The 461,373-nt window shown below is 35.1% G+C and carries 448 protein-coding genes, 3 other RNA genes, 6 pseudogenes, 7 riboswitches and 6 other annotated features (2 of these 470 cut by a window edge); of the genes and pseudogenes, 97 read left to right on the forward strand and 360 right to left on the reverse strand.

Going from position 1 to position 461,373, the window contains the following annotated elements; translation table 11 throughout:
- The 20 genes from asbE to ACUN28_RS19845 form a co-directional block, all read right to left on the reverse strand.
- Positions 1-793: the 5' portion of a petrobactin biosynthesis protein AsbE gene (gene asbE, locus ACUN28_RS19750; RefSeq protein ID WP_016088275.1), read on the reverse strand. It extends 191 nt beyond the left edge of the window; only the first 793 of its 984 coding nucleotides appear in the window; the start codon lies at positions 791-793; the stop codon falls past the left edge of the window.
- 23 nt (positions 794-816) lie between these two features.
- Positions 817-1,092 (reverse strand): petrobactin biosynthesis protein AsbD, encoded by a 276-nt coding sequence (asbD, locus tag ACUN28_RS19755; protein WP_016088276.1) that lies wholly within the window; start codon positions 1,090-1,092, stop codon positions 817-819.
- Positions 1,089-2,327, reverse strand: coding sequence for a 3,4-dihydroxybenzoic acid-AMP ligase AsbC (asbC, locus tag ACUN28_RS19760; protein WP_016088277.1), 1,239 nt, complete (start codon positions 2,325-2,327; stop codon positions 1,089-1,091). Before asbC ends, asbD begins: the two co-directional genes overlap by 4 nt.
- On the reverse strand, positions 2,314-4,152 hold the full coding sequence (locus ACUN28_RS19765; protein ID WP_016136641.1) for an IucA/IucC family protein: 1,839 nt from the start codon (positions 4,150-4,152) through the stop codon (positions 2,314-2,316). The genes asbC and ACUN28_RS19765 overlap by 14 nt, the downstream gene beginning before the upstream one ends.
- A gap of 59 nt (positions 4,153-4,211) precedes the next feature.
- The gene (locus tag ACUN28_RS19770; RefSeq protein ID WP_016088279.1) at positions 4,212-6,020 is read right to left on the reverse strand and encodes an IucA/IucC family protein; all 1,809 of its coding nucleotides are present in this window, start codon (positions 6,018-6,020) and stop codon (positions 4,212-4,214) included.
- 304 nt (positions 6,021-6,324) lie between these two features.
- On the reverse strand, positions 6,325-6,864 hold the full coding sequence (locus ACUN28_RS19775; protein ID WP_016088280.1) for a GNAT family N-acetyltransferase: 540 nt from the start codon (positions 6,862-6,864) through the stop codon (positions 6,325-6,327).
- 95 nt (positions 6,865-6,959) lie between these two features.
- Complete coding sequence (locus ACUN28_RS19780; protein ID WP_016088281.1) at positions 6,960-7,640, reverse strand: MgtC/SapB family protein; 681 nt, start codon at positions 7,638-7,640, stop codon at positions 6,960-6,962.
- 159 nt (positions 7,641-7,799) lie between these two features.
- Positions 7,800-8,456, reverse strand: a complete 657-nt coding sequence (locus tag ACUN28_RS19785; protein WP_016088282.1) for a YkyA family protein — start codon at positions 8,454-8,456, stop codon at positions 7,800-7,802.
- 14 nt (positions 8,457-8,470) lie between these two features.
- Entirely contained in the window at positions 8,471-9,292 is an 822-nt protein-coding gene (locus ACUN28_RS19790; RefSeq protein WP_016088283.1) for a peptidoglycan-N-acetylglucosamine deacetylase, read from the reverse strand.
- A 100-nt stretch (positions 9,293-9,392) separates the two neighbouring features.
- Entirely contained in the window at positions 9,393-10,754 is a 1,362-nt protein-coding gene (locus ACUN28_RS19795) for a sensor histidine kinase (RefSeq protein WP_016088284.1), read from the reverse strand.
- Entirely contained in the window at positions 10,751-11,440 is a 690-nt protein-coding gene (locus ACUN28_RS19800) for a response regulator transcription factor (RefSeq protein ID WP_033659669.1), read from the reverse strand. Before ACUN28_RS19800 ends, ACUN28_RS19795 begins: the two co-directional genes overlap by 4 nt.
- A 13-nt stretch (positions 11,441-11,453) precedes the next feature.
- Entirely contained in the window at positions 11,454-12,701 is a 1,248-nt protein-coding gene (locus tag ACUN28_RS19805) for a hypothetical protein (protein ID WP_016088286.1), read from the reverse strand.
- 416 nt (positions 12,702-13,117) lie between these two features.
- Positions 13,118-14,473: an RNA-guided endonuclease TnpB family protein gene (locus tag ACUN28_RS19810; protein WP_016088287.1), complete on the reverse strand. Its 1,356-nt coding sequence runs from the start codon at positions 14,471-14,473 to the stop codon at positions 13,118-13,120.
- 311 nt (positions 14,474-14,784) lie between these two features.
- Complete coding sequence (locus ACUN28_RS19815) at positions 14,785-15,786, reverse strand: LCP family protein (protein WP_016088288.1); 1,002 nt, start codon at positions 15,784-15,786, stop codon at positions 14,785-14,787.
- Positions 15,787-16,095: 309 nt separating this feature from the next.
- Positions 16,096-18,399 carry a glycoside hydrolase gene (locus ACUN28_RS19820; RefSeq protein ID WP_016088289.1) on the reverse strand — a complete coding sequence of 768 codons (2,304 nt, stop codon included), beginning with the start codon at positions 18,397-18,399 and terminating at the stop codon, positions 16,096-16,098.
- 212 nt (positions 18,400-18,611) lie between these two features.
- Positions 18,612-18,821 (reverse strand): DUF6366 family protein, encoded by a 210-nt coding sequence (locus ACUN28_RS19825; protein WP_016088290.1) that lies wholly within the window; start codon positions 18,819-18,821, stop codon positions 18,612-18,614.
- Positions 18,822-18,937: 116 nt separating this feature from the next.
- Positions 18,938-19,831, reverse strand: coding sequence for a homoserine kinase (gene thrB / locus ACUN28_RS19830; protein WP_016088291.1), 894 nt, complete (start codon positions 19,829-19,831; stop codon positions 18,938-18,940).
- A complete protein-coding gene (gene thrC, locus ACUN28_RS19835) occupies positions 19,828-20,886 on the reverse strand; it encodes a threonine synthase (RefSeq protein ID WP_016088292.1) in 1,059 nt (352 codons plus the stop codon). Before thrC ends, thrB begins: the two co-directional genes overlap by 4 nt.
- Complete coding sequence (locus ACUN28_RS19840; RefSeq protein WP_016088293.1) at positions 20,879-22,174, reverse strand: homoserine dehydrogenase; 1,296 nt, start codon at positions 22,172-22,174, stop codon at positions 20,879-20,881. Before ACUN28_RS19840 ends, thrC begins: the two co-directional genes overlap by 8 nt.
- A 154-nt stretch (positions 22,175-22,328) precedes the next feature.
- Positions 22,329-22,560, reverse strand: a binding site (T-box leader).
- 115 nt (positions 22,561-22,675) lie between these two features.
- Positions 22,676-22,907: a binding site (T-box leader), on the reverse strand.
- A gap of 234 nt (positions 22,908-23,141) precedes the next feature.
- Entirely contained in the window at positions 23,142-23,780 is a 639-nt protein-coding gene (locus ACUN28_RS19845) for a pyridoxamine 5'-phosphate oxidase family protein (RefSeq protein ID WP_016088294.1), read from the reverse strand.
- A gap of 81 nt (positions 23,781-23,861) precedes the next feature.
- On the opposite strand from ACUN28_RS19845, the gene ACUN28_RS19850 reads away from it, so the two are divergent.
- On the forward strand, positions 23,862-24,470 hold the full coding sequence (locus ACUN28_RS19850) for an NUDIX hydrolase (protein ID WP_016088295.1): 609 nt from the start codon (positions 23,862-23,864) through the stop codon (positions 24,468-24,470).
- Between the two features lie 116 nt (positions 24,471-24,586).
- On the opposite strand, the gene ACUN28_RS19855 is transcribed toward ACUN28_RS19850, so the two are convergent.
- The 5 genes from ACUN28_RS19855 to ACUN28_RS19875 all read right to left on the reverse strand — a co-directional run bounded on the left by ACUN28_RS19855 (position 24,587) and on the right by ACUN28_RS19875 (position 29,716).
- Entirely contained in the window at positions 24,587-25,417 is an 831-nt protein-coding gene (locus ACUN28_RS19855) for a peptidoglycan-N-acetylglucosamine deacetylase (RefSeq protein ID WP_016088296.1), read from the reverse strand.
- 117 nt (positions 25,418-25,534) lie between these two features.
- Positions 25,535-26,407, reverse strand: a complete 873-nt coding sequence (locus ACUN28_RS19860; RefSeq protein WP_016088297.1) for an aminoglycoside 6-adenylyltransferase — start codon at positions 26,405-26,407, stop codon at positions 25,535-25,537.
- Between the two features lie 132 nt (positions 26,408-26,539).
- The gene (locus ACUN28_RS19865; RefSeq protein ID WP_016088298.1) at positions 26,540-27,211 is read right to left on the reverse strand and encodes an O-methyltransferase; all 672 of its coding nucleotides are present in this window, start codon (positions 27,209-27,211) and stop codon (positions 26,540-26,542) included.
- Positions 27,212-27,359: 148 nt separating this feature from the next.
- Positions 27,360-28,079: a 3-ketoacyl-ACP reductase gene (locus ACUN28_RS19870; protein WP_000818985.1), complete on the reverse strand. Its 720-nt coding sequence runs from the start codon at positions 28,077-28,079 to the stop codon at positions 27,360-27,362.
- A 167-nt stretch (positions 28,080-28,246) separates the two neighbouring features.
- Positions 28,247-29,716 carry an RNA-guided endonuclease InsQ/TnpB family protein gene (locus tag ACUN28_RS19875; RefSeq protein ID WP_016088299.1) on the reverse strand — a complete coding sequence of 490 codons (1,470 nt, stop codon included), beginning with the start codon at positions 29,714-29,716 and terminating at the stop codon, positions 28,247-28,249.
- A 220-nt stretch (positions 29,717-29,936) separates the two neighbouring features.
- Here ACUN28_RS19875 and ACUN28_RS19880 point away from each other — a divergent pair, with 220 nt between their 5' ends.
- On the forward strand, positions 29,937-30,530 hold the full coding sequence (locus tag ACUN28_RS19880; RefSeq protein WP_080120050.1) for a DUF3139 domain-containing protein: 594 nt from the start codon (positions 29,937-29,939) through the stop codon (positions 30,528-30,530).
- A gap of 23 nt (positions 30,531-30,553) precedes the next feature.
- Here ACUN28_RS19880 and hitS read toward each other — a convergent pair whose 3' ends face one another.
- From hitS to ACUN28_RS19895, 3 genes are all read right to left on the reverse strand, one after another.
- On the reverse strand, positions 30,554-31,627 hold the full coding sequence (gene hitS / locus ACUN28_RS19885) for an envelope stress sensor histidine kinase HitS (RefSeq protein ID WP_016088301.1): 1,074 nt from the start codon (positions 31,625-31,627) through the stop codon (positions 30,554-30,556).
- Positions 31,624-32,301 (reverse strand): envelope stress response regulator transcription factor HitR, encoded by a 678-nt coding sequence (gene hitR / locus ACUN28_RS19890; protein ID WP_016088302.1) that lies wholly within the window; start codon positions 32,299-32,301, stop codon positions 31,624-31,626. Before hitR ends, hitS begins: the two co-directional genes overlap by 4 nt.
- An 88-nt stretch (positions 32,302-32,389) precedes the next feature.
- Entirely contained in the window at positions 32,390-34,150 is a 1,761-nt protein-coding gene (locus ACUN28_RS19895; protein ID WP_016088303.1) for an ABC transporter ATP-binding protein, read from the reverse strand.
- Positions 34,151-34,390: 240 nt separating this feature from the next.
- On the opposite strand from ACUN28_RS19895, the gene ACUN28_RS19900 reads away from it, so the two are divergent.
- A complete protein-coding gene (locus ACUN28_RS19900; protein WP_016088304.1) occupies positions 34,391-35,155 on the forward strand; it encodes an alpha/beta fold hydrolase in 765 nt (254 codons plus the stop codon).
- A 99-nt stretch (positions 35,156-35,254) separates the two neighbouring features.
- Here the strand turns inward: ACUN28_RS19900 and entFM are convergent, their stop codons facing one another.
- Positions 35,255-36,535: an enterotoxin EntFM gene (gene entFM / locus ACUN28_RS19905; RefSeq protein WP_016088305.1), complete on the reverse strand. Its 1,281-nt coding sequence runs from the start codon at positions 36,533-36,535 to the stop codon at positions 35,255-35,257.
- Between the two features lie 712 nt (positions 36,536-37,247).
- Between entFM and ACUN28_RS19910 the strand changes: the two genes are divergently transcribed.
- Entirely contained in the window at positions 37,248-37,418 is a 171-nt protein-coding gene (locus tag ACUN28_RS19910; protein WP_033659667.1) for a hypothetical protein, read from the forward strand.
- A 45-nt stretch (positions 37,419-37,463) separates the two neighbouring features.
- Here ACUN28_RS19910 and ACUN28_RS19915 read toward each other — a convergent pair whose 3' ends face one another.
- Both ACUN28_RS19915 and ACUN28_RS19920 read right to left on the reverse strand, forming a co-directional pair.
- Complete coding sequence (locus ACUN28_RS19915; RefSeq protein WP_016088307.1) at positions 37,464-38,066, reverse strand: nitroreductase family protein; 603 nt, start codon at positions 38,064-38,066, stop codon at positions 37,464-37,466.
- A 245-nt stretch (positions 38,067-38,311) separates the two neighbouring features.
- Positions 38,312-39,265, reverse strand: a complete 954-nt coding sequence (locus ACUN28_RS19920; protein WP_016088308.1) for a D-alanyl-D-alanine carboxypeptidase family protein — start codon at positions 39,263-39,265, stop codon at positions 38,312-38,314.
- 208 nt (positions 39,266-39,473) lie between these two features.
- On the opposite strand from ACUN28_RS19920, the gene ACUN28_RS19925 reads away from it, so the two are divergent.
- Positions 39,474-40,475, forward strand: coding sequence for a S66 family peptidase (locus ACUN28_RS19925; RefSeq protein WP_033659824.1), 1,002 nt, complete (start codon positions 39,474-39,476; stop codon positions 40,473-40,475).
- Between the two features lie 118 nt (positions 40,476-40,593).
- Here ACUN28_RS19925 and ACUN28_RS19930 read toward each other — a convergent pair whose 3' ends face one another.
- The 9 genes from ACUN28_RS19930 to ACUN28_RS19970 all read right to left on the reverse strand — a co-directional run bounded on the left by ACUN28_RS19930 (position 40,594) and on the right by ACUN28_RS19970 (position 52,654).
- Complete coding sequence (locus ACUN28_RS19930; RefSeq protein ID WP_016088310.1) at positions 40,594-41,040, reverse strand: DUF6376 family protein; 447 nt, start codon at positions 41,038-41,040, stop codon at positions 40,594-40,596.
- Between the two features lie 89 nt (positions 41,041-41,129).
- Complete coding sequence (locus ACUN28_RS19935) at positions 41,130-41,351, reverse strand: hypothetical protein (RefSeq protein ID WP_016088311.1); 222 nt, start codon at positions 41,349-41,351, stop codon at positions 41,130-41,132.
- Positions 41,352-41,558: 207 nt separating this feature from the next.
- Positions 41,559-44,120, reverse strand: coding sequence for a glycosyltransferase (locus tag ACUN28_RS19940; RefSeq protein WP_016088312.1), 2,562 nt, complete (start codon positions 44,118-44,120; stop codon positions 41,559-41,561).
- A gap of 448 nt (positions 44,121-44,568) precedes the next feature.
- Positions 44,569-46,293: a thiol reductant ABC exporter subunit CydC gene (gene cydC / locus ACUN28_RS19945; RefSeq protein WP_016088313.1), complete on the reverse strand. Its 1,725-nt coding sequence runs from the start codon at positions 46,291-46,293 to the stop codon at positions 44,569-44,571.
- Positions 46,294-46,295: 2 nt separating this feature from the next.
- Positions 46,296-48,011 carry a thiol reductant ABC exporter subunit CydD gene (gene cydD / locus ACUN28_RS19950; protein WP_016088314.1) on the reverse strand — a complete coding sequence of 572 codons (1,716 nt, stop codon included), beginning with the start codon at positions 48,009-48,011 and terminating at the stop codon, positions 46,296-46,298.
- Positions 48,011-49,027, reverse strand: coding sequence for a cytochrome d ubiquinol oxidase subunit II (gene cydB / locus ACUN28_RS19955; protein ID WP_016088315.1), 1,017 nt, complete (start codon positions 49,025-49,027; stop codon positions 48,011-48,013). The genes cydD and cydB overlap by 1 nt, the downstream gene beginning before the upstream one ends.
- Positions 49,014-50,417, reverse strand: coding sequence for a cytochrome ubiquinol oxidase subunit I (gene cydA, locus ACUN28_RS19960; RefSeq protein WP_016088316.1), 1,404 nt, complete (start codon positions 50,415-50,417; stop codon positions 49,014-49,016). Before cydA ends, cydB begins: the two co-directional genes overlap by 14 nt.
- A gap of 617 nt (positions 50,418-51,034) precedes the next feature.
- Positions 51,035-52,090: an LLM class flavin-dependent oxidoreductase gene (locus ACUN28_RS19965; protein WP_016088317.1), complete on the reverse strand. Its 1,056-nt coding sequence runs from the start codon at positions 52,088-52,090 to the stop codon at positions 51,035-51,037.
- A 120-nt stretch (positions 52,091-52,210) separates the two neighbouring features.
- On the reverse strand, positions 52,211-52,654 hold the full coding sequence (locus ACUN28_RS19970) for a MarR family winged helix-turn-helix transcriptional regulator (RefSeq protein ID WP_001205523.1): 444 nt from the start codon (positions 52,652-52,654) through the stop codon (positions 52,211-52,213).
- A 388-nt stretch (positions 52,655-53,042) separates the two neighbouring features.
- On the opposite strand from ACUN28_RS19970, the gene ACUN28_RS19975 reads away from it, so the two are divergent.
- Entirely contained in the window at positions 53,043-53,786 is a 744-nt protein-coding gene (locus ACUN28_RS19975; protein WP_016088318.1) for a hypothetical protein, read from the forward strand.
- An 88-nt stretch (positions 53,787-53,874) separates the two neighbouring features.
- Here ACUN28_RS19975 and ACUN28_RS19980 read toward each other — a convergent pair whose 3' ends face one another.
- Positions 53,875-54,423, reverse strand: a complete 549-nt coding sequence (locus tag ACUN28_RS19980) for a DUF4865 family protein (RefSeq protein ID WP_016088319.1) — start codon at positions 54,421-54,423, stop codon at positions 53,875-53,877.
- Positions 54,424-54,543: 120 nt separating this feature from the next.
- Here ACUN28_RS19980 and ACUN28_RS19985 point away from each other — a divergent pair, with 120 nt between their 5' ends.
- A complete protein-coding gene (locus tag ACUN28_RS19985) occupies positions 54,544-55,332 on the forward strand; it encodes a LysR family transcriptional regulator (RefSeq protein ID WP_016088320.1) in 789 nt (262 codons plus the stop codon).
- Positions 55,333-55,429: 97 nt separating this feature from the next.
- Here the strand turns inward: ACUN28_RS19985 and ACUN28_RS19990 are convergent, their stop codons facing one another.
- The 11 genes from ACUN28_RS19990 to ACUN28_RS20040 form a co-directional block, all read right to left on the reverse strand.
- Complete coding sequence (locus tag ACUN28_RS19990; protein WP_016088321.1) at positions 55,430-56,383, reverse strand: branched-chain amino acid ABC transporter permease; 954 nt, start codon at positions 56,381-56,383, stop codon at positions 55,430-55,432.
- A gap of 49 nt (positions 56,384-56,432) precedes the next feature.
- On the reverse strand, positions 56,433-57,293 hold the full coding sequence (locus tag ACUN28_RS19995; RefSeq protein ID WP_033659665.1) for a branched-chain amino acid ABC transporter permease: 861 nt from the start codon (positions 57,291-57,293) through the stop codon (positions 56,433-56,435).
- 21 nt (positions 57,294-57,314) lie between these two features.
- Complete coding sequence (locus ACUN28_RS20000) at positions 57,315-58,016, reverse strand: branched-chain amino acid ABC transporter ATP-binding protein (protein ID WP_016088323.1); 702 nt, start codon at positions 58,014-58,016, stop codon at positions 57,315-57,317.
- Entirely contained in the window at positions 57,994-58,767 is a 774-nt protein-coding gene (locus tag ACUN28_RS20005) for an ABC transporter ATP-binding protein (RefSeq protein ID WP_016088324.1), read from the reverse strand. The genes ACUN28_RS20000 and ACUN28_RS20005 overlap by 23 nt, the downstream gene beginning before the upstream one ends.
- 88 nt (positions 58,768-58,855) lie before the next feature.
- On the reverse strand, positions 58,856-60,073 hold the full coding sequence (locus ACUN28_RS20010) for a substrate-binding domain-containing protein (protein WP_016088325.1): 1,218 nt from the start codon (positions 60,071-60,073) through the stop codon (positions 58,856-58,858).
- 181 nt (positions 60,074-60,254) lie between these two features.
- Positions 60,255-61,250 (reverse strand): 3-oxoacyl-ACP synthase, encoded by a 996-nt coding sequence (locus ACUN28_RS20015; protein WP_016134177.1) that lies wholly within the window; start codon positions 61,248-61,250, stop codon positions 60,255-60,257.
- A complete protein-coding gene (locus ACUN28_RS20020) occupies positions 61,250-61,666 on the reverse strand; it encodes a MaoC family dehydratase (protein ID WP_033659664.1) in 417 nt (138 codons plus the stop codon). The genes ACUN28_RS20015 and ACUN28_RS20020 overlap by 1 nt, the downstream gene beginning before the upstream one ends.
- Before the next feature lie 4 nt (positions 61,667-61,670).
- Positions 61,671-63,161, reverse strand: coding sequence for an o-succinylbenzoate--CoA ligase (locus ACUN28_RS20025; protein WP_016088328.1), 1,491 nt, complete (start codon positions 63,159-63,161; stop codon positions 61,671-61,673).
- Positions 63,162-63,175: 14 nt separating this feature from the next.
- Positions 63,176-63,781: a TetR/AcrR family transcriptional regulator gene (locus ACUN28_RS20030; protein ID WP_016088329.1), complete on the reverse strand. Its 606-nt coding sequence runs from the start codon at positions 63,779-63,781 to the stop codon at positions 63,176-63,178.
- A gap of 130 nt (positions 63,782-63,911) precedes the next feature.
- A complete protein-coding gene (locus ACUN28_RS20035; RefSeq protein ID WP_016088330.1) occupies positions 63,912-64,835 on the reverse strand; it encodes a CobW family GTP-binding protein in 924 nt (307 codons plus the stop codon).
- 103 nt (positions 64,836-64,938) lie between these two features.
- A complete protein-coding gene (locus ACUN28_RS20040) occupies positions 64,939-66,375 on the reverse strand; it encodes a flavin monoamine oxidase family protein (RefSeq protein ID WP_033659663.1) in 1,437 nt (478 codons plus the stop codon).
- A gap of 201 nt (positions 66,376-66,576) precedes the next feature.
- Here ACUN28_RS20040 and ACUN28_RS20045 point away from each other — a divergent pair, with 201 nt between their 5' ends.
- Together ACUN28_RS20045 and ACUN28_RS20050 are read left to right on the forward strand one after the other, a co-directional pair.
- A complete protein-coding gene (locus tag ACUN28_RS20045; RefSeq protein WP_016088332.1) occupies positions 66,577-67,521 on the forward strand; it encodes an L-lactate dehydrogenase in 945 nt (314 codons plus the stop codon).
- Positions 67,522-67,630: 109 nt separating this feature from the next.
- Positions 67,631-67,915, forward strand: a complete 285-nt coding sequence (locus ACUN28_RS20050; protein WP_016088333.1) for a YesK family protein — start codon at positions 67,631-67,633, stop codon at positions 67,913-67,915.
- Positions 67,916-68,033: 118 nt separating this feature from the next.
- Here ACUN28_RS20050 and ACUN28_RS20055 read toward each other — a convergent pair whose 3' ends face one another.
- The 3 genes from ACUN28_RS20055 to ACUN28_RS20065 form a co-directional block, all read right to left on the reverse strand.
- On the reverse strand, positions 68,034-69,047 hold the full coding sequence (locus tag ACUN28_RS20055; protein ID WP_016088334.1) for an AI-2E family transporter: 1,014 nt from the start codon (positions 69,045-69,047) through the stop codon (positions 68,034-68,036).
- 177 nt (positions 69,048-69,224) lie between these two features.
- Positions 69,225-70,835, reverse strand: a complete 1,611-nt coding sequence (locus ACUN28_RS20060) for an amidase family protein (RefSeq protein WP_016088335.1) — start codon at positions 70,833-70,835, stop codon at positions 69,225-69,227.
- A 118-nt stretch (positions 70,836-70,953) separates the two neighbouring features.
- Positions 70,954-71,088, reverse strand: a complete 135-nt coding sequence (locus tag ACUN28_RS20065; RefSeq protein ID WP_016088336.1) for a hypothetical protein — start codon at positions 71,086-71,088, stop codon at positions 70,954-70,956.
- A gap of 193 nt (positions 71,089-71,281) precedes the next feature.
- On the opposite strand from ACUN28_RS20065, the pseudogene ACUN28_RS20070 reads away from it, so the two are divergent.
- Positions 71,282-71,698: pseudogene (locus tag ACUN28_RS20070) on the forward strand (GNAT family N-acetyltransferase).
- 157 nt (positions 71,699-71,855) lie between these two features.
- On the opposite strand, the gene ACUN28_RS20075 reads toward ACUN28_RS20070, so the two are convergent.
- The 4 genes from ACUN28_RS20075 to ACUN28_RS20090 all read right to left on the reverse strand — a co-directional run bounded on the left by ACUN28_RS20075 (position 71,856) and on the right by ACUN28_RS20090 (position 74,656).
- Positions 71,856-72,458 carry a nitroreductase family protein gene (locus ACUN28_RS20075; protein WP_016088339.1) on the reverse strand — a complete coding sequence of 201 codons (603 nt, stop codon included), beginning with the start codon at positions 72,456-72,458 and terminating at the stop codon, positions 71,856-71,858.
- A 57-nt stretch (positions 72,459-72,515) separates the two neighbouring features.
- Entirely contained in the window at positions 72,516-73,163 is a 648-nt protein-coding gene (locus tag ACUN28_RS20080; protein WP_016088340.1) for a DsbA family oxidoreductase, read from the reverse strand.
- 70 nt (positions 73,164-73,233) lie between these two features.
- Positions 73,234-73,665, reverse strand: coding sequence for an Rrf2 family transcriptional regulator (locus tag ACUN28_RS20085; protein ID WP_016088341.1), 432 nt, complete (start codon positions 73,663-73,665; stop codon positions 73,234-73,236).
- Between the two features lie 121 nt (positions 73,666-73,786).
- Complete coding sequence (locus ACUN28_RS20090; protein WP_016088342.1) at positions 73,787-74,656, reverse strand: LysR family transcriptional regulator; 870 nt, start codon at positions 74,654-74,656, stop codon at positions 73,787-73,789.
- 97 nt (positions 74,657-74,753) lie between these two features.
- Here ACUN28_RS20090 and ACUN28_RS20095 point away from each other — a divergent pair, with 97 nt between their 5' ends.
- Positions 74,754-75,659: a DMT family transporter gene (locus tag ACUN28_RS20095; RefSeq protein WP_016088343.1), complete on the forward strand. Its 906-nt coding sequence runs from the start codon at positions 74,754-74,756 to the stop codon at positions 75,657-75,659.
- A gap of 42 nt (positions 75,660-75,701) precedes the next feature.
- Here the strand turns inward: ACUN28_RS20095 and ACUN28_RS20100 are convergent, their stop codons facing one another.
- The 5 genes from ACUN28_RS20100 to ACUN28_RS20120 all read right to left on the reverse strand — a co-directional run bounded on the left by ACUN28_RS20100 (position 75,702) and on the right by ACUN28_RS20120 (position 81,271).
- Positions 75,702-76,322, reverse strand: a complete 621-nt coding sequence (locus ACUN28_RS20100; RefSeq protein WP_016134175.1) for a YcnI family copper-binding membrane protein — start codon at positions 76,320-76,322, stop codon at positions 75,702-75,704.
- Positions 76,323-76,495: 173 nt separating this feature from the next.
- Positions 76,496-78,145 carry a copper resistance CopC/CopD family protein gene (locus ACUN28_RS20105; RefSeq protein WP_016134174.1) on the reverse strand — a complete coding sequence of 550 codons (1,650 nt, stop codon included), beginning with the start codon at positions 78,143-78,145 and terminating at the stop codon, positions 76,496-76,498.
- Positions 78,146-78,476: 331 nt separating this feature from the next.
- Positions 78,477-78,896: a VOC family protein gene (locus ACUN28_RS20110; protein ID WP_000750833.1), complete on the reverse strand. Its 420-nt coding sequence runs from the start codon at positions 78,894-78,896 to the stop codon at positions 78,477-78,479.
- An 85-nt stretch (positions 78,897-78,981) separates the two neighbouring features.
- Positions 78,982-80,340: a branched-chain amino acid transport system II carrier protein gene (gene brnQ / locus ACUN28_RS20115; RefSeq protein WP_016088346.1), complete on the reverse strand. Its 1,359-nt coding sequence runs from the start codon at positions 80,338-80,340 to the stop codon at positions 78,982-78,984.
- A 238-nt stretch (positions 80,341-80,578) separates the two neighbouring features.
- Positions 80,579-81,271, reverse strand: a complete 693-nt coding sequence (locus ACUN28_RS20120; protein WP_016088347.1) for an FMN-dependent NADH-azoreductase — start codon at positions 81,269-81,271, stop codon at positions 80,579-80,581.
- Positions 81,272-81,564: 293 nt separating this feature from the next.
- Here ACUN28_RS20120 and ACUN28_RS20125 point away from each other — a divergent pair, with 293 nt between their 5' ends.
- The gene (locus ACUN28_RS20125) at positions 81,565-82,530 is read left to right on the forward strand and encodes an arsenic resistance protein (protein WP_016088348.1); all 966 of its coding nucleotides are present in this window, start codon (positions 81,565-81,567) and stop codon (positions 82,528-82,530) included.
- A 55-nt stretch (positions 82,531-82,585) separates the two neighbouring features.
- On the opposite strand, the gene ACUN28_RS20130 is transcribed toward ACUN28_RS20125, so the two are convergent.
- The 3 genes from ACUN28_RS20130 to topB all read right to left on the reverse strand — a co-directional run bounded on the left by ACUN28_RS20130 (position 82,586) and on the right by topB (position 87,971).
- Positions 82,586-83,809 (reverse strand): MFS transporter, encoded by a 1,224-nt coding sequence (locus tag ACUN28_RS20130; protein WP_016088349.1) that lies wholly within the window; start codon positions 83,807-83,809, stop codon positions 82,586-82,588.
- A gap of 129 nt (positions 83,810-83,938) precedes the next feature.
- A riboswitch (SAM riboswitch) is annotated at positions 83,939-84,044 on the reverse strand.
- A 134-nt stretch (positions 84,045-84,178) separates the two neighbouring features.
- Complete coding sequence (locus tag ACUN28_RS20135; RefSeq protein ID WP_016088350.1) at positions 84,179-85,426, reverse strand: DUF4153 domain-containing protein; 1,248 nt, start codon at positions 85,424-85,426, stop codon at positions 84,179-84,181.
- A gap of 400 nt (positions 85,427-85,826) precedes the next feature.
- On the reverse strand, positions 85,827-87,971 hold the full coding sequence (gene topB / locus ACUN28_RS20140; protein WP_016088351.1) for a DNA topoisomerase III: 2,145 nt from the start codon (positions 87,969-87,971) through the stop codon (positions 85,827-85,829).
- Positions 87,972-88,305: 334 nt separating this feature from the next.
- Here topB and ACUN28_RS20145 point away from each other — a divergent pair, with 334 nt between their 5' ends.
- Positions 88,306-88,851, forward strand: a complete 546-nt coding sequence (locus tag ACUN28_RS20145; RefSeq protein WP_016088352.1) for a hypothetical protein — start codon at positions 88,306-88,308, stop codon at positions 88,849-88,851.
- Positions 88,852-88,902: 51 nt separating this feature from the next.
- Here ACUN28_RS20145 and ACUN28_RS20150 read toward each other — a convergent pair whose 3' ends face one another.
- Together ACUN28_RS20150 and ACUN28_RS20155 are read right to left on the reverse strand one after the other, a co-directional pair.
- Positions 88,903-90,543 (reverse strand): multicopper oxidase family protein, encoded by a 1,641-nt coding sequence (locus ACUN28_RS20150; RefSeq protein WP_016088353.1) that lies wholly within the window; start codon positions 90,541-90,543, stop codon positions 88,903-88,905.
- A gap of 118 nt (positions 90,544-90,661) precedes the next feature.
- Positions 90,662-91,945: an aminopeptidase P family protein gene (locus tag ACUN28_RS20155; RefSeq protein WP_016088354.1), complete on the reverse strand. Its 1,284-nt coding sequence runs from the start codon at positions 91,943-91,945 to the stop codon at positions 90,662-90,664.
- Positions 91,946-92,167: 222 nt separating this feature from the next.
- Here ACUN28_RS20155 and ACUN28_RS20160 point away from each other — a divergent pair, with 222 nt between their 5' ends.
- Together ACUN28_RS20160 and ACUN28_RS20165 are read left to right on the forward strand one after the other, a co-directional pair.
- On the forward strand, positions 92,168-93,151 hold the full coding sequence (locus ACUN28_RS20160; protein ID WP_016088355.1) for a F510_1955 family glycosylhydrolase: 984 nt from the start codon (positions 92,168-92,170) through the stop codon (positions 93,149-93,151).
- A gap of 15 nt (positions 93,152-93,166) precedes the next feature.
- Positions 93,167-93,883 (forward strand): urease accessory protein UreH domain-containing protein, encoded by a 717-nt coding sequence (locus tag ACUN28_RS20165; RefSeq protein WP_223267291.1) that lies wholly within the window; start codon positions 93,167-93,169, stop codon positions 93,881-93,883.
- A 45-nt stretch (positions 93,884-93,928) separates the two neighbouring features.
- Here the strand turns inward: ACUN28_RS20165 and ACUN28_RS20170 are convergent, their stop codons facing one another.
- A complete protein-coding gene (locus ACUN28_RS20170) occupies positions 93,929-94,801 on the reverse strand; it encodes a LysR family transcriptional regulator (RefSeq protein WP_016088357.1) in 873 nt (290 codons plus the stop codon).
- Between the two features lie 143 nt (positions 94,802-94,944).
- On the opposite strand from ACUN28_RS20170, the gene ACUN28_RS20175 reads away from it, so the two are divergent.
- A complete protein-coding gene (locus ACUN28_RS20175; RefSeq protein ID WP_098405496.1) occupies positions 94,945-95,652 on the forward strand; it encodes an alpha/beta fold hydrolase in 708 nt (235 codons plus the stop codon).
- 146 nt (positions 95,653-95,798) lie between these two features.
- Positions 95,799-96,029 carry a DUF896 domain-containing protein gene (locus ACUN28_RS20180; protein WP_000789775.1) on the forward strand — a complete coding sequence of 77 codons (231 nt, stop codon included), beginning with the start codon at positions 95,799-95,801 and terminating at the stop codon, positions 96,027-96,029.
- A 50-nt stretch (positions 96,030-96,079) separates the two neighbouring features.
- On the opposite strand, the gene ACUN28_RS20185 is transcribed toward ACUN28_RS20180, so the two are convergent.
- Positions 96,080-96,559 carry a CcdC family protein gene (locus tag ACUN28_RS20185; protein WP_016088359.1) on the reverse strand — a complete coding sequence of 160 codons (480 nt, stop codon included), beginning with the start codon at positions 96,557-96,559 and terminating at the stop codon, positions 96,080-96,082.
- Positions 96,560-96,574: 15 nt separating this feature from the next.
- Complete coding sequence (locus tag ACUN28_RS20190) at positions 96,575-96,970, reverse strand: DUF2871 domain-containing protein (RefSeq protein WP_016088360.1); 396 nt, start codon at positions 96,968-96,970, stop codon at positions 96,575-96,577.
- 184 nt (positions 96,971-97,154) lie between these two features.
- On the opposite strand from ACUN28_RS20190, the gene ACUN28_RS20195 reads away from it, so the two are divergent.
- Positions 97,155-98,512, forward strand: a protein-coding gene (locus ACUN28_RS20195) for an IS3 family transposase (RefSeq protein ID WP_445423412.1) whose coding sequence is annotated in 2 segments (ribosomal slippage) — positions 97,155-97,611 and positions 97,611-98,512 — 1,359 coding nt in all. Because the reading frame shifts where the segments join, the coding sequence is not laid out codon by codon here.
- A 56-nt stretch (positions 98,513-98,568) separates the two neighbouring features.
- On the opposite strand, the gene ACUN28_RS20200 is transcribed toward ACUN28_RS20195, so the two are convergent.
- The 6 genes from ACUN28_RS20200 to ACUN28_RS20225 form a co-directional block, all read right to left on the reverse strand.
- Complete coding sequence (locus ACUN28_RS20200; RefSeq protein ID WP_016088363.1) at positions 98,569-98,964, reverse strand: cytidine deaminase; 396 nt, start codon at positions 98,962-98,964, stop codon at positions 98,569-98,571.
- A gap of 33 nt (positions 98,965-98,997) precedes the next feature.
- The gene (locus tag ACUN28_RS20205) at positions 98,998-100,299 is read right to left on the reverse strand and encodes a pyrimidine-nucleoside phosphorylase (protein WP_002108542.1); all 1,302 of its coding nucleotides are present in this window, start codon (positions 100,297-100,299) and stop codon (positions 98,998-99,000) included.
- 36 nt (positions 100,300-100,335) lie between these two features.
- On the reverse strand, positions 100,336-101,517 hold the full coding sequence (locus tag ACUN28_RS20210; protein ID WP_000876170.1) for a NupC/NupG family nucleoside CNT transporter: 1,182 nt from the start codon (positions 101,515-101,517) through the stop codon (positions 100,336-100,338).
- Positions 101,518-101,619: 102 nt separating this feature from the next.
- Positions 101,620-102,291 carry a deoxyribose-phosphate aldolase gene (gene deoC / locus ACUN28_RS20215; protein WP_016088364.1) on the reverse strand — a complete coding sequence of 224 codons (672 nt, stop codon included), beginning with the start codon at positions 102,289-102,291 and terminating at the stop codon, positions 101,620-101,622.
- Positions 102,292-102,597: 306 nt separating this feature from the next.
- Positions 102,598-103,545 carry a sugar-binding transcriptional regulator gene (locus ACUN28_RS20220; protein ID WP_016088365.1) on the reverse strand — a complete coding sequence of 316 codons (948 nt, stop codon included), beginning with the start codon at positions 103,543-103,545 and terminating at the stop codon, positions 102,598-102,600.
- 418 nt (positions 103,546-103,963) lie between these two features.
- A complete protein-coding gene (locus tag ACUN28_RS20225) occupies positions 103,964-105,139 on the reverse strand; it encodes a DUF4272 domain-containing protein (protein WP_016088366.1) in 1,176 nt (391 codons plus the stop codon).
- Between the two features lie 1,182 nt (positions 105,140-106,321).
- Here ACUN28_RS20225 and ACUN28_RS20230 point away from each other — a divergent pair.
- Positions 106,322-106,843: a hypothetical protein gene (locus ACUN28_RS20230; protein WP_016088368.1), complete on the forward strand. Its 522-nt coding sequence runs from the start codon at positions 106,322-106,324 to the stop codon at positions 106,841-106,843.
- Positions 106,844-107,056: 213 nt separating this feature from the next.
- Here the strand turns inward: ACUN28_RS20230 and ACUN28_RS20235 are convergent, their stop codons facing one another.
- Positions 107,057-107,794 carry a DUF975 family protein gene (locus ACUN28_RS20235; RefSeq protein ID WP_016088369.1) on the reverse strand — a complete coding sequence of 246 codons (738 nt, stop codon included), beginning with the start codon at positions 107,792-107,794 and terminating at the stop codon, positions 107,057-107,059.
- Positions 107,795-108,493: 699 nt separating this feature from the next.
- Between ACUN28_RS20235 and ACUN28_RS20240 the strand changes: the two genes are divergently transcribed.
- Complete coding sequence (locus ACUN28_RS20240) at positions 108,494-108,922, forward strand: hypothetical protein (protein ID WP_000873462.1); 429 nt, start codon at positions 108,494-108,496, stop codon at positions 108,920-108,922.
- 317 nt (positions 108,923-109,239) lie between these two features.
- On the opposite strand, the gene ACUN28_RS20245 is transcribed toward ACUN28_RS20240, so the two are convergent.
- The 12 genes and pseudogenes from ACUN28_RS20245 to ACUN28_RS20300 form a co-directional block, all read right to left on the reverse strand.
- Positions 109,240-109,518, reverse strand: coding sequence for a hypothetical protein (locus tag ACUN28_RS20245; protein WP_016088370.1), 279 nt, complete (start codon positions 109,516-109,518; stop codon positions 109,240-109,242).
- Positions 109,490-111,127: an SWIM zinc finger family protein gene (locus tag ACUN28_RS20250; RefSeq protein WP_016088371.1), complete on the reverse strand. Its 1,638-nt coding sequence runs from the start codon at positions 111,125-111,127 to the stop codon at positions 109,490-109,492. The genes ACUN28_RS20245 and ACUN28_RS20250 overlap by 29 nt, the downstream gene beginning before the upstream one ends.
- On the reverse strand, positions 111,103-112,209 hold the full coding sequence (locus ACUN28_RS20255) for a VWA domain-containing protein (protein WP_016088372.1): 1,107 nt from the start codon (positions 112,207-112,209) through the stop codon (positions 111,103-111,105). Before ACUN28_RS20255 ends, ACUN28_RS20250 begins: the two co-directional genes overlap by 25 nt.
- A complete protein-coding gene (locus tag ACUN28_RS20260) occupies positions 112,199-114,505 on the reverse strand; it encodes a DUF5682 family protein (RefSeq protein ID WP_016088373.1) in 2,307 nt (768 codons plus the stop codon). Before ACUN28_RS20260 ends, ACUN28_RS20255 begins: the two co-directional genes overlap by 11 nt.
- Complete coding sequence (locus ACUN28_RS20265) at positions 114,466-115,572, reverse strand: ATP-binding protein (RefSeq protein WP_098405407.1); 1,107 nt, start codon at positions 115,570-115,572, stop codon at positions 114,466-114,468. Before ACUN28_RS20265 ends, ACUN28_RS20260 begins: the two co-directional genes overlap by 40 nt.
- Before the next feature lie 15 nt (positions 115,573-115,587).
- A complete protein-coding gene (locus tag ACUN28_RS20270) occupies positions 115,588-119,016 on the reverse strand; it encodes a DUF4132 domain-containing protein (protein ID WP_016088375.1) in 3,429 nt (1,142 codons plus the stop codon).
- A gap of 426 nt (positions 119,017-119,442) precedes the next feature.
- Positions 119,443-119,649, reverse strand: a complete 207-nt coding sequence (locus ACUN28_RS20275) for a bacteriocin immunity protein (RefSeq protein ID WP_016088376.1) — start codon at positions 119,647-119,649, stop codon at positions 119,443-119,445.
- A gap of 22 nt (positions 119,650-119,671) precedes the next feature.
- Positions 119,672-120,022, reverse strand: a pseudogene (locus tag ACUN28_RS20280) (WXG100 family type VII secretion target); the annotation flags it as partial.
- Between the two features lie 215 nt (positions 120,023-120,237).
- Positions 120,238-121,317 carry a non-hemolytic enterotoxin NHE subunit C gene (gene nheC / locus ACUN28_RS20285; RefSeq protein WP_016088377.1) on the reverse strand — a complete coding sequence of 360 codons (1,080 nt, stop codon included), beginning with the start codon at positions 121,315-121,317 and terminating at the stop codon, positions 120,238-120,240.
- Between the two features lie 107 nt (positions 121,318-121,424).
- Positions 121,425-122,633 carry a non-hemolytic enterotoxin NHE subunit B gene (gene nheB / locus ACUN28_RS20290; RefSeq protein WP_016088378.1) on the reverse strand — a complete coding sequence of 403 codons (1,209 nt, stop codon included), beginning with the start codon at positions 122,631-122,633 and terminating at the stop codon, positions 121,425-121,427.
- 31 nt (positions 122,634-122,664) lie between these two features.
- On the reverse strand, positions 122,665-123,825 hold the full coding sequence (nheA, locus tag ACUN28_RS20295; RefSeq protein ID WP_016088379.1) for a non-hemolytic enterotoxin NHE subunit A: 1,161 nt from the start codon (positions 123,823-123,825) through the stop codon (positions 122,665-122,667).
- 593 nt (positions 123,826-124,418) lie between these two features.
- Positions 124,419-126,245 (reverse strand): APC family permease, encoded by a 1,827-nt coding sequence (locus tag ACUN28_RS20300; RefSeq protein WP_016088380.1) that lies wholly within the window; start codon positions 126,243-126,245, stop codon positions 124,419-124,421.
- 144 nt (positions 126,246-126,389) lie between these two features.
- A riboswitch (cyclic di-AMP (ydaO/yuaA leader) is annotated at positions 126,390-126,536 on the reverse strand.
- 140 nt (positions 126,537-126,676) lie between these two features.
- Here ACUN28_RS20300 and ACUN28_RS20305 point away from each other — a divergent pair.
- The gene (locus tag ACUN28_RS20305) at positions 126,677-126,805 is read left to right on the forward strand and encodes a hypothetical protein (RefSeq protein ID WP_000031869.1); all 129 of its coding nucleotides are present in this window, start codon (positions 126,677-126,679) and stop codon (positions 126,803-126,805) included.
- Between the two features lie 55 nt (positions 126,806-126,860).
- Here ACUN28_RS20305 and panE read toward each other — a convergent pair whose 3' ends face one another.
- The gene (gene panE / locus ACUN28_RS20310; RefSeq protein ID WP_016088381.1) at positions 126,861-127,805 is read right to left on the reverse strand and encodes a 2-dehydropantoate 2-reductase; all 945 of its coding nucleotides are present in this window, start codon (positions 127,803-127,805) and stop codon (positions 126,861-126,863) included.
- Positions 127,806-127,980: 175 nt separating this feature from the next.
- On the opposite strand from panE, the gene ACUN28_RS20315 reads away from it, so the two are divergent.
- Entirely contained in the window at positions 127,981-129,456 is a 1,476-nt protein-coding gene (locus ACUN28_RS20315) for a hypothetical protein (protein WP_016088382.1), read from the forward strand.
- 142 nt (positions 129,457-129,598) lie between these two features.
- Here ACUN28_RS20315 and trhO read toward each other — a convergent pair whose 3' ends face one another.
- A complete protein-coding gene (gene trhO / locus ACUN28_RS20320; RefSeq protein ID WP_000246226.1) occupies positions 129,599-130,558 on the reverse strand; it encodes an oxygen-dependent tRNA uridine(34) hydroxylase TrhO in 960 nt (319 codons plus the stop codon).
- Positions 130,559-131,050: 492 nt separating this feature from the next.
- Here trhO and ACUN28_RS20325 point away from each other — a divergent pair, with 492 nt between their 5' ends.
- Entirely contained in the window at positions 131,051-132,346 is a 1,296-nt protein-coding gene (locus ACUN28_RS20325) for an Nramp family divalent metal transporter (protein ID WP_001030665.1), read from the forward strand.
- A 56-nt stretch (positions 132,347-132,402) separates the two neighbouring features.
- On the opposite strand, the gene ACUN28_RS20330 is transcribed toward ACUN28_RS20325, so the two are convergent.
- From ACUN28_RS20330 to ACUN28_RS20340, 3 genes are all read right to left on the reverse strand, one after another.
- Complete coding sequence (locus tag ACUN28_RS20330; protein WP_016088383.1) at positions 132,403-133,263, reverse strand: M23 family metallopeptidase; 861 nt, start codon at positions 133,261-133,263, stop codon at positions 132,403-132,405.
- Positions 133,264-133,345: 82 nt separating this feature from the next.
- The gene (locus tag ACUN28_RS20335) at positions 133,346-134,413 is read right to left on the reverse strand and encodes a sensor histidine kinase (protein WP_016088384.1); all 1,068 of its coding nucleotides are present in this window, start codon (positions 134,411-134,413) and stop codon (positions 133,346-133,348) included.
- Positions 134,403-135,101: a response regulator transcription factor gene (locus ACUN28_RS20340; protein WP_016088385.1), complete on the reverse strand. Its 699-nt coding sequence runs from the start codon at positions 135,099-135,101 to the stop codon at positions 134,403-134,405. The genes ACUN28_RS20335 and ACUN28_RS20340 overlap by 11 nt, the downstream gene beginning before the upstream one ends.
- Positions 135,102-135,243: 142 nt before the next feature.
- Here ACUN28_RS20340 and ACUN28_RS20345 point away from each other — a divergent pair, with 142 nt between their 5' ends.
- Positions 135,244-135,774 carry a GNAT family N-acetyltransferase gene (locus ACUN28_RS20345; protein WP_016088386.1) on the forward strand — a complete coding sequence of 177 codons (531 nt, stop codon included), beginning with the start codon at positions 135,244-135,246 and terminating at the stop codon, positions 135,772-135,774.
- A 453-nt stretch (positions 135,775-136,227) separates the two neighbouring features.
- Positions 136,228-136,719 carry a CDP-diacylglycerol--serine O-phosphatidyltransferase gene (pssA, locus tag ACUN28_RS20350; protein ID WP_016088387.1) on the forward strand — a complete coding sequence of 164 codons (492 nt, stop codon included), beginning with the start codon at positions 136,228-136,230 and terminating at the stop codon, positions 136,717-136,719.
- A 1,378-nt stretch (positions 136,720-138,097) separates the two neighbouring features.
- On the opposite strand, the gene ACUN28_RS20355 is transcribed toward pssA, so the two are convergent.
- The 6 genes from ACUN28_RS20355 to ACUN28_RS20380 all read right to left on the reverse strand — a co-directional run bounded on the left by ACUN28_RS20355 (position 138,098) and on the right by ACUN28_RS20380 (position 143,742).
- On the reverse strand, positions 138,098-138,499 hold the full coding sequence (locus ACUN28_RS20355; RefSeq protein WP_016088388.1) for a hypothetical protein: 402 nt from the start codon (positions 138,497-138,499) through the stop codon (positions 138,098-138,100).
- A 2-nt stretch (positions 138,500-138,501) separates the two neighbouring features.
- Positions 138,502-140,547 (reverse strand): class I SAM-dependent methyltransferase, encoded by a 2,046-nt coding sequence (locus ACUN28_RS20360; RefSeq protein ID WP_048894660.1) that lies wholly within the window; start codon positions 140,545-140,547, stop codon positions 138,502-138,504.
- A gap of 54 nt (positions 140,548-140,601) precedes the next feature.
- A complete protein-coding gene (locus ACUN28_RS20365; RefSeq protein WP_080118018.1) occupies positions 140,602-140,736 on the reverse strand; it encodes a hypothetical protein in 135 nt (44 codons plus the stop codon).
- 149 nt (positions 140,737-140,885) lie between these two features.
- Positions 140,886-141,266, reverse strand: coding sequence for a BA_1872 family lipoprotein (locus ACUN28_RS20370; protein ID WP_016088390.1), 381 nt, complete (start codon positions 141,264-141,266; stop codon positions 140,886-140,888).
- A gap of 59 nt (positions 141,267-141,325) precedes the next feature.
- The gene (locus ACUN28_RS20375) at positions 141,326-141,535 is read right to left on the reverse strand and encodes a hypothetical protein (RefSeq protein ID WP_001036929.1); all 210 of its coding nucleotides are present in this window, start codon (positions 141,533-141,535) and stop codon (positions 141,326-141,328) included.
- Between the two features lie 578 nt (positions 141,536-142,113).
- Positions 142,114-143,742 carry a peptide ABC transporter substrate-binding protein gene (locus ACUN28_RS20380; protein WP_016088391.1) on the reverse strand — a complete coding sequence of 543 codons (1,629 nt, stop codon included), beginning with the start codon at positions 143,740-143,742 and terminating at the stop codon, positions 142,114-142,116.
- Between the two features lie 595 nt (positions 143,743-144,337).
- Here ACUN28_RS20380 and ACUN28_RS20385 point away from each other — a divergent pair.
- Complete coding sequence (locus tag ACUN28_RS20385; protein ID WP_016088392.1) at positions 144,338-145,720, forward strand: alpha/beta hydrolase; 1,383 nt, start codon at positions 144,338-144,340, stop codon at positions 145,718-145,720.
- 206 nt (positions 145,721-145,926) lie between these two features.
- Here ACUN28_RS20385 and ACUN28_RS20390 read toward each other — a convergent pair whose 3' ends face one another.
- From ACUN28_RS20390 to ACUN28_RS20420, 7 genes are all read right to left on the reverse strand, one after another.
- Positions 145,927-147,252, reverse strand: a complete 1,326-nt coding sequence (locus tag ACUN28_RS20390; RefSeq protein ID WP_016088393.1) for a bifunctional S-methyl-5'-thioadenosine deaminase/S-adenosylhomocysteine deaminase — start codon at positions 147,250-147,252, stop codon at positions 145,927-145,929.
- 53 nt (positions 147,253-147,305) lie between these two features.
- A complete protein-coding gene (locus tag ACUN28_RS20395; RefSeq protein WP_016088394.1) occupies positions 147,306-147,665 on the reverse strand; it encodes a YunG family protein in 360 nt (119 codons plus the stop codon).
- A gap of 27 nt (positions 147,666-147,692) precedes the next feature.
- Positions 147,693-148,136: a GNAT family N-acetyltransferase gene (locus ACUN28_RS20400; protein WP_016088395.1), complete on the reverse strand. Its 444-nt coding sequence runs from the start codon at positions 148,134-148,136 to the stop codon at positions 147,693-147,695.
- A 222-nt stretch (positions 148,137-148,358) separates the two neighbouring features.
- Positions 148,359-149,873, reverse strand: a complete 1,515-nt coding sequence (locus ACUN28_RS20405; RefSeq protein ID WP_016088396.1) for an acetyl-CoA hydrolase/transferase family protein — start codon at positions 149,871-149,873, stop codon at positions 148,359-148,361.
- A 127-nt stretch (positions 149,874-150,000) separates the two neighbouring features.
- Entirely contained in the window at positions 150,001-150,645 is a 645-nt protein-coding gene (locus tag ACUN28_RS20410) for a LytTR family DNA-binding domain-containing protein (RefSeq protein ID WP_016088397.1), read from the reverse strand.
- Positions 150,646-150,726: 81 nt separating this feature from the next.
- Positions 150,727-151,332, reverse strand: a complete 606-nt coding sequence (locus ACUN28_RS20415; protein ID WP_016088398.1) for a pentapeptide repeat-containing protein — start codon at positions 151,330-151,332, stop codon at positions 150,727-150,729.
- A 55-nt stretch (positions 151,333-151,387) separates the two neighbouring features.
- Positions 151,388-152,311 carry an alpha/beta hydrolase gene (locus ACUN28_RS20420; RefSeq protein ID WP_001102596.1) on the reverse strand — a complete coding sequence of 308 codons (924 nt, stop codon included), beginning with the start codon at positions 152,309-152,311 and terminating at the stop codon, positions 151,388-151,390.
- Positions 152,312-152,516: 205 nt separating this feature from the next.
- Here ACUN28_RS20420 and ACUN28_RS20425 point away from each other — a divergent pair, with 205 nt between their 5' ends.
- Positions 152,517-153,278: a DODA-type extradiol aromatic ring-opening family dioxygenase gene (locus ACUN28_RS20425; RefSeq protein ID WP_016088399.1), complete on the forward strand. Its 762-nt coding sequence runs from the start codon at positions 152,517-152,519 to the stop codon at positions 153,276-153,278.
- A gap of 53 nt (positions 153,279-153,331) precedes the next feature.
- Here the strand turns inward: ACUN28_RS20425 and ACUN28_RS20430 are convergent, their stop codons facing one another.
- From ACUN28_RS20430 to ACUN28_RS20440, 3 genes are all read right to left on the reverse strand, one after another.
- Positions 153,332-154,546, reverse strand: coding sequence for a multidrug efflux MFS transporter (locus ACUN28_RS20430; protein ID WP_016088400.1), 1,215 nt, complete (start codon positions 154,544-154,546; stop codon positions 153,332-153,334).
- 167 nt (positions 154,547-154,713) lie between these two features.
- Complete coding sequence (locus ACUN28_RS20435) at positions 154,714-155,565, reverse strand: GNAT family N-acetyltransferase (RefSeq protein ID WP_016088401.1); 852 nt, start codon at positions 155,563-155,565, stop codon at positions 154,714-154,716.
- An 18-nt stretch (positions 155,566-155,583) separates the two neighbouring features.
- Positions 155,584-156,300: a DUF554 domain-containing protein gene (locus tag ACUN28_RS20440; RefSeq protein WP_000236059.1), complete on the reverse strand. Its 717-nt coding sequence runs from the start codon at positions 156,298-156,300 to the stop codon at positions 155,584-155,586.
- 216 nt (positions 156,301-156,516) lie between these two features.
- On the opposite strand from ACUN28_RS20440, the gene ACUN28_RS20445 reads away from it, so the two are divergent.
- Together ACUN28_RS20445 and ACUN28_RS20450 are read left to right on the forward strand one after the other, a co-directional pair.
- Complete coding sequence (locus tag ACUN28_RS20445; RefSeq protein WP_016088402.1) at positions 156,517-157,620, forward strand: CapA family protein; 1,104 nt, start codon at positions 156,517-156,519, stop codon at positions 157,618-157,620.
- A gap of 52 nt (positions 157,621-157,672) precedes the next feature.
- Positions 157,673-157,900 (forward strand): hypothetical protein, encoded by a 228-nt coding sequence (locus tag ACUN28_RS20450; protein ID WP_016088403.1) that lies wholly within the window; start codon positions 157,673-157,675, stop codon positions 157,898-157,900.
- A 90-nt stretch (positions 157,901-157,990) separates the two neighbouring features.
- Here the strand turns inward: ACUN28_RS20450 and ilvA are convergent, their stop codons facing one another.
- The 6 genes from ilvA to ilvE are packed head-to-tail and all read right to left on the reverse strand — an operon-like array spanning position 157,991 to position 164,883.
- The gene (ilvA, locus tag ACUN28_RS20455) at positions 157,991-159,253 is read right to left on the reverse strand and encodes a threonine ammonia-lyase IlvA (protein WP_016088404.1); all 1,263 of its coding nucleotides are present in this window, start codon (positions 159,251-159,253) and stop codon (positions 157,991-157,993) included.
- 31 nt (positions 159,254-159,284) lie between these two features.
- Positions 159,285-160,958 (reverse strand): dihydroxy-acid dehydratase, encoded by a 1,674-nt coding sequence (ilvD, locus tag ACUN28_RS20460; protein ID WP_016088405.1) that lies wholly within the window; start codon positions 160,956-160,958, stop codon positions 159,285-159,287.
- Between the two features lie 46 nt (positions 160,959-161,004).
- Positions 161,005-162,012, reverse strand: a complete 1,008-nt coding sequence (ilvC, locus tag ACUN28_RS20465; RefSeq protein ID WP_016088406.1) for a ketol-acid reductoisomerase — start codon at positions 162,010-162,012, stop codon at positions 161,005-161,007.
- A gap of 13 nt (positions 162,013-162,025) precedes the next feature.
- On the reverse strand, positions 162,026-162,256 hold the full coding sequence (locus ACUN28_RS20470; protein ID WP_002108560.1) for an ACT domain-containing protein: 231 nt from the start codon (positions 162,254-162,256) through the stop codon (positions 162,026-162,028).
- Complete coding sequence (gene ilvB / locus ACUN28_RS20475; protein ID WP_016088407.1) at positions 162,253-163,965, reverse strand: acetolactate synthase large subunit; 1,713 nt, start codon at positions 163,963-163,965, stop codon at positions 162,253-162,255. Before ilvB ends, ACUN28_RS20470 begins: the two co-directional genes overlap by 4 nt.
- 18 nt (positions 163,966-163,983) lie before the next feature.
- The gene (gene ilvE / locus ACUN28_RS20480; protein WP_000528139.1) at positions 163,984-164,883 is read right to left on the reverse strand and encodes a branched-chain-amino-acid transaminase; all 900 of its coding nucleotides are present in this window, start codon (positions 164,881-164,883) and stop codon (positions 163,984-163,986) included.
- A 151-nt stretch (positions 164,884-165,034) separates the two neighbouring features.
- Positions 165,035-165,275 (reverse strand) — a binding site (T-box leader).
- A gap of 66 nt (positions 165,276-165,341) precedes the next feature.
- Positions 165,342-165,587 (reverse strand) — a binding site (T-box leader).
- Between the two features lie 193 nt (positions 165,588-165,780).
- Here ilvE and msrA point away from each other — a divergent pair.
- Entirely contained in the window at positions 165,781-166,317 is a 537-nt protein-coding gene (gene msrA / locus ACUN28_RS20485) for a peptide-methionine (S)-S-oxide reductase MsrA (RefSeq protein ID WP_016088408.1), read from the forward strand.
- A gap of 163 nt (positions 166,318-166,480) precedes the next feature.
- On the opposite strand, the gene ACUN28_RS20490 is transcribed toward msrA, so the two are convergent.
- The 5 genes from ACUN28_RS20490 to ACUN28_RS20510 form a co-directional block, all read right to left on the reverse strand.
- Positions 166,481-166,681 carry a hypothetical protein gene (locus tag ACUN28_RS20490; RefSeq protein ID WP_016088409.1) on the reverse strand — a complete coding sequence of 67 codons (201 nt, stop codon included), beginning with the start codon at positions 166,679-166,681 and terminating at the stop codon, positions 166,481-166,483.
- 207 nt (positions 166,682-166,888) lie between these two features.
- Positions 166,889-167,776: an RCC1 domain-containing protein gene (locus ACUN28_RS20495; protein ID WP_016088410.1), complete on the reverse strand. Its 888-nt coding sequence runs from the start codon at positions 167,774-167,776 to the stop codon at positions 166,889-166,891.
- A 164-nt stretch (positions 167,777-167,940) separates the two neighbouring features.
- Positions 167,941-168,582 (reverse strand): FusB/FusC family EF-G-binding protein, encoded by a 642-nt coding sequence (locus ACUN28_RS20500; RefSeq protein ID WP_000387080.1) that lies wholly within the window; start codon positions 168,580-168,582, stop codon positions 167,941-167,943.
- Positions 168,583-168,692: 110 nt separating this feature from the next.
- A complete protein-coding gene (locus ACUN28_RS20505) occupies positions 168,693-169,379 on the reverse strand; it encodes a DUF421 domain-containing protein (RefSeq protein WP_001015533.1) in 687 nt (228 codons plus the stop codon).
- Positions 169,380-169,536: 157 nt separating this feature from the next.
- Positions 169,537-169,800: a CD3324 family protein gene (locus ACUN28_RS20510; protein ID WP_016088411.1), complete on the reverse strand. Its 264-nt coding sequence runs from the start codon at positions 169,798-169,800 to the stop codon at positions 169,537-169,539.
- A gap of 326 nt (positions 169,801-170,126) precedes the next feature.
- On the opposite strand from ACUN28_RS20510, the gene ACUN28_RS20515 reads away from it, so the two are divergent.
- Positions 170,127-170,831, forward strand: coding sequence for a polysaccharide deacetylase family protein (locus ACUN28_RS20515; RefSeq protein WP_016088412.1), 705 nt, complete (start codon positions 170,127-170,129; stop codon positions 170,829-170,831).
- A gap of 191 nt (positions 170,832-171,022) precedes the next feature.
- Here the strand turns inward: ACUN28_RS20515 and ACUN28_RS20520 are convergent, their stop codons facing one another.
- Positions 171,023-172,360: a sodium-dependent transporter gene (locus ACUN28_RS20520; protein WP_016088413.1), complete on the reverse strand. Its 1,338-nt coding sequence runs from the start codon at positions 172,358-172,360 to the stop codon at positions 171,023-171,025.
- Positions 172,361-172,660: 300 nt separating this feature from the next.
- Positions 172,661-172,883, reverse strand: a binding site (T-box leader).
- Between the two features lie 372 nt (positions 172,884-173,255).
- Between ACUN28_RS20520 and ACUN28_RS20525 the strand changes: the two genes are divergently transcribed.
- A complete protein-coding gene (locus ACUN28_RS20525) occupies positions 173,256-174,890 on the forward strand; it encodes a putative polysaccharide biosynthesis protein (protein ID WP_000107874.1) in 1,635 nt (544 codons plus the stop codon).
- 40 nt (positions 174,891-174,930) lie between these two features.
- Here ACUN28_RS20525 and ACUN28_RS20530 read toward each other — a convergent pair whose 3' ends face one another.
- The 4 genes from ACUN28_RS20530 to ACUN28_RS20545 form a co-directional block, all read right to left on the reverse strand.
- Entirely contained in the window at positions 174,931-175,755 is an 825-nt protein-coding gene (locus tag ACUN28_RS20530; protein ID WP_016088414.1) for a DUF4037 domain-containing protein, read from the reverse strand.
- A gap of 94 nt (positions 175,756-175,849) precedes the next feature.
- Entirely contained in the window at positions 175,850-176,362 is a 513-nt protein-coding gene (locus ACUN28_RS20535) for a GNAT family N-acetyltransferase (RefSeq protein WP_033659660.1), read from the reverse strand.
- Positions 176,363-176,440: 78 nt separating this feature from the next.
- Positions 176,441-177,358 (reverse strand): cysteine synthase A, encoded by a 918-nt coding sequence (gene cysK / locus ACUN28_RS20540; RefSeq protein WP_116329291.1) that lies wholly within the window; start codon positions 177,356-177,358, stop codon positions 176,441-176,443.
- 10 nt (positions 177,359-177,368) lie between these two features.
- The gene (locus ACUN28_RS20545) at positions 177,369-178,580 is read right to left on the reverse strand and encodes an MFS transporter (RefSeq protein WP_001149431.1); all 1,212 of its coding nucleotides are present in this window, start codon (positions 178,578-178,580) and stop codon (positions 177,369-177,371) included.
- A gap of 222 nt (positions 178,581-178,802) precedes the next feature.
- Between ACUN28_RS20545 and ACUN28_RS20550 the strand changes: the two genes are divergently transcribed.
- Positions 178,803-180,443, forward strand: coding sequence for a peptide ABC transporter substrate-binding protein (locus ACUN28_RS20550; protein WP_016088416.1), 1,641 nt, complete (start codon positions 178,803-178,805; stop codon positions 180,441-180,443).
- A 41-nt stretch (positions 180,444-180,484) separates the two neighbouring features.
- Here the strand turns inward: ACUN28_RS20550 and hflX are convergent, their stop codons facing one another.
- Positions 180,485-181,744, reverse strand: coding sequence for a GTPase HflX (hflX, locus tag ACUN28_RS20555; protein ID WP_000391873.1), 1,260 nt, complete (start codon positions 181,742-181,744; stop codon positions 180,485-180,487).
- Positions 181,745-182,227: 483 nt separating this feature from the next.
- Positions 182,228-182,776, reverse strand: coding sequence for a cobalamin biosynthesis protein CbiN (locus ACUN28_RS20560; protein ID WP_445423413.1), 549 nt, complete (start codon positions 182,774-182,776; stop codon positions 182,228-182,230).
- Positions 182,777-182,955: 179 nt separating this feature from the next.
- Between ACUN28_RS20560 and ACUN28_RS20565 the strand changes: the two genes are divergently transcribed.
- Positions 182,956-183,939 (forward strand): ketoacyl-ACP synthase III, encoded by a 984-nt coding sequence (locus ACUN28_RS20565; protein WP_016088418.1) that lies wholly within the window; start codon positions 182,956-182,958, stop codon positions 183,937-183,939.
- A 41-nt stretch (positions 183,940-183,980) separates the two neighbouring features.
- Here the strand turns inward: ACUN28_RS20565 and ACUN28_RS20570 are convergent, their stop codons facing one another.
- The 5 genes and pseudogenes from ACUN28_RS20570 to ACUN28_RS20590 form a co-directional block, all read right to left on the reverse strand.
- On the reverse strand, positions 183,981-185,255 hold the full coding sequence (locus ACUN28_RS20570; protein WP_016136613.1) for an MFS transporter: 1,275 nt from the start codon (positions 185,253-185,255) through the stop codon (positions 183,981-183,983).
- Positions 185,256-185,460: 205 nt separating this feature from the next.
- A complete protein-coding gene (locus ACUN28_RS20575) occupies positions 185,461-187,218 on the reverse strand; it encodes an MFS transporter (protein ID WP_016088420.1) in 1,758 nt (585 codons plus the stop codon).
- A gap of 31 nt (positions 187,219-187,249) precedes the next feature.
- Entirely contained in the window at positions 187,250-187,789 is a 540-nt protein-coding gene (locus ACUN28_RS20580) for a PadR family transcriptional regulator (RefSeq protein ID WP_016088421.1), read from the reverse strand.
- Positions 187,790-187,963: 174 nt separating this feature from the next.
- Positions 187,964-188,776, reverse strand: a complete 813-nt coding sequence (locus ACUN28_RS20585; RefSeq protein ID WP_016088422.1) for a polyphosphate kinase 2 family protein — start codon at positions 188,774-188,776, stop codon at positions 187,964-187,966.
- 89 nt (positions 188,777-188,865) lie between these two features.
- Positions 188,866-189,114 (reverse strand): annotated as a pseudogene (locus tag ACUN28_RS20590) (carbon starvation CstA family protein); the annotation flags it as partial.
- Positions 189,115-189,224: 110 nt separating this feature from the next.
- On the opposite strand from ACUN28_RS20590, the gene ACUN28_RS20595 reads away from it, so the two are divergent.
- Positions 189,225-189,689: a hypothetical protein gene (locus tag ACUN28_RS20595; protein WP_016088424.1), complete on the forward strand. Its 465-nt coding sequence runs from the start codon at positions 189,225-189,227 to the stop codon at positions 189,687-189,689.
- Positions 189,690-189,708: 19 nt separating this feature from the next.
- Here ACUN28_RS20595 and ACUN28_RS20600 read toward each other — a convergent pair whose 3' ends face one another.
- A complete protein-coding gene (locus ACUN28_RS20600) occupies positions 189,709-189,987 on the reverse strand; it encodes a hypothetical protein (protein ID WP_016088425.1) in 279 nt (92 codons plus the stop codon).
- A gap of 28 nt (positions 189,988-190,015) precedes the next feature.
- Positions 190,016-191,278 (reverse strand): MFS transporter, encoded by a 1,263-nt coding sequence (locus ACUN28_RS20605; protein ID WP_016088426.1) that lies wholly within the window; start codon positions 191,276-191,278, stop codon positions 190,016-190,018.
- A 137-nt stretch (positions 191,279-191,415) separates the two neighbouring features.
- Between ACUN28_RS20605 and ACUN28_RS20610 the strand changes: the two genes are divergently transcribed.
- Positions 191,416-191,901 carry an 8-oxo-dGTP diphosphatase gene (locus ACUN28_RS20610; RefSeq protein ID WP_016088427.1) on the forward strand — a complete coding sequence of 162 codons (486 nt, stop codon included), beginning with the start codon at positions 191,416-191,418 and terminating at the stop codon, positions 191,899-191,901.
- 28 nt (positions 191,902-191,929) lie between these two features.
- On the opposite strand, the gene ACUN28_RS20615 is transcribed toward ACUN28_RS20610, so the two are convergent.
- Genes ACUN28_RS20615 through ACUN28_RS20625 form a run of 3 tightly spaced genes read right to left on the reverse strand, consistent with a single transcriptional unit; the run spans position 191,930 to position 195,084 of the window.
- Positions 191,930-193,555, reverse strand: a complete 1,626-nt coding sequence (locus ACUN28_RS20615; RefSeq protein ID WP_016088428.1) for a YndJ family protein — start codon at positions 193,553-193,555, stop codon at positions 191,930-191,932.
- 5 nt (positions 193,556-193,560) lie between these two features.
- Positions 193,561-194,172, reverse strand: a complete 612-nt coding sequence (locus ACUN28_RS20620; RefSeq protein WP_016088429.1) for a DUF4166 domain-containing protein — start codon at positions 194,170-194,172, stop codon at positions 193,561-193,563.
- 3 nt (positions 194,173-194,175) lie between these two features.
- Positions 194,176-195,084 (reverse strand): DoxX-like family protein, encoded by a 909-nt coding sequence (locus ACUN28_RS20625; RefSeq protein ID WP_016088430.1) that lies wholly within the window; start codon positions 195,082-195,084, stop codon positions 194,176-194,178.
- Positions 195,085-195,277: 193 nt separating this feature from the next.
- A riboswitch (Lysine riboswitch) is annotated at positions 195,278-195,464 on the forward strand.
- A gap of 202 nt (positions 195,465-195,666) precedes the next feature.
- Between ACUN28_RS20625 and ACUN28_RS20630 the strand changes: the two genes are divergently transcribed.
- Together ACUN28_RS20630 and ACUN28_RS20635 are read left to right on the forward strand one after the other, a co-directional pair.
- Positions 195,667-196,896 (forward strand): aspartate kinase, encoded by a 1,230-nt coding sequence (locus ACUN28_RS20630; protein WP_016088431.1) that lies wholly within the window; start codon positions 195,667-195,669, stop codon positions 196,894-196,896.
- A 408-nt stretch (positions 196,897-197,304) separates the two neighbouring features.
- A complete protein-coding gene (locus ACUN28_RS20635) occupies positions 197,305-197,757 on the forward strand; it encodes a VOC family protein (protein WP_000184018.1) in 453 nt (150 codons plus the stop codon).
- A 233-nt stretch (positions 197,758-197,990) separates the two neighbouring features.
- On the opposite strand, the gene ACUN28_RS20640 is transcribed toward ACUN28_RS20635, so the two are convergent.
- Positions 197,991-198,431 (reverse strand): helix-turn-helix domain-containing protein, encoded by a 441-nt coding sequence (locus ACUN28_RS20640; RefSeq protein ID WP_016088432.1) that lies wholly within the window; start codon positions 198,429-198,431, stop codon positions 197,991-197,993.
- A 144-nt stretch (positions 198,432-198,575) separates the two neighbouring features.
- Positions 198,576-199,559, reverse strand: coding sequence for an aspartate--ammonia ligase (gene asnA, locus ACUN28_RS20645; protein WP_016088433.1), 984 nt, complete (start codon positions 199,557-199,559; stop codon positions 198,576-198,578).
- Positions 199,560-199,629: 70 nt separating this feature from the next.
- Positions 199,630-199,888: a binding site (T-box leader), on the reverse strand.
- A gap of 406 nt (positions 199,889-200,294) precedes the next feature.
- Here asnA and ACUN28_RS20650 point away from each other — a divergent pair.
- Positions 200,295-200,429, forward strand: a complete 135-nt coding sequence (locus tag ACUN28_RS20650; protein ID WP_000047588.1) for a DUF3934 domain-containing protein — start codon at positions 200,295-200,297, stop codon at positions 200,427-200,429.
- A 100-nt stretch (positions 200,430-200,529) separates the two neighbouring features.
- On the opposite strand, the gene ACUN28_RS20655 is transcribed toward ACUN28_RS20650, so the two are convergent.
- From ACUN28_RS20655 to ACUN28_RS20680, 6 genes are all read right to left on the reverse strand, one after another.
- Positions 200,530-203,736 (reverse strand): DEAD/DEAH box helicase, encoded by a 3,207-nt coding sequence (locus ACUN28_RS20655; protein WP_016088434.1) that lies wholly within the window; start codon positions 203,734-203,736, stop codon positions 200,530-200,532.
- Positions 203,737-203,853: 117 nt separating this feature from the next.
- Positions 203,854-204,786 carry a response regulator gene (locus tag ACUN28_RS20660; protein ID WP_016088435.1) on the reverse strand — a complete coding sequence of 311 codons (933 nt, stop codon included), beginning with the start codon at positions 204,784-204,786 and terminating at the stop codon, positions 203,854-203,856.
- 2 nt (positions 204,787-204,788) lie between these two features.
- A complete protein-coding gene (locus ACUN28_RS20665) occupies positions 204,789-206,087 on the reverse strand; it encodes a sensor histidine kinase (RefSeq protein WP_088083582.1) in 1,299 nt (432 codons plus the stop codon).
- 64 nt (positions 206,088-206,151) lie between these two features.
- Entirely contained in the window at positions 206,152-207,864 is a 1,713-nt protein-coding gene (malS, locus tag ACUN28_RS20670; protein ID WP_016088437.1) for an oxaloacetate-decarboxylating malate dehydrogenase, read from the reverse strand.
- 75 nt (positions 207,865-207,939) lie between these two features.
- Positions 207,940-209,379 carry an aspartate ammonia-lyase gene (aspA, locus tag ACUN28_RS20675; RefSeq protein WP_016088438.1) on the reverse strand — a complete coding sequence of 480 codons (1,440 nt, stop codon included), beginning with the start codon at positions 209,377-209,379 and terminating at the stop codon, positions 207,940-207,942.
- A 24-nt stretch (positions 209,380-209,403) separates the two neighbouring features.
- On the reverse strand, positions 209,404-210,675 hold the full coding sequence (locus tag ACUN28_RS20680; protein WP_016088439.1) for a cation:dicarboxylate symporter family transporter: 1,272 nt from the start codon (positions 210,673-210,675) through the stop codon (positions 209,404-209,406).
- A 696-nt stretch (positions 210,676-211,371) separates the two neighbouring features.
- Here ACUN28_RS20680 and ACUN28_RS20685 point away from each other — a divergent pair.
- Entirely contained in the window at positions 211,372-212,727 is a 1,356-nt protein-coding gene (locus ACUN28_RS20685; RefSeq protein ID WP_016136610.1) for an RNA-guided endonuclease TnpB family protein, read from the forward strand.
- A gap of 313 nt (positions 212,728-213,040) precedes the next feature.
- A complete protein-coding gene (gene pyrH / locus ACUN28_RS20690) occupies positions 213,041-213,784 on the forward strand; it encodes a UMP kinase (RefSeq protein ID WP_016088441.1) in 744 nt (247 codons plus the stop codon).
- A gap of 212 nt (positions 213,785-213,996) precedes the next feature.
- On the opposite strand, the gene ACUN28_RS20695 is transcribed toward pyrH, so the two are convergent.
- From ACUN28_RS20695 to ACUN28_RS20730, 8 genes and pseudogenes are all read right to left on the reverse strand, one after another.
- Positions 213,997-214,569 carry an imm11 family protein gene (locus ACUN28_RS20695; RefSeq protein WP_016088442.1) on the reverse strand — a complete coding sequence of 191 codons (573 nt, stop codon included), beginning with the start codon at positions 214,567-214,569 and terminating at the stop codon, positions 213,997-213,999.
- Positions 214,570-214,609: 40 nt separating this feature from the next.
- A pseudogene (locus ACUN28_RS20700) lies at positions 214,610-214,841 on the reverse strand (AHH domain-containing protein); the annotation flags it as partial.
- A gap of 162 nt (positions 214,842-215,003) precedes the next feature.
- A complete protein-coding gene (gene cls / locus ACUN28_RS20705; RefSeq protein WP_016088443.1) occupies positions 215,004-216,215 on the reverse strand; it encodes a cardiolipin synthase in 1,212 nt (403 codons plus the stop codon).
- Positions 216,216-216,326: 111 nt separating this feature from the next.
- Positions 216,327-217,472, reverse strand: coding sequence for an ABC transporter permease (locus tag ACUN28_RS20710; RefSeq protein ID WP_016088444.1), 1,146 nt, complete (start codon positions 217,470-217,472; stop codon positions 216,327-216,329).
- A 1-nt stretch (position 217,473) separates the two neighbouring features.
- Positions 217,474-218,583: an ABC transporter permease gene (locus ACUN28_RS20715; protein WP_016088445.1), complete on the reverse strand. Its 1,110-nt coding sequence runs from the start codon at positions 218,581-218,583 to the stop codon at positions 217,474-217,476.
- Positions 218,584-218,620: 37 nt separating this feature from the next.
- Complete coding sequence (locus tag ACUN28_RS20720; RefSeq protein ID WP_016088446.1) at positions 218,621-219,559, reverse strand: ABC transporter ATP-binding protein; 939 nt, start codon at positions 219,557-219,559, stop codon at positions 218,621-218,623.
- Between the two features lie 136 nt (positions 219,560-219,695).
- Positions 219,696-220,796: a sensor histidine kinase gene (locus ACUN28_RS20725; protein ID WP_016088447.1), complete on the reverse strand. Its 1,101-nt coding sequence runs from the start codon at positions 220,794-220,796 to the stop codon at positions 219,696-219,698.
- Positions 220,797-220,800: 4 nt separating this feature from the next.
- Positions 220,801-221,439: a response regulator transcription factor gene (locus ACUN28_RS20730; protein ID WP_016088448.1), complete on the reverse strand. Its 639-nt coding sequence runs from the start codon at positions 221,437-221,439 to the stop codon at positions 220,801-220,803.
- A gap of 220 nt (positions 221,440-221,659) precedes the next feature.
- Between ACUN28_RS20730 and ACUN28_RS20735 the strand changes: the two genes are divergently transcribed.
- The 4 genes from ACUN28_RS20735 to exsE are packed head-to-tail and all read left to right on the forward strand — an operon-like array spanning position 221,660 to position 224,667.
- Positions 221,660-222,205 carry an RNA polymerase sigma factor gene (locus tag ACUN28_RS20735; RefSeq protein ID WP_255290087.1) on the forward strand — a complete coding sequence of 182 codons (546 nt, stop codon included), beginning with the start codon at positions 221,660-221,662 and terminating at the stop codon, positions 222,203-222,205.
- Positions 222,202-222,645, forward strand: a complete 444-nt coding sequence (locus ACUN28_RS20740) for a hypothetical protein (protein WP_016088450.1) — start codon at positions 222,202-222,204, stop codon at positions 222,643-222,645. The genes ACUN28_RS20735 and ACUN28_RS20740 overlap by 4 nt, the downstream gene beginning before the upstream one ends.
- Positions 222,638-223,708 carry a hypothetical protein gene (locus ACUN28_RS20745; protein WP_016088451.1) on the forward strand — a complete coding sequence of 357 codons (1,071 nt, stop codon included), beginning with the start codon at positions 222,638-222,640 and terminating at the stop codon, positions 223,706-223,708. The genes ACUN28_RS20740 and ACUN28_RS20745 overlap by 8 nt, the downstream gene beginning before the upstream one ends.
- Positions 223,705-224,667, forward strand: coding sequence for an exosporium protein ExsE (exsE, locus tag ACUN28_RS20750; protein ID WP_098486141.1), 963 nt, complete (start codon positions 223,705-223,707; stop codon positions 224,665-224,667). Before ACUN28_RS20745 ends, exsE begins: the two co-directional genes overlap by 4 nt.
- Positions 224,668-224,697: 30 nt before the next feature.
- On the opposite strand, the gene ACUN28_RS20755 is transcribed toward exsE, so the two are convergent.
- Together ACUN28_RS20755 and dsdA are read right to left on the reverse strand one after the other, a co-directional pair.
- The gene (locus tag ACUN28_RS20755) at positions 224,698-225,945 is read right to left on the reverse strand and encodes a DUF445 domain-containing protein (protein ID WP_016088453.1); all 1,248 of its coding nucleotides are present in this window, start codon (positions 225,943-225,945) and stop codon (positions 224,698-224,700) included.
- Positions 225,946-226,108: 163 nt separating this feature from the next.
- On the reverse strand, positions 226,109-227,431 hold the full coding sequence (dsdA, locus tag ACUN28_RS20760) for a D-serine ammonia-lyase (protein WP_016088454.1): 1,323 nt from the start codon (positions 227,429-227,431) through the stop codon (positions 226,109-226,111).
- Between the two features lie 150 nt (positions 227,432-227,581).
- Here dsdA and ACUN28_RS20765 point away from each other — a divergent pair, with 150 nt between their 5' ends.
- Positions 227,582-228,127 (forward strand): helix-turn-helix domain-containing protein, encoded by a 546-nt coding sequence (locus ACUN28_RS20765; protein ID WP_016088455.1) that lies wholly within the window; start codon positions 227,582-227,584, stop codon positions 228,125-228,127.
- 230 nt (positions 228,128-228,357) lie between these two features.
- A complete protein-coding gene (locus ACUN28_RS20770) occupies positions 228,358-229,644 on the forward strand; it encodes an acyl-CoA thioesterase/bile acid-CoA:amino acid N-acyltransferase family protein (protein ID WP_016088456.1) in 1,287 nt (428 codons plus the stop codon).
- 43 nt (positions 229,645-229,687) lie between these two features.
- On the opposite strand, the gene ACUN28_RS20775 is transcribed toward ACUN28_RS20770, so the two are convergent.
- The 6 genes from ACUN28_RS20775 to ACUN28_RS20800 form a co-directional block, all read right to left on the reverse strand.
- The gene (locus ACUN28_RS20775) at positions 229,688-230,368 is read right to left on the reverse strand and encodes a prolipoprotein diacylglyceryl transferase family protein (protein WP_033659659.1); all 681 of its coding nucleotides are present in this window, start codon (positions 230,366-230,368) and stop codon (positions 229,688-229,690) included.
- Positions 230,369-230,385: 17 nt separating this feature from the next.
- Positions 230,386-230,940: a TlpA family protein disulfide reductase gene (locus ACUN28_RS20780; protein ID WP_016088458.1), complete on the reverse strand. Its 555-nt coding sequence runs from the start codon at positions 230,938-230,940 to the stop codon at positions 230,386-230,388.
- A gap of 18 nt (positions 230,941-230,958) precedes the next feature.
- The gene (ccdA, locus tag ACUN28_RS20785; RefSeq protein WP_088083572.1) at positions 230,959-231,672 is read right to left on the reverse strand and encodes a cytochrome c-type biogenesis protein CcdA; all 714 of its coding nucleotides are present in this window, start codon (positions 231,670-231,672) and stop codon (positions 230,959-230,961) included.
- 54 nt (positions 231,673-231,726) lie between these two features.
- Positions 231,727-232,539 carry a M56 family metallopeptidase gene (locus ACUN28_RS20790; protein ID WP_016088461.1) on the reverse strand — a complete coding sequence of 271 codons (813 nt, stop codon included), beginning with the start codon at positions 232,537-232,539 and terminating at the stop codon, positions 231,727-231,729.
- 4 nt (positions 232,540-232,543) lie between these two features.
- On the reverse strand, positions 232,544-232,957 hold the full coding sequence (locus tag ACUN28_RS20795; protein ID WP_445423414.1) for a BlaI/MecI/CopY family transcriptional regulator: 414 nt from the start codon (positions 232,955-232,957) through the stop codon (positions 232,544-232,546).
- A gap of 110 nt (positions 232,958-233,067) precedes the next feature.
- Positions 233,068-233,463, reverse strand: coding sequence for a DUF3942 family protein (locus tag ACUN28_RS20800; RefSeq protein ID WP_016088463.1), 396 nt, complete (start codon positions 233,461-233,463; stop codon positions 233,068-233,070).
- 393 nt (positions 233,464-233,856) lie between these two features.
- On the opposite strand from ACUN28_RS20800, the gene ACUN28_RS20805 reads away from it, so the two are divergent.
- Complete coding sequence (locus ACUN28_RS20805) at positions 233,857-234,555, forward strand: peptidase E (protein WP_016088464.1); 699 nt, start codon at positions 233,857-233,859, stop codon at positions 234,553-234,555.
- Positions 234,556-234,611: 56 nt separating this feature from the next.
- Here the strand turns inward: ACUN28_RS20805 and ACUN28_RS20810 are convergent, their stop codons facing one another.
- Positions 234,612-236,021 (reverse strand): MATE family efflux transporter, encoded by a 1,410-nt coding sequence (locus ACUN28_RS20810; protein ID WP_016088465.1) that lies wholly within the window; start codon positions 236,019-236,021, stop codon positions 234,612-234,614.
- A gap of 100 nt (positions 236,022-236,121) precedes the next feature.
- Positions 236,122-236,886, reverse strand: a complete 765-nt coding sequence (locus tag ACUN28_RS20815) for a DUF2087 domain-containing protein (protein WP_016088466.1) — start codon at positions 236,884-236,886, stop codon at positions 236,122-236,124.
- Positions 236,887-237,110: 224 nt separating this feature from the next.
- Here ACUN28_RS20815 and ACUN28_RS20820 point away from each other — a divergent pair, with 224 nt between their 5' ends.
- Entirely contained in the window at positions 237,111-237,896 is a 786-nt protein-coding gene (locus ACUN28_RS20820; protein ID WP_016088467.1) for an MBL fold metallo-hydrolase, read from the forward strand.
- A 36-nt stretch (positions 237,897-237,932) separates the two neighbouring features.
- Here ACUN28_RS20820 and ACUN28_RS20825 read toward each other — a convergent pair whose 3' ends face one another.
- Positions 237,933-238,124: a hypothetical protein gene (locus tag ACUN28_RS20825; protein ID WP_016088468.1), complete on the reverse strand. Its 192-nt coding sequence runs from the start codon at positions 238,122-238,124 to the stop codon at positions 237,933-237,935.
- Between the two features lie 132 nt (positions 238,125-238,256).
- On the opposite strand from ACUN28_RS20825, the gene ACUN28_RS20830 reads away from it, so the two are divergent.
- A complete protein-coding gene (locus ACUN28_RS20830) occupies positions 238,257-238,679 on the forward strand; it encodes a PH domain-containing protein (protein WP_016088469.1) in 423 nt (140 codons plus the stop codon).
- A 92-nt stretch (positions 238,680-238,771) separates the two neighbouring features.
- On the opposite strand, the gene fumC is transcribed toward ACUN28_RS20830, so the two are convergent.
- From fumC to ACUN28_RS20845, 3 genes are all read right to left on the reverse strand, one after another.
- The gene (gene fumC, locus ACUN28_RS20835; RefSeq protein WP_016088470.1) at positions 238,772-240,160 is read right to left on the reverse strand and encodes a class II fumarate hydratase; all 1,389 of its coding nucleotides are present in this window, start codon (positions 240,158-240,160) and stop codon (positions 238,772-238,774) included.
- A gap of 124 nt (positions 240,161-240,284) precedes the next feature.
- The gene (gene nhaC / locus ACUN28_RS20840) at positions 240,285-241,688 is read right to left on the reverse strand and encodes a Na+/H+ antiporter NhaC (RefSeq protein ID WP_016088471.1); all 1,404 of its coding nucleotides are present in this window, start codon (positions 241,686-241,688) and stop codon (positions 240,285-240,287) included.
- A 331-nt stretch (positions 241,689-242,019) separates the two neighbouring features.
- The gene (locus tag ACUN28_RS20845) at positions 242,020-242,679 is read right to left on the reverse strand and encodes a class I SAM-dependent methyltransferase (protein WP_016088472.1); all 660 of its coding nucleotides are present in this window, start codon (positions 242,677-242,679) and stop codon (positions 242,020-242,022) included.
- A gap of 255 nt (positions 242,680-242,934) precedes the next feature.
- Between ACUN28_RS20845 and ACUN28_RS20850 the strand changes: the two genes are divergently transcribed.
- Together ACUN28_RS20850 and ACUN28_RS20855 are read left to right on the forward strand one after the other, a co-directional pair.
- Positions 242,935-243,900, forward strand: a complete 966-nt coding sequence (locus tag ACUN28_RS20850; RefSeq protein WP_016088473.1) for a DMT family transporter — start codon at positions 242,935-242,937, stop codon at positions 243,898-243,900.
- A gap of 16 nt (positions 243,901-243,916) precedes the next feature.
- On the forward strand, positions 243,917-244,588 hold the full coding sequence (locus ACUN28_RS20855) for a GntR family transcriptional regulator (RefSeq protein ID WP_016088474.1): 672 nt from the start codon (positions 243,917-243,919) through the stop codon (positions 244,586-244,588).
- A gap of 56 nt (positions 244,589-244,644) precedes the next feature.
- On the opposite strand, the gene fbpA is transcribed toward ACUN28_RS20855, so the two are convergent.
- The gene (fbpA, locus tag ACUN28_RS20860) at positions 244,645-244,815 is read right to left on the reverse strand and encodes a Fur-regulated basic protein FbpA (protein WP_016088475.1); all 171 of its coding nucleotides are present in this window, start codon (positions 244,813-244,815) and stop codon (positions 244,645-244,647) included.
- Between the two features lie 193 nt (positions 244,816-245,008).
- Positions 245,009-245,908 carry a cation diffusion facilitator family transporter gene (locus ACUN28_RS20865; RefSeq protein ID WP_098506230.1) on the reverse strand — a complete coding sequence of 300 codons (900 nt, stop codon included), beginning with the start codon at positions 245,906-245,908 and terminating at the stop codon, positions 245,009-245,011.
- A gap of 188 nt (positions 245,909-246,096) precedes the next feature.
- Here ACUN28_RS20865 and ACUN28_RS20870 point away from each other — a divergent pair, with 188 nt between their 5' ends.
- Positions 246,097-247,170, forward strand: coding sequence for a glycosyl hydrolase (locus tag ACUN28_RS20870; RefSeq protein ID WP_016088477.1), 1,074 nt, complete (start codon positions 246,097-246,099; stop codon positions 247,168-247,170).
- Between the two features lie 39 nt (positions 247,171-247,209).
- Here ACUN28_RS20870 and ACUN28_RS20875 read toward each other — a convergent pair whose 3' ends face one another.
- A complete protein-coding gene (locus ACUN28_RS20875) occupies positions 247,210-248,316 on the reverse strand; it encodes a DUF4179 domain-containing protein (protein ID WP_016088478.1) in 1,107 nt (368 codons plus the stop codon).
- The gene (locus tag ACUN28_RS20880) at positions 248,313-248,879 is read right to left on the reverse strand and encodes a sigma-70 family RNA polymerase sigma factor (RefSeq protein ID WP_016088479.1); all 567 of its coding nucleotides are present in this window, start codon (positions 248,877-248,879) and stop codon (positions 248,313-248,315) included. The genes ACUN28_RS20875 and ACUN28_RS20880 overlap by 4 nt, the downstream gene beginning before the upstream one ends.
- A 270-nt stretch (positions 248,880-249,149) precedes the next feature.
- Here ACUN28_RS20880 and asnB point away from each other — a divergent pair, with 270 nt between their 5' ends.
- Complete coding sequence (gene asnB / locus ACUN28_RS20885) at positions 249,150-250,973, forward strand: asparagine synthase (glutamine-hydrolyzing) (RefSeq protein ID WP_033660055.1); 1,824 nt, start codon at positions 249,150-249,152, stop codon at positions 250,971-250,973.
- Positions 250,974-251,015: 42 nt separating this feature from the next.
- On the opposite strand, the gene ACUN28_RS20890 is transcribed toward asnB, so the two are convergent.
- On the reverse strand, positions 251,016-251,843 hold the full coding sequence (locus ACUN28_RS20890) for a protein phosphatase 2C domain-containing protein (protein WP_016088481.1): 828 nt from the start codon (positions 251,841-251,843) through the stop codon (positions 251,016-251,018).
- 124 nt (positions 251,844-251,967) lie between these two features.
- Here ACUN28_RS20890 and ACUN28_RS20895 point away from each other — a divergent pair, with 124 nt between their 5' ends.
- The 3 genes from ACUN28_RS20895 to ACUN28_RS20905 are packed head-to-tail and all read left to right on the forward strand — an operon-like array spanning position 251,968 to position 253,588.
- Positions 251,968-252,378: a MarR family winged helix-turn-helix transcriptional regulator gene (locus ACUN28_RS20895; protein WP_016088482.1), complete on the forward strand. Its 411-nt coding sequence runs from the start codon at positions 251,968-251,970 to the stop codon at positions 252,376-252,378.
- On the forward strand, positions 252,362-252,691 hold the full coding sequence (locus ACUN28_RS20900) for a DUF3147 family protein (RefSeq protein WP_016088483.1): 330 nt from the start codon (positions 252,362-252,364) through the stop codon (positions 252,689-252,691). Before ACUN28_RS20895 ends, ACUN28_RS20900 begins: the two co-directional genes overlap by 17 nt.
- Positions 252,692-252,727: 36 nt before the next feature.
- Positions 252,728-253,588 (forward strand): alpha/beta fold hydrolase, encoded by an 861-nt coding sequence (locus ACUN28_RS20905; RefSeq protein ID WP_016088484.1) that lies wholly within the window; start codon positions 252,728-252,730, stop codon positions 253,586-253,588.
- 18 nt (positions 253,589-253,606) lie between these two features.
- On the opposite strand, the gene ACUN28_RS20910 is transcribed toward ACUN28_RS20905, so the two are convergent.
- The 7 genes from ACUN28_RS20910 to ucpA all read right to left on the reverse strand — a co-directional run bounded on the left by ACUN28_RS20910 (position 253,607) and on the right by ucpA (position 258,859).
- On the reverse strand, positions 253,607-253,978 hold the full coding sequence (locus tag ACUN28_RS20910; protein ID WP_016088485.1) for a hypothetical protein: 372 nt from the start codon (positions 253,976-253,978) through the stop codon (positions 253,607-253,609).
- Positions 253,979-254,122: 144 nt separating this feature from the next.
- Complete coding sequence (locus tag ACUN28_RS20915; RefSeq protein WP_445423415.1) at positions 254,123-254,692, reverse strand: histidine phosphatase family protein; 570 nt, start codon at positions 254,690-254,692, stop codon at positions 254,123-254,125.
- Between the two features lie 158 nt (positions 254,693-254,850).
- On the reverse strand, positions 254,851-255,492 hold the full coding sequence (locus ACUN28_RS20920; protein WP_016088487.1) for a DUF3885 domain-containing protein: 642 nt from the start codon (positions 255,490-255,492) through the stop codon (positions 254,851-254,853).
- 50 nt (positions 255,493-255,542) lie between these two features.
- Positions 255,543-256,634 carry a serine hydrolase gene (locus tag ACUN28_RS20925; protein WP_098506227.1) on the reverse strand — a complete coding sequence of 364 codons (1,092 nt, stop codon included), beginning with the start codon at positions 256,632-256,634 and terminating at the stop codon, positions 255,543-255,545.
- A gap of 252 nt (positions 256,635-256,886) precedes the next feature.
- Positions 256,887-257,522 (reverse strand): cupin domain-containing protein, encoded by a 636-nt coding sequence (locus tag ACUN28_RS20930; RefSeq protein ID WP_116349649.1) that lies wholly within the window; start codon positions 257,520-257,522, stop codon positions 256,887-256,889.
- Between the two features lie 161 nt (positions 257,523-257,683).
- A complete protein-coding gene (locus ACUN28_RS20935) occupies positions 257,684-257,845 on the reverse strand; it encodes a hypothetical protein (protein ID WP_016088490.1) in 162 nt (53 codons plus the stop codon).
- Between the two features lie 219 nt (positions 257,846-258,064).
- On the reverse strand, positions 258,065-258,859 hold the full coding sequence (gene ucpA, locus ACUN28_RS20940) for an SDR family oxidoreductase UcpA (protein WP_098405122.1): 795 nt from the start codon (positions 258,857-258,859) through the stop codon (positions 258,065-258,067).
- 198 nt (positions 258,860-259,057) lie between these two features.
- Between ucpA and ACUN28_RS20945 the strand changes: the two genes are divergently transcribed.
- A complete protein-coding gene (locus tag ACUN28_RS20945) occupies positions 259,058-259,480 on the forward strand; it encodes a YfmQ family protein (RefSeq protein WP_016088492.1) in 423 nt (140 codons plus the stop codon).
- Between the two features lie 51 nt (positions 259,481-259,531).
- On the opposite strand, the pseudogene ACUN28_RS20950 reads toward ACUN28_RS20945, so the two are convergent.
- From ACUN28_RS20950 to ACUN28_RS20970, 5 genes and pseudogenes are all read right to left on the reverse strand, one after another.
- Positions 259,532-260,292, reverse strand: a pseudogene (locus ACUN28_RS20950) (hypothetical protein).
- 20 nt (positions 260,293-260,312) lie between these two features.
- A complete protein-coding gene (locus tag ACUN28_RS20955; protein ID WP_142327845.1) occupies positions 260,313-261,575 on the reverse strand; it encodes an MBL fold metallo-hydrolase in 1,263 nt (420 codons plus the stop codon).
- Positions 261,572-263,242 (reverse strand): ABC transporter permease, encoded by a 1,671-nt coding sequence (locus ACUN28_RS20960; protein WP_098506224.1) that lies wholly within the window; start codon positions 263,240-263,242, stop codon positions 261,572-261,574. The genes ACUN28_RS20955 and ACUN28_RS20960 overlap by 4 nt, the downstream gene beginning before the upstream one ends.
- Positions 263,243-263,254: 12 nt before the next feature.
- On the reverse strand, positions 263,255-264,280 hold the full coding sequence (locus ACUN28_RS20965) for an ABC transporter substrate-binding protein (protein ID WP_016088496.1): 1,026 nt from the start codon (positions 264,278-264,280) through the stop codon (positions 263,255-263,257).
- On the reverse strand, positions 264,258-265,250 hold the full coding sequence (locus ACUN28_RS20970) for an ABC transporter ATP-binding protein (protein WP_098405119.1): 993 nt from the start codon (positions 265,248-265,250) through the stop codon (positions 264,258-264,260). The genes ACUN28_RS20965 and ACUN28_RS20970 overlap by 23 nt, the downstream gene beginning before the upstream one ends.
- A gap of 162 nt (positions 265,251-265,412) precedes the next feature.
- On the opposite strand from ACUN28_RS20970, the gene ACUN28_RS20975 reads away from it, so the two are divergent.
- Positions 265,413-266,306 (forward strand): LysR family transcriptional regulator, encoded by an 894-nt coding sequence (locus tag ACUN28_RS20975; RefSeq protein WP_098405118.1) that lies wholly within the window; start codon positions 265,413-265,415, stop codon positions 266,304-266,306.
- A gap of 40 nt (positions 266,307-266,346) precedes the next feature.
- On the opposite strand, the gene ACUN28_RS20980 is transcribed toward ACUN28_RS20975, so the two are convergent.
- Both ACUN28_RS20980 and ACUN28_RS20985 read right to left on the reverse strand, forming a co-directional pair.
- Entirely contained in the window at positions 266,347-266,871 is a 525-nt protein-coding gene (locus ACUN28_RS20980) for a DUF4398 domain-containing protein (protein WP_016088499.1), read from the reverse strand.
- A gap of 126 nt (positions 266,872-266,997) precedes the next feature.
- On the reverse strand, positions 266,998-268,266 hold the full coding sequence (locus ACUN28_RS20985; RefSeq protein WP_098506223.1) for an MFS transporter: 1,269 nt from the start codon (positions 268,264-268,266) through the stop codon (positions 266,998-267,000).
- A gap of 118 nt (positions 268,267-268,384) precedes the next feature.
- On the opposite strand from ACUN28_RS20985, the gene ACUN28_RS20990 reads away from it, so the two are divergent.
- From ACUN28_RS20990 to ACUN28_RS21010, 5 genes are all read left to right on the forward strand, one after another.
- Complete coding sequence (locus ACUN28_RS20990; RefSeq protein WP_098485758.1) at positions 268,385-269,599, forward strand: helix-turn-helix domain-containing protein; 1,215 nt, start codon at positions 268,385-268,387, stop codon at positions 269,597-269,599.
- Between the two features lie 66 nt (positions 269,600-269,665).
- Positions 269,666-269,845 (forward strand): H-type small acid-soluble spore protein, encoded by a 180-nt coding sequence (locus ACUN28_RS20995; RefSeq protein WP_016088502.1) that lies wholly within the window; start codon positions 269,666-269,668, stop codon positions 269,843-269,845.
- 184 nt (positions 269,846-270,029) lie between these two features.
- Positions 270,030-270,365 (forward strand): antibiotic biosynthesis monooxygenase family protein, encoded by a 336-nt coding sequence (locus ACUN28_RS21000; RefSeq protein WP_016134079.1) that lies wholly within the window; start codon positions 270,030-270,032, stop codon positions 270,363-270,365.
- A gap of 2 nt (positions 270,366-270,367) precedes the next feature.
- Positions 270,368-270,961, forward strand: coding sequence for a dienelactone hydrolase family protein (locus ACUN28_RS21005; protein WP_098506222.1), 594 nt, complete (start codon positions 270,368-270,370; stop codon positions 270,959-270,961).
- 11 nt (positions 270,962-270,972) lie between these two features.
- Complete coding sequence (locus ACUN28_RS21010; protein WP_016088505.1) at positions 270,973-271,332, forward strand: hypothetical protein; 360 nt, start codon at positions 270,973-270,975, stop codon at positions 271,330-271,332.
- 27 nt (positions 271,333-271,359) lie between these two features.
- Here ACUN28_RS21010 and ACUN28_RS21015 read toward each other — a convergent pair whose 3' ends face one another.
- The 19 genes from ACUN28_RS21015 to ACUN28_RS21105 all read right to left on the reverse strand — a co-directional run bounded on the left by ACUN28_RS21015 (position 271,360) and on the right by ACUN28_RS21105 (position 286,051).
- Complete coding sequence (locus ACUN28_RS21015; RefSeq protein ID WP_016088506.1) at positions 271,360-271,758, reverse strand: DUF5367 family protein; 399 nt, start codon at positions 271,756-271,758, stop codon at positions 271,360-271,362.
- A complete protein-coding gene (locus ACUN28_RS21020; protein WP_098506220.1) occupies positions 271,751-272,335 on the reverse strand; it encodes a TetR/AcrR family transcriptional regulator in 585 nt (194 codons plus the stop codon). The genes ACUN28_RS21015 and ACUN28_RS21020 overlap by 8 nt, the downstream gene beginning before the upstream one ends.
- An 86-nt stretch (positions 272,336-272,421) precedes the next feature.
- Positions 272,422-272,592, reverse strand: a complete 171-nt coding sequence (locus ACUN28_RS21025; protein ID WP_016088508.1) for a DUF3951 domain-containing protein — start codon at positions 272,590-272,592, stop codon at positions 272,422-272,424.
- Between the two features lie 62 nt (positions 272,593-272,654).
- A complete protein-coding gene (locus ACUN28_RS21030; RefSeq protein ID WP_033659657.1) occupies positions 272,655-272,966 on the reverse strand; it encodes an AzlD domain-containing protein in 312 nt (103 codons plus the stop codon).
- On the reverse strand, positions 272,957-273,682 hold the full coding sequence (locus ACUN28_RS21035) for an AzlC family ABC transporter permease (protein WP_098506219.1): 726 nt from the start codon (positions 273,680-273,682) through the stop codon (positions 272,957-272,959). The genes ACUN28_RS21030 and ACUN28_RS21035 overlap by 10 nt, the downstream gene beginning before the upstream one ends.
- Positions 273,675-274,511: a TrmB family transcriptional regulator gene (locus ACUN28_RS21040; RefSeq protein ID WP_098506217.1), complete on the reverse strand. Its 837-nt coding sequence runs from the start codon at positions 274,509-274,511 to the stop codon at positions 273,675-273,677. The genes ACUN28_RS21035 and ACUN28_RS21040 overlap by 8 nt, the downstream gene beginning before the upstream one ends.
- Positions 274,512-274,684: 173 nt before the next feature.
- Positions 274,685-275,980, reverse strand: a complete 1,296-nt coding sequence (locus tag ACUN28_RS21045; protein WP_098506216.1) for an NtaA/DmoA family FMN-dependent monooxygenase — start codon at positions 275,978-275,980, stop codon at positions 274,685-274,687.
- A 167-nt stretch (positions 275,981-276,147) separates the two neighbouring features.
- A complete protein-coding gene (locus ACUN28_RS21050; RefSeq protein WP_082181371.1) occupies positions 276,148-276,921 on the reverse strand; it encodes a flagellar basal-body rod protein FlgG in 774 nt (257 codons plus the stop codon).
- A 42-nt stretch (positions 276,922-276,963) separates the two neighbouring features.
- On the reverse strand, positions 276,964-278,271 hold the full coding sequence (flhF, locus tag ACUN28_RS21055; RefSeq protein ID WP_098506214.1) for a flagellar biosynthesis protein FlhF: 1,308 nt from the start codon (positions 278,269-278,271) through the stop codon (positions 276,964-276,966).
- A 14-nt stretch (positions 278,272-278,285) separates the two neighbouring features.
- Positions 278,286-280,352, reverse strand: a complete 2,067-nt coding sequence (gene flhA, locus ACUN28_RS21060) for a flagellar biosynthesis protein FlhA (RefSeq protein ID WP_098506213.1) — start codon at positions 280,350-280,352, stop codon at positions 278,286-278,288.
- A gap of 24 nt (positions 280,353-280,376) precedes the next feature.
- Complete coding sequence (gene flhB / locus ACUN28_RS21065) at positions 280,377-281,423, reverse strand: flagellar type III secretion system protein FlhB (protein WP_001040116.1); 1,047 nt, start codon at positions 281,421-281,423, stop codon at positions 280,377-280,379.
- 10 nt (positions 281,424-281,433) lie between these two features.
- Positions 281,434-282,195, reverse strand: coding sequence for a flagellar biosynthetic protein FliR (locus tag ACUN28_RS21070; RefSeq protein ID WP_071757438.1), 762 nt, complete (start codon positions 282,193-282,195; stop codon positions 281,434-281,436).
- Between the two features lie 15 nt (positions 282,196-282,210).
- Complete coding sequence (locus ACUN28_RS21075) at positions 282,211-282,486, reverse strand: flagellar biosynthetic protein FliQ (RefSeq protein ID WP_001098085.1); 276 nt, start codon at positions 282,484-282,486, stop codon at positions 282,211-282,213.
- Between the two features lie 33 nt (positions 282,487-282,519).
- The gene (locus ACUN28_RS21080) at positions 282,520-283,278 is read right to left on the reverse strand and encodes a flagellar type III secretion system pore protein FliP (protein WP_001220586.1); all 759 of its coding nucleotides are present in this window, start codon (positions 283,276-283,278) and stop codon (positions 282,520-282,522) included.
- Positions 283,275-283,595, reverse strand: a complete 321-nt coding sequence (locus ACUN28_RS21085; protein WP_000121176.1) for a hypothetical protein — start codon at positions 283,593-283,595, stop codon at positions 283,275-283,277. Before ACUN28_RS21085 ends, ACUN28_RS21080 begins: the two co-directional genes overlap by 4 nt.
- Before the next feature lie 12 nt (positions 283,596-283,607).
- The gene (fliN, locus tag ACUN28_RS21090; RefSeq protein ID WP_000680010.1) at positions 283,608-283,967 is read right to left on the reverse strand and encodes a flagellar motor switch protein FliN; all 360 of its coding nucleotides are present in this window, start codon (positions 283,965-283,967) and stop codon (positions 283,608-283,610) included.
- A 10-nt stretch (positions 283,968-283,977) separates the two neighbouring features.
- Positions 283,978-284,964: a flagellar motor switch protein FliM gene (gene fliM / locus ACUN28_RS21095; protein WP_088112728.1), complete on the reverse strand. Its 987-nt coding sequence runs from the start codon at positions 284,962-284,964 to the stop codon at positions 283,978-283,980.
- Between the two features lie 14 nt (positions 284,965-284,978).
- Positions 284,979-285,203 carry a flagellar motor switch protein FliN gene (locus ACUN28_RS21100; RefSeq protein WP_000775712.1) on the reverse strand — a complete coding sequence of 75 codons (225 nt, stop codon included), beginning with the start codon at positions 285,201-285,203 and terminating at the stop codon, positions 284,979-284,981.
- A 62-nt stretch (positions 285,204-285,265) separates the two neighbouring features.
- A complete protein-coding gene (locus ACUN28_RS21105; RefSeq protein WP_098506211.1) occupies positions 285,266-286,051 on the reverse strand; it encodes a lytic transglycosylase domain-containing protein in 786 nt (261 codons plus the stop codon).
- 256 nt (positions 286,052-286,307) lie between these two features.
- On the opposite strand from ACUN28_RS21105, the gene ACUN28_RS21110 reads away from it, so the two are divergent.
- Together ACUN28_RS21110 and ACUN28_RS21115 are read left to right on the forward strand one after the other, a co-directional pair.
- A complete protein-coding gene (locus ACUN28_RS21110) occupies positions 286,308-287,702 on the forward strand; it encodes a flagellin N-terminal helical domain-containing protein (protein WP_098199318.1) in 1,395 nt (464 codons plus the stop codon).
- A gap of 260 nt (positions 287,703-287,962) precedes the next feature.
- Positions 287,963-288,763: a flagellin N-terminal helical domain-containing protein gene (locus tag ACUN28_RS21115; protein WP_098485773.1), complete on the forward strand. Its 801-nt coding sequence runs from the start codon at positions 287,963-287,965 to the stop codon at positions 288,761-288,763.
- Positions 288,764-288,858: 95 nt separating this feature from the next.
- Here the strand turns inward: ACUN28_RS21115 and ACUN28_RS21120 are convergent, their stop codons facing one another.
- The 23 genes from ACUN28_RS21120 to ACUN28_RS21230 all read right to left on the reverse strand — a co-directional run bounded on the left by ACUN28_RS21120 (position 288,859) and on the right by ACUN28_RS21230 (position 309,430).
- Positions 288,859-289,806 (reverse strand): DNA-binding domain-containing protein, encoded by a 948-nt coding sequence (locus ACUN28_RS21120; RefSeq protein WP_445423430.1) that lies wholly within the window; start codon positions 289,804-289,806, stop codon positions 288,859-288,861.
- 650 nt (positions 289,807-290,456) lie between these two features.
- Entirely contained in the window at positions 290,457-291,365 is a 909-nt protein-coding gene (locus ACUN28_RS21125; RefSeq protein ID WP_016088523.1) for a chemotaxis protein, read from the reverse strand.
- A 120-nt stretch (positions 291,366-291,485) separates the two neighbouring features.
- Positions 291,486-291,971, reverse strand: a complete 486-nt coding sequence (locus ACUN28_RS21130; RefSeq protein WP_098506208.1) for a LysR family transcriptional regulator — start codon at positions 291,969-291,971, stop codon at positions 291,486-291,488.
- Between the two features lie 225 nt (positions 291,972-292,196).
- Entirely contained in the window at positions 292,197-292,532 is a 336-nt protein-coding gene (locus ACUN28_RS21135) for a DUF3964 family protein (protein ID WP_000198173.1), read from the reverse strand.
- 155 nt (positions 292,533-292,687) lie between these two features.
- Positions 292,688-293,818 (reverse strand): RNA-guided endonuclease InsQ/TnpB family protein, encoded by a 1,131-nt coding sequence (locus ACUN28_RS21140; RefSeq protein WP_098646068.1) that lies wholly within the window; start codon positions 293,816-293,818, stop codon positions 292,688-292,690.
- A gap of 712 nt (positions 293,819-294,530) precedes the next feature.
- Positions 294,531-295,844, reverse strand: coding sequence for a flagellar hook protein FlgE (gene flgE / locus ACUN28_RS21145; RefSeq protein ID WP_098505922.1), 1,314 nt, complete (start codon positions 295,842-295,844; stop codon positions 294,531-294,533).
- 21 nt (positions 295,845-295,865) lie between these two features.
- Positions 295,866-296,438 carry a flagellar hook assembly protein FlgD gene (locus ACUN28_RS21150; protein WP_001143481.1) on the reverse strand — a complete coding sequence of 191 codons (573 nt, stop codon included), beginning with the start codon at positions 296,436-296,438 and terminating at the stop codon, positions 295,866-295,868.
- Between the two features lie 3 nt (positions 296,439-296,441).
- On the reverse strand, positions 296,442-297,557 hold the full coding sequence (locus ACUN28_RS21155) for a flagellar hook-length control protein FliK (RefSeq protein WP_116349091.1): 1,116 nt from the start codon (positions 297,555-297,557) through the stop codon (positions 296,442-296,444).
- Between the two features lie 10 nt (positions 297,558-297,567).
- The gene (locus ACUN28_RS21160; RefSeq protein ID WP_000360869.1) at positions 297,568-297,978 is read right to left on the reverse strand and encodes a hypothetical protein; all 411 of its coding nucleotides are present in this window, start codon (positions 297,976-297,978) and stop codon (positions 297,568-297,570) included.
- A 116-nt stretch (positions 297,979-298,094) separates the two neighbouring features.
- On the reverse strand, positions 298,095-299,399 hold the full coding sequence (gene fliI, locus ACUN28_RS21165) for a flagellar protein export ATPase FliI (RefSeq protein WP_098505921.1): 1,305 nt from the start codon (positions 299,397-299,399) through the stop codon (positions 298,095-298,097).
- Positions 299,396-300,085 (reverse strand): FliH/SctL family protein, encoded by a 690-nt coding sequence (locus ACUN28_RS21170; RefSeq protein WP_033660054.1) that lies wholly within the window; start codon positions 300,083-300,085, stop codon positions 299,396-299,398. The genes fliI and ACUN28_RS21170 overlap by 4 nt, the downstream gene beginning before the upstream one ends.
- Positions 300,072-301,076, reverse strand: a complete 1,005-nt coding sequence (locus ACUN28_RS21175; RefSeq protein WP_000883361.1) for a flagellar motor switch protein FliG — start codon at positions 301,074-301,076, stop codon at positions 300,072-300,074. The genes ACUN28_RS21170 and ACUN28_RS21175 overlap by 14 nt, the downstream gene beginning before the upstream one ends.
- A gap of 13 nt (positions 301,077-301,089) precedes the next feature.
- Positions 301,090-302,664, reverse strand: coding sequence for a flagellar basal-body MS-ring/collar protein FliF (fliF, locus tag ACUN28_RS21180; RefSeq protein ID WP_098505919.1), 1,575 nt, complete (start codon positions 302,662-302,664; stop codon positions 301,090-301,092).
- Positions 302,665-302,686: 22 nt separating this feature from the next.
- Entirely contained in the window at positions 302,687-302,986 is a 300-nt protein-coding gene (gene fliE, locus ACUN28_RS21185) for a flagellar hook-basal body complex protein FliE (RefSeq protein ID WP_000701682.1), read from the reverse strand.
- A 16-nt stretch (positions 302,987-303,002) separates the two neighbouring features.
- A complete protein-coding gene (flgC, locus tag ACUN28_RS21190; protein ID WP_098485779.1) occupies positions 303,003-303,416 on the reverse strand; it encodes a flagellar basal body rod protein FlgC in 414 nt (137 codons plus the stop codon).
- A gap of 20 nt (positions 303,417-303,436) precedes the next feature.
- Positions 303,437-303,844, reverse strand: a complete 408-nt coding sequence (flgB, locus tag ACUN28_RS21195) for a flagellar basal body rod protein FlgB (protein WP_060630281.1) — start codon at positions 303,842-303,844, stop codon at positions 303,437-303,439.
- A gap of 369 nt (positions 303,845-304,213) precedes the next feature.
- Complete coding sequence (locus ACUN28_RS21200) at positions 304,214-304,486, reverse strand: hypothetical protein (protein ID WP_060630280.1); 273 nt, start codon at positions 304,484-304,486, stop codon at positions 304,214-304,216.
- Entirely contained in the window at positions 304,476-304,844 is a 369-nt protein-coding gene (locus ACUN28_RS21205) for a flagellar export chaperone FliS (protein ID WP_046958978.1), read from the reverse strand. Before ACUN28_RS21205 ends, ACUN28_RS21200 begins: the two co-directional genes overlap by 11 nt.
- 22 nt (positions 304,845-304,866) lie before the next feature.
- Positions 304,867-306,255 (reverse strand): flagellar hook-associated protein 2, encoded by a 1,389-nt coding sequence (locus ACUN28_RS21210; protein WP_098485781.1) that lies wholly within the window; start codon positions 306,253-306,255, stop codon positions 304,867-304,869.
- Between the two features lie 20 nt (positions 306,256-306,275).
- Positions 306,276-307,139: a flagellar hook-associated protein 3 gene (locus ACUN28_RS21215; RefSeq protein WP_001266422.1), complete on the reverse strand. Its 864-nt coding sequence runs from the start codon at positions 307,137-307,139 to the stop codon at positions 306,276-306,278.
- 41 nt (positions 307,140-307,180) lie between these two features.
- Positions 307,181-308,479: a flagellar hook-associated protein FlgK gene (flgK, locus tag ACUN28_RS21220; protein ID WP_098485782.1), complete on the reverse strand. Its 1,299-nt coding sequence runs from the start codon at positions 308,477-308,479 to the stop codon at positions 307,181-307,183.
- Positions 308,480-308,496: 17 nt separating this feature from the next.
- Entirely contained in the window at positions 308,497-308,949 is a 453-nt protein-coding gene (locus ACUN28_RS21225; RefSeq protein WP_076536474.1) for a hypothetical protein, read from the reverse strand.
- 16 nt (positions 308,950-308,965) lie between these two features.
- On the reverse strand, positions 308,966-309,430 hold the full coding sequence (locus ACUN28_RS21230) for a YaaR family protein (RefSeq protein WP_000946323.1): 465 nt from the start codon (positions 309,428-309,430) through the stop codon (positions 308,966-308,968).
- Between the two features lie 143 nt (positions 309,431-309,573).
- Between ACUN28_RS21230 and ACUN28_RS21235 the strand changes: the two genes are divergently transcribed.
- Both ACUN28_RS21235 and cheR read left to right on the forward strand, forming a co-directional pair.
- Positions 309,574-310,071, forward strand: a complete 498-nt coding sequence (locus ACUN28_RS21235; RefSeq protein ID WP_016134064.1) for a hypothetical protein — start codon at positions 309,574-309,576, stop codon at positions 310,069-310,071.
- 39 nt (positions 310,072-310,110) lie between these two features.
- Complete coding sequence (gene cheR, locus ACUN28_RS21240) at positions 310,111-310,893, forward strand: protein-glutamate O-methyltransferase CheR (protein ID WP_116349059.1); 783 nt, start codon at positions 310,111-310,113, stop codon at positions 310,891-310,893.
- Positions 310,894-310,926: 33 nt separating this feature from the next.
- Here cheR and ACUN28_RS21245 read toward each other — a convergent pair whose 3' ends face one another.
- From ACUN28_RS21245 to ACUN28_RS21275, 7 genes are all read right to left on the reverse strand, one after another.
- On the reverse strand, positions 310,927-311,643 hold the full coding sequence (locus ACUN28_RS21245) for a hypothetical protein (RefSeq protein WP_016134062.1): 717 nt from the start codon (positions 311,641-311,643) through the stop codon (positions 310,927-310,929).
- 27 nt (positions 311,644-311,670) lie between these two features.
- Entirely contained in the window at positions 311,671-313,008 is a 1,338-nt protein-coding gene (locus ACUN28_RS21250; protein ID WP_098485783.1) for a transglycosylase, read from the reverse strand.
- Positions 313,009-313,037: 29 nt separating this feature from the next.
- The gene (locus tag ACUN28_RS21255) at positions 313,038-314,681 is read right to left on the reverse strand and encodes a flagellar motor switch protein (protein WP_016088543.1); all 1,644 of its coding nucleotides are present in this window, start codon (positions 314,679-314,681) and stop codon (positions 313,038-313,040) included.
- A 173-nt stretch (positions 314,682-314,854) separates the two neighbouring features.
- Positions 314,855-316,855, reverse strand: coding sequence for a chemotaxis protein CheA (locus ACUN28_RS21260; RefSeq protein WP_098560717.1), 2,001 nt, complete (start codon positions 316,853-316,855; stop codon positions 314,855-314,857).
- A 129-nt stretch (positions 316,856-316,984) separates the two neighbouring features.
- Positions 316,985-317,353, reverse strand: coding sequence for a response regulator (locus ACUN28_RS21265; protein ID WP_000940570.1), 369 nt, complete (start codon positions 317,351-317,353; stop codon positions 316,985-316,987).
- Between the two features lie 150 nt (positions 317,354-317,503).
- Positions 317,504-318,181: an OmpA family protein gene (locus ACUN28_RS21270; RefSeq protein ID WP_060630271.1), complete on the reverse strand. Its 678-nt coding sequence runs from the start codon at positions 318,179-318,181 to the stop codon at positions 317,504-317,506.
- 22 nt (positions 318,182-318,203) lie between these two features.
- Positions 318,204-319,037: a flagellar motor protein MotP gene (locus ACUN28_RS21275; protein WP_016088546.1), complete on the reverse strand. Its 834-nt coding sequence runs from the start codon at positions 319,035-319,037 to the stop codon at positions 318,204-318,206.
- Positions 319,038-319,209: 172 nt separating this feature from the next.
- Between ACUN28_RS21275 and ACUN28_RS21280 the strand changes: the two genes are divergently transcribed.
- Complete coding sequence (locus tag ACUN28_RS21280) at positions 319,210-319,812, forward strand: HD domain-containing protein (protein WP_098505915.1); 603 nt, start codon at positions 319,210-319,212, stop codon at positions 319,810-319,812.
- A 27-nt stretch (positions 319,813-319,839) separates the two neighbouring features.
- On the opposite strand, the gene hfq is transcribed toward ACUN28_RS21280, so the two are convergent.
- Together hfq and ACUN28_RS21290 are read right to left on the reverse strand one after the other, a co-directional pair.
- Positions 319,840-320,028: an RNA chaperone Hfq gene (gene hfq, locus ACUN28_RS21285; RefSeq protein ID WP_000400658.1), complete on the reverse strand. Its 189-nt coding sequence runs from the start codon at positions 320,026-320,028 to the stop codon at positions 319,840-319,842.
- A 55-nt stretch (positions 320,029-320,083) separates the two neighbouring features.
- The gene (locus tag ACUN28_RS21290) at positions 320,084-320,302 is read right to left on the reverse strand and encodes an aspartyl-phosphate phosphatase Spo0E family protein (protein WP_060630268.1); all 219 of its coding nucleotides are present in this window, start codon (positions 320,300-320,302) and stop codon (positions 320,084-320,086) included.
- Positions 320,303-320,539: 237 nt separating this feature from the next.
- Here ACUN28_RS21290 and ACUN28_RS21295 point away from each other — a divergent pair, with 237 nt between their 5' ends.
- From ACUN28_RS21295 to ACUN28_RS21320, 6 genes are all read left to right on the forward strand, one after another.
- Complete coding sequence (locus ACUN28_RS21295; RefSeq protein WP_000120179.1) at positions 320,540-320,659, forward strand: YjcZ family sporulation protein; 120 nt, start codon at positions 320,540-320,542, stop codon at positions 320,657-320,659.
- Between the two features lie 165 nt (positions 320,660-320,824).
- Complete coding sequence (locus tag ACUN28_RS21300; RefSeq protein ID WP_098485787.1) at positions 320,825-321,292, forward strand: VOC family protein; 468 nt, start codon at positions 320,825-320,827, stop codon at positions 321,290-321,292.
- Positions 321,293-321,298: 6 nt separating this feature from the next.
- Positions 321,299-322,513, forward strand: a complete 1,215-nt coding sequence (locus tag ACUN28_RS21305; RefSeq protein WP_098485788.1) for an MFS transporter — start codon at positions 321,299-321,301, stop codon at positions 322,511-322,513.
- A gap of 128 nt (positions 322,514-322,641) precedes the next feature.
- Complete coding sequence (locus ACUN28_RS21310; RefSeq protein ID WP_098485789.1) at positions 322,642-323,091, forward strand: ArsR/SmtB family transcription factor; 450 nt, start codon at positions 322,642-322,644, stop codon at positions 323,089-323,091.
- A 19-nt stretch (positions 323,092-323,110) separates the two neighbouring features.
- On the forward strand, positions 323,111-324,331 hold the full coding sequence (locus ACUN28_RS21315; protein ID WP_098485790.1) for an MFS transporter: 1,221 nt from the start codon (positions 323,111-323,113) through the stop codon (positions 324,329-324,331).
- Between the two features lie 210 nt (positions 324,332-324,541).
- A complete protein-coding gene (locus tag ACUN28_RS21320; protein ID WP_098505914.1) occupies positions 324,542-325,261 on the forward strand; it encodes a sulfite exporter TauE/SafE family protein in 720 nt (239 codons plus the stop codon).
- 208 nt (positions 325,262-325,469) lie between these two features.
- Here the strand turns inward: ACUN28_RS21320 and ACUN28_RS21325 are convergent, their stop codons facing one another.
- The 4 genes from ACUN28_RS21325 to ACUN28_RS21340 form a co-directional block, all read right to left on the reverse strand.
- Positions 325,470-326,054, reverse strand: a complete 585-nt coding sequence (locus ACUN28_RS21325; protein WP_098485792.1) for a type 1 glutamine amidotransferase family protein — start codon at positions 326,052-326,054, stop codon at positions 325,470-325,472.
- Positions 326,055-326,140: 86 nt separating this feature from the next.
- Positions 326,141-326,875: an oxygen-insensitive NADPH nitroreductase gene (gene nfsA, locus ACUN28_RS21330; protein WP_016134048.1), complete on the reverse strand. Its 735-nt coding sequence runs from the start codon at positions 326,873-326,875 to the stop codon at positions 326,141-326,143.
- A 213-nt stretch (positions 326,876-327,088) separates the two neighbouring features.
- The gene (locus ACUN28_RS21335) at positions 327,089-327,406 is read right to left on the reverse strand and encodes a DUF4870 domain-containing protein (RefSeq protein WP_016134047.1); all 318 of its coding nucleotides are present in this window, start codon (positions 327,404-327,406) and stop codon (positions 327,089-327,091) included.
- A gap of 147 nt (positions 327,407-327,553) precedes the next feature.
- The gene (locus tag ACUN28_RS21340; RefSeq protein ID WP_016134046.1) at positions 327,554-328,132 is read right to left on the reverse strand and encodes a YdcF family protein; all 579 of its coding nucleotides are present in this window, start codon (positions 328,130-328,132) and stop codon (positions 327,554-327,556) included.
- A gap of 160 nt (positions 328,133-328,292) precedes the next feature.
- Here ACUN28_RS21340 and ACUN28_RS21345 point away from each other — a divergent pair, with 160 nt between their 5' ends.
- Positions 328,293-328,958, forward strand: a complete 666-nt coding sequence (locus tag ACUN28_RS21345) for a DUF421 domain-containing protein (RefSeq protein WP_016088556.1) — start codon at positions 328,293-328,295, stop codon at positions 328,956-328,958.
- Positions 328,959-328,992: 34 nt separating this feature from the next.
- Here the strand turns inward: ACUN28_RS21345 and ACUN28_RS21350 are convergent, their stop codons facing one another.
- A complete protein-coding gene (locus tag ACUN28_RS21350) occupies positions 328,993-330,348 on the reverse strand; it encodes an MATE family efflux transporter (RefSeq protein WP_098505912.1) in 1,356 nt (451 codons plus the stop codon).
- 138 nt (positions 330,349-330,486) lie between these two features.
- A complete protein-coding gene (locus ACUN28_RS21355; protein ID WP_016134044.1) occupies positions 330,487-331,317 on the reverse strand; it encodes a MerR family transcriptional regulator in 831 nt (276 codons plus the stop codon).
- Positions 331,318-331,584: 267 nt separating this feature from the next.
- Here ACUN28_RS21355 and ACUN28_RS21360 point away from each other — a divergent pair, with 267 nt between their 5' ends.
- Positions 331,585-332,748, forward strand: coding sequence for a cation:proton antiporter (locus ACUN28_RS21360; protein WP_016088559.1), 1,164 nt, complete (start codon positions 331,585-331,587; stop codon positions 332,746-332,748).
- A 62-nt stretch (positions 332,749-332,810) separates the two neighbouring features.
- On the opposite strand, the gene ACUN28_RS21365 is transcribed toward ACUN28_RS21360, so the two are convergent.
- The 8 genes from ACUN28_RS21365 to ACUN28_RS21400 form a co-directional block, all read right to left on the reverse strand.
- A complete protein-coding gene (locus ACUN28_RS21365) occupies positions 332,811-333,056 on the reverse strand; it encodes a DUF3986 family protein (protein ID WP_098505911.1) in 246 nt (81 codons plus the stop codon).
- Between the two features lie 114 nt (positions 333,057-333,170).
- Complete coding sequence (locus tag ACUN28_RS21370; protein WP_142327825.1) at positions 333,171-334,520, reverse strand: aspartate aminotransferase family protein; 1,350 nt, start codon at positions 334,518-334,520, stop codon at positions 333,171-333,173.
- A 190-nt stretch (positions 334,521-334,710) separates the two neighbouring features.
- Positions 334,711-336,261 carry a solute symporter family protein gene (locus ACUN28_RS21375; RefSeq protein ID WP_445423416.1) on the reverse strand — a complete coding sequence of 517 codons (1,551 nt, stop codon included), beginning with the start codon at positions 336,259-336,261 and terminating at the stop codon, positions 334,711-334,713.
- A gap of 2 nt (positions 336,262-336,263) precedes the next feature.
- Positions 336,264-336,605 carry a DUF485 domain-containing protein gene (locus ACUN28_RS21380; RefSeq protein WP_016088563.1) on the reverse strand — a complete coding sequence of 114 codons (342 nt, stop codon included), beginning with the start codon at positions 336,603-336,605 and terminating at the stop codon, positions 336,264-336,266.
- 245 nt (positions 336,606-336,850) lie between these two features.
- Positions 336,851-337,480 carry a sterol desaturase family protein gene (locus ACUN28_RS21385; protein ID WP_088083522.1) on the reverse strand — a complete coding sequence of 210 codons (630 nt, stop codon included), beginning with the start codon at positions 337,478-337,480 and terminating at the stop codon, positions 336,851-336,853.
- Positions 337,481-337,562: 82 nt separating this feature from the next.
- Positions 337,563-337,856: a hypothetical protein gene (locus ACUN28_RS21390; RefSeq protein ID WP_016088565.1), complete on the reverse strand. Its 294-nt coding sequence runs from the start codon at positions 337,854-337,856 to the stop codon at positions 337,563-337,565.
- Between the two features lie 19 nt (positions 337,857-337,875).
- The gene (locus tag ACUN28_RS21395) at positions 337,876-338,508 is read right to left on the reverse strand and encodes a LysE family transporter (protein ID WP_016088566.1); all 633 of its coding nucleotides are present in this window, start codon (positions 338,506-338,508) and stop codon (positions 337,876-337,878) included.
- 138 nt (positions 338,509-338,646) lie between these two features.
- Positions 338,647-339,375, reverse strand: coding sequence for a YqcI/YcgG family protein (locus ACUN28_RS21400; protein WP_016134041.1), 729 nt, complete (start codon positions 339,373-339,375; stop codon positions 338,647-338,649).
- Between the two features lie 262 nt (positions 339,376-339,637).
- Here ACUN28_RS21400 and cspB point away from each other — a divergent pair, with 262 nt between their 5' ends.
- Both cspB and ACUN28_RS21410 read left to right on the forward strand, forming a co-directional pair.
- Positions 339,638-339,835, forward strand: coding sequence for a cold shock-like protein CspB (cspB, locus tag ACUN28_RS21405; protein ID WP_001161731.1), 198 nt, complete (start codon positions 339,638-339,640; stop codon positions 339,833-339,835).
- A gap of 119 nt (positions 339,836-339,954) precedes the next feature.
- The gene (locus ACUN28_RS21410) at positions 339,955-340,203 is read left to right on the forward strand and encodes a DUF2564 family protein (protein ID WP_016088568.1); all 249 of its coding nucleotides are present in this window, start codon (positions 339,955-339,957) and stop codon (positions 340,201-340,203) included.
- A gap of 33 nt (positions 340,204-340,236) precedes the next feature.
- Here the strand turns inward: ACUN28_RS21410 and ACUN28_RS21415 are convergent, their stop codons facing one another.
- The 3 genes from ACUN28_RS21415 to ACUN28_RS21425 form a co-directional block, all read right to left on the reverse strand.
- Positions 340,237-340,413 (reverse strand): zinc-finger domain-containing protein, encoded by a 177-nt coding sequence (locus tag ACUN28_RS21415; protein ID WP_000358801.1) that lies wholly within the window; start codon positions 340,411-340,413, stop codon positions 340,237-340,239.
- A 12-nt stretch (positions 340,414-340,425) separates the two neighbouring features.
- Positions 340,426-341,085 carry a ribonuclease H family protein gene (locus tag ACUN28_RS21420; protein WP_088083521.1) on the reverse strand — a complete coding sequence of 220 codons (660 nt, stop codon included), beginning with the start codon at positions 341,083-341,085 and terminating at the stop codon, positions 340,426-340,428.
- A gap of 148 nt (positions 341,086-341,233) precedes the next feature.
- On the reverse strand, positions 341,234-341,722 hold the full coding sequence (locus ACUN28_RS21425) for a QueT transporter family protein (protein WP_016088570.1): 489 nt from the start codon (positions 341,720-341,722) through the stop codon (positions 341,234-341,236).
- 6 nt (positions 341,723-341,728) lie between these two features.
- Positions 341,729-341,773, reverse strand: a riboswitch (PreQ1 riboswitch).
- Between the two features lie 132 nt (positions 341,774-341,905).
- On the opposite strand from ACUN28_RS21425, the gene ACUN28_RS21430 reads away from it, so the two are divergent.
- The 3 genes from ACUN28_RS21430 to ACUN28_RS21440 all read left to right on the forward strand — a co-directional run bounded on the left by ACUN28_RS21430 (position 341,906) and on the right by ACUN28_RS21440 (position 344,154).
- Positions 341,906-342,778, forward strand: coding sequence for an aldose 1-epimerase family protein (locus ACUN28_RS21430; protein ID WP_098404961.1), 873 nt, complete (start codon positions 341,906-341,908; stop codon positions 342,776-342,778).
- A gap of 70 nt (positions 342,779-342,848) precedes the next feature.
- On the forward strand, positions 342,849-343,235 hold the full coding sequence (locus ACUN28_RS21435) for a reverse transcriptase-like protein (RefSeq protein WP_000573873.1): 387 nt from the start codon (positions 342,849-342,851) through the stop codon (positions 343,233-343,235).
- Between the two features lie 13 nt (positions 343,236-343,248).
- The gene (locus tag ACUN28_RS21440) at positions 343,249-344,154 is read left to right on the forward strand and encodes a DMT family transporter (RefSeq protein WP_016088572.1); all 906 of its coding nucleotides are present in this window, start codon (positions 343,249-343,251) and stop codon (positions 344,152-344,154) included.
- A gap of 2 nt (positions 344,155-344,156) precedes the next feature.
- On the opposite strand, the gene ACUN28_RS21445 is transcribed toward ACUN28_RS21440, so the two are convergent.
- Complete coding sequence (locus ACUN28_RS21445; RefSeq protein ID WP_088083520.1) at positions 344,157-344,417, reverse strand: DUF6123 family protein; 261 nt, start codon at positions 344,415-344,417, stop codon at positions 344,157-344,159.
- Between the two features lie 182 nt (positions 344,418-344,599).
- Here ACUN28_RS21445 and ACUN28_RS21450 point away from each other — a divergent pair, with 182 nt between their 5' ends.
- The gene (locus tag ACUN28_RS21450) at positions 344,600-345,160 is read left to right on the forward strand and encodes a cysteine hydrolase family protein (RefSeq protein WP_098505906.1); all 561 of its coding nucleotides are present in this window, start codon (positions 344,600-344,602) and stop codon (positions 345,158-345,160) included.
- Positions 345,161-345,202: 42 nt separating this feature from the next.
- On the opposite strand, the gene ACUN28_RS21455 is transcribed toward ACUN28_RS21450, so the two are convergent.
- Positions 345,203-346,063: a GNAT family N-acetyltransferase gene (locus ACUN28_RS21455; protein WP_016088574.1), complete on the reverse strand. Its 861-nt coding sequence runs from the start codon at positions 346,061-346,063 to the stop codon at positions 345,203-345,205.
- A 122-nt stretch (positions 346,064-346,185) separates the two neighbouring features.
- On the opposite strand from ACUN28_RS21455, the gene ACUN28_RS21460 reads away from it, so the two are divergent.
- The gene (locus ACUN28_RS21460) at positions 346,186-361,218 is read left to right on the forward strand and encodes a DUF7507 domain-containing protein (RefSeq protein ID WP_445423417.1); all 15,033 of its coding nucleotides are present in this window, start codon (positions 346,186-346,188) and stop codon (positions 361,216-361,218) included.
- 66 nt (positions 361,219-361,284) lie between these two features.
- Here the strand turns inward: ACUN28_RS21460 and ACUN28_RS21465 are convergent, their stop codons facing one another.
- From ACUN28_RS21465 to ACUN28_RS21490, 6 genes and pseudogenes are all read right to left on the reverse strand, one after another.
- The gene (locus ACUN28_RS21465) at positions 361,285-361,425 is read right to left on the reverse strand and encodes an FbpB family small basic protein (protein ID WP_016088576.1); all 141 of its coding nucleotides are present in this window, start codon (positions 361,423-361,425) and stop codon (positions 361,285-361,287) included.
- Between the two features lie 349 nt (positions 361,426-361,774).
- Positions 361,775-362,641 (reverse strand): 5'-3' exonuclease, encoded by an 867-nt coding sequence (locus ACUN28_RS21470; protein ID WP_016088577.1) that lies wholly within the window; start codon positions 362,639-362,641, stop codon positions 361,775-361,777.
- 130 nt (positions 362,642-362,771) lie between these two features.
- On the reverse strand, positions 362,772-363,497 hold the full coding sequence (locus ACUN28_RS21475; RefSeq protein ID WP_016088578.1) for a P-type ATPase: 726 nt from the start codon (positions 363,495-363,497) through the stop codon (positions 362,772-362,774).
- Between the two features lie 343 nt (positions 363,498-363,840).
- Positions 363,841-364,006, reverse strand: a riboswitch (M-box (ykoK) riboswitch).
- Between the two features lie 94 nt (positions 364,007-364,100).
- Complete coding sequence (locus ACUN28_RS21480) at positions 364,101-364,487, reverse strand: DUF350 domain-containing protein (protein ID WP_000606860.1); 387 nt, start codon at positions 364,485-364,487, stop codon at positions 364,101-364,103.
- A pseudogene (locus ACUN28_RS21485) lies at positions 364,484-365,718 on the reverse strand (glutathionylspermidine synthase family protein). Before ACUN28_RS21485 ends, ACUN28_RS21480 begins: the two are co-directional and overlap by 4 nt.
- 3 nt (positions 365,719-365,721) lie before the next feature.
- Positions 365,722-366,033, reverse strand: a complete 312-nt coding sequence (locus ACUN28_RS21490) for a hypothetical protein (protein WP_000169032.1) — start codon at positions 366,031-366,033, stop codon at positions 365,722-365,724.
- A gap of 83 nt (positions 366,034-366,116) precedes the next feature.
- On the opposite strand from ACUN28_RS21490, the gene ACUN28_RS21495 reads away from it, so the two are divergent.
- Complete coding sequence (locus ACUN28_RS21495) at positions 366,117-366,566, forward strand: hypothetical protein (protein ID WP_016088581.1); 450 nt, start codon at positions 366,117-366,119, stop codon at positions 366,564-366,566.
- Positions 366,567-366,620: 54 nt separating this feature from the next.
- On the opposite strand, the gene ssrS (ACUN28_RS21500) is transcribed toward ACUN28_RS21495, so the two are convergent.
- The 5 genes from ssrS (ACUN28_RS21500) to ACUN28_RS21520 form a co-directional block, all read right to left on the reverse strand.
- Positions 366,621-366,804: non-coding RNA, 6S RNA (ssrS, locus tag ACUN28_RS21500), on the reverse strand.
- A gap of 21 nt (positions 366,805-366,825) precedes the next feature.
- Positions 366,826-367,008: non-coding RNA, 6S RNA (gene ssrS, locus ACUN28_RS21505), on the reverse strand.
- A gap of 116 nt (positions 367,009-367,124) precedes the next feature.
- Positions 367,125-367,958 (reverse strand): sulfurtransferase, encoded by an 834-nt coding sequence (locus ACUN28_RS21510; RefSeq protein WP_016088582.1) that lies wholly within the window; start codon positions 367,956-367,958, stop codon positions 367,125-367,127.
- A 2-nt stretch (positions 367,959-367,960) separates the two neighbouring features.
- Entirely contained in the window at positions 367,961-368,233 is a 273-nt protein-coding gene (locus ACUN28_RS21515) for a YpbS family protein (RefSeq protein ID WP_016088583.1), read from the reverse strand.
- Positions 368,234-368,254: 21 nt separating this feature from the next.
- Positions 368,255-368,722 carry a GNAT family N-acetyltransferase gene (locus tag ACUN28_RS21520; RefSeq protein WP_016088584.1) on the reverse strand — a complete coding sequence of 156 codons (468 nt, stop codon included), beginning with the start codon at positions 368,720-368,722 and terminating at the stop codon, positions 368,255-368,257.
- 72 nt (positions 368,723-368,794) lie between these two features.
- Between ACUN28_RS21520 and ACUN28_RS21525 the strand changes: the two genes are divergently transcribed.
- Positions 368,795-369,049, forward strand: a complete 255-nt coding sequence (locus ACUN28_RS21525) for a DUF3931 domain-containing protein (protein WP_000369740.1) — start codon at positions 368,795-368,797, stop codon at positions 369,047-369,049.
- Positions 369,050-369,052: 3 nt separating this feature from the next.
- On the opposite strand, the gene ACUN28_RS21530 is transcribed toward ACUN28_RS21525, so the two are convergent.
- Entirely contained in the window at positions 369,053-372,712 is a 3,660-nt protein-coding gene (locus ACUN28_RS21530; RefSeq protein ID WP_016088585.1) for a dynamin family protein, read from the reverse strand.
- A 549-nt stretch (positions 372,713-373,261) separates the two neighbouring features.
- On the opposite strand from ACUN28_RS21530, the gene ACUN28_RS21535 reads away from it, so the two are divergent.
- Positions 373,262-374,425: a DUF418 domain-containing protein gene (locus ACUN28_RS21535; protein WP_016088587.1), complete on the forward strand. Its 1,164-nt coding sequence runs from the start codon at positions 373,262-373,264 to the stop codon at positions 374,423-374,425.
- A gap of 14 nt (positions 374,426-374,439) precedes the next feature.
- On the opposite strand, the gene pbuX is transcribed toward ACUN28_RS21535, so the two are convergent.
- The 13 genes from pbuX to ACUN28_RS21600 all read right to left on the reverse strand — a co-directional run bounded on the left by pbuX (position 374,440) and on the right by ACUN28_RS21600 (position 385,973).
- The gene (gene pbuX, locus ACUN28_RS21540; RefSeq protein ID WP_016088588.1) at positions 374,440-375,762 is read right to left on the reverse strand and encodes a xanthine permease PbuX; all 1,323 of its coding nucleotides are present in this window, start codon (positions 375,760-375,762) and stop codon (positions 374,440-374,442) included.
- A gap of 3 nt (positions 375,763-375,765) precedes the next feature.
- Entirely contained in the window at positions 375,766-376,359 is a 594-nt protein-coding gene (locus tag ACUN28_RS21545) for a xanthine phosphoribosyltransferase (protein WP_016088589.1), read from the reverse strand.
- Positions 376,360-376,465: 106 nt separating this feature from the next.
- Positions 376,466-376,567: riboswitch (purine riboswitch) on the reverse strand.
- Between the two features lie 116 nt (positions 376,568-376,683).
- Positions 376,684-377,430 carry a type I methionyl aminopeptidase gene (locus tag ACUN28_RS21550; RefSeq protein WP_016088590.1) on the reverse strand — a complete coding sequence of 249 codons (747 nt, stop codon included), beginning with the start codon at positions 377,428-377,430 and terminating at the stop codon, positions 376,684-376,686.
- Positions 377,431-377,584: 154 nt separating this feature from the next.
- Positions 377,585-378,058, reverse strand: coding sequence for a GNAT family N-acetyltransferase (locus ACUN28_RS21555; RefSeq protein ID WP_033660050.1), 474 nt, complete (start codon positions 378,056-378,058; stop codon positions 377,585-377,587).
- Positions 378,059-378,103: 45 nt separating this feature from the next.
- Positions 378,104-379,621 carry a carboxypeptidase gene (ypwA, locus tag ACUN28_RS21560; RefSeq protein ID WP_016088592.1) on the reverse strand — a complete coding sequence of 506 codons (1,518 nt, stop codon included), beginning with the start codon at positions 379,619-379,621 and terminating at the stop codon, positions 378,104-378,106.
- A 101-nt stretch (positions 379,622-379,722) separates the two neighbouring features.
- A complete protein-coding gene (locus ACUN28_RS21565; protein ID WP_016088593.1) occupies positions 379,723-381,660 on the reverse strand; it encodes an ATP-dependent DNA helicase in 1,938 nt (645 codons plus the stop codon).
- A 138-nt stretch (positions 381,661-381,798) separates the two neighbouring features.
- Entirely contained in the window at positions 381,799-381,981 is a 183-nt protein-coding gene (locus ACUN28_RS21570; protein WP_016088594.1) for a DUF3921 domain-containing protein, read from the reverse strand.
- 61 nt (positions 381,982-382,042) lie between these two features.
- Positions 382,043-383,182 carry a THUMP domain-containing class I SAM-dependent RNA methyltransferase gene (locus ACUN28_RS21575; RefSeq protein ID WP_000521222.1) on the reverse strand — a complete coding sequence of 380 codons (1,140 nt, stop codon included), beginning with the start codon at positions 383,180-383,182 and terminating at the stop codon, positions 382,043-382,045.
- A 180-nt stretch (positions 383,183-383,362) separates the two neighbouring features.
- Positions 383,363-383,753: RNase P RNA component class B (rnpB, locus tag ACUN28_RS21580), an RNA gene on the reverse strand.
- A gap of 87 nt (positions 383,754-383,840) precedes the next feature.
- Positions 383,841-384,179: a cell division regulator GpsB gene (gpsB, locus tag ACUN28_RS21585; protein WP_000622425.1), complete on the reverse strand. Its 339-nt coding sequence runs from the start codon at positions 384,177-384,179 to the stop codon at positions 383,841-383,843.
- A gap of 97 nt (positions 384,180-384,276) precedes the next feature.
- Entirely contained in the window at positions 384,277-384,831 is a 555-nt protein-coding gene (locus ACUN28_RS21590) for a DUF1273 domain-containing protein (protein ID WP_016088607.1), read from the reverse strand.
- Positions 384,832-384,887: 56 nt separating this feature from the next.
- The gene (locus tag ACUN28_RS21595) at positions 384,888-385,322 is read right to left on the reverse strand and encodes a CotD family spore coat protein (protein ID WP_016134022.1); all 435 of its coding nucleotides are present in this window, start codon (positions 385,320-385,322) and stop codon (positions 384,888-384,890) included.
- Between the two features lie 156 nt (positions 385,323-385,478).
- Entirely contained in the window at positions 385,479-385,973 is a 495-nt protein-coding gene (locus ACUN28_RS21600) for a YppG family protein (RefSeq protein WP_445423418.1), read from the reverse strand.
- 176 nt (positions 385,974-386,149) lie between these two features.
- Between ACUN28_RS21600 and ACUN28_RS21605 the strand changes: the two genes are divergently transcribed.
- The gene (locus ACUN28_RS21605) at positions 386,150-386,341 is read left to right on the forward strand and encodes a YppF family protein (protein ID WP_016088610.1); all 192 of its coding nucleotides are present in this window, start codon (positions 386,150-386,152) and stop codon (positions 386,339-386,341) included.
- Between the two features lie 26 nt (positions 386,342-386,367).
- On the opposite strand, the gene ACUN28_RS21610 is transcribed toward ACUN28_RS21605, so the two are convergent.
- Positions 386,368-386,712 carry a YppE family protein gene (locus tag ACUN28_RS21610; RefSeq protein ID WP_016088611.1) on the reverse strand — a complete coding sequence of 115 codons (345 nt, stop codon included), beginning with the start codon at positions 386,710-386,712 and terminating at the stop codon, positions 386,368-386,370.
- A 15-nt stretch (positions 386,713-386,727) separates the two neighbouring features.
- Positions 386,728-386,970 (reverse strand): hypothetical protein, encoded by a 243-nt coding sequence (locus ACUN28_RS21615; protein WP_016088612.1) that lies wholly within the window; start codon positions 386,968-386,970, stop codon positions 386,728-386,730.
- A gap of 85 nt (positions 386,971-387,055) precedes the next feature.
- On the opposite strand from ACUN28_RS21615, the gene ACUN28_RS21620 reads away from it, so the two are divergent.
- Positions 387,056-387,232, forward strand: a complete 177-nt coding sequence (locus tag ACUN28_RS21620) for a hypothetical protein (protein WP_001982922.1) — start codon at positions 387,056-387,058, stop codon at positions 387,230-387,232.
- Between the two features lie 309 nt (positions 387,233-387,541).
- On the opposite strand, the gene ACUN28_RS21625 is transcribed toward ACUN28_RS21620, so the two are convergent.
- Positions 387,542-388,567 carry a DUF2515 domain-containing protein gene (locus ACUN28_RS21625; RefSeq protein WP_016088613.1) on the reverse strand — a complete coding sequence of 342 codons (1,026 nt, stop codon included), beginning with the start codon at positions 388,565-388,567 and terminating at the stop codon, positions 387,542-387,544.
- A gap of 103 nt (positions 388,568-388,670) precedes the next feature.
- Between ACUN28_RS21625 and recU the strand changes: the two genes are divergently transcribed.
- Together recU and ACUN28_RS21635 are read left to right on the forward strand one after the other, a co-directional pair.
- Positions 388,671-389,273 (forward strand): Holliday junction resolvase RecU, encoded by a 603-nt coding sequence (recU, locus tag ACUN28_RS21630; RefSeq protein WP_016088614.1) that lies wholly within the window; start codon positions 388,671-388,673, stop codon positions 389,271-389,273.
- Positions 389,274-389,338: 65 nt separating this feature from the next.
- A complete protein-coding gene (locus ACUN28_RS21635; RefSeq protein WP_016088615.1) occupies positions 389,339-392,005 on the forward strand; it encodes a PBP1A family penicillin-binding protein in 2,667 nt (888 codons plus the stop codon).
- Positions 392,006-392,028: 23 nt separating this feature from the next.
- Here the strand turns inward: ACUN28_RS21635 and ACUN28_RS21640 are convergent, their stop codons facing one another.
- The 10 genes from ACUN28_RS21640 to panB form a co-directional block, all read right to left on the reverse strand.
- Positions 392,029-392,547, reverse strand: a complete 519-nt coding sequence (locus ACUN28_RS21640) for a YpoC family protein (RefSeq protein ID WP_016088616.1) — start codon at positions 392,545-392,547, stop codon at positions 392,029-392,031.
- A gap of 3 nt (positions 392,548-392,550) precedes the next feature.
- A complete protein-coding gene (gene nth, locus ACUN28_RS21645) occupies positions 392,551-393,198 on the reverse strand; it encodes an endonuclease III (RefSeq protein WP_016088617.1) in 648 nt (215 codons plus the stop codon).
- A gap of 15 nt (positions 393,199-393,213) precedes the next feature.
- Positions 393,214-393,921 carry a DNA replication protein DnaD gene (dnaD, locus tag ACUN28_RS21650; protein WP_016088618.1) on the reverse strand — a complete coding sequence of 236 codons (708 nt, stop codon included), beginning with the start codon at positions 393,919-393,921 and terminating at the stop codon, positions 393,214-393,216.
- Between the two features lie 125 nt (positions 393,922-394,046).
- A complete protein-coding gene (gene aspB / locus ACUN28_RS21655; RefSeq protein WP_016088619.1) occupies positions 394,047-395,234 on the reverse strand; it encodes an aspartate transaminase AspB in 1,188 nt (395 codons plus the stop codon).
- A gap of 18 nt (positions 395,235-395,252) precedes the next feature.
- Positions 395,253-395,756, reverse strand: a complete 504-nt coding sequence (locus ACUN28_RS21660) for a cell wall elongation regulator TseB-like domain-containing protein (RefSeq protein WP_016088620.1) — start codon at positions 395,754-395,756, stop codon at positions 395,253-395,255.
- A 7-nt stretch (positions 395,757-395,763) separates the two neighbouring features.
- Complete coding sequence (locus ACUN28_RS21665) at positions 395,764-395,934, reverse strand: YpmA family protein (RefSeq protein WP_000358352.1); 171 nt, start codon at positions 395,932-395,934, stop codon at positions 395,764-395,766.
- 250 nt (positions 395,935-396,184) lie between these two features.
- Positions 396,185-398,989 (reverse strand): ATP-dependent DNA helicase DinG, encoded by a 2,805-nt coding sequence (gene dinG, locus ACUN28_RS21670; protein WP_016088621.1) that lies wholly within the window; start codon positions 398,987-398,989, stop codon positions 396,185-396,187.
- A gap of 128 nt (positions 398,990-399,117) precedes the next feature.
- Positions 399,118-399,501 (reverse strand): aspartate 1-decarboxylase, encoded by a 384-nt coding sequence (gene panD / locus ACUN28_RS21675; protein WP_000490176.1) that lies wholly within the window; start codon positions 399,499-399,501, stop codon positions 399,118-399,120.
- A 12-nt stretch (positions 399,502-399,513) separates the two neighbouring features.
- Positions 399,514-400,362 carry a pantoate--beta-alanine ligase gene (gene panC / locus ACUN28_RS21680; protein WP_016088622.1) on the reverse strand — a complete coding sequence of 283 codons (849 nt, stop codon included), beginning with the start codon at positions 400,360-400,362 and terminating at the stop codon, positions 399,514-399,516.
- The gene (gene panB / locus ACUN28_RS21685; RefSeq protein WP_016088623.1) at positions 400,362-401,198 is read right to left on the reverse strand and encodes a 3-methyl-2-oxobutanoate hydroxymethyltransferase; all 837 of its coding nucleotides are present in this window, start codon (positions 401,196-401,198) and stop codon (positions 400,362-400,364) included. Before panB ends, panC begins: the two co-directional genes overlap by 1 nt.
- Positions 401,199-401,609: 411 nt before the next feature.
- Between panB and ACUN28_RS21690 the strand changes: the two genes are divergently transcribed.
- Positions 401,610-401,999 carry a cupredoxin domain-containing protein gene (locus ACUN28_RS21690; protein WP_016088624.1) on the forward strand — a complete coding sequence of 130 codons (390 nt, stop codon included), beginning with the start codon at positions 401,610-401,612 and terminating at the stop codon, positions 401,997-401,999.
- A 121-nt stretch (positions 402,000-402,120) separates the two neighbouring features.
- Here ACUN28_RS21690 and ACUN28_RS21695 read toward each other — a convergent pair whose 3' ends face one another.
- From ACUN28_RS21695 to ACUN28_RS21725, 7 genes are read right to left on the reverse strand one after another with little or no spacing between them, the layout of a single operon-like run.
- Entirely contained in the window at positions 402,121-403,101 is a 981-nt protein-coding gene (locus ACUN28_RS21695) for a biotin--[acetyl-CoA-carboxylase] ligase (RefSeq protein ID WP_016088625.1), read from the reverse strand.
- On the reverse strand, positions 403,086-404,279 hold the full coding sequence (locus tag ACUN28_RS21700; protein WP_016088626.1) for a CCA tRNA nucleotidyltransferase: 1,194 nt from the start codon (positions 404,277-404,279) through the stop codon (positions 403,086-403,088). The genes ACUN28_RS21695 and ACUN28_RS21700 overlap by 16 nt, the downstream gene beginning before the upstream one ends.
- Positions 404,266-405,411, reverse strand: a complete 1,146-nt coding sequence (bshA, locus tag ACUN28_RS21705) for an N-acetyl-alpha-D-glucosaminyl L-malate synthase BshA (RefSeq protein WP_016088627.1) — start codon at positions 405,409-405,411, stop codon at positions 404,266-404,268. Before bshA ends, ACUN28_RS21700 begins: the two co-directional genes overlap by 14 nt.
- On the reverse strand, positions 405,408-406,112 hold the full coding sequence (gene bshB1, locus ACUN28_RS21710; protein ID WP_016088628.1) for a bacillithiol biosynthesis deacetylase BshB1: 705 nt from the start codon (positions 406,110-406,112) through the stop codon (positions 405,408-405,410). The genes bshA and bshB1 overlap by 4 nt, the downstream gene beginning before the upstream one ends.
- 11 nt (positions 406,113-406,123) lie before the next feature.
- A complete protein-coding gene (mgsA, locus tag ACUN28_RS21715; RefSeq protein WP_000684767.1) occupies positions 406,124-406,519 on the reverse strand; it encodes a methylglyoxal synthase in 396 nt (131 codons plus the stop codon).
- Positions 406,520-406,533: 14 nt separating this feature from the next.
- Positions 406,534-407,334, reverse strand: a complete 801-nt coding sequence (gene dapB / locus ACUN28_RS21720) for a dihydrodipicolinate reductase (RefSeq protein ID WP_000658814.1) — start codon at positions 407,332-407,334, stop codon at positions 406,534-406,536.
- Complete coding sequence (locus ACUN28_RS21725) at positions 407,334-407,675, reverse strand: nucleotide pyrophosphohydrolase (RefSeq protein WP_016088629.1); 342 nt, start codon at positions 407,673-407,675, stop codon at positions 407,334-407,336. The genes dapB and ACUN28_RS21725 overlap by 1 nt, the downstream gene beginning before the upstream one ends.
- A gap of 383 nt (positions 407,676-408,058) precedes the next feature.
- Here ACUN28_RS21725 and ACUN28_RS21730 point away from each other — a divergent pair, with 383 nt between their 5' ends.
- Positions 408,059-408,940 (forward strand): YitT family protein, encoded by an 882-nt coding sequence (locus ACUN28_RS21730; RefSeq protein WP_016088630.1) that lies wholly within the window; start codon positions 408,059-408,061, stop codon positions 408,938-408,940.
- 28 nt (positions 408,941-408,968) lie between these two features.
- Here ACUN28_RS21730 and ACUN28_RS21735 read toward each other — a convergent pair whose 3' ends face one another.
- The 29 genes from ACUN28_RS21735 to ACUN28_RS21875 all read right to left on the reverse strand — a co-directional run bounded on the left by ACUN28_RS21735 (position 408,969) and on the right by ACUN28_RS21875 (position 433,665).
- Entirely contained in the window at positions 408,969-409,610 is a 642-nt protein-coding gene (locus tag ACUN28_RS21735; protein ID WP_016088631.1) for a uracil-DNA glycosylase, read from the reverse strand.
- A 99-nt stretch (positions 409,611-409,709) separates the two neighbouring features.
- On the reverse strand, positions 409,710-410,390 hold the full coding sequence (locus ACUN28_RS21740; RefSeq protein WP_033659816.1) for a zinc metallopeptidase: 681 nt from the start codon (positions 410,388-410,390) through the stop codon (positions 409,710-409,712).
- 112 nt (positions 410,391-410,502) lie between these two features.
- On the reverse strand, positions 410,503-411,291 hold the full coding sequence (ypjB, locus tag ACUN28_RS21745) for a sporulation protein YpjB (protein ID WP_016088633.1): 789 nt from the start codon (positions 411,289-411,291) through the stop codon (positions 410,503-410,505).
- Positions 411,292-411,398: 107 nt separating this feature from the next.
- A complete protein-coding gene (gene lit, locus ACUN28_RS21750) occupies positions 411,399-412,085 on the reverse strand; it encodes a lipoprotein intramolecular transacylase Lit (RefSeq protein WP_016088634.1) in 687 nt (228 codons plus the stop codon).
- A gap of 25 nt (positions 412,086-412,110) precedes the next feature.
- Positions 412,111-412,701 carry a DUF1405 domain-containing protein gene (locus tag ACUN28_RS21755; RefSeq protein WP_033659652.1) on the reverse strand — a complete coding sequence of 197 codons (591 nt, stop codon included), beginning with the start codon at positions 412,699-412,701 and terminating at the stop codon, positions 412,111-412,113.
- A gap of 120 nt (positions 412,702-412,821) precedes the next feature.
- On the reverse strand, positions 412,822-413,589 hold the full coding sequence (gene qcrC, locus ACUN28_RS21760; protein ID WP_000554603.1) for a menaquinol-cytochrome c reductase cytochrome b/c subunit: 768 nt from the start codon (positions 413,587-413,589) through the stop codon (positions 412,822-412,824).
- A 43-nt stretch (positions 413,590-413,632) separates the two neighbouring features.
- Positions 413,633-414,307: a menaquinol-cytochrome c reductase cytochrome b subunit gene (gene qcrB / locus ACUN28_RS21765; RefSeq protein ID WP_000932700.1), complete on the reverse strand. Its 675-nt coding sequence runs from the start codon at positions 414,305-414,307 to the stop codon at positions 413,633-413,635.
- Positions 414,308-414,820: a menaquinol-cytochrome c reductase iron-sulfur subunit gene (gene qcrA / locus ACUN28_RS21770; RefSeq protein WP_001290420.1), complete on the reverse strand. Its 513-nt coding sequence runs from the start codon at positions 414,818-414,820 to the stop codon at positions 414,308-414,310.
- Between the two features lie 143 nt (positions 414,821-414,963).
- A complete protein-coding gene (locus tag ACUN28_RS21775) occupies positions 414,964-415,419 on the reverse strand; it encodes a YpiF family protein (protein ID WP_016088636.1) in 456 nt (151 codons plus the stop codon).
- A gap of 153 nt (positions 415,420-415,572) precedes the next feature.
- Positions 415,573-416,109, reverse strand: a complete 537-nt coding sequence (locus ACUN28_RS21780) for a ReoY family proteolytic degradation factor (RefSeq protein ID WP_001095923.1) — start codon at positions 416,107-416,109, stop codon at positions 415,573-415,575.
- Positions 416,110-416,182: 73 nt separating this feature from the next.
- A complete protein-coding gene (locus ACUN28_RS21785; RefSeq protein ID WP_016088637.1) occupies positions 416,183-417,445 on the reverse strand; it encodes a tetratricopeptide repeat protein in 1,263 nt (420 codons plus the stop codon).
- A gap of 446 nt (positions 417,446-417,891) precedes the next feature.
- Positions 417,892-419,004 carry a histidinol-phosphate transaminase gene (gene hisC, locus ACUN28_RS21790; RefSeq protein WP_016088638.1) on the reverse strand — a complete coding sequence of 371 codons (1,113 nt, stop codon included), beginning with the start codon at positions 419,002-419,004 and terminating at the stop codon, positions 417,892-417,894.
- A gap of 104 nt (positions 419,005-419,108) precedes the next feature.
- Positions 419,109-420,194 carry a 3-dehydroquinate synthase gene (gene aroB, locus ACUN28_RS21795; RefSeq protein WP_016088639.1) on the reverse strand — a complete coding sequence of 362 codons (1,086 nt, stop codon included), beginning with the start codon at positions 420,192-420,194 and terminating at the stop codon, positions 419,109-419,111.
- Positions 420,194-421,366: a chorismate synthase gene (gene aroC, locus ACUN28_RS21800; protein WP_016088640.1), complete on the reverse strand. Its 1,173-nt coding sequence runs from the start codon at positions 421,364-421,366 to the stop codon at positions 420,194-420,196. The genes aroB and aroC overlap by 1 nt, the downstream gene beginning before the upstream one ends.
- A gap of 273 nt (positions 421,367-421,639) precedes the next feature.
- On the reverse strand, positions 421,640-422,086 hold the full coding sequence (gene ndk / locus ACUN28_RS21805; protein WP_000415885.1) for a nucleoside-diphosphate kinase: 447 nt from the start codon (positions 422,084-422,086) through the stop codon (positions 421,640-421,642).
- A 124-nt stretch (positions 422,087-422,210) separates the two neighbouring features.
- Complete coding sequence (gene hepT / locus ACUN28_RS21810; protein WP_016088641.1) at positions 422,211-423,173, reverse strand: heptaprenyl diphosphate synthase component II; 963 nt, start codon at positions 423,171-423,173, stop codon at positions 422,211-422,213.
- Between the two features lie 31 nt (positions 423,174-423,204).
- Positions 423,205-423,918 carry a 2-heptaprenyl-1,4-naphthoquinone methyltransferase gene (gene menG / locus ACUN28_RS21815; RefSeq protein ID WP_016088642.1) on the reverse strand — a complete coding sequence of 238 codons (714 nt, stop codon included), beginning with the start codon at positions 423,916-423,918 and terminating at the stop codon, positions 423,205-423,207.
- Positions 423,919-423,947: 29 nt separating this feature from the next.
- Positions 423,948-424,697, reverse strand: a complete 750-nt coding sequence (locus tag ACUN28_RS21820; RefSeq protein ID WP_016088643.1) for a heptaprenyl diphosphate synthase component 1 — start codon at positions 424,695-424,697, stop codon at positions 423,948-423,950.
- Positions 424,698-424,909: 212 nt separating this feature from the next.
- Positions 424,910-425,479 (reverse strand): GTP cyclohydrolase I FolE, encoded by a 570-nt coding sequence (gene folE / locus ACUN28_RS21825; protein WP_001151482.1) that lies wholly within the window; start codon positions 425,477-425,479, stop codon positions 424,910-424,912.
- Between the two features lie 120 nt (positions 425,480-425,599).
- Positions 425,600-425,872: an HU family DNA-binding protein gene (locus ACUN28_RS21830; protein ID WP_001043860.1), complete on the reverse strand. Its 273-nt coding sequence runs from the start codon at positions 425,870-425,872 to the stop codon at positions 425,600-425,602.
- A gap of 299 nt (positions 425,873-426,171) precedes the next feature.
- The gene (spoIVA, locus tag ACUN28_RS21835; RefSeq protein ID WP_016082263.1) at positions 426,172-427,650 is read right to left on the reverse strand and encodes a stage IV sporulation protein A; all 1,479 of its coding nucleotides are present in this window, start codon (positions 427,648-427,650) and stop codon (positions 426,172-426,174) included.
- Between the two features lie 242 nt (positions 427,651-427,892).
- Positions 427,893-428,606, reverse strand: a complete 714-nt coding sequence (locus ACUN28_RS21840) for a hypothetical protein (RefSeq protein ID WP_016088644.1) — start codon at positions 428,604-428,606, stop codon at positions 427,893-427,895.
- 65 nt (positions 428,607-428,671) lie between these two features.
- Complete coding sequence (locus ACUN28_RS21845; protein WP_001288995.1) at positions 428,672-428,875, reverse strand: DUF2768 domain-containing protein; 204 nt, start codon at positions 428,873-428,875, stop codon at positions 428,672-428,674.
- A gap of 266 nt (positions 428,876-429,141) precedes the next feature.
- Positions 429,142-429,393: a stage VI sporulation protein F gene (locus ACUN28_RS21850; protein ID WP_000369753.1), complete on the reverse strand. Its 252-nt coding sequence runs from the start codon at positions 429,391-429,393 to the stop codon at positions 429,142-429,144.
- 116 nt (positions 429,394-429,509) lie between these two features.
- The gene (locus tag ACUN28_RS21855; RefSeq protein WP_016088645.1) at positions 429,510-430,532 is read right to left on the reverse strand and encodes an NAD(P)H-dependent glycerol-3-phosphate dehydrogenase; all 1,023 of its coding nucleotides are present in this window, start codon (positions 430,530-430,532) and stop codon (positions 429,510-429,512) included.
- Between the two features lie 18 nt (positions 430,533-430,550).
- Positions 430,551-431,861: a ribosome biogenesis GTPase Der gene (gene der, locus ACUN28_RS21860; protein ID WP_001125891.1), complete on the reverse strand. Its 1,311-nt coding sequence runs from the start codon at positions 431,859-431,861 to the stop codon at positions 430,551-430,553.
- Positions 431,862-431,985: 124 nt separating this feature from the next.
- Positions 431,986-432,171, reverse strand: coding sequence for a capping complex subunit for YIEGIA (locus ACUN28_RS21865; protein WP_000979054.1), 186 nt, complete (start codon positions 432,169-432,171; stop codon positions 431,986-431,988).
- The gene (locus ACUN28_RS21870) at positions 432,168-433,061 is read right to left on the reverse strand and encodes a YIEGIA family protein (protein ID WP_016088646.1); all 894 of its coding nucleotides are present in this window, start codon (positions 433,059-433,061) and stop codon (positions 432,168-432,170) included. Before ACUN28_RS21870 ends, ACUN28_RS21865 begins: the two co-directional genes overlap by 4 nt.
- Entirely contained in the window at positions 433,054-433,665 is a 612-nt protein-coding gene (locus tag ACUN28_RS21875) for a YphA family membrane protein (protein WP_016088647.1), read from the reverse strand. The genes ACUN28_RS21870 and ACUN28_RS21875 overlap by 8 nt, the downstream gene beginning before the upstream one ends.
- 116 nt (positions 433,666-433,781) lie before the next feature.
- On the opposite strand from ACUN28_RS21875, the gene ACUN28_RS21880 reads away from it, so the two are divergent.
- Positions 433,782-433,916, forward strand: a complete 135-nt coding sequence (locus ACUN28_RS21880; RefSeq protein ID WP_000513900.1) for a YpzI family protein — start codon at positions 433,782-433,784, stop codon at positions 433,914-433,916.
- A gap of 330 nt (positions 433,917-434,246) precedes the next feature.
- Here the strand turns inward: ACUN28_RS21880 and ACUN28_RS21885 are convergent, their stop codons facing one another.
- The 4 genes from ACUN28_RS21885 to ACUN28_RS21900 form a co-directional block, all read right to left on the reverse strand.
- A complete protein-coding gene (locus ACUN28_RS21885; RefSeq protein ID WP_016088648.1) occupies positions 434,247-435,296 on the reverse strand; it encodes a type 2 isopentenyl-diphosphate Delta-isomerase in 1,050 nt (349 codons plus the stop codon).
- Positions 435,297-435,308: 12 nt separating this feature from the next.
- A complete protein-coding gene (gene rpsA / locus ACUN28_RS21890; protein ID WP_016088649.1) occupies positions 435,309-436,457 on the reverse strand; it encodes a 30S ribosomal protein S1 in 1,149 nt (382 codons plus the stop codon).
- Positions 436,458-436,791: 334 nt separating this feature from the next.
- Positions 436,792-437,469, reverse strand: a complete 678-nt coding sequence (cmk, locus tag ACUN28_RS21895) for a (d)CMP kinase (protein ID WP_016088650.1) — start codon at positions 437,467-437,469, stop codon at positions 436,792-436,794.
- 128 nt (positions 437,470-437,597) lie between these two features.
- Positions 437,598-437,771: a YpfB family protein gene (locus tag ACUN28_RS21900; RefSeq protein ID WP_080118036.1), complete on the reverse strand. Its 174-nt coding sequence runs from the start codon at positions 437,769-437,771 to the stop codon at positions 437,598-437,600.
- 180 nt (positions 437,772-437,951) lie between these two features.
- Here ACUN28_RS21900 and ansA point away from each other — a divergent pair, with 180 nt between their 5' ends.
- On the forward strand, positions 437,952-438,926 hold the full coding sequence (gene ansA, locus ACUN28_RS21905) for an asparaginase (protein ID WP_080118037.1): 975 nt from the start codon (positions 437,952-437,954) through the stop codon (positions 438,924-438,926).
- 37 nt (positions 438,927-438,963) lie between these two features.
- Here the strand turns inward: ansA and ACUN28_RS21910 are convergent, their stop codons facing one another.
- The 12 genes from ACUN28_RS21910 to ACUN28_RS21965 all read right to left on the reverse strand — a co-directional run bounded on the left by ACUN28_RS21910 (position 438,964) and on the right by ACUN28_RS21965 (position 448,956).
- On the reverse strand, positions 438,964-439,944 hold the full coding sequence (locus ACUN28_RS21910; protein WP_016088652.1) for a YpdA family putative bacillithiol disulfide reductase: 981 nt from the start codon (positions 439,942-439,944) through the stop codon (positions 438,964-438,966).
- A gap of 109 nt (positions 439,945-440,053) precedes the next feature.
- The gene (locus ACUN28_RS21915; RefSeq protein WP_016088653.1) at positions 440,054-440,584 is read right to left on the reverse strand and encodes a peptidoglycan recognition protein family protein; all 531 of its coding nucleotides are present in this window, start codon (positions 440,582-440,584) and stop codon (positions 440,054-440,056) included.
- Positions 440,585-440,663: 79 nt separating this feature from the next.
- Positions 440,664-440,900 carry a DUF3961 domain-containing protein gene (locus ACUN28_RS21920; RefSeq protein ID WP_001983018.1) on the reverse strand — a complete coding sequence of 79 codons (237 nt, stop codon included), beginning with the start codon at positions 440,898-440,900 and terminating at the stop codon, positions 440,664-440,666.
- A gap of 92 nt (positions 440,901-440,992) precedes the next feature.
- Positions 440,993-441,202, reverse strand: coding sequence for a hypothetical protein (locus tag ACUN28_RS21925; protein WP_016088654.1), 210 nt, complete (start codon positions 441,200-441,202; stop codon positions 440,993-440,995).
- Between the two features lie 79 nt (positions 441,203-441,281).
- A complete protein-coding gene (gudB, locus tag ACUN28_RS21930; RefSeq protein WP_000225171.1) occupies positions 441,282-442,568 on the reverse strand; it encodes an NAD-specific glutamate dehydrogenase in 1,287 nt (428 codons plus the stop codon).
- Positions 442,569-442,920: 352 nt separating this feature from the next.
- A complete protein-coding gene (locus ACUN28_RS21935; protein ID WP_016088655.1) occupies positions 442,921-443,529 on the reverse strand; it encodes a genetic competence negative regulator in 609 nt (202 codons plus the stop codon).
- Between the two features lie 77 nt (positions 443,530-443,606).
- Positions 443,607-444,482 (reverse strand): MerR family transcriptional regulator, encoded by an 876-nt coding sequence (locus ACUN28_RS21940; RefSeq protein ID WP_016088656.1) that lies wholly within the window; start codon positions 444,480-444,482, stop codon positions 443,607-443,609.
- Positions 444,482-445,258: a metallophosphoesterase gene (locus tag ACUN28_RS21945; protein ID WP_016088657.1), complete on the reverse strand. Its 777-nt coding sequence runs from the start codon at positions 445,256-445,258 to the stop codon at positions 444,482-444,484. Before ACUN28_RS21945 ends, ACUN28_RS21940 begins: the two co-directional genes overlap by 1 nt.
- 58 nt (positions 445,259-445,316) lie before the next feature.
- Positions 445,317-445,790, reverse strand: a complete 474-nt coding sequence (locus ACUN28_RS21950) for a LysM peptidoglycan-binding domain-containing protein (RefSeq protein WP_016088658.1) — start codon at positions 445,788-445,790, stop codon at positions 445,317-445,319.
- 22 nt (positions 445,791-445,812) lie between these two features.
- Positions 445,813-446,376, reverse strand: coding sequence for a CPBP family intramembrane glutamic endopeptidase (locus ACUN28_RS21955; protein WP_033660049.1), 564 nt, complete (start codon positions 446,374-446,376; stop codon positions 445,813-445,815).
- Complete coding sequence (locus ACUN28_RS21960; protein ID WP_016088660.1) at positions 446,376-447,905, reverse strand: RecQ family ATP-dependent DNA helicase; 1,530 nt, start codon at positions 447,903-447,905, stop codon at positions 446,376-446,378. Before ACUN28_RS21960 ends, ACUN28_RS21955 begins: the two co-directional genes overlap by 1 nt.
- Positions 447,895-448,956: a helix-turn-helix domain-containing protein gene (locus ACUN28_RS21965; protein ID WP_016088661.1), complete on the reverse strand. Its 1,062-nt coding sequence runs from the start codon at positions 448,954-448,956 to the stop codon at positions 447,895-447,897. Before ACUN28_RS21965 ends, ACUN28_RS21960 begins: the two co-directional genes overlap by 11 nt.
- A gap of 298 nt (positions 448,957-449,254) precedes the next feature.
- Here ACUN28_RS21965 and ACUN28_RS21970 point away from each other — a divergent pair, with 298 nt between their 5' ends.
- The gene (locus ACUN28_RS21970; RefSeq protein WP_002171129.1) at positions 449,255-449,503 is read left to right on the forward strand and encodes a ferredoxin; all 249 of its coding nucleotides are present in this window, start codon (positions 449,255-449,257) and stop codon (positions 449,501-449,503) included.
- A 280-nt stretch (positions 449,504-449,783) separates the two neighbouring features.
- Here the strand turns inward: ACUN28_RS21970 and ACUN28_RS21975 are convergent, their stop codons facing one another.
- Complete coding sequence (locus ACUN28_RS21975; protein ID WP_000810851.1) at positions 449,784-450,362, reverse strand: ECF transporter S component; 579 nt, start codon at positions 450,360-450,362, stop codon at positions 449,784-449,786.
- 162 nt (positions 450,363-450,524) lie between these two features.
- A riboswitch (FMN riboswitch) is annotated at positions 450,525-450,664 on the reverse strand.
- A 246-nt stretch (positions 450,665-450,910) separates the two neighbouring features.
- Between ACUN28_RS21975 and ACUN28_RS21980 the strand changes: the two genes are divergently transcribed.
- The gene (locus ACUN28_RS21980; protein ID WP_016088662.1) at positions 450,911-451,597 is read left to right on the forward strand and encodes a hypothetical protein; all 687 of its coding nucleotides are present in this window, start codon (positions 450,911-450,913) and stop codon (positions 451,595-451,597) included.
- Positions 451,598-451,626: 29 nt separating this feature from the next.
- On the opposite strand, the gene ACUN28_RS21985 is transcribed toward ACUN28_RS21980, so the two are convergent.
- From ACUN28_RS21985 to spmA, 10 genes are all read right to left on the reverse strand, one after another.
- Positions 451,627-452,241: a peptidoglycan DD-metalloendopeptidase family protein gene (locus ACUN28_RS21985; protein ID WP_016088663.1), complete on the reverse strand. Its 615-nt coding sequence runs from the start codon at positions 452,239-452,241 to the stop codon at positions 451,627-451,629.
- Between the two features lie 84 nt (positions 452,242-452,325).
- Positions 452,326-452,907 (reverse strand): cob(I)yrinic acid a,c-diamide adenosyltransferase, encoded by a 582-nt coding sequence (locus tag ACUN28_RS21990; protein ID WP_016088664.1) that lies wholly within the window; start codon positions 452,905-452,907, stop codon positions 452,326-452,328.
- A gap of 127 nt (positions 452,908-453,034) precedes the next feature.
- Positions 453,035-454,810, reverse strand: coding sequence for a sensor histidine kinase ResE (gene resE, locus ACUN28_RS21995; protein ID WP_080118039.1), 1,776 nt, complete (start codon positions 454,808-454,810; stop codon positions 453,035-453,037).
- Positions 454,810-455,526 carry a DNA-binding response regulator ResD gene (gene resD / locus ACUN28_RS22000; protein WP_000426861.1) on the reverse strand — a complete coding sequence of 239 codons (717 nt, stop codon included), beginning with the start codon at positions 455,524-455,526 and terminating at the stop codon, positions 454,810-454,812. Before resD ends, resE begins: the two co-directional genes overlap by 1 nt.
- A 302-nt stretch (positions 455,527-455,828) precedes the next feature.
- Positions 455,829-456,986: a cytochrome c biogenesis protein ResC gene (resC, locus tag ACUN28_RS22005; protein ID WP_016088667.1), complete on the reverse strand. Its 1,158-nt coding sequence runs from the start codon at positions 456,984-456,986 to the stop codon at positions 455,829-455,831.
- A gap of 14 nt (positions 456,987-457,000) precedes the next feature.
- A complete protein-coding gene (resB, locus tag ACUN28_RS22010) occupies positions 457,001-458,623 on the reverse strand; it encodes a cytochrome c biogenesis protein ResB (RefSeq protein ID WP_016088668.1) in 1,623 nt (540 codons plus the stop codon).
- Between the two features lie 124 nt (positions 458,624-458,747).
- A complete protein-coding gene (gene resA, locus ACUN28_RS22015; RefSeq protein ID WP_016088669.1) occupies positions 458,748-459,269 on the reverse strand; it encodes a thiol-disulfide oxidoreductase ResA in 522 nt (173 codons plus the stop codon).
- Positions 459,270-459,363: 94 nt separating this feature from the next.
- Positions 459,364-460,092: a 23S rRNA pseudouridine(2605) synthase RluB gene (rluB, locus tag ACUN28_RS22020; RefSeq protein ID WP_016088670.1), complete on the reverse strand. Its 729-nt coding sequence runs from the start codon at positions 460,090-460,092 to the stop codon at positions 459,364-459,366.
- A gap of 289 nt (positions 460,093-460,381) precedes the next feature.
- Positions 460,382-460,912: a spore maturation protein SpmB gene (gene spmB / locus ACUN28_RS22025; protein WP_016088671.1), complete on the reverse strand. Its 531-nt coding sequence runs from the start codon at positions 460,910-460,912 to the stop codon at positions 460,382-460,384.
- A protein-coding gene (gene spmA / locus ACUN28_RS22030; protein ID WP_000247806.1) for a spore maturation protein SpmA crosses the window boundary here: on the reverse strand, positions 460,909-461,373 show its 3' portion. The gene runs 132 nt beyond the window's last position; 465 of the gene's 597 nt are visible here — the last part of the coding sequence; its start codon lies off the right edge, out of view — the gene reads right to left on this strand; its stop codon occupies positions 460,909-460,911. Before spmA ends, spmB begins: the two co-directional genes overlap by 4 nt.

Here is a 461,373-nt window from a genome sequence, read left to right on the forward strand (position 1 = left end):
CAATATCTTCTACCCGATCACACCAATAATCAAATTCTTGCTCCGAATATTGCAACGTTTCACGGAAGTATGCAAAGGCATGTTCATAACTATATTTACGAATTGCAAGTACTGGTATTTGCTTCACTGCCGCTACAAGACCCGAAAGCGAATAACCTTCTTCTTCATTTGCCATTTTTACAATTATATTTTTCAATTCCATAGTCAGTTCATTGTCGTTTCTTTTGAAAGTTTCCAGGAAATAACTTGCTACCATTTCTAGCGTTGGCTCCTGAATTCCTTCTACATCAATGAAATAACCTCCACCAAATGGGTTATCTTGAACAGAGTGAAGCACTTTTTCTCTTTCCATATTCCCTTCCCAGCGAAAATCAGGATCTAGCATGAACCACTCTTCTTCTTTCTCTGTCTCTGATATCATTAAATAATGCGGAAACGGTTTTTGATGAAATTTATTTTCCCTCTCTGGTAGTAGAGACATATCAACCATTACAATGACATAACGATTTTCCGGTTTATTTTCTACTAATTCTAAAAATATTTCTACATTGCTATTTTTATCTTTTGTATGATCGTACCATTCGTTCACTTTCATACCATACAATTTTTCATACCATAGTAAGTAATTATCATGGTTAATGTTTTCAGAGTGATATGAAATAATTCCGCCTTCTGTTATATCAAAATCTCCATCCCATAGTCCAAAATAAAATGGACGAAAATCAATATCGCTACGCCTTTTTATAATTTCACAAAAACAACTCACTAAACAGTGCACTTTAATTGAAGTCATACTCTCATCCACTTTCCTAAAGGTTAGTTATTCACATTTACTTCCTGTAGCGGCTGTAACTCCTCCATAAAATCAAGCAAAGATCCTACAGTAAGAAATGCCTTTGGATCTACCTCATCCTCTGGAACGCATAGTTTTAAATCTATTTCTATGTAAACTATGAGTTGTAACATCATTACCGAATCTATATATAAATCTTGGTTTAAACGCATCGTTTCTTCTAAATGTGTTACATTTTTCAGTTCCATTTTTTCTGTCATAATTTTCAACACTTCATTTTTTAATGTTTCACGTCTCATGCTGTAACCTCTCCCATCTCTAGTAACTTTCTACTTACTTTTCCAGTTTTATTTTTCGGAATTTCAGTTACACTTTCAATTTCATGTGGAACTTTATAAGAAGGTAAGTGCTGCATACACCATTCTCTTATTTGTACGGGATCAATATGAGAGATCACTTTCGCTTTAACAATTTCGCCCATAACAGGATGTTTCCCTCGATATACAATTGCCTCTTGAACACCTTCTAGTCGAAGCATCGTTTCTTCTACCTCTATAGGAAAGACTTTTAATCCTGAAACGTTAATTACATCATCCATACGCCCCATAAAATGAAGACCACGCTCAGTTTTATACCCTAAATCTTTCGTGAAAATTTCCTTATCGTTCATTTTCACTACGATTTCTTCGGGCATATTTTCATCTGAACCTATGCTTATACTCGTATGAGGTAGTGGATTTCCTAAATCTAAATGGCTTTTCATATCATGACATATACTAATACAACCTGCTTCAGAACAACCGTATTGTTGCATCATATATGTTGTCGTTTCTTTTAGTTTATAAAACAATGCTTCTGGCAAAGGCGCTCCGGACGTCATAATTTTATGGAATTGAAACGTTCCTACAGGAAAACTCCCCATAATATGCAGCATAAGTGGTACTGCATATATGATATGTTTTTCTGTATTGCGAACTACATTCAATGTGAATTTAGGATTTTTATTCGTAATGATGATAGGTTTGCTTCCCCTTGCAATTGCAGATAACGTACCACATATTAGTCCGTATGAATGTGAAACAGGAGCCATAACGATCGGCACTTCATCTACTTCACAGTTTAAAGTTTCATTATAAGCAGTAATTTCTGTATCAACCTCCGTCCATGCTCTACGAATCAGTTTCGGTTCTCCCGTAGTTCCAGAACTATATTGCAATAAAGAAGGCTCTTCTAGTAAAGCGTTCACTACTTCTAATTTCGTAAAATCGCTATATTCTCCATATAAAATTCCTATACAATTTGCACGCTTTGCCATTTCAATGGCCGTTTCTTTTGGCGTATCTTCATGTATAAGTAATACTGATGATTTCTTTTCTTTTAAGAAAAACACAAGCGTAATAATATCGAATGGATCTTTCAGACAAAGAGCAAATCTATTTCCCTTTGCTTCTTGAAATTGTTCCATTTCCTCATAAACTTGTAATCTCAAATCAAAATCACTTTTGCTATACTCTTGTTTATTAACGATTAGCATAATTTCCCCCTGTAGCAACTGATTTTTGTTTGTTAAGTTGTCTTGCTCTATACAATGGATTTGGAACTTCATGAACAAGCGATTCCACATCCACATATAATCGACGCTTCGTTAATTGCTCAGCATAGAATGTAGGAGTGTATAGTTGAATACTTTCAAATCTATCTTTCAAGTGTGGATATTTTCTAAAATGATTTTCGATTTCTTCGACTACCATCATCCAAAAACGTTCTTCTTTCCATTCATATTCATCCGCAAGTACGAAAGCTAATTCTCCTACATTAAATAAGAACAGTGCATCTAGTACCATCTCTTGCAAACATTCGATGCAATCCATTTCAAAGAAATCATTCATTTTTCCATTCGCATATGTTTTATGCATTTTAGTAAAGTCCGGACATTTATTCATTTCTTTTAAGAATGGACGATAAAACTCAAGTCCTTCATGGAAATCTTTTAATGCAATACGGACAGGTAGCCCTTCTTTATGAACTAAAATCATATTTTGTCCGTGTGATTCTAACGCGATTCCATGCTCTACAACAAGATGTATAACTGGAATAATGGCTTTTTGAATAAGTAATTGTAGCCAATTTTCTATCCCATATTTGTTTAGCCATGCATCAATAACTGGTATCCCATCTTTCTCTTTTGCATATAAACCGTTAAAGGGAACAGCATCCTCTTGCTTATCAAAATATTTATGAACGCTTTCACGCCAAATGCATCCTAATGAACCATATGCAGCTTTCTTATTCGTATCATACGTTACACTCGAAAATTCCTTTAACAAAATTACACGTGATCCATCCCTTAAATAAGAATCTTGACTTACGACATCACTTAACCAATTCGATATAGCTGGTGCACTCGCAACTGAATATGGTTTCAGCGTACGGAGTGTTGAAGTGTTAAGTATGTTCAGCGATAACTTTACATACGGTCTCTTTGGATTCGTAACATTTCTTAACGTTCTCATTGACTGTTGCGCGCAATAATCGTCCTCTGATTTTCCTAAATAAATAATATATTTATCCTGTATATGATCAGCGTAATTTGGAATGATGAAATTCTCCCACTGCCAAGGATGAACCGGTATAAACACGTACTGTTTTGGATCACATCCCGCGCTGTGAATTCGTTCCATATACGCTTCTAATTTATGCTCGCCTATCTCACCTTTTAAAATATTGTCATAAATCACTTCATTTTCATAACCTACAGTCGCATACTTCTTATGTGCTGCAATCCATATGAGTTTTATCGGCCTCATAAATTCATATCCATATTGAAAATTGTCACGATATTGAAATCCAATGCGTGCTTTATAGCTAGGGTGATATGGATGACCGTCTATTAAAAGGCTTTCAAAGTCATCGTACGACTTTTGAGTATATTTCACCTTATTATGTCTTTCATATTGTGCAATTGTGTCTTTAAATATCGTTTGTTCTAATTCATGAATAAACGAATCTAATTTCGTTCGTTCTACGTTAACAACCCGAAAAATTTCTTCCAAAAATTGCGAGACTGATTTTATTTCTTGTTGTTCCTCTTGAACTCTTATTACTAATGAATCTATAGCGATACGTCCAAATGTCATTCGTTCTCTTCCATAGCATTCGTACGTGACACTTTTGTTGTCTTCATCAAGTCCTTGTATAAGAAAAAGAATTTGTTCTTCGTTTTCTATACGAACTGGCCTAACGATCCCCTCATAAATTAACGACTCTACTACTTGTCGTAACACTCTTCTTCGCACTGAAATGTAATCTTCTGATTCAAGCGCTTTCAATATTTTCGTATGATACATGTCCACTCTCATAACCCCCTCCACCTTATGAAAAATACCATTATTTGTATTACGTGAAATTTTAACGCTACTTATGAACGAACAGCCACTTCTCTAACGAGTGGATTCTGTACCTGTACGTAAATTGCTTGTTCTAAAGGGTTACTTAACTCGTCGACATCGAAAAATCTCGTTAATAAATTTGCTTTACATGCCAACTTATCCTCTTCTAACAATTCTCTTAAAAAGGTAGAAGGTTCACGATTATAAGGAAGGAATGATTCAAGTACAGATCGTAATTCCGAGAGAAGAATTTCCTCTTTAATTAATCCAACTGTACCAAATCCGTTAATGAGTCCAAACATATGGTTGAAAATTAAGTAGTAACGCAATCTTTCATCTACAATATAGTCGTCATATAAATTCCCAGTACGTTCTCCAATACCAGCTAACTCATTATTAAGCATCTCTTTCATTGAATTACAGAAATAAAACCCTTGATTATCACGGAAATAATATTTTACTGGGTAACCATCCTTTAGCTGAACAACGCTATTTTGCTGATGCGCTTCTAATGCAACACCATAACGTAAGTACATCCATACCATTGGCTTTAAAGAAATATTCATATATCGTCTAAACCAATCTAAACTTACTTCTTCACAGCTTCTACCTTCTAAATCTGCTAGTCGATGAATAATATTCGATAAACGAGTACGTTCCCCAGGTATAGTATCTTGAACTAATCCAGCAATTAAAGTAGCGTCATTTGCATGCTCACCATAAAAAGGGTTCTCTCGTATAATTACTTCAAATCCAGATTCTTTTGCCCCGTAATTTAATGTAATAAATGCTGGATCACAAATAAAATCAAAACCTGGAAACTTATCTAACACTTCACCAATTGCTGTATTTAGCATTTCCTTTCCTTCAAGACCACTCTCTAGTTCCTTCAATTTATTAATACGCATTGAATTTGTTACTTTTACTGGAAATGAAAACTTAAGCATATATTTTGATTGGGGATGATATAACGTCCTAAGTGATGATGTTGCCATATAATACTTACCGACAGGACCGATATATTCAAGTACTCCTTGCTCTATCCAATCCTGTACGTATGATTGGTGTAATAGCCATTCTGCCTGAAGCGGATGAATTGGAAGTAATGAATATTCATCTTCATTACAATACTTCGATATAAATTCTTTACAAACCATCTCATCATTACATAGCTCTTCTTTTAGAATTACTGTTGTAGAATCTAATAATAATGATTTTTCCTTTACTATACTTTTATGTGCCCTAAAATAATGAAGCTGACATTCTCCTTTTAATTCTGGAGAATACATTGCACTTTTCCATTCCAAAATACCTTGTCTACTCTTTGGGGTTGGATGCGTTAAATGTCCAAATAATAAAGATTGCTCTGCCTCTATAAAAGTTGTATGGAAACCGTATAATGCAGATGTATCTTCTATTCTCTCCTTTGTAAATTCTTCAATATTTTGACAACTACAAATAACTCGAAGCATAAGTTCAGCAGGGTTTGTACCATCTCCATAGTTCATAGACATTTCTTTTATTAAAAACGTAATAACAGTAACGTAATCTGCTTTTATAACATTCTTATTTTCTCCCATTTGATAGTAAAATTGTTCTCCAAACAAATGACGATCTGTCGGTGATTTATATATAACCTCTCCGTACAAAGTAATGTTTTGTGCCAATAGCCGACAACATAAATATGTGGGGACTGTATCTCTATTCAACGTATTACTGAAGATACTTTCCATTCTTTCATCCTCTGTAATCCATTCTCCACTCCCTGTTTCTCTTAAATAACAGTTTAAAAAGCTTTGTAATGTTGCATGTTCTGCGATTTGTTTCGCATGCTGCATGTTGGTCCTCCTCTTTATATTAAAGCTATCGAAATTTTATATAATAACCGATAATTGAATGTCGTTATCAATTATGATTCTAATTGATAATGATATTCAATTCAATAGTATATTTCAGAATTTTTTTATCTGATTTAATTTTTCTTTTTTTCTCTCTTTTCTTTAATCTAGTTAAAAATACACTAAAAAAATTCTTGCTTTCAAACTAATTACCTACTATTTTTATAAATCCATCAAAAAATGGAGAAAGGTATACCTTATTTGGTATACCTTTCTCCACTTTTTATTTACATAATATTATTATTTATACTAAGCTATATAACTGTCTGTATAACAAATTCAACTCTCTCCAGCAATAAGCTGTCTCTTCTACCTGTACTCTCTCTAAAAATTTTGTATCAATTTTTTCAGGATTAAATTTTTCATAAAACTTTTTAGAAGGATTATTCGTAACAACCCAAACTAAAAGTGATTGCATATCATTGTTTATACATTCCGATAATAAAGCTTGAAATAACTGTTGTCCTATTTTCATTCCTTGATACGACTGTAAAAGGTAGATCGCATATAATTCCCCATCACAATTATATGCACCGCTTCTTTCAACTCCCCCGTCAATGAATCCGATTATTATACCATCTAACGTCTCTGCTACAAATCTATATTGGGATTTATCTTCTTGTTGAAAAATGTTTTCCCATTGTTTTTCTCGTTGCTCATATGTTATATTTTCTAAAAATTCGTCAGCAAATATCCCTTTATACGTTGTTTTCCAGCTATCAACATGTACCTTTGCTATACCTGGTATATCATCTTTTATCGCCCTTCTAATATGGATTCCCATCATTTCTCCCCCTCGTTACTCATCATTATATCAATTCATTCCCTTAAAAATCCAAATAAAAAAAGAGTGCATTCACCTCACTCTTTTTTTCACAATTATCTACTTTCCACTTCAACTGAAACAACACGATCAATCTCTTTTAGTGAACTATATAACTCCGTCGTATACAAATTTTCCGGAGCTAAAATAACCATCTCCAGTTGCTGAAATGCTCCATTATCAATATCTTTAATTTTTACGCGTTTCACATGCATACCTAAATTTTTAATTTGCTTAAATATACCATCTAACTCATGATGCTCTTTTACTGTAATTTTTATAGATAAATCCTTTTGTCTTAATGAATACGGACCTGCAATTTTCACAAGTTGCGGAAGTACGTTAATCGCTAAAATAATTAAAATCATAGCAACCGTCGCTTGTAAATAAAAGCCCGCCCCAATTGCTATACCTAAAGCTGAAGCTGCCCACACCATAGAAGCTGTCGTTAATCCAGAAATAACGTCATTACTTCTTCGTAAAATAACACCTGCCCCAAGAAAACCAATCCCGCTCACAATTTGAGCAGCTAGACGCATTGGATCCATATTTGTATGCCCTGGAACAGAATATACATGTACTGATTCAATTGAAACCATCGTAATTAAACAACTTGCTACAGAAATAACCATACTTGTTTTCACACCAAGTGGTTTATTCTTTAGCTGCCTATCTATCCCGATGAATAATCCTAAAAAGAGTGCTAAACCTAATTTGAGTAAAAATTCATATGACATATTTCCATTCTCCTTACTTTACAATGTTTCCCTTAGAATAATTCACTATAACTCTTTTATGATATCAATTCCAGTCTTTTCTATTCATTTAACGTAAAAAACCGAAAAAACATTTATGACGATGTTTCTCCGGCTTTTTATTACGGTTAAGATTCTTCTTTATTTCTGACCTTTAATCTTAATCTCTGCATCTTTGTAGAATGCTAATTTACTGTCATTATACTCTTTTGTAAAATTGTTAAATTGCTCTTTTGATTTTTGTGTTTCCACAGTTAATTCATTAACAGCTTTAACTTTTTCACCAATCTCTTTTAATTTCGTTTCTTTTACTTTTAATTTTTCATACAGTTCTTTTTCAGTCGCTAACGCCTTCGTATAATTTTCATTCATCTTTTGGAATGCATCATAACGGTTTTTATACGACTCTTCTACTGCTTTCGCTTGTTTTTGTAACTTCTTATCTTCAAGTTTCTCTATATTTCCCTGAACAGATTTCGTTTCTTTATGAGCTTTTTCTAGCATTTCTTTCTCATTTTTCAATACTTTTTCACGGTCATCTACATTTGCAGTAGCTTGTTCTATTTTCTTCATAACAGCGTCATTATGATCTTTACCTTCTTGTAAAATTTGAGAATATAGTTCTTGACCTTCCTTCTCTAACTTCTCTAACTTCTTCGCTTCATCAACTAATGATTTTTCTTGTGTCGCCGCTGTTTCAAAAGCTGTATATAGACTTTCTTCTGGTTTTTCACCGAAACAACCTGTTAATAGTCCTACTGATAGTGCTCCGACTACTGCTACTTTTCCATACTTCAACGTTCATTCCTCCATTACATACGGTTATCATGCCAGAAATTCACTGGGAAGTGACTCTCTTCATGATAAGCTTCAAACTCATAACCCTTTTCTTTTAACCCTTTTAAAATTGCTGGCACAGCAGCAACTGATTGTGGGTGAATGTCGTGCATTAAAATGACTTCTTGTGGTTTTGTTGCATTTGTTAATACATTTTGAGCAATTTGTGCTGCAGCTGCATCAACTTGCATTTTGTTATATTTCCAATCTAAGGAATCAATTGTCCAATCCCATACTTTAAAACCGCCCTCTACCACTTTATTTCGAAGTCCTTCATTTAATCCAGGCATCGAACCGTATGGTGGACGTGTTAATTTAGGTGATTTTCCAATAATATTTGCGATTAAGCTTTGATCTTCTTTCATCTCATTTACATACTCACCATTTTTATATAGCTTTGCAAAATTATGTGTCATACTATGCATACCTACATAATGACCCTCTGCATTTTCACGTTTCACTAAATCCGGAAATTCTTTTACATTCGCTCCAATTAAAAAGAACGTCGCCTTCGCATCATGCTGTTTTAACATATTTAACAATTCAGCCGTATATTTCCCTGGGCCATCATCAAATGTAAGATAAGCAACTTTTCTTTCTTTTCCATTAAAACGACTTGGTGCCGTTTTATTCATTTCTACTTTCGGTTGTTCACTTGCAAGCTGTACTACGTTTTCTTGCTTTGCAACAGCCTTTGCTGGTGAAGTAATGGATTGAAACATGAAATACCCAATAGCTACTGCTGCAATCGCTATTAAAACGACTACTACTCGTTTAATTTTAAAAGCTTTTTCCATTCTATCGAATTCCTCTCCCTATTAATCTTATATATAAATCACCCAATATAATTATACATCTATTTATTTTATTACACTATATAAACAGACTTTATATGTATTATAATGGGAGTTTTATCAAAATGGTTGTACCTATTCCTTCTTTACTTATAATACCAAGTGTACCTCCATGAAGCTCTACCATTTTTTTAACGATAGCTAAACCAAGACCCGCACCTGTAATGTGGTTATTAATCTGGTAAAATGACTGTTCTATATATGGTAAATGCTCTTTAGCAATTCCAATCCCTTCGTCTTTCACCTTTATCACTGCTTGTCCTTCATTTTTGGTCGCTTCAATATATACTGTACCATTTTTATGTGAATATTTAATTGCATTTTGAACAATATTCAAGAAAATTTGCTTTAGCCTATTTCGATCTCCTATCAATTCAATTCGTTCTATAGTTTTAATAAATTGCATTTGCTTCTCTTCAGCGTTAGGAGTTAATTGCCAAATCGTCTCCTCTAGTATATCGTATAATTGCACCTTTTGTTTATATAAATTAAAATGATTTGATTGTAATCTTGAAAAATCTAGCAATTCTTCTACTAAGTGAATCAATCGGTCTGTCTCACCTGAAATAATTCCCATGCCTTGCTTTATCTCTTCTTCCGTTAAATGATCTACCGTTTTTAACGTCTCACTCCAACCTTTAATGCCTGTTAAAGGCGTTCGTATTTCATGAGAAATAGAAGCAATAAATTCATTTTTCATCTGTTCCGCTTTTTCTATTTTATCAGACATATGATTTAAACTGTGTGCTAACTCCCCTAATTCACCAGGATAATCCTCTTTAATTTTCTCCTTTAATATGCCTTCTGCAATTTGTGAAGAAGCATGAATAATAGATTCGATAGGTTTCACAAACGAATTTGCTAATCGTCTACTGATTAAGAATACAATTCCTGAAATAACAATACCTACAGAAATAGTAAACATAATAATTTCAATAATCTTAGCATTTACATGCGTTAATACAGTCGTATATTTTAAAACACCTATAGTTTGCCCTTGATGGATAAGTGGACTAATCACTTCCAATTGTTTCACATTGTCTTTCGTAGTAGTGACTTGATGATACATTTCTCCTTCTAGTAACGAATACGGAATAACTACTTTATCTTCTATCTTTTGTCCACTTGAAGATTGTATAACCGAACCATGCCGATCAATTAATTGCAATTCCGTTCCTTCTAATTCAAAACTACTAATGATGTCACCACTATATTCTTGCAAACGAATAAAGTATAACGAATTGTATTCAGAGAAAAATCGTGTACTCGTCTTCGCATGAGATTCTATATATTGTACAATGCCATTGTAATAATATCGATAAATAGAAACTGAAAATACTACTTCAAATAATACAAGCATAAGTATAATGACCGTCATAAAATATAAAGTCACTTTTCTTTTCATCTTATACTTTCCTTCCACACATATCCTTTTCCCCACACAGTAAGAATAAATTCAGGTTCTGATGGATTACATTCTATCTTTTGACGTAACCGCCTCATATTTACATCTACTACTTTTGTCTCACCTACATAATTCGTTCCCCAAATCATATTTAAAATCTCATCACGTGAAACCGGCTTTGAAGCCTGATTCATTAAATACTGTAATATCATATACTCTGTAGGGGTTAAATCAACTAATTTTCCACTTTTATATAATCTTTCTTCTATTATATTTAACGAAAACGGGCCAGATGTGATAGTATGTGCTTTTTCATCATGTACTTCTATTCTTCTTAATAACGATTGTATACGTGCAGTTAATTCCACTGGACTAAACGGCTTTGCTATATAATCATCTGCACCAATTCCTAGTCCTTGCACCTTATCTTCATTTTGTACGCGTGCGGTTAACATAATAATACCTATTTTTTTATTTTCTTCCCGAATTGCTTTACAAACTTGAAAACCATCAATGCCCGGTAACATTACGTCAAGCAGTGCTACATCTACAGAATGTTCACGTAAAATCTGTAACGCCTCTTCTCCAGTACTAGCTTCTAACACATAAAATCCAGCACGTTTCAAATTTAAGACGATAAAACTACGAATAGGCATTTCATCTTCTAAAACTAAAATTGTTGGCATCATTTCCACCTCCCTACTCTTGTTGATAATCCGCTAGCGGCTTTACATATTTTTTCACTTTTTCAAATTGCGGTTGTTTCGGTACAGCGTATACGTGAGAAGCTGTTTTAACTGCTGCATCGTATCCTTTTATTTTGAACCATTCTTTTCGCTTAAATATATGAACTTCAAGCCATAGTTCATTTGTACTTGTCTCCAAAAACTTTTGAGAATTTAATTCCTTTTGCTCATCTGGTATCGTAATTTTTCCTATTAACTCTTTAGGAATTTTCACATAATACCCTTTTTCTATATCGATATATCTTTCTTCAATTGGTTTAATTCCAGATTCACTCCACTGTATGTAACGTTCAAAAAGCAAACTATCACCATGTGGTTTATCCTCCCAACCTTTTGGACGTACAGTACGAACAAATTCAATAATGCCGTCTTCATTAACATCTTTACTTTCTACAACATATTCATTGAACAAATCTTCTTTCCCATCTATAGGTAATACCTCATAATGATCCTCATCAAATTTTGCTACATACGTTATACCTGAATGAGCCCCAGTTCCCGCATCAATTACAATCGCCTTTAATGACTTAGAAATACGTCCCATTTGTATTCTTTGAATGCTATTTATAAATGGATCGAATGACACTTCAGATAAAGTCTTAAATTGTTCAATGAACTCAACTGTCAACTTCTCATCTTTTTCGTACGTAACAAGACTTAAATCTTTCAATCCATTTTTATTTAGATCCTCTATGAATAACTTCGTATAATTTCGATTATATATTTCCTTCATATCGTCATTTTCTTCTGAAAAAACATACATAACATGTTCTAACGATTCACGATCTAGAGAGATTCCTATTAACAACTCTCGCTTCCCGTTCCCTGTAAAATCACCGACTTCAACGATATCTACATCTCCACCATCAAATCTATGTGTGGACTTTTCTTTCCAACTATTCAAGTTTTTTTCGTATACAGCTAAATATACGCTGTGATCTTCATTCGGCAATTTATAAAATATGATGGCTTCTTTCTTATTATCTTGTTTAAAATCCATTGACCAAATCATCTGTTTATCTTTATTAGACATTGGAGTAAGCAATCGATAATTAACAGGCAAATCTTTATCAATTTGCTCTTTTAGTTCATTAATCCATTTTTCATTGGCAGGAGCTTCCATTAAATTTGTTGGAGCTTCAGACATTTTACATCCAGTCAACATAAAAATGATTCCCATAATGCCTATCCATTTCTGCATATGATATCTTTCCTTATTACAGATTTTAATTATTTCTTTTTACTTTTTGCTTCTCCAATATTCTCATACATATGAGTATAATTTTTCTAAAATAAAAAATCGTTACAGAAAAGTTACAAATCCATTCCGGTCAACTATCCCCACTGAGATGAAACGTTTCAGTGGGGGCTTGAGTTAGAACGCTAGGTCTTTTCGTCTATCGCTAGACAGTTGACGCTCTAGCATTCATGCCACCTTACGGTAACACCCCAAGTATGTTTTTGGTTGGTACTGGCAACAAACTATTGTTTTCCCATTTGCACCACCCTTTCGAAAAAGAGCAATTCTTCCTTATGGAAGAAGCCACCACTCAGATGAATCCGGCGTGTGCTACAAGCCCCGACAAGTCGAGTACACATGGATGGTTGACGCACCCACTAAGCTATGCGCGAAGCAACAGCCTTACGTTTTTGCACTTCTAATAGAATCGGCGTTTTTACTTTAAGATTTTCATCCAATTGTACCACTCTTGATTTTTGCAATGTATTCAACGCACCATTAATATCAGCGTGGATACATGTTCCTGCTTTACTTTGGTACAGACCACGAGTGATTCGTTTGCCACTAAAGCGATAATGCGCCCTATCTTCCTTAGACCAAACTGGAACCGGATCTTTGTCTAGGAAACTGGCTTTTGAAGTATAGCTTTCTTCTTGTTTCAAAAATCGGATGCCTTCTTTTACACATTTATTCTCAATTGCTGCAAGCAGTTTATGAAATGGGATTTGAACAAATGTTTGATTATTCTTTTTTCCCATATCAGATTTTTGTTTCCAACGAGCGTTATATCCTACGACAACCGTATCTATACCCAATGCTTTCACTTTTTTGAACAACAGACCTACAGTTTGTGAAATGTAACCGTTTATTTGCCTTTCCCGTTTATGCCAAAGTGCAGCCATTTTATTCGTTACAATACGTTTTGAAATTCCATTGTCCACATTTTTCTGTTGTAGATTACGTATCATTTTGTTGAAGTAATGGTTAATGGATTTTAGTTTTTTTCCATCAATTAAGAATGTATCACCTGTATTTGTCACGCAACTTACTAATCTGTCTACACCTAAATCGCAACTCAAAGCGTTACTCGTAGTCGTGGATTGTTTCTTCATTTGAGAAACGTGCATTTCATATGTGTAATGCACCTCAAAGAACCGACCTTTTTGCTTCGGTACAATCTCAATGTAGGAGATTTTTTTATTTCTTACATTTTTAGGCATACGTATTTTAATGGAACCGAATTTTTTTCTGAATGCAACATTCATCGGAATTATCCAATACCCGTTATTATCCACTTTTGGAACTTGATAGATTTCAATAATTCGTTTGTCAGTTGAACGAGAATAATTCGGAAACTTAGGACGTCCTGTGAACTTCTCAGGATTTCCCTTCCACTTTTCCAACGCTTTAAAAAAGCTCTTTACTTCTGCATATAAGGCTCTACGAATTGCTTGAACAGAGTTTGATTGCATGCCCCAGTAATTCATATCGGCTTGCATAGCAGTGTCCACTTCTTTTACAGTAGCCGTTTTATTATTATTCAAATAACTTTGTTTAATCGTGTACAACCCAACATTTCGCAATGCTTTTGAACTATGTGACATGCGTTGCAGTAAGCGGAATTCTTTTGCAGTCAGGCAAGCTCGTCCGATATTTTGTTTCTGCGTGAAACGTTGCATAGTTTCTCTTTTCTTTTGTTTACGTAATACTTTCACTGCTTTCTTTCTAGCCATTGTTTTCACCACCTTTCTTAGAGAGTTCATTAAAATTATTTTTCACTCAAGTAACCAAATGATGATTATTATCCAATTTCGTTGTCTTACAATATATACCCTCCTTATATACGACAGATTATATCGTAAGACAAAAGAAACAAACATTCGCCCTGAAAAATTGTTATGAACGAAACAAAAGAGTTCAACCTACCTTTTGACGGCAATTCATCTCCACCTGAATTGTTGGGTTTCACCCGTAACACAAATCAGATGGAGTCTTCTTTCCAAAAGGGATAAAAAAAGATTGGCAAAGGCCAATCTTTTTTTTATTATTCATTTCGAACTGGTTTTGGTGTTACACCTAAATGCTCATTTAATTTTTTTGAAATATCTTTTACATTTTTTTCGTTTGGAATGTAATAATAAATACCTCCGATACGTTTATCCGTACCTTCTATTTGCATTTTTTCCATTTCTAAATTAGATCCTGCCATATTTTTTGTAATCGCAAGCATATCATCGAAAGTTAAGTTCGTTTTCATATTTTTATCAACCGCATCAAGTAAAGAACCCATTTTGCTAATTGATTGGACAGACATCGCTTTTTTTGCAATTGCTTCTATTACAAGTTGTTGTCTTTGTCCACGCATTGCGTCACTATCAATTTTACGCGTTCTTGCAAGTGCAAGTGCTTGTTCTCCATTTAAATGTTGGAAGCCTTTTTCTAAATGGATCATACCAGCTTGGTCTTTACTATCTTGTTCTGTGAAAGTAACTGGTACATCAATATCAATACCACCAAGTGAATCGACAATTTGTACGAATGATTCAAAGTTAAACTTCACATAATAATCAACAGGAACATTTAAGAACCTTTCCACCGTATCTCGTGTACTTTCAACACCACCAAATACGTGTGCATGTGTAATTTTATCTAATTTCTTTCTAGATGGAATATAAACACGTGAATCACGCGGAATACTTACTAATTTAACTGATTTATCATCTTTATTAATTGTTGCTAATAAAAGTGCATCTGTTCGAACTGCTTCACCATATTGACTTTTTCGCATTTCACTACCGTCTACACCCATAATTAAAATAGAGATGTTATCTTTTAAAGGTTCAACTTCTTTATCACGCTTCGATGACTTATCAATTTGTGCATATGCATCACTTACCACTGCTTTTGCTTTATTATATATTAACGACCCATATCCTACTCCTCCAAAAACAAGTAAGAAAAATGGAATTATAATGAACCATTTTATTGATTTTCTTTTAGAACGTTTTTTACTACTTCTCGTATTTTGTTCTAATTCAGAGCTCATATCCATTCGCCTCTCTTTCACTTTCCCTAGTATAATGTATGTCTAGTAATCTTCATATTGAATTTCCTTTCAATTACCTTACAATTTTGTAAGGTTACTTCATAAATCCAACATATATCCCATTTCACATTATACTCTCGTGCTTATTTTTGGCAAGTCACTATTTTCCAACTTCAAATATTTAACACTTCGCAATATCTGAAATTAAAGATTTATAAATTCATTCATTTCGAATCGTTCGATTTCCACCTAAAAAAATCAGCAAGAATAAAGAGCAAAATTAGTAATGCAATAATAAATTTCATATTATTATTTCTCAAGCGGTGTATACATTGTTTTCTTCCCATCATTATAAATGAAAGCGGATTTTGCTTTTAGTTTCGTCTTATCTATTTCTATCTCTTCATTTGAGAAATTCACAATAATTTTAATATCTTTTCCATATGAAGCAGATTGGACTAATTTATCTTCTGACAAATATGCAAAGTTCGTCATTTCTTCTTTTACTGCCTTTGCATGAACTTCATTCCAAACTTTCAGATGCTGTGTAATTTCTTGTTTATGCTTATTCCATTCTACTTCATCTAAATGGTACAACGGAGGAACGTTATACAACAATTCGTATAACATACGGTTTCCAACCTCATCTTTTACTTTCAAACTTCCCCATTCCCAGTGGTGCGTTGTAATTACAGCATCATTGTATACTAATTTATATAATGGTACTGAATATACAGGATTTAAATATACTTGTTTATACTCTTCTTTTAACGGTACTTGTTTCGCATATTTTTCTGGAACATTTTGATTCGGCGACCAATATCCACCCACATAATACGGACTGGTTTTGTTTTTCCTCATATCTTCATCGTCCCATTTAATAACTGGCGTTTCAATGCCGTGAGCAAATGCAATCGTGCTACTTGCAAAATCATTTCCTCCTTCAGAACCAACTACCATACCTTTTTCTTGCGCAATATAATCCATTCGTTGTAACCTTGCTTTTAAATCTTGTTCTTGTGTCGTTATATGTTTGGCCGAATAGTCATCATAAATTTCACCTGTTGCATCACAATCAATAAACCATGAATTGTATTTAGGTCCATTTTGTAATATATCGTTCATTCGTTCTTTTACACTAGGAAGAGATAAAATTGGATTTAATTTTCGCCCTCTACCTAAAAACCCTTGCACCTTTTCTCCATTTTTCTTCGTCACAGTTGCCTCTTCATATAACGATGGATCAGTAAAAGAAGCTGTATTCCAATTTTTATCAGCTTTTTCGTGAATAGAATGGTAAGAATCATACGGACCAACTAAATATCCCATTTTCTTAGCTTCTGTCACGAAATCAGGCTGCATATACCCTTGCTCCCAGTTCGGCAATCCAATCCATGCATTGTCTATTCCTGCCGCTTTCATTTCCTTTATAATATCCGTTCCATCTGCCTTACCCCATTTACTTACTTCTTCAACCGCATCACCGAGCACTGACTTTAATACATGCTTATTTAAGTTATATAACTCCATCTTTGATAAATGATCTACACCTTTGTTTAATAACTCACTAGCCTTCTGATCAACTTTCGGGAAAATATCTTCTTTATACAACTCCTTCATTGATAATACTTCATTTACATAACGCAAAATAACATTTTTTTGGTACTTATCAATGAAATCTTGTTTACTTACTTGATCAAATACAATCAGTTCTCCAGACTCCGAACTATTCTTTTGAATAAGCTCTTTTATATGACTAAACACAGGACTATTTATTTGCTCTCTTATCTTCGGCCAATTTACATTACTTTCTGATAAGCCATTTTGATTCCAAAAATAAAAATGAGCTGCGCCGTAAAGCTTTTCTATCTCTTTATTTTTTCTAGCCTTTTCTTGTAATGTTTTAAATTCACCTTTTCGAGCGATATTGTCTTTATATAGTTTAGCAATACTTACTACATCATTATTTGTCACATATACTTGAAATCCATATGTTTTATTTTTATTTATACGCGGGAATTCATGTATAAACTCAAATCCTATTTTCGGATCCGAATGAAATTTCAATTCATTATTAAATATATTGTTCGCAATATATACAATCGAATATTTCGAACCATTTAACGCGAAAAATTTCATAGAAAATGATTCAGCAAATGAATATGCATCATCCTTTAAAAACTTCTTCCAATTTTCATCATTACTCGGAATTTGCTTCCCTTCCCATAACGGAAGTGTATAATTTTCAGCTTGTACTTTCGGCCACGTAAAGCTTTCTGCACCAGTCGATTCCACTTCAATATTTAAGTGATCTTTTTTCTTCTCTAGATTCACTTTTACTTTTTGATCTGGATATTCCCAAGATGTACGATCCTTATCTTTTTTTACATTCGACACCTTCATTTTCGGCAAGGGCTGTGACGCCAGTTCCTTTACGCCATCATGTTCTACAGTTAACGTGAAAGTCTCTGGATTTACATCGTAAGTGAACTCTTTATACGTCGCTTTCTTTATTTTAGACTCTTGTACAGCATTGCTACCTTTTACATCACACCCGACTAAAGTCGAAAATGACATCGTTGTAAGAAGACATATTGCTATCATTTTTTTCATCTTCTGCACCTCCACCACTGAATATACAGGGGCTTTGTTACAGGAATGTGGCAAAAAAATAAAGCCAGCATAACGCTAGCTCTATTTTGAGTCTTAAAAATAAGTGTATATGGACTACTATAACCTGCTTAAAATATATGTAGTACAATATCGTGTTTTTTCATCCTCACTACTTATAAAAGCAAATAATTCAAAACTTTTACATGCATTTCTTAACTAAAAAAATAAGTGTATATAATATATCCTAAAACTAGCACTAAAATTACTAGCGCTGTACCTCTCCAATTCATACCACCCGCCATATCAACTGGACTACCTGTTTCAGCTCTGTTGAGTCCATCTTTTAAAGAACCGGTAGGATTATTTTTCAATTCACTTTGCCTTATGCGTTCTCTTTTTTCTTCTGGTGACTCTTTCTTCATACAATCACCTCCAAAATTAATACACGCTTTACTAAATTATACATTATTACTCTTCTTTTATATGCCAACTGAAAAGATATTTACAACGTAAAGAAAGCTAGCGATGCTAGCTTTCTTTATAATCCAATATGTTCTTTCTTATTTACAGTAATCCCTCTATGATCAATTTCTAGCTCACACACTTTCATAGACGTAAATACTCTCGCTAATTGCTTAGCAATTTCTTGACGTTTATCATATGGCGTTAGTATAAAAATAGATGGGCCTGCACCGCTAAGCGCTGTACCGTATGCTCCAAACTCTTTTGCACATTTACGAATAGATGGTAATAACGGTACAAGTTCTAAACGATACGGCTCGTGAAAATGATCTCTTTCCATCATTTCACCTACAACTTTCCACTTCTTTTGACAAAATGCAGCTACTAATACATTACTTATCGCACTAGCCTTAACTGCTTCATGAAACGGAAACATATCTGGTAATACAGATCGGCTTTCATCTGTATTTAGCTCTTCATTTGGGATAAGAGAAATTACCCCTAATTCCTTACTTTCAATTCTTACAACCGAAACATTCTTTCCATCAAGTGCCCCGATTACAGTTCCCCCTAGAATGGAAGCAGCAACATTGTCTGGATGTCCTTCAAAATTTGTAGCAATTTGAACCTTTTGATCAGCTGTTAAGTTCAAATTACCAAGTTGATTCGCAAGCTCTATCCCTGCTACAATTGCTGAAGCACTACTTCCTAGCCCTCTTGTTAGTGGGATATTACTAGTAACTTCTATTATATAAGGTGATAAAGAAGGACTTACTTTACATGCCGTGCTAACGATTAAATTTTTATCGTCTGTCGGAATCGACTCTTCAAAGGAATGGATTACTTGCCATTTATCAGCTTTCTCTTTTACTACTACATTTAAATACAATGACAAAGCTATTCCTACTGAATCAAATCCAGGTCCAACATTCGCTGTACTAGCAGGAACACGAATACTTAATGGTATCACGACATAATCACCCCTTTAATATGCTCTTTAATTTGTTCTATATTATTTGAAACACTTGCAATGTCTAATGTATTAGAAGAGATTGCGATATCAGGATCTTTCAAGCCGTTTCCAGTTAAAACTGCAACAACTGTTTCTCCTTTTTTGATTTTTCCAGATTGAACATGTTTAATTACGCCTGCTAATGAAGCATTTGATCCTGGCTCAGCGAAAACCCCTTCAGTTTTTGCTAATAATCTATACGCATGTAATATTTCTTCATCTGATACCATATCTATTTCACCGTGAGACTGTTCGGCAGCCTCTACCGCATACGACCAACTTGCTGGGTTACCGATGCGAATCGCTGTTGCAATTGTTTCAGGTTCTTCAATGATATGTCCTTTTACGATTGCTGCTGCTCCTTCCGCTTCAAATCCGTGAATTCTTGGCTTCTTATAGCCTTTTTCTTTCTCATATTCACAGAAACCTTTCCAGTATGCTGTAATATTTCCAGCATTCCCAACAGGAATCGCTAAAACATCTGGTGCACTTTGTAACTGGTCACAAATTTCAAACGCTGCTGTTTTTTGCCCTTCAATTCGGTAAGGATTTACTGAATTAACTAATGTAATTGGCTCTTCCGCAGCAATATTTCTTACAGCCTTAAGTGCATCATCAAAATTCCCTTCTATTGAAATGATTTCAGCACCATAGGCGACTGCTTGAGCTAATTTTCCATGTGCAATTTTCCCTTCTGGGATTACGATAATACATTTCATTCCGAGGCGTGCCGCATATGCTGCGGCCGATGCTGATGTATTACCTGTAGATGCACAAATAATTGCCTCCGAACCTTCTTCTTTCGCCTTTGCAACTGCCATTACCATACCACGGTCTTTAAAAGAACCTGTTGGATTCGCTCCTTCGTACTTACCGTATAACTGAATCCCTAATTGTTTTGATATATTTAATAACGGAATAAGAGGTGTGTTTCCTTCCATTAAGCTCACATCAGGTGTGTTTTCATTTACCGGTAAATAAGAAGCATATTGTTTTAATAGTCCTTTATACATATTGTTTTTCCTCCTCAATAATGTAATAACTGTTTATTTCACTCGCGACATCTTCTATCGCTCCTAATACTCGTTCAAATTGATATTTTGAAGTTTGATGTGTCACAACAACGACTTCTGCAAGTTCACGATTTAAAGGTAATTGAATAACTTCTTTTAAACTTACAGAATAATTAACGAAACATTCTGTTATTTTTTGCAACATCCCAGGTTCATCTCGTAATGAAATACGTAAGAAATACTTCGAAACGACTTCTTCATCCCCTTGTAACTCGTATGGCTCTGGTTCTTTTAACACACTTTTATTTTTCTGAACTTGATTCATATTTTTAACGATTGAAATAATATCACTTACTACAGCAGAACCAGTCGGCAATTTCCCAGCTCCAGGTCCGTAAAACATTACTTCTCCTACTGCTTGACCATGAACATATACTGCATTAAATTCATTATTGACATTCGATAATGGATGATGATTTGGTAAAAGAGTCGGTTCTACACTTAAATGAATGGCTGATCCTTGTTTCTCTGCTTTCCCAATTAATTTCATAGTAAACCCTAACTTTTCAGCCATTTGTAAATCTTCTTTTTCGACCTTTCGAATCCCTCTTACTTGCACATCATCTAAAGAAACATTCATTGAAAAACCTAAGTTTGCAAGAATAGCTACCTTTCTCGCTGCATCTAGTCCATCTACATCCGCTGTTGGATCCGATTCTGCAAAACCTAATTTTTGCGCTTCCTGTAAAGCCTCTTCATACGACCAGCCATTTTGACTCATCTTTGTTAACATATAATTTGTTGTACCATTTACAATTCCCATTATTTTTTCAATTTGATCTGAAGCTAATCCGTCTGTTAATCCTCTTAACACCGGAATACCGCCCGCTACACTTGCTTCATAACATAAATCACAATCATTATCGTTCGCCAGTTGAAGAAGCTCTGCACCGTATACAGCCATTAAATCTTTATTTGCTGTTACGACATGTTTCTTATTTCGTAAAGCCTTAACAATATGCTGTTTTGCCTCTTCAATTCCGCCCATTACCTCTACTACAATATCAATATTTGAATCATTTAGAACTTCATCGACATGACTTGTTACTACGATTCCATCAATGCAAACATCACGTTCTTTTTCTAAGTCACGTACAACGACTGTCTTTACCTTCACTTCATACCCTGTATCAAGTGCAATTTTTTTATAATGCTCTTTCAAAATATGGACAACACCACTTCCGACCGTACCTAAACCTAACACTCCAACATTAATAACATTATTCATTTTCTAATCTCCTCCTAAAAGTTTAATTGTTACACCTATAAATCACCTTACTCTGCTTTTGGGTCATGCAGGTGGTGGTTATTTCCGTACGTACGAATCGTTTCATGTTACAGCACCTCCTTTCAAAGTAATAAAAAAACACACTCATCCCTAGGAAAGGGACGAATGTGTTTTCGTGGTTCCACCCTTGTTCCAATCTAGACGTATTCCCTCCTAGATTGCTCAAGTTCAGATAACGGCTGATACCGTCAATAATTACTAGATTACTCGTTCACTATTGAAGTTCAAAGGTGGTAAAATCATTTCTCGTGTTAGGAAGCTCACACCCTTGGCTTCCCTCTCTGTAAACCGTAAAAATGATTTCTTGTCCTTATCGTTACTTTTTCGTTCATGTTTATTTGTTAACTCATTATACTCGCATAAAAAACAAAATCAATACTATTTTTAAATTATTTTAAATTTTCAATCCTTAATTCCATAAAAAAACACACTCATCCCTAGGAAAGGGACGAATGTGTTTTCGTGGTTCCACCCTTGTTCCAATCTAGACTGATTTCCCACTAGATTGCTCAAGTTCAGATAACGGCTGATACCGTCAATAATTACTAGATTGCTCGTTCACTATTGAAGTTCAAAGGTGGTAAAATCATTTCTCGTGTTAGGAAGCTCACACCCTTGGCTTCCCTCTCTGTAAACCGTAAAAATGATTCCGTGTCCTTATCGTTACTTTTTCGTTCATGTCTATTTGTTAACTTATTATAGTTACCAACTTTTTAAAAAGCAAGCCTATTTTTACTAACTATTTTCAAAATCATTTTTTATTATATTTCACAATAACATTTTGCAATTGCCACTCGATTTACCTATTTTGTTATTTTTCTAGTTTACAAATCAACGGTTCATATATAAATATACCATTCTAAAACGCGTAGATATTCATCTCCCAAAACTATATTAACAAAGTTTTTTAATACAATCTTTTCGTATAACTTTCTTCTAAAGAACGTGCAACATCTTCTTCTGAAGCATTCACTTTTGCATGCTCCAGCAACATTTTTGCTGCTGAAGGTAACTCCTTTTTATTTAGCCATGACTCTGAATCCCACATTTTTGAACGAATAAAAGCTTTCGCGCAATGAATATAGCATTCCTCTATTTCAACAACAATTCCAAGTAACGGATTGCGTCCATTTGCCTGCATTTCTTGCAAAATTTCTTCCTCGTTTGTAATGAATGCTCGGCCGTTTATTCGGAGTGTCTCCCCAAGACCAGGGATCAAAAAGAGTAACCCTACGTGCGGATTTGAAATAATATTCAAAATGGAATCTATACGACGGTTGCCTGGTCTTTCTGGAATGATAATTTTATTATTATTTAATACGTATACAAATCCAGGTGCGTCTCCTCTCGGCGAAGCATCACACTCTCCTAATTTATTTGCAGTAGATAATACTAGAAAAGGAGATTTAGACAAAAAATCTACGCAATGGTGGTCTAGTGATGAAATAACTTTCTTTAACGCTCGCTCACTTGGTTGCCCCAATATTTCCCGTAATTCTTCCTCTGTTGAAATAATCGACTTTATTTCCTTACTCTCTATCCCCACGTATAATCACTCCTTTTTCTTTATTTTCCCAAAATTCAATACAAATATTGTATAATAAAATTTGCAGAAAGGGGAATTAAAATGACAGAGTGGTTAACAATATTTGATACTGAAAAAAATATACTTGGGAAGAAATTACGTGATGAAGTACATCGTGACGGTGATTGGCACGAAACATTTCATTGCTGGTTTGTAGAAAAAGATGCTGAAGATATGTTTTTATATTTCCAATTACGCTCTAAAAATAAAAAAGAAGCTCCGAATATATGGGATATTACCTCAGCTGGACATATTATGCATGATGAAGAAGTAGACATGGGCGGTCTTCGTGAAATTGAAGAAGAATTAGGGCTTTCCTTTCAAACTACTGATTTAGCATACAAAGGAATATTTAAAATAGATTATGAAATTTCAAACCTTACTGATCGTGAATTTTGTCATATGTATTTTCATAAAGTAATACAACCACTACCATTTGCACCAGGTGAAGAAGTAGACGATGTGATGAAAATACATGCAACTTCTTTTTTACAACTATTAAAAAGAGAGATTTCATCTTTAACGGCTATTTCTGTTTTAAACAATAAACCGATAATGATAACTTTTGAAGATATTTACCCTTATGACCTTCAATATTACGAATTTGTTGTTGAACAAGGAAAAGAATTGCTAAAAGATAATAGTTTATAAAAAACGGACACCCGGCTTAAATAAGATGGGTGTCCTATTCTTTATCCTGCTATTTGCTTGGCGATGGCTAATAATCAGTGGATGATTGACAAAACCCGACTGATTTACATTTCACTTTATTTTCTCTCTTTCGATGTTTGGAACATACTTGGTAGCGTTACAAAGCGTGCCCCTTTCGTTTTTAACTGCGGAATAATTTTGTCTAGCGCCTCTACAGATCCTTGCAAATGCCCGCCTGGAGTGGAATGCTGCAGTATGACACTACCTGGAAATGAATTCCCTAACACATTATTTGTAATCGTTTCAGCGCTTACTCCTTTCCAATCAACAGTATCAACACTCCACTGTACAATCATAAAATTTTGCTCTGTCGCCCACTTCAATTGATTTTCAAGTATTTCACCGTACGGCGGACGTATAAACTTCGGTGCATAACCAGCTAAACGATTTAATATTTCTTCTGTTTTTATAATTTGATTACGATACTCAGCATCATTTACTTTCGCTAAATTTGGATGGCTGTACGTATGATTACCAATTACATGCCCTTCATTCGCAATACGCTTTACTACATTCGGAAACTTTTCTGCATTTTCACCAAGCAAGAAGAATGTAGCTTTCACATTATGTTGTTTTAACTTATCTAAAATTTTTGGAGTAAATACTAAATCTGGTCCATCATCAAATGTAAGAGCTACTTCTGCTTTATTGTATGGTCCTGAAAATGCATACGCATATTTTTCGACCCATGAAAATGGTGTCCATGACCCTCGATCCTCTTCTTTCATTTGGGCTTCATAATTTTGAGGAACATGTAATGCGTATGGCATCGCATTTACATAGTCTCCATAATAAAATGAATGATATGGCATATAAGCATACGAAACATCTCGTTCTAGTCCCCATTGATATGGAGCAAACATTTCTGGCGAATAAAAATAATACATGATAAAAACCTCCCTAAAATTTCATATGTGATTCATCTGCACTTTGTTAGAGAAATTCTTATTCATAAACAAAAATAAGACTGTCCTTAATTAGGACAGTCTTATTACTCATTAAAACTAATAAATTACTTTACTATCTCTCAGTAATGTTCTCACATGTTTTAAATAACTTGTCACTCTGTCATCATCAACTTGCGGATATTGATATCCATAAGCGTTAGCAAATTCGTTCGCAACTTTCCTAAACATATCTCCCATTACAAAAAATGACTCCCATATGTTTTCATATTCAGCATTCGAATAGGTCCTTTTAAATTGCTCCCACATATCTTTTTCAATATATTGCTCAAAATGCTTTCCAAACTTCCCTGCATTAACTGTAAATTCTGTTTTCATACCAATATGCCATTCTAGCATTACGATAAACATATCTCGCACCGGACCATCAAGCATTCCTTTCGCATAAGAAAGTTCCTCTCTCCATAACCCTTTTGCTATATTCGTACTACACCACCAAAATTCATTACAGCAATCCAAAAACTCTTTTTCAGTAGGCTTTTTTATTAAGTAATCCCTATCGCTTGCTGGTGGAAATTCATCCATACAATCATCTTTATCAAGAAGACGTTTACTTAAACTATCTTGCCCAACGAATGTATCTATCAAATCAACTGGAACTAACGTTAAATCGATTCGGTTCCCATCCATAAACTGCATTAAATACGGAAATTTCCCGTCTTCGTCTGCTGGAAGTAACGACATTTCCTCCGGCATTTGTACAATCATTAATTCTCCAAATCTATGAATCCAATTATGATTAGACGTAAAAGATTGTATATCTCTTACCACATAAATAATATCATAATCTTGAAAACAATCTCTTTTCACATTTGGATTTACACGTGATCCATTCATGATAACTGCTCGGATTCTTTCATCCTCTTTTGCTGTATTTATAATTAAGTCTAGCATTTCTTTTTCAGTTCTCATCTATTCCTAACCTCCAATTTTTATACAAACTTATATTGTTATGTACGTTGGAGGTCCTCGAGCTAACTGCGTTGCACACAATACATGTTATAATTTTTGAAACTTCTTTTTCATCCCTTTTACCTCCTTACATCACTCTTTTACGACTGCCATTACAAATCCATCATACCCTTTACTTCCGACAGTTTGAAGCGCTGTAGCACTTACACGAGGCTCCGCAGCTATTAGCTCATAGAAACGGCGTATCCCTTGTACACGAGGGTCATTACTAGTATTGTCAATAACTTCTCCTTCACGTACTACGTTATCCCCAATAATTACAGTACCAGGGCGTGATAGTTTCAGTGCCCACTCAAAATAAGCAGGGTTATTTTGTTTATCAGCATCTATGAAAATAAAATCAAATGGTTCATACTTCTCATTTTCTATTTGTTTTAAAGAATCTAACGCTAATCCTACTCGTATTTCAATTCTATCATTCAAATTGGCATGCTCAATATTGCTACGTGCAATTTCTGCATGTTTTTCATTTGCTTCCAATGTAACAACTCGGCCCCCAGATAGCAACCCCCTCGCAAGCCATATCGTACTATATCCGCCTAGCGTACCAATTTCTAAAATGTTACGCGCTCCTTGAATTTGTACTAATAGTTTTAAAAACTTACCTTGCGTTGGCGATACATCATGTGCCGGCAAATTAGCTGCAGCATTTGCTTGAAGAGCTTCTTCTAATGTAGAATCTCTCGGTATTAATACATCACTCACATACTGATCAACAGCCGTCCATTTCTCAATCGTACTCATGTAAATACCATCCCCTTCAATTTCTCAATACTTTTTTACCATTCACTTTCGATTATACCGAAAATTTCGTCTCATATACAAAAATAAAGAAAGGACATCTCCTCCATTACAGAATAGATGTCCCTTCTTTTGTTTATACATTTATCCCTTACGGATTAGTAGACCAAAGTCCAGCTGATTTAATAAATGTACGTTTATTTAATTTCAGCTGCGCTACGATAAACTCTGCAATATCTTCTGCTTGCATTACTTTATCTGGATTTCCATCAGTTAATCCTAAATCTACAGCCATATCAGTTGCTACTGTACTTGGTGTTAAAGCTGTTACACGAATATTATGTTTACGAACTTCCATCGCTAACGATTCTGTTAAGCCAAGAACACCAAATTTAGAAGCACTATATGCACTTGTTACAGGTGCACCTTTTTGTCCTGCTGTAGATGAAATGTTAATGATATCACCAGATTGTTGTTCAATCATGCTTGGTAAAGCTGCACGAGTTGCATAGTATACACCCATTAAGTTTACTTGAATGATTTTTTCCCAATCAGCAACGTCTAATTCTAAAAACTTACCAAATTTAGAAATACCAGCGTTATTAATTAAAATATCGATAGAGCCTAAACCGTTTTTTAATGTCTCAATCGCAGTAGTCACTTCTTCATATGAAGAAACATCAGCAGTCGCAATAACAGCTTTTACGCCTTCTGCTTCTACTTCTTTCGCTACAGCTTTTAAGTTTTCTTCTGAACGAGCTAAAAGACCTACGTTTACGCCTTCTTTGGCTAATGCAATTGCTACAGCACGACCAATACCTCTACCTGCGCCTGTAATTAAAGCATTTTTACCTTGTAATAATTCTGCCAAGTATAACACTCCTTAATCGTCTCAGTTGTTTATTATTATATTAAAAGTGTAACTATATTTATGTAAAAAGGCAATGATGCACTTTCATGTGCGTAGGTTACTTGTAGGTAACTATGAACACTCCCCCACTTAGCAAAGCTTGAAGTGGGGGTTTCTAACGTTTTGACCTAACGGACGATTAACGTCAGGGGAGTTAACACATTAGCGAGCTGTTTCACGCCTAACCCCTCTATCCCATTTGTCCATGCATTTGGGATTACTTTTCGTAAAATGTTAGCCGCAGCATTTACATCTGCATGAATTAAAGTTTTATTTGCTGAACGATATATGCCGCGCTTTATTCGTTTTCCTGAAAAAGTTGTATTTTGGTCATTTTCTCCATACGTTGGAATGAAGTCGTTATCCAGAAAACTTGCTTTCGATGTATATGATTCTTCAGTTACAACAACTTGAATGCCTACAGCATTTGCTTTGTATGTAATCATTTGAATCAATAAACTATGTGGGATATGACAAAACGATTGGTTATTTCTTTTTCCCATATTCGTTTCTTGTTTCCAACTTTTGTTTTGACCAATAACGATTTTACAAACTTCTTCTTCTTGAGCTAGTTTTACGATATGGTGACTAACTTTATGGAAGACGTCTTTTATTTTCAAGTAACGTTTTTGATGAAGTTTTTCTATCCTTTTAGAAGTAAAAGGTCCTTCATTAGTTTGTTTCCCATTTCTAAGAATGCTTGTAAAATGACTCTTCATTTTGTTGTAATATTGATTTATGCTTTTGACATGTTTGCCCTTAACAAGGACAGGTTTCATACCTGTGTTTGTTACGATGGTTGCAAGGTTATCAATCCCTAAATCAATACTCATATAACGTGCATTCTCTTCAATCATTTGTTGTTCAGAAGGAACATCAATTACCAATTCCACTACATATTCATTGTATTTTGGAATCACACGAACTTGTTTCAGTTTACCTTCAGTGAAACCTAGTTTCCCAATATTTAATTGCAATTTCGTCTTTGGAAACTTTAAAAATCTACCGTTTTTAATGATGCAATCTTGGTTTGTATACAGAATCTCTTTTTCAGAAGAACGAATATACTTTGGAATCCTAGGCGTTCCAGCATATTTGTTTGGATTCTTTTTATAGTCTTTTAAACTAGCAAAAAAAGATTTCCAATTTTGGAACAAACCTTTCATGATTGACTGGCTACATTGCGTAGGCAAAGTTCGATAATCATTTTGAATCATAGCCTTAAATAGTGCATCTAGAAAGTTGTAATCTACATAAGGTTTTTCAAAATTAGGTTCTGAAAACAAATTACATGTAATCTCTTTCTGTTCTTCTTTAGGCTTTAATTTCTCTTTTTCCAATTTCTTCTGATAGGCAAGAAGTTGTGTGTCATTCATCTTACCAATATTTTTATGAATATTAGCCAGAACTTCTTTTTGCAAAGGCTGCAACTCTTTTTCTTGTGTTAATCCAGTGTACACCTGGCGTATATAAAAGTTTGTGGTGTTGTACATGTTCTTAGCGTTATGACAACATTCTTGAAAATAAGAATACATACGATGCCCTTTTTTAATCCAGATTTGAAGAGTTTTATAGTTTGATGGATTTTCTTTTGCCATTTTATTCACCTCCTTGTTAAGGATATTATAGCAAAAATAGAACGTATGTTTCTGTTTTTCTTGAAAATAAAATATTTCTTTCGATTCACCTCACCACCTTCACTTACGTTTAGAGGTGGGAGTCCTCTCGAAAGGCATGATAGAAACTTTTTTATTTATAAGTCTCATATTTTTATCATTATTCATGTAAAATAAAAATAAATCCAGCATAGGGGAGTGTATGTGTATGAAGAGAAAAAAATGGTTCTTGTCACTAACTGCAGTCGGACTATGTATCATATTTTTTGCGATGTACTTTATATTTGGTAATCCACTAAATTATAAAGTAATAGAAAAAGATACTAGCAATTATCTCCATACTATAAAAAACTATAAGCAAGAAGAAATACAAAGCATAACTGGAAAATATACTCCCATTTATAATATCGGCTATTATGCAGAGGTAGTATATAAAGACGAACCCTATTTTACATACTCTTATACATACGATAATAATAATAAAATAATACAAGACAATGGCATTTTAGGAAGACATACTGAATCATTTGAGCATCTTAATTTAAATTGGTCACTGTTCGACCAATTAATAAAAGGTATTCATACAAACTTACAAGAAAGAGGTTTAAGTGAAAAAAAGGATTATTCTATACGAAGCGTTCAATTCATTGATATAGATGATGATAAAAACGGTGCAGAAGCATACGTTGACTTTAAGAAAGATAAAGAATCTGATTACTCATATCGTATGAATAGCGAAGGAAAAGCTTATCAATATAGCTGCAGCAATGGTAAATGTATGTATAAAGAGAAATAGTGTTAGAAGATATCCTCCTAACACTATTTCTCTTTATATTTAGGAATACACACAATAAATTCCGTCCCATTCCCTTCCTCACTCTCGACTTTTATTTCTCCTTGATGAAGATCGAGTACTTTTTTTACGATGGCCAACCCTAAGCCACTCCCTCCATACGTACGATTTCGTGAAGTGTCCGCTTTATAAAAACGTTCAAAAATATGCTGCTTCTGTTCTTTGGATATACCAATTCCCGAATCGCGAATAAACACTTCCACTACTTTCTCATATTCTTTTAACTGGATTGTAATTGTGCCACCACTTGGAGTAAATTTAATACTATTATGAATTAAATTAATCCAAACTTGACTCATACTTTCTTGATCAGCAGTAATGTGTACTTTCTCTAAATTAAGTTCTAACTCAATTTCTTTTTCAGCCCAGAGCGGTTCACTATTTAACACAATTTGCTTTAACTGTTGATCTAATCGATAAGTCATTCTTTCTGGCGTATACTCTTCCGACTCTAATAGGGTGAGTTTCAGTAAATTTTGACTTAGTTTAGATAATCTCGTTGTTTCCGTTTCAATAATAGTAAGGTAATGCTTTCTTTTTTCCTCGGAAAGATTGTTATCTTGTAATGCTCTAGCAAATCCTTTTATAGAAGTTAATGGTGACTGTATTTCATGAGAAACATTCGATACAAATTCCTGGCGCATTTTCTCCATCGCATTCAGTTCATCTGTCATATCATTTATACTTTTTACGAGCACACCAATTTCTCCATCATATTTCTCTTCATTCCTTATTTTTACGGAGAAGTCCCCTTTTGCAATTTTTTGTATCGGTTCAATAATAGTCCAAATCATTGCCTCTCGCTTTGGTCTCATTAATACCCCGATTAATACCCAAATAAGAACAATAAATATAAAGCCGACCATATCACTAATTAGAAAAGTAACAAAAGGCGATACTTGTATTTCAAGAGCATTCATTACACTTGATGATACATAAAAGGCTATAGACCAAATTATAGTGAGAAAAGAAAAAAGTGCTATTACCGCTCCCATTACTTTCAGCATCTTCAACTTACTCATTCGTTTTCTTTTTCTCATCTACTTACCTCTAAACGATACCCTAATCCTCTTATTGTTTTAATACTAAATTTCGACTTCTCTTCTTGGAACTTCTCTCGTAACCGATTAATATGAACATCTAATGTACGTTCATTCCCTTCAAAATCATATCCCCATACATCTTCAATTAATTGCTCTCTTGAACAAGTTCTCCCTGCTTTAGAACCTAAAGTAAAGAGCAATTCGAATTCTTTTAACGGTAACGTAACCGTTTGTTCTCCAGCTGTAACTTCAAATGTTTTACGATTTAACAGTACATTCCCAATTTGAATCGATTGCGAAACTGTAATTTGGTAACGTTTCAATAACGCCTTAACTCTCACTACTAGTTCTATAGGATCAAATGGTTTTACAAGATAATCATCCGTTCCAAGGTGAAATCCTTTTACTTTTTGAGACGTTTCCCCTTTAGCAGTTAGCATCAAAATCGGGATATCATAGTATTTTCTTAATTCAAAACATACATCAAATCCATCCATATTCGGCATCATGATATCAAGAATAACCATATCGACTTTCACTTCGTCTATTTTTCGAAGTGCATCTAGTCCATCAATCGCCTCTAATGTTTGAAAACCTTCCCGCTCTAAAAAAACAGAAACAAGTTCTCTAATATGCGGGTCGTCGTCTACGATTAAAATTTTAGGTATCAAAGGAACCATTTCCTTTCTACTTAGCATCCTTTATACAGTTTTTACAAATAAATAATCAGCGGAGTACACTCCCCACTGATTATTCATTTTATAATGCTCCCTCTTTAATTTTCAATTGTTGCGTTGCAAATTCACGATACATATCATGCGTCTGTAATAATTCATCATGTGTACCGCTTCCTGTAAGATTCCCTTTTTCAATAAAAATGATTTTATCTGCATCTACAACAGTAGAAAGTCTATGTGCAATAACTAACGTTGTTCTGCCTTTCATTAAGTTATTTAAAGCCTTTTGAACAACAGACTCTGATTTACTATCTAGACTGGAAGTTGCTTCATCTAACATAAGAATTTGTGGATTTCGAAGTAACGCCCGAGCAATCGCAATTCGCTGTCTTTGTCCTCCAGAAAGCTTCACACCACGTTCTCCAACTTCTGTTGCATATCCATTTGGTAAGTCATGAATAAATGCATCAACATATGCCATCGCTGCTACTTTTTCAATTTCTTCATCTGTCACTTCACCCTCTACACCGTAACAAATATTATCACGAATCGTTCCATCAATTAACGGACTATCTTGTGAAACGTAACCAATTTGACGTCGCCATGATTGCAATGAATAACTCGTAATTGAGTCTTTCCCTAATTTAATAGCACCGCTAGTTGGCTCGTAAAAACGTTCTAATAGTGAGAATAACGTCGTTTTCCCGCTACCACTTGGTCCTACGATTGCTGTTACTTTTCCTGATTCAATTGTGAAATCAATATTCTTTAAAACTTGCTCTTCTTCGTTATACTCGAAATGTATATTTTCAAGTACGATTGGCTGCTTAGCATTTGTAACCTTCACACCAGTTTCATGATCTTCTACTTCATATTCTAAAATTGTATTAATTCTTTCCGTTGCACCAATTGCCTTTTGGAATTGTGTAAAGAACATAGATAATTGACTCATTGGCATTATAATTTGAACTAAATATAAAATAAACGCTACTAGTTCCCCTGTTGTTAATGCACCGCTAGAAACACGCATTCCACCATACCCTACGATAATAACAAGCAATGCCATTAAAACAAACGACATAACTGGTGAAATTAACGCTTGCACTTTTCCTTCTTTCAAACCAAATTGTAATAACTTTTCGATACCTTTATTTCCAGTTTCATATTCTCTTTTTTCTGTATTTGAAGATTTCACCAAACGAATTTCTGATAACACTTGTGTTAATACACTAGTAAAAGAAGCCGTTTCATCTTGAAGTGCTTTTGAAATCTTATACATTTTTCGTCCAAGTGGAACTAAAATGAGTACTGATAATGGAATAACCGTTAAAAGTAAAAGTGTCATTTTCCAATCTAAAACAAATAATACAATTAATGAACCGACAATTGAAATACCGCCTGTTAATAAGTTTGACAAATGCTCAGAAATTAATGTTTTCACAACTCCTGTATCATTTGTCATACGGCTAATTGTATCCCCTGTTCTATTTTGATCATAATAAGTTACCGGTAAAATAAGCACCTTTTTCCACAAACGTTCTCTCAATCCAGCTACAATCTTCTGTCCTATATAATTTAATAAATATATAGACAATCCTGCCGCTATAGTTTGCATAATAAAGAAGGCAACTAGCCCAACAATTTGTCCTGTACTAATTGACGAAAGTGAAAAATTATCTACTAGCCCTTTCGTTAACATTGGAATAAATAAACTCGCTCCCGTAGAAAGCAAACTCATTAATAACGCAAAAGCAAGAATCCCTTTTGGAGGATTTGTATCTTGAATAAGGCGTAAAAACTGCCTCCAGCTCCCTTTTTTCTTCATCTCATCTCTAACTTCCATTTATGTTCATCTCCTCGTGTTAAACCAAACTGTTCTTTCTAAAAATAGAATACAATACAAATGTAAACTGAATGTAAACACACTTTTTCTGTTTTTACAAAATATACATGTCAACGCATCTTTACAACAGATATAAACATCTGATATTATTACCTGGTACTTAATATTATTCTATGTGGATTATAGATAACCAATTTACAATACTGTATAAATCTCCCGTTATTGAAAGGAGTATCCTTTTTGCAAACAAATATACATTCCGAAAAGGAAACAATCATTTTTATTCACGGCTTAGTTGGCAATCGTCGTGCCTTCAAAAAAGAGCATAAACGATTTTCCGCCGCTTACAACATTATTACTTATGACTTATTAGGTCACGGCGATGATAAAGGAGAAGCTATCGAATTTTCATTACAGCGCCTCGTAGATCAACTATTGAACTTATATGAAAAAGAAGGTATTCAAAAAGCTCATATTTGCGCTCTAAGTTATGGCTGTTATATTTCTACAATCTTTGCACAAATGCACCCAGAAAAAGTAGTAAGCATTTGTCATATTGGTGGACATTATAATAATCCATCCCTTTTATATAACGTATTTCAAAAATTTTGGGAGAAGCGCGGAGACGAATACTCTAAATGGCTCTCTCAATACGCAAATACCATTTTCCCAAGTGGCATACTGAAGGCTAATCCATTCGCTGTCATTTCTAGAAATATTTATTACCGTTTCGGATTACAATTACATTCATCAATTATTGCGCAATCATTACGACATCGTTTAGAATTCGATTTAAAATCGAAATTAAAATCACTTCCCCACCCTATATTATGGGTAATGGGTGAACATGATCATCTCTATAAATCTTGTCTTTTTGATTTAAAGTCCATTCTTCCTAACGTTTTATATAAAGAAATACCGTTAGCAGGACATGCAGCAAACCTATTTCGTCCCAACTACTTTCATGACCTATACGCCCGATTTTTGAATGGGAAATTACAGTAAAAACTACGACATTCCCAATCTATTCAACTATAAAAAGGCTTCCCAAGTTTCCCTGGAAAGCCTTTTCTCTATACGAAAAGTATATAAAACTACTTTTTCTTAGTATGCTTTTGTGTAACCTAACATGTGCTTGCTCCAGTAAGAGTTGTTTACAGAACTAATACGTACACCAGTTGCATCAGTTTCTGCACTAATGAACTGACCGTTTCCTAAGTAAACACCCATGTGAGAAGGACCTGATTTATAAGTATTTTGGAAGTATACTAAATCACCTGGTTGTGGATTGCTAGTTTTTGTTTTAGAGCTCCAGTATCCAGCAACTGTTTGACGAGCGCCTTTATGACCAGTTTGATTTAATACGTAGTGAATGAATCCACTGCAGTCAAAACCAGCAGGTGTTGTACCAGCAGTTCTGTATGGTGAACCATTTAAAGATCTAGCGAATCCAGCGATTGAAGATGTATCTCCACCTGTTGATGGTTTTTGTACGTCTTTACCTGGTTGTTGAACGTTATTTGTAACGTTATTGTTATTCGTAACGTTGTTTACTCCGCCTTTTACAAACTTAACGAAGTCTGCACTTACGTAACCTGTGCGGCCATTATGGTTAATTTTGTACCAACCATTTTCAGCGCCAGTAACGTTTAATACTTTACCTTGTGTTACGCCACCGATTACAGCGTTGTATGTAGCTGGGCCTGTACGTACTTTTAAAGCACCAGTGTTAACAACATAAGAACCACCAGTTTGAACTGTAGTAGTATTGTTGTTTGTAGTTGGTTGTTGTGTTTGGTTAGATACAGCAGAACCACCTTTTGTTACGAAGTCTTTGCTTACGTATCCAGTTCCACCATTGAAGTTGATTTTAAACCAATCTTGTACTTCACCTACAACTTGTACTGTTTTACCTTTATTTACAGAACCTAATACTGTATGAGATGTACTTGGGCCTGTACGTACGTTAAGTGAAGAAACGTTTACTGTGTAAGTACCTGTTCCTTGTTGAACAGTAGTTCCTGTTTTACCACCAGTCGTTACGAAGTCACCACTTACATAACCAGTTTGGCCGTTTACAGTTACTTTGAACCAACCGTTTTCTTGTCCAATTACTTGTAGTACTTGACCTGATTTCACTTTAGAAATCACGTTATGTCCTGTACCAGCACCTGAACGAACATTTAATACATCAGCGGTTACTGTGTATTTTAAGTCGGATTTTGTTTCTACAGTTTTTGTTTCAGTTACAGTCGTTTGAGTTTGAGTTTGTCCATTAATTTCTTTTAGCGCTTCGTTTGAAACTTGTGCATGAGCAGAATCCATACCTGGAACTGCAACACCTACTACAGAAGCTGCTGCTAAACCTGCAATTACTTTTTTCATAAGTTGTCTTTACTTCCTTTCCCTACTATCCTCTTAAAAAAAAATTATAAACTTAATACTTTACAATATTATCAAAGTAAAATATTCATCAAGTTCCATTTTTTAACAAGAGTTTTATTTTTCACACAGAGTTCATTTTAAACGAATGAAGTGAATTCCGTGTGAACTTCATGTGAACTTTACCATTAAACTTATTGTTTTTGCAATGCTTTTTTCAATTCTTTTATGTATTTCATTGAAAATTCGACATTTCATTCATTATCTTAATATATATTTTCTATCCACTTTTAAAAACTCTATTCATCTAATACAATGCAAAGAATGTATTTCCTAGTAAAGTTCCTGCCATGAAGCATACTCTTATCATGACAAAAAATACTTTTTTTATCAATAGTATAATATTTTTAAAAAACTATTTTTGATACTATCTATCACTTTTAAAAGATTTGACATTTTGTAAGATTTAACTTCAAAAATCGTGTTCTAATTTGACGAAAATACACATTCCACTACCTATTTTTCACTAACTATGGAATTTCTAGGATATTTATATTATCATATATTTAGTGGTATTTTAACCAATACATATTTTATTTACCCTACACTGAAACCTATCGAACTTTTACAGGTCGGTATTCTCCACGTAGCATTAAATTTTGAAATGGAAGTCTTATTGCCTGCAAATATTGGGATTAAAGAAGGAGGTATATGTATGAAAAACATAATAGATGATCCTATAAATAAAAATATAGAACTGTACTATGCTTTTTTTCAATTCGTTTCAATTATTACCTTACAAAAAATATCAACTATTGAAACACGTAAAATCGAATTAAAAAATCAGATGAAAAATTCCTATCAAAAAAATCCTTATTACTTATAAAAGGTGAACAGGTTGTACCCCTGTTCACCTTTTATCATTCCTACATTATTTATAAATTTTCACACGATTTTCTAAAGGTTGGTATTCTTTTTCGCCTGCAGGTACCGCCGGTTTACCAAACGGCATTTGTGCAGTAAGTTTCCAAGTTTCTGGAACTTCCCATTCTTTTCTTACTTCTTCATCAATTAACGGATTGTAATGCTGCAATGTAGCACCAAATCCTTCGATTTCTAAAGCTGTCCAAATTGCAAATTGTAACATTCCTGAGGATTGCTGTGACCACGTTGGGAAATTCTCTTTGTATAATGCAAAGTTTTCTTGTAGTTTTTCCACTACTTGACTGTCTTCAAAGTATAAAACTGTTCCATAGCCACTTTTAAATGCATTCATTTTTTCTTCAGTAGATGCAAAGTTATTTTCAGGTACAATTTTTCGTAACGCTTCTTTCGTAATATCCCATAACTTATCATGCTGTTCTCCTAACAAGACGACAACGCGAGCGCTCTGAGAGTTAAAAGCTGAAGGTGTATGTTTTACAGCATGATAGATCACTTCTTGAATTCTTTCATCAGAAACTACTTGCTCTTTACTAATTGCATAAATAGATCTTCTGTCTTCAATTGCTGAGTAAAAATCTTTTGCCATCATAATTCCCTCCAATTTTCATTTGAGGCTTTTTCATATGTATACATCATGTTCCGCCTCTTAAAACTTATCATTAATAAGCTTCTAACTTTAGACTATCAACAAACAATAATAAACTCAAATAATAACACTCACATTTTTTACCTTTTTATTTCCTAATGCTAAAAATAAAAAGGCAATTTATTGTTACCGATAATAGGTAACAACAAACTGCCTTTCTGATATGATGATCTAACTCAGTATTTCACTTAATTAACTAAGCCAAATGCATAAGACATTAGCTTATTCGTCTCTGTAAAACGCTTCGTTTTACCTTTCGTTCCCATTACAACTGTAATAATACGAGTATCACCTTGTTTTGCTGTACCCGTAAAACAATACCCTGCGCTATCTGTAAATCCTGTTTTTAATCCGTCTATTCCTTCTATATATAAAGCTTTATTATTTTTATTTAACATATCATTTGTACTTATAACATTAATATTATTAAATGCTAACTGACTTTGACGTAAGTGAGTCACTTCTAATATTTCTGGATAATCTTTTATAAGATGATACGCCAAGTTTGCTACATCAGCAGCTGTCATCTTCGTCTCACTTCCATCAGGTTCCTGTAGTCCTGATGCATTTGCGAATTTAGCATAATCCGACATTTTTAACTGCTTCGCTTTTGCATTCATAATTTGAACGAAATCTTTCTCCGTTTTTGCCATATGTTCCGCTAGCGCCACAGCCGAATTATTTGCTGATTCAATCATTAATGCATGGAACAGATCTTTAACAGTCAATGTGTCATTCACTTGAACTGGGATTCTCGCACCTTCTGTTTGTGCCGCTTTCGCACTCATTTTCACTGGATCTTCCCAACGAACTTTCCCATTATGTACATTTTCTAATAAAAGGTACGCTGTCATCATCTTGGACATACTAGCTGGCGCAAAAGCTTCATTTTCATTATGTTGATAAATAATATCTCCATTACTCGCATCGATAATCATAGCTGCTTTTGCATCAATTTCGGGTGGGATGTACTTTGGTGGCACTACTTTTTCAGTTAATCCTGTTTCAGGTAATTCTGCCACTTGTAAAGGTGGTCCCTCTGCACTTGCTGTACTCTTTTGAGTTCCTTGGAATAAGAACCAACATACCCCTAAAATAAAAACTAATAGGATCGTTATCCTTCCCCATTTTAACCGCTTCATTTCAAAACTCCTTTAGCAAACCTTTTATACACTCACACTCAACCATAACAACTTTCCCTTTATATCGTCAAGGTAAAAAGCATATTTATTCATCTATAGCAATTATTATTTCAATGCATTTATGTTACAATGAAAACACTGAAATATAAGAATATTCACCGATAAATCCTCATAAATAAAATTTTTTAAATAGAAGGGATTCATGCAAATGATACTTCCAAAATCATTAAAATACGGAGACACAATTGGGATCTACTCACCTTCTTCACCAGTAACCTACACTTCTCCCAAAAGATTCGAACGTGCAAAATCTTACTTACTTCAAAAAGGATTTCATATATTAGAAGGTTCACTAACAGGTCGATATGATTATTATCGTTCTGGAAGCATACAAGAACGTGCAGAGGAACTAAATGACTTGATAAGAAACCCTGATGTTTCTTGTATCATGTCAACTATTGGCGGTATGAATTCTAATTCCTTATTACCTTATATTGATTATGACACTTTTCAAAATAACCCTAAAATAATGATTGGCTATTCAGACGCCACAGCTTTATTACTAGGGATCTATGCAAAAACAGGAATTCCTACCTTTTACGGTCCGGCGCTCGTTCCCTCCTTTGGAGAATTTGAGCCTTTTGTAGATTATACATACAAATATTTTGCAGAAACATTACTGCATGATCAAGTGCTTCCTTACAACATAGAACAACCTTTATTTTGGTCAGATGAATTTATTAATTGGGAAGAGAAAACAAAAGAAAAAGAACTTAGACAAAATAATTGGATTTCTGTAACAAACGGACAAGCTACTGGACGTGTTATTGGCGGCAACTTAAATACAATACAAGGAATTTTGGGCAGCCCTTATATGCCATGTATTCAAGAAGGCGATATTCTATTTATTGAGGATAGCTCAAAAGATGCAGCTACTATTGAAAGAAGCTTTTCATCACTTAAGGTTAGCGGTGTATTTGATAAAGTTTCAGGTATTATTCTTGGAAAACATGAGCAATTTGATGATTGTGGTACAAATCGCAAACCTTACGAAATATTATTAGAAGTACTGCAAAACCAAAGAATCCCTTTACTAGCTGACTTTGATTGTTGTCATACCCATCCAATGATTACTATGCCTATAGGTGTTCAAGTGAACATGAATGCAACTAATAAAACAATACATATTTTAGAAAAATGGAAGATATAAATTGAAACTTTAATCAGCCCTCACCAATTGGGCTGCCTGGCAAATTGGCGGATAAAAAAAGCTTATATTATAGGAAGAAAACATAAAAAAGCTCCGTTATTACAACCGGAGCTTTTTATTATTGCCCTAAATTTTGAACCTTCTCTTTCAAATCACGAACTTGATCTATCGTCTGCATAAGCTCAGAGTTTTTAAATTGCTCTACATCCACTTTTCCTTCTTCTATCTTCGTCATTGCCGTATCAATTAATGTATTTAACTTTTCGTTATATCCGACGATTTGCTGATGAAGATCCTTTGCTACATCAGGTGGTGTTAATTCATTGAAAGCGGGTATATCTTGTTTAATTTCACTAAGCTTCGTTTCTAACTCTTTTCGAGCCTCACTATCATTAACAGCCTTTTCAGCTAATGCTGGTGCATCATTTGCAAATGCACTTATTTCATTTACATAGTCTGTAGCTTTTTGAGCATAATCTATGGAGTTCCTTCCTTGCTCTACTAGTGAACATCCCATTAAACCAATTGAAACTATACAAGCTAATAAAATTGATTTGATTTTCATTTTAGACTCCCTTCGTCTTTATAATTGTCTACAATTTTCTCTATCATAACTTCTAGCCAAATTGCCTATACCCTTTTTCAAATGACTATCTAGACTCTTACATGTCCTATAATCGTTACAACATCTACTTCTATGTGTACGCTAATAATATCTTCAATTATATCCATATATCCTTGTCCTATAGCTGCTCCATAGTGTAATGTAAGCCCCTTCTTTTCATACACTGACTTTGGCACTGAAAAAATAAATCTCCTCAAGTTTCTTTCATCAGCAGGCTCCATAATTAAAACAATTCCATCCTCTTCAAACATATACACTCGCCCTCCAACTTTACATTCACTATGGCTCAGTATTGCCTTTGTCAGCTAAATTTAAAACCTAAAAATAAGATGCACATCGCTCTATAATTAAAATTAAGAAGCATTAATTCTGTTTTTAAAGTTTAATGCTTCTTCAAAACTTTGATTTAACTGTCCATAATCCGTATTATGCGAATTATTTCAATTCCCCTCAATTCTTCATTTCCGGACAATATAGAGTACATCAGTTTCAGATAAACCAAATTTCCTCGCACTTCTCATTCCTTGTTTTTCAGCTATGTTATACAATTCAACCTTAAATCCTACATTCATTAATCGTTGTATAAATCCCGATTGATTATAAATCCTTACATGTTCTTCATGACCAAAAGCTAATTTTCTCAATTTTGGCGTTAAAATTAATTCATTCTCTATAATAATATCTACATTCATTACGATTGGAGCTTGAATAATTCCCCATCCATTTGTTTTTAAAACTCTATATAACTCTCTCATCGCTTTTTCATCATCTTGAACGTACTGTAATACATGACCACATAAAATCACATCAAATGTATCATTTTCATATGGAATTCTAGTAACATCAATTTCCTGCATTAATGGATCCTTTGGTTCAATATCTCCACACACATATATAATATTTTTATACTGAGCAAACCAACTTCTTAACTTCGCTTCTGGTGCAATATGAAGCATAGTATCATTTCCACTTAATAAATCCGTTTCCATTTCAATATATATACGATATAACCTTTCACGGTCCATCGAATCACATACCGGACAAATCCCCGTATCTTTATTCCACATCTCGAATTTGTATTTTGGAAAAGCGTAATGTTCTGGCCAAGGAGAAAATTTTTCAAATTGTTGATTGCAAAATTGACAATAGCAGACGTCTTTCTCAAATATACGATTAACTAACTTATTTAGTTCCTTCTCTATCTTTTCATTATCAATTTGATTTAATTGACTATTTTTTACCACATCCTTAATTATTAAAACGGCATTTTCCAAACAATGAGTTAAACACTCTTTATAATCTTGCTCACAATTTAAAAACCCACTATTATATGCATCTATTATTAATTCAATCCATTCTTCAATTGTCTTTAATGTAAATTGCATTTGTTTTTGATTTTCCCCACTATGTTGTCTAAAATAACTAAGAGGTTCCTCTATATAAACTACTTTCCCTTTCCTCATCATATCTAGCCATGTTGCAATGTCATTAATAGCAGAGTAACCCTTCCCCTTAAAACACCCAAAATCCCCTCCCAAAAATTTTCGATTAAACAGAACTGTTGTAGGCTCACCAACTACATTTTTTAAGTTTTTTAACATATAATCCCCTAATTCTTTCCCTTCAAAAAGTGTAGTTTCTTTGGCGATTTTCACATTCAATGTTGATGGTGATAATACTTTTCCATTCTCATCAATTAATTCACGATATGACGTCACAAACGAAATGTTTTCTAGACTAAAAAAACAGTACATCATTCTTTTAATCTTTTCAGGATGAAATAAGTCATCATCTAATAAAAAGTTTATATAATCTCCATTTGCAAGTTCTATACACTTATTAAAGTTCTCTGCTTCTAATCGAGGTTTATTTTTAACATATGTAATACATTCATATTCACTTAAATATGGTTGGATCATCGATTGAACTTCACCGTTTGTACTATCGTCAGAAATTATTATTTCGATATTTTCATATGTTTGATTCAAAGCACTTTTGAGAGCTAATTCCAAGTAATGTGGTTTATTATAGGCAGGAATTAGTATACTGACTTTCGGTAAATGAGAGTTGTTATTCCGATACTGTTTTTTCTTTTCTATATTTATTTCCTTTCGCTTAATTTTTCGGTAATAGTCTAATGTATATAATGTTGATGGTGGAACAAATTTTCTTGCATAATCTAGAAAATTAGTTATCGCTTTATATAACTCTTTTTCAGTAGATAAAAAACCATACTTTTCTCCAACTATAATACTATGTGAAAAATCCTCTACTCCATCCATAAGTTTATTAGATTCATTCAACTGTTGACCTGAATGTAATCGGAAGTAACTAAGTGTCTCCGCTATATATACTGCTTTTCCTTTACTTAATAAAGATAACCATGAGGCTATATCTACATTACATAGATACCTTCTCTTATCAAAAATCCCATACGGTTCTTGTAAATCATTTTTACGAAATAAAACTGTTGTCGGTTCTCCAATATAATTTTTTTGATCCACAATTACCCTATTTCCTAATTCTGTTCCCTCTATAATCGTATCCTCTTCAAATAAACGGACAGTTGAATAAATATGTCGTAGTTCTTTCCCTTTATCATCAATTACTTGACGATGAGATGTTACAAGCTTGATTTCATTATCTAAATCATTGAAAAAATACTTCATCATTTTTTCAATTTTATTCATATGAAATATATCATCATCCATTAAAAAATTTATATACTCACCGTTCGCTTCATTAAATAACATTAGCGCATTTTCAAATTGTCCGAGAGTTGACCTGTTTTTTATATAAATAATATTTGAATGATCACATAAGTATTTTTGTAACACATTTTCCGTTTCGTCATTCGTGCTATCATCTCCAACAATAATTTCTATATTAGAATATGTTTGTTGTAATACACTACACAATGCTTTTTCAAAGTAGCCAGGACGATTATAAGTAGGAATTAATACACTTACCAATGGAATTCGCTCTATCGACTCTTCACTTTTTTCAAAACGATTCCCCATCTTTTCCCTCCACCTTTTCGCATATTAGTTATATACGCGACATAATATCACATTACTTAAACCGTATGAAACCTTTATACTTTTATGCAAGCCCATAACAAAATATCCTACTTTTCACTCCTAAATATACATATTCAATAACATAAGCATTTGATTAGCTGCTTTTTATTCATTTGATTTCTATCGTAAAGTAATGTCAGGCAAATAAAACGAAACTTTAATTAGAGGGGGCTTCTCCATCCTTTCTAATTAGCCCCCTCACCAATCGTTTTTTTACGTACAGTTAATCTCCCACCTAACTTCCTCACATCAGCCGGATCTTAAGATAGGAGTCTTACTCCCTGCAAATAGCGGGATAAATCTATACCTTAAAAAGAATATATATTTCTTAACAAAAAAATAGCTGCACCATTAGGCGTAGCTATTTTACAACTATTACTTATTCAAACTATATTCCTTTATCTAACTCATACAGCTTACGATACTTCTCGTTTTCTTTCAGAAGTTGTTCATGACTACCTTGCATCACAATTTGACCACGATCAAGGAATATAACTTCATCTACATGTTCAATTCCTACAAGGTGGTGTGTAATCCAAATAACAGTCTTTTCTTCTGTTGCAGAAAACATTGTTTCTATTAAAGATAGTTCTGTCTTTGGATCTAAGCCGATCGTAGGTTCATCAAGTACAATAATTGGAGCCTCTTGCATTAGCGTTCTAGCAAAAGCAACCCGTTGTCTTTCTCCACCAGAAAACCTTTTTCCCATTTCATACATTTTTGTTTGCAATCCATCTGGAAGAGAAGCTATATGCGAAGCTAATTGTGCTTTCTCTAAAGCTGTCCATATCTCTTCATCCGCAGCCTCTGGTTTACCGATTCGCACATTATTTCCAATTGTCGTATCAAATAAATGCGGCTTTTGATTCAATACAGAAATATATTTTGATAAAAGATTCGTATGAGCCTGTTCACTATTCAATAAAACTTCACCATGTAACGGGCTTAGCGCACCTGCTAACAATTTTAACAAAGTAGATTTTCCTGTTCCACTTCTTCCTAAAATGGCGATTTTCTTTCCTGCCTTTATTTGCAGTGATACTTCTTTCAATACAAATTCATTACTATCTGGGTAACGATACGATACATTATTTAATTCAATGTCTATATGTTTTGATGCAACATAATCTTTATCTCCATGTAATTCCTTTTCATCCTGTAAAACATCATTAGCTTCTACTCTATTTAGACGATGAGCAGATTCTACATATGATGGAATTCGATCGATAGCATCTGAAAGAGGAATAAGCGCGTTTGTGACTGATAACGTCATTAAGACGAAAGCCGCAATAACGGTAGGTGCAATCTGTTCACTTGCCGCCTCATTTCCAGTCCATATGATCATTGAAATAACTACAATCCCCACTACTAATTGAATGATACTGTCCCTAATATGATTCCAGCGCTTCATTCTTTTTTCCGTTTTTAACAACTGAGCATTTTGCTCTACATACTTATCGATGAATTCATCTTTTCTACCACTTGCTTGCCAATCTGATAATCCAAAAACAGCGTCTGTTAATTGTTGATACAAACGGCTTCTTCCTTGTTTTAAAGTAACATGATGTTGCTTCATTAAAAGTAATGATACAAACGGAAGCAGAAAGACGATAATAGCCAACATACATGCTGCAATAAGTGCAAATACTACGTCAAATGCACCGATAACAAGTACGAATATGCTATATACAACTAATGCTAATAGACTAGGAAATATTGTACGTAAATATAGGTTTTGCAAATGCTCTATATCTTCGGATAATATACCTAACATATCGCCCGTTTGAAATCGTGAACGGAAAAATAACGCCTGCGGTTCTACTATTCTGTATAGTTTCGTTCTCATCTTTTCTAATATGCGTAGTACGACATCGTGTCCAACTAAACGCTCCAAATAATGAAATACCGCTTGTCCTATACTAAACGCACGTGTTGCAACGATAGGAACATATACAGCCATTACATTTTCTGGTCTAAGAGCAGATTTAGAGATTAAATAACCTGAAATGAAAAGTAACATCGCACCTGAACTAACTCCAAGAAGACCAAGGAAAATAGTTAAAGTCATTCTACCTTTATTTTGCTGTATATAAGGTTTAATCCAGTTACTCATCTCTATTCCCTCTCTTTCCTGTGAAAATGTAGTGCCGCATTCTTTAAAAGTTCTTCATATGTTCCACTTTCTATCATTTCCCCTTTATTTAAAATAAGAATATGATCCATCTGTTTCATCCAGTGAAGACGATGTGTTGCAAGAAATACTAACTTACCTTCAAACAGACGTAACATCGCTTGTTTTATTTCAAATTCAGTTTCAATATCAAGATGTGCCGTAGGCTCGTCTAATAAAATAATTGGCTTTTTACTTAGAAGTGCGCGTGCCATAGCGACACGTTGTTCTTGTCCACCACTAAGCATACGTCCACCTTCTCCAATTCTTTCGTACATTCCATTCGGAAGCGATGCAACAAGTGAACGAAGACCAACTTCATTAATAACTCTTTCCACTTCTTCATCAGTTGTATTTGTTTCATAGAAACAAATGTTATCTTTTAATGAAAGCGGGAAAATATAAGGTTGCTGCGGAATATAAGCAATATTCTTTTGCCAATCTTCACGAGTAGACCCGTCAATTTCAACACCATTTACAATCAACTTTCCACCAGAAGGAGTTAAAAATCCTGCTAATACGTCGATTAGTGTTGATTTCCCCGCTCCACTCTCACCAATAACACCAATAGCACCGTTACCTTTCCAAGTAAAATCAATTCTCTCTAATATCTCTTTTTCAGATTCATCATTCTTTACTTTTACATCTTGTAATTTCAAGTTACTAGATGAATTCCATATGATATCTACATTAGATTCTTTCTTTCCTATTTCTTTTTGTTGCTGTAAAATCTTTTCTATTTGCTCCATTGCAAGTTGTCCATCTAACGTAGCATGGTAATTTGCTCCAACTTGTTTAATCGGCAAGAAATATTCCGGAGCTAAAATTAAAATCGTAAGGGCTGGCAATAGTACAATTGTCCCGTCTATTAAACGTATCCCTAATCCGACCGCCACAAATGCGATTGATAAACTCGTAAAGAAATCTAATGCAAAAGAAGAAAGAAAAGCAACTCGCAAAGTACGCATCGTTGCTTTTCTATATCTTTTACTTACCTTTTCAATCTTTCCTTCGTGCTGTTTACTTTTACCTAAATACTTTAATGTTTCTAATCCTTTTAACGTATCTACAAAATGATTAGAAAGTACACGATATGTTTCATATTGGCTATCCGCCATTTTCTGTGCTGCTAATCCTAGTAGGATCATAAATATAATTACGATAGGAATCGTTACAACTAAAATGATTCCAGACTCAATATCTAACGTAAAAACATATAGTACAATTAGTCCCGGTATGATACTACTTCTAATCATTTTAGGAATTGTTAATTCAATATATGTTTTAAATTTCTCAATACCTTCTATCGATAAGGTAACCAGATGACCTGTTCCAGCAGTTTGAACATACCGTGGACCTAACGTGAAATACGCCTCTATTAATTGTTTTCTCAGTAGCGATCCTGTTTTTTCAGCAAAACGTTCCACTAATATCTGCGATATTCGAACCAACATGTGACGTACTGCAAACGTGATTCCAAAATAAACAGTTTCATTTAACACAGATTGTACTGTTTCTCCCTGAAATAAGAACGTAATAGCCCGTGCTAAAAACACTGTTTGTGCAATAATACTAAAAGCTTCTAAAATGCTAATGATTGTTAACACTACATATAAAACTCGGCTACCAGGATACGACGGAAGTCCTCTTTTTCTTTTCATTAGTACTCCAAATCTTTATCTGACTTAACAGGTTGTCTAAACACATAGAAACTCCATATTTGACTTCCCAAAACAAATGGCAATATAGCAATTGAAAAATACGTCATCAGTTTTAGTGCATAATCTCCTGATGCTGCATTATAAATTGTTAAATCGTATATTGACCCTAACGAGCTAATTAAGACACGTGGGAACATGCCGGCAAACACACTCGCACTTAGTAAAATGATTGTTAAACTCGTCATAACGAAAGCCCAACCATCTCTTCTTCGTTTATTTAATAATGTTGACGCACATAATGCTACAAAAGCTCCGATCGGAACCATAATCCACTCTGTACCATGACCAGTGAATATATCTGTTTTCCATAACCCTACACCGGCAAAAATAAGAAGTGCTATAATTGCAAGCGGTGCAATTTTCAACGCAGCAATACGTGCACGTTCTCTTAACTTACCAGTTGTACGTATAGTAAGGAATTGCAAGCCGTGAACAATACATAGCAGAAGGAACATAACTCCTCCAAGTAATGCAAATGGATGAAGTAATTGTAAGAATCCACCTACAGCATTTTTCGTCTCATCAATTGGAATACCTACCATAAAATTAGCAATGGCAACTCCCCAAAGGATAGGCGGTAGCAAACTTCCTAAAAACATACCCCAATCCCAAAAACCTTTCCATTTATGATTATCTATTTTCGCACGGAATTTAAAGGAAACACCTCTAATAATTAAAGCAAGAAGCATAAATACAAACGGAATGTAAAACCCGCTAAATAAAGTTGCATACCAGTGCGGGAATGCTGCGAACATAGCTCCACCTGCACAAACAAGCCATACTTCATTCGCGTGCCAAAATGGACCAATTGTATTTAAGTAAATTCTTTTCTCTAAATCGTTTTCCCCTAAAAACCTTGAAACTATACCTACACCGAAATCGAAACCTTCAAGTACAAAGAAGCCTACGAATAGAACTGCAATAATGATAAACCACAACTCATTAAGAGATAACATACTCATCCTCCTTATCAAATGGATCATGGCTTTGAGAATCCTGTTTCGTTTTCTTATTCTCATGTCCTTTAATGACACGAACGAATAAGTAAATAGTAATTCCACCTATAATTAAATATAGTGATGTGAACGAAACTAAAGAGAATAATACTTCTCCGAACGTAACATTTGGAGATACAGCATCTTCCGTTTTCATAACACCGAAAACTACCCAAGGCTGACGTCCCATTTCAGTCATAATCCATCCTACTGTATTACCGATAAACGGTAGTGCAATTGCATACACCATTAATTTTAAATACCAAGTTTTTTCAGCTAAACGATCTTTTCTTGATAAGAACCATCCGTATACTCCTAGAAGAAGCATAAATGTGCCACTCATTACCATCGCTCTAAAACTCCAGAACATAGTGTGTACTGGCGGTATATAATCTCCAGGCCCATATTTTTCTTCATATTGTTTTTGAATTTGATTCATTCCTTCTACTTGACCACTAAATTTATCAAATGATAATAGACTCAGCATATAAGGGATTTGAATTTCAAACGAATTTTCTTGCTTCTCTGCATCAATTTTCGCAAATACTGTAAATGGCGCTGGATCCTCACTCGTATTCCATAACGCTTCAGCTGCTGCCATTTTCATTGGATGTGTTTTAATTAATTGTTGTGCTTGCGCATGACCGAAGAATAATACAAGCGCTGTCGTAAGTGTTCCAACAATGATAGAAATGCGGAACGATTTTTTAAACACTTCAGTTTCTTGAGCTTTCGTTATTTTCCATGCACTCACACCTGCAATAAAGAAGGCACCAGTTGCAATTGCCGCTGTAATTGTATGCGGGAATTGTACCCATAATTGTGGGTTTTGGATAATTGCTAAGAAATCATTCATTTGTGCACGTCCATCTGCTGCCATTTCATATCCTACTGGCGATTGCATAAATGCACTTGCAGTTAAAATCCAAAATGCTGATAACATTGTTCCAATTGAAAGGAGCCAAATACATAAAAGGTGAATTCGCTTCGGTAATTTATCCTCACCGAATACCCATAAACCTAAGAATGTAGACTCAATGAAAAATGCTAATAAACCTTCAATCGCAAGTGATGGACCAAACACATCACCTACGAAACGTGAATAGGTTGACCAGTTCATACCAAACTGGAATTCTTGTAGAATACCAGTTACTACACCTACCGCAAAGTTTACAAGGAATATTTGCGTCCAAAACTTCGTCATCTTCTTATAAATTTCTTGTCCCTTTACCACATATAACGTTTGCATTAACGCAATGATAAAAGCTAAACCAATAGACAGCGGAACAAAAAAGTAATGGAAAATCGTTGTTGATGCGAATTGTATTCGTGCCAATTCGAGCGTTTCCATACTACAATCACTTCCTTCATAATTTTTTATATCGTATTTTCGATTGAGTTGTATGAATAAAACAACTCAAATCTTAGAAATATAGAAAGATAAATTTGTTTATGTACTTTTAGAAAATATAAATTTTCAGTTTTTAAGATAATTACAAAAGAACTTTCTCATAAAATTTACCTTTTCACTATTTCAGTAGTGTTTTATCCGTTAATCGAATTGTATAATATACCTGCATAGTAAATTCAGCTGATTTTTGACGTATTATTGACATCATTTTGTCTGAAATATGTCTTTTGTCATTTTTTTGAATTAGATTTTTCTCATTAATAAAATGTATTTTTTTAATATAAGACTTACTTTCATATCAATAAAATAATCGTTTTCCTCTTCATACACTTGACTTTTACGCAAAAAAATGTCCTCTGAACCAACAAGGAAATTAGTTAGTTTTTTGTCAAGAGAAAAATGTATTTTTAAAATTCAAACACAAAATAATGTTATTCAAAAATAGAAAACACCCGCTCTCTCTCTATACTAAAAATTCATTTTTTTGTCATTTTTTCAAACTAAATTAATATAAAAAAAAATACCGAGAATCGATTAGACTCTCGGTATTTTTTAAATTATTTTGCTGTATGTTTTCTAATAGCCGGTAAAATTTCAGTAGCAATTAATTCGATGTTTTTCTCAATTTTATCAAATGGTACACCACCAAAATCAATTTGTGCCATAAAGCGTTGTTGCCCAAACAATTCATATTGGTAAAGCATTTTTTCAATAATTTGTTGCGGACTACCAACCATTAACGCGTCACGGTAATCTATTGCATTTGTAAATTGGTGTTTCGGATACCCACCACCGCGTAGTGTAAGCATACCAGCATTAATGTGAGGATAGTATTCACTAAGTGCATCTTGTGAATTTTTTGCTGTATAAAATAAACTCGTTGTTGCAACTGGCAAACTTGCTGGATCAAACCCACTTTTCTCAGCAGCCTCACGGTAAGCATCTACTGATCCTTTAAAGTTAATAGCTGGACCACCTAGTGTTGTTATCATCATTGGTACACCTGCACGTCCTGCTTTAATCGCACTAGCTGGTGGGCCACCAACTGCACGCCAAATTGGTAAGTTATTATTTTTAGCTCTTGGAATAACCGATGCATGTGCAAGTGGTGCTCTGAACTGTCCATTCCATGTTACATGTTCCTCATTATTAATTTTTAATAAAAGATCCATCTTCTCTTCAAATAACTCTTCATAATCATTCACGTCATAACCAAGTAAACTATATCCTCCAATACGCGATCCACGGCCAGCCACAATTTCTGCACGTCCATTAGAAATCAAGTCAATTGTAGCAAAGTCCTCATATACTCGTACCGGATCAGATGTACTTACTATCGTTGCTGAACTTGCAATTTTTATATTTTTCGTAGCTTGTGCAATAGCTCCTAAAATAACTGTATGAGCTTGCGTCGTAAAATGCGTTTGATGACTTTCACCGACAGCAAATACATCCAGTCCAGCTTCATCCGCTAACTTAGCTGTTTCAATTAATTCATGAATTCTTTGTTCTGCACTAATTTTCTCTCCATTATGCGGATTTAAAACATGATCCCCAATCGAATATAATCCAAACTCCATTCCTTTACTTGTATCCATACGGTATTTTTCCATCATTACTCTCTCCTTTAATGAAGTGGTATTAGTTTCTCTTCTAAAAACGTCGGTAATTCAAATGTATCTCTCTATTCCTTACAACATCACTTGATTAGTCAATTGATTTCGTAAAAAAAATTACTCTTGTGGTAATTCTTTTTTTTCACTATGCTTATGAACTTTCGTCATCAGCTCGTATAATATTTTTTGCTCTTCTTCATTTAATACATCATCAAAAAACGAAGATTGAAATGCAAGTTGCTCTGGCAATGCTCTCTCTAAAGCTGCTTCCCCTTGCTCTGTAAGACTAATTGTTTTCGTTTTCCAATCCTGTTTTCGTACAATATATCCTTCTTTTTCAAGACGAGTTAACATTCGAGAAATACCGCCTTGTGTAACAGTTACCTTTTCAGCTAACTCCATTTGTGTTAATGGCTGATACGTACGTATTTGCAAAAGAACATCAAATTGAGCTGTCGTTAAATCAAAACGTTTTAAAAACTCATTTGACATCTGATTACTTTGGTTCGTGAATCGTATTAAACGTAACCATATTAATGACCCTATCGTATTATCACGCATGTTTGATCACTTCCTATCGTGAATCTTACTATCAATTTACCACTCAAGTGATAGTAATGCAAGAGATAATTATATTTTTCATACACCTAACTTAAAACAATATGTTATACCCAAATGCATCACTTGTGTAATATCTGGTCTACCTTTCTATGTAAAAAGATTTAAGCTCAAATACCTAATCCTTATTATGCATTTTTTTGCTTTCTGACACAATTTGTTCGGGAATTCACATCATTAAATAGTTACATTTTATTATCTCCAAAATGAAATATACACCTTATTAACGTACTCTTTCCCCCTCATAAGTATGAGTGTTTTTAATTTGCGAACAAAAAACTAAATATAATGATACAATTAAATAAAACAATCATAAAAAGGTGGGGATAACATGCAAATTTCTAAACGATTTATAAAACCATTTCCTGAATATGAGGACATATTTTATGATGATTTGGAACAGCATAAAAAACACTTTTTACCCATTTGCTCTATTAATTTACAATGTGTTGAACCGGAATCAGAAGAATGGTTACATATTGTGTCAGCAAAAGAAATCCATGATGGTTGCGTTGGTGATTTTACCAAACCATTTCACACAAATTTTACGAAAGCAGATACATTAGGGTTCGATGTCATTAATGGAAAATATAAATTTGAAGCGGATTGGAATTATTTCAAAATCGAACAAAATAATTCTGACATAATAGAACAAGCCTACGAGAGTAATGAAAGAAATTATCAAATCCGTAAAGAATATTTTCAACGTAATCAAAAAATTTATCCTTATTCTAGCTTTGGAAAAGAATTTACATCTGTAGAAGTATTAGAAGAAGAGTTTGCCGAAAAACAAACAAATGGCTGGGGATTAAATTATCCCGTGGTAAATGGTATCCTAAATGATGTTCGTTTTATGACAGAAGAAGGTAAAGAATTATTAGAAGACTGCGATAACGAAGACGAAATTTTTGACTTTACGAATCTTCTAAATGTACCAAAAGATGAATATGGACATCCATTTACATATGTTGGATTTGTTACAGGATATTATTTTCAAGCTTATGGTGCCGATCGTATTTACTTATTCTTTAATAAAGAATTAAGAAAAGCAGTAATTTGTTTTGAATATACATAAGATAATTAAGAAAAATCCATTTTGAACATTATTACATGAATCAACATGGATTTTTTATAAATAATTTATTTATATTTCAATTCCGCATCTACTGTGAAATGTGTAAAACCTCATATATTGTAATATCCTCCATCTCTTCAATTTCAGGCTTTACTTCATAAAATTCAAACTGACTATATCCCCACTTATCTGGGTTATACACTATTACATTCCCTTTACAATTTTCTGTATTCTGGGCATTCTTATTCAAAATGTTAAATTGAGTCCCAATCAATGAATTCTTTTGAGGGATACTCCCCGTATATTCGACAACATATCTGCATTTTTTAAAATCATCACTTAGATTAACAACTAATGGAACACCTATATTTATTTGTTGCCACCCAAACGATTGTAAAATATTATCGTAATACCCTTCAAAAATAAATTTATTCATCCCTTCATAACCATTCCAAATATATAAAGGTGCATAACAGTTATAGAAATTCCCATGCTTACCTGCCTCAGTCATTAAATATGCTTTGAAATTCAATTCTTGAAAACCATCCGTTTTATACCCATTATCCTCTACCCTTTTCCTAATAATCTCCATATCATAATCTTTTGGCAAAATGACCTTATATTGCATTCCAATCATGTTTATCACTCACTTTCCATCTTATATACACAATGATAAGGCGATGATTGACTAACGTAAAATAGGTATAAATTATGATTGGTATCATTTATAATGATATCGTATAAGGGGCTGTGATAAATGGAAATAAATGATCTTATTATATTCAAAACTGTAGCTAGCGAAGGTTCTATTAGTAAAGCTGCGAAAGAGTTAGGGTATGTTCAACCAAACGTAACTGAGCGAATCAAAAAATTAGAACAAGAGTTAGAAACACCTTTACTACATAGAGATAACAAAGGCGTTTCCTTACTACCTTCTGGAGACATTTTATTAGACTACACGAATCAAATATTAACTCTAGTAGAAGAAGCGAAAGATCAAATTAAAATGAGTGGTTCTTCTTATATAATCGCGACGTCACAATCTATTTTGACTAATTATTTAAGTAAGCGCATTAAAGAAAATTTCAGGAATTATCAAATATATGTAGAAAATAGTAGTCATTTGCAAAAATTACTGCAGCAACAAAAAGTTGATATGGTCATTACTTATGAGGATTACCCGGACACAGCGTTTAAAAAAGTATTTTCCACTTCAATTTCTATAGGCTTATTAAAAGCGAAAGAAAAGTGTACCATTGACTTTTCAAAGGAACTCTTCTTCGTTAGCAATGACAAAAAGTGCCCTTTTAGAAATAGGACGATACAATTTCTAAAAGAAAATAATCTATCTCAGCATCAACTTCAACAATTAGATTCTTATTCACTCATTGAAGATTTTATAAACGATGGCAACGGAATAGCCTTTTTACCGATTAGAAAGGATAAATTGGAACCAATTGAAGATATTCCAGTTGAGAAATTAGCTGTTCATTTTTTTACAAATCATAACTCTTTAAAACAAATCCCTGATGAACTATTTGATTAATAGAAGAGCTATCAAATTAACTAATTACATACGCCAATAAAAATCCCTCCTTTACGAATCTAAAAGAGGGATTTTCATATTCTATACAATTGATTTTTCACACATTTTGCTCCACTTCTGCACTTTTCTCCTTCTTATTCCGTTTCATACTCTTCAGTCCCTTAACCGTGCCAACTAATCCTTTCGGGAAAACTAGCAATACGATAATGTACAATAAACCGAGAATAATCGTCCATCGTTCAAAAATTGGAAACTCTGTGGCTAGTTCTGATAAATAATATTTCAGTGATTCAATAATTCCTGCTCCAGCAATCGCTCCAATTAACGTTCCAACTCCGCCAATCATCGTCATCAACAATGCATTTAATGTCATTTCAATTGAAAATACTGTCGTATTAACAAAACGCAATGTGATAACAAATAAACCACCGCTAATCGCAGCTACTACTCCTGCAACAATGCTAGCAATAATTTTATAATGAAGCACTTTATATCCTAGTGCTTCAACACGTTGTTCATTTTGTGAAATTGCCTTTAATACTTTTCCAATAGAAGATTTGGTAAAAAGACGTAACAGAATAAAAATGACAATTAAACATATAAGGGTTACATAATAAAAGTTAAAACGATCACGGAATAAGTCTGGTACACCAAATGTAAAACCATCCCCTCCATGAGTAAGCCCGCGCCACTTTTCAGCAAGTACGAAAAATAACTGTGAAATAGCAAGTGTTAACATTGCATAAAAATGACTTTTCAGCCGTAAAGAAAGCAAACCGATTATATAACTAACAATGGCTGAAATGATAATTGCAGCTACTATCCCTATAAAAAAATTCGTTATGGATACTCCTTGCCGATCAAATAAAAGCGCTACGCCATATGCTCCTATTCCAAAGAACATACAGTGACCGAACGATACAATTCCTGTATATCCAAGCAATACATCAAAACTCATTGCAAAAATAGCAAAGATGAAGATTTGAGTGAACAAAATTAACAAGCTCCGTGAATCATTTACGAATGGAAATACACTTAAACAAATGAGCATAAATACTCCGAAGTATACTTTAATTCGATTTGATGTGCTGTTCACCATTTCACCCCTTTTCACCAACAAGACCAGTTGGCTTCACTATTAAGAAAAATAGTAACATTAACATATTGATTGCAAGTGATAAATCCGGTATAAAATACGCTGTAAAAGCACCAGCTAATCCGACAATTAAAGAAGCGATTGCTGAACCTTGTACGCTTCCTAGCCCTCCAATGATTACTACTATGAAAGCTAAAATCGCATACTGCATACCCATCTCGGCGAAAATAACGCCTGAATACGGTGCTAATAAGAAGCCTCCCAACGCTGCCATCCCTGCTCCTAATAAAAAGACGAAAGAAAATATCGCTTTTATGTTAATACCGAGCGCTTGAACCATCTCTTTATCTATTACACCTGCGCGTATCATAAGACCTATCTTTGTTTTTTTGAGCAATAATAGTAAGGCAATGTAAATGATGATCCCAATTAAAATAACGAATAGACGATATTTAATCAATATAACGCCGTCAAATGTAAAACTTCCTTGTAACCATAACGGTAATTTTGCTCCAATTGGATTTGGTCCCCAAAATACTTTAATACATTCACTAAGTACAAGCATTCCCCCAAGCGTAACTAGAAGCTGGCGAACATGATTTCCATATACCGGTCTAATTAGAAATCTTTCTAAAATGAACCCAAGGAACATGCCCATAGCTATTGCTCCAATTAATGCTAATACATAACTACCTGTCATATTAAATAGCCAAACACCTGTAAACGCTCCCCACGCAAATAAACCACCATGTGCGAAGTTTAGAACGCTCATTAGACCGAAAATAAGTGAAAGACCTGATGCTAATAAAAAAATAAGCATCCCTGTTGAAATCCCATTTACAAATAAATTGATTAACACATCCATCCTTCTCACCCCGGATTCATGTTAAGAGATTCCTAAATATTTGTGACACATTTCCTTATCCTCTTTTAATTCATGCATAAAACCGTTATGAACAATTCTTCCGTTATCCATAATATAAAAGTAATCCCCAATTTGACTAGCCATCATAAAATTTTGTTCAACGAGTAAAACTGTTGTTTTCTCCTTCATTTTCAAAATGGCTATCATTAATTTTTCTATCATAATAGGGGACAAGCCTTTACTCGGCTCATCAATAAGTAATAAACCATCACTATTAATAAATGCTCTTGAAATTGCTAGCATTTGCTTTTGCCCTCCGCTTAAGAGTCCGCTTTTTTTGTGCCAAAATTGCTTTAAATCTGGAAATAGTTCCAGCATCCAGTCTATTTTTTCTTCCGCTTCTTCTCCCTTTCCTCTGGCAAGAGCGAATGTTTCTTCTACCGTCAGGTCGTGAAAAATGCCTTGATTTTCTGGTACATACCCTATTCCTTTCCTTGAAATTAAATGTGTAGACAATCCATTCACTTGTGTACTATCATAATAAATTTCACCGTGTGCGATATGGTGAAACCCCATAACCGAACGTAATGTCGTAGTCTTCCCTGCCCCATTTCTTCCAAACAGTACAGTAATCGTTCCTTTCTCAACAGCAAGAGAAACCCCTTGTAAAATATGAAACTGATCTAAATACGTCTCTATATTATTCACTTGTAATAGTGCCACTATATAATCCCCCTAAATAAGCACTTTGTACACGCTCATCTTTCATCATTTCTTCGGGCAAACCTTCAGCCAATAACTCTCCATGGAATAAAACGATAAGGTGGTCTGATAAACCTAGTACCATATCCATCTTGTGTTCAATCAGTACAATTGTACTCTCTGGATGTTTCTTAATATTTTCAATCACTTGTAAAATAGCCGGTACCTCCTCAACTGATATACCTGCCGTCGGCTCATCTAGTAGTAATACATCCGTTTTTAAAGCTAGTAACATCGCAAGCTCTAACTTTCGTTTTTCCCCATGTGCTAAATCTTTTGCTAATACATGTTCTTTCTCATGAAGTAATACTGTTTTTAAAAAACGTCTCGCTTCTCCAACTTGTTGCTTAAATTTTGCCGTACTCGGAAAAAAACTATAGTAATCTTGAACAAATGATTGAACACTTAAACGAACATTTTCAAGTACCGTTAACTCTGGAAATATATTTGTAAGTTGAAAAGAACGACCAATTCCTAATCGAGTTCGATCTGAAATTGATAATTTTGTAATCTCTTGCCCTTTAAAATATACTTCACCCTTTGTTGGAGAAATTTGTCCACTTAGTAAATTAAATAACGTTGTCTTTCCTGCACCATTTGGTCCAATAATGGAAATGAGCTTTCCTTTTTGTACTGTTAAATTCACATCTTTAATAACATGATGCTCGCCAAAAGATACGCTAAGATTTTTCGTTTCCAGCAAATGTGTCACGAAATCCCTCCCTTTAAAGCTTTAAGTATGAAAGAAATACGTATAAAGAGGGTTTGCCCCTCTTTATACAAAAAACTGAAAATTAAGTCTATTTATTTTGAACTGGTGGTTCTGTCTCTTTCATCGTTAATTCTCGCTCTAATACTGGCACCGGATAATCAACACCATCTTGCTTTTTCAATGTGATAGAATACAGTGTCTGCATCGCTTGGTGATCCTTTTCTCTAAACTTCATCTTTCCTTTCGGTGTATCAAATTCCATTCCTTCCATTTTCTTAATTAATGTATCTACATCTGTATCACCTTTTGTCTTCTTTAAAGCTTCTACAATTGAAATTGCCGCAGACATTCCTCCTGCTGTAAATAAATCTGGCACCGCACCATTAAATCGTTTTTTATGTTCTTCCACTAACCAATCATTCACCTTATTTTTCGGAAGTGTATGGTAATAAACAGAAAAACCTTGCATTCCTACTAACGCATCCATCGTTTTTAATGCCGGTATATCTGGTGCACCTGTAGAAATTTTAATGCCTTGCGCTTCCACATTCATATCTTTTAACTGTTTCCAAGGTGAGTTTGCCCCTGCCCAAACGATAAATAAATAATCTGGTTTTGAGCTAATGATATTTTGAATATTTGCAGTGAAGTCAGTCGAATTTGTATCTGCGTATTGCTCGTTTACAATATTTGCCCCTAATTTCTTCGCTCCAGCTTTAAATGCCGCAATTCCCTCACGGCCGTAAGCATTATCTTGTGCTAACGTTGCTATTTTCACATCTTTTTTAGCAATTGCCGCAGCACCAGCGACTGCATCTTGAGATGAATTTCTACCTGTTCTAAAAATATATTTATTCCAGTTCTTCCCGGTAATACTATCAGCTACTGCCGGTTCTACAACCATTATTTTTTCATATTCTTCAGCTAGTGGTAGAACAGCTAATGTATCACTTGAACTAGACGATCCGACTAAAAAATCGACCTTCTCTTCTTCTAATAACTTCGTAGCTTTTTTAACTGCTACATCTGCTTTCGTTTCCGTGTCTTCTACAACAAACTTAATCTTCTTCCCTTCCACTTTCCCTGTTCCACCCGTTGCATAGTCTAAGCCTAATTTAAATCCGTTCATGGTTTGTTTTCCATACGATTCTAATGGACCTGTTAATGATGCAAGAACCCCTACCTTAATCGTCTTTTCATCCTCTGTACTTGTTTTCTTTCCTGAACAAGCTGCCGTTATTAATAACGAACCTAACACACAACCAGTAGCCATCATTCTTAGCCATTTACGTTTTTTCATCGACATTGTGATCCTCCCCATACTTTACTTTCTGATAGAGTCAAACACGCCAAAGTTACCCATCCGTAATTATGACTTTTCCTTTGAATCATACAAACAAATCTGTTAAAAAAATTTAATGAAGTACCTTTACATTCGCCGCCTCTTTCCAAATACCTCCATTTAGCATATACTCATCTAGTTTTTTTCACCACCTAATCACAGTAGCTGCCCACGTATACCCAGTCCCTGCACTAACTACTACTGCAATATCTCCGGCCTGTAATTTTCCTTGTTCATTTGCAAAGTGAAGACCAATGCAAGGATCAAGCGCTGACATATGTCCATAATGATCTAAATATACAACTTGTTCTTCTGCTAGCCCTAGCCCCTGTATCAATTCTATTAACATAGAACGTTTTGTATGCAGTGGTAACAATACTTTAATATCTTTAGGAGTATATCCACTTTTTCTTAACGCCTCCCGAATAACCTTATCAAAATTAGAGATTGAAACCCGGTCTAGACGTTCTTTCATACTAATAGGATCTATTACATCAATATAATGTTGTCGATTCTCAACTGTATCATAGCTCGCAACCTGCTTCGATCCACCAGCGGGGATACGAACATCTTCATGAAATGAACCATCTGTTATAATCGCACTTCCTAATATTTCACCGTTTCTAGCGTCTTTTTTCACTAAAGCTGCACTTCCGCCATCAGCGAAATTAAACATAAAACGTGAGCGTGGATTATCATAATCTACAATTTGAGATTCTTTACACCCACCTACTAATAATATATTTTCAATTGAGTTATCGGAGTAGAGCATATCTTTTGCGACTTTGAGAGCAATAGGAAAGCAAGAACTAACATTCATAATTTCAAAAGCATAAGCATTTTTTAATCCAAGTTCATGCTGAATTTTTGGGGCACTTGACCATACGTGGTAATCTTTATGTGGACTGCCAAAATAAATGACTACATCAATAGATTGAGGATCTACTTGTAATAATATTGGCTTTGCAGCAGCAATAGCTAAATCTGATGCATGCATCGTTTCGTCTGCGACATGTTTTTCATATAATCCAAACTTTTCTATAATAATATTCTCAGGGATACCTGTTTTTTGAGATAGGTCTGCGGCCGTCTCTACGTCTTTTGGGAAGAAAACACCAGTCGCTTCAATCCCAATATTCATTAGACTACTCCTCCTTCTTTTGGCACCAGCATAGTCGCTACACCAGTTAATACTAAATCTCCTTTTTGGTTATGACACTCCGTTAACAATTTCAAAACTCTCTTTTCTATCATAAATTCTTGTACTGTTGCCGTAGCTGTAATCGTATCTCCTATAAAAACTGGTGCTGTAAATTTAATAGTTTGTTCCATATAAACAGAACCCTTTCCTGGTAAATGAACACCTAACAATTGTGATAATAGACTTGAAGTTAGTAAACCATGTGCTATTCTTTGATTAAATCTAGTTTGTTTCGCATACTCATGATCAATATGAATTGGATTAAAATCCCCACTCAAACCTGCAAATAATACAAAATCCGTTTCTGTTATTGTTTTACTACATGATGCCTGTTGACCTGTGCTATACATCGTCATCTCTTCACCAACTTTTCAATTGATTTGCTAACTGTACTTTTTGAATTTTACCAGTTGCATTTTTAGGCAATTCCTCTAGAAACACAATTTCTTTTGGAAGTTTATATTTTGCTAGAAATAAACGACAATGTTCAATGACTTCCTTTTCAGTTAATTCACTGCTACTCTTTTTCACAATAAAGGCAATTGGAATCTCTCCCCACTTTACATGTTGCCTACCAACGACCGCTACCTCATATACCCCCGAAATCTTATTAATGACCTGCTCTACTTCAAGTGGATAAATATTTTCACCACCGGAAATTATCATTTCTTTTTTTCTGCCGACAATATATACAAAACCATCTTCATCAACTTTAGCTAAATCTCCCGTATATAACCAACCATCTTGAATCGTTTCTTCTGTTGCATCTGGCCGATTCCAATACCCTTTCATTACATTTGGTCCTCTTATAAGTAACTCTCCAACCTCACCAATCTCAACTTTATTTTTGTTTTCATCAATAAGTACATAATCACAAAACAGAACCGGTTTCCCAATTGAACCTACTTTACGTCTTGCATCTTCTTCTGAAAGCATAAATACGGTTGGTGATGTTTCAGTCATGCCAAAGCCTTGCCCAAATAAAAATCCTCTATCTATAAACTCTCTCATCAACTCTTCTGGACATGGTGCACCACCGTTATAAAACCAGCGAACTGATTGTAAATTTGTAGTTTCAAACTTTGCGCAATTCATTAATGCTTGATGAATTGTAGGTACTCCCATCACTATAGTCACTTTATGTGTTTCTATCATGGAAAGAGCTGCAGTTGGTTCGAATTTTCTTGGAATAATGATTACGCCACCTGCAAATAAAGTTGGAAATGCGAATAAACCAATCCCACCAATATGAAATAAAGGTAATAATACAATGGAGCGGTCGTGAATAGTTAAGTCAATCGCAAATGTATTATTAAGCGCATTCCAAAACATATTTTCTTGTGTAAGTACAGCTCCTTTCGGTTTTCCTGTTGTACCTGATGTATAACATATAATAAAGGATGCGCTTTCATTTATCTCTTCAAAGTTGTAACTTTTTCTATCTTCTATTTCTTTTAAACTTTCAATCGAAATAACTCTTTGTACGCACGATACCTTATGCTTTGACAGTGCCATATTTTGAAATGTTTCCTCTACAAATAAAACTGTAGTTCCACTATCTTTTAACTGGAATATAAGTTCATTTTCTGTTAACCGTATATTAAGTGGAACAGCAATACATTCTACCTTTGCTACAGCAAACAAAAGTACAATATATTCCAAGCTATTTTGTGATAAAATAGCTATCCTTTCTCCTTTTTGCACATGTAAGTCGTAAATTAAATATGCTGCTACTTTACTTACATACTCATGTAACTGTTTATATGTTATTTCCTCCTCTTCTGTAATAATGGCAATGCGATCTGGATGTAAATAGGACCGTTTTTCAATCCAATAAGCAATGCCTTGCATATTTTCCCACTCCCTTATCTCTTTCTCAATCCTTCAAATATTAATGACATCGCTGCTTCAAATACATCTTCCGGAACATCTTTCTCTTCCCAATAACCCCATCGCATCCCTAGAAATTGCCCAATTGACATAAGACAATACGCAATTGTTTCTTTCTCAAGTTGTTTAAACTCTCCCGCTTCCATACCAGCCGATAAACTTTTTAAAAATCCATTTGCGAGCTTTGCATAGTACCATCTATATAAGTTATCATCAACAACTACTGCCTGTTGTACAATGTTATATAGATTAGGTCGATCTTTCACCCACCGAAAAAAAGCCTGAAAACCTCTTCTTTGTGCCTCTTCATAACTTGATATTCCCTTCATTTCTTCTTTAATAATTAAGCGTAACTCACGGTTCAATCTGCGGATCAATTCATCAAATATATCTTTTTTAGATGGAAAGTAATTATAGAAAGTTCCGTGCGCTACCTTTGCTTCTTGTGTAATATTCACGATAGAAGCCTCGTAATACCCTTTACTACCAAACACCTCTTCTGCAGCACACAATAATTTCTCTCTCGTTTCTAACCCTTTTGTTGTTAGGTTTTTTACATCCATTATTATTTTTTCTGACACCTGAATCACCTCTTAGATTTGATTATAAATATATTTCTGAATTTTTCAATTATTTTTATTAGACAAAATCCGCAAGCGTTTTTCTACATACAAAAAAGGACTAACTTATTTTGAAGTTAGTCCTTTAATCTTAATTAGAATTGAGTTCTACTTTCTCTAACCCTTCAGCCAATTGTTTCTTATCTAGCCCTTCTCCTATTACTACCAAGTTCGTCGGGAAACCGAAATCTTGTTCCAGTAAAGTTGGTACCCCAAATGAATATTGGAATAGATGCGGGTATTTATCTCCATGGAATTTCACAAATCCTTTTACACGATAAATACTATCTGGTAAATTCGAAAGCCATTCGTATAATTTATCTTGATCAATCGATTTCGTAAATTGATATGTCATCGTTTGTATATGTAAATGCTGTTTTACATGTAGTGTCTCATGCTCCCCATCATTCGTAAATTCAGCTTCTTCTATGTCTTCTAAAGATATATTACAATATTTTGTTTCAAACAATTTCGCATGATTATTTATTGCTTTCACTTCTTCAATTACTTTGTTCTTATCCGCATCTGTTAGTAAGTCTGATTTGTTAATTAAAATGTGGCTACCAAACTTCAGTTGCTCATGCAATAATTGCTGAACGTTTGCACTTAATACTCTTCGATTTAACCACCTTACTGCATCTAAAACGACGACAATTGATTTCACTTCTAGGAAAGGTGCTAAAATTGGTGATACACACGCATCTAATACTTCAATTGGATGCGCAACACCTGTCGTTTCTATATAAATGACATCTGGTCTTTCTTGCTGATATAACGAATGCAACTGTATTTCAAGCTCTTCTTTCAACGTACAACAAATACATCCTTTTAGAAGTTCCCTTAAAACATTCTCTTTTCCAATAATATCTGTATCTACCGAGTATTCACCAATTTCATTCATTAATACTGCAACTTTTCTATTTTTCTTTTTCTCCGCTAACAATAAATTTTGTAATAATGTTGATTTTCCACTGCCTAAAAAGCCACCTAATATATGAATTTCTACTTTATTCATTTGATCGACCATCCATTTCTTTATTTCAAACATATTCAAAGCGTAATAATTACGATTTATATTTATTATTTTATTAAAAGAGTAGTGATTTGTAAATATATCTTCATTGTTCGTTTACTTCATAAGCAACTCTAATTCCAGACTCTATTGCTCCTTGCATCCATCCGTGGGTTAATGTTGTATGCTCTCCTGCAAAGTGTACTTTGCCAGCTGGCGGCGTAATATACGGAAATAACTCTAGCTCTTGATCTGGTTCGAAGGCCGTAAATGCTCCGCAAGAATACGGATTTTGACCCCAGCTAAAAGATGTTCCAGTAACAAACTCACTATAGACGATGTCGCCGTATATTTTCGCTAAATTTTTTAATGCGTAACGAATACGCTCTCTTTGCGGAAGACTATCCCATGTTAACGCCTCATCTGCCCACGTATAACTCGCTAAAACGATAGCTTCCCCTGGTGTATGAATGCCATAACTCGGATAATATGTAAACCGTATAGGTAAATCTGTAATAGATTTCCCACCACACTGTCCCGCTTTCTCCCAAAATCTACTTTTAAACTCTATCGCAATTTTAGTTGCATCAATATAATTTAATTCACGAATTGCTCGTCTTTTAAAATAAGAGAATACACAATATGGCTGAACTTCTACAAATCGTAACGCTGAAAATGGAATTGTGATAATAGCAATGTCGCCTGTTACCATAAATGGATTTAACGTTTGTTCATTTGTTACTTGCATCATCACTTTATTATCTTCCTGTATAATTTTTTCTACTTTATACGACATAAAAATATTATCCTTTAGCTGTGGCAAAAATGAATTGGGTAATGCATCCATTCCGCCCGTTATCTCATAATATTTTGTCGTTGAAGTAAAAAAGAGCATTTCACGTAATACTTCAATTAAAGACATTCCCATATATGCTTCCATATCTAGAAGTACCCCAATCATATCTATTGCTCCATCTGAATAATACTCACTTAAAAATGATCCGAGTGAATATGTTTTATACTTTTTTTCAACGATGATCCAGTTTTTATTAGGATCTTTTTTTATAAAATTAAGTATTGGTTCTAATACTACTAACATTAGCTCTTCTGCCGTTTTTCCTTTTTCGTTCTCTAAAATGGGATACCCAAGTATACTTGGATTTTTTTCAAACACGCTCAATCTCGTTTTAATATTATTCGTATATATAATATCGGAAGCGGTTTTATTTATAAAAAGATTTAACGGTAATTTAAATTTACGAATGTAAGCTAAAGTTAACTCGTGTGTTTCAGGAATTCTCATTGGTCCTGCATTAAAATATAAACCAGAGCTAAATGGTTCACGAATCGTATATATCCTTCCGCCTATTCGATTATTCGCTTCTAAAATTGTTATGTTATGCCCTGCTTCTTTCAATAACGATGCTGCAACTAATCCTGAAATTCCTGCACCAGCAATAATAATCTGCTTTGGATTATTCGTTTTAACGAGCCCCACATTAATAATATGGAGCATTCTTTCCATCGTTAATGGCTGCATCATGCCCTTTTCCCCTTCGATAAAGGATTTTATTGCATTATATTCGGTTAACTTACTTCCTATGTTTCGTGCAAGAAATTGCACGGATAGATTTTCAAATACTTGAATATCTTTTATAAAATGTAATAAACTAGATATGAATCTATAGAAGTAAGACGTATTTTCTTACATAATAAAATCAATGAAATTGCGAGGAATTTTGAAATGAAAAAAGGTATTAACCGTGTTGTATTAGTAGGAACAGGAGCAGTTGGATGTAGTTATGCTTACTGCATGATTAACCAAGCTGTAGCTGAAGAATTTGTTTTAGTTGATGTAAACGAGGCAAAAGCTGAAGGAGAAGCAATGGATTTAAGTCATGCTGTTCCTTTTGCACCAGCTCCAACTAGAGTATGGAAAGGCAGCTACGAAGATTGTAAAGATGCTGATCTTGTAGTCATTACAGCTGGATTACCACAGAAACCAGGCGAAACACGTTTAGATTTAGTTGAGAAAAACGCGAAAATCTTTAAACAAATCGTTCGTAGTATTATGGATAGCGGATTTGATGGTATCTTCTTAATCGCAACTAACCCTGTTGATATTTTAACTTACGTAACTTGGAAAGAATCTGGTTTACCAAAAGAACGCGTAATTGGTTCTGGTACAACACTTGATTCTGCTCGTTTCCGCTATATGTTAGGTGAGTACTTCAATATTGGTCCACACAACATTCATGCTTATATTATCGGAGAACATGGTGATACGGAACTTCCTGTTTGGAGTCACGTATCAGTTGGTATTCAAAAACTACAAACGCTTCTTGATAAAGACAACACATACACGCAAGAAGATTTAGACAAAATCTTCATAAACGTTCGTGATGCGGCTTACCATATTATTGAGCGAAAAGGTGCAACTTACTATGGTATTGGTATGTCACTTCTACGTGTTACAAAGGCAATTTTAAACGACGAAAATAGCGTATTAACAGTATCAGCTTACTTAGAAGGTCAATACGGTCAAAAAGATGTTTATATCGGTGTACCTGCTGTTTTAAATCGCGGCGGTGTTCGTGAAATTTTAGAAGTGGAATTAAGTGAAGAAGAAGAATTAAAATTCGATCACTCTGTTCAAGTGTTGAAAGAAACAATGGCTCCAGTTCTTTAATATGTATAGTAAAAAGCAATCCAATTTATTTTGGATTGCTTTTTTATTTTGACTATCCCTCTCCCTATGATATAGGTTAATATTATTCATAATATTAAGGAGTGATTTCATGAATGACTCTTGGACAATTGTAGTCCTCTTATTGGCTATTTCATCCCTAATACTTTTCCTCTTTTTAATCATCAGGACTCTATTTCCAACTCAAAAATATGAAAAAAATCTCGGATTCATTCTACTTATTATATGCTTATTAACAATACCGATTAGTATCTTCCTTATCGGAGGATGGGCAGGTATGGGAATTGGCATAATCGCATTATTTCTTTTTACTGCTGTTATTATAGCTTTAATTGCAAATAGATTTATTAAACTTCCACCTGCTAAGAAAGAATAAAGTGAAGCTTTAATCAGTGGCGTCCCACCCTTACTATTTATTAACCACTGTCAATTAACATTTTTTAGAATAAAAACAACCGATGTATTCGTTCCTTGAAAACATCGGTTGTTTTCCATTATTTTTTAATCGCTTTCTCATTATTTACATCAAGTACATCTAAGAAAAAGATAAAAATCGGTATCCCGATAATAAGCCCCCATATTCCAAGGAAATGTTCTGAAAAGATGAGAATCATAAATGTATAAAAGATTGGTAAATTCGTTTTCGCAGACATAAACTTCGGATTTAAAAAATAACTTTCAAGAGCATGGATGACTGTAATGAACACAAGTATGTATACTACATACATAACTCCGCCTACGTTATAAGCAATGATACAAAGTGGAAATAAAGAAATAATCACACCTGCAACTGGAATCAATCCGAGTAGGAAAATCATAACAGCTAATACGAGTAGCTGCGGAAATCCTAAAACAATTAATACAATGACAGTAAGAATACAATTTACAACTGCAATTAAAAACTGTGCTTCTATTACTTTACCGAACGATCTTGCAAACCTTTCGCCAAAATATGCAATCTCCTCATAAAAAATCTTTAGCTTACTCTCTTTAAATTTAGAAGTAAAGGTAATAATACGCTCTTTTTCTAACAAGAAAAATAAGCTTAATATGAGAGACAATAATATTTGTAAACTTACCTTCCCTATGTTTGCTATCGATTGATAGATAACATCTACACCTTGTTCTATATACTTTGATACTTCCATTCCGTTAATTGTCGAAAGTGCATATTTAATGATTTCATTATCAGGTGGATTTTGAAAAAACAATTTAAATTGATAAATCAATTGTGAAATTTGTATCGTTAACACAGGTAAATATTTATACAATGTCGTGCCAATAAAGGAAACTAATATGATATACAAACAGGCGATAACAATTTTCCGGTTCACTTTCAATTTCTTTGAAATAAAACGTTGAAATCGATCCATTAAAAATGTCAGTATAAACGTAATTAATATTAAATTGATCATACTTTTTAAACCATATAATACTAACGCTACTATTATTAAAACGAGAAACCGTTGAAACCCTCTACTTCGAAAGAAATTTTTCACTTCATTCATTAAGATTTAACCTCCCCCTTCAGTGGATGGAAATTGAATATATTACATTTTATGAACTTCTATAGACAATCTTTCTTACTAATTGAGAAGAATCCTTTTTTTCTTTTATATTGTTAGATTCTATTTATATTAGCCCCCCTACTTACTTCAGTGGAGCTCTTTTTTTCGTTTAACCTTTTACAATTTAGGTGATTTTCTATTTTTAGACTGCTGTTCATACGCATAACCAATATTGAATAGTTCCTTCTCACTGAATTGCTTCCCAACAAACACCGCACCTACTGGCTCTCCATTGTTATCATATCCTGCTGGCACCGCTAATTCTGGATAGCCAGCTACAGCTGATAGCAAAACTTCATCGTTGTTAATCATGACTAAAGCATCCAAACCTTTTTTTACTAAATACCTATCTAGCTCTTTTCTTGCATTTCCTTGACTCGTTTGCACTACTTTTTCAAAATCATCTTTCGTTATAGCAGATTTTTCAGAGCCCTCAATTAATGTTTGTCCATATTTCATTCGTCTTTTACTATCCTTTTTATTAAACGCTATAATCTCTTCTAACGATTTTACTGGTACATTTTTGTGCTGTGAAAGATAATCGTTCACATTATGTTTGAACTCATATTCTAATGTTTGCAGATTATCTACACCCTCATCGTTTAACTGAATATCATCAGTCAATATCGCACCGGCGTCTTGAAGGTCTTTTCTAATCTTTTCTGCTACTTCCTTTCTATTCTCATCTTGTTGATCTATTGAAAAAAGAACCCCTATTTTTTTCCCTTTCAATCCATCTATTGATAAATCCTTCGTATAATCAATTCTTTCTTTATCTTTCATTTTTTCTGTCATAGCATCTTTTTCATCATAACTTACCATTGCGTTAAATAACGTTGCCCCATCCCTTACCGTTCTTGCCATCGGTCCTGCAGTATCAAGTGTTTCAGCTAACGGAATTATGCCTGATCTACTCACCATACCTAGTGATGGGCGTAACCCAACTACTGATTGCTGCGTCGCTGGTGCGACAATTGATCCAGTCGTTTCCGTCCCGATTGCAAGTGGTGAAAAATCTGCCGCAACTACTGTAGCAGATCCTGAACTTGATCCCGATGTATCAAACGTAATCGGACCGTATGGATTCAAATTTTGTCCTTTTTTCCCGCTATATCCGCTAGGCATTGTAAAGGATAAATAATTTGCCCACTCAGACATATTCGCTTTTCCTAAAACAAAAGCACCTTCTTCTTTCAACTTCTTCACAATCGTCGCATCTTCATCTGCAATCCAATCTTTTAACACATAAGTTCCCGCGCTTGTCGGCATCACCTTTTCCGTTTGTACATTATCTTTTACGATGACTGGCATGCCATATAAGTTAGACTTCTTATTGAAAGACCTTTCTTTATCTAACTTTCGCGCTTCCTCCATTGCATTTGGATTAATCTCTGTAACAGCATTTAATGATATTCCATTTTGGTCATGCTCTTGTATTCTAAAAAGATATACACTCGTTAATTCTTCATATGATAATTTCCCATCATCAATCTTTTTTTGAAGCTCATCTACAGTCGCATTTACAACCTCTTTTTCTTTTATCTTTACATTATCTATGTTGATCCCTTTCAGCTGATTATGTATCGGTTTTAACACTCTATCTTTATCATATACGATTCGCTCAGGTTCCTTTGGAAAATAATTTTTATACACATAATATCCACCGGCACATGCTAATAGGACAATACCTCCCGTGATAGAAAGCGTTATCTTTATCCATTTCTTCATGTTGCTTCCTCCATTCTAAAAGTTGCTCAGTTGTAGCTTCTTTCTATATAAAAAAGAGAGTTATATTCTACGTAACTCTCTAGACAAAATGCTAAATGAAAAACTTAATTATTTCAATCTAATCGTTTCTTTTTTGCATTCGCTTCGCTAATAATTCCTTTACTTGATTATAAGTTAATCCTGAATTTTTATTTAAACGCTTTACTTCCTCAACATCAGTACCTACCACTGTATATTTTTTCTCGTCATTCATTTTTCCACAGCCCTTCCTACTGCATTATTTCTTATATTTCTTCCCTAAAATCCTATAAATTAACACAAATGCAAATAAGGAAACTGTACGAAATTCAGTAGCTAAAAGGGAATTCAGTTGTGTAAGAGAAGGAAAACATCAAAAAATGTCGAATTTATATACTTGTTGAATTTAAGGACTTGGAGGATACATTTTGAAAACATATGAGTTTAAACATAACATTCCCACATTGGAAGAGTACAAATATTTGTGTGATTCTGTTGGATGGTCTAATTATATGAATTTTGAAGTGGCGGAAACTTCACTGAAGCATTCTATTCACTGCATCACAGTCAAAGATAATGAACAAATTATCGGCATGGGGAGAATTGTTGGCGATGGATCTATCTATTTCTAGATTCAAGATATAGTAGTTCATCCAGATTATCAGAAACATGGTATTGGGAAAGAAATCATGCATCGTTTAGTTGCATACTTACATGAGAACGCCCCTGATAAGGCGTTTGTCGGTTTATTTGCATCAGAAGGTAAAGAATCGTTCTATGAAAAGTTTGATTTTAAAGATTACTCACCAAACATGACAGGGATGTTTACTGTCATTTCAAAATAATAAACATAATAGATTTTTACTTGTAAGGAAAGACTTCGATTCATATGAAGGAAATTGTTCTTGCAGTAAGAGTTTAACATTACATACGAAAAGACAGTACATATATGCTAATATGTACTGTCTTTTCGTTTATCTAAATTTTTATATATTAAATTTATTAATAAAATTTCACTACATCTTCAGTAGGTAAGAATGTTCTTTCTCCCGGTTGTTCATTTGGCTCACCAAATGGCATTTGTCCTACTAAGCTCCACTCTGCTGGAATATTCCAATTTTCTTTCACTTCAGCATCTACAATTGGATTGTAATGTTGTAATGATGCGCCAATTCCTTCAGCTGATAATAACATCCATACAGTATGTTGTAACATTGCATTTCCTTGATGAGACCAGAATGGGAACTGATCTTTATATAATGGTGCATTTTCTTGCATTTTTTCTACTGTTGCTTGATCTTCAAAGAATAACACAGTCCCAACACCTGTATGGAAACCTTTTAATCTTTCTACAGTCGCTTCAAAGTTTTCTGCTGGTACGCGGGCTCTTAGTGTTTCTTTAACAATATCCCAAAACTTTTCATGCTCTCCGTCCATTAATACGACCATACGGCCACTTTGCATATTGAAAGATGTTGGTGCGTGTAAAGCTGTTTTTAAAACCTCTTCAATTCTTTCTTTCGTAATTGCATTGTTTTTTGTTACTTTACGAATGGAACGACGGTTCACGATTGCTTCTTTTAAGTTTGTTGTAGTTGCTGACATATTAATTCCTCCAAATATTTGTTTTATAATTTATTTTGTTATTTCATAACAAGCGAATTAGCAATATCCATCTGTATTACATTGCATACCTTCAAATGAATTTTTATCTTTTTCAATTTCTTTATCAATGACTCTTTGTAGCGTTTCTTTACTAGCGAGCCCTTGAATGACTTCATCTCCAATCATGACAGTTGGAACAGCCATAATATTCGCTTCATCATATGCGTGTTGAATTGCTTCTTGATGCTTTTCTTTATATTTACGAGTTACTAAAGCTTCTTTAAATTCAGCTTCAGGAAGACCTACTTCTACCGCTAATTTTGTTAACACATCAATATCTTCAATGTTTTGCTCTTCTTGGAAAAATGCTGTGAATACGCGGTGATGATACTCATTTCCTAGTCCACGTTCTTTCGCAAATTGACACCCTTCGAAAGCTAAATGTGTATATGGATGCGGTGAAACACGCGGCAAGCGCATATCGATTCCTAATTTCTTCGCTGTCGGTAGAATGAAAGCATCCCATGAACCTAATTTTTCTGGCTCATTCCATGGATCTATTTTTGAATATGGACTTGGACGTAATTCAAATGGCATCCATTCAATTTCTACACCTTTTTCTTTCGCTACTTCATCTAACGGACCTTTTGCTAAAAAACAAAATGGACATATAAAATCTGAGTATACTTTCATTTTTACAGTCATAACTTTTACACCTTACCTTTTAGTTGTAATCAAATAAGTTACATTAATGATAAAAAAATATAAATATTATTTAAGCATTTATTTTTTCTTGCAGAGTTTCAAACAGCTGGCCCATCGTAATATTTCTCAAAACCTCTTCCATTGCGGATTGTGCTTGAATTAAAATAATTTCTAATACCGATTGAATATTTGCTCCAATTGGACAATCTGGATTTGGTTGCTCGTGAATATGAAATAGTTTGTCTTCTTCTACTACATTTACTGCATGATACACATCTAACAATGTGATTTCATGTAAATCCTTTAATAACCCTGCGCCACCTGGACCTCGGTTTACGTAAACAAAACCAGCTTGTTTCAAGTACGACATAATTTTACGAATCACTACTGGATTTGTATTGACACTTTCAGCCATATAGTCTGAAGTACAAAGTGAAGATGGATTGTTTTTCAAAATAGATAAAATATGAACAGCTATAGAAAAGCGGCTACTAATTTTCATCGTGATTACCACCTCGATGTAATCATTATAGTTACAACGAAAAGATAAGTCAATCCTTTTCATAGATTTTTTATAAGTAAATTAAAAAAGTGTCCCATTATGATATATGAGACACTTTTTTTCATTCTGCAAATAGCGCTTGAAATTCTTCAATAAATAGTTGCACAGCGATTGAAGAATCCTTTAATGAAGGAACAGCTAAAGCAATTTCTCTCCATACTTGCGGTTCCAATTCTCTCGTTTGCACATTCTTTGGTAAATTCGTTAAAGATAATTCAGCTAATATTGCAATACCTAACCCTTCTTGAATCATATTTAAAGCAGTAGTAACTGTCGAAATTATATATTCAGCCCGAAGTGGTACGTTGGCTTGTTTAAACATATCAATAATGGGTGGTTCGTATCCGCCCTTACATAATATGATTGGTTCATTCTCTAAATCATTAATTGTAATAGATCCCTTCTTACAAAGAGGATGATCCTCTCTTAAGATAACAACCATTTTCCCCTTCGTTAATGGGACAATCTCCATATCTTTATTAGGCAAAATAACAATTCCTATATCAACAACCCTCGATACTAACCAATCTTCAACTTCTTTAATCGTCCCTTCACAAAGAACTACTTCTAGGTTCGGATACTTCTCCTTAAAAAGATTTATCATTTTGGGTAAGAAATGTGCAGATGCACTCGGAAAACTACCAATTCGAATCGTCCCAACTTCGTGTCCTTTCTCCATCGCAACTTCTTGTTCAATCTTCTCTACGCCGTTCAAAATCTCTCTAATATGTACAAGAATTCTGTTTCCTACATCCGTAACAAGTAATCCTTTTCGTTTATCACGTATAAGAATAGTAACTCCTAACTCTGACTCAATACTTGAAATGGCATGACTTACAGCTGGCTGCGTCATATTTAACACCCGAGCAGCCTTCGTAAAACTACCTAACTCAACAGTTTTTATTAATACTTGCAGTTGTGTAATGGTCATAACTAATCACTTATACTCCTTATAAAAAAGATTCATTTTATTTATCACAGTCGATATCATATCATAGTGAGATGAATAACACCAAGGAGGTTTTACAGTGACACAGCTTTCTCGAACTAAGACAGCCATAATCCTTACGTTTCTCGTTTTCATGTGGGGAATCAATTGGCCTTTATCTAAGTTTGCCCTGCATTATACACCACCCGTTTTATTTGCAGGCGTTCGAACTTTAATTGGAGGATTCATTTTACTTCTTTTCGCTTTACCGAAATACAAAGAGTTACATTTAAAAGAAACTTGGCATTTATACGTTATTTCTTCTTTACTTAACATCATTATATTTTACGGGTTACAAACTGTTGGCCTTCAATATATGCCTGCTGGGTTATTTTCTGCCATTGTCTTTCTACAACCTGTTTTACTCGGAATTTTCTCATGGATTTGGCTTGAAGAATCTATGTACGGCTTAAAAATTTTCGGCCTTGTTCTTGGGTTTATTGGTGTAGGTGTTATTAGCTCTAGTAGTTTAACTGGACATATTTCTATTATTGGAATCCTTCTCGCATTAGGATGTGCTATTGGCTGGGCGCTTGGCACAGTATTTATTAAGAAGACTGGTCACCGCGTTAATGCCATTTGGATGGTAACACTGCAACTTATTATTGGCGGCCTTTGCTTAATTGGATTTGGATCAGAGTTTGAAAGCTGGTCTAGTATCGCTTGGAGTATACCGTTTGTTAGTGTACTGCTCTTCATTTCATTCTTTGTTATTGCAATGGGGTGGCTTGCTTACTTCACACTTGTTGGAGCTGGTGAGGCAAGTAAAGTTGGGGCCTATACATTCCTTATCCCCCTTATCGCTATTATTGTAAGTTCAATCTTCTTACATGAAGCCATTACAATGAGCTTGTTTATTGGTCTATTATTTATTGTTGTGAGTATTTGTTTTGTAAATATAAAGCCGAAAACACTTGCTGTAAGGCAGCAGGTTGAAGTGAAATAAACATAAGAAAGAGCCTACTGTTTGTAGGCTCTTTCTTATATCTTACTTTTTACGACGTACTACAAATACACACGCACTTACCGACGATACAATCGCCAAAATAGATAAAACAATCGCTATTACTTGCATATTACTAGTACCTTCATTCTTTTCTACATTAGACACTTCACCATGTTCTCCTGTTAATGACGTACCTTTTGCAATTGTAGTAAGTGAATGTGGTTTTTCAGCTTTTTCATCGCCTGTCCATTCAACAATTTCTCCGTCTTTATATTGTTGGTATGCATCCCAAGCTATTTTTTGCTCTTTATCCGGATTTTTAGCGACGAAAGTAAATCGCTGGAACTGATTGGGTAAAATCCCTTCTCCTGTCGCTTCCCATACTACGGTTTTAACTTTTCCGGCATTATCTTTTTGCTCCTCCACTTTCCATCCTGGCACTGGTTCATACTGTTGGAACTCTACTCCAGACGGTATTTTCAGTGTAACTTTTGTCGTTGCTACATTTTTTTCAACTGGTACTTTTATCGTGTAAGTCTCCCAAGAGCCAATGTCAGAAGTTGCTGGCTTCACAGTTACGTGCGCACTAACAGGTAACGAAAAAATTCCCATTGCAATTACTGTTGCTATCATTGTTGTTCCTAATTTTTTTATACGTTTCATTTTCTATTTACTCCTTTTCATCTATAACGTCTCTTTCCCCCGCTTTAACGGGCAGTATGACTACCTCAAAATTCAGCGAAAGCAAAGAAGTTAGGCGGGGGGCTGCCCGTAAAAGCCCAATTGGTGCGGGCTAATAAACAGTGGGGGATACCCCTACTGATTAAAGTTTCACTTTATCTGCCACCTACAATAAATTTATAATCAGTATCGAAGCTATCAAGTGATTTTGTTAATCCATGTACCTGTATATTCCAGTTGCCTGTCATGTTAATATACATACCTTCCGCTTCATATTCTCCCGGTGAAACTGCCGAAACTTTAAATGATCCTTTTCCCATATTCATATCTAACGATTGAGTCGTTAATATAATTTGCTCCATATCAGTAACAGGTTGTCCGTTCTCATCCTTTAAAGTAATATGGAATATATTTTGCCCTACTTTATTAGGACTTACATTTAGCGTAAGTTCATATCCATTATCTAATTGTTTACTCTCTGTAAAAGGTCCAGTAGGAGGCATCGGTGGTGTTTGTACGTTTGTCATAAAAGCTACGATTACGAAAATGATAATTCCAATGATAAACTCTACTTTCACCGTAGCGCCTAATCCTTGCTCCGCTCTCATTTTTCCTTTCACATAATGAATAATTCCCAATATCCCCATGAAAATGAATAAAATTATCTTTGCTAATAAAGCTAATCCATACTTCGTATCAAATAACGAGTGGATTGTTGGAATAAAAAATGTACTGTTAAAAAGACCTGTTATTAAAATCACGATGACAGCACCTGTTGCCCAAGGTGAAAAACGCTTAATCATATCCCAATACATATTCCACTTGTCTTCCTCTTTATGTAAAAGAAGAATAATGGATGATAGACCGCCCATCCATAATGAAGCTGCAAATAAATGTAGAAAATCCATAACGACAGCAATTTCTTTAAACTTTAAACCATATGCATGACTATTAAAGGCTTTCATAACAAGTATCCCGATAAACAATACTATTGGAATGCTCCATACCTTAAACGACGACAACTTCTCACGCTTCATCGCAAAATACGTAACGATTATAAGCAAACTAATAAGAGTCATTTGAGTGAGCCATACGTAACTAAAAACAGAAAGCTGTAATGTTTCTTTTAATAGTAAAGGATCGAATGCTTCTAGCCATGAAACATCAGCATTTATTTTCGCTTGCAATGGTAAATTGAATAACAAGCTAATAAATATCCCAAATAAGGAGATCCATATTATGTTCTTACTCCTTGATCGAACCGAGGTTGCATTTCCTTTATATATAATAAGGTTAAAGAATAGCACTCCTATAAATAGTGAGAAACTTGTATATAGAATTCCACGTTCCATAATCATATCAATTTGCGGGACATAACCCATCTCTTCTACTTGTATATCTTCTGTTCCAGCTTCTACTGCCCCAATGCGGAACGGAATAACTCCTTGAATGGGATGCCCATCAGCAGAAATCACTTTCCACTGAATAGAGTAGAGACCGTTTTTGAGATTATCTTTTAATCCAGCTTCTAATAGTTTTTTATTTCTTTTATCAATATGAGCATCTTTTAAATCTACTCTTGTACCTGAGGTATCTCTTACAAACAATGTATTAAAATGTGAAACTTGTATATCCTCATCGAATTCAATTTTTACAACAGCTGGTGCTTTCTTCAACGTTTCATTTTCAGCAGGATTTGATTTCACAATGTACGCATGAGCAGATGCACTTTTCGGCATCAATATAATAAGCACGCATGCAATTAATAACCATGCCCCTAACCTTCTCATTACTTTCACACTCATTTCACTTCTTTCTTCCTCATTGCTCTATTTTCATTACATCTACTTCTCAAGTCGATTACTTGAAGAAATATTAACCTGATTAAATATAAACTTCTATACAGTATAACTCTTTATTTCTCTCTCACCTCTAAACTTCTAATATAATAGTAACTACCTTCACGGATACAACTTACATTTTTAAAGTCGATTGTTATTATATCATAAAATATATTTATGTAAGTTCTTGAAGAAGAAAAGTTATCGTGAATCATTTGTGAAGAAAGTGTGAAATACATAAATAAAAAAGGTATTACGTTATTACGTAATACCCTTCTTCAATAATAAAGTCTCTTTACTTCTCTTCCGGATAATCACAATATTCAATGATTGTTCCCTCTGTATCCGCTGGGTTAAGATATATTAATCTTCTGCCGTGTTTATTAATTCGAAGTGTATGCTCTAACGTTCGAATACCTTGTTCTTTTAACTCTTCTAAAGCTACATCTAAATCATCGACACGATACGCAACGTGATGAACACCCTTACCTTTTTGTTTTATAAATCGGGCAATTGGTGAAGTGGTGTTATTTGTCGGTGCAAGTAATTCGATTCTATCTCCATCCACTTCAAGAATGGCTACTTCGCTTTCAACACCAGGTGCTTCACTTACGTAACGATCTATTAAAGTGCCTAACAACACCTTTTCATAAAAACGTATCGTACTATCTATATCTCGAACTGCGATGCCGATATGATCAATTGTTTTTTTCATTTTATTTCCCCTACTACTTTATTTTTTCTCATTATTAATAGTAACAAAAAAAGTTATAGAATCAAAAATTCTATAACTTTTTTATTTAACCAATTTTCTTATTTGTATTTGCTGCTGGTTGAACTTGATTTTTTGCTTTTAAAACGCTAATGCCATATCCGATAAAACTACCGATAATCGCTGGGAAGATCCAGCCCAATCCTACTTCCTGCATCGGTAGGATTTTAGTGAATACTTGGCCCACTACTTCAATGTTAACTCCAGCTGCACTTAATCCATCAAATAAGCTGATGATAAATGTTACGATTAAACTCACTTGATAAACTTCAGCTCGTCCTTTGAATAATGAATGGAAGAATGTTAAGAAAATCAATACGATTGCTAGTGGATAAATTGCTGTTAATACTGGAACAGAAACTGCAATTAATTGTGTTAATCCTACGTTTGCAACAATTGCACTAAATACACATAGCGTGATTGCAATTGCTTTGTAAGGAACATTTGGGAATAACTTATGGAAGAATGAAGAACATGCTGATACAAGTCCCACACTAGTTGTTAAACACGCTACTGTAATCATTAATCCTAATAATACTCCGCCATATGATCCAAAATAGTAGTTAGAAACTTTCGCTAATACTTCTCCACCGTTCTCTAAATGTCCAAGCTTCGCAACACTTGAAGCACCCATATAAGAAAGAGCTGTATAGATAATTGCTAAAATAGATGCTGCAATGATTGTCGCTTTTGCACAAACGACCATAATTTGTGTTTTCGTTTTCGCACCTTTTTCTTTAATTGCATTAATGATGATGATTCCGAATACGAATGATGCGAGCGTGTCCATTGTTAAGTATCCTTCTTGGAATCCTTTAAAGAATGCATGTGATGTATAAGCTTCTACCGGTGCTTGCATATCTCCAATCGGATGTATAAAAGCAACGATTACTAAAATACCGATGAAAGTTAACTTAATTGGCGTTAAGATTTTTCCAACAATATCGACAATTTTCGCAGGATTTAGCGAAAAAAAACAAGTGATGCTAAAGAATATAATTGTGAAAAGAATTAAAGGTGTAGAACCTACTCCCTCTGGCATAAACGGCTTAAGACCAATTTCATAAGATACATTTCCTGTTCTCGGTATTGCAAATAACGGACCGATCGCTAAGTATAAAACTGTTGTAAACACAATCCCGAACACTGGGTGAGCACGACTTGCTAATGACTGTAAATCATCTTTACCTGAAAAACCAAATGCTAGTACACCTAGTAATGGTAATCCAACACCAGTTACTAAAAATCCAGCGTTAGCAATCCATACATTTTCTCCTGCCGATTGACCAAGCATTGCCGGGAAAATTAAATTTCCTGCTCCAAAAAATAGTGCAAATAACATTAAACCAATAACTACTATGAACGAAAACGGTACTTTATTCGTCATAATATAACCTCCATTCAAATTTCCTTATCTCATTTTCCAATTTTAACTAATTGAATTTTCTGAATATTTAATTTAAGTATCAACTATTCTTGAACTCATTATAGTTTGCTATATAATATTTTGCAATACTATTTTCAAACTTTTCTTTTATTTTATAAATATACATTTTTTAACATAGAAAATAGACTAAAAAACCAACATGGTCATCCATGTTGGTTTTTCCATTTACTATCATAAATTAAAATTTCGCAGCTACTTTTTTAACGTTTTCTAAACCTTCTTCAACAATTTGTTGTGAGCGATCTGGATATTGATTGTGTCCTTCAATTACAACCGTCTCTGGATTTGTAATCCCCCAGAATCCAAGTACAGTTGTTACGTAATTAACTGCCATTTCCATTGGAGCCATTTGTTCTGAAGAGTAATCTGAACCACGAGCACCTAACACAACTACTTTCTTACCACCAACTAAACCTTCTGGACCATTAGCTGTATATTTAAACGTTTTTCCAGCTTGAGATAAGTATGAAATATATGTGATTAATGGTGCTGGTACTGTAAAGTTCCATAATGGGAACGCAAATACAACTTTATCCGCTTCTAAAAACTGATTTAAATATTGATCTACTGTAGCAACTGCCTTCTCTTCTTCAGCTGTTAACTCCATACCTTGGCTACGTTTGTATCCACCTGAAATAGCAATATTTCCGTAATAAGGAAGATCTAATGCAAATAAATCTAACTCTGTAATTTCTGTATTCGGATTTGCTTCTTTATAAGTACTTACAAATGTTTCATACATTTTTGAACTAACTGCTTGCTCCGCTGGACGATCGTTTGCTTTTACAAATAATACTTTTGACATTTTTTTATTCCCCTCTACTTTTGTATTTTCTTCTTTTTTACCAAATAACGAGCTAAATAATCCCACTTTCTTCACCTAAACTTTCTTATCATATTCATTATTCATCATCATAAAAATTCTTATTCTAATAAAAAGTTCCAATTGATACCTTAAATAAAGCTAATCAAAACTTTTTGTTATTTAATTACCTTATGTAAGTGATTGTAATATAGCCACTTACTTTAGTCAAGTAACTTTTAATATTAATTTAAATCTCGAATTAAAAATATTAACTAAAATACAATTGAACACCAAATACGACTTTATTACTTGTATAATAAACTTAGAGAGGAAAATTCATATTTAGAAAGGATTTATTCATGAGCACTATAGAAAAGATTCAAACTTTTATTATTCTTTTTGCTGTTACATGCGGCATCATACTTGGACAATTTAATGTCATACATATGTATTCAGACAAATTTATTGTTCCCTTCTTATTTTTCATGCTATATGGATTATTCCTCAGCATCCCTTTAAAAGAAATAAAAAATGGATTTCGTAATTTAAAATTTGCTGGAACGAGCCTTACTATTAATTTTGTATGGACACCTCTCCTCGCTTGGGGATTAGGAGCACTATTTCTTTCCGATCATCCAGCACTTTGGGTTGGATTTATTATGTTAATGGTTACTCCATGTACAGATTGGTACTTAATCTTTACTGAAATAGCGAAAGGTAATGTAGCACTTTCTACAGCGATTTTACCGGTAAATTTAATTTTGCAAGTACTACTCCTTCCCATTTATTTATTTTTATTTGCTGGTGTTATGAAGACTGTAGCAGTTTCTGTTTTAGTAGAAAGTATTGTTATCGTAATCGTCTTACCATTTTTACTTGCACACGCTACAAAATTCATTATGAATAAAATGAAAAAAGCTGAAACACTCGAGAATAAACTCATTCCGTTTTTCAGCTCTGCCCAAATTGTATTTTTAAGTTTAGCAATAGTAGCGATGTTTGCATCACAAGGAAAATATTTACTACAAAATATGAAAGTCGTTTTATTATTACTCATTCCTGTTCTATTGTTCTTCATCATTAATTTTGTACTCGGACAATTTATCGGACGCATGATGCGTTTATCTTATAAAGATACAGTAAGTCTAAACTTAACAACTTTAGCAAGAAACTCACCTGTTGCACTCGCTATTGCTGTGACCGCTTTTCCAGACGAACCTCTTATCGCTCTCGCGTTAGTTATTGGACCGTTGATTGAACTGCCAGTACTTGCTTGTGTTTCACAAGTGTTGTTGCTTATTAAGAGAAAACAACAATATACATAATAAAAAACGTCCTGTTATGGGACGTTTTTTGTTTTTGAAAAATTTCATACAACACTTATTTCTTATTTATCATCACAAACGAAATAACTGAAACTAAAAACGTAATAATACCAATTATAATAAATAGAATAGAAGCTGAAATTGACTCTAATGAATACCCTGTTATTGCAATTCCAACTGGAGTTGATACCAATAATAATGAATTTAAAAAACCAAAAAATCTCCCTTGCACTTCATTTGGAATTAATTTTCTATACAGTACTCCAAAATATACATTACTCACTCCAAATGCAATTCCTGATAAAAAATAATAAACTGAAAATAATACCGGATTTAACGTCGTACCCATTGCAGCATTAAAAATCCCCATAATAGCAGTACATATAAAAGCAGTCGTAATCGTTTTATATGTACGAATCTTTTTAGTAATAAATGCTCCTATTAAAATCCCTATCGGTGATGCCGCAAAAACTATACTATACCATCCCGTAGAAAGGTCCATTTCTCTAACAACTATTACTTGTAGTGAAAGCATACACGCCGCTCCAAGTAAATTAATAACCACAGCGCTCATAAGCAATGTTTTCAATGATTGATTACTATTAAATATGGAGAAGCCCTCTTTAAAGTCTTCGTAAAAAGGCTTTTTCTTTTCTATTTTCAACTCACGTGGAAATTTGATGTTCATTAAAATTAAAAAAGATATAAAGAATGTGAGTGAATCTAATACAAATACTCCATGAAAACTAAAAATACTAATTAAAAAACTCGCCATTAAAGGAATGGCAACCGATATGATTTGTATTGATATTTGCCTCAGTGTAATCGCCTGTTGAACATGCTTTTCTTCCACATATGTTACTAATGCTGCATTTGAAGCTGGTGTAAATAAGGCACTCCCCATCGAACGTATAATAAGTAAAAGTAGTAACGGAATGTATAGCATTTTATTGTAAAATGCTATAACTGCAATTAAAATCATAACGATACATCTCATAACATCCGCAATTATCATAAGCTTTCTTCGCGACATTCGATCTGCTAACGTTCCTGTTACAGGTGCAAACAGAATTGCCGTCGTTGCTATTGCAATGTTTACCCCAGAAACAAGTATTGGAGAATTCGTTAATTTCATTACCCATAACGGTAAAACGAGCGTAACCATTGAATTGCCTATCAAAGAAATACAACTTGCTAAGAAAAAATACGAAAAAACTTTATTGCTCCAAATACTATCACTAGTGCTATCCTCTTTTAAACTTCCAACTTGATTATTCACTACGCCCTCCGGTTTCTTCTTCTATATTTTCTTTAATTCTTTCGCTTCTGTATCACCACCTTTCTAATTCTCCATTTATATGACAAAAAACCTTCTTCAAAATAAGAAGAAGGTTTACTTATACCCATTTTCTTATCTATTAGGACTTTTAGACCCTACAGGATTTAGCACCTTTATTTAACATTAGGTTGCTGAGGCTTCGAAGGGCCAGTCCCTCCACCTCTCTTAATAAGAAGTTTCTTATTTAATTATCTAAATTCATTATATTTTACATCAAAATAATTTCAATATGTTTTTCTATACAGTTAAAAGAAGATGACATCTATCATCCTCTTTTAACAATTTTGTCGTTACGTTAATAAAGCCTTTCTAATTAAAAATTAAAGGAAACGTAAATATAACGAAAGCTGCCCAAAGTCCGTAGATTGGCAAATACTTCGTGACGGCATCTTGGATAGCTCTCGGTCCTGATTTGTTTTGTAGAAAACGCATATAGGAAAACATAATCCAAATGAGATTTGCCCAAATCAGTATGTTTACGCCTAAAACAGCAAGTCTATTAGGTGTAATACCGTAAGAAGAAAGTCTGAATACGATAGCTGATAATGCCACAGTGTCAATAATAAGCGCCAAAACAATTAGGGCACAATTTATATAATCTGAAATGTTCTTTTTCTCGTCTGAGTCACTCTCAACGATAGAAAATATAGTAACAGCCAATACACCAAGGAGTATTCCGTTGAAGGCCATTAGGAAATTGCGGTCCAAGAACGGATTTTTCCCAACCCATATAACCGTTATAAGATAGATCAACAATGTGATCAGGACGAGCGGACTAAAAATTTTAGATATGTATGGTGTAATATTTTTAGCAAGTTTAAGATTCATTGATACTAAATATGCAGCCACTACAGCGAGAGCGGCAGCTCCAAATAAAACAACATTACTAAAATAGAATTCTCCTATATCCAAGTCAACAAAGCTAAATAATCGCATAGTGAATACTGCTAGTATCATTCCACTCACTGCCATGCTCGCGTAGAGAAGACAATATTCTAAATTAAATTTAATATAAGCTAATCTTGTACTGCCTTTTGAATATTCATTTCCCGTAAACGCAAGTCCTACTAAGACCCATAACAATATAGGAAGATGTAAATACGCAAGGATACTGCTGTCTTTATAATTTAATGGCAACATATTAAGATACAACCCGGCAATTAAGAACAACGCTGCAAGGAAATAAATAATACTTTTTTTCGGCGTATTATTGTAAATAAAATAAGCAGCAATAAAAGGAATTACACCAAAAGCTAGGTTAATTGGAGCGATTGCTTCCTGCTCGACAAAGTGGAAAATGATTCTGGTACTTAGCCCAGCTAGAATAGCTAGCATGCCCATGAATAAGAAACCTTTTTGAAACAACGATTTTTTTTCTTTATTTGCCGTCTCCTTGAAATGCAACCTTTCATACCAAGCACCTAGAACCTGAGAATCAGGGTTTTGGGCCCATGCTTGTGAGAATGACTTTTTAAAAGATTTCGGATCTTTTCTATACATTCTCTCCAACTCATGAGGGTTATCCATATTTTCAATAATCACATTGTTAATGTCCATATTTATACCTCCTCTAATTTTAAAAATAACGTTGTTACCTTTTCTATAAAAAGCACCACACTTATTTACTCTGTTTTTGATTTTAATATAAATTTTATCGTTTTACAATAAAATTTTATTATTTTAGATAATATTTTTATTGCATATTTTCACATACATCAGTATAAAATACTTTCAGTTGTGCTCTTAATTGCTTATTTTTCCTTTATATAAAAGAAATGATAAAGATACTATAAACATCCTATTTAATACTATCTTTTCAAATATTTTTTATTGTTAGCACACAAAATCCTGTAATTACAAAATAAAAAAGCATGACATAAAGTTGTCATGCTCTCTCTTTTCTATCCATATTTTTTAAATCTAACCTTTTACAAAACCTTGTATTTGCTAAAGCCACTTAATTCTCAAACACAAAATTAATCTTATTATCTTTCCACTCTAACTTCGCATCAAATGTTTTCTCGCCCTTTTTAAAGCCTTTAATTAAATCGGTCTTCTCACCTTTTAAAAGCTTTGTCATATTCTTTTGCGAAATTGTTTTGCTTAATATTTTCTTCGAGATGGTAAAATCACATTGTGTCGTGTTGTAATTAGAACAACCGTAAAACGTTGACTTATCAATCACATCGCCATCACATTTTTTACAGCTACCAACCTTTTTACCTGTTGTAAATTTCGATCCTTTTCGTTCAATCGATTCAACATGTAGTCCAGTGAAATCCCATTTCTCAGACATTTCCACTGCATCTTCAATAATTTTAGCTGATAGCTTTTTCGTTTGTTCCATAAATGTAGCGGGAGAAGCGGTACCTTCACCAATTTCCGCAAGGCGCTGCTCCCATTTCGCTGTCATTTCTGGTGAAGCTAGTATTTTGTCTCCGATTGCGGTAATTAATACTTTTCCTTTATCGGTTGCGTACACTTGGTTCTTCTGCACATCTATATATTTACGGTCTTTCAGCATCGTAATAATACCTGCACGCGTTGCCTCAGTACCTAAACCTTCTGTTTTCTTTAATACTTTCTCTAACTCTTCATTCTCTAAATACTTACCGGCCGTTTTCATTAACGTAATAAGTTGTCCTTCAGTATAACGCTTCGGTGGCTGTGTTTTTCCTTCTTTCACTTTTACCTTTACAACTTTCCCTTGTTCACCTTCAGCTACAATTGGAAGAATTGTTTCATCATCTTTATCATCTTGGAAAATAACTTTACGCCATCCTTCTTGAATTTGCTGTTTTCCTTTCGAAATGAATTCAGCACGTTCGTCTACAAGCGTTGTAATCGTTGTGTAGTCAAAGATTGCTACTTCATAATGTGCCGCAATCAGTCTTCTTACGATCATGTCGTAAATTTTCTTTTCATCACCTGATAGTTTGCTTGGATTTGTAACTTGCTCTGTCGGTATAATTGCATAGTGATCTGTAACTTTCTTTTCATTCACATAGCGCTTGTTGTTCATAATCGATTCAATTGGTGCTGGCAATAAACCTTTATATTCATCAAACTGACTTAATTTCTGTAAAATATCAGGGAACGTCGCTGCTTCTCCTTGTGTAACATAGTTAGAATCCGAACGCGGATAAGAAACTATCCCTTTTTGATATAGTGCTTGTGTTATATCAAGTGTCTTTTTCGGTGAAAATTTAAAAGCTTTATTAGCAGTCGCTTGCAATGCTGATAAATTAAATAAAAACGGCGGCTGAAACTCTTTACGCTCCGTTTTCATTTCCTTTACAACAGCCGGTTTCCCTTGGCAAAACGCCGCAATTTTATTTGCCATATCAGGGTCTTTTAAGCGGGATTCACTATCCTTCTCCCATTTCCCCTCATACTTCTTTCCTTCTATATTAAAGGTTGCGAACACTTCCCAGAACGGCTCTGACTTAAAGTTTTCTATTTCCTTTTCACGCTTTACGATTAACGCGAGTGTCGGTGTTTGTACACGACCAGCTGAAAATACATCATTCATTCCTTTTTTCTTTAACAAAATACTAAACACACGTGATGCATTCATACCAACGACCCAATCCGCACATGACCTTGTATACGCCTCATAGTACGTATTGATTGTATCTGATTCGTCAAGCAAGTTTTTAAATCCTTGATAAATAGCTTGCTTCGTTAAAGACGAAATCCATAAGCGCTTCATCGGCTTTTGTACATTACAAAGATTAATAATGTTTCGTACAATTAATTCCCCTTCACGCCCAGCATCGCCCGCATGAATAATTTCTGTTACCCCCGGATTATGTAACAGCTGTTTCACAATGTTAAACTGTTTATACTTCGACTTTGTTACTTCAAATTGAAATCGTTCAGGAATCATCGGTAACGTATTAAGTGACCATTTTTTCCACTCTGCATGATAATGTTCTGGATTACATAACTGCGTCAAATGACCAATTGCCCATGTACAGTACGCTCCATTTGGAAATAACTCATTCGCTTCTACTTCTAAATATCCATCTTTCCTGCGATATTTAAACTGTGAAACAAGAGCCAAACCTTGATCTGGTTTCTCGGCAATAATTAATTTCATTTTATAACTCCCTATCTGTATTCCAGTGTTACTTTCGTTGTCTATCTGTTTAGAGGCGATGATAAAAGAACAATCTTATTTATCATTCGCGGGTTACCCCGGGTAATGGGATAACTATAATATTATACGCTTATTCTTTATTGCTTCACAATAGAAACTCACTATATAACAATTTCTTTCTCATGCTTACAATCAAAAAAGACGCCCTGAAAAATCAAGCGTCCACTTGCTTACATTCATGAAATTGTGCAGATAATATGCAGATTTAAATACGCATAAGTACTCTCCATATGAACATATGATGAAATGAATAATAGGACAGGGAGGTATCATAATGTTTACTTATACATTAACCGCCTTAACACTTTGTTGTATCTCGATTCTTATTACATCATACATTTCTAAACGTAAGGGTACCCTAATGGAGTATATGGTATTTATTATGTCTTTTAGTATGTGTATCGGTTTAAGCATAGGTTTTTATTTAGGTATACTCTTTAAAGGAGAATTATTATATTCTACTTTGCTTGCTATTTTAATTAGTGGATTTATTGGCTTTTTTATCGGTCTACGTTTTCACCTGTACACTGCTTTAGAAGGAATGTTCTCTGGATTAATGGCAAGTATGATGGGAGCAATGATTACAGAAATGTTAAACGCTCAACAAGCTCATAGTATACTGTTCATTAGTCTTTTACTTACTATAACAATAACTATGTCATGTATAATTCAACTTTTATCAGAAACCTTTTCTACTTTTATTCAGCGGCGTTTTTTGTTATTGCTTTCAATTAGCGTGGTAATCATTGTTTCGGTATTCATAACATTCCCCGATCATACTCCTTCACCTTCACCCGGGCATGATCAACATATACATTGACTCTTGCACCGAAAATGAATAAGCAGCTATCCAAAGGGTAACTGCTTCATATTATTCTGGCTTATTAGGAATGTTTGGGTTGGGAACATAGTCAGATTTATAATCTGTATATTTCACTTCTGTTACCATCCCCGCGGAAGCATGGTGTAAATCATGACAGTGGAACATCCAATCACCCGGATTGTCTGCTGCAAAGGCTACTTCATATTCTTCACCTGGTTTTAGGTTCAAAGTATCTTTCACAATTGGAGAACCTTCTATCGGTTTTCCATCTTTACTCAACACCTGGAAGAAGTGACCATGTAAATGCATTGGATGATCGTCCATTTTAGAACGATTTACTAATTTTACTTTTACTAAATCACCCTTTTTTACTGGAATCGGGTCAATGTCCGGAAATACCTTTCCGTTAATTGTATATACCATTTCATTTCCATTCATTTGCGTATTCAAGTCCATATTATATGTGGCAGTATACTGCTGCTCTAACGTGAAACTACCTAATTTTTTAGCACCATATTTCGTCATATCTAATTTCGGTAATTTTTCTTTTTCGTTTGCTTTATCTTTCATCTCTTTGCTGCCATCATATTCAATAACAGCTTTCATTCCTTTTGCACCTTTATTTGCTGAGTGGTCTTCAACATACCATTTCCCAAGATTGTTAGCAGTAAATTCAACATCATAACGTTCACCTGGTGCAATTGAAATTACTTGATCCTTTATAACTATTGGATCGTTAATTGGTTGACCATCTGTCGCAATTACTTTTATATCATGACCATGAACATGTATATCATGTGATAGATAACCAGCATTAACGAGTCGAAGACGAACTTTATCTCCCTTATTCACTTTTAATGGCTCTACTAAATCCTCACTTTTACCATTGATTGTGAATAAGTCATACATACTCATATCATGACCTTCCATCTTCATATTTCCATGGTCCATTCCTCCCATATTACTAGAGTCTTTTTTATCACTCTTTATGTCCATACCAGAATGATCCATGCCGTTCATATCATCATTCTTTTTCGTATTTTCATTATCCTTAGATTTATTACCTTTTTGCCCTTTTGTCATTTCTTTTAACTGTTTATTAATCTCTTCTTTATCTGTTATCCATTCATCTAACATTAATGTGTAATCTTTATCATACTTTTCATTTGTATCTTCTACAACGAGAGAACCATATAATCCTCTATCTAATTGATTTACAGAATCTTGATGTGAGTGATACCAATACGTTCCTGGTACGTTCGCTTCAAATTCGTAGGTGAAACTTTTCTCTGGTTCAACCGCATCTTGCGTCACGCCTGGAATTCCATCCATGTGATTTGGGACAGGATATCCATGCCAATGAATAGATACTGGTGCAGATAATTCATTTTTCAATGTTACTTTCACCTTTTCGCCTTTTTTTACCCGAATTTCTGGACCTGGAGATGAGCCATTAAATGTCCAGACTGGAACAATAACACCGTTACTTAATTTTTGCTTTTCTTCTTTCGCTATTAAAGTAACTTCTGGTCCTTTTTCAACCTTCAATGGTTTTGTAGCTGTTTCAGTCTGTGGTGTTTTTTTGTCGCTCATATTTTTATGTTCATTTGTTGTATTTGTGGTCGCAGAACATGCAGCAATTAAAGATATGATAGAGACTGTAACTGCTGTTAATACAAATCGCTTCATAGAAAACCCCTCCTTTTTCTTTTTCAAAATCATTATAAAAAATGATTTTCAAGAAAATATGGAGATGTGCAATGAGCTAAATAAAAAGACGCCCAAAATTGAGCGCCTCTACTAATGATTATTTCGTAACAACTTCATCTTCTTTTACATTTACATTATGTTTACTCATAAACGCTTCAATCTCTTCAACTTCTCTAATGATATCTTTTGACAAGTTTTCATGTCCGTCTTTCGTTACAAGAATATCATCTTCAATACGAATGCCGATTGATTCTTCTTCAATATAAAGACCAGGTTCAATTGTAATAACCATGCCTTCTTCTAATACTCTCTCTTTATATGTTCCTACATCATGCGTATCTAAACCAAGGAAATGGCTAACACCATGATAATAGTATTTAGATAGTTCCTCGTCTTCTTGAATTAAACCAATTTCTTTACACTCTTCTGCTAGTACCTTTTTTGTATGCTCATTTAATGCAGCAAATTTTACTCCTGGCTTAATGAGTTTCGTTGTTTCTTTCAATGCTTTTAATACAATATTATACATTTGTTTTTGGCGACTAGAGAATGTTCCATTTGCCGGGAATGTATAACTAATATCAGCGTTATAGTAGTCTTTTTGAGCGCCTAAATCTAGTAATACTAAATCACCATTTTGAATTTGTGCATCATTATCTTCATAATGAAGAACTGTAGCATTTTTCCCACTTGCCAAAATTGTATTGAACGCATGATGCTTAATGCCAGATGATTTCAGTGTGAAATCAAACTGAGCCTCTAATTCATACTCCATCATGTCTGCTTTTGCATGCTTAAGTACGTTGTAAATACCCTCTTTCGTTACAGCAATTGCCTCTTTAATGATTTCAATTTCTTCTTCTGTTTTAAACACTCGTAATTCACAAATATTCGGATATACATTACCAATTAAAACGTGTGGATACTGTTCTCTTACATGTTTAGCAAACGCTAGCGTTTTTGTCTCCATCCCATTCCACTCACGACGCTCTAAATCTAAATATAGATGCTTCACATTTTCTGTAAAAAGTATATTTGACATTGTCTTTTCAAAGCTATCTAAATATACAACTTTCTTTATACCTGAAATTTTCTCTGCTTCCTCGTTAGAAACTGTTTTACCGACCCATTTTTCCATTACTGGATCTGACTTTTCAATGAAAAGTGTTTCTTCAACACTATTTCCAAACTTCTTCAACATGAAAATAACATTCGGTTCATCGATTCCTGTTACATAGTAAAAATTTCGATTTGGCACAAATTTATAATGTGCATCCGCTGACATGTGAGGTGCTTGTCCAGCAAATAAAATAGTAATAGATTCATCTGGTAATGTGTTTACTAATCGTTCTCTATTTTGAGCAAAAAATGTTGATTTCATAATAATCCCCCTAGCGTTCTATGTATGCTTGTAAATCTAATTATCCAATACAATTCATTCTATTATTGTTATAATTTTTCGTCAATTAATAGTACTCATAGAGAAAGGAAAATTTTCATTATTAGGGCCCCTTTCAAGCTTAATTATGCATAACACTCCACAATTTCTTGACATTTATTCCATATACTTAAAATCTCATATATAGGAAAGGAGCCTACAAATTTGAAGCATTATGTGGCAAAAGGATTAGCAATTACTTCTTTATTCATAATTTCAGGATGTTCTAGCAACGCCGAAACAGCACCAGTGAAAAAAGAAACGGTTCAATCTCAACCGAAAAATAAAGAAACTGCAACTGCAGTACCATCCAACTTCTATAAAGAAATTACATCCGGAAAAATCGCGCACATTCACGGAATTGGCTATGCAGGAAATATGCCGGGTATTTCTATCGCAACTCATAGTGGTATAAAAGTTTATCAAAATGGAAAATGGTTTGAAACTAAGACTGAGCTACATGATTATATGGGATTTCAGGCAACGAAGAATGGGTTCTTTGCCAGCGGTCATCCTGCACCAGGAGCAAATTTAAAAAATCCTTTAGGGTTAATGAAAAGCTCTGATGGCGGTAATACCCTTGAAAAGCTAGCATTTTATGGAGAATCTGATTTTCATAACCTTGCTGTCGGATACAATACGGAAGCAATTTATTTATACAATGAGCGTCCAAATTCTAAATTACAACAAGGTTTTTATTTCAGTACAAACAACGGACAAGATTGGAAAAATAGTAAGTTAAAAGGTCTTTCGAGTACGATTCATTCCTTTTCCGTACATCCGGATCAAGCTAGTGTAGTCGCGGTAAGTGCTAAAGACGGTGTTTACTTATCTACAGATTACGGAAATACATTTGAACTATTATCTACATCACTTGAATCGACAGCAGTTACATTAAGTAATGAAGATGTTATTTACGCCCCTATCAATAAACAAATCATAACGAAGAAATCAATTGCTACAAATGAAGAGACAAATATACAAACTCCATCTTTAGATGCTAAAGATGCAATTATGTACATATCACAAAACCCTCAAAATTCAGCTGAAATAGTATTTGCTACACTGAAAGCAAATGTGTTCCTTTCTACAGATGAGGGTAAAACGTGGAAGCAGATTACTAAAGAGGGAGCATTCCAATTTAATTAGAAAGGTGAATATAACGTGTTTTCAACAATTAGTGAATGGAGCTATCAACTCATGTCTCCTTTAATGGATGTCGCGAATGCTACGAAATCAGTACCTCTTTTATTTGCGTTTTTATTAGGCGTAGTAGGTACCCTTGCTCCTTGCCAATTAACAGGAAACATTAGTGCTATTACACTTTATGGCAATCAATCTTTACAAAAGGGACATGCATGGAAACATATATTGTTATTCATTTCAGGAAAAATAATAGCTTTTACAACGCTTGGACTATTAGTATGGGTCTTAGGAAAAGAGATTCAGCAAATATTAACTTTGTATTTCCCGTGGTTAAGGAAAATGATCGGACCTTTATTAATTTTAATGGGGCTAATGTTGGCAGGTATTATAAAGAGCAGAAATTTCTTCTCGATCAAATTTATAAGAAAACAAAATGAAGTTGGCTCATTTTTACTTGGATTCTTCTTTTCCTTAGCTTTCTGTCCGACTATGTTCGTTCTATTTTTCGGAACGTTAATCCCTTTATCTTTCTCATATAATTATGGTTACTTGTTTCCGACATTCTTTTCGATAGGAACCGCTCTCCCTATCGTTATATTACTGTTCATCATCTCCTACCTTGGATTAAATGGGGCACTACTTAAAAAGAGTCGAAAAATAGGAAAAAACATTCAAAGTATAACTGGTGTTCTCCTTATTTTAATCGGAATTTATGATACTGCTCTATATTGGTAATACATACAAAAGGTAAGCTTCAGTGAAATGAGCTTACCTTTTGTATCATTTTTTCTTTTGTTGTAGTTGATTTAGTAAATTTTTAATAAATGCTAGAAACAGCGGATCATTCTCTTTTTTAGGTGACCATTGCATAATTAGTTGCCTTGGAATTTTAATTTCTATCGGTTGCACGATGAAGTCATGAATAATTTGCTTATGTAGTCCTGATACTGGAACAATTGTTATACCGTTAACTTGTAAAGCAAGTGCTAATGCTGAACTAATTGTTTCTGATTCCATCACTTTATTAACTACTATTTCATTTTTCATCAAATATGGTTCAAGCACTTCTTTGCAACCAGAAAGCGGCATAATAAAAGGATAATTTTTCAATTCTTTACTAGTAAGGTTAGGTGGAACAGACTTTGAAGAAACTATAACATACGGATCTTCACCAATGACATCATAATGAAATCCTGGAATTAAGTTTTCTTTTATAGAAATAGAAAAATCTGCACTTCCAGAAGACAACCAATCTAACACTTCTTGATAACTTCCCTCTCGAACTGCAAGTACATACTGACTTTGATCAAAATTACCTAATTCGATACACTCTGCCAAACAATATACAGTAACGGAAGGATATGTAGCTAGTACAATCTTATACAAGCTTTTATTTTTCAATTGTAAAGCTGTTTCTTCAAGATTTTCATACTCCATTAGAAGTCGATCTACACAAACTAAAAATTCTTTTCCATTTTCAGTTAAAACTGTTCCTTGTCTAGATCGATCGAATAAAGTTAACGCATATCTCTTCTCTAATTTGTTAATGATATGCGTTATAGCAGGCTGTGTCATATGTAATTCTTTCGCCGTTAAACTAATACTGTTCAAACGCGCCACATATTTAAAAACTTCAAAATCAAAAACGTTCATGCTGTTCTCCTTATATAAAAGATATTTATATCATCTATAAATAACCTTCATTATATTTATCAAACTACTTCATATACACTAATTATACATCATCAATATTACGAAAAAATAAAGCATATAAACATTAGAGGAGTGTTGATTAAATGAGTACTTACGTTTTAGTACATGGAGCATGGCAAGGTGAATGGGCCTGGGAATTAGTAAAACCTCAACTAGAGGCTTTCGGACATACAGTTGTTACACTAGACTTACCTGGAAGTGGTAAAGATATGACTCCCTCCCAAAATGTAACGTTAGATTCCTATGTTACTGCAGTATCTGATGCTATAAAACAACAAAATGAAAAGGTCATTCTTGTTGGACATAGTATGGGTGGAATTGTAATTACTCAAACTGCTGAACTTATACCAAATAAAATCGATAAATTAGTATATCTTTGTGCATTCTTACCTCAAAACGGAGAAAGCCTTGGCAGTAAGTTAGATGGTGAAGCTGGTCCACAATTCTCAATTAATGAGAATGACATGACTGCAGAACTTATACCAGAGTTGACTGAACAAACATTTTTAAATGCTACAGAAAATGCAGCTATGAAAGAATCTTCTTTCAAACAAATGCGTCCTCAACCACTAGGTCCATTCCAGCAAGAGATAAAAATATCTGCAGAGAACTTCGGAACTATAGATCGTATTTATATCGAAACGACTCTAGATAGAGCGATTCCCATTGATTTTCAGCGCCGAATGAATACAGAAACTCCTTGCACGAAAATAATTACTTTGGAAGCTGATCATTCTCCATTCTTCTCTAAAACATCAGAACTTGTTAGTCACTTACATGGATTAAGCTAAGGTTTATATTTTCCTTGTAGACACCTACTTACTGTAATACGGGTGTCTACTTTTCTTTTACCCTTCTTGACATATTCATATAAAAAAGTTAAAATAACTATAAATTAGTAAGTAACTAATTTAATTTAAAGTAAGAGGTGAACAAAATGAAAAACATTTTATTCCGTATTAACGAATTATCAAAAAAAGAAAAAGCATCTGGATTAACAGTTGATGAAAAACAAGAACAACAAATGTTGCGTCAAAACTATACAAAAACATTTCGTGGAAGTTTAGATTCCATTTTATTAAACACAAAAATTGTTGATCAACATGGTCTTAACGTTACACCAGCCGCATTACAAGATGCTCAAATACGTTTAAAATTAAGCAAATGAAATCAAAGCTAAAAAAACAATCGTATAAAACATAAAAAGAGCCGGAATTCCTATTTAGAAATTCCAGCTCTTTTTATTGTCTTTTCTAATTTAGTAAACGAGCGATACATCGCAATTCTCCACGATACAATCATTGCAAATGCAAGTAAGAAAAACATTCCGCTTAACTCTGCTAAATCAATTGATTGACTTAAATACGATTTTAACGCTACTCGTACAGCCAATAAGCCTACTAAAATAACTATGAATGCTTTTGACGGTTTCATATATATATGTTCGTTTCTTATTTCAAACTTAGTTGTTTTAATAAGAAATATAGAGAAAATAAGTCCTATACTAATCGCCTCTACTATTTCTAACGATGTTAATCGAAACTCCGGTAAGAAGTACATCATTGCACCAGTACTCATAAAAATTGGCGGTAATATAATTTTCTTTTTCGTTACCGGTTTTTTCGCTGCTTTAAAGCGAAGAAACATGATACCAACAGCCATACAAACTGCTACAATACTTGATAAAAGTGCTATCATACTATCCACTCCTATCTATTTAAAAGACTTTTTAAGCAAAATCATAAACCAAACGAGCCCGATACTTATAATAACATGACCTAATCCAGCCATATGGCTTAAACCATTAAAGTCAGTTCCATTTACTTGTAGAAGCCCTCTCCATAGCATTGTAGCGACAGTAAAAATTACTCCTACATTATAAACAACAAACCATGCATGAAAACTCTTTGTTTCATGGACATGAAATACTTTACATAAAGCTAAAGCAATTAAAAAGAAGACGAAGCCGAGCACTAATACGTGTGTATGCACTAATTGCAACATTGTGGATCCTTTAATTCCTTGTGCTTTCGAATACTCTCTTGCAAATACTCCTGATAATAAACCGATAATTAAGTAAATGAATGCTGCATTATATAATTTCTTCATTTTATTCCCCCTGTTGTAAACTTTCCATATTCGCTGAAATCATTTTACGGAAAGTTTATGAACGGAATATGAACAAAATATTACATTCAACTTTTGAAAATAAAAAAGCCATTCCACAATTAATAATTATGAACTGCACTCCAATTGTTAGACACAGTCTAACAATTGGAGGTGCAGTTTTTTTATGACAAAATTTACGAAGGATTCAAGGTTAAAGCTCGTTCAAGGATTTAATCCAAAAACAATTTCTCAAGCAGAATATGCAAAACAGATGCATATTACAAAGGCGCAATTTCAATACTGGTTGCGCTTATACGAACTCCATGGAGAAGAAGGTTTACACGAGGTCTATACAAATTACACCGTAGAGTTTAAACTAAACGTACTAAATTTTATGGCTCAATCGGGTATATCGTTAATGGATACAGCGGCTATATTCATGATTCCTTCTTTTATAACGGTTTATCAATGGAAGAAGCAATTTGAATTAGGTGGCTTAGATGCCCTTGAACCAAAGAAAAAGGGGCGTCCATCCATGAAAAATAAAAACACAAAACAGGATACGAAAAAAATTCCGGCAGAAGGTTCAGTTGAAGCGTTACAAGCTGAATTAGAACGCTTACGTATGGAAAACGCGTATTTAAAAAAGTTGAATGCCTTAGTTCAAAACAAGGAAAAATCACCAAACAAGATAAGGCACAAGTAGTCTATGAATTAAGGCATGAGTTTCAAGTGAAAGAATTAGTAAAGTTAGCGGGTATCCCTCGAAGCACATATTACTTTTATGTAAAACAAATGGATAGAATCGATCCAGATGCGGATTTAAAAGTAGAAATTAAAGCGATTTATGATGAACACGAAGGTCGTTATGGATATCGTCGTATTCGTGATGAATTAGCCAACCGTAATCAAATAGTGAATCATAAAAAGGTGCAACGAATTATGAAAGAGTTAGGTTTAAAATGCCTTGTACGTATGAAAAAATATAAATCTTATAAAGGAACGGTTGGTAAAATTGCACCCCATATTTTAGAGCGTAATTTTACGGCAGATGCGCCAAATGAAAAATGGGTAACCGATATTACGGAATTTAAATTATTCGGTGAGAAACTTTATGTATCCCCTGTATTGGACTTGTATAATGGTGAAATCATTACTTATACAATTGGCTCTAGACCAACATACTCACTTGTTTCAGAAATGTTAGAGACAGCATTAGAATGTTTACCTGAAAGTCACCAACTATTGATGCATTCAGATCAAGGTTGGCATTATCAAATGAAACAGTACCGTCACGCATTACAAGAAAGAGGTATCGTACAAAGTATGTCTCGTAAAGGCAACTGTTACGACAACGCAGTAATGGAGAATTTCTTTGGAATCATGAAGTCTGAATTTCTCTACATAAAAGAGTTTGAAAGTGTAGAGCATTTCGAAATAGAATTAGAAAAATATATAGATTATTATAATACCAAACGGATAAAGGCAAAATTAAAAATGAGTCCGGTACAATACCGGACTCACTTTTATCAAGCTGCCTAATGAACTAACCGTGCCTAACTTTTAGGGGTCACTTCATTACGGAATGGCTTTTCAACTTATTTTAAATCTTCTATTGAGAAAGCACCTGGAAGTAATTGCTCAACAGTCACTTCTTTTTCATCGCCTTTTACATTCGTTAGTAAAACTGGCATTTTCGGTTCACAGAATTCAGCAATCACTTGTCTACAAGCACCACATGGTGAAATCGGTCCGTCTGTTTCGCCTGTAATAACTAAGTAACTAAAATCGCGCTCACCTTCTGATACTGCTTTAAAGATTGCTGTTCTTTCTGCACAGTTACATAAACCGTAAGAAGCATTTTCTATATTACAACCAGTATAGATTTTACCTTCTTTCGTAACTAACGCTGCACCAACAGGAAATTTCGAATACGGAATATATGCTTTTGATAACATCTTATTTGCTTCTTCGATATATTTTTTCTTATTCATATTATTTCCTCCTCAAAGTAAACGTAATTATGATTAGTCAGTAATAACTGTATGAACTAATTTAGGAGCAACTGCTGTTTCGGCGATAGAAATGTTCTCATAAATTTTAGCTTTTACATCTTCTACATTTTCACGGTTCGCATAGATTGTTACGAATGGCTCGCCTTCTTTTACTGCATCGCCAACTTTTTTACGTAACATTAATCCTACTGCTAAATCAATTTCATCTTCTTTTGTCGCACGGCCAGCACCTAGTAACATAGCTGCGATACCGATTTCATCTGCAACAATGTTAGAAATAACACCTGAAGCTTTTGCTGGTACATCAATTACATACTTCGCCTGTGGCATTTTTTCTGGATTGTCTACAATTGAGCTATCTCCGCCTTGATTGCTTAAGAACTCTTTAAACTTCTCAGTTGCTTTTCCGTTTTTCATAACTTCAATTAGCATTTCACGAGCTTCTTCTAATGTATTTGCTTTTTTCGCAAGTACGACCATTTGGCTACCTAATACAAGTACTAATTCCGTTAAATCTTCTGGACCTTCACCTTTTAACGTATCAATCGCTTCTTTCACTTCTAGAGCGTTACCAATCGCAAAACCAAGCGGTTGTGACATATCTGAAATAACAGCCATTGTTTGACGTCCTACATTATTTCCGATACGTACCATTGCATGTGCTAATTCTTTTGCATCTTCTTCTGTTTTCATAAATGCGCCAGCACCTGTTTTTACATCAAGTACGATTGCGTCAGCACCAGCTGCAATTTTTTTACTCATAATTGAACTTGCGATTAAAGGAATTGAGTTTACTGTCCCTGTTACATCGCGTAATGCATAAATCTTTTTATCTGCAGGTGTTAAGTTTCCTGTTTGTCCAATAACAGCTACTTTGTCACGGTTTACAATATCAATAAACTGCTCTTTCGTAATTTCAACGTGGAATCCTTCTACCGCTTCTAATTTATCAATTGTTCCACCCGTATGTCCTAAACCACGACCAGACATTTTTGCTACTGGTACATCTAAAGCAGCCACTAATGGTCCTAATACTAATGTTGTTGTATCACCAACACCACCAGTTGAATGTTTGTCTACTTTAATTCCTTCAATTGCTGATAAGTCGATCGTTTCTCCAGACTCCACCATCGCCATCGTTAAATCTGCACGTTCGCGATCTGTCATATCTTTAAAGAAGATTGCCATTGCAAGTGCACTCACTTGATAATCAGGAATACTTCCGTCTGTATATCCATTAATAAAGAATTTGATTTCTTCAGTCGTTAATTCTTTGCCGTCACGTTTTTTCGCAATAATATCTACCATTCTCATTACAATCACCATTCCTTTTTATATGATATGAATCTATTAAAATAATAAGCCTACGATTGTTGCTGATAAGAAACTTACTAATGTTGCACCGAAAAGTAATTTCAAACCAAATCTTGCGACTACATTCCCTTGCTTTTCATTTAAGCTCTTAACTGCCCCTGCAATAATTCCAATTGAAGAGAAGTTTGCAAATGAAACTAAGAATACAGATATAATCGCTGTCGTTCTATCTGAGAAATTAAAGTTTCCTTGTGCTAAATCTGTCATAGCGACAAATTCATTTGATACTAATTTTGTTGCCATAATATTTCCAGCATTAACTGCTTCATGCCAAGGTACACCCATAATAAATGCAAATGGTGCAAATACATAACCAAGAATTTCTTGGAATGAAATACCGATTACACCTTTAAATACTGCATTAATGAATGCGATAAGAGCAACGAAACCGACTAACATAGCTGCTACTGTAATCGCAACTTTAAATCCATCTATAATGTATTCCCCTAATACTTCAAAGAAAGTCTTTTTCTCTTCTTCTTGTACTTCTAACATATCTTCTTCTTCAGTAACTTCATAAGGGTTAATGATAGAAGCGATAATAAAACCACCGAATAAGTTAAGCACTAAAGCGGTTACAACATATTGCGGTTTTAATAACACCATATATGATCCAACGATAGACATTGAAACGGTAGACATTGCAGATGCACATAATGTATACATTCTTTTCTCTGGCAATAATCCTAGTTGTTTCTTAACTGAAATAAACACTTCAGATTGTCCTAAAATCGCAGAAGCAACAGCGTTATATGATTCTAGTTTCCCCATTCCATTTACTTTACTTAATGCTAGACCGATAGATTTCACAATAATAGGTAATACTTTAATGTGTTGCAAAATACCGATTAATGCTGATATAAATACTATTGGCATTAATACACTTAAAAAGAATGAAAACTCTTTTTGATTTACTAATCCACCAAATACGAAATTCACACCGTCAGCGGCATATTTTAATAGCTCTCCAAAACCATCTGCTATTCCGCTAATTAATATATTCCCTACACTTGTATTTAATAATAAAAACCCCAAAATGAATTGTAATATAACCATCGTTATGATTGGGCGATATTTGACTTTCTTTCTATCATTACTAGCAAGCCAAGCGATACCTAAAATCAATACGAGGCCAAAAATACCGATTAAGTATTTCATAAGCCGTTTCCTCCCATTCGTATCCGCTTACATTCTTTTCAATTGTTAAAGCAATAGATACACTTTACTTTGTGTATCTATTGCTCTTAACTTTATTAATGATTAGTAGTTATCTGTAGCACCTTTTGCATCATTTAATACGATTGCAACACTAGCACTTGCTCCAACGCGAGAAGCTCCAGCAGCTACCATTTTGTCTGCATCTTCACGTGTACGAACGCCACCAGATGCTTTTACACCAACGTTTGGTCCAACTGTTTTGCGCATTAATGCGATATCTTCAGCAGTTGCTCCGCCAGTTGAGAATCCAGTTGAAGTTTTTACGAAATCAGCACCGGCTTTTACTGATAATTCACAAGCGCGTACTTTCTCTTCATCTGTTAATAGGCAAGTTTCAATGATTACTTTTACAAGAGCTTTTCCTTTTGCTGCTTGTACTACTTCATAAATGTCTTTTTCAACAAGTTCGTTGTCGCCATCTTTTAAAGCGCCTACGTTGATTACCATATCAACTTCAGTTGCACCTTTTGCGATAGCATCTTTTGTTTCAAATGCTTTTGTTTCAGTAGTGCTTGCTCCTAATGGGAAACCGATTACAGTACAAACGTCTACATCATGTCCAGCTAATTCTTCAGCAGCTAGCTTTACCCATGTAGGGTTAATACAAACAGAAGCGAATTTATATTCCTTTGCTTCTTCGATTACTTTCATAACATCTTCTTTTGTAGAATTAGCTTTTAAAATTGTATGGTCAATTAACTTTGCAATGTTCATTATCTTCACTCCTCATATCTTTTAACAACTTCATTCTAACTCTTAGTTGAACAAATGTAAATACACTTTTGAAATTTTGTTCATCCTTTTTCAAAAGTAATTTTCTTGTAGTAAATAAAGCGCATTCTAACTAAGAAACACTTCATATATAAAAACAAAACTTTTATATTAACAATGGTAGTATGTATCTCAATATCCATAATTATTTTTAAAAAGGCAATTTGTATTCAAAAAACACTCCATAATTCATACATAACAAAATAAAAGGCTTTCTCAAAATTAATATCTTGAGAAAGCCTTTTATTTCTAACCTTTTTGATAATGTAACAGTTCTTTAGCTGTATGCTGATCGATAATTAATACATTTGCATACCCGCCACGTAACGCACCATCAATTGCTTTTATTTTTCTATTACCACCTGCAACTAAAATAGAGCGTTTCTTTAATTTCAGTTCCTCTAACTCAATTCCAATTGTACGCTGATTAATCTCTTCGCTACTAATATTTCCGTCTCCATCAAAGAAACGTGAACAAATGTCACCGACCGATTGTTTTTTGAGTAAACTCGTTTCATCCATATCGAAATAACCTAATCGGAATAATAGCGCTTCGTCTCGCACTGTTCCTACAGTGAACACTGCAATATTCGCTTGTTTCCCCATTTCAATAATGTGATGAATATGTCGATCCTGCTCTACTAATTCTTTTGTCACTGCATTATCAAATATAACTGGAAGGGGTAGATTTCTTGGCGTCGTTTGAAAAGCATCTGCAAATAAAGCAATGGTCTCATTCGCATATGTATTTACACTAGAATGACTAATACCACCTTTTAACTGGACAACTTCTACACCTTTTACATGTTGCGGTACGATTTTTCTAGCGATTTCATACATCGTCATTCCCCAGCTTACACCAACGATATCACCGTTTTTAACCGTCTTTTCCATATACTCAGCTGCATATTTACTAATATACTCTGTAATCGTTGCATATTCTGGCACTGGTGAAAAAACGACATGCGCCTCTAACAAGTTGTACTTTTCTTTCAGTAAATTTCCAACGTTATCTAAATCAGCAAATGGATCGGCTATGCTAATTTGAACAAATCCTTTTTCTTTCGCGTACTTTAATAATCTAGAGATAGTCGGTCTTGAAATATTTAATTTATTAGCAATTTCTTGCTGACTATAATCTGATTGATAATATAACCTTGCAACTTCAACGCTTAATTGTTGTTTATCTTTATCCATAGTAACTCATTACATATCCTTTCCTGTATTTCCTTTTCGTTACAAGCATTATACAGCTTTATGCAAAAAAATTCGACTACCGAATTTTATCTAACTGAACTTCTACTACACTTATTATATACAAGGTAACTTATTGTGTAGATTTACAAACTCAATATAGATACGCTTGAAACATGTACATCGATTAATATTTAATTCATGCTTTTTCTGCAGTAACGATAACAAATCCGTTCAAAATGTACGAATCAAGTGATTTAACATAGAAAAGTTGTATATGAGGCCTAGGATATTAAAAACTGTTTTTTCTCATACCTATGGAATTTCCATCCGTTTTTCTGTAAGAGATTGAACTGATGAAGCAATAATTTTATTATCTAAAATACAAAAGCTCTACAGAACAAAGAACAAAGAATATAGATTATGTATCCATGGAGATGCAATCCCAATCTTCATTTTTATAATTGATTAACCAAAACAAGCCCCTTCGTCTTTCAATAACAATACTTTCCTGCATACCTGCAGTTGCTTCTTTCTCATTAATTCTATCATGTACACAAGCCCAATGAAGCCGATAAATGAGGTCGGCCTCATCCAAAATCTCTTCTGCACTTCGCAATCTTGTTTGTTGATAAAATTCATTAAAAGAACTACAACCAGAAACAAGTTTAATTGCATAATGACAGTCACAGATTTCTTTTGGAAATTTCAGTGTATTCACGAGACCAATTGACCAAAGTAAAACCCATTGGGCTTCATACTGCCATGCAATCTGTATCGCTTCTTTCGCGTCAGGTTGCTCTGAAGTTAGGAAATTTCTTTCCTGCCTCGTTAATGATTCAACCACATCAAATTTGTTCAGCAGCCCCATGACAAACTCTTTGGAATTTTCCAAATCTCCTTCTTGGGCAACATCACAAGCATATTGTATGACAATCAACAAAGCTACCGCTCTCTTCGTAATCTCTTCTCGATTTCTTAACTGAATACTTGCCAAAGGAGGCAATTGAGGCAATCCTTCGATATATGGAATCCCTTTATCTTGCAGGTAGCTTATCGATTTCTGTTTTCTTTTCTCCCCATCGGTAGAAGTACTATTCTGTCCCATTATTTTGTTCGTACATGCTTGAGGAGTAAATTCTGAAGGACCAGAGGATCCATCCGGAAATACAATTACTTTTCCATCATTCCCGATGAGCGTTCGATCAGGGATAAAACCAATACCGTTTACCTGATTAAGTAATTTAAGAAACAGCTCCACATATTCATCACTATAATCCTTCTTCGTCTCTATAGCGATTATGGTATTAATTACAGAAATCTGTGCCAAAACCTTCCTCTTAAGATGTTCTTCTTGAAATTCAATTTGATCGTACATGTGCATCATTCCAGGAATATTATTGGAAAAATAATCAGGAGATGATTCTTCAGAATCCACCCGAATAATAATTTTATTTTTGCCAAATAGTCTTTTCGATTGAATGGTATATTCATTTTTATTGCGGTCAACCTTGAACCCATTTTTGAAAACTTGAGTAATGAAACCTTCTACATCACTTGTATCATTCCTTGATGCAAATATCGTAAAAAATCTCAATGTTCCCCCTCCTCTAATTCCTATTTTCTTCTTAGCTATTAAATTTAGAAAAACAAAAGAACATAAACTATTTAATATATTAAACAGCCTTTTATTATGACTTGTTCTTCAACTAAAATCTGTTTGTTTGTCTTAGTTGTTATTATAAATAATTATACTATCCAGTTTGGAGTATTGCTAATGCCAATCAACTTAAAGGGGCTATTTGCTTTTCTTAGCTTGATAGCGATGTGGTGCTACCTCTGTTTTAGTAGGTTGGTAATAGTTATTTTTTAGAATATATGTGAAATCAAAAAGCTTTGAACTGGATTTTTATCATGCATTAAACTTTAGAATTCATAAAATTTTTCTGTAGATAATTTACTTTATAACTCTATACTTAAATCTAGTATAAAACTTTTATATTCTACAGCTACTTAAATTGAGTTCCCTTACTATTACCTCTTTAACTGTATTTTTGTTGCACTAATTATAGGATAGTCTGTAGATATATCACACTTCCCTACAGTTAGGTTACTTAGATTTTTTTGCTTCTTTGTTTGCTGCATCTATTAACTTAGAAGCTGTCTCTTACCTTTCACTACCTATACCAACTTCTATTTTTTCACCTTTATCTAAACCGCCTTGTATGATTTCCACCCCATCTTTTACATAAATCATCACTTTACCTACATTATATTATACTGGGAAATCTTTTTGTCCACACTATAACCTACTTATTTTTCCATCAACTCTAATTAAAGTTTAGATAATTCTTTTAACTCTTCTGACTTTTTCTTCATTGACTTGCTGAAAATATGATAACGTGTATAAAGTTTATAGAAAATGTTTTCCCTCCAGATTCCCCCTTATTTACTCTGTAATATTTAGCGTTTAAGCGATGTTTTACTCCCATAAATGCTCCAATAAAGTAGATCTTGCCGGTATTACAAATAAAAAAGGATCTAATATTTATTTCATTTAAAAAATGTTTTAGACTATAGAATAAAGTATTAGACTGTTAAAAAATAGTTGTAGACTGAAAAGTTGTATTTGTGTTTTTAAAATAAATTTACGATATTTTGTCTCTTTCAATTAAAGAATTACTTACACTTCATTTTTTCTTAGTGGACCAACAACACGGATTAATTAAATATCAATAATTAAGATACCAGAACTCTAAAAAAAGGGGTGAGGATTATGATGAATAAAGAAATTCAAAAATTGTTTGATGATCTCAATTTATTTGCCAGACAGATCGCAAAAGTAAGATTATCAAATTTATCATTCGATGTATACGAATTCAAAGATAAATATGTGAAGCAAGTAGACTTAATATTTGCCAGAAAAAATCAATTTGATACTATTCAAGAGGCATTTTCTGCACTATTTAAAAAAGAATTGTTCGATGGAGAGGAATGGGATATTATTGATGAACCAGACCCTTCAGATAAACAATGGCTAACCGCACTAAAAGATTTCTGGATTAACGCATACTATTCAAGAGCATGTAATAGCTTAGAGTTATTAAACAAAAATGATTTTATAAGTAGATTTAAAAGGGATTTAGCTGATGTGAATGTACCAGAACAAGTTATTAAAGAACTCTTAATTAGATTGAATCATATTGAAACAATACAAGTACAAAAGGGATATGTTTATGATTACATATTCGGACAATCTGATAGCCATTATTTTTTGTTTGAATGGGGAATATATGATTAAAATGATTACAACTATTATGATTATGAAGAAGCGCACTTAAAGTTATGGGGGTGTCAGTGAAATAACAGATAACAAAACAATCAAACTTTTTTATAAAATCATTACACCACTTTTCAAGAAAGAACTCCATTTTAATCATTCCTTTTTCAAAATGGAGTCTTTGTGTTTGTCATAAAATCAAGATACATACAATATTTCGAATCAAAATTAAAATCAAACAGTTAACTTTTTTTCCTCCATAACAGTATCTCTATTCACTATTTTCAAGTAGAAATGCGATACTGTTGTAATGTAGTATGGATAGATCCAAAGAAACGGGATACCAAATGTGAAAAATCCGATGATAACCCCTAAAATAAACCATCCGATAAAACTTAACGATAGTAGGAATAAATCTAATTTATGTCCTTTCATCAGTTCTTGACTCTTTTTAATTGCTTCACTCGCCGTATATTCTGGATGATCTAATAAAATATAGTAGGCCATAGAATAAGAGATAAATTTTATAATACCTGGTACAATTAATAATACACTCCATAAAAGTGTGTATACAGTCATTAAAGTAGTCACCTTTATAGATCTAAACACATTACTTTTTCGAAATCCTTCAAATAACTCACCAATTGTAGTAGATTCTTTTTTCGCTAAACGCAATGTAACTTTAAGATACCCATAATTCATAATGCCTTGTGCACCTATTAAACAAATAAATAGAACAACAAAAACAAGTAAATAAGAAAAAGCACCTGCTGCATTTAACTTTTCGTCTCCTGAAATGGAAAAACTAGAATTCATTATTTCACTTAATAAGATACCAAGAAACAACAGTGGAAATCCTATAATTAGCATACAAACCCTAGAAATAATATGATAAAGAAACGATGACAATACCGCCAATCCCCATTTGTCTTTTAATGAAGATACGGCCGCTTTTTTTAAGCCACTAATCATTTTGATCCTACCTTTCAATTTTTTCCTTTTATATGAATTACTTTTACACAAGGAATAATAACGTATTTTAACAAAATTTTTATTATATATAATTCCGTTAATATCTAAATGAATGGTGAAACTGTTCCAAAAGTGTTATTTTTAAGTAAGTATCAAATTCAGTACTTCTAATGTTTTTTTAACACTACTTGACTAATTTTAGTATGTTTATTTTCAATCTATTAATCATGTAATTTATTTAAAACACCGTGATGAATATACTTGCTACATAAAATCCATTACCAAACTGAAATCATTCTATAATAGCTTTAATTAAGTTCGAAATGATCAAAAACACTCGGAATTAGCCATTTCAGTTTTTCTTCATGCATCTTTCTCTTACCATATTTTTCAATAAGTACGTGAACCATACCACAATCTTCTATGTGCAAAATTAGCTTTAAGTCTGCAAAAAGTTTTTTACGATATTCCATATTTTACAATGAGTTAAAATCGTGAATAATTTTATCCAGTTCATCATAATCCGCACTTACGTTAATAATGTGCTAAACTAGCTAACATATATATAATTTTATATAGAAAACCCCAACAAAAATGTATCCATTCTTACATAAACAGTTTTTTAGTTTTTATTCTTGTTCAATATGGTATAGAAAAAGATTAATTATTTACAAGACAAGAAGCTAGGAGATGTTACATATGAAATATTTTGTAATAGAAGATGATGAATTATCAAGCTGTGGTGAAGAGACAATATATGTTTTTGAACATAGCAAAGGAAAAAACAGTTACGACACGATTAAAACCTTGGAAGATTTTGCAGCAACATGCCAATTCATTGAACGAAGAAATACGCATTGGTTTTGGTATAAAGGAAAACACGTTAAAGATATGCCTATTTGGGAATTCGAACAAAAATTTAGAGCTGAACAAGAAGAACTGAAAACAATATCCCAAGAAGAATTCACAGAATTGAGAAACAGATATGCCCCACTTATTAAACCTATCGAGTTCCCTATTAAAGGAATCCGAATTGCTTATGCTTATGAACCAGAATGGAATGATGAATTTTTTGTTATGGAAACGGAAGAAAGTTATTTTTCCGTATATTGGTTTACAACGGCTTAATAATCATTTTAATAACAAATCAACAGGTTTCTTATCCGAAAGGACTTTCGATAAATACTGATTAGGTGTTTAGAAAGTTTCTTCAAAGTCAGGGTGTCTAGGCTTGGGTATTCCGATTACTTGTTCTCCACTGCTAATATGATGAATAAAGCGAAACTGTAATGAGTGGGGGATTCTTTATTCCCCACTCATTATTAGTTGAAGCATTCGAGCTTTTACGGACAGTTCCTATCTTCCTTGCGCTTCTCTAAATCTTGAGGTAGGAATTTTATTGCCCGTTAATACGCGATAAATTAAATTCCTATTCAATCACATCTTTATAAATGTAGCATTTCAGCCTTTACAACTTGAATATATTCCTGCAACTTGCAAAACGCTTCCGTCAATTTCCCTTTTTCTTCTTTATGAAGAAAGCGTGCCGTGTTTCGTTCTTCCTCTATGACAAGTAGTTGCGCGGCTGCATAAGAAAGACCATACTTTTCGCATTTTCGTTTTATATCTTGAAAAAAAGAAGGAGGTACCGTCCCTGCTCCTGAGACAAGCATCTCATCTAGAGCTTGTTCCAATTCATCGATTATGCGCACTAACTCTATCATAAAATGTTTCCCCTTCATTAAGTGTAATATTTATAATTTCTCCTACTTCTGTATATAAAATAACAGGTGTAACTACGAGCTTTGTTCCTTCCTGATAAGGATGAACTAGCATTCTCTTTACATGTAATGAGTCCAAATATATTTTTACAAGTCGAATCGTCCGCTCATTGTCTGGTTGTTTCATCATTTGCATTTGTAATACTTTCCCCTTTTTATCAATAAGAGGTATAATCCATTTTCGCTCTTGCTTCTGAAACTCCCATTCTTCCATCTCAGCAAATTCGATACAAAAGACTCCTTGTTTACTTGCCTCTAACCTGTTCGCTTTTACTTTTTTTAGTAGTTCTTCCCATGAGGTTATAAAGAGCGATTGCCACTCTGTTACATTTGTTTTTCCGTCTACTTCCCCTACTGTCTGTGAGCTAGATGACAATTGGAAATCGGCGTTAAGCTTTGCATATTTCAACCCTAGAGATGAACGAGACAGTTCGTATCCCTTCCCTGCAATCCCCCATGGAACTTGCTTTTCATGGAGGTCTTCAGAAGTTGTGTTGCTCCCTTCATAAAACATGGGACGTGACTGTGTGTATGTGATCCACTTTTCCTGTTCTCGATTATAGAAATAATATGTCACACCAACATAACCGGACTTCGTTTTCCAGCCGAATGCGCCAAAGGCATGCAAAGTTAGCGGTGGAACTTCATAATATTCCGAACGATACGGACTCTCTTGCAGACGGTGATTTTCTAACAACACAATGTATTCATAAATCGCGGACAGCGTTTGCCGATAGGATGCCATTTGAAAAGATGCATGTTTCATTCGGTATAGCCTAATATCAGTCCCTAGCTTACGAAATAAATTTTCTAACTTTGCTAGTTTCAAAGAACGCGCTTTTACAGAAAGTTGTTCTATTTCATAGATTGTTTTTTCTGTAAGACGTGTTAATCCAAAGTGAACAATTTGCTCAATCATCTCTTTGAAAATAGATAGCTTATCCGACTCAATAATAAGAAATTGCACCTGTTTCGTTTCATGTGAAATTCCTCTCTCTTTTTGATACCAATATATTGCTTCCGCCTTATGCCGGCATATTCCCTCTGCTTTACATGTACAAATCGCATCAGCTATCGATTCAGCTGTCAGAAAGCGAACCGTTATATCCTCTTCTGGAAAGGAGGCAATTAAAGCACCCTCCTCTTCCAAAACAAACTTTTGCTGAAATGTTTCGCGGAACATCATTTCAGCCCACATTTTTTCGGAGACAATATTGCTAACGTTCACATTCAAAAGGGCAGAGAAATCAACTTTTATGTTTTCTTTACCTTCGTACATCTTCTTTGCTTCTAATAAAGCCATAATGACATGCTTACAAATCGAGCGCGCTTCACAAGTGCAGGAGTAACTGCGTATATCTCCCGTAAACGTTACAGTAGTTTCATCATCAAGATGCACTTGCGCTGCATCCTCTTCTAAATCTATTTTGATATTTGTTGCAGCAGCCAAATCCTTCATTGCTCTCTTATATGTTCCTTTGTTGGACATGGCGATTAAATATGTTTCATCAATAGCGGAAAGAACATTTAAGAAATGATTGTTGCGATCCATTGCGCCAACCTCCCTGGTGTTAATGCTGCTACATGAGCACCGAGTGCTGTCATTTTTTTTGCTGCCTGTTTATCATAAAAAGGCTGTGCAGTCGGATCAAGAGAAGTAAGCACAATCAGTTTTGCTCCTGATTCTACAATCTTCATCGCTTCTCGGTACATTTCAGCGTAACTGCCACCTTCATATAAATCCGTTACAAGCACGACAATTGTTTTATGAGGCATCTCAATTTTATTCGTTGCGTAGCGCAGCGCCTGAGCAATATATGTTCCTCCACCAAGCTGTACACTCATAAGCGTTTCCACCGGATCATCAATACGATCCGTTAAATCAACAACAGCTGTATCAAAGATGAACAAATCTGTCTTAATCGTCGGTAAGCTTGCGAAAATACCTGCCATAACTGCGCTATGGATAACAGAATCAATCATACTTCCACTCTCGTCTACTGCGAGGATTACACGCCATGTGCTAACATGTTTAGTGGCAGCGTAAAAGTACGGTTTTTCAATATGAATGGCGTTTGTTTCCTTGTCAAAATGCTTTAAGTTCTTTCGAATCGTTTTCTTAAAATCAAAGTTGCGCATCGTGCGCACGCGGCTAGAACGATTTCGATCCGGTCTACCGCTTAATGCATGCTTCACTTCTTGCTCTAAATTACGACGCAACTCCTCAGTGACTTTCGCTACAATGCGTTTAGCTGTGTCTAATACATCCGGTTTTACATAATCTTTAAATTGTAAAATGCATTTTAATAAATTCATATTCGGTTCCATTTTTTCAAGCGTTTGCTTATCCTGTAATAGAGCTGTTAATTCATATTTCTCTAACGCATGATTTTCCATAATTTCAATGGTTTCTTTCGGAAATAACTCCCGCACTTTCGAAATCCAAGTCGGCACTGTTAGCTGAGAGGGATCTAAGGATCCACCGCGCTCTTCTCCGCGTTCTCTCTCGTACAAAAAGTCCAGCATCTCGTCCATTTCTCTGTATACAGGTTCTTCTTCCTGAAATGTAATTTGATCATCCGCATGTTTCCCAAGAACAAGACGCCAGCGATTTAAAGAAATGTTATTCTCCATCTTCTAGCCCCCGTCTTATTAAAATCCCCTTCGCTTTCCGATCTAACTGCATTACATACATCAGCATCTCTTCGGAAATTGGTTCTTCTTTTATCGCTTCTTCTGTAGCGCCATATAACTTGGAAATCTGTCTAGCAATCGTATCCACTTCAAGCGGCGTGAATTGACTGAATAAGAGGCGTAAATGTGGCAACACTTGTAGAAATATCTCTTCATCAAGTTCTTCTAGAACATGAGACATTCCGCTAAGCAACGATTCGTTATATAAAAAGATATCTTTGGCGCCAGCAAACAAACCCTTCAAAAATATCGGAGCTTGCTTTTGCATATCACCGCTTCCATAAAAATACCCTTCTGCCACTTGCATTACCTCATCAATTTCCCGCTTTCCTAAAGAAGTTAACAGCCCAAATACTGCTCCCTCTACTTGGCTTTCTCTTTTTTCCTTTTGCAAATAAAGCTCCAATGCGTCAATAAATTGCTGATCTGTAGGCTTCATTGTATACAAATCGATAAGCTTTTCTGCAATAATTGCTGGTTCGCCCCCATCTAGAACAGAAAATAACGAAAGTGCTTTATTCCTAGCGTAATCCGCCTGCTGATTTGCTTTTTCTATTTGTGATAAATAATAAGCACAATTTGCCATAGAAGCAAAATCTCCATCCTTTTGCACAGCTTCATCTATAAATTGGGTGTACATGGAAAAGTCAGAAAACAAACCACTTAAATAGGCTTCTAGCAATAAAAGGGACACCTCTCCAGCCCGTCCCTTTGCCTTGTGCAGCTTTGCTCTTAGCATTTCCTGCGCCGCTTCTTTCACCGTTCCGCCATACACAGATATATCAATCAGAGCACTTTCTACTTGTGCTGAAAAACGATATTTCCAAGTTTCACGCATAAGATTAATATTCTGTTTTCTAGCTAAGTTAGGACCGCGTAGCTTCTCACAAAATGGAACTCCTAAAAAAGCGAGGCAATGAAAAAATTGACTTAAGCCCAAGTGCCTTTCTTTCTTGTATATGTCAAGAATCGTCTCCTGCGGTACAGTTGAACGGGCCGGTAGACGAAACGACCGAACAGAAGCACGAAAATCATGCACGAGAGGCGGCACATCTGCTTCTTTTGACAATTCCCCACGCTTTGTCCCTTGCAAACTCTTCTGAAGCAATGCTAAAGGCTTATTGGCCGAGAATATCTCACCTTTCACAAATGTACTGCGCACTGCGTCCATTAATTCATACAATCCGGGTTGCATCTTTCCACGAAGCAGTGCAAGTTCACGTATCATTCGTGCAGCCTCAATCTCATCTGCCATTGATATTCCTTCTACCTTTAGCTGTCTAGCAATTCGTATCATAAATTGCTCAGCTACCGATTCATCGCTGTTCTCCCAAATATGTTGGTAAAAAGCAGGTGCAGGCATTCCGCTCTCATAGCCACCCATCTGATCACTTTCCAAAAAGGAATACGGCATAAGATAGTTTTTAGCATACAATTTAGGAAACGGGCTTTTCGGCAATTTTTTCTTTTTCCCTTCCAATTCAAGAAGCCCTTTCACATGAAAGCCTCCAGTAATAACGAGCACCTTGTCATACACTTTACGCGCTTTTTCAATTTCTCTTGCCATATGTATCTCCCTGGCTTCACAACCGTCTTCTGTCAACATCCCCTGCGTATAGTCCGCGCGTGTATAATAACAATAATGAAATAACTGACGGACAAACTCCTCGCTCGTCATATGAAAGCCTTGCAACTCAAAGTATTTCTCCCAAAACTCATGGAAATTTCGGCACCCGGTTTTTTCTGAAAGCATACGGACATATTGGCTATGCCAGAAATATTGCTCATCATGTTTCCCATTCTCTTCCTTATTTTTCGTTAAAAACAAATATTCTTTATAAGGAAGATCAATAAATGAAACAGGAATGTTCTGTGCAGCGCCTTTTCGTAGCGCGACAAGTTCTGGCGAATAATCGAGAAAGGGATAGTACGCACGGTACTTTCCACTTTCTCCTCTTTCAAGCACATTCGTTTTATCATCATAACTGCAATATATACAAATCGGAGCTTTACTATCTGCACTCACAATATGCGGAATAAGTGTGTTACAGTCTATCGGGCCTTCTATAAGAATTGCATCTGGTTTATAGCATTTAACAATCTTTTGTATATGAAAAGAGCACGCGGGACTATGATGGCGAATTGGCACGTATACGACGTTCCGATCTAAATTGTAAGCTCTTTGAAACAATGCATTTACTTCAGCTGATTGCGAGCTTCGAAAAACGACTTCCATACCTCTCCTCCTATTTGACCTCGCGCCTTAACGATGCTTGTAAAATAACTGCGCAACTTTTCTAAATCATCCTTGTTTTCTTTCGCAATCGTCCCTGACAAATATCGAACAAGCGCATCCATTTTCACTTCTCCACTTCCATAATAGTACGCATCCATTGCACTTTGATAATATACAGATACCGCTTCTGCAGTACTCATAACAGAAGATGGCTGATCAATTCGTTTTCCTTCAGCAGTTACCCCTTCCCGAAGTTCATGAAAAACAGTCGCTAACAGCTGAACAACCGTTTTATCCACTTTTGGTTTGATGCCTGATGCCCTTAATAACCGCGTTACTTGTGACTCTATTATTTTTGCTTCAAGTTTTACATCTTGAATTGGATGTACCGTTTCAAAATTAAAACGACGTTTCAATGCACTACTCATCTCATTCACACCCCGATCGCATGTGTTAGCCGTCGCAATAATATTGAAGCCAGGCTTTGCTGTAAGAATTCCTTGTTCTCCAAATTCCGGAATATTGAGCACCTTATCGCTCAGAACACTGATCAATGAATCTTGCACTTCCTGTGGACAACGCGTTAACTCTTCAAATCTAGTTAATATCCCTTTTTCCATCCCAACGAAGAGAGGCCCTGGCACAAGCGCCTCCCTTACAGGTCCTTTCGCAAGAAGAAGTGCATAGTTCCACGAATACTTAATTGTATCTTCCATCGTAGCGGCGGTTCCTTGCACAGTGTTACGGCTATTTCTGCATATTGCGGCAGTAAGTAGCTCACTCAGCATCGTCTTTGCAGTCCCAGGCTCTCCAATTAACATAAGTCCACGATTCCCTGCTAATGTAACAATCGCTCGTTCCACAAGCGCATCATTCCCATAAAACTTACGGCTAATTTCCACTTCTTCTCCTTCCAAAAGAAGCGGTTCTTCTTGTCCGATAATAAATGTACGAACAGCACGCGGTGACAATCGCCAATTAGGTGGTTTTGGAAACGAATCATTCGCTTCTAACGCATTCAATTCTATTTCATACAATTCTTCCATTAATGGTTTAATAGACTGCATATGTCATTTCCTTTCTTATCGCTTACTGCGCCAGTTTTCATCATGGCCAAGATTCGATTCTGTCGTCCGTTTTATATCATATAAAATTTCGCTAAAAAATCGTTTAGGTACTTGATTTGGCACAATGCGTCTTGCATCATCAACTTCGTCATAGGAGTATGAACCACGGCTCACTGTGCCTGCTTTATAAAATTGAATTTCAAATAAGCATACATCGTCCTCTTCTTCATATCCAACAGGTGCGCCTTCAAATGCAAGCTCCGCCCCTAACCCTGTGCGAGCGTCTTCTTTATAGAAAGAATAATACACACCAGCATCTTCAACTGATCCGCGATTCCAACCGTACTTCGTTAACTTACCAAACAGCGACCGACCATTGATTTGAATGCCCCCAAACCTTTCCACAGTTACTTTCTCATCTTCCGCCGCCAGAAATACTTCGCGAACAATCTGCGGGAATGGTTGGATAACCTCATAATCTTCTAGTTGTTCCTTCCATAATTCCCTTTCCTCTTTGGACAATTCTAGCGGATGGATCAGACCGATAACAGTGTCTGGCGTAAGTTCATGCTCTTCTTCGTCAACCGTATTGAATGTACCGTCTTCCATATAACGAAACGTCGCAAGCAACTTTCCTTCCTTATACTCGCCCCAAATAAGTGAGATAGCAAATTGCTGCATAATTGGATTTTCCACAAACAAAGACTTCCATGTATGTTGCGACCAATAACGATTAAGAGAAAGTGCCATTTCAAGACGTTGCGTTTGCATACTAATGATACTTCGAAGCTGTTTCTTTATAGATGATAACTCCACCTTAGCCTCTTCTGCTTTTTCCACATGATCTTTTGCATTTGGTTTCGGAAGCGACTTTATTCGTTTTCCTTCTTCTGTTTTTAACTCGATTTTCAGGTTGGGCGTTAAATAGGCAGTAAACATCCTACTTCCGTAATCAATTGTCTTTTCACCGCGTTTATTAAAATCAAGGTCCGGAACAAGCTGATCCTCTAGTTCTTCTTCTGTTATACCCCGTGTTTTAGCAGCGAGACTCAACGCTTCTTTCGCAGCATTACGCACCTGTTTATGTTTATATTTGAATGCTATAGTATTAATCGTCATAAGTGCAAGATGTGACGAAGACAACGCCAACGCCTGAACAGCTGCTGCAGCGATAGCTCCGCGCATGCCAACAGCCCACTCATCAATCTGCTTTTTGAGCAGCAGCGCCATTTCATCATCACTATGAATGCTATACATCGAAAGAATACCGCGCTTTTTCGCCTCCGCTCCTTGAGAAATCCACAACTGATAGATCGCTTGTATATTTTCTTTCAAATCTTGTTCATTTAAAGCTGCACCTATCACTTCCACCGCTTCCTTTTTCTCAATTACAGCCTCCGATACATACTGCTGAAAATAAGCAAGCGGAAGCGTTGCATCTGCAATTACATCGGAATCACGAAGACGAATTTGCGGTTCAAATCCGAGCCACTGCACGAGTGCGTTTCTTTTTTGTGGTGTTAAAATACGTGTACAAAAAGCTTCGATACTTCCTGATACTCCTTCTAGGTCTTCATCGCCAAGCAGCGGAGCAAACTTCTCCATCAAGGAAGCATTTTTCTTTTCTTGCAAAGCTTCTTGCACAAGTTGTGTATATTTTTCAGATTTAAAGTATAAAAGTGTTTGCATTACATTTTCGCGTACGACTTTCTTTCTACTATTCAATTCCTTCGCTACATCCTCTGCAGCTTCCACATCTTTTGTAAGAAACTCGACTGCGGCAGCACGTACTTTTTTAGAGGAATCTCCAAGACTTTGAATAAGAATAGCACGCGTTTTAACTGTATCATTCTTTGCCAACTCATCCAAAATGAAAATTCGTTCATCTGCAGAATACTCAGTAAATGTCTCTGTCACATATGCCTGTTCTTTTACAAATAAACGAACGAGTGCTTCTTTCGCCTTATTTTCCTCCTCACTGTGCCGAGCAGCTTGTTTAACTGAATAATAAACAAGTTTCTCCTTCGATAAACCGTAGGATAGAAGATCTTCCAACATTTGTTCCAGCGAACCTTCCTTATGAGAACACCGGTGCAGAAGTTCATATAATTTATAATTATAGTCATTTCCAAATTGAAGTTTGAGCGCTGCTTCCCTCTTTACTGCTTCCTCTATATCCCAAAGGAGTGCAATTGCTAAAACAGATATTCCCCGGTAATTATTTTGCTGCTTCGAACTCTCGAGCACTTGCTTCATATCTTCAAATGATAATTCCCCAACTAAATAGTCACGATATGTATCACGTATGTCAGATGATTCCGACTCAAGGGCAATCGCTAAAAATTCTTCACGTACTCTGTTTCGATTGAATTCGTATCCTTTTTCCGCCAAAAGCATCGCCACGAAAAGATAATGAATTTGACTTAAATATTGCAGCGTACGCTGAACAAATTCTGGCTGCTCTTCCACCATCCGAAGCAATAATTGATATTCATATACTTTGTCGGAGTTAACGACACCTAAATGACGTCGTGTAAGACGATATGCGAAAAATCTTTCCTCTGAAACACTGAATTGTTCGCACAATTTTCGAATAGTTTCATAAGCTTGTTTATCAAAATCCCTTGTTCTTACATGATTTCCAAACTGATCAAGAACACGACACACATGATTCGTTGCATAATCCATAAAGTTTTTAACAGAACGTTTCGCTAACAAGTCAATATATCGTCTTGCCACATTTGAATGCTGATAAACACGAAATACTAGCTGCCAGGTCACATCAGGTAAAGATGAGCCAACAGAAACTTCACTAACAGATTCACCTTGAACGTATCTTTTCGCCAATTCTATTTTTTCTTGTGCCCCGTCCAGCTTCAATATAAACTCCGCATGCTCTTGCAGTTCTTCCTCCAATAAAGAACTGTACGTAAGAAATCTCTCATAATCTGCATCTAGCATATGCAGAAGCAAAACCATCTTTGGTCGACCTGTTATAACTTGTAACTGCTCTTCTATGTACTTTGGATTCTCCCTTATTAATTCTCTAAGAAAAACATCCGCTTCATTTACAGAACGGGAAAGATTCGTTAAATACTTACACGCCAATTCTACAAGAATATCAAATGAAAGACCGCTTTTTTCAAAATAAACTTTTATATCTGGAAAACTCATATATGAAAAGCGCACGAGAAGAACGTTCAACAGTTGATCTTCAAGCAAGTAATAAAATAACCGAAAAAACCCTGCGTCTTGCTTATACGCTTTCCTAAAATCACTCATAAACTGCCAAGCAAAATCACTACGCTTATTGTCACGAATCGTCGTTTGTTCTATATGTTTTAAAACTTCTTCATCTCTCGTCTGCAAGTAACGTAACGCTAATTCTTCTTGTTCCCCTGTTATATTAAGATGTTGAAACAACTGATATGTACTGACTGCCATCTTCTCTGCCTCCCTAGTTCTTTTATAAATTCATCGTTATATCATTTATATATGATAATAACCACTCTCTCGTATGTCTGAAATTTCAGATACAGAAATACGGAATATATTTACATTATTAGTATATCATATCAACCTAAATAAGAACGTACGTTTCTTTTGAAAACTTCATATTTATTTAAAACAATCATTGAAAATTTGGTTTAGAGATAAACAAAGTAAGGACTGAATGTTTTTATGATATGTATTAGACTTAGGATTTTGGCAAAAAATTCGAGCACTGGATTCAAACGTAATTTAATGAATAAAAAAGACGCCAATTATAGCGTCTTGAACTGTACCCCGGGGATATGCAAAGCTATCTTAAATAGATTTTCTGGTTATAATACAGGATCATAAAGGAGCTGTTTTATCCCACTTTTGTTTTTATTTGTAATTCCATGTTATTTCTACTACTTCTTCGGGAGTCAATTCTTCATCATTCCAAAAAATCAAATCACTTGGAGCAGGGTGAGGTACACCAGAGTTATTAAATTGATGAACATAGTTACTGTGTTCATCCTCAGGTAAATCAAGATCATAAATTTTTTTTACAAGCTCAAGCAGTTCTGTTTTCGTCAATTTACATATCAAATTTTTCATCCTTTCATTTAATTTATAACCCTTTGTTCCCGAAATAATATGCGGGATCTAAAACATTTTGATGCATTTTAGGAGATACAATCATTAGATTATAGACATCTCCACCTTTATCAATAGACTGTTTATGATGCAATATATATTTATTATAGTTACCATAATGTTCCGTTCTTGGTGAGTAAGGAGCCTTACCTTTTTACATAAGTTTTATATCCATAGGACTAAATTCTCCAGCATAACTTGAATCAGCAAGTGTTTTCCAAAATTCCTCTCTAAAATCATCAAATGATTTAAATTCTTTTCCGACTAATTTGTCTCTAACTTCTTGCAGAATAATACCAATATCACCATCATTATACATTAACTTCTATGATGTATAACATTCTAATGAATTAAGCTAATTCTCCTGTTTCGGGGGTTTGGGTAAAAAATATCCTCCTTGAACATAGGCGTTTTTTTATTCATGCAGAAATATTACCGCAAAGCTACATTGATAAAACACATGACAAACTTATATATAATTACAAGCTCAGCTCTCACAAAAAACGCAATAAAAAATAAACAGTGGAACTAGTCCACTGTTTACTTCGCCACGCCTTCATGTAATTTTTCTGTATAATCTTTTACGTCTTTCCAGCTATCTTTTGCTGTATTTAAATCTTCTTTTATGAAGGTAAATTCTTCAGGACTGATTCCTTTTACGTTTTGTAGTAAATTATTGTATTTTGCCCCTACCGTATACCATTGATTTGATATATTTTGCAGTGCTGTAATTGCTGCATCAATTGTTTCTGTCATGTTTGTTGTTTTATTTTTCACATCAGTCAAAATTGCAACTTCTGCTTGTGCGCCAGAAATTCTATCTTTTAAATTGGCTATTTCTCTTTCTGCATTTGCGATATCTTTTTTCGCAATGGCAATCATCGGTCCGCCAGCAAGACATGTTATTAACGCTACGCAAAGTACACCACCAGCAATGACCATATCATTACTCTTTTTTATTGAATCGTTATATGTATTTATTTGTTGCTCTAGAGCTGGAATGCCAGCATTCGTACTTGCCAATATCGCTGTTAATTGATTTGTATCTTCTTTAAAACTATTTGTGTCTTTCGCCATTCTATCGCGAAAAGCTTTCAAATCCCCTAATAATACATCTACTTCATTTTGATTCTTTACAATATCTGCATACAACTTTTCTAAATCTGCTTTTAATTTTCCGCTATCCTTTTGATCAATCGCTATTAGCATGCTATTATAATACGCTTGAAAAGTATTATTGTAATTAATAATATTTTGATCTGTTTTCATAATTTGAGGCTTCATATAATTTAACCAATACGTTGCATTAGTTTTTGCATCTCTTTGGTGCTGAATCATATTTCCTTTAAACTCACTATTAATGGAACTTATTTTACTTAAATCAGTTTCTTGCTGATTTTGAATTAATTTTGCATATGAATCCATTGCGAATATGCTCGATGTCGTTTGGGCCATAACATCTTGGAATCCAGCTGGCCCTAGAGAATAATTTTTCGCACTTTCTTGCAATGTTTTTACGTTTTGTTCTGCAGCAAAAGGATGTAAAGGAAATGCGTTACTCGTTGCCACTCCAGCAATCATTAACGTTAATAGACATTTTTTATAAAATCGTTTTTGCATACTTTTCACCTATTTTCTTTATAAGGGTATAAAAAGCTCCTGCTCACAACTGAACAGGAGCTTCAAATCATTCATCAATACTTAACGCTCTAACGATTCGTATTCGATTATGCTTTTTTCGTATCTACTACTTTAATATCTTCAGCATAAATCTTTTCTGCATAGTCTTTAATGTTTTTCCAGCTATCTTTCGCAATGTTTAAATCTTCTTTAATGAAAACAAGGTCGTTTGGACTAATTGAATCTACATTTTGAAGTAGAGAATTGTATTTTGATCCCATTGTGTACCATTGATTTGAAATGTTTTGCAACGCTGTAATTGCAGTATCAATTGTATTTGTTAAATACTCAGTTTGTGTTTTAATGTTCGTTAATCCCGCTACTTCTAATTGAGCAGTTGTAACTTGTCCTGTTATTTTTTGAATTTCTGCCTGTGCATTATCTAGTTCTTTCTTCGCTAATACGATACCAGCTGTACCACCGCCTACAGCCGCTGTGCCTCCTGCAATTAATGCGATTCCTAGCGGTGTTCCTGCTCCCGTAGCAATAACTACTGCACCACCGATAATTGCAATTGGCCCTAAAGCTGTCGCAACAGATGAACCGATAATAATTGCATTATATTTGCTAATTGCTTCATTGTACGTTGTAATTTGATTTTGCAATAGCGGAATCCCTGCATCTTGACTAGCTAAAATAGATGTGATTTGATTTGCATCACCCTTGAAGTTTTGCGTATCCGAAGTCATTTTATTTCGGAATTTCTTCAAATCTTCTACTAATTGGTCTACTTGTGCTTTATTTTCATTAATACTACTTGATAATCTAGTTAAACCTTTCGTAAGAGTTGCTTTATCTTTTGCATCTACCGCAGCAACTAAAGTATCATAATAGTTTTGGAATTTCGTATTGTAGTTAATGATATTTTGATTCGTTGAAATAAGCTGTGGTTTCAATACATCTAACCATTGCTTCGCATTTCCTCTAGCTGTATCTTGGTGCTGAATCACTTTCCCTTTTAAAGCTGCATCAACAGACGATACATTACCAAAGTTAACATTCCCTTGTTTAATAATTGTTAAAGCGTACAGATCCATTACTAAGGCGTTTGAACCTGTTCTTTCCATTGCATCTTTTAGGCCTTCTGGTCCTAATGAGTATTCTTCATAGTCATTATAAGCTTTTGCTACAGCATGAACTGGAGCTTGTTTCACTGTACTTTCAGCTGCATACGTATGAGCCGGCATAATGTTCCCTGCTGCAAATACTGCCATAAGTGCTGATAGAGCCATTACTTTATAAGGTTTTTTTGTCATTTTTCTTCTCTCCCTATATCGTTACTTATTTTTAATGTACTTCAACGTTTGTAACGTAATCTTCAAATTGATTCGTTTGTTTATTCATTTCATCACTTACTTTTTTAATTTGATTGAAATGTTTTTGAAGTAAACTACTATCTGTATACGTGCCTTCTTCAACACTCTTTTGAATTTGGATCATATTATTGTTTAGAACTTTCCAATCCGTTAATAACGTTTCTAAAGTTGAGATTTGACGATCAATTAATTCTGTAAAGCTACTTACTTGATCTTCAACGAATGTAATTTGTGTCGCCTCTGCTTCAGTTTGTGATAACTTTTGAATAAGTGGTAGTAGCTCTTTTTGCTTTTGCTGAATGCGAAGAGCTGCTTCTCTCGTTTGACTATCTGCAGCATTTACAATTTCATTACTTAAAGTACCGATAGAAACGAAATCAATTGTTTTCGTCTGCGCAGTTTGATTCGTAATTGTAAATACTTGTTTACCAATATTAATAGAACCTTTAATAATTTCTTGAGGCCTATTCAAAATAGTCGTTAATTCAGCTTGAATTTCCCCTTGAATTCTTTTAATATCTTCTCTTAATTTCACAATATCTCCACTTGATCCTTGCAGTGTTTTTATTGCTTCATCAGCTTTAATTGATAAGTTGCTACTATCTTTGTCTAATACCGTTTTAAATCGATTTAACTCTAATAAATCTTGCTCCATACTCTCTTGGATGCTTTGTACTTGCAATTGTAATTTTCCATATGCACTTGTAAAATCTGCTTTTGCCTTTTCATCTTCATTTATGTTTCCTGCTAGTTCATAGAGCTTACTATAATAACTATTAAATCTAGTACTATATCTCATCATCTCTTGATTTAAGTCGATTAGCTTCGGATTATATTCATCAATCCACTCTCGTACATTTGCCTTTGCAAACTTTTGATGATTCGTCAAACTACTCATCGCATTCACCTTAATATCTGGCTGTTGTAAAATAACTAGTCCATATGCTTGTATAAGTGGTGACTGTGATCCTAACATTCTAATTGAATTGGATAATGTATTTGGAGCAATTACATTTTGTGCATATACTGTTTTCACTTCTGTTTGCCCCCCCTTAGCGTAAGCGCTTACAGGAATAAAACAACTCGTAGATACTGCTGTAACCAATAACCCTGTAATTAAAGTCTTTTTCACTTTAACTCCTCCTATGTATTAGCAACTATTACTATCGCATTTTATTATTCTATTTTCTTGCACGTAATTTGAGATGGTTAAAATAGAGAACGTTCTTACCGTGATTCATGTACGAACCATCTCTCCCAACTTTTATCGCTACAGTACTCACTTATTGTTCTAAAACATTTCATATGTGATTAGTATGAATAACATTGTATAAAATTTCTATTTCATAGCCATTTCCACATTCACACAGTGAATATATTACATAAAAATATTATTCATTTTAAACTAAATAACGTAAGCAAATATGAAATTTCGTTTTGTTTTCATGTAAGTTTTGTACTGTAAGGTCATTTAAACACAGCTATTTATCTATCGTAAAGAAGTATTTTCATTCCCTTTATTTTCAAGCTTTCCTGTCCTTATTTCAAAATATAATCCGCTTCACTTTTTCAATTGAAATATCCATATATCACAACAAAAACTCCTACTTACTTATAGATATAAAAATTATATCAGTATATCTTTTGGATTCATATGCAATTATGCATAGCGTATACACAAAAAGGATAGCTTCACTTTCGTAAAGCTATCCTTAAAAAATCTTCTTACTTTTTCAAATGATATGGAACTGTTGTAATAACAACATTTCTTTTATAGAGTAAATACGCACGAATGAGTAAACTAGACTGATTATGAAGAATGTTATGCCAACCTTTTTTCGGAATGAACTGTGGTATAACGACAGTAACTCGGTAATTTGATTCACTCGCTTTATATTGCACTGTATCAATAAACTTTGTTAGCGGTTGAATAATACTTCTATAGTGAGAATGTAAGGTAACAAGTCTTACTTCAGGTTGCCACTTCTTCCATTTCTCTTCAAATTTCTTTTCCTCTTCTCTGTCAAAAGCAACATATACAGCGATAACTTGATCTGCAGAAAGAGCCTTCGCATAGTTCAATGAATTTTCCACTACATGAGTCATACCTGCTACAGGAACGACAATTACATTTCCCTCAATTGGAACAAGTGGTTCACAAGTTTTTAAACTTAATTGATCGCCCACTGCATCGTAATGCTTCTTAACTCTATGGAACAAGAAGATGATGGCAGGTAAGAAAATAAGGATTGACCAAACTTGTGCAAATTTAGTTAAAAAGAACATGCTCATTACGATAAAACTAATAATTGCACCAATTAAATTAACCGTTAATCTCAAAGCCCATCCTTCAGGTTTTTCACGAAGCCATTTTAATACCATACCCGTTTGAGAAAGTGTAAATGGAATAAATACACCTACTGCATATAACGGGATTAAATGTTCTGTTTGCCCTTGGAAAGCTACAATTAAAATAATCGAAGCTATCCCAAGTATAATAATACCGTTTGAGTAACCTAGGCGGTCTCCTCTAATCGTAAACATTCTCGGTATAAATTTGTCTTTTGCAAGGTTAACTGCTAATAGTGGAAATGCAGAATAACCTGTATTAGCAGCAAGAATTAATATTAAAGCAGTTGTACCTTGTATGAAATAGTACATGAAATTACGTCCAAAAGTTTGTTCAGCAATTTGTGAAACAACTGTTACTTCCTTACTTGGATTAATTCCGTAATAATAAGCTAAAAAGACAATTCCTGAAAATAAAACGGCAAGTAATGCACCCATTGCAAGCAATGTTTTCGCTGCATTGTTAGGTGCAGGATCCTTAAAGTTTGGAATTGCGTTAGAGATTGCCTCAACACCTGTTAAAGCCGAACTACCCGATGCAAATGCTCGTAGCAGTAAGAACAAACTAATTCCCGCAACCGGCGTTCCAATCGGCGTGTGTAAAGTCGGTGAAACGTGACCAGTTAAAATATTGTATATCCCTACCCCAATTAATATAAATAGTGCTAGAACGAATAAATAAACCGGATATGCTAAAACGGAAGCTGATTCCGTTACCCCTCTTAAATTTAAAATAGTAATAAATATAACAAATATAATCGCAATGATTACATTATGTGCATGTAAACTAGGAAAAGCTGATGTGAGCGCATCTGTACCTGCAGACACACTTACTGCAACAGTTAAAATATAATCGACTAATAAAGATCCTCCAGCTATTAACCCTGGATTCATCCCTAAATTTTCTTTTGATACAACATACGCACCCCCGCCATGCGGATAAGCAAAAATAATTTGACGATAAGATAAAATAAGGGCTGTCAATAATACTAATACCCCGATAGCGATCGGAATTGAATACCAATAAGCAATCGCTCCAAGACCTGCTAAAGCAATTAAAATTTGCTCTGGTCCATATGCAACCGATGACAATGCGTCAGAAGATAAAATGGCTAACGCCTTCGTTTTATTAAGCTTCTGCTCTCCTAACTCAGTTGATTTTAACGGTCTTCCAATTAAAAATCTTTTAATAGATGAAACCAATACTGTCCACTCTCCAATAATTTTGTACGAACGATGCTGCTTGTTACAGCCAGCAAACTATTTCTTCAGAAAACAAAAAATGTCTACAAGCCATAGCGAAATAGACTTGTAGACATTATTTTTTTTGTCGCACAAGCTCCACCTTCCTTCTCAATATAACGCTTACGAGGTTAGCTGTCGGATTCGGGCCTATGAGTAGCCCTACCTTTTTCAAGGATTCACCCCATCGGATTAAGAACTAATCCGTAAGAACGGGTCCCCCGTACCATGCGGTTTCAGCGATTTAGAAAATTGAAACTGTGGATTATAATACTCCTTTATTTTCAAAATGTAAACAAAAATTTTGAAAAAGAAAAAATTTAAAATGATTGCGCATAATCCGCCGGTAAATATACATAATGAATACTAAAAAATCGATAAAGGAGACCCATATGTCTAAAGAAAAGAAGCCTATTTTTTCCGATTCCTATTTAGATGCGTTAGCAAATGAAATTAATCAATTATACGGTAAACGTGAACAGGAAATAAATTTGACAGATAGAACGAAAAGAAATAAATAATTTGTCATAAAAAAAGAAAGCAATACACTTATATATTGCTTTCTTTTTTATTTTTTCATACATCCAATTCTATTTCTGATCTGTTAAAGGTCATTTCTTCATACACTTTCAAATTTTGATATACTGCTCCTAATAATGGTGCTTCTATAGAAAATTGTTCTGCTACATCTAGTAAGTATCCTTGTAAGTGCTTCCCTTCAATGGACGAACCTTTTTCCATATCACGCTGCATTGATGACTTCATATCATACGAAATTTTATCAATTGTTTTCATATGTTCCTGGGCAATACCATCCTTAACTGGAGCTTTCATAGACCTCATGATTTGCACACATTCTTCAAATAAGTTTCGGATAAATTCGTGTCCACCTTCACTTTCACGAATCGGTCCTATTGGTGCACGCATTAATGTCGTCACACCCGACATTACAGTAATAAATAAATATTTATGCCACATATCTTGCGTAATATTTTCACTTAAAACAAAACTAGATTTCGTACCTGCAAATGCTTTAGAAATATGCTTTATTCTCTCTGAACCTTGAAGCTTGATTTCTCCAAACAGAAGTCTGTTGGCAGCACTCGTTTGTACAATTTCTCCTTGATCGTTTAACGTCGTCTCGATAAAGCATAAACCACCAATTACTTTTTCCACGCCAAATTCCTTTTGTAATTGTGATAAATGAGCGATACCATTTAACAATGGAATGATGACAGTTTTTTCGCTAACATAGGGCTTCAAATCTTGAATTGCCTCGTTTAAGTGATACGCTTTTGTTGAAAATAAAATGACATCAAATGGAGCAGTTCGATCTTCTTTCGTTATTAATTTCGGTTGGAAGGAAAAATCCCCGTTAACACTTCGGATTACAAGTCCTCTTTCCTCCAATTGTTTTTTCCGTTTACTACGAACAAGGAACGTAACATCTTCTCCCTTTTCTACTAATCGACCTCCAAAAAAACCTCCGACGCCACCAGCCCCTAATACTAAAATACGCATACAACATCCCCCTTTTCAAAATACAGTTTTATAACTTTTAGTATACATAACATTATACATGTCCCCTACTAAATAAGCTGAATTTTCATTCTTAATCGATTATAAAACAGTGGTTATTTTCAAATGAATTTGGGCATGTTGTTTTTATAGCATATATGGAAAGGAAACAATGTAAATGGAGGCAATACAAACAATCGAGGAAAAAGATGTAGCAACAGCTATATTTCAATTTATATTCCCGTTTTCTTTTAAAACTGGATATGAACAAAATATGTTCCCTTTCTTACAGAAAAATGATTTTCGCCCTTTTCGACTCGATCATCTTGAAAATGAAAATACATACTACGGAAAATTTCAAGTTTCACATCAAAATATGGAAGCATACTATCTTTCATTTACAAATAAAATTCTATTTCCTCACTCAGAGCATCAAAAAGGATTACAACGCTATTCTAAAGACCTTAACTTAACTGGACACTTAACAACAAATCTTATTTCCGTCCCCTTCAAGATACACTCTATTGACGTAACACTCTGTCCTTATGAACTTGGCTTCTTAACAATTCGGACAGAAGTAGAAACCGATCCAAACATGACATTATCAGAAGCAATCGAATTCGCCGCCCGCTTCCGTGTACTTGAAACTAAAAATGATACAAACGAGACTATTTGTATTGAATGTAATGGAAAACAATATTCACAAGTAGAGAAGCTTATATTCGGCGATTTATTTCATGGCTTAACAGACTTCTTTGAGAAAAAGAGATTGCGGAGCTCTTACTTTCAAACATTCCCATTCTTTGAAGATCAACGAATGTATGTACAAACTTTATTATCCATAAACAAAGAGTCTGACCTTCATGTAGTTGATGTATACCGAGCTTCCAGTCTTTCCGGATTAACAGACGATGGCAAGCCCTATATTAGCGCAAATAATGTTCCTTATATTCAAGATTATTTAACAAAACATTCTTATCAAAGATGGGCTCCTAATCGCTACTTTATTATGGAAGAACATATTTTCACATGTATAACAAACGAAGGTGAACACGAATTCGCTAAACTTGCTAGTCAAATGTACGGGGAGTTTTATTACGCTTTGTTATTAAATCTATTTCATAAAGTTGTTTTATTAAAAATGGCAAACGCTTATGCCGAGTTAAATATTGAACAAGATACAAATGAAATAGAGAAATTAATTTATTCAATTAATTCATTTACAGCGAATTACTTCTCTTTAGAGTTAGTATCCCAATCACAGAGTGAAGATATTTTCTTCCGCTTAAGAAAGTTATTTAACATTGAGGTACTATATTTGAATGCAAAACAAAATCTTGATAGTTTGTTTAAATATCAAGAAAATGTCGCTTCTAAAAAAGATAGCCTTTTACTATTAATTTTAACGCTCTACTCTGTAGTAGGCCAAATGTTAGGGTTTACTATGATTGACCTCTTAAGAAACACCGATTCAAACAAAATATCATCGCCACTTGAATTTTTCGCACTTTTAATAGCAATAAGCGGCATAGTCATTTCACTTATTTTAGGTGCACAAAGTTTATACCAATGGAGTCTACAACATAAACGAAGAAAAGCATGGGTAAAACAAACTGTGCTTTCTGCTGTGAAAGAGAAAGATGATAAACATTAAAAAGATTATTCTCATTTACTGAAATTTTTATCGGCGATTTTTCGAATATATCGACTTACCGACAAAAAACAGAACCAGATAATATCAAAAGGGTACTCCAAAATGACGTTTGGAGTACCCTTTTTTATTACACAAGTTCAGCTTACTTCCCTGCTTCGATTTGTTCTAATGCAGCAGCTACTTGTTCTTCAGTTAATTCATGTTGTACTACGTAGCGGTTACGTGGGCTTACACGACATTCATGAGAACATGCACGTAAATATTTCGCTTCGTTTTCTTCAGAACATAAAATTTTCTTGTTACATTCTGGATTTGAACAGTTTACATAGCGCTCACAAGGTTCACCTGTAAAGTGGTCTTTACCAACAATAACATGTTCTTTTTGGTTTACTGGTACAGCGATACGCTCATCAAACACGTAACATTGTCCATCCCAAAGCTCGCCTTGTACTTCTGGATCTTTTCCGTACGTTACAATTCCGCCGTGAAGCTGACTTACATCTTCATACCCTTCACGAACTAACCAACCAGAGAATTTCTCACAACGAATTCCACCTGTGCAGTACGTTAAAATCTTTTTACCTTCAAGTGTTTCTTTGTTTTCTCTAATCCAATCTGGTAATTCACGGAATGATTCGATATCTGGTTTAATTGCACCTTTGAAGTGTCCTAAATCAAACTCATAATCATTTCGTGCATCAATAATAACTGTATCTTCTTGTTTCATTGCTTCATAAAAATCTTTTGGCTCTAAATACTTTCCAGTTATTTCGTGTGGGTTAATGTCATCTTCTAGACGAAGTGTAACTAACTCTGGACGAGGACGCACGTGCATTTTCTTGAATGCGTGCCCTTCTTCTTCATCTATTTTAAATACGATACCGTCAAAGCGTGGATCGTTGTTCATTGCTTCCATGTATTTCTCTGTTTGTTCTACAGTTCCAGAACAAGTTCCGTTAATTCCTTCTTTAGCTACAAGGATTCTTCCTTTTAATTCAAGTGAATTACAAAATGCTAAATGCTCTGCAGCGAATTCTTCAGGGTTTTCAATTGTTGTGTACATGTAATATAGTAATACTCTGTATGGTTTTGTAGTTGCCAATGTATTTCTACCACCTATCTAATTTTTAAAATCATGTATAAGTTAACGTTCATATCAAAACATATATAATAAGAAAATGTATCCAAAGTTTTATGCATCCCATTTTCTTCTCTTTATACTATTTTCTATAAGTTAACAAAAATAAAAAACAAGATTACACATCAAAACACTATGGTTATGTTGTAATCCCAATATATTATATATCATACAAATCCATTTCCATCAATTAATATACTGTATTATAGGCTTTATGTTCACATAAATTTCAAAAATAGCCCTTTAATTCATTATGTTTCCCCACGTCATCACACCATAAACTCCCAATTTTTCATAACACCACACCATTTATTGTGTAAAGGCATATAATTTGCACTAAGGAAACATTTATGTTCAAATAAAATTATCAACTAATACATTTAAATGTATTGAAATAATGAGCAAGAATAAATACAATAATTTCATCAAGTTAACATTTTAAAGGGGAAAACTACTATGAATAAAGATATATCAAAAGATGAACAAGTCCCTTCTCAAAGTACAACTGTTCAATCAGCGCATTTAGCATTAAGTGGACAAACGAAAGGCTTAAAAAGACTATTACCATTCTTAGGCCCTGCTTTTATCGCTTCAGTCGCTTATATTGATCCTGGCAATTTCGCGACAAATATTGCAGCTGGATCACAATATGGATATTTATTACTCTGGGTAATTCTTGCTTCTAATTTAATGGCGGTATTAATCCAAACTTTATCCGCTAAATTAGGAATTGCTACAGGTAAAAACCTTCCTGAAATTGCTCGAGAAAACTTCCCAAAACCTGTTTCCATCGGTTTATGGATTCAAGGGGAGCTCGTTATTATGGCGACTGATTTAGCTGAATTTATTGGAGCGGCACTCGGATTGTACTTATTGTTCGGGATTCCAATGTTACCAGCCGCTTTAATTACAGCTGCTGGATCATTTATTATTCTTGAATTTCAACGCAGAGGCTTCCGTCCATTAGAAGCTATTATAACAGGAATGATTTTTATCGTTGTTATCGCTTTTGGTGTACAAGTCTTCTACGCAAAACCAGAATTAAGCCCTTTACTTTCAGGACTATTTATCCCAAAATTCCAAGGCGTGGATAGTATCTTATTAGCAGCTGGTATTTTAGGCGCAACAGTTATGCCACATGCAATATATCTACATTCCGCCTTAACGCAGCGCCGCGTAGTCGGAACAAATGATGAACAAAAGAAAAAGATTTTCCGCTTCGAGTTTATTGATATCATTATCGCAATGGTTATCGCTGGAGCAATTAATGCAAGTATGTTAATTGTTGCTGCTGCACTATTCTTTAAAAACGGCTTACATGTTGAAGACCTTGATGTTGCTTTTAACCAATTTAGTAACTTAGTCGGTCCTGCATCCGCTGCTTTATTTGGAATCGGACTTTTATCAGCAGGTTTATCTAGCTCTTCAGTCGGGACAATGTCTGGTGACATTATCATGCAAGGATTCATTCGAATGCATATTCCGTTATATTTACGCCGATTTATTACAATGATTCCACCATTAGTTATTATCGCTTTAGGTGTAAACCCAACTTACGCTCTCGTTATGAGCCAAGTTGTCTTATCATTCGGTATTGCTTTTGCGTTAGTACCACTTATTATGTTTACAAGCAGTAAAAAAATTATGGGTGCACTCGTTAACCACCGTATAACAACTTTTATCGCTTGGATAATCGCTGCACTCGTTATCATTTTAAATATTTTCTTACTGTATCAAACATTTGTAGGGTAATGAAAAAAGGTATTCCAATAAAAATGGAATACCTTTTTTGGCGAAGTAATTCTCTTCTAATTACCACCTATGTATGTACCTCTTTCTGGCATTATCGCACCTTTTTCAGTTCGAAAGTAAAGTGGTAATCCTTCCGAAAGAAATATACTCACCTTGGATGGATCCTGCCTTTGATGATGAATATGTAAATGGGGCTCACTTGAACTCCCTGAGTTACCGACTTGAGCAAGAACCTCTCCTTCATTTACATGTTGCCCTTCCCTCACATTAATTGATCCTTTCTTTAAATGGGCAAGCATCAAAAATGTCCCTGTTTCATCTAGTCGTAAATAAATATGATTCCCCGCCATTGACTGAAAATCATCCGATCCCGGAACTACATCTTTTTCATCCTTATTGATAGATACAACTGTTCCAGAAGCTGGTGCCATTACCTTCGCTCCATATACTCCATAGTCACCTAACTTACTACTTTTCACTTCAGCAGGCGGGATAAGAATATCATATGCCCATCGTTCATTCGGTTTTATAACGTGATAGTTCGTTTCTACCCGATCACCACCCCATCCTACTAATGCTCGTTCATTTAAGGGAAAACGAACGACTATTTTAGGACTCATAGTCTGTACATATGCTGGGTAAGCAAGTCCGCCTATGTTAGCAAACCACCCTAAAGGCCAAGCTCCAATTATAGAGAAAAGAACTATGAAGAGTAGTGCTCTATCTATTCGCTTTCTGAAAATAACTTTCCATACAAATAGTAATACTGACCCTATCGAAATAAAGATTGATACTACGCTAAAGGCTTGTATACTCCACCAAACAATGACTGATATAACACCATTAACTAAATAAACTACACTCCAACTTATAATTAAAAATGCAACTAAAATTACTAATACATATTTCTTCCACATGTTGTATCCCCACTCTCATATCTTTGTTCTACATGATACGAAGTGAACATTACGACATAAAAAAGAAATACTTACGACTTTCTTACATTTCTTTATACTGCGGTAAAACGATAGTGAAAACTGTTTCTTTATCATTACTACGCACAGTAATATCTCCTCTATGAAGCTCTGCTATACTTCTCGCAATTGCAAGTCCCATTCCTTTTCCACCCGTATGAGAGTTACGTGATTTTTCACCACGATAAAACTTCTCAAAAACGTAAGGAAGGTTCTCATTCGGAATGCATTGTCCAAAATTTTTAATTTCTATTTTAACGTTCATGTCTCTTTTAAAAACTTGAATTAAAATCTCCTTTCCGTCTTTCCCGTACATAATACTATTACTAATTACATTTTCGAATAGCCTTACCATAAGCGCTACATCCATTTCCACATGTAAATCCTTATCACCTTTAATACAAAAGCTCATATCGGCATCATCTAGTTGTGGTACAAAATCAATCATGATTTGTCCAATGAACGCTTTCATATTTACTACACTTTTATGTAATTCGATCTCTCTATAATTTATTTGACAATATTCTAATAAATCATCTACTTGATTTTTTAATTCATAACTTTTTCGCTTTAATATACTTACATACTGTTCACATTCTTCTCCATTTGAATGAAGCTTATCTCCTAACAGATCCGTGTAACCGATTAGAGATGTTACAGGAGTTCGTAAATCATGAGAAATATTACTAATCATTTCATTTTTCATTTCCTGCGATTTTTTTTCATTCTCGATAGACTCTTTTAAACTTTTGGCCATCCAATTAACATTCGTGGCTAATTCACCAATCTCATCGTTTTTTGAAATAGGTATATGTATTTCAAAATTACCATTACTTATTTCCTTCACGTTCTTGTTAATTTCAGACAATCTTTTCATCATTGTTTTTGTCATGAATGCAAAGTATGTTGTAATAAAAATTAAAAAAACTATAAAATATAAAAATGAATATTTTTCTTCTAATGCAGTAACATGACTATACATATTTCCAATTAACATTTGAAACGCTATTATACTTAAAGTTGCTAACAAGATGCTACATATGAATGCGATAAAAAACTTAGCTCTAATGCCTTGTAATGATTTAATCTTCAATTTTATATCCGACTCCCCAAACATTTTGAATAAACTTCGGTTCTTTTGGATTCTCTTCAATTTTATTTCTTAATCTTGCGATATGAACCATTACTGTATTATTACTTTCATAGGCTCTTTCTTTCCAAACGCTCTCATATATTTCTTCAATAGTAAACACACGATTCTTTGCACCTGCCATTAAGTACAAAATATCATATTCAGTTTTCGTAAGGTTGATTATTTCTCCATATAACATCACTGTTCTCGACACTTCATCTATTTCTAAACCTCTAATGTTTATTTTCTTTTCTATTACTTGGACAGCATTTTGATTGAAATATGTATACCTTCTTAATTGAGCTTTCACTCTTGCTATAAATTCAATTGTACTGAACGGTTTCACAATATAATCATCTGCTCCAGTACTAAATCCAATTACCTTATCTACATCTGATGATTTTGCGCTTAAAAACATAATTGGTAAACTATGTTTCTCTCTAATCCTTCTACACAATTCTATACCATCCATTTGTGGCATCATAATATCCAAAATAGCAAGTTTAATACTGTTATTATTTATTATTTCTAAAGCCTCTTTCCCGTTATGAGCACTAAAAACTTTAAAACCTTCTTGCATTAAATTCGCGTTAACAAATCGAACAATATCTTGATCATCATCTACAATTAAAATTGAATTTTTCTCCATATACAAACCTCTTTTTGAAATATATTCCACAATCAATTTTATCACAAATCAAAACCATACTTCCCTCTTGAATAATCTTTATTTTCAGATTACATTATATAATAACAACACATTCTAGTTTCAGAAGAAATGGAGTGAAAGTATGTTTCCTATATTGAAAACCGATCGACTCATTTTAAGAGAACTTACCGAAGAAGATGCACCGAGTATACTACAATGCTTTTCTAATACTGATGTACTGCGCTATTATGGCCAAAAACCATTACAAGATGTTGATCAAGTGAAACAAATCCTTACTAACTTTAAGTTGAGTTACAATACAAGAAGCGGTATAAAGTGGGGAATCGAATTAAAAGATAAGAAAGAACTCATTGGTACCATCGGTTTTCACGATTGGTCTTCTGAGCATAAACGAGCCAATTTAAGTTATGCCTTTTTCCCTGAACACTGGGGAAATGGATATGCTACTGAGGCAGTTTCTGAAGTTATATCTTACGGCTTCCATACACTTCATTTAAAGCGTATCGGAGCAATTGTCTTCCTTGAAAATGAGGCGTCAAATAAAGTGCTATTAAAATTAGGGTTTGAAAAAGAAGGAGTTCTAAAAAATTATATGTATCAAGATGATATTCCCTATGACACGAATTATTATTCTTTATTAAAATCAGTTTAATAGAATTTATGTGTAAAAAAACCTTACTTTTAAAAGTAAGGTTTTTTTCAGGCTGTGGAGAAAGTCTTTTCATGTGTCAACACTGATAAAAAAGAGGACAAAGAGAGATTTTTTATGATGGGTGCTTTAAAAACATCGTGATGAGCGTGTATCCGTTTCTGTAGAAGAGTTCGTTCCACAAGACCATTTCCTTCGTGCGATCAAAGCGACAATTAGTTTTCATTTTATTAAGGAAAAACTCCACGAAACTTCAACTATCAGGTGCTAATGTTCAACAATGTGTACCGATAATGATCAAACATTTTTATAAACCAACATAACGGACAGTAAATCGGCTTTTCTCTTGTCGAAATTTACTTAGCATACAGTGGTCATATATTTTTAAGAATAGCGGAAGAATATATAGAAAATGCTACATAGATGTGAAGTTTAATCTACTTAGGGGGGACAACCTTGTTCAATCAAATGGTAAAAGCTGTACCGAATTTATTTACGATCGGAAATTTATTGTGCGGTGTTTTTTCAATTACCATGAATATGAATGACTATTTGGAAGTAGCCTCCATTTTCATTTTCTTTTCAGCTGTTTTTGATTTTCTTGATGGAAGGATTGCGAGAAAATTAAAAGTGAACAGTGAGTTTGGTGTAGAATTGGATTCCTTAGCTGATATTGTTAGTTTCGGAGTTGCTCCTGCACTTTTATTTCATTCGATAGCAACACCATCTATTTTAACTTCTTTGGCATTTGTCCTTTTCCCAACGATGGGTGCTTTAAGATTAGCTAAATTTAGTGTTAAACCAACCATTGGATATTTTAAGGGATTACCTATTCCAGCTGCTGGATTACCATTAGCTGGTATGGGGTTGTTTTCATATAGCAATGCATGGATTACATTAATCCTCGCTCTCTTAATGGTAAGTCCAATTAAGTTTAAAAAATTTTAAGTGTGGGCCCGCCCATCACCATCAAAACTTTACGGAATATCGTTTATTTGAGTAAGACTATAGAAATAGTAAAGGGTAGGTTCTGTTGCAAAGTTTGAAAAAAGCATAAACTAGTTGGTAAATAAGGATAAAGGTTTAAGAATTAGCTAGTAATTGTTGAATTTCATTGTACGTTGAAAATGTGGAGCGAGGGGCTAGCCTCTCCTAATGTCATAAAAAATAAAGAGTGATAGGAATTCATCAAACCTGAAAATTACCTAAAATAAAAAAAGAATTGCCCTTGGTCAAAAACAGACTGTAGGGATTTTCATCTTTTTGTATTAATTACCCATCCAGGTCTTCCCCCCTTGTTTTTAAGTGTAAATGCAATAGCTGGGGTGAAAACAGGGAATAGTCTCTTCTAAAATGAAAGTAAACTTTTCAATATTAGTTTACTTTCATTTTATTGACTTTATCACAACTTACCCATTCCCCTCAAAAATGACTAAAAAAGTATACATTCAAAACACTATAAATAAAGAATCTAAAAACTACATGAACAAAAACAAACATCTCATTGATATACAACTGATTCGAAGTAATTCATATTACTCTAAGGACTATCCAAAGTAATAATGACCCATAGTAAAAATAGATATAGACGCTTAGATGAAATGGGTGATCAATATGTATATGCCAATGGAACAAGAGATTAGAGGATATTTAGTTACAGGTTCCTGTCTTGTAATTATAGTTTCTTTAATACTTCTCATTTATTGGCTCATTAAGTACAAAAAAAAATATCATCTGATTTATTGCACACTTCTTAACACTTGCTTTAAGTTTATTCCTTTTGATAAACCTTCTAATTGGACCTAACTTTTCTAATTACCCTATGGCATCAGAGGAAAATTCACCTCAATTGGCCTTATCAGGAATCACTTGGATAGTAAGTATTATTCTCCTCTCAAAAGGAATTTTGAAGTTTATTAAACGAAACGTTCGTAATTAAAAACAGCACCTAAACTTATCTAATTTAAATAAGGTTGGGTGCTGTTTTAGTTACCATAATTCCACTTATCAGTAGCAAGGAAAAAGCAGATCCCTACTCTCATAAAGAATCTACCTCTTTCTATCAATCCATGCAATTTTTTATACATTTCTATTATAGTGTGGGTTCTCGTTTGTTACTGGATTAACTGAAAAACTCTATAAAATCCTGCATACTTTTAGCGTAGGTTTTTCGAAAATACTGGTGATGGCACACCGTAATATTGCACGCCAGCAATACCAAAAATGGACTTTTCCTTCGGTAGGAAGAATCCCACTGACGTTAGTCAGCTTGCCTCTTTAGGAGTGGGAATGTCAATATATATTCCACCATAATACAACTTCAAAACTATTTTTCTTTTTTCCATGATATTCGAAATTCCCCACCATGTTCTTCCGTTTTAATTTTAACCTTATATGTATCATCCTTAGGTACTTTAATATTTTTTTCGCCTTCGCCACTATTAAACTCTAGTATTGTATTATCATTTGAATCCACAACATAAGCAATTATAGTTCCTTTTTTAGTTTTATCATCAAAAGAAAATATCCAATTCTCACCTTTTTTAACTTTCCTATCTTGAGTTGCTGATCCGGTAAATTTTCTATAATCCCCAGATATACTACCAGATACACTATCTGAAGAACCATGAACTTTACCCCCAACAATAGTTCCCTCTCTTGTAAAACAACCACTAAGAATTACTAAACACAAAGCAAATAAAATTGTATTTTTAAAAATTTTCAACATCATTACCTCTTTTCTAAAACCATAAAGAACGTACTATCCGGTAGCGCAACCGCATTCCCAGACTCATCTTTAAACTCGATTTTCTCGCTAAGATGTTGTGTATATCCATCCTGTAAATAGTTCATAGCTTGAATGATGTTTACTTTATCCCCAAAGATACCCTTTACGAAATCCTTATAGTCGTTTGGCGCAAAGATTCCAAACTGCTCTTGCACCTCGTGAACGAAAGAATCCTCGCCCCATGTATACGTATATAAGAACTCCATCGCATCGTTAACAGGCATTTTGACTATATTATCTGCAAGTACCTCATACTGGATTATACGCCCCTTAAATTCACGGACATACTGCTCTAAGAACTTCATTCCGCCTGCATCTTTAAAATGAATCACACGCATTAACGTTTTATCTTCGGTCATGATGCCATCACGAATGATAATACGACCTCCTGGCTTTAACACTTCGTAAGCACTCTGTAGCCCCTTTTTAATTACTTCATGATTGAATTTCTTCCCTTCATACTCGATATAAGAGAACAGTTCATGAAGGATAGAAGAATATACAATCGTATCAACCGATTCTTTATCAAACGAGCTACCTAAGTTGATTGCATCCCCTTTAATGACGTCCCAAGAACGACCTTCGTCCTGTTTCTTCTTTTTCAACGTATCAATCACGTTTTCGGAAATATCGATACCGTAGATTCGTTTATTTTCGGTCTCTTCTTCAATCATGTCTAGCATAACACCACCACCAGCTCCAACATCTACAACCGTATCTCCCTTTATATAATCAAGAATAATTCGTTTATCATCAGCCGAACTATTCATATGTTCCAAATACACTTCTTCGTTATGGAATCTATCATATGCGTCCTTTCGTAACCCGAAGAAATCAAAGAGCAGTACATTTGCTCGAGCATGCATCATATCTATCTTTTCTGCCTCTACACAGAAGGTGATTAACGCCTCACCTACAGCAGAAAATTGAAACGACACATACGCCGTCTTCATATCTTTATCGACTTTCATCTCAAAAGAAACATGCGTTGTATTCGGCTTCTCGTTCTCACGGTACTCCCGTAGATACTTCTCAATAACCCGCTTACGATACACGTTGTCCTTCTTCTCACCTTTGAAATCATAGTGCAACTGCTGCATCAATTTCTCGAAATGGATATGTTGAACCTTTCTAGTTCCTATCTCGTTCTTTAACATAACAAAAACTGTCCAAATATCCTCGAAGCTAAGAGCATGCATAGACGGTTCTACATACCACAAATCCTTATCAGATAAGAACGTTTGAACGTCACTCTTCTCGCTCCCCATAATTATATCTTTTTCAAATACTGACTCCTTATGTTTTGGCGTGAGTCTATGTATACGAGAAGTAAACGGCTCCACATACCCATCAAATAGCCCATCAATTGTAATCTTCACATCGTTCTTTACTTCACTCCACAAAGATTTTGATACGCCCTCAATAATACATTGGTTAAGAAAGTATAAAATCTCCTTTAACCTAACGTCTCCGTATTCTTCTTTATATGTGTTAATTAAATCAATATGAGAGTCCAAACGAGCCTCCCCGCGGATATACTGCCCGATTAATCCATGTGTTCTAATTAAATCTCGAACAAACAAATACTCAGTATCGTTTAAGTTTGTCTCTATACGTTCGATAAACTGAATATCACTAAAGATATCAGCAGAACCCTCGTTATGTACCAATAGATTGATCCCGTTTTTCTTCCATTGCTCCCGCTGTTTTAAAGAGCCTACCTTTGCAAGCTCACTATACGTTAGTACCTTTTCAATAATGCGATACGCTTCTTCATCTAAAGACAATCCATCTAACACTTGCAGCGTACGGTGTACATAGTACAACACCGCGTCTGTTTTTAATGCACCAAGTACCTGTACATTCTCATAGTTTTGATGTATCTCCTCTGCCTCGATTAGATACTTTAACCACGTAGGGTGAGCATCAGAAAACCCTTCGATGTATGTATTTAGAACTTCAATGTTTTTCAACTTATTTACCCCCATATAATCAATATTTGTAGTAAGGGCTGGGGCACCTTCTCCCAAAAGATCATCACCCTATGTCCTCCTAAATGCTACTGCTTGCTTTTTACCATCTACATCTCTTTCAAATACAAATGCATCAAACCCAGTCTTTTTATCATGTAAAAGAGAGTTATCTATTTCCTTACTAACATACCAAGTTTGTAACATATTCTTTTGTTTATCTCTTATTTTAACTTCATCAGGAATTTCGGCGGAATAAACATCAGGACTCAGCGGATCACTTCATAAATTAATGAACATATGTTGTGACAGAATCAACGGAAAAGGCAAGCGGTTGCATTCCACTTGCCTTTTTTTCATAGCTTAGTATGTATTTGAATTTCTTTTGCTTTCTCTTTTTCACCCTTCACGCGTACGATTAAATCATATGATCCGGATTTGGACGCTTCAAAAGAAAGCAGACCTTCTTTTTGAGAAGTGACTTCTTCTTCATAAATAACCTTATCATCTTTTGTAACTTGCAATAAAATCGTACCTTCTTCAACGGCTGCTTCATAAGGGATTTCCACATTTCCTTTTTCAGCTTTAAGCGTTTGTACATCGTAATACCCTTGCAGAGAACCAATTTTCAAAGTCGTTTCGCCATTTTTTTGAACCTTTGTGACTTGTGTTGCTGTGTTGCATGCGCTTAACAATACAACAAGAGTAAGAATCATAAATAAACGTAGTAATTTCATAGAAATTCTCCTTTTTTATGTATATGAATTAAAATTCTAAATTTAAATTTTGTACCATCTTATTTCCCACCTCTTAAAATAGCTGTTTTTATAATAAAATAAGTAATAGAAAATAATAAACAAGTACCCATTGTACCAAAAACTGCAACTGAGATGTTACCTGCTAATGTTTCATTTGGATCTAATGCATTAGGTAAAACTGTACCAAAAATTGCAATACAGGCTAATACAACCATAAAATATTTAAATCTTTTTACTTTCTTATTCATACTAATTATCCCCTTTATTCCTTAACATTAACTTCTAAACCAAATCCCCCCAAAACCTACACCAGGACCTAATGGTACATGAAATTTGACTCTGCTTTTTCTAGCTTCAAAAGATCCCCCGAGATTCCCAAATTAATTTCCCCCAAGTATTATACATAACAATTCATTCATATAGAAAAAGCCCCGTTCCAATCAAACACTTAAGCCCCTCTTTTTTTATAATACTCAAATAATTCTACACAAACATTTCTATCAATTCATCTTAATACCTCAATTACCTTTTAAGTATACCAATGACAAAATATATAATCTAATATTTTTTATATAATTCAAAAACAAACATAGTTACAGCAAGAGAATGCTTGTATGCTGATCTGTACTGCATTCCCTTATTCCATATATGCTATATTTCTATTCTTTTTTACTTAAATAAATTGCTCAATCTTATTTGTTGCAACTTCTTATGAATGCGTAACTACAATTTTTCATTTCTCTTCTTCATATGCTGGGAACACCACAAAAAGATGTCCCTGCCCTATGAAAAAAACCTTACTTTTAAAAAGTAAGGTTTTTTGTATTTATTCATTAGCGACATAAGCATTCTTATAAGTATAAATACCACCAAATTGATGCTTTTCAATTCCTTTTACATAATCCTTTTGTACGTAAGCTGAGCCCATTTGATAAAGTGGTGCGACCGCAGCATCCTCTAACAGAATACGCTCGGCCTCTTGCAATGCTTCCCACCTTTTCTTCTGATTTAGTACTAGATCACTTTTCGCTCTCTTTATTAATTCATCGTAGTGAAGGTTAGAGTAATTCATTTTGTTATTCGGATTACCCGTCGTAAATAGTTCTAAATAACTAATTGGGTCTTTAAAGTCCGGTCCCCAATTTGCCATAGATATATCGTAATCTCCGGTTTGTTCTAACTGTAATTTTTGCTTAAATGGCTGTTGTTTTATTTGTATCGTTAATCCTTGCAAATGCTTTTCTAAGTCACCTTTTATATATTCTGCCATACGTTTTGCATTATCTTGTTCAAACGTTAAAAACTCAAGGTTTACTTGCTCTACTCCAAGCTCTTTTTTCGCTTCTTCCCAAATCTTTTTCGCATTTTGCAAATCATATGAAGAAAGATCTCCGTTTTCTTTTCTAAAATCTTTACCCGTCTCTTCGTTTACATGACCAGCTGGTACAAGCCCACTTGCAGGTTTTGCCCCATTATTAATAAAGTGAGCAACGAAATCCTCTTTATTTAACGCGAATGAAATAGATTGACGCACCTTTTTATTTGCTAATGCATTATTTTTTTCATTAAAACGTAGCATAGCAATTCCAGGATCGCTCGACATATGTAACTCCTTATTCCCTTTATACTTGTCTACAAATTGAGAATTAATAGGCACCCGGTCCAAATCACCAGCTTCGTATAAATTAACAACCGTCATTGTATCCTTTACAATTTGAAAGTTTATTTCGTCTAATTTCACTTTCTTTTGATCCCAATATGTAGCATTCTTCTTTAATTGAAACTCTTGTTCATGCTTCCATTTCTCTAATACAAATGGACCATTATATATGAGATTACTATGTTCCAATGCATAATTCTTTCCTTGTTCCTTCAAAAATGATTCATGCTGTGGTAAGTAAATAGGTAATGCTAACAGCTGTAAAAAGTAAGGAATTGGCTGCTCTAGTTCCACTTCTAATTTATAATCATTTATAACTTTAACCCCAAGTGCATCAAGAGGCATTGTTCCCTTATTTATCTCTTTCGCGTTTTTCACGTAAAAGAGCATGGACGCATATTGAGACGTTGTTTCAGCGTTAATTGCACGTTTCCATGCAAACATAAAATCATTTGCTGTCACACTGTCTCCATTTGACCATTTTGCATCTTTACGCAAATCAAATGTATACTTTTTACCATCTTCACTTCTTTGAAACGATTTTGCTACCGCTGGAATAGGCTGATCTTGATCATCTAATACATACAACCCTTCAAATATGTTTTGCATAACATGCGCTGATGTGCCATCCATCGTTTTCGCAGTATCAAGAGAAGGAATTTCTTCTGATACTGTTACATTTAATACTTGTTTTTTTGCCTCTGTGTCACTTTTATTCGCTTTATTATTACAAGCTGTTAATAATAAAGTTGTAACAAGTGCCATTACCATTAAATGGCTCTTTTTTCGCTTCATGAATTGTTCTCCTTAAGTATAAAATATTATAAAGCGTTATATATTATAGCAGAAATATGAACAGAAAGATGCGACATTCTTTTGAATATTTATTCGTTCAAAAAAAAGCTACCCTTTTAAAAAGGATAGCTAAAGATTGCATGTATAATCTGCGCTGTTCGCTCAAGTGTTTATAAAAAATCTCTTATTGCATACCTCCCTTTTTGTTTTAACTTTTCTTCTGTTTCATGTAAATTCCCCCATAACTAACTGAATAGGCGTATAGGGTACAGTTTGGTTGGGATATCTTCGTATCTCCATTCAGCAATGCCACTTTGTTTTTTCGAATCCAGGTCAAGTAGAAAGTGATATTTTACAAATCTTATACACTTAAGGATTTTGTAAGGATCAAGTAAGAAAAACGAGAACTTTGTTTCGTATAGTCAAAATATAAAGTGAAGAAAGAAAGAGAGAGAGGTTAGGAGTTGCCAGAGCGATTACGACAAAACCAGGACTGTTGGTTTTAGATGACATATCAATGATTTAGATGGTTGTTACAACAGAACCTTAATTTATCCTACCTGTTTTTTTACCATTACATATTGGAGGTTAAAACATGAATAAAAAAAATAAAATACAAAAATCCGTACTTTCCTTTACCCTACTCTTTTCTTTAGGCATTTCATCTTTTCCGCTTACAACAGCTATTCACGCAGATACACGTGAGAAACCATCTGTAGAAAAGAAACAAGTCTCTTTAACGGAGCGTACATCATTATTCCTTGAATATCTCCAGCAAGGTAAGTACCCAGAGGCACTTCAGTTGACGTCTGCTGCTTTTCAATCCAAGTTTACAGCAAACACATTACAAAACTGGTGGACACAAAGTGACTGGAGCGGGATAAAAAGCATGGGAACCCCCGTGATAAAAGAACGAAACTTGGTCCATCAGACGGTGGAAATTTCAGGAACTATCGAAGGAACTACCATACCGTTACTCCTTAAATTCACACCTGGCGGGAAAGTAGATGAGGTTGGGGTAAGGACGCCTCCGGAATCTTATATTATCCCGCATCCTAGATATGATCAACCTGCTTCCTATCAAGAACGTGAAATCGTCATTGGAAATTCTACCTATCCGTTACCAGCCACATTAACAGTTCCGAAACATAAGCCTGGTGAAAAGGTACCCGTAGTTGTTCTTGTTCATGGTGCTGGCATCCATGATCGCGATAGTACATATCTGGGAACAAAAATCTTACGAGACCTTGCGGTGGGCCTTTCGTCCAACGGAATTGCAGTGTTGCGCTATGAAAAACGCACCTTAGAACACGCATTAAAGATGAGTGCAGAACCTGTTACGTTAGACCGTGATACTACAGATGATGCCATATATGCAGCAAAATCAGCGGCGCAGCAGGAAGGCATTGATCCAAATAATATTTTCATTCTTGGACATAGTCTAGGAGCTGGCACAATGCCGCGTATACTGAGCAAATCACCTTCCTCACTTGTTAGAGGAAGTATCTTACTCGCACCACCTGCACGCCCATTGACTGACATTGCCATTGATCAGAATCAATACCTAGGGGCGCCAAAGGAAGTAATCGATGAACTAAAAAGACAGGCCGCTTTTATCCAAGATCCTACTTTCAATCCTGACCATCCTCCAGCTGGCTACAATTTTGGGTCGCCTCATTTTATGTATGATGTTTCAAGGTGGCGTCCAGTTGAAGAGGCAAGATCACGAAAAGAGCCTTTACTGATTCTGCAAGGAGCACGGGATTATCAAGTAACAGTAAAAAATGAATATACAAAATGGCAGGAAGGGCTTTCAAACCGCAGGAATGTTCAGTTCAATGAATACCCAAAATTGAATCATTTCTTCACGGAGGGTGATGGGGAATTAAGTCTTCCTAGTGAATATGAAATCCCTGCTAATGTTCCTGAGTACGTCATCCGGGACATTATTAAATGGGTCAACGAGACAAAAAAATAAGAAACATCAAAATCCTTCATATAATCATTATTACGTGAAGGATTTTTTGAAACTAGTGATTTTATCTAAATCATTCTCTTCTGTTTTATTAATCAACACTGATAAAAAATCTATCCTTTCCCTCTTTTTATCAATGTCGACACATAAAAAAGGTTCAGACACAAAAACAGGCTGTGGAGAAGACTTTCTCCACAGCCTAAAAATACCTATCTTTGCAAACCTCGTTTATAACGACTTGCTTCAAATATAATACGCTCTTCATCTAACGTTTTACATTCGCCATTCCAAACGACACGTTTTCCGTTAATAATTACATCACTTATATCTTTTCCACTAGCAGCATATACAAGGTGTGATAACACTTCATCTGCTGGTTGTAAATGCGGCTTATTAGACGGATCAATCGTAATAAAATCAGCACACTTTCCAACCTCAAGTGATCCTGTTTGTTTCATGCCGATTACTTCAGCAGCTCCTTTAGTCGCAAGTGTAAGAGCTGTTTCAACTGGTAACGCTGTTGCATCTTGATGAATACCTTTTTGTAATAATGTTGCTATACGCATTTCTTCAAACATATCTAAATTGTTGTTAGATGCAACACTATCTGTTGCAATTCCAACTTTCATTCCTGCTTCTAGCATCGCTTTTACATTCGCTATACCCGATCCTAGTTTTAAATTACTATTCGGGTTATGTGCTACTCGAACATCATGTTCTGCTAAAAATGCACGCTCATTTTCATTTAATACTACACCGTGTGCAATAACTGTTGGGCGTTTAAATAAACCGCAACTTGCTGCATATTCTACTGGACGTTTTCCGTACTGTGTTTCAATATCACGTACTTCACGCTCTGTTTCCGAAAGATGAATATGAACCATCGTTTGATTTTCTACTGCAATACGAGCACACTCTTCTAACAGTTCTGTAGAACATGTATATGGACTATGCGGCGCAACCATCGTAGTTAACATACCACTTTCGTTATAGTAACGCTTCACATATTTTTCAGCTTCTTCAATCGCTTTCTTCTCATCGTCCTTCGTTCCGAAGCTAAATAAAGTTCTTGAAACAGCAGCTCGCATTCCACTCTTTGATACCGTTTCCATAATTGCATCTTGATCTACTCCAATTGGATTAAACATATCAGAGAATGATGTTGTACCACTTTTCACCATTTCAAGTAATCCTAATTCCGTACTAGCGACCGCAAGTTCTGGAGTAAACTGACTTTCAAGTGGCCAAATTCTCGTCTCCAGCCATGGTTGTAATAACATATCATCGCCAATACCTCTTAAGAGACTCATTACAACGTGTGTATGTGTATTTACAAGCCCTGGTAAAACCCACTTTCCTTTCATGTCAATTACTTCATCTACTTCAAAATCATTAGCGAACTCTCCGCTCTTTACATCTATAATTTGATCATTTTCTACAATGATATATCCATTTTCTATCACTTCGTTTTGTTCATTCATCGTTACGATTGTAGCGTTTACATAAGTTGTTTTCAAAAGTATTTCCCCTTTCAACTCTATGAAGTTCCCTTTAATAAGTTACCACCATTATAGTAACTTATTAAAGATTAAGAGTCAAAAGATAATTTAAATTCTTTCATTATCTTTTCCTTCAAAATGCTATATTGTTTTTCATTTGTATCTGCAAATGCTTCTTCTCGATTTGATTCCACATCCATATAATTCAGGTTTTCATTGAATTGAGCCTCTGTAAAATCAAACCTCTGCCCATCTATACAGTTATAAAAGTGCCACACTTCCCCGATTTTTGTCTTTTTGATTTTCCCTCCGTATATGTCTTGAACGACTAGAGCTGTAACACCACATTGTCCCTTTGCTGGATTTTCAATCGTCCACTTTGAACTTGTTTCAATCGACCACGATTTGATTAGTGCTTCATATATTCTTTTTCGCTTTATATTATCCATTCTCAGCTTCCCCTACTATTAATAGTTTTACACATCATATTGCAAAAGAGGTAATAAACGATCCTTTAAAACCGTTGATGGTGTCTCTCCTATTAACTTTGCTCCCATCTTCAGGTAATATCCTTTTGCATTCGGATCACTATCAATCGTAAAGCTTTTTAAACCTAATTCATTTGCTTTTTCTATTACATACTCCCAAAGTATTTTCCCGTAGCCTTTCCCTTTGTAACGAGGATGAATGTATAGAAAATCGAGAGCTTTATCATTTCGTAAAAATGAGAAAAATCCAATCTTCGTATTATCGTTTTCTAAAACATATACAAAATTATTTTTTATGTACTCTTCTGTAATTGTTAAATCTTCCTTACAAGCAAGTATGAATTCTTCACTATAGTTCCACGTTGCTTTTGAGTGTAGTGCAAGTTCACTTAATTCATTTGCTTCTCTTAATACCGCTTTTCTTATCTTCATGATTCTTTCTCCTCACTTTCATATGTAAACTATTAAACTGATTCGAAAAGTAATTTAAAAAACCTCTTATTTCCATAAATAAGAGATTACTTTTATAATTCTTCATATAGGTAACAATTTTTCAAAAGAAAAGAACGCCATCCCTGAAAGTTGGCGTTCCCTTTTTCGAAAGTCTAATCTTCAAACTCAATCATTCGTTTTACTATTTCTTACGATACACACCTATACAGTTTCCACTACCGCTTCAAGCATCGTTCCATTTTTAGCATAATTCGTATGCCAAGAAAAAGCTTTTTCTAAAATATGAGGGGTTTGTCCACCTCTTGTTTTTGCTTCTTCGAAATAAGCTCGTAACTGGTCACGATACATTGGATGTGCGCAGTTCTCAATAATCAGTTCCACTCTTTCTCTTGGTGCCAGTCCTCTTAAATCAGCGTACCCTTGTTCAGTGACGATAACATCTACATCGTGTTCCGTATGGTCTACATGAGAGACGAAAGGAACGATACTTGAAATGTTACCACCTTTCGCAATCGATTTCGTAACAAAGATAGCTAGACGTGCATTTCTCGCAAAATCACCAGAACCACCAATACCATTCATCATTTTTGTACCTAAAACGTGAGTAGAATTCACATTTCCGTATATATCTAATTCTAAAGCAGTATTAATTGAGATTAATCCAAGGCGACGAATGATTTCAGGATGATTAGAAATCTCTTGCGGGCGCATCATTAATTTGTCACGATATTTTTCAAAGTTAGAAAATACTTGTTGCATTTTCTCTTCAGAAAGTGTGATCGAGCAGCAGGAAGCAAAATTGACTTTCCCAGCATCCATAAGATCAAAGACTGCATCCTGTAAAACCTCAGAATACACTTCTAAATCTTCAAACTCCGAATCTAACATTCCATGTAGAACTGCATTGGCCACTGAACCAATTCCCGACTGTAACGGCGCTAAGCGATTGGTTAATCGCCCTACTTCGACTTCTTTTCGAAGGAACTCTATTAAATGCTGTGCCATAATAACAGTTTCTTCATCCGGAGGAACAATCGTCGATGGCGAATCTAGTTGGTTCGTAAACACAATTCCCTTCACTTTTTCAGCATCAATTGGGATACCGATTGAGCCAATTCGATCGTCCGTTTTTACGAGCGGAATTGGAAGTCGTTCCCCTTGTTTACCTGGTTCATATAAATCATGTAGCCCCTCTAGTTGCGCGGATTGAGCCATATTCATTTCAATAATGATGGACTTAGCATTTAAAGAAAACGCCAAAGAATTTCCAATTGAAGTGGTTGGAATAATCATTCCATCTTCAGTAATCGCAACCGCTTCCAAAATAGCGACATCTATATCCATAACGTCAGCACGGAGTAACTCTGCTGTATGAGACAAGTGCTGATCCACAAATAAAAAGTCTCCATTATTAATTCCTTTTCGCATAGTCGCATCAGCTTGGAAAGGTAACCTTTTCCCTAAAATTCCTGCTTCCGCAAATAATTTATCTACATCAGAACCTAAAGAGGCACCAGTATAAACATTCACTTTAAAAGATTTATCATTCTTAACTCGGTTTACAAGCGCAAATGGGACTGCTTTCACATCACCTGCACGTGTAAACCCACTTAAGCCTAAGGTCATTCCACTTTCAATCCATGAAGCTGCTTCTTCAGGTGTAACTACGCGATCTTTCAGACGTTGATCCCTAATTCTATCTAAATTATTCTCCATATGTAATCCCTCTCCCTGTGAATATTCATAATTATTTTACACTTTAACAGTATCTAAATAGGGATTTCAGTATACAATGCCGAAAATTCAGATAAAACAGCGAATCTAGGTTCTAAAGCAGAATAATCTAGAACCCTAGAAGTTTGCGAAAATAACTAGCGTATGATTGACTAACTGGTACCCTCTCTCCGTTATCCATCGAAAGTACAAAAGTAGAGTGCGTATCAGGATATATCGCTTTAATATGATTTACATTTACAATAAAGGCACGGTGGCATCTAATAAATGAATCTTTCGGAAGCAAGTATTCGAATTCTTGTAGCGAGTACTTATGTGTTCCTGTTAACTCTTCTGCATTCACATACGTTTTTTTATCTTTCGCCTCTAAATACATGACCTTTGAAAAAGGAACCGGAACCCATCCGTCTGTTGTTTTTAAAGTAACGACTGACTTACCATCCGTTAAAGCGGGATAAATTGCCGTCACGCAACCTTCAATCTTTCCATTATTTGAAAATGGTACGGCCATTCCATGATAAGGAATACCGAAAACATCCCGGTTAATAAACTCAGAGGCCTTTTGCTTCGTTACCATTGCTTTATGAGCAATCGTCCCTTCCTTAATAGGATCCCCAGCGCTAATCTTTAAATCAATTCGTTTACTTGGCCGATAATAAATATATTCTTTCGTATTCGAAACGGCGATTGATATTTCATCTGAAAACAATTCACCAACAACATCTAGTAGTATACCTAATGTTTTATCTTCCATATTATTAACACCTCATTTACTATTATACTACTATTATGATCTGTAAAACCGTTCAACAATTTGAACGGTTTTACAAACAATTTAATTCACCTTCGCCCCATAGCATCTTGCTACTGCAACTGCCTGTGCTATATCTAATTTCACGTTTTTTAAATCAAAACTTGTAAAATCAATTCGATCAACTACAGCTCCTCTTAAATCTGCGCCGCTAAGTTTCACCTTACCTAATTGGGCACCTGTTAAATCCGCTTCACGTAAATCTGCTTTTTCTAAATTACATTCATATAGGTCAGCTTCAATTAAACGTATACCCTTTAACAATTGTTTACTTAAGTTCGCAAACCTTAAATTCGTATATGACCAATCTCCCGATATTATAGTTATTCCGTCTAGATTCGCTTCTTCAAAATCAGAGCCAGTCATTTTACATTCTTCAAACTTCGATACAAATAAATTCGCACCAACAAACTTACAATTTGCAAATGTAGTTCCTTGATGGATAGAAGCGTTAAAAAGAGCACCCGTAAAATCACATTCTATGAAATTACAATTTTCAGTAGAAACTTCCGATGCATCTATCCCTCTAAAACGACATTTTAGGAACGTACAATTTTTCAATTCCTCTTCTTTAATCAAATCATGTTGAAAATCTATTTCTGTATACTCTTTATTTACAAATTCACTCATAACCATTCCTCCATTTCCTCAAAGAAACCTCACTTGAAAAAAGTGAGGTTTCTTCTCATACAATATGCCCATCTAACCAAGAAATCAAATCTTGAAATACTTCATCTCTATTTACTTCATGGAACATTTCATGTCTTCCATTTTCATATAAACGTAGTGTCACGTCTTTCACACCACATTTTTTATAGTTTTCGTATACTTCTTTTACACCTTTTCCCATATCTCCAACAGGATCACGGTCTCCAGAGAATATATGTATCGGAAGGGTTTTTGGCGTTTTCTTGTATTCTTCTAGTTTATTTACTTCTAATACACCAGAAAATAGTTCTCGATAAAAACTCGTCGTACAAATGAATCCACATAACGGATCCGCAATATATTTATCAACCTGATTATTATCTGAAGATAACCAATCAAATTTTGTACGATTTGGTTTAAAGTGTGAATTGAAGTTTCCGAAAGATAAAAAGTTTAGCATCGGACTTTTCGTTTTTTCCCCGCGTAATTTCATTTCAATTGTCGCTACTTTATGACCGATACTTCCTAAAAGCCCTGGATTTCCACCAGTTCCTGAAATAAGGAATCCATCATATAATTCACCTTTAAGTTGTACAGCACGTCTTGATAAAAAAGAACCCATACTATGTCCAAGTAAAAATAACGGGCATGTCTGCTCTTTTCTTATCGTTTCTGATACAAAGATAACATCAGAAACAGCCTCACTCCAACCTATATTTGGTTCAAAATGACCGTAATCCTCTTCTCTTTTCACTGTTTTCCCATGACCCTTATGATCATGCGCATAAACACCATACCCAGCTTCTAATAAAGCAACAATAAAATCTGTATAAACACCTGCATGTTCTGTCATACCATGTGCAATTTGAATAATCCCTTTTGGTTCACCTTCTGGTAACCACTTACGTAAATAAATTTCCGATCCATCCAATGCCGTAACGAAACTTTCCTGTACGTTCATTTCGTCAGCCCCCAACTCTATTATGTATATCAAAAAATGAATATCCATTCATTATTCTTATTATGTATTATATGCAATTGCTTTCATTATGACAAATACCGCACTTTTCCAATTAGCTCAATAACTATTATGTTGACGAATTCGAAATAAAATTATATAGTTACTTACATAAAGTAATTACTATATTTTTTGGGAGGTTTCTATTATGATGCCATCATTATTTTTAGCACACGGATCACCGATGCTTGCTATTCAAGATACAGACTATACAAGGTTTTTAAAAACACTTGGAGAAACATATAAACCGAAAGCGATTGTTATTTTCACTGCTCATTGGGAAAGTGAAGCATTAACGATTTCTTCATCAGATAACGAATATGAAACAATTTATGATTTTGGAGGTTTTCCTCCTGAATTATACGAAATCAAATATCGTGCGAAAGGTTCTTCTAACATTGCATCTATGTTAGAAACAAAATTTAAAAACAAAGGTATTCCAGTCCATCATAATATGACGAGAGGTTTAGATCATGGCTCATGGACTCTTCTGCACCGCATGTATCCAGAAGCAAATATTCCTGTCGTCCAAATTTCAGTCAATCCATTCCTTCCTGCAAAAGAGCAATTTAAGATTGGAGAAGCACTTAAAGGGCTTGGACAAGAAGATATTTTAATAATCGGTAGCGGTGTTACTGTTCATAACTTACGAGCTTTGAAATGGAATCAAACGACACCCGAACAATGGGCAATTGAATTTGATGATTGGATTATTAAACATATGCAGACTACTAATAAAGATGCTTTATTTAATTGGGAGAACAATGCGCCTCATGCACAATTAGCAGTACCAAGAGCAGAGCATTTCGTACCTTTATTTATCGCTATGGGAAGCGGTGAAAATAACGGTGAAGTCATTCACCGCAGTTACGAGATGGGTACATTAAGCTATCTTTGTCTTCAATTTTAAAGAAAAGGATGAAGCAATCGTTGCTTCATCCTTTTTCTTTTTTATTCACTTAGTTAACTAACTTCCAAATGTCGTTTCTCTGATACCTCTTCGTTCTTATTATGAAAATAAACCCAAATGCACGCAATAAATAATAATGATGAAGTAGAGAAGAAAACATATTGGAAGCCCGCATGTGCTGCAATTTGTCCACCAAGTACTGGTCCAATCATATTTCCTAAAAACTGAAAAGATTGATTATATCCAAATATTCGTCCTGTCACAGGGGTTGGTGTATGTTGTTTTAGTAGAGTTTGTACAGAAGGTAATAATCCTGCTTGTGCGATACCTAATAAAAACCGAAGAATTAATAGTTGCCAAGCTGAGGTTACAAATGCTTGCGGGATAAAAATAATTCCTGCAGCAAACAACGCTACAACTAACGTTTTTTGAGGACCGATTTGATCTGATAATCTTCCTAGTCTTGGTGCTGCCAAAATAACTGCTAACCCTGTCGCTGACATAACTGCGCCTGCAATCATTTCAATATGAGCTGTTCCTTGTCCTTCTAAATTCTTTACATACAATGTAATAATAGGTTGAATTGACATGTTCGCAAGTTGAATAATAAATGTTGTTACAAATAAACTAATAATTAAATGCTTGGCTGGAACCATCGTCCATACTTTTTTCGGTTGTACTTTTTTTGCTTGAGCGGAGTGATTCTCTTCATGTAGGAAGAAAAAAACGATGAGAAAGGAAAGGAATAAAAAAGCTCCTGTAACAAGAAAAACATGGCGCATCCCAATTAATTCTGATAAATATCCTCCAAGTAAAGGGCCAAGTAAAGAACCGCTCACGCCCCCAGTTGAAATTGTGGAAATTGCCCAACCTGAATGCTCTTTCGGAGTTTCTGCTGCAATAAATGTCATCGCGGTTGAAAGGAAACCAGATACTGCTCCCATCAAAAATCTTAGTGCGACTAGTTGATACACGTCCGTTACAAACCCCATAAGCGTCATAATAATCGCCATACCAAGGCTAGCACGAATAAGCATCAATTTCCGTCCATGTATATCACCAAGCTTTCCCCATATTGGTGATACGATCGCACCCATTAAAAATGTTACACCAAATGCAAGTCCCGACCACTGTGCAATACTAGAAGTGCCAGTCACACCTAATTCCTCAATATAAAAAGATAAAAAAGGAATTACTAAACTCATACCGGCTGCAGTGGTAAAACAACCTAGCCAACAAATCATCAAATTTCGTTTCCAGCTGGCCATTTTCACACCTTCTTTCTTTAGATACCCATTCTACACCCTTTTATATAAAAAGTTTAGTAATTTGCTTTATTTGTAAGATTTACTACAAAACCCGCTATTTTCTAGTAAAAATCACTACAATCCCACATTTTTTTCATAAAAAAACCAACTCCCCTATCTGGAGTTGGTTACTTATTCTCTATCGGTATTAAACGAGCATTGCAATTTCTTTCATAAAACTCAATCGGACCTGCTTGTCCAATAATTGCGTATTCATACCCATCTTGCTTCATACTATGTAAACAACGATGTAACAATTGCCTCCCTACACCTTTCACACGATTTTGTTTCGCTGTGCCCATTGGACCAAACAATCCTTTCTTTCCTCTCACTACATCATAACAAGCAAAACCTACTATCACTTCTTCTTGCTCTGCTATATAAATAGGTGAATTTTCTTTATATGTACGAAATCCATACTCTATCGAATGTAACCAACGTTCCCCAAATTCCTTATTAACAAAACTTGCTAATTTTTCAAAATCAGAAGGGGTAGCCTTTCTAACAGTACAAGTTAAATCATTATAAGTAGGAGCAAAACATTTTAGATCGACCGCTAAATCTCTTGGCTCAGCTAGAATACGTAATATATCTTTTTGTATTTGTAGATTTTCAATAAACGTATCCGCGCGAAAGAGTGCATATATAACATGTCCTTCATTCATTAATACTTGCTGGAAATGTTTCATACGTTTCTGCGCTATTTGTAAAATTTCTAACACCTTATAAGATAACTTATATTGTCCTATTTTTTTATACCCTTGATCCGTTAAATCATCTTGTTTTCGTATTGAAAGTTTTTCTAAAAAATCCGTACTCACGTTACGAAACAAATACATATACAACTCGCTACAAACGCCAGTACCTTCTTTACACACACCGATAAACAGATGAGCTGGTTGAATGATATTACTTTCTGCCTCTTCTGCTGCAATCTGTAATATGTTATGAACACGTTTTGTAAATTTATATTCCTCCATATGTATCTCCATCCCCTACTACTTTACTAGTAAACCGTAACCATAAATAAGTGAAACGATTATTCCAACTACCACTATACCTGGCAGTAAATTTGCCACCTTAATTTTAATAACACCAAGTAAGTTCAATCCAATAGCGGCTATCATAATGCCACCTGTAGCTGTCATTTCGACTATAAATTGATTCATTAATTCTTTCGGGACCAAACTATTAATTTGTGTTGCAAAAACCGCAATACCTCCTTCGTATAAAATAACTGGAATCGCCGAAAATACTACACCAATCCCTAAAGTTGTCGTTAATATAATAGAAATAAACCCATCGATAATCGCCTTTGTAAATAAAATATCATGATTTCCGCGAATACCACTGTCGAGTGCACCAAGTATCCCCATCGCACCAATTGCAAAAATAAGTGTAGCTGTTACAAAACCTTCTGAAATGCTCCCTTTCCCTTTCGATCCAACTTTATTTTCTAGCCAATCTCCTAACAGTTTTAACTTTCCCTCTAGTTGTAGCCACTCACCAATTACGGTACCAATCACTAAACTTAAAATGACAACAAGAAAATTTTCACTTTTCAATGCCATTTGAAGTCCAAGTACAGTAACTGCTAAACCGATTGCATGCATAATTGTTCCCTTCATACTCTCTGGAATCCTACTAAATAATTTACCTAGTAAAGTACCAAATATAATACAAACCCCATTTACAACTGCTCCTAATATAACCATTTCTTATTCTTCACCCTTCGAATTCTTTATTTCTATATTTTGGTTTATTCATTGATTTACAGGTTACCTATATGTTAACTTAATATTGAGAATATTAACAAATGTTTTCCACTACATAAGCCGCAATTTTTTGTAGCTATACATAAAATGAAACTTTAATTAGCGCGAGTTTTACTGCCCACTAATTGCGGGATAAACTCAAAAGGGAAGGTATTTATGAAAACTTTACTAAAACGATTTCTGTTAATAGCCTTTTGCATTACACCAATTGTTGTATTAATTAACTACTCTTTTACTTCAAAGGCGAAAGACAAACCCGATTTGCAAAATAAATCTAGTAAAACCGCTTCAAAAATTGAAAAGAAAATAGAAGACCCGGAAATTACCCTCACCTTCTCTGGTGATACAATGTTCGATTGGCAATTACGTCCGGTCATTGAAAAAAACGGAGCTGATTATCCATTCCAACATGTAAAAGAAGAAATAACAAAAGCTGATATTTCTTTCGTTAATTTAGAGTCGGCATTTACAACGAGAGAAAAGAAAACTCCTGGACAACTGTTTTGGATTAAAAGTGATCCATCCACGCTTCAAGCCATTAAAAATACTGGATATGACATCGTAAATATCGGGAATAACCATACACTTGATTACGGGCAAGAGGGATTATTAGACACAATCTCTCATGTGGAAAAATTAAAGTTCCCTTACATTGGAGCCGGAAAAAATGAAAAAGATGCATATACCGCACGAGAAATGACCGTAAAAGGGAAAAAGTTCAAATTTCTTTCCTTCGTTCGATTTATGCCTGATACGAATTGGGTAGCTGGTGACAATAAACCTGGTGTTGCGAACGGATATGATTTAAATCTTGTAACAAAAACAATTAAAGAGCAAAAACGAGATGCAGACTATTTAATCGTCTATATGCATTGGGGCGTTGAAAAATCAAATCGTCCGGTAGAATACCAAAAACAATATGTACCTAAAATGGTTGAAGCAGGAGCTGACGCGATTGTCGGGAGTCACCCGCATTGGTTACAAGGATTTGAGTATTATAATAAAGTTCCTATCGCTTATTCATTAGGTAACTTTTTATTCCCAAGTTATGTGAATGGGAAAAGCGCCGAAACTGGCGTATTAACTTTAACTTTTAAAGGAAAGGATGTCCAAATGTCATTCAACCCTTACATCATTCGCAACAACCAAGTTTCCCCTGTAAATGAGGAAGAAAAGAAAAAAGCTCTACAATATTTACAAACAATTTCAAATGATGTAGAAATTGATGATACAGGGAACATAAAAAACAAACGGAACTAGACAACGCAAGATCTATTTCTCTGTAACATACTTTACAGAATAGGTGATGAACATGCTGAAAGACTTATTAGAAAATGTAAGTTTGTTAGAGAATATTTATAAAATATCTATAGCCGTTCTACTTTTATGTTCATTTTTTTCTGTTAGACTTCTAAAAAAAATAAAACGTGAACGAAAGCTTACTACCTTTGAATTTACTATGTATGTAATCATTCGTATTGCGATACTCTTTTGGTTAACTAGCTTTATCCTTCTTGAATATGGAAAATATTTAGTTTAACTATAAAAAGATAGATACAAGTAGCTTTTCTGCTGCTTGTATCTATCTTTTTTATTTCAATTACAACTGTATGCTAACTCTTTCCTTCTATTAAATAAGTAAATCAAACAAAACAGGATTTTTATTAAGCTCCATAAATTGAATATTATTTTCTTTAAAACGAGTAATTAATTGCTCATAATCCTCTTTATGTTTTAATTCTACGCCGACTAACGCTGGACCATTTTCTTTATTATGTTTCTTAATGTATTCAAAGCGAGTAATATCATCTTCTGGCCCTAATCCTTTATCAAGAAATTCTCTTAGCGCTCCCGAACGCTGCGGGAATTCAATGATGAAATAATGCTTTAACCCTTCGTAAATAAGAGAACGTTCTTTCATTTCTTGCATTCTATCAATATCATTATTTCCACCACTTAGCGTACATACAACTGTTTTCCCTTTTATTTCATCTCTGTAAAGGTCAAGCGCTGCAATAGATAGTGCACCAGCTGGTTCAGCTACAATTGCATTTTTCTTATACAATTCTAAAATCGTCGTACAGACCTTCCCTTCTGGCACTAAAACAATATCATCAATGACATCTCTACAAGTTTCAAACGTTAACTTCCCTACCTTTTTAACAGCTGCCCCATCCACAAAACTATCAATCTTTTCTAATGCAACATTTTCATTTTGAAGAAAAGCTTCTTTCATAGATGCAGCTCCCATTGGCTCTACGCCAATGACCTTTGTAGCAGGGCTAACACCTTTTACATATGTACCAACACCAGATGCTAACCCACCACCGCCGATTGCTGTAAAGATATAATCAACTGATTTTTCCATATCATGCATAATTTCAACAGCCACTGTCCCTTGGCCGGCAATTACATACGGATCATCAAACGGATGAACGAACGTCATTCTACTTTCCTCACAATAGCGCTGTGCTTCTTGGAACGAGCTATCAAATGTATCACCAACTAATACAATTTCCGCAAAATCGCCACCAAAAAATTGTACTTGCGATACTTTTTGTTTAGGTGTCGTTGTTGGCATGAATATTTTTGACGGAATCTTCAATAAATTACACGTATAAGCGACTCCTTGTGCATGATTACCAGCGCTTGCACAAACAACACCATTTTGTAATTGTTCTTTCTGTAAACTTTGAATCAAATTGTAAGCACCACGAATTTTGAAAGAGCGAATCAATTGTAAGTCTTCTCGTTTCACATAAACGTCACAACTATATTTCTCAGATAGCACTGTATCACGTTGTAACGGTGTTTTAATAACGATATCTTTCATGCAATTATGGGCCATTAAGATATCTTCAATTTTCACTCTCTCCTTTACCTTCTGCACCATTTCATATCATCCTTATCTCTTTTAAATTGGCTCAATCAAAATTCGGGATTTTTAGAACTGCACCTGTATTCGCCGATGTTACCATCTGTGCATAACGCCCAAGCCAGCCCGTTTTCACTTTCGGTTCTGGTCGTTTCCATTCTTTTTTACGTTTATCTAATTCTTCATCACTAACTCTTACTTCTAACAATCTTTCCTCAACATCGATACAAACAATATCCCCTTGTTCAAGAAGTGCAATCGTTCCGCCCGCAGCTGCTTCTGGCGAAATATGCCCTACTGAAATACCACGTGAAGCACCAGAAAAACGTCCATCCGTTAATAGTGCAACATCTGCACCTAATCCCATACCTGCAATCGCTGACGTTGGTGCTAACATTTCCGGCATACCAGGGCCGCCTCTTGGTCCTTCATAACGAATGACAACTACATCTCCTTTTTTCACTTTCCCAAGCATGATTCCCGCAAGCGCCTCATCTTGTGAATTAAAAATAACGCATGGCCCTTCAAATCGTTTTACTTCGGTTGCCCCGCTTTTAATAACTGCTCCATCTTTCGCAAGGTTTCCTTTTAATATACGTAATCCACCTTCTTCACTATGAGGGTTTTCGAGAGAATGAATAACTTCCTTGTCTTTAATCTCTGCATGAGCAATGTTTTCTCTTAACGTCTGCCCAGTAGCAGTAATTCGGTCTAAATGAAGTACCCCTTCTTTTCGGCTCATCTCTTTCAAAATGGCACTAATCCCGCCTGCTCGATCAATATCTTCCATATGCCAATTGGAAGCAGGGCTTACTTTACATAAATGTGGTACACGTCTTGAAACGGCATCAATACGGCTCATATCGTAATCTAGTCCGGCCTCATGTGCGAGTGCCAATGTATGCAACACTGTATTTGTCGAACCACCCATCGCCATATCAAGCGCGAACGCATCATCAATTGCTTCTTCTGTTACAATGTCTCGTGGTTTAATATCTCTTTCAACTAAAATTTTCAATTTCTCTGCTGCTTGTTTAATTAATTCTTCGCGTCTTGGATCGATGGCTAAAATACTCCCGTTACCAGGAAGAGCTAGCCCTAACACTTCACATAAACAGTTCATAGAGTTCGCTGTAAACATACCGGAACAAGAACCACAAGATGGACAACCATGATCTTCAATATCCTTTAATTCTTCTTCTGAAATTTTACCAGATTGATAAGCTCCTACTCCTTCGAAAACAGAACTTAAATCGACAACTTCTCCTTTAGATGTTTTTCCAGCTGCCATCGGGCCACCTGAAACGAATACAGTTGGAATATTAATACGAAGTGCAGCCATCATCATACCAGGTGTAATTTTGTCACAGTTTGGAATACAAATCATACCGTCAAACCAATGTGCATTTACAACTGTTTCTACTGAATCTGCAATGATTTCACGACTCGGAAGCGAATAACGCATACCAATATGTCCCATCGCAATACCGTCATCTACTCCAATTGTATTGAATTCAAACGGAACCATACCTGCTGCACGAACTGCTTCTTTAACAAGTTTCCCAAACTCATTTAAGTGCTTATGACCTGGAATAATTTCAATAAAAGAATTACAGATAGCTATAAACGGTTTATCAAAATCTTCATCTTTTAAACCAGTTGCTTTTAATAAACTACGATGCGGCGCTTTATCAAAACCTTTTTTAATCATGTCACTTCTCATCTTGTCAAATCCCCTCTTACGTATTTTTCACTTATAATCTCTTACTCTATTTCTTCACCAATTCTTTCGGTGCATGAATCCAGCTCATCATTTCACGAAGCTCTGCTCCTACTTTTTCTAACTGATGATTTTGCTCTGCTTTTTTCATGGCATTATATGTTGGACGCCCAGCTTGATTTTCTAAAATCCATTTCTTCGCGAATTCACCTTGCTGAATTTCTGTAAGTACTCGTTTCATCTCTTTCTTCGTTTCATCTGTAACAATTCTCGATCCTGTTACATAATCTCCAAACTCAGCCGTATCGGAAATAGAATGGCGCATATTCGTTAAACCACCTTCGTACATTAAATCAACAATTAACTTTAATTCATGCAAACATTCAAAATATGCAATTTCAGGACGATATCCGCCTTCTGTTAATGTTTCAAAACCAGCTTTCACAAGTGCAGTTACCCCGCCGCAAAGCACCGCTTGCTCACCAAACAAATCTGTTTCTGTCTCTTCTTGGAAAGTCGTTTCAATTACACCTGCGCGTGTACAGCCTACACCTTTTGCATACGCTAGTGCTACACTTAATGCCGTTCCCGTTGCATCTTGATGTACTGCTACTAATGCCGGAACACCATTTCCTTCTTGGAATACACGACGAACGAGATGACCTGGACTTTTTGGTGCGACCATTGCTACATCTACGTAACTTGGCGGATTAATTTGTCCGAAGTGAATATTAAATCCATGTGAGAAAAGTAACATTTGTCCTTCACGGAGGTTCTCTTCTACTTCTGCTTTATACACATGTGCTTGCTGTTCATCTGGCAATAACATTTGTACAACTTGCGCGGTTCGAACTGCTTCTGAAACAGACATTACTTCAAACCCATCCGCTTTTGCTACTTCAAAAGACTTACCATGTCGAACACCAACTACTACTTCCACACCAGAATCACGTAAATTTTGTGCCTGTGCATGACCTTGAGATCCATAACCAATTACTGCAACTGTTTTCCCTTGTAATAACTCTACATTTGCATCTTTCTCATAATACGTTTTCATATCCATTCACTCCTTATAGTTTATTTACTTGCAGTACATCAATTAATTTTTTTAACTGACCAACAAGTAATCTCGCTTCATTTTCAGTACAAACTGCTGTGAGTTTCATTTCAGAAACGCCATTAGTATCTCTTTCGTTTAAATGTAAAGAAGAGATATAATAACCACGCCGAGCAAAGATCCCACTTATACGTAATAAGACACTTGGCTCGTTATGAATAACGAGTGAAAAAGTATGACTCATTCTTCCCACCTCTTCATAATCATTTCGTTATTCCCTTTGTTTGGCGGAACCATCGGAAATACGTTTTCACCTTCTTCTACACAAAAATCAACTACAACAGGACCTTTATGAGCAAATGCTTCTAACATCACTTGTTTCGCCTCTGTTGAATTTGTTGCTCTTAACCCCTTCACTCCATAAGCTTCTGCCACTTTCACAAAATCTGGCGATCCAATTTTTGATTCTGATAACCGATTTTCATAAAACATTTCCTGCCATTGCCTTACCATCCCTAAAAATTTGTTATTTATAATAAATACTTTTACAGGGATATTATTTTCAGCAACTGTTTGTAATTCTTGAATGTTCATTTGAAAAGAAGCATCACCTGCAATACAAATGACGAGTTCTTCTTCTTTCGCAAGCTGAGCACCAACTGCCGCCGGGAAGCCAAATCCCATCGTCCCTAATCCACCTGACGTTAGAAAAGTCCTTGGGTTTTTCGCTTTATAAAAATGCGCAGCCCACATTTGATGCTGTCCTACTTCTGTCGTAACAATCGCTTCACCATTCGTTAATTCACTTACTAGGCTAATAACATGCTGTGGTTTTAACTCACATTCTGTTTGATTGTAGGAAAGAGGATATTCCTCCTTCCATTCCTCTATTTTCGTAAGCCATTCATTTGTTTGTGTATCAGTCGGCATATGTAACAACATATGTAACGCTTTTTTCACATCTCCAACAACCGGATACTCCACAGTTACATTTTTATGAAACTCAGACGGATCTATATCAATATGTACCTTTTTCGAATGCGGAGAAAAGAGTTCTAATTTTCCTGTTACACGATCATCGAAGCGAACACCTAACGCGAGTAGTAAATCACATTCTGTTACTGCCATATTTGCAGCATACGTTCCATGCATGCCGAGCATTCCTAGAAATAACGAGTCTCCCGGTGGATATGCACCAAGTCCCATTAAAGTGGAAACGACAGGAATACGATTCTCCTTCGCAAACTGAATGAGTTCTTCAGAGCCGCCTGCATGAATGACACCTCCTCCGATATAAAGAAGTGGACGTCTTGCTTTTGAAATGGCTTTAGCTACCTCTCTAAGCTTCATACTGTCTGGCATAGGCTCTAGTTTGTATCCTGGAATCTCAATTACTTCATTATAAAAACTTGTTACATTTTCATTTTGAACATCTTTTGGAATATCAATTAATACTGGTCCTGGTCGCCCGCTTTCGGCGATGTAAAAAGCTTCTTGTACAATGCGTGATAAATGATTCACATCACGAACTTGATAATTATGCTTCGTAACAGGTACTGTAATCCCGACAACATCTGCTTCTTGAAATCCGTCTTTTCCGATGAGAGGTTTTGCAACTTGCCCTGTAATAACAACTAAAGGAATCGAATCCATATAAGCATCTGCTAAACCCGTAACTAAATTTGTCGCCCCTGGTCCAGAGGTAGCAAAGACTACCCCGACCTTTCCAGAAGCTCTTGCATATCCTTCTGCCGCATGAATAGCAGCTTGTTCATGACGAGTTAATACGTGCTTCAAACCACTTCCGTATAACGCATCGTATACCGGCAAAATCGCTCCGCCCGGATAACCGAAAACAGTCGTTACACCTAATTTTTTCAAACATTGAATAACGTGTCCGGCACCTGTCACTTCTTCACAATGCAATTTCTCACATGTTGTATGCTGCTCCATTTTACTTAACTCCTCTCCCTACAGTAAGCTCTCCGCCAGTCCTGGAACACGTACTCCTCTTTCTCTCGTTAACTTTTTAAATTCCTCTGTCAATTGTTTCGTTACACTTCCTGGTTTCCCATCTCCAATTTCTCTTGAATCAACTTTTACAACTGGAATTAATTCTGCTGCCGTTCCCGTTAAAAATACTTCATCTGCTACATATACGTCATGGCGAGTAAATGGCCTTTCCTCACACGGAATATTAAGTCGCTCACATAGCTCGATAACACTATTTCTCGTAATACCTTCTAGCGCTCCTAAATAAGAAGGGGGTGTTAACACTTTTCCATCTTTCACAACGAAAACATTATCACCAGATCCTTCGCAAACATATCCTTGCTGATTTAACATAAGGGCCTCTAGCACTCCCGCTTGTGCCGCTTCAATTTTTACCAGTACGTTATTTAAGTAGTTCATTGACTTAATGCGTGGGTCTAATGCATCTGGCGTATTACGTCTTGATGCAACAGATACAACGCTTAGTCCATTATCATAAAATTCCTGTGGGAATAACTTTAATTGTTCTGCAATGATAATAACGCTCGGTTTCACACAACTTCTAGGGTCGAGCCCTAAGTCACCTTTTCCTCGTGAAACAATTAAACGAATGTAGGCATCCGCATACTCATTTTTTTGCAACGTTTGTAAAACCGCTTCTTCCATTTCTTCAACCGTCAATGGGATTGTAAGTAAAATAGATTTTGCCGATTCATATAATCGTTTTACATGTTCTTTTAAACAAAATACATTTCCACCGTAACTACGAATCCCTTCAAATACACCGTCTCCGTATAAAAAACCGTGATCATATACTGAAACAACTGCCTTTTCCTTTTCTACAAATTCCCCATTCATATAAATGTACTGGTTTCCCATCTCACATCGCTCCTCTTTTTTCTCTCTATTTTTGCAATCTATTTCTATATCGATTGCTGAGATGAGTATTTTTAACAGAATATTCAGTATATAAACCTTAAAAATATACTCGTCTCAGCAATCGATTACATACATACTTGTAGCAATCCATTGCTGAGACGAGGGAATCGTGGTACCACTCAGCTTCCTTATACTTCTCACGAAATATAAGCTCTGCAAGTCCAATTAGACTTTTTGTTTTTCTATCGGAAACAACTCCGCTACTTTTTACTAATTTTCAAAAGTAGTACTCCGAGGTGATCTTCAATGATGAAATTGTTACCACCCTCACAGCTTCTGGGCAGCTCTCTGAAACAATTTTTATCATTTACTCTCCTCTTCTACGCATTATCGTATTCTATTTTTAAAATAAAAACTCTCGCCTCAGCAATCAACTACTACAATTTAGTAGCTTTGATTGCTGAGGCGAGAGTTTCGCGTTACCACTCAGCTTCCTTATACTTCTCACGAAATATAAGCTTTGTAGGTCCAATTAGACCCCCGTCCTTTTACCGGAGACGATGCCGCCGCCCTCTACTCAGTTTCCCTTTCGCAAGCGATGCTCCGAGGTGATCTTCAATGATTCGATTGTTACTACTCTCGCAGCCTTGGAGTAGCTCTCTGAAACGATCATAATCATCTACTTTCCTCTTCTTTGCATATACAACATATAAAGTTAGAAAATTCTCAATTAACTTTTATTTGTTAAACGTATTATAGGACGTTGTTCTTTTCATTGTCAACATGTTTTCAGAAAATATTTTTAATAATACATATATTTTCGAATCTTTTTTATTGCGCAATAAAAATTTTTGTATAATACTATATAAAACATATATATTTAGGAGGATTACAACAATGTCCGAAAAAACATACGAACTCGCAACCTTCGCAGGCGGTTGCTTTTGGTGCATGGTAAAGCCATTTGATGAACTTCCTGGTATTCATAAAGTACTTTCTGGCTATGCAGGTGGTCATGTAGAAAACCCAACATATGAACAAGTAAAAGCTGGTACATCTGGTCATTTAGAAGTTGTACAAATTACATTCGACCCTTCTATTTTTCCATATGAAAAATTACTAGATTTATATTGGCCACAAATCGATCCAACTGATGATGGCGGACAATTCTTTGACCGCGGTCCCTCTTATCGCACTGCTATTTTTTATCACAATAAAACGCAAAAAGAGCTTGCTGAAAAATCAAAACAAGCTCTTGCAGAAAGCGGTATGTTTAAAGAGCCAATCGTAACTGAAATTCGCCCGGCTGCACCTTTTTATGAGGCTGAAGAATACCATCAACATTTTTATAAAAAGAACCCAGAGAAATATGCTACTGAGCAAAAAGAATCTGGCCGTGAAGATTTTATAAAAGAAAATTGGCAAAAGAAATAATAAAAACGCATCGTGCTTTTTTAGTACGATGCGTTTTTATTTTTGATAAAAGTACCATACAATGATAAAAACAACAGCTGTTAATGTCCAAAGTACTATCTCGTTTTTTACTCTGTTCTTTTTCTTACTCATTTCATCCCCTCCTAGTAGCAATTAAACATAGTCAAGACTTCCTTTGTTTAATTGTCCACTTGATGAATGTGAATAAATCCGTAAAAATTCTTATAGCAAGACCACCAATGATTCCGATTGCAATTGAAATTACTAACGTCTGTCCAAAACTAAAAGTAGTTGTGTATGTTATGTAGAGAACAACGCATACAAGTAAAACATCCGGTAAAGAAAGCAAAAACTTTTTAAGCATTTCTTCAGCTCTCCTATGCTTTATTTATCTCTTCTACTGTAGCTTTGAAATAAAGCTTGTTCAAAAATTCCATTTAGACCCTCTTTTTAAAAGGGATCCTTATCTACATATCCTATTCCATAATTACTCCTAAAATAGAATAATATTACTAGTGATTTATTGTAAAACAACCATTTTCATTCCATATCAACAAATCATTATTAAAAACTAATTACCGGGCAATCGGATATTGTGCCAACTGCTTACATTGCATTGACCGTATGTATTATCACCTACTGCCACAACGGTGCCATCTGATTTCAGACCGACTGTATGCGCACAACCAGCCGCTATCGCTACAATATCACTCCAATCGCTTACATTACATTGACCATACTCATTCGAACCCATTGCCACTACAGTACCATCTGATTTCAGACCGACTGTATGCTTACTCCCTGCCGCTATTTCCACAATATCACGCCAGCTGCTTGCATCACATTGGCCATGTTTATTATTACCAACAGCCATCACCGTTCCATCCGATTTTAGACCTACAGTATGAAGATAACCTGCCGCCAATGCCACCATACCACTCCAGTCACTTACATTGCATTGTCCATATCGATTATTCCCCACTGTGGTCACTGTGCCGTCCAATTTAAGACCGACTGTATGCCAGTCACCTGCTGCCGTGACCGCCACAATATCACGCCAGCTGCTTACATTGCATTCTCCTTCTTTATTTCGGCCCACCGCTATTACCGTACCATCCGGTTTAAGGCCAAGGGTACGACGCCACCCTGTCGCAACCGATACAATATTATGCCATTCGTTTACATCACATTGATCATGCTTATTCCACCCCACCGCTTCCACAGTATTATCACTTTTCAGAGCGATTGTATGGGCATTACCCGTGTTCGTCGCCATATGAACATTGCCCGCTGCGACTGCTTCAATATCACACCAACGGCTTACATTGCATTCTCCTTCTTTATTTCGCCCTACTGCCACAACTGTGCCATCCGATTTAAGAGCAACTGTATGACCACGACCTGCCGCTATCGTACCTTTAGGCCACCGTTTCACTTTTAATATCTCTTCGTAATTCATGTTTTACCTCCTTGCATATAAGTAACTGTATCCAAATAGATATTTTTATCTAATTTCATTATAAATGACCCGATTTTTTTTATAAATTTACAACTATAAAAGAAGCCTATTATTACTTCTTCAAAAAATAAAAACCTCCAGTTTCAATACTAGAGGTTTTTTCTTTATTTCTTCAATCGTTCAATAAAATCGTTCAATTTATCAAGTGATTTCATATTCTGATTACAAGCTACACCATCTTTGCAAATATAGTTTCCCTTTTTAACGAAAGTTCCTTGTACATCACCTTTAATTTCAACTAAAAACATCCCTACTTCTTCATGTCCATGACATAATGAACAAATGCTTTTTTTATTTAAACTTTGGAACGTTCCTTGCAGACCAACAAACTTATTTTTATCATTTTTTGCTATAATAAATTTCCTGCTTGATCCCTTATCAATCCAACTTAAATAAGATAATTCTTTCATATCCAGTTCTTCCATATCAGGCAGTTTTAACTTTTTCGCTTTAGGAAATAATTTTTTTAATGTTTGTGCTGTAACTTCCTGAAATGGAATGACATACGGATTTATTTTCATTAAAAACGATTCTGCATCTTCTCTATTTTGAACTGTTAATACCGTATCCATTAACTCTTTTTGTTCATCCGTTAAATTCTCAAATACATGTATTATCTTTTCAATCGCTAGTGATTTTAACGCTTGAATTACACCTCTATCATTTGCCGTTGCATGCCCGTTTGCTAAAATATAGGCTTGTGACTTTATAAAATTATATTGATCACTTCTAATAAAAGCTTCCATCTTTATCACTCCATACAAATTGTTGATCTAGTTTTATTGTATACAATGATTCAGCTTTTTGATATGTAAAAGATAAATTAGAAACGAATATTACATACATCGATTATTCTCTACCGCTTCATTTCCTGACAAAAGAAGCCATCATCTGTCTTCCATTCTGCATATAATACGTCTTCAAATTTAGTAATCCCTTTTTGTTTTATTTGTTTATAAAGCCATCCTTCATCAAATCCTGCTTCCCTCAAATTATCTTTCACTACTTTTCCATCACTAATTAATGAAATTGGTAAGTATACAGGCTTATGTTTCAAACTTAAATCATTTATAGTCGGTGATTCATACTTGCTCTTTTTCAGAACGCTTATGTTCCCATTAGGTTCCAAAATCATATACTCCACTTCTCGGATTGAAAATATATCTTTTTGTTGTCTTAGCATTTGTTGTAATTGGTTAATGTCCAAATGATTTACACTTAATTGTTCACGATCAATCTTTCCATTACGAATAATAATAGAAGGATACCCTTCAAAAAACCTTCTTGTTCCTCTTATTTTTTGTGTGATAACTTCTATTGTATAAATTAAAATTACCCAAACAAATACTGAATATAAAATAGACCACACTTTAATTTTAGGATCATATATTGAATTTCCAACAAGCTCACCAAGAACAATAGCAGAAATAAAATCAAATGGCGTCAGCTGAGATATTTGTGTTTTTCCTAATATTTTCGTAGCAATTAATAGAACAAAAAAACCAATTAAAAGCTCTATCGTTATTTGTCCAATATGATTCATAGATGGTCACCTTTCTGCTTTTCACTCAAATATTCTATTTAGTAAAAAAACGGCACATTTTTTCTATTATCTTCCCCATCCATACGCAATATATCCAATATTCACAAAACAAAAAGAGTCTAGTTCAAAATAATATTTGAACTAGACTCTTTTATCTTCATTTAGAATACACTATCTTTTTAATCGTTTCTCCGGATAGAAAATACTCCTCTGCAAGTTGATGAACGGAAATCCCACTTTTAAACGCTTCTTTAATCGCTTTATTTCTTTCATCTAGTTGTTTTCTTCCTCCAGATCGTGTACCCCATTTATAATGTTTCGTTTCTTGTTTTGGAATGTAAATTGTTTCACCTTGTATATACTTTTGAATTTCAATAATTAAACTTTCTGGTAAAACCGTCGCAGCTTTAACGTATTTCATTTCTGCTCGCCCCTTATTTTTTATGGTTCATTTCAATAAGGTGCAAAGCCAAATATAAAAAATGATACAAGTTCATTTAGGCGATTGTATATTACTTATCTACCTCACGCAAAGTATCGCCATTTCCATACTTGGCTTTGCATGAGACGCTGCAGTGTCTGGCAATTGAATTATAATCGCCATATAAACACCTCCTAATATACCTTTTGCATTTTATTATATGATAAATTCCTTCCCCTTGCATCCACATCCTTTTTAAAGCATGAAATTACTTAGTTTGATATAATACTTTTTAGTCCAATCCAAAAGTATAGTGAGGTTGCTTTATGAAAAAGAAAATAATCATTACAATCGTTACATTATTCATTATTACTGTAGCATTATTCGGAACATACAAATTGATGAACGCAAGAAGTTTTCAATTGTTTGGAGATTTAACAAACCGAGTAGAAACAGATGAAAAAGTGATAGCTTTAACTTTTGATGATGGCCCTACTAGCAATGTAAAACAAATATTACCGCTACTAGATAAATACAATGCAAAAGCTACTTTCTTTTTAATCGGAAATGAATTAGAGAAAAATCTATCGTTAGGAGAAGCTATCGCACACTCTGGACACCAACTTGGAAATCATACATATTCTCATAACAGAATGGTTTTTAAAACACCTTCTTTTATTAAAGAAGAAATTGAAAAAACGAATTCATTAATCCGCCAAACAGGATATACAGGCGAAATTGATTTTAGACCACCTAACGGGAAAAAGCTAATTGGTCTGCCCTATTATTTAAATAAAAACAATATCGAAACAATCACATGGGATCTTGAACCTGATACTTTTTATAAATCTGCTGCTGATAAAATTGAATATGTTAATAAAAATGTAAAACCAGGTTCTATCATTTTACTGCACTCTATGTATGATGAGTCTAATGAAAATTTACAGACCATTGAAGGTATTTTAGATTCTTTATCTAAGAAGGGATATCAGTTCGTAACAGTAAACGAACTACAAAAAAGAGCAAAATAAAGTAAAACTTTAATCAGTGTGGGCTTTGTCCAGCCCCCACTGATTATTAGTTGAACCAATCGGGCTTTTACGGGCAGTTGATCCCCCACCTAACTTCTTCGCTTTCGCTAAGTTTTGAGGCGGGGGTCTTACTTCCCGTTAATGCGGGATAAAAAGGTAGCGTATCATAAAATGATACGCTACCTTTCTTTTTAAATAATGCCAAGTACATTTAAGAATACGATAATTATCGCAATTGGTGCGATAAAGCGAAGTAAGAATAACCATAATACGAACAGTTTATAGCCTTTATTTTTACTTACACCAAGTTCTTTCATTAATATATCTTTCTTCATTTTTAAAGGAACAAAGATAGAAACTAATAAAACACCAAGTGGCATTAGTACGTTACTCACTGCATAGTCCGCTAAATCAAAGATTGTCTTTCCGAAAATTTTCAAATCACCTAATATACCAAATGATAATGCTGATGGTACTCCCACAACGAAGATTAATAACCCTACGATTAAAGCCATTTTTTCACGTTTCCCTTTACCTTTTGCAGTTAAAGATGCAACGCTAATTTCTAACATCGAAATTGCCGATGTAATAGTCGCAAAGAAGAATAGTAATAAGAAAACGATGAAGAATAATTTCCCGAATGCCATTTTACTGAAAATAGCTGGCAGTACGATAAATAATAGCCCCGGTCCTTGAGATGGTTCCATCCCAAATGCGAACACTACTGGGAAAATTGCAAGCCCTGCAAGCAATGTAATTACCAGAGTTAAAGCTACGATAGAAAATGCTGAACGCGGTAAACTTTCCTCTTTCGGTAAGTATGAGCTATACGTTACCATAACGGCTACACCGACAGATAATGAGAAGAACGATTGCCCCATTGCATATAAAATGATTTCTGATGTTACGTTTGAGAAATCAGGTTGTAAGAAGAAACGAACGCCTTCTCCAGCACCATCTAACGTAAGTGCACGAACGATTAATACAAAGAATAAAACGAATAATGCTGGCATGAAATATTTATTTACTTTTTCAACACCATTTTGTACACCTTTACTTACGATAAAAATAGTAATAAGGATGAATAATAGCTGCGAGCCAACTGCTAAATACGGATTGGAAATGATTTCACCAAACGTAGCTTCGTATGAGCCATTTCCTTCCCATAGTCTACCTGTAATTGCATTCCATAAGTATAATAAAATCCATCCCCCTACAACACTGTAGAAAGAAAGTAATATGAAACAAGTTACAATCCCTAATTTCCCTAACCATGGCCATAATGTTTTTGGTGCGATTTCTCTATATGCATCAACAGCCTCTTTTTGTGTACTTCTTCCGATAACGAATTCAGCTAATAATAGCGGTAAACCAATTAATAATGTGAAACCGATGAAAATAAGGAAGAACGCCCCGCCTCCTCCGATGCCGGCCATATATGGGAATTTCCAAATCGCCCCAAGACCAATTGCTGAACCTGCTGCAGCTAATACGAAACCTAATTTCGATGTCCATTGCTGTGAATTCATTTGTTAATCTCCTCTCTGTCCCTTTTTCTTTGTTTCAGTTCAGTATTTATATTGTTCTATCAATACTCTTTTCTAATACGCTCACGTCCTCCCTAGTAATAAAAAACGCCCCTACGTAAATACGTAGGGACGACAAAAATATCGCGGTACCACCCTAGTTATGAAGATACACCAAAGTTAGGACCTAAATAAAAAACGTCCCTACGCAAATACGTAGGGACGATAAATTATCGCGGTACCACCCTAGTTATGAAGCCACAACAAAGTAAGACCTAAATAAAAAACGTCCCTACGTAAATACGTAGGGACGATAAATATCGCGGTACCACCCTAGTTGTGAAACAATCTTCACCACTTTATTTGATAACGGTATAAACTACCGTCTTTCATTTCCTCATAATGTGAGATTTATGAAAGATGCTCCAGGACGAACTTCATGAATAATCTATATACTGATTCACACCAACCATCAGCTCTCTGAAATAGGGAGATATTCACTACTATACCCTTTCATTGCCCAAATATTATTTTCCGAATTGATTACTATCATTTTTATCACACATTAAAAATAGTGTCAACTTATATTTTGAATTTTTATGTATTACATTCTATTTAAAAATGTAAAATATGACTTTTAAATGAATAGTATTAGAACATTTATGGTTTATACTGTATTAACTTCTCGAACAGGTTTATAGTAGTATACGATAAAGTGAAACTTTAATCAGTGGGGGTTTTGTTCATCCCCACTGATTATTAACCTTCACCAATCGGGCTTTTACGGGCAGCCCGATCCCCACCTAACTTCTTTGCTTCCGCTGAATTTTGAGATGGGGGTCTTACTGCCCGTTAATGCGGGACAAATGCAAGACAGCACGAGTAGGAGGAAAGAATTTTGTCTACTTCAAAAGTTTTAAAAGGAACTGCTTTATTAAGCGGCGCGACAATGATTTCACGTATATTAGGTTTTATATACTTCTTCCCTTTTCAACTATTAGTGGGAACACAAGGGGTCGCTTTATATGGATATGCATACTCTTGGTACGGTATTTTATTAAGCTTTTCAACTGCCGGTATCCCTATTGCCGTTTCCAAATTCGTTGCAAAGCATAATGCGCTTGGTGATTATAGTACAAGCAAAAAATTATACAACTCTAGCGTAAAATTAATGTTGTTTATGGGCTTTTTAGGATTTTTAATTTTATTTATTGGAGCACCATACATATCACAATTTATTATTCGCTCGAAAACGCCAGATCCACAATTTATCGCTGACGTAACACTTACGATGCGAGCATTAAGTTTTGCACTTATTATCGTACCAGCTATGAGTGTTACACGTGGTTATTTCCAAGGATTTCAACATATGAAACCAAGTGCTGTTTCTCAAGTCGTAGAACAAATTGCGCGCGTTGTTTTCATTTTAGTTGGTAGCTTCATCGTCTCAAAACTATTAGGAGGTTCCGTAGCCTCTTCTGTTGCAGTTGCTACGTTTGGAGCTGTTATCGGAGCGCTTGCCAGCGTTTCGATTTTAATGATGTACTGGAAAAAATATAACCGATTAAAGCCTCCCGAAGGAGAATTAAAGTCAAGAGCATCGAATATCCCATTAAAAAATATTTATATAGAACTACTTCGATATGCAATCCCAATTGTATTTGTCGGTATTGCAATTCCGCTTTACACGTTAGTAGATCAATACACTGTAGCTGATGTCCTTAGAGCAATGGGAGAGCCTTTAGAAACAGCGAATGCAGTTTTCGCTTATATAACGAACTATGCCCAAAAGTTAATTATGATTCCAGCTTCACTTGCAACTGGATTCTCATTAACGATCATTCCAGCAATAACGAAATCTTATACAAGCGGGAAACTAGAGGAATTACAAGAACAAATTTCAAAGATATTTCAAGTCTTATTATTCTTCACTATCCCAGCTGCATTCGGTCTTGCTAGCATCGCTTACGATGCATTCCGCATGGTTTATGTAGACCCTAAAATTGCACTTGATGGATCACAGTATTTAATTTCATTTGCACCTTCTGCTATATTAAGTGCTATTTTCACAGTTTCAGCAGCTATATTACAAGGAATCGATTATCAAAGAAAAACGATGATTGCATTCTCAGTCGGTATTCTCGTTAAAGTTTTAGTAAATACACCACTCTTACATTTGTTTGGCGGACACGGTGCTGTACTTGGAACCATTCTTGGATACCTCGTTTCCAATGTTATTATGTTGTACTGCATCGTTAAGTTTGCGAAATTCAAAATGGGTGAGACTGCAAAAACAGTACTTCTTATTACGATTTACTCCGCTGCAATGTCTGCTGTTGTAATTGCTTTAAAAACGATTTTAAAATGGTTAATTCCTGGACAATCTTATATCGAATCACTTCTCATTGTATTTATATGTGGCGCTGCAGGAGGACTTGTTTACCTTTTATTCGTCCTTACGAGCGGACTTGCTTCACATATTCTCGGTGATAGGATTCAACGATTACCATTACTAGGAAAATTAGTGAAATAAAAACGAAGAGATGTAACCCCTTGTTACATCTCTTCGTTTTTCACTTCGCATATTGAATACGTTTTTGTTGTTCAGCAATATTTAATTCTGGAACATGGTGTTCTACTAAATGTAATAGTTCTTCGATTAACACTTCTAACTCCTGTACACTATACTCCGGTTTCCCTATTAGCGTATTCGCCATTCTCTCGTATAGATTTTCTGGCTTAATACTCATTTGTTCCACATTATTCGGCATCCATTTAAATGCTGGGTGATGTACATACATTTTATTCAGACCAAATAAGATCCCAAATATATTCCTTTGTACTTCACACATAACATCATATAGCATAAGCCAATCTTTTCGTTTTAAAAGAGCCTCTCGATTATGCCAGCGATTGCTTAACCAAAGATTTTCTGAAATCATCCGTTTCACTAAATCTTCTGGATACGCTACCACTCTATCTTTTAATTCATTCACTTTCTCTTCTCCATACAAACTAACACCATCATGAACGGATGATACGATACATTGTTTTTCATAACTTATATCATATTGATCCACCACATCCGAAATCACTTTCTCTACTGTTTCTGTTAAAAAGTTACTAATCTCTAATTTAATTCCCTCTTTCGTCAAATATGTTTCCGACCATTCTTCTTCCTCGTAAGGATGATAGGACAAAATTGTTCCACCAATATGGTTAATAGGCCCTTTACGATCCTCATCCTCTAATGGTGCTGACCATAAAATATGTAATTCTATATCTGAATGTTCATCTTCTAACTTTCTAGCTACTGAACCTGCTAAAATAATAGCCTCCACTTTCGGATTTTGCCTATAAATCTCCGACATTTCTATCGCTTTCTCTTTTAATCCCACTTCATTTCCCCCTAAAATTGCAGTACACCCTTATTTTTTCCATTTATCTATTTCGATATTACGCATTATATTTCCTTTTCAAAGTTTCACTAAATCATATTTCTACCCAATAACGCTGAATAATTTCACCAGTATGAGAAGAAACTACTTCATTTTCTAACACGCCGCCAACTTTTTGAATCGTTTTAGCCGAAGCGATATTAACTTTATCACAAGTTATTAACACTTTCTGCAACCCTAACTTTTGCGCTTCATCTAATGCGAGTTTTAATTGTTTTGTCGCGTAACCTTGGCGACGTTTATTCGGATGGACACTATATCCAATATGACCACTTTCCCACAATAATTCTTCGTTTAATCGATGTCTAATATTCACAAAACCTATAAGTTCCCCTTTTTCAAAACTTAAAAATTGGCTAGATGGTACTCGATTAGCTTGTAAGTTTTCTCCCACTTCTTGTATACTCACTTTTTCAAACCATTCATCGAGAGAATCAAAATTTTGTAAAGAACTACTACCATGTGGTTGTTCCTCAGCATTTAAAAATGCCTCCCGGTACTCCAAAATTTGTTCACTATATTCATGTGTTGGTTTTAATAGTTTCATTGTCATTCTCCCCTCTCTCCAACCTAAAACAAACACCTTAATCGTGACAATTTCACGATTAAGGTGTTTCTATCATTTTCATTCAAATAATCCCATACTTAAATAACGCTCACCTGTATCAGGTGCAATACATAAAACTTTTTTACCAGCGCCTAATCGTTTTGCAATCATAATCGCTGCATAAACAGAAGCTCCAGAAGATGGCCCTACTAATAAACCTTCTTGCCTAGCTAAGTTTCTCATTGTCGTTAAAGCCTCTTCGTCTGCAATTTGAATCATTTCGTTATACACTTCTGTATTTAAGTTTTTCGGGATAAACCCTGGACTTGTTCCTACTAGTTTATGAGGACCTGGAACACCACCTGATAAAACGGGAGATCCTTTCGGTTCTACTACTGCAATATATAAGTTTGGTAGTTTCTCTTTTAACGTTTCACCAGTCCCAGTAATCGTTCCGCCTGTTCCCGCCGTTGCTACGAATGCATCAAGCTCTCCATCCATTTGTTCATAAATTTCAAGTGCAGTTGTATAACGATGAATATTCGGGTTTGCTGGGTTTTCGAATTGTTGCGGAATAAAACTATTTGGAATTTGCTTTTGCAGTTCTAATGCCTTCGCAATCGCTCCTGGCATTCTTTGTTCTGCTGGTGTTAAAACTACTTCTGCTCCGTATGCTTTCAATAAATTTATACGCTCTTTTGACATATTATCTGGCATAATTAAAATCGCTTTATACCCTTTAGCAGCTGCATTCATCGCTAAGCCTATTCCTGTATTTCCACTTGTCGGTTCAATAATTGTATCTCCTGGTTTGATGAGACCATTCTCTTCTGCAACGTGCAGTAAATTATAGGCAGCACGATCTTTCACGCTGCGTGACGGATTAAACATTTCCAGTTTTACATACACATCTGCTGCGTCTTCTGGAATAAATTTAGATAATCGGACGACAGGTGTATCCCCTATTAATTCTGTTACGTTTTCACATAATTTCATAGCGCATCCCCTATTCTATCGTTTTCTTATCACTTGGTAATAACCAAGAAGTAAGTCCAATTAATGGTAGACAACTACATAGTAACATAATGAATTGTAGACTATATATATCAGCCAATTTCCCAAGGACTACAGATCCTAAAGCTCCGAGTCCAAACGCAAGCCCTACAATTAATCCCGATACCATTCCTACTTTTCCAGGAACAAGCTCTTGCGCATAAACAACAATTACACTAAAACTACTTGAACTAATAAAACCGATACATAAAAATAACGGTACAACCCACACGAGCGACACGTGAGGTAGCAAAAGTGCAAGTGGCGCCGAACCTAGCATTGAAAATACAATAATTGTTTTCTTTCCAAATCGATCTGCCAGTGGACCACCAAAGAAAGTTCCTAATACACCAGCAATCATAAATGCGAATACGAAATACTGGGCATTTTTTATAGATAAACCGTAATGCTCAATTAAGTAAAATTGATAGAAATTCCCGATACCAGCACCGTACCAAGATCGTACAAAAGTAAGAAAAACAAGAAGTAATATAACAAATTTAATATGTGTACTGACAATCGCATTTTCTGCCTCAAGCGCAGCCCTCTTTTTTCTTCTCACAGCGCCAGTTGCTAATTCATTCCTATACCAATTTGATACGAAAATTAATAACACAATTCCTACCGCTGCAAATGCGGTAAAACCTAAAGAACCAATTTGGCCGAGCGGAACGAAAATTAACGCTGTAAAAATAGGAGCTAAGGAGTTCCCTGTATTTCCTCCTACTTGATAAATCGCTTGCGCTAAACCTCGCTTTGCACCGGACGCCATATAAGCAACACGAGCACCTTCTGGATGAAAGACTGCGGAACCTAATCCGATAAATAAAACAGAAATAATAACAATAATAAAGTTCGGTGCAAATGCAAGTCCAATCATCCCAAGCATACTCGAAAACATACCGAGCGGTAATAAAAATGGTGATGGCTTCTTATCTGAATACATACCAAAAACCGGCTGCATAATCGATGACGTCATATTTAATGCAAACGCAATCCACCCTACTTGCATATAGGATAAATTCATCGTTTTTTCCAAAATAGGAAACAATGCCGGCACGACTGCTTGCATCGAGTCATTTAAAAAGTGACCGAAACTAATCGCAAATAGTATTCGGTATATTGTCGGTGTTTCTACTGTGTTTTTTTGCGAAACTGCCTGCATATGTGTATTTCTCCTTCCTGTACAAAATATATATTTATTACAGCAGGTGTAATAAATTCTGACTTTTGAAACATTTCTATTCTATACTGGTTTCATTTCTTTTTCCAGAAATATCACTTTTTACATAATATATTTTCTCTATATGTTTTATCGGATTTATTTATAGAAATTTTCTATATTTTCTTTTATACTAAGGCAGAGATGAAGGAAAGGATGACAACTATGAAGAAAAAAACAAAAGGAATCGTTGCACTCTCAATCACATTATCTATGTTTTTAACAGCATGTGGCCAAAAACAAGAGTCAGCAACTACCGGAGAAAAGAAAAAAGAATCTTCAAAACAAGTATTAAACATTGTAGAAGCTGGGGAAATTTCTACACTTGATTCATCTATCGCAACCGATGGGTTTTCTTACGCTGCTTTAAACAACGTAATGGAAGGATTATATATGCCTGGGCCTGACAATAAACCTGTTCCTGCAGCAGCTGAATCATACAAACTGAGCGAAGACGGAAAAACATATACATTTACATTACACGATTCAAAATGGTCAAATGGCGATCCAGTAACTGCTCATGATTTTGAATATGCATGGAAACGTGCCGTAAATCCAGAGACTGCTTCTGAATACGCACATATTATGTTCGATATTAAAAACGCAGAAAAAATAAATAAAAAAGAATTGCCAATTGACTCATTTGGTGTAAAAGCAATTGACGATAAAACATTAGAAGTACAGTTAGAACACCCTGTTCCATACTTTTTAGGTTTAATGGGATTTGCAACATTTTATCCTCAAAACAAAAAGGTTGTAGAAGCACAAGGGAAAAATTACGGACTTGAAGCTGCAAATGTAGTTTATAACGGACCTTTCCAATTAAGTGAATGGAAACATGATACAAGTTATAAAATGACAAAAAACCCGAACTACTGGGATAATAAAAATGTGAAATTAAATGAAATTAATGTAAATATCGTAAAAGATACTTCAACAGCTGTTAATTTATTTGAAAGTAAACAAGTAGACCGAATTACGATTAATTCAGAGTTTGTTGATAAATATCAAAAAGATCCGAGCTTAAAGAAAATGGAACGTCCTTCCGTGACATTTTTCCGATTTAGCCAAAAGAATCCTTTATTAGCAAACAAAAACGCTCGAAAAGCTATTTCGCTTGCTTTTGATAAACAGGGAATCGCAACAACGATTTTAAATAATGGTTCTATCCCTGCGAATGCATTCGTTCCGAAAGGATTCGTAAAAGGACCTGATAATAAAGATTTTCGCAGTACAAGTAATGTAAAAGTAGAAACAAATGTGAAAGAAGCTAAGGCACTATGGGAAACTGCGAAAAAAGAAACAAACTTACAAAACACTTCTCTTTCAATCATAACAACTGATGAATCTAACGATAAAAAAATTAGTGAGTTTTTAAAAGGTGAACTAGAGAAAAACTTACCTGGACTAAAAATCACATTACAACCCCTTCCAGTAAAGGCATTTTTAGATCGTGAAGGAAATGGCGATTTTGAAATTTCACTTTCCACTTGGGGACCGGATTATCCTGATCCTACAACATTTTTAAATATGTTCGTCACAGACGGACCGTTTAATAAGATGAGTTACTCAAACAAACAATACGACGAATTAATTGAGAAAACGAGCTCTACTTTAGTAACTGACTTACCAGCACGTTGGAAAGCGTTCCAAGATGCAGAGAAAATCTTACTTGAAGATGATGCAGCTATCGCTCCAATCTTCCAATCAGGACTTGTATATTTAGAACGTCCAACAGTAAAAGATGTTGTTGTTCGTCCATTTGCAGGAATTTATTCTTATAAATGGGCCTCTATTACAGAATAAGAAAAAGGCGATCCTAAAGCATATTAGGATCGCCTTTTTTATTAAATTGCAAAACGCTTATACTTCTCGTAATCGCTCGTCTTACATTCTACTTCTAGTTTCGTACCTTCGTTTTCATAACTCGTAGATAGAACGTGCGCATGATTATTAAAATAAGAAACTACCTGTCCTTGATCATACGGAATTAACATTTCACACTTCGTATACTCTTTATAGATGTGTGAGCGAATCATTTCTACAAGTTCTTCAATTCCAACATGTTTCTTCGCTGATAAATAAACGCGGTCTTCTTGCACTTTCGGAATTTCAACATCTACCATATCTGATTTATTATAAGCATAGATTGTTGGAATATTTTCTACTCCAATTTTCTTTAACGTTTCATTTGTAATATCAATTAACTGTTCATAATTTGGATTTGCGTAATCTACAACATGAATAAGTAAGTCTGCTTCCGCTACCTCTTCCAATGTTGAACGGAATGCTTTTACAAGATGATGCGGTAATTTACTTACAAACCCAACAGTATCTGTTAATAAGAATGATTTGTTATCTGGCAAATCAATATTTCGTACAGATGTTTCTAACGTCGCGAATAACATATCTTTTTCAAATACTTGTTTTTCTTCTGTACCATTATAAATTTCAAGCATCGCATTCATCGTCGTTGACTTTCCTGCGTTCGTATAACCTACTAATGCTACAACTGGTACTTCATTTTTCTTACGTTGCTTTCGCTGTGTTTGACGCTGCGCAACAAGTGCCTCTAAATCCTTATTTAAAACTGAAATCTGCTCTTCAATTTTACGACGGTCTAATTCTAATTTCTTCTCACCGACACCTTTATTTTTCGTACCAACGCCGCCACTCTGTCTTCCTAATGATTCACGAAGACCGATTAAACGAGGCATCATATACTGAAGATGCGCTACCTCTACTTGCAACTGCGCTTCTTTCGTTTTCGCACGTTGCGCAAAAATATCTAAAATTAATATGGTACGATCAATAACTTTACAATCTAAATCCGCCTCTAAATTTCGAATTTGTGAAGGAGATAATTCGTCATTAAAGATTACCATATTCGCATCTACTTCATTTACATAGGCTGCTACTTCTTCAATTTTTCCTTTTCCAATATAATGGGATGGATTAACTCGTTGTAAATTTTGCGTCACTTGCCCAATTACCTCTACATCACAAGCTTCTGCAAGATTTGTTAACTCTTCCATCGAATAAGCAAAATCATCTTCCTTACCTAAATTTACTCCAACTAAAACTGCTCTTTGTAATAATTCTTCCATATATTTATTCCTCCATTTCGATTACGTAAAATAAAAAACACAGGTCGCTGCCTGTGTTTTCGTAAACGGATAAGGGTTCACCAAAGAAACAGGAGAAAGTTATATTTTCCTCCTACTTCATAGTCAAAAAGTCCCAAAATCATATACGTATCCACAATAAGTGTTCACCTATACGATCCCATTCTATTTATAAAGGCAAAACAAAAAGAGGGCGTATTCGTCCCTCCCTCTTTTTCACATATAAGCTTAATAAAGGGTTCCTTTAAAATAGGCAGACCAATCCCGTTCACTCTGTACACAGACAGAGCCTTTGAGCGCTATTCAATTATTGGCACAAAGTATTGAGACGTAATCTGATTAAGATCAAAGGAAGCCCCTCCGTTCATTTTAAGTTACATAAAGTGTAGCATAAGTAATTCGCTTTCACAAGATTTAACAACCTATCTCATGCTAAAGAAATTCTTTATATTTTTACTTTAAGCGTCATTTTTTGCGCGTTTTTCTTACAATAAAAATAACAACTGCAATAATCAATAACACACCTATAGAAATAACAGCAACTTGCCACCAACTTAAACCGTTCACCATCTCACCTTTTAAATCCACTTTCTTCGTTGGAGCTGACTCTTTTGCAATATGACTTAAGACTTTTCTCTTCAGCCCTGCCTCATCTAATCTCTGTGTTCCACTACAAATAGATGTCTCTAATTTTTCCTCCCCTCTATAAGAAGAAAAGACTAAATATTCTCCTCCCTCTGCAAAACGAAATGTACAGCTACCAAAACTTGTATATATAATAATTTGCGAAGAGCTTGTCCCTTTCCAAATTTTCTTCACTTCAAATAATGTTTTCATTTCCCCATCTTTCTCTTGAACTTCTAACACCTTACCTTCAAACACTACATTAGTTTTTTGTAACCTCTCTTCTGGTGATGCTTTCATACACTCACAAGCGTAAGACTTCTCTGCTAAAACAATAAGAATAAAGCTGCAAATAATGACAACAGGAAATATATACAAAATTCTTTTCAAAGAGCCCAACTCTCTTCATTATCAATTTTTAAAACTTCTCGTATACTATTTTTACACCACTCACCAAATTCCTTCATAGTAAATTAAGCTTCTAGTTTCAATACAATAAAAGTCTTTATTGACATTTTTATAACCTGATATTAGTATCAAGTTATAAAAATAAGTTAGGAGATGTTCATATGCATTCTAAATCTCGTATTACTGCAATCGGTACTTATGTTCCAGATCAAATATTGTCTAATAACGATTTAGAAAAAATGATCAATACGAATGATGAATGGATTGTACAAAGAACAGGAATGAAGGAAAGAAGAATCGCTAGCGAAGAAGAATACTCCTCACACTTAGCCATTAAAGCAATTGAAAATTTATGTACAACATTTAAAAAGAACTTAGAAGATATCGACTGTATCATCGTCGCTACAACAACCGCTGACTATGTATTTCCTAGTGTCGCGTGTCAAATACAACAATATTTCAACATACCTCATACAATAGCATTTGATTTAAATGCGACTTGCGCTGGTTTCACATATGGACTACATGTAGCTAATAGCTTAATCACTTCTGGACCACATAAAAAAATACTTGTCGTAGCGTCAGAGACATTATCAAAAGTTACTGATTACACCGATAGAACGACTTGTATTCTGTTCGGTGATGGCGCTGGAGCTATTTTATTAGAAAAAGATGAAAACAAACCAAGCTTTATCGCTTCTCACATGGGAACAAACGGTGACGGCGGCATTCACCTATACAGAACAAACTTATCTACTACTATGAATGACACACCACTGCAAACAAATGAAAAAATCGTGCAAAACGGAAGAGAAGTATATAAATGGGCAACACGCACGGTACCAGCAGGTATAAAAGAACTATTACATACCGCACATATGCAAATAGATGATATAGACTGGTTCGTACCTCACAGTGTTAACTTACGAATGATTGAATCTATTTGTGAGAAAACCGAAATTCCAATTTCAAAAACTTTGATGAGTGTAAAATACATGGGGAATACATCTTCAGCTTCTATTCCACTTGCTCTAGATTTAGCTAGAAAAGAAGGAAAATTAAATAACGGAGACACACTTTTACTGTACGGATTTGGTGGTGGCCTCACACATTTAGGTCTTATTGTGGAGTGGGATTTAAGTTAAAAGTATGAAAAGAGGTTCTAGTCAGTAACTAGAACCTCTCTTTAATTTCTTTCTCCTTTTCGAGACCATATCACAACAGGAATGAGCATGAAAGCTAACACTCCTCCCACTAACGACAATGCCGCATAGCTCGAATTCGCCACTACCATTCCTGACATCGCTCCACCTGAAGCTCCAGCTAGCGCAATAAACACATCGATCTTTCCTTGTGTTTTTGCACGTGTGGAAGGTATAGTTGCATCAACAATTTGAGCAGTACCACTGATTAAACCGAGGTTCCATCCTAATCCAAGTAAAGACAAAGCAACAATTAATAGTATTAAAGAATCACTCGGCGCTATTGCAGCTATTACACCTGCTGCTAGTAAAATTACTCCACCAGCTATACTCATCGTAGTTCTGCCAATTTTATCAATTAACATTCCCGTAACGAGAGATGGAAGATACATTGCACCTACATGAAAACCAATTACAAGTCCTACTGCACTTAAACCATGACCGTGATGTCCCATATGAACTGGCGTCATCGTCATAATTGCAACCATCACGATTTGCGTAAGTATCATTACGATAGCTCCAACAGTAATTCCTCGCTTGTTTTCTGCCGCTTCTTCTGTTACTGTTTGCCCTTTATATGTATGCTCTTGTTTATATATTTCTATCATATTAGCAACAATTAATGGATCTGGACGAAGCATAACAAAAAGGACAAGACCCGCCAATATAAATGCCGCTGCTGATAATATGAACGGACCAGCAAGTTCAGGAATTCCAATTGAATGAGCAAACCTCCCCATTACCCCTACTAAATTCGGACCTGCAACTGCACCAAAAGTCGTCATTACCATCGTAATACTAATAGCAGTTGCTCTTTGCTTTTTATTCGCTAAATCCGTTCCAGCATAACGAGCTTGTAAATTCGTAGCTGTGCCCGCACCATATATAAGTAAAGAAACTAGTAAAAGAATAATACTATTTGTTAAAGCTGCCCCCACAACTCCAATAGCACCTAGCCCACCTACTATAAAACCTGTTGCAAGCCCTATACGGCGACCATGTTTTTGCGATAATTTCCCAACAAAGAAAGCCGCTACCGCAGATCCCATTGTAAACATAGCAGCTGGCAATCCTGCATATGCATCTGTCCCAAGCATTTGCTGTGCAAGAAGTGCACCTACTGTAATTCCAGCAGCTAATCCCGCACCGCCGAACATTTGTGAGATGCTGACGATTAGTAATGTTCGTTTGTATAATTTTTGTTGGTCTTCTGCTGTGTATGTTTGATTACTTGTTGAAGCATCTGCTGTATCTATCATTTTCTCACCCTCTCTATAAAACTAATATCTCTTGTTAATGTACTATAGAACAACAATATCCCCAAATTTAAAATGCTGAAATTCATTTATACATGTAAAGAACCCCACGGTTTACATTTGGCCTATTACCTAGGGGTTCCCAACATAACTATACTAATTTTTTCACAGCTAGCATTCCATCATTTGAATATAACTCACCTTTAGCTTATTTCCCATACACTCCCCCTACAACTCTTTCCCCTCTCTTTTTACTCAAAGCCTTTCCTTCCCAAAATAATAAACTTACTAAAGCAAAAACTAAAATAATTGGCACACTCGCTTTATATAAATCTGTAAAACTCATTGCCATCTGATTTTGAGCATAGTGATTCACATCATTTGAAAATGCAAGTACCTCTTTCTTTATATTTTCCTCTTGTTTTTCAACTTCTTTTGTCACTTGATTCATAACTTCTTCTCTTTTTACATCTCTATATTCTACTGGAACTCCGCTTAATACTTCATCCACCTTTTGGTGAATTAACTCTTCTTTTTCCCCTTTATTTAACCCTAAAAATGTTTCATTTTGTTTCACTTCTGCATTTGTGTCTATACTTTGTTTCTCTATCTTTTCTTTTGTTGCTTGTAATATTTCAGCTTGCTGAGTACGATCCACATGAATATTGCGTACTTTTTCTTCTGCATAACGATATACATTCTCTTTATTTACAGCTAAATTGTACGTTAAATTAGATACAAATATTGCGACCGCTAATACAATTCCAACTTGTCGTAACATCGAGACAACACTTTGAGAAGCGGTTAATAATTCCCCTTCAAACGAAGATGCACTTAAAACAGTAATTGGACCTACTACTAAACCATATCCAACACCTAGTATCATACATGGAATAATTATTTCTATATTTGTTGAATTAACATCAATCATTTGCAACCAATAATAAGATAGACCCATAACAAGAAATCCTGACAAAATAATAGTTACTTTTCCAAGCTTTTGAATTAAAGTTGCTGCAACTGGTGAAACAAAAAATATCATTGCTGAAATAGGTGTCACTAAAAAAGCTGCTTCAATTTCCGTTCGACCCTGTATTTTCGTCAAGAATGTTGGAAGCAATACAGTAACTCCAATTAAAAATAAATTACTCAATATTACAACGATAGATGCCCCGACAAACATTCGATCTTGAAATAACTTTAAATTCACCATTGGATTATGAATCTTTCGTTCTACTAGAACAAATAGAACAAGAGAAATAGCGCTAAGTGCATAACAAAACAAAGCAATATTACTTTGCCATCCCCATGTATTTCCTTTTACTAATATGAGAGTCAAAGAAAAAATTGCTGTGCTACTTAATACTAGTCCTCCCCAATCTATTTTTGAGATAATACGTTCTTCATTTTTTATTTGTAGCATAATGCAGCATAAAATGATTCCAAGAATACAAATTGGAACATTAACAAAGAACACCCATCTCCAACCGAAATTTTGTGTAATAATTCCACCTATTACTGGTCCCATCGCCGCTGACAATCCTTGTGTTACTCCTAAAATTGCAAGTGCAACATGCCTCTTAGCTAATGGCATTGCAGATACACCAATCACCATACTTGTTGGAAATAAAATGGCTGCCCCAATGCTTTGGATAAAACGAGAAAAAATGAGAAAGTCGCCTGTATTAGCAAAAGCGCAAAGTACCGATCCACCACCAAAAACCACCAGGCCAAGAATATACATCTTTGCTTTTCCAAAAATATCAGCTATCCGTCCTAGTGGAATGGCGAGTACTGCAATTGTCATTGTATAAACATTTAATACCCAAGACATCTTCTCTAATGAAGTATTTACACTCCTTTGTATAGCCGGTAAAGCTATATTCATAATTGTCGTATCAATCATACAAAGAAAGATACCTAGACACATTAAAAAGACAATCTTAATACCCTTTGATTGCTCCATTTCCTTCTACCCCTTTATTGTGAACGTGTTTTCATTCTTGCATTTTATTGTGTTCTTTTGCTTCTAATTGCTCTAGTTTTCTTTTCAATGTCTCTACTTGAGCACTATACGATGCGATACCTACATCAAGTGAAATTTCCTCGACAAAAGTCATACCTTCTCTCCACTTTTCATATTTCAAACGAAGATCCGCAATATATGCTTCTTTCCTTTCAATTTCGTCCTCAATCCATTTTTTTATCGCCTTATCATCACTATAATTACCAAAATACATCCTCATTAAAAAATCTGAACGTAAAACATCTTTCTCTACATCTGTTTGCATGTATTGATAAAACTCCTCACGCCCTTCATCTGTAATAAAATACATTTTTTTATTCGGTTTCCCTTCTTGCATAATAACTTCTTTCTTTATTTTCCCCTCTTTTTCCAACTGTCGTAACGTTGGATAAATCATTCCAAAACTCCCATCAAAAAAATGAGTAAATACGTCTTCGAACACAATTTTAATATCATAACCAGATAATTCTTTTTCCATTAGTAAACCTAAAACAACATCTCTTCCCTTCAAAATAAGACCCCCACACATTATATAATCAATAATCATATTAACATTGTTAATATGATTATTGATTATATACCTTATTCTGTTAATTGTAAAATGTTTCTAAAAAAAAAAACCTGTAATTTTGTTGTTCAAAATTACAGGGTATCTCTACTTTATATTTCATATACAAACCTTATACTATTTTACAACTACACCTTGATTAGCTTCAAAGCCTTCTGTCTTACCTTCTTTCATCTCATAATAATACGAAGGTAATTCTATATTATGTTCTAAGAGATAATCCTCAATTAATGAAATAATCACTTTCAACGTTTTCAATCGAGCGTATAATTTATCATTACTCGCAATAATTTCCCATTTCGCATTTGGCTTATTTGTTTTTTCAAACATGTCTTCCATTGCTTCAACATACTCGTCCCATTTTTCACGGTTACGCCAATCTTCCTCTGTAATTTTCCATCGTTTCAAAGGATTGTTCTCTCTATCTTTAAACCTCTTTAATTGCTCATCTTTACTAATATGATAGAAGAACTTCCCGATTATATAATGATCATCTGTTAGTAGTTTTTCAAAGTCATTAATCTCATCATACGCTCTCGTCCACTCTTCCTCTGTAGCAAAGCCTTCAACACGCTCAACTAACACACGGCCGTACCATGAGCGATCAAAAATAGTAATTTGCCCGTACTGAGGTAGTTTCCGCCAGAAACGTTGCAAGTAATGGTACCGTTTTTCATGAGGCGCTGGTGCTCCAATTGGATCTACTTGGAACCCACGCGGATCGAGGTATTCCGTCACTCGCTTAATCGCTCCGCCTTTTCCAGCCGCATCCCAACCTTCCATAACGAGCATAACTGCAATTTTTTCTTCTTTTACAATTTGCTGCAGCGCTAATAAACGTCTTTGGTATTTTTCAAGTTTCTTATTATACTTAGATTTCGATTCTATTCTTTTCATTAAATCTACTTTAGCAAGATGTCCATTTTCCATAAAACAATTCCCCCTTGTTGTATGACGATATTATCTTAACATACTTTTGGTAATTTTTTCATATTGTAAAAAACTGTGTAGAAAAATCTCTATGCAGCTTTCATAAAGAATATAGCAATTAAAATAACAGTAATAACCGCATCCACAATATAAGTTATATATAGCGAAATATTAAAACCAATTTTTGCATTTAAAATGTAAACTACTGTCATGGGCGTCATAAATATCGCGGGAATTAAGGAAACTACATCCACTTTTCCTTTTATGAATAAATACACCGCTCCAATCCATCACGCAATTGCTACAGTCAATTATTTAGCCCAAGAGAAATCCCTCCATCTTATTCACTAAGAGAGACTATATTTTTTACAATTGAATTATGGTATACCCTCTCATAAAAAGAAGATAATAATAAATAAATCCGTTACAGAATGGGAGTTCTCTAAAGATGAAACGAAAAATATTTTCTCTCTTTGTACTTATCTGTGTAGCACTACCGATGCATGCTAGTGCTTATACATTTCCATCACTACCAATTTCTTCACAGTCTAAACAATGGTATATTGAAATTGATAAATCTCATAACTCAAACAAGCAAGCAATCCAGCCAAAACAAGGTGTATTTGATACGTACAGTTTACTCGTAAAAAACATCGGTCATGATGTATCAAACGTATCTGTAGAAATACTTGATAACAATCCTACCTCTCAAGCTACTGTTAAACCTACGACACCTAATAGAAACGTTTCTAAAAGTCATACAGGCTCTGACTACATGGTATTCCCATTAGACTTTAACAGCCATAATTTCAAAGTCGTCATTACTTGGGAAGAAAAGAATTTCTCGTATAATGGCCATCCGGTAAATGAGAGTGAAAAAATGAAACAAACATTTGTGTTTAATGAAGAGTAAGCCCTAATTTGATCAGGGCTTACTCTTGCTTTTTAAAACCAGCTTGTATCGCTTCTGTCACTTCTTTTGTGATTTCCATTTTTGTTGCTACCGTACTAATTTTCTTGTCCCAAATATGTACGGTAGGCTTTTCGTTACAAAGATTCTTTATCAATACTAGTTGATTATATGTTAGCTTATTTCCTCTATGGGTAGCGATATAGACTGTGAAATTTTTTGCTTCAAATACCTTTTCTCCTAAAATATATTTAGATCCCAACTCATCTACTAGTAAATCATGTAGGTTTTCTATATTCATATACCATATCCCCTTTTTTCTTACATAATCAATCGAACCGACGAATACTTGGTACAGACAATGCTATTCCAATTGTTACAAGTACTAAAATAGCTAGTGTTATAATCGTTATCTCGCCACCTATGACAGTAGCTAACCAGCCTACAACCACATAACCTAGTGGCAATAAAGCAAATGAACCTAACATATCAAGGCTTGCCACTCTTCCAAATGCTTCTTCTGGTACAAGCTCTTGTAAACTTGTTTCCCAAATGAGTCCAAATATCATCATACCGAACCCTTCAATTGCCATTAATCCAATTAAAGCAGGTGCCCAAGCAATAAATGGCATTATTAAAAGCGCACAACCACTTATTAAAACACCACCATAGGCAAGTAATCCCCGTTTATGCCACCGTTCCCTCCCACCAAATATTAGCGCGGCAATTACAGCTCCAACACCAGAAGATGCCATTCCTAATCCATACACGTATGCTTCAAAATGATGATGAACATTAAATAACCATGGAATTAATACGACGATAATTCCCGCATAACAAATATTTATGAAAGAAAAGACTAAAATTGTAACCCATAGCCACGGATGACTTTTTAAAACGAAAACACCTTCCATAAACTCTTGTTTGTAATTGACCTTACTCTTTTCAATGGGTCTTACTTTTTTAAACTTTATTTCTCTTAAAAATAATAAACAAAAAAATGATAACAAATACGTTACTGCATCTAGTCCAAATCCTATTCCGGCAGATGCAACTGAAACGATCAATCCTCCAAGAGCCGGTCCAATTAATCGAATACCTTGATTACTCATTTGTGTTAATGCATTAGCTGCGTTTCGAATTTCTGGCACAAATACTTTTGCTCTTACAGCTGAATACGCTGGCTGAAATATGCCTTCCATAAGCCCATATAATGCCACTAGTACGTATAGAAATGGAATTGTTAAAACATCCATAAATATAAGTGTTGCAAGTAATAGCATTAATATACAGCGGATTATGTCTGTAAATAACATTAATTTTACTCGGTCAATTCGATCTACAACTAAACCCGCAAACGGTAAAGCAAGAATATTAGGTAGCATGTACATTGCCATTGTCATCCCCATTACAACTGTTGAACCAGTCAATGAATACACAACGACTGGCAAAATAACCATCGTTATAGAACTCCCTAAAGTCGAAAGTAATTGCCCAATCCACAAAAACTTAAAATGTCGTGACGCTTTAACTGGCAACAATAATTTACCAACATACCCCAAAGCTTTTTCTCTTTGTACTTCCCCTTGCATTTCTCTCTCCTCTTTTCAAATGATTATAGACTTTATAATATTTAACTAAAAATTTCTAATATTCTTTTTCAATTATATAAGAAACCATTATGTTATGGTAAATTTATCAAAATAAATATAAAGGAGAATACAATATTATGCCTCTAAATTCACATAACATCGAGCACCGCATCTATACAATGTGTATGATCCAGCGAAATAATGAAGTTTTACTTATAAAACGCCCCGATCATCGAGATTTTCCTGGCTACATAGCTCCTGGCGGAAAAGTAGATTTCCCAGAAAGCATATTACAAGCTGCTATACGAGAAGCTAAAGAGGAGACTGGACTGCACGTTTCTAATTTGACTTTCAAGGGATTAGACGAATATGTAAATCCGAAGGGAAATGTTCGATATATGGTATTCAACTATTGGACAGATTCATTTGAAGGCGAACTTCTTATGGACCCTCCAGAGGGCGAATTATTATGGGTACCAATCGATACAGCATTAAATCTTCCTATGCAAGATTGGTTTAAAGAAAGATTCCCATTATTTTTTGAAAAAGGTACGTTTGAAATTCAACGTGTTTGGGACCGAGACTTGGATAAACAAGTTGCTATGACAATTACGCATACGTAAAAAAGCTTGGAATCTCTCCAAGCTTTTCTTACTTCCCTTCTATTTTCTTAATCTCATAATCAATTTCTAAAAACTTAACTCCAAATATCCACATTCTATGATTAGCTTCTAATATGTGATTCGTGCCCTCTTTAATAACAAAAGTCTCTGCTAACGGTAAACGTATTGTAAAGAAACGCGTATGTAAATATATCCCCTCATCTCCCTTACCATTTCTTCTCAGCTTACTAGTAATGATTAAATCATTACTCTTATTACATAATTTCAAAACCCCTGTCATATTCGAATATGGTAAAGGTAATCCGATATTCATGTATGTCTCATTCTCATGTGTATGTTTTGAGTAAAGAGCTAAAAAAATAGATTCTCCTGCTTCATTTTTTCTTAGCCAAGCCCTTACATCCTCTCTTCCATCCTTCTCATCTATTATCCCAACGATAGAGCCATGCATCGTTTCCCACTTGCCGCCCATTCCTAAATGTATTTGTTCGATACGTTTACTCATTTTCTCATAGCAAAATGCAAGCGGGCGGAACCAACGATTCCATTTAATATGCGATTTTAACTCATACTCTTTTGTATTTTCATAAAATCGAATAATACTTAAAGGAATCTTCTTCGTGTCAAATACCTCACTATGAAAATCATTCATTTTATCAACTAAACCTTTGTATTCCTTGCTATCTATTAAATGTCTGTTATATAAAAACGCTTCCCCAACTGTCGCATTTCCTCTTAACCTGCTCATTGGTTTCCCGTAATATTTATAATTCGGAGCATTCTTTTCAATCATCCAACCGACAAATGCTGGTAACGCTACTCCAATTCCATTGACAACACCGTGAATCCAAACCATTTGAGCAATTGTAATCGTCATTACATGTGTCAAATTCCCATACGAATATATAAGTGAAAACATAATTGTTACCATGAGTGTACTAGACGATATGATTAGGAGAATCTTTGCACTAATAGCATTAAATTTCGTGCGCCAAACATAAATACCATAACTATAAATCGCACATAAATATAGGAACACTGCAAAAAATTCAAATACCCTTGAGTATGTAATTCCTATTGCAACTGTCATAGGTGAAATGACGATGATAAACATAATAGCATCATACACTTTACTTCTCTTTTCTCTTTTTCTCCCAATTAAACCAGCTGATAACGGCAATAAAAATGCCGAATAATGAAAATGTGCAGCGGTAAGCAAAACAATATCAGAACTAAAGTCCATAATGGAAAGCTTTGCTACTGAAGCAAAAAACCAAAAACCACCTAAAAACAAATACATAAACGCACTATCGATAGCCGTCTCTTCTAACGGTTTCCATCCTCTTTCTAGCAATCTACTTGCACCAAATAACGCAACAATTCCTGTATATACAAACCAAAGTAGTGCAAAGAAATAGTGATTTGTTACGAAAGCTAGCATTGCACTAATTGCTGCGATTGGAAATAAAAGCGATACAAATTTATAAAAGAATACATACGATCCATTTCTTGTTTTCTTATCAATAATGCAAAATGACATCGGTATAAATAACAAAATAGATAATAAAATAATTGCTTCAACTGGGTTTACATTTGACCACTCACATATTAGAAAAATAATATAACAAGCAAGCCCAACTATTATATTTTTCATTCTATTTATTTCCTTTCCACAAATGTTCCCTTATATGAAAATAATGAACCGATTAACGGATTACGTACTTGTACATGAATTCGAAAACATTGTAGTGTTTCATCATAACTTTCTACAATTTTTGCCTCTCCGTATAAAAATCTAGGTAACGGTATTTTTCTTCCAAACATAAAAAACCATTGTTTCTTTGAAGAAATATGCATTGCCCCTACCTCATCAATATGAAAATTCAATGTAGAAACAAGTATGTGCGGTTCACCAAAACAATCCACAATTTCATTATTCTCTTCATCCAACTGCATAACGGCATTAAAATATCTTTTCTTATTGTGAAAATAAAAAGTACGATTCCACCGCACAAGTTCATGTCCATGTTCATCTCGCTCAGCAGTATTATGTATTGTAAATGGCACTTCCTTCCCCCGCTCAGAGAAAAACATACGGAATTTCGATGCAATTTTTAATATTAATTTTACGAAAAAAGAGCCTCCGTAAATTTCATCCATCTTTCCTTCCCCTGTGAAACTATTATCTTCTGTAATCGCATACCGCTTCTGTAATTCTGGATGAAGTTTTTTATAAGTATCTCCTAGTAATCTCTCATAAATATTAGCCATACATTATCCCTTTCTCGTCCTCTTGCAATTTTTTGCACTTGGTAAATTAAAACTATTTATATAACCAACAATCGATAACCCTATCAGTAGGATATTTAATGTAATTGGATTAAACGGCTCTGTAAAGCTTACGATATTCGTAAATCCTGCCGCTATCATTAAGGCTATTAACATAAAAATATGTACGATAAATACTTTTTGTTTTGGAAATGGCAACAGCCATATGACACCAAAAATAATTTCTAGCAATCCAATTATTTTAAGTACAAAAATACTATGTTCAGTTGAACCAATCATCACAGATAGCATCTTTACTTCTTCTGAATGAGTAAAAACTAGTTTCGGCACTATCCCTTGATACATCCATACAAAAGCAAATAAAAAACATACGAGCCAATATGTCATTGTTTTTCTAATTAGTAATCTAGGATGAAGTCCCTTTTCTAACCATAATTTTAAAGCATCAAAACTCCAAGCTGTCGCCCAACCTAATAACGGACGAAACATATAGGAATCTATTACACTCCCTATACGACCAAACCTCGTATCATAATCATATTGCGTCTCAAAATGAATGTGTTCTTCGGTCGGTGTATACTTCCAATAACCACGCCCTATTTGAATAAGAGATAATTTACTATCTGTCCAAAATTTTAAAGAAGAAATTCTTTCACCCGTTTCTTTTCTTATCTCACCTATTGATTCCCCTTCTCCAGCTATTTCAAGTCCAAATCCGATCTTTGTTTTATATAAAAACTTCTGTGGTTCTCCTTCTTTTTTCTCTAAATAAGAAATTTCAGTAAAGCGGGCATCCCACTCTGTATGTATATCTGGTTCCTGCGTATATTCCCATAATTTCTCCATTGTTGTGTTCATTTCTGCCGAAACATAAATAGGCTTTTCCCTCTTCATTCTTCCACCTCCAATGCACTATAAATTTAATGTACATGCAATGAATTTATTTTGCTACATTTTTCACAAACTTCCCCATAAAAAAAGAAAGAATTTTTAAAATATATATAAAACACTTGATTCCCCGAAAAATTTAAATTATTATAAAACAAATGTTACCAACAACTTCATAAATCAAACACTCTCGCCTAAAACGTGAGATAGAGGTTGCGATACTTATGAGTAGTCTAATGGAGACACAGAGATGTCTATGAACTTAGATGAAAGGAAGTATTGCCGAAATTGATAAATTTCTCTGCATTTATCAATTGGGGCTGTTTTCGAATAGAAACAGAACTGTCATATGTACAGACGTGTACGTATGAAGAGCTATCTACAAAAAAGAGATATCATTTTTTATGATATTCCTTTTTTGGCGGTTTTTTTATTAGCTCCGTTTTCTGTTTCCCTTTTCCTGTAACAGCACCATCCTCACTTATTTGAGATGGTGTTTTTTGTTTGTCTTTCTGGTAACTACAGGAGTATTGGGATTTATATATTTCCTAATCTATTCTTAAAAATAGACGAAAGAAGGAATTTGTAATGGAAACAATTGTTCAAAAATTTGGTGGCACTTCTGTCGGAAGCGTCGAACGCATTCAACATGTAGCAAATTTAATTATTGAAGAATATGAACGAGGTCATAGCATTGTCTCTGTCGTTTCAGCAATGGGAAAAAGCACGGATGAACTTGTCGCACTCGCTAACGCTATTACAGAAAATCCAAGTAAACGTGAAATGGATATGCTTCTATCTACAGGAGAACAAGTAACTATTTCATTATTAACGATGGCACTGCAAGCAAAAGGCTATCATGCAATTTCATTAACAGGATGGCAAGCTGGTATTACGACAGAATCTGTACATAGTAATGCACGGATTACTGACATTCATACAGATCGTATTCAATCTTATCTTGCCGAAGGCACGATTGTTATTATAGCTGGGTTCCAAGGAGTCAGTGAAGAACATGAAATTACAACACTTGGACGCGGTGGCTCTGATACAACTGCTGTTGCATTAACCGCTGCACTGAAAGCAAAAAAATGTGATATTTACACGGATGTGACAGGCGTATACACGACGGACCCACGAGTTGTAAAAGACGCTTATAAATTAGATGAAATTTCTTATGACGAAATGTTAGAACTTGCAAACCTCGGTGCTGGTGTATTACACCCGCGTGCGGTTGAGTTTGCTAAAAATCATAATGTCGTTTTAGAAGTTCGCTCAAGTATGGAACAAGAAAACGGAACAATTGTAAAAGGAGAATGTAACATGGAACAACAATCAATCGTTAAAGGTATTGCATTTGAAGATAATATTACACGCGTCACAATGAAAGGATTGGAACAAGGTGCACTTTCAACAGTTTTCTCTACATTAGCAGCGGCACATATTAATGTAGATATCATCATTCAAAGTATTACAAATGAAGGAACTGTTCACCTCTCCTTCTCAATCCACTCTAATGATTTAAGAGAAACTTTAGAGGTATTGGAACAAAATCAAGAAACACTACACTATGAATCTGTAGAATATGAAAATCATTTAGCAAAAGTATCAATTGTAGGATCAGGTATGGTATCTAACCCAGGTGTCGCTGCGAATATGTTCACTACTTTAAAAGAAGAAAATATTCATATTAAAATGGTAAGTACATCAGAAATTAAAGTGTCTGTCGTTATTGACCGCCTTCATTTAGTAACAGGTGTGGAGGCACTGCATCAATCATTTATGGCGAAAGTTGAGCCTTTGGTTCAGATGAGTTAATTTTACATTTGGATTACAGCTTACAAACCCATATTAATCTATTTCCTTCCTATATAAATAGAAAGCTGTTTGCTTTGTATAGAGTGACAAGAAAGTTATTTACAACAATCGAGCCATTTGCGTACAGGATAGGAATATTTTGTGGGAAACTCGAAGTTATTTTATCGAATAGCAACTACATTATCAAATTCTTGAAATGATAGCATTCACGAAATAAAGTTCGCGCATATTTCAATAGTAGAGGATTTAGGAAGTGTTGTTCGTTAACAAGGTGTTATATACTATACCCGAAAACACTTTGTCACATTTTCCTACACTGTGACAAGGTGTTTTTTGTTTAGAAGAGATTTTAGTATAATTATAAGGATAATTAGATAATAAATTTATACATATAAGGAGATAAAGACTATGACAAACAACAGATTACTACGAATGGACAATGTCAGCATCGTTGTAGAATCCCTTGATAACGCAATCTCTTTCTTCGAGGAGATTGGCTTGAATCTCGAAGGGCGAGCTACTGTTGAAGGTGAATGGGCTGGTCGCGTAACAGGACTCGGTTCCCAGTGCGTAGAGATTGCTATGATGGTTACGCCAGATGGTCACAGCCGAATTGAACTTTCGCGATTTCTCACCCCACCTACTATAGCAGATCACCGGGCAGCTCCTGTAAACGCCCTCGGTTATCTGCGCGTCATGTTCACCGTTGAAGACATTGATGAAATGGTATCCAGACTTACTAAGCATGGTGCAGAGCTCGTTGGCGAAGTAGTTCAGTATGAGAACTCGTATCGACTCTGCTACATTCGTGGAACCGAAGGAATTTTAATCGGTTTAGCGGAAGAACTCGGTAACAAATAAGTAGGTGATGTTTTATAAAAAACCTTTACTGAAGTGAAAATATTTGAAGAAAATTCTTATTCAATAAAAAGAGCACTATTGTTGAATAAAACTTAGATTTTTAACCCCGTCCTAGCTTTAGAACGGGGTTATGCTTGTTTGAAATTTTTAACATACTATCAACATCCCAAAATCATTATAAAACAATTCAATTACTTGTTATACCCTTTCCTAGGAAATATAACGGACTCTTCTCACTTCTTATCATATATATCTTTTCTATTAAAAAACGATCGGAACTCATTCAAAATAACTTTCTTCATGTCAGTGTAAAAAACCATCATGAATAGTGAAATTCCTAATAAGATCTCTTGCATTCCTTCATAATCAATGAAAGCACTCACAATTAGCAAACCACATCCAATATAAAAACCAAATTCATTCTCTTTCTCAAAATCCTCATCTTCTTCATCAATATGTATTTTTTCTTTTAAATCTTGATTACCTTTTATTAATTCATCAAGTGTAACATTATACATTTCGCTCAATAAAATCAAATTTTCAATATCCGGAAAGCTTTTATCATTTTCCCACTTATACACTGCTTGCCTCGTCACACCAATCTTTTTAGCAACATCCTCTTGCGAAAACCCCTTTAGTTCTCGTAATTTTTTCAGCTGTTCTCCTATGCTCATAACGTCCCCTCCTTTAACAAATTATTACATAAAAAGAGATATAAATGAAAGAAACCATTAGTAAAACTCTCTGTAAACCACTCGTTTACACAACAAAAAAGGGAGGATAGCTCTATCCCTGAGCTACTCTCCCTCATAATTCTATTAAAACAGATGAATGTTTTCTTTCTTGCAAGCTTCACGTAAATCGTCAGGCCATACAGAAGATTGAACTTCACCAATATGTGCTTTACGTAGGAAGTACATGCACATTCTTGATTGTCCGATACCACCGCCAATTGTTAATGGTAGTACGTCTTCTAATATCCCTTTATGGAAATCATACTCACGTTTGAAATCTTCACCCGTTTTCGTTAACTGTTCATCAAGTGATTTACTATCAACACGAATTCCCATTGATGATAATTCGAATGAAGATTGTAGTACTGGGTGCCAGAATAAAATATCACCGTTTAATTTCCAATCATCGTAATCAGCTGCGCGTCCGTCATGCTTTTCACCTGAACGAAGTGCATCACCAATCCCTATAATAAAGACTGCACCGTGTTCTTTTGCAATTGCATGTTCACGATCTTTCGGTGTCAATTCTGGATATTTATCTTCTAGTTCTTGGGAAGTGATGAAAACAACTTCTTCTGGTAAATACTTTCCAAGGAACGGATATTTTTCAAACAAGTGATCTTCTAAATCTTTGAATATTCCATAAATTGTTTGTACTGTTTCTTGCAAGTAGTCTACAGTGCGCCATTCTTTTTGAACAATTTTTTCCCAATCCCATTGGTCAACGTAAATGGAATGTGTTTCATCAAGTTCCTCATCACGACGAATTGCGTTCATGTTTGTATATAAACCTTCACCAGCTTCATATCCGTATTCATGTAATGCGAATCTTTTCCACTTCGCTAGTGAATGCACAATTTCTAATTCTTCTCCTGAATGTAACATATCAAATTCAATTGGACGTTCTACACCGTTTAAGTGATCATTTAATCCTGATTTTTTCGTTACGAATAATGGTGCAGATACACGGAATAGTTCAAGGCGTTTTGCTAATTGATCCTCGAAAAATGTTTTAACTTCCTTAATTGCGATTTGAGTCTCTCTTACTGTCATTAATGATTGATACATGGTGGTTTCCTCCTAAAATGTTTGGATGTTGTGAAAAGAAGCCAACAAAAAAAGCCCTTCTTTCCCAAAAAACTGGGACGAAAGGCTTTGGTTCCGCGGTACCACCCAAATTAGCAACAGAGGTTGCTCACTTATACAGTACGGAGATGAAATATCTCGATACTGTTCTTCTTGTAACGGCGAAGTTCCCGGCTAAGTCTACTTTCCTATAAAGGATTTCGGTTAGCAACTCCAGGAGGTTCTTCATAATAGGCTTCGTATCAGGCTCGCACCACCCCTGACTCGCTTAGACTACATCCTACTACTACTCGTCCTTTCATAGTCGTTTTGTTGTCACATCTCTGAAACATTTTATTAATGATTATTCTATACAAAAAATAAAGAAAGTCAACAAAAAGTTTTAAAATATTTTTCAATTCTTTATTTTACGGCTTTATTGATTGTTTCCAATATACCCTCTTTACTTCTTTTGCCTTGTCAATCCCAAAAATGTTTCACTAACCGAGACTAACATATACACAACAAGTAATGTAATCGTTCGAAATATAGAATCCGCAGTATTTCGTATTATTTTCATTTTCTTTGTAATTCCTTTCAGTTTACTTGCAAATTCATGTTATACTATAGCATTCAAGCAGTTTATTTTTACTTAAAGTAATCATAGTCATTTATAAAGAGTATTTTCTAAATCATTGACTATTATCAAATAAGATTTTTATATAACGGAGTGATCATATGAGCAAAACGAAAGCAAAACCGAAAAAAGGTGTAGGACAAGGTACAGGAAGTAAAGGATGGAATCGTTGGCAATCAAGTGCAAAGAAAAAGGCAGCTGCAAAGCCATACAAAAGTAAAGGTACAAAGAAGTAAAATAAATAGTGTCTTATTTCTTTACTTTGTTCAAAACAAAATATTATTATTACAACAAAAAGCTATGCTCTCATAAATTTGAAAGCATAGCTTTTTCATATTAAATCATTAGAATATCTCGTATTTCTTCCTCCGTAATAGAAGATAATTTCTCTTCTCCCGGCTCAATCACTTCAGCGATTAAATTTTTCTTACTCTCTTGCAGTTCATGCATCTTTTCCTCAATTGTGCCGTGAGCCACTAATTTAATAACTTGTACCGTATTTTTTTGTCCCATTCGATATGCTCTATCTGCTGCTTGTTGTTCAACAGCTGGATTCCACCATAAATCGTACAATATAACTGTATCGGCACCCGTTAAGTTAAGGCCTGTACCACCAGCTTTTAAAGAAATGAGAAATAGGTCTCCTTCGCCTTCGTTAAACCGATCACATAGCTCTACACGTTCTTGCGAAGGGGTATTTCCGTCTAAATAAAAGTATGGAATTGCTTGACGATTTAACTCACGGCCAATAATGGAAAGCATCTTCGTGAATTGAGAAAAGATAAGAATTCTCTTCCCTGTACTTCTACATTCCTCTAAAATCTCTAACAGTTGTTCAAATTTAGCTGAACTGCCCTTATAATCATCAACAAACAAAGCAGGGTGACAACAAATTTGGCGTAATCTTGTTAATCCCGCTAAAACTCTAATTTTATTTTTGCGTAACGTATCTTTATCTAAATGTTTTAACGTTTCTTCTCTTAACTTGGCTAGATAAGCAGCATAGAGACTTTTTTGATCGGGTAATAACTCCGATGACTGTATATGCTCTATTTTATCAGGAAGCTCCTGTAATACGTCCCCTTTTAATCGCCTTAATACGAATGGTTTCACTCGCTTCGCTATATCTTCACGTCTTAAATCACCGAACTCTTTTCTTCCTGGTAATAATTCCGGGAATACGACATGAAAGATAGACCATAGCTCTTCTAATGAATTTTCTACAGGTGTCCCTGTTAATCCGAAACGATATTCAGCTTGAATCGTTTTCACTGCTCTTGCAGTTTGTGTTGTAGGGTTTTTAAATGCCTGTGCTTCATCAAGAAATAGCGTATGAAATGGCCTCGCATACGATTTTATATCTCTTCTCAGTAATGGATATGACGTAATTACGACATCAAATTCTGTTATACCTTTTAATATTTTTCGGCGCTCTGCTTGATTTCCATCGGCAATAACCGCTCTAATATGCGGGGCAAATTTTTTCAATTCACTAAGCCAGTTATAAACAAGTGATGACGGTGAAACGACTAATATGGGCAGCTTCTTCTCTCGAATTTCAGGCAACACAGAATCTATATAAGCAATACTTTGCAACGTTTTTCCAAGTCCCATATCATCTGCTAAAATACCGCCAAAACGGTAATAGGCGAGTGTTTTCATCCACTCGAATCCGTATATTTGATACTCTCTCATTACAGCATGTAAAGTTTGCGGCACTGTAAACTTTAATTTTTTCGGATTTTGAATGCTTTCAACTAACTCTTGAACAGACTCGTCTAAACTTAAAACGTTTCCTTCATGAAGTCCGTTCATCCATTTTACACTCCGAATAAGTGGAACATTCACTTCTTCCCCATGTAAAAATTCTTTCCGAATACCTGATTCTTTTACAAACTGATTAATTTCATTAAACTCTTTACTCTCCAGTGATAATAACGAACCATTCGCTAATCGATAATATTTACGTTTCTCTTCAAGAGCCGCTAATACACCTTTAATTTCAGCTTCCGGTATTCCTTTTATATCAAAACGAAATGACAACCAATCAATTCTTTCTTTTCTTCTTACTCTAATAAGAGGAGCTGTATCCCCTTTATGAATACGTAATTTAATTGCTGTCGTCGCGTAAATATCAACTAAGCCTTTTAACGTTGGAACGACGTGATATAAAAAGTTATACTCAGCCTCTTCATTATGCATAAAGTAACCACCTTCTGTTTTCGCGAAGGCACTTTCACTCATAACGTCTAAAATCTCTTTTTCCTTTTTCTCATCACGATTAAAAACTGACGGCTGCCCGTCTTCTTCTAGCGGATTAATCATGACGTTTCCATAATGGAATTCAAGACCTGCTAACAAACGATTTTTCACACGATCTAAATACAGTTTTGCTTTTAGCGACGGCGTTTCAACACGATCTGATATCACTTCATCAATGCGTACTGTTCCAAGTTTCATTAATCCTGGCACAACTTTCGCTACGAAATGTTCCATCTTACTTTCAGGAATATAAAACTGATTGCTATTTGAGCGATTCATCATCTTTTGCAATTCAATAAGTCGCATACAATCTTCCATAGGTAAATGATATAATTTCCCATCGTAAAGAGCGTTGTTATACATTTCCATAACTTGAACACGATTTAGGCCGTCTATATGAAGTGTAAATCCGCCATTATTTCCCTTCGTAAATTCAAAGTGTAACGGCAACAAACCTTTTGAAACTTGTAATCCCTGAAACTGTTGTTCATTTTGTTTCAGCTGTACATACTCAACTTTAGAAAGTGAAGAGAGCATGTCTTTCCATGAAGCTGGCGGTATAAATATCATACTTTCATCTTGTTTCGCATGTACTTCTAACGCATCTTCATACATTTTTTCATTATGATACATTTTAATCAGCTGCTGAATAACCGCATCCGTTTCTTGCCTGAAGCTATGTACATCTGGTGTATATGTAAATTCATTAGAACAATGAAAAGTCTCTCTCTTCTCCACTTTAGAAAGAAATTCTCTAATATGATTTATAAAATATGTTTTCGCAAGTTTTAACTGAATTCCAAGAAGAGCCCCACCACTTTTCGTCGCTACTGGTGAACATATAAACGCAACATCTAATATTTCACGTGTATCAAAACGGTGTTGTTTACTTTTGGGCCTCAGTGGTTTGTCTGCAAACAACTGAAACATCCCATTCGTTAATTGATCATTTCCGCTCATATTTTCACTACTAGCAGGGAGCATGCCACCCGTTTGCTGATTATAATTGATTTGTATTAATACGGCTGCAACATGTTGACAGTACGTTTGAAAAGACGCTAACGAAGGACAACTACAGCTCGCAACAACATCACCTTTTTTAGCTTTTTCTACTGTAACATGAAAATCTTCGTTCCCTTTTACCGTCGCTTCGCAAATTCCTTTCGTTTCATCATAATGATCCACGATTACTTTATTTGATTTATAATAAGCTTCCCCTCTTTTATATGAGGTCTCTCCGCATACTTCTTTTATAATCGATTTATTTAATGTAAAACTCATTGTTTTGACACTTCCTTAATGTAAAACCATTTTCTCTTACTTAACATTTTACATGCTCCACGAGAAAATATAAAATGTTGATTTAACAAAAAAAGATGCCTATTTATAAGCACCTTTTCACTCTATCTCCATCAGCCGTTTCGCCTCAAAATACAACACTTGAATAAATTTTTTCGTATTAATTCGTATATGGCCAGAAGTTGCTATTTCATCCTTTGTCATTTCTGTCATTCGTTTTCTAACTACAGTGAAATCAAAAAACTTCGGAGCATAACTTTCAAATTTCGGATTTGAAAAGTCTGTTAGTCCGAGGGAAGCTAAATGATTCAATGATTGATAAATCGCTCTTCTTACACGTTGTTCAGATGCTTTTCTCTCCTTATCTATATCTGCATCCGAAGCTATATGATCTAATTTTTTTAATGTTATTTGGTGAAAGATATCTTTTAACGCAGGAAATCCAAATTCAAATGTTTGCGCCTTTTCTTGTCCATATAAATATTCCAGCATACTAAGTAAATCTTTACTGCCATTCTCTCCCGCAATACCGAGTTCAGATAGTAAAAAGCGTCCTGAATCTGATATCTTTTTCCCTTCTTGCACCGGTTCATTGCGCATTTGCGGCTGCTCCCACTGAAACACGTTATTCAATGATTTTTGAATATCATGTATGGAACGCTCCAAGCGAATCCGTTCCATTACTTTTCGTACGACAGATTCAAGTTCAATTTTGTTTAGTGGTTTCGTGATATAATACTCCACACCAAGTGTATACGCCTCACCAATGAGCTGTTTCGATTCAACTTGAGAAATCATAATAATTTTCCCATTGTATGAAGGTGCTATATGGCGAACTGTTTCAATGCCATCTCTCATTGGCATGAGTAAATCAATAAATAAAATATCTACTTTTTTATAATTTAGCTGTTCTGCTTCAATATACGCTCCATCTTCCGATTCTCCAATTACTTCCCCTAGATCGCCATCCTCAATAATTTGCGAAAGCATCGAACGGAAAACTTCATCATCATCTACAATATAATAAAACAAATCTATTCCCCTTCCCGCTTTAAACTGCACTCCGGTAAACAAACGATAAACTTACACCCTTTTCCAGTTTCATTGTCTTCTAACCTTACTTCTCCGCCGAGCTCTGTTACCATTTCGTGTATGTAAGAAAGTCCGATTCCTGTGGACGGTGTTCCCATTTGATCATACTTTGAAGTAAACCCGGGCTTAAATACTAATTTCTTATACTTTTGTGCAATACCAGGGCCATCGTCAATTACTTCAAAGATTACATGTTGCTCTCGTTTATATAACTTAATACGAATAAGACCTCTATCTTCAATTGCCTCTACTGCATTAGCAACTAAGTTATTAAAGATTGATAGCACTGTATACACGTGATATGCAGCGTGCTCACCTTCTATATGTTTAGAAAAACGTATATCTTTCTCTAGCATTTCAGCATACTTTTCATTTATTCTTACAATCATTTCTGTAAGCTCATGTCCTTCTACATACTCAGCCACATTTTTATCTAATAACAGTTTAGATAATCCTGCAAAAATCCTTTGATTATCTTTTTTTATTTCGTGCACTTCTCCTGCTATTTTCAATGCTATTTTACTATTTGAGGCATCGTTCGCTTGTAAATTTCGATATAGTTGATATGCTTCTTGTGTAATCAATTCTGCATTTTGTAACGTTTTTTTCAAATGAACAGATTCTACATATAAATTGGACAAGTGCATTAACATTTTTTCATTTTCTTTTCGAACTTGTGATTCTTTTAATTTCGTTTCATATAAATTCATCATATTTAAAAAGCCAAGCGCAAAGAAACTGCGGAAAATAGCAATAATGATAAGTTTATTCACTTCAGAAACTGTTATTGTTGTACCGAGCACTACCATATGATAAATCGCTAGCTCTGACATACTTGCAATAATTTCAATTGTAATTCCAAGGCATCCAATAACGATTGGTCTCTGATGAAACTTATTCACCCTACAAAGTGAAAAAAGACTTCCATAAATAAAATAATAAAAAAACACAGGATAACGCAAATAAAATGATTCTGTCATATGAAATGAACCTTGCAATACCCAGTCAAGACATACACGGAATAAAACAACACATATACCGACAAGAATGCCTGCAGCTGCTGCTGGAATTCTTCTTAAAAAGAGTAATAAAAAGAAGAAAAGCGGCGTCCCAAAGCTAACGCGAAACGTATCGTTAAAAGGATGAAAATTAAGCTCTCCAGCAATTGGAACAACAACCATTAGTATAATTAAAAGGGATATATCTTTCTTCCATAATTGATTCCAATTCAAAAGTGCCACTTCCTATACTTTTTTTCAATAGTAAAAGTGAAAGCCCGTTTATTATGATAAACGGGCTTTATTTCTATATTCTAACCTTTTCTACCGCTTTTATTTGGCGATACTCTGGTTCCCATATTGCTTCTTTCACTGCAATCTTGATATCATTATCACTTAATTTCACTCTAGCAACACCTTCTGCAACTGCAACTTTCGCTACTTCAATCGCAACCATTTCCGAGATATTACGTAACTCTTCGACTTCTGGTAAGATAGGTGCTCCTGGCTGACTTGTATCTACCATGCTTGCAACCGCTTCAGCTGCTGCTGCGAACATTCCATCCGTCATGACGCTTGCACGAACAACAATTGTACCAAGACCCAGTCCAGGGAAAATAAGTGCGTTATTTGATTGTCCAATTACATACGTTACACCGTTATATGTAACTGGTTCAAATGGACTTCCTGTTGCAACTAATGCTCTTCCCTCTGTCCATTCAATTAAATCTGCTGGTTTTGCTTCAGCAAGTGGCGTCGGATTCGACATTGGTAAAATGATTGGTCTTTCTACGTGAGAAGCCATTTCTTTAATAATCTCTTCTTTAAATGCGCCTGCAACAGTAGATGTACCAATTAAAATTGTCGGTTGTACATGTTTCACAACTTCAGCAAGTCCGATTATATCATTTTCTTTCCACTCACTTACTTCTGCTTCTTTTCTTGCATATGGAATTTGGAAATCAAGAAGATCTTCCATGTTATCTGTAACTAATCCGTTACGGTCAATACACCAGAAACGATTATGTGATTCTTCATCTGATAATCCGGCGCGAACCATCGCATCTCTAACTTGATCTGCGATACCGATTCCAGCCGTACCAGCACCAAACACTACAACGCGGTGTTCACTTAACGGTACACCAGAAGCTTTTACTGCTGATAATACAGCAGCAAGCGAAACTGCACCTGTTCCTTGAATATCATCGTTAAACGTACACACGTCATGGCGATATTTATCTAAAATTTTTCGTGCGTTACGAGAACTGAAATCTTCCCAATGCAGAAGTGCTTTCGGGAATTGTTTATTTACCGCTTGAACAAATGTATCAATATATTCATCGTAAGCTTCACCTGTTATACGAGGGTGACGATTTCCAATATAAAATGGATTGTTTAATAATTCTTCACGATTTGTACCTACATCTAAAATTACCGGTAATACACGGCTAGGATCGATTCCAACTGCAGCCGTATAAACAGCTAATTTTCCGATTGCGATGTTAATACCACCAACGCCCCAGTCACCAATTCCTAATATACCTTCTCCATCTGTTACAACGACTAAATCAATATTTTCTGCTGTTGCACCGATATTGGCGAACGCTTCTTCAATACCTGACGGATCGTTAATTGATAAATACACACCACGTGGTTTACGATATTCATGACTATATCTTTGAATTGCTACACCGACAGTTGGTGTATATACGATCGGTAACATTTCACGTAAATGATCTGTTAAAATACGATAAAATAATACTTCATTTCGATCATGTAATGCCGTTAAGTATACATTCTTTAATAAATCATCCGGCTGAGAACAAAATTGTTCGTATGCTCGGCGCGCTTGTTCTTCTAACGTTAAAACCGCTGGCGGTAATAACCCTTTTAAACCTAATTCTTCTCTCTCTTCTTGCGTGAAAGCGACCCCTTTATTTAAAAGTGGTGTTGATAATACTTCTACTCCTCTTAATGTCGTTTCTAATGAACCATTAGAAGCTACTGTAAACTTACTCATAACATCCCTACCTCTATTCATATATAGCATTTCTATATTGTAAACAAAAAAGAGGGGATTGTCCCCCCTCTTTTTTTAATTTTTCTTTAAAAGAGTTGCTCCTGCAATCCCTGGGTGTGTCATTTCGAATGGATCTAGAATTAACTCTAAATCTTCTTGTGACAATACACCATTTTTCACACAAAGTTCTCGAACGGATTGCCCTGTCGCGATTGCTTCTTTCGCAACGCGAGCTGCTGCTTCATAACCGATATGAGGGTTCACGGCTGTAATAATTCCTACACTCTTCTCAACATACTCTTTTAAGCGATCTTCATTCGCTTCAATTCCTTTTAAGCAATTATCTGTAAAGGCACGGAAACCATTATTCATAATGCTAATTGATTGAAGTAAGTTGAAAACAAGTACTGGTTCCATAACGTTTAATTCTAATTGTCCTGCTTCTGAAGCAAGGCAAATTGTATGGTCGTTACCAATTACTTGGAACGCAATTTGATTAATTACTTCTGGCATAACAGGGTTTACTTTCCCTGGCATAATAGATGAACCTGGTTGACGAGCAGGTAGCATAATTTCCGCTAAACCAACGCGTGGACCTGATGCCATTAAGCGAAGATCATTTGCAATTTTAGACATATTCATCATACATACTTTAAGTGCTGCAGATACTTCTGTGTATGCATCCGTATTTTGCGTTGCATCTACTAAATCTTCTGCACCAACAAGTGGTAGCTCACTAATTGCAGCTAAATGCTTTACAACTGCTTCAATATATTCTGGATCTGCATTTAAGCCTGTACCAACTGCAGTTGCCCCCATGTTCACTTCATATAAGTGTTGACGTGATTGCTGAATTCGTTTCATATCACGTTCAAGTACACGAGAGTACGCTTTAAATTCTTGTCCAAGACGAATTGGCACAGCGTCTTGTAAATGTGTACGACCCATCTTAATCACATGATCGAACTGTTCTGCTTTTAATTCAAATACATCATGCATATAACCCATCGTTTGTAATAAACCTTCTAATGCGTTTAATGTTGCGATATGAATCGCCGTTGGGAATGCATCGTTTGTTGATTGCGCCATGTTTACATGACTATTTGGACTAATATAATGATAGTCTCCCTTTTCCATTCCTAATAATTCAAGAGCACGATTGGCAATGACTTCATTTGCATTCATGTTCATTGAAGTACCTGCTCCGCCTTGGATTGGATCTACGATGAAATGATCATGCCATTTTCCATCAAGAATTTCTTGAGCAGCTTCTGCGATCGCGCCGCCCTTGTTCAATTCCAATCTTCCCACATCTGTATTAGCAAGCGCTGCAGCTTTTTTTACAACTGCGAACGCTCTAATTAAACCTTCATGGATTTTGTATCCTGTAATTGGAAAGTTTTCAACTGCACGCATTGTTTGTACGCCGTAGTATGCATAGTTTGGTACTTCTTTTTCACCTAAAAAATCTTTTTCAATTCGAACACCATTTTTAACTTCAGTTAATGTTGTCATGATTATTCACTCCTTAACGATTTCTTATGCTGCTTTTGTTTCTTTGACTGTTTCTACATATTGTTTTGCTTTCTCATTATCGAATTCGCCTTCCCACTTCGACATAACAATGGCCGCTAATGCATTTCCTAATACATTGACAGCTGAGCGAATCATATCTAAAATGCGGTCAATTCCCGCAATTAACGCGATACCTTCTAGTGGTAACCCCATTGAACCTAATGTTGCTAATACAACAACGAACGATGCACCTGGAACTCCCGCCATACCCTTGGATGTTAACATGAGAACGAATAATAACGTTATTTGCTCCGTCAGTGACATGTGCACACCGTACATTTGTGCAACAAACAATGCCGCTAACGCTTGATAAATAGCCGATCCAGTCAAGTTAAATGTATAACCTGTCGGAATAACGAAAGAGGCAACTGCCTTTGGACAACCGAACTCTTCCATTTTTCTCATTATATTAGGTAAAACAGCTTCTGAACTTGCTGTCGTAAATGAAAGAATAAGTTCTTCTTTTAAAATTTTCATTAATGTAAAAATGTTTACGCCAACCATTCGTGCATTAATACCTAATACAATCACAACGAATAGTATAACAGTTACATATACAGCTAGCACTAGTTTTCCTAAAGGAAGTAATGTTGCTACACCAAATTTTGCAACCGTAACAGCAATTAATGCGAATACACCAAATGGTGCAAATTTCATAACTTGATTTGTAACCCAAAACATCGCTTCGAGTACACCTTCAAAGAAGTTAAAGACAGGCTTTCCTTTCTCCCCAATTGCCGCAACTCCTAAACCGAATAATACTGAGAAGAAAATAATCGGTAATAAGTCACCTTGTGCAATCGATTCAAATACGTTTTTCGGTACAATATGAACAATCGTGTCAGCAAAACCTTTCTTCTCTGTAGCATCTGCTGTTTGTTTATAAGAAGAAATATCACTTTGCTGTAAGTTACTCATATCAACGCCAGTACCTGGTTGGAATATATTTGCCGCAAGTAATCCCATTAAAATAGCGATCGTTGTAATAATTTCGAAATAAAGAATTGTCTTACCGCCCAGTTTCCCAAGCTTCTTCATATCTCCTACACCAGCTACCGCAACAATTAATGCTGAAATAACAATCGGTACTACAATCATTTTAATTAAGTGAATAAATATATCCCCAATTGGTGTGATATAAGAAATCGCCGTTTTATTGCCGTAAAAGATTGCCCCTACCACAATCCCTAAAACAAGCGCGACAAAAATTTGTGTTGCCAATCCGAATTTTTTCATTTATGTTCATCCCCTTCATGCGAACGCTTTCATTTCGTATTTATAAAAGCTTACTCACACATCTTATAGGCGAACCTACAAAATCATACAAAAACCTACAAGTTCGTCACAAAAAATTCGAATTTTTTTCTTATCTTTTTCATTGACACCTTTTCATGAAAAAGAAATAAAATATACTTGATAAGTAATCAGATTGTTTCGTATAATCAAAAAGATATATACTTACAACAAATCGAAATGAAAAGGAGTGGATGATATGAAAAACTATACAAAGCAATTCGTCTTATCTTCTTCTTTTCTTTTTCATTTTCTTAAAAAGGAACAAGGGCATTTGCCTTTGTTCCTTTTTTTATCCTTTTCGGCAAGAAGACTCCCTCCGATTTGTGTTACGGGTGAAACTCAACAATTCAGGTGGAGATGAATTGCTGTCAGAAGGTAGGCTGAACTCTTTTGTTTCGCTCATAATAATTTTTTGAGTGCGAATGTTTGTTTTTTTGTCTTACGATATAATCTGCGTAGATAAGGAGAGGAGGGAATAGATTGTAAGACAACGAAATTGGATAATGATTATCATTCAGCTACTTGAGTCAAAAGGAATTACGATGAAGAACATGTTCGCATGTTGTTTCATTTCGTTCCAAATATGGATTTGTTAAAAAATTTTTAATGATTCCTCTAAGAAAGGCGGTGAAAACAATGGCCAGAAAGAAAGCAGTGAAAGTATTACGTAAACAAAAGAAAAGAGAAATCATACAACGATTCACTCAAAAACAAAATATCGGGCGAGCTTGCTTGACTGCTAAAGACTTCCGCTTACTGCAACGCATGTCACATAGTTCAAAAGCATTGCGAAATGTTGGATTGTACACGATTAAACAAAGTTACTTGAATCATAATAAAATGGCTACTATAAAAGAAGTGGATACTGCCATGCAAGCCGATATGAATTACTGGGGCATTCAATCAAATTCTGTTCAAGCGATTCGTAGAGCCTTATTTACAGAAGTGAAGAGCTTTTTTAAAGCGTTGGAACAGTGGAAGAAAAAACCTGAGAAGTTCACAGGGCGTCCTAAGTTTCCGAATTATTCTCGTTCCACTGACAAACGAATTATTGAAATCTATCAAGTCCCAAAAGTTGATGATAACGGGTATTGGATGATTCCGATGAATGTGGCATTCAGGAAAAAATTCGGTTCCATTAAAATACGTATGCCGAAAAACGTAAGAAATAAAAAAATCTCCTACATTGAGATTGTACCAAAGCAAAAAGGTCGGTTCTTTGAGGTGCATTACACATATGAAATGCACATTTCTCAAATGAAGAAACCATCCACGACTACGAGTAACGCTTTGAGTTGCGATTTAGGTGTAGATAGATTAGTAAGTTGCGTAACAAATACAGGTGATACATTTTTAATTGATGGAAAAAAATTAAAATCCATTAATCAATACTTCAACAAAATGATACGTAATCTGCAACAGAAAAATATGGACAATGGAATTTCAAATCGTATTGTAACGAATAAAATGGCTGCACTTTGGCATAAACGAGAACGACAAATAAATGGTTACATTTCACAAACTGTAGGCCTGTTGTTTAAAGAAGTGAAAGCATATAACATAGATACAATTGTCATAGGGTATAACACTGGCTGGAAACAAAAATCTCATATAGGAAAAAAGAACAATCAAACATTTGCTCAAATCCCGTTCCATAAACTGATTGCAGCAATTGAGAATAAATGCGTAAAAGAAGGCATCCGTTTTTTAAAACAAGAAGAAAGCTATACTTCAAAGGCCAGTTTTCTAGACAAAGATCCGGTTCCAGTTTGGTCTAAGGATGATAGTACGCATTATCGCTTTAGTGGCAAAAGAATCACTCGTGGTCTGTACCAAAGTAAAGTAGGAACATGTATTCATGCTGATATTAATGGTGCATTGAATACATTGGAAAAATCAAGAGTTGTAGAATGGGATGACAATCTTAGAGTGAAAACGCCGATTCTATTAGAAGTGCAAAAACGTAAGGCTGTTGCTTCGTGCATAGCTTAGTGGGTGCGTCAACCATCCATGTGTACTCGACTTGTCGGGGCTTGTAGCACACGCCGGATTCATCTGAGTGGTGGTTTCTTCCACAAGGGAGAACTGCTCTTTTTCGAAAGGGTGGTGCAAGTGGGAAAACTATCGTTCGTTGCCAGTACCAACCAAAAACTTACTTGGGGTGTTACCGTAGGGTGGCATGAATGCTAGAGCGTCAAACTGTCTAGTGATAGAAGAAAAGACCTAGTGTTCTAACTCAAGCCCCCACTGAAACGCTTCATCTCAGTGGGGGGAGTTGACTGCGATCTATATAGGGGGAATTGTTATGAGACCATATAAACGTGTCTTAATTAAATTAAGCGGCGGTGCACTTGCCGATCAAACTGGAAATAGCTTTAACTCCAAACGATTAGAACATATTGCAAACGAAATTTTATCCATTGTTGATTTAGATATCGAAGTATCCATCGTCATCGGTGGCGGTAACATTTTTAGAGGTCATCTAGCTGAAGAATGGGGAATTGATCGCGTAGAAGCTGATAATATCGGTACACTAGGTACAATCATTAACAGCTTAATGCTTCGTGGTGTTTTAACAAGTAAAACAAATAGAGAAGTACGCGTTATGACGTCCATTCCATTTAATGCAGTAGCTGAACCATACATTCGCTTGCGTGCAGTCCACCATTTAGATAACGGCTATATCGTTATCTTTGGAGGCGGAAACGGGCAACCCTTCGTGACGACAGATTATCCAAGCGTACAAAGAGCTATTGAAATGAATAGCGATGCCATATTAGTCGCAAAACAAGGTGTCGATGGCGTCTTTACAAGTGATCCAAAGTATAATAAATCAGCAAAAATGTACAGCAAACTAAACTATAATGATGTTGTTAGGCAAAACATTCAAGTCATGGATCAAGCCGCTTTACTACTTGCCCGTGATTATAATTTACCAGCACATGTCTTTAACTTTGATGAGCCTGGCGTGATGAAAAGAATTTGTTTAGGTGAACATGTTGGGACGTTAATTAATGATGATGTTTCGATGCTGGTGCATGAAAAATAATATTTTTTATCGGAAGTTTTGTTCATCTCCAGGAATTATTAGCCTTTTACAAGCAATTGATCTCTCACCTCGCCTCTTTGCTTCAGCCGAATTTTGAGGTGGGAATCTTACTGCTCGTTAATGCAGGATAAATAGTCCCCTACTTTGTATAACAAGGGGACTTAAATTTTTATCGTAAACTTATCAGGACCATTTATAATTTTAGAATTTATTTACGAAAGCTCTTCTGAATCCCACACTTCAATAAATTCAAATCCTTTTAAATCACTTTGTTCAATAAGATTCTTCAATTCATCTGAAATAAAAACAGCCGTGGGATGAATTTTCCCATTTATATAAACCTTAAAAATCATCTCATTTTGAACAGTATTACTATTAAATGCGAATTTTTCGCATCCTATTATTAAACCTGTAATCAGTTTTTTAAAAACTGCTTTATCACTATCAATTGCATCTAGTACATTCAACACGTGGACCAAGTAATATACCTCACTAGTTGAATTGCGTAAGAGTGGTAAAAATTCAACATTATCGCCTATTGAAGGTTCAAGTACTTGCTTGGCTTTTTCACTAATCATTGGTGCACCAGTTCCTCCCCAAAATTTAGGGAAATCACTATGAATATCTCCTTCAATACACTCTATATATATATTTCCCCATGAATTTGCTAAATGAGTTACTGAATTTATTTTTCCATCAATATATTTTTTGTGATCTTCTTCAAAATTTAATAACTGGAAAGACTCATTGTTATTAAACTTACTTTTTAATTCCCAAATCTTCATACTTTCCCTCCTACAGGATCTGTTACTTACTCAATTTTTATTACTTTGGTTGATTTAGTTTTATACTGCCATCTAATAATCCTTCTCTGATTGTCTGGAGCGCTGCAACAGCATCAGCTTGAGTACCCACCAAACTCTTTAATCTCTGTCAGAGTATTATATACTAATTCTATATACTCAGGTCCATGATTACCTATATGCATTGCCTCCGTAGTTACATATTTACTATCTATTGCTCGATATCCAGATAAAAATACTCCGTTAACAGCAGAGCCCCCAATAGGCCAAACTATTTTGTAACTATCAATAATAAAGTATAAAACAAGAAAGAACCTTCTGTTTTTGAAGGTTCCTTCTCACTTCTCTACTTGTTAAATAAACAATACAGCTTCCTATTTACTATATTCTAAATTCCCAGTATCTCAGTTAAATCATCACAAATAAAAATCCACCAGTCCCGCTAATTTCTCCTTACAACGCTCCCAAAAAGATAACTTCTCAAAAAATTCTTTCGTCATTTCTTTTGAATCATGAATATCTTGCGCTAATGCCTCGTTCACTTCTGATACGATAGTTCCACCATGAATATACAAATTCACCTCATCATTAATATAAAAGCTACGTGCCGTTATGTTTGTTGTACCGATAACAGTTAATTCATTATCAATCAGCATTAACTTTCCATGAAACATCCCTTTTTTATAACCATATACTGTAATTCCATTATTAACAGCTTGACGAATATAAGGATACGCTGCCTCTTTAATAAGAGGAATATCTGGTTTATACGACCAAAGTATTTTTACTGTAACACCACGTTTTTGTGCCGCGATTAAAGCGTTCATTAACTCTTTATTTTTCGCTATAAAATACGGCGTCGTAACGACAACCGAATGCTTCGCTTGGTTTATTAACTCAACATATTTTTCAGCGACGTGATGCCCATTGTAACTAGCCATCGTATGTAATGTGTTCCCTTTACTAGCTTTATTCGTACTTCTCTTTATATCTTCTTTCGTATCTCGTTTCCAATCTAAAGCAAACTGTTCTTCTAAATCTTTTGCTCCTTCTCCTTTAAGCCGTACATGATAATCACGCCAATATCCAAATCGCTTATCTTTCCCTAAGTACTCATCTCCTATATTAAATCCGCCTGTATAGCCAATTTCCCCATCAATCGTCGTAATACGGCGATGATTACGATGGTGAAGTGAATAAAATCCGAATGGCAATTCCGGCTTTCTACTATATGTAAAATGCACGCCACTTTCCCGCAATTCATTTATCATCTTTCTTTCAAATGATAAATCATTAATGCGATCAACTGATAAATAGACGTTTACTCCTTCTTTTGCCTTCTCTTTTAATAAGTTTAAAAAAGTATGGCTACTTTTGTCATCCGACAAAATAAAAAAATACGTGTAAATAGATTGCTTTGCTTCTCTTATGTCAGTAAATAACTGTTTATAAAATGACTTCCCTTTTACATATAATTGAAAGTCACTATAATGAGGAGCGTACTCTGTCGGCATATTTTTCCCAGCTTCCATTTTTCTTCCGAGTGTGACGTCAATATGCATCCAAATTAATATAAAAATAAATATAGCCATAATAATAGAAATAACTCGCAATATTTTTTTAATCATTTTAATTTCCTTCCGCTCGTTTTCTTTCCACCTTTCTATTTTGTCATTCAAATTTAGATTTCATGCTTCATACAAAAAAGGATGCGACTTAACGTCACACCCTTTTTTATATTAAACAAAGTTCCTCGCATCATTATTTCTTCCAAATTTATAAATAGCAATTAAGAAGAACGCTACCGCAAAGGCGAATAAGATTAAAATATTTAAATACAACTCTGAAAATGGAATACCTTGCTGTAGTTTTGCTATCGTATCTAATAACCAGCGCTGCGGAAGAAAATCAGCTACTTTTTGTACCGCTTTTGGCATAATGTCGTACGGGAAATAACATCCTGCAAGTAAACATGTTGGTACTATCACTAGATTTTGCAATGCATTTGAAGCAGTTGAACTTTTTGAAAAAGACACAATGACTAATGATAAACCAATTGCGATTAAAGCGAATATCATAAGCACACCAATCATTACTATGAAAGGCATATTAATATTTGTATGAAAAACATTCGTCATAAATAGTACTGCAATGACAATTTGCACTGTTAATATCATCATATTTACTGCAACATTGGATAATATAAATTTCTTTCCGTCAATTGGTGTTGATAATAATCTAAAGTACGTTCTATTCTCTTTTTCTTTTAAAATAAATCCTGATAAGTTCACTGCTGAAAACAGCATAAACATAATAAGATAACCCATCGTTTGGTTTGTCATATCTTTATTTTTCGAAGTATCTTCTAGCGTCTCCGTTTTCATTTTAAATGAACTTTTTTGATACCCTGCGTACATATTATCAAATGCACTTTGATCTGTTCCTGCCACTTTACTAATCGCAGCAATATTATCAACATAGTTATATAAATATGATTTTATAAATCCTGTTACTTGATCACCTTTAATCGATGAAATTTCAATATGATCTGGTTTCCCTTCTCGAACACTTTTTGAAAAACCAGAAGCTAATGTAATAACTCCATCAAGTTTTTTGGAAGTGAGTTTATCTTCTACTTCAGACTCCTTAACCTTACTCACATTCACATGATTTAATCCTTCTAAAAACTTTATCGTATCATTTGCTATCGGCTCATTTTCTTTATTTACAATCCCGATATTTAACGTTCCTTGCCCTGCATTTCCGTATATCGAAAAAGAGATGAGCGTTCCGATTATTGGCAAACTAATAATAATGAATAACCCTTTTTTATTTTTTAAAAGTACAGATAACGTTTTTTGTATGAGCCATAAAATATCTTTCATACTATAGCCCCTCCCGTCTACGTAATGCAATAATTGCAATTAATAAAAAGAGTGCTGCTATTCCAAGATTTAAAGAAATGACTGGTAGTGCTGCCCCTACATCATTCGCATAAATAATTTTCATAACAGCTGTATTTGCCCACGTTAATGGTGATAAATTCGTAACGAAATTTTCTTCTATTACGAAATATGCGCCGCCAAAAATAGAAGCTAATTGCACTACCACCATAATAATAGCTCTAGATGCTTCAGGTGTTTTTGTAATATATCCAATCCCTAAACCGAAGCTAATTGCTAGAAAGACTTCTGTTAATAAAATAAGAAATATGATTCCAAGATGATCGCCCCAATTCGCTTGAAAGACAAATTTACTAAATAACATAACAAGTAATATACATAGGGCATTTGCTACAAGACTACCAAGCACTTTCCCAATGAAAATTTCAGCCTTACTTATAGGTGCAGCTATAAGGCGATCTCCTGTTTTACGTATTCGTTCGCCTCGAATTAGAAAACTTGCTCCCATCGCAGCGTACAGTGCAATCATCGTCGTCATTACAACCGCATAGTAATCCATAGAACCCGGTTTTTTCGCAGCTTGTAAAGATGTTTCTTTTATATAATCATTATGATTTCCGTTTGAAATAACTGTGCTCACCTTAGTAGGATCTACTTTTGCAACTTCGACCGCTACATTGTACTTATCAACAAATGTTGTAAGCATGCCTTCCACAATACTTCCCTCGATACTACTTTTGTCACTTCCGTACAATTTTGCGCCATCTTTATTTAACTCTACATAAGCAGCATATTTATTTTGCTTCACTTCTTCTTTCCCATCAATATCTTCAGAAGCTTTTTTAAAATGAATACCCGATTTATCGACTTCTTTCGTAAATGCTTCAAACGATTGAGAAAATGTGCTACTCGCTTCATCTTTATATAGTACTTGTATATCCTTAATCGATTGACTATCGCTATTAAATGCATTACTTAACGCTGTTCCTAACACAAGCATAAGCACAATCGGAAATGCTAACATAAAAACTAAAGTTCTTACGTCTCTGAAATCTCTTTTAATATGCATAATTGCAATATTGAAGATGTTCAATTGATGAACCTCCCTTTACCTTTTCTTCATTTACCTTTTATTTATCTCGTAAGTTTCTTCCAGTCAACGTAAGGAATACTGTTTCTAAGTTTGGAGCCTGCTCCTCTAACGAACGGATTTCAATGTCATGATTAATGAAGTGCTGAATAATTTTATTTAAATTGTTTAATCCTGCATCCGAGTTTACCTTGATTACGTTCTCTTCAATTTGAACAGCTTTCACACCATTTACCTCTTTTAACTTTTCTACATCTAAATTTTCTATCGACTTTACTTCAATCCAAATGTCTTTCGTATCGGTAATAATCCCTTTTAACTGTTCTTTCGTTCCTTCTGCAATCACTTTACCGTGATCTACAATTGCTATTTTCGTGCAAATCTCTTCTACTTCTTCCATGTAGTGGCTCGTGTAAATAATCGTACTTCCCATTTCATTTAATTTTCGAACAGACTGCAGGATATAGTTTCTTGACTGTGGATCAATCCCAACTGTCGGCTCATCCATAATAATTAACTTCGGTCTATGTGCGATTGCACAAGCGATATTCAGTCTTCGTTTCATCCCGCCAGAAAAATTTTTCGGATAACTTTTATGTTTATCACTAAGCCCCACAAATTGAAGCGCTTCCTCTACTTTCGCTTTTAGTTCAGCCCCTCTTATTCCATACAATCCAGCAAAGAACTTCACATTTTCATAAGCCGTTAACTCTTCATAAATCGCAATATCTTGCGGAACAATACCAATATTCATCTTTGCAAATCGATTATGTTTCTTTATATTTTTTCCTAGTATGCTAATTTCACCTTCATTACTTCTTAACAACCCAGCAATCATATTTATCGTTGTACTTTTACCAGCACCATTTGATCCTAAAAAGCCAAATATCTCTCCTTCTTTAATAGATAAAGACATATTATCTACCGCGATGAAATCACCAAATTTTTTCGTTAAATTTTTAATTTCTAATGTATTCATCATTTCACCCCTATTTCGGTTTCTCTGCTGCTATTATAAACAAAAAAAATGAACCTGCTCAGTGCAGAAGTTCATTCTTTTCACATGAGATTATTCACTTCTTTCATATGAGATGATTCATCCTCGTCCCATTCTCTTATATCGGTAACAGCATTGTTACTGAAAAACCACTGGTCCCATCTACAATAATTTTTCCGTTTACAGATGCTGTTCGCTCCTCCATACCCATAATACCGAGACCTTTTTTTACAAGCACTGCACCTTTTCCATTATCCTTCACTTGCACTTTCACCATCTTGTTAAGTACATGAATATCGATTGAAATGACTGTCGCATCAGCATATTTCATTGCGTTCGTTAGTGCCTCCGTAATATTTTCGCCGATAATCTTCCACTGAATGGGAGAAATCATATCTAAGTTCCCTTTATATACGAATGGAATATTTATATCATGCTTACCGGCAAATTTCTCTATGAATAATTTCATACGATGAATACCAATTTGCTCCGTTGGTGGCTTCATATTTTTTAATGTAATGCGAATACTTTCAATTCCATCTTTCGAAATATGAATTGCATTTTGTAATAACTCCGCAGATTTTTCTTTATCTATTTCCATTAATCTCTTCGCTGCTTCCATTTGAATGAGTGCACCCGTCATCGAGTGACCAATTTTGTCATGAATTTCTTGTGATAACCGATTCCTCTCTTCTAACTTAAATGTGTATTCTGACTGCCTTATGTACTCTTTATTTTCATTTAGGCTTTTCGTCAGCCGCTGCATATCTTTGCGCATCTTATCATTTTGTGATTCCAGCTTTAATACACGCGATATATACCGTTCTGCCATAGTTAATACAAGAAAGGAAAATGCAACAATTAATCCATATGTCATTCGAATACTTTCTTCCGTAAAGATAATAGGAATCATCATAATGATAAAGAGCTGCCATTTCTTCTCTATATAACGAAATATAATTTCATATAAGTTCAATGGTAAAAACAAAATAAAAAACGGGTGGATCTTCCATGTAAATAACATAACTACGCCAATTGACACACTAGTTAATATGTTTTTGTACGTATCTTTTTTAAATATAGAAATCAGAACGTTTACAGAAAGATATAACAGCAAAGTAAGTATAATCCATGGCAAGTTCGCAACATTTAAATAAATGTAACTAAACACAATATATATAAAGACAATTAATTTACTTACAATTAACCAAAATTCCATATCTTTAATCTACTTTCCCTGTTAAATAATAAATCGCGATTTGTGTGCGATGTTCAAGTCCAGTTTTCCCTAAAACAGATGTAATATAATTTGCAATCGTTCCTTCAGATATGAAAAGTTGCTTCGAAATTTCTTTATTCGAAAAACCTTTCGCAATTAATGCGATAATACTAAGCTCCCTTTCTGTAAAAAGACTTTTATCTATTTTACATTCTTCTTCTTTGCTTTCCATTAAATTATATTTAATTTTATCAAGCACTACATCTTGCATAACAGTTTGACCGTTATATACTCCTTTTATCGCATCACGAATACGCTCCGGATCGTTATTTTTTAATAAATAACCTTTTGCTCCGTTTTTTACTGCATCCAAAATATATTCATCATCATCAAACGTCGTTAAAATTAGCGGTTTCGTTTTTGTCTCTTCACAAATGAACTTTGTTGCCTCTACCCCGTTCATATTTGGCATACGAACATCTAGAAGCGCAATATCAACGTCGTTCTTTTTGCAATATTCCACCGCTTCTTTCCCATCATTTACTGTATCTACCACTTCGAACTCTTCGTATGTATTTAAAATAATTTTCATACCTTCCCTAATAAAAGAATTATCGTCTGCTATTAATATTTTAATTTTCATGTTTGTTAGTATGGACCTTCCCCTACTAACATTCACATCCCTTCTTCACGTAACATTTCCCACTTGCTCATTATATACTTCTGCTTACCATTTTTTCACACCTTTTTTCATATAGCTTCCTTCCTAAAAATATATTATTCTTTTTTTACAACATGTGTAGGGTGACCAATCATTTCTTACGTCTATATAATAGAATGCGTCAAAAAGGAGGGAGAGACCCATTGAGGAAAAACAATTAATTGAAAAAGCACAGCAAGGAAGCGAACATGCTTTTCGTATCCTTGTGCAAACATATCGTCATTATATTTTTCAAGTTATCTTTTCTATTTTAAGACATGAAGAAGATGCGAAAGATGTTACACAAGAAGTATTCGTAAAAATTCACGCCTCTCTCCCTAATTATCAATTTCGCGGACTAAAAACGTGGATGGCTCGTATTGCCACCAATCACGCTATTGATTATAAGAGAAAGAAAGCTAGAGAAAACGATGAACTCTCCTTATGTAAAGAAACTGCGGAAAATATAAAATCCTCTTATAATGTTGAGGCTTTATTATTGACGAAAGAGCAAAAATTACTCATTGCTCAAAAACTGAGAGAACTTCCCGAAAATTACCGTGACGTCGTTCTCGCACATTACTTAGAAGAAAAAAGTTATCATGAAATTGCTTTGCAGGAAAATATTGAAGTGAAAACAGTCGAAATGAAACTGTACCGGGCAAGAAAATGGATTAAAAAACATTGGAAGGAGGAAGAGTTTCTATGATGCATTATTCAAAAGAAGATTGGCGCAATTATACATTAGATTTTATAGAAAGCAATGAACGTGAATCTATGGAAGAACATCTTTATGAATGTGATCATTGTTTAGCACTTTATATGGAAAGTATTGATGAACAACATGAAAACCTTCCAATGATAAATGATGATTCATTTACGAACGAAGTTATGACGCAAATTAATTTTGAAATACTACAGTCTAATGAAAATATAAAAACAAACTCGCTAAAGCGCACGATCATTCACTACATAATTGCAACTGCGGCTACAATTATTTTTATGGTAAGTGGTTTATTCCAGTATATTTTCACAGCGACATCAAATTTCGAGAAATCTTCAAAACATAACGAGTCTTCTATCTCACAACAAATTGTAAACAAATCAGTAGACACATCGAAAAAGAACGGAGGTTCAAAGCATGAATAAAAATCCCTTTTTAGCACTTGTATTAGGGCTAATTCCCGGGCTTGGACATTTATATTTAAAAAAGTTTGGACGGTTTATTTTATATAGCGGAGGGGCTGTATTTCTATTTATCTTTGCAGCATTTTGTACAATAGCATTAGGATCCCGTGATATTGCTTTTCTTTCTCTATTTTTACTAGTCGTGTTATGGGCGATCAATTTATTAGATTTAGTTATCACTATTATTAATCAATCGAAAAAACAAGCTGCCGGAGAATTTACAGAGTCATCTAAAGAGAGCGAACGATTTTATATCATTCTTCTATCAATCATTCCTGGACTTGGACATTTTCAATTAGGCCTTATGCAACGTGGACTTACATTTTTAGTAGCTTGCACAGGAATAGGAAGTATGATTATTTTCGTTGCGCTCTTAACATCACAAGAAAGTTTCCTTATCTTTCTTATTACATTACCTGTTTTATGGATTTACAATTTCTTCGATGTTGTTCAACAACTACAGAAAAAAGAACGTGGCGAGCAACTAGATGATCGTACTATTTTCGAAGAGTTTGAAGAGCACCGTGAACAAGGAAAGAAAAATAAAACATTCGCTTCTATTTTAGCGATGTTTCCTGGAGCAGGACATATGTATTTAGGCCTACAGCGACGTGGTCTTCAGCTTATGGCAGCCTTTTTACTTTCCATATATTTACTTGACTTATTAAGGCTTTCTGCATTTTTATTTTTAGTACCAATCATTTGGTTCTATAGCTTTTTTGATGCTTTACAGCAAACTACAAAGTATGGAAAAGAACGTGTACATGATGAACCTATCATTGATTATTTTATCAATCATCAAAGATGGATCGGTATTGGGTTAATTGCACTAGGTGGTTATTATTTATTAGATCAAACGGTCCTTCCTATTTTGAATGATTACTTTTCAACTATATTTAACATTCATCTTAGCGAGCTATATTATCGCTATTTCCAAACATCTATCGTTGCACTCCTCTTAATTGGTGGTGGCTTTAAATTGTTACTTGGAAATAAAGAAAACAAAGGTGGTACAAAAGAATGAGAACATGGCGCGTTGGAACATTTTCTATGGGGCTATCTATTATCGCACTAGGTTGCTTCTTACTATTTTCAGTTATGAAAGGAACTCAAGTATTAGATTCTTTAACAGCATGGTGGCCTGTTTTACTTATTATACTTGGTATGGAAATTTTACTATACCTTCTATTTTCTAAGAAGGAACAATCATTTATTAAATATGATATTTTTAGTATTTTCTTTATCGGTGTTTTAGGAAGTGTTGGAATTGCTTTTTATTGTTTATTATCAACTGGATTATTAGATGAAGTTCGTTACGCCTTTAATACAACTAGACAAACGAACACGATTCCAGAAAGTAAACTTGATATTCCTGAATCTATCAATAAAATTGTAGTGGATGCAGGTACAGACAATTATCCTCTAACGATAGACGGCAGGAACTCAAATGAAGTTAGCCTTCTTGGAACATACGAAATGACGACAAAAGGAAATGAAAAACTCAATTTAAAACAAGAAGATTTTCTTTCAGTTCAAACGACTGGGGAAACAATGTATATAACATTAAAGTCATTACCGTTTCATCAAAGAATGTTTGGTCATGAACCACGAGTAAAACCGACGCTTGTACTCCCACAAACGAAACATGTAGAAATTCGTGCTTCTAATCGAGATCTTTCTCTTTATCCAGGTCAATTACAAAACAATTGGTTTGTACAAGAAAGCTCAGGTGTATCTGTTCATTTAATAAAAGAGAGTGACGTATCTCTAACAGCAATAACAAATCAAAAAGAAGCTATTGGAAATACACCTTGGGAACAAGTAGAAGATTTAACAAAAAAAGAAAACAATTCTTCAGAAGAAAATCCAGAATTAAACGAGCAAGAACATTGGTATAAAAATTCGATTAAAACAGGCAATGGGACGTACAAGTTAAACATCGAGAAAGCTTACAATTTAAATATGAGTGTTGTTGAAAAATAAGAAACCTTCCACAATTGTGGAAGGTTTTTCTCATATAATCGCTTTAATTCCTTCTAACACTAATCCAATCATAAATCCGCAAACAGCCCCGTTTACTCGGATCCACTGTAAATCTTTTCCTACATTATTTTCAATCATTTCGATTAATGTTTTATCGTCTAACTTATCAAGGTTTTCTTGTACAAGCTTTCCAATTTTCGAATGATTCTTTTCAACCAGTGTGACAACTTGTTTTTGTAACCAATCTTCTATTTTTTGAACAGTCTGTTCATCTTCTTTTATTTTGTTCATTTGTGTTTGTAAAAATGGAATAACATATTTATCCGTAAATTCTTCATTTTTCACAAAAGTAATTGCCCTTTGTTGCACTTGCTCCAGCATCTCTTTAATTTTGTCAGTAGCATTCCAATTGGCAATCCATTTTTCTTTCCAATTTTCTAACTCCTGTAGTAAAGCTTCATTTTCTTTTACATTTATAATTTCTTGACGAATTTTTGTTAAAATAAGTTGTCTTGTGCTATTATCAGCATCTTGTAAGCTGTTAATATTGCTAATGATAAACTTCTGCAAAATACCACCAATTTTATCTTCATCTACAATATTCATAAATGATTTCAAAGTAAACTGCAAGAATCCATCTACTTTTATATTTTCCATCGCCTTCATACCTAAGCTTCCGAGCTGGTAACGTGCTTCATCTTGCGCTGTCCAATCTTTCACTTTTACTAATATGTAATCAAGTGTCTTTTCATCATATTCTTGCACAACTAATTGATCAACAAGCACTTGTAAGATGTTACTTGTATTAATTGTATGCAAATATGTTTTCATTTCTTTTTCAATAATAACCGCTAACTTTTCTGTATCTATTGAAACAATTGCTTTCTCCGCAATCGTTACAATTCCTTTCTTCACAGCATCAGACTGCATTTCTCTCTCAGCAATTTGCAGCACCATTTGCGCTAACTGCATTTCTTTTACTTTATTCGTAATACTCTCTTTTGTCAGCCATTCATTTTCTAACGTATTGATGAGTCCTTTCGTTACCCGTTTACGGTTTTTAGGTAACAAAGCTGTATGCGGAATTGGAATTCCCATCGGGTGACGGAATAATGCTGTAACTGCGAACCAATCTGCAAGTCCGCCAACTAACCCAGCTTCAAATCCCCCTTGTATAATCTCTCCAGCTACCGTTCCTTGAAAAGGGATAGAAGCCGCAAAGCCTACTCCCATAACCCCAAGCGAAATACCCGCTATATATTTAGTCTGTAATGACATCGTATACACATCCTCTTATTATGTAAAATAAAGCTTTTTGTTGTATTTATTCAATATTAGTTATCCTTTATATATACTATAAAGAACTATTGTGAAAATAACAAAGATTTTTATGTACATGAAAAAATGAGGCTACAATTAGCCTCATTCTTCTTATTGGTGCTTATTCCGAACCTTTCTTATAATACCCATTCATTACATCTTTCGGAACCATACTACCGCCAGTTCCCCACACAATATGAGTGCCTTTCTGCACCTTCTCTATTAACTGTTGCTTTTGTAAATACTCATCTTCTTTACATACTTTCACTGGGCCTATCATACCTGCAAGTGCAGAAGGCTCTAAATAAATATTTTCCGTATCCGCCAGTTCTTTTAACAACCTATATAACTCTTCATCACTTACTGTATAATTCCCACTCAAAAATGGTTCCATCGTTTTCCCAACAAATCCTGATGGTCTTCCTACTGCAAGTCCGTCTGCATCTGTTACATTATCAATACCGATATCTTGAACGGCAATTTTATCATGAAGTCCTGTCATTAATCCGAGTAGCATACATGGTGAATGTGTCGGCTCTGCAAAGAAGCAATGTACGTTGTCTTTAAACAATAGCTTTAAGCCAAATGCTACTCCGCCAGGTCCGCCCCCTACTCCGCAAGGAAGGTAAACGAATAAAGGATGTTCTTCATCTACTACAATCTTTAACTCTTCTAATTGCTTTTGTAAACGTGATGCTGCTACTGCATATCCTAAAAATAAATCATGCGAGTTTTCATCATCGACAAAATAACAGCTAGGATCAGCATCCGCTTGCCTTCTTCCTTCCTCTACTGCTTTACTATAATCAGCCTCATATTCAATAACGTTTACACCTTTACTTCTTAATAAATCTTTTTTCCATTGTTTCGCGTCTGCTGACATATGAACAGTTACATTAAAACCTAGTTTCGCACTCATAATCCCGATGCTTAGTCCTAAGTTACCTGTCGAACCTACCGCAATAGAATATGTTGCAAAAAACTCTCTACATGTATCACTATCTAAAATGGCATAATCATCTTCTTCTGTTAACATACCATGCTGCAATGCTAATTGTTCAGCATGCTTCAACACTTCATAAATGCCACCTCTAGCTTTAATGGATCCTGATATCGGAAGTTGACTATCACATTTTAAGAATAATTCTCCTAAAATAGGTTGCTCGTAATTTTTCTCTAAAGCTTGTTTCATTGAAGGGATTTTCACTAAGGGTGATTCAATAATGCCGTTCGTCTCTTTCGTTTCAGGAAAAACTTTCGCAATATATGGTGCAAAACGCTTTAATCTCTCTTCCGCATCTTTTACATTCTCTTCATTCAATGGGGAATCTTTTATTGCCGTTTCATACTTTTCCGTGTTCGGATTTACCCAAAACACTTCTTCTGTTGCGATTAATTTATTTAATAGTGGATATTCCTCTTTTAATTTCTCTATTTCCTTCATTTCTCTTCCTCCTCATAACCTTGTAGCTTACGATTCAATAAATTATAATTAAATTAATTTTAATATAGTTTAACATAAATCATTCACTTAAGTTAAGTTTAATTTAATTTATTTAAATATAATTTAATAAACAGTAAGGAGCCTTTAATCATGGAAAATATAGATATTGGGAAAAAAATTGAAAAACAAAGAAAAGAAAAAGGTTTAACGAGTAAAGAACTAGCAAAGTTGGCAGGTATTACACCATCTATGTTAAGTCAAATTGAGCGTGGGTCTGCTAACCCTTCTATTCAAACATTAAAAGTACTCGCTAAAGCTCTTGATGTTCCAACATTTAGCTTTTTACTTGAAGATACAAATACAGACGATTTAATTGTACGTTCTCATAAACGAAAAAAAATGATTATCGATAATTTATCATATGAATTGTTATCACCTGATTTCACAGGAAATTTAGCAACAGCAATTATGACTGTTCCGCCGAATACAGCTTCATCAGAAAATGTACTAGAACATAAAGGTGAGGAATTAGCCTTCGTATTGGATGGAACCATTACATTGCACTTAAACGAAGAAGAATACATATTAGAAACTGGTGATAGTGTAAAAATACCTGCTTATTTAAAGCATAAATGGGTAAATCAATTTGAGAAAAATGCAATTGTCTTATTTTCTGTTACTCCGCCGATTTTTTAATATAGGTAAGAAAAATAAGATGAAATTTTAATCAGTAATCGATTATTGGCTTGCATCAATCGAGCTTCAAAAAAAAAAAACGGGATAATCCTTACAAAACATGGATTATCCTTCTTATTTAATAAGAAGCGAACTCCTCCTCACATTAATAAAATTCTATTTACAGTAGAGGGTTATTTTGTTATTCATAGAAAACATGTTATATATAATTTTAATTGAGGTGTTATGAAATGAGCATTCATAAAAAAAAGAAGCCCCGTATTCAAGTTAGTTCCTTAATCTCATTAATTGATTCTCCCATTCAAATTTATATAACTGGATTAGAACCTTTACAAGAAGTAACAATAAGAGCTTCTAGGATTGCCGAAGGATTAAATGATATATATTTAGAATCACAAGCCACATTTATTGCAACTAAAGATGGTAATGTAAACATTACAGAACAAGCACCTATTACTGGCTCTTATACAGGGATTGATGGAATGGGATTATTCTGGTCCTTAGACATTATTAAAATAAGTGAACATTACGATTCTACGCGAAATTATAAAAATCCATTGTCACCTCAAAACTTAACTTTATCACTTGAAATTAATGGATCTACTATTGACGAAATAAACATCTCAAGATTATGGAATGCCAAACAAATCGTCCGGTATCCAATTAGAGAAAATGGATTGGTCGCTACTTTTTTCTACAATGAAAATAAAAAAGCGAATCCAGGAATTATTGTACTCGGTGGTTCAGAAGGTGGATTAAATGAATACCTTGCCGCTTTACTTGCATCACATAATTTTTCAGTACTCACCCTCGCTTATTTCGGAATCGATAATCTACCTAAACAACTTGTAGAAATCCCCCTTGAATACATAAAAACCGCCATTGAATGGATGAAGAACCGCGAAGAAGTCAACAAAAATTGGTTAGGCATACACGGGACCTCTCGAGGAAGTGAACTAGCCCTTTTATCAGCATGCTTTTTCCAAGAAATAAAAGCTGTTACTTCTCTAAACGGTTCAGCTATTGCACTAAGTGGTATCGTCCCCTGGTCTGATGCTACAACATTACCTCCTGCTTGGACATATAAAGGAAAAGCATTACCGTATGCATCTCCAACAAACCCCATCTCCGTCGCACTCGAATGTCGTAAAATGTTTGAAGAACATAGGGGTATGCCCTATCGAAAGTGGTATAACGCTTTAACTTCAGATTCTAAAATTGTAGAGAATGCTACTATACCAGTTGAAAAAATTAATGGAGATGTATTGCTAATTGCTGGTGAAGAAGATGAAGCTGATATTGTAAGATTATCAAAAAAAGCGATTAATAGATTGGATACATTTCATTCTCCTCATTTTTATAAACAGCTCGTATATAAGAGGGCCGGACATTCTATCGGTATCCCTTATTTAAGGATAAATTATGATCAGGGGAGTAAAAAAGATAACGCTTTTGCTAGTATTGATTCTTGGAAAGAAACCATTCATTTTTTTCAGAAAAGCGCACAATCCCAATGATAAAGAGGTATGCGTGTATGAAAATTTCATACATGCATACCTCTTATTTTTTCGGCACAAACATAATCCCTAAACTAATAACAAAAAAGCTCATTATTTGCTGTACTGATAAACCAAATAAAACCGAATTTTGTTCACTGACAAGCGAAAGAATGATATGAGCAAACCCTTCAATCATTAGAAAAACACTTATATTCTTTCCATTTCCGATCCTTTCATTTTTCATCCATAACAAACTTATTATACAAAGAGCAAGGATGATCTCGTATACGAATATAGGATGATATAAAAATTTAGATTCATATATTTTCACACCCCAAGGTAATGTCGTTTGTACACCTATTTTGTGGTGGAATAGAAAATAAAAAATAATACTCATACATAGTCCAATAGGCAATGCATCTAGTAAAATACGAAGCGAAAATTGCCCCTTTTTACTTTTCCAAACAATGTATACACTTGCAATTATGCATCCTACTACAATGTGTTTCATACTTCCTATAGCTAATAATGCTTGCAATGGCGACCTAATGGCCCATACTGGATTTAAAAACGCCGGTGCGAATTTCCATACAAATACGATAATTAGAAAAGCATTTGTTACTGCATCCATCATTTTTTCATATGGTACACTTTCGCTCTTCATCTTTCGTTTCATCAACATAAATCCAAATAGACTTCCAATTATAAGAGATACGGGTTGTAACCTCACGATCCACTCCATCAATACAAAATCCCCTCTTAACTCTCAATTAATTTCTTAAACTTCTCTTCTAATTGATCCGGAGGTAGCACGCCTCGTACTTGCTCTACGATAATTCCATCTTTATTAACAAAAAATGTCGTTGGTAAAGAAAATACTTTATAATCTAATCCGGCTACTCCATCCATATCTAGTAAAACAGGAAATTTAAATCCGTGACGATCTGCAAAAGCACTCGCTTCTTGCACTGGATCTCCGATTGTTGCATTTACTGCAAAAATTTCAACATCCTTTTTATATTTGTCATACAAATGAACTAAGTCAGGTGCCTCCATTTCACACGGGCCACACCATGATGCCCAAAAATTAATAAGATACGGTTTTCCTTTTGCATCATTTAACGAATGCAGTTTCCCGTCTAATCCTTTTAATGTTATGTTTGGCGCTTTAAATCCTACTTGTGGTAATACTTCTGTTTTTTGTAACTCCGCTTGTTTTGCTTTTCTTTCTTTTTCTTCTTTTTTTGTATTATAAAAGTTAACTCCGGCCCAAATTAGTGCCCCGGCCAGTATAATCGCAATTAGTTTCTTCACTTTTCTTCCTCCTCATTATTAAAAGCCTGTAAATCCACCAAATAGACGAATAAAGAATGCTGTGATCTTCGTCATTTGATTTGTGTACAATAAAATCCCTGTTATAATCATCATTCCACCGCCAATTTTCATCATGACATTGGCATATATAACGATCCATTTTACCTTCCCAATAAAGAATGCCATCACGAAAAATGGAACCGCAAATCCAAGAGTATACGCGGTAATATAAAGAAGTGCCCCTTCAGGATTCGTTGCACCAAGCATGAGTACAGCTGAAAATATCGGTCCAACACACGGCGTCCAACCAGCTGCATATGTCATACCGACTATAATCGAGCGAATATATCCAGTCGATTTACTTCTATACTGCACCTTTTTCTCTGCCATAAGCCACTTAGGCTGAAACAAGCCCGTCATAAATAGCCCCATTAAAATAATAAAAATCCCACCAATTTGTTGAATCAATTTTTGGTTAGATGAAAATGTTATTCCAATCCAGCTTACTGATAAACCTAGCGCGTAAAATATAACCGAAAATCCGATCATAAAAAATACGGTATGTATAATCGCTGATTTTTGCATCATTCCACGATTTTCTTTTAAATCTTGAATAGACACACCTGTAATATAAGATAAATAAGATGGATATAGCGGTAAAGAGCATGGTGATATAAATGACAATACTCCTGCCCCGGCCACAAGCCAAATTGTTAAATCTGCTGCATTCATTTTATTCCCCCTAAAGCACTACAACAAGTAGTGCTAATTCTTAAAAAAAAGAGGCTATATGCACTCTCCGACAATCAGTACAACCGACATACAGAATAAACCTAATGTTACATATACCGAATTCGTATGTAACGGAATAGTAAGCTTAACAACTTTTTCATTTACCACTTGCTCGATTCGTAAATTTATTGCTGTTTTTGCAAATGAAGCTGTAACACATCGATTCTCCATTGTCTTTATTTTAATTAATTTTAATAGTGCGCTGCCTAATTCGAATTTAGATTTCATTTTTCGCATCGCATACTTATCTGCTGCTAGCTCTTGATACACATGATAGCGCTGCAATAGCCCTTTTAATATCGGGATGTACACCATTCCTTCTGCTAATAACGTAAAACAAAATAATTTTAACGGATCTCGATTGTTTTGATGATATTCTTCATGAAAAATAATCGCATCCATTTCTTCCTCTGAAAATGTTTGAAGCATCCCTTCTGACATGACAACTTTCGGACGAAATAACCCAATTGTAAATGCTGCAATTTCCGTGGTCGGCAGTATATATATTTGTTTTCCTTTTCGAATGAAAGGGATAAGTACTTTGTGTAATTTTTTACTATAGAAACATTGTCGCCACATTCTTTTACACACGATGAACACAGTAAGTAGTAGAAATCCAGCGATTATAATACGAATGAGCGATAATTCTTTCATATGTTTTTCTAACTGAAACAAGCAAAAATTCGAAAGAAAGAACATCTTATTTTGAAAAAGAAATGGATATGTAACGTAATACACTAACATGCCAAAAAAGAGAGTACTAACAATGACTGCTAACAATACGATTTTACGCATTTGCCATTTCATTTCATTAATCCTCTTTTTTTAACTGAATCAATTTGTCTTCTAACTTTTTTATTAAAGTCGGATCAACCTGCTCTAACTCATCTAGCATATGATTTACAACCAAATCTCCATATTCCCCCATCAATTCCTGTGTCATTTTCTTCGTTTGATTGGATAAGAATTCTTCTTTTGTTTGTACAGCACGATATATGCCACTTCTTTTCACAGTCTGCTTTTCTAAGTGTAATTTCTCTACTAACCTGTTCATAACTGTCATAACAGTATTAAAATTCACAGGTGATTCTTCACTTAATTTCTGCTGCACTTCTTTAATCGTAATACCCTCGCTAGACCAAACAATCTCCATAATTTTCGCTTCAAGCGGTCCAAAGAAATGATTTAACCCTTGCTCATTTAATTTATAGTTTTGAGTAAACATAGTATAGCTCCTTTCACACTACGAATTGTAGTATAAATTAAATAAAAGGTCAAACACGAATGAGATACACTAAAATTCACTACCTATAAATACGTACGCCATTCCATTCATTATAATCCTAGCTTCTCTCCAAATGTTTCAAAGAGATACTGCTCTAATATTTGTACACTAAACTTCTCATTACGCCCAAGTGCAAATAATTCCCGATCTTTCGCTACGATAGTATCTAATGGAATAACGACATTATCCACTATTTTTGTAATTTCAATGATGTTACTTTTTACATTTACCTCTGTTTTAAATTCAATGTTTTCTAATACGATATGCGAGCGTCTTCCTGATGCCAAAAAAGTAAAGTTAGGATTTTTATAAATGCCAATTTCACTCTCTAATGGGTATAAATACTGAAAAATGATATCTCTATGTCCATCTTTTATTATTTTTTCATCCTTCTCATCATCTAAGTATTCTTTCACCTTCGTTGTAAATTCAAATCGAAAATCCACTTTTTTCACGCTCCCTCTTTGTATTTTTACATTAAATAAATATATTGAAATAATTTTACCATATTGTAATACAACTTCCTATTAAAAGTAAAAACTCATTTGTAAAATCTCTATTATTTCCGACTCTTTTTTTAAGTATAAGCACTCATCCAATATGAATTCACGCTTCGTTATATCTATTTAAACATATTCTTTCCATATTTTGAAACAATAGTATGAAGTATTATATATCAATAAGATGTTTCCAATTCATTCTTCTATATAGCTATCATCACCTTTACTATTCCAATATATTTAAACCGTATTTTCTACTTATTCATTACGTAAGAGAAGGAATGTAACTCTCTTCTATCGAATTTTTATATAACAAAAATGATTAGGTGGTGCTTTACTATGAAATTAGCTGTCATTGGTGGCGGTGATTTACAAGATTCAAATCATTTGCCTATTAATGAACGCCTTATAGAATTAACAAATAAACAGTACCCAAAAGTATTATTCATTCCAACAGCTAGTCACGATGATGAAAGCTATATAAAATTATTTTTAGACACATTCGAAAAACAATTACACTGCGATGTACAAATTTTACGTACTATAGCCGATACACCTTCTAAATATGAAATAGACGAAATGATTCAATCCGCTGATCTCATTTACCTCGGTGGTGGAAACTATATTCACATGCTTACACAATGGAAAGAACATGAACTAGATGAAAAATTATTATTTGCTTTGCAGCAAGGAACGCTCATTGCAGGGAATAGCGCTGGTGCTATGTGCTGGTTCACATCTAGTATCCGCTCAGATTATGAAGGTTCTGGTTATATAGAGAGCAATGGCTGGGGAATTGTGAACAAAAGATTTTGTCCACATTATAATCAATTAAATAGAATGAACGCCTTCCATTCCTTTTTACAAAATCATCAAGGTAATATAGAAGGAATTGCACTAGAGGATAATTGCGCTTTATATATTACAGAAGAATCTTTTGAAATTATCGGTGAACCTGAAAAAGCGTGGGAGTTTTATATGAGTGATAAAAAACTCATTAGACAACATTTTGATATAACTTTAAAAAGCTATTTATAAACATACACTTACAAAAAATGTCCCTAAGTATAATAACTTAGGGACATTTGCATTATTTAACTCACTAATCGTGTAATTCGTTTCTTCTGCCATGAAAGCTTATAATATGCATACTGTAATAGTAAACTGACAATAAATGCTGCTGGGTACCCAATCCATATTCCTTCTATGCCAAGATTTGTATGGTAAGAAAGATAATATGCTACAGGTACTTCGACAAGCCAAATTGATACAACGCCGATAACAGTTGGCCATAATACTGTACCACTCGCTCGCATTGTCGCACTAATAATTTGCGCATGCCCGAAAATTAAATAACTCCATAACGTAATCATAACTAGGCTATGAGCAATGTCAATTGTAGTTTGACTCGTCAAAAATAACGATAAAATGTCTCTTGAGAACAAGTAAATAAGAGATATTAATACACCGCCGATGACATAGTTCATGATAATTCCGGCCTTCACAACTTTCTGCAATCGATCAAATTGATTCGCACCAATTGATTGCGCCGCAAAAATGGAGACAGTAATACCAAGACTAACTGCTGGCATTTGTACATAACTTGCAACTTGGTTCACAACTCCATATGCCGCTGTTGCATCCGAACCGTAACGATTTACAAACGCGATTACCGCAATTTCAGATAATGAAACTAATATCATATTAATACTCGCCGGAATACCAAGCCTTAGCAATAGCTTTAATAACTCCCCATCCATCCGAAGGTATTTTCTAACCGTGCCATCCAATTGTAATGGGTGATTTTTCTTCTTTAAATACACTAACATGACAATGAACGTAATCACTGTAGATATAACAGAAGCATAGGCTGCTCCATACACATCTAATTTCGGAGCTCCTAGCCATCCAAAAATAAGAATCGGTAATAAGATCATATTTAGCGCTGTACTTACAATTAAAAAGTAAAATGGTGTTTTAGAATCTCCTGTACCTCTCATAAATGTTGTGTATGCGAAGTATAAAAATAATACTGGCATCGATATAAATAAAATACGTGCATAGTGTACACTTATTTCAATAATATTTTCTGGCGTTCCCATAAGGCGCATAATATCCATCGCAAAAATACTACCTATTATCGCCAACACAACTCCAATAATAAAGGTAAATGTCAGTGTCGTACCAACGATAGCTTTTAAACGATCTTCGTTTTTAGCACCAAACGCCTGACCAATTAATATAGAACTTCCTGAACCGATACCAATTACGAATGAAACGAGTAGGAAAAATAGTGGAAAGAATGCTGATATGGCCGCTAAATCATTTACACCAAGCCATCTTCCTACTACTACCATACCAAATAATTGTCCAACCGATTGTAATACATTACTTAATAGTAACGGTACTAAAAACATCGACATCGATTTCCATATCGGTTTACTCTTACTTTCTAACTTATGTGACTCCGCACCTTCTTTATTATTATCTGTAGGTGGTTTCAAATTTCATTTCTCCTTTTATTAAAAATCTATTTTTTCAATTTCCATCTCTTTGTATAGTTGTTATAATGATATACTTCTATTCATTTTCTTTTTCGTATTATTATAACTTCACCCAATATTGGCTTCCATCAGCTGTTCTATCTAAAAAACCATATTCGATTAAATATCTTCTTAAAGTCACAAAATCCGGATATACGCTTTCTATGATAGTATTTACTTCTTTTTCAGTATACTTTTTATTACTATCAAACTTCGTCACTAAATGGCGTAATATAATTAATTTACGCTTTTGCTTTTTCGGGAATTTAGAAAGCGGTCCATCTAATCCTTCTGTAAAATGAGCTTTTAATACTTCATCATTTTCTTCTTGCGTAATATTGTAACGATCATCCACCATCGTTGCTGTTCTATGAATGGGTACAAATTTCGTTTGTACTTTTGATTTTTCTTCTGACAGTTCCATTAATGCTAAAAATACTTTCGCCTGTTTCATTTTCTCTCGAAGTGTAAATCGATGATTTCGGATGGTTGAAGTACTTCCGCCATCCATCTCTTTTACAATCTCTTTATCATTCAGCCCCATATGGAAAAACTGAACCATTTTCTTTTGCAAATCAGTTAAACCCGTATACTTCTTATCAAGGTTTAATAAATAATCAAACATAGACGTATGTTCATTTTGCACATGCACTTGTACAAACTTCTCTGCTTCATACAAAACTTGATTATCTTGATAAATAACACCCTTAATAAACGCTTCTCCACAAGCTAAACAAATATATTCCTCTGCTTCCTCATCAAACACATACCCTTTTTTCAATTCCTCTACCGACGCATCCCAAAACTTCTCTGAAATATCACTCATACTAAACACTCCTTTAAAATGTTTATCTAAAAACAAACAAATTCCAATATCGTTTATTATCACTTCATCATCTTAACACAATCAAAATAAACATTTCAATGTTTCGTTTACCCATTTTACAAACTTTTATAAAAACGTCTATTAGATATTCTTTAAAAAGGACATAAAGCAACGAAAAGCGAATGTATTTAATAAATGAATTACGATAGGATGTGAAACAAAACATGACTATTCTACAAGACCCGTGGTTTACTGTTAAACAGATCGCCCAAAATACATATGCGATTAGTGAATATGGACATTGGGAGAAAGTACATTCCTTCTTACTTGTAGGCGATACTACCGCACTCCTTATCGATACTGGACTAGGTATCGATAATCTGAAGCGTATAACTGACCAACTAACAAACTTACCAATTACTGTCGTCACAACACATGTCCATTGGGATCATATCGGTAGTCACGCACAATTCGAAGAAATCTATGTACATGCTTTAGAGGAGGATTGGCTCATTAACGGTATAAAAGGACTTCCTATTACTCAAATTAGGCATGACCTCGCACGTGATATTACTTTACCTACACCTAAAACATTTCAACCTGAAACATTCAAACCCTTTCAAGGGACACCAACAAAATTACTACAAGATGGAGACATGATTGATATCGGAAATAGGAAGATTCAGATTATACATACCCCAGGTCACTCACCGGGGCATATTTGCCTATACGATTATGAAACTGCGTTTTTATTTACAGGAGATTTACTTTATGAGGGCACGATTTTTGCGTTTTATCCATCGACAAATCCTATAGATTTAGTTCAGTCTCTAAATAAAATTACAAACATTTCTCCTATTAAACAGATTTTTGGTTCACATCATACCCTCGGCCTTTCACCTGTTATATTGAACGAGGTGAAATATGCTATTCAATATTTAAATGATAAAGAGCTGATTAAACATGGGACTGGTATTCATACATTCCAAAACTTCAGCCTTCAATTTTAACTACAAAAAAGGTGTTTCCGTATAAGAAAACACCTTTTACCTTCTATATATTCTATGTATAACCTCTACTAACACTTTACTTGTCTGTACAAATATATGCTTTCGGTTTCCATCCTCAACGAATTTATGAGCACAACTACCCATAATCATTATACAACTAATTATGACTAGCGCTACCTTTCTATTTTTGTAAGTCACTTCAGCCACTCCACTATTACCAAACTCCATTTAAATTTATCCCATCAAGAAATTTTACACGAATAATAAGCCGAAAGAATATGCAATTCTGCATATTCACACGTTTTATTACGATGTTATGATTTAATTTAGTTACAGTACACGTATACCGAGGTGACTAACTTGAAATTTAAAGCGAAAAAGAATCCATTTCACGTAATTTTTATTACTTTATTTATAATTATTTTTTTCATTTCACTATTCTTCAAAAATGAAAATTCTATTTTTTTCACTTTCATGATGCTGCTAAATGTCGTGAATCTTTCTTCATTCTATTTTTCTCATTACAATATAACTGCATCATCTCTTATTGTAAAACACGGTTTCATATTTCATACTGAAATTCCATTTGAAGAAATTCGTCACATTAAATACTCTGGTAAAAAACTTCATTCAAAACAATGGACTAGACAGCAATTGGAAATCCATTACAATCTATTTGACTCCGTAACAGTTTTTGTACCCCAAGAAGAAGATACTTTTATTTCACTCTTAAAAGAAAAATGTCCACATATGAAAGTATTGAATACGCCTGCTAACAAATAATATATTTTGGCACTTGCAGTAGTACAAATGTAGGACATAAAATAAATATCAAAAAAGCCAAGATTCTGAACAAAGAATCTTGGCTTTTTTTATTACTCTTTCGGGGCAATCATTTTTTTCGGATCGACAATTTCATCAAATTGTTCTTCTGTTAGTAATCCAGATTGCAACGCTGCCTCTTTTAAAGTTAACCCATCTTTATGAGCATGCTTCGCAATTTTCGCTGCATTTTCATATCCAATATGCGGGTTTAATGCTGTAACAAGCATTAATGATCGATTCACATTCTCTTTAATTACCTCTTCATCTGCTTCAATACCCACTGCACAATTATCATTAAATGAAACAATTGCATCTGCTAATAAGTGAGCGGATTGTAAGAAGTTATATGCAATAACAGGTTTAAATACGTTTAACTCAAAATTACCTTGGCTCGCAGCAAATCCAATTGTTGCGTCATTTCCCATCACTTGCGCTACAACCATTGTTAATGCTTCACTTTGCGTTGGATTTACTTTACCTGGCATAATAGAGCTTCCTGGCTCATTTGCCGGAATAATAATTTCTCCTAGACCACTACGTGGACCACTTGCCAGCCAGCGTACATCGTTAGCGATCTTCATTAAATCAGCAGCTAATGCTTTTAATGCACCATGCGTATATACAACTTCATCATGGCTCGTTAATGCATGGAACTTATTTGGTGCAGAAATAAATTGTTTACCTGTAAATTGGCTAATTTCCTCTGATACCATCTCACCAAATTTAGGATGAGCATTAATACCTGTCCCAACCGCAGTACCACCAATTGCTAACTCTTTCATATATGTATTGCTCTCTGCAATCATACGCTCTGTTTTTTCAAGCATACGATGCCATCCGCTAATTTCTTGCCCTAATGTTAACGGCGTTGCATCTTGTAAGTGTGTTCGACCGATTTTTATAATATGTTCAAATGCAGTTACTTTTTCTGCTAACGTTTCTTTTAATTTCGTAATTGCTGGTAATACGTGATTTTCTACTGCGATTACACATGCTACATGAAGCGCTGTTGGAAATGTATCATTTGAACTTTGAGACATGTTCACATCATCGTTCGGATGAATATGTACGTCAGATCCCTTCTCTTTCAAAATTTGATTCCCTCGATTTGCAATTACTTCATTTACATTCATGTTTGACTGTGTACCACTACCTGTTTGCCATACGACAAGTGGAAAATGTTCATTCCATTTCCCTGCAATTACTTCGTCAGCTGCTGCCACAATTGCTTCTGCTTTTTCTTCTGATAGCTTTCCTAATTTTTGATTGCTAAGTGCTGCACTCTTTTTTAAAATCGCAAATGCTTTTACAATTTCAAGCGGCATTTGCTCTGTTCCAATCGGGAAGTTTTCTTTACTACGTTGTGTTTGTGCTGCCCATAATTTATCAGCTGGAACTTGTATTTCTCCTAATGTATCTCTTTCAATTCTGTACTCCATTTTTTCATCCCCTTGAAAATAAAATACCTACATTTCTCATTTTAACAGACTTTCATCCAAATGATAAGAATTCTCACTCGTATATATAAAAAAAATACCTTCTGCCATCGCAGAAGGTATTTTTTTATGATGCTTCCTTTCCTTTTTCAGCATCATCTACATACCAAATGAATTTGCCTGTATATCCGTAAATAACTGCCAAAATTAATGAAACAAAGCTTAACCACATAAACGGAACGTATGAGAATGTTGCTACACCTAAAATACCAGCCATAAAAATACCATTATCTGACCACGGAACCATACCAGAAGTTAACGTTCCACCTACCTCTGAGTTACGTGCTAATACACGGCGGTCTATTTTTAATTTATCATAGCTATCTTCCATAATTTTTGGTGTTAAAATCAGTGATACGTACATCGCACAACCAAATATATTAGCTAAGAATGCCACGATTAATGTAGACAATGTTACATTACCTGCAGAATTTAATTTCTTCTCAAATTTTGATACAATTACTTTTAAAACACCTAGTTTTTCAAGTAATCCACCAAATCCTAAACCGAAAATAATAACGGCTACTGAGCCAAGCATACCGTTAATTCCACCACGGTTTAATAACTTGTCAACAAACTCAACACCAGATTGAATTGAGAATCCGTTATACGCTGTTCCAATCGCCTCTCCAAAGTTCATTCCTTGGAAAAGAGTTGCCCAAATTGCACCAATTAAAGCTCCCATTGCAATTGTTGGCATAGACGGTTTCTTCATCGCTAATAAAGCAATAACAATGACCGCCGGAACAAGCATCCATATTTTAATATCAAATTCCTTTAATAAAGCTTCTTTTAAAAACTCTACTCGATTCAAGTCTACATTATCGCCGCCATACATCCAACCAGCTACAGTAAACATAATGCTAGTAATAATATAAGCCGGAACATCTAATACGAGCATAGCTCGAACGTGAGCAATAACATCTACTTTTGCCATAGAAGCTGCAAGAACTGTACTGTCAGAAAGTGGCGATAATTTGTCGCCGAAATAAGCTCCTGAAAGAACTGCACCAGCAACAAGCGGAAGTGGTAAGCCAAGTCCTTCACCAATCGCCATCATAGCAATACCTGCCGTTCCAACTGTTCCCCATGATGTTCCTGTCGCGATAGAAGTTATAGAACAAATAATTAATGTTGCTAATAGGAATATGCTAGGGTGAATAAACTCTAATCCATAATAGATTAATGTTGGTACTACGCCACCAGCAATCCACGTTCCAATTAAAGCACCTACTGCCACTAAAATCAGTATTGCTTCTAATCCGTTAGAAATCCCTTTCGTAATTGCATCTTGCAATTCTTGATAACGAAATCCTAATCTTAATCCAAGCGCAATTACTAAAAACCATGAAATAAATAGCGCTAATTGAATTGGGAGATCAAAAATCGTTTGGAAGGAAAAGACAACAGCAAGAAATAGTAATAAAAGAACTATGATTTCTAGCATCGATGGTAATCTTACACTTTTCATTTTTTTCTCTCCTTACAAGTCGATAACATGACGTATGTCGTCTTACATGTATGTAATATACAATTAGCGAAGACAAAACAAAATTTTCATATTATTTCGATTTATTTTTCCAGTATAATATACGGACACCTTTTCTATTGTAAAAGTAGATGCTACTTTTCGCAATGGAAAATATAAAAAATGTTACATTTTTTATATATAACAATCAAAGAGTAACTTTTTTAATATTTGCCACCATAAAACTTTTTACTATTATCCTCACCTTTTTAAGGAATATCATTATTCTACACATAAAAAAGCACACATCATTCAAATGATGCATGCTCTACTTTTATTTATACATATCTTGTATTTCTTCTTTATTTTTAAGTATTTCCACAAACTTATCGCTACAACCTTTCGGAAATAACACTCCGAGCCCATATGAATGCTCAAACTGAAAATGAGGATACTTCGCTTTGACCTCATCCCAAAATTTATACACACCGAAGTTCCGATTTTTCACCTCAATATCGTGAAATAACACGATACCGTTATTCGCAAGTTTCGGTAACCATGTTTTATAGTCATGAGAAACTGCTTCATACGTATGATAGCCATCAATATGCAACAAATTTATTGTTCCATCTTGAAACTGATCCACAGCCTCGTCAAAAGTAGACCGAATTAAATTACCTATATGAGGGTAACTCATGTCCGTGTATTTACTCACTATTTGAAAAACACCTTCTCCATATGGACCTGTATGCTCATCTCCTGCCCAAGTATCTACAGCAAAACATTTTGTAGATAATCCTCCATCTTTTACCCCTTGGCAAAAACTGAAAAAAGAAGCTCCTAAATGGGTACCTAACTCAACTAATATTTCTGGCTTTTCAAATCTTACTAAATCATAAGCAAAGTTTAAATGTCCCACCCACGCAGAATTCATACGAATATATGGACTATATTGATCAAATTCAAATGTTGGTTTATGAGTAACCCAGCTCATCACATGTCTCCTTCTACACATATTTTTAACAAACCAAATTACTCTTATCTTTATTTTTTTATCCGCTTGATTATGATTTAATTTTATAATTTTATCTCGCTTTATTTAACCTATTTACTTGTATCGTAAACATAACTGGAACTACTCAACTTCCCACCTTATAACACAGAAATTTCAGTTTATTTTTTATTCATTTCGTGATATATTGCATACTGTATCCAAAACTTATTTTTAGAGAAGGAGAATTAAAACTATATGAATCCAAATCGTTTAAAAGGAATCATTATGGTTGTAATCGGTGCTTGTTTATGGGGCTTGTCCGGAACAGCAGCACAACAACTTTTTCAATATGAAAATGTTTCAACCGAATGGTTAGTTACAATCCGATTGCTTATATCGGGCGTTATCTTGCTCATTATTTCATCATTCGGAACGAACAAAAAAGAAATATTCGGTATATGGAAACAAAAATCTGATGCTACTAAAATGATATTGTTTGGCCTATTCGGTATGCTTGCTGTTCAGTACACGTATTTTGCTTCTATTAAAGAAGGAAATGCCGCCGTCGCAACATTATTACAATATTTAGCTCCTATATTTATTACTGTATACTTACTTTTCAAATGGAACGTTCGTCCATCAAAAATTGATTTCATTTCCATTACCCTTTCATTAGTAGGCACTTTTCTCTTACTAACAAACGGGTCCATTCATAACTTAGCTGTTTCTACACCAGCTATTATTTTGGGTATTTTATCTGGATTATCTCTTGCTTTTTATAGTTTATATTCAAAGGGATTACTAGAAAGATGGTCTTCCTCTGTTATCGTTGGATGGGGCATGATTATTGGGGGTATTGGTGTAACGCTTCTACACTTTATTTCTACGAAAGAATTCATTTTATTATCGACTATGAAGTATGTAAAACTAAGTACCCTACCGCTCATCACATTTGTCGTCATTTTTGGGACACTTATTGCATTTTATTTATACTTAGACAGCATACGATACCTGACTCCGAAAGAAACGACATTATTCGGTTGTACAGAACCACTCGCAGCTATTATTTCTTCTGTACTTATATTACACGTACCATTTCAATCTTTTCAGTTATTAGGGGCTTTTTGTGTCATTGTAATGGTGCTCATCTTAAGCCAAAAACCGGATAAAGGGAAACCAGAATTAAAGCTTGTTCATGAGAAAAAGAAGAATATACAATGAAAGGATTGAATTCACTATGCCTGTCCCTCAAAATTATAAAAAACCAGGAAGAGTTTCGGCAAAATCACTCGTTTTAAATCAACTACAAGATTGGATTATTGAAGGTGTACTGCAGCCTGATGAAAAAATTAATGATGGGGAGTTGGCTGAAGCACTAGGAGTAAGCAGAACACCTGTAAGAGAAGCACTTCAAATATTAGAGCTTTCTGGATTAGTGGAAATGGTACCTGGACAAAAAACAAAAATTGCTCCTATTAAGTTAGACGACGTATCTATTATTTATGAAACAATGGCTGGCCTTCACTCTATTATAGGAAAGCAAGCACTTCAAAATATTACAGACTCTGATATGAAACTACTTTTTGAAATAAATGATGATTTCCAGCGCTCTATAGAGAAAAAAAACGCAAAACAAGCTTTAGAATTAGATATACAATTTCACAATACAATTTCTTCTATTGCTAAAAACCAATATATTGAACCCTTTCTAGAAAATATGCAACTTCATGTTTTACGCCTTGAATATTTGTTTTTCCAAAACTTTGTTCCAGCAAGTCAATCTATTGAAGAACATCACTCTATCATTCAAGCATTGCAAAAGCAGGACGAAAAACAATTGGAACAAATGATGTCTCAAAACTGGCTCCGTCCAATGAAAGAAATACAAAAAATAATTTCTACGAAATAATAAGAGAGCTGGTTACACAAAATCGTAACCAGCTCTCCTTTTACTAATCTATATAGTTATGCCTGAATATCTGCATAATTTTCCATATCTTCGTACTCTTCTTCCAATTCCTCTAAAGACAGCTCGTATAATTGTCGGTCACGAATTTTAAACACACCTGCCCCAATTAACTCATCAATTAAATGCCTCTTACGATTTTCAACAGCAAAACGGAGTTGACTACTCATCTTTTAAAAAACTCCTTTCTACAATCATTGAAAATGATAATCTTTATCAATTACCACTTTTGATTATAAAAGATGACTCTTTATAAGTAAAGTAATTTCATGAAATATTTACCTTACAAAGTATTTGTGGCCACATTATATATATGTATGCTCCGCGAAAAATGTTATGACACTTTTTCTTATCCTTTTTCTTTCATACTTTGCAAGTTGTCTCAATATGATGAAATTCACCATCTATTTCTACTTGAATGGTGACATGTTCTACATGAAACTTCTCCTTTAATACATCCGTAGCCTCTATTAATACATTTTGCGTTTCATTACCTTTAATAATTAAGTGGCAAGTTAATACTTGAAAATCAGATGTGACAGACCATATGTGCAAATCATGAACTTCTTTTACAACCGTAATATTTAATAATGTACTTTTTACCTCTTCAACATTTATATGCTGGGGTGCACCTTCCATTAATATATGGACCGTATCACGTGTTACACGCCATCCGCTAATAATGACTAAAATAGACACAAGAATACTAGCAATCGCATCAGCAACAGTCCATCCGAAAAATTTAATACATAGCGCTGCAATAATCGCTCCGACTGATCCTAATAGATCGCCTAATACGTGTAGGAAAGCACTTCTTAAATTCAAGTTACCCTTCACATCTCCGCCTCTCATTAATATCCCAGCTGATAAAATATTAATAAGCAGACCAAGTACAGCAATAATGAGCATCCCATTACTAGCAATCTCAACTGGTTCTTTAAAACGGCGAATTGCTTCAATAAAAATGTATAATGAAATGACAATAAGAACGACACCGTTACATAATGCCACTAACATTTCGACTCGCTTATACCCGTATGTTTTCGCAGTTGTTGCTGTTTTTTCTCCAAGCTTGAACGCAAGTAAACTTAACGCTAAAGATACTGCATCACTTAACATATGCCCCGCGTCAGATAGTAGTGCTAAACTATTTGTTACAAATCCCCCAATTACTTCAGCAATCATAAAACTTGTCGTTAGTACGAAAGCAATTAGTAGCGCTTTTTTATTGTTAGAATGACCGTGATCATGTGAATGTCCCATACAAACGCTCCTTTAAGTGCAATATCTGTATGTTAGTATGAAACAAACTCCCCATCTTTATCCTAATTCCTCTGTATACACACTTCGCTGCTTTTCAAATAAGTCCTTTTTCTCAAATAAAAACAAGACTACTTCTTTTTTATTTTCATATTGTTTACTAAAGAAAGAATTTTTAAGGAGGTTACGAAATGAAACGTTTATTTCTCTGTATGGAGCGTGAACTTGTTGTAGTGAAAGAACAATATGGTAACTATGAAACAGCGTATCACTTACAAAATATGCAACCTACCTGTATCGCTGTTGATCCATTTCAAAAGAATCGTGTATATTGCGGAACATTTGGACGAGGTCTCTGGTTAAGTGACGATAGCGGAGATTCATGGAGACCAATTGGAGATTCTTATCGTTACTTTGATTTTCTAAAAGAAGATGGTATTTTACATTCTTCGATCACTTCCATTACGATAAGCCCTAATGAACAAGTTAACGGCTATGGCGTCGTTTATGTCGGCACAGAACCGAGCGCTTTATTCCGCTCAGAAAATGGTGGTGAAACGTGGACGGAAATGAAAAATATGAAATCATTATTATCTTCTTATACGTGGGCTTTCCCGCCTAGACCTTTTACTCATCACGTACGCTGGATTACAGTGGATCCACAGAATCCGAATACAATCCATGTTTCAATTGAAGCTGGTGCTGTTATTCAAAGTAACGATAAAGGGCATACATGGATTGATAAAAAATTCGGTGCTCCTATCGATGCTCATCAATTACTTATGCACCCTCAAGCCCCAAATCGCCTTTATGCATCATGTGGTGACGGATTTATGGGCGGACCTGATCGCGCATACCTTGAAAGTTATAACAGCGGAAACAGCTGGATCTCATGCAGTGAAGGACTTGAACATCATTATTTATACAGCTTGGCTATCGATCCGGCTGATTGCGATACAATTCTCGTTTCTGCCGCACCGAGTGCTGATCTCGCTCATCACCGTATACCTTATGAATCTTTTATTTATCGTAAAACGAAAGATACTCCGTTCCAGCAAGTACAGCAAGGACTACCATCAGCAATCGGTACAGTTATTTCGATGTTTGCGACAAACGAAGCAGAACCACATACATTTTACACTTTAAATAACAATGGCGTGTTTCAATCCACTACTAGCGGCGAATCGTGGGAACAACTAAACATTCCGTGGAAAGATGAATATAAAACGCAGCATCCGCATGCATTGCTCGTAACTAATTCTTAACGAAAAAAGACTGCCTAATGGTTTTAGGCAGTCTCTCTTCTATTTCTTTAAATCAATGACAATATCATCTAACACTATATCTTTACTCTTCGCTTCTTTTTTCGGCACTTCAATTTTCTTCTCTTTTCCATTCACATACTCCACTCCACCATGATTTTCAGGTGTATGAACTCGTAAGTGTACGCGAGGTGTAACGATAAGCTTTGTTGCATTTTCGTTCAACTTTTGGAATGTAGCACTCCAACTACTTTTATGTGGCTCTGCTACTGTACTAGTTCCTCCATTTCCTTCACCTGCATATTTATTTCCTAAATCATCTTTTATTTCTAATTCCACATCAGCGCTATCCCATATACTTCGTAACGTCTTAGATTCTTCCTGATTGAAAAAAACGATAAATGACATCGGGGTTACTTCCATTTTGTCTATATTTACTTTTATTAATTCATTTTCAGAAACCCTATTAACCTTTACTTCCTTACTATCCATTGCTTTTAAACTAAGCGCGAAATTCCAGTTCCCCTTTATTGCATTACCTTCATAATCCAACTCAATTGCCTCTATATCCCACCAAACATTTGCAACATCTAACCTTTCACTACCATGACCACTCATCGTAGTCATACCTACATATTTTCCCTCTCCAACTTTTGTAACGTTCGAACTACCTCCTCCGCCATTAAAGCCCATAACTTGCGGACTTCCAAATGGGAACGGTTTCTCTCCTAAGTCTTTATCACTCTCGATAGAATATGTGAGTGTGATTGTTCTACCATCGAACACAGCATCATTAATTGTAACCTTAACCCCATTACTCTCTCTCGTCATATTCAATTCAGTCGAAAACTCCTTATAATTTTCATATAACCCTGTTCTACCATTATCTAAAAATCGGAATATATCACCTACAATTGGCAATCCCCCTGCATATGTAGGAAACCCAATACCAAGCGTTGCGACTGATAACCCTACTAAAATAGATGCAGCAGCAACACCTTTTTTCCAACTTTTCATCTTTTTCTTCGTACGTATCGATTGTTTTACATTGCGTTTTACTTTTTCTTTTTCAATTTCAGAAGCCTCAATTTCCTCAAGTTCTTTTTCATCTATATCAATATTATTTAATAGTTCATAAATGTCTTTCATATTGCACTACCTCCAAAACTAATATTCGTAGCATTTTGTTGTAGTTTCTTTTTTCCCCGGTACACACGATTATCTATCGCTGCCCTGGTTAATCCTAATTTCTCCCCGATTTCCTCTGTCTTCATACCAAGGAGATATTTCATAATGAACACTTTTTGATCTAACGGTTCTAATTGATTAATAAGCTTCAATAATTCTTCCCTATCTTCCATAACGATTAATTCGTCTTCCGCTGATTTTTCCGTACTGATATGAAACTCATCTGAAATAATTTCTACTTTTTTAGTCGCTTTCCGGTAATAATCAATCGCCTTAAATTTTGCGATCGCTGCAATCCATTTTTTAAAATCATTCGGCTCTCCATGAAACTTATTTGCGTTAATCCAAATGGAAAGAAATATATCGTTTACACATTCCTCTATGAGTCCATCATTTTGAACTGGAAGAAGAACTTTGTGCGTAATCCCCTTTATGAGTGGTAAGTATGTATCGATAACAAATTCTAGCGCATCTTCTTTTTGCCGCTGTAATCTTTTTATAAAATTTTTCTCATTCGATTTCATGTAGCGATTCCCCTTATATTTTTGTAAAAGCTTTTACACCCTATATAACGTCTTACAAAATATTTTCTCTCATCTTTTTTTATTTTTTGTATGTAATGGAATACTTTCCCTTAGCCATTGTCTCACATAACTACGCATTCAAAGAAAATTTTCTCAAGTCTACACTTTAATTCATGTAGTACACTATTTATATGGTCATCCTTTAACTAGGTGTACATTTTATTTCATTAATCTACTTTTCAACATTTTAAATTAGGAGATGAGATGTGTATGTGTGGAATTACAGGTTGGGTAGATTGGAAGGAAAACCTTTCAAATCAACATGTTATTTTAAAAAAGATGGCAAATCGTATTCAGCATCGCGGGCCTGATGCTGAAGGGTTCTGGTTTTCACCTCGTGCGGCCTTTGCACACCGGCGTTTAATTGTTATTGATCCAGAAGGCGGGACGCAGCCGAAGACATTTCGTGCTGGTGATTATACGTATGCTCTTACTTATAATGGAGAAATTTATAATTTCCGTGAGCTTAGAGAACAGCTTCGAAAATGTGGTCATGCATTTGAAACGCATTCAGATACAGAAGTATTACTACATGCATATTTAGAATGGAGAGAAGACTGCGTACAACATTTAAATGGTATTTTTGCCTTTGCAATATGGGATGATCAAAAGCAACAATTATTTTTAGCACGTGATCATTTAGGCGTAAAGCCACTCTTTTATACAGAAAGAAATGACAGTATAATTTTCGGATCTGAAATAAAAGCATTATTAGCTCATCCATCTGTTCCTGCTGAAATTGATGCGGATGGCATAAATGAAATATTTGGATTAGGCTTATTTCGAACTCCAGGATGTGGCGTCTTTCAACATATTCAAGAAGTGCGTGCCGGACATTCTATAACATTTACACGTGAGAAAAAAGTAGTTACGAAGTATTGGAATTTAGAAAGTAAGGTCCATACAGATTCTATAGAAGATACATCATCACATATTTTATCTATTTTACAAGATACAGTAAAAAGACAATTAATTACCGATGTTCCTCTTGTCTGTATGTTATCAGGAGGATTAGATTCTAGCGGTATTACTGCACTAGCGGGGAAAGAATTTGCTGCTGAAAATAAAACACTTCATACGTATTCCGTTGACTTTGTAAATAGCGCAAAAGATTTCGAGCTGACATTTGCTCGCACTGGTTTAGACGCTCCTTGGGTAAAACGCGTTTCTGAACATGTAGGAACATCTCATCATGATATTATTGTGAATGCTGAAGAATTAGCAAATCACTTATTCGTTCCCCTCCATGCAAAAGATTTACCGAGTGCTGGTGAAATGGAAACTTCACTATATTTACTATTTTGCGAAATGAAAAAAGATGCGACCGTAGCTTTATCCGGCGAATCTGCTGATGAAGTATTCGGTGGATACCCTTGGTTTCATCAAGAAGAATTACTATATGTAGATAAGTTTCCTTGGCTAACAAATTGGAAAAATACATCTCCTCTTCTACTAAATGAAGTAAGTAACCAATGTAATCTAGAAAACTATATTGATACACGATTCCAAGAAGCAATTCTTGAAGTCCCTACTCTTGAAGGTGAAAGTAAAAAATCCGCAAAACAACGTCAAATGTTTTATTTATTTTTAACGAGATTTCTCCCATTCTTACTTGACCGTAAAGACCGTATGAGTATGGCTGTAGGATTTGAAGTTCGTGTACCGTTTTGCGATTATCGATTAGTTGAATATTTATGGAACGTTCCTTTCGATATAAAAAGCATTGATAATATTGAAAAAGGCATTTTACGTAGAGCACTGCAACCTGCTTTACCTGAAGATGTACGCAATAGAAGAAAAAGTGCGTATCCAACTTCACAAGACCCACATTATTTACAAACGATCCGTCATTTATCACTCGACATGTGCAGTAATAAAAACAATCCTATTTTCTCACTTATTAATCATTCCACATTACTTGCCATTGCCGATCAAAGCAATAAAGACATTAACAATTTTGAAGCAAGAAGTGCTATGGAATATATGCTTCAAATAAATGAATGGTTAAAAACGTATCACATCCATATCGCTTAACAAAAAGGAGTTCAAGAGTAAAAACCTTGAACTCCTTTTATATTAATTAGCACATTGTTTATTATCAGTGTCAATGGACCATCCAATAATTGTGGCACAATCTCTACCTTTCCACTGTAGTACATTTGTTAATACTGGTTCAATCTGCAGGCTATTTCCGTCGTGCAATATTTCTACTAAAGATTGATCATCATCAAACCTTCGTTTATCACATTCTAAAATACCGTCCGTTGCCATTACAATGTGATTCATTCCTTTTTCTAATCCCCTTACACCTGACGTAAAACAAGGGGTATTTGCTGCAAAAATATTTTTCCTACCAATATATTCGTAATTCTTCCGTTTATTTAATCGCCCTTTACCATTCTTCGTTTTCTCAGAATGGAATAAATATGCGAAACAATCACCAACTGATAGCCAATATAAAAATTCGCCTTTTCGTAAACAAATTAAGCATGAAAGTTCCTCATCATCTTGATCACATTTTTCAATAAACAGCTCATCTGTAAATAACGCTAATAAGTACATATGCGTATGATGAAAAGCTAAATGTATCGGATAGGAAAATAACTCTTTTAGTTTCTCTTTTCTTTCTGAAATTGCTTCTATTATGTAATCTATATTTTTTGTTTTGTGGTGTGTATCAAAAATCATAACAAATTCAAATTGTAATTCAGGATCCCACCAAGCAAGCACCGCATCTCCTCGTTCATATGCATCACTCTCTTGATTTCCCCCATATACGCCGACTGAAAGAGGACCACATTTTTCAACATGTATTTCATCTACATACATCTGCTCATGACTCATCCATTTAAATGTATTCACAGCTATCATCCTCTCTCTTGCTAAATGTATACCTTTACACATAGATTACCTTATATTTCAATAAAAATAAACTTTTTCAACATTTTTTATCCAAATAAAAGGATTTTATCTCTATACTCACGAATATATCTTATTACACGATATAAAAATAGGGGGATTTATCATTATGAAAGACATCAATCAACATTGGGAAAGTATTTATTATCACTTACGATATGAATATGAAGACAACCTTTCCCACCAAGCCATTCGTATTTTACAAATCGCTTCTCGTGAGAAAGATATAACAATTGGAAAAGTCGCTACTGAGCTTAGTCTCTCTCATAACACAGCGTCTGAACACGTAAAACGCCTTATTCAAAAAGGATTTATTATGAAAGAAAGAAACAAAAAAGATGAAAGAGTTGTGAACCTTACTTTAACGAAAGAAGGCATTGAAGTATTAGAAAAACACACTTTACTCGATAAAGAAAAGATAAAAATATTAGAATCACAGTTATCAAAAGAAGAACAACAATTAATTGAAAAAGCCTTTTCGTTATTAGCGAAGGAGGCAAAATATGCATTTCCTCGTTAAAGTAATCGTTTCTGCACTTATTATTGGCGTTATTACTGAAGTCGCTAAACATTTTAGTACGATAGGCGGCTTTATTGCTGCCCTTCCTCTCGTTAGTTTACTGAGTCTATTTTGGATTTCTTTCGAAGGCGGGAACAAACAAGAATTGAGTCAATTTGCTATAGGCGTACTATATGGATTTCCTGCATCCGCACTACTATTATTTATCGTTTATATTGGTTTAAAAAACTCATTTTCACTTAGTACATCGGTCTTATTCGGTGTAGGTGTTTGGTGTATTGTTTTTGCTTGTCAAAAATTATTTCAAGCTTAGTTAGGAGGGTTTACTATTTATAAATTTGTAGAGGTATTGGAGCAAACTATAGAAGTATATATAAAAGGAAGTAGTAAACAAACGGTAGTTATTCAAACCGGAATGACTTGCTCATTTTATGATTGGCTTCCTATTATAGAAAAGCTTTCGCAGCACTTTACAGTCATTTCATACCATCGCCCAGGTTACGGAAAAAGTGAACTAGGAAATTATTCGCGTACTACAAGACAAGCAACAAACGAACTACATATGTTACTACAGAAATTAGCTATTCACGAACCTATCATTCTAATCGGTCATTCCTATGGAGGTTTATGTGCACAACATTTTGCGATGTTACATGAAGATAAGCTACAAGCACTTATTTTAGTTGATTCTACTTCTATGAACTTACACCGATTAGATGAACTTCATTTACCAGTTTCTGATCAGACTGATTCTGATGATATGTGGCTTCAAAAATATAATACATACTCCAAAATGGATGTAGACATGCTTTATAATGAACTAAAACCTATGCTAGCCGATCGATCAAGACAGCAAATTGAATTTTTTACCTCTCCTTCATTATATAAAGCGACAGCTTCTGAACTATGTGAGTGGAAAAATTGTGCTCACTTAATAAAAAAGCTATATAAAACATTAGAAACACCTTTAATCGTTATCGGTAGAGACCCTCAATATTCTATTACTCAGTTGACTGAGGGTGGCATGCCAAAAGAGGAAGCGATACAACTTGAAGCAATGTGGCAAGAACTGATTCATGAACAATTACAAATCTCAATAAATAACCAATATATACTTGCCGAACATGCTGGTCACGGAATCGAAAATGATCGACCAAATATTATTATTGAAGCAGTTCAATCTCTACGAATAAAAAAAGGAAGCAACTAAAGCTGCTTCCTTACTTATCTATTCATAATCTTCTTCATCATCGATTTCTTCATAATACGAATTCCCATTACTTACATATATAGGGCCATTCGCAACGTCAATACGTAATACCCATGCCCATGGCACAGCTAAACGTTTATGTATTGCTCGCCAAAAGCTCATTGATTTTCTTTCGTACTCCTGGAACTCCTGAAGTAACTCTTTGTAGGAGGAACCGTCTAACTGAATATTTGCTTCTAACAAACGAGAATGGGCATAGTACTGCAGCTCTAGTTCAGCAGCAATTTCCATTTCTTCTTCCGTTGCCATACCAATAATTGCTCCATCTGCTGGTGCAATTTCATATACGTTGTGAACTTCAATAAGCCCTTCTTTCTCTTTCTCAAACATGTAAACAGCCTCCTTTAACATATATTTTTTATGTTACAAAGTCATACTTCTACAATAACATCTCTCTTTCCTCTTTTTTTGATAAACTTTTACAAATTATTTACCCCGCATTAACGGGCAATAAGACCCCCACTGATTAAATTTTCACTTTATCTGATAATCTGTAGACTGTATTCTTTCAGCAGAAATGAAACAATTATTATCAAAAGTTAATTTATACACGTCAGGCATATGAAGGGTTTTCCAAAACTGAAAATCATATTTCGAATCGAAATAATTCATGAGTAATACCATAATATTCCCATGAGTACCTATTACAATATTCTTACCTTTATATTTTTTTAATATACTTTGCATACATATTACAGCGCGTCTTTGTGCTACATCATTGGATTCTCCGCCTTTGTGGGCAAAATTCCAATCTTTCCACACTTTCTCCATAGCATCATTAAAATCCTGTACCGGCTTTGTACTTACTAATCTTTCACGTAAATCTTCTTCTATTTGTATTGTTACATTATATGTATTTGCGATTCCTTGCACAGTTTGAATCGCCCTTTTATACGGACTTGAAATTACAGCATCAATATGTTTATCTTTTAACAAACGTGTTACATTCTCTGCATCACAATACCCTTTTTCAGATAAAGGACGCTCCCGTTCTTCTTTTGTATATGTAGAGTCGGCATGGCGAACGAAATATATTGTCGTCATTTATTCATCTCCCTTTTCCGTTTCTATCCAAATTCAATACATTACCATCAAATCACTTTACCTTTATAATAAGTACTGTCAAATTTAAATGTTGATTTTCATATTAATAAAAGGGAAACACCTCATATGGTATTTCCCTCAATTAAAATAGACTACATTCAATTAAATACTTTATCAATTTTATTTCTATCGTATTCTAATATCCAATCATTATATGTATTATAAATATCCCTAATTGTATCAGGAGAGGTAGCTAATACATCACAACCTCTATCATCATAAACGTGAAATATAGTATTCTTGTTTATATTTATAAAATACACCCTATGAAAAATACTCGGTTTTATTCCCATATCTTGATTACAAATTGCTTTTAGCATAGAAATGTATTTCAAGTCAGAAACTTTACATTTCAAAGTATATCTATGTGTTTTATATACCCCGTCTTCATCGTCTTCTGGAAAAACATAAGGGATTGTATTTTTCTGTAACTTAAGCAAAGCCGACTTCTCTTTTACATACTTAGAAAAAATATTCAATTTGTGTTTGAAAGTTTCACCGTTTGCATAGTCATTTACATCCACTACAATATAAATATCATCTTTTGTTGCATGTAAAGACTGAAATAAAGCAATCGCTCTGTTATAAACGCCTTCTAAATATGAGCAATTTTCATAAATGTTATTGCAATCATAGTCCACACCTAATCTAAAACGAATACCAATAGCCCCATTATAAAATAGAGGTGGTCTAAGTTCTAAATTTGGAAACGTTTCAAGCATATACTCCTTCAACCTCATCTCAACACCTACCTTTAACAGCATCTTGTTTACATAATAAAATTATTTCGTTATAATTTATTTCTGAATTCCTCACTTGTTATAATATCTCGAATAAAATAATCTACATTATTTCTCAGTTTTTGATATGCAACTTGATCTTCTATATCGTTAAACATCATGACAACTTCTACCTTATTCCCTTTCTTATCTGTAGTATACAAGCTTTTTGTCAATACGAATGCGGTAGAACCACCTTTTTGACCAGCATATTCGAACTTACTATTTTTAACTGTTCCTTTGAAAATGTTCTCGATTTCTTCTTGCATTGATTTTGGAAAATACTTTCTACTATTTATCTTTTCCATTATACTCATATAATCTTTGGCGTTTGCACCCACTAATCGATCTGACCAAATCCGCTGAAATTCCATATCTACCTTTAATGGGATATCCCGTTTTTTCCATTCTTCTTCATCTTTCATCCATTCATGAATTTGTAACACATGCTGATTATACTCATCCTTTGACATGTTACGTATCATTTCTAACGATTGATTTTCTGGCTCATGAAGCTCTTTTTCTACATACCCTCTCATATATAGTGAAGCAGTATACGAAGAGAACTTGTCATGACTAGTAAGCTCTAACTCTTTTATACTTTCATTTACTCTTTCTATTCCAAGCTTATCTAACAAATATGTTGTATTTGCATTAGAACTATAATGAATCATCCCTTTAGCAACTTCTTCTAAAGCGATTTGCCCATTTTTCACTAATTCTCTCGCTTTAGCATCTTCTAACCAGTCAGGATGTGCTCCACCATCAGTGTTTTTAACGTAATATTTTTCTAGCTCCTGCAATGAAATTTGTTCATCTCGGCTTATCTTTCCTTGTGACACTTGCTTAGCAAATTCAACTGCTATTACGATTTTCGCCGTACTCGCTAATGGTAATTTTTTATTTGCATTTATAGAAGTTAATACTTCTCCATTTCTTTTAATAAATAATGAACATGTTTCATCGTCTTTATGTTCTTTTATGTACTTTAATACGTAATCAGGATCTTCTTTTGATAAATAGTACTTCATAATGACAAAGAAAGCTATAACGGCTACTATAATGACTCCTGCAACAATTCCTATAATCTTTAATATGTTCACAATATGCCCCCTCTATAAAGTGAAACTATAATCAGTGGGGGGGTAGTTCATCCCCCACTAATTATTAGTTGAACCAATCGGACGTTTACGGGCAGTTGATCTCCCACCTAGCTTCTTTGCTCCAGTCGAATTTTGAGGTAGGAGTTTTATTGCCCGTTAATGTCGGATAAATTCCCTTCTATATAATAATTATAACGAATAAAAATACAAAATTATACAAAATAGAGTAACTCTTCCTAAAAAAAGAAAGAGTTACTCTATTTCACATGATGTTATATGTCCATTTAACGTAACAACTATATTTGAGTCGTCACTTTCTTTAACGCTTTTTAGTCGATTTGAGTTAGGAGGACCAATTACAACTGAGTCCTTAATTGGCGAAAGATCCTTTCCCAATTTTTCTGCACTTACACCGTATGCAGCTTGAAATACTTCTGGTGGTGTTAATCTAAGTACGTCTGATCCTTCTGCTGTTTCAAACTGATCGTTATTGAAGAACAAATGCAATTGTACTTCTTCTGTTACCGCTGTGATCCAATGCCACCATCCCATTGGAATAAAGACAGTTTGCCCCGCTTTTACATGATAATTTTGCAATTGATTCGTTTCGGGATTTAATATGGATGTAACTGCTTCTCCTGATACAACAACATCCAACTCCCACGCATTCGGATGCCAATGCGGTTCTCGCATATGCCCTTTTGTCATAAACAAATCAACAAACGCTCCTCCTATCATCGCTGGTAACTGTGTTGACGTAACTTCATATGCAATGTTTTTCTCATCCCTTTTAAAAAAGATATTTTTTCTCGAATCAAAGAAAAGATTTGGAGTTCCTGAGCTTTTCTTTAAATTTTTATTATCTGGAACATAACCGGAACTACTCATTTTATCCCTCTTTTCCACTCCGAACATTTCCACCTTCACACTGTATCGTATGGCAAAAACTTACGAATGTGCCTAATCATTCACATAACAAAAAAACACGCCTCATAATGAGAGCATGTTTTGTGATATTCTTCACATTGTTTCGTTAAAAAATAATGTTTTTACTTACCATGATGTAACATTAAATCACTTAGTTCTTCTTCAATGTGATTTAATTTCGCAACGCATTCTTTCCATTTATGAATATAACGTGAAACCCCAACGAAAAATAAAACGATAATTGTAGAAAGAATAATACCATACACGATTGCTACAGTACTCATAGTTACACTTCCTTATAATTAGTAATGTTGTTATTAGTTATGTTTTTATTATAAACCTTTTTCTTTTAAATTACTTCGATTTCAACTTTTTGTAACAAAATTGATTTTTCTCACAATAATTCATAACATTATAATGCTAGAAGAAGTCTCTTTCAGATTCCTTCTAGCATTCATATTCACAAAAAATTCACAGAACTAAAACTCTCATTCATAATCCTTTTACTTTACACCGACTGAAACTGTTTCTGGCAATGTGCTACCGCCATCAATGACAATATGTGTACCCGTTATGTAGCTTGATTCATCGGATGCTAAAAACCCTGCTAACTGACCTACTTCTTCTATTTTCCCTAAACGTCCTAAAGGAACACCTGAAGCGATTCCATCGATGACGTTACTCGGCTCATTTGGATCAGATTCATTTGCTATTTGCTCTGCCATTGGTGTCATAATGTAACCTGGGCAAATTGCATTTACAGTAATATGATGTTTTGCAACTTCACGTGCTAACGCTTTCGTAAATCCCCAAATTGCTGCCTTCGTCGTTGCATATGCAGTTTCACCTTCATCAGCAACCAATGTCCCTGTTACAGAAGACATATTCACAATCTTCCCGTAATTTTTCTCAATCATATATGGCAATACCGCTTTAGAAAAATTCCATACACCATTAATATTCACTTGAAATTGAAAATCACGCATTTCATCTGACATATCTAAAAAATTTGCAAGTCGAATAACACCGGCGTTATTTACTAATACATCAATCTTTTCGTACTTCTCATATGCATCTTTCGTTACTTCTTTTACAGCATTCATATCAGCTACATCGACTACATAACTCGCAGCATCTAACCCTTTACTTACAATATTTTTGGCAGTCTCATGAACTGTCTCTGAAATATCAACAAGTAATACTTTCGCCCCCAGCTCTGCAAATACATGAGCGATCCCAGCTCCGTTCCCCATCGCAGCTCCTGTAACAAAAGCGACCTTACCATCTAATTTCCCCATTTTATAACCCCCTTATAATATATAGAAAACCTTTACATTTTTATCATACCAAATATTCCCTCTTATTCTTTACACATCTCCATTTGTTAAAAAACGTTCAAAAACAGGGAAAATTTTCACAAATTATACAAAACTTCACCATATGTACTATTACCATATGAGTTATATTATTTAATAGAATAAAGGGGATGATATACTATGACGACTTGGTTTATTGTAATGTTAGTTGTATTTGGGGCATTTAAAATTATTGTTTCTAGCCTTCCTAACACTGTTATTGAATCCATTATTAGCAAGTACGAAACACATCCACAACTTGAAGAAGAGAATGTGACTGTTACAATCCATGGAAATAACGTAGAAGGTGAAAAGAAATCCAAAATTATTCATGATTTTAACGAAGGTTTATTTTTAGATCGCTATTATGCACCACCACACAATGAAGGTACTCCTTTAATTATCAATGCAAAACGTGGCAAAAAAGATTTTACATTTTATATTTATAGTCATGAAGAGCATGTTGATGTTGTAAAGCAACATAAAAAGAAAGTAGTTGCTTATAGTTTACGTTCTAAAAACCTTCAAAATAATGATATGTTCGTGTCAGCTGATTTAGCTTAATACCCTTATATTTAAAAAAGGAATCCATGGTATATGGATTCCTTTTACTATTCACTGAAAAATAAGCTCTGTCTTCAAACTATCTTTCGGTAACAGCCATCCTTTTTGTTCTAAACTCTTCATTAATAATTTTCTTTGTTCTTTTGCAATACTTTCCTCTTTTGTTTTAAACGACACTTCTATTACGAAATCATCTTCTATTTTCCCTGTATTACTTAGTGGCCAAACTTCAATATTCGTTTTAATATTTTCAAATTGAGCTGTATACCTTTTCATTAATACAGGACCATAAATACGAGAATTCTTGAGCATTGCTTCTCCCCAATTCGTATACAACCATTTGTTCATTTTCCCTGGTAACTTTTCTTATTTGAAATACTTAACGTTTTCTTCTCAAATCCCCAATCTACTTCCGCCTCATAATTATCGGTTTTACTATCAACCCCATCTTTTTTAGCTACTTCTAGTGCATCTTGAATTACACCATTTTGAATCGGATATCTTTTTTTATATGTTAGCTCAAAATCTTTACTAAATTCTTTCTTTCGAATCCTCGCAAACCAACCTTCATTACTTAAATTTTTATTTTCTGTATCTAAAAATTGCACTTGTATTCTTTCATAATTTGTACCAGCCTGGAAATATTCTAGTACTTCTTGCTTCATCTCTTTGTTATAACCTAATACTTGTTCTGGCTTTAATAATAACTTCACTTCAAAACTAGGTTTCATTGGACTAGCAGTAAACCCTTCCTTAACGTTATAAAGGAAACAACAAAAGAAAATGCTTACGAATACAAATACCTTTTTCATATACCTATCCCCTTTATATTTTAAATGACTTCTATACGTTCCATAGTAAGTGAATATATATTTTCATATCCTGCTATGCTAAGCTTTTTCTGTAATCGATCCGTATCCTCTTTCAAAGCGTGTACTAACACCGTATGTTCTGGTAATAATGTATTTAACATCTCTTTCACATCTCTTATACTTTGGTGAACTTTATATGGAACTCGCTTCACCCTACATTCTTTACCTACACGTTCTTTCAAAACTTTGTCTGCAAAACTCCCTTTAGCAATATGTCCAGTAAATATAATTGAATTTCGTTCTTCATACCGAACTTGTTCATAATATAACTGCACTCGTTTCGTTTGCATATTCGCATCACTCATTACAACTATTCCATAACTATGTTGTGTACTGATGTCATCATCCATAACTATTACGTTTCTTTTTAAACTTTCCATTAGCTCTTCAAGTTCTTCATTATTTTTGATCCAATCTTTATATACGATCATCTCTTCGAATCCAGCCAAAATTTCTTGATCTACTATAATGGGAAGTTCTTTATATTTTTTATATAAATACAATACGATATCTTGCGCCCTACCGAGCGGTGGCAATGGTAGTAATGCTATTCCTTTCTTTTGCGCAACTCGTTCAATTTCTGTACACAGTTCATTTACTCGTTCATGTTGCGAAACATCATCAGTATGATAAGCTGCATCTACAATTGCAACTTTTATATCGCCGCGCAATTTCTCAGGTAAATTAGCTCGGAGTATGTTAGAATCTGCTGAATAGTCGCCAGAATAAAATACATATGTATGACTCATATCCACTAAAAACCAAACAGCCCCTAATACATGTCCACTATACCCCCATTGAAACCGTAATGTAGGAGTAATCTGTACCCATTCATTCGGATTACTAATCTCATCAATATATACATAATTTAAATCTTTAACATTTTGGTCGTTATAAGGTACATTCCATCCTCGCGTCAAATTGTAGTTTCTCCATTTTTCATAATAAGTTGGAAGTTGCTCCTTCGTATAACGAGTCGTCCAAATTTTTTTCTTATATCCATACTTCGCTAATAAAGGTAAACCCATCGTATGATCTTCATGAATATGCGATAAAAATACTGCATCTAAAAACGGCACAACTTCCCTCTCTATTTTTGGATAACTATCCTCATATGATCGATTAATACCACAATCAAATACTATTTTCGTCTCTTTATTTTTCACAAAATAGCAGGAACGACCGTATTCTCCCGCTCCTCCCCATACTTCCATCCTCATCATGCTACCCCTTTTCGTTTTTGCTCCATATGTTGCAGAAGTAATAAGCACATTGTTGTAAGTCCAACAGAAACGACAGCCATCGCCATTCCTATAGATACTTCTCCTTGTTCAAATTGAGCAAAAATAAATGTTGCTGACGTTTCTACTGATGGAGGTAGTACGAGAAGCGATGCTACTAACTCTCGTATCGATATCGTAAATGTCATCGCCCATCCAGCAAGAATACCTGGGATAATAAGAGGTAATATTATTTTTCTAAAAATATAAATATAATTCCCAGAAAAAATACTTCCTGCCTGTACAAGAGAATCATCAATTTGTCCGAGCGATGCTTTTACATACTGCACCGTATAAGGTAAAAAAAGAACAACATACGTTACGATAACCATGACTGGTGTATTGTAAATAGACAGAGGCATATAGGGTGAATTCCAAAATAATATAAGACCTACAACCATCACAATTCCTGGTACCATATTTGGTAACATACCGCACATATCAAGCCATTTTTCAGAGGACTTTTTCCCCTTTCGAATCATAAGTGCCAAAAATACTCCAATCATAACAGCAATAATCGCCGTTATAAGTGAAAAAAGAAAACTGTTCCATAAAGCTTCTAATCCTGGAGATCCTATTGTAAATAATGCTTCATAATGGCTTGTTGTAAAGTTATTTAACTGCAAGCCGCCGCCCCTTAATTTCGATAATGAAGCAATAAGTATAGAAAAATACGGGATTCCAATTGCTACTATGAGTAAAGCAATTACATAAAACCATGCTACAATGCGCGTAAATATAGACAATGTATACCTTTTAGATTTCACACCTTTTCCACTAACCATTGCATATGAGTACTTTCGATTCAATACATTTTGCATATACCAAATGAGCATACACGCACTAAGTAATAAAGAAGATAATGCTGTTGCACTACTAAAATCAATCGGCCAACTCGAAATAAATTTATGAATCTCTGATGTTAACACATGAAACCCTATTCTTCGTCCGAATGTAGCCGGTGTTCCAAATTCAGCAATCGTCTTTACAAAAATGAGTAAAGCGCCCATTACATAACTTGATACCAATAACGGCAATATTATTTTTCTTAAACGATAGAAAAAGCTTCCGCCATGAACTGCTGCTGCTTCTTCTTTACTACTCCCAATCTGAAGTAACGTGTTTTTCAACATGAAGTAAAGGAATGGGAATAAATGCAGACTCATAATTAAAACCATACCCCCTAAACTAAAAAACGAGGCTGAAATCGTCTTTAGCATCGGAAAAAACTGTTCGAAATAGCCTTTCGGTTGCATGAACAAAATCCATCCCATCGATCCAATATACGGCGGTGTCATAAATGGGATCATAAAAACAACATCTAGCTTACTATACTTTCCGACATCTGTTTTGCTCATAATGAACGCCAATGGAAATGCAAATATGGTTGCTCCTATTACTACAAGTACACCTAGAAGCATCGAATTTAGAAAAATCCCAGCTAATCCACCACTCTGCATGAGTTCAAAAGGCTTTAAAAAATTCCAACTGCTATTTTCATATACACTAGAAAATAAAATGAGAAAAAGCGGAATGACGATTAACATCGCCACAAGTAACAACGCTACCGTCATTCCAATTTGTCTTACTGAAACGAATCGATTTACCATGTAATCACCATCTTATTGGAATACTTTCTTAAATTGTTTTCCTATTTCATCTTGTTCTTTCTCCACTGTCTTCCAATCAATATTTAATACTGGAATCTCTTCTACATTCGGTCTATTTTCAGCTTTTATATCTGTTCTGCCTGGTAACAAATACGCTTTAGAAATTTGTTTTTGCACATCATCTGATAATAAATAATCAATAAACTCTTTTGCACCTTCTACATTTTTACTATCCTTCATAATGCCTGCTGCACGTGGGCTAATAACTGTTCCGCTTTTTGGATATACGATATCAACTGGTTCACCCTTTGCTTTTGCACTATACGTCATATAATCAACACCCGCAATGACCATATCTTTTGCACCTGTTACTACTGGATCTAACGCTTCTTGATTTGCCCCTGCTACTGTAACTTCATTTTTCTTAAGCTGTTCAAATAAATCCCAACCATCTTTTCCATTCTTTTTCACATATCCTGTTACAAAGTCTAAAGCTGAACCTGAAAGTGATGGATCTGGAAGGTTCACTTTTCCTTTCCATTCCCCTTTTGTTATATCGCTCCAATCTTCAGGCGCTGTCTTCACATTTTTTGTGTTATACACAATTCCTAACGCTGAAGCACTATATCCAAAATAATGCCCTTTATCGTCCGACCATTCAGAACGAAGCTTATCAGCTTGTTTCGCTTCTTTATAAGGTAACGTTTGCCCATCTTTCTTTAATCCTTCCATCGCTGGTAAAGATGCAAGTACGACTACGTCAACGACTGGATTTTTCTTTTCAGCTTCCATTCTCGCTAAAATCTTACCTGTTGTTCCTTGAAACATTTCTACTTTTATACCAGTTTTCTTTTCAAAGTCTTTTTGAATTTTTTCTGCTAATCCTTTTGGCCCTGCACTATATACAACAATTTTCTTTTCATTCGCATTTTTATTTTTGGCATCTGCACTACCTGTCTTTGAACTACACCCTGTTACTACAGCAGAAAATAGTAAAGTACATACAAATAAAGACTTAAGCGAACTGAATTTCTTCATACGATTCTCCCCCTATATGATGAATACATTTTTTCGGTACATATAACGATACTGGTTTCCCGATGCTTAGCTTACTATTGTGATAAGCTGTCCATACACCGAGTGTCCCCATGTCTACTTTCACTTCATAACGTTCTCCTACATATGTAACGTGCCGAATTTCACCTGTATACATTTCGCACACTTCATTTTTCGTCCAACTCACATGCTCTGGACGAACCATTTCTTTCCCCTCTACAAGCCAATTTGCCTTACCAACAAATTTTGCAACAAATTCATGAGATGGCTTCACATAAATATCTTCTGGTGTTCCTTTTTGTAATACTTCTCCTTGTTTCATGACAATAATTTGGTCTGACATTGACATAGCTTCTGTTTGATCGTGAGTGACATACAATGCCGTTAAACCGATGGAATGAACGATGTCCATAAGCTCTAATCGCATTTCTTCTCGCAAAATTGCATCGAGTGCACTCAGCGGTTCATCAAACAAAATAAAATGTGGTTTCGTTACAATCGCCCTAGCAAATGCGACACGTTGCTGCTGTCCACCAGAGAGTTCATGCGGATATCTTTTCTCCATCCCTTGCAAGCGAACTCGCTTTATTGCATCTTCTACCTTTTCCCGCAATTGATTTGTTTGCTTTGTAGCCCTTAAACCAAATGCAACATTTTCAAATACTGTCATATGGGGCCATAAAGCAAAATCTTGAAATACCATCCCGATATTACGTTCATGAGGAGATGTTTTTATTTTTTTCGCACTAGAATACATACACTTATCTCCAAAATATATTTCACCTTTATCTGGCTCTTCAAGCCCTGCAATCATTCTAAGTAAAGTCGTTTTTCCGCATCCCGAAGGCCCTAAAAGTGTGGTGAATTCCCCTTGTTTCATTACAATTTGTAACGGTTTTAACGCATGCGTTTTTCCAAACTTCTTTTCTAGTCCATGAATTTTAATATCCATCGTTTCACCTCTCTCCCCTCATTCTTAACCTGCTTTCATTCTATATGGAAGATTTATACTGAATGTTAATGTACTGTAAAGATTAAATTAAAAAACTTCTAATAAACTATTTATTTCTATAGATTTTTTCTATAGTTAAAATAAAAAGGCGGGCAATCCATAATGAATCTCTTAAAATTAGAAATTGTAGTGCTTATTAAGAAATACAAAAAGCTTACGATTGTTGCAGAAAAACTTGGCGTGAAACAACCTACTATTACATTCCATATAAAAAGCTTAGAAGAGGAACTCGGTGTGTCTTTATTTGAATTACGTTCTGGAAGATATTTCTTAACAAAGGCTGGTGAGGCATTGCATCATTATGCTTGTAAAATAGATGCACTTATGAAAGAAGCTAGGCGGGTCACGCAAGAGTTTAAAGATTTTCATAAAGGTGCTATAACAATTGGCGCTAGTTATGTACCAGCGACTTATCTTTTACCAGAAGTTGTTCACCAATTTCAATGCGAATTTCCTAATATAAAAATAACGCTCATGGTAAAACCAGCTCCTGAAATTCGAACGATGCTACAAAATCATGAAATTGATCTCGGAGTAATTTCTGCTGCACCATTTGATGAACCACTTTTAAAACAAACGAATGTAATGCCTGATACACTTGTTCTCGCTTTTTCCAAAGAACATCATTTTTCTAAAAAGACAAATGTATCATTACAAGATATCGAAAAAGAACGTATATTATCGCATCGTAATCCATCGACAACGAGAGATTTACTTACACAATGGTCGTTAACACATAACATTACGTTTCAATCTGAAATTGAATTAGATTCATTAGAAACGATGAAACAAATTTTAAAATACGGTAATGGTGTCGCTTTTATTTCTAAACTCGCTATTGAACAAGAAGTACAACGAAATGAACTATGCTATATACCCATCCCTGGATTTGAATTTCAGCGTAACATTTATACGATTCATCATGAGGACAGATGGAATTCTAAAATTATTTCTTTTTTACTACATAGCATCACTTCTTATGCCGCAAACAATTAAAAGGCTGTCGTTATACACGACAGCCTTTTAAACTATAACTCTATTTATTTTTCTTCGCTTCAATTTTTGCTTGTGCCTCTTCAGCCTTATCTAATGCTTCTGAAACTTTCTTCTCTTTTTCTTTCACTTCATCTATACTATCGACAGCTTTAATCAGTTTATCGATTCCTTCTTCTTCTACTTTTCTCCGCTTTGCTACTCTTTCATTCACTTTCTCTTCCACATCTTTTGCTTTTTGAAGCATATCCTCTGCATTTGATGTTACAGCTTTTTTAAGTGCATCGTCTTTTTTCTTTTGTAGCACTTCATTTGCAATATCTTTCGTTTCTAAATACTTACCATCTTTTAATGCTGTCGCACCACGATCCAATAACTGAGCGACTTCTTTATATGCTTTCGCTTCATTTCCTGTTTTCTCTTTTTCCGCTTTTTCAAACCACATAATCGCATCACTATATTTTTCATTTTTCAATGATTGCATACCTGTTTCAATATACGTGTCATAATTACTGCACCCAGCCATTACGACTAATAGAAAAAGCATAACAAAACTTAATTTTTTCATGATGTTTTCTCCTTTTCTTTGCCTGCTCACTATACTGTAACATACATGAAAAAGAGTTTCAAAAACTAAAATACTAATTTGGTCATTTTTATAATGATAAGTCAAATTTTTATTATTTTCTTATTTTTAAGCCGACACATCTACTTGTTTTTTCGCCATATGTTGCTTTACTCCCACTAATACAACTAACAATAAACCTCCGCCTATCGTCATCATAACAATGCTAGTTGGCAACATATCTAATAATAATCCATATACAATCATACCGAGTGGTGCGATTGCAGTAGCAATTGTTTCAAGTAGGCCAAACACACGCCCTAAATAGCTCGGATCTGTCGTTTTTTGCATATGTACTTGCATCGGAATATTTACAATCATAATTGCTATACCCGTTAACATCATAAAAGCAATATAGTAAATAAAACTTGCCCCTTTTGAAATGGTAACTACCAATGGGAAGACTGTACATAAACTTAAACCCGCAAACAAAAACAGCCCCGTATAAATAGAACGAAACGGATTATTCACTTCTTTACGCACCGATAAAGCAATCGCACCCATTAGCATCCCGACTGCTAACATTCCCTCTACAGTACCGAGTTGCTTTGAAGATAGATGCAATGTATGGACGATAATATATGGAAGTGCTACGGTTAGCCCACACGCAAAAAAGTTTACCCACAGCGCTATTTTCATTAAACCATATATTTCATGCTGTCGTTTTACATATGAAAATCCTTCTTTTATGCTCGTCAAGAAACGCTCTTTACTCTCAGCCACTTCTTTTTTGTATAAATCAAATACGATAAATAATTGCAGAATTACTGCTAAAAAGAACGTAATACTATTTAATAAAAAGAACGACTTAATTGAAAAGAAACCAAATACAACTCCACCAATAATTGGCCCTAGAATATTTGATAAAGACGCTGCCGTTTGATTTAAAGCACTCGCTTTTTGAATACGCCCTTCATCTACTAAATTAGGAATAGACGAAGTTAATGCAACAGAATAAAAACTCGCACAAATTGATAATAATGCTGCTGAAATATAAATAAAAAGAAGTGACGGCCCAAATATAGTAGCAAGAATAAACATAATAAGCATCGTTAAACTACTTAATAAATCCGTGCCAATGACAAGCCATTTTCGATTCACACGATCAGCTACAGCACCTGCAATTGGACCACAAATCATCCTTGGTAGTGATCCGCAAACGAGCGTAATAGCAAACCCCATCCCTGAACCAGTTGTCTTTAATACGTATAACCCCATTGCGAATGTATAAATACCTGCGCCTAATAAAGACGTCATTTTTCCAATCATCATTAAAATGATATTTCTCGTTGCAATCTTCATTCTTGTATCATGTTGTCCTATACTTATATCTCCCATAACGAATCTCTCCCCTTAAAAGTTAAATTGTGTTAAACTTATTATATAATCAACTTTCCAATTATTACAACAAAAAGTTTAATTGTATTTAACTTTTCAATTATAAAGGAGCTACAATATGGCAACTCTCGGCGAAAAAATTAAGGCATTGCGAAAAGAAAAAAAGCTTACGCAAACTGAACTGGCAGGTTCTGAACTAACAAAAAGTATGCTTAGTCAAATTGAAAATGGAAAAGCGACACCTTCCATGAAAACATTACAATATATCGCTGAAAAACTTGAATGTGAAGCGAGTTTTTTATTAGAAGATGATGATGGAGAAATTGTAGAACTCATTACAAAAATGGAGCAACTCATAAAGGAAAACAAATGTGATGAAGTGTATGAGGCTTTACTACCTATCGTTCAAAAAGAGCTCCCTTCTACTTTAAATACGGCTCATATATACAAACAATTCGTAACTGCCGCGGTGATTATAAAAGATTACAACATTGAATCTTACGTAGAAAAAGCTGTTTCTATTTTTGAAAAATATAAGTTATACCGCGACAGTACGGAAACAAAATTAAAATTATCTTTTGCAATATTCACACGTAAAAAGTATGCAGAATGTTTACAACTTATATCTAATATTAGAAATGATTATGAAGAGAAACATTTAGAAATGGATCTTATTATACATATTGATTTATGTTTATATGAAGCCATCATATTACTAGCATGTGGCGATTATGAAAAATGTGAAAAAACGATATTAGAGACACTCGCATTTTCAAAAAAACATCAAGTGTATTATAAAACAGATGTATTTTACCGGATTTTATCTTATCAAAAAGTCATTACAGTTGATAAAGAACAATATTTATATTACATAAAAAAATCTGAGCAATTTGCCATTTTTACAGAAGACACTCTATCCATTGCGATGATCGATATTTTAAAAGCTTACTACTACAACACGATTACTAATGAATATACAATCGCATTAAAACATGTAGAACAATTTCAAGAAAAACTAAAAGATCAGCCCATTTTTCAAGACGACGGATTGTATTATCTTGAAAAAGGAAAAGCTTTATACGGATTAAAACGTTACGAAGAAGCTTTACAAGCATTGCAACGTGCTATTATACCAGATTATATGAACCATCCGCTTGACCAATCGTGGCTTACAACAGCAGGTGCATATCGTGCACTTTGTTACGTCAAACTGAATGATAAAAAAAGAGCTCTTGAAGAAGCAACAAAAGCAAATGAAATGATACAATCGTATCCAGATTCTATTTTCTCTGCATTTATTAAAGAAACATTACAAATAATACAAAAACTTTAAGAATGTCTCGAAATGGTATATTATTCCTCTTTTTTAGCAAAGATAATAATGATGGGAGGAATATAAATGAATATTCAACGTGCAAAAGAGCTTTCTGTGTCATCAGAACAAGCGAATGTCAGTTTTCAAGGCATGCCTGTTACCATTCAACACGTCGATGAAAACAACGAAACCGCCCGCATATATGAAGTAAAAAATCCAGGACGCGAATTAACTGTTCCAGTTAATAGCTTAGAGGAAATATAAAAAATGCCACTTCATTTTTGAAGTGGCATTTTTCTTCCTTTAGATTACTTATTATAAATTTCTTCTATCTTCTATTTTACAGGAGCTGAAAAAACAAGAATTTTCTACTTCTTTTCTTTTTATGACCTGCTAAAATACAAACTATGGATTAATTATTCACACTATACATTAAGGGGGAAACATAATGGCATCTAATTTAGAAAAAAACAAGTCTTATTATGCAGTTATATTCACTTCTAATTTATCGAATGATACAACAGATTATAGTACCGTTGCCGAAAAAATGGAGGAACTTGCAAAGCAGCAACCTGGATTTCTAGGTGTAGAAAGTGCGCGAGATCATTCAGGACTCGGAATTACAATTTCTTATTGGGAATCACTTGCGGCAATTGAAAATTGGAAACAGAACGCCTTACATAAAGAAGCGAAAAAAATAGGCCGTGAGCAATGGTACGAAAACTTCCACCTGCGCATCTGCCTTGTTGAGAAAGAATTTAAGTTTCATAGAGGCACATTGTAACTATGAAGAAAAAATTAGCTCTCGTTGCTGTTCATGAAATATATGGTGTGAACGACCATATGCATCACGTTACCCACCACTTCACTTCATCTCATATAGATGTATTCTGTCCTAACCTTCTACAATCGCAACACGCATTTCATTATCGTGATGAAGAAAAAGCATATCAACATTTTATAAATCATATTGGATTTGATGATGGAAAAGACCGAATTGAAGAATTCATCAATACCCTTTCAAGCAATTATACACATATTGGACTTATCGGCTTTAGTGTTGGCGCTACCATCTCATGGCTATGTAGTAACAATCCTAAAATAGATTTTATTATCGGCTGTTACGGTTCTCGTATACGTGACTATATTCATATGAAACCAACATGTACTACCTTACTTATCTTCCCTGAAAAAGAAGCTAGTTTTTCAGTATCCTCTTTAATTCAAACATTGCAGCAACAAAAGAATCCTTTATTAGAAATACAACAACTACACGGTGAACATGGATTTTTAAATCCGTACACTGAAAAATATAACGAGCACTCTACAAAGCAAGCATACAATTTAATAGATTCATTTCTTGCAAAAACAATCTTATAAAGGAGAATCAAATGACGCTTACATTACTCTTACTTATTTTCATACTCATTGCCTTTATGTCAGCGCTAACTATCATTTTTGTAACAGTAAAAAAAGGGGAGTTTTTCAAACGCCCCTACTTACAATCTATTATCGTTTGCATTTTATTTTTTACAAATTGGATCTTATATGTAACAACTTTTTATGGTTTACTTCCTGAGAAAGTTAGCGAATTCATATTCCTGCCCATTTGGTTTTTCCTTTGTATTTTAGGTTTTATCGTTTTCTGGCGCGAATGGAGAAACAATCGTGTGTTCTCCATATGTATCGGTTTTCTTTCCTTTATTAGTTTTCTCTTTGGTTTATTGTTGTTACTTCTTTCGGGGATGTAGTTGTTGTAAAGAGGATAACATACCTCTTTACAACAACTTTTTTCGTTCCATGACGAAAGGAATTAGTAAATATAAAGCATACGCAATAACCATCCAAATGGTAAATGATATGATTTGCTGCGAGGATAATTGTGAGAATATATTAGAGGAATTATATAAGATGTAAGAATCTAAAATTAAACCGATGGCTGTACCACATATACCTAACTTAATAACTGCATATTTCGTAGTATCTAGTTTTTTGTATAACCACATTACAAAGTATAAAGCTATAGCTGTTCCTAATTCAAGAAACGTCATGTGTAGAAAAAAGCTATTTGAAGTGTATTCTAATAAAACGGAAGAACCGAAAATAATGAAGAATGTTGAGGCAAAAAGCCAAACGCCAATAGAAAATAAAATAGTGAGCCAAAGTTTATTATTCACTACCATCTCCTCCCTTTTGTAACACTGTAAACTTTTCCAAGAGCATATATAAATCACCATATACTTTCTCTGTAGAAAAAGATGGATTGAATAATGCTTGCAATGCCAACCCGTCAATTAATGCATTACATAAAATGCTCCACGTTTCAGTTGAAATTTGAGATGTCATTGTATCTCCTACTTTTTTATTTAACACTCTTGTTAATTCTTGATTTTCATAATGTAACAGTTCACCAATTTTATCTTTCATTGCATCATTTTGTAATCCACTAGCTACTAATTGAAAAAATAAATGATGATACATTGAATCTTTCACACATCTACTTTCGGCAGACTGTAAAGCCTTTTCTAACTGTACATCCTTTCCTATTTGTTCCCACGACGCTTTACAAAACGATTCGGTCACTTCAAGTAATAATTGATCCTTCGTTTTAAAATGATAATATACGGTACCTTGTGTAACTTGAGCACTCTCTGCAACTGCTTTTAATGTCAACTTTTCCATCCCGTGCTGTGCAATCATTTCTTTTGCTGCTTCTAGTAACTTCTCTTTATTAACAACGTTCGGTTTTGCCACTTCTATGACCACCTTTTAAGTTAGTTGGATAACCAACTTAATTATACAGAAAAATCAGATAAAGAGAAAGGAAGAAAAGCCAACATTCAACTTTTCTTCCTTCTATGTTTACCTTTAGATTTTACTGTCACTGACTCACAAGGTGTGTAATAAATTTGAGGTGTCGCCTTATCAACAAACATCATAAACGTAATGAAGCCGATAATAAAGAAAATAAATAACGTTAACAAAATTGCTCCTATCGTTAAAAGTATCATAACACCACCCCTATACCGTTCATGTTATTACACCTTTCGCTATTATATGAGCGTAATCCTTTTTAGAAAAAGAAACGTAACAAAATAATCACAATCACGCCAGTTAATACTGTTCCTAATAAACTACGAGTATATATTGCGACAAGAAATGTTGGAATTGCTGCGATAAGGTAATCCCACTGCATCGTCTCATGCATAAATAATACTTGTGCTAAAAGTGCTGCTAATATCGCAATTGGTATGTAATTTAACCATTTTAAACCCCAGTCTGGAATTTGTAGTTTGCTAAATACGAGAAGAGGTAAAATACGTGGTATGAGTGTGACAGCTCCTGCCGCTAGTAAAAGTAATAATACATCTAATCTCATTTCCATTTTTCAATCACCACTCCAATCGTCGCAGCTAATAATGTAGCAAGAATAACAGCTATACTATCTGGCATAAATAGGTGTGCAACGTATGCGATCATAATCGCTACAATTGCAACAGTAAGATGAATTGCTAGTTTCGGTTTACTACTTATGAGCTGAAGTACAAATAATCCGATAAACATTGCTGGTAATGCATAATCCATCCCGTACGTATGCGGATCTGGTATCCACTCACCAAACAGCCCGCCAATAATGGTAGCAAGAATCCAATTTAAATATGCTGTTACATTTAAGCCCATCATCCACCTGTCGCCTACATATCCTTTTTGCGCTGCATGCTGTACTGCCACGCCGAACGTTTCATCTGTAATTTGAGAACCGATAAATACGTTTTTTAATAGTGGAAGTTTCGTAAAGTATGGTGCAAGGGCAGCACTCATTAGAAGGTGGCGTAAATTAACAAAAAATACGGTGAAAATAATTGCTGAAGCAGGAGCACCAGCTGCATACATACCAGCTAATATAAATTGGGCAGAACCTGCATAAATTAAAGTGGACATAAATGCAATTTCAATGATGGAGAAACCTGCTGTTTTTGCAATTACACCAACTGCTATACCTATACTCAAATATCCAAATACAGTTGGTAAACAATCTTTTACTCCTTGCTGAAATGTATCATCGCTCTGCAAAGCTACATGTGCCTGAGCTTTACTCATCCGTATCATCCTCCATTCCTTCTAAAGTTCGTTTTCCTGTTACGACATGAACTAAATCTATATTTTCACGCCATAACGTATCTAACTTATCAGCTCCAAATTCCTTCGTGATTTCTTCAACCATAATATCGTGTCGCACATACTCTGTAGCAACGAGAACTAAAGCTGGGTCATACGTTGTAACCGCCCATGAAGTACTATCATTTGAGAAGTTCGCAATTAATACTTCCTCTCCATCACGCGCAATAACAGTTAAATGACCGCCCATTCTCTTTTCAACAACGTGGGGCGTCATATAATTATGGTGAAACGTCGCGCCTATTTTTGTATTTGGAGCGCCGAACAGGATTGAAAATATATGTACACCTTCCTCTTCCTTTTGATGAAGATATGGCTCAATTTCATGCACTTGATCTTCCCATACAGAAATCCATAGCTCTTCCTTCGCCCTATTAATTATATTGCATATTTCTTTTACAACACGATCATTGGAGCGAATATGCGAAATTACATCTATTTGTCGCTCTTGTTCTAAACCATTTAATTTCTGGTCTAAAAATTCAAAGGACTTTTCAAAATCCCTTCGCATTCGATTCATTAACTCCGTAGCTGGTACTGGTACATATTTCACTGGCTCAGTAGGAACAATATGCACCGCTCCTTTATCCATCAATTTACCGAGTACTTCATAAATCATCGAACGAGGTACCCCTGTTTGTTTACTCACTTCATACCCAGTTACTGGAGAATGTTTTAGTAGTCCAATATACGCTTTACATTCGTACTGAGAAAAACCTAACTTTTGTAATTCCTTTATAATTTCATCCATCGGTAATCCCTCACATTCTATATAACTCTCATCTCAAAACGATGTATGTATATTAGTAGTTATTAGTATACCTACTAATATAAAAAAACAGACCCGTAAAGTCAATTGATAATTCTGAAATTTATACCAAAAATAAAAAGCCTTCTTATGAAAGGCTTTTTATACATATCCTGTTATTTTAACTGCAAAGATTTTGATGCATTTCCCCTTAAATGTTCGCGCAAAGTAGAACCCGTATACTCTTCTCTAAATACACCAGCCTTCACAAATAAAGGAATGACTTCACTAAAAAATAGATCTAGTGACTTTGGAGGTCCTCCTGGAATGGCAATAAATCCATCTAACGCTCCAGCCTCAAATCTATCCATAATTTGCTTCGCAACGTCTTGCGGTGTACCAACTGCAACCCAATGAGCGGAGCCAACAACTTCTGGTCGTTCTAGTATTTGTTCAACAGTTGGTTCATTTTTCATAATGAAGTTCCATAATAATTCGGCATGTGTTTTACTGCGAACCGTTTGATCCCGACTTGGCAGCATCTCTTCTGTAACCTTACTTTCCAGCGGAATCCCTCTAGCGTCTAGTCCGAGAACCATTTCGAGTAACGAGTATCTCTTTTCTTTTGTGAGATGTTGATGAGCTTGCCTATGCATTTCTAACGCTTCTTCATATGTATCGCCGATAAAGAAATATAATCCAGGCAATACACGTATATCATCTTGCTTTCGGCCATGCTGTTCTGCTCTTTTTCTTAAATCTTGACGCAGTTCCATTCCTGACTCTACATCTGGCGTTGCAGCAAAAATTGCATCAGCAACAGAAGCAGCAAAATTCCGGCCTGACTCTGAAGCACCAGCTTGGAATAATGGCATTTCCCCTGAAATATGCTGCGGAATATTTAGTGGACCTTTCACCTCAAAGTATTCACCATTATGCTCAATAGGCTTTACCATCTCTCTAATAACATCAGGATTATCTACTTTCAATACTTCATTAGGGTGACTACCCCAAAGCTTTCTTACTAACGCTGTACATTCTGCCGCTTTTGCGTATCGCTCTTCTGATGATGGCATCCCTTCCTCACCAAAGTTTTCAGCACCGTCAATGGATGTGACAATATTCCACCCTACTCGGCCGTTACTAATCCAGTGTAAAGATTGTAATTGCCTCGCTAGTATATATGGTGGATAAAACGAAGTTGAAGCAGTCGTCACGACTCCAATTTTTTCTGTTGCATAAGCAATAGCAGTAAACAATAACGTCGGATCTAAAATGACATTTCCCTTATTACGAGCAATTAAATCCGGGTGCGCCACTAAATAATCTGCCTTAAAAACAAAGTCTAGCTTAGCCTTTTCTGCCTGTTTCGCTAACTCTACTTGTTCATCAATTCCTGAATCAAATATACTATCTTCTTTCTTTCTAGAAATTAAACATAATCCAATACAAAGTTGTTTGTTTGTAGACATATACACACCATCCCCTTGTTTTTAATTCACTTAGTTAAACGAATGTTGCTGTCATTATGAAATTCCATTCTTATAGAAACGAATAAAATGATAATGATTATCAATATCATTTTATGGTGTAACTGTAATAAATGCAATAAAAAAAGACTCCCACTAACGGGAGTCTTCTATCTCAATATTTCATTCGCTTCTTTTTCATAAATTTTATCAAACGAAGTCATAACACGTTGTGACGCTGAAATCATTTTTTGATCCGTCATAAGATCAGCCATCTCTTTCGTCATATCTACATTTGAATTTTCTAGCATATGATTTTTTACTGTCCCTGTTCCGTTCGGTAAATCAGCAATGTTTCCTTCTGCTAGTATAAAGCTTTTGTTCTCTCTTTGTACGAGACGATTATTCGCTTCTGCACCTACTGTTTTTGTTTGCAGGCGGGCAATATTATTTTGTGTTACTGCATCATATAACGTACCGTCTGCTTGTACAGCTACTTTTGCTCCTTCTGGAATACGAATACGTTCATTATTCTCTCCCATTACGAAAGCACCTGAAGATGTTTGTAAATAACGATCACTATTTAATGTGAAACTACCATCTCTCGTTAAAAACGTTTCATTATTTTTAGATGTAACGAAAAACGAAGCTGTGCCAGCAGTTCCGTCATCTAAAAAGAAATCTGTAGCACTATTTGTCATTTGTATATTTCCTTGTACTAAGTTTACATGCGTCGCGGCTGGAACTACAGCGTAATCGACTGAGCCAATATTTGTTACAGCCCCATCTCCGCGGCGATATGTGTCTTGTACATCAAATACTTTAGAAGTCATATTTTCTGCTTTAAATCCTGTCGTTTGAGCATTTGCAACGTTATTCGAATGAACATTAATGCGCTGCATGTAATTCATCATACCCATAGAACCTATATAAAGACCGTTCATACTCGTTTGAATAAGGCAGTTGCCTTATCCTTCACCTCTTTTCTATGATGTTTGCAACATTTGTTTCGCTAAATGTTCAGCTGTAGCGATATGTATATGTTGCTTCACGTCTTGTCCGTCTGTCATTAATACAATTGGAGCTGATGATACTGCTGGAATTTTCAACAATTCACCACTACTTGCTGTTTCATCAAATTTCGTAAATACGATACCATCAATATGAATATCTTTGAAATTCGTAATGATTTCAATCATGTCTTTACTTTTCATCGAAGCTGATAACGTTAAACAAATATAATCTGGTTCTACTTGTCCCATCGTTTCAATCATTTCTTCCACTGTTTCTGTCGTACGATAATTTTTTCCGGCTGTATCAATTAAAATATAATCGACGCGCGCTTCTTCTTTAAAATACGTAAGCGCTCTTGTCATTGCAGCATCATCACGTACAGCAATTACTTCAAATCCAATTGTCTTGACGTAATCTTGCAGTTGCTGTACTGTCCCAATACGCGAATGATCTGTCGTAATAAAACCAACCGTTTTTTTCTTACCGTGAAATTGCCATGCCATTTTCGCAAGTGTCGTCGTTTTTCCAACACCTGTTGGACCAATTAATGCAATTGTTTGCACTTCTTTTTCAAAAACATTTTCCGTGTTGAAATGAGATCTCATATCTTCTAGTATATATCCGATCACTTCTTCTTCTGTAATCATCGTTGCATTCTCAAACTTCACTTTTAACTTTTCAGCATATGCATGAATGAAGTATTGTTCTACATCGTTTTGCTCTAGCATCCGAATTACTTTTTGAATAATAAATGGTACAGATTCTTGATTTTCTTTTTTTACAACTTCTTCTTTCTTGACGGGAACGACTTTTTTCACAGCTTTTTGCTTTTTCGTTACTTTCGTTTCTTCCGTCTGTTTCACAACGACGATACCTTTTTCAAACAGCTTTAATAGTTTTTCTTTCTTTTTTGCCCATTCTTCACTATTTCCTGTTTGCATCGCCGCGTATGACATAGAAGTCGTCACGTTTTCTAAATTGTGCAGTACCGATCGAATTCCATCCGCCTTCACAATTTGTTCAAAAGGGTCATTCACAACATCCATTAATTGTTCATGAAATTGAGTTGTGCCTTCGTTCACTTCTTCCTGTTTATCCTCTGGAAAAGCAACTAACATTTCATAATTCTTTTTCCAAAAAAACGGGATATTTCGTTTTACACTTTCATCGACAACGTAATAATAATCTGTACCATATTGGTCAAATAACTTTCGATACAATTCATTTTTCGAAGCTGCTTTTATTCGCATTAACGCTTCTTTTTTTTCTGTACTTTCCATTACTTCACCCCCTACTATTCAATATAAGCAATTTGATCTACAACAATTTCTGGTGCTAATTCGCTAATACAAAGTACTTGCGCTTCTACTTGATAACGCTCAAGAAGTCTTACTATTGCAAATCTGAAATCTTTTCTACGCGTTAATAACACTGGTTCTCTTCCCATTAAACGAGCCTGTTTAAAGACACGTTGTACTTGCTCAACTACTCGCGTTTCTAAATCTAAATCCCAGTTTAATAAATACCCTTGATAAGAATTGTTCACAACGTCCGCATCTAACTCGATTGAATCTGAGAAGAGCGCCGCATAAATTTTACCGTCAGGATTTTTCGCATTTTCACAAATAACTTTTGAAATACATTCACGGACGAATGACGTTACACCGTCAACATGATTTTGATAAATTTCTTTTCCGTCAATAATACCTTCGATAATGGTTGGTAAATCGCGAATAGAAATACCCTCTTTTAGAAGTTGTTTAATAACATTTTGAACGAGTGATAAGTCGATTTCTTTCTTCTTAATCTCTTCTAATAAAACGCCGTTATCATTTTCAAGCGAGTTAATTAAGTCTTTTACATGTTGACGCTGAATTAACTCATGCAGATTACGTCTAACGACAACATCTAAATGCGTAATTAATATACTAAGTGGCTCTAATACTTGATAGCCTTTCATTTGTGCATCTTGTACCATATGCTCTAAAATCCAATATCCATCTTCACCGAAAATCGGATCTTTCGCTGGTTCTGCATCTAAATCGGCCATTACATTCGGTGTTTTCAGCGCTAATAAGTAACCTGATTTTAAAACACCTTCAGCTGCCTTCGCACCTTTAATACGAATAATGTAACGTCCGCGTGGTCTAAAACTCGTATTATCTTTAAAGTTAATTCCAGGAACGTTAATACCAAGGTCGGTAATAATCGACTTCCTCATAAGAACAACTTTATCACGAGCTGTTTCCCCGTTAATTTTCTGCTTTACAAGTGCAGCTAAATCTAAGCCGAGTTCTACAATAATTGGATATTTATCTGTAAATACTCCGAATGAATCTTCCACTTGTTGCAGTTGCTCATCTTCGCCTTGAATCATTTCTATTTCTTTTTGAAGCTCGTCTTCTTTTTCTTTCTTTATTCGGTTTTTATTACGAATTCCTAAGAAGATAATTGTTCCACCAACGAGTGCGAATGGTAGAAATGGTAGCGGAGTAAAAATACCCATTGCGATAAATAAACCACCAAGCGCATATACAACAACTTCATGTGCTAATAACTCTTTAAAGATACCTTCTGTTACTGTATCCGCTGAACCATCAAATACACGTGTCACGATAATACCGGTTGAAATTGCAAGCATTAACGAACCAATTTGGTTTACGATTCCGTCACCGACAGTTAACTGTGTATAGTGAATAGCTGCTTCAGCAAAGCTCATGCCCTGCTGCATCATCCCGACAATTAAACCGAAAATAATGTTTACGAATAAAATGACAATCCCGAAAATAACGTCCCCTTTAATGAACTTTCCGGCACCATCCATCGCTCCGTAAAACTCTGTTTCCATATTTAACTTTTTTCGTTTTGCCTGTGCATCTTTTTCAGTAATAATACGCTGGTTTAAATCAGCATCGATCGACATTTGTTTCCCCGGTAAAGAATCAAGTGTAAAACGAGCTGCAACTTCAGCTGTACGAGATGCACCGTTTGCAACGATAAACTGGAATATGATTAATACTGTAAAAATAACGATACCAATTAATAAGTTCCCGCCAATTACAAACTGGCCGAACTCTTCAATAACATGCCCCGCATTTCCATCTGTCAAAATCGCTCGCGTCGTCGATACGTTAATCGATACGCGGAAAATCCCGATTAATAACAGCATCGTCGGAAATGACTTTAATTCATCCCACTCGTTAATACTTGTTGCTCGCATATAAATAAGCACTGACATACTTAGTAAAAAAACGATAACGATATCAAGTATAAATGGTGGAAGTGGAATTAAGAGCGCCACTACGAATGACGCTGCTAGAAAGATAGAAAAATAGGTTCTTGCAGAATCTATCTTAAACACAAGAGATCTCCTCCAACCGCGCTATTATACTTCAAGTTCATTCGTTTGAATTAAATAGCGCATAACTTCAATTACAGCTACGTATAAATCTTCTGGAATCGTCTCATCTTCCTCGACTTGATAATATAAAGAACGAGCAAGCGGACGATTTTCCACCATTGGTATTTCTTGTTCACGGGCAAGCGTTCGTATATATAATGCGAGCTCATCTTCCCCTTTTGCAACGACAATTGGTGCTGCATCAACCTGTTTATTGTATCGAAGTACGACCGAAATATGAGTCGGATTGTTTACAATAAACGTTGCGCCATCCATCTTCTTCGCAATTGTCCCTTGCAAGATCGCATGCATAAAGTTTTTTCGTTTCCCCTTTACTTGCGGGTCCCCTTCATTATCTTTATGCTCTTGTTTTACTTCTTCTTTTTTCATCTTAATATCTTGTTCGTACTCCCATTTTTGATAAATAAAATCAATAATAGAAAGAACGATTAATATAATTAAAATGGCTAAAAAGATAAATTTAATTTGCCTAATAATTTCAGTAAGTGACGCAGTCCAGTTAAATCCAATCATACTAACAATTTTCTCTAAATTCTTTTTAAAGAGAACGTAAGCGACGTAACCAATTAACCCCATATAAAATAGTGATTTCAAAATATCTACTAAACTTTTACGGCTAAACAATCTTGTAAAATAGTTTTTTGGGTTAATACGCGACGCTTTCGGCTTAATGACTTTAGAAGAAAATAAGAAACCGACTTGAATCATATAATTGAATAAATGAAAAGCGTATACGAGTATTAATATTGGAGCCGATACTTTCAGTAGTAAAATACCCATTAAATAAAAATACTCAGTTGAATCTGTGTTTTTCCCAATTTGATCAAACAGCACCGCTACAGAATTTGCAATCTCATAACCGAGCCAATCTCCGAAAAAGTAAACGACAACTGCTAATACAAGTATGGAAAATAAATTATTTAAATCTTTACTCCGGGCAATATTCCCTTCTTCACGCGATTTCTTACGCTTCTGCGGGGTGGCCTTTTCTGTTTTATTATCCTTTGCCATGCGCGTCCCCCTACTTCGTTAAGAAAAAGTTAAATAGTTTCGTATATTCCTCAAGCAATACATCTGTCATATTTTTAAACACATAACCGAGCATCGGTACACTCATCGCAATAAACAAAATACCGCACGTAATTTTAATGACGAATGCATTCATAAAAATATTTAATTGCGGAGCGTTTTTTGCGATTAAAATTAAAACAAAGTTAATGATGAACAAACTCCCCATTAGCGGAAGAGCAATTTCAACCGCTGATGTAATCGCAAATAATAACGTTGCGAGTAGACTATCTAAAAAACTAGTCGTCAGCAATTTTGAAATCGCCTCTGTATATTGAAACGACTTTAAAATCGTGGCAACGAAATAATTAATGCCGCCAAGTGAAATAAAAATAATTAGGAAAAATATATCAAAAATGGTTGATAGTAAAGTAGACTGTGAACCTGCATTTACATCAAACAAACTTGCCTGTGATAAACCGATATCAAAGTCTAAAATATGCCCAGCCATTTTTGGAATGTTCCACAGCATTTCTACAATTTTTGAAAGTGATAATCCAATTACAATTTGCGTTCCTGCATAAGCTGCAACGTCCCAAACGGTCTTTATGTGAGAAACATCAACTTGATCGGCCACTGTAATCGAAAGAGCAAGTCCAACTGTAACCTTCGCCATTGCTGGAATGGATCGCCCTGAGAAAAACGGTAAAAAATATAAAAATGAAGTAATGCGGCAAAACGCAAAAAACGTCGCCGCCCATAATTCCATATTCATTTCAGTCCACCTATCTTAGTAAGAACGCAATAGCGATGGAATTTTATCAAATAAATCTAAAATAAGCGTCGTTAACTCTTGAAACATCCACGGACCTAAAATGATAATAACGAGTACGATACTCGCCATTTTCGGTAAAAACGTCAGCGTTTGCTCTTGAATTTGCATCATCGCCATAATGACAGCGATAATAATAACGACAATCATACTTACGCCGGCAACCGGCATTAAAATCATAACCCCTTTATAAAAAAAGGTTTGAAAAATATCTATAATTGGTGACGTATTCATTTATATGACTCCTATCACATAGCATCAAACGCTTCAGGCGACCGTTTTAAACATAATGTCGACGATTTTTGTATATCCGCCTAAATATACGAAAACGAGTATTTTAAATGGTAAACTTAAAATCATCGGCGGTACCATCATCATCCCGAGGTACATTAACAGTGTACTAATAATCAAATCTATAAATACAAACGCTAAATAAATGAACATCCCTGTTAAGAGTCCCTTTTGGATTTGCGTTAACGTAAAGGATGGTACGAGCGTAAATAAGGAAAGATCTTTCAAATCTTTCGGTAACTCTTCTCCACGCACTTTCAGCATCATTTTTAAATCATGCTTATACGTATGCTTTGACATATACTCTTTCATAATCGGAGCTGTCGTTTCCGCAGCTTGACTTACTGTTATTTTCTCTTTCGTCATCGGATCCCACACATCGCTCTTCAGTTGCCCAAGTACAGGCTGCATCGTAAAGAGGGATAAAAATAGTGCAAGTCCTACAAGCACTTGGTTCGGTGGTAAGTTCATTACCCCAAGTCCTTGACGTGTAATCCCAAGAACGATCATAAAATAAGTAAAATGTGTAAATAATAGAACGATAGATGAAGATAATGATAAAAGGGTAACGAGCGCAAATAATTGTACACTTGAATTACTCGTAAACTCTTTTCCATTTTCGAAATTAATAAAACCGTTTTGGGCTGCATACGCTGGATTTACAAAAATAATTGAAAAAACGATAGAAAATACGAAAATAACGGCTAATAATGATAACTGTTTCTTTATTCTCATGATGGATCCTCTACTTTTTTCGTTTCACTCTTCACCGCGTCTTCTAGCGCTTGTTGAAACTGATTTCCTGTTCCTGTTAATTGCACAGATTGCACACCGTTATTACTAATAACAGTGAACACTTGCTTGCCGTCCACTTCAAATAAAAAGGCGCTCGTTTGATGATTTAAATACACGCCGTCCTTCACTTGAATGTGGCCATTTTCACCTTGTTTAAAAAACTGCTGCTTGCGCGTCTTTTTCGTCATATAATATGCACCGTAGCCGAGCGCACCAAACAGTAAAACGACTTGAAATAAGGTCGTCATATACGACATATGACTCCTCCTCTACTCTTTATCTTGCATTTGACTTTGCGCTTTCATAAGCGCAGCTTGCTTCTTGTCAGCTTCAATTTCAGAAATGATAATACCGAACTTCTCGTCCATTACGATCGCTTCCCCAATGCCGACTTTCATATTACTTAAATACACATCTACTTTATGTCCTAAGTTTTTCTCTACTTCCAGAACATCGCCCACTTTTAACTGTTTCACATCACCAAGTGTAATAGATGACTTCCCAAGCTTTACACCAAGTTCAATCGAAATGTCTGAAACAGTATCAATATGTGCTTTACCTGCTTCATTTCGCTTTCCTGCAAAATCTTCTAATCCCATTAATGATACAGGAGATACTTCATGCTTCATATGGATCCTCCTACTCTACAAAACTTTTAAATAAGAGCGCCTTACGCGTTCCATCTTTTCCAATAAAACAATTAAATTTATGCTTTCCATCTACATAACCAAGTAATTCATCCGAAACTTTCGTATGAAGCGGAATAATATCGCCTTCTTCAATTTGTTCAATCTCACCCATTGTCATCTTTTGCTTGCCAATTGCAACGTGAACAGGTTTATACACTTGATTTACTTTCACTTCCACTTCAGACGTATACTTTTTACGCTTATCCGAAGAATGTTCGACAATATTTTCAGACGTTAACTTATCCATAATTTCTTCAACAGATAAGAATGGAATACCGATACGCACCGTCGTATTCCAAAAATCTGTTTTCATATTTACGTTCAGTAATGAAATGATATCACTCGCTGTCGTAATCTTTAATGCATTCGGATCTGTCTCCGTCGTTACAAATTTCGGTTCAATCGCCACAACACTTTCAAATGATTGCTCTAAATTTTTACAAAGGAGCATAAAAATATTATCCAGTGTTAAAAACTCAAATGCGGTAAGTGGTCTGCGCATCGTAAAGTTACGCTTACTATCTCCACCAAGCCAACATTCATGAATATAAATAACGAACGCTAAATCAATCTCAATAACAATTTCTCCAAGCTCCGGGAGGCCAAGATCAATAACGCAATATAAATAGTAATCTTTCGGCATTTTCTCCACATACTCACTCGTAAACGGAACTTGCTCAACCGTTGAAGGCTCAAGCTCAATTGGAATACGCATACGCGCTGCCAACGTCTGTGACGTCTGTTTACCAAATGTAGAAGCAATTGCTTGCAAGCTACGTAAATGCTCAACACCGAACTTCTCCGGTCTATTAAAATCATACTCTTGAAATTTCTCTTGCTTTCCTGCTTCTTGTGCGAAAGCTGGCATTTCCTCGCCTTCATTAACCGCCTTCAGCAGGGCATCAATTTGCTCTTGGCTTAATTTTTCGCCACTCATGACAATCCCCTTCCCTACCTTTTCAATTCAACGATTTCAACGTACATCTTCCCGTTTTTCGTCAAAATCTTTCCGGTTCCAATCTCTTCATTCTCAAGCATAAGACGCACCGTATTTTTCGTTGAATTTTCAAGACGATACAATGTACCTTTCGTTATATGAAGCAAATCTTCAATTTTCTTTTTCGTATTTCCGATTTCAAAATAAATTGTTAACGGAATATCATCTTGTAATTTCAAATCTAGCCAACTCCCATATCATGTTCACGAAAATTTCATGTTCTCTCTATATATGAAATTTCTTATTTTGAAACGTCGATATTTAATATTTTTTTAATATATCCTTGCGTTTCTTTAAATGGCGGTACGCCTCCGTACTTTCTCACATTACCAGGGCCAGCATTATAAGAAGCAAGTGCCAATACTAAGTCGCCGTTATTTTTCTTTAAATAACCGCTTAACTCTTTCACACCGCCCTCAATACTTTCAGCTGGTGAAAATGGATTTTTTATACCCATCTCTTTCACATTCGCTGGCATAAGCTGCATAAGACCCATCGCACCTGCATGTGACACCGTTTTCGGATTAAAATTAGACTCTACTTCAATCATTTTTTGAATTAACGTTTTCGGAATTCCGTATGTACGGCTAGCGCGATCAATAATATCCTCATACTTCCCTTCATTGGAAGAACGTATTTTTTGAATATTATACTTCTTCGTTAATTCCCACGTATCAGCAGCCTCATTTTTCGTTTCTGGGAAACGTCGTTCAAACTCTTTTTGTGCGACTTGCACTTCATCTACGTTCTTCGTTTCAGCCTTTTCTTCAGCCTTACTCGCTTCCTCTACTTTATTAATAGATTCTTCCGGTTTATTTACAACCGTTTCTATTTTCGTAGATTGTACCGGCTGACTCATATCTTCTATGTTTGCCGGCTGCGCAGTACCCTTCATTTCCTTCGCAGGTTCACTCTGCAACTTCTCTTGAAAACGACTACTAACGAATGCTTGTGGACTACTTAGCTTTTGCTGAATTTGTCCTTTCTTATATGCAAGCACTTCTTTTACTATATTTCCAACTAACATAATATCACCTTTTCGGTAAACAAAGATAATCTAATATTAGAGTTTTTTTAAAAAGTTTGCAATAATCCTTTTAATAATATTGTAATAAAAAAACGACTAAATTGTTAAACTGTTATTTTTTTATATTTATTAATTCGAATTTTTAGTTGACACCCGTTGTAGCAAGGATTACAATAAATCTCGAAATTGATTTTTTCGCATATTACCGTTTTTCAATTTGCAGAAAAGTCAATATAAAAAAATGGGGGTTCTTAACATGAGAATTAATACAAACATTAATAGCATGCGTACGCAAGAGTACATGCGCCAAAACCAAGCTAAAATGAGCAACTCTATGGACCGTTTATCAAGCGGTAAACGTATCAACAACGCTTCTGACGATGCAGCAGGTCTTGCAATCGCAACTCGTATGCGTGCACGTGAAAGCGGATTAGGTGTTGCAGCTAATAACACACAAGATGGTATTTCTTTAATCCGTACAGCTGATTCAGCAATGAACTCAGTTTCTAACATCTTACTTCGTATGCGTGACCTTGCTAACCAATCTGCAAACGGCACAAATACAGATAAAAACCAAGGCGCACTAGACAAAGAGTTCGCTGCATTAAAAGAACAAATTGATTACATCTCTAAAAACACAGAATTCAATGATAAAAAATTATTAGACGGCAGCAACAAAGCTATCGCGATTCAAACATTAGATTCTGATGATAAAGGTAAACAAATCGAAATTAAGTTATCTGATTCTTCTACTACTGCACTAAAAATCAATAATCTAAGCATCGCTGCTAATGGACTTGGTATCGGCTCTGGTCAAGAATTAGTTGGTGTTGCTGACAATACTGTGGCTGATGCTACTGCTGGAGCATTAAAAGGCTTAAATAATACTGCTGGTACTGGTGGCGCTTTAGCTGATAGAAAAACTGCAGTAGACAATTTCAAGGTTGAATTTGCTAAGGTTAAAGACGGTATGAATGCACAAGATGTTGAAAAAATTAATGACGCTATCAAAAAATTCGAAGATGGTACTGCAAATTCTTTAGCAGATACTCAGGCAATTGGAAAATTATATACTGATTCACCTAAAGCTATTACAACTACTCAAATTAATGACGTGAATGTAGCAGCTAAATCTTTATCCGATTTAACTACTGCTTCTACTACAGATACTAGAAAAGCAGCAATGACATCATTCGTGGATGCTTTTAATGCTGTTAAAGGTTCTATGAATAAGGCAGATGTAACTAAAATTTCGGATGCCATTGATAGATTCAGTAAAACTGATGATTCTGGTAATACATTAGAAGCAGCTCGCGCAATTGGTGATGCATTTAAAGCTGCTACTACTAACGGACCAACTTCAACAGCAAACGATGCTAATGCAGCAATTAAAGCAATCGATGCAGCACTAGAAACAATTGCCTCTAACCGTGCAACTATGGGTGCTACATTAAACCGTCTAGACTTTAACGTAAACAACCTTAAGAGCCAACAATCTAGCATGGCATCTGCTGCTTCTCAAGTAGAAGACGCTGACATGGCGAAAGAAATGTCTGAAATGACTAAGTTCAAAATCTTGAACGAAGCTGGTATCAGCATGCTTTCTCAAGCAAACCAAACTCCACAAATGGTTTCTAAATTATTACAATAAGCCATTTGATTTAGTTTCATGAATAAACCTCTCTGCTTGCGGAGAGGTTTATTTTTTCTATATAAATGAATTTTTTGTAAAACCTTTCTTTTTTAGGTAGGATAGAGCATCCACGTTGCGTAGAAGCGGTCAATTCCTATCTCTATTCCCCCCTTATGTTAAAATACAACTAGAAGATAAGCATAAGTCCCTTTTTCTTTTTATAACTGTTTATTGGCTTTAAGATCCTATATGAATCTATAAGATAAGGAGTGTCTATTATGCGTATTGGTACGAATGTTTTGAGTATGAATGCTAGGCAATCGCTATATGAGAATGAAAAGCGTATGAATGTTGTGATGGAGCATTTGGCAACTGGTAAGAAGTTAAACCATGCTTCTGATAATCCTGCTAATATTGCGATTATGACTCGTATGCATGCACGAGCAAGTGGTATGCGCGTGGCGATTCGTAATAATGAGGATGCGCTATCAATGCTTCGGACAGCGGAAGCTGCCCTTCAAACTGTGACGAATATTTTACAGCGTATGCGTGATTTAGCTGTTCAATCTGCGAACGGTACAAATTCAAATAAAAACCGTGATTCACTAAATAAAGAGTTTCAATCTTTAACAGAGCAAATTAGCTATATTGGCGAGACGACTGAGTTTAATGATTTATCCGTGTTCGACGGCCAAAACCGTCCTGTTACGTTAGATGATATTGGTCATACAGTAAACATGACGAAACATATTCCTCCTTCCCCTACACAACATGACATCAAGATTTCAACAGAACAAGAAGCAAGAGCTGCAATTCGTAAAATTGAAGAGGCACTACAAAATGTATCACTTCATCGTGCCGATCTTGGGGCTATGATTAACCGTCTGCAATTTAATATCGAAAATTTAAATAGCCAAAGTACAGCATTAACAGATGCCGCCTCTCGAATTGAAGATGCGGATATGGCGCAGGAAATGAGCGATTTTTTAAAGTTTAAATTATTAACTGAAGTTGCACTTAGTATGGTTTCACAAGCAAATCAAATACCGCAAATGGTTTCCAAGTTACTACAATCTTAAAAAATCATCCCCCTTCTTTGGAACGATTCCATACAAAACAAAAGGGAAATACATATACACTATGTATCTCCCTTTTATTTTGTACCCAAATTTTATTACTGCGTTACAGTCATAACCTGCCCACTACGATCAACCATAATTTTCATTTTACCGTCTTGTGCATTATATAACCCTAATTTATGCAAATCTTGTTTACATTCTTTTACGAAGAAAGGTAATGTGCGAATTTGATCAATATCAGAGCTCGTAATGAAATGAATTAAATGATGCGTCATTTCTTTTATATCATGAACAAGCTCTTCCTTTTCTCGCTTTAGTCTTTCATTTTCAGCTCGTAATACATGTAACTCGCCTTCAAGTCCACGGGCATTCTTTTCATCTTTTGAACGCTCTGCAGCCATGCTAGAAAGCTTATAGATTCCTTCCATGAACTTATGTAGTTCATGCTCTTTTCTTTCACTACACTGGCTAATCGTTTCAAAATTATCAACAATGCCAGATATAACTGTTACAAGATTTTTTTCGTTCTCTGTATTTGGAACTTCATTTCTTAATTCTTGTTTGTTTTCTTTTTTTATTTCAACAATTGGTTCTTTTACAGGTGTATATTTTCGCTTTCGTCCTGGTTTTTGTTTTTCAATATTTTCAAACGGTATTTCACATTTTTTTAATTTGTAATACGTATTTTGTAATTGACTTGCTGTTTTTGGAAAAAGATTTAGTTCTTTTTTACTAACGTATTTTGAAATATTAATAATGTTTAAACCGTGACGTTGGGAAAATTGATACACTTCATACAGTAACTCTAGCTCAGACTTCAGCCATGTAATTGTAGATTTTTCATACGCCCGCATCCCGCCATTTTTTTCGATATCTATTTGAAATAATACCATTCTATTATATAAATCAACTAATTCTTCATACGCTACTCGGAATTGTTTCTCTATTTTTTTTAATTCCTCTTCTAGTTGCACATCGTTCATTTTATTATTTGACATGTTTTGTAAAAGATTTAATACATTGATTGCTGTGTGGTGATACATAATCTGTGCCACTCCCCCTCATCCTTTCACAATTCTCATCTGACTCCCATGTCTTTTTAGAAAATAGCAATTTTTTCATATCCATATTATAACATTTCGAAATTATCTGTCAAATATTAAACATACAAAAATGTATAGAAAGTATAGAAATAGAAAAATTATTTTTAATTAATATGTATAATTACATATTAATTATATTATATGGTATTTTGGATATATTTTCACCGAAAAAGTTTGCGTTACTACGCAACCTTACTAGCATATTCCGAAAATACGCTCTCTTATATTTTCAAATAAACCAGCTCGCTATTTATTCATTAAACGAATTGAAAATCTCGAAGTAGAGACTATTTATACAGCCACAAACACTCCAGAAATATTTAATCTTTCTACCTGTAAAGCAGAGTATAGAATGCAAAAAAGGAACTAGCCAGTACTACTTACACGTGGCTAGTTCCCTCCTCCCTACTAAAAAAATAGAGTTGTATATCAGTTCTTCAAACCCTTAATCAAAGGCTCATTTCTTCTACTGATCTAAAACCACTCCATATATCTGGTCTCACATCGCATGGGGCTCTATTAGGCACTGACCGCCACCACGCATGACTAAAGCTTCTATTCTAGCTAAAAAAAGCTTTTCAAAACGTTTTTTACAGCACTAACTTATCAACTAAGCCAATTAACTCTTGAATATCTGGCTTACTTACTTGAGCATTTGCTCCTACAGCTTCGCCTTTATGGAATAATTCATTTGTAATTAATGAAGAGAAAATAATGACCGGTAAACGATTCATTACTTCACTATCTTTAACCACTTTCGTTAAATGATGTCCGTCCATTTTCGGCATTTCAATATCAGTAATTAGCAAGTGAATATGTTCAAACATTTTTTCCCCTTGCTCTTTCGCTAATTTTTCAATTTGCGCTAATGCTTCTGCACCATTGCTGAAGAAATTCATTTTCGTATATCCAGCTGATGATAATGTTTCTTCTAATATTTGGCGAAGCATCGCTGAATCTTCTGCTATATAAATAACTTTTTCAGCTCGATCTGTTTTTTGCTCTAAACCTGAAAGTGATTTATTGTCATAACCAGTACCGCTAATTTCACATACAATTTTTTCATAATCTAATAGTAAAATAATTTGCCCATCTAGTTTTACAATACCAGATGTCGTTTCTTCTAGTCCCATAGACAATGAAGCTGGTTCATCAATTTGTTCCCAAGAAATACGTTGAATACGATGCACTTCATCAACACGGAAAATAACTTTCATTTGATTTAATTCTGAAATAATAAATTTCGTTTGATCAAGTGGCTTTGTCGATTTTAAATTAAGAGCTGTCGCTAAGTTAATAACAGGTAAAATTTCACCACGTACTTGAACAACACCTTCAACTGCATGATGAGATTCTGGCACAGTTGTAACAGGGAATGGATTAATGATTTCACGTACTTTCATTACGTTAATACTAAATAGATTTTCACCAACAGTATATGTGACAATCTCTAATTCATTTGTTCCGCTTTCTAATAAAATACTTTGTGCTTGTGACATAAAGGTGTCGCTCCCCTTTCATTAATTCCGTATATTTAATTATTAAGCTTTATTAAAACGAAAAAGTCAACTACCTATATAAAAAATATAGATAGTCGAACGATTTATTTTAAAAGACGCTTAATCTTGTATAAACGAAGCAAGTGTCTCTAATAACACTTCTTGTGCTCCTACAATTTCTGTCGGCATTGCTTCCCACTTTTTCGAAAGCTCCGTTTCTACTCTTATTCTTAGCTCCGAATCCATTTCTTCTAGCACATATTCTTTCGTTGCTATATCAACATCAAGTAGTGCGAGCGCATATAGTTCCGGGTCGTTTATCTTTTCAAATAATCGTTTTAATACCGCCGGTGCTATATGTTTTAATTTTTCAATATGAATCTCTTTATCTGAAAATAGTAACTCATATTGAATAAACGTAACATTTTCTTTAATCACTTTAAAATAGCAATTATTTTTTTTATCATTCACAAAATAACCGTTCGGATCTGCAATAATACTCTCTACTTTACGAATTAAATCCGGCAAACTACTCGCCGACATTACAGTCCGCTGCTCAACCTCACTTGGCGAAATGAATGTAACGCGATACTTATTCTGCGCCATCCTCCTCACCTCTCCTTTTATAAAAATCTATCGCCACAAATAAACTTATTAGTCCATCTAACACGTTAAGACCACAGGTATTATTCATACTACACTTCGCTTAAATCTTCGTACACTACCTAGTAACTCTCCATATCTCTGGTCTTAAACAACGGTCGCGCACCCACATAAGCACTAACTGCCAGGTCCTCTCTCAAAACCTAAAAAAGGGCTTTTAAAAGCTTTTTAAGAGCTTTTCAATAACTCGATGTTGTTGAACCAAAATGCAATCTGCTGATCCGTTATCCCTGATAGTGTAATAAAAAACTCCCGGCACTTCATCTCATCCTTAAACAGTTGATACTTCCATTCTCCTTCGCTACCAACACTTACGAAATAAAACTCATGAATACGGCCAATAATTGATTGCTTTTCACCAAATGAATATGCAGGTACTTGCTTAATTTCAAATTGATCAGGTAAATATATATGCTCTTCTCGTTCCATTTTTAACACTTGCTCTGCAAGTTCACGTTTATTTTCGAAAAAAGGCAATTGTAAAATTCGCTCTTGTCTTGTCATACGAATAAAAAACCGATACGATAAACTTAACTAAATCTATACGATTCAATCAAATTTACACAAGTTAGTGCTTCATCGTGTTCTCGCAACCCCGAAGGGACGAGGGGGATAACACTCCACACGAGGCAGTATCGTTACCTCATATTATCAAGCTTTTATTTTACCCATCTTGATAAATTTATCGAAGCATTTAAATCTCTATCGTGATGGCTATTGCATTGAACACAACGCCACTCACGTATTTTTAAACTCCACTGTCCTTCTGGTTGAACTGAATGGTCGTATTTTACTCCGCAACATGAGCAAATCTTGCTTGAGGCGAACCATTTATCAGCTTTTACATACTCAATGCCATACTTCTCGCACTTGTATGATAAACATTGAAAGAAGAAGTTTAATTTTTGAAAGGAAAATGCTTTCGATAGTTTTTTGTTTTTTAACAGGTTTGAGATAGGTAAGTCTTCCACAACAATCCTCATTGGTTTGGTTTTCACCAATTTAGCTGTTGCTTGATGGATATGGTTATTTCGGATATTCGTAATTTTCCTAGATAACCGAAGGTTCTCAGTTTTAGCTTTTTCATATCCGGCAGACTGAATTTTTACACCTTTTTTAAATCTCCTAGACATATCTCTTTGTGCTGACTTTTTCCTTTTCAAAAGCTTTTTAACCTTGGCATCTTTGTTTATATTTCGTTCTCTTGTACCATTAGAAGCTACAAACAGCTCTTTTAAACCAACATCCACACCAATCGACTCATTGGTTAGTTCTTGTGATTCAAAGTCTTCTTGGAACCCTACACTAATCCACCAGTGACGACCATCAAAGGTAACTCTTGGATTTGATGGTTTTTTGTTTCTTGGTAGTTGTTGGCTTGTTTTCACTTTTCCAATAGACTGAATATGAACTACTTTCTTTCCTATAATCAGTCTTTCATAATTGGCATAAAATCCTTGGAGTAAATCTTTTTTGGATTTATAAGAAGTGTGATAACCATTTTTGTACTTTTTGAACGAATTTTTCCTCGCCTTATCAAAATCTTTTGAAGCCTGTTTGGGAACTTGTGCATTGATGTCTTTTAACCACTCATATTTCTTTCGCTTCTTGATCTTTGTAAATCGTTTCTGTAAATCTAACTGTGAAACAGATTTCCCAAATAGCTTATAGTATCTATCACTCATTCTTTTACAATAGTTATAAGCAAATCTTGCAGCGCCAGCATGGTTTCTAAACACTTTTTCTTGTTCAGGCGTTGGAATCAGTCTAACTTTCTTCGCCAATATCATCAGAAGCCTACTCCTTTACTGTGCGATTATTCGGGCACTCATCTTTTAGATAACGAAAGATTGATTCTTCTGAATAGTAGCGTGTTCCATCAGCATTTCCCTAAGACTACTAGGATACAAACCTGTTAATTCCGATACTTGACTAACTCGTGAAAATTTCATTATTATTCTCACCTCATTGAACCTACCATAACACATACGTTCGATAGATTCATTAAAGTTTGATAGATTTAATTAAATTTATCTCGTTCAACTAAGGGCGCAATTCCTTAGTCAGTTCTCTTATGAACTTCTCATATTTTCACATGAGCGCAGACTATATGTTTATCTACTTAGAGATAGAGGATTTTTCCACCACCATAGGCTTGTGGTGTACTCTCGTCAGTTATACGAGATAGTCGTTGAACGTTCATCTTATCACTTTTGACTTAGATGATTCGAGGCGGAAGACCCATTGTTCTAGTGTTTAGGATTTAACCTTGCACCATCTGATTGATTTTTTCTGCTTTCGCAACATTCACGCTCACCATTTCTAGCCACGTTGTAGTTCAATCAGCTTTAGGAATTGCCCGCAGTTAACCCTCACTACTAGCCAATCACTTGACTAGCAGGGCTTACTGATATATTTAATTAACTTTGGTTATAATTGGTTAAATAAATCGTAACAGTTAGTTACCCTTTCTACTACATTACAATTTTACTTTATAATATATTATCGAATTAAGTTTACAACTTCATTTAATACTTCATCTGAAACTTTAATTACTTTCGCATTTCCTTGGAATCCACGTTGATAAAGCATTAAATCAACAAATTCTACAGATAAATCTACGTTTGAACTTTCTTTTGCTGATCCTCGTACATTCCCTGCACCATTCTCACCAGCAACACCTATTCCTGGAATACCCGCTGATGGTGTCGCAACGTAATTTCCATTCCCTGTTTTCATTAATCCACCTGAATTCGGGAATGTAGCTACAGCTAGTTGTCCTACAACTTTCATACTACCATCCGAATATTTCATCATAACGAAACCACCGTCTGAAATAGAATAGTCATTTGCAATTGCAGCTGGGCGCCCCGTTACTTCTGTGGTAGAAATAGTTTTCCCTGTCGGATAATTTGTTAATCCGCTTAAATCAAGTGTTAGACCACCACCAAAAGGAATTTGAACAGATCCACCATTAGTAACTTCACCAGTTACTGGATCCTTTTGTACTGGTTCATCTGTTTGCTTTAAATTTCCTAATGTATCAAATATAAGGGGTTTGTCGTCCGGCATGCCTTCAATAGGCTTAAATTCTTTTTCGTTTTTAGAATCATTTCTTACAGAAACTGAATATGTATATTCACCTGCCTTCGGTTTTTTAACTTCTTTACCATCTACCATCTCTGATTCAGTCTTTTGCTTAATATTTACACGTAACGTTAACGAGTTCCCTTCCGCATCAAAAACTGTGAATTCGTGAGATAATGCATTTTGGTTTCTAGGAAGGTTTCCGCCTATTGTCGCTTTATCTGTTTGAATCCCACCAACAGCTGATCCCATTGGAATATGAATTGGGCTTGGTCGTGAAGAAAAATCTACTTCTTGTGTTCCTGTTTTTACACCATAACCTAGTACATACTGTCCACCTGTATTTGTAACATAGCTATCTTTCGATACACCAAAAGACCCTTTTCTCGTATACTCTATATTTCCACCGTTACGATCACCAACTAAAAACAAACCGTTTCCTTCTATCGCTGTCTCCATCTTATCACTAGTTAAAGTAATAGAACCATCACTAAAATCTGTAGATGTCCCACTGAACTTTACACCGTTACCAATACTCTTTGGATTCGTACCAGCATAGGCACCATCACCACGTGAACCAACCGTATTATTATATAGCAAATCATCAAAAATAGCCTTTTGCTTTTTATATCCAACTGTTTGTGCATTTGCAATATTATTTGAAGTAACACTTAATGCATTTTGTGCTGCATTCATCCCTGTAATACTTGTATATAACGCTTTAATCATAACCTTTGTACACTCCTTTTATTAATCTGGCTTAACCTCTTCATTTTTTTCTATATCATCTTTCTTCTCATCTTCCGGATTAGTTTCTGTTATTGGTTTATCAGAAACCCTTTCTATGAAACGAAGTGAGACAACTTGATTATCAACAATAAGTTGCACATCGTTATTTTCAGCAAGTCGAACTGTTTCCACTTGACCAGTCACTTGCTTTCCATTATTGCTTACACCTCTAACGTACTTTCCTAAAAACTTCATCCCTCCATCAAGAGCCGTCGAATACATCGTTGATTGCAGTTTATCTACTGCTTTCGTCATATTCTGTACTTGCTCCATAAGCGATAGCTGTGCTGTTTGGTTCATCATTTGGTTCATATCCATCGCATTAAACGGGTCTTGATGTTGAAAGCTTGCTAAGAAAAGTTTCAGGAAATCATCTTTATCCATAATACCGGGTGTTTTTTGAGTACTTGCTGATACTCCGTTTGCTTGTTGAGCTGTCGACTGTGCACCAGTAACAGATGCGTTTTTTGTTTGTGCTCCTGCTTGTAACGGAATATGATTTGTACTCGTTGTATTTAATCCAACTGTTGGCACGCTTTATTCCTCCAATAATCCCGCAAATTCTTTTGCATGTTGTTTCTCATGTTTCGGACTTGCTAATTTTTGTTTTTGTCTTTGCTCTTGTTCTCGCTGTTCTTTTCGATTTTCATCTTTATCTGAATAGCTAATTTGAATATTGATTTCTTTTTCTTTTAACTTCAATCTCAATTCATCAAAAATGATTTCCACACGTTTTTTCGCATCGTGTTTTTCCATTTCTACGTGAACATCAATTTGATCTCCATGTTTTTTCATAAACACTGTTAATGTACCAAGTTTTTCTGGATTTAACTGAAACAAAACACGCTCTTGCTTCACTACAAATTTTTGCAACGCTTCTACTTGCGCTTCCATTTTCTTTCCTAAGTCAGGTAACGTAACTTTCTCAGCGCTACCATTTGATTTTCCTATTTGATCGGTACCCGTTGCTTTATTTAGTAACTCTGCACCCGTTGAACTCGAATCTTTTAACACATCACCTTCCGGCAACTCTATCTTTACATCATCGCCCTCAGCTTTTGGAAGATCTACATCTAAGTCTTTGGACTCTTCTTGTTTCTTTGCGATATTACAAGTTTCTGTTTCAACAACTTTCAATACTTGCATCGTTTGCTCTGGCATCGTCACTTTATCTAATACCATTTGCATTGTATCTTCTAAACATATAGCATTTTTGATATTCATATTGGAAAGAAGTTCTTGTAATTGTTGTAATTCTGCTGCGGGTAATTCGTTAAGTTTTATATTTCCATATTCTTTATACAGCTCTTGTATTTTTTGTATGTATTGATATAACAATTCTGGCTGCACACGTAATTGCTCAATTGCAACCATTTGCTCAGATACAGCTAATAACAACTGTTCTGTCTCTTTTTTTTCTTCTTTCTTTACAATTGGCTCTTCTTTCGTTACTGATTGTTTAGAAAGAATATATTCTTTTTTTTCTTCTTTTGGTGCTTCTTCTCGTTTCATTTTCTCCGTTTTCGGCTGCTTTTTATTTTCCATTCTCATCGTACGATCGAATGAAGAATCTTCACTTTTTGATTGTACTTCTAGCCCTTTTTCTTTTTGCGGAGGTAAACTTTGTTGCACCGGTAATACAGACTGTATCACTATATTCACCTCATCCATTCATACACATTTTCAAATCAAGAAGCATTTTTTCTTCCTGCTTTTCTCGTACTTTTGCAAGCTTTTTACAATCTTCTTGATACATCTCATCAATGACACGTTCTTTTTCTTTTACCTGTTCTAAAAGGCTTTCATTTTTTTGAATAAAATCTTCCGTTTTTTTAATTTTCCGATTCCATTCTTCTATTCTTTCAGGTGAAAACGTATGTGACGAAAGCATGCCAGCCATTATACGTTGCCCAGTTTGTACGACTTTACTACGCGATTTTACTACATATAGATCATATTCTTTTTTTTGTTCTATTTTTCTTTTTTCAGCTGTTAATTCATACACTTCTTTCAAAATCTGTTCTTTTTCTTGATTTATTTGCAATTTTATCGTGTCGTACTGCTGCTTATCCACCTGTTTTTATAGCCCCTTCCTATTATAACGCTCTCTTTTTCTATTATATAGTTTTTTTCCAAAAAAATCTGTGAAATATTAAAAAACAAAAAAATAAGACCTCTTGGGCAGAGGTCTTATACTATATGGTGCATCGCTTCAACAATATCATCAAATTGGAAACTATCAGATCGACCTTGTTTTAAAAACGTATTTATACCTTCTACTTTATTTTTACATTCAAAAATATAAGCATTTTCTGCATTTTCTTGAATCGTCCCTAATTTAAAATACAATTCATTTTCTTTATAAACAGATAAGATTTTTCTCATTTCATTTGCAAGTTGCCAATGGTTAGATGACACGATTTCTTCCATAATCCTACTTACTGAATCTAATACTGAAATTGCAGGATAATGACTAAGTGTTGCAAGCTCACGTTTTAATACAATATGCCCATCTAAAATACCACGTGCTAAATCTGGTACAGGTCCATTTAAATCATCCCCATCGACGAGTACTGTATATATACCTGTTATGGATCCCTTTTGTGTTTTCCCAGAGCGCTCTAATAGCTTCTTCATATAACTTTCCATTAAGAGTGTTTTACCACCGATCGGCAACTCTTTAACGGCAATATCAACACTTCTACGCGCGTCAGCAAAACGAGTAACAGAGTCCATCATAAGTAGTACGTTATTACCTTGATCACGGAAATATTCAGCAATAGATGTCGCAAGCTTCGCTGCACGAAGTTGCATTAGGTGACTTTCATCTGACGTCGCTACAACTACGACGCTTTTTCGCATTCCTTCTTCACCTAATTCTTTTCGAATAAAGTCTTTTACTTCTCGGCCACGTTCTCCTACTAAACTAATAACATTTATGTCAGCTTTTGCGTTTTTCGCAATCATTCCGAGTAAAGTAGATTTACCAACACCTGATCCAGCAAAAATACCAATCTTTTGACCGATGCCAATTGTTAGCATAGAATCAATTGATTTTATTCCCGTTTCAAATACATCGGTAATTTCTTCACGTTCAAATGCATGAATAGGCGGGGCATCTAGTTTTATTTTTTGTAATGGAATATTCTCTGCATCCTCATTTAGTACTTCGCCATTTGCACTTAACACTTTTCCGAGTAAATGATTACCACGAGGTACAACAACATCTTCTGCAATTAGTGTAACTGAATCTCCATAACATACTTTTTCTGTCTGTTCAAATGGAAGTAGCATATTGTTTTCTTTTTCAATCGCAATCACTTCACATAAAACATTATGTTCTCCAACGAGACAAACATCACCGATTTTCGCCTTTGGCCCTTTCGCTACGAAAAACTGTTCTTGTACACTATGAACTTTACCGACTTTCGTATAAAACGGCGTTTCAATAAATGTATTCCATTTATTATGTTCGTTCATGAGCTTATTATTCATACATTTTGCTCCTCAAATAACTTCTCTTCTTCCCATTTCTGGCGAAGTTTCGCAAATATAGGTGCAAATTTAAATTCAAAGAACTCTTTCTCTTCTTCTAGAACAAATTCACCGAACTGTAAGGAGAAATCATATTTCCATTCTACTAATTGTAGTAACCAATACTCTTTCGTATTTTCCTTCTCTTCTTGAATACGTTCAAATGTTTCTGGGTGTACGGTAATGATTAACTTTTCAAACGAAGTAGGCAACGTTTGAACGATACCAGTTAAAATAGGTAACACATCAAGCAATCGTGAATCTACTGCTTGATTCACGATTTTTTCTGCTAGATGAAAAGATTGATTCCATAATAACTCTGTCCATTCATATGCTGTTTCTTGTTGTTCTTTTTGAAATTGCATACGTGCTGCTTCCATCTGTTCCATTTGTTCATGAATATGCATTTGAAATTGTTCTTTATCTTGCAATAGCTGTTGACGCTCTCTTTCTAGCGTTTGCTGTTCTTGCCTTAGTTGATTCATTTCCATATGTAACGATTCTTGTTGCGCGCGAAGTTCTGCATGATCAACTTGTAATTCTTCCTCTTCTATATGAACTGCGGCTGGCTTTGGGAATTGTAATTCATACGTTTCTTCAGAAAAAGAAACAGAATTCTTCGGAATTCTGTTTTTAAATAAGGACATCATCTTCACCTCTTTGAACGATAATTCTTCCTTCCTTCTCTAGCTTTTTCACTGTGCCTGTAATCGTTTGCTGTGCCTTTTCAGCATCCGTCATCTTAAGCGGTCCTAAGCCATCTAATTCTTCTAGAATCATCTCTTTACGGTTTGAAGACATACATGTAAATAATTTCTCTTTAATCTCTTCTTTTGCAATTTTAAGTGCTTTCGCAATAACACCGTTATCTGTAATTTCTTCTAATACACGACGAAGTGCAAGATCTTCAAGTCCGAGTAAGTCCTCGAATACAAACATGTTTTCTTTAATTTTCTCAGATAACTCATAATCCATTTCATCCAGCTTTTGAAAGACTGTTTTTTCAACACCTCGTGAAACATTATTTAAAATATTTACTATTGTTTTCAAGCCATCTGTTTTATTAATTGCATTAAATGCCATATTATTTAATTTTGATTTTAATAAATCACCAATTTGATTTATTAATTCACCATCAACTTGTTCTAGCTTCGCAATCCCCATTACCGTTTCTACTCGCTTATGATCTGGTAATCTCTCAATTAATTGGGAAGCAAGCTGCGGTTTAATATAAGAAGCGATAATCGCAATCGTTTGTGGCGATTCATCATTAAGCACTGTAAGAAGTGGTTCTAAATCTGTAAGTGAATTTAAGAATTCAAACGGATTATCTTTGTTATACCAAAGATCTTCCAATAATTTTTCTAGTTCGTCTTCTGGCATATTTTTAAATATGCGACGAATGTATTCTTTATCTGGAGTCACTAGGTTCAATTCTTTTACATTTAGTTCATACAAGAATTCTCCTAGTACATTTTCTAACGTTTCTGGTTTATATACTCGAAACTTTGCAATTTCACGAAGTAATACTTCTTTTTCCTCAGCTGTCATATATTCAATGACTTTTGCTGCCACCCCTTCTTCTAATGTACGAATAAGGATGGCAGCTTTTTCTTTGGAGGAGATTTCATCTAACATCGTTGTTCCTCCCTTACTGTCCATTTAACCATTTTTTAATTACTTTTGCAGTTCCTTCTACATGTTCTTTCGTGGCATCATGCACTTGTTCATCTAGCGTTGGCTCTTTCGGTTCTTCTGGTTCTGGTTTTGGCTCTGGTACTATTTTTTCTTCAGGAATTTCCATGATACTTTCATTACTTGCAGCAATTTCCTCTTCTGCTAAGTATTCTTCATATTCCTCTTCTTCTTTCTTTCTCTTACGTCTTGCTAATAAGAACCATACTAGACCACCAATCGCTAATAAACCAGCTGGAATTCCACCAAATAACCACCAGTTTATACCGCTTTCTTCTGGTTCTTTCTTCTTCTCCTCTTTCGGCTGATCAAACTGAACAGTTACAACGTTAACTTGACCGTTTGTAAAGTTCCCATTTGGATCAGCTTGAAGCCCAGCTGCTGTACCGATTGCTTCTTTGAAAGTAGTCATATCCATTTTTCGTTTTACTAACGTATCATTGTCTACCCATACTACAACATTTGTTTTCGTTAATTCTGGATGTTTCTTAATCGTTTCAACCGTTTTATCTATTTCATAGTTTTCAATTTTGTTACCGTTTTTATTATCATAGACGATTTTACCATTTTGATTATTGTTCGTACCGTAATTTGGCACTTCACCGTTCGCTGTAATACCAGCACCTTGTTTTGTCTCTGCTCCTTCTTGCGCAGTAGAGCTTTCTTCTTGCTCTTGTTTACTACGAAGTACACCTTTATCACCATATTTTTCTGACTGGCGTGTAACTTCATCATAGTTTACAGATACTTTCGTATTCACTTTATATTCATTCGGCTTAAACATCGTCATTAATGTTGCGTCAATATCTTGCTTTAATTTGCCTTCAATTTGATGTTGCATCTCTACTTCTTTTTCATAAGAAGAGGAACTAGTAGAATGCGCTTCATCTGCTCCTTTTGAGATAATACCTTTTTTGCTATCAATCACGCTTACTTCTTCTGCTTTCACGCCAGGAACTGCAGCACTAATCATTTGCTGTATACCTGCAACCTGATCTGCCGTTAATAATTGGCCACGCTTCACTCCAACCGTAATCGCAGCTGATCCTTTTGCTTTTTCTTCATCAAAAATTGTCTCTTTTTCAGGTAATGTAATTTGAACATTCGCCGTTTCAACTGTCGCAAAGTTCCTTACGATATCTTGCTCCAATTGCTTTTTCGTACCGACAATTTGCTTCATTTTTTTATCTTGCTCACTTGAACCGAGCGAGCTTTCTAATAAAATTTCCTCACCGCTTTTAGAATTAAACGGTAAGCCCATTCCATTCATTTCTTTTCGAACCCATGGAGCATCATTCTTTTGCACACGAATCGAACCATCGGCCGCTAATTGATAATCGACACCTAACTTCGATAATTCTGCTGTAATCTCTTGCTTATCTGTATCATTTAAATTTTGATATACAACAACATATTTATCTGGCAAGGTGAAGTATAAAAGTGCTCCTGTTACAATCGCTAAAAGCGCAGCACCGATTACTAACTTATGCCACGTTTTTAATGATTGGATAACATTTTTTATCTTTTCCATTTAAACACACCCGTCCACTTTCCTAAATTTGCATATTAATTAGTGACTTATAATTTTCAATAAGATTATCACGTACGAGAGCAGCCGTTTTCATTTGGGACTCTGCCTTCTTCTGCTGAATTAAAACGTCATGCGTTTCTCCTACCCCTTTAGTTAGTAAATCATATACTGCTGTTTGCGCATTGTTTTGCGTTTGATTCATATCTTCCAATAAATCAATAAACTTTTTCCCCTCAACTACAGATGTTTGAGACGTTTTCGGTGCACCAATTGACTGGATTGCTCCAAATGGTTGCGTATTTAGCATTGGTTGGATTTTCATATTACTATATTCCCCCTTATCCTCGGCCGATTTCTAAATCTTTATCAAGCATTTTTTTATTCGCATTTAATACACTTGTATTCGCTTCATACATTTTTTGAGCAACCATTACATTCGTCATTTCAGCAGTCACATCAATATTTGGATAACGTACATATCCTTCTTCATTCGCATGTGGATGTGTTGGGTCATACACTAAGTTTTCAGTTTGATCTGCTTCAATACTTTTTATTTTTACCCCATTAGCAGGAGACCCATCTAACATATTTGCAAAACTATTGTTTGATTCTAGTACTACACTACGACGCTCATATAAATTTGCCCCCGGAGCAGCCGTTGTATTTGCATTTACAATATTGTTCGAAGTAACTTCCATCCACTTTCTCGCTGTCGTTAGTCCTGAGCCACTTGCATTAATTGCCTGAAACATCATTGTCTCTCCTTCTACTTTTAACGTCCACGTGCCGCTTGGTTAATTGCATATTGTGTATTAATCGCGTTAATTGAAATACCGTATAACTGATTTGCTTTCATTAAATCTAGCATTTCTGTCGTTACATCTACACTATTTCCATCTTTATTCGTTTGCATTGACTTCGTTTGAATCTTTGCATATGTATTTTTCGTATTCACTGTCGGTAAGTGCATTTCATTCGTTTGATATAACTCTGGATTGCTCTTTAAGTCTGCAACATTGTTTTTATATAATGCACTACTTTTATTCATTTGCTCAGCAAATGCCACATCTTGTGCTTTATAACCAGGTGTATTCGCATTTGCAATATTACTAGAAACCGTATTTCGTTTCGTCACTAAATAATTCATATAATGGCCTACATCACTCACTAAATCCGGCATATTCCACACCCTTTCTTTTCTAACTTAATGATCCACTGATGGAAGTTTCACTTCATTATTTATTTTCTTATATGTATTTATTAAAATATTAACAATCATGTACCCTTACATATTTTATTCCATTTTTTCATTGTTGTCTTTAGAAAAATACAAAAATATAAAAAAGAATACAAAAAAACTGTATACACGCAATAATCTATGAAACATTTCAATATATGATCTACACACTAAAGTCCATTTTCACATTATTTAGATTACTACTGTTTTTTCATTACAGTCATAAAATGAAACCTCAATCAGCGGAAATCTTTATTTAAACAAAGGAATGGATCCCCTCTTAAAAGGGGAATCCGTTTCTAAACTCTATCACTAAAATTTACCGTAAAATGAATTAGCTTTCATGCGCCCATCATTTGTCATAATCATTTCTTCTAAAATCTTTTGCTTATCTCGAATATGCTGCGCCGCCTTAATAATGAATGGGCTTACTTCTGCTGCAACTTGTGCACGCGTTTCTTCATCCAATGTCATCATCCAACGATTTAACATCTCACTCTTCTCAGCAAACTCTCCATCTGACACTTGTAATTCACCGATTTCATTAAAACAACTGACAAACGTCCGATAAATATCATTGTTCATTTTCAAGTGCTCCGCGGTAACCGTCTATTAAATCTTGTAACACTTTCACAATCGCATCCATGTCTTTTGCTTCACGTGTTACTTTCATTGTTTGAATTTGAATGCTAATCCAATCGTATAAGCCATATAAACTATCATATAAATCTTTCGTAATCTCAGGATTTAATTGAAGTTTTAATTCTTCAAAAATACGTTCTAACTTTTCAAGAAGTGCATCTCCTTCTTGTAGTTTAAAAGCATTTAAAAGTTCTTCTAAATTACGAAACTCTACAATACATCTTTCATAAATAAAAATTGTATTTTTAATTGGATTACTCGTCATAATATCATTTTGCATATAACGTTGCCATGCTTGCATACGATCACTTCCTCAACTATCATTAATCATCACTTTTTTGTTTTGTCATTGCTTTAATTGTTTTTAATTGGCTATCAAGCTCCGCTAACGTACTCTCTAGCTTTTGATACTTCTTCACAATTTCATCTTGTTTTTGCAAGTTTTGCGTCTCAATATCTTTAATCTTTTTATCTAAATCACTTACACGTGAATCAATGTTTTTTACTCGTTCTCCAACTACACCTTTATCACCAAATAACTTATCAAGTGGTTCTTCCATCATTTTTCCTAAACCGTTAGAACTAAAGAAAAATTGCTTCGCTGCATCCGGTTTTTCTTTTAACGCTTTCGTTAATGCTTCATCATTAACTTCCATCGTTCCATCTTGCTTTAATTGAATACCAAATGTGAATAAATAATTACCCTCTTGTGAAAATGTTACAACATTGTTCATCGCTTGACGCACACTTTGCATAACGGCTTGACCTTGGAAAGCTCCACCTTTACCAGCAAAGATATCTACGGTAGAAACAGCTTTATTATAATCTGCAACCATCTTTTTAATAATATTTGATGCATCTGTTACGTTTGAGTCACTTACTGTGAATTTTAGATCTATGCCTTTTGCTTTTGGTTCTGTTGTTGTACCTGCATCTGGTGTTCCTTCTACTTTCGGCTCAGTTACTTTCAATAATTCAATTTTCACACCTGGAAGTGTTTCAATTGTATTGCTCGGACTTGTACCATCAATACCATTAATAGTATATTTCGCATCCAACGCTTCATTAATAGTATTTAATTTCATTTCCGTCGTAGATTCTACTTTCGAATAAAATAATTCTGTAAGTACATTAGGCGGTGTCTTTTCTAATTTAATTTCATTCGTTGCCCCTTCTTTTTTCGAGGTCATGAAAATTTTATTTCCAAGTGTATAAGCTGATACACCATAATCTCCATCATTAATTTTGTTAATTAAATCTTTATATGTCATATCAGTTGTTACTTTTAGTTCTTTATCGCCTAGTTTTACTGTTTCATCTTTAGGAAGCTTTGCATTTATATCTTTAATTTCATTAGAAGCTATTTGATGACGCTGTGCAAGCTGTGTAATTGTCATATTGAAAGTGCCAGCAATCGCACCACCATCAGCTTTTACGTTAATATAACCGTCTTGTGATGTTGTTACCTTTTTCTCATTTCCTTTAAAAGCCGCTAAGTTTTTAAAAGTTTGCGTGAAAGAGCTAAATTCTGATTTTAAACTTGTATATAATAGTTTATCTTGTGAAAGTTGGTTCTTTTCATTAGCATAAGGTGTCTTTCTCATTTCTAACGCTTGCATTTCTAATTCTACAAAGTTAGATGTATCGATCATATTATTTCCGAGGTTCCATATTTGTTGTCTACCACCGATACCCGTTAATGTTCCTGCCATAATTTCTCACTCCTTATAGATTACATGTAGTCTAAAATACTCGTTTTACTCATCGTACTAACTGCTTTAAGCGTTGCCTCATACGTTGCGTTTATATAAGCTAAATCAGAGATGGCAACCGCTAAATCGACATCTTCAATGTCTTTACGGTTTTCTTGAAGTGCTAAGTTTTGCTCGCTTAAAATTGTTTTAAACGTCTCCATTGTATTCATTGTCGAACCAACTTCAGTTGTACGATTAATGATGCCATCTAAATTTTTCTTATTTTCTCCTAATAACGGCTGTAATGCTTTTTGGTCACCTTTTTGCATCGCTTCACTCATCTGTTTTAACGTTTTTATAACAGGGGATAATAGCGCTTCACCGTTACGAAATGCTTTTAATTCATAACCGTCATTTAGTTGCCAGTTCACATCATTTTGTCCACCTTGATACGTACCATCTTCTGTAAATGGTGGTTTCTCTGTACTATCACCACCGAAAATATAACGACCTTGCTCTTTCGTATTTGCTAAATATACAACTTGTTTTAAAATTTGATCAATCTCTGCACCGATGGCTTTCAATTCTTTTTCACCATTTTGCTCACTTAATGCCTGCAACGTTAATTGATCTGCTCTTGTTAAAGATTTAAAAACACCTTGTAAAGTATTTTCAGTTTGTGTTAACACATTTTTCGAATCCGCTAAATCTTTTTGCATTTGTTCAATATTCGCCAATGAATGTTGAATCGCAAATGATTTACTTGCCGCAAGTGGATCTTCACTCATAAAAAGGTTTTTCTTCCCTGAAGTTACTTGATTTCGGTGGTATTGTTGTTGCACATTCAAATCCATTAACTGATTCTTTGCCCAGCTTGCATTTTGAAATGTAGATACTCTCATTTCTATCTCCTCCTTATATATTTCCAATCAATTACTATCACTTATCGAATAATCGAAAATAGACTATCAAACACTTCATTCATCGTAGTAATAGCTTTAGAGTTTGCAACGAAATATTTTTGGAAGGCCATTAAATTAACCATTTCCTCTTCCATATTAACGCCTTCAACACCCATTTTTTCTTGCTGAATCCCCTCTAATAAATCACCATGAATTTTTTGATAAGCATTCACTGCACTTTTATCAGATGCAACACCAACTACGAATTGGTCTAATGCTTGTTTATAAGAAAGACCTTCTTTATAATTTCCATCTGTAATTGCTGCTAGTTTATTTGCTGTTTCAGCTGATATTTTCATTTTCGAAACATCTTTTGCAAATTCAGGGTTTAATTTCATATCTTTCGCTTGATCTCCAACGAAGAACTCTTTCCCCATTACTGTGTTCACTTCATTCTTTACAGAACCCATTAGTTCTTCAAGGTTTTTCTTATAACTAGCAATCTTCGCTTTCGTATCGATCGCTGATTGGATTGCTCCACTAGTTAAAGGAATTTCCGAACCGTAAATTTCAGCAGTCATTGGTTCTTTTTCTTTATTTAATTGAAGTGGATATGTATCTTGTCCATTTACTGTTAAAACACCATTCATTCTAACACTCGCGATATTAGGATTCATAGATTCATAAGACACTTCTATATTTGCATACTTAGACATTTCTGTAATGATACGATCACGTTCATCCAAAAGTTGATTTGGCACTTGTGTACCTGCTTGTCCAATTTTTTTATTCGCTTCCGCTAAGCTGCCAGCAAGACGATTAAATTCATTGACATGCGCTTCAATATCTTCTGTCGTTTGTGCTTCTGCTGTATCTAAGCCTTTCGCTAGACGATTTACTTGACTTGTAAACTTCCCAGTTTCAGAAATTAATGTATCGTAGTAATTTGGTTGTTCTGGATTTTTTGCAACTTCACGAAAGGCATTAAAGAAGCCATCCATTAAACTAGATAATGAATTCTTTCCTGTCGTTCCAACCATAGATTCTACACGTGATAAAGTCGAATTCATGTAATTATAGTAAGAGAGTTGAGATAATTGATCGTTAAACTGTTTCGTCTTCACTTCATCTGTAATACGGTCAACGCCTAACGTTTGTACACCGTAACCTATTTTTTGTTCCGGTGAATAGCCTTGACTTGCTCCAGCCGATCCATAATTCGCCATTTGACGCACATAACCAGGCGTATGAATGTTAGATAAATTTTGTTTCGTCGTTTGTAATCCCATTTGTGCCGCTAACAAACCCGATAGCGGCGTATTATAATCAGATAGTCTCATAATGTTTCACTTCCCCTTTACAATAGTTCGTTCATAAAGATTTGTGAATTATTGTTTCGCTCTAAATTATATTCAGAAACGGAATCCACAATACTTTCTGTAGTTTTTAATAGTACGTTTAAGTAATATTGATTTTTCAAAAGAATCATTTTTACATTCTCTTCTAATTCAGTTACATTTTTTTGTAATTCTTCCATTTTTTCAATTTCTTCATGAGAAAAATACGAAAATAACGCACTTACGCGAAATGATTCCACTCCCTGTTCTTTACAAAACTGAACAACCATTTCTTCAAATGAACTTGATAACTTTTTTAAACCATCAATGTACTGCAATTGCTCTACTTGTAACTTTTGAACTGCATTTACATTTTTATGTTTTAAATTCTCATATATTTGTTCTCCAAGCGCTTGAATGTTTTCATATGCTTTTTGAATAATAACGAGCTTTTCATATAATTGTATGTACATATAGCTTCCTTCCCTTTTACAAGACTAAATTTACAATTAAACCGTGGATTTCTCCAATCTGATTTAACATTTCTAAATGTCCCGTTTTCGTATTAATTAAATTCATAACATCTTCTAACTCATTTAATCCCATTTCCGCCTGTTTCACAATCGTCATTTTCTGTGAATATCCGTAACGCGGATGACGAGACATGACATCTTTATATTGCAATACATTATCTACGTAAAAATTCAAAAATGATTTTACTGTATTTTTGTATTCCATTACATTATCAAGCGTTAATTCCATTTCAATTTTCTCTTTAATTTCTCCAATGTTATCGACAAATGCTTCCATTTGTTCTAGCAATTTATCTTTTTTCGGATCTGCATGCAAATTATCCGAAAATGCAAGTCCTGTCCTGACATTTGCTTCTTTCGGCATTTGAGTAGCAGGCGGTATATGCGATAAAATTGGATTATGCGAGATCGAACGCAGCATATATATCACCTATTTATTTTTTTATTTCTTCCTAAACTTAATCGTAAAATCCAGTTATTTATAATTATACTCTGAACACTAATATTTTGCAGTTATTTTTTATAAAAGATATGTTACAATTTAGCATGAGGTGGCACAAATCTATGAATATTTTTCTTTGTGGTTCAAATCAATTAACAGCATTAGATCAAGAAGAAATAAAAAAATTTTTAACTGACTATGCTCACAAACATAAAATTTACATATTATGTTATAAATCTATCGAAAATGAGATTCTTCGTTTTTTCATCGAAAACGAAAGACTCGCTCAAAATTTATGCCTTTACACGCTACAGCCGTTACAAACATTAACAGATGAATTTCAAGAGGTCGTTGATTACTTAAAAAAACACGGAGCCGAGTATGTCGCTTTTGATCATCCTTCCGACTCCATTTACCGATCAGATTATATGTTTTTTGTAAAACAAATAATTGAAGATACCGATTTAGTTCTCTGTTTTTATAATGGGGACAAGCATACATCTGTCATTCCCGTTGATGTTGCAAAAGATGCAGGAATTGATGCTGTTATTTATGATTTACCTGGTTTACATGAAAAACAGATGAAAAAAAACTTTGAACAAAAAATCCGTATGATGTAAAGGGGGAGGCACAATATCGTTATTGTGCCTATTATAAATATGATAATTGAACAAGATTATGATCATTTTATCGCGAGTTTTAAACAGCAATTCAATATGGATATCGCTTCGTATAAACAAGATAGAATGCGTCGTAGAATCGATGCTTTTATTTCGAGAAAAGGCTTTGAGAACTACACTAGTTTTTTAAGCAATTTACGTACCGATCAAAATTTATTTTTAAGTTTTATCGACTATATTACAATTAACGTTTCAGAGTTTTTCAGAAATAAAGAACGTTGGCAAACGTTAGAAACGAAAGCACTACCAAAATTACTTGGACAAAATAACGGGAAATTAAAAGTATGGAGTGCCGCTTGCGCTGCTGGTGAAGAACCATATACACTCTCTTTAATTTTATCGAAGCATCTAGCTCCATTTCGCTTTGAAATACAAGCAACAGACCTTGATTTTCACATTTTAGAAACCGCAAAACGCGGTCAATATACAGAACGTTCTTTAAAAGAATTACCTATCGATTTGAAAGAGCGTCATTTCACAAAAGAGAATGATATATATTCATTACATCAAAATATTAAACAAAACGTGACGTTCAAGCAACACGACCTGTTAATGCAGTCGTTCGATACAAATTACGATTTAATCATTTGTCGCAACGTAATGATATACTTTACTGAAGAAGCAAGGGTAAAACTTTATGAAAAGTTTAGTCGTGCTTTACGAAAAGGCGGCGTACTATTTGTTGGTAGTACTGAACAAATTTTAACACCTGAACGTTATAATCTTCAGAGATTTGATACATTCTTCTACGAAAAAATATAAAAGAGGTCGTCACAATGTAAAGTGACGACCTTTTTATATAACTCGAATTAAAATAATAGCAACAATCCATACAAAGAGAAAAAGAAATGTCATAGACCATTTATGTTCTTGCATCGTTTGTTTCAGGGCCTGTGATAATTGTGTCATATTCATTTCTGCGAGCGCTCTCCATACACTTACGTCCCGCTCTTTAGCAGTGCGATCTGTAACGCTAATTAAAATAGTTTCGTTAGACAATTTCGTTATGTAAGCAGTAATAACCGTTACCATTAAATTCATATTTCCTTCTGAAGAATCACTTTCCACTCTAGAAATGAGTGCACTTACATCTAATAACGGAATATGTACCTTTCTACCAAATGATAGTTGTACTTCTGCGAAATCATACGTTCCATCTAACAAAGGAAGCTCTTTTATATGCGCCTGTTTAACAAGCCCTTGTAAACTTCTCATTACTTGTTCAAATACTTTTTCTGTTTGCTTTCCTTCTCCAGATAACGTATGTAACTTTTTAAAGAGTTGTAATACTGTATCCATCTCTTTAGAAAGCATTTCCTTCATAACCTTTCCATCACCTAAACTTGCAAGTAAAATCCCTATTTCATTATTTTTCGAAATAATCTTAGACTGTCCAGTAAACACTAGATTGCTATGCTTTCGTTCTTTCTGGATTTCATGTTCCGAAATAGCTGCAGGCTGTTTTAATGGTTGTAGCGTCTTATCTTCAATTGTCGTACGTTTAATTTCCATTTAAGCGCCTCCACTACTATGAAATAATTAGCCCCATTCTTTATTACTCTTTAAAACTAAAAATAGTACGAATAAACCTGACATGATAGCAAATACATTAGAAGCTTGTATTCCCTGTTCACTTTTTGCTTCTTTCTTCTCTTCTGGCTCTTCTTTTTTTTCTTTCTTTTTAGAAACAACTTGATTGTTATTTTTATTATTTTGAGCCTTCGCTTTATTTACTTCCTTGTTGTCTGTGAGAGGCTCTTTTATAACATAATTAATTTTTTCTTTCTCTTTCAATGGTTCTTTTATAAGATCGTTTACTTGCTCTTCTTTTTTCGGAATTTGAACAACTGGCGGTTTTTCTTCTGGAATCGGGATTTCTACTTTCGAGTCTTCCTGCTTCTCAGTTTCTTTCTTATCTTCTAATTTATTTTCATTCTCTCGTTCTTCTATCTTTTTATCATCTTCTGTTTTTTGCTCCAAAACAGAAACGATATACTCACTTTCCTCAACGAGTTTATTGCCGGCCGCATCCACTATCTCTACAAGTAATTCGTATAAGCCAATTGGCAACGCATCCGTTATTTCAAATACTTTTTGCCAATCCATATCGCGCTTATTGTAATCTAATAAAAATGTAGTCTCTTTATTTTCTTTCCCCTTTAATGTCACGCGGACCTCTTTCACAACCGATTCTTTGTCTGCTGCCTTCACTCGCACACGTATAGAATCGCCTTGTTTCCGTTCAATTAAGTTCTCTGTTGCTTCATCAATAGTAACCTTCTGCAACTTCGGTAACTCTTTATCTATAGTTGGCATTTCATTATTTATATGGATGAGCGGGACTTTCACTTCATTTTCAGTGAGTTCTTCTTTCTCATTTTCTTTATAGCTTTGAATGAGCTGCAGATTCCAATCACCTTGCAAATCAAAAGTTTCGACCTTGTAGTTAGCAATCCATCGCTTCGTTTCCTCTTCATACTTAAACGATAGCATTCTTTCTTGTTCATACTGATCGCCGTTTTTGGGCAAGCGCAAAATACCTTTTATACTTTGAACATTTTGCTCTTTCGGCTCTACAATAACCCGCACTTCTTCGCCAACTTTTAATTCCGACTTATTTACTGTAATAATCCCTTGATCCGTCTCTATCTTTTTTTCGACCTCTTGTTCATTTGCTACTTCTTGTTGTTGCTCTTTACCTTGATTCACTTCCACTTGCTCTGGCCGCTCTTGCACTTCTTTGTTTTCTTCTTGCATATTCACTTCATTTATTTTTTGAGCTGGCTCAATTTGTTCTTCCGCCTGACTTTGCAGAGGGACGAACAGACACATATGTATGAATAACCAGCTCATTAGAAAAAACTTTACGTTTTTCATCTACTAACTCAAACTCCTATTTCAACGACTTATAGCGATTTCGTCACTTTTACTCCGAAAAATCCATCTACATTTACAAGTTCACCATACGCCACTAATACATCATTTACATAAATACGAATCGGTTCATCAATATCCTCATCTAGCACAACTGCTTCATTCTCTTGTAAACTTAAAATATCTTGAATTGTTTTCACTGTGCTTCCAAATACAAATTTAACATTCATTTCTACATTTTGTAAGATGGATGTGTCCATATATACTGGTTCCATTTGTTTTACTTCTTTAAATTCAATAGGTTGTACAACAGGTTCTACAATTTTTTCTTCTTCAATTTCTTCCGTAACAATCTCTTCTTCCTCTTCCACCATTGGATATAGAAGTCTTCTTACCATTTCTTTCGCTTCTGAAATCGGTAAAATTTGATACATTTTCGATTGAAGCAGGTCGCCAATTTCAAGGTTGAACGTAATTTGAACGAGTTCGTCCACTTTCATTGACTCTCCCAAATATTCCATTTCTTCTTTTAAGGTTACAAATTTAACATTTGGCGGTGTCATGTCCATTTTTTCTTGAAACATTTCTGACATCGCCGTTGCAGCATGCCCCATCATTTGGTTCATGATTTCTTTAATACCGCTCAGTTCTAATTCACTAAGCTCTTTCTCTGGATCAACTTCCCCTGTTCCCATCATCATTAAATCTACCATTGTTAAAGCGACATCTTTTGTAAATACGAATACATTCTCATTCTTTAGTCCTTCAACAAAATCAACATTTAAAATAACAAACGGGACTGGTACTCCGTCATAATGACGAACATTGATTGATTCTACATTGGGCGTACTAATTGTAACTGGCTGATTTAAAAGTGTTGACAATACTGTAGAAGCGGAACCAATTGAAATATTTGCAATTTCACCAAGGACATCTTTCTCTTCTTGTGTTAAATGCTCTTTTTCAACTTGTTCTTCTACAATCTCCGTTTCCACTACTTCCGCTGGCTCGTCTTTTTCTTCTACTCCACCAGATAATTGCATTAATTTATTTACCATTCGTTTCGCATGTTCAACTGAAACAATTTGCACAAGTTTAGAGTTTACAAGATTATCTATCTTTAAATCAAACGATACTTTAACAATCGTTTGATTCCCATCAATCTCAGAAATTTTCTCCATTTCTTCTGATAACTTTACAACTTTAATTGTCGGCGGAGACATATCTACTGTATCTTGAAAGAATTCTGACATAGATGTAGCTGCGAACCCCATCATTTGATTCATCGCTTCTTGTACAGCACTTAGCTCTAATTCACCAAGTTCTTTTCCGTCTTCCACTTCACCTGTTCCCATCATCATTAAATCAGCAATGGATAATGCAACATCTTGCTTAAGGACAAGAAGGTTTTCCATATCTAATCCTTTTGTAAAATGAATGTTTAATACAACGTGTGGAACTTCGACGTCGCTTGAATCATATAAATCCACCAATTCTATGCGAGGAGCAGTAATGCTTACTTGCCTATTTAAGATTGTTGATAATACAGTCGAAGCTGAACCAAATGATATATTTGCAATTTCGCCAAGAATATCGCATTCTTGAGGCGTTAAATGCTCATTTTCTTTTTCTAGCACAATTGTGCTCGTATCCCCTTTTGTGTGTTGCTCAGGCATTTTCTCTGCCTCCTCATTTCTGTTTTTCTATCAAACGATATAAACTCTTATTTTATTTTAACAAACTTATTATATAAAACGTTAATATGTATTTATTCCCACTTTTAGATTCGTAACGATTAACCAAAAAGCTCCCCAATTGTATACAAGTGGGGAGCTTTCCTTCATTCCTATTATAAACCTTCTGGGTTTAAAATGAGGACCACTCGTCCATCACCGAGAATTGTCGCACCAGAGAAATAATTAGAACTCTCTGCAAAGAAGTCACCTAATGACTTTAGGACTATTTCTCTTTGACCGATAATTGTGTTTACAATAAGTCCATAGCTGCGATGTGTATTACGAACAATTAACACAGGAACCATTTGACCATCATATGACGCAAACGCCTCATCTACTGTTTTTTCACCAAATACAGTACTTAAATGCTTCACTTCAATAATTTGATTACGGTAATTTAACACATCTTTTCCTTGTAAGGATTGGATGTCTTCTCTCTTAATCCGAATTGCTTCAACAATATTACCAAGAGGGAAAGCATAACGTTTATCATTCGTTTGAACAAGCATAGATTGAATAATGGATAACGTTAATGGCAGTTCAATTCTAAATGTACTACCTTTTCCTTCTTCAGAATCAATAATTAAATGTCCACCTAAACTATGGATCGTATGTTTTACTACATCTAACCCAACGCCACGACCAGAAAGGTCGGATACAACTTCAGCTGTACTAAATCCTGGTTGGAAAATCAAATCAAATACTTCACGATCCGTTAATTTATTTGCCTCAGATTCTGTTACAACACCATTTTTAATCGCTTTTTCTAATACTTTTCCTTTATGAATTCCATTTCCATCATCCGTAATTTGAATAACGACATGATTTCCACTATGAAACGCTTCTAATTTAATCGTACCTGTCTCATTTTTCCCTGCATCACGACGTTGTTCAACAGTTTCAACACCGTGATCAATTGCATTACGAATTAAATGGACGAGTGGATCACCGATTTCATCAATAACAATTTTATCAACTTCGGTGTCTTCACCTGTAATTTGTAAATCGATTTTCTTCCCTAAATCTTTCGCTAACATACGTACCATACGCGGGAAACGATTGAAGACCGTTTCAATTGGTACCATACGCATGTTTAGTAGTACATTTTGAATATCTTTTGAAATATCGCCTAATCGATTTAAATGCTCAATTAACTCCTTATTTTGAATCCTTTGTGCCAATTCATCAATGCGCCCACGTTCAATTACACTTTCTTCAAACATATTCATTAATCTTTCGATTTTTTCTAATTGAACACGTATGGAACGATTTTCCACTTTACCACTTTTTGTCTTCCCATTACTTTTAGCTGGTGTAGCACTAGCAGGTTGCTTCGATATTTCTTTAGTTGATTCCACCTGCGTAGCCACTTGTATAACTTCTTGTGTAGCCAATTCTTCTGAAACTACTTCTTTTGATGTATGTCCTTGCTTCACTTCTACTTTCTCAATTTCAGAAACATGAAGCACTACTTGTTTTAATTCTTCTTCACTTTGATCAGTATCCATAAATACTGTGAACTCAAAACCGAAAGCATCTGCCTCAATTTCTTCAATACTTGGAACTGTTTTTTGTACATTCCCTACATTTTGCAGTGCCTCAATACACATGATTGCACGTACCGCTTTTAAAATAGCTTGTTGCTCGACAGTTATATGCACTTCATGTGAAACTGCATCATCATCATCATCATTATTTATAGGTTCTTGCTCAATATATCCAGCAGGATTTTCTACATTGCCCTTCAATAATGCTTCTAATTTCTGCTTAGTTGTAACTACATCAATATTGCCCATTCCGCCTTGTTGCACATCTGCAACCATCTTCTCTAGATTATCAATGCACTCAAAAATCACATCAATAATCTCCGCATTTACAACTATATTCCCATGACGAATTTCATCTAAAACGTTTTCCATTTTATGCGTTAAATCCGCCATTTCCGTAAATTCCATACTCGCTGACATACCTTTGAATGTATGGGCTGAGCGGAATATTTCTCCCACAACATCCATATCGGCAGGATTTTGTTCTAAAGTTAGCACATTTTCATTTAGTGATTGTAAATGTTCTTCTGATTCCTCAAAAAATATATTTAATAGATCTGTTTGCATTTTAATCCCCTACCTGTCTAACAAACATTTCATTTATGTATAACAATTTAGTGTTTTAAAACAAGAAAAAAGGGGGCCACACGCATATCCGCTATCAATGTTTAGATTCCTTGTGGCACCCCTTCTATATTAGCTGTTTGCTACTTTTGTTAAAGCTTCAATTACTCGATCCGCTTGGAATGGCTTTACAATAAAGTCTTTTGCTCCACCCTTAATTGCATCTAATACCATACCTTGTTGTCCCATTGCAGAACAAATAACAACTTTTGCACTTGAATCAATTTTAATAATTTCTTTTAATGCTTCAAGTCCGTCCATTTCTGGCATAGTAATATCTAATGTTACAATATCCGGTTGAAGTTCTTTAAACTTCTGAATTGCTTCTACTCCATTCTCTGCTTCACCAATAATTTCAAATTCAGAATTACTTTTTAATAAGTTTTTAATCATCGTTCGCATAAACATCGCATCATCTACAACTAAAATTTTATGTGCCATTCTTTTTAATTCTCTCCTTCTATGTATAAGTATATCTTAATATTTCATCTTTTCATTCTCACTCATTATACAAAATAAAATGATAAAATTTAATATTTTTTAAAAAGAATTTTCGTATTTTTATTATTTTATTATTAAAATGATAATATACTATTCTTTTATGTAAATGACAACGCGACGGTTTTTCTCCCAATTTTGCGGTGAATCATTTGGTACAACTGGCTTTGTGTCTGCATATCCTACCGCAGCTAGCCTTTTATCATCCACATTATACACTTCGATTAAGTGGTGAATCATATTTGCCGCTCTTGCTGAAGACAACTCCCAGTTAGAAGGGAATTTGTCATTATGAATAGGTCTACTATCTGTATGCCCTTCCACAACAATCGGATTTGGTACGGATTGGAAAAACCCAACTAATTGACTTATTATCTCTTTCGCTTCTGGTTTAACGTTCGCGTCACCCGTATCAAATATTAAATTATCTACTATAACGACGCTTACTCCCGTATCCTCTCGATATACATTCACTTGACTAATACCGTTATTATCTACATATGCTTTTAACTTTTTATATAATTCGTCCATTCTCTTTTTAGAGACCATTTTTTCATCATTTTTTTCATGTGAAATATCTGGTATTGTATTTTCCATTACTTTTGCATCTACTTGCTCCACATCACTAAACTTTTCAAGCATCTTCGACAATTTTACTGCATCCTGCTTTGATGTAGCAACTAGTAATACAAAGAAAGTTAATAATAACATCGTTAAATCTGTAAAAGTTGTCATCCAACGAGGCGATCCCCTTTGCGGTCGTTTTATCATCACCTTACCACTCCTTGAAATATTAGGCTGCTCGTTTTACTTTTTTTATCTTTGTTTCGTATACGTATGTATCCAGTTTTAACTTTAATTTAGAAGGAATTTGTCCACGATACAATTCTGAAATTGCTTCAATAACAAACTTCTTCTCTGTATATAAATCCTCAATACCACGATACACTTTTTCAGCAAGAGGGATTGCAATCATATTTGCAAGTACTGATCCATACAATGTCGTTAACATCGCAACTGCCATCCCTGTACCAATTTGCGATGTATCTTGCAAGTTTTGAAGCATAATGATAAGACCGATTAAAGTCCCTATCATGCCCCAAGCTGGAGCGAAATCGCCAATTTTATCTAATAACGCTGCTCCTTTTCTTAACTCATATACTTCTGTTTCAATATCTTTCATTAATACTTCTTTTAATTCATCTTCATCGTAACCACTTAACATTAATCGAATTCCTTTTTGAATAAAAGGATTGTCTACTTGCTCTCCATCAACTTCTAAAGAAAGCAGGCCATGTTTTTTAGACTTTTTCGAAAAATCAACAAACAAATCCGTTAACTGTTCTAAATCTGCTTCTCTTCTATGTAAAACAGTAAAAATACTTTTCGTATATTTTTTTATTTCTCCAAATCGATATGCCACAACAATTGTCGCTGTGGTTCCCCCTATGACAATTAAAATAGATGAAACATCTAAAAAGTTTTTAAAAGCTTTTATTCCACCGCCACCAATCATAATTGCCGCTATCACTATAGCAAAACCCACTATAATGCCAACTGGGCTAGAAATGTCAAACTTCCTTTTTCTTCTTTGTGGTCTAGCTAATCCTTGATTTTCGTCTCCCATATTCCTGCCCTTCCCTTTTCATTTTTATAAAACATTTTTTTATTTTAATAATGCGTTTTCACATATAATATGTATTATACGCTTATCATCTATTTATCGCAATATACTCATAGAATTGACACATTTTATTTCCATATTAGAATTACAGTATAGAAATATGAGGAGGATCACGATGGAACATAACATTTTACAAGTCATTGCACTAGCAGAAAAACTAAAATATGAAATGCGGCATAGCTGGCTTTCTAACGGACGTCAAGAAAGCGTTGCTGAACATACGTGGCGCATGTCTCTAATGGCCATTTTAGTTGAGCCTTATTTGGATCAAAAAGTCAATGTTGAAAAATTACTTAAAATGGTTATTATTCACGACCTAGTCGAGGCAGAAGCTGGTGATATTCCTGCTTTTGATACAATGAATAGTCATGAATTACAATTACAAAAACAAATAAATGAGCAAGAAGCAATTTTAAATATTAAACGCACATTAAAAGGTTCTCTCGGTGAGGAATTATATGATTTATGGATGGAGTTTGAAGCGAAAGAAACGTACGAAGCAAAAGTTGCTAACGCACTTGATAAACTTGAGGTGAAAATTCAGCATAACGAAGCTGATATTGATACGTGGCTACCAATTGAGCATAAAATGACATTCCAAGTAGCAAAGCATACAAACTTTGATTCTTTCCTATCTAAATTACAAAAACTCATCGAGCAAGATGGAGAAAAGAAATTACTAGCTGCCGGCATTGACGTTGAAGCTTGCAAAAGATAATGAAATAAGACACTCAATATGAGTGTCTTATTTCATTATTGTTGATACAGCCTGCTTGTAAATAAGTTGTTGTTTTCCATCAACTAACATTAAAACAGTAAATTTATCTATCGCAACAATTTCTCCTACTATTCTAACGCCACTCTTTAAAAAAATTGTAACAATACCTTTTTCTTCTTTTATTTGTTTATACAGCTCTTCTTGTAAATGTTCCAAATACTGTTCTCTCCTTCTTTTATAAAATATCTTAATATAAAAAACTACAAATTATTTATTTATGTACTTTATCTTTTACATTCATAAACTTATTAATTAGTATATCTAAATCTCGGCTAAATAACAAAACTTTATCATGATCCAATCCGTGTCTAGCCACAAGTTGAATGAGCTCTTTCTTTTTGTTTTCTATTTTATTTTGTAATTGTCCCATCTCCATCTCTTTACTAAAACTCCCTTTTCCCATAATATTACTTGTAAAATTATAGTACAAATCCTCTCATAAAAAAATATAAAAATGGTTTTTTTTACAATTTTATATTTTTTTATGAACAAATCGCAAAACATATAACGATTCATTCATACATCCCTAGCTCAATATACACTTAAAATGACCACACAGGCGTTTGTCTAATTACAAAAGAGACTGGCTCCTTTTCCACACAAAAAACATACTGTATACAGTAGTCCATGAATTATATAGATTAACTTACTCAAAGGAGGAAAACATATGAGCTATGGTGGAAGTTGCGCTGGTTTCGGCGGTGGATTTGCTTTGCTTATCGTACTATTCATCCTTCTAATCATCATCGGATGTAGCTGTTGGGGTGGCGGCGGATACGGATACTAATATATCCTATCCTTAACAAACGAACGAAAAACTATACGAAACAGCTCATATTTGAGCTGTTTTTTCATACTTTCGTATGAAGTGATATCCCTCTTTTTTGTGATTCCAACTAATAAAAAACCGTTTACTATGAAATCAGAAACATTTTTATTAAGGAGGATTACAATGATTAAAGGTCTTTACGAAGCACATTTACCTGTCCGTAACTTAGAAGTGTCTATACCTTTTTACGAATCGCTAGGGCTAAAATTATATAAAAGAGGAGATGATATTGCTTTCTTTTGGATTAAAGAAAATGAAAGTTGGCTCGGTCTTTGGGAAGGCACAGAATACAAAGTGAATTATCACCCCTCTTTACGACACATCGCCTTTCAAGTAAGCTTACATGATTTAGAAAATGCGATACACTGGCTAAACCAAAAAGGAATTTCAGCACGAAAAGACTTCGGAATGGAACCAATTGAACCAATTGTTTTTCCTGAATTAGCACATGCCGCCGTATACTTTAACGATCCTGATGGAAATAGTTTAGAATTGATTGCACCATTACCTGTTGGACTTCCTATAGAAGAGAAAATGTATATAAGCGAATGGAAAAAACAAATTCAAGCACCATCATTACATAAGGATTAATCTTTTATGTCAGTTTCTTATAGCACACTTCTGAAAACAAATAATAACTTCAATAAATTATTTTATGGGCAAACATTAAGTGTACTTGGAGATTGGTTTCATACGGTAGCTTTAGTAACATTCGTCTATAGTATTACGGAGTCTCCATTTATGATAGCACTCACTTTTATAAGTAAAGGTTTGCCCCAGCTTCTTCTTAGCCCTTTCATAGGCGGCGTTGTAGATCGTTTTTCTAAAAAGAAGATTCTGATTTTTACCGATGTTTTACGAGGCATGATCGTCCTCACTTACTTATTTGCACTATATAAAATTGAGATTATTTTCATTTCTAATATATGTTTATCCGTACTTTCTTGTTTATTTGAGCCGGCTAAACAAGCAACCTTAAAAAATATCGTACACCAAAATCATTTCGTAACTGCTAACTCTCTTTCTAGTACAATGAATGGTTTTATGTCTATTATGGGGGCTTCTTTAGGCGGGATCATTGCACAATCTTTACATATTGAGTTCGCTTTTTTAGTAAATAGCCTGTCATACTTTATTTCAGCCTATTTTATTTATAATATGAATGTCCCTTCTGATGATACTTTTAGCAAGAAAAAAGCATTTTTTACTGATATAAAAGATGGCTATACATACATATTACAAACAAAAATCATTTTAACTTTAATTCTTGTCGGCATTTCATGGGGCATTATTGGAGGCGCCTATCAGCTACTTTTAACGATCTATGCCGAAAAAATTTTCCACACTAACATTGGGATTTTATATACAGTTCAAGGGGCTGGGCTTATGATGGGAAGCCTTCTCGTTAATCTTTATATATCTAAAAATAAAGAAAAAATGAAAAAGGTATTCGGTTGGGCCTATTTCCTACAAGGAATTTTCTTTCTTGCATTCATTTTATCCGATCAACTTATTAGCGGTATCATTACATTACTATGCATGCGCATAGCAGGAGGAATCATCGTTCCACTTGATACGACATTACTTCAAACTTACACGAAGGAAACTATGATGGGTAAAGTTTTTTCATTCCATTATTCCATTTACGGATCTCTTATTCAATTATCCATGTTTTTTACGGGATGGCTTTTAGAAATTCTTTCTCCGCAAATTATTGGTAGCCTATTAGCTATATGCTGTATTTTTGTTAGTTTTATATGGCTGTTCTTGTTTTATCGCGGGAAACTAAGTGAAGAATCTACTATCACTTAATAGCATGTTTATGTACATGCTATTTTTATTTATGTCGAAATATAAAGGAAAAAGGCGATTTATTTTCCTTGCGTTCTAATTTTTTAGAATGTACAATAAATTTAGATTATAAGAAAGGAGATATCATAATGTTTGAAGATAGACTTACTATTTCAGCTGAGCAGCAGAAGCTCATTTCTAATGCAACTCGTATTCAAATTCTTCACCTTTTAAAAGACGAAGCACTCACTGCAAAGCAAGTAGCTACTAAACTAAACAAATCTGCTGGTAGCGTACATTATCACGTTCAAATTTTATATGATGGAGGGTTACTTGAATTAGTAGACACGAAGGAAAAAAGAGGAATTATTGAAAAATATTATAAAGCAAAAGCTGCTCATTTCTATATTGAAGAAAGCGGCACAGAAGGAACGAATACAGGTAGTCATATTGTTTCTCATTTATTTTTAACTCCGGAGGAATTACAACAGCTTACTTGGGAGATTACACAAGTTTTATTACGCTGGGAAAACAAAACCGCTCGTCAATCAACCTCTGAAGAGGAATACGCTATTTCCTGCAGGATTAAAAAACAATGAAAGAAAGGGCCATTTGTTCATGAAAAATAAATTATTATTATTGTCGGGAACAGGAATTTCTCGTTTAGGTGATTTTATGTATCTCATCGCTCTAAACTTAATGGTATTAAATAGCACAAACTCACCTGCTGCTGTAGCAGGATTATGGATTGTTGGCCCAATTGCCACCGTTGTTACAAAAATATGGTCTGGTAGTATAGTAGATCGATTAAACAAACGGTCCATTATGCTCATCACAGATATAATTCGAGCAGCTCTCATCGGCTGTATTCCACTATTTGATTCTATTTGGGCCATTTATATTTTTATCTTTTTGACTCGCATTGCTACATCATTTTTCGATCCAGCTTCATTTTCTTATAAAACAATGCTCATACGAGCTGAAGAACGCGCTCAATTCAACGCTTGGAATAACTTTTGTACAAGCGGGGCTTTTATTGTCGGTCCAGCTCTTGCTGGAATACTTCTCACCACGTACTCTGCATCCTTTGTTATTTACTGCAACTCACTTTCATTTCTACTTTCTACTATTCTCATTTATTTCTTACCAAACATTACATTACAAACAAAGCAAAACGAAGAGGTTGCAAATACTTTCGTACAAACATTACGAAGTGATTTGAAACAAGTTTTTTCATTTGCTCGAACTGAAACTTACATTATTCTCATATTCGTTTTATTTCAAGCGACTATGCTTGTTTCTATGGCACTCGATTCACAAGAAGTTGTTTTCACAAATCAAGTACTGTTTTTATCCGATATAGAATACAGTATGCTTGTGAGTATAACTGGAGCTGCTTACGTTTCCGGTTCATTTCTTGTCTCTCTCTTTGCCAAACGATTACCAATTCAACATTGTATCGGGTTAGGGATGATTTTCACAGCAATAGGCTATGTAATTTTCGCCTTTTCAAATTCATTTATAGTCGCAGCAGGCGGTTTCATTTTACTTGGCATTTCTTCATCATTTGCTGGTACTGGCTTTATCACATTTTATCAAAATAACATCCCTGTACATATGATAGGACGTATCGATAGCGTGTTTGATTCCATAAAAAATTTCATTCAAATTTTTTTCGTTTTGGCAATTGGGGCATCTGCACAATTTCTTTCCGTTCAAATTACTGTAATAAGTAGCTCATTACTCATTCTTTTCCTTTCCTGTTTATTAGCAATCCGGGTAATGACGCCTTCACGAGAAAAATATTTTAAAGCTACAGGTTCATCACTAGAATATTAACTGCAAGATAAAAAGCGGCTATTTTGCCGCTTTTTTCCCGTATTAAAGAGCAGTAAGATCCCCGCGAAAGCAAAGAAGCTAGGCAAGGGCGGGCTGCCAGTAAAGGTCCGCTTGATGTGGTTTAATAATCAGTGGGGATGCCCTCCCACTGATTAAAGTTTCACCTTATGTTAAAATATGTATTAGATTTAATTATGTAGGAGGGCTTTTTTGAATACTATATTCATTTTCATATGTATTATATTAGTAGCTTCTATTTTACAAACAAGCACAGGTTTTGGCTTTTCTATTATGGCAACACCTTTCTTACTCATGGTATTTCTACCACAAGAAGCTATACAAATAAATATCATTTTATCGTTAATTATTTCTATATCACTCATTTGGAAAATAAGAATGGACATTGATTGTATTCTACTGAAAAGATTAATTTTCGGAAGTATACTTGGTGTTCCTTTTGGTATTTTCATTTTCATTAACATCAACACTTTTAAATTAGCAATCAGTATCCTACTCTTACTATTAACGTTGATGTTAATATGCAACTTTAAGATTACATCAACAAAATCTAGAGATTTCTTAGTGGGCGGATTATCCGGTCTTTTAACGACAAGTATCGGTATGCCAGGACCACCCCTGTTACTTTACTTTACAGGAACTGATACGAAAAAAGAGAAGTTGAGAGCAACTACTTTAGCTTTTTATCTATTTATATATTTCATTAGTCTACTAACTCAAATACTCTTTACTGGCACAAACAAAACAATTTGGCAATCAAGTTTTTATGCTATTCCAATCGTATTTTTAGGTTTGTTTATAGGTCAAATTATTTTCAAATGGCTTAATCAACGGATTTTCAAAATCTTTACATATATCCTTTTGAGTTGCACGGGTATGTATCTTCTTATTGAAAGTTTGCATTTATTATAAGTAAGTTTTTCAAAATACAAGATGCTTTAGATTTTGTAATAACATATAAATTCAAACGAATTTATTACTATATTTTTCAGTGCGGTGGAAGATTGCACATCAAAAATAAAAAACATATTTTAGAGATACAAAATCATAAATAAAATACCTAAGTTCAGAAAGTGATATCCACATTCTGAACTTAGGTATTAACAATTTAATTATTCACTTATACTAACGTTTCATCACAAAGCTCTGTTACATTTTTAAAGTATTGCAAGTTCTCCTTCACTTCAGTGTCATTAAATAAATTGAGCTGCTTCATTATTTCAGTAGCAAATTCAACGTACGCAGACCCTACAGCTGTTATTATTTTTCCATCAACAGTTACATCTTTATTTTGTTTATATTCCCATTCATGTAAATGCGCTAATTGTTTTTCATCTGATGTTAATGATGTCGAGAATTTCTTCTTATTAAGTACGCCTGCTGCATGTAGTAAAGATGTTCCTGCACAAATACCCGCTATCCATTTATTCTGCTTATGTAATTCGTTCACGATAGATAACAATTGTTCATTTTCTAAATGGTCAAAAATATGCCCTCCTGGCACAATAAACACTTCATAGTCTGCTACTTCAACCTGCTCGATAGAGACATGTGGTTGACACAAAAAACCACCTTCTCCTGTCACTGTTTTTCCGTCTACAGTTGCTGTTATTATTTCGAATTCCTTACTTATCAAAAATAAACTCGCTATATTCACTTCAAATTCTGCAAACCCATCAAATAAAAAGATTAAAGCTTTTTTCATATTATCCCCTCCCCCTATACTTATTCGAAGACAATCACTTTTCTCCTCCAAAAAAGGCAAACCTGCATGCAGGTCTGCCTTTTTACTCATTTCTTATTAAATCCTTTTTCACTTAAAAACTCTTTCATATGCATTCTTTTTTCTTTAGACATAAACGAACTCATTGATTCCGTCCATGTTATGCTTTTCTTGTTTGCTGATCTTTCTTTGTAATACGAGTTCATCGTTTCATCGTATTCATTTAATAATTCATCATATTTCTTTTCATCATATCCATTTTCATGAAGGATTGCTGCTACTGGTAAACGTGGTTTCACTCCATGATCTTCATCTGGTACACCGACTGTCATTCCAAACACAGGATATACTTTATCCGGTAAATGAAGCAATTCACTCACTTCCCTCGGGTTATTACGAATGCCACCAATATAACAAATACCGTACCCTAACGATTCTGCTGCTAACGCTAAGTTTTGCGCAAATAGTGAAGCGTCTACCGTTGCTACGATAAAGTCTTCTACTCCTTCATGCTTTATCTCTGTACCATGTTTTTCACATGCCATTTCAAGTCGTTTTAAATCTGCACAACAAACAAAGAATGCTGCGCAGTCTTTCACGTGACGATTTCCAGATAACTCTGCTAGTTCAGCCTTTAGGTCTGGATCTGTTACATATATAACAGAATAGGCTTGTACAAAATGCGAGGAAGCCGCATGCTGTGCAGCTTGCACCATTCTTTCTACTACATCTTTCGGAATGGATTCTTCTTTATATTTACGAACTGAAACGTGTTGCTCCATTTTATGTATGATCTCATTCATGAAAATCACTCCTTTTTCTCTTCATAATGAAAAATTAACATATCTTTTTCAATATTCACAACTTATAAGCACAAAAAGAGCAATTCTTTTTGAATTGCTCTTTTTTAAATCATCTATTAGTACGGTAAATGAAATTATATTGACGATTCGACAAGGAATATCGACTTCACTGACAAATACCGACATATTTACAGCAAATTATTTCTTGTCTTATTACGCCGTTTTCAAAACTTTAATACCTTTTACGATATTCCAAATGAAGTAATAAATCCCTACAAGAATGAATACAGCATATGTGATCATCATGCCAATTCCAGCACCATCAGATTGATTGAAGCTTAAACCATATATGCCTGATAATGCTAATCCACCAAATAAGATTGCATATGGGAAAATATGTGACCAAAATGCTTTTTTCGCGTGGTATTTCACTTCATCCTCCGCAACGAAGTACACGATAATTGGCAGTAAAAATGGTGCAAAAAAGATACTAAAGTAACATAGTGAAGATAATATATTATTTCCTTTCATCCGATTCACCTCTAAATAATTTTTGTTATCTTCATTATGTCAGGAATCCATTCTAGAAACTATCGCTTTACCTTTCATGAACATGACATATTTGTAAGATTTCCCTCCAAAAAAATCCCGTCTGGACTTCCAAACGGGATTTTTTCTCTATATTCGATTCATAAACCAATATTGCGTAATGGCTAAATACTCTCGTATATTTGATGGAATGACAATTCGCTTCGGTGTTTTCGCCGGAAGACCTTCTAATTGTAAACCTTGTTTGGCTGCTATTTTTTTCGCTCTAAACATATGGAAATCGTTTGTTACGATCATTCCTTTTTTCATATTGTCCGGAATTAAAGGTTTTGAGAATTTAATATTTTCATCTGTACTCGTTGACTTATCTTCCATTACTATGCGATTTTCTGCAATTTTTAGTTTCATTAATCCATTTTTCATTGCTAATGCTTCTGAAATATCTTCTCCTTTTCCTTTCCCTCCAGACACAATAGCAATTGTTCTCTCATGTGATTTTAAATACTCAGCTGCTTTATCAATACGATATTGCAAGGAATACGATGGTTCCGTCCCATTTACTTTCGATCCTAATACAATTATATACTCAGCATCATAGGCCGCATTCATTTGCCCATGCTTATAAATGTTATATTGTAAAAATCCCACATAAACAGCGCAAACCATTATAAATCCTATAATATATTTAATTATTTTCTTCTTTCTCATATCCATATACTCCTATGTTTTTGGTTTCTTTCATCATAATATCCATTTATTTGTTTGTATACAGACAAATTCCAATTCACCCTAATTTATCCTCTAGAAAGTAATATTTATTTTCCTTTCGGGAACAGTAAGTACAACTTTGCACGAAGGAGTGTCTCTATTGCTTCTCTTTTTATGTAACGTATCGTTCTTTTTTATCTTATTTTTACTATCACTTAAGATGCTCGGTAAATCAGCTTTAGCACAACTAACTCCTCATGATTTTGGTGCTATTATCTTTTTATCTTATTTAGCTTTTCAAGCCATACCAGTCTCTGGTGCTTTACAAGCTTTTCTTGGTATGGTCGTTATTACATGTTTGCATTTAATCCTTACAAAATTAAGCCTATTCAACAAACTAAATCGTTTTATTCTCGGGCACCCTATCATTTTAATTAAACATGGTGACATTATTTTTGAGAACTTACAAAAAAGTAGATATCCCATCGCTGAATTACTTTCTAACCTTCGCGTCGCAGGATACCCAAGTGTTCATGAAATTGAATACGCTATTTTAGAAGCCAATGGAGCCATTAGTATTTTACCAAAACGTGAACTTGTACCATTAACCCCAAAAGATTTGAACATAGATGTTACGTATGCCGGATTACCAATTGCCCTTATCGTTGATTCACAAATTCAATACGATAACTTAAAGCTAATTCATAAGGACGAAAAGTGGTTATATAAAGAATTAAAAGAAAAAGGCATCACAAATATTAAAAACGTTGCCTTTGCGTCTGTTCAAGAAACAGATGGATCTTTTGCTATTAGTTTAAAAAAATAAAAAATCCCCTTACTTGTTCAAGGGGATTTCTTCATTATATTACTTCTTTCTCTCCTGCCATGTTTAATGGAACAGGATGTTTCATACGATTCATCGTAAATACGATAATCGCTGTCAACACTTCCGCTACTGGCATAACGAGCCAAATTCCGTTTATCCCAAATAACTTTGGCATAATCCATAACAATGGAATTATAAATAGTAACCCTCGGCTCATTATAATAAGCACTGATTTCTTTGTTTGTCGCACTGATTGGAAATACTCTCCATACACAATGTTATAGCCTAAAAATACGTATTGGATAAAGAACAAACTAATACCTGTTAATGTTAACTCCAATAATTCTGGAGATTGGACATCAAATAGACCAATAATATATTTCCCGAAGAATAATCCGACAATTATTGCAACGCCTCCGAGTACAACTGCAATTTTCACAGCAAACTGTAAACCTTCACGCAATCTTTCTGCTAAATTTGCACCGTAATGGAAACTAGCAATTGGTTGCAATGCAGCACCTACACCGAAGAATAATAGTAATGTCATCGCGTGAATACTATTTACCATTGCATAGGAAGCAACTCCTACTTCTCCTGCATATTGGACGAATGCGATATTAAAACCAATCGTTACGATTGCGACCGTACTTTCTGTTGTAAAGCTTGGGAAACCTATTATCATAATTTGTTTAATCGTATCCCATTCAAAATGGAATTTCGCCCACTTTAAAATACTACTTTTTCTAAAGAAGTGAGTTAATAATACGAGGAAGCCAATTGCTGCTGAAAGAATCGTCGCTGAAGCAGCACCTGTTACGCCCCATCCAAAGATGAAAATAAAGATATAGTCAAACACTATATTTAATACAGCAGTTACAACTAGACCTGCCATTGCTAAATTAGGATTTCCATCATTTCGTATAAATGTACTTAAAATATTTTCTAAAACGTATATCATTCCAAATGTTAATAACACATGTAAATAGTCTAACGCATACGGTAAAATCACTTCATTTGCACCGAATAAGTATGCTAAATCTTCTATTCTCCATAAACAAATCGCTGCTAAAATACCTACGATAATGACTGCTACCGTCATAGATTGAGTAAAAATAGACCTTGCTCTTTCTAATTTATTTTCACCTAGTGCAATGGAATATAGCGTTGCCCCGCCCATTCCGATCCACAATGAAATCGAGAAGAAAATTGAAAACGCTGGAATAGCGACGTTTACTCCTGCTAAACCGTTCGCTCCAACTCCTCTACTAATCATAACCGCGTCAATCACAATATTAACTGACATTAATACCATTCCAAGAACGGCTGGTATTAAATAAGAAATAAATAAACTTTTAATTGGTTTTTCTCTTAATTTTTCTGTTACTTCCATACTAGTATGCTCCTTTTTTCAACGCTCTGTTCACAGTTTAAACCTTCAAGTAACTTGAAGGTCAAGAGAGAATTAAAAAATAGGTAACTGAATTATACTAATGAATGTGAATTTGTAATCATTTCAAAGGTTTTCACCTTATTTTTTCACTACAGGAATTTGAATTTCCGTTACTTGCTCCTCCGGATTTTCTGTTACAGACCAATCAATTAATGCAATCTCAATCGCATCTCCGTCTACTTCATATCCCTCTTGATCAATGTATTCCATTAACTTCTTATATGTTTCATCAGTTTCTTCATATGGTCCATGGTGATATACACAGGCAAATATACCTTCTTTAATTTCATCTGCACTATGTACTTGAAAAGGCATGTAATCCAAAAGAATAAAAACACTGCTATATGCTTGAAACTCATTTTGCATGAGTCCTTTTTTCGCAACAGTTACACCAATATCTCCAGAAAATAAACTATCATCCATTTGCCTCATATTTTTTTGCAACGAATGGATGTAGTACTCAAACATATCATCCGTCGTATTCGGGGCAACCGCAATTGCTGTAATTTTTCGCTGCGGGATCTCTTTAATTACCATTTGTTCAGCTTTTGCTTTTGTTGCTTCCTTAATTAAATGAATTCTATGCTCCATTTTCGCCAAAGCATACTCAATTTCTCTTTGTTTTTTCAACATCATTTCTTGTTGTTTTTCTAGTAAATTGAGTGCGTATGCTGGATTTCTTTCATCAATATATTTCTTAATTTCCTTTAATGGAATATTTAATTGGCGTAAAAACTTAATCGTATCTAATAGTGAAAATTGATCGATTGTGTAATAGCGATAATTTGTTTGTGGGTCCACAATGGACGGATGAAAAATTCCCTTTTCATCATAATAACGTAAAGTAGATTCCGCTATATTATGCATTTTTGCCATTTCTCCAATTGTAAAACGTTTATCTAATAACATATTTCTTTCTCCAATTCATAAAAATGTAGCCCTATTTCTTCTTATTATATAGTGATTCCCTCCATATCTAAATCGAATCCTATCATGAAAATCTGCTATTTTTTCATTGATTTTTCATACATTTTATTATATATTAATTACAGGTTCAAATTACGAGTTCAAAAGAACTTGTAATCAGACCCTTTGTTTAATGGGTTTTACATATTTTCATTAGGCAAATTCCGAGAAATCGTATGATAAAAATAAAAATGATGAGGAGAGGATCCGATGGAATTCGAATTTTTCTTTCAAATTGCACTTATTTTATTAAGTACAAAGCTTGCTGGTGATCTTAGTGTTAGATTAGGTCAACCTTCTGTACTAGGTAAATTAATTGTCGGTATCGTTATCGGTCCAGCTGTATTAGGTTGGATTGAAAATTCAGAGCTTCTAACACAATTAAGTAATGTCGGTGTTATTCTTTTAATGTTTATGGCAGGACTTGAAACAGACTTAGAGGAATTAAACGCAAATCGTAATTCTTCTTTAGCAGTTGCACTTGGAGGTATCGTTCTTCCATTCGTAGGTGGTTACGTTTCTGGTCTTATTATGGGAATGGAACAAGGAAATGCTGTATTTTTAGGATTACTTCTATGTGCGACAAGTGTTAGTATTTCCGTACAAACACTTCGCGATTTAGGAAAGATGAAAACACGTGAAAGTACAACGATGCTTGGTGCTGCTGTATTTGATGACATTCTTGTTGTTATTTTATTAGCATTTGCAATGAGCTTCTTAGGTACAGACGATGTTAACTTAACAATGGTTATCTTGAAGAAAGTTGTATTCTTCGCTTCTATTATTTTAATCGGATGGAAAGGTGTTCCTGCGATTATGCGCTGGTTATCACCACTACGCGTATCTGAGTCTATCGTGAGCGCGGCTCTTATCATCTGTTTCTCATTCGCATATTTCGGCGAACTATTAGGAATTGCTGGTATTATCGGTGCTTTCGCAGCTGGTATCGCTATTTCTCAAACGAACTACAAACATGAAGTAGAAAAGAAAGTAGAACCAATTGCTTACGCTATGTTCGTTCCAGTGTTCTTCGTAAGTATCGGTATGAATATTACATTTGATGGTATTGGCAATCAAATTTGGTTCATCCTAGCTTTAACAGTCATCGCAGTATTAACGAAACTAATCGGTTGTGGATTCGGTGCACGAATGACTGGATTTGACGCTAAGTCTTCTGCAATTATCGGTGCTGGAATGGTTTCTCGTGGTGAAGTTGCACTTATCATCGCAGGAACAGGACTTTCTTCAGGTCTACTAGCACAAGATTACTTTACAGCTATCGTTATTGTCGTTATTTTAACTACAATGATTACACCACCAATGTTAAAATACACTTTTGGTGCAAAAGATAAAGCACTGAAAGCAAGTAAATAAGTTTCATATAATAAAAGGAGATTGCTACCTTATAAGATAGCAATCTCCTTTTTATTGTATCTTTAAACAATCCCGTTCTTTTTCAACCATTTTTCAAAAATAATTCGTGCTTCTTCATCATCAATATCATTACGAAATGAATACACCATAATACCATAATCATCTATATATTCACCTAGCTTCATTTCCTCCACTTTCTTATAAAAATTGCCTGCCTCATAGTGCGGAATATAAGCATCCCAAACTGGTTCATGTAGTCTTTTGTATGCCGTCACCTCTAAATCATGTCCATCTTCATAATATCCGATGTGATAATGTTGACTAGGATCTTATTTCTTCATAATAATTCCCTCCCTTTGAAAATTTATCATATTTCACATAATAAACAAAAGCGAGCTGTATATTACAGCTCGCTTCATTCATTAAATACGTTCCATCGCCGTCTTCAACGTTCCAACAACGAAAGCAATTTCTTCACTTGAAATAACAAGTGGTGGTGCTAATGTTAAGACGTTATTATATCCTGCTGTTGTCATGCCGTTTCGTCCTATAATTAAACCTTTTTCTTTACAAGCATTTACAACACTTGCAATTTTATCGTTATCAATTGGCTCTTTCGTCTCTTTATCATTTACTAGTTCGATTCCAACTAGTAGACCTTTTCCTCTAATATTTCCAACTAACGGATGTTCCCCGATTTCTTCTTTTAATTGCTCTAATAAAAGCGAGCCCATTTGTGCAGATCGCTCAATTAAATTTTCATTTTCCATAATCTCTAAGTTTTTAAGCGCTAATGCACAAGCCGCAGGATTTCCACCAAATGTATTAATATGACGGAAGAATTCATATTCTCCCTTCCCTTTAAATGCTTCATATATTTCTTTTTTCACAGCTGTAGCTGATAACGGTAAATATGCACTCGTGATCCCTTTTGCCATCGTAATAATATCTGGCTTTACATCATAGTTCATAAATCCAAACGCTTTTCCTGTACGTCCGAAACCGCAAATCACTTCATCACTAATGAGTAGTGCACCGTGTTTTTGACACGTTTCATGAACAGCTTTCATATAGTCTTGTGGCGGCATTAAAATGCCTCCGCCCGTAATAATTGGTTCCATAATAAAAGCTGCAATCGTTTCACTTAATTCCCATGTCATGACACGATCTACTTCTTTTACACATTCTACATCATAAATGTTCTCTGTTTCTATTTCAGGCATACGATAACAATCTGGCGGCGTTACATGTAAAAATCCTGAAGCAAATGGCTCATATTGATATCTACGTTGTGCTTGTCCCGTCGCTGCCATCGTTGCCATTGTATTTCCATGATACCCGCGGTAACGTGACATAAATTTATAACGATGTGGTTCACCTTTTTGAGCATAGTATTGCCTTGCTATTTTAAAAGCTGTTTCATTCGCTTCCGAACCACTATTAGAGAAGAAAATAACATACTCTCCTCCAAGCCACTCATTTAATTTTTCTGCAAGCTTTATAGCCGGTTCATGCGATTGTGACATCGGAAAATATGATAATGTTTGTAATTGCTTATAAGCCGCCTCTGCGAGCTCTTTTCTTCCGTATCCACTATTCACACACCAAAGACCACTCATTCCATCTAAATATCTTTTTCCTTGTATATCTTCAACCCAGCACCCTTCTGCTTTTGCCCCTATCATTGGACTATTTGGACTAAAGGGACGCATTCCGTGCCACACATATTGCTCGTCTTTTGCTAATAATTCATCAGTCTGTTTCGTTTTCATCATTTCTTCCACCTTCCATAACAACTTATTTTTCACAAAAGCTGCGCTGGTGCCATGATGATTTAAATTTCTCCCTGCTTATTTTCATTCCACAAAATTAAGACAAATCCTACTTACAAAGCAGTATTATTTACAAGAAAATGACAAAAGAAAAAGGAGCTTTTCTTATCTATCGAAAAGCCCCTCTTTTTTAATGCGAGGATGCATCACTAATACCATGTCCAGTATTAGATTTCACAAGAATTTCATCAAATTTCGCAGCATCTTCTTTCTTACTAGATAAAACGGTTCCTAAATATGCTGCCAGGAATCCGAGCGGAATCGAAATAATTCCAGGTGTCGTATATGGGAATATCGCTTCCCCAACAAATATAGCTTTTCCAGCTACAGGGTTCCAAACATTTGGACTTAACGCTACAAGAACAATTGCTGATACAAGACCAACAATCATACCAGAGATGGCACCTGTTGTATTGAAGCGCTTCCAATATATTGTGAATAATATAACTGGCAAGTTTGCACTCGCTGCAACCGCAAATGCTAATGAAACTAAAAATGCTACGTTCAATGTTTGAGCAAATAACGCTAATATAATAGATAATACCGCTACTCCAATAGACGCATAACGAGCCATGGACACTTGCTCTTTTTCCGTTGATTTTCCTTTGCGAAGAATCTCATTATAAAAATCATGCGCGAATGCTGATGCCGCTGTTAATGCAAGTCCTGCCACTACAGCTAAAATTGTTGCAAAGGCAATGGCTGATACGAAAGCAAATAAGAAATCTCCACCTAACGCTTTAGCTAATAAAGGTGCTGCCATATTACCAGCAGGGTTTGCTTTCATAATTGCCTCATTTCCTACAAACGCCGCTGCTCCAAACCCTAAGAAAATTGTCATAATATAAAATGCACCAATTAACCACGTAGCGTATACAACAGATTGACGTGCTGTTTTTGCATCACGTACTGTAAAAAAGCGAACAAGAATATGTGGTAATCCTGCAGTACCAAGGACTAGTCCTAAATTTAAAGATAGCGTATCAAGACCATCTTTATACTTTACTCCTGGATTTAAAAACGAATCTTTTAATGGTGTAGCTGTTTTCATTTGCGCAAACATTTCAGTCACACTGAAATTAAATTTGGAGAAAACGATAACAGAAATAATAAATGTACCAGCCATAAGTAGTACAGCCTTAACAATTTGTACCCAACTCGTCGCAGTCATTCCACCAAAAATAACGTACACTGTCATTAATGTACCAACGATTAAAACTGATGTCGTATATTCGATTCCTAATAATAATTTAATAAGTGCACCAGCCCCAACTAATTGTGCAATCATATAAAAAATCGAAATCGTCATCGTATTAAGTGCTGCAACTCCGCGAACTTTTTTCGCATCAAAACGCGCCGCAATCATATCTGCTAACGTGTACTTCCCTAAATTTCTAAGCGGTTCTGCGACAAGGTATAGAACAACTAAATAAGCAACTAAAAAGCCGATACTATAAAAGAATCCATCAAACCCAGTTAACGCGATCGCCCCGGCTATACCAAGAAATGACGCAGCAGACATATAATCTCCCGCAATGGCCAGCCCATTTTGCCAACCAGTTAATCCCCCTCCAGCCGTATAAAATTCACTCGCATTTTTCGTTTTTTTCGATGCAAAATAGGTTATGACTAGCGTACCAAGGACAATAATTAAAAATAGTGCAAACGCAGTCGTATTCAAGTTCAGCCCCTCCCTTTTTGCATATCTTGTAGAATTTTTTGCGAGATTTCATCAAATGATTCCGCCTTTTTGCTATAAATCATACATAATGCCCATGTCATAATAAATTGTGCGAAAGCAAATACCCATGCCCATGTAACATCACCAAATGCTGGTGTATTGAGCACCTTTGAATACGATGTTAAAATAGGTAGTGCAATAAAAAAGCTTAAAAAGAAAATACTCATCGGAACGATAAACTTCTTTTTCGTATTTAATAGCAATTGAAATTCTTCTGACTGAACAACCTCTGTATAATTCACCTCATTTTGTAACTTACGTGCTGACGTATCATCTCGTTTCATTCTCCGATCCCCTCTCTTACTAGAAATACAATTCCCCCTTGTATACCTAAAGACTAAATTTTATAAATATTCAGAAACTTATTTTCATTTTAGACAATCCATACATTCCTGCAAAGATTTTTCGATAGACATTTTTCGGCATTTTTCCCTAAGTTTTTAATATACTTTTTCAACATAAAATTTTTACTTTTCAACCCGTACCAATCGAGCTTTTATTCTCGTTAAAATAAAATAAAAAGTAGCGCTTATCGCACTACTTCTGTCTTTTTCTCTTTTTCTAAATTACGAGCTGTTTCGCTTAATTCAACGTCTTTTCCATCTTTAAGTGTTCCAAATAGGAAATCAAATACTGGATTTGAAACACCAAACCAAAACTTTTCATTTTTATAATGGTGTAATATGTGCTGTTTTTTTAACCATCTTCCAAACTTAGTGAAAGGACGAATTGGCTTATGCGCAATATAATGTTTCCATTCATAAACGAGAAGCATGATAATCATTCCGATTCCGAATGAAAGTGTAATAGTAACACTTTTTGTTATACCGTATGATATAAGTAAATATATAGTAAAGCTAGGTATACTAAACCATACAGGCAAAAATAAAAGTTTTAAATCATCTGGATATACGTGATGATCATAATGTAATCTTCTTAACATTTTTAATAAAAATACGTTTTTAGGTGGCTTTAAATGGAATAAAAACCGATGTGTCATATATTCGTTAAGCGTATAAAAAACAATACCAAACAAACACGCTAACATACCGATCCATGTAAAAAATTGCATTTTTAAAATAATGATGAAAATAATTAGAATACTATACATAATAACGATATCATGTTGTAAAAAGAACTCTTTCCCCACTCTCTTCATCTTTCTTCCCCTTTTCCAAAAAAACAGCCGCAACATATCGTTACGACTATTTCTTTTATTTTCTATTCTTATTCTATTCCCTTTACAAATTTGCCTGTTGCTCTATTGTCGAGAAAAAATTATTCGATCCAAATATATTTTGCTTCGGAATAATATGTTCCACCGCAAACACTGTTACTTCTCCTCTTTGTACCTCTCCAATAATGAGCCCAAGTACTTCATGATTTACCGCAAACGTTGGTTGCTTTGTTTGTAGTAATCTTGCTGCATTATGAAATACCGCTTCATATAGTGGATTCCTATCAGTAATTTCTTTTCGGATTTTTGGTGCTAACGTAATAATAATTTCTTTTCCGTCAATAGTGGTTCGATACATAAAAATCTCCCCTTCAATCTTATGTGAACAACTGTAAAGCTTTGTATGCAAAATGGATAGAATATCCTACTAAAATAATACCTGCTCCGGCTGTTATATAGCCAAGTGCTTTTTGCTTTAATAAAGTTCTGCCAAAATGGACAGAAAAAGCAATATTTAAATTCCATAAAATAATACCAACGATAATACAAAGGCTGTACAAAAAGGCTTCTTGTTTCGTTACCTTGGTAAGCAATGAGCTAAGTGTACTTCCGTATATACCAAACCAAAAAACAAGATTTAATGGATTGGATATCGCAATTAAAAAACCTGCCATAAACGATTGTTTAAGGCCACCTACCTCTTCTTTTTTATATTCCATATTCGAGTGGAAGATTCCTTGTTTTACACTTTGAAATCCTAAATAAAATAACAAGAAAAACCCTGTACAATACATAAAAGCTTGTACATATGTATACATAAATACAGAAGATAAACCGAAATAGATGAGAAGCATAAACAAAATATCTGCAGTCATTCCACCAATTCCAACAACCCATGCATGCCAAAAACCTCGTTCAATTCCTCGTTTTAACATTTCAATATTAATCGGACCTACTGGTGCAGCTAATGAAATACCTAATACAATTTGTTGTATAATCGCTCCAAACATAGCTCTATCCTTTCTACTTCCTTTACTATTAAGTAATGATGTAATGTTTAAAAATAGACTAGCTTTCATCAAAATATTTACTACTAAAATACCCTTTTTTATCCAAAATATGCAAAAGAGCCATCCCGATGATGGCTCTTACTTTTCTATCCTATGAAGAAAAGGGCATTTTCCTTTTATCGGCTCTACATCGTCTCCTATGAAGTATTGTTTCCATTCACGATGATCCGGATCACCATAATGACTAATGTTAGGATGTTTCGGCAACTGATCCCACTTTTCAACTCGCTCCCGGACCGTTTGTCTTGAATATGCTCCTTTAGGGCGATCCCCTTCTAATCCATCAAAGATAGTCCGTGGCTGAAACCCAATAACGAGAGAATTCCCTAAATGCCTAGTTTTTCGTTGTTTATAAGCTGGCGCATTTCCAAATGCGAATATCGGTTCCCCACCAAATGAAAATTCCCATAAGTAATGGTCTGGGTCTTCAGGAATTTGCTTCGGCCATGTTTGATTATCGTTTTCATGTAAATATTGTAGTACTTTCCAAAAGTAATCACGATAATATTCAAGTGATTGTTCTTCACATTCCGGCTCTACAAAAAGAAAAAAGCCTCTTCTTACAATTGGCCGCTCTTTCATTAACTCTAAAAAAGATAACATTGTATGTGGCAAATGACTCCAATCATTATGAGAAAGAAATGAATAACGAAGTTCATTCTTTTTCAAAGCTGTTAAGCCGAAATAGCACGGGAAAGTTGGTTCTAGCACGACACTCGAAAAATTTTGAAATTCTTTTGTAACCCAATTTGGTATGTCAGTTCTCGTTCTCATTCCTTCATTATCTAATAAATAAGACTCATTCATTCTTTCACCTCATTATGTATAGCATTCAATTAAGAATATTACATACTCGGCCTGTCCTATACCTATTTAAAAATTCGGCTGAAAAATTATTTAAAAATACAAAAAAATAAAATCGCTTACTTGACTAATTTCTACCAATTCGTGTATATTTAAATTAATCATTTAGCAGAATATTCAAGATTATAGCATTTTTAGTTTATCTTATCTTTTAAATGAATTTCACTAAATGAAAAAAGCAAATGTTTTTAGGAGGAATTGTAACATGCAAGGAAAAGTAAAATGGTTTAACAACGAAAAAGGTTTTGGATTTATCGAAATGGAAGGCGCTGACGATGTATTCGTACATTTCTCTGCTATTCAAGGTGACGGCTACAAAGCTTTAGAAGAAGGCCAAGAAGTATCTTTCGATATCACTGAAGGAAACCGCGGACCTCAAGCTGCTAACGTAGTAAAACTTTAATCCAACATATGACAGGAGGTTACCTTACTTGGTAACCTCCTTTGTTATTCCTTTGTATATTTCCGTTTTACAGAGCAAAAACTATGTGAAATGCGCAATATACAAAGGAGGAAGTAATAATGGGATCAGAAGTAAATGATTTTGAAGAAGTGAAATTCCGTGTAGAAACAGCACAAAAAATGGTAGGATCAGCGACAATTTCAATGGATCCAGATACATTAGAGCATGCTACTACTGCTGTAGAAGAAGCTCGCTCTCAGCTTGAAATTATGAAATCTGTTGCGACAGATTTAGACGAGCCCTTTCTAATGAATGAGGAAAAGAAATTAAGCAAGTGCGAGCATCAATTAAATGAAGCGAAGCATTAAAAAAACATCCAGAGAATGTTCTCTGGATGTTTTTTATGACAACTGTTCTCCATACTTTTTCAATGTTTCTCCAACTGTACATTGACGTATACAAAATGAATGGGCGTAATATTTACTATTTGTCTTCCGATTATGTTCTCGCAAAAAACACCCTTCACAATATGTTTCTAATAAGTCATTTACCTCTGTAATGAGTTGCTTTTTATCCACCGTTGCACCTCTCTATTCGGTTATTTCTTTATGACTATCGATAACTGTTCCTTCTAATGCTTGCGTTGCTAATTGATGTGCTTCTTTATTTTGTTTTCTAGATATTGGCTCACATACAAGTTTTAATTTCATTTGCTTCGCTTTTTGCTCAATTTGGTCTAAATAATGATTTAAATGCTCATCATAGCAAGGCCATTCCCCGGCCAATTGTTGTAATACCACTTGAGAATCACCGCGAAGTGTAACTGCTTCATACTTAATGCCTAATTCCTCGAGTATATTCATACCGTATAATAATGACGCATATTCCGCTTCATTATTATCATATATACCTTCTATATATGCATTACGGCGAATTCGGTATTTTGTATTTCCTTTTTTATAGTATACACATATACCTACTCCAGCTTCTTTCGTCTGTACATCATAGCCGCCATCAAAATAAACGAGTATTTCTTGGGGTTCTTCCTCCACTTGTTTGCTCAGCTTCTTCATTTCCTTTAATGACCATTCTGCATCCATTTCATCGTAAAATAATAATTCTTTCACTCTTCCTGTTTTCTCGAAATCCTCCGCAAATTGCAATACATCTTCTATGTTCATATAATCTGTCATTAATTCCGTCTGCAAACCGCTTTTTGTTTTATACAACCAATGAATTTTATATTTCATACTAGATTCCCCTTATGTAAGACTTCTTATATGTATCCAGCTAATGAAAGCCTCACTTTATTTTATTATATTTTATCAAGAGTCGAAGAATTATATTCAATATTATCACATGCAAAAAGAGCTATCCCTATAGGAATAGCTCTTTCATCTATTGCATAAATCTTTCAAATCGTACTCGCTTATTAATCCAGTACATTACAGGCATACCGATCGCCATGACAACAAATTCACCGACTGCACATGTTAACCAAGACAACATAAACGGTAACCCCAATGCAAGATGAAGTTCAATTGCAATCATAAACATTGTAATTGTAAAAATAACTGTATTAAAAATCATACGAGCCCAAACACCTTTAATAAATCGCATAGATATAATCGTTGCAACTAGCGCCAGAATAGATTGCCCTACTCCAAATACTAAATCGTAAGCGATCATAGGTGAGAAAAAGAGATTCGTTAAAAATACACCTAATACAATTCCGTAAATTGCTTTCTTATTAAATACAACAAGATGATTAAACATCTCTGAAATACGAAATTGTACATTCGTAAAGCCAAATGGCTGAATAAGCATAGAAACAGCAATATATAATGCCGCTAAAATACCATTACCGACTAATGTTCTAATATTCATGACAAAATCTCCTTAGTTTTTTTACGTGGGATGGTTTCGAACCACGTTATTCGTTTTTTAAGCAACAAGATTATATTCTACGCAATACACACTCTTTCGTCAATAGATTCCTATCATGAACTACCTTTTTTCTTTTAGACAACGTATAATAAAACATATGAAAGATTTAGGAGGTTTCACTTCATGACAGCAACAATTCAAAATGAAAAAGTGATCGTTTCCATTTCTGACAAAGGTGCAGAATTACAAAGCGTTCGCTTAAAAGAAGATAACACTGAATACTTATGGCAAGGCGATTCTACTTATTGGGGGCGCCGCGCACCAATTTTATTCCCAATTGTCGGCCGATTAGTAGATAATACATACTACGTAGATGGTAAACCATATTCTTTAACACAACACGGCTTTGCTCGTGATCTTACATTCTCTGTACAAGAACAAAGTGAAACGAAAATCACTTATATTGTAACTAGTAATGAAGAAACATTAAAAAAATACCCATACGAATTTGAATTACTCGTTTCTTATGAGCTAGACGGACAAATCGTCCATGTAACATATGAAGTACATAACCCTGCTTCAAAAGAGATGTTCTTCTCAATCGGAGCACATCCTGGTTTCAACTTCCCCTTATTAGAGGGCGAATCATTTACAGATTATCATTTAGCATTTAATGGTTCTGAACGCTTAGAAACAAGCGTATTAGAAGGACCTTATCTTTCAAGTAAAAAGCAATTAATCGCTGAAAATACGAATGAATTACCACTTACATACGATTTATTTAAAAATGATGCGCTTATTTTTGAAAATATGAATACGGATGAAATCTCTATTCGTTCTCATAAACATGATAAATTTGTAAAAGTAGAATTTGACGGATTCCCATTTGTCGGCGTGTGGACACCAGGCGAGAACGCACCTTTCTTATGTATTGAACCTTGGTACGGAATTGCTGATGAAATAAATCCAGCAAAAGATTTTAAGGAAAAAAAAGGAATTCAATCTTTACAAGCGAATGAAACATTTACATGTCGTTATAGTATTACAATCGGCTAAGTTACTCTATCCCCTACTTCAAAGAAACATTTAAGTAGGGGATCATCTTATCATTTGGAGGTTTCACATTTTGATTGAAGTATATATTGATGGTGCATCAAAAGGAAATCCTGGTCCTTCTGGTGCAGGGGTGTTTATTAAAGGGGTGCAACCAGCTGTACAATTATCATTGCCCCTTGGGACAATGTCCAATCATGAAGCAGAGTACCACGCTTTACTTGCGGCATTAAAATATTGCACGGAGCATAATTATAACATTGTCTCATTTCGTACAGATTCGCAACTTGTTGAGCGAGCTGTTGAAAAAGAATACGCAAAAAATAAAATGTTTGCACCACTATTAGAGGAAGCACTGCAGTACATAAAAAGTTTCGATCTCTTTTTTATTAAGTGGATTCCAAGTAGTCAAAATAAAGTCGCTGATGAATTAGCTAGAAAAGCTATCTTACAAAATTAACGGGGGTATGGGTGTGAAAAAAGATTGGATTGCTCCTCTTGCTTTATTATTTGTCTCTTTTATTTGGGGAGCTACGTTTGTTGTCGTTCAAAATGCAATGTCTTTCGTTGGTCCATTTACTTTTAATGGTATTCGCTTTTTATTCGCCGGAATTATTTTATTATTCGTTCAACTGATTTTCTCAAAAAAAACTTCAAAACAAGATATAAAACAGAGTAGCCTCGCTGGACTAATCGTTGGATTCTTTTTATGTGTTGGCTATGTATTACAAACATTCGGCTTACTTTATACAACTTCTTCAAAAGCTGGGTTCTTAACAGGGCTTAGTATCGTTATGGTACCAATTTTGTCTTTTATCTTTTTAAAACAAAAAGCTACCCTTTTTATCGTAATTGGCATTGCTGTAGCAACAGCAGGATTATACTTATTAACGGCGGGTGATTCTTTTCAATTAAACATTGGAGATATACTCGTTCTCGGCTGTGCAGTAGCTTTTGCTGCCCATATTCTTGTTAACGGCTTCTTCTCTAAGAAAATATCACCTTTATTACTAAGCACATCACAAGTATTAGCCGTCGGTATGTTTTCTTCTATTTGCGCCTTTTTGTTTGAAGATTGGGAAAAATTATTTTCAGTAGCACTATGGACGAATTCTTCCTTTTTATTCGCCCTATTTCTAACTTCCTTATTCGCGACATCCATTGCTTTTTTCATCCAAACATCAGCACAAAAACATACTTCTCCAACGAGAGTAGCAATTATTTTCGCAATGGAGCCCGTATTTGCTGCATTAACAGGCGTTCTCGTTGCAAACGAACAACTTTCTATTTCTGCTATTATCGGATGCCTATGTATTTTCCTAGGCATGGTTTTTGTTGAATTACCTTCCAAAACAAAAAAAGAAGCGCAGGCTGCGTGAAGTTACCCTTGTAACTTCCGCATAAAAGCCTTAGCGCTTTTTTTATCTGTAATTTCTTCTTCTTTCAATCGTTCTAATAACGCAACAAAATAACTCCCATCAAACTGTAATTGATGTTTAATTGTCGCTTCTATTGCCGCGTTCACAATTCCATCAGACGCACCAGTATATCCTTGTCCGAACATAATAAATCCTTGTGCTTCCTCTGATAATTTAAATCCTTTCGTATGTAAGAATGAAAGATAATCTTCTACTGTTTGCATGTTATTCCCACCTACTCAAAAATTCTCCATCTCCTATCATACATGTTTTTACACGCTAAGAGAATGAAATTTATTTGACAACTTTGTAAATCTATCGTCTACTTCGCTTGCAATGAAGGATTTCCCATCAATCTAACGGAATATGTACAGTGGAACTTATTTCATATTAAAGGGGAGACACGATGAAACAAGCACTATTAATTATCGATGCTCAGCAAGAATTAATGGATGGAAATGAGCAAGAAAATGAGGTTTTTCGTAAAACCGAGCTATTATCTACATTAAATACAGCTGTACAGAAAGCAATAGATTCTAATGCTCTTATTATTTTCGTAAGAGATATCGATGTTGCTTCTGGTAGTGGCGTGGGCTTTGAAGTACATAATCAAATTCAAGTACCTCAGTCTGCGACCCTTATTAATAAAGCAGCAACCAATTCATTCTATGGCACTTCTTTACTTGAACTTTTAAAAGAAGAAAATATTAATCATATTGTTATTGGTGGATGTAAAACAGAACATTGTATTGACACTGCTGTTAGAACAGCAACTGTACAAGGCTTTGACGTCACATTAATTAAAAACGGTCATTCAACCACTGATTCTAACGTGTTGTCTGCAGAGCAAATTATTGGTCATCACAATAAAATTTTACATGGGCATTATAACGTTGATCATTTTTCAGTTGTTAGAGATGTCGAAGAAGACCTTTTTCAACCTATTCATGATCAATATCGTGATTAAATTAACTGTAAAAAAGAATCCTTTTCACGAAAGGATTCTTTTTTACCCAAAAATTTGTGCTGCAATACTATAGAGCCCATTATTCCTTTTTAATAATTGATCACTATTTCTCATCATAATTGGTGGTGTATTAACCTTTTTAAAACCAGCAACCTCTAATTCTTTCATAAAATTGTTCTTTCCTTTTGGTACATCAATTCTCAATTTACCATTATGATCTCTTGCTAAATGATGAACAATTCGCATTGCCATCGCATCATTTTTAGCAACGACTGGTCCTATTATTTTATTTTCTGGTGTTTGTACGCTTAAACCATATCCTAGTACATTTTGTTCCTTACCCTTCACAACGATACACTGTTCACTTTGTATAATTCTTTTCTTTAAAAACTCTTTTCTATTTGTTCCAAATGCATATTCATCTATTTTTATTATTTCTTCTAAATTCCCCTCTTCATAATCCATCATATATTCTTCATTTCCTGCATATTTATGATTCGCATTGTATGAGTTACATATGTATTTAGAAACATCGCTCACTGCCCTGAACCCTAACTTTTCGTATAAAGGCTTTCCCTCATCCGTAGCAATAAGCATAATTGGAGTTCGAGTTGATACGCTTTTAACGCATGAATCCGTTATTACCTTTCCAATTCCTCTTCCTTTATAATCTGGATGTACAATTACCATTCCGATAGACGCTAACGTCTCTCCATATAATATAATTGCAGCGCTCGCAATAAGTTCCTTCCTCTCATTCCACACACCGTATACAATACCTGAATTAAAAATCGTTTCGATTTCTTCTCTATTATAATCCCAGCCAATATAAGAAGATAATGCTACAATATCGCCTATTTGTTCGTCCCTAAGACGCTCCACCTTAATTTCCAATTCAAGCATACTTCATCCCCTTATCTAGACATTTAAATCATTATTATCAAATCAACTCGTACATGTTTCCCTTTATTTGTCACACACATATCCTATTTTGACCAAGACTATATTGTAAATGAGGTGACAACATGCCAATTACAAATCGATTTTCTACCACCACTAACGGCGCACTCGCTATTACAGGAAACACTTTAGGCTTAAGTAAAATTAGTAATCAAAACCGTGCTGGTACAATCGGTGCAATTGGAGCGTTTATAACTACGAATACCGCTTTACAAGTCACAACTTTTCCTGCTGGTACTACGTTAAACTATACACAAAATAGTTCTACCGCTATTTTAAATATTCCTGCTGGTAGTACTATTCTTTACGCAGAACTTGTTTGGGGCGGAAACTACTTATCTCGTGATCAAAACATTACGAGTGTTTTAGGGAATCCTGTTTCTTTCACAACACCTGTATCAACATACTCGATTACTCCTTCAGCTGTTACAGCTTCAAATCAAACATTCGTTTCTGGATCTGTCACATTTGGATTTTATACACGATCCGCAGATGTAACATCACTCGTGCAAGCTGCTGGATCTGGATCCTATACAACAGGTTCCGTTCCTGGACTTGTAGATCCTTTAGATGCTTCTAACGGGGCTATCAATTCTTCTGGATGGACGCTCATTGTCGCTTATCAAAACGGTTCCTTACCCGCAAGAAATTTAACAATTTACGTAGCTGGTAACCGTGTTTCTGTAGAAACTGGTAGTGCAGATGTATCTGTCTCAGGATTTTTAACACCTGCCGGGGGACCTGTAAGCGGGAGATTGTTTATAAGTTCTACTGAAGGGGATGCTGATTTAACTGGAGATCAAGCATTATTCGGACCAAATTTCAGTTCATTAAATGCTTTATCTGGGCCAAATAATGCTGTAAATAATTTCTTCGGTTCCCAAGTTAATAATGCTGCTGGAAATTTAGATACAACTGGGACATTTGGAACACGAAATCAAAGTGCTTCTACAAGCACAAATATATCCGCCGGCCGGCAAGGTTGGGACATTACTTCCATTGATATTTCTCCTTATTTAACAAACTCACAAGTTTCCGCCGCAATCCGTTTAACAACTAACGGAGATGCCTATATGTTAAATACAGTCGGTTTACAAATCAATATAAATTCACCAAATATACAAGCAACGAAAAACGTGAATAAAAGTGTCGCTGCCATTGGAGATGTTCTCACTTATACCGTTACTATCCCTAATACCGGGCTTCTGCCTGCTAATAACGTTACTTTTACAGACATACTCCCTAACGGCACTTCCTTCATACCTGGAAGCGTGACGATAGATAACGTACCACAAACAAATGCAAATCCTGCCGCTGGTATATCTCTCGGAACAATTAATAATAACTCTTCTCGTACAGTAACTTTCCAAGCAACTGTCGTTTCTCTTCCAAATCAAAACCCTATCTCTAACACTGCTAATATTACCTTTCAATATACACCAATTGCCGGAGGAACAACCTTTAACGGTCTCGCAACAAGCAACTCTGCAGGAACACAAATTAATCTTGCAGATATTAATGGCACAAAATCAGTTAACAAAATCTTTACCGATATTGGCGAAACGTTAACTTACAGTATTGCCTTAGCTAATATAGGAAATATCCCTGCAACTAACGTTATATATACAGATCCAATTCCAAGTGGGACTACTTTCATTCCAGGGAGTGTAACTGTTAACGGAGTTACTCAAGCTGGGGCAAATCCCGCAAATGGGATATCAATTGGATCTATTGCTGCTAATTCTACGACTACTGTTTCATTTCAAGTACTCGTTCCTTCTATCCCGCAAACAAACCCAATATTAAATAGCGGTACAACAACTTATCAATACATTCCTGTACCAAATCAACCAGCAGTAAGTGGGACTGATACGACGAATATTGTCTCTACTCAAGTGAATAATGCTACTGTAACTTTGGCAAAAGCAGTAGATAAAAACTATGCAGATATTGGCGATACACTGACTTACACTGTTGCCTTTACAGCTACAGGTAATACGAATGCGAACAATGTTATTTTTACAGATGTCATTCCTAACGGAACCACTTTTGTCCTTAACAGTTTAACAATAGATGGCACGACACAAGTTGGAGCAAATCCTGCTAATAGTGTGAACATTGGATCTATCCCAACTGGTACAACAAAAAATATTTCATTTCAAGTAGTAGTAAACACAATACCTGCGTCAAATGTCGTATCTAATGGATCCAGCGCTTCTTATCAATATACTGTAAATCCTAGCCAATCACCCGTTACAAAAAACATCTCTTCTAATCTTGTTTCCACTCAAATTAACAACGCGAATGTAACAGTAACAAAATCAACAAACAAACAATTTGCCACAATTGGCGAAACGATAAGTTATACAATCCTTATTACAAACAGTGGAAATACAGCTGCAACTAACGTGCAACTAACAGATCCACTTCCAAATGGAACGATATTGACTCCTGGTACTGTAACACTAAACGGCGTTTTGCAAAATGTAGATTCTCTCATTGCCTTACCTATCGGCACAATTCCTGGCGGAGCTACTTTTACCCTTTCTTTCCAAGTAACAGTCATCAATATTACCGCCCAAAATCCTATCATTAATAATGCTTTCGCCTCTTATCAATATACTGTAAATCCAAGTCTGCCACCGACGTCGAAAACAGCAAATTCTAATTCTGTAACATCAACAATTAGACTAGCAAATCTTCATACTAACAAGTCTGTAAATCAAACGTTTGCGGAAGTTGGAGATGTATTAACTTATACCTTTTCTCTTACAAACGATGGAAATGTTGCGGCGAACAATGTAGTACTATCCGATTCAATTGCAAATGGTACTGCCTTTGTACCAAACAGTGTTACGATTAACAGTGTTGCTCAACCAGGTGTTACACCAGCTAGCATCAATATTGGTAGCATCAATGCTAATACTACAATTACAGCTTCATTCCAAGTAGTAATAACTAGCATTCCAAACCCAAATCCTATTTCAAATAGCGCTTCCATCTCCTATAACTTTATCGTTGATCCAAACGCTTCACCTGTAAGTAAGAACACTACTTCAACCACTACATTTACTCAAGTAAACGATGCAAATGTCATTTCGGCAAAAACGGTGGATCGAGAGTTCGCTACCGTTGGAGATATATTAACTTATACCATTCTTTTAACGAATGCAGGAAGTGTTTCTGCTGATAGTCCCACTTTCGTAGATACAAATCCAGATGGCACTACCTTTATTCCAAACACTTTCCTTATTAACGGTTTACTTCAAAATAATGCAGATCCAAATATAGGTGTTCCGTTACCTGCCATTCCTGCTAACGGCTCACTTACCGTCTCTTATCAAGTAACTGTCACCTCTTTACCAGTACAAAATCCAACAATAAATTCATCTAGTACACAATATAGCTTTATTCTAAATCCAGGTGATCCACCAACTATAGAAACATCTTTAAGTAATACTGTAAGTACACAAATTAATTTAGCAAATGTAATTATTTTCAAAAATGTAGACTTAACTATCGCAGATGTTGGGCAACCAATCACATATACAATTGCCTTAGCCAATCCTGGGAATACTCCAGCAAATAATGTAGTTGTTACCGATATACTACCTCCTGGCACAACTCTTGTACCAAATAGTATTTTTATAGGTGGTGCTTTACAGCTAGGTGCGGATCCAAATGTTGGCCTTCAAGTTGGTACGATTCCAGCAGGCGGAATTACAACTATTGTTTTCCAAATTAGTACAAATAGTTTACCTTCACCAAATCCAGCGCAAAACAGTGCTACATTTCAATATAGCTTTATCGCCGATCCAAATTTACCTGCTATTGTTAAAAATGCTACTAGCAATATAGTAATGACACAAATTAACACCGCTAATATTGTTGCTACGAAACTAACAAGTACAAATTCCGCTGATGTTGGCGATATCATAACCTATGCAACAATTTTAACGAATAACGGCAATATCCCTGCCTCTAATGTAACGTTTACAGATAGCATTCCAGCTGGTACCATCTTCCTTCCTAATACTGTAACAATTAACGGTGTCCCTATAGCTAATGCAAATCCTGCTAATGGCATTTTAATTGGTACGATAGGAGCAAATTCATCACGTACTGTTGCATTCCAGGTTTTTGTACCAAGTATCCCTGCTGTAAATCCGATTACAAATCAATCGGGCACAACATTCCAATACACGTACGATCCATCCAAACCTGCTGTAATGCAGATGGTTGCTTCTAACACTGTACAAACAACTATTAATAACGCTACGATTACCTCTAAGAAATCTGCAGATAAACAGTTTGCGAATGTAAATGATATTATTACGTACACGACTACTTTAACGAATAGCGGGAACACACTTGCATCAAATGTAATATTTACAGATGTAATTCCAAACGGGACGTCTTTTATTCCTAATAGTGTTACAGTAAACGGGAATACACTCCCTAATGTAAATCCAGCAAATGGCATAGCAATTGATCCAATAAACCCCAATGCAAATACGACCATCTCGTTCCAAGTACAAGTAAATTCTATCCCGAATCCAAATCCTATCCCGAACCAAAGCAATACAACGTACCAGTATGTCGTAAATCCTAACTTACCTCCAGCATCCGCCAATACGTTAAGTAACGTAATAACAACTCAAATTAATAATGCTACTATTGTCGCTACGAAGTCTGTGAATACACCGACAGCTGCAATTGGTGATATCGTGACCTATACGATTGCAGTAACAAATACAGGTAATATCCCTGCTAGTGCAACTGTTTTAACGGATGGGCTTGGCGCAGGAGCTTCCTTTATCCAAAACTCCGTAACGATCAATAATGTTCCACAACCAGGATTAGATCCATCACTTGGTGTTCACTTAGCAGATATTTCGCCAGAAGATACTGTATTCATTACTTTTCAAGCACAAATTTTAGCGATACCACCTAGTGGCACATTAACAAATAATGCTCTTGTAAATTATGAATATACCGTGAACCCAAACCAATCACCTGCTGTTAGTAGTACAATTACGAATACGACGGTTACTCCAATTATTGATGCTACTTTAGTTTTAAATAAAAATGCGAGTACAACTTTCGCTACGATTGGTGATACGATTACATTCACTTCATCTGTTACAAACACAGGAAATACTACTGCAAACAACATTGTTTTTACAGATGCAATTCCAAACGGTACTTCCTTTGTCCCAAATAGCTTTAAAATAAATGGTGTAACCGTCCCGAATGCAAATCCACAAAACGGTATCAATATTGGTAACTTGAATGCAAATGCATTGATTACACTCAGTTTTCAAGTAAACATTACAACGCTTCCAAACCCTAATCTAATTCCGAACAAATCATCGCTTCAATATAGCTTTATTGTTGATATAAATGAGCCGCCTGTTTCACGAACAGTTCAATCCAATAAAACTTTTACACAAGTAAATACTGCTTCCGTTATCGCAACAAAAACTGCAAACAGTGCATTTGCTGCTGTTGGAGATACAATTACGTATACAACTACCCTCACGAATAGCGGAAATACTACCGCAAACACACCTGTTTTTATCGATATATTACCACCTGAACTTTCATTCGTTCCTGATAGCGTACAAATTAACTCCATCCCACAACTTGGATTTAGGCCAGATAGCGGGATTTCTTTAGACTCAATTCCAGTTGGAGGAACGACAACAATTAGCTTTCAAGCTATTGTCGGCTCAATTCCAGCTACAAATCCAACATTGAACCAATCTAGCACAACATACTCCATCATTGTCGACCCTACCCAGCCACCGGTGACAGAAACAGCTACAAGTAATCCAACTTTAGTTCAAATTAATGAAGCAATTATTCAAGCAACGAAAAGTGTGGACCGTATCTTTTCTGACGTCGCACCTGGAAATTCATTTTTAACGTATACTGTTTTATTAGAAAATATAGGGAACACAACTGCTACTAATATCATTTTTACAGATCCGATTCCAAATAATACAGTATTTATAGAGGATAGCGTTCGAGTAGGTGGGGCTTTATTACCTGGAGTAAATCCAGCGAACGGGATACCAATTGGAGATATTATTGCAGGAGATTTTATAAACGTTACCTTCCGTGTGCAAGTAGTTAGCATCCCAAATCCTATTTTTACAATCGGACCTGGAGGACCAAACTCACCAGTTGTAAACGGAGCTTCCATTGATTATCAATTTATGACAGGACCGAATTTACCACTCGTTTCAAGAAGTACGACATCCAATCCTGTTTCGACACAAATAAATTCTGGGGAAATTGTGGCAATCAAATCTGTAGATAAAACTTTCGCAACGATTGGCGATACAATTTCTTATACAATTACATTAAGTAACCCTGGAAATGTCACTTCACAAAATATAATTTTTACAGATATTTTACCTGAAGGAACAACATTTATTTCCGGAACTTTGACAAATAATTCTGGTACACAGCAAATTGGAAATCCAGCTAGCGGGATTCAGATTGGAAATATAAATCCAAGTGGAACGGCCGTTATAACTCTCAATGTACTTGTTACAAACATTCCAAGTATAAATCCAATTTCTAATTTTAGTTCTGTACAATTTGCACATGTGGTTGATCCTAGCCAACCTGCCGTATCACAAACGAATGTATCTAATGCTGTTTCGACAACAATTAATAGTGCAATATTAACAACCCAAAAAAGTGCTGATAAATCTATCATTTCCGTCGGTGATACAGTTACGTATACAACTACGATTACGAATACAGGAAATACAACAGCTACGAATATTACCTTCACGAGCGCAATTCCAGCTAGCACTACCTTTATACCAAACTCAGTCACAATAAATGGAGTTCAGCAATTTGGTGCGCAACCAGCACTTGGAGTAACTATACCAAATATCGCTCCTGGTGAAACCGTAACCGTTACTTTCCAAGTAAATGTTCTTTCTGTTCCCCCTTCAAGTTCAATTATGGGTAACGATACAATTTTATATTCTTACACTGTTGATCCAAACGGAACTCCTGTTACAGCTTCTACTTCAACGAATATCGTTACAAACCCGGTACTAGATGCTATGATAACGATGGTAAAATCGGTCGATCAAACACTTGTAACATTAGGTGATACCATTACCTATACGACGCTTTTGACAAATACCGGTAATACAAACGCTACGAATATTACTTTCACTGACCTTATACCAGATGGTACAACGTTTATTACTGATAGCGTTATAATAGATGGCATCACACAAATCGGACTCAACCCTAATACAGGTATAACAATTGGATCAATTGCTCCTAACAAATCAATATCTATAGCATTTCAAGTTACCGCTACTTCTACACCAGTCCAAAATCCTATTGCCAATTCCGCTACTGCTTCTTACACATTTATCGCTGATCCAAATGCACCGATTGTTTCAAGAAATGTTACTTCAAACACAACATTTACTACAATTAATACAGCTACCATTCTTTCATCTAAACAAGTTGATAAAGCATTTAGCCACATCGGAGATACTCTCACTTACACTGTCGCTTTAACAAACAATGGAAACTCATCTGCACAAAATGTTATTTTCACAGATACTATGCCGAACGGAACTACATTTATTGCAAACACATTCTCCATTAATGGAATTCCTCAAAGTGGTGCGAATCCAACAAACGGTGTAAATATTGGGCCTATAACAGCGGGGGCTACAGTAAATGTTTCCTTCCAAGTAAACGTGACCTCATTACCAGCCGAAAACCCAATTGTAAATTTCTCATCGACATCATATCAATTAGTCTCACCGCCTGATGCAGAAACTTCAATTAGCAATCCTGTTTCAACGCAAATTAAAGAAGCCATATTATCTATGACGAAGAATGAAAGTGCATCCTTTGCAGATATCGGGCAAACTGCTTTTTACACTACTTCTATTTCCAATATAGGAAATACGGATGCAGCTAATATAGTATTCACAGATGTATTACCAAGTAGACTCACATTTGTTCCTAACACACTAACTGTCGATGGCGTTTTACAACCGAATGCGAATCCAAATACAGGTGTATTACTTGCAACACTTCCACCAAATGAAATATACAGTATCGTCTTTCAAGTTACGGTTAACAGCATTCCACCTATTAATCCAGCACCGAATACAGCATCAACGACATATGAGTTTATTGTTGATCCTGTTAATCCTCCAGTATCAAGTTCAGCTACTTCCAACACTACGCTTCTTCAAATAAACAACGCAAATATTATAAGTACAAAAACAGCAGATCTTACTTTTGCTGATGTTGGTAATACAATAACATTTACACTTAACCTCCCTAATACCGGGAATGTGACCGCAACTGATGTTACCGTTATCGATATACTTGATAGCAATTTAACTTTTGTTCCAAACAGTTTCACAGTTAATGGGCAAACCATTCCAAACGCTGATTTATCTACTGGTGTAAATATAGGTTCCATTAATGGTGGTACTACGGCAATCGTCACATTCCAAGCAACTGTTACTACACTTCCAACACTGAATCCAATATCTAATTCTACTTCAACCACATATCATTACGTCGTTGATCCTAGCCAGCCACCTATTACAACTTCCAATCAATCTAATACAACGACCACACAAATTAATAGTGCTATCCTTACTGCACAAAAAAATTCAAATGTATCAACGGTAGATATCGGGCAGGATATCATCTACACCGTTACAATTACAAATAGCGGAAATGTTAGTGCAACGAATGTTATTTTTACCGACCTTATTCCAGACGGAACTTCCTTTGAACCGAATAGTTTTACACTTAACGGAATTAGCATCCCAAATGCAAATATAATTACAGGTGTTCCAATTGGTGATATCGCGCCAAACCAATCTGTCATCGTAGCATTTCATATTAATGCCAATGAAATTCCGCCTATAAATCCAATTTCCAACCAAGCTAGCGTTAGCTTCCAACATATCGTTAATCCAGCAAATCCTCCAGTTTCAAAAAATATTACTTCTAACAACGTCACAACAAAAATTGAAAGTGCTATTTTAAACACGATTAAAATCGGAGATAAAGCTTTTGCAACGATCGGTGATACAATTACGTATACAACTACGATTACGAACACAGGAAATATTCCAGCTAACAATGTTGTTTTCTCAGACCCTTTACCGACATGGACACAATTTGTTGCAGGATCAGTTGTTGTTGATGGCACTTCATTATCATCCGCTTCTATTATTGACGGTGTTGGTATAAATACAATCAATCCAAATCAAACTGTAACAATCATATTCCAAGTTCAAATTGTAAGCAATCCAACAACATTCACTCCTGAACTCCAAAACTTAGGATTTGTTAACTTCCAATATAACGTAGGCAATGCATTACAGGCTCAACCTGGCAATGTGGAAACGAACGTCTTCGTTACTTCTATTAACTCAGCAATACTTTCAGCTGTAAAAACTGCTAATACAGCTTTTGCAAATATCGGTGACACGATCACTTATACCATTTTAATTCAAAATAGTGGAAATACAAACGCTACGAATGTAAACTTCTCAGACCTGATTCCAGCAGGAACGACCTTTGTTGAAAATAGTTTTGCTGTAAATGGAAGTACCATTCCAGGTGCAAATCCAAATAACGGAGTTAATATCGGAACCGTTAGCGCGGGTAGTTCCTTAACTGTTACTTTCCAAGTCGTAGTTACATCTACTCTACCTTCAAATCCAATTACAAACGTTGCATCTATTCAATACGCATTTATTGTTGATCCGACTGCTCCTCCTGTTACAGGCACAATAAATTCTAATAGCGCTTCAACACAAATTAATAACGCTACTGTTACAACTGTTTTAGAAGCAAATCGAACAATCGTATCTATCGGAGATGTAATTACGTATACAGCAACATTAACGAATACTGGAAACTTCCCTGCAAACTCTGTATTACTCATTAACGGAGTTCCTGAAGGAGCATTATTTGTTCCAAATAGTGTCACGCTTAATGGGGTTTCACTGCCAGATGCAAGTCCAACTCTCGGTATTCCAGTTGGTATTATCGCACCAGGTGATTCTGCTACTATTACGTTCCAATTTCTTGCAAACTCTATTCCACCCCAAGGAGCAATTATAAATCAAGCACTTACAAGTTACACGTATATTGTTGATCCGAGTCAACCTCCAGTTACAGCAACATCTTCATCTAATACGGTTACTACAGCTGTCGTTGATGCATCATTATCTGTAATTAAAAATACAGATTCTCTCGTACAATCTACTGACGGTACAATCACTTACACTGTAGTCGTTCAAAATAACGGGAATACTACGGCAAATACAGTTACTTTAACAGATTTAGTACCAGAAGGAACGGCATTCATTCCGAATAGCGTGACCATTAATACTATTTCAGTTCCAGGTGCTGATCCAAACGTAGGGATACCATTAAACTCTATCGCACCGTTAGAAATTGTCACCGTCACATTCCAAGTTACCGTTCAATCCATTCCAAGCGTGAATCCAATTTCTAATATAGCCCGTATTGACTATACTTTTATCGCCGATCCAACTGCTCCTATCATCTCTCGAACAATTACGTCTAACCCAGCTTTCACACAAATTTCGGATGCGAATATTCTTTCTTTAAAAGCAGTCAATGCACAACAAGCAACAACTGGCGACATTTTAACCTACACAATAATACTAGAAAATACCGGAAATATTCCAGCTACAAATCTCATATTTTCAGATACTATTCCAGAAGGGACTACATTCGTAGAAAATAGTTTTACACTTAACGGAACAGCTATACTTGGTGCCAATCCAAATGTAGGTGTTACTTTGCCTAACCTAGCAGCAAACGCTACTCACCTGATTTCGTTCCAAATTCTTATTAACGCTCCATTCTCGCAAGAATCGATTACAAATCAATCTAATACAACTTATACAATTCAGCCAGATCCAGGGCAACCTCCTATTAATGAAACATCTACAAGTAATATCGTCATTACAAATTTCGTGCAAGCACAATTAATAATTACAAAAACATCCAATCCAATAACTGTGGATATTGGTGGAACTATACTTTATATTTCGGAAGCGAGAAATATAGGCAATGTTGACGCAATAAATATTATTTTCACAGATTCTATTCCAGCTGGGACTACATTCGTTCCCGATAGTGTCACAATTAACGGTGTACTTCAGCCTGGTGTAAATCCTGAAAATGGAATACCAATTGGAACGATTCCACCAAACAGTTCCAAAACAATACTATTTCAAGTACAAACAAATAATCCACCTACTGAAACCGAAATTGTAAATCAATCATCTGTAAATTATCAATATGTAAGTATTCCTACAGCTCCACCAGTGAATCGCTCTGCAAATTCTAATATCGTTACAACATCACTACAAAATGCAAATATTATTTCTGTTAAACAGGCCGATGTTACTTTCGTATCAATCGGGCAAAATATTACGTACACAAATACACTGCAAAATGTAGGAACCGTGCCAGCTAACAATACCGTGTTTATTGACCACATTCCAGAAGGTACTATATTCATTGAAGATAGCTTATCAATAAATAATGTGATTCAGCCTGGTGTGAATCCTGAAAATGGAGTAACTCTCGGCACGATACAACCAGATGAAACAGTCACTATTTCATTCCAAGTACAACTTACAAATATACCAGAGGGCAATACAGTCATTAACATTTCAGACACTTCATATGAATACCAAATTGACCCTAGTTCTCCTATTATTCAGCGTAGATCGTTATCAAATGCAGTAAACACTGAAGTGCGGACGGCGAATGTTCGTGCAATTAAATCCGCTAACAGATCTATTACACGTATCGGTCAAATCATCACATATACAGTCGCCGTTTCAAACGCTGGTACAGTACCTATTACAAATACTCTCCTAATTGACGCAATTGCTGCTGGCACCACATTCATTTCAAATAGCATCCTTGTAGATGGCATACCAAGACCTAATGAAAATCCAATTACCGGTATCAATCTTGGTATTATCCTTCCAAATAATACGATTATTGTTACGTTCCAAGTAAATGTAGTCTCTATACCACCACAAAATAACATTAATAATATCGCCGTCATTCACTATGAGTATCGACCAGATTCAAGCGCACCACCAATTTCAGAAACGACCTCTTCCAATAGTACAAATATACAATTTATTGATGCTATTCTTATTGCTACAAAATCCGCTAATACTGTATTAGCTAATATTGATGAAACCATTGTATATACAGTATTCATTCAAAATAATGGATCGACTACAACTAACTCCATCTTTTTTACAGATACTATAGCGGATGGAACAGTATTTATTCCAGGAAGTGTAATAGTTAATAATACTGTACTTCCTGCAGCAGATCCGAATATCGGCTTTTCCATTCCTAATGTCGCAGCAGGTCAAATGGCTACAATAACATTCCAAGTTTCCGTTACAAATTTACCTGCTGTAAATCCAACACCTAATACTGCAAACATCGTCTACGACTTTATTTTCAATCCTGACTTTGCACCAATTCAAAAATCCACTACTTCCAATACTACTTTCGTTCAAATTAATGATGCTGATGTCGTTTCACTTAAAACTGTTGATTTGACCTCTGTAACGATTGGTGACATTTTAACTTATACAACAACTTTAACGAATACAGGGAATACGAATGCCACTGCTGTTATATTTACAGACAATATTCCTGATGGAACAACATTTATAGACGGTAGCGTTTTAGTAAATAATATTCCACAGCTTAACGCCAATCCAAGTACCGGTATACTTGTAGGAACGATTGCTCCTAACATTTCTATCCCAGTCAGATTTTCTGTTACCGTCGTAGCTCTTCCAGCTAGCGGCCATGTTCAAAATCAATCAACTTCTCGTTATACGATAAACGGGGAAGAAGAAATATCGACTAGTAACATTACCTTCACTGAAGTTATTTCTGCTAATGTAATTGCGACAAAAACAACACCTATCCAATATGCTGACCTACAAACTATCATCCCTTATACAATTTCCATCATAAATAACGGAAATATACAAGTGGAAAACATTATCGTTACAGATATCATCCCAGCAAATACGAGCTTTATAGAGAATAGCGTTATTGTGAATGGCAACGCTCGTCCAAATGACAACCCACTTAATGGTATACAAATTGATAACATTCCGCCTAATACGACAGCCACTATTCTATTCCAAGTACGGGTTACTTCCATTCCACAAACAAATCCAATCTCTAACACGAGTACAATTCAATATGAATACACAGTACCAGATCAACCACCTATTACCGAAACTATTATTTCATCAGCTGCTGTAACAGAAATTCATCATGCGAATTTGAATAGTAATAAAGCTGTTGACCTTGCATTTGCAACGGTCGGTGATACGTTAACGTATACGATTACACTCAATCAAACTGGTAATGTTGCAGCAAATGATGTAATCATTCAAGATATTATTCCTCAAGGTACTACGTTTATAGAAAATAGCGTCATTGTAAACGGAGAAACTCTTCCGGGAGTGAATCCAGTAAGTGGCATACCAATTGGCACTATAATAGTAGGTGGAAATGCTATCACTTCCTTCCAAGTAACTGTAACTTCTATTCCAACACCAAATGAACTCAACAACGAAGCAATTACTACTTTTAACTATATAGTCAACCCAAATAACTTACCTGTTACAAATACGACTACAACAAATACTGTCACAACAACTGTCCAAAATGATAATGTCGTTGCCACCAAGTCTGTTAATACCACGAATGCATTACCTAGTCAAACTTTAACGTATACAATTACAATTACGAATAGCGGTAATGTAACGATTGAAGATCTTCTTGCCATAGACACTGTACCAGTAGATACAACCTTCGTTACGGGCAGCGTTACGATTAACGGAATTAATCAGCCTAACGCAAATCCTGAAAATGGTATTACGTTAGGAAACCTTGCTCCTAATGAATCTGATATTATTACTTTCCAAGTAACAATATCTCCTTCAACTCTTCAATCTGCAATCAATAACGATGCTTCTGTTTCCTACACTGTTACCATTGATCCGAATGAACCGCCTATTGCAATTACAAAGCAAACAAATACCGTTACAACAACAGTAGTTGATCCGATGGTTCGCATTGAAAAGACAGCTGATAAATCTATCGTAACAACAGGAGAGACCATAACTTTCACATTGGAAGTAATAAATCATTCACCAATTCCTACAATCAGTACTTCTGTCCTAGATATCATTCCAGCTGGTACAACATTTATAGAAAACAGCGTAACAATTAACGGTACTCCTGTTCCAAATGTTCGTCCAGACACTGGTATGAATATCGGCGCTTTACCTGCAGATGGAGTAGCAACGATAACATTTGAAGTTCTAGTCACTTCTATTCCTTCAAACAATACAATTGTCAATTCCGCAACAGTTACAGCAGCTTTCCAATTGACACCACAAGAACCGATTATTACTTTCATTGTTAATTCAAACATTGTACGCATACCAGTTCAATTTATAACTGCAACAGTAGTAAAAAACGCTTCCGTCAGCTCAGCTTATTTAAACCAATATTTTGATTATACGGTGCGTATTACGAATACTTCTGATATTTCACTTTCAAACGTTTCTTTACAAGATACCATTCCAGCAGGTTTACAATTTATGAACGGTACTGTCTTTATTAACGGTGAACGTTCTCCACTAGCGAATCCAAATATCGGTTTCCTAGTCGCTACTACTTTGGAACCAAACGAAACAATCAGCGTGTTATTCACAGTGCAAGTGATAAGTCCACCTGTTAATAATGAATTTAAAAATACGGCCAATATTTCGTTACAACTTCAAGTCTCGCCTACCGATCCACCAATTACAGTAACCGTTACAAGCAACGAAAACATTGTCGCCTTTATTTCAGACAATCCAGATGAAACACTTCCAAATTTAAATTGCTTCTTTGACGGGGAACGTTTTATACGCGTTACTCCTCGAAATATACGAAATTACTTTTGGGCTTGGATTTGGTGGAGGTAATAAAAAAGAAAAAGCTTGTAGTTTGGATAGTATCCAAACTACAAGCTTTTTTCATAAGCAAAATTATCAATTGCTAGCAGCACTGTATGCTACATGTCGTTTCTCAATTCTCTCTTCAATTTCTTTCATATTTTCTTTATTATTTAATAGTGATTGTTTATTTTCAATTAATAATTGTTTAAAAGATTTTCTCACTTTTTTTCTCATTTTCATTGTCCTCCTTGGGGGATGGTTTATATAAAAGATAAGGAATTATCTGTGTGCCCTTATAATAATTGATTGTTGTGAATTCCATTTGAACTTCATATGAAAATTCTGTTTATTTTCTGACAACTTTGTGAACACACAAAAAGAGATTCTCCTAAAACCATTTTGAAATTGCTTCATTTAATTATACAAATTACCATTTCCATCATCTTATATCGATTTATCTTTTCGAAATATTTAAAGTTTCATTACACATATTCCCACTTACTAAGAAACTGTTTTCCAAAACAAAAAGAAGGTGTCACCAAGTCAAAGTTCGACTTATGCAACATCCCTCTTACAAAACTATTTATAGCATATTGATTAATATTTCAGGTCTTCCCCAATTCATTTCTTCACAAACGAATCTAAGTTTTTCTTCATCCATTGTGTGCAATCCTTCTTCTAGTGAGCATGAAATTGGAACTTCACAGTGAATTTGTGCCAATTGTAATGAAATATCTAAGTTCTCTAAATCACTTTCAATCTTTGTACGCTGCGCTTTCGTTAATGATGATACATTTTCTAGTACAGCTGATACTGTTCCATGCTCTTGAATAAGCTTATACGCTGTCTTTTCACCAATACCTTTTACCCCTGGATAGTTATCACTCGTATCTCCCATGAACGCTTTCGCATGCACGATTTGCCACGGCTCTACGCCTTTTTCTTCCATAATTTTTTCTGGTGTGTAATATTCGTAATTTCCAATTCCTTTGCGCAAGAGCATAACTGTAACGTTCTTATCAACAAGCTGAAGTAAATCCGTGTCACCTGTTAAAATATAAACTTCCGCTTCATTGCAGTATTGTTTTGCAAGCGTACCGATACAATCATCCGCTTCATACCCTTTCATACCGATAACTGGAATGGACAATTTCGCAGTCATTTCTTGTACTAAATCAAATTGCGGAATTAATTCTTCAGGCGGCGCTGCACGATTCGCTTTATAATTTGAGAACGATTCTGTTCTAAATGTCGTACTTCCCATATCCCAGCATGTTACGATGTGTGTTGGTTCAATTGCTTGCATAGCTGTTAATAAATGTTTCATATAACCATGAATCCCGTTTGTAGGGGTACCATCTTGTCGTTTCATAAATTGTCCGTAGACACTTGTTGCGTAAAAAGCACGAAATAATAGTGCCATACCATCAACTAATAATACTTTTTTCATAATTCCTCTCCTACCCAAAAAATAATAACCCCACGTCATCACGTAAGGTTATATAAATAGATTACCATTCTACGTTTTTTCAACTTTGTCTATTATACATTGTTTTTGTATATTTAGCATCATTTACACATTAGGACGTTCTACTACAACAAGTATGAAGAATTCCTGAATACGTATTTTTCCCAGTCGAAACAACTACAGCCTTTGCATTTCCGCCAACAATATACGTCCCTTTGAAACATACATTTTCAAGTTCAAGTGGATTATAGTCTTTCATTCGTTTTAAAGGAATAAATCGTTTACGCTCAAGGTGATAGCAACTTTCAAATTTCTCAATACTTACATCTTTTCCTGTTAGCACAGATTCATTTACTAATAAATCATTCGCGTAAATGATACGTACATCTGCTGGTACTGTATCGCCTTCTGAAAGAAAAATCATATCACCAGGAACAAGTTCTTGTACTGGTAAATCCATCATTTTTAATTCACCGTTTAAACCTGTTACACTTGAACACGCTACTCGAGACACAGTAATTTTCTCACATTGTAATCTATCACGCACATGTTGTTTTGAAAAACCTGGGATCATTCCACTTAGCTTCATCATTACTTCTGCAATACGCGCTCTTTTTGAAGTTAATTCATTTCGGCCGTATACTTGAATGCGTTTTTGTGCCTCTTTCATAGATAATCCGTCTCTTGTTGTTTTAAAATACGCAAATACAGATTTTACATCTCTCGTTGCGATTTCAATTAATAAATCTTTATTTTTTTGAAGCATTGTTTGTTCTTTCATTGATTTTTTACTTAATTTATATGACGTGTTACCCACAGTTTTGTTTGCATATAACATATTATCGTCTCCTCCTGTACAACATAGGAAGAAACGCTTTGTTTCTCAATTTTTCCACTTTACCGCGAAAGTGTCTAGCGCTTAAACGTGCATATAAACGCTACATTACGATAAATATAGAGGGAGGAACAAGTCGTTTCCTGCCTACATCATATATTTTTGATTTGAAGTATATGGGTAACGGAACCGAGTCAGAATTTGACATGCTCCTCACCTCCTCGTTTAATTTTATAGTTTATACTATGAAACTACTCATAGCTTGGTAACAAAAAGACCCTTACTCCGAAAAGAGTAAAGGTCATGACATACACAAATAAACGATTCCTAATACAATTAGAAATCTACGGACCTCTCCCTCGCCGAGTTTTAGCACTGTATAGCATAGGTACATTACCAGCTACGTTAAGAAAAACCTTAATTCGATCATTCCTGTTGACCCATTGGCGTCTCTCGACATTTTTGGGCAGTAGCATTTCTCTATACAGGAGCCTCACCTAACAGAGACTTATTTTTATTATATAGAAAATGTTACTCTTATTTAAAATAGATGTCAACAGTAGCCTACAATTTTTTCGAAAGGTATGGCAAACTAACGTAAAGTTTTTAATAAGTTATACAACCTGCAATTACAATCCCAATGGAAAGCGATAAAAACATAAGGAAAAGACCGACTGCTTGATTATCTTCTTCGAGACTTTTATTTATATTAAAGCGTGGTGTAAGCCACTCAGCTAGATAAAAGACGATAATTTGAGCCAAAATCCCAACTGCTCCCCACGAAACCATATCAAGAAGTGAAATGGAATTAGCTGCTGTCGAATATAAAACAATAGCTAATCCAAGTAATCGTCCTCCAAGCACATAGCTTACCGCCTTATTTCCTTGGGCCATTAACTTAAATTCTTTTACTTTCGTTGTCACTTCCATCAGGAAAAGACCAATACATAAAAGTCCCAATGTTACTGCTAAATATAATAAAAAATTAATCATATACTTTCCTCCTTTTTTATACCTACCGGTAAATAGTACGATTCATTCCCCGTAATTTTTCCCCCGCGCGAATACCGATACTACTCGCTTTTCCAGCAATTAAAAACGAACCAAACACATACGACAGTTTCTCCATCCCTTTCTCTGTTTCCAAAGATATGACTGGAAGTTCTGTATACTTTTGAAATATCGGTAGTGACGCTTTATACGTTTGGTGTGCATTTTGAAGCATAATATTTTCGTCCTTATCGCGAACGGTAATTGTATCTCCTTCTCTCCCAAATGAAGGTTTTTGAACGAAAAAATCTTTTCCTAAAAATAAATCTGGTTCTAGATATGTAGGTAACATATATTCTTTAATCCACTGTTGTTCCTCATTTGTATAAAAGGCCTCTTCTTCTGCTAACCCCCAAATAAGACACTGGATTGATTTTGGCTGAAGTAAAAATGCTGACAATGGATTTATTATAAAAAGTTTTCCGGCTTTTACAAGTTGCAACAGTTCCACACCTACCAAGTCTCCTGTTTCAGGATCTTGATCCTCAATTAAATCTTCTATCGGATATGTTTGGCGATATAAAACATCAATCTGTACTCCATTCCTATCCACTAAAGCATCTTTTGTAATTCTAAGTTCTGACATTGGCACTACTTTATTTTCAACATGACATAGCTGACTCAAATACATGGTCGTATTCCAATCCTCAATATGTTCATGATGTGCTGTAAAAACAACATTTGGGTTGTCTATTCCCTTGGTCGCTTCCATTATGGCTTTTGTAATACCAGAAGATAGTAATCGCTCTTGATCCGAGTTTGGATCATCATAGCCTAGTTTCTCGCAAACTTTTCCATTCATTTGAAAACATTCCATAATAAAAGTTGGTGTATCACTATTAAACTCGAGCATTTTAATTTGGTTATCACCTGTTAAAACGAAATCAAACCGCGAAATAACAGATTCAGGATATAACCCTTTCATTCTAATGAACTATAAGCTCGCAGGAGGAAACCCAAGTTCAAGAAGCTGTTCGTTACTTAAATTACGCAAAAGTCTAGCAGTCTTGAAAAATATTTTCCCCATTCGTTCAGTTGCTAATTGTAATTGTTTCATAGTCTGATTTGTTATAGAGAAAATATGAAACAAACTATACTCAGATTCATATAGATCCGACCAAAAATTCGGATATTTCGAATAAAACTCTTTTCGATCCCTTATGTACTGCGACATATTTTAGCCCCCAAATCCTCCCTTTGAACCGCTTCCAATTCCACCTTTAAATTCCGCAGACGATTGATACGATTTAAACGCCGATGAATTTTTAAAAGTGGATTTATTTTGATAGTAACTCCCACCATAAAAGTAATGCCCACGATAACCTGAACTACTATCATCACACTGCCATACCCCAAGTTCATCATCCCAATCCCAATCTGAACAACTATTATCATTCGGTTTTGGGGGAAGATCTTGTGCGCAGCCAAATAAGGTGCCGGTCATTAAAGACGTTACGACACCGCCTACTAGCCATTTCGTTTTTGTCACCTTCGCACTCCCCTTTTTAAATTCTATTCCTATTATATAAGATGGCATGATAAAGTAGAAGAAAAAGGAAGAAGAGGGATAAAATGCGCTTAGAATATCGACTTAATGATGAAACAAAAGGGTATCCTGCTTTATGGAACTACGCAAATATTTCTAATTCTGAAATCATCGCACGCATGACTTGTGAATATTTTATAAAAGATAAAAATACATATGTTGTTACCGCAACTTCAGTAGATCCAGACGGAACAGCAGTTATATATATTCAACAAGAAACTTTTTCTAACGATCCTTCAGATCCTACTTACTTCCACATCGGTTTTGAAATTAGAGAGCTAAAGGATACGAGTTCAAACTTGATTGAAAGTAAAGATGTATGGAACTATGAAGAAATTTTACCATCTCTTCATTCCGATATCATATTTATTCAGCGCGACGGCATGTATATGGAGTTCACTTTAGATTCAAGAGAGATTGATGAAGACAGAAAGTGCTATATTTATTATGGAAACTTCACAGGTGAATCAAGATAACATGGATAAATGTATACAACAAAAAAACCTTACGTATAAAACCTAAGGTTTTTATTTAGCCCCACATATGCCGTTCTCTCTAGATGTCCATAAACCTGCTCTCACAGGTGGATGCTCTCACAAATGTTTGTAACTTCCTTCTTAAAAAGATGGCATGTTAGCTACATTTAAATATTGAACTTCCATATTAAACTTATTGGTTTAAGACATGCATAAGCTACGTACACCGTAGGAATTTTATATAATGTTAGTTGAAATAAGACCCCCGCACGTGCCGCTCCTCGTAAATGTCCAAAAACCCGCTACTCGCAGGTGGATGCCCTCACAGTTACCTTACATCTTCCTCCACAAGGAAGGCTTGATGATGGTCGCTAAATATTGAGCTTCCGTATAACTAACATCGGTTTTAGACATAAATAAGTTACGTACACCGCAGGATGTATTATTTACTTGTCGTTATATTATCACATTGTTTCCAATGTGTAAAATACAAAGTTTTTCGAGCAATTTCTTGCTTGTGACCTTATTTTAATACAAATTATTTTTGCATGCAAGTGATTAATCTTCTTCTTTTGCAATTTGATTTTCTGGATAAGAAATCCAATCACTCCAGCTACCTGCATACAATTTAACATTTTGGAATCCAGCTAATTTCAATGCAAGAATGTTTGGACATGCTGTAACGCCAGAACCACAATATACAATTGTTTCCTTATCTTTCGAAAGATTTTGGAATCGTTCTTGTTGCCCAGCTTCATTCTTAAATTGTCCTGATTGGACAATTCCATCCTTCCAAAAATAGTTTACTGCTGTCGGAATATGCCCTGCTTTTGGATCAACTAGTTCCTCTACACCAGCATAACGTTTTGGCTCTCTAGAATCAATTAACGTCACATCTGCACCTGCATGAATATTCTCTCTGACCGTTTCCATCGTTACAAGCATACGATCTTGTATATTGGCTTTGAATGTTTTTCGTATAACAACAGGCATTTCCGTTGTTACCGGTAGTCCATTCTCTTTCCAAGCTGGAAATCCGCCATCTAATATATATACTTTCTCATGTCCTACATAGTTTAATAACCACCAGAGACGAGAAGCATTTGCACCCGCTTGACTGTCATATGCAATTACTGTCGTATGTTCATCAATACCAGCTTGCGAAAGCTTGTCTGCAAACTCCTCAATATTCGGCAATGGATGGCGACCACCATGTTCTGTTACAGGACTTGATAAATCTACATTCAAATCAAAATATAACGCATGGAGAATATGTTCTTCCTCATACTTTTCTCTACCCCAATTAGGATTCGCTAAATCAAAACGACAATCGATTATACGGACGTTCTCATCTTCTATATGCTCACGTAACCATTCGACTGTAACTATCATCTTTAACGACCTTCTTTCTCTTGCAAACGACTTACATACTCCATAACCATTTCTTCTGTAACATATTTACGCTGTAGTGTAACACCATTTTTTGCAAGAGCATTAATTTGCTTTGTTACAACATTAATGACATCAACCGAAAATTCTTTCCCATTTGACGCAAGAGATACGGCTGCTTCAATAGCTGCTTCACGCTGCGCATCTAATTGTAAACATGCTTTTACACTTTCATTTTGTTTACGAGAATGTGCTGTAATTGCTTTATGTACTTCCATCTTCTCTTCCCCCTAAATAAGTTATACGTTCTGAGTCAATTCCATTGCAAGCCGAATCATATCACGGCATACAATCCCATTTTCAATAATCTCTTCTTCATAATGCTTCGAAAAGTAATCAAAATCAATAGAAAAAATACGAAATCCACATTTTTGGTATAAAGCAAGTTGTGAAACACTAGAATTGCCTGTACCAACTTCAAGTTTTGACATACCATATCCTTTAGCAGTTTCTATGGCATGACTTACTAGCTTCTTCCCAATCCCTTTTCCTTGCAAATGCTCTACAACCGCAATATTCATAATTTCCATCGTCTTCGGCCTTGTTTCCAAAAGAACATATGCACCGATAACACTCTCCTCTTGCTTAGCTACATATGTTAACCCTCTTTGTACATATGCATCAATTTGCTGCTCACTTGGATCAGCAAGCAGCAATAAAGATTTCGGTATAGCTTCTTTCGAAATAGGTTCTATTACAACAGACATAAAAAATTCCCCCTTCTCTATTGTTCTAAACCCTCCTTGTCTACCATAAATAATAAAAAGGAGGGATTCACCATGGACAACAATGAGAAAAAGTGCAACGTCATCTCTATTGATGGAAAGAAGAAAAAAAGCGACACGTATTCCTATCCAAAATTAGTAGTAGAAAACAAAACATATGAATTTTCTTCATTCGTCTTATGCGGTGAAACACCAGACGGCAGACGACTTGTTCTTACTCATATGATTTCTACTGATGAATTTGCAGGGTTTGTAAAATCTTTAGATACAGTACTGCAAAAGAAAATCGAACGAATCTTTTTCTCATAATGATTATATAACATAAATTTCTCTTTCAATCTCTACTAACTGCTTTTGCAATTGTTCTTTACTTTGTTCATATAGTGATACATCGATTGTTTCAGCCAATGCAAATAATATACTTTCATAATAGTTCATCACATCTTGCTGCATCACTTTTTGGAATAAGTTCCATTTCATATCCCACTCTTGCTTATAATGATGAACAAATAAATCTTTTTCATCAGCTACATAATTTGATACAAGCGGTTCTAATACCGCTTTAGCATCTTCTTGCATGAAAGCTTTATCATTTTTTTCAAAAAAGCTTTTTTCATTTTTAAAATGTGCTAGTGCTTTTTTAAAATCTTTTACTTCAACTGACGGGAACGGTTCTTTATGTGTAATATCTTTATATTCATAATCCACTGTTCCACTCATAGAAATTGATTTATTCTCTGCTTTACAGTTCAATACAATTTCATTCTTTGCACGCTTCATCGCTTCATCTATCCATTTTTCAAGACGTAATGATGTCGCACGCATTTCTTGTAATAAATCATGCTGAATAAATGCTACTAATTCCATAAAGCATTGTTGCAACTGCACTTTCACATTTCCATCCGTTCGAAGTGACGCTGGATTAATAAATTCAGTAAACACATCGTTATAGCGTAGGAATAGACGCTGGTGCACGTAATAAAGCAATTCTTTCACTTCATTTTGCATTGCCTGCTCTTCGGCAAGCACACTATATGATGAAATAATATGAAGTAGCTGATCACGCTCTGCTTCATATTTTTTTGTTTGCTTCTCTTTCTCTTCATTCCCCTGCTTTGCACCATTTATCATATTTACTAAAAGCTGACCTGCTCCTTGTAATGCACCATATAAAGCATGCACAGATACAAGCATCAAATCTCTCATCATAAAGGATGTAAATGATTCCTCAAACTTAGCAATCCCAGAGTTTTGTAAAATACCATATTTCTCTTTTTCAATATTCTTTCCTTGTTTCTCTTCAAGCGCACATAAACTTGAAATTGCAAATAAACGCGGATTTCTAATACCGTATTGCAGTAGCTGGTCTGCGATATAACCTTTTACCATTTCAAGTTCTTCTTCAGACTCTGCTAAATCGGCTGCATTAATTAAGAAGAACATTTTATCAAGAGCAAAGGTATCCTTTACACGACCAAGCTGAATTAAAAATTCACGGTCAGCACGAGAGAACACATGATTATAATACGTTACAAATAAAATAGCATCTGCGTTTTTAATATACTGGAACGCAACATCCGTATGGCGGGCGTTAATAGAATCCGCTCCAGGTGTGTCTACAAGCGCTACTCCTTGCCTTGTTAAAGCACAATCATAATAAAGCTCCATGTACTCAACAAAACACGATTTTTCTTCATTCGCTACATAATCAGAAAACTCTTCTAATGTAACTTGTACTTGCTCCCCTAAATGAGCAGAAACCGTATCATACCCTTTTTGTACCGCTCGTAAAAAGCTAAATGTTGTTTTTTGCTTCCCAGTTGGTGAAGGATATTTCATAACTTTATCAATTTGTGCTAACGCCTCATCTAACGTAGTAACCTCATAATGAAACAGCTTATAAACAGCTTTCATATCTTCTAATAGAGCTTGCTTTGATTTGAATTGAACCATTACTGTTCCGTGTGGTTTTTCCTCTGTAACCGGCAAAATTTGATTAATCGTTGCCGTTGTCGGATTTGGTGATACAGGAAGTACCTTCTCACCAAGCAATGCATTGGCAAATGATGATTTCCCAGCACTAAAAGCTCCGAATAACGCTACTGTAAATTGTTTCGTTTCCACACGACGCCTTTTTTCTATTACCTCTTGCTGTACATGTTTCAGCGCTGGCAATGACTCTAATATCGTTTCAGCTTTCTTCACTTTCTCTAATATACGCTGAATATTTAAAGCTGCCGTTCCTTTTATCTCTTCTTCATGAGCCGCTACGTTATCATTTACAATTTCCTGCTCTTGTAGTGTAAATTTCTCACTAACAATTTGTTTTTTACTTTGCAATATCTCCTCTATTTGCAATCCTTCTGGTGTAGCAATACGCTCGTGCCAAACATTTTGCAAATAACTTTCATATGTCTCCAAATTGTTACTGTATTGCAATTTCGTTTCTTTTGCCGTTTGCAACATCGTATATTTTTCTATCTCTTCTTCCATACGGGCAACTTCTTCCTTCACCTTTTGCTTTAAAACGACTGCACTTTTATCAAAAATTTGCTGTGCTTTTGCAAAATAACGTTTCTTCAGTTCATTCGCTACATCCGCTGTATAAAGAAGTAAGTAATCACCTGTGAAACCTGCACCTTGTTTAATGACTTCGGCTAACATTTCTGGTCCAAAAGCAATTTCTAATGCATATATGTCTTTCCCAATTTCCTCTGTAAACAATCCTTCTTCTTTTAAGAAGGCAACAATAAATTCTTTCACATGAAAATCAAGTTGTGTTTCAACAGTCTTTTGCAAGGCAGAATAAAAAGCATCTAAACGTCTCTGTTTTTCTTGCTCCGTCTTTCCTTTCGCAAATAGCAAACCGACCTTAAACTTAGTTAATTTCGTTTCTAAATACGCATTTGCCAATTCTCTCATTTCAAATGGCATTAAATACGCGTTATCTAATATAGCTTGTAAGCCCTTTATAAATTCGTTTCTCACATGAGATTCTTTACTAGTCTCGCGATGTTTCGTTTCCGTTAGCTCTTCTTTCTTTTCAACTATCTCTGAAATGGAAAGCGGTGATGCTAACTCTTCCTCATATTTCAAAAGAGCTTTTTCATTTTCAGAAAGAATAAACGAGAAATGTTCCCCCATTAAATATTCTGTTTCTCGCTCCATTCCATCTCTTACATACTGCTCTTTTTCTTTCATAATAGAAGTAATTAATGTTTCTAAGCTTCCAATTTCATTATGTGTATGGTTCATCATTCGTAATGAAGTATAATACACTCCATCTACTTCAATATCCCAGTTAGAGAACGATTGTTTTACACTATCTTTATAATCCTCAAACGATAATTCATTTTCTTTATGTTTATCTATTTGATTTACAACGAGATAAACCGTTTTATTACGTTGTTTCAATTCTTTAACAAATTGTAAATTCACTTCCGATTGGACGTGATTATAATCCATCATATAAAAAATTACGTCTGCTAGATGCAGCGTTGATTCTGTCGCTAGTTGATGGGCATCATCTGTTGAATCAATCCCTGGTGTATCAACTAACATAACACCCTCAGGAATTGGCGCATCATTCCGATAAATGTGAACACCAATTACCTCATCACCGTCTTTACAAATTTGTTTTAATTCTTCAGCTGAATATGCACCGTCATACTCGTACTGTTCTCCAGATTTAACCGTTACAACAACACGATCCATCCCTTTTTCAATTTTGACAACGTTAGCGCTTGTCGGAATTGGACTTGTTGGTAACAACTGCGCTTTATATAGATGATTCATCATCGTTGATTTCCCTGCAGAGAAGTGACCGCAGAACGCAATCATAAGCTGCTCTTGCTTATATTTTTGAATCACCTCAAACAACTTTAAACTATTCTCTGCATCGCCGTGTTTTTGCCACTCTTCATAAAAACAAACAAGTTTTTTCATACCGTTTGTCTGTACTATGTTTGTCATCCCCTTGTTCCCCTTTATCCAAGATGTATATACTTTTCCCCGCTATTTGCGAGCTCATAATCAACGGGACATACATCCTCTCATTGATTACAGTTTCACTTTACTATCATACTAAATTTTCAGCATATTCTCATTAAAAATAAAAAATCCCTTTCATTCTTTTTACAAATGAAAGGGATTTTATGTCATATCACTCATTTTGCTGTTCCTACTCCATTTAAAACATACTTTGTAATAACTGCATATACAGCAACTGTACCTGCTACTAATGCATATACCATACTCATACACCAACCTTTTTTGATAATGATTATCACTTTTGAATACATTTTATCATTAAAGAGAATCATTATCAACACTTTTCATAAAGAAAGCCCCTTATAATAAGGAGCTTTACTGCCTGTTTTGAAGAAGATTAAAACTTGTTGTGCACTCTTATTATATCTCATACTACGCAACTTAATAGTTAAAAAAAATGGAAATCTACCCTATACCCTCCATCTTACATTTTGTATAATAAAAGGGAATTACTTAACAAGGAGGAAAATAATGACACAAAATATTACGCAAGGCGAGAGGATACACTCCATCGATATTATTAGAGGAATAGCTGTACTAGGTATTTTTCTTGTAAACTGGCCTGTTATCGCTGGGATTGACTCACGTGATCTTTCCGGAATTTATGAGGGGCTAGATAGCTATATCCGTCTGTTTTATGATATGTTTATTCAAACAAAGTTTTATACTATCTTTTCATTTTTATTTGGCCTAGGCTTTTACATTTTTATGACTCGTGCTGAAGCGAAAACAGATCGACCAAAAACTTTATTTGTTCGTCGCTTACTTATTTTATTATTATTTGGTTTCTTACATTACGTTCTTTTATGGGACGGAGACATTTTACATACGTATGCAATCGCTGGATTTTTCTTATTTTTATTTTATAAGAGAGAACCTCGCACAATTTTAATATGGGCCATCTTTTTATTAAGTATTTCTCAATTTCTTATGCTAATTGCTAGTATTGGTATTGCCTTCATGCCAAAGGAGGAACTTGGGTTATCCTTACCAATCATGCCACTTGAAGACTGGGTGTCACAAATACAAAATCGTTTCCATGCATTTTATGCTGATGGAATTGGACTAAACGTATTCATGCTCCCAGAAACGGTTGGGCTATTTTTACTTGGTTTATATGCCGGTAAAAAGGATATTTTCCGCCGTACGAAAGAGTTAGATCCAAAGCTTAAAAAATGGCAAATTATTATGTTCATTTTAACATTGCCAATGTGGTTCTTCATGGTCCGTTATTTCTTATCAAAACCATCTTATGAACCAATTTATATGCAGGCCTTTACAATGTTTAGCGGAAAGACATTATTCATCTTCTACATTTTCACGCTCATGCGTTTATTACAAAAAGAAAAATGGCAAACATTATTACGTCCATTCCAATACGTTGGTCGAATGGCGTTAACAAATTACATCTCACATACAATTGTTACGTTACTTGTATTCGGACTATTGTTCAAAAATAATTATCTTGCTCCATTATGGGTAGGACCACTATTCTGCATCGGTTTCTACACGTTGCAAATCTTTATTAGCCGCTGGTGGCTGTCACGTTATCAATACGGGCCACTTGAGTACATTTGGCGTCTTGGTACGTACGGGAAAATGATGCCACTTAAAAAGAAAAGCAAGGTCTCATAACGAGACCTTGCTTTTTACGCTTCTCTTACTGCACTTTGTATAGAAACTGGCTCTTCTTTTACTTTCGCTTTACGCTGCGGCACCATATTAAATACAATATTTAAAAGTACTGCTGACGCACTTCCAAGTACAATTCCGTTATCTGTTAAAATACGAATATTTTCAGGAAGTTGTGAGAATAAAGTAGGAACGACTGTAACTCCAAGCCCAATCCCAACAGAACATGCAACGATTAATAAATTTTCTTGTCTTCCAAAATCAACGCTACTTAACATTTTAATACCATATGCCATTACCATACCGAACATTGCTAACATTGCACCGCCAAGTACTGATTTCGGAATAATTGTTGTAATAGCTGCGATTTTAGGAATGAACCCAAGAACGATTAACATACCACCACAAGTATAAATAATAACGCGATTTCTTACTCCAGTTAATTGAACAAGTCCTACGTTTTGAGAGTATGTTGTATATGGGAACGCGTTAAAAATACCACCTAACACCATCGCCAATCCTTCTGCGCGATAGCCTTTTGTTAATTCTTTTTCACCGATCTTTTTATTGCAAATATCAGATAATGCAAAGTAAACACCTGTTGCTTCCACAATCCCTACGCAAGCAACTAAAATCATCGTAATAATTGGCGTCAATTCAAATGTTGGTGTACCGAAGTAAAATGGCTGAATACCATGGAACCAATCAGCCTCTCCAACCGCTTGCAAGCTTACTTTCCCCATAAATGCTGCAACGATTGTACCAAATAAAAGACCTAATAAAATAGAGATTGAACGGATAAATCCGTCAAAGAAACGATACATAATGATAATAAATAGTAACACACCAAATGCTAATGCTAAATTTTCAAGACTACCGAAATCCTTGCTTCCTACTCCTCCAGCCATATCATTAATTGCTGCTGGAACAAGTGTAACTCCAATTACAGTAACGACAGATCCTGTTACAACAGGTGGAAACAGTTTTACAAGCTTTCCAAATAATTTCGCAAAAATAACAACGAATAACCCGGCAGCAATAATCGCTCCATAAATAGAAGACACGCCGTATTGTTTCCCGATTGCGATCATCGGCCCAACCGCTGTAAATGTGCAACCAAGTACAACGGGAAGTCCAATACCGAAAAAGCGATTTGATAATGCTTGTAAAATCGTCGCAACGCCGCACATTAATAAATCAATCGAGACTAAATATGTTAACTCTTTTTGATTTAAACCAAGTCCGCCGCCCACAATAAGCGGAACGATAATTGCGCCAGCATACATAGCAAGCATATGCTGCATACCAAGCGATGCAATTTTAAATGGATGTTGCTTCATCGTTTATTTCACCTCCGCAGTTTCTTGCTGTACAAATGTAACTGTGCCGTTATCAAGTGATGCAATTTCTGCTAGTGACTCAACACGAACTCCTTGTTCACGAAGCTTCTTTCCTCCATCTTGAAATGCTTTTTCAATAACAATACCAATTCCTGCAATACTCGCTCCAGCTTGCTCTACTAAACTCATTAAACCTAAAGCAGCCTGACCGTTTGCTAAAAAGTCATCAATAATTAAAACACGGTCATTTTCATCGATATGATTTCGAGATAATGAAATTTCATTCGTTTCTTTTTTCGTAAATGAATATACGTTTGCAACGTACATATTATCTTGTAACGTTAACGATTTACGTTTTCTTGCAAAGATTACTTTTACACCAAGCTCTAATGCAGCCATAACTGCCGGTGCAATGCCTGAAGATTCAATCGTTACGATTTTTGTAATGTTCTCTTCTTTAAAACGTTTAGCAAATTCTTTTCCGATCTCTTGCATAAGTACTGGGTCAATTTGATGATTCAAAAATGCATCTACCTTTAATACGTCACCAGATAAAACCTTTCCTTCGTTCAAAATCTTTTCTTGTAATACTTTCATGTTTGTTCCCCCTCTTATGCAATAAAAAACTCCAAAAGCCGCCACCACTCGTTACAAGTGAGAGACGCGCTTTTGGAGTTTCGCAAAAAAGAATGCTAAACAAGCAAATATATTCGTCCTCACTCATAGTCAAAGTATTTACGGTACTTCGGTAGAAACTTGCAGGCCATATCCCCGCGATTATATGAGTGTAGCTAACTATTTATTTTATAGAAGGATTATAACGCACTTTTTATACTTTGAAAAGCATTTATCAAAAAAACACGTACAAAATTTTAAAAACCACTGTTTTCGTTCGAGTTTTGTAAACTCTTACATAACATTTCAAAGCGTCGTTAAAATAATCGGCCCCTCTTTTGTAATCGCAATTGTATGCTCATATTGAGCTGATAATTTCCCGTCCATCGTTCTCGCAGTCCATCCATTTAAATCTACTTTAGAATATCGCATACCTACATTTACAATTGGCTCAATCGTAATTACCATTCCTTCCTGTAATTCTGGACCTTGTCCTTGTTTGCCAAAATGAAAAATCGCTGGTTCTTCATGAATCTCTTTCCCAATCCCGTGCCCCGTAAAGTCTCTTGCGACAGAAAAACCTTCATTTGCTACATAACTTTCAATTGCATAGCCAATGTCTCCTACATGATTACCGATTATCGCCTGATCAATTCCTTTATATAAAGCATTCTCAGCTGCTAACAATAACCTTTTCGCTTCATCAGAAACACTTCCAACTATATACGTCCATGCAGAATCTGAGAGACCACCTTTTAAGTTTACTACCATGTCGATTTTCACAATATCTCCTTCCTGTAAAGGTGCATCACTAGGGAAACCGTGACACATTTCATCGTTTACAGATGCGCAGATTGCGTATGGATATCCGTTATAACCTTTCTGTTCAGATGTTGCACCATGCTTTTCTAAATATGCTTCAACAAACGTATCAATTTCTTTTGTCGTAATACCTGGCTTTATCATCTTCGCAATTTCTCTATGACATGAAGCAAGTAATTTTCCAGATTCGTGCATCAAATCTATTTCATTTTTCGTTTTAATTGTAATCATTCTACCTCTCCTTGCTAAACCTGCTATTTGCTACTAAAGTTCAATCATACACATCCTCTGTCAAAATTTCAAAACTCCCAATTACAACAAGTACAAAAATATGTATCCTATATTTCTAAATCAAAATAAAAAAACAGAAGCTCCCCTCTGTTTCTTAATCATTTTTACATATATAATTCATTTTCAAAAACTCAAAACAACTACCATTTGTTTTCTGTATATATGTTCCAATTGCTTCAAATCCTGCTCTTTTATACACTTTAATTGCTCTTTTATTAAATGTCGCTACTGATAGTGTTATATCATTGCACCCGTATTTTTCTTTACTAAAAGCTAGTCCGGCGTTTACGAACTGTAAACCAAATCCATTTCCGGTTATATCAGGTCTCATTCCAAGACCTATATCAACTGTTCCATTATTTATTTTACAAACAGTGAAGAACCCAATAAGAGTGCCATTTTCCTTCACAGAAAATGCATGATCTCCTCTACTCTCATCATGTAAAAATTCAGCTAAATCTTCTTCATCTGCCCCTATATCGTAAAAGGAATATCTCCCTTCATAATGCCAGTTATATGCAATTTCTTCTGCTTCTTCTTGCGTCATTACTGTATATGTATAATCCATTCTCCCATCCCCTTTAAAAAAGAGCTGCAATTAAGCAGCTCTTTTTTATAACTCATAGATTTCTTTATACTTCGCTTCTAAATAATCTGCTAAGTAGTTTGCGTTTAATCCTTCGCCTGTCACATCTTCTAAAATTTCAAGTGGCTTTTTCGTTTTACCGTATTGGTGAATATTTTCTGTTAACCATTCGCGAATTGGCGTTACGTTTCCTTCTTCTAATAATGCATCAAAGTTTGGAATGTCATTTAACATTCTTTGCTTAAATTGCGCTGCATACATGTAACCAAGCGCATAAGATGGGAAGTATCCAAATGAACCACCAGCCCAATGAACATCTTGCAATACACCTTGTGCATCGTTTTCCGGACGAATTCCTAAATATGCTTCCATCTTATCATTCCAAGCTGTTGGTAAATCCTTCACTTGTAATGTACCATCAAATAATTCTTTCTCAAGTTCATAACGAACCATGACGTGAAGCGGATATGTAAGCTCATCTGCTTCTATACGAATGAACGATGGCTTCGATTCGTTAATCGCATCATAAAACTCATCTACTGATATATCATTGAATTGACCATCGCTATACTCTTTTAATAAATCATAATTTTTCTTCCAGAATGATTTATTACGACCGATAAAGTTCTCGAAGAATAGTGATTGTGACTCATGAATACCCATAGATGTTCCACTACATAGCGGTGTACCTTCAAATTTTTCTGCAATATTTTGTTCGTATACTGCATGACCACATTCATGAATTGTTCCAAACACAGCCATGCGGAAATCTTTTTCATCATAGCGTGTCGTAATACGAACATCCCCTCTATTTAATGTAATCTCGAATGGATGTACCGTTTCATCAAGACGACCTGCTTCAAAGTCATAATTCAATTGCTTTAATAGCTCTAATGTAAAGTTTTTTTGTTTTTCTTTTGAAAAATGTTCTGATAAAGCACTTGTCTTTAATCTCTTTTGTGACTCCGATATTTCTTTTACGAGCGGAACGATACGTTCACGAAGTTGACCAAATACGTGATCTAACACTTCTACTGTAATACCTGGCTCATACATATCTAATAATGTATTATATTTATATGTTTCGTAACCCCAATATGTAATAAATTTCTTTTTGAATTCAACAATTTTTTCTAAGTATGGACGGAACATTTCGAAATCAGATTTTTCGCGAGCTTCTTCCCACACACTTTCTGCTTTCGCTTCTAATTTCACATATGCCTCGTATTCCGCTTGTGGAATTTTCTTATTTCTATCATATTCTTTACGACACTCTTCAACCATTTTCTTCGTCGTTTCAGATAGTTTATCTTCACTTATTAAAGCTTCAAGCTCTGTTAAATAGTTCCCCATCTCATCTGAAGTCGACATGGCAAACACTTCTGATGAAAGCATACCAATTACTTCCGAACGCTGGTCTACACCCTTTTTAGGCGCCCCTGTTCTCAAGTCCCAAAACATTAAGCTTAATGCTTCTCCGTAATTCTGTATTTTCTTCACATATGTTAAAAATTGTTTTTCTACTTCATATGTAGCTACTGTCATCGTATAAAAACCTCCCTTTTCTACCTCAAACTTAATTCGACATGGAAATCTAAATTCCTTTTATAATAGAAAAAAAGCTTGGCAAACGCCAAGCTTTTTCCTTATAATTCTTTACCTTCTACTGGTAGTACGTTTTTCACCGCTTCTACCACTTTCTCATCTTCTGTATCAGATAAGAAGATCGATATAGCACCTTTATCGTCGCTCGTACGGATTAAACGGCCAATCCCTTGACGAAGACGTAAAATCATATATGGTACATCTACATCCCAGAATGGGTCATTTACATGTTTACGCTTCGCTTCAAACACAGGATCGTTTGGAGGGAATGGTAATGACCAAATAATAACATGTGATAATGATGAACCAGGAATATCTAAACCTTCCCATAAATGTACGGCACAAAGCACAGTCTCTTCTTCATTTTGGAAACGAGAAACGAGCTGACTAATTTCTTGATCCCCTTCATATAAGAACGGAACTGACATTTGCTCTTTACTTACATATTCTTTAAACGCTGCAAGCTCTTGCGTTGTACGGAATAATACAAGCGTACGTCCATTTGTTTTCTGTATATTTTCAAGTGTATATTGACACTTTCTTTCCCATTCATTTTCTTTCGTATGTGATAGTAAGTTTACTGCCATTTGCTCTTCATAATCAAACGGTGAGGCAACTGAGAATGATAAGTAATCTTTTACCCCTAGGCTATTTGCTGTAAATGCGAATGAATCGTTATTAGATAGCGTAGCAGAAGAGAAAATATACGGGATTTTCTTCGAGAATACTTTCTCTTGTAACACTTCTTCAACTGCACGTGGCATGATCACTAACGTGAAGGCTCCATCACCTTCTTCACCCCACGTAATTACATTTTTCTCGTGCATGAACAGACGAAGTGAATGTTCTAACACATCTAAATGTTCATCAACGATATTTAAGTCATACGTGTTTACTGTATGCATTTCACTTTCAAATACTAATGCATCACCGACTTCACCAATTTTCGCATAAAGTCGCTTCGCTTCAGCTGTTACTTTTTCTGTCACAGTAATTTCTAAACGATCAGAACCGGCGATTTCCTTTTTATGTTCTTGTAAAACATCAAAGAATCGCTCTGTTTGCCAAATTGTTTCTTCTACTAAATGTGCGAACTCTTCACGAATATCGTTTTGCAACAATCTTGTTAACAGTTGCTCCATCATCGTTTGCTTTAAACGATACGTTAAAGCTTTTTGAGCTGCGTATTCTACAAGATGTCCTTCATCGAATACAACGCAGCTACTTTCTGGTAATAACGGAATTTGTCCTTCACGCTTACGAGCATCGTACGTCCAAATATGATCCATATAGAAATCTTGAGAACAAATAATTAAATCTGCTGCTTTACGATAATGCTCGCGAGAAAGCGTTTGACCACAACGATGACGAGAATCACAAGTGAAGCAATCTTGGAAGTAATCCCAATTTACTTTTGACCATTCCTCATCATTTAAAAGCGGAAATTCTTTTCTGTCACCGTAGTGAGTAAAGTTTTGCATCGTACCATGATCGAATACAAACTGCGGTAATTCATAATATACATCCTCAATTACTTCTGGAGCTCGTCCACTCATAACATCTTCAAGTTTACGTAAACATAAATAATTATCCATTGATTTCGCAAGTCTAACATCAACAGATAGTCCTAATGCTTCAGATAACTTAGCGATGTCCCCTTCTTCTTTCACAAGCTGCTCAATTAACGTTTCATCAGCACAAGCGATAATAGCTGGTTTTCCAGTATAACGTGCATAGCAAATTGCATATAGAAGATATACAATTGTTTTCCCTGTTCCTACACCCGCTTCTGCGAACATTACTTTCTTTTCTTGGAAAGCACGCTCTAATTGAAACGCCATAAAAATTTGTTCATCACGCTCTTCAAAGCCTTTTTCCGGAAGGATGTCGTAAAATACATCTCCAATCCATTCATTCAACTTATCATAAAAATTATCTTGTTTTCCTACTTCAAATGGTAATCTCTTCTCAGTAAACATCCTTAGCCTCCAACCAAAAAGTTTTTCTATAAAAAGATATAGTAACTGCTACTCATATGTGTGCAGCCACTTTCCCCTGTTGCCATACATAGAAATACACGAAAAAAAATTTTCCTTTCGAAAAAGGAAAATTTTCTTCTATATTAATGACTTTAAATACCGTTTATCAATCGCTGTTTCATGTGAAAGAGCTGACAAATATTCTTCTTGTGCTTTTTGTATTTCATCTGCAATCACACCTTGACTATCCACTTCTTTCCCGAGCTCATCATACGTACGGTGAATAGCTTTTTGAATCATTGATAATTGGAAACTATCCATATCAGTTCCTCCTTTACGCATTACATAATAGCCAGTATATGCGCGCTGGAGGAGTTTTATACTATGAATTACGCGGTGGACGTTTTCCGAAGTATTGGTAGTAATCTGTACGGATAAATCCGTTAAACAGTTTACGTTTCTTTGATGCATCTTTTCCGTAGCACTTCTCAAATGCTTCGTAACTTGTTAATACATACGCTGACCATGTGTCTAATGGACGGAATACTTGTCCCATTTCTTTGTACAATTGTTCAACAAGCGCTTTTTCACTTAAACGTTCTCCGTATGGAGGATTCGTTACAACATAGCCATAATCCTCTTTTGTCGTGAAATCTTTTACTTGCATTTGTTTAAATGTAATTAAATCACCTAAACCTACTTCTTCTGCATTATCTTGAGCAACTCGAATCATACGATGATCAATATCTGATCCGATGATTTGCAGTGGTTGATTATAGTTCGCTAAATCTTCAGCTTCTTGACGAGCTTCACGCCAGTTTTGTTTACCGATCCAGCCCCACTCATCTGATGCGAAGCCACGGTTAAATCCTGGTGCGATATTTTGTCCTATTAATGCTGCTTCAATCGGAATTGTACCTGATCCACAGAAAGGATCCACGAAAGGACGATCTGGCTTCCAGTTTGTTAATTTAATTAAAGACGCAGCTAATGTTTCTTTTAAAGGAGCTTCCCCTTGATCCATGCGGTATCCACGTTTATGAAGCCCAACACCACTCGCATCAATTGTTAATGTTGCAATATCCTTGAGCATTGCAATCTCAATACGGAATAACGGACCATCTTCTTCAAACCAAGTTGTACGTTTATATGTTGTTTTTAATTTTTCAACGACAGCTTTTTTAACGATACGTTGGCAATCCGAAACACTGAACAACTCAGATTTTAATGATTTACCGATTACAGGGAACTCTCCATTCTCTGGAATATAGTCTCCCCAGTTTAATGCTTTCGTTTTTTCAAACAGCTCATCAAATGTTGTCGCTTTGAATTCGCCAACTTTAATTTTCACACGGTCCGCAGTACGTAACCATAAGTTCGTGCGACAAATCGCCTTTTCATCTGCTTCAAATGTTACTTTGCTGTTTTCCACTTGGCATTCATAACCAAGATCACGAACTTCTCGAGCAACTAATGCTTCAATACCCATGGCCGCTGTTGCGATTAAAGTAACTTTTCCCATTTGCATTCACCTCTTATGTATAGTCAAACAATAATTAACAGCAATTTGTCCTATTAATTATTACATTTTACGAAGAATTTTCTCATTAACCATTTTAACTCATAATTTATAACTTCATACAAATAAAAAGCCCTCCTCTAACAAAGGAGAGCTGAGTTATTTCATAGTTGGTTCATAACGTTCTGTAAGCCATGTTCTGTTCCTTTGTACTGCAAACGGCCCACGCCTCGTACTCCGGTGGCAATCATCTATCTACAGGTTATACAACCTGTCCTTTCCCATCGTTCATTTCCTTGGAAAAGATTCCCCTACCATTATTTGGGTTTCTCGCTCGTGGGGTTTACCTCGTTCCACTCCTATCATTTCTTCAAGGACTTCGTCACTGTGGCACTTTAAAGGTAGTCAAACCATATCCGAAAGGACTTAGGTTTTTTCCCTGCCGTTAAACCAGCCTTACAGCCAGAATACCCTAGCTTATGAATTGGCTAGGCACGAACACTACAGCCATCTCAGGCCGTGCGAGCATGGACTTTCCTCTACAACGTTGGCGTTGCAGCGATTACCCAAACGTTATGACATCCATTAGTATAGTGGAAACAAAAAGATTTTGCAATGTTTTTTTCTATGTAAAATGCTTTAACCTTTTTACCACCAGAAATTATTCGTATAACTTACTTCCAAATACAGCTTTTTCTAAATTAGATAGACGTTTTAAAATGTCCGTATTCGTGTTGTTATATACAGGTTGTGCAACTGGTGTTTGTACAACTGGTTGTTGTGGCACTTGCGTTGCTACTAATTTTTGTTCCTCTAATTCACGCTTTAAACGAGCATTTTGTTGCTTTAATTGATCAAACTCCTTGTGGAAAGCTTCATAGTCTTTAATGATCATATCAAGAAACTTGTCTACTTCTTCTTGTTGATAGCCTCTCATGCCTGTTTTAAATTCTTTTTCTAAAATATCTTTCGCTGTTAATTTAATTTTATCCGAAATCATTTTCTTCACCTCAAATTTTTGCCAAAGCTTTCATTACCTAAATTTTTTCAGAAACAATGCTTTTTGTCAATCAAATATACGAGTACTATATTACATATTACTCTGCATTATTCCACTGTTCCTCTTCCATTATATCTTGTAAATCAGAAAAAAGAATGAAATAACTGTGATAATTTTCTATTTCTCCTTTTTTCTTAGCTGCTTCTACAATATATTTAGGGCTTCCAGGCTTTTCTTCATCATATACAGCTAAAAGTGCATCGCTTTTTTCAATAAAAAATTGATTCTTTAATTTAAATTGCTCTGGACTTTCATACTTCCGTTTCGTAATACTATCAATGTGATCTGCTTGCGAAAGAATAAATTCGTAATATTCACGGTTATCTTCCTTCCAATTTTCTTCTTGTTCTAAAAAAGGAGTAAATACCGCTAATTTTAAATCTGGATATTCTACTTGAATCTCAAAAACAACTTCAGCAGCCCATAATTCGACTCCTAACTGTCCGCTTATAATCACCCACTCCAAACCATCTTCTACAAAAGCAGTTAATTTACGACGCAGCGCCTTTTTTATACATTCTACTCCTGGATGATCATTTTTAAATATGCCAAGTTCAAATGGCTTATATCCTGTTACAGCAACAACTTTCATATCTACACCTCAACTACAAAAAAAGAACTAGCATTTCGCTAGTTCTAACATATCATTTACTTTTTAAATATTCCACCAACGTTTGGTCCAATATTCGGACCTACTGGTGATACATTGTTTGGTAAAAATGGTGATACATTTGGTCCTGGTCCAAATGGTGACACGTTTGGTCCTGGTCCAAATGGAGATACTTGATGTCCAAAATGTCCATGATGTCCATGATGTCCATGACCACATGGTCCACATCCGCCGCCAAATCCTGGGTCAACTGGATCTACAACATTTACATTTGAGTTTGTTTGTGGGAAGAAGTTTTGGTTTTTAATTTGTTGATGATGTACATGTGTTGTATGTGTTGGGAAAATGTGTGGCACCACCGTTGTTGAAAAAGAATGTGTTACACACTGTTTCGTCGGATGAATGACAGGAGCAGTTGTACAGATAGGTCCTACAGGCTTATGCCCTCCAAAACAAGGATGACAATGATGCATAGTTTTTTCTCTCCTCTCTCGTTAAAAAAATCTGACTACACTTTACAATATGAGAAAAGAGGGAAAGCCGTTTGTTATATATACCCATTTATTACAAGGAAATTTGTCTAGCCTTCTGCTTTATACGTAATGCTTTTTATAGACAACCCCCTATGATTACTTACCAAAAAAACCTCCAACTTGCTTTACAATACCTGTCACTTGGTTCATCGCATTCATCATTTGTCCAGCTGTATTCATCATTTTATTTACATCATAGTTACCATCTGAGTTTTTAAATTGGGAAACAAAACTAGAAAATTGACTCGGTTGCTGTTGTTGTTTTTGTTTATTCTGCGTCGGGTACGGTTGTTTTGGTGGATAAAACATCGCTTGTTGATTTCCATAGGGAGATGGTGGTGGCATATAGTATTGTGAATTCATATAAAGTTGCTGTTGTTGATCCATATAGGGCTGCTGTTGTTGATTCATATAAGGTTGTTGCTGTTGATTCATAAACGACACTTCAAATGGCTGGTAATAATTTTGATTTCCATAATGAGGCTCGAAAGGATACATATTATACCGTAAATATGTATCCGTATTATATTGGTACATATTTTGCTGTGTATATGGATTAGCTTGCTGATATACGTTTGATTGTTGAAACATGCATTCTCTCCTCCTTCACATAAGTTTCTACATATATAATATGTACCAGTAAAATAATATGTGTGACGGAGTATCTGTCTATTTTTGTCGGAAGTTTAAATTTTTAAAAAATTAAAAAAGAAAACCCTTCCATGCTATGATAATGAAGAAGAAGATTCTCATGGGGAGGAATCAACATGGTATTAGGGGATTTAAAACAAGCGTTTTCTCAAAAAAAGGGGTATTACACAGAAAATGTAAATGAATTGTTAGACTTTGCGAGACATTGGTATCTCGAAGGAAAAATAGGCATTTCAGATTACCGAATATTAATAAGAGAATTAGAAATAAACGGTGCAACAAAACCTTCAACAATGACAGAAGCATAAAAAAAACAAGAGGGTTTCCCCTCTTGTTACTTACATTGCTCAATTATATTTTGCAAAGTATACGAAATGGCTTGGTGTGTTTCAAAGAATCGCTTACCTTTGCCTTTATTTACAAAACATTGCAATACATTTGTTTGTAAATTATCGTACACTTGATCAATTTGCTGTACATGTATATACTTCGGGTTTTCTTCCTTAATCCATTTATAAGCTAATTCTTTCCACACTTTTAATTCCTCATCTACCATATCTACAAATGGTTTCATATCCTTATAAAAATCGTATTCAATCATTTCTCTTTTTTTCACATTCGCTTCATTATTATACTGCATGAGTTTTTCCGAAGATTGTATTAATGCTTCATACTTCATTTTATTCCCACCTTATTATGCACTCACTACGACGTTTTGAAATGCCTTCACCCAATTCCCTTTTTCTTCGTGATGCACTAATTTATTTTCCATATGCTCAATATGCATTTCTGTTATTTCTATCTTATTACATATTTTTTCACTCTTATCCTTCAATGCATGATTCATTCTAACCCCTATATTCATTTCCAGCAAATCGAGAGAACTTAACATTTGATCCATTGTTTTCATTACATCTTCCTTCTGAACCATCGCCATATACAAAACGCCTCCTTCTTTGCTTTTCCTTTGTCATGTAATTTCGCCGAATGATTTCTCACTCCTGCCCACATGACAAAACTAGTTGTTATTCGTCAAAGAAATCATTTTGTATGTGATTTATAGAAATGGTAACAATACAAAAAGGAGGTGTATGAAAATGGCAAAGAATAAAAACGAAAAAAAGAAAAAACAAAACAAACAAAATAAACCCGAGACTGGCAATCCAAAGTTAGATGGTCCAAACTTCCCTGCTACATAAAGTGAAACTTTAATCAGTGGGGTTTTGTTCATTCCCCACTGATTATTAGCCTTCACCAATCGGGCTTTTACGGGCAGCCCGACCCCCGTCTCAAAATTCTTTACTTTCGCTGAATTTTGAGACGGGGTCTTCTGCCCGTTAATGCGGGATAAAATGCAATTTTAGTACTTTTACAAAATGCTCATTTCTGAAGCATCCTTAATCTCTTATATTCATTAAGTTTTGAGATTGAATTTTTCGCACACATGGCAGAATTACTTCACATTAAGAAGTCCCGTCTTCATTTATGAAGACGGGACTTCTTTTTTATTATATCACGAACTCATCTATCCTTTTAACAAAACGATTTACGATAGAAGCAGCGTAGATCTGCTCCCTCTTTCTTTTATACCATTCTGTTATATCAACTTCACCCTTATACTTTTTCAGTAAAAACAGCTCATTTATTTCCGTATCCCTACAAAACCAATCTCTCATACTTATTTCCTTATGTGCAACAACAGGATAAACCTCTCTAAGGGCTGGCGTACAAGATTTTCTAGCTTCTCTTACATAATGTTCATAATCTTCCCTTGATCCTGTGTGTATAGTTTGCAATGCAAACCTATGGAATAAACTTTTATAATTTGGATGAAACAGTAACTCCGCTAATTTCTTCCCTAACTCTATACGCTTTTGTAACGTTTCAAATTGATAAACGGAAAAACCATACATATTCCCTTCAACGGTTGGAAAAATAACGGCACTAATATGAAGCATTTCTTGTAATTTAAAAAGTGCCGTTTGGAATACATGTTTTTTAAAATATGTATTCTCAATAATTGGTTTTTGAATTTTATTTTGCTCATTTATAATAAGCGCTGTCATGAGCCTATTTATATCTTTTTTCTCCCAAAAATATATCCATTCTTTTTCCATAAAAATTGATACGTTGAAATATTGTAACAAATAGAATAGTGGTATCTGCCTCCTCTTACTTTCTTCGTATAACAACAGCTGAGGAAATGCATCTAAAAAAATAATCCAATTAGCTTCTTCATACGTCAAAAATAAATGTTGTTTTACTGTTTGAGGTAAAACAGTAGCATAATACCTCCCCTTTAAATCAGTCATATTCCATCCCGCATTTCTCGAAACCATACTCGCTAAAAAAGCCCACCTAATTTCACTATTTCTTACATAATATTCTTGATAAGACTGTGTACGAGAAACGTTGTCCATATTAGCTATTTCCATTTCCCTCTTAATGTTGGAAACGATTGTTTTTTCTTCTTCTGTACAAATCATATTTTTACGATTTTGTGTAATTTTTTCATAATCATTCCATGTAAACATGAATAAGTCATCATACCTTTCTTCAAAAAGGTCACATCTTTTTTCATTTTTTGTTATAATCACCTTTGTAAGTAATTCTTAGCAAGTTGGGAGTGGACACACTATGACCATTCGTTACCCAAATGGAAAACGGTACAATCAAGCTTCACAACCTCAAAAAACACCAATTAAAAAACATACTTATAGTAATAGAGGTATGTCCCTTGAAGAGGAATTGAATGAAACAAATGAATATTACTTAACCCATAATATTGCATGTGTACATAAAAAACCTACACCTCTTCAAATTGTAAAAGTAGATTACCCCGCTCGAAGTGCTGCAGTGGTAAAAGAAGCGTATTTTAAACAACCTTCTACAACAGATTACAACGGTGTATATAAAGGGAAATACATCGATTTTGAAGCGAAAGAAACAAAAAATAAAACCAGCTTTCCACTTCAAAACTTCCACCTTCATCAAATTGAACATATGAAGCAAGTAATCGCTCATAATGGAATTGCATTTGTTATTATTAAATTTACACTTTTTGATGAACTTTATTTATTAGATGCAAAACATATTATTGCATTTTGGAATCGACAAAATACTGGTGGACGGAAATCGATTACGAAAGAAGAAATAGAAGAGCATGGATCTTTATTATCATGCGGTTATCACCCTCGGATTGATTATATCCGTGTACTAGACACGGTTTATTTTTCGTGATAGAGTCATCACTAAGGCTCTTTTTTCGACTTTTGGGGAGAGAATGAAAGGTAGGAGAAAGTATAATGTCAGATAATTATCGTTCTCGTACAGAACGAAATCATGTAAAAAATCAAAAGCAAGAAACAAATAAAGAAAAAAAACCAAAGAAAAAAGGCTCCTTTTTTAAAAAATTCCTTATAGGTTGTCTACTTCTTGGTATCGTTGGTCTTGTAGCTGGCGTTTCCGCTTTCTTTGTTATGGTGAAGGATGCTCCAAAATTAGACAAATCAAAACTTGTCAATCCTTTATCAACAAAGTTTCTTGATAAGAATGGGAACTTTTTCTATGAATACGGTGCTGAAAAACGAACCCACGTCACTTATGATCAAATTCCAAAAGTAGTTGAAAATGCATTCCTTGCAACTGAGGATTCACGTTTCTATGATCATAATGGAATTGATTTTAAACGAACTACAAAAGCAGTTATGGAAAATGTCACTGGAGGATTCGGATCTCAAGGTGGTAGTACGATTACACAACAAGTAGTCAAAAACTATTTTCTAACGATGGACAAAACTGCTAAGAGAAAAGTACAAGAATGGTACTTATCTTACAAATTAGAGCAACAATACTCTAAACATGAGATTTTAGAAATGTACTTAAATAAGATTAATTTAGGTAACCGTTCATACGGTATTGCGACAGCAGCGCAAAAATATTATGGTAAAGATTTAAAAGACTTGCAATTACATGAAGCTGCTATGCTCGCTGGTTTACCCCAAGGTCCAAACATTTATGATCCAACAAAAAAGGAAAATGTTGAACGAGCAACAAATCGTCGTAATGTCGTATTATCATTAATGAATCGACATGGTTATATAACAAAAGAAGAAATGAATAACGCCGTTAAGATCCCAGTAACAGAGGGTCTTCAACCGTCTTCAGAAATAACTGAAATGAAGTATCAAGCATTTTTAGATGCTGTTGTAAAGGAAGTTGAAAAGGAATATCCGGATATAAATATCGGTTCAGACGGTTTAACAATTCAGACAACACTTGATCAAGATGCTCAAGATTACGCTGATAAAATTATGGATGGGAACCTTATTAAGTATCCGAATGATCAATTCCAAGGATCATTCGTATTTATGGATACACAGTCTGGAGAAGTTAGAGCAATTGGAGCTGGGCGTAAAGAAAGTAAGTCTACTTTCAAAGGTCATAATATGGCCATTGATTTAAAACGCCAAGTTGGTTCAACAATGAAACCAATTTTCGACTACGGTCCAGCAATTGAGAATTTACAATGGTCTACATACCATCAATTAAATGACTCAGAGTATACGTATTCCAATGGTAAAAAAATACGAAATGCAACAAATAGTTACAAGGGTGACGTTTCACTACGTGAAGCACTGAAAAAATCATTAAACATCCCGGCTTTAAAGACAGCCCAAGCGGTTGGCCTTCCTAAGTCACAAGCGTTTGCTGAAGGCTTAGGCATGACATTTAAAGACGGAAAAACATATGAATCAACAGCAATTGGTAGTAACGATAGTTCTCCATTACAAGTAGCTGGGGCGTATGCCGCATTTGGTAATGACGGTGTGTATAACAAGCCTCACTTCGTAAAAGAAGTCATCTTCCCAGACGGGAAAAAGAAAAACTTTAAACCGAAAGAACAACGTGCAATGCACGACTATACAGCTTACATGGTGACTGACGTTCTTCGTGACGTAGTAAAACCTGGTTCTGGTGGTACAGGTCCTACAGCATACGTTTCAGGTATAGACGTAGCTGGTAAAACAGGAACACAAAACTTTGATGAAGACGTTATAAAAAAATATGGTATTCCAGCTGATGCAAACAGAGATAGTTGGTTCGCTGGCTATTCACCGCAATATACAATGGCTGTTTGGACGGGTTACGAAAAGGATAGTCCAGAAAATTACATTGGTGATCGCTCTACTAGAATTGCGCAACAAATGTTCCAAGTAATGATGAGCAAATTCGCTACAGATAAATCACGTTTTGAACGTCCTTCTTCTGTACAAGAATTAAATGGTGAATTGTACGTAAAAGGTGCTAAGAAAGATGCAGTGAAACAAATTAAAGTAGATGCACCTAGTGGTCTTAATGTTACTTTCGATGGTGCTAGCACAGTTACACTAAACTGGTCTGGACCAGCAGAAGTTGATGCGTATGCAGCAAGCTATAAAGCGACTGACGGTTCGAGTGGTAGCTTATCAATAAGTGGTACGACAGCTACTCTTGGTGGTATTAAACCAGGCGTTACTTACAGCTTCTCTGTAGTAGCGAAAAAAGGTACAGGAACAAGCCCAGCAGTTGGAGCATCCTTCACTGCGCCTGGCGGAACTCCAGACCCGAAAAAAGCTGAAGATGACGCTAAGAAGAAGGCTGACGAAGAAGCTCAGAAAAAAGCTGCTGAAGACGCACAGAAAAAGGCTAATGAAGATAAACTAAAACAAGAAGAAGCTCAGAAAAAAGCTGCTGAAGAGCAGCGTAAACAACAAGAGCAACAAGAACAACAGCGTAAACAGCAAGAAGAAGCTCAAAAGAAAGCTGAAGAAGAAGCTAGAAAAAAAGCTGAAGAAGAAGCTAAGAAAAAGGCTGAAGAAGAAGCCAAGAAAAAGGCTGAAGAAGAACACAAACAACAAGAACAACAACAGGATACTGGAGGAGATACTACTCCTCACGCAGACGGGAATGTTATTGCAACAGAGTCTTAATACACAAAAAGAAGTCCTTTCTCTTAACGAGAAAAGGACTTCTTTTTTGTTATCATTTTCTTTACATATAGCTTTTCTATTTCAATATACAACTGCGCTAACTGAATATACGAATGATAATTATTCGGTTTCTTTATAATGAATGAATATCGCTCCATAAAATTAACTGGTTGTACTTCCAATTTATTCGTATAACCTTCCATTTTATTCAAACAATGAACAGGTTGCTCATTTAGCCAATATACAATCGATAACAAATGTGCTGCAAAAAGAATCATTGGACCCTCAGCTTCTTGCTTCTTTCTGTTTCGAAATAGTGTTGCAATGTCTTCATGCTTACTTTTCCATACATTCAACAGTACAGGAATACTATTTTCAATTTCATTCCACGGCTCATATTGTCCTTCAATATCAAATATGAAGTAAGTATTTTGTATTATTTCTTCAAAAGACTGTTCTGTATGATACTTGATCGAATTTACACTTTCTTCAAAAAATGGTAAACACCGAAATTCTTTCGGTATTTCTATCACTCGCTCCATCCTTTATTTCCCCTTCATTCGCTTCTTTCCTTCACGACATACTTCTAGTAAGCGGCACTCTTCGCATTGTGGTCGCTGTGCTTTACAGTGATAACGTCCAAAGAAAATCATACGGTGATGTGTAACGCCCCATTCATCCATCGGAATTTTCTTCATTAAAGTCTTTTCCACTTCTAACACCGAATCTTTCCATCTACAAATCGCTAGCCGTTTACTCACTCTCTCTACATGCGTATCAACAGCAATTGCCGGAATGCCAAATGCTACCGAAACAACTACATTTGCTGTTTTTCTCCCTACTCCTGGTAATTTCGTCAGCTCGTCACGGTCTTCTGGAACTTTTCCGTTATAATCATCCAGCAACATCCGGCACAACTTTTGAATATTTTTTGCTTTATTTCTATACAATCCAATAGAACGTATATCTTGTTGTAACTCTTCTAAAGAAACACTTAAATAATCTTCTGGTGTTTTATATTTTTGAAATAAATTTTTCGTCACTTTATTTACAAGAGCATCTGTACATTGTGCAGATAATGCTACCGCGATTACTAGTTCAAACGGATTATCATGAATTAATTCACAATGTGCTTCTGGATACATATCCGCCATTGTGTCTAAACAATAGCGAATTTGCGTTTTATTTAACATATACTTCCTCCTACATTACTGCTCCAACCAATTATAAAAAGGCACTTTCCCAGTAAATTTCGTCTCTTGTTTTGTCGTTTGCTGCGTTCGTTGTTGATTTTCTCTAAATTTCCGTCCTTGGTTTTGGGCTTGATCTACTGTTTTAATACCATTCTTTTTCCACTCAAATAAAATACGATCAATATATCGGAAATTAAGCTTACCACTCATTACAGCTTCCCTGAGGGCCGCTTGAATTAAATTCGGATGATGTTGATCTTGATCTTCCCACATTCCCAACGTTTCACATTCAAATGGAGAAAGTGGTCTTCCAAATTCTTTTTCAAATACTGTATATAAATTTACTTGCAGTTGTTTTATTTCTTTTTGTTCGTCCTCTATTGATTCATTCATAAAGAAATGCAATATTTTTTCCCATAGCGGTTGTAAAGAATAACTTTCACACATCATCGCTTCTGATTTTTGTCCACCTTCTAGTGATAAAAAACCTTTTTGAATCAATGTCTGAATTACTTCCATACATTTCATTTCCGTAATCGTCATCCGTTCTGAAATCTCTGACGGAGTCGGAAACGAATTGCCCGATTCTAAAAATGTGTGTACATGAAGTACAACCATAAATTCCGTTTCATTTAACCCTAATTTTTTATAATGCATCATAAGTAATTTTGGAATTGCAATGCTTCCCTGCTCAAACCACTGTAACATCATTTTCTTTTTCATCACCAAACACCTCGCTCTCTAGTATAACACACCTTTCACTATTTCTTTTTGCCACAATTCGTCAAAAAAACCTTCCTATTATGTAGGAAGGTTTTTTTGACGAATTGTGTTAATAAAATATACAGTTAAGCTTGCACTTTACTGTTCATAAACGTATGAATGCGTTCTAATGCTTTCTCCACTTGTTCAAGAGATGTCGCATATGATAAACGAACGTTATTTGGAGCACCAAATCCTGTACCTGGTACAAGAGCCACTTTTTCCTCTTCTAATAGAGCTTTTGCCCAATCATCAACAGTTTCGTATCCTGATAAAGCTACAGCTTCTTTTACATTAGGGAATAAGTAAAATGCACCTTGTGGTTTAATGCAAGTAAAGCCAGGGATTTGAATTAATTTATCATAAATAATGTTTAATCTCTCTTCAAATGCTTGACGCATTGTTTCTACAGGTTCTTGTGTGCCTGCATATGCCGCGATTGCACCGTATTGAGCGATTGAAGTAGGGTTTGACGTACTATGACTCGCTAAGTTCGTCATCGCTTTAATAAGCTGCTTATTTCCTGCTGCATATCCAATACGCCATCCTGTCATAGAATGAGATTTAGATACACCATTAATAATAAGTGTTTGTTCTTTTAATGCATTAGAAAGCTGGGCAACCGAAGTATATTCTGCTCCACCATAAATTAATTTTTCATAAATTTCATCTGAAACGATTAAAATATCATGTTCTAAACATACTTCTCCAAGCTGTTGTAATTCCTCTTTGCTGTAAATCATTCCTGTTGGATTGCTCGGTGAATTAATAATAACTGCTTTCGTTTTCTCTGTAATTGCCTCACGCAGCTGCTTCGCTGTAATTTTGTACTCATTGTCTTCCAGGCCTTCTACATAAACTGGCTTACCTCCAGCGAGTTTTACTTGTTCAGGATAACTTACCCAGTAAGGCGTTGGGATGATAACTTCATCTCCTTCATCAAGTAATACTTGGAATAATGTATATAATGCATGCTTTGCGCCGTTACATACAATAATTTCAGACGGATCATACGCAATTCCTTGATCACGAGTAAACTTCTTCACAATTTCTTGTTTTAGCGCTTGTAAACCACCTGTTGGTGTATACTTCGTATGTCCTTCTAACATCGCTTTATGTGCAGCATCCATAATATGTTCTGGTGTATTAAAGTCAGGCTCTCCTGCCCCTAATCCAATTACATCATGACCTTCTGCTTTTAATGCTTGTGCCTTTGCTGTAATTTCTAAAGTTGAAGACGGTGTTAAAGCAGCTACTCGCTTTGCTAATTTCATTTGTAGTTCCCCCTACATCTATTTTTCAATGCTGTAGTGACCAGCATAAACCCCATTTTGAAATTCTAGATAGTAATACGTATAACGATCTTCCTGATCAATATATGTAATTTCCCACAACGGAATATCGTTTTGAGCACCTAATTTTACTTTTATAATTTCTTTTGGCTTTGGCTTCGGCTCATCGCCTTTTCCTGTAGCTTGTTCAGCCAACTTTTGCAAAGCCTCTTTTTCAGGAATACCCTCACTCTTTTTCTTCACAAGGACATTCCCTTTTTTATCAGGTACCCAAACAATAATTTGTTCTCCTTTTTCGTCTACACCTTGTACGACTGTATATGAAGAATTTCCATTATAATAATCAACAGATTTTACTTTTGTAAGCTTTGCTTTTTCCTTTGCAATTTCTACAGATTTTTCCTCTTTAGGAACTTTCTTTTCCATTGCTTTATTATAAACATACGCCCCATATATTCCGCTAGCAACGATTACGATAACGATTGCAAAGATCCACTTTTTCATTGTATCACTACGTTCTGTAAATCGTAAATACAGCTGTTTCTTTATCTTTTTCGTCTAATGCTAATCCGAACATGAGGTCCTGCTCTTTTAACGTACGATTCAAACTATCAACGATTTTATACAAGTCAGACGAATATTTAATACGCGTCGTTGATAGGACTTCGATTTTCTTATCCATGAAAAAACTCCTCCGTTACACAAAAATTTCTAATTATAGAAGAACGCAATGCGGTTACAATAAGAGTACATTCTTTACAACCCCTGCTTCATCACCCATCTATTATAGCAGGACATGTACAGCAAAAAAAGGTTTCAAGTCGAAAACCACTACATTTTGTATACAAGAAGTAAGAAAAATAAAATTCCTCCTACCCACATTTTTTACGCCTGAAGTTTAAATGTACTTCAGGCGTATTTTTCTTCCAAATTTATTCATTTGATTGTTCCTTTAATTGTTCTAACAATTCTTCTAACGGCCCTTCATAGAGCGGGACAGTTGGGATTGATTGTAAAAAATGTTTTCCATAAGTAGAGCTTGTCAAACGACGATCTAATACAAATACCGTTCCAGTATCTGTACTTGTTCTAATCAGACGACCAAATCCTTGTTTGAAACGCAAGATTGCTTGCGGGAGTGCTAACTTAGCGAATACGTCCTCTCCTTGATTTTTTAACCACTCTCCTTTTGCTTCCATCATCGGTTGATGAGGAGGCGTAAAGGGAAGCCGGACAATAACAAGGCAACTAAGGGCATCTCCAGGTATATCTATCCCTTCCCAAAAACTACTTGTTCCTAACAAAATTGATTTGTCGAACTCTTGAAATTTACGAATGAGACGACTTCGGCTCTTATTATTCACACTTTGCGTCAATAATAAATACCCTTCTAATTCCTCATCATTTTTCAAATTCGTATACGCTTCTTTCAACATTTCATACGAAGTGAATAAAACAAGCATTCTACCTTTTGTAGCTTTCGCTATTTTTGCAATATGTGCCGACACTGATTCAATATATTCTTCATTACTTGCTTGCTTAATAAAAGGCACATCCGTTGAAACCATTAATTTCATCTGTTCTTCAAAACGGAAAGGTGAAGGAACCTGTAATGTATTAGGAGCAAAATCATGTAAACCTAGCTCTTCTTTTATATAATCAAATGAATCGTTTACTGTTAACGTTGCTGATGTAAAAATAACACTCTTTTTCTGTGTTAAAAATTCATCAGCAAATCTTTCACCAATATGAACAGGCTGCGCATATAAAACTGTTGAATGAATTGTTCCCTTCGTTTCAGTCTCCATCCATGTCACGTATGAATTTTTTTCTAAAATGAGTAATTGTAAAGATTGTTCCATCTTTCTCAATAACTCAATTAAATGCATAAATTCACCTGTAACAACATGCATCTCCCATTCTAACTTACTTTGCAATATATCAACTTGCTTCTCAAGTGTAGTCAACAATTTCCTTACATCGTATACAAAACGATTTGTTAACTCGGTAATGCTATCCCATAACTTACCTTTCTCTACTTCCGTGTTATATCGATAAATGAGTGGCATATTGCTTATCCCTTGTTCCTGCTTTGTTTGCTTAAAGATAAAAGCACGTAACATTTGGAATAGCTCATCCGCATCAAATTTCAATTCCTTCAAACTATGACTCACCATACGGAAAGTCGAACGAGAGGCTTGTTCTGATTTTTTCATCATTTTATATACTTTAGAAAGTACATCATCTGTTTCTAGCGTACCAAGACGAGATAAAACTAGCTGGAAATACATACAGGAGAACTGTTCACCTAATGTTCTACTCGCCGCTTCCTCGATATGATGAGCTTCATCAAAAATAATATGTTCACATGAAGCAAATAGTGGTTCTTCACTTGAAAAATCTTGAAATAATAACGCATGATTTGTAATAACGATATCTGCAAATAATGCTTTATTCTTTGCTCGTTGATAAAAACAACGACTATACCAGTTGCTTTGCATCCCGCCTGGACTATGTACATCACTACAAATACGGTTCCAAAGTAACTTTCCGCCCTCAGGAATATTTAATTCATCCCGATCGCCAGTTTCCGTTTGCAATAACCACACTAAAATTTTGGCCTTTGTGAGCGCCATATCATAATTTTTCTCTTCCTCTTGCAAAGCATATTCAAATTTATGTAGACAAAGATAATGCTTTCTTCCTTTCAACAGAGCTACTTCAAATGAAAATGGCATTATTTTCTGTAATAATGGAATTTCTTTTTCTAATATTTGTTGTTGTAGTTGTACAGTTTGGGTACTTATGATGACAGGTTCTTCTTTTTTCGTTGCAAAATAAATACTTGGAAGCAAATACGCAAGAGTCTTTCCTGTTCCTGTTCCTGCTTCTATTAGTGAAAACCTAGAATCTCTTAGTGCTGTATATATTTCCTTCATCATAATCTGTTGGCTTTCTCTTTTTTCAAACTGTGGCATATTCAATTCAAGTTTATCGATTGTCTTATGCAAGAAAGCATCAAATTTAGATGAACATGTTTCACTGAGATTTAAAGAATAATTCCGTTTTCGAAGCGCAATATTTCGATACACTTCATACCCCTCTGCCTCTTTTTTACCATGCATCATTTTCTTTAAAATATTTTCAGCAAGTACATCCGCTATATCACTTTGAAAAACATCGCTCAATTCATAAAGCGATTGCAAGGTGACAAGTGGTAACTTTTCAATTTCATTTAAAAATTGTAAAAACAATTCCGCTGTTGCAAGAGCATCACTATCGGCACGATGTGGTTGATCGTGCTCTAGTTCATGTTGTTTAGCTAAATCACGTAATTTATAACTATCAGCCGTCGGCAAAAGAATTTGCGCCAACTCAACTGTATCAACTTTTGGGCAATGTACTTCTGTATATCCAGCCTGCCTTAATTCTTCCGTTAAAAAATTCCAATCAAAGTGAACATTATGTGCAACGAAAGCTGCACCTTGTAATAGCTCAACAACCATCGGGGCTACATCTTGAAATAACGGGGCTTGCTTAACCATACTCTCATCAATCCCTGTTAGCTCTGTAATAAATGGCGGAATCTCTCTCTTCGGATTAATAAAAGATGAAAAAATCTCTAATATCTCTCCATCTTCCACTACAACAGCTGCAATTTGGGTAATTTTATCCTTCCCATCCTTCCAGGAGTTCCCTGTCGTCTCTAAATCCACAACGACATAACGCTTACTCATATATGTAACACCTCAATTTCTTACCTATCAAACACATAATTATATAATGTTACTATACCACGTTTTATCTCATCTTAATGAAAAGATGCACAAAAAAGCTATCTCCGTAATAGAGATAGCCTTCTTACTTATAATATCGTACCCGCTTTTTCAGCACCTAACATTTCAATAATTTGATTATCATCGTCTAATACTGCAATTTTCGGCTCTTGTTTATGAATATTTTCTTCTGCCACTAAACCGTAGCAAATAATAATAACTTTATCCCCTGGCTGTACAAGCCTTGCAGCTGCACCATTTAAACAAACAACACCGCTACCGCGTTCTCCTTTAATAACATATGTCTCTAAGCGAGCACCATTATTGTTATTTACAATTTGTACTTTTTCATTTTCTACAATATTTACTGCATCCATTAAATCTTCATCAATTGTAATACTACCTACATAATTTAAATTTGCTTCTGTTACTGTAGCGCGATGTAACTTCGCTCTCATCATTGTGCGAAACATAGATGCTCCCCCTTATTTAACCGTTAATGTTATATTGTCAATTAATCGTACATTCTCAAATTTAACTGCAATTGCTAAAATGATTCGTCCTTCAATTTTATCTATTACTTGTAGTGAAGGATAGGCATATAAATCAGCATAATCTACAGTGCCTTTCGTATACGTCTCAATATACTCTTTCACAAGAGTTGTAATAATTTCTGAATTACGTTCGCCTGCCTCAATTCTTTCTTTCGCTACACATAGACTGCGGTATAAATGAGGAGCCTCTTCACGCTCTTCTTGTGATAAATACACGTTACGAGAACTTTTCGCTAATCCATCTTCTTCCCTTACAATATCCACTGGCACGATCGTAACCGGAATATTAAAATCAGCGACAAATCCTTCAATGACAGCAACTTGCTGTGCATCTTTCATACCGAAATACGCACGCGTTGGTAATGTAATATTAAACAGTTTCATTAGTACAGTCGCAACACCAGCGAAATGACCAGGTCTTTGTTTGCCACATAATACATCAGTACGCTTCACAACTGCTACTGTTGTCGTTTGTTCTGCTGGATACATTTCTTCTACGCTCGGATAAAATAAATAATCTACACCGTTTTCTTTTGCTACATTTTCATCTCTATCAATATCACGAGGGTATCGATCTAAATCTTCATTCGGCCCAAACTGTAGCGGATTGACAAACACGCTTAAAACGACAATTTCATTTTCTGCTCTTGCCTTACGTAATAGAGTCGCATGACCTTCATGTAAATAACCCATCGTTGGAACAAAACCAATACTTTTTCCACTTGTACGAAGTTCGTTTGTAATGTGCTGCATCTCTTGCACTGTAGTTACGATTTTCATTATTGTTTCCCTCCGTATAACGCTAAGCATTCTTCCTCTTTCATTGTGAATGAATGTTTTTCTTCTGGAAATTGTCCTGTCTTTACTTCAGTAACGTATTGTGAAATCCCTCGCACAATCTCCTCTTGAACAGACGTATATTGCTTCACAAATTTCGGAACACGATTTACGCCGTATGAGATAAGATCATGATAAACAAGTACTTGCCCATCTACCTTTCGCCCTGCTCCAATTCCAATCGTCGGAATTGTTAGTTGCTTCGAAATTAATTCTGCTAACTGCATTGGCACACATTCTAACACAAGCGCTATCGCACCAGCTTCCTCACATCTCTTCGCATCTTCTATTAATTTCTTTGCACTTTCAGCATCTTTTCCTTGTACTTTATACCCACCTAGTACTCCTACAGATTGAGGAGTTAAGCCTAAATGTGCCACGACAGGAATTCCCGCATTCGTCAAGTAATGAATAGTTGATACCACTTCCCCTGCACCTTCTACCTTCAGTGCATGAGCACCACTCTCTTGAACAATACGGCGTGCATTCACCATCGTATCTTGCAACGACACATGATACGACATAAATGGCATATCAGTTACAATAAACGTCTCTTTCGCTCCTCGGCGTACAGCTTTCGTATGATGAATCATATCCTCTACTGTTACAGGTACTGTTGAATCGTAGCCGAGCACAACCATCCCAAGGGAATCTCCAACTAGAATCATATCAACTTCAGCTTCTTCTGCTAACTTAGCAGATGGATAATCATACGCCGTTAGCATTGTAATCGGCTCACCTTGCTCTTTCATCTTCAAAAAATCTGTTTTTGTTTTCAAAAACTACTCCTCCTTTATGCAGGAGAGAGGAGATGGCCGAAATCATATAAAAAAACCCCTCTGGCCATAAAAGGGCAGAAGGGTTGTGTGTTAGTCGGCATTATTCATCCCTCTGTCCCAGTCCGTTATTGGATCAAGGCAGAATCCAAGTTATTAGTTTTCGTATTCTTCGAATCATGGTGCAGTTCGCTCTGATACTGCCCACATTCGAACTAATTATAGCAAACTCCGAAAAGGAATTACTACATTTTTTTGAAAAAATAATTTTTATTCTCATTACGGTATGTGAAATTTTTTTATAACTGACGCAATCATAGAAAGATAAACAGCTTTGTTTACATGCATAGTATAACTCTTAAAATATTGATGCAAGTTAATTGAGGAAAAGTACTTACAAAAGGAGAATGGCGAATGTCTATGAACAAATGGTTATCTCGGTTCATCAGTTTGCTTGTGATGATTGTATGGTGTATGACTTTAGGATCCTTCAATGTCTTTGCCTCAGTTAACGTCGGCACACAACCTATCGATTCAACAAAAGTAATTGAGGTCGAACTGAATGATGATTACTTTAACCCCAATATCATCACGATTCCGATTGAAGAATCAACAACATTACTATTAAAAAATAAAGGTAAAAACGAGCACACCTTTACAGTAAAAAAACTCGGCATTGACGTCATAGTTGAGCCAGAAAAAGAAAAAAGTATTACCGTGAAACCTAAAAGTACTGGTACATATGAATTAATATGCCGGTACCATCTCCTTAAAGGAATGGATGGCAAAGTAATCGTCAAATAACAAGTAAGAACAACCGGACGATACGTAAAATGAAAATTAGTTATTAAAAAATTTATTATCGTATTGCAAGATCAGCTCAAAATATGGAAATAAAAAAGAAGTTCCAAAAGAGGAACTTCTTTTACTTAATTTCGATATCCGCAGAATGAATATGATGTACTTTTCCCTCATGGTCCTCTAGAAGTAATACACCTTCTTCTGTAATCCCTTTTGCTAGCCCTGTAATCGACTGTCTCATCGTTCGGGCTGTAATTTCTTTCCCGATGCTCACAGCGTAACTTTCCCAAAGAATTTTAATAACAGAGAAACCATTTTGTAAATACTCTTCATATAATTTTTCTAGTTGTAAAAAGATTTGTTGCATAAGCTCTGCACGAACAATTGGCTTACCGGATTCAATTGCTAAAGAAGTAGCAATATGCTGAATTTCCTCATCAAAATGTTCTTGCTTTTGATTCGCATTAATACCAATCCCCATAATAACAGCATTAATTTTATCGGGATCCGCCTGCATTTCTGTTAATATACCTACAGCCTTTTTACCTTGAATTAAAATATCATTCGGCCATTTTATTCCTACGTTTACACCCGTACACTTTTCAATTGCTTGTGCAACGCTCACAGCCGCTAATAAAGTAAGTTGTGGTGCATGATGAACAGGGATTGATGGACGTAAAATAATACTCATCCAAATTCCTGTTCCTTTTGGTGAATACCATTTCCTGCTTAAACGACCTCTGCCCGACGTTTGTTCTTCTGCCACAACAATCGTTCCTTCTTCTGCGCCTTCATAAGCAAGTTTTGCTGCAATATGCTGCGTGGATTCAACAGTTTCTTCAAAATATACCGTTCTACCAATATGTTTCGTTTGTAACCCTAACTGAATTTCATTAGCAGTTACTTTGTCTGGCTTACCCGCAATGCGATAACCTAATCGACGCACAGCTTCAAGTTCATATCCCTCATTCCGAAGGTCCTCCATATGTTTCCACACAGCGGTTCTTGAACAACCAAGTTTATCACTAATCGTTTGGCCAGATACAAACGCGCCATCCGCTTCCGAAAAAACTTGCAATAACTGCTTTCTTATAGTAGATTGCATTCTTGCAGCCACTCCCTTATACACTCTTTCTCATTACCTACGTTTCCTTGTACGATTGCTTCCTCAATTTTTTGAATCATTTCAGCGACCCACGGACCGGGCTTTTTATTTGCCCAGTTTAATAAATCATTCCCAGTCACATTCATTTCTTGGCGACTCTTGATTGGCAATACTTCAAACAACGTTTGTACTCGTTTAACAGCTGTATGATCATAACTTTCAATCACCGCTTCATATACTCTTTCGGCCATTTCAGCGATATGAAGTCCCGTTTTATAAAGAAGGACTGTATCCCAATCCTTCTCCTTTCTCGTACGAATTGTTAATAAAACTGCGACGATATCTTTTATTTTTTTATTCGAAAACTTCCATTGACGCAAAAAGACAGATGGATGCTCTTCTCCGATACAATATAAGAAGAATGCCCATGCCTCAATGTCCGTTTCAAAAGAATCCCAGTTATACTGCGTAGCTTTTAATAATCTCTCTTCTGACATTTGTAAATATGGCAGATGAGAAAATAGCTTCGTTTCTACTAATTCTTGCAAGCCCTTCACGCAATATGTACCAGTTAACAGTTTCTCAAATTCCACTGTAATTCGCTCAATTGCAATATGTTCCAGTAAATGTCCATATGTTTCAATTGCTTGTTTCGTTTTCATTTCTAAAGAAAAACCTAACGTACTTACGAAACGAATACCACGCATCATTCGCAGGGCGTCTTCTTGAAAACGATCCGCAGCATTGCCAACTGTCACAATTTCTCTCTTTTGAATCGCTTCCTGTCCAGCAAATAAATCAACCATTTCGCCTTCTTCTGTCATCGCAATTGCATTCATTGTGAAATCACGACGTTTTAAATCCTCTTCTAATGAACGAACAAATTGAACACTACTAGGTCTTCGAAAATCTTCATATTCGCTCTCTGTTCGAAAAGTGGTTACCTCATAAGGTTCACCATTTTCTACCACAATTACAGTTCCATGCTCAAGACCAACAGGAACATGTCTTGGAAATATAGCCATCACTTCTTCTGGTAAAGCAGATGTCGCAATATCAATATCTCCAATCGGCCTATCGATAATAAGATCTCGTACGCTTCCACCGACAAAGTAGGCCTCATGTCCTTGTTGCTTTAAAGTCTCAATAATAGAGCTAGCTTTTTTAAATCTTTTCATTTTTGTCATCCCTTAGTACATCATAGTAAATCGTTTCATATTGTGAGACGATTTTTTCAGAGCGGAACTGCTCGTAAACACTTGCTCTTGCTCGCTCTCCCATATTACGGTGAAGTTCTTCATCCTTTAATAGCTGAATGGCTTGATTTGCCACTCCTGTTGGATTGCCAACTTCACATAAATATCCTGTTTCGCCATGTTGAATGACTTCTGGAATACCTCCAACCCTTGTTCCGATACAAGGTACACCACACGCCATCGCTTCTAATAAAACAAGACCAAAACTCTCCTTCTCTGAAAGAAGCAACATTAAATCACTCATCGCAAGTAGCTCTGCAACATTATCTTGCTTCCCTAAGAATAAGACGCGATCTTCAATATGTAGATTTTTCACTATCTGTAAAATCGTGCAAAATTCTGGTCCATCTCCAACAAGAAGCAACTTCGCATCTACTTCTGTAACAATTTTAGCAAATGCCTGAACAACATCTTGCACACGTTTCACTTTACGGAAGTTTGAAATGTGAATTAGTATCTTTTCACTCTCACTTATACCGTATTCTTTCTTTAATTGAGACATATCACGCTTGAAATATACACGTTCGTCTATAAAGTTATATACCGTTTGAATGTTTTTATTTGGTTTTACAAGCTCATGCGTTTCGTTAATTAATGAATGCGAGACAGCCGTCACAACATCAGATTGCTCAATACCAAAACGAATTAAATTATTTAGCGAAGGGTCGGAACCTAACACAGTAATATCTGTTCCATGCAAGGTTGTAACAATTTTAATACGCTCTCCAATCATTTGTTTTGCTAAATAAGCACAAATTGCATGTGGTATTGCGTAATGCACATGTAAAATATCTAGGTTTTCTCTTTGTGCAACCTCTGCCATTTTACTCGCTAACGCTAAATCGTATGGTGGATATTGAAATACAGAGTATTGATTTACCGTCACTTCATGAAAATAAATGTTTGGATACACTTTATTTAACCGGAATGGTAAACCCGATGTAATAAAATGAATTTCATGCCCGCGTTCCGCTAATTGCTTTCCTAATTCTGTTCCAACAACTCCAGAACCACCTACAGAAGGATAACATGTAATACCTATTTTTAATTTCATTTACATCCCCCTATTAAATCAGCATGTAATAAAACCGGTTTCTTACTCATAAATCCCTCGGCATATAAGACTCCAACTTCTTTTCCAAACATTTTCTCTCGAGCGACCACAGTTTCAACATAACCTTCTGTTAACGGCGTTTTCACACCATCACTACCTGTTGAAAACTGACTTTCATATGCTTCTAATGCTTCCACTTTTATAGAAAGGTACTCACTTATATCTATACAAAAATTCGGTTTATGAAAACCATTAATCATATAATAATAAAAAGACTCCACACGATGTGGTGGAAGCTCTGGCATATATTTACGAATTCCCGCTGAAAAAATAGCTTCTTCCACAAGTTTTGCACAATTCGCATGATCTGGATGACGATCTTCATAATACGGCGCAAAAACTAGTTTTGGTTTATATGTACGAATCACCTTTACAATTTCACGTATATACTCTTCTTTCATATACAAACCACGGTCTGGCATCGCTAAATTCAGTCTCGTTTTTACTCCCATTATACGAGCTGCTGCCTTTGCTTCTTCTTTTCTCAATTCTATTGTTCCATTAGAAGAAAGATCAGCTTCTGTTAAATCACAAATACCTACTTCATACCCTTGCTTCGTATATTTAGCAATGGTACCAGCCATGCCGATTTCAACATCATCGGCATGAGCACCAAACGCTAATATATGTAATCCACTCATAATTGTTCCCCTCATTTTCTTAACTTGCGGTAATCTAAATCTCCTCGCTCTAATGCGTGCATTAACATTTCAGCACTTGCCATATTCGTTGCAAGTGGAATCGCATATACATCACATAGACGAAGCAATGCATTTACATCTGGTTCATGCGGCTGAGCCGTTAGTGGATCTCGGAAAAAAATCACCATATCCATATCATTTTTCGCAATCATGGCACCAATTTCTTGATCACCACCAAGAGGACCCGATTGATATCTTGTTACAACTAAACCAGTTGCCTCCATAATACGAAGTCCTGTCGTCCCTGTTGCAAACAATTCATGTTGCTCAAAAATTGGTTTATATGCATACGCAAACGAAACCATGTCATTTTTCTTTTTGTCATGTGCGATTAAGGCAATTTTCATCCGTTGTCTCCCCTTTAGTCGATAATGTTTTCTAATCCGTACACAAGATGATCTAAATTCATTACTGTATCAATTGATAGTTTTACACCTGACATAAAGGATGCACGATTGAATGAATCATGGCGAACCGTTAACATTTGTCCATCTCCACCAAACATTACTTCTTGGTGTGCAATAAGTCCTGGTAAACGTACACTATGAATGTGAATGCCGTCTACATTTGCACCACGAGCACCTTCTAGTTGCTCTACTTCATTTGGGTGACCTTGCTGCTTTGATTCACGGTTTTGACGAATTAATTCTACTGTTTTTACAGCTGTACCAGATGGTGCATCTAATTTTTGATCATGATGCAATTCAATTACTTCAACATCTTGGAAGTACTTCGCTGCCATTTGTGAGAATTTCATCATAAGAACTGCACCAATTGCAAAGTTCGGAGCGATAATTGTTCCTACTGCTTTTTCTTTCGCATTCTCTGTTAATTGCTTTAGTTCTTCTTCTGTAAATCCAGTTGTACCAATAACAGAACGAAGTCCACGCTCAACTGCTAGTGTAACGTGTTGTTTCCCAACTTCTGGCGTTGTTAAATCTAACAACACATCTGCTTCTACTTCCTCTAAACAAGTATGTAAATCTGCGTAAATTGGCGCTTGTAACGCTGGCATGCCCGGTAAATCAGAGATTTTCTCTCCACCATGCTTATAATCCACTGCTGCTACTAAATTAAAATGTTCCGTTCTTTCCATAAGAAGGACTGCTTCATGTCCCATACGTCCTCTTGGTCCAGCGATAATTACTTTAATTTCTTTCATTATTCTTTCTCTCCCTCATCAATACGTGTCCAGCGATCTTTATCGCGAGTATTAAATTTATTCATTACAATGTTATGTGCTGTTTCTAAATCAATATTTAAACTATTTGCCATACAAATCATAACAAATAATACATCTCCAAGCTCTTCTTCAATACTACGTTCTGTTTCAGTTGTTTTCTTCGGTTTCTCACCATAATAATGATTAACCTCTCTTGCAAGCTCCCCCATTTCTTCCGTTAAACGAGCCATCATTGCAAGTGGACTGAAATAACCTTCTTTAAACTGACCAATATATGCATCTACTTCTTTCTGCATATCCTTCATCGTTTTTGTTTCCATACAATTCACCTCTAATCCTTCCTCTTTCATGTTAGCCAATTCATCGCGATTTGACAAATATTATTCCCCGCAAAACACCTATTTGCGACCCTTTTTTGGATAGACTATAATAAAGTGAAACTTCTTTTGCATGCTTTTCGCAAAAGATTAGTTGAACCAATCGGGTTCCTACGGCTGGTTTGTCCTTCTTCAGAGCTTTATCCCCTACCAGCCGTTGGAACGGGGTAAAGTGAAACTTCTTTTGCGGTTTTTGCAAAAGATTAGTTGAACCAATCGGATTTTTGTAGCCTTCACTATTTTCACTAGCAACTAGAAATTACTTATCATTATGTTTTACCGTTTCAGCGGAGCAATGCAATCTACATAATTAGGGGGATTTCTATATGACATCAAATTTGAGAATTCGAAATATCATTTTCATTTTAATCGGTTCCGCTATTTTTTCTTTCGGTATTGTGAATATCAATATTGAAAATCACCTTGCAGAAGGTGGATTTACCGGTATTACACTATTATTGTATTTTCTATTTAAGTTTGATCCTTCTTACTCAAACTTACTTTTAAATATCCCTATATTTTTTATTGGTTGGAAGTTACTTGGAAGAACGACATTTTTATATACACTAATCGGCACCTTTAGCGTATCTTTATTTCTATGGATTTTTCAGCGTTACGAAGTTCTCAACTTACATTTAAACTTACAAAATGATATGACACTCGCGGCTTTATTCGCCGGGGCATTTATTGGTATCGGTCTTGGGATCATATTTAAATATGGCGGGACTACTGGCGGTGTAGATATTATCGCGAGACTCGCTCATAAATATGTTGGCTGGAGTATGGGAAAAACGATGTTTATGTTTGATGCTATCGTCATTATCGTCTCTATTCTTACCTATTTATCATACCGCGAGGGCATGTATACGCTAGTTGCTGTTTTTATCGGGGCGAAAGTCATTGATTTTATGCAAGAAGGAGCCTATGCGGCGAAAGGAGCAACTATTATCTCAGATAAAAACGATGAAATTGCTGCCAAAATTTTATCTGATATGGAGCGCGGAGCAACCTTTTTAAAAGCTGTTGGATCATATACAAAAGTGGAGCGGAACGTATTATATTGCGTTGTTGCTAAAAATGAAATCGTGAAATTAAAAAATATTATTACTTCTGTAGATCCTCATGCCTTTGTTGCTGTAAGTGACGTACATGATGTAGTTGGTGAAGGTTTTACATTGGATGAGAATAAAAATCCGTTACATACATAAATGCAACTAGAAAAGCTCTTTAGCTTTTCTAGTTTTTTATTACATATTTTTTAAGTTTCTCTAAATCCTCATAAATAAGCTCCAATAAACTCCGATTATAAAAAATTGAAGCAGGATGAAAAGTCGGGAAAATATGATATTCTTTCTCTGACCATGTAAACGCTGCACTTTGCATATCCTTTAATTTTTGAATGGGCTGTTTTAATAATTGTCCGTGCACATCTGTTATTTTTGTATTTTTTCCTGTCAAACGTTGAAGGCCGATATTTCCAAGTGTGACGATAAGCTTCGGGTTTATTTTCTCTAATTCATAATCTAACAAAGGGGCATGGGCAAGTATTTCTCCTTGATTTGGCGTTCTATTATACTTTTTCTGTATGATTTCACCATTTCGTTCTTTTTTCCCTCGCCACTTATAAGGTCTACTCCGAACAGCGCTCGTAATATATACTTCTTCCCTTGTAACGTGAATCCGTTCTAAAAAACCCATTAATTGTTTTCCCGCTCTCCCGCTAAACGGAATCCCATTATGAATTTCTGTTTCACCAGGCGCTTCTCCTAGCAACATAAATTTTGGATTTTCAGGACCTTGTCCACTTAAAAATCCTTCTAGCTGATAAGAAGCACTTTGTTCTTTCACTTGTTTTACTAAATGGCTCGGATATTTCATTTCCCCCACCACCTTTCCACATTACTTCTATTATTTCTATTTGTAATACATTATATAATTCAATCACAAAACAAAAAAGACTATCAAAATTGATAGTCTTTAGTCGTCGCTACGCTGCATACCAGTATACATTAATACGAGACGTAATAATTCAAATACTGCTACAGCTGCAGCCGCTACATATGTTAATGCTGCCGCATTTAATACTTTACGAGCTTGCCCATATTCATCTGTTGATACGATACCTAACGCTTCAATTTGCTGCATTGCACGCTTTGATGCATCAAACTCAACTGGTAATGTAACAAGTTGGAACACAACACCTGCTGCCATTAAGATGATACCTAATAACAATAAGTTAGACATAGATGCAAAGGCACCAATCATAATAAATATCCAAGAAATATTCGATCCAAAGTTTGCAACTGGCACTAATGAATGACGAATACGCATAAAGTTATAATCTTTTGCATCTTGAATTGCGTGTCCTACTTCATGTGCCGCTACTGCTGTTCCAGCAACTGAATGACCGTAATAGTTATCTGTTGATAATCGAACTGTTTTGGCAGTTGGATCATAATGGTCTGATAAATGACCTGGTGTTTCTTCAACAGCGACATTGTATAATCCATTTTCATCCAAAATTTTTCGAGCCACTTCTGCTCCTGTCATACCTGATGTTGAATAAACTTGTGAATACTTGCTATAGGCACTACGTACTTTTGACTGTGCATACAACGGTATGATCAAAATGATCGCGAAGTAAATTAAATAAAACATCATGAATCTCTGAACCTCCATTGAAGTTTTAATTATAGTACTTCTCATTCTATTTTCTTCTGCCACCATTGTCAATGAATAAACCTTACAATCCGTATCTTTATTTATTACATTATCTATTCTTAGAGTGTACATTACTTTTTCTTTTTTCTCTCTCGCCTTTATACTTTCTCCATCCAACATAAGTTAATGTGAATAAAATAAGACCTCCAGTAATTGTCATAAACCAAATAAGAGAGGGTGCAATTTCATCTTTTTTTACTGTGTGAAATATTTTTTGCAAATCCCCTTTAATGATTCCTAATTGCATTTGCCCACCTTTCGTTTTTAACATAACGTTACGAAATTCATCCAAATAGGATAGATGGACATTTACACGCTGCACTTCGTTTTCTGGCAAGGCGATCATTAAGCTTGGATAAATAATATTAAATTCATGTAAAAATGTGTTTAACGTTTGTTGAAACTGTCCCGTATCTTCTTTTTCCATCGCTTTTTCCATTTGAGAAAAGGCATCCATTACTTTTCTTTCTCTTTCCATCCAAAGTGGTTGATACTTTGATACTTGTGCATCAACCGCGAACTGTAGGGCTAACACATTATCAATTTTAACTTGTTTACTTACATCTTCTTCCACGAGTGATTGTTTCGCCTTGTCATAAGCTAAAGAAATAACTCTAACTTGATCTGACGTTACTTCTTGCTTCTTTTCATTCCCCTTTATTACAAACTGTTCCGAGAAATGTTGTAAGACTTGTACTGCTTTTTCATCTTCATTACGCTTCACTAATTGTAATGAGTCGTCTAACAACCCTGTTAGTTCACTCCACTTTTCAGCATATATACGTAACGGAAACATTATAATTAGAAATGCTATCAATCCAATTAATGTTCTCTTCATCACGGTCCCCCCTATAACTACTAGTACAAAATATGTTAATTTGGACAAGAATAGAACAGAACTGAACCGAAAAATATATTATCGTTTTACAAATAAAAAAATTCTCTTTAAGCAGAGAATTTTTCCTTTGAAATCCTTTTCTTTTTTACGAAATATCTATACAAGCTATAACAAAGTATGCTACCACCTAAAATAAACAATAAAATAACACACGCAGCATGCATAAAGAATTCTTCTGGTAGCATTAATATAATTGGATCCGTTTCAATATCAAACATCCAATAATCATTACTGAACAAAAGCTTATGGAATAATACAAAACTCTTTTCAAAATTAATAGCAATCGGTAACATGAGCGCTATCGGAAAAATAATTGTTAAAATCGATCCGTGTAGTAAAAACTTTTCATTTTTCTTTTTTAATAAATAAATGCCGCCTACCATTGCAATCATAATTGTCGCATACATCACATATTGAATCTTTACTAAAATATTTTTAACATCTACAAAATGAATACGGCCATTTGTAGACATATCTAATGTTGGCAACTGTAATGCTCCATCATAAAACGGCGATAAATATGTGATAAGCACATCATAATTTCTTTTAATATCATCCTTTGTCATATCCGCTAAATCTGGAATATTTAAAAAATCAATTTCAAAATAATATAGCCATTTTCCATATACAACCGCCGTTGTTGCGAGTGCAAATATAGAAAATGCTATGCTGTATGAAACAGCTATCGTAATCAATCGATCCCATATTTTTGTACCACTCTTATTTTTCTTCATTTTCTCCCCCTACATGTTCTAACTATCATAAAGAAAACTGTTTTCGGTTCTCACGCAAGCAAGAATAATATGTAATACATAGTGTAGCGATGCTTAGCCAGAACGTAAAATAACCAATTTCTTCTACAAACAAATGCATAATTCCATATCTCGGCATTTGCCAAAATAAATAATCAATTGCATCATTATGTAATGTCCATATAGCTGCTACCGCAAAATGCCATTTTTTTATACGGTAAAACGGTGCATATAACAATCCTTGTACTGCCATCGCAAAATGCGAAAGCATTAACATATACCCGATAAAACCAATAGGACCTTTTACATAGATCATAATTGCATTTACAACAACAGCCCATATCCCATATTTTATTAAAGTAACAATCGCTAACGCCTCTATTAATCCCCAATTTCTCTTTATTAAAAAAGCAATTAAAACAAAGACAAAAAAGAGACTCGCCATCGGGCTATCGGGTACAAACGGCCAAAATATAGGGGAAGTTTCTTTTAATTGATTTCCATACCATATAAATCCGTATATTGTACCTAATATGTTAACAACTAATAAAAATAATAATACGGAGCGTTGTCTTAACATTGCATACAAGTAAACCAAGCTGTATGTCCAACACCTTTCAAACAAAGTCATTCTTTCCTCAAACTCTACTCTATTATATAGTAAATTTTCTTTCATCAAAATAAAAAGCTGACTACAAATTTTGTAGTCAGCTTTTTATTATTTTTTATTATACTTTGCAACGAATTCCGAAAGCTTCTTCAGTTCCTCATCTGTACCTTTAAATACACCTTTAGGCATCGAACCTTTTCCTTCTTTCGCAATTTTAGCAATTTCTTCTGGCTTTAAAGTTAAGTTTTGCAGTGCTGGTGCTGCTGCCCCGCCCTGTAAATTGTCACCGTGACATGTTAAACAAGTATTTTTTTGCATTAATTTATAGCCGTCATCATTTTTATCAACTGGTGCTGTTTTTACAATTGCTCCTTGTTTTTTTGCAGCTTCCCAGTCGTGGTGTGCTACAGATTCCCAAGTTAAAAAGATAATCGACGCAATTGCTAAAAGCATAAATCCAGTTGCTACAGGACGCTTCAGCGGACGTCTTTCTGGACCTCGATCAAGAAATGGAGCTAACAGTAATGCGCCAAACGCAATCCCTGGCATAATAAACGCTCCAATTACAGTAAATGAGCCAGAAGCATAAGAATACTTTAATAACTGATACAAGAATAAGAAATACCAATCTGGAAGTGGTATATATCCAGCATCAGTTGGATCCGCCATTCTCTCAAGTGGTGACGGATGCGCCACTGTTAAACATAAATAACCGATTAAAAAAACTGCACCAACCATCCATTCTTTTAACAAGAAATTCGGCCAAAATGCTTCTGTTTTCCCTGGGTATTCAGAATAGTCTTTTGGAATATTTGGTTTCCGAGCTACTGGTACCCGAGAATCTCCTACAAACTTCATCCCTTTGCCGCGATGCATAATCTCCCTCCTTTAGTTCTTTCCCCTTTAATTTAGCAATCTCTTATAGCGGACCGGAAATACCTTGTTTGCGAATCATGATGAAGTGGAAGGCCATTAAACCTAGAAGTGCTGCTGGTAAGAAGAAGACGTGAATAGCAAAGAAGCGAGTTAATGTTTGAGCGCCAACAATTTCGGAATGACCAGCGAGTAATGTTTTAATATAAGGACCAATGAGCGGCGTTTGCTCTGCAATTTGAATCCCTACTTTCGTAGCAAATAACGCTTTCATATCCCACGGTAATAAATATCCGGTAAAACCAAGACCTAACATAACAAAGAAAATAAGAACACCAACAATCCAGTTTAACTCACGAGGCTTTTTATATGCACCTTGGAAGAAAACTCTGAGTGTATGTAAAAACATCATTACAATGACGAGACTAGCACCCCAGTGGTGCATACCACGAACAATTTGTCCGTACGCAACCTCATTTTGTAAATAATAAACCGATTCCCAAGCATTTTTAATATCAGGCACATAATACATCGTCAAAAACATTCCAGATAAAATTTGAATGACAGTAACGAAAAAGGTAAGTCCTCCAAAGCAATAAACGAATGCAGAGAAGTGATGTGCCGGGTTTACATGTTCAGGTACTTCATGATCAGCGATATCACGCCATATTGGTGTAATATCTAACCTTTCATCTACCCAATCATAAATTTTATTTAGCATCTACTTCGCACCTCCTCTTGGCTTCGCTTTTCCTAAATACAGCGTTCCATCTTTCACTTTAGATTCGTATACATCCAGTGGAGCAAGGGGCGGCGTGCCTTTAATGTTCATCCCGTCCTTTGTATAACGGCCCCCGTGACATGGACAAAAGAATTGATTCGGATGTGCTTTGTCCGAATTCCAGTTCACTGTACATCCTAAATGTTTACATACTGGAGAGAACGCAACAATGTCTCCGCTTTCATCTTTATGAACCCAAGCTGATTTTGGCTCTTCGGACTTGTACCAACCATCAACCTGCTTCACCTTAAAGTCGAAACGTTTCGGCTCTGTTGTAATATCCTTTACTTGTGCAACAGCAACCATATCCGTTCCCGCTTCTTTTCTTAACACCGGATCAAGCGCAAATCGCGTCATCGGCATTAAAATACCCGCTGCCATAAAGCCTCCTACCCCTGTAAGGGTGTAATTTAAAAACTGTCTTCTTGACACACGATGTTCTTTCTCGCTCACGAAAATTTCCCCCCTCTATCAGAAATTGTCCCCTCGTGATAAATTATATAAAAAATAAAAACTAGGACACTATCATGATATAATACGCTCATGCACAGGTCAATATCATACTACTCATAATAATAAGAACTTTCTGTTTATTATTACTTTCCCCATTTTCCTTCTAACATCACCATTATATTTTTTATATGTGCATGAATAACTTCTCTTTTCGCTTGATCACTAAATTGTTCTAACGCTAATGAAGGAAACCAAAATAAATCTCCCTGTAATTCTTGCATATCTTCTTTCCACGAAAAATCACTTGTAACATAAGCAATATGCTTAAAACCTTGCTTTTGTAAATGATTTGTCCATTCTTGCAAACGACCTTTTTCATTTTTTTGACTTTCTACTAAATACGTAAATGCAGGTAGTAAAAGCACTCTTCCTTTATATTCTCTTTCTAGTTCCATACTCAACAATTCGATAAATTCACCTTGTTCTACTACCATTTTCATTTCTTTCGCTGCCGAAATTGATAAAAGTGGTATAACACCTGTATCTACATACTCTCTTGCTTGCTCAAACTGTTCTACATCTTTTACAACCCATTTCAAATTTCTTCCCTCCCTCCCCTATAAATAACAGAACTTTCACTTTATATATATTAAACCATACTAAAAGAGGTAAAAAAAGAAAAACTACCTATATTAAGGTAGTTTTTCTTAAAAAGTCTGAAATTTGTAAAACTTTATGAATCCAAATGAATTCTATAACATCTTTAACTCCGCTGTTAACCTATGAAACGCTTCCTTATCTTGCTTATCCAGCGCTTCATCAATTTGTTTCAAAAGACGTTCTCTTCTAAAAGAAAATACACTTTCTTCTAAAAATCTTTCTGCAAGTAAACGATCTTTTTCATTTACTTCAATATGCTTTGGTAAATACGGGTTTTCTTCTAATACAGCTACATAATTTGCATTTTGAAACGATGATTTAAAATTGAGTTGAATATAAATATCCTCATCTCGATTTAAACGAATATCATGAAACGATTTTTCAGCATCTGTTGTCATAACATTTTGTTTAAAAAAGTGAAATGGTGTGTCTTTCACACAATTCGCGGACATCACTAAACCACGCGGACAATACTTTGCATGCTCTACGAAGTGGACTTTATGCATCAATTGGTCGTGACTCATTAAATAATTCAAAATCCATACACATTCACGCTGTTTCAGTTGGTAATTATTCAAAAACCATTTTACAAAATCCTTCTTCTCGTTTACAGAAACAGGGGTATTCATAGCAATTAAGTCCCTCCTCTGTCTTTCTCTTTTCTTTTTAGATTCAAGAAGCGGCATTCAGTTTCCTTCCAACTTATGAAAAATCCTCTAAATTATATAACAATTCTTCAATATGAATTTGTGTCGGGTCTAGTTGTATTAACTGAGTAAATACTTCTTTCGCCTCTTTTCGCATTCCTTCTTCCAATAAGAAATAACCGTACTCTTCCAAGAAGTCTGGATGATTCTTAAAAGAAGTATATGCACTTTCATAGTGTTTTAATGCATCCGAATACATTTCTAATTGTTTTTTTGCAAACGCAAGATCCCAAAGTAATTGTGTATCTGGTTCTCCGCTATCAATCGCACGCTCTACAACTGCAATTAGCTCTTCATACTTTTCTTGTTCTTTTAAGATATACGCATATTTTAATGTTGCACCTAAATGTCCTGGATCTAACTCAAGCGCTTTTTGAAGCACTTCTTCTGCTTCCGCTATTTTTCCTAATTTCGCCGCAATGTTCGCTAATTCTACATAAAATGGTACAGAAAGCTCATCTACTTTAATTCCTTCATGAAGTGTTTCATAGCTTTCTTGAAGCATTCCTTCTTTTTCATAACTTTTCGCTAAATACATATACAACGATGCATACTCAGGATCTAATTCTTTTAGTTCTTGCCAAGCACCAATTGCTCTTTGGTATTCTTCACCTTGGTATAATGTGAAGGCATATCCAAATAATGAGTGGATATCTTTTTGTTCCTCTAAACCTGCTTCGTAGTAAGAAATCGCTTCTTCCCAATTTCCAATCGCACTTAACGTTTCTGCGAGGCGAAGTGCAATGACAACACCTCCCATTACTTTATGTTCCGCTAATAGCGACTCATAATGAGTGATTGCCTTTTGTTCTTCACCTTTACTACTATATAATTCTGCTAATCCAAACGTAATAACAGGTTCTTCAGGCATCATTTCTTTCGCCTTTAATAGTTTTTGTTCTGCTACATCATCAAAACCTTGCATTTGGAATAAATCCGCAACGAGTAATAGCGATTGAACATATAAATCATCATTTTCTGGAATATCATGAAGCACTTCAATCGCTTCATCTTCTTTGTCTAGATCAATATATAATTCTGCTAAAAATACAGTGAATTCACTTTCTTCCGGGTACAATAAACGCAAGTCTTCTGTAATAGCTAACGCTTCATCCATAAATCCAAGTGTATGATAGTAACGAGCAATATCATATTTCTCTTCATCATTCGCAATTTTTAATTGTTCTTTTAATAATTGTAATCCTTTTTCCGCTTCACCATTTTCAATATATGAAACAGCCTGTTCAAACTTTTGCATAAACGTCTCCTTTAATTCTAAAAAATATTCTTTTCTGTTCATTTCCCCCGCTATTTGCGGGCAGTAAGACCCCCACCTCAAAATTCAGCGAAGACAAAGAAGTTTGAGGGGGGCGAGCTGCCCGTTAAATCCCGATTGGTGCGGGCTAATAATCAGTGAGGATAAACATCCCCCCCACTGATTAAAGTTTCACTTTATCATAAGCAACTAGATGTAAGAACGCAACCTTTTGAATGAGCATAATTCTTCTTGTACTTTCACTGGTAACGATTCGAATATGACACCGATACCGCATTACTACTTTCTATTGTACCGTTTTCTTTCATTACCGTGCAAATAACTTTCCTTATTAATTATTGACCCGCACGGATCGAGCTTTACAGGCCTTCTTCACCAATCTTTATTTACATAAAAAAGACTCCTATAATAGGAGCCTTCACACACTCTTAAGAATATGTTTCTTCTTTCTTTACTTGCTCTTTTACAAGCTCTTTCAATAATTCTATAATTTCATCATTTTCTTCTTTCAAACCAACAGTAATACGAATACCATCATGTATACCAAATGCAGCACCAGAACGAACAATATATCCTTTCTTCATTAATCGTTCGAAAGCCTCATTACCAGGAATACCTAGTTTTAAGAAAATGAAATTTGTTTGAGACGGATAATAGAATACGTTATATTCCTTACAAAATGCGTAATATTGATGTAACCCTTCTTCATTCTTTTTCACACATTCTTGTAAAAATGCTTGATCTTCTAATGCAGCAAGTGCTACAGATTGGGCTACAGTCGATGTATTGAATGGTAACCTTGCTACTTCTAGCTGACCGATTAACTTCGCATTACCAACCGCATATCCGATTCGGAAAGCAGCTAAACCATATGCTTTTGAAAACGTGCGTAAAACCATAAGATTTTCATACTTTTCAAGAAGTGGTAATGTTTGCGGATAGTCTTCTGTCCCCGCATATTCATAATATGCTTCGTCCATAATAACGAGCGCTGACTTAGGAACTGATTCTAAAAATGAAAGTAATCTTTGTTTCTCTACATATGTACCTGTCGGATTATTCGGGTTACAAATCCATACAATCTTCGTTTTGTCATCTACTTGCTGTAACATCGCATCTAAATCGTGAATGCCATCTTTAAGTGGTACTTCACGAACTTCTGCTCCTTCAATAACAGCATGGTGATGATATTGAGAAAACGTTGGATTCGCCATTACAACATTTGTTCCTTCGTGTAGTAATGCACGACTAATCATTTGGATGACTTCATCTAATCCACTACCAAATAACAGTTGTTCCTCTTTAACCCCTAAATGTTTTGCTACTTTTGTCCGAAGTTCAAAGGCATATCCATCTGGATAAAGAGCGTATTGACTCGCTAAAGAAGTTAATGCTTCTGTTACACGGGTAGAACAACCGAATGGATTTTCGTTCGATGCTAATTTCACAATTTTTGATAATCCATATTCCCTTTTTACTTCTTCAATATTTTTCCCAGGTACATATGCTCTCAAAGTTAACAATTGCTCTTTCACTCTCATTTTTCTTCCCCCAGTCATTTTATTCAACTCGATTACAATACGGTAATCGGTTATCATAACCGTCACTATTACGAGAATACCGCTAAACAAGCACTTCGCACTTCTTAAACCATATCCTTTTGAAATGCCTCTAACGCAATATGAACAGTCTCATCTGGAATAGATACGACATTCACTACCCCATATTCCTGCATTAGCACCATATGAATTGTCCCAGCATTCGCTTTCTTATCTTGTTTCATCAATTGAACAAGACGCTCTACATTCAAATCACTTGGCATTTTTGGATAGCCGTACTTTAAGAACCACTGCTTCATCTCTTCATAAGAAAGATCAACCTTGTACACTTGCTCACTTAAGAATATAGCAAATAACATTCCAACCGCTACTCCGTCACCGTGAGTAATATTTCCATACCCTAGTTCTTTTTCAAGAGCATGGCCTAACGTATGTCCAAAGTTCAAATGGGCACGTACACCTTTTTCTGTTTCATCTTGCGATACAATATTTGCCTTTACAGGAATCGCCTTCGTTAATATATGAATTAACTTCTCATCACGAAGATCCGTTAATGTTTGCACTTCTTCTTTTAACCAATGATACAGCTCTACATCACCAATAAGAGCATGTTTTATCACTTCTGCATAACCTGAACGCCACTCTTTTTCAGGAAGAGACTGTAAAAATGGCGTATGATATACAACTGCTTCTGGTTGATGGAATGCACCTATCATATTTTTACCTAACGGATGATTGATCGCTACTTTCCCGCCTACTGCGCTATCATGAGCTAATAAAGTCGTTGGAACTTGAACAAAGCGAATTCCACGCATAAACGACGCAGCAACAAAACCAGCTAAATCCCCAATCATCCCGCCTCCAAGTGCAATAATTAAAGAATTTCTATCTAATTTATTTTCAAGAGCTGACGTATGAGCCGCATAGAAATTTTCAAAAGACTTCTCTTTTTCGCCACTCGGTACAACGAATGAAAATACTTTTTGCTCTATTTGCAATGCATCTACAACTGTCTGTAAATGTAAAGATGCAACAGCCTCATCTGAAATGATCATGATGTTTGATACAAATGGCCGCATGTTTTGAACGATTGTTGTCAAATGTGACAACGATTCTTTTCCTACATGTACATCATATTCTTTTGATTTTGTTTGAATATGTATGTTTCCCATTAAAATCCCCTCGCATATTCATTATGTTTCTCAATATTTTCACGAATAAGGTCCATACGATCTAATCCGAATTGTTCTATTAAAGCTGTCGCTAATTCCCAAGCCACAACCGCTTCTGCAACGACACTAGCTGCTGGCACTGCACAACTATCTGAACGTTCAATGCTCGCTGTAAAAGGCTCTTTCGTATCAATATCTACACTTTGAAGAGGTTTATATAGTGTAGGTATCGGTTTCATCACACCGCGCACAACAATTGGCATGCCAGTCGTCATACCGCCTTCTAATCCACCTGCATTATTTGTTCTTCGTGTATATCCATGCTCCTCATTCCACAGAATTTCATCATGAACTTCACTTCCCGGTCTATGTGCTGCTTCAAAACCAATTCCAACCTCGACACCTTTAAAGGCATTAATACTCATAATTGCGGATGCTAATTTTGCATCCAGTTTTCGATCATAATGCACATAGCTACCGACCCCAATTGGCATTCCTTCCACAATCACTTCAACGATTCCACCGATTGAATCACCATTTGCTTTCGCATCATCAATTGCTTTCATCATTTGGCTACCAGCTTCTTCATCTAAGCAACGTACAGGTGATGCTTCTGTAATACTTTTTAATTCTTCAATTGAACGATACGTAATTTCCTTAGCCTCAACACCGCCAATTTCAATTACATGGCCCGCCACTGTAATACCAAGTTCTGCTAACACTTTTTTAGCGACCGCACCAGCAGCAACACGTACTGTCGTTTCGCGTGCTGAAGAACGTTCCAGTACATTTCTCATATCTCTATGTCCATATTTAATCGCACCATTTAAATCAGCATGTCCAGGTCTTGGTTTTGTTACTTTCCTTTTCATTTCTTTTTCTTCTTGTTCCGTCAAAGGCTCTGCGCCCATAATTTTTGTCCAATGTGCAAAATCACGATTTTCAACAACAAGTGCAATTGGAGAACCTAATGTCTCTCCATGTCTAACACCACTTGCAATTTGCACTTGATCTGTTTCAATTTGCATGCGCCTACCACGCCCATACCCCTTTTGCCTTCTAGCTAACTCTTCATTTATATCATCCGCTACTAAAGGCAGTCCTGCCGGAACACCTTCTATAATCGTTGTAAGTTGTGGACCATGAGATTCACCCGCTGTAATATATCGCATACGTTATTCCTCTTTTCGTATATGTATTTATCCCGCTATATTAAGCAATGATATTATCTTTCATTACTCTAAAAGTATAAAAGAAATTAAATAATACATCAGCCATTCGCTTATTCTCCGATAGGCCTTTTACTTTACATATCAATATATCATAACAGCTCTAACTTCGTAACTAAATGCAATAAAAAAAGTGCAAGAAGAATACCCCTATTCTCCTTGCACTTTCTACTATTATCACAGTTATTAAAGCGTTTACAAATTATTTCAAAATAATTAGTAAATCCATTCATTCATTAATTTTGAGTAGTCAACTAATTCTTCTTCCTTAAAGAAAATAGCAATCTCGCGCTCTGCACTTTCTAACGAATCAGAACCATGGATAATGTTTTTCGCAACAGTTACACCGAAATCTCCACGAATTGTTCCAGGAGCTGCTTCATGTGGTCTTGTTTTACCCATCATGTTACGAGCTGTATCTACTACACCTTCACCTTGCCATACCATTGCAAATACAGGGCCAGATGTAATAAAGTCTACTAATTCACCAAAGAAAGGTTTCTCTGTGTGCTCAGCATAGTGTTGTCCAGCAATTTCCGGAGTGACTTGCATTAATTTTGCACCAACTAATTGAAAGCCCTTTTTCTCAAAACGAGCTACGATTTCCCCAATGAATGCACGTTGTACACCGTCTGGTTTTACCATTAGAAATGTTTTTTCCATAAAAAATCTCTCCACTTCTGAATTATGTATGTAATTGTATATCCCCACACACATATTAACACCCTTATCACAATTGTGCAATAGTTTTGAAATAGAGAGATTATTTTATTTTTTAGAAAAAACACTAAAATTTTCGTTTCCCAATATACTTTGCTACATTTTGTAATGCATACTTTGCTTGTCCACGTGGGAGTGGTTTTATGATTTCTAATGCTTTATGTAAATAACGTTCACTAAACGCAAATGCCTTATCAATAGCTGCACTATTTTTCACAGCCTCAATAATTTCTTTCATTTCATCCGCTGTTGTATTTTCGTGTACAGATGTGATTTTCTTACGAAGCACTGGATCTTCCATAGCGTATAGGGCAGGAAGCGTAATATTCCCTTGTAGTAAATCTCCGCCAGCAGGTTTTCCAAGTTTCTCTTCCGTTGAAACAAAATCTAAAATATCATCAATAATTTGATACGACATCCCTACAAAATAGCCATACCAAAATAGTCGATTCACCGTATCACGATTAGCCCCAGCAGCAATCGCCCCTAGTTGGCAACTTGCAGCAATTAATAATGCTGTTTTTCGCTTTATTCTTCTTAAATATGTTCGTAAATTTTGGTCATAATTGTATTTATCTTTAATTTGTTCAATTTCACCTTTACAGACTTCTAAAATGGTATGCGATAGCGCCTGATGCGCCTCTGGAATTTCGATATTCGTTATACATTCAAGAGACTTCGCGAATAGATAGTCCCCTGTATACATCGCAATACGGTCCCCCCATTTCGCATTCACAGTCGCACTACCACGTCGTAAAAAAGCAGCATCAATAACATCATCGTGAACAAGAGAAGCCATATGAATAAGTTCTAACGCAACAGCTACATGCTTAATTGCATCTAACTTATAATCTCCAAATTTCCCCGCAAGCAACACAAATACAGGACGAATTCGCTTCCCACCTGCTTCAATAAGTTGTAATGCCGCCTCTTCTACCAATGGTTGTTCAGAAGCAACTGTCTTTTTTAATTCTTTTTCTATCACATTAATATCCGATCGTAAAAAAGAGTACATAAGTTGTAACTTCATATTGTTCACCTTAACCTAAAACTTCTTTTTTCTATTTTGATTCTGGTTTCATACCTAAATGCATCGCTGCTACCCCAAAAGTAAACGGCTTCACTTGTATACGTTCAAGTCCAGCTTTTTCAAACATATTAGCCAATTCTTTCATACCTGGGAATGTACTAGCAGATTCTTGCAGCCATGAATATTCTTTATAACTTTTCGCAAATAACTTTCCAAATAACGGCATGATATATTTAAAGTATAAAATATACCCTTGTCGAAAACCAATCATTGTTGGTTGAGATGTTTCTAAACAAATTACTTTTCCACCTGGTTTTACTACGCGCGTCATTTCTTTTAATACGTGCAGATAATCCGGTACGTTACGTAAACCAAATCCAATCGTTACATAATCAAATGTGTTATCTTCAAATGGAAGTTCCATTGCATTCCCGTGTAGAAGTTCTACTTGTTTTAATTGTAACGCCTCTACCTTTTGCTTACCGACAGATAACATATTTTCACTGAAGTCTAAACCAACAACCTTGCCCTGTTCACCTACCGCTCCAGCTAGCGCAATTGTCCAGTCCGCTGTCCCGCAGCATACATCAAGAGCCTTGTTACCTGGTTTTACATCCATAATGCGCATCGTCTCTTTACGCCACGCTTTATGTCTTTGAAAACTAATTACAGAATTCATCACATCGTATTTATCAGAGATTTTCTCAAATACATCATGTACTCTTTCTTCTTTTGATTGTTGCATGCTCGTACCTTCTTCCAATGTAAAATTGCTTATGTCTTCGATTTATCTCTTAACACAGAGTTTATGTCGCTTATGTCTGTGTGGTTTTCTAAAAATTGATTTTCTTTCTTTCTCAATTCCATCATCCATCCATTAATAACTGGTTCTGCATCCGCTTTATCCCTCAAAATCGATTGAACTGCTTGAAAAACAGGTGAATGTTGTTTATTAGCATACAGTTCACATTCTTTTTGGAGACGATTTTCCCCTAATACATACGTTATAAATGGCTTCCAATGCGATAAATGAAAATGATCACATGTTTTTTGCAAGAGTGCAGACTCAATCGTTACTACACTTTCCATTATGTCATCCATCGTTTTATGCGCTTTTTGATATAACATTATTTTGTGTTCATTAATTTCTTTAATTCCTTCAGCAAGCGCACGAATTAAAACAATATCACGATTCATAGACAATAAGTAATAATATAACCCGCTATAGTAATCGCCTGCAAGTACTGTTAACTGGCGACGTTTATGCGATTCATTTGCTTCTGCCCCTGCTTTATTTGATACTCTTTCATGTGTATCAAGTGCAATTTGCACAAGCATAATCGTTACTACATAATGCTCAATTTGTTCTATATGTAAATTTGCACCTTTTAAAGCACCATATAACAATGCTATTTTTTCTTCATCAATAAATGGTTCTTCAATATAGTTTATAAAATAAGGATGGCGTAATTTCTCCATCAATTTCTCTCTTATACCCGCATACCCTCCGTAGATGTCACACACAAAAATCACCCTTGTTTTCTAATTCATAAAACTTATTATAACACATACATACTATTTTCTATAACCAAAACTTGGCTACTCTTTCCAAACTTCCATCGAACTAAATAACATCTTCCATTCTTTTTAGTAGTCTTTCTATTCTCACTCTGCCTTGCTAAAACTATATCATTTATTTACATAAAAAAAAAAGAAAAGCAGTTTCCCACTTTTCTTTACTTCGTTTTAATAAAAGATAAAATTTCACTACGTGCTGCAGCATCATTTTCTAGCACACCACGCACTGCTGTTGTTACTGTTTTCGCACCTGGCTTTTTCACACCGCGCATCGTCATACACATATGTTCTGCTTCTACTACTACCATTACACCATGCGGCTCTAGTACTTCCATAATAGAGTTCGCTACTGTTGATGTAATACGTTCTTGCAGTTGTGGACGACGTGCAATTGTATCTACAGTACGAGCTAATTTACTTAACCCTGTCACTTTTCCGCCTTGCGGAATATATGCAACGTGAGCAACTCCATAGAATGGAACTAAATGATGCTCACACATCGAATAAAACGGTATATCTTTTACTAGTACAAGCTCCTCGTGATCTTCTCCGAACACTTTATGCAAATGTTCTTTCGGATCTTCATGCATACCCGAGAACACTTCTGCGTACATTTTTGCAACACGCTTTGGTGTATCAAGTACTCCCTCACGATTTGGGTCATCTCCGATTGCCTCTAAAATAAGGCGTACTGCATGTTCAATTTGTTCTAAATTAACTTTTGCCATCCGCTAGCCCTCCCGAAAACCTAAAAGTGATACGAACACATTCTAGCATATTTATGTTTTTAAAAGCAAAAAGAAGAGTTCCCCAAAAGGAAACTCTTCTTCCCTGTTAATATGTAAGGATTATTTAACCGCATCTTTTAACGCTTTACCAGGTTTGAATGCAGGTACTTTACTTGCAGCGATTTCAATCTCCTCACCTGTTTGTGGGTTACGACCTTTACGAGCCGCACGCTCACGAACTTCGAAGTTACCGAATCCGATCAGTTGTACTTTATCACCTTGTTTTAAAGCTTCTAAGATAGAATCAAAAACAGCGTCTACTGCTTTTGTTGCGTCCTTTTTAGAAAGGGAACTTGCTTCTGCAACAGCATTGATTAAATCTGTCTTGTTCATGCCATTCACCTCCTCCCAAAGATAAGACTGTATAATGATCATAAAATGAGTCTTACTTTCATTTGTAGGCAATTTTTGCAAATTCTATACTACAAAGATGTAGATAAATCATTATCAACGCCTATATTATACGATTCTCCTTTATAATTCAATATTTTTAAGGAAATTGTTACTCTTAAAATGTGAAAATCTGATGAAACTTGACAATTTACAACAATATATTAGATAATGACTGTTTATTTTTCTATTTCATAAGCAAAAATCAAAAAAATCCCTCTACGATGAGAGGGATTTTTTTCTTATAATATAATCGCAATTAATCCGCCAGATCCTTCATTAATAATTCTTTCTAGTGTTTCTTTTAATTTATATCTCGCATTTTCTGGCATTAAAGATAGTTTCGCTTGAATGCCTTCTCGCACAATAGAGCTAAGCGAACGTCCGAATATATCAGAATTCCAAATTGATAATGGGTCATCTTCAAAATCTTGCATTAAATAACGAACTAGTTCTTCACTTTGCTTTTCAGTACCAATGATTGGCTCAAACGTTGACTCCACATCTACTTTAATCATATGAATAGATGGAGCTACAGCTTTTAATTTCACACCAAACCTTGAACCGTGACGAATAATTTCTGGCTCATCTAAGCTCATGTCAGCTAACGCAGGCGCCGCTACACCATATCCTGTTTGCTTTACCATACGTAGGGCATCCGCCACTTGATCATATTCTATTTTCGCATGAGATAAATCGAGCATAAGCTTCAATAAATGATCTTTCCCTCGAATTTCTACTCCTACTACTTCTTTTAAAATCTGATCGTACAATTCATCTGGTGCATATAAATCAATCTCTGCTACGCCTTGCCCCATGTCAATGCCAGCTAGGCTCGCTCGATCAATAAATTCATACTGACTAAACTGCCAAACGACGCGGTCCACATCACGAAGACGTTTTATATCCTTCACAGTCTCTTGAACAGCTTCTTGATAACTTCGGCGTAACCAATGCCCTTCATTTAACACCATTACCCAGCTCGGAAGGTTAACATTCACTTCTAAAACCGGGAACTCAAATAACGCCTCTCGCAGCACATTGTACACATCTGTTTCCCTTAAACTTTCTACACTCATCGCAATGACTGGGATATCATATTCTTCAGATAAACTTTGGCGCAATTGCTCTGTATCTGGATGATACGGCTGTACAGTGTTGATGATCATAATGAAAGGTTTTCCGACTTCTTTTAACTCATTTACTACGCGTTCTTCTGCCTCTATATAATCTCTTCTTGGAATTTCACCAATCGTTCCATCTGTTGTAATGACAACACCAATTGTTGAATGTTCTTGAATTACTTTACGTGTTCCGATTTCTGCAGCTTCATGGAATGGAATAGGCTCTTCATACCAAGGAGTATTAATCATGCGCGGGCCATTCTCATCTTCATAACCTTTTGCTCCTGGAACCGTATATCCGACGCAATCTACCAATCGAATATTCACTTCAAGGCCTTCATCTACTTCGATAGAAACCGCTTGGTTTGGAACAAACTTCGGTTCCGTCGTCATGATTGTACGACCAGCAGCACTTTGAGGCAGTTCATCCTGCGCCCTTTGACGGTCAGACTCATTCTCAATATTAGGAATAACTACAAGTTCCATAAATTTTTTAATGAATGTTGATTTCCCTGTTCGAACAGCTCCTACAACTCCAAAATAAATATCACCGCCTGTGCGTTCCGCAATATCTTTAAAAATATCTACCTTTTCCAAGTGATTCCCTCCCTCAATATTTTTGGGAATAATTCCACATTTATAGTCAACTAATACCTTCTCTAACGTTGCCTATAATATCTGATATAATATAATGGTATTCTAGAAGTTCGGACAATATATCATATAATTTTGTCCAATTTCATATGACTATTAAAAAATATCTTTTGTTTGCATCGTAAGTTGTGTAACATAAAAAACCTTTCTTCTAGAACTTATTCACTAAAAGAAAGGTTCATGACTTATGATTTTAAAAAAATTGGTTCTCCATTCTTTACCGTATACGGTAAAGAATACGCAGGTACAAATGGAGAGTCTTTCGAAAGTATATTCCGAATATCTTCCCCCTCCTTAAATTGCCCTTCATTTTTTTTCAACGCTTCATATAAGTCGATTCTATAATCAACATAAATTTCTCCCTTTTCATTGATTACAAAAGGAAGTCCTTTACCAGAATACGGACTTGTCACTTGTGGTACCTCTTTATATCCTAGTTTTTTGAAATCTAATTCATACACACCATCTGAAATTACCTTTTTAAAAGGCGGATATTGATGTTCATCCCGATACATCCTAAGCTTTAATGATAATTCCTGAATTTGTTCAGCCATCCTAACATCAATTAACTTTACTGTCGGGTTTGTTTCAACGTCTATTAATACGTATTGATATACACCTCCACTTTCATACGCATTCCCTGGCGCTTCTTGTATGTAACGCGGAGCAATCTTTTGAAAATCAATTGGATACTTTTGATAAATAGGTGTACTCATATCCCGCGTCTTAATTGGCAATATCCCATCATTTTGCTCCTTAAATGTCACAACAGCTTTTTGAACAACCTGCAGCTGATCTTCATAAGGAACCGCATTTTGCTTCATATTTTCTTTCGGGTACAGACATCCTGTTAAAAAGCTCATACAACAAAATATTAAAATAATATGTACTTTTTTCACTAGCAATCACCTTTTTCATACTAATATAACTTGCTCTGTATGTTACATTTCCGAGTCCATTCCCTTTACTGCTGTACAGGTCCACTAAATACAACAAGAAAAATAACAATTCCTGACACAATCATAAGGGTGTAGGCTACTAATGCTGTAATCCCTTTCAAAAATTTATTCTTTATTTTATATCTGCTTAGTAAAATAAAACTTACTGCAAAAAACATAAATCCAATTGCACCTAAAGCAAACCACATTTTTATAAGCCCTTCCGACATATACACACCCCTTTTTATTAATCTATTTTTATACTATTTTAACAAATTAAAATCTTTAAACAAATAAAAAAGAACATTTTACTACGAATTTGCGCATATGTAACTTTAATCAACAGGATTTCCACATTTTCCATTAATGTATATAAAAATAAAAACCGAAGCGAGTGTATCCCTCGCTTCGGTTGACCAAATATGCCCAAAACAGCTCTATTCCCATACTTTCATGGCTATCATATGCAATCTACAAACTCTTTGTTTCTCATATTTTATTTTTTAAACATTTTGCTTAACGAGCCAAAATCTGCTGGCATATTATTGTTAATAATCGCTTTTACAATTTGATCCTCTTGTTCTTTCGGCACTTCACGTCCTGCCATAAGAGCCACTTGATGAATCAATTGACGAAGTACAGTTTCATCACGTAAATTCGCATTTTGTACAGATGATGCTAATTTAAAAATATCTTCTTTATTCACTTTCGCTTCTTTTTCAATGTTATTAAAAATGTTATTATCCATTCTTTTCACCCTCTCCTCAAGTTACTCTTCATCCTATGCAAAAAATAAAAAAATGGTGAAAAGACCCAAAAAAATAAAAAGCGACAGAAGTACAAATGTACTTCTGTCGCTTTTCTTTAAAGCAAGTCAGGTATAGCTTCCACTTCATGTTTTCGAACACGTCCCATTAATGAGCCTACCGCATCTTTTACGTTATTCCCATTGAACAGTACGTCATATAAAGCAGCTGTAATCGGCATTTCAACTTCCATTTTCTCTGCTAATTCATGAGCAGCTTTCGTTGTTCTTACACCTTCTACAACCATACCCATACTTTCTAACACTTCTTCTAAAGAGTGTCCTTTTCCAAGCATATTTCCAGCGCGCCAATTGCGGCTATGAACACTTGTACAAGTTACAATTAAGTCTCCCATACCAGTTAAACCAGCAAACGTTAACGGATTTCCGCCCATTTTTCTTCCTAAACGAGCAATCTCCGTTAAACCACGTGTCATTAATGCCGCTTTCGCATTATCACCTAATCCAAGTCCATCAGTTATTCCAGCAGCTAATGCGATAATATTTTTTAACGCACCGCCAAGCTCAACCCCAACGATATCTGGATTTGTGTATACACGGAAGTAGCTATTCATAAACAAGTCTTGTACGTCCTCAGCCGCTTCCATACGCTTCGCTGCAGACGTAACAGTTGTCGCTTGACGTAAACCAACTTCTTCAGCATGACTCGGTCCAGACAGTACAACAACATCTTTAATCAAGCTCTCTGGAATTTCTTCCTCAATCACTTCCGAAATACGTTTTGACGTACCAGGTTCAATTCCTTTACTTGCATGAATCCAAGTAGTTGGACCCGCTATATATTTCTTCATATCTTGCAATACTTCTCTATACGCTTTCGTTGGTACTACAAGAAGTACTACATTTACATCTACTAATGCTTCTTCTAAAGAAGAGTAGGCTACGATTGTGCTTGGCAATGTAATTCCTGGAAGGTATCGACTATTCTCATGTTTTGTATTAATCTCATCCATAAGTTCAGAACGATTTCCCCAAATACGTACATCATGTCCATTGTCAGCTAATACCATCGCTAACGCTGTTCCCCAGCTACCTGCTCCAACTACTGTGATTTTTGTCATAAAATCACATCCTCTCCATTAGTCTCTTGCTCTAGCGATAATGTGAATCGGCGTCCCTACAAAGCCAAATGATTCACGTAAACGATTCTTTAAGAAGCGCTCATATGAGAAGTGCAATAATTCTGGATCGTTTACAAACACAACAAATGTTGGTGGTTTTACTGCAACTTGTGTTGCATAGAAAATCTTCAGGCGGCTACCGTTATGCGTTGGCGTTGGATTCATCGCTACCGCATCCATAATTACATCATTTAATACATTCGTTTGAATACGGATACTATGGCTTTCATTTACTTCATCGATAACCGGTATTAACGTTTGTGTACGTTTTCTCGTTTTCGCAGATAAGAACACAATCGGTGCATACTCTAAAAATTGGAAGTGAGCACGGATATTTTCTTCAAATGCTTTCATTGTTTTCTCATCTTTTTTCACTGCGTCCCATTTGTTTACAACGATAACAACAGCTCGCCCTGAATCATGAGCATATCCAGCGATTTTTTTATCTTGTTCAATAATTCCTTCTTCACCGTCTAAAACGACTAAAACAACGTCAGAACGTTCAATCGCTCTTAGTGCACGAAGTACACTATACTTTTCTGTACTTTCATACACTTTCCCTTTTTTACGCATACCAGCTGTATCGATAATTACATAATCTTTTCCGTCTTTGCTATATGGTGTATCGACAGCATCACGAGTTGTTCCTGCTACATTACTAACAATTACACGCTCTTGCCCAAGAAGAGCATTTACAAGTGATGATTTCCCTACGTTTGGACGTCCAATTAAAGAGAAACGAATTGTATCTTCATCATATCCGTCTTCTTCAATCTTTGGAAAATGCTGTGCAGCTTCGTCTAATAAATCACCTAATCCTAATCCGTGTGTACCTGAAATTGGGAATGGCTCGCCAAATCCTAATGCATAGAAGTCATAAATGTCACTGCGCATCTCTGGATTGTCTACTTTATTTACTGCAAGTACAACTGGTTTATTTGAACGATATAAAATTTTTGCAACTTCTTCATCCGCTGCTGTTACACCGTCACGACCATTTGTCATAAAAATGATAACATCTGCTTCATCAATCGCTACTTCAGCTTGTTGACGAATTTGTGTCAAAAATGGCTCGTCTCCAATATCAATTCCACCTGTATCAATAATGTTAAATTCATGATTTAACCAATCTCCAGCGCTATAAATACGATCGCGCGTTACACCTGGAATATCTTCTACGATTGAAACTCTCTCTCCAACAATTCTATTGAAAATAGTAGATTTCCCTACGTTCGGGCGGCCTACTATTGCTATTACTGGTTTCGGCATATACTTTCATCCTTTCAACTTACATCTGTTTATTATGTAAAAAACCCTTCTTTGTGCAAGAAGGGATTTGCATTCCAGAATATTTCTCAACGTATCAAAACACCTCACATTATAACACACGTTGCTAATGTTTCACAATAATATATACATTCTCTTGTAAGCGATGCGCAATACCATCTAAAATTGCCTCTAAATTATTTGCAACAAATTCTAATTCCTCTGTCGATTCACAAGTAAACAAAGGGGCACCCCCAGCAAATTTCTCCGGGGTCGTTGTAATAACTGCAAGAATGACACTTTCTAACATCATCTCTTATCTCCCCTTCCTTTCGGGGCTTCCGATGACATATGAACAGCACTTTCTAACGTCGGCACATTCCCTATGACACCTATCGCTTTCTCTGCATCTTGATCTTGTGGCAAGACAAAAATCCCAACCCTACCATCTTCTAAATCACGCTTTGCTAACGGTACAAGCGCCGGCGTACCAGAATCTCTATAAATCCCTAAAGCAACAGACACATCATGTAAAATAGCTTGCCTTTGTCCTAAGTTTGAGATTGTCACCATCGCATCAATTGATTTCGGCCTTAAAATAAAGCCCATCCCATATTTCATAATTTCCTCTTGTCTTGCTGGCAATCCAATATTCATAATATAAATATTATCAATGTACAGCCCCGCTCCCTCAAAACGAAGTGGAACATGCTCAATATCAACAAGATCATGTAACCTCTTACCAGACATTAATTTTTTCGCGATAAAAAATGAGATTATAGCCATAATTACTCCAGCAATCCATGAACGGAACCCTATATACGCAAACGTCGTTGCAAACGACGTTAACATCGACAAATAGTTACGACTTTCAAAAACTAATGCAATTCCTTCAATGTATGTATTTCCACGCGGTACGAGCTCATATCCATCTAATTGTTGAAGTGTATTTCTTTCCATATTTCGCACATCACGAAACTGTGTTGCTGCTAACGTAAGAAACGTAATGGCAGAAAAATCTTTTTTCAAAATAGACGGAATCGCAATCGCTCCTAAAGCCGCTGCAATTAATCCCATCGCAATGTGAATAATTTTCCCGTGGAGCCTCGTTGGATATTGCCGCGTATCTGTCCGGAGCATTAGCACTCTCGTTACTGTCCCCGCTATTACGCCGCATAAAATGGCCGGTGTATATTCAGTCATGTATTACCCTCGCCTTTCTTTTACGTGTTTTCCTCTTGAACTGTTCCATGTATATTGATGCTTTTGCAATCCAAAACAAAATTGCCATGAACAATGTAGAAACGGCGACGATATCAAAAAAAGATAAACTACCGTAATCGTAAGGAAAATGTAGCTTCCGAAAAATAAGTGTCACAAACAACTCTCCCTGTAACATTCCTATATAAAGAGAACATAATCGTAATATGCGATCCTCATGTAATAACACCGATGCATACACAAGAGCACTACTTAACAAAAACAACCTGTCCACCACAATCCAAATTGGATCATATACTTCTAACAAATGAAAACTTGTATATAACATTGCAATAATAAGTGCCGAAAGTAAGCTGTATAATTTTTTCCAAATAGAATATAGTGCGATTCCTATAAAAGCAACAACAGAAAGTAAAAGTGCATTTACTGATACCGTGAATGAAGCAACCGTTACATGTAACGGAGAGCAAATAATAAAAATCAATATACAAGCGCTTATCTTCCACCGGATAGAATCCTTTTTCATAAAAAAAGTTACGACAATCCACCCTATCCAAGCTACAAAATAAAAAGTACTCCCTTCCATCATTTCACCTCCTATGTTTTCCATTATGGGAACTTTTTATGAAAGTTAATCCTCTTTCTTCGCGCATAGTTTTTTCATATAACAGCAACACTTTTAATAAGGAGGTGCTATTCATTATGGGTAAAGATCGTCAAGAACGAAAACTAAGAGAATCACGCCGCGTTGAATCTGACCGTGATCAATCACTACAATATCCGGGTGCTACTGGGCTTGATACACCAGAGCAAGCTCGCAAGCAGAATCAGCACTAATGAATACAAAAGACGGTTTCGATATTGTACGAAACCGTCTTTTACATAATTATTTTAATGATTTTTATTTATATCAAAATAATATTTCATATACGAATCTTCCGTTGATTAATTTTTCCCTCCACTTATTTTCCTTGGCAAAATTAACCCCTATCCAATAATCCAGTAGCACATTATCTACATTTTCCAGTCGCAACTTTTACAAGGTAATATTTATATATCTCAATAATTTTATTTAATTTTTATTTTGATAGAATATTAATTTCATTCCTCACTTTATAGTACTAAAAAAGAACAGCAAATAAAAAAACCAACCAAACGGTTGATTTTTTATCTTCTACTATAATGAACCGTATCAATCCCACGCTGCATTAACCAATGATACGTTTCGCCCTTTACAACAAGAGGTACAGATTGTAACTCTTCTATCGTCTTCGCCCCAAGAGCGGTCATAATAAATTTCAAATCTGTATGTAACAGATCAATTTCATCCACTAACTTCTCGATACCATCTTGCATTAAAATGCGTAAAAAATATCCAGCAAAAGCAGTTGTATTCGCCCCTAATGCGATTGCCTTCGCTACGTCAAGCGCTGTTTGTATGCCCCCAGATGCAATAAAAGAGAGGTTATTATTTGTAGAGGTTGCTTCAATAATCGAGGTAGCTGTTTGTATGCCCCAGTTATTAAAATAAGAAAGCATTCGTTGTCTTCTTTCATTTTCAACTGCAGCAAAATTCGTACCACCTTGTCCACCAATATCAATTGCCGTTACACCTATACTCACTAACTGCTGTACAGTTTCCTTGCTCATCCCAAATCCAACTTCTTTTACAATGACAGGAACTTTACTATTTAAAACAATTTTCTCAATACGCTGAAGTACACCAGTAAAGTCACGGTCTCCTTCTGGCATCGTTAACTCTTGTATGACATTCAAATGAATTTGTAGCGCATTTGCTTCAATCATATCAACCGCACGCTCTGCCTGTTCGATAGTTGCCTCACTACCTAAATTAGCAAAGAAAATACCATTTGGGTTTACCTTTCTGATAATCTTATAAGAAGCAGCCTCACTTTCATCTTTTAACGCCGCCATTTGCGAACCTACAGCCATAGCAAGATTATGATGTTTCGCTACATATGCTAATTGCTCATTAATATGTAACGTTTTCTCTCCTCCACCACCAGTCATCGCATTGATAAAAATCGGCGAACTTAGTGAAAGTTCGCCGATTTTTGTTTCACATGTTATTGTGTCATAACTTGAATTTGGCAATCCTTGATGCACAAAATCAATATCATGAAAGCCATGCGTACGAGACTGACCTGTAGAAAGAGCGTATTCAATATGATCTAATTTACGTTTTGCCCTTGCCACTTGTACCCCTCTTTATTTCTTTAATTTTTTCAGTTGTTCACCAATAATATCACTTAATTGGAAAGTAGCAGAATCAGCATTTGGTTCATACTGACTGTAATCTTCAATTACATTATTTTCCTCAATCGCTTCTTTTATACTTAAAGAAATACGTTTCTCTGCTACATGGACTTCCAGCACTTTCACTTTTACTTCTTGTCCCATTTCCAATACTTCATTTGGATTTTTCACATGACGATTTGCAATTTGAGATACATGCACAAGACCTTCAACGCCAGGTAAAATTTCAACGAATGCGCCGAATGTAACAAGACGTTTTACTACTCCCTCACGAATATCTCCAGCTTTTACTTCGCCAGCAACATTTTCCCAAGGGCCCGGTTGAGCTGCTTTAATTGATAAAGAAATACGCTGTGTATCAGCATCAACAGATAATACCTTTACCTTTACCTTTTGACCTTGCTCTAATACTTCAGAAGGTTGTTCTACACGTTCGTGTGAAATTTGTGAAATATGAACTAAACCGTCCACACCACCAACGTTAACGAAAGCACCAAAGTTCGTTAATCGTTGTACTGTTCCTTCAACAACGTCGCCTTCTTTTAATGAAGAAATTGCTTCTTTCTTCTTAGAATCTAGTTCTAATTCTACTACTGCTTTATGCGAAAGAATTACACGATTTTTTTCGCGGTCTAATTCAACAATTTTCACGGCTAATGTTTTGCCTTTATAGTCAGTAAAATCTTCTACATAATGTACTTCCACAAGTGAAGCCGGGATAAAACCACGAACACCAAGGTCCACAACTAATCCACCATTCACGATATCTTTTACAGTAACATCAAATACATGACCAGAAGTAAATTTCTCTTGTAATTCTACCCATGCTTTTTCTGCATCAACAGCACGCTTAGATAAGACAAGATCATCTTCTTCTAATTTAATAATTTTTAATTCTAGTATTTGATCTAATTCTACAACATCGCTTGCTTTTTCAATATGAACGTTAGCTAATTCACTAATTGGAATTACGCCATCTGTTTTGTATCCAACATTTACAAGCACTTGTTTCTCTTCAACTTTCGTTACAGAACCTGTAACAACGTCACCAACTTGTAATTCTTTTGAATCCATAACTTCTTCATTCATTTTCTCTACCATGGAAATACCTCCCTACAGAATTGACAAAGCATTTTTTATGTATATACGAAATGAAAACAAATGTTTTCATTTGCATGTTTAAGAATTTATCATCACATACTCAGTTTTCATACATTTCACTAGAAAATATATTAAACCTATATAAATAGTATACAGCAAAATCATCTTGAAGAAAGTATGTTTTGAAATATAATAGCGAATATATTCTGAAAGTTTTATCCTTCTTTTACTAACTTCTTACAAATCCGATCATTTGTCAAGGAAAGAGACTCACAATTCACGTATCCTTTACATTTCTATATAAACAAAAAAAGAAAGAGGTTATCCCCTTTCTTTATTTCGCAAAAACTCCTGAAACAATACTCATAATTTTTTGGACAACTTCTTCAATTGATAAAGAAGTTGTATCTAATTCCAATGCATCATCAGCTTTTTTCAGAGGAGAAACTTCGCGTTCTGAATCTAATTTATCACGCTGAGCAATTTCTTCTTTTAACTGCTCTAAATTAGAATCGAAACCTTTATTTGTATTTTCTAAATGTCTTCTTTCTGCTCTTTCTTCAACAGAAGCAAGCATAAAGATCTTCACTTCGGCATCTGGTAACACATGTGTACCAATATCACGGCCATCCATTACAACGCCGCCTTTTTCCGCTAACTCTTGTTGACGACGTACCATTTCTTCACGAACAAGGCGATGTTTCGCCACAATAGATACTCGATTCGTCACCTCAGGTGTACGAATTACTTCAGAAACATCTTGTCCATTTAAAAATACAAGTTGTGTATTTTCTCCTTGTTGAAACTCAATATTCACATTCTTTACAACTTCCATTAACTTCTCTTCATTTTCAATGTCCACTTTTTGCTCAAGGGCTGCATATGTAATCGCACGATACATTGCGCCTGTATCAATATAAACGTAAGAAAGTTTCTTTGCCACAACTTTTGCAACCGTACTTTTTCCAGCAGCTGCTGGACCATCTATAGCAATTGAAATTCGTTTATCCATTGTAACACCTCATTTTTTCACTTATAAAACAAAACGAAAAGCAGGTATTCTCCTGCTTCTTCTCATTTGCTTCACGTCATTAAATCCTCAATTATTGTAGCATAATCCTTACTAGAAGAAAATGAAAACTACCTATTCACCTGTAAGATTTCTGTTTTGTTTTTTACCATGACACCTTCATAATAAACAATTTTAGATAAATATTTCACTGATGACTTATGTATAAATAACAATTGCACAACACAAAGACAAATGAATTGTATTATTAATATACGAATAAAAATTCTCTCCATCTTTTTCAACGTAAATGCTCCCTCCTATACTATATTTACACATTTCGTTTCATGATTTTATACATCGTACATATAGCAGTTAATTTTATTGTCATTTTCGAGGCATACTTTTATACATTTCCATTGTCGAATTTACTCAAAACATGTTATGTTCTAAATGTATTTTTTTACTTGAAAGGGGTATAAGCATTGAAAAGAATCCTAGTTTTACACACAGGTGGAACAATTGCAATGGAGGAAGATAAAGAAACTGGGGTCGTACAACCAGGTGAAAAAAATCCTCTTTTAAAATTCATTCCTGATTTAGAAGGCGATGTTGATTTAATCGTTGAAGATGTGTTCCATCTACCATCTCCTCATATGACACCGAGCGAAATGTTACAATTACAAGTCATCATTGATGAAAGAGTAAAACAAGACAACATTCATGGCGTAGTCATTACGCATGGTACGGATACATTAGAAGAAACAGCCTATTTCTTAGATTTAACAGTGCAAGCAACTATTCCGATCGTTGTGACTGGCGCAATGCGTTCTAGTAATGAATTAGGTGCTGATGGTCTATATAACTTCTTATCGGCTGTAAAAGTCGCTAGCTGTAGTGAAGCTGCAGAAAAAGGTGTTCTAGTTGTATTAAACGACGAAATTCATTGCGCTACAAATGTAACGAAAACACATACAAGTAATGTAGCAACATTCCAGAGTCCACAGTATGGACCAATTGGTATGGTAACAAAGCGCGGTGTTGTATTCCATCACGCTTTAGTACATCACGAAACATATTCAGTAAATAAAATTTCTAAAAACGTAGTTGTTCTAAAAGCATACGCTGGTATGGACGATACATTGTTAGCAGCAATTGAAAACCTTCCAGTAGACGGGATTGTCATTGAAGCACTCGGGCAAGGTAATTTACCTCCAAGAACACTTCCTAGTATAGAACGATTAATAAACAAAGGAATTCCTGTCGTATTAGTTTCTCGCTGTTTCAACGGCATCGTTCAAGATGTATATTCATATGAAGGCGGCGGCAAACAATTAAAAGATATGGGTATTGTATTCACATACGGTTTAAATGCCCAAAAAGCACGTATTAAATTATTAGTTGCATTAGAAAATACAAATTCTCATGAAACAATCCAAAATATGTTTATGCACGATTAAAAAAGAAGCTGTCGAAGTTTATTTCGACAGCTTCTTTTTACATTTCTCTTGTTGCAATGGTTTGCGCAATCGCATCTCCATGAAATCGACCGTTCTCAATAAATATTTCATTTGCATTATTTCCAGCAGCAATTACACCTGCAATGAAAATATTTTCAGCGTTCGTTTCCAATGTATCCTCTGCATAAATTGGACGTCCTGTTTCTTCATCAATCCGAACACCCATTTTCGTTAAGAAACTATGATTAGGATGGTAACCAGTCATCGCAAATACAAAATCATTTTGGATTGTATATGCCTCGCCATCAACTGTATACGTTAATGTATGTTCAGTAATTTCTTTCACATGAGCCTGGAAATGCATTTGAATTGTGCCGTTTCGTACTAATGCCTCAAACTCCGGCAAAATCCACGGCTTTATGCTTGGTGAATACTCACTTCCGCGATATAAAACTGTTACACGCGCACCAGCTTTAACAAGTTCTAGTGCGGCATCTACACTCGAATTTTTCCCACCTATAACGACTACATCCCGATCAAAATAAGGATGTCCCTCTTTAAAATAGTGAGCTACTTTCTTCAATTCCTCACCTGGAACATTCATATAATTCGGATTGTCATAATATCCAGTTGCTACAACAATATATTTCGCTATATATACTTCTTTACTTCCGTCACGCTTTGTCGTCTCAACCTGAAAAACTTCTCCATCTTTTTGAACTTTTTCCACTCGTTCAAAAGCATTTACACGTACAGATTTACGCTTTACTACTTCACGATAATACGCAAGCGCTTGATTTCGAACTGGCTTACGATTTTCTGTAATAAAAGCTACTTCACCAATTTCTAATTTTTCACTAGAAGAGAAAAATGTTTGATGAGTTGGATAATTATAAATCGCATTTACAATGTTTCCTTTTTCAATTACTAACGGATTTACCCCTACCTTTTGCAACGAAATCGCCGCTGCTAATCCGCATGGACCGCCTCCGATAATAATAACTGCTTCTTTTTGCATACTCTGTTCACTCCTAGTCTTCTACCTCTGCACTATTTATAAAAACAAGAAAAAACCTACTTACAGCAGTAGGCACCTATCTATATTGTATTCATTTTTCATATATTTGTCATCTAAACGAAACGTACATCCGATAGACATCTGCTAAAAACTGCTGAAATCTAATACCTTGTTTCCCTAATACATTTTCAGGATCAATCTTTCTAGCTGGGTCAAGTGTTTTATGTGATACGATATCCTTTTTCGGATTCAAGCCGAAGTTTTGACACAAGTACGCATGATACCACGTAAAACGAGTATACGCTTCCCAAAAGTTAACATCACCGCCATAACAAAGTTCCACTCCAATGGCAGCCTTATTGGCATCATAACCATATAAGTCATTATCGGCCGGCACACCATATCGAACATGATAGGCAACTTCATTTATAGGAATAATTTCTAATATCGTTTTGTCATCTATAAATGTATGTGCCGAGGCTTTCGGTTGTATCTCATTAAAATAATCCCGATTGCCTATCGCATTGCTACCAGGATTCCCCGTATCATGACTTACAATAAACCTTACTTTAGAAAGAGGAATTCCCGGTCGTGAACTTCCATATCCAATATAGTTACGCTCTATAGGAAACATCGCCATTACTACCAACTCCCGCTTCAGAAGATTACTTTACTTCCTTATATATGTATTCGGTAGCAATGTCCTTATAGCATATTTCTTACGCGAAGAGAAAATCGAAAATATTTGATGTGAACACCATAAATAGTAAAATACTTACAGCAACTCCATAAAAACCGTAAAACCAAACACAATCTTCTTTCGTATCTAAACCGAAAAATTTATTTACTGATTGCAATAATGTGCCGCGCTTACTTTGTTTGTTTCTTAATACTTCCACTCGTTCTACAACATCTGCTGGCATCATAAATCTTTGGTCTACTGTCATTTTCATCATTTATCTCTCCTTAAAATCATTTCCGTTTTGTTTATCTAAGGAGAGTATAGCACGTTTGTTCGTGTAGAACAAGCGTTCTTTTTATTTTTATTTTATTTTTCAGCCAACCAGGTAAGAATCGAGATTACGAAGGCTATAATCGGTCCTACTACAACTGCACCAAATATTAAAAACAATAGCCCTTCTCCAAACACCCGAACGCTACTTGTTTTTTGGACTTTCATCGTTCTTGCGAGTTCTCCCTCTAGCCTCTTCACCTTTTCTTCTAATTGTTCTACTCGTTCCATCATTTCATTTTCCATATACAACACCTCACACTAATACTTCAACAAAAAAACGTGATTCCCTCGAAAGGAATCACGTTTTCTCACAATATAATATTTATACCCAACCTCTGAAGCGACTTGCCTCAGCCATTTTACGAACACCGACCATATACGCTGCTAAGCGCATGTTCACTTTACGAACTTGTGCTGTTTCATAAATAGAATCAAATGATCTTACCATTACTTTTTCTAAACGTTGTTCTACTTCTTCTTCAGTCCAGTAGTAACCTTGGTTATTTTGTACCCACTCGAAGTAAGATACCGTTACACCACCAGCACTTGCTAATACGTCTGGAACAAGTAAAATTCCGCGATCTGTTAAAATTTTAGTTGCTTCTAATGTTGTCGGACCGTTTGCAGCTTCAACAACGATTTTTGCTTTAATATTATTAGCATTTTCTTCTGTAATTTGGTTCTCAATTGCAGCTGGAACTAAAATATCGCAATCAAGTTCTAACAATTCTTTGTTTGAAATTGTATTATTAAATAGTTTTGTTACTGTACCGAAGCTATCACGACGGTCTAATAAATAATCAATATCTAATCCGTTTGGATCATGCAATGCACCGTAAGCATCTGAGATTGCAATAACTTTCGCGCCTGCATCATGCATAAATTTAGCTAAGAAGCTACCAGCATTACCGAATCCTTGAACAACAACGCGCGCACCTTTAATATCAATGTCGCGTTTTTTTGCAGCTTCGCGAATACAAATTGTTACACCTTTCGCCGTTGCTGTTTCACGTCCATGTGATCCACCTAATACAAGTGGCTTACCTGTAATAAATCCTGGTGAATTAAATTCATCAATACGGCTATATTCATCCATCATCCATGCCATAATTTGAGAGTTTGTGAATACATCTGGAGCTGGAATATCTTTCGTCGGTCCTACGATTTGGCTAATTGCTCGTACATAACCGCGGCTTAATCTTTCTAACTCACGGAATGACATTTCACGCGGGTCACAGATAATTCCACCTTTACCTCCACCGTATGGTAAATCAACAATACCACATTTTAAACTCATCCAGATTGAAAGTGCTTTCACTTCGTTTTCTGTTACATTCGGATGGAAGCGAATTCCACCTTTCGTTGGACCAACAGCATCATTATGTTGTGCACGATATCCTGTAAATATTTTAACAGTCCCGTCATCCATACGAACTGGTATTTTCACTGTCATCATACGAATTGGTTCTTTTAATAATTCATATACTTCGTTTGGATAACCCAATTTTTCTAATGCTTCACTAATAACAATTTGTGTCGAATTCAATAGTTCAAAATGTTGTTCCCTTTGTTGTTGTGTTTTTGTTTGAGTTCCCTTTTCGGCTACCATAGTAAGTAAACCCCCTGTAATTTCACTTGTTTAGTAAACCTTCATTGCCTAGTATACACCGTTAAATTTGGAATGCAATAGAAAACGCTAACAAATATATACAAACTATTTTCTGTTGCAAGCGTTTTCACTATCATTATAGTCCTTTTATTGCTTTTAGAAAAGTAAAATACTTAAATATTTAAATATTTTTTATTTCACTTACATACAGCGCCTTGAAAAGATATATTTAAATACAATAAAGAATGCTCAAGTATTTATGATTCACTCTATACCATGAGTCGTTTTGAAATTTTCAGACCCATACTTTTAGTTTTTCCAAATAAAAAAACAAAACCTTAGCCATGTTATATTAGCTAAGGTTTTGTTTTTTTACAAAGTAATGGTGTATTTGTTCAATTGCTTGAGAAGCCATTAATTCTTTACCGTACTCCATTAAACGATAAATAGTTGCTGTAGACGGATTACCATATTCCGCTAAAATAGCTATAAAATCTGCCTTCAGTAATTGAACTTGCTCCTCTTCTTCCATCCAAAGATAGAAACGCCCATCCCACGTATATAGCTTTCCGCCAGTTACATCAAGGTTATATAAACGATTCGACAGGTTAATTACGTCATCTAGTGTAGCAAACTCATAAAGTATATGCTCGCTTTCATCTAGAGTCACTTGCATTTCAATAAACTCGTCACGGAACTCATCATCTGTATCCACATCTTGATGTTCTTTCGTTACAATTACGACCATTCCTTGCGCTTGTAGAGAAAATACTTCAACTGCAATCGGACCATCCGCTTCAAATCCTAGTTCCTTATTTGCTTCTTGCATCATATCACGAAATAATTGCTGAACTTTCGGTGCATTTCTCCACAAATCTTCTTTCGTTAATCCTCGTTCAGATAAATCATCAAATGTTAAGAAAATTTTTATCTTATTGTAATTTAATCGTTCCAGCCTCATCTCATACCCTCCCTGCGCAACCAGTGAATATAATTTTTATTATATGAAATAGAAAATAGATGGTTCTTTTCGAACAACTATTCTAACATTTTTAACCAATCATCCCATTCTTCTTTCGTATCACCAATTAAGCTTGTTTGAATGTTCAACTGATCTCGAGCACCTATTTTTCCTATAAACCCAGCAGAAAGGTTCTCACTTTTTTCTTGCAACAAACTCAAGTAATTCATCGCATTCTTAAGTTCTCTTCCGTCATCAAAAGAGACTACTACATATGTAGGCTGTATTTGCTCAACAGCTAACAAAATACTATCTTCTGCTAAGTTTGACCTAATATATATCACCTCATATCCTTTTAAGCGTAAATACGTTGAGAAAACAAATCCTTTCAACATATTATTTTCTAACACAACAACTTTGTGTATAGAAGAAAACGATGATGCATTATGATACACCATTCCTAGACGAGTTTGTAAAAATGATACGACATATTGGAATTGCACCATTGTAACTTCATTATTATTTTTTAACGTTAACAATTTATTTGTCACTTGAAGAATCATACTTGCTATAACTTTTTCTGTTGCATAAATACTAAAAGCCTCGTTTAACAATGCAGAAGTTGTAATTTCATCAAATTTTAACAAAGCTTGTAGTAAATCGTCCACTAAAACAACTTCTTTATCGTAATGTATTTCTTTTTGAACATTACTCTGCAAACGATTCCCTTCTAATAATTGAACTGCTTGTCCAATCATCATACCAGAAGAAACTTTGTCCATTAACCATTTCAAAATTTGAATATGCTCTTCTGTATATAATCGATGCCCCGCATGATTCCGCTTTGGGGCAATAATTTGATATCGTCTTTCCCACGCACGAAGCGTACTCGGCTGAACTCCAATTATATTCGAAACAGCTTTTATGTTATATTTTCCGTTTAGAGTTGGCATCATTTCCCTCCGCATAACGTAATAATATGTGTTTGAGCAGGTGCTCGAAAGCGAAGTGGAATCAGCGTCGTTCCATATCCATTACTAACAAAAAGAGTCACATTGGAATGCTTATATACGCCACCTTTTAAATATTTTTTAGACGGGAATAATCGAATCTGTCCTCCATGTGTATGCCCACTTAACACAAGTGAAATTTGTTCTTTTCCAGACATTTTATTTAATATGTCAGGGTTGTGGCTAATTAATATACGAAAACCATCTTCTTTACAATCAGCCAACGCTAAATCTAAACGATCTCGTTTCAAACCAACATCATCTACACCAAGCAAACAAATTTTCTCTCCTAATTCAGACTCAAATATAACTCTTGTATTATCTAAAACTTTCACATTATTTTCTAATAACAAAGCATCTAATTCGTGATATTCAATCTCATAATCATTATTTCCCCATACAAAATATACAGGAGCTATCTCTCTTAACTTTTGTATATTTGCAGAGATTTTTGATAAAGGGACACCTCTTTCCGCTAAATCACCACCAATAATTACAAGATCTACTTTTCCTTTTACTTGTTCAATTAACGTACTTGGAATGACTCTTCTATGAATATCAGAAATAAAAAACACCTTTACTTTTTGAAAACTTTTCGGAAATTCTTCAAATATTAAAGTATGTTCTAACACAGTATTACGCATTGCTTCTGTATACATTACAAGAAGAAATATAATACCAATACATATGAGAGTACTTAATAAGATAATCCATATCATATATTTTTTACTCCCTTCCTCATAAAGATAATCCTCAGTTTTTATAACAAGTATTTTACTAGCTCTCCTGCTTTGCGGACTTATCTTTTATCGGAATTTTTATTTCTTGACCCACACTCACTTTATCTTCTTGTAAATCATTATACTTTTTAATCACTTCGATCCCAGTTTCATCTGAAAAATATTGCTTCGCTATACTTTCTAAAGTTTCTCCCTCTTTCACCGTATGCGTTACTACTTTCTCAGATGGTGACTCAGATTTAGCTGAATCAAAGAAAATGACCTCAAATGCACTTTTTCCAGCGTTATTACCATCACTTTTCACTTGAATATATTTATCTGTATACCATAAGATACTAATTGGTAGTAATATGAATAGAAATGTTAAAACTCGGACGAAAATATGATTCATTTTAAACTTTTGTTTTTTCTCTTTATTTCTATGAATTTCACTACGCGGCGGTAAACCTTCTTTTTCTTCTACTCGCTCAACTTCTAATTCCTCTTCAAAATCAGGAATTCGTTTTCTCATGTTGTTCACCACCACCTTCCATTTATTTTCTTAATTGGAGTCCCATTATAAAATCAACAAGAAAGTGTGCAAAGATTGTTATAAACAAATTTCCTGTCCATTCAAATACATAACCAAAGACAAAACTAATGAAACAGACGAAACAAAACAAAAATGGCTTTTTTATATACCGAATATGTAACACTGCAAATACTAAACTCGCTATTACAATTCCAAAGTGCGTCTGCACTACACCTCTAAATAAAAATTCTTCTGCAAAACCGATAATGAACGTAATAGCGAGTAGATGCATAACTGACATTCCTTGAAACATCCTATCGTTAATACCACCATCATCAAACCAAGACTCTGGAAATACTCGCATTGCAACATAATCTAATAACACAATACCAATTGCTAATAAGCCACCTATTATAAGTATAGACACCGGTTCCCATTTCCACAGACTATACACCGATTTTATATCTCGGAATAATATATACGCTAGTAAACAGCCGATACCGATAATAATGAACTGTGTGATATACAGATTCAGCCTTATTTCTTTCGGACTCATATCTTCAATATTATGCCTTTGAATGTTCATCATTCCCCCATCTTTTCTAGACCGAAAAGCTTTTGTAACTCTGTTTCCCAATTATAGTCGAAATCCGATTGTTGCGCTTGTCTTTTTTTATAATCTGTTTTTGTAATACTACAATAGTCACAGCAATTTTTTAACTCGTTCTCTTTTCTATAACCGAACTGTTGCAGCAAATATTCACGTCTACATCCTTTCACTTGTATCCATGATTTCATGTTTTCTAGCTCACTATATTTATTACGCAGCCTTATTTCTACTTCAGCTATTAATCTGTTCATAATTTCATCTGACAAGCTCTCCAATTTTAATTTTCGCTGTTGTATGATTCCAAGCTGTTCGAGATGATAGCGGATGAAACGCCAATATTGTTCATTAAATCTTGCTGCATTATAACAAATTTCTTCTACCTCTTCTATTGGTAATTCTTTCGTTTGAAACATTCTTTCTTGTAGTAAAGAAAATAAAAATTGTATTTGCGACTGACGTGGCAATTCATCTTCAATTATTGAAATTGGCAAATCGTGATCTAACGGACTACATAGTAAGATAGCTATACTCGGTTCACCATCTCTTCCAGCCCTTCCAATTTCTTGTAAATAAGAAGCTATATTAGTCGGATAATGGAAATGAATAATATATCTCGTATTCGACTTATTTACTCCCATACCAAAAGCACTTGTGCATATTACAAGCTGCAACTGGTCATTCATAAATTGCTGTTGAATTAACATACGCTCTTCATGTTCCATACCGCCATGATAAAAAGCGACACCTGTCACGCCTTTTCCTCTTAAATATTCCGTCAAACGTTCTGTCCACGCTCTGCTTGAACAATATACAATCCCTGGCCCTTGTAAATACATCACCTGGTCCAAAAGCGCTTCTTTCTTCTCTTCTATCGTCTCCACAAATTGTACTTCCATTGCAATATTTGGACGATCAATAGAGTATACATGCTGCGCAACATTCTTTAAACTCAAACTCTCTGCTATATCTCGAAGTACATCTTTCGTCGCTGTTGCCGTTAATGCTAGCACCGCAGGAGACCCGATATTCTCAATGACTACATTTAGTTTTTTATAGTCTGGTCTAAAATCATAACCCCATTGCGAAATACAATGAGCCTCATCCACAACAAATAATGAAATATGAACTTTCTTCAATTCTCTTATTAACAATTCCGACTGCAACATCTCTGGTGAAACAAAAATAAATTTATATGAAGCTAATTTTTTCATCGCTTCTCTTTTTTCATATACTGTCCGAAAACTATTAAATGCTATCACTCGGTTTTTCACAACATACTTTAATTGTGTAACCTGATCTTCCATCAAAGATAATAATGGTGATACAACAAGCACGGTTCCTTCTTGTATTAGCCCTGGAAGTTGATAGCACATAGACTTCCCTCTTCCAGTCGGAAGCATCGCTATAACATCTTTTCCTTCCAATAAATCTGTAATTACCCCTTTTTGACCTGGACGAAATTCAGAATATCCAAACCACCTATATAAATATTCCTCAAGTTTCATTTATACCCTCCATCCGTGCCAATACAAGACGGACCTCAAAATAGGAGATATCTTCTCCAACCGCTTGTTTCAACTCACGCAACTTACGTGTTTGTAATGCATCAATTACTTTTGTTACTTTATCTATTTTGTCTTTTTCCATAAACATCTCGATAGAAAAATCTTTCTCTCGCAATGCAATTTCAACAAAATGATCTTCTATCGTTGCAACCTTTAAATTTCTAATTGTCGCTATTTCATCTAAAGAGCGCCCTTGTCTCCAAAAATTATATGTTTTTTTCGTTGATAAACTAAATAGTTCAGCTCTCTCATTTGGATAAGAAATAATCTCAGCTAATAGCGGAAATTCATTTTCTTTATCACGAACTTCTTGTATAAGGAAGTGAATTGTACCCCAAAATAAAAAGTACACCCTGAATATATCTTGTTTCGTAATTTCCGCTAATTGCTGCAATGTATAACCGATACGTTTATATCCTGTTAATCGATATGTTACAATCGTCGCTTCTATCGCATTACCTTTTCCTAGAAGATTATGTATTTCTCCCCATAATCTTTTTGCCAATTCACTTCGCCTATACGGTATACCTGTTAAAAAGCGTTTTACCCACACCATTATTTCTGTATCTTGTTGAATAGGAATAAACTTCGTATTATTCTGTTGTAAATTAGATATAGTTTGAATAATTAATGATAATCTTTTCCAAAATGTTTCACCTAATTCACCATAGTGCAAACCATGTAAATGCGCTGGAAAAGCATACACTTCCTCCCATGTATGTAACTGCATTTTACCTTTAGATGTTAACAAATATGTATTTTCATGTATTTCTTGAATCAAATCTGCTTGCAACAACTTTGCAACTTCACGATCATATTCAGTTCTATTTAACGATTTATATATTCCAAACAAAAAAGAAATTCGGAACATATTTCCATCTTGTAACGTTTGCGAAGAACGTTTTCCCTTTAATAAATAATAAATAGAAGAAACGGTCCTTTCACCATTCAATTGTTTTAAACAATACAATAAAGTATATTGTAGTTGCATTACCGCTTCCACCTTTCAATCTAACTTAATTGCTTTTTTGTATGATTACAACGTCTACCGTTACTGATTAAACTTATCATATCGGCAATATATACTTGTATATATTCTATTGTACCAAACGAAATAACATTTACGTATTTTGAAAATCTTATGACATAATTCAAAAATTAGTTGACACTCTAATTGATAAGCATTATCATTATAATTTTATGTTGAAAAGTTTTAAAAACCGTTTTACAATAAGATTATAATTTTTATGGCGAGCTTTTCACATACATATTATCAGGAGGGAAAAAAGATGGCAAAATATACAATCGTTGATAAAGATACTTGTATCGCATGTGGTGCTTGCGGCGCTGCTGCACCAGACATTTATGATTATGATGATGAAGGTATTGCATTTGTAACGTTAGACGATAACCAAGGTATCGTTGAAATTCCAGATGTATTAGTTGAAGATATGATGGATGCATTCGAAGGTTGTCCAACTGACTCAATTAAAGTTGCTGACGAATCATTCGACGGCGATGCTTTAAAATTCGAATAGTCTTTTATTAACTTCAAAAAATACCCCTCATTAATTAGAGGGGTATTTTTTGTTTTTTTTATTTTCATTCTCCTTAATAAAAAACCATTAGTAGTTCCATACTACTAATGGTTTTATTTTACCCCGCTATTTGCCAGGCCGTAAGACCCCCACCTCAAAATTCAACGAAAACAAAGAAGTTAGGTGAAGGTCGGGCTGCCCGTAAAGGCCCGATTGGTGAGGAATGATAATCAGCGGGAGAGGAACAAAACCCCCACTGATTAAAGTTTCACTTTATATTTTATGCATTTTTCATTTTTGCAAACACCCATACTTTCAGGCGTGAGAATAACGCTACAAATACAATTGTCACAACAATTCCTTTAATCAAATTAAATGGTAAGATTGCCGTTACAACCGTTGTTCTTATAGCCTCGCTAGACATAGCTGGTGAATTTAAAAACCAAGTGTAAGCTGGGAATATAATGATGTAATTTAATACACTCATAATGAGCGCCATTGTAATTGTCCCTAGCATTAATCCTGTCGTTAAGCTCTTAACAGTACGATACTTCCTAAATAAGAAAGCTGCCGGTCCAATAAATAAACATCCTGCAATAAAGTTAGCAATTTCTCCAACTGGCACTCCCGTTAAACTCCCTTGAATCCCGTAATGTAAAATATTCTTTATCGCCTCTACAATTATCCCTGCAACTGGCCCGAAAATAATCGCAGCAATTAGAGCTGGTACATCACTAAAATCAATTTTTAAAAATGGCGGAAGCCCTGGGAACGGGAAATCCAACATCATCAGTAAATATGCAATACTACTTAGCATTGCTACACTCACCATCTGCACTACACTGTTTTTTTGTTTCATCTTTCTCTCTCCTTTTCCATCGATCATCTCATGGAAAGTGGAAAGGTTCTGCTATGCCTACTTTTTCATAGAACGAAAAAACCCTTTGTGTTTTACACAAAGGGAGAATTTAAGGCACATCAAACAGACGTTCAAATTCATATCTTTTTTGAACGCTTGAACCTCCATCTTCTCCCATCCAGACTGTACTGTCGGCTTTGGAATCACACCAAATCCTGCCTTAACGGCTCGCGGGCTTAGAACAAAATCACATATAGTTCATCACCGCCGGTCGGGATTTTCACCCTGCCCCGAAGATAGACCGATATTCTATTTTCCACTTCATTATACAACAACACGATTGTATTGTGAACAAAAAAAGTGTAACTTATTAAAAATAAGTTATTAATTTTATATAATCAAAAACCAATCACTATATTTTACAATACACCCCAGTTTTTTTACAATTCGGCATTTCTCCTATGAATCCCCTAGTCATATATAATTAAAAGTGATAAGATGTTGAATTGTTAAGATAAGAACATTTTCTGGATTATGGAGGAAATGTCATGAAGAAAGAAAAGAGACACTCTATTCGAGAAACAATGAAAAAAAACTTAAGAAAAGAATACTTTTATTTGAAAAAAGAATTACTTTTCTACTGTCCAATTGATTTAGGCACATTCTCAAGAGAGACATACTATGCTGCTTTCGACGAAGATGGCATCAGTATTTATCAGTATGATAAAAAAACAGAGAGTAAATTAAAATTGTGTGAGCGTCATCCGTGGAAGAATTGGAATAAAGTGAAGGTGGATCATTATTTAACAACTTCTCAATTTATTTTTCAAGGTGAGCGGAACTGGATATTATCCCTTTTTCAAAAAGGAAAAGAAGCTCAAAAGATAATCGAAGAGCATACATCTTTACAAACTGAAGTTGTTTCCCGCTCTTTCTTAAAAAAACTTCCAGGTTTCCGTTCTAATGCACCGTTGAATAAATACATCGGCAGCATTTGCTACACTGCACTTATTGCATTTTTATTAAAATGGATGATTCCATTTCAAGCACCACAAATCGCCTTGTACTCCATTTCAATCGGCTGTATGCTTCTTGGTTTACTTTGTTTGACAATCGGTTTAATTGAACCGACTATTGTACTGTTTCGAACAAACGAAAAAACAAGAACAAAAGTATTTTACTTATATAGCTACTTAGCTATTTCTGGATTTATATGTGTCTTTATTTTTTGGTAAAAAAGAGCTAGTTAAACTAGCTCTTTTTTTCACTTTACGTATAATTGTTGATTTTGATAAATCAGCTCTTGCTGCAAGCCGTTTTTTTCTTTAATTTCCTTAACTGTCATACTAAATTTCCGGGCAATACTAACTAAAGTGTCCCCTTTTTGCACGACATATAACGATGAGGAAACGACTTCATTTCTTTGTTCATTTAAAACAAGCAATGGATTCATTGCATTCTTTTTCGCCATCGTCCATCTGCCTTGATGAACTTCTAAATGTAAGTGTGCACCTCGCGATTCTCCCGTATTTCCTACTTCTCCAATTATTTTTCCTTTTGAAATATTATCCCCTTGAACTACATATCTCTTATTTAAATGTGCATACACAGCCTCATATTCTCCATGTTTAATAAATACAACGTTTCCATAACTACTTGAATAATAAGACTTTGTTACCTTCCCCTCTTGAATAGCTGCCACAGGCGCGCCGATCGGTGCCGCTATATCTATACCGTAGTGTTTTCCATGCCTTGTCCCAAAATAATCACTTATCTGCCCTTCAACAGGCCATGTCCATCGATTTCCATCTGCGTACACATGTAATTGAGATAAAAACAGTACTGTCAATAACATGACGCCACATTTTAACACTTTCATATATATCCTCCGTTTTCTAATTAACACCATACCTTCTCTATTTTGGTATATTACAGAAAAAAGTATACAAAAAAAGAAAGTGAATCACTCCACTTCCTTTTCTTTTTTATCACGAAAAACGATTGCACTGCGATTATACTCCACATCTTTTACTTGTAATCGAGCGTTTATTACTCTAGCTACTGCAAACAAATAATCAGATAATCTATTTACATACTTTAGAACAACTTCATTTATTTCCCCTTCTTTTTGTAAAGACACGATACATCGTTCTGCCCGCCTTACAACTGTACGTGCAATATGAATAGCTGCTGCCGACTCACTTCCACCTGGTAAAATAAAGCGCTCTAACGGCGGTGCTTCTTCTATATACGAATCAATCCTTCTTTCTAAGCTTTCGACCATTTCGATCTTTACTTTATAAGAAATTTTCCCCTCTACTATCGCCAAGTCTCCCCCGCAATCAAATAGTTCGTGTTGAATATTTTCAAGTTCATTGTAAATATCTCCAAAAGACCCGCCTTGTAGCTTCGTCATCGCATATCCAATATGAGAATTCGCCTCATCTATCGTGCCATATGCTTCAACTCGGATATCATCTTTATCCACTCTGCCGCCTATTACACTTGTTATCCCTTTATCTCCTGTTTTTGTGTATAATTTCATCGCTTCACGACACCCCTCTTATTATTCTTCATTCGACTACGATAGAAAAAAAGTTCTACTATTATTTATTTACAAAAAAATAAAAAACAGTAGAACTTTATGTATTATCAACTTTAAAAACATATATCTAAATTATACGATTTGGTAAATATACAGAGAATGTAGTTCCCTCTCCAACAACACTTGAAACAGTAATTTTGCCATCATGGCCTTGCACAATATTTTTTGCAATCGCAAGTCCGAGTCCTGTTCCACCTTTTTTTCCACGTGTCCTTGCTTTATCAGCTTTGTAGAAACGATCAAATAAAAATGGAATATCTTCTTCTGGAATGCCGGCACCCGAATCTTGCACTTCAAAAATAAGCCCATTATTTTTCGTATCAATTACAAGCGTTACATGTCCGCCTGCATTCGTATGACGAATTGCGTTATCAATTAAATTCGTCAATACTTGTTCCATACGATCTGCATCAAACGGGTATTGCTCAATTGGATTTTGGAAATCAACCGTTAATGCGACTTCTTTATCCTTTGCAATTCCTTGGAATTTACGACCTATTTTTTCAACGAAAGGATGAATATCAACTTCACCTATATGTAACTCTACATTACCGCTTTCCATACGTGCTAAATCTAATAATTCATTTACAAGTTTACCTAGACGAACGGATTCATCATAAATGATTTGAACAAACTCATTAATTTCTTCTTTCGTTTGCACAATATCATCTAAAATCGCTTCACTATACCCTTGAAGCATTACCATCGGTGTACGAAGTTCATGTGATACATTCGCAATAAAGTCTTGACGCATCTTCTCAAGACGACGTTCTTCCGTCATATCACGCAATACAGCTACAGCTCCACGAATTTTCGTTTGGTTGTAAAGCGGCGTCATAAGAACTACATAGTTACCTTTTTGTAAATTAATTTCAACCACTTGTTGTTGTTCGCTTTCTACAACGAGATGGAATAGTTCAACAAGTTCAGAAGGTAGTTTTTTACTCAACTCTACTTCCTTTTCTTCTTGCCAAACTTGTAAGAAATGTTCAGCCGGCGGATTGATTACAACGACTTCACCTTCTTGATTTAATGTAATAACCCCATCTGCCATACTACTTAAAATACTAGCTAACTGTTCTTTTTCTTGCTGCAGGGCATTCATATTAAACTTCAACTGTTTCCCCATTTGATTTAAGGCCGTTGCAAGCTCACCAATCTCGTCCTGAGATACCATAGGAGCCTTCGCATCAAACTTCCCACGCGCCACCTCAAAAGCAACCTCACGCATTTTACGGAGTGGTGCTGTAATTCGAGTAGACAAGAAGAATGCAAAGAAAGTTGTTAATATAATCGCAATCCCTGCTGATAAGAAAATGAAATCCGTAGTTCTCTCCATACCTTGTATCGGCACTTGTAAAGATTCATATACAAACACTGCACTTTGATTTTTTGACTGTACTGGTTTTCCGACAATCATAATATCATTTTCAGTGTTTTTATTCTTTCTACTATTAGAGGCTTTTCTAATGTTATTCTTAATTTCTTTTTTGTCTGTAAAAACAGCCGCTAATTCTTTATCTTCTTTCAAATCATTCATTGTAAGAGTGACTAACCCTTCTTGTTTCGGCGAAGAAGATATTTCTTTACCATCTTCTACGATAATGATCCTTGAAAGTGGATCAGAGAATTTGTACGCGATATTCTCAATCGTTTTTACATCGGCACCTTCTTCAATTAACTCTGAAACACTTGTTGCAACTTTTTGAAGCCTTGCTTCACTCATATCAACATAATATGTTCTAAAAAACTGTGAAAGTAAAATCGCAACAAATCCAAGCACAAACGAAACGAGAAGTAATATGGTCATCCATAACTTCCCTACTACACTTCTCCAAAGCATCAGTCGTTCACAACCTCAAACTTGTAACCTACGCCCCAAACGGTAACAATCATCTTCGCAGCATCTGGTGATTTTTTGCTTAACTTCTCACGCAAACGCTTTACATGCGTATCCACTGTACGTAAATCTCCGAAGAATTCATATTGCCATACTTCTTTTAACAATTGTTCACGATCAAATACTTTATCAGGCGCTTTCGCTAAGAATAATAGTAATTCGTACTCTTTCGGTGTTAAGTTCACTTCATTACCATCTGCTGTAACACGGTGTGCATCATTATCAATTGTTAAATGAGGGAACACAGTAACATCTTTTGTCGTTGTATCTTGTGTAAAGAATGTTGTTGGTACAGCACGACGTAATACCGCTTTCACACGAAGCACTACTTCACGCGGGCTAAATGGTTTCACAATATAATCATCCGTTCCTACCTCAAACCCTTGTACTCTATTTACTTCTTCACCTTTTGCTGTCAGCATAATAATTGGTGTTGCTTTCTTCTCACGAACCCCTTTACATACTTCGATACCGTCTTTACCAGGCATCATAAGATCCAATAGGATTAGATCATAATCATTTTGTAACGCCATTTCTAAAGCTGTATCACCATTATCCGCTTCTTCAATTGTGTATTGTTCTCTTTCTAAATACATTTTCAATAAACGGCGGATACGATCCTCATCATCTACAATTAAAATTCTTGATTCATTTTCCATTTTTACCCGCTGTGTATTTTTACCACAACGGTTCACACCTACCCTTCTACACTATTATGTTGCGCTATTCTCGTTTATTTAAGCACTTCTCTAAATGTTTCACTTTCCACATTATGCTTCACAAGAATAATAAATTTTGTTCAATTTTTTTCCAAAACTATGTATTTTTTTTGAACAGTATATAATGTCCTCGACATCATTTTACAAAATCAACTGCTACTTTGTCATGTTTTTCTCAAAAAAGAAGAAAAGTTGACAAAAATAAAATAGGAAAGTGACATTCACTCTCCTATTTTATTTCTCTATGCGTATGAATGTAAACCCGCGATAATTAAGTTTACTACAATAAAATTAAACATAATGATTGCAAAACCAATTACCGCTAACCACGCTGACTTCTCTCCGTGCCACCCTTTTGATAAGCGTAAATGTAATACCGCCGCATAAAAGAGCCAAGTAATAAGCGCCCAAACCTCTTTTGGATCCCAGCCCCAAAAACGTGTCCACGCTATTTGAGCCCAGATCATCGCAAAAATTAGTGCACCTAATGTGAACACCGGGAATCCAATTGCAATAGACCGATATCCAATTTCATCTAACAAATCACTATTCGTATTTTTCACTAACGGCTGAAGCGCCGCTGATACTCGTTTACGTAAAGTAAGCCTTAATACGATATAAAGTAACGTTCCGACTAACACAGACCAAATTACAGTATTTAATTTTTTCGCATTTACAATCGCTGGAACTTCAACTGGCGGCTCTAATTTATTTTCTGTCAATAACTTTCCTTCATGCGGTCCAACTAAAGCCGGAAGATTGTACTTCATCTCCATTTGTTGCTCATTCTTATCAATCCATTGAAACTTCGCTTCATATTTCATACTAGAAAATACCGTTGTTACTCCAATAAACCCAACTGTACAAACAAGTGTAAACACGACCGTTTCTAACCAAAATGTACGTTTAGTTCTCGTTGATTGGTCTACATTTTTCAATAAATACATAACACCCGTAATAAAACTAATTGCTAAGATTGCTTGTCCTGCTGCTGCAGTCGTCACGTGAATATGTAACCAATTACTTTTTAAAGATGGGATAAGCGGAGATATTTCCCTTGGAAACATACTTGCATAGGCAATTAATAAAAGAGCAACTGGCAATGCAAATAGTCCAATTATACTTACGCGGTACATAAAATACATGACAATAAATGCTCCGACAAGCATCATGCCGAAAAACGTACCGAATTCAAAAAAGTTACTAACTGGTGCATGACCTGATGCAATCCACCTCGTTACAAAATATACTGTTTGTGCAATAAACCCTAAAATTGTAATCGTTATTCCTACATTTGCCCATTTATGACCCTTTTCTTTAATTGCTCCCCCGAAAAATAGAGTGGCAATCAAATATAAAATAAATGCGGTAAAGAGAAAGTTACTACTTATTTGCACCATATCGTTTCCCCACCTTAACTAATTTTTTTATCGACTACTTTATCGCTCGGCTGCGGAATTGCTGTACCTTCTAGTACTCTTTCAATATCTTTCTTTAAACCGAACCAATTTTTATTTGTATGTCCTGCAATCCACCATTCATCATTAACGCGTTGTATCCAAATACGGCGATGATTCCAATACATTCCTTGAATTACACCAACCATAAATATAAATCCTCCAATACCGAGAATCCAAAGCGTTAAATCTTTCCTTACAGTAAGTGCTGTTGCATTTTGCATTTCAACACCTGCAAACGACATTTTATATTTGTTATTCCCATCTGGTTCTATATTTTGCTGAATACCAACAAAACTCACTTCACCATCTGGTGTTTCAGGCGTAAACATTTTAAACACAAATGCAGGATTATTCGGTAATTTCGTTTTTGTATTTGGTCTTCCATTCTCATCAAAATAAAAATCAGGAAAATAGCTTAATAGTTCTAAAGAATAACCATTTCCTAAATCATATTTTTCTGCAGGATTCGTTAAATCAACTTTAATCGGTCCCCACTTTTGATTATTTTCTTTTTTTTGCAAGTTAAAGGACATACTTTTAAATTCATTTTCTTTATAATCCACTTGATAAACAGCGAATTGATCAAATTTCAGCGGTTCATTCACTCGAATTTCCGCTTCTTTTACTTTTTCTAATTTCGGACTTTGCCCTGCTATATTTTCACCTACCGCTTTATACAATACAGCATTCGTTTGGAAGTTTTTCGCAATCATTTTATCGCCTACACGGTCAATTGCTTCATCATAAACTTCCTTATCCTTACTTTTATCATAAACTTCCTTTATAAACTTCTCATTTTTCAAATAGTACTGTCCATCCGTCCCTGGTATTTCTTTCGTTTCACCATCACGTAACCAAAGCGCTTCGTCTACATACATACTCGGTAAAAAACGAAGCATCGCACCGAATAAAAAGATAATAAGACCGATATGATTTACATATGGACCCCAGCGTGAAAAACGTCCCTTTTCCGCTAAAACATTTCCGTCTTCCACTTTCACATTATAGTTTCTTTTCTTTAAATTCATTTGTACTCTTTCCAAATCACCATCTTGTGGTGTACCAGTTCCGTATAATCGTTGTCTCTTTAAAAAGCTAGGGTGTCTTTTCACCCCTTGTTTTTTTAAAGCTTTATACAGGGGAATGACGCGATCTAAACTACATATCACAAGTGAAATACCAATTGAAGCAATTAAAATCATATACCACCACGAACCGTATAAATTATTAAATCCTAATTGATAGTATAATTGTCCTAAAAATCCGTATTCTTGTTTATAATATTCAGCTGGTGCAATCCCTGGAGTTATGTACATTTCTTGCGGAAAAATAGTTCCTATCGCTGATGCAGCTAAAGTGATTACAATGAGCCATACACCCACTTTTACAGAAGAGAAAAAGGTCCAAATTTTATCGACTATCGTTTTTGTTTGCGTGAGAGATCTCCGCGCACTCCCCTCATAGCGCATATCCAATAGTTTTATATTTTCATTGCTTTCAAATGGTTTCCCGCAAGCTTCACAAAAAACGGTTCCTATTGGATTCACATGTCCACATTCACACTTAATTTCTTTCAATACTCTCACCGCCCCTGTATCTATATGTACTATTGTATATTCTAACCTAGAGTTACCGCAATACTCAGAATTTTTAAACCGAAGGCGCTATAGGTAAGCGCCTCGTATGTAAAGGCTTTCTTTATTACGGAGTAATTTTCTTTAAATACTCCTCCAATTGTTCCTTCGTTTGTTCACCTTTAATCTCTTGAATCACCTTACCATCTTTATCAATCAAGAAGCTTGTTGGTAATGGTATTACTCCATACGTTTTTATAATTTCTCCACCTTTATCGATTGCAACCGGGAACTTAAGATCGTATTGTTTCACAAAATTCTTAACAGCAATATCCGTTTCATCTGCATCTAGCGCAATGATTTCTACGCCTTTTTCTTTATACTTTGGATATAATTCGTTCATATATGGCATTTCTTTCTCGCAAGGTTTACACCAAGTGCCCCAAAAGTTTAAAAATACACCTTTTCCCTTTAAATCTTTTAATTCAATTTTCTTCCCTTCTAAATCTGTTACAACAAAGTTAGGTGCTTCTTTTCCGATTTGCATTTTCTCTTCTTCAGTGAAATATCCTTGATAAAGTGTAAATCCTACAGCACCGCATAAAATGAGCAGAATAATAACACGAAATAATAAGCGATTTTTTTTCATATTGTCTCCCCTCTCTTCGACGAGTGATGAATATATGTATTTTTTAATAAATCACCAGCGGAGCATTCCACTGGTGAAAGTTTCACAATATCGATTAGCGAGGCTTTGTAGAAGCCAATGCGCGTAATTGTTTCACCTCATGTGGTGTCAATTCTCTCGCATCACCAGGTCGCAGGCTTCCTACTTCTAAGAAAGCATAGCGTTCACGCTTTAGTTTCACTACTTTACAATCTAAAGCTTCAAACATACGACGTACTTGACGGTTACGTCCTTCATGAATTGTTAATTGTACAATCGCCATTTCTTTACGCTTGTCCCAAGAAATAATTTTCACATTTGCTGGTGCTGTTTTTCCGTCTTCTAATGTAACACCGCGTTCTAACATGCGAATTTTCTCACCTGTTAGTGGACCCTTTATTTTTGCAACATATGTTTTTTCAACTTTATATCTAGGGTGCATTAATACGTTTGCGAAGTCCCCATCGTTTGTCATTAATAATACGCCAGACGTATCATAATCTAAGCGTCCGATTGGGAATAAACGTTGTGTAATATCCGGGAAAAAGTCTGTTACAACATTTCTTCCTTTATCATCTGATACACTTGAAATTACGCCAGTTGGTTTATATAGTAAAAAATAAACAGGTTCTTCTTTTTCAAGAGGGATGTTATTTACTTCTACTTTATCTTGAGGAGTTACTTTCGTTCCTAACTCCTTCACTATTTTTCCGTTAACTTTCACTTTTCCTTGCTGAATTAATTCCTCAGCCTTTCTTCTCGATGCAATACCTGCTTGCGCAATCACTTTTTGTAATCGTTCCATTTCTTTTTTTCACCTCGAATTTATCTTACCTTACATTAGAAAGACTTGGCAACCGCATACGCTTGACGGCTTTTCGCTTCATCTTACTTAAACAACATAGCGATGATAATAAACATATAAAGGTAAAATCATGTTTTTACCTTTTATTATTGTCCATCTTTTTCATATTTCTCACAATAAAAGTTCATCATTTTGTCAAAAATACCGCATAAAAAAACCACTATTAAGCAGCACCTTAATAGTGGTCGTATACATATTATAAGCGAAATAGCATAAAAAATGAATAGCATTACTTAAACATTAAAGAAACAAACACAATTGAGCAAATAATTCCGATTAAATCGGCAAACAGTCCAACCTTTAATGCATCTCCCATTTTCCTAATACCAACAGCTCCGAAGTATACTGTTAAAATATAAAAAGTCGTATCTGTACTACCTTGCATCGTAGAAGCTAGTCTTCCAATAAACGAATCTGGTCCATATGTAGCAATTAAATCTGTCGTGATACTTAAACCAGCAGATCCCGAAATCGGACGTATAAGTGCAAGTGGAACGATTTCTGCTGGAACATGAATCAAATCTAACATCGGCTTCATTACAGATATCATTGCATCTAACGCACCTGAAGCTCGGAATATAGAAATAGATACAAGCATTCCAACCATAAACGGTAAAATGGACACTGCAATTTGAATCCCTTCTTTTCCTCCCTCAACGAACGATTCATACGTCGGCACTTTCTTTATCGTGCCATATAAAAGGATAAAACCGATTACACAAGGGATTACCCATAATGAAATGGTATTTACAATACTCATTTTTTCCGCCCCTTTCTACTCCTTCTTCGGTAAAAATAGCGGTCAATCCAGATTGCTCCAATCATAGAGAGTACTTGTGCAATGAATGTTACCCCAACAATTTCAGTCGGATTCGCTGATTCATAAGTCATTCGAATTGAAATGACGGTCGTAGGAATTAAAGTAATAGCTGATGTATTTAATGCAAGAAACGTCACCATAGAACGACTGGCCGAATCTTTCCCTCCATTTAACTCTTTCAGTTGTTCCATCGCTTTAATACCAAGAGGGGTCGCTGCATTACCTAACCCAAAAAAGTTTGCCATCATATTCGATAAAATAAATCCCATTGACGGATGATCCTTTGGTATTTCTGGAAACAACCTTTTTACTATCGGCATAAAAAGTGACACTAACTTTTTTAACAATCCTGCTTCCTCTGCAATTTTCATTAAACCGAGCCAAAATACTAATACACTAAT

The organism is Bacillus sp. WC2507, from assembly GCF_052656125.1.

Excerpts from the sequence above, each read along its gene's own strand:
- ACUN28_RS20490 (WP_016088409.1), bottom strand. The coding sequence starts at position 166,681 with ATGCTTAAAAAGTTTTTGCTTTCTTTACCGGATGTTTTACTTGTATGC.
- bshB1 (WP_016088628.1), bottom strand. The coding sequence starts at position 406,112 with ATGAGTGGATTACATATATTAGCGTTTGGTGCTCATGCCGATGATGTT.
- fbpA (WP_016088475.1), bottom strand. The coding sequence starts at position 244,815 with ATGAGTAGTCAACTCCGTTTTGCTGTTGAAAATCGTAAGAGGCATTTA.
- ACUN28_RS21915 (WP_016088653.1), bottom strand. The coding sequence starts at position 440,584 with ATGGCGATGTTTCCTATAGAGCGTAACTATATTGGATATGGAAGTTCA.
- ACUN28_RS20500 (WP_000387080.1), bottom strand. The coding sequence starts at position 168,582 with ATGGAAGCTTTTATTAGAAGTGATCAATATAATTTTATAAAGTCACAA.
- nhaC (WP_016088471.1), bottom strand. The coding sequence starts at position 241,688 with ATGAAAAGTGTAAGATTACCATCGATGCTAGAAATCATAGTTCTTTTA.
- ACUN28_RS21570 (WP_016088594.1), bottom strand. The coding sequence starts at position 381,981 with ATGGATAGTTTCCAATTATCAATGATTCAAAAAGCTATTCACCGTACG.
- ACUN28_RS21875 (WP_016088647.1), bottom strand. The coding sequence starts at position 433,665 with ATGGAAGGGAGTACTTTTTATTTTGTAGCTTGGATAGGGTGGATTGTC.
- ACUN28_RS20385 (WP_016088392.1), top strand. The coding sequence starts at position 144,338 with ATGAATAAAAAAAATAAAATACAAAAATCCGTACTTTCCTTTACCCTA.
- cspB (WP_001161731.1), top strand. The coding sequence starts at position 339,638 with ATGCAAGGAAAAGTAAAATGGTTTAACAACGAAAAAGGTTTTGGATTT.
- ACUN28_RS19820 (WP_016088289.1), bottom strand. The coding sequence starts at position 18,399 with ATGAAAAAAATGATAGCAATATGTCTTCTTACAACGATGTCATTTTCG.
- ACUN28_RS20180 (WP_000789775.1), top strand. The coding sequence starts at position 95,799 with ATGAAAAACATTTTATTCCGTATTAACGAATTATCAAAAAAAGAAAAA.
- ACUN28_RS20880 (WP_016088479.1), bottom strand. The coding sequence starts at position 248,879 with ATGAAATCGAATGAGAAAAATTTTATAAAAAGATTACAGCGGCAAAAA.
- ACUN28_RS20505 (WP_001015533.1), bottom strand. The coding sequence starts at position 169,379 with ATGAATCATATTGGACAAATAACGATAGAGCTTTTAATTGGTTTTTTT.
- ACUN28_RS21575 (WP_000521222.1), bottom strand. The coding sequence starts at position 383,182 with ATGGGAAAAGTTACTTTAATCGCAACAGCGGCCATGGGTATTGAAGCA.
- hepT (WP_016088641.1), bottom strand. The coding sequence starts at position 423,173 with ATGAAGTTACAACTTATGTACTCTTTTTTACGATCGGATATTAATGTG.
- ACUN28_RS21115 (WP_098485773.1), top strand. The coding sequence starts at position 287,963 with ATGCGTATTGGTACGAATGTTTTGAGTATGAATGCTAGGCAATCGCTA.
- ACUN28_RS21210 (WP_098485781.1), bottom strand. The coding sequence starts at position 306,255 with ATGGCAGGAACATTAACGGGTATCGGTGGTAGACAACAAATATGGAAC.
- ACUN28_RS20395 (WP_016088394.1), bottom strand. The coding sequence starts at position 147,665 with ATGGATAATATAAAGCGAAAAAGAATATATGAAGCACTAATCAAATCG.
- ACUN28_RS20515 (WP_016088412.1), top strand. The coding sequence starts at position 170,127 with ATGAAAAAGAAAATAATCATTACAATCGTTACATTATTCATTATTACT.
- ACUN28_RS21410 (WP_016088568.1), top strand. The coding sequence starts at position 339,955 with ATGGGATCAGAAGTAAATGATTTTGAAGAAGTGAAATTCCGTGTAGAA.
- deoC (WP_016088364.1), bottom strand. The coding sequence starts at position 102,291 with ATGAACATTGCAAAGTTAATTGACCATACAATTTTAAAAGCTAATTCT.
- cheR (WP_116349059.1), top strand. The coding sequence starts at position 310,111 with ATGATAATTGAACAAGATTATGATCATTTTATCGCGAGTTTTAAACAG.
- dnaD (WP_016088618.1), bottom strand. The coding sequence starts at position 393,921 with ATGAAAAAGAAAATGATGTTACAGTGGTTTGAGCAGGGAAGCATTGCA.
- hflX (WP_000391873.1), bottom strand. The coding sequence starts at position 181,744 with ATGGAAGAATTATTACAAAGAGCAGTTTTAGTTGGAGTAAATTTAGGT.
- ACUN28_RS20175 (WP_098405496.1), top strand. The coding sequence starts at position 94,945 with ATGAGTACTTACGTTTTAGTACATGGAGCATGGCAAGGTGAATGGGCC.
- ACUN28_RS19995 (WP_033659665.1), bottom strand. The coding sequence starts at position 57,293 with ATGGATGTGTTAATCAATTTATTTGTAAATGGGATTTCAACAGGGATG.
- ACUN28_RS21640 (WP_016088616.1), bottom strand. The coding sequence starts at position 392,547 with ATGGAGCGAGTGATAGAAATACCGAAAGAATTTCGGTGTTTACCATTT.
- ACUN28_RS20270 (WP_016088375.1), bottom strand. The coding sequence starts at position 119,016 with ATGGCAGTCAGTACATATCAGTTGTTTCAACATCTTAATATAACAGGG.
- ACUN28_RS19920 (WP_016088308.1), bottom strand. The coding sequence starts at position 39,265 with ATGAAGCGGTTAAAATGGGGAAGGATAACGATCCTATTAGTTTTTATT.
- msrA (WP_016088408.1), top strand. The coding sequence starts at position 165,781 with ATGTCCGAAAAAACATACGAACTCGCAACCTTCGCAGGCGGTTGCTTT.
- ACUN28_RS20520 (WP_016088413.1), bottom strand. The coding sequence starts at position 172,360 with ATGAATTCACAGCAATGGACATCGAAATTAGGTTTCGTATTAGCTGCA.
- flgB (WP_060630281.1), bottom strand. The coding sequence starts at position 303,844 with ATGCCGGATTTAGTGAGTGATGTAGGCCATTATATGAATTATTTAGTG.
- ACUN28_RS21230 (WP_000946323.1), bottom strand. The coding sequence starts at position 309,430 with ATGCTGCGTTCGATCTCGCATAATCCAATTTTATCGCATATACCGCCT.
- cls (WP_016088443.1), bottom strand. The coding sequence starts at position 216,215 with ATGATTAAAAAAATATTGCGAGTTATTTCTATTATTATGGCTATATTT.
- ACUN28_RS21445 (WP_088083520.1), bottom strand. The coding sequence starts at position 344,417 with ATGCAAACAGTAGAAGATTATCTTTCATTCTTACATACGAAAGGATTT.
- thrC (WP_016088292.1), bottom strand. The coding sequence starts at position 20,886 with ATGTATAAAGGACTATTAAAACAATATGCTTCTTATTTACCGGTAAAT.
- ACUN28_RS20145 (WP_016088352.1), top strand. The coding sequence starts at position 88,306 with ATGTTTACTTATACATTAACCGCCTTAACACTTTGTTGTATCTCGATT.
- ACUN28_RS21950 (WP_016088658.1), bottom strand. The coding sequence starts at position 445,790 with ATGAGAAAACGAATTCCTGATTTTGAAGAGGAATTAGAAGTTGAGCGA.
- aroB (WP_016088639.1), bottom strand. The coding sequence starts at position 420,194 with ATGGGAAACATACATATTCAAACAAAATCAAAAGAATATGATGTACAT.
- ACUN28_RS20370 (WP_016088390.1), bottom strand. The coding sequence starts at position 141,266 with ATGAAATTACTACGTTTATTTATGATTCTTACTCTTGTTGTATTGTTA.
- ACUN28_RS19855 (WP_016088296.1), bottom strand. The coding sequence starts at position 25,417 with ATGTATTATTTTTATTCGCCAGAAATGTTTGCTCCATATCAATGGGGA.
- ACUN28_RS21785 (WP_016088637.1), bottom strand. The coding sequence starts at position 417,445 with ATGCAAAAGTTTGAACAGGCTGTTTCATATATTGAAAATGGTGAAGCG.
- ACUN28_RS20340 (WP_016088385.1), bottom strand. The coding sequence starts at position 135,101 with ATGGAGAAAAATTCAATTTTAATTGTAGATGATGATCAAGATATTGTT.
- ACUN28_RS20330 (WP_016088383.1), bottom strand. The coding sequence starts at position 133,263 with ATGTGGAAGAAATATGTATTAGTAATTTTAGTTGCATTTTTAATTATA.
- ACUN28_RS20900 (WP_016088483.1), top strand. The coding sequence starts at position 252,362 with ATGCATTTCCTCGTTAAAGTAATCGTTTCTGCACTTATTATTGGCGTT.
- ACUN28_RS20495 (WP_016088410.1), bottom strand. The coding sequence starts at position 167,776 with ATGAATTACGAAGAGATATTAAAAGTGAAACGGTGGCCTAAAGGTACG.
- ACUN28_RS21595 (WP_016134022.1), bottom strand. The coding sequence starts at position 385,322 with ATGCATCATTGTCATCCTTGTTTTGGAGGGCATAAGCCTGTAGGACCT.
- ACUN28_RS21925 (WP_016088654.1), bottom strand. The coding sequence starts at position 441,202 with ATGGAAAATGAAATGATGGAACGAGTAGAACAATTAGAAGAAAAGGTG.
- ACUN28_RS21510 (WP_016088582.1), bottom strand. The coding sequence starts at position 367,958 with ATGATAGTTACAGTCGAATGGTTACGTGAGCATATAGAAGATGAGAAC.
- ACUN28_RS20545 (WP_001149431.1), bottom strand. The coding sequence starts at position 178,580 with ATGCAGGCAGTTTCGCAAAAAAACACAGTAGAAACACCGACAATATAC.
- ACUN28_RS20820 (WP_016088467.1), top strand. The coding sequence starts at position 237,111 with ATGACTATTCTACAAGACCCGTGGTTTACTGTTAAACAGATCGCCCAA.
- aroC (WP_016088640.1), bottom strand. The coding sequence starts at position 421,366 with ATGCGATATATTACAGCGGGTGAATCTCATGGTCCACAACTTACAACG.
- flgE (WP_098505922.1), bottom strand. The coding sequence starts at position 295,844 with ATGATTAAAGCGTTATATACAAGTATTACAGGGATGAATGCAGCACAA.
- ypjB (WP_016088633.1), bottom strand. The coding sequence starts at position 411,291 with ATGAAGAGAACATTAATTGGATTGATAGCATTTCTAATTATAATGTTT.
- ACUN28_RS20210 (WP_000876170.1), bottom strand. The coding sequence starts at position 101,517 with ATGAAATACTTAATCGGTATTTTTGGCCTCGTATTGATTTTAGGTATC.
- ilvD (WP_016088405.1), bottom strand. The coding sequence starts at position 160,958 with ATGAGAAGTGACATGATTAAAAAAGGTTTTGATAAAGCGCCGCATCGT.
- ACUN28_RS21610 (WP_016088611.1), bottom strand. The coding sequence starts at position 386,712 with ATGAAGTATGAAGCATTAATACAATCTTCGGAAAAACTCATGCAGTAT.
- ACUN28_RS19770 (WP_016088279.1), bottom strand. The coding sequence starts at position 6,020 with ATGCAGCATGCGAAACAAATCGCAGAACATGCAACATTACAAAGCTTT.
- ACUN28_RS21130 (WP_098506208.1), bottom strand. The coding sequence starts at position 291,971 with ATGGCGCAGAATAAGTATCGCGTTACATTCATTTCGCCAAGTGAGGTT.
- ACUN28_RS21725 (WP_016088629.1), bottom strand. The coding sequence starts at position 407,675 with ATGGAAACAAAAACGATGAAGGATATGCAGAAAGAAGTAGATGCATAT.
- ACUN28_RS20085 (WP_016088341.1), bottom strand. The coding sequence starts at position 73,665 with ATGAAAATTAGTAGCCGCTTTTCTATAGCTGTTCATATTTTATCTATT.
- ACUN28_RS21965 (WP_016088661.1), bottom strand. The coding sequence starts at position 448,956 with ATGCAACTACAATATACTTTATTGTATTGTTTAAAACAATTGAATGGT.
- resC (WP_016088667.1), bottom strand. The coding sequence starts at position 456,986 with ATGGTGCAAATAAGTAGTAACTTTCTCTTTACCGCATTTATTTTATAT.
- ACUN28_RS21135 (WP_000198173.1), bottom strand. The coding sequence starts at position 292,532 with ATGACAAGACAAGAGCGAATTTTACAATTGCCTTTTTTCGAAAATAAA.
- ACUN28_RS19935 (WP_016088311.1), bottom strand. The coding sequence starts at position 41,351 with ATGTTTGAAGAGGATGGAATTGTTTTAATTATGGAGCCTGCTGATGAA.
- ACUN28_RS20220 (WP_016088365.1), bottom strand. The coding sequence starts at position 103,545 with ATGGATAAAGATAAACAACAATTAAGCGTTGAAGTTGCAAGGTTATAT.
- fliF (WP_098505919.1), bottom strand. The coding sequence starts at position 302,664 with ATGGAAAAGATAAAAAATGTTATCCAATCATTAAAAACGTGGCATAAG.
- aspA (WP_016088438.1), bottom strand. The coding sequence starts at position 209,379 with ATGACAACATTAACTGAAGTTAAAAATGGTGTTCGAATTGAAAAAGAT.
- ACUN28_RS20845 (WP_016088472.1), bottom strand. The coding sequence starts at position 242,679 with ATGAGCTGGGTTACTCATAAACCAACATTTGAATTTGATCAATATAGT.
- ACUN28_RS20870 (WP_016088477.1), top strand. The coding sequence starts at position 246,097 with ATGAAACGTTTATTTCTCTGTATGGAGCGTGAACTTGTTGTAGTGAAA.
- ACUN28_RS20080 (WP_016088340.1), bottom strand. The coding sequence starts at position 73,163 with ATGACTGTAAAAATGAAAGTATACTCAGATTTTATATGTCCATTTTGT.
- ACUN28_RS19865 (WP_016088298.1), bottom strand. The coding sequence starts at position 27,211 with ATGAGTACGATTGAGAAATGGACGGCTGTTGATCAGTATGTGAGTGAT.
- ACUN28_RS20425 (WP_016088399.1), top strand. The coding sequence starts at position 152,517 with ATGATGCCATCATTATTTTTAGCACACGGATCACCGATGCTTGCTATT.
- ACUN28_RS20410 (WP_016088397.1), bottom strand. The coding sequence starts at position 150,645 with ATGGAAGATAAAACATTAGGTATACTACTAGATGTTGTTGGTGAATTG.
- ACUN28_RS21700 (WP_016088626.1), bottom strand. The coding sequence starts at position 404,279 with ATGAAAAGATTTAAAAAAGCTAGCTCTATTATTGAGACTTTAAAGCAA.
- ACUN28_RS21385 (WP_088083522.1), bottom strand. The coding sequence starts at position 337,480 with ATGAAGAGAGTGGGGAAAGAGTTCTTTTTACAACATGATATCGTTATT.
- ACUN28_RS20825 (WP_016088468.1), bottom strand. The coding sequence starts at position 238,124 with ATGGAGTTTGGTAATAGTGGAGTGGCTGAAGTGACTTACAAAAATAGA.
- qcrC (WP_000554603.1), bottom strand. The coding sequence starts at position 413,589 with ATGCATCGCGGCAAAGGGATGAAGTTTGTAGGAGATTCTCGGGTACCA.
- ACUN28_RS20935 (WP_016088490.1), bottom strand. The coding sequence starts at position 257,845 with ATGAGTACTGTAGCAATCGTGTATGGTATTATTCTTTCTACAATTATC.
- asnA (WP_016088433.1), bottom strand. The coding sequence starts at position 199,559 with ATGTATCAATCATTAATGACAGTAAGAGAGACTCAAATCGCAATTAAG.
- ACUN28_RS21335 (WP_016134047.1), bottom strand. The coding sequence starts at position 327,406 with ATGAAAGGAAATAATATATTATCTTCACTATGTTACTTTAGTATCTTT.
- ACUN28_RS21605 (WP_016088610.1), top strand. The coding sequence starts at position 386,150 with ATGGTATTAGGGGATTTAAAACAAGCGTTTTCTCAAAAAAAGGGGTAT.
- ACUN28_RS20720 (WP_016088446.1), bottom strand. The coding sequence starts at position 219,559 with ATGAATACATTAGAAATTAAAAATTTAACGAAAAAATTTGGTGATTTC.
- ACUN28_RS19990 (WP_016088321.1), bottom strand. The coding sequence starts at position 56,383 with ATGCTCATTTGTTTAAGTGTATTTCCATTCGTAAATGATTCACGGAGC.
- cydD (WP_016088314.1), bottom strand. The coding sequence starts at position 48,011 with ATGAAAAGAAAAAGAGGACTTCCGTCGTATCCTGGTAGCCGAGTTTTA.
- ACUN28_RS21010 (WP_016088505.1), top strand. The coding sequence starts at position 270,973 with ATGACGCTTACATTACTCTTACTTATTTTCATACTCATTGCCTTTATG.
- ACUN28_RS21830 (WP_001043860.1), bottom strand. The coding sequence starts at position 425,872 with ATGAACAAGACAGATTTAATCAATGCTGTTGCAGAAGCAAGTTCCCTT.
- ACUN28_RS20420 (WP_001102596.1), bottom strand. The coding sequence starts at position 152,311 with ATGAACGTACAGGAAAGTTTCGTTACGGCATTGGATGGATCGGAAATT.
- flhF (WP_098506214.1), bottom strand. The coding sequence starts at position 278,271 with ATGGAAAGTACAGAAAAAAAAGAAGCGTTAATGCGAATAAAAGCAGCT.
- ACUN28_RS21550 (WP_016088590.1), bottom strand. The coding sequence starts at position 377,430 with ATGATTACAATTAAAACGAAAAATGAAATAGATTTGATGCACGAATCT.
- ACUN28_RS20855 (WP_016088474.1), top strand. The coding sequence starts at position 243,917 with ATGCCTGTCCCTCAAAATTATAAAAAACCAGGAAGAGTTTCGGCAAAA.
- recU (WP_016088614.1), top strand. The coding sequence starts at position 388,671 with ATGACCATTCGTTACCCAAATGGAAAACGGTACAATCAAGCTTCACAA.
- ACUN28_RS20260 (WP_016088373.1), bottom strand. The coding sequence starts at position 114,505 with ATGGAAGTCGTTTTTCGAAGCTCGCAATCAGCTGAAGTAAATGCATTG.
- ACUN28_RS20535 (WP_033659660.1), bottom strand. The coding sequence starts at position 176,362 with ATGAAACTATTAAAACCAACACATGAATATAGTGAACAAATTTTGGAG.
- rluB (WP_016088670.1), bottom strand. The coding sequence starts at position 460,092 with ATGGAACGATTACAAAAAGTGATTGCGCAAGCAGGTATTGCATCGAGA.
- ACUN28_RS20765 (WP_016088455.1), top strand. The coding sequence starts at position 227,582 with ATGGAAAATATAGATATTGGGAAAAAAATTGAAAAACAAAGAAAAGAA.
- asbC (WP_016088277.1), bottom strand. The coding sequence starts at position 2,327 with ATGCTAATCGTTAATAAACAAGAGTATAGCAAAAGTGATTTTGATTTG.
- ACUN28_RS21555 (WP_033660050.1), bottom strand. The coding sequence starts at position 378,058 with ATGGATTATACATATACAGTAATGACGCAAGAAGAAGCAGAAGAAATT.
- ACUN28_RS21430 (WP_098404961.1), top strand. The coding sequence starts at position 341,906 with ATGACAGCAACAATTCAAAATGAAAAAGTGATCGTTTCCATTTCTGAC.
- ACUN28_RS21665 (WP_000358352.1), bottom strand. The coding sequence starts at position 395,934 with ATGGATAAGAAAATCGAAGTCCTATCAACGACGCGTATTAAATATTCG.
- ACUN28_RS21970 (WP_002171129.1), top strand. The coding sequence starts at position 449,255 with ATGGCAAAATATACAATCGTTGATAAAGATACTTGTATCGCATGTGGT.
- ACUN28_RS20650 (WP_000047588.1), top strand. The coding sequence starts at position 200,295 with ATGAGCAAAACGAAAGCAAAACCGAAAAAAGGTGTAGGACAAGGTACA.
- ACUN28_RS21520 (WP_016088584.1), bottom strand. The coding sequence starts at position 368,722 with ATGTCTGTTGTAATAGAACCTATTTCGAAAGAAGCTATACCGAAATCT.
- ilvE (WP_000528139.1), bottom strand. The coding sequence starts at position 164,883 with ATGGGAAACCAGTACATTTATATGAATGGGGAATTTGTAGAAAAGGAA.
- ACUN28_RS21270 (WP_060630271.1), bottom strand. The coding sequence starts at position 318,181 with ATGATAAAACGACCGCAAAGGGGATCGCCTCGTTGGATGACAACTTTT.
- ACUN28_RS21120 (WP_445423430.1), bottom strand. The coding sequence starts at position 289,806 with ATGTATCACCACACAGCAATCAATGTATTAAATCTTTTACAAAACATG.
- ACUN28_RS20890 (WP_016088481.1), bottom strand. The coding sequence starts at position 251,843 with ATGTGTAAAGGTATACATTTAGCAAGAGAGAGGATGATAGCTGTGAAT.
- ACUN28_RS19970 (WP_001205523.1), bottom strand. The coding sequence starts at position 52,654 with ATGCGTGATAATACGATAGGGTCATTAATATGGTTACGTTTAATACGA.
- fliN (WP_000680010.1), bottom strand. The coding sequence starts at position 283,967 with ATGAAGCATGAAGTATCTCCTGTATCATTAATGGGATTAGAAGATTTT.
- ACUN28_RS21315 (WP_098485790.1), top strand. The coding sequence starts at position 323,111 with ATGAAAAATAAATTATTATTATTGTCGGGAACAGGAATTTCTCGTTTA.
- ACUN28_RS20635 (WP_000184018.1), top strand. The coding sequence starts at position 197,305 with ATGACAAACAACAGATTACTACGAATGGACAATGTCAGCATCGTTGTA.
- ACUN28_RS21105 (WP_098506211.1), bottom strand. The coding sequence starts at position 286,051 with ATGTTAGTTGGAAATATAGTAAAAGAAGTGCTTGCATATAAGAAAGGA.
- ACUN28_RS21350 (WP_098505912.1), bottom strand. The coding sequence starts at position 330,348 with ATGGAAGTAACAGAAAAATTAAGAGAAAAACCAATTAAAAGTTTATTT.
- ACUN28_RS19815 (WP_016088288.1), bottom strand. The coding sequence starts at position 15,786 with ATGAGCTCTGAATTAGAACAAAATACGAGAAGTAGTAAAAAACGTTCT.
- gpsB (WP_000622425.1), bottom strand. The coding sequence starts at position 384,179 with ATGATTTCGGATAAAATTAAATTAACAGCGAAAGATATTTTAGAAAAA.
- ACUN28_RS20930 (WP_116349649.1), bottom strand. The coding sequence starts at position 257,522 with ATGAGTAGTTCCGGTTATGTTCCAGATAATAAAAATTTAAAGAAAAGC.
- ACUN28_RS20915 (WP_445423415.1), bottom strand. The coding sequence starts at position 254,692 with ATGACGACAATATATTTCGTTCGCCATGCCGACTCTACATATACAAAA.
- ACUN28_RS19825 (WP_016088290.1), bottom strand. The coding sequence starts at position 18,821 with ATGAAGAAAGAGTCACCAGAAGAAAAAAGAGAACGCATAAGGCAAAGT.
- ACUN28_RS21085 (WP_000121176.1), bottom strand. The coding sequence starts at position 283,595 with ATGTCGTATATGACGACCTTATTTCAAGTCGTTTTACTGTTTGGTGCG.
- ACUN28_RS21040 (WP_098506217.1), bottom strand. The coding sequence starts at position 274,511 with ATGGATGAAATTATAAAGGAATTACAAAAGTTAGGTTTTTCTCAGTAC.
- ACUN28_RS20415 (WP_016088398.1), bottom strand. The coding sequence starts at position 151,332 with ATGAGTGAATTTGTAAATAAAGAGTATACAGAAATAGATTTTCAACAT.
- entFM (WP_016088305.1), bottom strand. The coding sequence starts at position 36,535 with ATGAAAAAAGTAATTGCAGGTTTAGCAGCAGCTTCTGTAGTAGGTGTT.
- ACUN28_RS20360 (WP_048894660.1), bottom strand. The coding sequence starts at position 140,547 with ATGGGGGTAAATAAGTTGAAAAACATTGAAGTTCTAAATACATACATC.
- ACUN28_RS19930 (WP_016088310.1), bottom strand. The coding sequence starts at position 41,040 with ATGAAAATCAAATCAATTTTATTAGCTTGTATAGTTTCAATTGGTTTA.
- ACUN28_RS19975 (WP_016088318.1), top strand. The coding sequence starts at position 53,043 with ATGCAAATTTCTAAACGATTTATAAAACCATTTCCTGAATATGAGGAC.
- ACUN28_RS21660 (WP_016088620.1), bottom strand. The coding sequence starts at position 395,756 with ATGAAAAAGTGGATCTTTGCAATCGTTATCGTAATCGTTGCTAGCGGA.
- ACUN28_RS19780 (WP_016088281.1), bottom strand. The coding sequence starts at position 7,640 with ATGTCATATGAATTTTTACTCAAATTAGGTTTAGCACTCTTTTTAGGA.
- ACUN28_RS21975 (WP_000810851.1), bottom strand. The coding sequence starts at position 450,362 with ATGAAACAAAAAAACAGTGTAGTGCAGATGGTGAGTGTAGCAATGCTA.
- ACUN28_RS21740 (WP_033659816.1), bottom strand. The coding sequence starts at position 410,390 with ATGTTTTATTTAATTTACTTCGCGATCATTTTGATCATACCGTTGTAT.
- ACUN28_RS21295 (WP_000120179.1), top strand. The coding sequence starts at position 320,540 with ATGAGCTATGGTGGAAGTTGCGCTGGTTTCGGCGGTGGATTTGCTTTG.
- ACUN28_RS21170 (WP_033660054.1), bottom strand. The coding sequence starts at position 300,085 with ATGTCCTTATTTAAAAACAGAATTCCGAAGAATTCTGTTTCTTTTTCT.
- ACUN28_RS20615 (WP_016088428.1), bottom strand. The coding sequence starts at position 193,555 with ATGAAAAATATAATAGTTGGGCTTGCTTGTTATATTATTTTTCTAATA.
- ACUN28_RS21615 (WP_016088612.1), bottom strand. The coding sequence starts at position 386,970 with ATGGCGATGGTTCAGAAGGAAGATGTAATGAAAACAATGGATCAAATG.
- ACUN28_RS21480 (WP_000606860.1), bottom strand. The coding sequence starts at position 364,487 with ATGATTAATTTTTTATTATATTTAGCAGTAACATTGGGACTTTTATGT.
- ACUN28_RS21695 (WP_016088625.1), bottom strand. The coding sequence starts at position 403,101 with ATGCAATCTACTATAAGAAAGCAGTTATTGCAAGTTTTTTCGGAAGCG.
- ACUN28_RS21050 (WP_082181371.1), bottom strand. The coding sequence starts at position 276,921 with ATGAACGGTCTTTATATAGGTTCTATGGGTATGATGAATTACATGCAG.
- ACUN28_RS21940 (WP_016088656.1), bottom strand. The coding sequence starts at position 444,482 with ATGCCAACTCTAAACGGAAAATATAACATAAAAGCTGTTTCGAATATA.
- ACUN28_RS20740 (WP_016088450.1), top strand. The coding sequence starts at position 222,202 with ATGATGCATTATTCAAAAGAAGATTGGCGCAATTATACATTAGATTTT.
- ACUN28_RS20995 (WP_016088502.1), top strand. The coding sequence starts at position 269,666 with ATGAATATTCAACGTGCAAAAGAGCTTTCTGTGTCATCAGAACAAGCG.
- ilvC (WP_016088406.1), bottom strand. The coding sequence starts at position 162,012 with ATGAAAACGTATTATGAGAAAGATGCAAATGTAGAGTTATTACAAGGG.
- ACUN28_RS20920 (WP_016088487.1), bottom strand. The coding sequence starts at position 255,492 with ATGAGGTTGAAGGAGTATATGCTTGAAACGTTTCCAAATTTAGAACTT.
- ACUN28_RS21080 (WP_001220586.1), bottom strand. The coding sequence starts at position 283,278 with ATGAGAATAAAGAAACAGTTATCATTATTAGCCGTTATTTTCGTATTT.
- ACUN28_RS21470 (WP_016088577.1), bottom strand. The coding sequence starts at position 362,641 with ATGAAAAAAGTATTATTAGTTGATGGTATGGCACTATTATTTCGTGCT.
- der (WP_001125891.1), bottom strand. The coding sequence starts at position 431,861 with ATGCCGAAACCAGTAATAGCAATAGTAGGCCGCCCGAACGTAGGGAAA.
- ACUN28_RS21305 (WP_098485788.1), top strand. The coding sequence starts at position 321,299 with ATGTCAGTTTCTTATAGCACACTTCTGAAAACAAATAATAACTTCAAT.
- aspB (WP_016088619.1), bottom strand. The coding sequence starts at position 395,234 with ATGAAATTAGCAAAGCGAGTAGCTGCTTTAACACCGTCTTCAACTTTA.
- ACUN28_RS20895 (WP_016088482.1), top strand. The coding sequence starts at position 251,968 with ATGAAAGACATCAATCAACATTGGGAAAGTATTTATTATCACTTACGA.
- ACUN28_RS21420 (WP_088083521.1), bottom strand. The coding sequence starts at position 341,085 with ATGAAATATAAAATTCATTGGTTGTATAAAACAAAAAGCGGTTTGCAG.
- ACUN28_RS21030 (WP_033659657.1), bottom strand. The coding sequence starts at position 272,966 with ATGGAAATGAGATTAGATGTATTATTACTTTTACTAGCGGCAGGAGCT.
- ACUN28_RS21535 (WP_016088587.1), top strand. The coding sequence starts at position 373,262 with ATGACACAAAATATTACGCAAGGCGAGAGGATACACTCCATCGATATT.
- ACUN28_RS20570 (WP_016136613.1), bottom strand. The coding sequence starts at position 185,255 with ATGATAGATACAGCAGATGCTTCAACAAGTAATCAAACATACACAGCA.
- ACUN28_RS20600 (WP_016088425.1), bottom strand. The coding sequence starts at position 189,987 with ATGAATATAGAAAACCTACATGATTTACTAGTAGATGAGTTGGGATCT.
- ACUN28_RS21235 (WP_016134064.1), top strand. The coding sequence starts at position 309,574 with ATGAATATTTTTCTTTGTGGTTCAAATCAATTAACAGCATTAGATCAA.
- cysK (WP_116329291.1), bottom strand. The coding sequence starts at position 177,358 with ATGAAATTATGTGAAAACGTAACAGAATTAATAGGGGATACACCTGTC.
- ACUN28_RS21355 (WP_016134044.1), bottom strand. The coding sequence starts at position 331,317 with ATGTTATTAGATAAACGTTTTACAATTGGAGAAATGGCAAAAATGCAT.
- ACUN28_RS20375 (WP_001036929.1), bottom strand. The coding sequence starts at position 141,535 with ATGAATAAGAAAGTAAAAAGATTTAAATATTTTATGGTTGTATTAGCC.
- ACUN28_RS20365 (WP_080118018.1), bottom strand. The coding sequence starts at position 140,736 with ATGTTACAAACTTGGTATGTTAGTAAGGAAATAGATAACTCTCTTTTA.
- ACUN28_RS20305 (WP_000031869.1), top strand. The coding sequence starts at position 126,677 with ATGTCTAAAGAAAAGAAGCCTATTTTTTCCGATTCCTATTTAGATGCG.
- dsdA (WP_016088454.1), bottom strand. The coding sequence starts at position 227,431 with ATGAAGGAAATAGAGAAATTAAAAGAGGAATATCCACTATTAAATAAA.
- ACUN28_RS19915 (WP_016088307.1), bottom strand. The coding sequence starts at position 38,066 with ATGATGGCAAAAGATTTTTACTCAGCAATTGAAGACAGAAGATCTATT.
- dinG (WP_016088621.1), bottom strand. The coding sequence starts at position 398,989 with ATGAGTAAGCGTTATGTCGTTGTGGATTTAGAGACGACAGGGAACTCC.
- ACUN28_RS21935 (WP_016088655.1), bottom strand. The coding sequence starts at position 443,529 with ATGAGGCTGGAACGATTAAATTACAATAAGATAAAAATTTTCTTAACA.
- ACUN28_RS19810 (WP_016088287.1), bottom strand. The coding sequence starts at position 14,473 with ATGGCTAGAAAGAAAGCAGTGAAAGTATTACGTAAACAAAAGAAAAGA.
- hisC (WP_016088638.1), bottom strand. The coding sequence starts at position 419,004 with ATGAGAGTGAAAGAGCAATTGTTAACTTTGAGAGCATATGTACCTGGG.
- ACUN28_RS20265 (WP_098405407.1), bottom strand. The coding sequence starts at position 115,572 with ATGCAGTCTATTAAACCATTAATGGAAGAATTGTATGAAATAGAATTG.
- ACUN28_RS19940 (WP_016088312.1), bottom strand. The coding sequence starts at position 44,120 with ATGGGGAATCGTTTTGAAAAAAGTGAAGAGTCGATAGAGCGAATTCCA.
- ACUN28_RS19800 (WP_033659669.1), bottom strand. The coding sequence starts at position 11,440 with ATGCCAACAATTTTAGTTTTAGAAGATGAAATGCCTATTCGTAGTTTT.
- ACUN28_RS19985 (WP_016088320.1), top strand. The coding sequence starts at position 54,544 with ATGGAAATAAATGATCTTATTATATTCAAAACTGTAGCTAGCGAAGGT.
- ACUN28_RS20980 (WP_016088499.1), bottom strand. The coding sequence starts at position 266,871 with ATGAAAAAATTAAGTTTTGTTATGCTTTTTCTATTAGTCGTAATGGCT.
- ACUN28_RS20850 (WP_016088473.1), top strand. The coding sequence starts at position 242,935 with ATGAATCCAAATCGTTTAAAAGGAATCATTATGGTTGTAATCGGTGCT.
- ACUN28_RS20055 (WP_016088334.1), bottom strand. The coding sequence starts at position 69,047 with ATGAATGAAGTGAAAAATTTCTTTCGAAGTAGAGGGTTTCAACGGTTT.
- ACUN28_RS21000 (WP_016134079.1), top strand. The coding sequence starts at position 270,030 with ATGGCATCTAATTTAGAAAAAAACAAGTCTTATTATGCAGTTATATTC.
- ACUN28_RS21140 (WP_098646068.1), bottom strand. The coding sequence starts at position 293,818 with ATGATATTGGCGAAGAAAGTTAGACTGATTCCAACGCCTGAACAAGAA.
- ACUN28_RS21260 (WP_098560717.1), bottom strand. The coding sequence starts at position 316,855 with ATGCAAACAGATCTATTAAATATATTTTTTGAGGAATCAGAAGAACAT.
- nheB (WP_016088378.1), bottom strand. The coding sequence starts at position 122,633 with ATGACAAAAAAACCTTATAAAGTAATGGCTCTATCAGCACTTATGGCA.
- ACUN28_RS20965 (WP_016088496.1), bottom strand. The coding sequence starts at position 264,280 with ATGAAGAAATTCAGTTCGCTTAAGTCTTTATTTGTATGTACTTTACTA.
- ACUN28_RS21870 (WP_016088646.1), bottom strand. The coding sequence starts at position 433,061 with ATGACTGAATATACACCGGCCATTTTATGCGGCGTAATAGCGGGGACA.
- ACUN28_RS21255 (WP_016088543.1), bottom strand. The coding sequence starts at position 314,681 with ATGCCTGAGCAACACACAAAAGGGGATACGAGCACAATTGTGCTAGAA.
- ACUN28_RS21565 (WP_016088593.1), bottom strand. The coding sequence starts at position 381,660 with ATGTTTACTGAGAAGAGATTACCATTTGAAGTAGGAAAACAAGATAAT.
- cydC (WP_016088313.1), bottom strand. The coding sequence starts at position 46,293 with ATGAGTAACTGGATTAAACCTTATATACAGCAAAATAAAGGTAGAATG.
- ACUN28_RS20155 (WP_016088354.1), bottom strand. The coding sequence starts at position 91,945 with ATGAAATCAACATTTTTTGCTCAAAATAGAGAACGATTAGTAAACACA.
- panD (WP_000490176.1), bottom strand. The coding sequence starts at position 399,501 with ATGTTTCGCACAATGATGAGAGCGAAGTTACATCGCGCTACAGTAACA.
- ACUN28_RS20355 (WP_016088388.1), bottom strand. The coding sequence starts at position 138,499 with ATGTTGAAAATTTTTAAAAATACAATTTTATTTGCTTTGTGTTTAGTA.
- ACUN28_RS20445 (WP_016088402.1), top strand. The coding sequence starts at position 156,517 with ATGAAAACTTTACTAAAACGATTTCTGTTAATAGCCTTTTGCATTACA.
- resE (WP_080118039.1), bottom strand. The coding sequence starts at position 454,810 with ATGCTTTGGAGAAGTGTAGTAGGGAAGTTATGGATGACCATATTACTT.
- ACUN28_RS20065 (WP_016088336.1), bottom strand. The coding sequence starts at position 71,088 with ATGAATGACGAGAAAAAATATACAGTGGTAGGTACTGATGTTGAGGAA.
- resA (WP_016088669.1), bottom strand. The coding sequence starts at position 459,269 with ATGAAAAAAAATCGCTTATTATTTCGTGTTATTATTCTGCTCATTTTA.
- ypwA (WP_016088592.1), bottom strand. The coding sequence starts at position 379,621 with ATGACAGTAGCTACATATGAAGTAGAAAAACAATTTTTAACATATGTG.
- ACUN28_RS21910 (WP_016088652.1), bottom strand. The coding sequence starts at position 439,944 with ATGCAAAAAGAAGCAGTTATTATTATCGGAGGCGGTCCATGCGGATTA.
- bshA (WP_016088627.1), bottom strand. The coding sequence starts at position 405,411 with ATGAAATTAAAAATAGGTATTACATGTTATCCTTCTGTAGGTGGTTCT.
- cydA (WP_016088316.1), bottom strand. The coding sequence starts at position 50,417 with ATGGAAACGCTCGAATTGGCACGAATACAATTCGCATCAACAACGATT.
- ACUN28_RS21845 (WP_001288995.1), bottom strand. The coding sequence starts at position 428,875 with ATGTCGGAAGGGCTTATAAAAATGTGGTTTGCTTTAGGTGCAATTGGA.
- ACUN28_RS21340 (WP_016134046.1), bottom strand. The coding sequence starts at position 328,132 with ATGAGAAAGAAGAAAATAATTAAATATATTATAGGATTTATAATGGTT.
- flgC (WP_098485779.1), bottom strand. The coding sequence starts at position 303,416 with ATGTTTCAGGCAATTAATGCAAGTGGCTCAGGACTAACGACAGCGAGA.
- dapB (WP_000658814.1), bottom strand. The coding sequence starts at position 407,334 with ATGAAAGAAATTAAAGTAATTATCGCTGGACCAAGAGGACGTATGGGA.
- ACUN28_RS19910 (WP_033659667.1), top strand. The coding sequence starts at position 37,248 with ATGAAAAACATAATAGATGATCCTATAAATAAAAATATAGAACTGTAC.
- ACUN28_RS20450 (WP_016088403.1), top strand. The coding sequence starts at position 157,673 with ATGCTGAAAGACTTATTAGAAAATGTAAGTTTGTTAGAGAATATTTAT.
- ACUN28_RS19775 (WP_016088280.1), bottom strand. The coding sequence starts at position 6,864 with ATGGGAATCCATATTAGAAGGGCGATAAAAGATGATATACCAGGTATA.
- ACUN28_RS21390 (WP_016088565.1), bottom strand. The coding sequence starts at position 337,856 with ATGTATCGAACCACTATTGACGGAAAAGAAATTATTATTACGTTAGCA.
- ACUN28_RS21880 (WP_000513900.1), top strand. The coding sequence starts at position 433,782 with ATGGGTAAAGATCGTCAAGAACGAAAACTAAGAGAATCACGCCGCGTT.
- ACUN28_RS21045 (WP_098506216.1), bottom strand. The coding sequence starts at position 275,980 with ATGTCTACAAACAAACAACTTTGTATTGGATTATGTTTAATTTCTAGA.
- pyrH (WP_016088441.1), top strand. The coding sequence starts at position 213,041 with ATGAGACCATATAAACGTGTCTTAATTAAATTAAGCGGCGGTGCACTT.
- ACUN28_RS21600 (WP_445423418.1), bottom strand. The coding sequence starts at position 385,973 with ATGTTTCAACAATCAAACGTATATCAGCAAGCTAATCCATATACACAG.
- ACUN28_RS21635 (WP_016088615.1), top strand. The coding sequence starts at position 389,339 with ATGTCAGATAATTATCGTTCTCGTACAGAACGAAATCATGTAAAAAAT.
- ACUN28_RS21005 (WP_098506222.1), top strand. The coding sequence starts at position 270,368 with ATGAAGAAAAAATTAGCTCTCGTTGCTGTTCATGAAATATATGGTGTG.
- ACUN28_RS21780 (WP_001095923.1), bottom strand. The coding sequence starts at position 416,109 with ATGAATACCCCTGTTTCTGTAAACGAGAAGAAGGATTTTGTAAAATGG.
- ACUN28_RS20470 (WP_002108560.1), bottom strand. The coding sequence starts at position 162,256 with ATGAGTCATACTTTTTCACTCGTTATTCATAACGAGCCAAGTGTCTTA.
- pbuX (WP_016088588.1), bottom strand. The coding sequence starts at position 375,762 with ATGAAGCAACATCCATTTAAAATTGCATCGCTTGGTATGCAGCATATG.
- ACUN28_RS19925 (WP_033659824.1), top strand. The coding sequence starts at position 39,474 with ATGATACTTCCAAAATCATTAAAATACGGAGACACAATTGGGATCTAC.
- ACUN28_RS20565 (WP_016088418.1), top strand. The coding sequence starts at position 182,956 with ATGCATTCTAAATCTCGTATTACTGCAATCGGTACTTATGTTCCAGAT.
- ACUN28_RS20230 (WP_016088368.1), top strand. The coding sequence starts at position 106,322 with ATGAATAAAGAAATTCAAAAATTGTTTGATGATCTCAATTTATTTGCC.
- ACUN28_RS21175 (WP_000883361.1), bottom strand. The coding sequence starts at position 301,076 with ATGTTAGATGAAATCTCCTCCAAAGAAAAAGCTGCCATCCTTATTCGT.
- ACUN28_RS21300 (WP_098485787.1), top strand. The coding sequence starts at position 320,825 with ATGATTAAAGGTCTTTACGAAGCACATTTACCTGTCCGTAACTTAGAA.
- ACUN28_RS20440 (WP_000236059.1), bottom strand. The coding sequence starts at position 156,300 with ATGGTTATATTAGGAGCAGTTGTAAATGGGGTTTGTATTATATTTGGT.
- ACUN28_RS21025 (WP_016088508.1), bottom strand. The coding sequence starts at position 272,592 with ATGATACTTTTAACGATAGGAGCAATTTTGTTAACGTTATTTATTTTC.
- malS (WP_016088437.1), bottom strand. The coding sequence starts at position 207,864 with ATGAGTAAGTTTACAGTAGCTTCTAATGGTTCATTAGAAACGACATTA.
- ACUN28_RS20805 (WP_016088464.1), top strand. The coding sequence starts at position 233,857 with ATGAAATTAGCTGTCATTGGTGGCGGTGATTTACAAGATTCAAATCAT.
- hitS (WP_016088301.1), bottom strand. The coding sequence starts at position 31,627 with ATGAGAAAAAGAAAACGAATGAGTAAGTTGAAGATGCTGAAAGTAATG.
- ACUN28_RS20730 (WP_016088448.1), bottom strand. The coding sequence starts at position 221,439 with ATGAAAATTAAAATATTAATAGCAGACGATAATTCTTTTATTAGGGAA.
- rpsA (WP_016088649.1), bottom strand. The coding sequence starts at position 436,457 with ATGGTAGAGAAAATGAATGAAGAAGTTATGGATTCAAAAGAATTACAA.
- nfsA (WP_016134048.1), bottom strand. The coding sequence starts at position 326,875 with ATGAATGAGATCATACATAAAATGGAGCAACACGTTTCAGTTCGTAAA.
- ACUN28_RS20595 (WP_016088424.1), top strand. The coding sequence starts at position 189,225 with ATGAAACGAAAAATATTTTCTCTCTTTGTACTTATCTGTGTAGCACTA.
- qcrB (WP_000932700.1), bottom strand. The coding sequence starts at position 414,307 with ATGCTAAATAAAATTTATGATTGGGTAGATGAAAGGTTAGATATTACA.
- ACUN28_RS21125 (WP_016088523.1), bottom strand. The coding sequence starts at position 291,365 with ATGTCACAAGCACAAAGTATTTTATTAGAAAGCGGAACAAATGAATTA.
- ACUN28_RS20015 (WP_016134177.1), bottom strand. The coding sequence starts at position 61,250 with ATGAATATTGGGATTGAAGCGACTGGTGTTTTCTTCCCAAAAGACGTA.
- ACUN28_RS20205 (WP_002108542.1), bottom strand. The coding sequence starts at position 100,299 with ATGAGAATGGTAGATATTATTGCGAAAAAACGTGACGGCAAAGAATTA.
- ACUN28_RS21200 (WP_060630280.1), bottom strand. The coding sequence starts at position 304,486 with ATGAACAATGATATTTATCGGACGTTTGTCAGTTGTTTTAATGAAATC.
- ACUN28_RS20790 (WP_016088461.1), bottom strand. The coding sequence starts at position 232,539 with ATGAAATGGCAAATGCGTAAAATCGTATTGTTAGCAGTCATTGTTAGT.
- ilvB (WP_016088407.1), bottom strand. The coding sequence starts at position 163,965 with ATGGAGCAGCATACAACATGTGAGAAATTGCATTGTGAAGAAGTGACA.
- ACUN28_RS20630 (WP_016088431.1), top strand. The coding sequence starts at position 195,667 with ATGGAAACAATTGTTCAAAAATTTGGTGGCACTTCTGTCGGAAGCGTC.
- ACUN28_RS20060 (WP_016088335.1), bottom strand. The coding sequence starts at position 70,835 with ATGAAGAAATGGATAAAGATAACGCTTTCTATCACGGGAGGTATTGTC.
- ACUN28_RS20910 (WP_016088485.1), bottom strand. The coding sequence starts at position 253,978 with ATGTTTGAGAAAGAGAAAGAAGGGCTTATTGAAGTTCACAACGTATAT.
- ACUN28_RS20200 (WP_016088363.1), bottom strand. The coding sequence starts at position 98,964 with ATGAATAAGAAAAAATATATCGAAGAAGCAAATAAGATGTTATCAAAA.
- ACUN28_RS19805 (WP_016088286.1), bottom strand. The coding sequence starts at position 12,701 with ATGCAGAAATGGATAGGCATTATGGGAATCATTTTTATGTTGACTGGA.
- ACUN28_RS21525 (WP_000369740.1), top strand. The coding sequence starts at position 368,795 with ATGGACAACAATGAGAAAAAGTGCAACGTCATCTCTATTGATGGAAAG.
- nth (WP_016088617.1), bottom strand. The coding sequence starts at position 393,198 with ATGTTAAATAAAACGCAAATTCGCTATTGTTTAGACACAATGGCGGAT.
- panC (WP_016088622.1), bottom strand. The coding sequence starts at position 400,362 with ATGAAAATCGTAACTACAGTGCAAGAGATGCAGCACATTACAAACGAA.
- mgsA (WP_000684767.1), bottom strand. The coding sequence starts at position 406,519 with ATGAAAATTGCCTTAATCGCACATGACAAAAAGAAAAATGACATGGTT.
- ACUN28_RS20585 (WP_016088422.1), bottom strand. The coding sequence starts at position 188,776 with ATGGAAAATGGACATCTTGCTAAAGTAGATTTAATGAAAAGAATAGAA.
- ACUN28_RS21450 (WP_098505906.1), top strand. The coding sequence starts at position 344,600 with ATGAAACAAGCACTATTAATTATCGATGCTCAGCAAGAATTAATGGAT.
- exsE (WP_098486141.1), top strand. The coding sequence starts at position 223,705 with ATGAGAACATGGCGCGTTGGAACATTTTCTATGGGGCTATCTATTATC.
- ACUN28_RS21245 (WP_016134062.1), bottom strand. The coding sequence starts at position 311,643 with ATGGAAATTAAACGTACGACAATTGAAGATAAGACGCTACAACCATTA.
- cydB (WP_016088315.1), bottom strand. The coding sequence starts at position 49,027 with ATGTTATCTCTTAATGAGTTGTGGTTTATCATTATTGCAGTTCTATTC.
- ACUN28_RS21730 (WP_016088630.1), top strand. The coding sequence starts at position 408,059 with ATGACATCAAATTTGAGAATTCGAAATATCATTTTCATTTTAATCGGT.
- ACUN28_RS21955 (WP_033660049.1), bottom strand. The coding sequence starts at position 446,376 with ATGAACATTCAAAGGCATAATATTGAAGATATGAGTCCGAAAGAAATA.
- ACUN28_RS19980 (WP_016088319.1), bottom strand. The coding sequence starts at position 54,423 with ATGATTGGAATGCAATATAAGGTCATTTTGCCAAAAGATTATGATATG.
- ucpA (WP_098405122.1), bottom strand. The coding sequence starts at position 258,859 with ATGGGGAAATTAGATGGTAAGGTCGCTTTTGTTACAGGAGCTGCGATG.
- ACUN28_RS20405 (WP_016088396.1), bottom strand. The coding sequence starts at position 149,873 with ATGGAGAATAATTTAGATAGAATTAGGGATCAACGTCTGAAAGATCGC.
- ACUN28_RS20045 (WP_016088332.1), top strand. The coding sequence starts at position 66,577 with ATGAAAAAAGGTATTAACCGTGTTGTATTAGTAGGAACAGGAGCAGTT.
- ACUN28_RS20435 (WP_016088401.1), bottom strand. The coding sequence starts at position 155,565 with ATGGAGGAATATAAATTTACAAAACGTGTTCATAACATATTACAGATT.
- ACUN28_RS20970 (WP_098405119.1), bottom strand. The coding sequence starts at position 265,250 with ATGGATATTAAAATTCATGGACTAGAAAAGAAGTTTGGAAAAACGCAT.
- ACUN28_RS20655 (WP_016088434.1), bottom strand. The coding sequence starts at position 203,736 with ATGAGTTTTACATTAAATAAATCGATTATAAAAGAAGTATGCGGAGAG.
- ACUN28_RS21920 (WP_001983018.1), bottom strand. The coding sequence starts at position 440,900 with ATGATGAAAATGACAGTAGACCAAAGATTTATGATGCCAGCAGATGTT.
- ACUN28_RS21850 (WP_000369753.1), bottom strand. The coding sequence starts at position 429,393 with ATGGATAATAACATTTTTAATAACATTGAAAAAGAAGCGAAAGTGAAT.
- lit (WP_016088634.1), bottom strand. The coding sequence starts at position 412,085 with ATGAAGAAAAATAAGAGTGGTACAAAAATATGGGATCGATTGATTACG.
- ACUN28_RS20110 (WP_000750833.1), bottom strand. The coding sequence starts at position 78,896 with ATGAAAAAAACAATTGATCATATCGGCATCGCAGTTCGAGATATAGAT.
- nheC (WP_016088377.1), bottom strand. The coding sequence starts at position 121,317 with ATGCAAAAACGATTTTATAAAAAATGTCTATTAACGTTAATGATTGCT.
- ACUN28_RS21990 (WP_016088664.1), bottom strand. The coding sequence starts at position 452,907 with ATGAAATTATACACAAAAACAGGAGATAAAGGGATAACAAGTGTAATA.
- ACUN28_RS21945 (WP_016088657.1), bottom strand. The coding sequence starts at position 445,258 with ATGATATGGATTATCTTATTAAGTACTCTCATATGTATTGGTATTATA.
- ACUN28_RS20035 (WP_016088330.1), bottom strand. The coding sequence starts at position 64,835 with ATGAATAAAGTAGAAATTCATATATTAGGTGGCTTTTTAGGCAGTGGA.
- topB (WP_016088351.1), bottom strand. The coding sequence starts at position 87,971 with ATGAAATTAATTATTGCCGAGAAACCAGATCAAGGTTTGGCTCTTGTT.
- ACUN28_RS20245 (WP_016088370.1), bottom strand. The coding sequence starts at position 109,518 with ATGATAGAGTTAGTGCGCATAATCGATGAATTGGAACAAGCTCTAGAT.
- fliM (WP_088112728.1), bottom strand. The coding sequence starts at position 284,964 with ATGAGTGGCGAAAAATTAAGCCAAGAGCAAATTGATGCCCTGCTGAAG.
- ACUN28_RS21215 (WP_001266422.1), bottom strand. The coding sequence starts at position 307,139 with ATGAGAGTATCTACATTTCAAAATGCAAGCTGGGCAAAGAATCAGTTA.
- ACUN28_RS20150 (WP_016088353.1), bottom strand. The coding sequence starts at position 90,543 with ATGAAGCGATTTGTATTAACAGCAGTTACAGTCTCTATCATATCTTTA.
- ACUN28_RS20755 (WP_016088453.1), bottom strand. The coding sequence starts at position 225,945 with ATGTCATTACAGACTAAATATATAGCGGGTATTTCGCTTGGGGTTATG.
- ACUN28_RS21465 (WP_016088576.1), bottom strand. The coding sequence starts at position 361,425 with ATGAGAAAAAAAGTGAGAAAATCTTTTAAACAATTATTAATTGAAAAT.
- ACUN28_RS21070 (WP_071757438.1), bottom strand. The coding sequence starts at position 282,195 with ATGAATATGGAATTATGGGCGGCGACGTTTTTTGCGTTTTGCCGCATT.
- ACUN28_RS21400 (WP_016134041.1), bottom strand. The coding sequence starts at position 339,375 with ATGAATGAGTCTTATTTATTAGATAATGAAGGAATGAGAACGAGAACT.
- ACUN28_RS21625 (WP_016088613.1), bottom strand. The coding sequence starts at position 388,567 with ATGTTTACATGGAATGATTATGAAAAAATTACACAAAATCGTAAAAAT.
- flhB (WP_001040116.1), bottom strand. The coding sequence starts at position 281,423 with ATGGCAAAGGATAATAAAACAGAAAAGGCCACCCCGCAGAAGCGTAAG.
- asnB (WP_033660055.1), top strand. The coding sequence starts at position 249,150 with ATGTGTGGAATTACAGGTTGGGTAGATTGGAAGGAAAACCTTTCAAAT.
- folE (WP_001151482.1), bottom strand. The coding sequence starts at position 425,479 with ATGGCAAAAGTTAATTTAGAACAAATTGAACATGCAGTACGCCTTATT.
- ACUN28_RS20325 (WP_001030665.1), top strand. The coding sequence starts at position 131,051 with ATGAATAAAGATATATCAAAAGATGAACAAGTCCCTTCTCAAAGTACA.
- fliI (WP_098505921.1), bottom strand. The coding sequence starts at position 299,399 with ATGAATAATAAGCTCATGAACGAACATAATAAATGGAATACATTTATT.
- ACUN28_RS21460 (WP_445423417.1), top strand. The coding sequence starts at position 346,186 with ATGCCAATTACAAATCGATTTTCTACCACCACTAACGGCGCACTCGCT.
- ACUN28_RS21370 (WP_142327825.1), bottom strand. The coding sequence starts at position 334,520 with ATGAAAACGAAACAGACTGATGAATTATTAGCAAAAGACGAGCAATAT.
- ACUN28_RS21690 (WP_016088624.1), top strand. The coding sequence starts at position 401,610 with ATGTCTATGAACAAATGGTTATCTCGGTTCATCAGTTTGCTTGTGATG.
- ACUN28_RS21225 (WP_076536474.1), bottom strand. The coding sequence starts at position 308,949 with ATGTACATACAATTATATGAAAAGCTCGTTATTATTCAAAAAGCATAT.
- ACUN28_RS21515 (WP_016088583.1), bottom strand. The coding sequence starts at position 368,233 with ATGGAAGTACATAAAGCAATTACAGCACATTCTCGTAAACAAAATGAA.
- ACUN28_RS20775 (WP_033659659.1), bottom strand. The coding sequence starts at position 230,368 with ATGGAGTGGATCGTGAGGTTACAACCCGTATCTCTTATAATTGGAAGT.
- ACUN28_RS20990 (WP_098485758.1), top strand. The coding sequence starts at position 268,385 with ATGGCAACTCTCGGCGAAAAAATTAAGGCATTGCGAAAAGAAAAAAAG.
- ACUN28_RS20040 (WP_033659663.1), bottom strand. The coding sequence starts at position 66,375 with ATGATGCAGCCATTAACGATGGAAAGAATGCTCCATATTATTAATGTG.
- ACUN28_RS21310 (WP_098485789.1), top strand. The coding sequence starts at position 322,642 with ATGTTTGAAGATAGACTTACTATTTCAGCTGAGCAGCAGAAGCTCATT.
- ACUN28_RS21380 (WP_016088563.1), bottom strand. The coding sequence starts at position 336,605 with ATGAAACGAGATGATACGTCAGCACGTAAGTTACAAAATGAGGTGAAT.
- asbD (WP_016088276.1), bottom strand. The coding sequence starts at position 1,092 with ATGAGACGTGAAACATTAAAAAATGAAGTGTTGAAAATTATGACAGAA.
- cmk (WP_016088650.1), bottom strand. The coding sequence starts at position 437,469 with ATGGATAAACGAATTTCAATTGCTATAGATGGTCCAGCAGCTGCTGGA.
- ACUN28_RS21075 (WP_001098085.1), bottom strand. The coding sequence starts at position 282,486 with ATGAATACGTCACCAATTATAGATATTTTTCAAACCTTTTTTTATAAA.
- ACUN28_RS21360 (WP_016088559.1), top strand. The coding sequence starts at position 331,585 with ATGGAATTCGAATTTTTCTTTCAAATTGCACTTATTTTATTAAGTACA.
- ACUN28_RS21475 (WP_016088578.1), bottom strand. The coding sequence starts at position 363,497 with ATGTTATATGCAAACAAAACTGTGGGTAACACGTCATATAAATTAAGT.
- ACUN28_RS19790 (WP_016088283.1), bottom strand. The coding sequence starts at position 9,292 with ATGGAAAAAGCTTTTAAAATTAAACGAGTAGTAGTCGTTTTAATAGCG.
- ACUN28_RS20955 (WP_142327845.1), bottom strand. The coding sequence starts at position 261,575 with ATGATGAGGATGGAAGTATGGGGAGGAGCGGGAGAATACGGTCGTTCC.
- ACUN28_RS19880 (WP_080120050.1), top strand. The coding sequence starts at position 29,937 with ATGTGTATGAAGAGAAAAAAATGGTTCTTGTCACTAACTGCAGTCGGA.
- ACUN28_RS20075 (WP_016088339.1), bottom strand. The coding sequence starts at position 72,458 with ATGTCAGCAACTACAACAAACTTAAAAGAAGCAATCGTGAACCGTCGT.
- ACUN28_RS20865 (WP_098506230.1), bottom strand. The coding sequence starts at position 245,908 with ATGGGACATTCACATGATCACGGTCATTCTAACAATAAAAAAGCGCTA.
- ACUN28_RS20985 (WP_098506223.1), bottom strand. The coding sequence starts at position 268,266 with ATGGGAGATATAAGTATAGGACAACATGATACAAGAATGAAGATTGCA.
- ACUN28_RS21855 (WP_016088645.1), bottom strand. The coding sequence starts at position 430,532 with ATGACAAAAATCACAGTAGTTGGAGCAGGTAGCTGGGGAACAGCGTTA.
- ACUN28_RS21325 (WP_098485792.1), bottom strand. The coding sequence starts at position 326,054 with ATGAAAAAAGCTTTAATCTTTTTATTTGATGGGTTTGCAGAATTTGAA.
- ACUN28_RS19795 (WP_016088284.1), bottom strand. The coding sequence starts at position 10,754 with ATGAAAAGAAAAGTGACTTTATATTTTATGACGGTCATTATACTTATG.
- ACUN28_RS20430 (WP_016088400.1), bottom strand. The coding sequence starts at position 154,546 with ATGGCCAGCTGGAAACGAAATTTGATGATTTGTTGGCTAGGTTGTTTT.
- ACUN28_RS20025 (WP_016088328.1), bottom strand. The coding sequence starts at position 63,161 with ATGCAAGGCATTGCTTATTGGATTGAAAAACGGTCCTATTTACATCCA.
- ACUN28_RS21205 (WP_046958978.1), bottom strand. The coding sequence starts at position 304,844 with ATGCAAGCATGGCAACGTTATATGCAAAATGATATTATGACGAGTAAT.
- ACUN28_RS20240 (WP_000873462.1), top strand. The coding sequence starts at position 108,494 with ATGAAATATTTTGTAATAGAAGATGATGAATTATCAAGCTGTGGTGAA.
- ACUN28_RS19860 (WP_016088297.1), bottom strand. The coding sequence starts at position 26,407 with ATGAGAACTGAAAAAGAAATGCTAGACTTAATTATAAATACAGCAAAA.
- ACUN28_RS19765 (WP_016136641.1), bottom strand. The coding sequence starts at position 4,152 with ATGAGAGTGGACATGTATCATACGAAAATATTGAAAGCGCTTGAATCA.
- ACUN28_RS19895 (WP_016088303.1), bottom strand. The coding sequence starts at position 34,150 with ATGGAAGTTAGAGATGAGATGAAGAAAAAAGGGAGCTGGAGGCAGTTT.
- ACUN28_RS21265 (WP_000940570.1), bottom strand. The coding sequence starts at position 317,353 with ATGGCACATAAAATTTTAGTTGTAGATGATGCGATGTTTATGCGAACG.
- ACUN28_RS20380 (WP_016088391.1), bottom strand. The coding sequence starts at position 143,742 with ATGAAGCGAAAAAAGAGCCATTTAATGGTAATGGCACTTGTTACAACT.
- ACUN28_RS21530 (WP_016088585.1), bottom strand. The coding sequence starts at position 372,712 with ATGACAAACATAGTACAGACAAACGGTATGAAAAAACTTGTTTGTTTT.
- panE (WP_016088381.1), bottom strand. The coding sequence starts at position 127,805 with ATGCGTATTTTAGTATTAGGGGCTGGTGGCGTCGGAGGTTTTTTTGGA.
- ACUN28_RS21275 (WP_016088546.1), bottom strand. The coding sequence starts at position 319,037 with ATGGGAGACGAAAATCAAGGATTAGCTAGACCACAAAGAAGAAAAAGG.
- gudB (WP_000225171.1), bottom strand. The coding sequence starts at position 442,568 with ATGGTAGCCGAAAAGGGAACTCAAACAAAAACACAACAACAAAGGGAA.
- ACUN28_RS20685 (WP_016136610.1), top strand. The coding sequence starts at position 211,372 with ATGGCCAGAAAGAAAGCAGTGAAAGTATTACGTAAACAAAAGAAAAGA.
- ACUN28_RS21590 (WP_016088607.1), bottom strand. The coding sequence starts at position 384,831 with ATGAAAGTTGTTGCTGTAACAGGATATAAGCCATTTGAACTTGGCATA.
- ACUN28_RS20020 (WP_033659664.1), bottom strand. The coding sequence starts at position 61,666 with ATGACGATGTATAGCACAGGTCAACAGGCATCATGTAGTAAAACAATA.
- ACUN28_RS20315 (WP_016088382.1), top strand. The coding sequence starts at position 127,981 with ATGGAGGCAATACAAACAATCGAGGAAAAAGATGTAGCAACAGCTATA.
- ACUN28_RS20010 (WP_016088325.1), bottom strand. The coding sequence starts at position 60,073 with ATGTCGATGAAAAAACGTAAATGGCTAAGAATGATGGCTACTGGTTGT.
- ACUN28_RS19850 (WP_016088295.1), top strand. The coding sequence starts at position 23,862 with ATGACAGAGTGGTTAACAATATTTGATACTGAAAAAAATATACTTGGG.
- ACUN28_RS20725 (WP_016088447.1), bottom strand. The coding sequence starts at position 220,796 with ATGGAATTTTGGTTAATTGTAAGTAAATTAATTGTCTTTATATATATT.
- ACUN28_RS19840 (WP_016088293.1), bottom strand. The coding sequence starts at position 22,174 with ATGAATAATGTTATTAATGTTGGAGTGTTAGGTTTAGGTACGGTCGGA.
- ACUN28_RS20680 (WP_016088439.1), bottom strand. The coding sequence starts at position 210,675 with ATGAAAAAATTCGGATTGGCAACACAAATTTTTGTCGCGCTTGTTTTA.
- ACUN28_RS21280 (WP_098505915.1), top strand. The coding sequence starts at position 319,210 with ATGGAACATAACATTTTACAAGTCATTGCACTAGCAGAAAAACTAAAA.
- ACUN28_RS20745 (WP_016088451.1), top strand. The coding sequence starts at position 222,638 with ATGAATAAAAATCCCTTTTTAGCACTTGTATTAGGGCTAATTCCCGGG.
- ACUN28_RS21455 (WP_016088574.1), bottom strand. The coding sequence starts at position 346,063 with ATGCTTGAATTGGAAATTAAGGTGGAGCGTCTTAGGGACGAACAAATA.
- ACUN28_RS20170 (WP_016088357.1), bottom strand. The coding sequence starts at position 94,801 with ATGAACGTTTTTGATTTTGAAGTTTTTAAATATGTGGCGCGTTTGAAC.
- ACUN28_RS20975 (WP_098405118.1), top strand. The coding sequence starts at position 265,413 with ATGAATCTCTTAAAATTAGAAATTGTAGTGCTTATTAAGAAATACAAA.
- ACUN28_RS21425 (WP_016088570.1), bottom strand. The coding sequence starts at position 341,722 with ATGAATATTAGAACATTAGTCGGTAATGGTATTTTAGCGGCATTATAT.
- ACUN28_RS20135 (WP_016088350.1), bottom strand. The coding sequence starts at position 85,426 with ATGGACATTAACAATGTGATTATTGAAAATATGGATAACCCTCATGAG.
- flgK (WP_098485782.1), bottom strand. The coding sequence starts at position 308,479 with ATGAGACTATCTGATTATAATACGCCGCTATCGGGTTTGTTAGCGGCA.
- ACUN28_RS21960 (WP_016088660.1), bottom strand. The coding sequence starts at position 447,905 with ATGAAACTTGAGGAATATTTATATAGGTGGTTTGGATATTCTGAATTT.
- ACUN28_RS20125 (WP_016088348.1), top strand. The coding sequence starts at position 81,565 with ATGAGCACTATAGAAAAGATTCAAACTTTTATTATTCTTTTTGCTGTT.
- ACUN28_RS20610 (WP_016088427.1), top strand. The coding sequence starts at position 191,416 with ATGCCTCTAAATTCACATAACATCGAGCACCGCATCTATACAATGTGT.
- spmB (WP_016088671.1), bottom strand. The coding sequence starts at position 460,912 with ATGAGTATTGTAAATACCATTTCATTATGGGTAATCCCTTGTGTAATC.
- ACUN28_RS20625 (WP_016088430.1), bottom strand. The coding sequence starts at position 195,084 with ATGAAGAGGGAAAAGCCTATTTATGTTTCGGCAGAAATGAACACAACA.
- ACUN28_RS20795 (WP_445423414.1), bottom strand. The coding sequence starts at position 232,957 with ATGTTTACTCAAAACTATAAATTAAATGAGCAAGGGTTAAATCATTTC.
- ACUN28_RS21495 (WP_016088581.1), top strand. The coding sequence starts at position 366,117 with ATGCGCTTAGAATATCGACTTAATGATGAAACAAAAGGGTATCCTGCT.
- ACUN28_RS21865 (WP_000979054.1), bottom strand. The coding sequence starts at position 432,171 with ATGATGTTAGAAAGTGTCATTCTTGCAGTTATTACAACGACCCCGGAG.
- ACUN28_RS21250 (WP_098485783.1), bottom strand. The coding sequence starts at position 313,008 with ATGAAAAACGTAAAGTTTTTTCTAATGAGCTGGTTATTCATACATATG.
- ACUN28_RS20190 (WP_016088360.1), bottom strand. The coding sequence starts at position 96,970 with ATGAAGAAATTATATAATGCAGCATTCATTTACTTAATTATCGGTTTA.
- ACUN28_RS20605 (WP_016088426.1), bottom strand. The coding sequence starts at position 191,278 with ATGCAAGGGGAAGTACAAAGAGAAAAAGCTTTGGGGTATGTTGGTAAA.
- ACUN28_RS20185 (WP_016088359.1), bottom strand. The coding sequence starts at position 96,559 with ATGATAGCACTTTTATCAAGTATTGTAGCAGTTTGTATGGCTGTTGGT.
- ACUN28_RS20620 (WP_016088429.1), bottom strand. The coding sequence starts at position 194,172 with ATGGCTAATATTTATGAGAGATTACTAGGAGATACTTATAAAAAACTT.
- ACUN28_RS20695 (WP_016088442.1), bottom strand. The coding sequence starts at position 214,569 with ATGAAGATTTGGGAATTAAAAAGTAAGTTTAATAACAATGAGTCTTTC.
- ACUN28_RS21735 (WP_016088631.1), bottom strand. The coding sequence starts at position 409,610 with ATGAAATATCCGAGCCATTTAGTAAAACAAGTGAAAGAACAAAGTGCT.
- ndk (WP_000415885.1), bottom strand. The coding sequence starts at position 422,086 with ATGGAAAAAACATTTCTAATGGTAAAACCAGACGGTGTACAACGTGCA.
- ACUN28_RS20710 (WP_016088444.1), bottom strand. The coding sequence starts at position 217,472 with ATGAAAGATATTTTATGGCTCATACAAAAAACGTTATCTGTACTTTTA.
- resD (WP_000426861.1), bottom strand. The coding sequence starts at position 455,526 with ATGGAAAATGAATCAAGAATTTTAATTGTAGATGATGAGGATCGTATC.
- ACUN28_RS20100 (WP_016134175.1), bottom strand. The coding sequence starts at position 76,322 with ATGAAACGTATAAAAAAATTAGGAACAACAATGATAGCAACAGTAATT.
- ACUN28_RS20875 (WP_016088478.1), bottom strand. The coding sequence starts at position 248,316 with ATGAAAGACATTTATGAACTATTAAATAATATTGATATAGATGAAAAA.
- ACUN28_RS20640 (WP_016088432.1), bottom strand. The coding sequence starts at position 198,431 with ATGAGCATAGGAGAACAGCTGAAAAAATTACGAGAACTAAAGGGGTTT.
- fliE (WP_000701682.1), bottom strand. The coding sequence starts at position 302,986 with ATGAAAATCCAACCAATGCTAAATACGCAACCATTTGGAGCAATCCAG.
- ACUN28_RS21395 (WP_016088566.1), bottom strand. The coding sequence starts at position 338,508 with ATGTTTGGAGCGATTATACAACAAATTGTATTAGGTATTTCATTAGCT.
- ACUN28_RS20550 (WP_016088416.1), top strand. The coding sequence starts at position 178,803 with ATGAAGAAAAAAACAAAAGGAATCGTTGCACTCTCAATCACATTATCT.
- ACUN28_RS21545 (WP_016088589.1), bottom strand. The coding sequence starts at position 376,359 with ATGAAAGTATTACAAGAAAAGATTTTGAACGAAGGAAAGGTTTTATCT.
- ACUN28_RS20345 (WP_016088386.1), top strand. The coding sequence starts at position 135,244 with ATGTTTCCTATATTGAAAACCGATCGACTCATTTTAAGAGAACTTACC.
- ACUN28_RS20105 (WP_016134174.1), bottom strand. The coding sequence starts at position 78,145 with ATGAGTGTGAAAGTAATGAGAAGGTTAGGGGCATGGTTATTAATTGCA.
- ACUN28_RS20250 (WP_016088371.1), bottom strand. The coding sequence starts at position 111,127 with ATGGATCGCAACAATCATTTCTTAAATGTTCTTTCCGCTATTGATGAA.
- ACUN28_RS20235 (WP_016088369.1), bottom strand. The coding sequence starts at position 107,794 with ATGATTAGTGGCTTAAAAAAAGCGGCCGTATCTTCATTAAAAGACAAA.
- ilvA (WP_016088404.1), bottom strand. The coding sequence starts at position 159,253 with ATGGTGCAGAAGGTAAAGGAGAGAGTGAAAATTGAAGATATCTTAATG.
- ACUN28_RS21980 (WP_016088662.1), top strand. The coding sequence starts at position 450,911 with ATGAAGAAAGAAAAGAGACACTCTATTCGAGAAACAATGAAAAAAAAC.
- ACUN28_RS20770 (WP_016088456.1), top strand. The coding sequence starts at position 228,358 with ATGAGCATTCATAAAAAAAAGAAGCCCCGTATTCAAGTTAGTTCCTTA.
- ACUN28_RS21985 (WP_016088663.1), bottom strand. The coding sequence starts at position 452,241 with ATGAAAGTGTTAAAATGTGGCGTCATGTTATTGACAGTACTGTTTTTA.
- ACUN28_RS19965 (WP_016088317.1), bottom strand. The coding sequence starts at position 52,090 with ATGGAAAAATACCGTATGGATACAAGTAAAGGAATGGAGTTTGGATTA.
- ACUN28_RS20575 (WP_016088420.1), bottom strand. The coding sequence starts at position 187,218 with ATGGAGCAATCAAAGGGTATTAAGATTGTCTTTTTAATGTGTCTAGGT.
- ACUN28_RS21110 (WP_098199318.1), top strand. The coding sequence starts at position 286,308 with ATGAGAATTAATACAAACATTAATAGCATGCGTACGCAAGAGTACATG.
- ACUN28_RS20510 (WP_016088411.1), bottom strand. The coding sequence starts at position 169,800 with ATGAAATACGTTAAAGCTGCGACGGTTTTACCAGAAAGTTTAATTATT.
- ACUN28_RS20050 (WP_016088333.1), top strand. The coding sequence starts at position 67,631 with ATGAATGACTCTTGGACAATTGTAGTCCTCTTATTGGCTATTTCATCC.
- ACUN28_RS20815 (WP_016088466.1), bottom strand. The coding sequence starts at position 236,886 with ATGAGTGATATTTCAGAGAAGTTTTGGGATGCGTCGGTAGAGGAATTG.
- ACUN28_RS19875 (WP_016088299.1), bottom strand. The coding sequence starts at position 29,716 with ATGGCAAAAGAAAATCCATCAAACTATAAAACTCTTCAAATCTGGATT.
- ACUN28_RS20960 (WP_098506224.1), bottom strand. The coding sequence starts at position 263,242 with ATGGTAAATCGATTCGTTTCAGTAAGACAAATTGGAATGACGGTAGCG.
- ACUN28_RS21035 (WP_098506219.1), bottom strand. The coding sequence starts at position 273,682 with ATGAGTAAAGCTCAGGCACATGTAGCTTTGCAGAGCGATGATACATTT.
- ACUN28_RS20255 (WP_016088372.1), bottom strand. The coding sequence starts at position 112,209 with ATGGAGAATAACATTTCTTTAAATCGCTGGCGTCTTGTTCTTGGGAAA.
- ACUN28_RS20945 (WP_016088492.1), top strand. The coding sequence starts at position 259,058 with ATGACGACTTGGTTTATTGTAATGTTAGTTGTATTTGGGGCATTTAAA.
- ACUN28_RS20400 (WP_016088395.1), bottom strand. The coding sequence starts at position 148,136 with ATGAAGATAAGAAAAGCGGTATTAAGAGAAGCAAATGAATTAAGTGAA.
- brnQ (WP_016088346.1), bottom strand. The coding sequence starts at position 80,340 with ATGACGAATAAAGTACCGTTTTCGTTCATAGTAGTTATTGGTTTAATG.
- ACUN28_RS20090 (WP_016088342.1), bottom strand. The coding sequence starts at position 74,656 with ATGACCATTACACAACTGCAAGTATTAATAAAAACTGTTGAGTTAGGT.
- fumC (WP_016088470.1), bottom strand. The coding sequence starts at position 240,160 with ATGGAGTACAGAATTGAAAGAGATACATTAGGAGAAATACAAGTTCCA.
- menG (WP_016088642.1), bottom strand. The coding sequence starts at position 423,918 with ATGCAACAATCAAAAGAAGAAAGAGTACATGATGTATTTGAGAAAATC.
- ccdA (WP_088083572.1), bottom strand. The coding sequence starts at position 231,672 with ATGAATGCAGCAGATTTAACAATTTGGCTTGTGGCCGGGGCAGGAGTA.